The sequence below is a fragment of the Psychromonas saccharinae genome (genome assembly GCF_051201515.1).
Classification (GTDB): domain Bacteria; phylum Pseudomonadota; class Gammaproteobacteria; order Enterobacterales; family Psychromonadaceae; genus Psychromonas.
Window position 1 is genome coordinate 3,517,960 of sequence record NZ_CP195153.1, and the last position, 461,373, is coordinate 3,979,332.

Here is a 461,373-nt window from a genome sequence, read left to right on the forward strand (position 1 = left end):
AGCTTTATATACCCATAATTCATTTCTTCCTTTATTTATCAAACAAATAAGAGAATAATATTACCCATTTTTTAATTAATACCAATCGTAATAATTAGCTGATCTATTTTGCTGGTTAAAATAGTTTATTTCTTTGTTGAAAGTTTCGTTAAGGGACCAACCATTTACATCAACTTTCGCCTCAAACTAAACCATTTTTCCAGCGCAAAATTTAGAGCACATATTTAATACAATTGGTATAACCTTATATTTGTAATCAGATTACTGGACAACACATGATGTTAAAAGCGATTTTATTTGTGGGTGTAGGCAGCTTCGTCGGCGGAAGTCTGCGATACGTACTCTCTAAATATGTACAAGACTTACTGAACATTAACTTTCCACTCGGCACATTTTTAGTCAATATTATTGGGTGTTTGGTCATCGGCTTCTTTTATGGGGCGTTTCTTTCTGGTCATGTTATGGATAATAATATGAGGTTACTGTTAACCACTGGTTTCTGTGGTGGTTTTACAACATTCTCTACTTTTATTAATGAAAACTATGACTATATAAAAGACCAACACTTCTTTCTGTTAGCCTTTTACACCTCATTAAGTCTTTTTGTTGGGTTATTAATGCTTTATTTAGGCTACAGCCTGGCAAAATTATTATAAAATACCCCATATAATCACAATCAGTAATGGAATAGCGTTATGAATAAAAAGGTAAAAGAACAAACACCTAAAAAAACAGATGGTCCAGATCCTAAAAAAATAAAAAAAATAATCATGACTGTTATTGAATGCGGATTTTTAGCATTTGTATTCTCAATCGTGACACTCTTTATTTACGGATTATCTACGACCATCATCATCACATTGGTACTGAGTATACTTACCTTGGTTTTTGCCTCACTCGAACTACGCAAAATAAATAAACTCAATAATGAATAATGAATAATGAATTCGTTTTTAAAATATAAGAGAGGTATTCATTACAATACTTCTCTTCCAATCAATTTTATTTAAAAATTATACTCATCATTACCGATCACGTTATTTTACCAATTTTATATTCCCCTTTATTTTCATAGCACTATCAACCCTCCTATAAAATTTTCATTTAAAAAGCAATACTTCAAATCAATTAATGTAATAAAATTACCAGAAAATGTGACACAGAGCTTGATAACACCAAAAAGTGTGACTATAATCACAATTAAAGATAAAACAGAAAGTAACTTAATTACAAAACAGGAGAGACATTATGGGAAATGATTTAGGTTCTATCTACTTAAGCCAATTAGTAGCAAAAAATGTGATGGAAAATACAATTTACGGTAAACCATCACCAAAAAGAAAATCACGCATTAAAGCACTTGTTAAAAAAATCATTAAATAATTAATGCTTAATTTTTAATTACACATTTATTTATATTTAGGAGAAAACATTATGGGTAACGATCTAAATTCAATTTACTTTGGTCAACTTGTATCAAAACAAGTCATTGAAAACGAAATTTACGGTAAATCAACACCAAAAAGAAAATCTCGTATCAAAGCACTCGTTAAAAAAATTGTTAAATAAACAATTAGTTAAAGAACAATATTTATTAATCATTCATTAGGAGAAAATACGATGGGTAACGATCTAAATTCAATTTACTTTGGTCAACTTGTTTCAAAACAAGTTATTGAAAATGAAATTTATGGTAAATCAACACCAAAAAGAAAATCTCGTATCAAAGCACTTGTTAAAAAAATAGTTAAATAAGAAATAAATTGAGTCGTAACAGGAAATAAAATAATGGGTAACGATCTAAACTCAATATATTTTGGACAACTAGTTTCAAAACAAATTATTGAGAACGAGATATATGGTAAATCAATACCAAAAAGAAAATCTCGTATTAAAGCTTTAGTTAAGAAAATAATTAAATAAAATCGCCCCTTAGCCTAGGGGCTTTTTATTACCTAAAAATCACCATCCCCCACTTTCAAACCCAGTATCTACTTTATTTTTAACAATAATTTTCTTGCTGAGTACGTATCCTTCAGTATTATGTAATAGCATCACCCAATACTAATCGTAATAATTAGCAGATCTATGATTAACATGATTTATTTCTTTGTTGAAAGTTTCGTAAAGGAAGCAACCATTTACATCGCCTTTCGCCTCGAACTAAAGCATTTTCCCTGCACAACATTTAGATCATATATTTAATCTCCATTGGTATTAAATCGAAGTAAGGAAGTAGCAATGAATATTGGAATATATATCTATGAAAATGCAGAAGTTCTCGACTTTTCAGGCCCTTTTGAAGTGTTAAGTACAGCCAATCGCTTAGCAAATAAGAACTGGAATATATTCTTGGTGGGCGAAACAGATTCAATGGTTAAGGCACGAGGGGGATTTTTAGTTCAACCTCAATATTGCTTTAATTCACACCCTCCTATCGATATATTAATTGTAGTAGGTGGTGTTCACACGGATGAAGTAAATAAAACCAATGTAATTAGCTGGGTGGCTAAAACAGCCCTGCATGCCAATAAAGTCATATCAGTATGCACCGGTGCATTTATCTTAGCAGAAGCGGGATTACTCGATAATATGACGGTCACGACACATTGGGAAGATATTGCTGATCTTAAAAAAACTTACCCCATGCTTAATGTTGTCGATAATAAACGCTGGGTTAGGGAAGATAATGTCATCACCTCTGGTGGCATTTCTGCTGGAATTGATATGAGCCTTTATTTAGTTTCACAGCTAGAGAATATAGCATTAGCAGAAAAAACAGCTAAACAAATGGAATATTATTGGCAACGTTCACCAGAGATAAATCGAACTTAACCGGAATAGATAATGAAAATAATTAGAAGCAATGAATTCACCGCACCTCAAGCTTGGGGCGCATTAGACATCGCGAGTATGAACGGTATAACGACACGTCTTCATTGGACAAATAAGCCCTATAAGTGGCATATAAACAATGGCGAAGAGGTCTTTGTGGTACTCAATGGTATTGTAGCAATGTACTACAAAGAAGCAGGCATAAAAAAGTCGGTCCTATTAAATCCAGGGGATATTTTCTATGCCTCAGTTGGCACCGAACATGTTGCACATCCACACGGTGAAGCAAGAGTTTTAGTCGTTGAATCAGCAGGTAGTGTTTAATGATTATAAAAACAATACACTGGGAAGATGCACTCCCTATCCGACATGCTGTTTTATGGCCCAATAAATCACCTTCTTTTTGTAAAATTGAAGATGATGAAACGGCGAATCACTATGGCGTATTTATCGAGAATAAATTGGTCTGCGTCGCTTCGGTTTATATACAGCAACAGACTGCACGACTTAGGAAATTTGCAACACTCTCAGATTTTCAAGGAAAAGGCATTGGTTCTTATATGCTTGCCTATCTTATCGAAACCTTAAAGATATTGGACCTAGAGGTATTTTGGTGTGATGCCCGAGAAACCGCACTGCCTTTTTATCAGCGATTTGGTTTAGAAAAGCAAGGAAGCCGATTTGAAAAGTCCGGCATCCCCTATTATAAAATGACAATGAAGTTAATAGTCTGACTTTACTTAACGCTGCTTAACTTACACATTTTCTGGTTGGTTACATAATTTATAATCTTCAACATTAAGATTATGCTTTTTAATTAGCTTATAAAAATCGGTTCTATTCCGCCCCGATAATTCTGCCGCCTTAGAAACCACACCATCGGTCATTTTCAAAACTCGCGTAATATAATTACGTTCAAAGGCTTCTTTCGCATCACTTAAACCAAGGAAATAATCACTATTATGGATTAACGCTTGGTTCACTAAAGATAAGCTAATTACCGGTGTTTGAGTTAATGCAACACATTGCTCAATCACATTAACAAGTTGTCGAATATTCCCAGGCCATTGCGTTTGACAAAGTTTAAGCATCGCTTCATCGGAAAAACGAGTTACTTGCACATCGTGTCTTGCAGCACTAAGTGATAATAAATGACGCGCTAATACTGGTACATCTTCTTGACGTTCATTTAGGCTTGGTAACCGTAAGTTAACCACACAAATACGATAGTAAAGATCTTCCCTAAATTCCCCCTCTTCCATCGCTTGTTTAAGGTCTTTATGGGTTGCTGAAATCACTCGTACATTAATTGGAATCGTTTGCGTACTCCCAACAGGACGTAATGCTTTTTCCTGTAGGACTCGTAATAATTTCACCTGTAAAGAAACAGGCATATCGCCAATTTCATCAAGAAACAGCGTTCCACCTTCTGCCGCTCTAAATAACCCAATGTGTTCGCTCACAGCCCCAGAGAAAGCGCCTTTTTTATGCCCAAAAAGCTCAGATTCAAGCAGATGTTCAGGTAACGCACCACAGTTTAATGCAATAAAAGGTTTATCACGTCGATTGCTCGCCTTATGAATCGCTTTAGCTAAGACCTCTTTACCTGTTCCACTTGCGCCCGTAACCAAAGTACTCACATCCCGTCGTGCAATTAACCCCGCTTGATCGATTAACTTTTGCATCACCGAGCTACGGAAAATAATCTCTTTATGCCAACCGGTTGCAATATGCGTGGTTGATTGTGCAATCGCATTACTTAACGCATCTTTAAGCTTAGTGTGATCAATCGGTTTAGTAATAAACCCAAGCGCACCTTTTTCGGTAGCAACTACAGCTTCATTAATCGAACCATGTGCAGTAATTAAAATAACCGGCAAAGAAGGCTGATTTTCAGACACATAGTCGAGTAAATATAAGCCATCTTTCCCAGGCATACGTAAATCACTCAATACCACTGAAAATTTATGATCAGCAATAAGGTGAATCGCCGTATCAACGTTAGTCGCAGTGGTAACATCATAACCTTCACTACCCAAACGAATGCTTAGCAATTTTAATAAACTTGTATCATCATCAACAATTAAGATTGGTTCCGGTGTCGAAATGGACTGATTTTCAGCGTGATTAAATGACGAGACTTCCATCGATAGATCCCCCTATCTTAATTAGCATTAAGGTTTTTCTCAATTTCCATAATGGCTTGAATTTTTGCTTTTGTATCCGCTAATTCTGCTTTTAACTTAGTATTTTTTTGAGCGGTACTTTTTAATGATTTTTGCAAATCAACCACGGTATGTTCTGCCGTGACTTGTTGTTCAAGTAGGTGCGCAAGCGAATAGAAAAAATGACCAAACCCATTTGGGTTTTCAGCTGATACATTCAACATAACATCCTTTGCATGGTTACGTACTTCAAGTGATTCATAGCGCATGCTTAATAAAATCAGCCTTTTATAAACATCTCCGTGCGTATTACCAAGCTTATTTAATGTCTCTGTATGTTGTGCTTTAGTTTGTAATAATGATTGATATACAAATTCCTGCCAACCAATCAAGTTACATGGTTCATCGGTGTTATCGTAAGCATAGCCATCACAACGCTCTCGCAATATCTCTGAAGGTGACAAATTGGTGTCAGACTCAGAATTATTAAGTAGCAATAAAGGCTGTAAATGAGTACAGGCAGCAACCAAAAATAGAGACAAAATAAAGAATAATAGTTTCACAAAAAGCCCTAACTATGCACGTGGCAGTATAATTTTAACTGAAAAATCAAAATCAGGAACATCGATAAATGTCACTGTTCCGTTAAGTAGATGTACACAATCTCTTACAATTGAAAGTCCAAGCCCAGTACCAGGTAATGAATCATGCCGAGGTATATCACTGCGACCAAAAGGTTCTAAAATACTTTCTTTTTCGTCTTCAGGAACTTTAGGGCCAGTATTAGCCACTATTAAGATATTTGTGTTGGAATCTACGTCGGCGTACAGTTTAACTAATACTTTGCCATTTTCAAAACCATAAGCCTGCGCATTACTTAATAAATTATCAATAATGCGAGTAAATAACTTTTCATCGGTATCAATCACATTCAAAAGACAATTGATGGTGACATCTTGTTGTCTTTTCAAGAAAAAATGCTCATAACGTTTTCGCGATTGATCAATAATATTTTGTGCATCATAGGAAGCAATACTTGGGTTTGAATTTTGTAGTAAGTAATTGTAATCCAACAATTGTTCAGTCAAATGTTTTAAGTTTTGGGTGGAATCTTCTAAAATGCCGACCACTTCTTTTTGTGTCGGTGTTAACGGCCCTGAAATTTGATCTCTTAAAATCGAACAGCTTTCTATAATACTGGCCAAGGGCGTTTTAAATTCATGGGATGCATGGCGTAAAAAAGATTGTCTTAGCATCTCGAGTTTAGTCAAACGTAAGGCTAACCTATCCAATTGCACATCTATCTCAAGCAACTCTTTAGGGCCATTAAACTTAGATGTATTATTTAATGCTTTTTGTTTGTCTTTATCTAATTGATTAATTTTCTTTTTCAGCATATTGACGGGCGATACAACTTGCGAACTCAATACCAATAAAAGCAGAAACGTAATAAAAGACACTCCCAGTAAGGCAACGGTCACTTGTTTTTGTTTTTTTAATCCGAGATCTATCTGCTCTTTTTTAGAAGAATCAATATGACTCCATAAATTATTCATTAACGCAGACTGATTCGCCCTGAGATCGCTTAGTAATCGATTTAACTGCTGCTCATCTAATGTTGTATAACTGCTCTCTAAGTGCGTAATATTCTTTTGCTGAGTAAGACAAAAATCAATCAAGTCCTTAGGTGAAACCTTAATTAAATCGTCCAACAGTTTTTTATAATGACTAATATTATCATTCGCTAGCGTTTTGATAGAGGCCGTTTGTAAGATTAAATATTGTTTTGTTGAACGTTCTATTTTGACCAATAGACTATCGAGTTCGACGGCAATTCGTACCGAACTAATGGAGTCGTTAGTAAAATCCTGCCAAGAAAGACTGACATTTTTTTGAATTGTCGTGCTCTGCCAAACAAATAAACCAAGTGGGATAAGAGAGATAAGAAAGCCAACTAGTACGAGATATTTTAAGGGGATCAGTTTCAGCGGAACATACATTGTATACGTTGCATCTCATTCGTAAAAAAGGATATGGGTTAGAAAGTAAACACTATTGTGCAGAAACATTTCTTAATTTACTAATTAATTCTACAAATAGGGTGAAGTTAAAACACGATCCGTGTGTAATAACCTCAGAAGGAAACAATTCAGATAGAAAAGAGTGTTACATTAATTATTTTTGCACCATAACAAATTTTTTAAATTCTTCTTCATTTAGATCACCGGTTTTATCAAGATCTAAATCAGGGAATGCAGCGAGTAGTTTTTCTTGGTTTTCAGCTTCAGTTAGGCTAATGACACCATCAAGATTTGTATCAATTGCTTGAAAATTGGCTTCAACGTCAATAGCAGCAGAAGGCACGATAAGATCATCGGAAGCAGAAGCGAATGAAGAAAAAGCAAGAGTAGTTACGACAAGGATAAGTGATTTTTTCATGGTATAACTCCGTTTTAATTATCTGTTTTTTAATTATTATAATTTTTTTAAAAATAACGTTTACTTAAACGATAATAGAAACATAGCCAAAGTTGTGCCAATTTTTAAAAATACTTTAAATTCAATACGTTAAGACAAAATCTAATAAAAAATCAAAATTAAATACAATCAATCGTCTCCATTTACAGACAAAAATCACCATTAATAACAGATAACATTTAAATTCAATAACTTACACAGTATCCATTTTGATACACATAATGAAAAACAAATAATTTAAGGTAACAAAGTCATATCAATGGGTTAATAAAAAACAGCAAAAATAGATTATCGACTGTGAACATTAATCTTTTATAGGGGCTTGGATAAAGCAGAATAAAGTAGTGAAAGTGAGCCATGCAATATTATAAAAAAGAAAAAGGCTCAAAGACACAAGTTCAATGAGCAAAGGGTGCGAAATAGAAACAAATAAAAAATTATTTGTAAACCAATTCAATATTCACGTCAAAGGGAACGCTATATCTAATAAGCCAAAACCATGCCATATTTTTTACTCTTTACAATTCAATAGGTTAAATAAAAAGTGAAGTTAAAATACGATTATTTTTAATTTACCTGTCTGCGTATAAAGACTAAGCCTGCAAACAGCAATAAAAAAGATTGAAAATCAAGAAATTGTAGATGCTATTAATTCACTCAATGAGCGCATAAAAATAATATCTTGCTTAGTTTGAAGGAGAAGAATAATGAGAAACATTAAAATTTAGACAAAAAAAAGCTCAAAGACAAAAGTTCAATGAGCAAGGGGCGCTAATAAACAAAATGAAGGAATGTTTATTGGTGAATATCATATCAAGCGGTCTTGGAAATAAAACCTGTCAGATTTGACAGTGTTAATTTATTAAACTATGAATTCGGAAGAATAACCCCAGTCAGTATAGCCTTTGCAATAGCTTGATAACGATTTGTACATTTCAGTTTAGCGGTTGCATTATTTAAATGAAATGTAACCGTTCTCTCAGAACAACCTAAAATATGAGCAATTTCCCAGGCGCTCTTCCCTTCTGTCGCCCACGTTAAACATTCAATTTCACGGCATGTCAGTTGCATCTTGTGATCATAGGATTCACTTCGCACGGTAGCAATCGCATCTTGAATATACGGCATGACAATCTGGAAGACCGTTAATGCCTCCGATAAAATATGATCACAATTAGGTTTATCAGCCCCTGTAGACAAATTAAGCATCCCAAAAGAAGCCATTGGACCATGTAAAGGAACAGCAAAACCCGATTGATTTACCGGAAATAACCCTCTATTAATGTCTTTAAGTTCAGAAGGTGCGACTTTTCCCCAAAAAATTGGACTGTGATTTTTTGAGCAGTAATCAACAATCGGATCCGTTTTAAGGATATTTTCGATTTGATATAATTGTGAAACGGGCTGAGGATAATTATCAATGATCATAAAATCTGATTTAATCATTGAAATAGGAAATGACACTTTAAGTAGAAAATAATCTAATTCTAATCCGCTAATTAAATAAACCAAAAACTCATGTATTTGTTTTTCAGTGGTTACATTTTGTAACTCTTTAATAAATTCATTCGTCATTGGCATATTTGTTCGTCCTTGATCAAGCATTTCGCTCGCCAGAAAAAAACTGACTTGAATGATTGTTGATATTTTAAATCAAAGTTTACATTTAATTATAAAACACTACATTAGATAAATGTATAAACCGAATTTTTCAGCGATATACCAATAAGATATTCAACTTTACGCATAAAAAGGATTACCTCTCGGTTTACTAATTTTTGCCTATTGAATGGCATCAGTTATATTCCTTAATTTTTACACATTGTATTTACATAAAGACATAACTTAAACCCCTTTTTAATAATATTTATCATACAAATAAAATTAACTTTAAAAAGCGCTATCATAAACCATACAGCATTTTATAATAACGACAGTAATGATATGTTAAACCGCTCATTTTAAACGATACATTGACTTAAATTACGCTTTTTTCATGCACGTAAAAGATATCTTGCTTCGACATATTAATACTTTTATTTTTAATCTCTCAACAAATTAAAAATAAAATGAATATTTTTTATAGATTAATTTATAAACAATTGTTTTATTGGTATTTTACTAGAAAATAAATGCATCGTTATCCACTCGCAGAGGACACATAATGAAATCCAACATAAAAAAATCACGAGGTTTTTCAATAACAAATACGATTATTATACTTGGATTAATTATATTAGTGGCAGGTACCTACTATTATATCTCGAAAAAAAATAGCCTTAATGATCCGATAACAATACTTCAACCGAAACAGGAAGCAGAAAGCAATCCGGCCGCAATACCCCCAGCGCCAATAACAGTTACGCCTCAACAAGATCAAGACACTGAGCAACCCCAAGAGCCAGAAAAGACAATAACCGCTGAACCTGTCTCAGAAACACCACTTCCAGCACTCGATGATTCAGATGCAATGGTGTTAAATGCCGTTGAGCAAGTGTCAACACTTCAAAACGAAACCGCTGTACTTATCCCAGAAGAAATGGTCAGAAACTTTGTTGTGTTTATTGATAACTTATCCAAGGGAGATATTATTACCTACTTCGCCCCCGTTATCAGCCCTAAACAACCTTTTAGTGTGACCCGTACAGGCCAAAAAATATTTTTAAATACAGAAAGTTACCAGCGATATGATGTATATGCGAATTTAGTTGACTCAATTGATATTGAAACTGCGCTGGCACAATACCAAAACTTGAAACCATTGATTGATGAGGCTTATGCTGAAATAGGATATTCCGATGGCAACTTTCTAAATAAACTCGATAACGCCATCGATTTAATCATAAATACACCGATTCTTGATTATCCAATTGAGTTAGTTTCTCCTTCCGTCATGTATAAATTTGCCGATCCTCAATTAGAAGGGTTAAACGATATACAAAAACAATTAATACGTATGGGACCGAATAATACGTTTAAAATACAGGAAAAATTAAAACAACTTCAACAACGCTTACAAACACTACGTTAAACAATAAACAAAAGGACTCTATTGAAATGAATCAATAGAGTCCGAGCAAAATAATTATTTAACGATTTAGTTGTGCAACAGAAGTTAAGCTATGTAAAACAGCTGAACCATGTTTATCGATTTCGATATGTGCCACTGATGAGGTTGAAAAGGCAGGCGCTCCCGCTTCAGGTACTAATTCACCAACAAGATAACCAACAAAGGGAAGGTGTGAAACAATTAATAGACTTTCAATTCCCATTACTTGTAATGCATGAATTTCATTCGCTATTTTATTAATATTCCCCGATGGCGTTAAATAACTAGATACTTTTATATCAGCCTTTCCATTAACGATTAACGGTTTGACCGCCTCTAATGTCTGCTCGGCACGTAAATAGGGACTCACCAAAACAGCGTCACAGGAAACATTTTTTTCAGCTAAAAAAGCAGCCATTTGCTTTGATTCTGCTTGTCCAACGGAACTCAATGGGCGCTCTGAATCCGAAGGCGCTATCAATTCTGCTTGTCCATGACGCATTACATAAATCTGCATATTTTTTCCTTATATGTTTAAACAACCTCGACGCTGGTGCTACAAGTTGAGCCCAAGGTTAAAGACGCTTAAAATTATTTACTCAGAATAGTCATACTAGCGACCTAAATTGAGCAAAAAGTAAACGACCTGTTATTCTCTAAGAGAACAAAGCTGTCAAAGCATAATGATAAAACTATAGAACTAATAGCCCCATTGTCGTTTTTCTTCCAATTTTGATGTAAATTTTAGGGAACTTTTTCAACTTGAAGTTGACTATTCATAGCAGTATATTTTCAACATTCCTCTTTTTAAGCAGATTATTACAATGGCAAAACAACAACTTGACGCATTACGAACCTACCTTAATAAAATGATTTTAGGACAAAGTGAGCTAGTCGATGGATTACTAATCGCGTTGCTTGCTGATGGTCATATTCTTGTAGAAAGCCCACCAGGACTGGCAAAAACGCGTGCGATTAATGCACTTTCAGATGGAATAGAAGGCGATTTTCATCGAATTCAATTTACCCCGGATTTATTACCATCTGATTTAACTGGTACGGATATATTTAGACAGGAAACGGGTCAATTTATTTTTGAAAAGGGCCCGCTTTTTCATAATCTGATTCTTGCAGATGAAATAAACCGAGCACCAGCTAAAGTACAATCAGCATTATTAGAAGCGATGGCCGAGCATCAAATAACCGTGGGTAAAAAAACCTATCCATTACCAAAATTGTTTTTAGTCATGGCGACTCAAAATCCTTTAGAGCAGGAAGGAACTTACCCATTACCAGAAGCACAATTGGACCGTTTTATTATGCATCTTGAGCTTGATTACCCTGATGCAAATACGGAAAAAGAAATCCTGCAACTCAATCATAAAGAGATATTACAGGAAACCGTTGCAACGGTAACACCGTTATTAACCGATGAGATATTTGCTATTCGTAAAGAAATTATGAACATCAATATCGCACCACATTTAGAACAATATTTAATTGATCTTATTATTGCGACACGCAAACCTGAAAATTATGGCCCGAATTTAAAACAATGGATTAGTTATGGTGCAAGCCCTCGTGCAACCTTAGCATTAATGCGAACAGCTAAAGCACGTGCTTGGTTAAATAATCGCGATTATATTATGCCGGATGACATCATTCATAATCTTTACCCGGTATTACGCCATCGACTTATTTTAAGTTATGAAGCAGAAGCCCAGGGAATTAACGCGAACAGTGTTATTAGTGAAATAATTAATCAGGTAGCGATTCCAGCCTAATGAACAGTAAATCACTTAATTTATTTGCTGGCAGCCCGTATACCACGGGCACAAATGTCAGCTTAAATGAACTTATTAGTTATCAACAACAAGCTAAATTAAAACTCCAACCGACTGCGAGTGCCGCTTATCAACAACTTGCAGGAAACTATTTAGCAAAAATTAAAGGCCGAGGCATGGAGTTTGCCGAGGTCAGACACTATCAGCCCGGTGATGATGTACGAACAATCGACTGGGCGGTTACCGCTCGTACCGGAAAAGCACATACAAAAGTATTCCAGGAAGAAAAAGAACGTCCCGTTTTTATCCTACTCGACTTATCGGATAGTATGATTTTTGGTAGCCAATTTGCTTTTAAATCAGTACAGGCCTGCCACCTTGCAAGTTTACTTAGCTGGCAAGCAAAACAACGTAATGATCGCCTTGGCGGAATTATCTTTAATCAACAGGACTCAGCTGAGCTTAAACCTGCAGGACGAACCATCGGGTTAATGCGTTTTCTTCATAAATGTGAACAACTTTGTCAGCCTAAACCTTTTAAAACAATAGCCCCAACTCAATCGCTATTTAATCAACTCAAACGTCTTTCTCGTTTAGTACAAACCGGTAGCCAAATTCATTTAATTAGTGACTTCTCTCAACTTGATGAAGGTTGTCAGAAATTACTAAGCCAAATTCGTGGGCATAATCAGATCACCGCTTGGCAAATTAGCGATCCGCTTGAGCAAGTGCTTCCAAAACATATGGACAAAGTACGGTTAAAAATTAATAGCCTGAGTGGCAGTGGTTTTTTCAAACAACAAAACGCGCAACAACAGTATCAAGAAACGGCCAATGAGCGGCAGCAAAAAATTGTTACAAGTTTTATTAAGCAAGGAATACCACTTCATCATCTCAGTGCATCATCGTCATTAATGGAGCAGTTTCATGTCCCCGCTCGATAGTCAAAATCCATTAGCGCAACTTAATGATATTATCGCCCCGAATGCAGCAAGTTTCTGGCCTTTAGCCCCGATTTATTGGGCGCTATTATTTACCCTTGTCGCTGCATTAATCGGATTAACATATCTTATAAAACGCATAAAAAAACAACGTAAAAAACAGCAATCGATATTGATAAAACTACAAGAACTAGAATCGAGCAAGGCAAATTTCATTACGTTAAATCAGCTAATTAAAGGCGTTGCTTTACAGCACTTTCCTCGTCAACAAGTCGCCTCTCTACATAGCGAAGCGTGGTTTGATTTTTTACAGCGATATGCAACAACACCTATTTTTAAAGATAAGGATACTTTCCTGACGCGTTTATATCAGGAGAAAAATCCGGTTTGCTCCGACAGTGATTTTGCACAAACAAAGCAATGGATTAAGCAATTGCCTAAACAAATTAAAAAACACCATCAAGAGGCCAATAAACATGTTTGAATTTGTTTATCTTTGGATATTTTTATTATTACCTTTGCCTTTGATTATCCGTTATTTTCTTCCCGCTAAAAAACGCGATTATACCCAAGTATGGATCCCTCTCGCGCAAGGCTTAACTGAACAAGAAGGCACATCGGGTAAAAATAACTTATTTAGTATTATCCCTTGGCTAGCTTGGGCACTGTTGCTTTCAGCCTTAGCTAAACCTATTTGGTATGGTGATCCTATCCGTTTACAACAACAAAGCCGAGACATGGTTTTGTCACTGGACTTATCCGGCAGTATGCAAGAGGTAGATATGCCACTTAACGGAAAAAGAGTTGACCGTTTAACCTTGGTAAAAAATCTTTCTAAGGCCTTCATTAATAAACGTGAAGGAGACCGTCTAGGATTAATTCTTTTTGCTGACCACGCCTACTTACAAACGCCCCTAACCTTTGATTTAAAAACAATTAATCAAATGATTGATGAAACACAAATTGGGTTAGTTGGCACCAGAACCGCGATTGGAGAATCCATTGCAATGGCGATTAAGCGTTTCGTTGAAAATAAAAATGAGCAACGCGTTTTGATTTTAATTACCGATGGCGCCAATACCGCAGGGAGTATTGATCCCGTAATGGCGGCTCAACAAGCTGCGAAAAATAATATCACTATCTACACCATCGGAATCGGTGCAGATCAAATGGTGAGACGTACTATCTTCGGTAATCAAAACTATAATCCTTCAGCCGATCTTGATGAGTCCGCGTTAAAACAAATTGCAACTTTAACGAACGGCCAATATTTCCGAGCAAGGAATCAAGAAGACTTACAAAAAATTTATCAAACAATCGATGAGTTACAACCAATCGATAGTGACTATTTAGAATTCCGACCAGAAAAAGACCTGTATTATTGGCCTCTTTCTGCGGCGCTTTTATTGCTATTTTCATCTGCATTATATTTAAAAGTAAGAGGATCAAACCTTGATTGACACAACTTTGATGCCATTACAATTTTTACGCCCACTTTGGCTACTTGGTATTATTGTAATTGCAATATTTTCATTATGGCGTTATCAGAATGTATTTAAATCTAAAAAACAAAAGCTGATTGCACCACATTTAAGTCAAAACTTAGTGGATACGCCGACTATTTCCTCTTCACAACGCTTTGCTTTTCCAATGCTGGGGATCATTGCCTGTATCGCATTATCAGGACCAAGTTTTCGTAGCGTTCAAATGCCCGTATACCAACTTGAAAAGGCACAAGTATTGGTACTTGATTTAACCTATTCGATGTATTCGACGGATCTGCAACCCAATCGATTAAGTCAGGAAAAATACAAAGCGATTGATTTAATCAAACAATGGAACGAAGGTGATAAAGCATTAATTGCCTATGCAGGCGATGCGTTTACTATTTCGCCATTAACCACAGATGGCAATTCAATCATTAATCATATTCCTAATTTATCGCCGGACATCATGCCGGTAAAAGGATCTCACCCCGAACTTGCATTAGATCGCGCGATTACGCTGATGAAAAATGCGGGCTATGCAAAGGGACATATTGTTTTTTTCAGTGACGGTATAGATGAACGTACCTCGGAACAAATGATTGAACGCTTAAAAGGGACACCTTGGGTGGTTTCAATATTAGCCATTGGCACCAACAAAGGTGCACCGATCAAAATGCTTGATGGTAGTTTATTAAAAGATCAACAGGGCAATATTGTTGTTCCATCATTAACCGAGCAGCCATTACATGCCCTAGCACAAGCAACGGATGGATTGTATTTAAGAGCAGGTAATACCAACGCCGACATTAAGCAATTGGGTCGTTATTTCGACTTAAAAAATGTCCACAAAAGTGAAAAAGGCCAATCAAGCAGTAATCAATTTCCCGTGGATGATGGGTATTGGCTAGTATTATTAATTGTACCGTTTATGCTATTACTGTTTCGAAAAGGTGTATTCTATCTATTACTACTGTCTATTTCCCTCCCCTTCGCTAGTCCTGATGCCCATGCTTCTATTTGGAAGAATGCACAACAAAATGCATTACAAGCCTATCAGCAAGAAGATTATGCAACGGCAGCTGATCTATATAATGATCCTATTGCAAAGGGCAGCGCATTATATAAAAACAAACAATATAAAGATGCCTTAACCCAATTTAATCAGGCAGTGACAGAGCAGCCAACTAATGCGAGTGCCTTTTATAATCAAGGCAATACATATGCACAACTGCAACAATATGACAAAGCTATTGAATCTTACAATCAAGCACTTGCTATTAATTCTGATTTCAAATCTGCAGCTGAAAATAAAAAACTCATTAAACAATTAATAGAACAGCAAAAACAACAAGACAAAAAGCAGCAGTCCGATCAACAAAAATCTGACCAACAAAAATCTGACCAACAAAAGTCTGACCAACAAAAGTCTGACCAACAAAAGTCTGACCAACAAAAGTCTGACCAACAAAAGTCTGACCAACAAAAGTCTGACCAACAAAAGTCTGACCAACAACAGTCTGACCAACAAAAGTCTGACCAACAAAAGTCTGACCAACAACAGTCTGACCAACAAAAGTCTGACCAACAACAGTCTGACCAACAACAGTCTGACCAACAACAGTCTGACCAACAACAGTCTGACCAACAACAGTCTGACCAACAAAAAGCTGAACAGCAAAAAGCTGAACAACAAAAAGCTGAACAACAAAAAGCTGAGCAGCAAAAAGCTCAACAACAAAAAGCCGATGAAGAAAAAGCCGATGAAGAAAAAGCTTCACAGGCACAACAAACTAATGCGACTGATAAAACCGATCAAACTAATCAAGAATTAGAGGATCTTCCTATGTGGTTAAAAAATATGCCTGATAACCCTTCTTATCTATTGCAGAGAAAAATGGCGGCTGAATATCAAAAAAGAAGTCAATCACAACCGGTTATGCAACAAAAAAGTAACGGAGAAATTTGGTAATGCGTATTAAACTTTCATTTATTACGGCTCTTTTTATATCACTACTTTGGCAGCAAATAGCCTTTGCAGCGAGTAATATCGAGGCGACGGTTAGCGATAATGCTATTTTTCTTGGCGATCGGGTTACATTATCCGTTGTTATTGATGATACTGACTCAGACTTTCAATTAGACACATCATTATTAGAAAAGGATTTTTCAGTTTCGCGTCCATCGAGAAGCAGTAGCAGCACCTACATTAACGGAAAATCAAGTTTCAAAACGACCTGGAAATTTAGCTTACAGGCAAAACACGTAGGTGAACTGACTATCCCCGCTTTTAAAATTGGTAATCTACAAAGTAAGTCAATACACGTTTCGGTAAAAGAACCTTCTGATCAAGCCACAAATTCAAATAATGATGCTATTTTTATTGAAAACAGTGTCGACAAACAAAGTGCCTATATTGGCCAGCCAATCATACTGACGAGTAAAGTCTATATTTCTCAAGCAACCAGTGATTTGTCGCTCAGCGCACCAATACTTGAAGGCACAAACATTGAGACATATGGGCAAGATAAAAATAGTGAAACAATCAGAAATGGTATTCGATATCAGATAATTACTCGAGAATTTCAAATCAATGCAACTAAAGCGGGTACATTCACGCTCCCCTCTCCAGTATTAAACGGCAATATTCGCCAATCCATTCCCGTGGATAGTTGGCGCAGTCGTACAGTAGAACATCCGATCAATATTCGAGGGGAAAGTTTACCAATTACTATAAAAGCAAAACCAGCAAATTTCCAAGGCAATTGGCTAGTCAGTGAAGATGTTCGCTTATCAGAAGATCCTTCAATCACTGAGAAAAGCTATCATGTTGGCGAGCCAATCACACGTGCGATCACCTTACAAATAGCATCCATTGATACGGATAAGTTACCCAACCTCGATTTCAATTACCCTAAGAATTTACGATTTTATCCCGACCAAGATGAATTAAAAACAGGGACTGCTAATAATATTCATTATGCACAACGTGTTATTCGTCACGCCATTATTGCAGATCAACCGGGTAAACTGACTTTGCCAGAAATAAAATTAGCTTGGTGGAATAGCAAAACCGATAAACAAGAATATGCAATTTTACCCGCGCGGACGTTAACCATTCTGCCTGCAGAAACAACAGCAGAACAACCGCCTGTTGCGCCAATACCAATGGAAAATCCAACGACGGATACATCAACGCTTACTGCACCACCAGCAGTAAATCATGAACAATTAATTATTTGGCAAATTATCAGTGCGTTACTATTAATCATGTTGATTGCGTTGGTTATCTACCACCTCTATTACCGACGCAGATACAACAGTAAAATAACGAATGATAAAGATGAACAAATAAATAAAACCATCGCTCCCTATGAAAGGCTACAACAAACTTTACAAACAAATACACCTGCTGCCTCGTATCAGGCCTTATTACAGTATGCACAAGATTCATTTCCTGGCTTAAAAAGTCTCTCGCACCTTATTGAGAAAATGCAATTGGATGAGCAGGATAAGAAACAGCTTAATATTGAGATACAACGCTTAGAAAATGCCTGTGCAAATCCAGCAGTAAAATGGGATGCGCACAAACTTGCAGCATTATTGCAAAAATATCAACAACAGTGTGAAACCCCAAGTAACATCAATATTATGGATATAAATCCTTCTTAATATTCTAATTCACAATTTTATCTCCAAGTCCTTGACTAATTACAATATTAGCCAAGGACTTGATTTTCATCTTTCCCTCAATTGATGCATCACTCTGAACCATCGCGCACCAAGATCGTGCACCTCATAAGCATTTATATTAAAAAAACATAAAAACCATACAAAAACAACACAAATATAAAACCGTAACCAGCTGATTTTATTATATAAAAAAATATTAATGATCTGCTTTCTGCAGTTTTGGCCTACTACCTGCAATACCTATAACATCATTTACTTTACAACCACCATAAATTGTAATTATTAGCTATATAAGGATATTAAAATGAAACTTAATAAAATTGCATTACTAGTTGGCCTAGCATCAGCATCACTTGTACCAAGTTTTGCTTCTGCAGATACTCTTGATCAAGTAATGAAAAAAGATGTATTAAACTGTGGTATTTCCACTGGTCTAACTGGTTTCTCAGCAACTGATTCAGAAGGTACTTGGAAAGGCCTTGATGTAACTTTATGTCAGTCTGTTGCAGCTGCTGTATTAGGTGATGCAAGCAAAGTTAAATACATTCCGCTAACAGCCAAAGAACGTTTCACAGCACTACAAAGTGGTGAGATTGATGTTTTATCTCGTAACACAACTTGGACTCAAACACGTGACACATCGCTTGGTTTAAACTTTGCGGGCGTTAACTACTATGACGGTCAAGGTTTCCTAGTAAACAAAAAATTAGGTGTAACCTCAGCAAAAGAATTAGACGGTGCAACTTTCTGTATTCAAGCGGGTACAACAACTGAAATGAACTTAACAGATTATTTCAAAGCAAATAAAATGGACTACAAAGCCGTTACTTACGATACATCAGCACAAACAATTGATGGTTTCAAAAAAGGTCGTTGTGACGCTGTTACATCAGACTCTTCTCAACTTTACTCTTTAAAACTAAAAATGGATGATCCAGCATCTGTAATGGTATTACCAGAAATCATCTCTAAAGAGCCACTAGGACCAGTAGTACGTCAAGGCGATGACAAATGGTTTAACATCGTAAAATGGACTATGTTCGCAACTTTAGAAGCTGAAGAACTAGGTGTGACTAAAGCAAATGCTAAAGATGAACTTAAATCAACAAACCCAGGTGTTCAACGTCTATTGGGCGTAACAGGCAAAATGGGTGAAAACCTAGGTCTTGATTCTAAATGGGCTTACAACATTGTTTCTCAAGTAGGTAACTACGGTGAAATTTTTGAAAGCACAGTAGGTAAAGGTTCACCACTACAAATCGACCGTGGTATTAACAAGCTATGGAAAGACGGTGGCTTAATGTACTCAATGCCAATTCGTTAAGATATTCCTAGGGGGCTACGTGCCCCCATTTTTACTTTAGGGCTTATATTCAATCCTCTTCAAGATACCTACTCAGAACATTCTCCCAGTGACAGAACATGCTGATTATACATCTTAAGAAACGTTAAATTTAAATATAGCTCCATTTTTTAAAGCTTGTAATTGGTTTTAAAGGCTTAATATGATCAAATCAAAACAACTTAAAGAAGCTCAACGCGCGCCTAGCGCCCATGTTGTAATGAGCAGTCGACAAAAACAAGCTGTCGCATATCAAGTGATTGCTGTTCTTCTCGTCATCTTTGCAATATTTTATTTCACTACAAATATGTTCGATAATATCGACAAACGAGGTATTACTACAGGCTTTGGTTTTTTAAGTGACACAGCAGGGTTCGGTATCAGTCAAACCCTTATCGCATACAGTGATAGTACATCTAATTATCTCGATGTATTTATTATCGGTGTAATGAATACAGCACTTGTTTCTATTGTCTGTATTGTATTCGCGTCTATTTTAGGATTATTAATTGGTATTGGACGTTTATCCAATAACTTTATCATTTCAAAATTGTCACAGGTTTATATCGAAACTTTTCGTAATATCCCGGTTCTTCTGCAGATTTTATTCTGGTACAACGTCGTTTTATCTGCGCTACCTAATCCACGTAACAGTATGTCGTACCTTGACTCGATATTCTTCAACAACCGTGGTTTATTATTACCAGCACCTATCTTTGAATCCGGTAGTATTTTCATTTTAATCGCCTTTGTACTTGCCTGTATTGGCGTGTTCTTTTTAAGCAGATGGGCAATTAAGCGACATAACGTCAGTGGGGAAGAATTTCCACTCATTTCTGTTTCAATCGCAATCATTATCCTTGCACCTGTATTGGTTTACTTTATTAGTGGACAACCTATTAGTGCTGATTATCCAGTATTAAAAGGATTCAACTTTAAAGGTGGCTTAACGATTATTCCCGAGTTCCTGGCATTAGCATTTGCATTGAGTATCTATACGGCAACTTATATTGCAGAAGCGGTACGTGCAGGTATTGCATCAATACCCAATGGACAAACGGAAGCGGCTGAATCTCTTGGATTACGAAATGCCATTATCATGCGTAAAGTAATACTACCGCAGGCATTACGCGTCATCATTCCACCGGTTATTAACCAATACCTTAATATGGTAAAAAACTCCTCGCTAGCCACTGCAATTGGTTACCCAGAGTTAGTAACACTATTTTCAGGGACAACCCTTAACCAGGTCGGACAAGCTATTGAAATTATTCTAATGACAATGGCCGTTTACCTTACCTTTAGCATTGTTATTTCTTTGGTGTTGAACTGGGTGAATAAGAAAATGGAAATTAAAGGACGATAATTATGGCAGTCTATTCAATTACAGAAGCACAACCAGCACCCTCCTCGAATAAAGGCGTGATCTACTGGTTACATAAAAACTTATTTTCAAATGTAATAAATAGCATATTTACCCTGCTAGGTTTTTATATTATTTATTTAATTTTACCACCACTGATTAACTGGATGATTATCGATGCTACCTGGACTGGTAGCAAAGAAGAAATTGTTAACGGTGGCGCACGATGGATCTTTATTGCTGAGAAGTTTGACCAGTTTATGTATGGGTTTTATCCACCTGAATTACACTGGCGACCAAATACAGTATTAGTACTTGCAGCAGTATTTGTTGCTATATTGAAATATGTAAAAAGTATTAAATTTAAAATTGCTGCTATTGTACTTTTCCCTATTATCAGTTTTATATTGATTAGCGGTGGGTTTGGATTAGAAACCGTTGAAACTGAGAAATGGGGTGGATTAATGCTAACCCTAGTCGTGGCATCCGTTGGTATTGTCGCCTCTTTTCCTATTGGTATCGTTCTCGCATTGGGTAGACAGTCAAACCTACCAATTATGCGTACCTTATCTGTTGTTTTTATTGAGTTTATTCGTGGTGTTCCACTAATTACGATTCTCTTTATGGCATCGGTTGTGCTTCCTTTATTCTTTAGTGATGGGATTGACTTTAATAAACTGTTACGTGCCTTAATCGGTATAACACTATTCCAATCTGCTTATATCGCAGAGGTAATACGTGGTGGTTTACAGGCGATTCCAAAGGGACAATATGAAGGTGCAGATTCCATTGGACTTGGCTACTGGCAGTCTATGATCTTAGTTATTTTGCCACAGGCATTAAAAATCTCTATACCGAATCTTGTTGGTACCTCTATCTCTCTCTTCAAGGATTCAACATTACTTTTAATCATCGGCTTATTCGATATTTTAGCCATGGTTACCTTAACAACAAGCGATAGCCTCTGGCTAGGATTTGAGTTAGAAGGCTACGTATTTGTCACTATGATCTTTTGGGTTATCTGTTTCAGTATGTCGCAATATTCAAAATCCATTGAACGTAAATTTAATACTGAGCATTAATACTTTAATCACAGTCAATAGATAATAAATTTTAAAGGCTGGTTGATTAACCAGCCGAGAGGGAAATCTCATGTCAGAACAAGAAAATATGATCGTAATGAAAAAGGTTAACAAGTGGTACGGTGACTTCCACGTACTAAAAGATGTTAATTTAGAAATTAAAAAAGGTGAAAAAGTCGTTATCTGTGGCCCATCAGGCTCAGGTAAATCAACCACTATTCGCTGTTTAAATTATCTTGAGCAGTTCCAAAAAGGTAGTATTACAATCAACGGTACAGAAGTTATCGATGATATTAAAACAATACGAGATATTCGTTCAGAAGTAGGAATGGTGTTCCAGCACTTTAACCTATTCCCGCATCTATCTATCTTAGAAAACCTGGTCTTAGCACCTATCTGGGTACATAAAAGACCTCGTAAAGAAGCGATTGCAACAGCAATGCATTATTTAGAACGTGTAAAAATAGCAGAGCAAGCACATAAATACCCGAATCAATTATCGGGCGGTCAACAACAACGTGTAGCAATTGCACGCTGTTTATGTATCAACCCACATATTATGTTATTCGATGAGCCAACCTCTGCGCTTGACCCTGAAATGGTATCGGAAGTACTGGATGTAATGGTTGAATTAGCAGATGAAGGTATCACCATGGTGTGTGTAACGCATGAAATGGGCTTTGCTAAGAAAGTAGCAGACCGAGTTATCTTTATGGATGCAGGCCAGGTTATTGAAGAAAACAACCCAGAAGATTTCTTTGAAAACCCACAATCTGATCGTCTAAAACTATTCTTAGACCAAATTCTTTCTCACTAATACATCTCCCCTTCCCCTTTCTCTATTACCTAGAGTGAGGGGCACTTTTCCCCTATTAATTTCCCCTAAAAGGATTTTCATATGAAATCGATCAATACCTCTTTATTACTTGGATTAACGTTACTTATCCCAAATGTTTCTTTTGCTGACACACTGGACAACGTAGCTAAAAAAGACGTATTAACCTGTGGTGTATCAACGGGATTAGCCGGCTTTGCACTTACCGATTCAACCGGTATATGGAAAGGCCTTGATGTATCCGTCTGTCAATCCGTTGCCGCTGCTGTGTTAGGCGATGCATCTAAAGTTAAATATATTCCACTGACGACAACGGAACGCTTTACTGCGCTTCAAAGTGGTGAAATAGATATCTTATCTCGTAATACTACCTGGACTGAAACCCGTGATACATCACTCGGATTCAATTTCGCAGGCGTTAACTATTACGATGGGCAAGGTTTTCTTGTCAGTAATAAACTTAATGTAACGTCAGCAAAAGAACTCGATGGCGCAACATTCTGCCTACAGGCTGGTAGTACCACAGAAATGAACCTTACGGACTATTTTAAAACCAATAATATGGAATACAGAGCAGTCACTTATGATACGCCAGCGCAAACCGTTGCAGGTTTTAAAACGGGTCGTTGTGACGCAATCACCTCCGATGCATCGCAATTATATTCATTAAAACTACAAATGGATGAGCCTGCTTCCTATGTCGTCTTACCTGAAATCATTTCAAAGGAACCTTTGGGCCCCGTTGTCCGTCAAGGGGATGATAAATGGCTTAATATTGTAAAATGGACATTGTATGCCGCACTTGAAGCTGAAGAACTCGGTGTAACGAAAGATAATGTGGCAGCACAACTTAAATCTGCAAATCCAGGCGTACAACGTTTATTAGGAGTTTCGGGTAAAATGGGAGAAAATCTAGGTTTAGATCCTAAATGGGCATATAACGTAGTTGCTCAAGTCGGTAACTACGGAGAAGTCTTTGAAAAAAATGTGGGTAAAGGTTCACCACTACAAATTGATCGAGGACTTAATAAACTCTGGAAAGATGGCGGACTGATGTATTCAATGCCCGTACGCTAATACTTAAAATGCATTGAATTCCCTTATATTAATTCTTTCATTATTGACGTAATGAAAGAATTTTTTATTATATCCCTCTCCACAAAAAATAGAGAAACATATGGTTAACGATAAAGTAGTCGGTATCTTAGGCGGCATGGGTCCTGAAGCAACCATTGATATTTTTAGCGATATCGTCAAACACACAAAGATTAAAAATGATAATGATCACCTGCGAATTATAATTGATAATAATCCAAAATTACCAAGCCGTCAGGATGCTATTTTAAAGGGCGGCGAAAATCCCGGTCCGGAGATGGCAACCACCGCTAAAAATATTGAACGTGCTGGCGCAGACTTTATTATCCTTGGTGCAAATACCGCCCATTACTTTTACCCTTATGTAAAAGATGCCGTAAAGATTCCTGTACTGCATATTATTGGTGAAACCGTATTAGAGACAATTAATACCGTCAAGGGCATCAAAAAAGTCGGCGTGCTAGCGACCCAAGGTGCAATGAAAACAGGTATGTTTCAAGATGCATTTAAAGAAGTTGGTGTAACCGTTACAGACGTACCAGATGACATATTAGCGCTTATTCATACCGCAGTATTTTCATTTAGGGCTGAAGGGATAAATGAAAGTAATCTTACGATGATGAAAAACGCGGTTTCATTTTTAATTGAAAATGGCTCAGAAGCGATTGTAATGGGATGCACTGAAATTCCATTAATACTAAAAAATCATCCCATTAACGTCGCACTTATTAACCCAAATGACGTTATTGCTGAAGTAACGGTAAAATATGCTAAACATGAACTGGATGTGAGAGAAGTGAATAATAAATACCTTTCGATCAGATAAACGGCTTAAGCCCCCAATCCGGACATAAAAAAGCGCAGTCAATGCTGCGCCCTTCCACTCAATATTAAATACCCTAAAGCTGTACGTAACGTTTTTCCCACTGCCTAAAAATAAAAATAGCTGAAAAAGTTAAACACATATATAGCAGCCCCGCCGCTAAATAAGCTTCAATGGGGGCATAATATCGAGCATTAACGACGCGCGCGGCACCGGTAATATCAACAATGGTAATCACCCCGGCAATCGCACTCCCGTGGATCATAAAAATCACTTCGTTACTATAGGCGGGCAAAGCGCGGCGTAATGAATTAGGTAACGTAATACGACGTAATATTTTCCACTTGCTCATACCATAAGCTGTCGCAGCTTCTAACTCGCCCTTTGGCATCGTGCTAATAACACCACGTACAATCTCAGCAGTATATGCCCCTGTATTAAGAGCGAAAGCTAATAACGCGCAAAACCAAGCTTCCTGGAAGTAATGCCATAACCAACTTTCACGTAGAGCACTAAATTGGCCTGAACCATAATAAATAATAAACAATTGGACCAGTAGCGGCGTGCCACGGAAAAAATACATGTAGCACCAGATAGGGCCTTTAATAAAGTTATTTTGACTTGTACGTAGTATCCCAACTGGAATAGCAATGCACAACCCAATTACCAATGATGCGCCGACTAACCACAACGTGGTCCATAAACCACTCAGGTAAAAAGGAAATTCATTAATGATAATCGAAAAATCCATTGTTTTTACCTCGTTTTAATTGAATATTTAACTTCAAGGCGTTTTAAGAAAACATTGGAAATTGCCGTGAAGAAAAGAAAAATAAATGCAACGGATAAATAGAAGGTAAATGGTTGCTGCGTTGAACCTGAAGCATCACCCGCTACTTTAACCATATCTTGAAGACCGATAATCGACACTAAAGACGTTGTTTTTAATAACACTAACCAGTTATTACCAATCCCAGGTAATGCATGGCGCATCATTTGAGGAAACATTACACGTACAAAAATTTTGTATTTATTCATGCCATAGGCGGTTGCGGCTTCTAACTGGCCTTTTTCGACAGATAAATAAGCCCCTCGAAAGGTTTCAGCCATATAAGCCCCAAAGATAAACCCAATCGTTACAATACCTGCAAAGTAAGGGCTAATATCAATATAGTCAGGTAAGTAGGAATACCATTCATGGGTAGGATCAAACTGAGTAAATTGTGTGTTTAACCATTCATTTACGTTATAACTTAAATTATTAATTAACATCTGCCCACCGAAAAAAATCAGGAGCATTAAAATAAGGTCGGGAATCCCACGAATAATCGTCGTATAGAAAGTTGCGATCCCTTTTAAAAAAACGGAATGAGATAGTTTAGCTAACGCTGCTAATAACCCTAACGTCACAGCAACAATAAGTGACAGCAATGCAACCTGTAAGGTTAACCACGCACCGGTCAACAATATCCCTTTGTAATTTAATAATTCTTGCATAAGTAATTCTTTTAGTTATAAAAAAAGGATGGCAGGTTGCCATCCTTTATCACTAGATATTATTCATCACCATAAATATCAAAGGTAAAATACTTATCTTGAATTTGTTTATAAGTACCGTTTGCACGAATTGCTACAATGGCAGCATTAAGTTGTTCAACAAGATCTTTATCTTGTTTACGAACAGCGATACCAGCACCTTCACCAAACCATTTAGGATTAGTCAGTTTTGGACCGATAAATGCAAATTTATCACCGCCTTCTTTATCTAAAAGACCACCAACAACAGCAGCAGAATCAGCAATAACATAATCTAAACGACCCGATTTAAGATCCAAGAATGCTTCATCAAATGACCCATAACGTTTAATTTCAGCACTTGGAAAGTTATCTGAGATATAAAGATCCATTGTAGTCGCACGTTGAGTTCCTACTTTTTTACCTTTCATAAAAGCATCTGTTGCTTCAAATGTCGCGTCTTTTGTTGCAACAAAACGCGCAGGAACCTGCTGGTATTTATTAGTAAAAGCCACTTTCTTTTTACGTTCAGCAGTAATATCCATTGTTGCGATAATGGCATCGTATTTACGCGCAAGCAAAGCAGGAATAATACCATCCCAATCTTGTTTTACTAATGTACATTTCGCTTTAAGTTCATCACACAATGCATTAGCAATATCGATATCAAACCCCGTTACTGAACCATCGGCTTCAGTTTGACTGTATGGAGGGTATGCCCCTTCAACACCAATGCGGATTTGCTTCCATTCTTTCGCTTGTGCGGTATTAAAAGAGAATGCAAGCACTGCAATCAAGAGACTTAGTTTTTTCATTTTATATCCTTATTGAGGTAAGTAATGTTAAATTCCCTGAATATCAGGGAGTATAGCAAGCTAGGTAAACGTTAATTTATAGTAAACAATATATTGGATTAATAAACAGATGAAATAAATTTTTTGAAACGCTCCGATGATGGATTATTAAAAATTACATCGGGTTTTCCGGACTCTTCAACTAAGCCCTCGTGTAAAAATACGACTTTACTTGAAACATCACGGGCAAAAGCCATTTCATGGGTAACCACCAGCATAGTTCGCCCTTCTTCAGCAAGACCTTGCATCACATTAAGTACATCGCCAACTAATTCAGGATCTAATGCAGAAGTGGGTTCATCGAATAACATAACTTCCGGTTCAACGGCAAGTGCACGAGCAATGGCAACGCGCTGTTGTTGACCCCCAGAAAGTTGCCCCGGATAATAATCTTTACGATCATATAACCCGACACGCTCCAAAAAGGCTTCCGCTTTAACAATAGCTTCTTTTTTAGGTACACCTAACACATGCACAGGAGCTTCAATCACGTTTTCTAATACAGTAAGGTGAGACCAAAGGTTAAACCCCTGAAAGACCATCGCAAGGCGCGAGCGAATACGTTCAACCTGTTGCATTGAGGCGGGGATTGCCCCACGTTTTTTATCCTGCTTCATTTCAATTAATTCATCATTCACTCGAATTTCCCCAGAAGTAGGAATTTCAAGTAAATTAACACAACGCAGTAATGTACTTTTGCCTGAACCCGATGCACCTAAAATAGAGATAACATCACCTTTATAGGCATCTAAATCAATACCTTTCAAAACTTCATTTTCAGCGAAGGATTTATGTAATTTTTTTATTGATAAAGTAGGAGAGCTCATATTTAGATTCATTCAGTTAGGACCAAATTTTATTGTACCTGCTTTACAGTCTTAAATTAATAAAATTATTGCATTCTAGGCAATATATTATGAATAAATATGCATTATTTGAGTAAACAGAGAGGGATATTAATGGTTCATTAAATCAGTAAAAAATAAATTATATATCTGCTGCAACGCTTATTGTTATCAATTACTTTACAAAACTTTTTAGGATGTTATTGTGCGCCGAATTTTTAATCTAATAACCTTAAAATACAACTATTTTGTATTTTAAATAAACATTATTTAACCAACATAAAAAGGTAACTGACGTGTCAGAAAATATAAAACTAGCGAATCCAGGTCCTCTTGGCCTTATGGGTTTTGGTATGACAACTGTTCTACTTAACATTCATAATGCGGGATTTTTTCCACTAGGCTCAATGATTTTAGCAATGGGTCTTTGCTATGGTGGTCTTGCTCAAGTTATTGCTGGCATTTTAGAATTTAAAAAGGGTAATACCTTTGGTTTAACTGCATTTACTTCCTATGGTTTTTTCTGGATCAGTTTAGTTGTATTGCTTATTCTCCCTAAACTAGGTTTAGCGGAGCCAGCACCGCACGGCTTTATGGCGTGGTATTTAATTATGTGGGGTGTTTTTACAGGATTTATGTTTATCGGTACCTTAAAAGGTAACTTTGTCCTTAAATTTATCTTTGGCAGCTTAACGGTACTATTCGCTTTATTGGCTATTCGTGATTTAACGGGCTCTGAACTAATCGGTACTATCGCTGGCTTTGAAGGTATTATTTGTGGTTTAAGCGCAATCTATCTAGCCATGGCTGAAGTCATCAACGAACAACACGGTCGCACCGTTCTACCTATCGGTGAACCTAAATAACACTTTATAGTAATCTGCATGATTAAAGCCGAGTTTAACTCGGCTTTTTTGTGTCTATGATTCATACGCCACGTCCTTGTGGTGAACTGAACTAGCAACGTCATCCATGCATTGCTTGCTAAAGAAAATCATAGATTCAGAAAAACGAAAACGGGAAGTTGTCACAACTACGCGGCAGGACTATAAGCAAAGTTGGAAACATTATTCCTAATCTATTGACTAACAAAACGTAAGATCTGACCCCATTAACTCGGAGAATTAACTCATCTAGCAATATATTACATAATTATATTAGTCAGCTTAACGCTGAATCAAATGCATACCACCAAGCCTATGAATAACTTTAGAGCTATCTTCCAATGGGATTCCAATTTCTAACAAGAGAGCCAATACTAATAACATTTCAGTAAACTGAGTCAAACACTCAACCTGATTGTCATTTAAACTCATTGTATTAGCGTGAGTAATATCATTCCTTAATTTAACTAATATCCCTATGTCACTTTTTTTATTAAACCTACAGTCAATATCATCAAAGTCATCAATTTTATTTATAAACCTTTGAATACAAGCTTCAGTATTCAACTTATTCTGATTTCCATATTTTATCGCATTAAATAAATTACGACACACTTTACCAGTAATACCCAAGTCATCTTTTACTGTATCCTTTATTTCTTCCAAATATTTTTCTAATCTATCTTGGTCCATATAACAATCTTTTTGGTATGTTAATTTTTCAAGCAACCGAAAAAAACCAAGAAATCTTTCTTCTGTGCTCGCCATTTTTTTATATTTTATGTAACGCTTCCAAACATCACTTCCCTCTGAAACAAGTTTAAAATAAGTTGAAAAAACATCATCACTTAAAACAGGTATATCAAGCCCACTTAACGGATGTTGATTTTTACTTTGAGGAAAAAAAACAGAGCTAGCAGTGGGCAAACCTAAGCTATCTATATAGAAATATCCTTCTGAACCACACGCACTGAAAGTACAAACTTTATTCGCTCTAAAATCCCCTCCTATAAGGACCCCCATTAAAATAAGAGTATTATTTACGTATTCAATAGCTTCCAAATAGTTACAAGGCGTATCAAAAGTAAGCCTTAATGTCGGTAAAAAGCTAACCCCCTTAAAATACTCTTCATGTGAAGAGTTATGCTGATAATCATAAAATAATGTAAATGCACCGACATCATCAATCGTTGCACAAAACTCAACTAAATCATCATGATTTGGTTGCTTATTACCAAGCATTAAACTTTGCTGTTTTGTTGTATATGTAATCCAACTTTTAAGTTCTTCGGACTGTATTTCTATACGACTTATTTTAGGTTCTTCAAAATGAGTATATTTAAACAATGAATCAAATTCATACTCGACTTTACAATGCGTATGAGATTGACTCATATGGGTAACCCCGCTACCATTAGATATTAAATTAGAAAGAATATATTGATATTCAAAATCATCACAAACTAACTTTTTGAGCTCAGAAGGTAGATTGAATTTCCTTTCACCAGTTAATTCAGCACTAATTATTAGCCTTTTTACATCAGGACTAAATGATAGCTTCCCCATATATACTTCATCTTCATATTGAACTCTAACATCTACTTCATAACTTTTTGTCGATAAAATCTCACTGCTTCCCATCATAGAAATACCATCCAATTTAACTTAAAATTAATTGCATTGTTTAAATGTATTCTGTCACAGAGTCCATTGCACACCAAGGCGCTCCACCCATAAATTTAATAAAATAAAATGATTACATGAAATCAGGTTACTCAGTAATCGCTAGATTTGGAATCAATGTAGTGCCGCTGATCCACCTGCATTTTTCTAGCTTAATCAATTCCTTTAGCAAGTAACGGTAGCAAATTATGCAACAGTATTATGCTTTGAGCAGGCGTACTAGATTCTGTTCTGTACAAGGAGGTACTATCTGAATTGATGCGTAAAAAAGATTGATTTAACTAAATTAAAAAATGCTATGGACGGATTTCTTTTATTTCTGATTTATCCATATAAAGAATCATGCTTTTTTCAGACTGCGAAACTGTGTTTCATTCTTCAATTGCTATCAGCCTACTGTCAAAATAAACCGATGAGCTTAGACGAATTAACAATCTAGGTAGCCGCGACAAAGCACAGTTAAGCTTTCCCAAACAATGAACACATTTAGTAAAGCCAAACAGGATATTTGGATTAGTTTTAGCTAGTACATGGATGCACGTTCGAAACTGTACGTTTACAATGTATTTATTGCTTAGATTAGAAAGCGTCTCGGTGTTCCTTTTTCTTTACTCTTGTAGGTATTGGTACCTTTGGGACAAACAAAAGAAAACCATGCTCCAACAGGCGAAACATCCATAAATAACAACCCAAACAGCCCTAACAGCGTAGACGAGTTAACTCCCCAATACTGTTAAATCAACACTAAACTTTATTACAAGCATAAAAAAAGGAAGCCGAAGCTTCCCTTTTAATTAATCAACTAAATGATTATTCAGCAGCTGGTGCTTCTTTCTTTTCAGCAGCTTCTTTAATACTTAGACGTACACGGCCTTGGCGGTCTACTTCTAGTACTTTAACTTTCACGATTTGACCTTCTTTCAAGTGGTCAGATACTTTCTGTACACGCTCTTCACAGATTTGTGAGATGTGAACTAGACCATCTTTACCAGGTAAGATGTTAACGAACGCGCCGAAATCAGCAAGACGTACCACTTTACCTTCGTAGATAGTATTTACTTCAACTTCAGCGGTTAACGCTTTAATGCGGTTGATTGCATCGTCAGCTTGTTCACCAGAAGTTGCTGCAATTTTAACCGTACCATCGTCTTCAATTTCAATCGTTGTGCCAGTTTCTTCACAAAGTGCACGAATAGTTGCGCCACCTTTACCGATTACATCACGGATTTTATCCGTATTGATTTTCAGTGTGTGAATACGCGGTGCAAATTCAGAGATATCTTCACGACCTTTAGAAATTGCTTGGTCCATAACAGAAAGGATATGTAAACGCGCCGCTTTCGCTTGGTTTAATGCAATTTGCATGATCTCTTTCGTGATACCTTCAATTTTGATATCCATTTGCAGTGCAGTGATACCAGCGTCAGTACCTGCTACTTTAAAGTCCATATCACCAAGATGATCTTCATCACCTAGAATATCAGAAAGAACAACGAACTCTTCGCCTTCTTTAACAAGACCCATCGCAATACCAGCAACAGATGATTTAAGTGGCACACCCGCATCCATTAATGCTAACGATGAACCACAAACAGACGCCATTGAAGACGAACCGTTAGATTCTGTAATTTCAGATACAACACGTACTGTGTATGGGAATTCTTCAACCGTAGGCATTACTGCTAATACACCACGTTTAGCTAGACGACCGTGACCAATTTCACGACGTTTAGGAGAACCAACAAAACCAGTTTCACCTACACAGTATGGAGGGAAGTTGTAATGTAGTAGGAAGTGATCTTTCTTCTCACCCATTAGACTATCGATGATTTGTGCATCACGTTGTGTACCAAGCGTTGCTGTTACTAATGCTTGTGTTTCACCACGTGTAAATAGTGCAGAACCATGCGTACGTGGAAGTACACCGGTCATTACATTTAGGGCACGAACACTTTCAGGATCACGGCCATCAATACGTGGCTCGCCTTTAATGATACGTGTACGTACGACTGTTTTTTCTAAATCATGTAGGTATTCGCCTACTTGTTTAGCGTCTAATGTTTCATCAGCTTCTAGTAATTTAGCTTTAACTTCAGCAGTGATTGCTTTAACCGCATCGTAACGTTCGCCTTTATCACTGATTTGGTAAGCTTGTTCAAAACGTGCTTGCGCTTCAGTTGCAACGGCTGCATCTAGTGCTTCGTTACGTGCTGGCGCAGCCCAATCCCATGCAGGACGTGCAACTTCTGTTGCGAATTCTTTAATTGCATTAACAACAACTTGTTGTTGATCGTGACCGTAAACAACCGCACCAAGCATTACATCTTCGCTTAGTACACCCGCTTCAGATTCAACCATTAATACAGCACTATCTGTACCAGAAACAACAAGATCAAGATCACTCGTTTCTAATTCAGTTTTAGTTGGGTTTAATAAGTATTGACCTTCTTTGTAACCAACACGCGCACAACCAATAGGGCCGTTAAAAGGCATACCTGAAATAGCAAGTGCAGCTGAAGTACCAATCATTGCAACGATGTCAGGATTGATTTCAGGGTTGATAGAAACAACCGTCGCAATCACTTGTACTTCGTTTTTGAAACCTTCAGGGAAAAGAGGACGTACTGGACGGTCAATAAGACGTGCAATCAATGTTTCTTCTTCAGATGGGCGACCTTCACGTTTGAAGAAACCACCTGGGATTTTACCTGCAGCGTATGTTTTTTCTTGGTAATTCACAGTAAGCGGGAAGAAGTCACGTTCTTGATCATCTGCATTTTTACCAACAACAGAAACGAATACACACGTATCGTCCATGCTACACATTACCGCAGCAGTCGCTTGGCGTGCAATTACGCCCGTTTCTAGTGTTACCGTATGTTCGCCATACTGGAAACTTTTAACAATAGGAGTCATTTTTTTTCCTTTAATAAATTTATTTTCTATTTGCTTTTTATCGCGCCGATAGTATACGTCAACTACTAATATTTAAAACGTTTAAACGTAAATTTTTCAGATTTAGAAACAAAAAAAGAGCCCTATAGGCTCTTTTTAAAATACATTTTAATTCAGAATTAACGACGTAGGCCAAGTTCTGCAATTAATTTAGTGTATGCAGCAACATCTTTACGTTTTAAGTAGTCAAGTAATTTACGACGTTGACTAACCATGCGTAATAGACCACGACGGCTATGGTGATCATGGATGTGCTCTTTGAAGTGACCTTGTAGGTGGTTAATTTGTGCAGTGTATAATGCAACTTGTACTTCAGATGAACCAGTATCACCTTCTGAACGACCAAATTTTGCTACAATCTCAGCTTTCTGTTCTGTGCTTAGTGACATAACGTACTCCGATATTTTATGGCTAAGTGAGTTAGCCTATTTTAATTGATTATCGCCGATCACTAATTCAGCGATAAAGTGAACGACGCATTTTACGGATTATTGAACCATTAATCAATCATTATTCTATTTCAAAAACTAAGCTTATTTCAGAAATAAAAAGGACACATAATATTTACGCAATATATGTCAATAAGCCTACACTTTATGAATGAATAACTTGTTGCTCTCGTTTCCTACTGGCATTATATAAAAGCCTTATCTTTTAAAAGGTTTTGTGGATAACTTTTCAACATAAACTATAAAGAACCCGATGAAAAGAAATCTAATTTTCTCCTTCAATTGCCGTTAAACAAGGAAATCAAATGCACTTATTGATCTCAAGTTTAGTCGCAATTAGCTTATTTCTACTGATACTTAGTGTTAAACCTGCCGTCATTATCTGCCAAAAAGATAATAGCCTTGGTTGGAAAGTATTATTGGGACTGATAGCAGCATTTATACTCGGTTATTCCCTATTCTTCATTCACCTATTAACTCATTCTGTTCATCACCCTATCGAAAATATATTGGCAATTATATTAGTCGCAGGCAGCATCTTTGTTGTAATGATTATTAACCTTAGTTTAACCAGTATATTAAAAACACAGGACATTGCTGCTAAGGAGCGTTACAACGCAGGCCATGATTCACTAACAGGCCTCGCAAATCGACAATTATTTTTACAAACACTCGATATAACGTTAGCAGCCAAACAACCCTTTTCTGTTTTTATATTAGATATTAATGGCTTTAAACAAATCAATGACATGCTCGGCCACTACTTCGCAGATCAGTTGCTAATCAAGGTGGCGACAACTATTCGCCAACAACTCAATCAAAAGTGTTTTCTTTCCCGCATAGGTGGCGATCAATTTACGATAATTTCTTGTGCTGTTAGTGAAGCACAAATTAATCAACTAATGACTAAGATTCATACCAGCTTAAAGAATCCATTTAATATCAACAATTATAATATCAATGTTCAAATTGGTTGTGGGGGAACACTTTTTCCCACTAATAGCGAAGATGCCACGAGTCTTCTCAAACAAGCAGATTTAGCGCTGAGATCGGCTAAGCAAAAGCAAGTTGCTTACGTTATTTATGGGACTGAATTAGCCAATCACGCTAAAGCACGACTAGAAATATTAAGCCGATTGCACGAAGCAATAGCTGAAAATGAATTTGAAGTACATTATCAACCCATTATTAAGCGCAATGCAGATTCGATTTGTCATATAGAAGCATTAATACGTTGGCCTAGTCGTGGAGGGCCATTTATACCACCAGACAAATTTATCCCCATTGCGGAAGAAAGCCACTTAATTGGTAGGGTGACAGTACAGGTACTCGATACTATTTGTGAACATCTAAGATTATTGAAGCAATCAAATATTCAGGCATGTATCCATGTCAATTTATCAACCTGCGATCTACAAAATGAACAAATCTCAATATATCTTGCAGAGCTTATTGCACAACAACACATATTACCCTGTGAATTGGTGCTAGAAGTAACAGAAACAGCGATTATGCAAGATATTACTATCACGAAATCGATTTTACAGAAACTATCAGATCAAGGGTTTTTAATTAGCTTAGATGATTTTGGAACGGGGTACTCATCGCTTTCGATGTTATTAAAATTACCTATCGATCAGATAAAAATAGATCGTTCCTTTGTCAATTTAATGAAACAAGGGGAAACAAGTCACGCTATTGTTAAATCGATTATTTCCCTTGCGCATAATTTAAATTGTACGGTGGTTGCTGAAGGCGTCGAAACTAAAGAATCAACTGAATTATTGAATCAATTAAAATGTGATTACTTACAGGGATATTTTTTTAGCAAGGCACTACCCATTAATGAATTGATTAATACCCACAAACGGTAAAATTAAACATCTAATTCCAATGCAATGTTTGTACAGCCCTTTTGGCAAGTAACGCCGGGTTGTTCTAACTTAGAAACAGAAAGTGTCAAAGGCTGTTTGCAAGTCGTACAAAGAATGGTTTCACCTTTCCCGATTCTTTTAATTAAATTCCGTTGCGCATTAAATGATTTTGTTGCTGCGTTATTAACCGCAGAGAAATCAAGTTTTGTCATTTTACCTCTCTAGCAGCTGTGAGTGGCTAGCTTCATAATAATACCAATCGTAATAATTAGCTGATCTATTTAATACAATTGGTATAAGCAACTCGTCACTCACTACTTTTTTATAAATTAGCTAATCGTTTAGGCGCGATTAAACCATCATCGTTCATCTGGCCCACGCCGATAAAAGTATGTGCTTCCCCGACGGTAATACGCACAATGGTATTATCCGGCGCACCAAACACTTGAACGGGTTGTCCGTGCAGAACATACTCCCCCATTTCATCGCTAATATTAACTTCTGGGTACTTTTTAACTGCCGTATCCATATCTAATAATAAAGGATCTAGGAGTTCGTAGGGACTAATATCTTCACCTTTCGACTGTTCAATTAACGCTTCTAATTGCTCAATCGTCACCATTCGCTCGTAAGGATAATCAGCCACTTGAGTTCTACGCAACATAGATACATGCGCCCCACAACCTAATAACTCACCAAGATCATCAACGATAGTACGAATATATGTTCCCTTACTAACATGAATATCGAGGTCTACTTCATTACCCTCAAAACGTAATTGATTAATTTCATATACGCTAATTGGGCGCGCTTCACGCTCAATCGTAATCCCTTCTCGAGCATATTTATAAAGCGGTTGCCCTTTATGTTTTAATGCCGAAAACATTGAGGGAACCTGCATGATATCACCACGAAAAGTATCAACAGCAGCATCAAGTTGTTCCTGTGTAACAGACACATCTCGTTGTTCTACTACGTCACCTTGAGAGTCACTGGTTGTTGTACGAATACCTAAGGTTGCTGTAACCGTATAACGCTTATCGGAATCAAGTAAAAACTGAGAAAATTTGGTCGCTTCACCTAAACAGATTGGCAACATACCCGTTGCTAATGGATCCAGCGCACCGGTATGGCCCGCTTTATTAGCAAAGAAAATACGTTTAACACGTTGCAATGCATGATTAGAACTAATGTCAGTTGGTTTATCTAACAGTACAATCCCATTGATTGAACGCCCTTTTCCTCTTCTTGCCATTACTTATCTTCCTCGACTAAGTCCTCTGAATCATGATGCTTGGCTTTATCTGATTGAATTGCACTACTCACCATTTCAGAAATACGCAAACCTTCCGTGAGAGTTTCATCAAAGCAAAAACGTACTTCAGGAACAATACGTAAACGCATCGCTTTACCTAATAAGCGACGAATGTAACCCGAGGCAGCATTAAGCCCTTCTAAGGATTCTTCATTAGTTTGCTCACCGATTGTTAAAAAGGTAACAAACACTTTTGCATAGGCAAGATCACGGGTGATATCAACACCTGAAATAGTTACCATGCCAATACGAGGGTCTTTCACTTCCTGTTGCAATATGCGCGCAAGTTCTTTTTGAATCTGTTGCGATACTCGAGAAGTACGGCTATATTCTTTGGCCATTTTATAACTCCTTGATCATTTGAATGATCATTTATCTTTCTAAATAAGAATGGAGGCACAAAGCCTCCATTCTTTAACTCATACCAATCCAATTGGTATTAAAGTGGCTTTGAAATTACAAAGTACGTTTAACTTCAATAACTTCGAATACTTCAATTTGGTCACCAACGCGAACGTCATTGTAGTTCTTAACGCCGACACCACATTCCATACCGTTACGGACTTCATTAGCGTCATCTTTAAAACGACGTAGCGACTCAAGCGCACCTTCATAGATAACAACATTTTCACGTAATACACGGATAGGATTGTTACGTTTGATTATACCTTCTGTCACCATACAACCAGCGATAGCACCAATTTTTGGCGATTTAAACACATCACGAACTTCTGCAAGACCAATGATTTCTTGTTTAAATTCAGGTGATAATAAGCCACCCATTGCAGCACGTACTTCATCAATTAGATCGTAGATGATGCTGTAGTAATGTAAATCAACTGCTTCGTTATCAATTAGCTTACGAGCCGATGCATCAGCACGTACGTTAAAGCCGATAACAATTGCGCCAGATGCAGAAGCAAGTGATGCATCGGTTTCAGTAATACCACCAACACCACGACCAATAATGTTAACTTTAACTTCATCAGTCGATAGTTTATTCAATGAATCACAAATCGCTTCAAGTGAACCTTGTACATCGGCTTTAAGTACGATGTTAAGTTCAGACACTTCGCCAGCTTCCATGTTCGTAAACATGTTATCAAGTTTCGCTTTTTGTTGACGTGCAAGTTTGATATCACGGAATTTACCTTGACGGTACAAGGCAACTTCACGTGCTTTTTTCTCATCACGAACAACCGTTGCTTCATCACCCGCTTGCGGTACACCAGATAAACCAAGTACTTCAACAGGGATAGATGGACCAGCAGTGTCGATAGATTTACCATCTTCATCACGCATTGCACGAACACGGCCGTATTCAAGCCCACATAGTACAATATCACCTTGCTTAAGTTCACCTTGCTGCACAAGAATAGAAGCAACTGGACCACGACCTTTATCAAGACGAGATTCAATAACAACACCCGATGCAGGACCCGTTGCAACAGCTTCTAAATCAAGCATTTCCGCTTGAAGCAAGATGCTATCAAGTAACTCAGGTACGCCTGTTCCTACTTTTGCAGAAACATGTACGAAGATATTCTCACCGCCCCACTCTTCAGAAATAATGTCATGCTGAGAAAGCTCAGTTTTAACACGATCTGGATCAGCAGCTTCTTTATCAATTTTATTTACAGCAACAATCAGAGGTACACCAGCAGCTTTCGCATGTTGAATCGCTTCAATTGTCTGTGGCATTACACCATCATCGGCAGCAACAACTAGAACAACGATATCCGTTGATTTAGCACCACGAGAACGCATTGATGTAAACGCCGCGTGTCCAGGAGTATCAAGGAATGAAATCATACCTTTATCTGTATCAACGTGGTAAGCACCAATATGCTGAGTAATACCACCGGCTTCACCATCGGCAACTTTTGCACGACGAATATAATCAAGTAATGATGTTTTACCGTGGTCAACGTGACCCATAATAGTAACAACAGGTGCGCGAGATGTTTTCACACCGCCTTCCTGTGCTTCAGCAAGTACCGCTTCTTCTAATTCATTTTCTTTAGTAAGGATAACTTTGTGACCCATTTCTTCTGCAACAATTGTCGCTGTTTCTTGGTCAATCACTTGGTTAATGGTTGCCATTGCACCCATTTTCATCATTACTTTGATAACTTCAGTCGCTTTAACTGCCATTTTATTAGCAAGCTCAGCAACAGAAATTGTTTCACCAATTTTCACATCACGCTCTACTTTAGCAGCAGGTTTTTCAAATGCCTGTTGTAAAGCAGAAGGTGTTGCAACATTGCCTTTTTTACCACGACGTCCACGACGACCTTGTGGCGCTTGAGCTGGCGCAGCTGCTTTTTTCTTTTTCTTACGACGAGAAGGTCCTTCCGCACGAGAATCAGACGCATCTTCCGCTGCCTGTGCTTCTTTAGAAGAAGTTACATGGTAATCAGTACCTTCAGCTGCTTTTTTACGTGCAGCTTCTTCTGCAGCCCAACGTGCAGAGTTTTCTTCTGCTAATTTCTTAGCTTCTTCTGCTACTTTTGCCGCTTCTTTTTCAGCTTTTTCAAGTGCTTCTTGTTCTGCTTTTTTCAGAATAGCCGCTGCTTCTTGCTCTTGTTGAATTTGCTCTGGCGTTTTAGCCACTTTACTTACAGCTTGTTTTTCTTTATTTGCCGCAGCTGCTTTCTTCGCTTTTTCATCGGCTAATTTCTTAGCTGCTAATTTTTCTGCTTGTAATTTTTCGGCTGCTACTTTTTTAGCTTCCATTTCAGCTTGTAATTTTGCTTCTTCAGCTTCTTTAGCCGCCAATTCTTCAGCCGCTTGTTTTGCTAGAGCTTCAGTATCTTCACGTTTTACATAGGTACGTTTTTTACGCACTTCAACATTCACGGCGTTATTTTGACCTTTAACATTCAACGTTGTTTTTGTTTTACGCTGTAAAGTCATTTTCTTTTTGCCTGAACCGCCATGTTGTTTCTGTAAAAATGAAACAAGCTCTTCTTTTTCTTTAATACTAACTTTGTCGTTTGTACCTTTTTTAATTCCGGCTTCGGCAAACTGTTCTACCAATGCATCTACGGATTTATTTAGGTCATTTGCAAGATCTGTTATTAAAATATCTGTCATAATTTTTTTTCTCCTCTCTGATGCTTATTCGGCATCGTCGCTGAACCAACAGATATTACGGGCAGCCATAATCAGCTTACCTGCTTTTTCTTCGTTCAGCTCTTCAATTTCTAGTAGATCGTCAACAGCTTGTTCAGCGAGATCTTCAAGTGTAATAATGCCTTTACTAGCCAGTACGAATGCCAAATGGCCTTCTAAACCTTCAAGTGCTAATAGGTCATCGGCAGGCTGTGCCCCTGCTAAGCTATCTTCTTGTGCTAAAGCTTTAGTCGCTAAAATATCTTTAGCGCGAGAGCGTAATTCTTCAACGATGTCTTCATCTAAACCATCAATTTCTAATAGTTCATTGATAGGCACGTAAGCGATCTCTTCTAAAGAACTAAAACCTTCTTCAACTAGTACGCCGGCAAACTCCTCATCAATTTCTAATGCTTCTGTAAACACGCTGATGACATTCTCTGCTTCAGCTTGGTGTTTTGCTTTCAATTCAGCAACCGTCATTACATTAAGTTCCCAGCCAGTTAGCTGTGATGCAAGACGAATATTCTGACCATTTCGACCAATAGCTTGTGCTAGATTGTCTTCTTCAACGGCAATATCCATGCTGTGTGTATCTTCATCAACCACGATTGATGCGACTTCAGCAGGCGCCATTGCATTGATTGCAAATTGCGCAGGATTCTCATCCCATAGGATAATATCAACACGCTCGCCGCCTAGTTCACCAGATACGGCTTGTACACGTGCGCCACGCATACCAACACAAGCACCGATAGGATCGATACGTTGATCATTTGACTTAACAGCAATTTTGGCACGCGAGCCAGGATCACGAGCAGCGCCCATTAAGTCAATCATCTCTTCCGCAATTTCAGGTACTTCTAAACGGAATAGTTCAGTTAACATTTCCGGTTGAGTACGTGTAACGAAAAGTTGTGCACCACGCGCTTCAGGACGAACAGCATAAAGCAATCCGCGTAGACGGTCGCCTGGGCGGAAGTTTTCACGTGGTAGCATTTCATCACGGAAAATAACGGCTTCTGCGTTATTCCCTAAATCTAATAAAATGTTATCACGGTTCATGCGTTTTACCACACCAGTAATCAACTCACCTTCTTGCTCTGCATATTGCTCTACAACTTGTGCACGTTCGGCTTCACGTACTTTCTGTACGATAACTTGTTTAGCTGTTTGCGTAGTAATTCGGTCAAATGTTACTGAATCAATTTCGTCTTCGATAAATTCGCCGATTTGAATATCAGGATTGTCGTATTCTGCTGCTTCGAAGGTCATCTCTTTACAAGGATTTTCCATTTCAGCATCAGGAGCAAGTACTAACCAACGACGGAATGTCTCGAATTCACCAGTATCACGGTCGATATCAACGCGCACTTCAATGTCGCTTTCATATTTCTTTTTAGTTGCAATCGCCAGTGCACTTTCTAATGCCTCAAAAATCGCTTCACGAGGAAGACCTTTTTCGTTAGATACTGCTTCAACGACAAGTAAAATCTCTTTATTCATCTGTAATCGCCTTAATTAATCAAATTTTGGAACTATATTCGCTTTTTGGATGTTGCTCAGAGCAAAACGCTCCTCTACACCATTAACATTGATACAAATTATTTCGCCTTCAACGGAAGTAATCACACCTTTCCATTTACGACGGTTTTGAATTGGCATTCTTAGTTGAACTTTTACTTCTTCACCAATGAATGCTTGATAATGCGCAGCTGAAAAAAGAGGACGCTCTAGACCGGGTGATGATACCTCTAAGGTATATTCATTAGTAATTGGATCTTCAACATCCATAATCGCACTAACCTGTCTACTTACTGCGGCACAGTCATCAACTAAAATACCAGCTTCCTGGTCGATATAAATTCGTAATGTTGAGTGCTTACCCGCACGAATATACTCAATCCCAACTAATTCATAGCCAAGATCTTCAACACTAGGTGTCAACATTTCAGTTAAACGTTGTTCTAAACTTGCCAAATCCATCCCCTTTCAGAAACAAAAAAAGGGCATATAGCCCTATTTAATTAACAACTTATGATTCCTTAAAAACAAAGAAAAAGCTGTTCTATCCAGAAGTCAAAATGATAAGTTTCAACTTCACAAATAACAAAAAAGCCCCAATAAATTGGAGCTTCATTCAGTGTCCGAGTCATCGAACATGACACACGATTATCATCTGTGTATCGAATGCCGGCATTATACCGACTTAAGTATTTCTAAGCAATCGCTATTATCAACAATTACTAAAATTTGGTGCGGATAGAGAGACTTGAACTCTCACGGCCTAAGCCATAGCCCCCTCAAGGCTACGTGTCTACCAATTCCACCATATCCGCATTTTTTATTAGAGTATTTTACTCTGGAATATCACTTGAGGTATTAGTATCAACAACAGGTGCAACATCTTGCTCTACTGGTTGTTCAATAGTTAAGTCAGAAAAATCATCATTAACTGATACTTTTTTAGTTGAGAGGTTACCTAATACTAAACTCAATACAAAGAATGTAATTGCAAGAAGCGCAGTTGTACGCGTCATGAAGTTACCGGCACCACTAGCACCAAATACTGTATTTGAAGCACCAGACCCGAAAGATGCGCCCATGCCTGCACCTTTTCCTTGCTGGATTAATACAAATCCAATTAAGAAAATAGCAACAATTAAATAAACAACTAACAGTATTTCATACATAGGATATACACCGACCTTTCCAAAAAAAATTCTTTATACTCTGCTAAAGAAGCTGCAGAATATTACCCAATACGCGACTAAACCACAAGAAATTATCGACTGAATTTAACGCTTTTTGACATTTTATCATTCAATAGCTCAAAAAACATACGCGAAGTAAATATTCACGCTTATTTTTATGCCCCAAAAGACAATGGCTCTCAAATGAAAGCCATGATTTGTCAATTTTAAAGGGCTATAAATTACACTTTAACTTTATCTGCGATTGATTGAGCGTAACCTTTAACGACATCTTCTTCTGCATCAGCTTCAACCATTACTCGAAATACTGGTTCAGTACCTGATTTTCGAAGTAATACACGCCCTTTTTCACCTAATAATGCTTCAATACGCTTGGACTCTGCTAGAACGTCTTCGTCTTTAAGTGGGTCAATTTCATTATTAAAACGGATATTCAGTAATATTTGCGGATGTTTTTTCATTCCCTGATGCAGATCTCGCAAGGAAATCCCAGTACTTTGCATGGCACTCATCACCTGTAAGCCTGAAACAATTCCATCGCCCGTTGATAATAAATCGGCACAGATAACATGACCTGAATTTTCGGCACCAAGCGTCCAACCATTTTTATGCATTAATTCCATAACATGACGATCACCGACATCTGAACGTGCAAAGGGAATTCCGAGGGTTTTCAACGCTTGTTCTAATCCAAGGTTAGACATTTTAGTCCCGACCACACCACCATTGAGGCGACCACTACGTAACCTATCTCGCGCAATGATGTAAAGGAGTTCATCACCATCAAGAATATAACCGGTATGGTCAACCATCATGACTCGATCACCGTCACCATCAAAGGCAATACCGAAATCAGCCTTTTCTGTTACAACGCGTTCGGCTAATGCTTCCATACTGGTTGCACCACAATTAAGATTGATATTTACACCATTTGGTTCAACGCCCATGGTAACGACTTTAGCGCCCAACTCATTAATAACAAGTGGTGCAATATGATAAGTTGCCCCATTTGCACAATCGACAACGATTTTTAAACCACGTAAATCATAACGGCTTGGAAAGGTACTTTTACAGAACTCAATATAACGTCCTGCTGCATCTTCAATACGAGAAGCTTTACCCAGTTCACTCGACTCTACACATCTAAGTTCTTTATCTATTTCGGCTTCAATTTCGAGTTCAACTTCTTCCGATAATTTTACCCCTGCATCGGAGAAAAATTTAATACCATTATCATAATATGGATTGTGAGAAGCACTGATCACAATACCCGCTGCAGCGCGAAAGGTTCGCGTTAAATAAGCAACCGCAGGTGTTGGCATAGGACCCATTAACACAGGACGTAACCCCGCAGCAGTTAACCCTGCCTGTAAAGCAGCTTCTAACATATATCCCGAGATACGAGGATCTTTACCAATTAATACTTTTTGTGAGCCAGATTTAGCAAGTACGCGACCAGCAGCCCACCCCAGCTTTAATGCAAATTCAGGCGTAATAATTGAGTCGCCAACTTTACCTCGAACACCATCAGTACCAAAATATTTCTTTTCCATGTTTTTCTCTTTTTAATAAAACGAGCAATAGCAAAAAAATTGATTAAATAACGCATCAATAATGATTAAATCTCTTTGCTAATTTTTATCGGTATAAATTAACTTCTTGTAATACACGCAATACATCCACGGTTTCAGCAACATCATGTACACGTAATATTTGAGAACCTTGCTGCGCCGCAATCAAAGCCCCTGCTAAACTGCCTGCAAGGCGATGTTCAACATCACGGTTTAATAATTGGCCAAACATCGATTTTCTTGAAACGCCCGTTAATATTGGGTAACCAAGATCAACAAATCGTTGCGTTGCAGCTAATAATTGATAGTTATGCTTTAATTGTTTCCCAAAGCCGAATCCTAAATCTAAAATGATATTATTTTTCTTAATTCCAGCAGCAAGACAAGTCTCAACTCTATTTAATAAGAAATCTTCAACCTGTTGTACCACGTCATTATAATCAGGGGCGTTTTGCATTGATCTCGGTGCACCTTGCATATGCATCAAACAAACAGGCACATTTGCATCAACTGCAACCTGTAGTGCACCTGGTTCAGTCAATGCTCGAATATCATTAATAATATCTGCCCCGGCATTAACCGCTTCCTTCATAACTACGGCTTTGCTGGTATCAATCGATATCCAACAGTCGATATTACGATTAATTTTTTCAATAATAGGAATGACACGCTCTAACTCATTATCAAGCGATACATCACTCGCACCAGGACGAGTCGATTCACCACCGATATCAATAATAGCAGCGCCTTGATTCACCATTTCTTCTGCGTGGATTAATGCCTTGTCTAAATGAGAAAAACGACCGCCATCAGAAAATGAATCAGGTGTGACGTTTAATATTCCCATCACTTTGGGTGAATTTAAGTCTAATTTTTTGTGTTTATTATCTAACTGCATTGTACAAACCATTAAATTATCAAATCAATTTCGTTCATCACTGTAGGCTATTTATAGATACGACGAAAATAGATGCTACAAACGAAATGGTGCTTTTGTAATTAGGCATTAATAACACGCTCAATAACCAAGTTACTATTCCATTTCACAAGCACAAATATTCTAATTATTGAATTCGGTATTATAACGCATTCATAAAAAAACCTAAGCAAGCTTAGGTTTTTATTCAATTGAAAACAAATAAATCTTTCTATTTATCTTCAGTTTTATCTATTGCATCACTATCAGTATCAACTACTGTGGTCTCGACATCAGCTGAATCATCAATGCTGTCCGATTTATTTAAATCCTGAGAGTTTGTTTCAGTTTTTTCATCAACAGCCTCATCAGTATTCTTTTTCTCTTCTGTTGGTTCAGGTGTTTTAATCACTTCTTCCCAATCAGTAGGAGGACGTACATCAGTACGTGACATAAGATCATCAATCTGAGCACTATCAATTGTTTCGTATTTCATTAATGCATCTTTCATTGCATGTAAAATATCGATATTGTCAGTTAATAGTTTTTCAGCACGTGCATAGTTCTTTTCAATAAAGAATTTAACTTCTTCATCAATTACTTTCCCCGTATCGTCCGACACAACATTTGAACGTAATGTATTTGGATCAGTCGCGAGTAAAACTGGACCTAGCTTTTCAGAGAAGCCCCACTCAGTGACCATCGCACGAGCAATCGATGACGCCTGTTTAATATCCTGCGATGCACCGGTAGATACATTGTCATCGCCATAAATTAATGCTTCTGCAATTCGACCACCATAAGCAACGGAAATACTGCTTTCTAATTCAGTACGATTTTGACTGATTTGATCGCCTTCAGGTAAGAACTGAGTCACACCTAACGCTCGTCCACGAGGGATAATAGTCACTTTATGAATCGGATGATGCTTCGGTACTAGTCTTGCAACAATCGCATGCCCAGCCTCATGATATGCAGTAGATTCTTTATCTTCTTCACGCATAACAAGGCTACGACGTTCGGCACCCATTAATATTTTATCGCGAGCTTGCTCAAAATCGTCTTTGCCAACGGTACGTTTGTTACCACGCGCAGCAAATAGAGCTGCTTCGTTCACCAAGTTAGCAAGATCTGCCCCTGAAAAACCAGGTGTACCACGTGCCATTACGCTAGCTTGAACATCATCAGATAATGGTACTTTACGCATATGTACATTTAAGATTTGCTCACGGCCACGTACATCCGGTAATCCAACCACAACTTGACGGTCAAAACGACCAGGACGTAGTAATGCAGCATCAAGTACATCTGGACGGTTAGTTGCAGCAATAACGATAATACCTTCATTACCTTCGAAGCCATCCATTTCAACTAGCATTTGGTTCAAGGTTTGTTCACGTTCATCATTACCACCACCAACACCAGCACCACGTTGACGACCTACGGCATCGATTTCATCGATAAAGATAATACAAGGCGCTGATTTTTTAGCTTGTTCAAACATATCACGTACACGAGATGCACCAACACCAACAAACATTTCAACAAAATCTGAACCTGAAATAGAGAAGAAAGGTACTTTTGCTTCACCGGCAATTGCTTTAGCCAATAATGTTTTACCTGTACCAGGAGGACCGACCAGTAACACACCAGTAGGAATACGACCGCCTAATTTTTGGAATTTCGTTGAATCTTTTAGATAATCAACTAACTCTTTAACATCTTCTTTCGCTTCATCACAACCCGCAACGTCTGCAAAGGTTGTTTTGATTTGGTCTTCTCCCATCAATTTGGCTTTACTTTTACCAAATGACATTGCGCCACCTTTACCGCCACCTTGCATATTACGCATGAAGAATACCCATACGCCAATCAATAGCAACATTGGGAACCAAGACACAAATATTGATGTCAGGAAGCTAGTTTCTTCCGGTGGAGTACCTTTTACAAGCACATCATTTTTAATCAAATCATTGATAAGATCATCATCGGGTGCTGGAATATAAGTAACAAATTTACTTTGATTACGTCTCAGACCTTGGATTTCTTGATCCTTAATCTGAACCTGTTGAATCTGCCCTTGACCCACTTCTTTGACGAATGTTGTGTAGTCTAATTGGGATTGTTTAGTATCATCTACTCCAAACCCTTGGAATAAAGACATTAATACTACTGCGATGACTAGCCACAATATCAGGTTTTTTGCCATATCGTTCAAGATGCAAACCTCATGTTATTAAAAAATAAGTTTATAGATTACTACAGTTTAAAAGCACTCGCTACTAATTAATAAACCGTTAACATAACACTAACGTGATAAAAAAATTTATTTAAACCAATACTTTTGAACCAAATGTATATGCAAAAATTAGCATATTTAGGTCTTTTTATATAGCAATTATTTATACCCGGTTGCAACCAAATAAACTTCTCGAGAACGAGCGCGAGAAGAATCAGGTTTACGCGTTTTAACGGTTTTAAATAACTTTCTTACTTCGGTCATAAAGGCATCAAAATCACTACCCATAAAGACTTTAACAATAAAACTACCATCTTTAACCAATACACTGCGGCACATATCCAATGCAAGCTCGACTAAATACATTGACTTAGGCTGATCAATCGCAGTATTTCCACTCATATTCGGTGCCATATCTGACAATACAACATCGACTTTTTTATCACCAATACGATTAAGCAAAGCATCTAAGACGGCTTCCTCGCGGAAATCCCCCTGTAAAAAATCAACACCAGCAATGGAGTCCATTGCTAAAATATCACAAGCAATCACTTTTCCGTTTAAACCAACGGTATCAACCGCCCATTGCGACCAACTACCCGGAGCAGCACCTAAATCAACAACAGTCATCCCCGAACGGATTAATTTATCTTTATTATTTATTTCTTCAAGCTTAAATACCGCTCGAGAACGTAGCCCTTTTTTATTAGCTTCTTTTACGTAAAAGTCACTAACATGCTCTTGCATCCAACGTTTAGAGCTTGATGAATGACTTTTTTTCGCACCACCAGGTTTAGCTTCACCGGCATTTACTTTTTTACCCATCAATTTTTCCTCGATCTACCTACTATCCAATTAATAAATGGGATAAATAACAATCAAAATAGTAAAGGTTATTAATTAAGGGTAGAATGCCCATTTTTCAACCCTTAATGAAAGATATTTGTATGAAATTATCAAATAAACAAAAACAGCACTTAAAAGGTCTTGCTCATCAACTAAAACCTGTTGTGCAACTTGGCCAAAATGGATTGACTGAAGGTGTTCTCGCAGAGATAGAGAATGCACTCAGTTTCCATGAACTCATCAAAGTTAAAGTAGCTACCGATGACCGTGAAATGAAACAATTAATTATTGATGCCATTGTGCGAGAAACTGAAGCACTTAATATTGCTAAAATTGGACATATCGTGGTTTTATATCGCCAAAGTGAAAATAAAAAGATTGAGCTTCCACGCCAATAATTTCTCGGCTATTTTACCCCATAAAAAAACCCAGTTAAACTGGGTTTTTTTATGGAAGAAAGCAAATCGTTATGCAATATGTTGCACATTGATTATTTCATATTCCATTGTGCCGCCCGGTGTCACAATGGCGATTTCATCATCAACCATTTTACCAATCAAGCCACGCGCAATCGGCGAACTTACCGAAATTAAATTTTTCTTGATATCAGCTTCATCATCACCAACAATACGATAAGTCACTTCTTCATCCGTATCAACGTTCACGATAGTCACGGTTGTACCGAAAATAACTTTACCTGTATTAGTTAGTTTACTCACATCAATAATTTGTGCATTAGATAACTTAGCTTCGATATCTTGAATACGCCCTTCACAGAAACCTTGTTGCTCACGTGCAGCATGGTATTCAGCATTTTCTTTTAAGTCACCATGTTCGCGTGCTTCCGCTATTGCTGCAACAATCTCAGGGCGTTTTACCGATTTTAAATTCTCAAGCTCAGAACGTAATGTTTCTGCACCTTTTGCTGTCATTGGATATTGAACCATTAATCATCACCTTTAAGTTGCTGTTAGTTATATTTCAAAAAGGCGATTATTCTACGTTAATTTTAAAAATTAGTCATTATTTAAGGAAAAAATAGTCTCGGTATTTTTATATATTTGTGTTGCTAAGCAACTTTTAGACTCACTTCGAAAACTCGATAACACATCAAAAATAGTTAATAAATTAATGGGTGAATTGTTTTTAGCCTGCTGTTGATAAAGTGGCATATCTGGCGCATCGGTTTCTAATACTAGCGATTCAATCGGTACACGCCCTATTGTTTCTCTTGTTTTATTTGCTGTTGGATAAGTTATCACGCCACCGATACCTAATTTAAAACCTAGTTTTATAAATTCAGTCGCTACCTCATAACTCCCCGAAAAAGCATGATATACACCGCCTTGGGTAAATTTTTCTTGCTTTAAAATTTGTAGAACTCGTCCTTGCTGTTTAACAATATGTAAAATAACAGGCAAGTTGAGTTTTTGAGCAATTCGTAATTGTTGAATAAATACATCTTCTTGTATTGCAAGATCTGTATCAATGCGCTTATCAAGTCCGATCTCGCCTAATGCAATACAATTTGTTTCTTTATTGCTTAGTGATTTTTCAAGTAAATATAAATCTTGGGGTTGAAAGTTAGCTAAAAAATGAGGATGAATGCCTAATGAGTAATACAGGTTATTAAACTCTGAAGCGAGTTTTGAAATGGTTAGCCAAGCATTTTTTTGTGTGGCGGGAATAATAAGTTTATTGATATTTAATGCAGCGAGTTGCTCCATAAGTGAATCCCGCTTGCCATCAAAGTAGCTAAAATCAAAATGGCAATGACTGTCTATAAACATCTTTACACCTATCTCAAGTAGAGAGTTGAAAATATACCCGTTACCATTCAAGGTGCAGAAATCAGCAAGACGAGAGGTGAGCAGATTCTAGGCATAAAGGTGAAGATCTAACGGGTATATAATGGATACCAATACTAACATTGGTATCCATTAGCAATATTAATGCTCGCGAGTTTTTCTAAAATCAATAGCAGGATAACGCTCTATCGCTAAATTTAAGTTAACCATTGTCGGTGCGACATAAGTTAAATTATTACTGCCATCTAATGCGAGGTTATCGTAGGCTTTTTTCTCAAATTCAGCCATTTTAATCGGATCATCACTTTCAACCCATAACGCAGTCGCCACATGAATCGCTTCATAAAGTGCTTCTACTTTATACTCAGATTTAAGACGCTGCACAACCACTTCAAACTGAAGCACACCAACGGCCCCAACAATTAAGTCATTACTACGTAAAGGTCTAAAGACTTGGACAGCCCCTTCTTCAGAAAGCTGCATTAATCCTTTTAACAATTGTTTTTGTTTAAGCGGATCTTTTAAACGAATGCGACGGAACATTTCCGGTGCAAAGTTTGGAATACCGGTAAATTTAAGTTCTTCATTACTGGTAAAAGCATCGCCAATCTGAATCGTTCCATGGTTATGCAATCCAATAATATCACCAGGATACGCCTCTTCTGCAGCTTCGCGATCACCCGCCATAAAGGTAACAGCATCGGAAATACTAACCATTTTACCCGTGCGTACATGACGCATTTTCATGCCTTTTTCATATTTACCTGAACACACACGCATAAATGCAATACGGTCACGATGTTTTGGATCCATATTGGCTTGAATTTTAAAAATAAATCCTGAAAATTGTTCTTCCGTTGGCTCAACAACACGTTGTTGCGTTTGACGAGAAAGCGGCTTCGGAGCCCATTCCACTAAACCATCTAAAACATGGTCAACCCCAAAATTACCTAATGCGGTGCCAAAATACACAGGCGTTAATTCACCCTTTAAAAACAGTTCTTGATCAAATTCATTCGACGCACCTAACACCAACTCCATTTCTTCACGCAGATCATCGGCATACAATGGCAGTGCTTCATCTAACTCTGGATTATCTAACCCTTTAATAATTCGACTATCTTGAATCGTATGACCTTGACCAGATGTATAAAGAATCACTTCATCACGCAGTAAGTGATAAACACCTTTAAACTCTTTACCCATGCCAATAGGCCATGTAATCGGTGCACATGCAATATTCAACACATCTTCTACTTCATCCATCAAATCAATGGGATCACGAATATCTCGGTCACATTTATTCATAAATGTAATAATAGGCGTATCACGTAAACGCGTTACTTCCATTAATTTAATCGTACGTTGCTCTACACCTTTTGCCGAGTCAATAACCATTAAACAGGAGTCAACTGCGGTAAGCGTTCGATAAGTATCTTCAGAGAAATCTTCATGCCCAGGCGTATCAAGGAGGTTTACTAAACCGTTATTGTATGGAAATTGCATAACCGACGTCGTAATCGAAATACCACGATCTTTTTCCATTTCCATCCAGTCAGATTTCGCGTGCTGACCCGATTTTTTACCTTTTACAGTACCGGCTTTTTGCAAAGCATTACCGAATAATAAGACTTTCTCAGTAATGGTTGTCTTACCCGCATCGGGGTGAGAGATGATAGCGAAAGTACGTCTACAATTGACGGCTTCTAGAAACTTAGCGTCTGCCATTTTAAATTTACTCTTAGTTTATACGCAATTTTGTGTACGAGATTGTTTTCATTTTTTAGAATCGCGCAACTATAGCAAATTAAGGTAATTAATTCATTTAATATCAGTTCGAAATTCAGCACTGATAACTCCTCCCAAAAAAATAAGCATTTATGTAACCGGAAATATTAATTACGTTTAGGATGGGTAGGCATTTAAGAAATAACCCAGTAACCATTATATTTTCATTAAGAGGAGCGAAATCATTTTTAAGCGAGTCTTTTATTTCAGCATGTGATATTTGCAAGCTTCAATATCGCACTTTATATACCCGTTAGATCTTCACCTTTATGCCTAGAATCTGCTCACCTCTCATCTTGCTGATTTCTGTATCTTGAATGGTAACGGGTATATTTTTATAAAAGACCACGCCTAACCTTAATTCCTGTTAAAATGAAGAGATAAATACTATCTACCATTAAGAAAGGTCTCTATGAAATTACTTGTTCGCAATCTCGCAAAAATCACAACAGAAGAAAAATTACACACTTTATTTACTCAATTTGGCGCGGTTCAATCATGTACCCTAGTAATGGATAAGGAAACAGGAAAGTCGAAGGGATTTGGATTTATTGAAATGCCTAAAGCTGGTGAAGCAAAAGCGGCAATAAAACAATTAAATGGTTATAAATTAGCGGGTAATACAATTCGTGTAAAAAAAGCAGAAGATAAAAAAGAAAATAAAGAAGCCACAGCTGAAGCCCCTAAAGCCGGGCCCAAAAAACAACCAGCTCCTACGCCACAAGTTAAAATACCTGAAGAGTTAAAAGATAATAAAGATAATGCCTTACACTTATATGGCAAAATTAAAGAATCTGACGATCAATTTTAATTTATCTTATACCGTTACTTAGGAAGAAGTAGCGGTATTACTTAGTTTTTAATTTTTTCTCTTGCATTTTTCGGGTCAAATCATCTAAACGACTATCGCAAAAAATAGCTAAACTCTGCCTATTTAATTTAGTAAATTCAACAAGTCCTAGTTCATAAGCGTTATTAACAATAGTCTGCTTTTCTTCAGCATAATGTTTTGTTTTAGAAGACATATCCGTATACAAATCATGATAATAACTTTGCATCACTGCATCTTGGTTCTCTTTCCCAATATCAGCACAAGTTTTATAGTTAGCTAACGCTCGCCCTTCTGTTTTTAAACTATCTTCATTCAGCGGCTGAGCCAATAAAAAATGACTATTAAATACAAAAACTAACATCAAAAATGCTTTTAACACAACAACTCCGAAAAAGAGGCTTACGCCCCTTTCTATTCATTTATATTTTTATACCAATTGTATTAAATATATGATCTAAATAGTTGTTTCCTTAACGAAACTTTCAGCCAAGAAATAAACACTGCTACCAGTAAAACAGATCAGCTAATGATTACGATTGGTTTTATCATCGATATTAAACCAGTGCTTGCCTAAAATCTTCAATGAGATCTTCAGTATTTTCAATACCAATAGAACAACGGATCATTGATTCACTAATCCCCATTTTTTGTCTCGTTTCTAACCCCATCTCATGATAAATAGTCGGCGCGACGGGTAAAGCTAAAGTACGGTTATCACCAAGATGTGTTGCACTAACCACGATATCTAATTTATTCAGCATTGCACAACAATCTTCTTCATCAACAAGGTCGAAACTTAATATAGCGCCGAAATCTTTAAATAAACGATTCGCCAAAGAATATTGAGCGTGATCTTTCAGTCCAGGGTAATAAACTTTAGCCACTTTAGGATGAGAATCTAAAAACTCGGCTAATGCTAATGCATTTTGACATTGACGTTGCATACGCAATTCCATCGTTTCACTGCCAACGGAAATTAAATGAGCAGATTGAGAACTTAAGCAGCCCCCCATATCTCGTAACCCTTTTTTCTTAATTTGCGTCACGCCCCACATAGCACTATCACCATGACGGTAAGCTGGAAATATATTAGGGTAACTTTCCCAATTATATAATCCAGTATCTGTCACAGCACCACCTAACGCATTACCATGACCTGCCACGTATTTAGAAAGTGACGTAACAATTAAGCTCGCTTTTACAGTCGTAGCGTCAAATAAATAACTTGATGTAATCGTATTATCAATGACATAAACAAGATTTTCAGATTCACAAAAATCACCAATTTCATCTAAGGCACAAACTTGCGTTGCAGGATTAGCAATTGTCTCAACAAACACCATGCGAGTATTTACTTTTTTAGCCGCTTTAACTTGTTCTATATCCGTCGCATCAACCATGGTCACTTCTATACCATAACCTTTAAGAGTACCAAGCAGGCTAGTTGTGTTACCAAAAAGAAAAATACTACAGATTAAGTGATCACCAGATTTTAATAATGCAAGAAAAGAACTAACAATAGCAGACATACCACAGGAAAAGAGCACCGTTGCAACACCATTATCCATCTGTTTAATTTTATACTGCAATGCCTCTAAAGTCGGAGTTGATGAACGCGCATAAACATGACCTGCTTGCTTACCTTGAAAAACATCAATTAAGCCTTGCGCATCTTCAAATACGTACGGTACTGAGTTATGAATAGGAGCATGAACTGCACCATGTTCTTGATTTAATAAACGATCCGAGTGTACTACTTTTGTTGTAAAACCTTGCCCTGACATTCTAATTCCTTGGTTATTTTTGTAAAATATGATCAACCTCGAAGGAGATTAAGATAGTAAATTGTATTTTAACAACACACAAAATAACCAAAAAACGAGTTAGCAATCGGTTATGCGTATATTTTAGTATATTTGTTACTTAAGAATTACATGAATAGTGTTCAGAGTAACAATAGAGAAGTTATTAACCAAATTTGATGTGTTTTGAAAAATGCGGTTGTAATTATACAAAAACAAAAAAGAAGATATATATAATATTTACTTATTTCTTATAGCTAACACAACTAACAGCCACTAAAAAAACGCCACTGATAAATCATACCAATGGCGTCAACTTATAACAAAGAATAAAACAGATAATCAATCGTTTAGTTTTATAGACACCAACTACTAATTAATCTTAATCATCTTGATTAATTCGACTTGCAACCGCCCCTTGTTGTTCTTTGTACTTGGCATTCGAACGCTTATTATAAGGTCTTGCTGCGGGAGCCGATAACACTTCAAAATTTAATGCACCAATAGTCATTTGAGGACGCAATGCCAATGGTATTTTACCACTGTTATAAAACTCTAACACTATTTTACCAGACCAACCTGGATCGATTCGATGTGCTGTTACATGTACCATCAACCCTAAACGTGCTAATGAAGAACGTCCATCCAACCACCCTACTATATCAGCAGGTAAAGTAACTTCTTCATAAGTAACTGCAAGCGCTAGTTCACCAGGATGAAGGAAGAAAGCTTGATCTTCTTCTATAACAATCACTTCACTCATCACTTTATCTAACGATGCAGCTACTTCTGTTTTCGGGCCAGAAAGGTCAATATAAGGTGTAGTATGTTCTTTAAAAACACGAAACTCATTGCCTAATCGAATATCGATACTCACCCCTGAAATTGCTGATTGCGGTGGCCGAGGCGTAATGATCAATTTACCTGCATCTAAATACTCTTCGATATGGGTATCACACAAACGCATATTATTTCTCCAAACTAATATAATAACGGTATTATACTCAGGCCTTTATCAATAAACCTATCATAATTTTCTTACGGGCATAAAAAAAGGCAAGTCAATGACTCACCTTTCTATTCAAACGAAATGGTCTAATTAAAGACCATCGAAGCGATATTAAAGCGCTACGATGTTTTCAGCTTGAGGACCTTTTTGACCTTGAGTTACAGTGAACTGTACTTTTTGGCCTTCAGCAAGAGTTTTAAAACCAGTGCTTGCGATTGCAGAGAAATGTGCGAAAACGTCAGGACCGTTTTCTTGCTCGATGAAACCAAAACCTTTAGATTCGTTGAACCATTTAACTGTACCAGTAGTTGTAGACATAATAATATCCTATTTAATTTGAGTAATTTAACCTTAAAAATTAAGGCAGTTTGCTAGAAGTGTTGCTATTACTTATGAATATAGGATTCGGTACATAATACGGAACATCGAACATAAATATAAAACTAACTTTCAAGCTGGTAAGAATTATATATTAGTAAGCGGACCTGTCAACTGCTATTTGAATAAAAAGTAAAAATTTTAGCAAATAAAATAGTATATAAAGCATCAATATTAATACTATTTGTATCACAAAAAACCATTACAACTCCCCCTTTTTAACCGTAATACAAATAAGATCAATAAGTTAAAAAAATAAAAAACATTTAACGCCTTTCATTTACATTAAAATTTTACAACACATAACGCATCACTTATTTGCAGTTATCATACAAATCAATTCATAATGCCCATGATTTACAATAATTAATTGTTACTACGAAATAAAATGAGATTAGAAAATGACAATTTGGATTGATGCTGATGCATGCCCCGTCGCAGTAAGAGAAATCGTATTACGTGCTAGCCAAAGAACAAGTACTGAACTTGTTTTTGTTGCTAATAGCCCACTACCATTGCCCAAACGTTCGCTGATAAAAATGGTGCAAGTCGCACAGGGATTTGATGTCGCAGATAACTATATCAGCCAACATGTTCAGGTACGTGACTTGGTAATTACCCAAGATATTCCGCTCGCAGCGGAGATTGTAGATAAAGGGATCACTGCATTGAATCCTCGAGGAGAGCTTTACACTGCAGAAAATATACGCCAACGATTGGCAATGAGAAACTTTGCAGAAGAGTTGCGTAATATTGGACAGATAAGTGGAGGGCAAAATAAATTTGGCGATAAAGAGAAACAAACCTTCGCCAATGCACTTGATCGATGGTTACAGAAGAACAAATCGTTATAATTATGGGCAGAAAGTGACGTTGAAATATGTCGCGAATGATTTTATTCGCGACATAGAGCTACAAATTGAGAGTAACCTTAAAATAGATGATAAACGGGTTAGTCTTCCACTAAATAAGGTTTAAATTCCGGCGTATATATAGCTTTAAATCCTTCAGCTTGTTTCACTAATAAATACACGGCAAGATGGTGTTTATTAGCAAACTCAAATCCAGCATCAGGCCCTAACACAGTAATCGCAGTTGCGTAGCCATCAGCTAACATCGCACTTTCGTTTATCACAGTAACTGAAGCCAACTTATGTGTAATCGGTTTGCCGGTTTTAGGGTCAATGGTATGTGAATAACGTATGCCATCGGATTCAAAATAATTACGATAATCACCTGAAGTCGCAATGCCATTATTACCAACATTAATAACACGTTGTACATTTTGTCCAGCAACAGGACGCTCTATCGCAACAGCCCAGTTTTTACTTTCTGGTTTACGCCCATGTACGCGAAGTTCACCACCGATATCAACTAAATAATTTTCAATGCCCATTGATTGCAAATACTCAGCGATAAAATCAACACCATACCCTTTAGCGATGGACGAAAGATCAACATAAAGTGTCGGGATTGACTTAACGAGCTTATTCCCTTCTATAGACAAATATTGACTACCAACCAGCTGCATTTTTTCATCAATGACAGCTTGTGTCGGTACTTTGTCTGGATGTTTATCGGGACCAAATCCCCACAAATTAACCAAAGGCCCGACGGTAACATCATAGGCACCATTTGATTGCTCAAAAATGGTTAATGCAGACTTAACCACATGAATCATGGCATCGGACACCGGCATTGAATTATCCGTTTGATTAAAACGCGATAATTCAGAATTAGGGCGATAAGTCGACATTAGATCATTAACCAACTCTAACTTTTCATCTATTTGGACTTTTATAGCTTGAGTTGATAAGGATTCATTTTTTTGCTGCGTCGGGTCTAAAACATATTTAATCTGATAATAAGTCCCCATGGTTTTACCCTGAATTTCGACTATTTCAGATTCTGTTTTAGAACACGCAGCAATAAAAAAGGTTAGCCCTATTAAGGCTAACCATTTGATTGTAAATTTATTCATTAAGTTTAACCAAAGTCATCAAGCATTATGTTTTCGTCTTCCACACCTAAATCTTTAAGCATGGCAATAACAGCTGCATTCATCACTGGTGGACCACACATGTAATATTCACAATCTTCTGGTGCTTCATGATCACGTAAGTAGTTTTCATATAGTACATTGTGGATAAAGCCGGTGTAACCATCCCAATTGTCTTCAGGTTGAGGGTCACTTAATGCGACATGCCATGTAAAGTTTTCATTTTCAGCAGCAATACTGTCAAAGTCTTCTTCGTAGAACATTTCACGTTTAGAACGAGCACCGTACCAGAAGCTTGCTTTACGTTTTGTTTTTAAACGACGGAATTGATCGAAAATATGAGAACGCATTGGCGCCATACCAGCACCACCGCCAATAAAGACCATTTCATTTTCAGATTCTTTAGCGAAGAACTCACCAAACGGACCAGAAATAGTTACTTTATCACCCGCTTTTAAGCTGAATATATAAGAAGACATTTTACCGCAAGGCAAAGATAAATCACGTGGTGGTGGTGTCGCAATACGCACGTTAAGCATAATTAAACCCGCTTCATCGGGGTAATTTGCCATTGAATACGCACGTATCGTTTCATCGTCAACCTTTGATTCTAAATTAAAGAAACCAAAGTGCTCCCAGTCGCCTCGATATTGCTCTTCAATATCAAAATCACTATATTTAACATGGTGTGCAGGCGCTTCAATTTGAATATACCCACCAGCCCTAAATGGAACAGATTCACCATCGGGAATTTGCAACTTAAGCTCTTTAATAAAGGTCGCTTTGTTATCGTTCGAGATAACTGTACATTCCCATTTTTTAACACCGAATATTTCTTCCGGTAATTCAATATCTAAGTCTTGCTTTACATTCACTTGACACGCTAAACGCTCACCTTCTTTGGCTTCACGCTTAGTAATGTGACCTAGTTCCGTAGGTAAAATATCCCCACCACCAGATTTAACTTTAACGCGACATTGACCACATGTGCCACCGCCACCACAAGCAGATGAGATAAAAATACCAGAATTTGCCAGTGCACCAAGTAATTTACCACCAGCCTGGGTTGTTATTTTTTTATCTTCGTCATCATTAATAGAAATAGCAATATCGCCAGAGCTTACCAATTTTGCCTTTGCTGCTAAAATAATAACAACCAAAGCCAACACAATAATGGTAAACATGGCTACGCCGAGAAATATTTCCATCGACCTTTTCCTTGTTTTGAAGGGGACAAAGCCCCCATAATTTCAATAAACTAAATACGTTGTTTTACAGCTGAATACCAGAGAAAGACATAAAACCTAATGCCATCAATCCTGCCGTCACAAATGTAATACCGAGACCTTTTAAACCATCAGGTACATCAGCATATTTAAGTTTTTCACGGATACCAGCCATTGCAACAATCGCTAATGTCCACCCAATACCACTACCAACACCGTAAACAACAGATTCAGTTAAGTTGTACTCACGTTGGACCATGAATGCAACCCCACCAAATATGGCACAGTTCACGGTAATAAGCGGTAAAAAGATACCTAATGCTTGGTATAAAGCGGGAAAGTACTTATCTAAAATCATCTCTAATATTTGTACTAACGCCGCAATAACACCAATAAAGGTAATGAAACCTAAAAAGCTTAAATCAGTATTTGGTAAACCAGCCCAATCTAACGCACCGGGCGCTAAAAGGTTAAAATAAATAACTTGGTTGACTGGAACAGATATACCTAATACAACAATAACAGCAATACCTAGACCAATGGATGTTTTAACTTTCTTTGAAACAGCAAGAAAAGTACACATACCAAGAAAAAATGCGAGTGCCATATTTTCAATGAAAATAGAACGAACGAATAAACTAAGATAATGTTCCATTCAAATTACTCCTTAGACTCAACTTGTTCAGGTTTAATGGTTCGAATCACCCAAATCAAGCCGCCAATGATAAAGAATGCACTTGGTGGTAGCAGTAACAGACCATTACTTTGATACCAACCGCCATTAGACGTCAGTGGTAAAATTTCAATACCAAATAAAGCACCAGAACCGAAGAACTCACGAATAGCGCCAACAGTCATTAGGATAAACCCATAACCTAAACCATTACCAATCCCATCCATAAAACTTGGGAAAGGTGAATTTTTCATTGCGAATGCTTCCGCACGTCCCATTACAATACAGTTCGTTATAATCAGACCAACATAAACAGATAGCTGCTTAGAAACACCATAAGCATATGCTTTTAGTACTTGGTCTACGACAATAACTAACGATGCAATAATTGCCATCTGAACAATAATTCGCACACTATTTGGAATATAATTGCGGATCATTGAAATAAACATATTTGAGAATGCAGTTACAAACATTACCGCTAATGTCATTACAAAAGCAGTTTCTAGTTTACTGGTTACAGCCAATGCAGAACAAACACCCAGTATTTGCAACGCAATAGGGTTATTGCTAACAATAGGCGATGTTAATACTGCTTTTAATTCACTTGATTTAGCCATTATTTAACGCTCCTTGACGAACATTGCGAAGAAATGGTCCAAAACCTTGCTCACCTAACCAAAATGTAAATGTATTTTCCACACCTTTACTGGTTAATGTCGCACCTGATAAACCATCTATTTCAGAATCAGAACCCACTGGAGCTTGTCCTTTTACTACTTTAATCGCAGGTTTACCTTGGTCGTCAAATAACTTTTTACCTTTCCAAAGTGAACGCCAACGCGGATTTTCAACTTCACCACCTAGTCCTGGAGTTTCCCCTTGTTCATAATAGGTTATAGCATCCACTGTATTACCATCGCTTTCTACAGCAACAAAGGCATACATAGTCGACCATAACCCCGCACCATGAACAGGTAAAATAAAGCGTTGCAATTGTCCTGCATCATCAGACACTAAGTAAACAGTGGCTAAATTAGCACGACGGCCGATTTTCGCTATATTTTGATCCGCAGTGAGTGCAATGCTTTGTTCAGGATCCTTTGCTGCTTGACGTTGGTCATAATCAGTTGGATCATCGACATTAACAAACTCTCCCGTTGCTAAATCAACTAACTTAGTTTGAATATTCTGTTCAAATATTTCCGCAACAGGTTTATCCATACTTAATCCAGCAACAGCTAAGATATTATTTTGTTTATCTTTTTCTTTATTTGCAAGTTGGGTTGAACGTAAGCCAACCGCAGAACCCGCTACAATAATCGAGCAGACTAGACATACGGCTAGTACAACCAATATTGTTTTTTTGAATGTTTCCTGTTGATTAGACATTGCGTGAAAGCCTCCGTTTGATATTTCCCTGTACAACAAAGTAATCAAATAATGGTGCAAATAGGTTAGCAAATAAGATAGCCAACATCATGCCTTCCGGGAAAGCCGGATTAACCACTCGAATTAAGACAACCATGGCACCTATTAATAAGCCATAAGCCCATTTACCTTTATCCGTAAACGACGCTGAAACAGGATCCGTTGCCATAAAGACCATACCAAAAGCAAAGCCGCCCATCACAAGGTGCCAATACCAAGGTAATGCAAACATGCTATTTGTATCACTGCCAATTATATTAAATAAACTAGATAGCGCGATCATACCAATCATGACACCACCAATAATTCGCCATGAAGCGATACCCGTGATAACGATAAATAATCCACCAATCAAGATAGCCAATGTAGAAACTTCACCAATACTCCCTTGCATATTACCAAGGAATGCATCAATCCAAGTTAAACCAGATTGAGAGACTGCTTCTAAACCGCCCTGAGCAGCTAAACTAAGCGATGTTGCGCCAGAAAAACCATCAACAGCAGTCCAAACCGCATCACCAGAAATACTAGTTGGATAAGCGAAGAATAAAAAAGCACGGCCAGCTAACGCAGGGTTCATAAAGTTACGACCAGTACCACCAAAGATTTCTTTAGCAACAACAATACCAAACGTAATACCGAGTGCAACCTGCCATAGAGGCATCGTTGCCGGCACAATCAATGCGAACAAAACAGAGGAAACGAAGAACCCTTCATTGACTTCATGTTTACGTACCGTTGCAAATAAAACTTCCCAGAAGCCACCAACAACAAAAGTAACGGCATAAATGGGTAAGAAATACATCGCACCAAAGAGGAAATTATCGAAAGCTCCCGCTCCACTGCCAGTCGCCACACCCAATATATTTAAAATATCAGTACGCCAACTATCAAATGCAGATAACCCCATGGCAATCGCATCATTAGCTTGGACTCCGGTGTTATACATGCCATAAAACATAGCAGGAAAGGTCGCGAGCCAAACAAAAATCATCATACGTTTTAAATCGATCGCATCACGTACGTGTGTTTTTCCCTTGGTAACTAAACCAGGTGTATAGAAAAAAGTTGCGATTGCTTCAAATAACGCATACCCCTTTTCATATCGGCCGCCCGGTTCAAAATGGGGCTCCATTTTCTCAAGTAAACCCTTAAGACTCATTATCAGCCCTCCTTCTCAATTTTGTTTAAGTTATCACGTAAAAGTGAGCCGTAATCATATTTACCAGGGCAAACATAAGTACATAATGCTAAATCTTCTTCATCTAACTCTAAACAACCTAATGCCTGCGCTTCATCGGTATCACCAACGATCAAATCACGTAGTAATATTGTAGGCAAAATATCTAATGGCATAACACGTTCATATTGCCCAATTGGCACCATTGCACGGTCACTACCACCCGTCGTTGTGGTAAAGGAAAAACGCTTCGCTTTATTTAACGCTGAAACAAAAACATTGGCGACCGAAAATTTATTCAGTCCAGGAGCTCCCCAACCAAATAATTCTTTTTCATAGCCTTCAACAAGCGCAGTAATTTGATTATGGTATCGTCCTAAATAGGCATGCGGCCCCATTGCTTTAGTACCACAAAGAACCGAACCAGAAATAATACGTATTTCACCAGCGTTCAGTTCATTTGCTGTTAACTGAGTAATAGATGCGCCAGTTACTGTACGTAATAGTCTTGGCTTTTTAACGGCAGGACCAGCAAGAGAAATCACTTTCTTGACGTAAAGCTCACCCGTTGTAAACAATAATCCAAAAGCGATTACATCTTGGTAGTTAATTGACCAGACTTGTTTAGTACTAGACACAGGGTCGATGAAATGAATATGTGTCCCCGCCAATCCGGCTGGGTGTAAACCGCTAAACGAATGCTCTTCTATATTAGCAATCGATGGCTTAGGCAAACTTCCTTCATCTTTACACACATAAACCTTACCCGATGTAAGTTGCGCTAATAAAGTCAGTCCATCACAAAAAGCTTGCTGATTATCATTGATAATTAACTGTGCGTCTGCCGCAAGAGGATTGGTATCCATTGCGGTAACAAAAATAGAAGCAGGTGTTGCATCAATTTTGGGGACTTTACTAAACGGGCGAGTACGTAAAGCAGTCCAAGCACCTGACTCAACTAGATTGTTGACGATCTCATTACGTTCAATACTTGCCAATTGACTACTTTCATATTTAGGAAAAGAAACACTTTCCTCTCCAGAAACAGAAATAACAACGGATTGTAAAACACGTTTTGCGCCACGATTTATCTCTTTAACAACACCTGAAGCAGGGGCTGTAAATATAACGCCAACATTCTTTTTATCACTAAAAAGTTGTTGTCCTTTTTTTACTTGATCGCCAACTTTAACAGCCATCGAAGGTCGCATCCCAATATACTCTTCACCTAGTATCGCGACTTCTGAAACAGAAGCTGCATCGTGAATTAATTGTTCTGGCGCACCTGAGATGGGGAGATCGAGTCCTTTTTTTATAGTAATCATATTCTCTCGCACTATGTTTACGGGAAGAAAGCGAATGTCCAAAGATATATTTCGATACAAAAGCCAATAATATCAATCGACTTAAAGTATAAATATTTAGACATTAACTATTACAGGTTTTCTGCTCATTTAAAATTTAACAAGCAGCCAACATGTAGACAAAAAATATTAATAAATAATATCATTATATTAGGGTAAATTGATATATGAAAAGCAAAGGGTTATTGACGTAAGTTTACATTTTCAACTTTTCTCAAGTATTTACCCATTAAAATTTAATTTTAGACTTAAAAATAAAATGACAAAAGGGATTTAATAAGTTTTAAACCTTATCCTTCATTTTGATTGACCCAAACATTGAGCAGAATCACGTACCAAACCATTTCGTTTCGACCATTCTTCTGGAGTGCAGGTATGCAACGCAAGCGCATGGACAGGGCCTGACAACTCTTCACTTAGTAATTGATTGATTAAACGATGACGTTGTAATAAACGCATATCATGAAATGCATCGCTAACAACCGTTACTTTAAAATGAGTTTCTGAATCTTTAGGGACGGCATGTTGACTACTTTCATTTTCAACATTTAAAAACTGCGGGGATAACTGATCAACAATTTTTTTTTCAATTATAGTTTGTAAGTTCATTTTTAATGCCTCATTATAATGGCAGTATTTTTCATGAAAATTTAATAAAAAGCAACCGCTTGTTAACAATATTTTAACTGTGGTTTTATCTTTTATTAGCAAGAAAGACAGGTCTCATTTGCTTAATCAAACGATCTCACTCAATGTTGGTGTTACAAAATCATTTCCTTGCTCTTACCTCAATGACCAGGAAGAAAGATTATTAATGCTCGTTGATCCTGAGATTAATGCACATGCGTATTATTATTCTTTAATTGAAAATGGCTTTCGTCGAAGCGGCGATCAAGTTTACCGCCCTCACTGTGAAAACTGCCAAGCATGCCAATCACTTCGAATTCCAGTGAATAACTTTATTCCATCTCGTAGCCAAAAAAGACTTCTCAATAAAAATAAACATTTCTCAGTCGAAGTAACACAAAGCCATAAACCAAATTATTTTGATTTATACCAAAAATATATTGAACAAGTTCATTCTGATGGTGTGATGTTCCCAACTTCAACTGAACAATATGAGCAATTTATTAACTCATCATGGAACCAACCATTATTTATAGAAGTCTACGATCGAGATAAATTAATTTCAGTGAGTATTACAGACCAAATTAATAATGGAAACAAAACCCTTTGGAGTGCTTTTTACTGTTTTTATGACCCCGATTATCGCGCTTCTTCACTCGGGAAATATGCAGTATTAACACAATTACGGCTGGCTAAAGAATCAGATATTGATTGGTTATATTTAGGTTATTACATTGAAAAATGTAAAAAAATGAATTACAAAACACAATTCAATCCTCATCAACGATTTATTGATGGGCAATGGCTCTCCTTTAATACTAAAAAATGAAAGAAGAGCAATTACACAAATCTGCTGGAAAGTAAGGCAGTCAACGCTATCTTGAGTGCAAAAGGCTCAATAAATAATCAACAATCCTTTACCCCTTTCAATTATTCTGGCATTATGCGCCGATGAAATTACAAGTATACTCAAAATAATGCCGAGTATGTATAAAAGACAAAGGATCCATCGCCAATGGCAAAAGAAGATAGTATTGAAATGCAAGGTACAATCGTTGATACCTTGCCTAACACAATGTTTCGTGTTGAGTTAGAAAACGGTCACATGGTTACTGCACATATCTCAGGTAAAATGCGTAAAAATTACATCCGTATCCTAACCGGTGATAAAGTTACAGTTCAACTTACACCTTATGATCTATCAAAAGGTCGTATCGTATTCCGTGCTCGTTAATTATTAACGACACTTAATGCGAATTAGCTTTATGCTAAATAAAAAAACCAGCTTAATGCTGGTTTTTTAGTATTAGAAGATAAATAATTTTACTTAATTAGTTTGGAATGCATTGTTCTGGCACATCTGTTTTAACATAATCAAACGTAATTTCGTCATCTTTCTTATTCAAAGAAACGGTTACACTACCACCATGTTGCAATTCACCAAATAAAATTTCATTAGCCAATGGTTTTTTCACTTTGTCTTGAATTAAACGAGCCATCGGCCTTGCTCCCATTGTTCTATCATAGCCTTTCTCAGCTAACCATGAACGAGCACCTTCAGTTACTTCTAAGGAAATTTGTTTTGGATCTAACTGTGCTTGAAGCTGAACAATAAATTTATCAACAACTTGGTAAATAACATCGAGTTCAAGATTATTAAACCAAATAATATTATCCAAACGGTTTCTAAATTCAGGTGAGAATAATGAATTTATTTCATCCATTGCTTTGTGTGAATCTTTTTGATCTTTAAAGCCGATATTATTTTTAACCGTTTCTCGTACACCAGCATTAGTTGTCATCACAAGAATAATATTTCTAAAATCAGCTTTTCGGCCATTATTATCGGTCAACGTACCATGATCCATCACCTGCAATAAAATATTGTAAATATCACTGTGTGCTTTTTCAATTTCATCAAGCAGTAAAACGGCATAGGGTTGCTTCACAACGGCATCGGTTAATAGGCCAGCTTGCTCATAACCAACATAACCAGGAGGCGCACCAATCAAACGAGATACAGTATGTTTTTCCATATACTCTGACATATCAAAACGTAATAACTCGACTCCCATCGCCTTAGCAAGTTGTTGAGTCACCTCTGTTTTACCAACACCCGTTGGTCCAGCAAACAAAAATGAACCAATCGGTTTAGACTCTTCACCTAACCCTGAACGGCTTAAATGAATGGCATCGGATAATGCATCGATTGCGGTATCTTGACCAAAAACAGTCATTTTTAAACGTTCTGGTAATTTAGCCAGTTGATCTTTATCTGAGCTATTAACTGATTTTTGAGGAATCCGTGCAATTTTTGCAATAATATTCTCTATTTCAGGAACACCAATTGTTTTTTTACGCTTATTACTTGGCAATAAACGCATCTGTGCACCAGCTTCATCAATCACATCTATTGCTTTATCAGGCAAATGACGATCATTAATGTATTTAGCACTTAACTCTGCGGCAGCAAATAACGCATTATTTGTATAAGCAACATGGTGATGCTCCTCATAACGAGAACGCAATCCTAATAAAATTTCACCCGTTTCTTTCACAGAAGGTTCTAATACATCTATTTTTTGGAAGCGTCGAGCAAGCGCATGTTCTTTTTCGAAAACTTGTCCAAACTCTTTATAAGTTGTCGACCCCATACAACGTAATTTACCGCCACTTAACAATGGTTTTAATAAATTAGCAGCATCAACCTGACCACCTGTGGCAGCACCGGCACCAATAATAGTATGGATTTCATCAATGAATAAAATCGCATTATCTTCTTCTTCAAGTTTATTCAAAACCGTTTTAAAACGTTGCTCAAATTCACCACGATATTTTGTACCTGCTAATAACGCGCCCATATCTAGAGAATAAATAACATTATTTTCAATAACATCTGGTACGTTTTTATTAACAATACGGTATGCTAAGCCTTCTGCTATTGCCGTTTTACCGACACCCGCCTCCCCCACTAATAGAGGGTTATTTTTACGACGGCGGCATAATATTTGAACGCAACGTTCAACTTCTTTTTCACGACCGATAAGAGGATCAATAAACCCTTTTTCTACTCGCTCATTTAAATTAACGATATAAGGTGTTTCTTCTGCTTTTTCTTGAGGCGCTTCATCACCATCTTGAGTTCTAAACACTTCCGGCAATGAGTCCGCTGATTTTTTAATGCCATGGGAAATATAATTCACCACATCTAAACGAGAAAGATGTGCTTTTCTTAGTAAATAAACCGCCTGCGACTCCTGCTCACTAAAAATAGCCACCAGCACATTTGATGAAGAAACTTCGGTATTTCCAGATGATTGAACATGAAAAATAGCACGTTGTAATACACGTTCGAAGGCAATAGTGGGTTGTATTTCAACCTTTTGAGCCCGTACATCGGGATCAGTCGGAATACTTTCAAGAAAGTTAACAACTTCAAGGTGCAAAGAAACAATATCGACAGAGCAACCCGCAAGCAGTGTTTTTATTTCATTATTTTCAAGGAGGGCAAGAAGTAAATGCTCAACTGTCATAAATTCATGTGATTTTTCCAAAGCAAAATGGAAGGCTAGATCCAAACTGTTTTCCAACTCTTTATCTAACATAAAAGTCTCCCGCTATTGTAAAAAATTGTGACAAGGTATCCTCGTCTTTATATTTATTCTTTTTCCATTGAACACCGCAGCGGATGTTCATTTTCTCGAGCATACTTTGTGACTTGTGACATTTTGGTTTCCGCTATTTCAGCTGTAAACGTACCGCAAACACCAACGTTTTTATAATGTACATTGAGCATGACTTCCGTCGCTTTCTCAGTACTTAATCGAAAAAAACGTTGTAATACATCTATCACAAAATCCATTGGCGTATAATCATCATTGTGCAACAAAACATTGTACATTGAAGGTGGTGTCAGTTTTGTTTCTAGCGCTGAAACCGTTGTTACTTCATTTCCTGTTTGCAAGATATCTTTATTACTCATTTTTAAGTCTAGTCTTATTTATTAAGTTAGAAAAATTTAATTTAATAACGCCTTATTATCCGTAGATATTCTAATTACTATAATCAATAGACTAATGATTACTAAGCAAATGTGCAAATTATGGATAATAATAAAAACAAATATAACGCTGTAATATTAGAAAACAGCAATTAAGCATTATTTACTTTTAGTCGATATAACCTATCATATTGCCTAAAGATTGATAGTTATCTACATTTATAATCAATTAAAATGTAATTCTTCATTATTTTCAATTGATTTAAATTAATTTTAAAGGTTGTTTCACTTGCTAAAAAAACTTTCAACTGCTTTTTATGATGCGATGTTTGGTACAGATAACAACGACTTAGAAATTAATCATATCGAAGAAAAAGCACTACGAAACGTACGTGAAATTCTTAATAGCCCACAACAACTCAGTAAGCAAATTCCACCATTACCGATCACTTTATTGCAACTTATCGATATATTAAAAGATCCGAATAGCAACTTTGTTGAAATAACCAATTTAATTGAGAAAGATCCAGGGTTAGCCGTTGAAGTATTAAAGGTATCTAATTCCGCATTGTATTTCCGTGGTAACCAAGAAATAACGTCATTACGTAATGCCGTTGCGTTACTCGGTATTTCAGGTATCACAAATATTTCAACGACTCTGCTACTAGAAAAAGTAAAGCCTTCAAAACCAATCTATTACAAAATGTTTGGCAAACAAATATGGATCCACTCTGTCCAATGTGCTTTTTTATGCAAAACCTTAGCAATAGAGAATAAAAACGATGAATTTGATGCTTACTTCCTCGGCTTGATCCACGACATAGGTAAAATTATTATTTTTAATTGCCTTTGTGATGCTCTAAGTAGTGAGTTTCCTGGTAGCAATCCAGGTAGCCAAGCATTTAAAGCACTAATGGCTGAAATGTCAGCTGATATTTCTTATTTTATTGCCGTAGAGTGGAAATTACCGGCTATTTATTGCGATGCTCTCGATGTTCAACGCCCTGTTACTAGCTCAGTTTTGTCTGAACAACTTTATAAAGGTAATCTACTCAGTGAGTTATACCTGTTGTATAAAAAAGGACAAATCAGCGAAACCTCAATCGAGATGATTTTAGATAAACTTTCCGTTAAAAAATCCATTTGGGAAAAATTTCTTGATGTTGCACCAGAAATTGAAAAAAGTGTGCATTAATAATATTGCCCTTGAATTTCTCACCTCAAATCCCTATATCTATATATAGGAGTAATACCATTTCTCCGAATAAATTAGTTCAGGATGTAAGTACAAAACTGAATTAGTACGACATACTAGCCGTTATTTTTACTTACATTAGCCACATTATTCTCAGATAAGCTGGTATCAATACTCCTAAAGAGCAAAAGATATAACTAAGGAGTAAATAATGAATATTGTCCCAAGAGATCCATGGTTCAATATGGATAATTTTTTTGATGACCTTTTTTTACACAATAATCAAGCTGAACAAGAAGGCTTTTTTAAACCCCGTGTAGATATTTTTGATAAAGGTGATCATTATCTGTTTATCGCAGAACTTCCCGGTGTAGCTAAAAAAGACATTAATGTCAGTACACGCAATGGTGTTTTAACTATCGAAGCGAAGGTAAGTGAAGAACATAGTGCTGAAAAAGATCAGACTATTCGTAAAGAAAGAAGAGAAGGCTTCTACACTCGAAGTCTTAATATCGGGGAAAATATCGATGCCGATGCAATCAAAGCTGAATTCACCGATGGCTTGCTCAAATTAACAGCACCAAAACCAGAAAAACCGGCAGAAGAAACGCATAAAATTGCGATTCATTAACCGTTAATTTATACCAATTTTATTAAATATATAATCTAAATTTTCGTAGGAAAAATGGTTAAATTCGAGATGGGAATTGATGTAAATGGTTGTGACATTTGAAAATTTTCAACAAACAATAACCAATATTAGCCAATAAGATAGATTAATTATTACGATTGGTATTAGTTGAGGGATAAGGTTTTCTTATCCCTCTGTTATATCAACCTTAAGTTAATCGATGAATAACTTGGTTACTACTACCACGCCAATGTAAATTAGGATCAGCAAGTTCTTGTACAAACTTCCCGTCTATCAACACGTCAATATAATTTATAATTTCCAGTTGAGATGCCGTTAATTCACTTTTTTTATAACCAGTCCATAACCAAATATCTTTACCTACACACTCTTTTTTAACCCGTTTGACCAGCGATAAAACTTGCGCAATATTGGCTGGATGAAGAGGATCCCCACCCGATAATGACAGCCCTTGTTTTTTAATCCGCTGGTCATTCAAATCTTCAATAATTTGATTAGCTAACTGTTCGGTAAATAGCTCTCCCGCATCGGGTGACCAAGTCGATTGATTATAACAACCACGACACTGGTGAATACAACCAGAAACAAACAGCGTGCACCGAGTCCCTTCACCATTTAATACATCAATTGGATAATATTTACTGTAATTCATTACAATATCCCCACCAAAATAACGCGTCTTAAAGATGCTTAACGCGACGTTTCACTTCTTCTTGCTTACCTTCATTGAATGGACGAGCATCTGGACTACCTAAATACCCACAGACACGACGGATAACCGCCACTTTTTCAGAGTCTGAATTACCACAACTTGGGCACACAAACCCTTTACTTGTACAATCAAATTCACCGGTAAAGCCACAAACGTAACACTCATCAATTGGCGTATTCGTTGCGTAATAAGGCACACGTGAATAGCTGTAATCCCAAACATCTTCTAAGGCTTTTAAGTTATGTTGCATATTGGGATATTCGCCGTAACAAATAAATCCACCACTTGCGAACTCAGGATAAGGCATTTCAAAATCAATTTTATCGTATGGATTCACCGATTTTTCAACATCTAAATGGAAGCTGTTGGTGTAATACCCTTTGTCAGTAACCCCTTCTAATATGCCGAACTGTTTCGCATCTAAACGACAAAAACGATCACATAAGTTTTCTGAAGGTGTTGAATATAGACTAAAACCGTACCCTGTTTCTTTTGTCCAACGTTCGGTTGCTTGTTTTAAATAATGAATAATATCAACAGCTTTTTGTTGTTTTTCTTTGCTATCAAAGAGATGTAATTCATTACCGTACAGTGCATTAATAGTTTCATGTACACCGATATAACCCAATGAGATAGAGGCACGCCCATTTTTAAATATCTCAGCCACGCTATCGTCGGCTTTTAAACGTACCCCACAGGCACCTTCCATATATAAAATAGGTGCAACACTCGCTTTAACATCAGATAAACGTTCAATACGCGTATCTAACCCTTTTTTCGCCATGGCTAAACGCGCATCAAGTAATTGATAAAAGCGTTTTTCATCACCATCGGACTCTAACGCAATACGCGGTAAATTAATGCTGATAACACCTAAATTATTACGACCATCATGAATTGGTTCGCCATTTTCTTCATAGGCATCTAAAAAGCTTCGACATCCCATCGGCGTTTTAAATGAACCAGTAACTTCAACCACTTTATCGTAATTTAAAATATCTGGGTACATGCGCTTACTTGCGCACTCAAGGGCAAGTTGTTTAATATCATAGTTAGGATCTTCAGCAACATGATTAACGCCGTCCTTAATCGCAAAAATTAATTTAGGGAAAATCGCTGTTTTATGATTTTTGCCTAATCCTGCAATACGAATTTTTAAAATAGAACGTTGAATTAAACGCGCTTCCCAACTTGTGCCTAAACCAAACCCAAAGGTGACAAAAGGGGTTTGTCCATTATGTATACTTAATTAAATTCTCACAAAAAAATTATGCTTTAAGATAATTTAAGACTATATTAACAACTAGTTATTTAGCAATTTGTATTTTTTGTGGATTACAGTCACTCTCATTTAATTAAGGCATCAAAATGATATTAAAAAATCTAATCCAAACGAAGCGAATTGTAAAAATTGGCTCTTTCCAGCTCCAAGAGCTGGTACTAACACTAAAATCTGATTTTAGTGAAGTTAAGGCATTTTCATTATTTCAACGTCGGTTAAGGACGGGAGACTCTCGAAATAGTAATGAACCTGTCGCCCAAAACACATTTTCCAGCTACCAAACCGCTGTTGCTAAATTTTTAGACTACTTGGCAGAAGCAGGCGTATTAGGGAGCAAAAATGCTCTTAGACCGCAAGATCTGATTGAGATTATAAGAGCATATGAAGAGTATTTAGTACTCGGAGATAACAGTAAAAATAAGATTGCAAGTGACTTGGCAAAACAACTCGACAACTACAAACCAAAGATATCAAATGCATCCACCCCGAATCATATCGCCCCAATCAATGAATTTCTCGAAATGTCTGAAGAAATTTCACGTGCAGAAAATACCAAATTTTGCCGCGAGAATGGTATTGAAAACCCAGATAGTCAATACATCCCGCTCTTAAAGGAAGTTTGGGATCACAAAACTATTAGCAAAAAACAAAAAGAGAATTGGCAAAAAAACACATTACTCGGAGGTGTAATCCGAGATGCTGGCTGCCTGCGCTTAAAAGATACACGTATTATAAAGTCCACCAAAGATTATCAATTGCAAGAGAAGCCGTATGCATTGTCATATCCAATTTCACATGTTTTAAAACAACTGAAAAAAGGTAAATTAAGTAAACGTAATAAATGTCTATTTGCATTATTACATTCTGGAGGCTTGAGAATATCTGAAGCTTTGAGTCTCCAGTGGCATCATATTGATCTGGTTAATCGTCAAATATTTTTAACTGAAATAGATCCGAAAGGGTTATCGAAAGAAGAATTTCACTACTCAGTTCATAACAAAGGCCGATTAACCCCCAACAACGAAGTTTTTTTATACACTGATGCTGAGCAGGTTTTTTGGGAGTCGTTAAGGGATTACATGAAAAGCACAGAATACTGTCCTGACGGAACACATGATTTTGTATTTGTTCTACAAAAAGGAAAACGAAAAGGCCGCCCATGTATACTTCTTTTGGATACTGAGCATCGAAATGTTTCGACATTAAATAAAGCTTTTAAAAAAGCTTCTAAAAACGCAGGGGTTCCAAACTACAATGATCTACCTATTCACAGTACAAGACACGGGTATTGTACATATTTGGCAAATGATGCTCCTTATATAAATGATGAAGGCAAATTAGTTTTTGGACTTCCCGAAGTTTTTGTTCAGAGGGCCGTTGGACATGGCAGTATACTTACCACAAGAGCTTACATACGAAGTCCAGAAGACAAAATCGTTGAAAATCATCACGAGGCAAGAATTAAGTTACGTCTTGGCGGTTACGCCGACTCAGACATGGCCCTACTACGTCAACTTGAATACCACAAAAAAGCCCTAAGGAAGACAGAAGAAGAAATCAAGAAATCACAACAAGCAAAAGGAATCTCTCATGTTTAATCTGACGAGTAATATAGTATTTCTTAAAGCGGGAAAAGAGCTTACAGATGATATTTCAGCTGTAATAAAAGAGTATGCTGATGACATAGAGAGCTTTTTTAGCAAGATAGGCTTTAACACAAGTGAGAGTCCGCTTGATTCAAAAGAGCTAACAAATGGTAATGCTCACTATGGCTACTCATTCCCATACTTTATTAATAAAAACAAATATCTTGATAATAAAGTAAATGAAAATACTGTTCGGTTGTGGTTGACTGTCGCTAATAATTCTTTCTCCAATGTCCAGTGGAACACTCACAATTCGAACCTAAAAAAAGATAAGCCCTCCGCATTTAAACCTGAAATTTTAGCCCCTATTACAGAGTACCTTGCGGGAATAACAAGTATTAATCCCAATTTACTTAACGGCAATGTTGTGTCGCACCTAATTTATGCAACAAATTGCCTACTTGTGAGGCTGTGGCGTAAAAAAGCAATTTTGTTACCTATTGGTAGCAAGCTAAAGATGTCACGAGCAGCAAATAACATATTCTCCCTGAAGGCAAATAATCGCGGTAAAAAAGCTCCTCTTTATAAAGCCTCCTCCAAAAAAATTTCATCTCTTAGTTTAGAATTTCCGCAAATTGCATTCGCTTTAAATTCAGCATGCAAAACAGAAAAAGTAATTTTAGAGGGTATTGATAGTGCCTTTCCAATTACAGGTCCGATTTTTATTTTATATACATCCACTTGGTATAATAAAAATGACTGCAAATATAATGACTTGGAGGAATGCCATAAACAGTGGGGGCTGTTATACGGTAAGACGTTTAACCTGATTAATAGCAAGCAAGTAACGAGAGATGAGCACATTCTTCTTACCGTAAAAAAACCTTTCGATGGATTCAAAAAATCGTATGAAAGATTTAAAGAAGTTCTTGTTTCAAGCTTGTCAACATGGAAAGGTGATGAAGCAGTTTCTATAGCGAAAAAATGGACAAATGAACTAAAAAAAGAATATGCTCGTCTACAACATGGTCTTGAAGATATTGACTATATTTTGAAGACACAAAGCGAAGAAGATCTGTTTATCTACTGTCTAAACATTCCTGTAACAACAAAAAATCTAGATAACCTTAGAACCTTTATTCCTGATAAGATAACAATTGATCTTACCCAATGGACTGAATATTTTCGTATTTGGAAAAGCACATCGAAAACATCATCACGAGGTAAGTCATCTGCAATAAGCTTGCTAGTTAAATACTTAATTTATGTTGCCATGTGGCAAAAAATGTTTGTTGAACAAAGCAATAAAGCCGCAATAAATTTCCCTGTCTATTTTAAAGATCTTGACAGAGAAACATTTGTTATCAGAAGCGAAACGAATAAAGAGTTAGATAATGAAACATGGCCCAGAACACTAGCTGAATTTGCGATTGAAAACAATGCTACATCATGCTCTCAGTTGAGGTTGTTTTTGAATGAAATTGAGCATATTTACAGGCTAGATGAAAAACATGTACTCCCAACATTATCATTACTAAAAACAAATGAATTTACTTCTCACTGGCATGCAAAAATGACAGGGGTAAGAGTTGGAAGTAGTACAAAATTAACACCCAAAAATATTATCACTCGAAAAGCATTCCCAATTCTTCTTAACGCCTTTTATACTCTAGAAAGCTATGGTATGTACTTACAAGAGCAACGTTTACAAGATATTGGATATGAAGAGTTAGGTTTATACCCTGACACTAAAATAACGGGGGCAGGTAAAAACTATAGTCAACCGAATCTATTGCAGTTTGGTCGTGCCTTTTATCTCGACAAAAAAAACAACCAAATTATAAATATTGAATATTCATCATCACAGAAAGCCTTACCTGATGAAGTGAAAAACACAATTGACTTGTGCAATAAACGGAAACTTGATGCATGTGGATATACACCATTAATATGGTTTCAAAATGAAAAGCTTGAATGGGAGTATTTTGCACTAACACCTAAGACTGGATATTTTCCTCAATTATTTCCCCTCGGAGATATTGAAGTTAAAATGTCAGACAACTCCCCAGTGAAAAAACTAAATATGCCGTTATTAGGTATATTACGAGGGCATATTGTAGCAATTGAGCAAGGTTTACGACATATCCATATTCGCTGGTTAGATGCCCAACGTTACAATTTAAAAAGTGATCATGTAACAGAGCATGGTTTAACGAAACTATTGATCAGCAGCGATAAGACAAAGAAAAATGAGTGGTTGCAACATACTCATATCTCTGTCATTGAATTACTTAACAGAGAAAAAGACTTTAGAAATAAACGCACAGACATTTCTATTAATAAACAATTTCGCTATAAAGATGAAAAGCATGGACAGTTCATTACACCTCTGTTTCTCAATCACGCAGGAAAAGTTTTTAACGAACTTAGTTGGTCAGCTAAGTGGACTGATTCAATGTCCATCTGTAATACAATTCTTCGTTGTATACTGAAGGATGATTTTTCGCCACTCAAAGATAGCTTAATCAGATATGTACCCATCGCTTCTAATAATAAAATTAATTATTCCGATAAGAGTTACTCTGCATTACGCTTAACTCCCGAGCATCCACTAGTAATAGCTGGTAGAAAATCTAGGCAAGAGCCATTGTGGGATGCAGACTGTACTAGAGTAAGAATCGCAGCAATAGTTACACCGCACGGAACAAGAAACACCTGGATTACGCATCGAGTAGGTATCATGCCACTACATCACATTTGTCATGAAGTTGGGCATTCAAGCCTTATTACAACTGCACATTATCACAAAGTAACAGATGATGACTTAGATGCTTACCACTTACGCTATAAAAATTCTTTAGCAGTTAAGCCATCAGAAGCGAGTAGCAATGTAAAAACGGCATTTGAGAAAGATAGGAAGGAGGCTGCATATTTATATGGCTTTACTTCTATTCCACTGAACATAACTGCCGAAGAAGATGAAAATAAAGAAGAAAAGAATTGGACTGGCATAGATATTATTGAAACAGTTAATGCTAATCAAGTTGTTTTCGCAGACACACATATCTGTCCATTTTCAATGGTTTGTCCAGCTGAAATAGCAGAAGAAAACGGGGGTCAACAAAAATGCGGTCTTTGCAGAGCGAAGATTGTGCATATTGATAACTTACCCTCTATTGAGCATATTCAAGATAAATTAATCCTAGACGTATACACTAAAGTACAGAAAATCATAAAGCTGAATGCATCAAAAACAGATAATAAAGAACAAGTTGAAAGGTTAAGGTTAGATATTACATCTTTGGAAGATGAACTTGTAGGCTGGGAAATCAGCTCAAACGCACTTGAGAATATTAGACAAATATTAATTAAACAGAATGAAATTTCAGGCTCTAATTCTGATGACAATTTAAGGAAAAAAGGATTTTATTGTCCAGCCCCTGCCATGCTCGATTCAACTATTGTTCGAAGTGAAAAGCGTGATGCAATATATGAACTTGCCATGAAACATATGATGTCACACGAAGATTTCCCTGCACTTTCTTCAGATGCACTATTACCAGTCGCAAGAAGAGTCGGGAATCAATTAATCACCCAATTAGCTCAACACAACCCTCAAACCTCAAATGAGTTATTCTCAGATCTTGCATTGGAAACAGATAGTGATGAGGTTATACGTAAAGCTGTCACGGTAGTAAGAACAATGATAGCTGCCAATATTATTAGTGCTGACGAGGTAATCAAACATATAGCTCCCACAATACTAGAAAAAAACACAACACCAAAATCACAATTCAAGCTAACTCTGGAAAATTCTTTACAACAAATCAAAAGGTTAAATCATGCAAGCTAATAAGAAAAAACAAGGAGTAGCTCAGAGAAAGAGAGAGTTAGCAAAAGTACTTACTGAAATTGAAAGTAATCGAACAAAGCGCAAAAACATAAATACTTTAGACGACTTAGCTAATCTAGCTGTAACTTTATTACAACAAAATGGGACAAAAATTGGCTACAGCACACTACTCAAAAATAATGAATATAGGAGGTTGCTAGACGTAGCTCTCATTAACATTCTTCCTAAGTACATTGAGTCGTACAAACGTAAGCTCAATTTTAAAAATGCAACACCTGAAGAATTACAGCAAAAAATAAGAGAGCTTGAATATGACATTGGCGAGTTAAAACTAGCAGAAAAAGTATATGTAGCTCAACTGGCGAATCTAGAGAAAACAGAAACCTCAAATCCAGATATAACCAAGACAATAGAACCAAGCTCAAGCGATATACCCTATTCAAATAAAACATGCATTGCTTTAAATTTTTTGTTGATGTACCTAAGCGAGCAAAGACTCGGAATCGAATTTGATGAAAATTCAAATTCGATAAAAGACTCATTGGGCAGCACAATTGTTACAGCTTCTCATTTAGAACTTTATAAAGAGTGGCTTAACAAGACTAGGAGGTAGTATATGAAAGAAGATATGCCAATTGAACCGATCGTTCTAAGTGCAGAACAAAAAAGATTACCTCCGTGCCACAAACGGCAGCTTTATTATGATTGCTACATAACAATCATTGAACGAATGAAAGAAAAAAATGTTAAATTTCCCGCAGGAGCAAATGAGTTGGGAATTGATGTAACAATATTCGCGACAAAATGGGTAGGCTTACCAGATCGAGGTCCTCTTTATAAAAACAAATTAATCAATGCTCGATTAGCAAAAGATATCAAAGAACTCGGTATTGAATCAGTACAAGCACGTAGTATTACAGAAGATAAGCAAAGTCATGACTTAATGATACAACGTAAAGAGGTAAATGATTTACAAAAGCAGCTCTTATCACTTTCTAATCAATTAGATATTGCACAAGAATCTTTATACAAAAAAGAAACTGAAAATTCACTTTTACGAGCTAAATTAAAACAGAAAGATATTCACTTTGAACAGGAATTAAACTCTCACAAACTGCAATTTGAAAATTGCTTAACAGAGGGAGGAAGAACGTTTTGAATTATCTTTTACTCATCTCATCAGTCCGCCCTGGTATTTATGGGGGTGGAATTGTATTTGCTAAAGAAATACAAAACAGAAGAATATTACGCTTAGTGGTTAGTCATCGTCACTCTCACTTACATAGAATGCCTGAAGCTGGAGAAACCTGGCAATTTACGGGAACACTTTCAGTACATCCAGAATTCGGTAAGCAACTACAGATCGAAAGTGGGCAGCCTTCATCTTTTAAAGTAAATGATATTGAATCAGAACTCACTAAACTTGAAATAAAAAACAACTTATATCTGCTCCCGACTGGTATTGCACACTTATTCTCCAAACATGCAAGCTTCAAAAATATCGGAGCAGGAAAAAAACGGTTAGAACAAGCAATAAAACGAGTGGGAAGTGCAAGACAATTCTTAATTGAACTGAAGAACAACAATTTAAAAGCATTAATTGATGCATTTAATAATGTAAATAGAGCCATTCTTTTTTTACAAGCTTATATGGAAAATCAACAAGAAATAGAAGCTATCGAATGGTTATATAAATTAGATTATGACAATTTAACTTCTAAGAAACTACTAAAGTTGTTAGGTAGCAACGTAAAGGATGAATTGCAAAAAAATCCGTACTTGCCGCTCAGATTTGGAGGCTCTCAGTTTAAATCGGCTTGGAATATTGCAGAAAAGATAAGAACCGAAGGATATGGGAGTATTAACAATGAGTTACCAAATAGTGGTATTAGCATTGACTCACCAAAGCGGTTGATCGGCGCTATTGATAAAGTGGTTTATGATTCACTAGCAGAAGGACATACAGCAATTAATGAGGAAGATCTGATAATTGAGCTAGAGAATTTGCTAGATTACGAATTAATTGAAAATGCAATTAACACAGCTTTAGAATCTAGAACATTATGTAAATGCAGCAATGGCTATCAAGGTACTGGAATAGCTTATCTTGAAGCATATACAGAGCAAACTCTTAAAAAGTTATTAAACAATAATTCCAATATACCAACCCACACAACAAAATTAGAAGAATTAATTAACAATTTTTCGGTTAAGTTTAAATCTCGCACAGGAAACCAATTAACCGCGTCTCAGAAAGACTTAATATCTAAAGTATTTATTAATGATTTAAGCATTGTTCAAGGTGCGGGCGGAACAGGTAAATCTTCTGCTTTGGCAGGTGTCAAATACATCGCCAACGAAATTGGCAGAGAAGTTTATTTTGTAGCATTAGCAGGTGTTGCGAAAGATCGAATCGAAAAAGAATTACGGGCGAATAATGTTATAAAATTTCACCAAGTAGGGTTATTTGACAAGCCCATTGAAGAGGTTTGCACCTTCACTTTACGAGGTTTTGTTAATGCAGTAAAAATTACAAATGATAAAACCCAGAAAGCCCAGTCCCTACAACTAGATTCAAAGCCAATCATCATCGTCGATGAATCTTCAATGCTTGATATCGCATCAATTACAGAGCTTTTACATCATTTAAAAAATAATCAATACACACTGTGTTTTGTCGGTGATATTGCACAACTACCGCCAATTGGTTTTGGCGTTTTTTTTCAGTTACTCGTTGAAGAATGCATTGAAGATAAATTGATACCTTGCACTGAGTTAACTGAAGTTCATCGACAAGAAGCAGAAAATCCAGTACGCAATGTTGCTAATGCAGTAAGATGTATCGGTCATAATAAAGAACAAAGTAACGCTTATACGGAAAGTATTTCAAATTGTTCACCAACGATTATTCCTGAGTTTAAATATTTGCCCTTGCAGAAAGGTGTATTTTTTGCTGAAGTAAATAATCAAAATTTAATTGAACAAGCTTTCCGAATTTCAGAATTGATTGGGCATTCTGACTGCCAGCTTATAACAGCTTATAGTCGAAAAGATATTAGATATTCAACGCACAGAATTAACGATTTTTTTAGAGATAAGTTAAATCTAGGAAAAATCACATGGAAGAATAAGTTTAGCCTAAACGATCCAATCATTGTTACTAAAAATAATTACAAAATGAAAATTTATAATGGCAATATTGGTCGTGTAATTAATATTATTGACTCAGGTAATTTTCTAGTTTGTGAAATAAATGGAGAGTTCCATAAAATGGATGAAGCGAGTGTTTATGATTCAGGGCTAGAGTTGGCATACGGAATTTCAATACACAAAACCCAAGGTTCTGAATTTAAAAATACAATTGTGCTTTTACCCTACTTTAAAATGCATCATGACTTTATTGAAAATAGCTTGCTCTATACAGCATTAACGAGAAGTAAAAATTCGACCATTTTTGTTGGTTGCCGTAAAACATTTTCTAATGCCGTGAACTCGCTTCCTAGATATAAAACCCTAAATGTCGGGTTTTCATTAAGTAAAAACTAAATGCTAGATCCCCCTCCTCACTAGTTATTTCAAAGCAACATATACTAATTGCTCCAGGTGATGGTGCTCTTTGCTTATATCACCTAGCTTAATCGAGAAGGGAGAAATTGAAAATATAATCGCAAGCGATTATAAATAGCTCAATCTTATTTTTAACGATTTAATGCTATATTTACTTTGTTATTTTCAGCCGAGAACGGCTGAACCTCACTTACTCTCAACTTTTGCATATGTCCCCCTATACAGGGAAATAATTTATCGCTTGAATATTAGCAAGTTAGTCCCCATATATATGAGAACGTTATGTCTTTTAAGGAATAATTATGGATTTTATTAATAGCGCTGTACTTGGTGGGTTACTTTGGGATTTTATCAAATTTAATGCGGTCCCAACTATTGAAAATATTAGAGAAACGGTGAGTAAAGTAGCAAACATTGATGAAACCATTGAGTCAGCATTAAGTGAAGAATTAACAAAAATGGGCATCAACCAGTGTAATTCCCAGGATGAAGTTATTCAGCAACTTGAATCATCTTCTCAGGTTCAAGCCATACTAAGCAAGCTAAACGAGTCAAATTCACCAAAAGTCATTGTTCAAACTTTTGGTAGTGGTGACGCTGTTTACGGTGATAAAGTTATGGGAGATAAGGTCATAGGTAACAAGACGTTCACAGACAAATAGAAATACTTAACTGAGATAGCATATGACGCAAATACCAGATAACGTCACAAACAGTAATACTACAAGTGTATTAGCTACGAACGGCGGTGATGCTGTGTATGGCGACAAAGTAATGAGAGATAAATACATCACGATAGTTCAAAGTGACGTCTCTCTAGAGCAAGTTAAGCCTGTGTTGCTAGACGTTGTTCAGAAACTTGGTGAAGGTAAAAAGGAACAAGCAAAGTCTGCATTAAACACCTTAAGTATGCTAGGTAATTTTAACTCAGCAACAAAAGTTGCTATAGCTTGTTTAAAAGCAGTTACTTCTTTTGAATTATCAGATGAAGAAAAAAAATTAATAATAAGCACTTACAAAGAAAATTCCTATACAGACAAAGATTTTCAAGATTTTTTAAATGCTGCTGCGATTAACTTACTCCAAGAACAAAAGCCTAAGCAAGAATTAAAGGAATTTTATTGTGCTCTTCCAGCTAGTGCCTGTACAGATATTGCTTACTATAGAACACTTAACCAGATTAACTCATTTGATGATATTTCTAGAGAACTATCTAGCTTCTCTACACCTGTTCTCCACTTACTACTAGAAAGAGCATTAGCCTCTGGGCAAGCTGATATATGCCAACAGATTTTTGATGAACTCAAGAGGAAAGATCCTTTTACTGATTTTTCAGGACAAGAAGTAATTTTAGAGTGTATATCAGTTAACAAATTTCAAGTTAATGATTATTTATTATTATCAACAGAGCAAAAGCAATATCTTGATAATGCTATTAATAAACTCATCAAATACACAGGAAGCCAGCAATCTATTGATAAGCAATATATCAGTATAGCGGGTCAGTTATTGCTTTATACTCAATCAACGAATTCTAAGCTTCTTAAGTTAATGCAAGACCATCGCTCCCTACTCAACCAAATAGAATTCAGAGGCAAAGAGGTTGTTATATCATTTCTAGATCACGATACCATAATTCAACCTCTGCAAACACTCAAGTCAGATCATGATATAGCCCTTGAAATCATTGAAGATGTAAAAAATGGGAAATTTCCCACCCAGAATATACTTTCACTGTGCTATAGAAAAAAAACAGAATGTGTTGAATTCACTTTGGGTGAACTCTTAAAATTAGATAGAACTACTGAGAGCTTAGGAAGTTATTGTGCTCTTGCTGCAAAAGCTGCTGATTTTTTAAATAAAAAGCAATTTCCTTCAATCCAGATTGAAACGATTCTTACTGATGACTTTAAGGGTAAAAGAGTTAACTCTGACTTTTTAGTCCCAACAGCAAATTTTCTATCCATGGCTGGATATAACGGCTTGGCATTACTTGCTCTAGAGTTATTGTTTAAAAATAGTACCCCGTGGGTATCTGCTACATACGTTCAGTATCTTTCACTGTTATTTGAAAATGAACAATATAGCTCTTTAAATTCACGTTTAAATACAATGAGCGATCACGAGCAATCTCACCCTGATATTGCCAATCTTAAATCATGTATTGCAACCAAAGAAGATAAATTCCCAGAAGCAGCAAAACTAATCCAAGAACAACTAAAAACCTACCAATACAAAGAACTATCTGAGTCAGAGAAAGAATATTGTATATACCTTTGGTTAAAATTATTGATTAACCTCAATCAGTCTACATCTCGATTATCTATAACAGATTATGTAAAAAAAATACCGATTTCTATATTTTCGAGTCCTGAAAATGAACTTGCGTGGGATCTTCTTACTTTCTTTGGAGAACGTTATATAGAAGTAGAAGATTTGGTCTTAACCTGGTTTTTCACAGATCCAAATAAGTATGCGAACCAATTATTTAAAGTAGTTAACCCTATACCTTACGATATATCAAAAAGAGAGGCTAACAATGAAAGATTTAAAGCAGGTTATTTGTATACAGAAAACCGACTCTCAAAATATCGTATCGCAGTTGATGACCCGATATTAACTAGCAATCATCCACAGTATTTGATTCACTCAAGTACAGATCTTGCACAGAAACTACAAAGCAAAGCAATAAATGCTTACTTTATACATAAAGCAAAACACTGTTCAATTAAAGAAAAACTGCCACCGACCATAGTAGCTTTCCGTATTGCTATGGAAATTTTGGATAATGACGAAAATCAATGCTTTTCTCTACTATCATTACCAGAAAACGCTACTGGTGAAGAGATACTGAACCTCATTAACAGCGTTGTAGAGAGTGGTTACAGCTATACACCTGCGTTAAAAGAATGTTTAAGTGGTTATTTCCCATGCATATTCAAATATCAGTTTATAAAAGGCAATAATTCTTATGGAAAAGCCCTTACAGCAATACTTTCTAAAAATATTTATATGGAATTATTCGGTAATAACAATGTTTCTTTTGATGAGACAAATAGTGAAGATATCATTCTTGATGAAGTTGGTTTCGCATTCCTTGCTGTATCAGGCTTATCACAAAAAATAAAAGGTAATATACATATAACAAATGAAACCGCTAAAAAAATAACAGAGTGGTGCTCGACTTATGGTGAAATGGGGATTGCATTTGATCCCCAAAAAGACGACTTCATTGCTATAGGAGCTAAGGAAAAATTAGAATCAAAGTTAAAGCTACGAAATGTAACTGAAAAACTCTTGGAAAAATGTAATATTCATAATGCTCGTGATTACAATGTTCCTTTAAAATTAACTATTTTTGCTAATGAACTGCTTACTTCTAGCACTAAAAGCTCTATGGGCTTAGCTGCGACTGAAGGCTTTAGTTATTTTACCGTTGATAATCAACTAAGAGGATTTTTGTCCAAGCCTGAATTCTCTCTGGTCAAAGTTTATCCTGAAAATGTGAAAAACTTTATATTTGACGGCACGGATGCTGACACAGTTGGACATTTACTACGTCTTCATCAGCATAATTTCCGCTTATTTGTTCCTCAAATCGTATTTGAAAAAGTTTTTACTCACGGCTCTGATGAATCACTACATAACCTAGCTCTATTCATTCGAGACATATCAAACTACGAAAAGGAAACTATTGAGTATAACATTGAAATACTTACGAAAAGCATTGTTATTAAAAACTTATATGACTCTAAAATTCAGGCTAGTACTTACCTCCTTGAATCTCTTTTCATTAAATTGTTTGAATCTATTAGTACACCTAAAGGGGTAGCTCAAGTATTTATAAATACACCTCCCTCAAATTTAATTGAACCCTTTGAGGCTGAATTATTAAACTTTCATACATTACATTCCATCGGAAAAGCAATGGTGCTTACAACAACTGCTATTGTAGAGGCATACTCAAATGCCTTAAAGGCATCTGCCCATAATTCCTTAAAGGTAGCAAAAGAAATTGAAAATCTTTGTTAGCTATAATTTTGGGCAGTTAGCCCATGAACTTTTATGAGATATTTTAAGATGAAACAATTTCTTAGCCATTATTCTATAGAATTGGCAACCAATCGAGAACAACCGCAGATTAAATACAGGATGGAATACTTTTACTCCATACCTTCTTATATTGAAATAAAACTAGCTTTTCATCACTACGTGTAAGGCTGTAAGCATTAATTAATCATTTAATGCCCAAATCAAGTTCGTTAAAAAACGTTTTGTGAAGAAAAATAGCCTTTCACTATATCTAAATTTAATTATCTATTAAAAAAATTAGTTAAAATTACCAAACTTACTTAAGCTATAATTACTGAGTTATATTACAACCTCAGCGACGCATAAAGCGGACTAAAAGGTTAATTATAATATGTAGCGAAGCGAAACCAGCAAGCCACTTTAGATACCTTGTATGCGATATTTAACATTGTTATCTTTTTCAAATAAAAGATTAGAACCATAAGTAGATAAACTGAATCTCTGTACGGATATATTAGTCCTAATCTCAAATTTAAACATTTCATGTTTGAAGTCATTAATTTCATCTATGCTCACAAGAAAATGCTCAGTTTTCTCAACTAACCTAAATTTTGCAGCGTCTTTCTTGAAGTAATGCTTATCCTCAAGATCACCGACTGGATTCCACCTAACCCCCTCTGCTATACGGTATTCCATATCTAAGCCATGAACATAATGCTCATACAAGTTACGTATAGTTTTACGCTTTTGTTCAAACACATATACCTTAACACTCTCAATTTTAATAGGTCTGTCATAAAGGTTGAGTATTAAAAACTTTAACTTTGGTAACTCACCTGACTGTTCAACAATTTCAACAAGCTCAATAGATGGGTAAGACTGAAGAAGAACTAATCGACTCTGAAATAAAGTTTCTTCAGCTAATCTTGCTGATAATTTTGCTGCTTTTGCAGAGCTTCTTGCATGTACAGCAGCTATAACCGCAACTAACAACGCTAGAGATGCGATAACAATTTCTATATAAGAAGTTAAGCCTTGAATTTTTTCCATTTATCTACCCTTTGCATTGTCACATGACACCGCATTAAGCAAACTAAAATGGTTGGCTATAATGTGGAGCGCAAGGGAAACAAGCCAGCAATTTTAGTTCAGTTTTAAATGCCTTGTTATAACTCGTTCGATTTGAAATAGTTTTTATATTGAGAGTTTTCTACGTAACCAAGCCGTTCATATAAATTTTGAGCTGATACATTATCAATGGATGTTTCTAACTCAACGCCTTTTGCATTTGTGCTGATTACATAACTATCAACCGCTCCCAAGAGTTTTGAACCGATACCTAAACCGCGAGCAGAGTCTAAAACATATAGATCGTTTAACACCCAATATTTTTTCAGAGAAATAGAGCTAAAACCTTGGTATAAAGTAGCAAAGCCAAGCATGTCAGAATTTTTAATCGCAATTAGGAATGCTGCTTCATTATTTTTTAATCGTTCTTCTAGCCAATTCTTAGATTCTTGTACAGTACTGACACCATTTAAACTGACGGAAAGATGTCGATATGTATGAAACAACGTGGACAGTGAGTCTAGATCTTGTAATTTTGCTTCTCTAATTTGCATATTCATCCAGAGTTATAAAGCCCATATAATCAGGCTAAAATTTGTGTACTAAATTACGAGCGAAGCGAGATAGCCAGCCGTATAGTATCCTTGTTAATTAACTTGTATACTTTCGGTACTCACCAAGTTTGTAATCATTTTATCATAACGGTTTTGCCTCAACTGAGTTCCAAGCAAGTATGCGAATACTAGCATGCATATAAAGCCAAGTACTGAAGCTCCCCCTTCCCCGAAAACTAAGAGCAAAAACCCACCAAGAGTAAATACACTGAATGCGCCAATAGAAAATCTAGCTGTCCAAATATCAAAGAATTTATAAACAGAGTTTTTACCAATTGAAGTATATTGGAACTCACCATTTTGATAGCAGACTATTCCAGGTGTTTTCTTTAGCGCATATATTATCTTTGTACATTCATCATGCTGAATGAGTTGTAAAATATCCGAATAACTCATACGTAAGCCATGTATCAAGCGGAAAAGTTCAGTAACAGAATGCTTTTGATTATTTTCAATTGCAACCTCAAACTTTTCAAGTAACTCAGCAGTAACCTTTCTTGTTTGACTTAAATTAAAATAAGTAAGGGCAACTGTGCCAATAGCAGTAATAATGCCGAAAATTATTTTTGTTAACTCTGTAACTTCCATAACACCTCTTGAGAAATATAACACCCACATTAAGGGTTGATAATTGTTCGCTAACATGTGCAGCAAAGCGGAACCTAGCCGACGGTTACAATTCCTTCCTATTCTACGGCCAAGATCCTAGCTTCTCCACGCGAATACGCAACATGCTCAGTCCAATAGACGCATAAAAAAAATCATGCTCTAGGACGCCCCCTATACCTAAACTGTAATATTATATAATTCTACATCCCACCATAAAACGTACTAACAAACGCTTTTACTTTTTCAGTCAATCTCGGAATTATTTTTTTGCGTTGCAGCAGGCTTGGGGTCTTTTCCATGGTAGCGACGATCTCTTCACGTAGCGGTTCTTCGTTGGTATAGATCATCTTATCAACTAACTCCTTAAAGCTGTCTGAAACCAGCGATTCCTCTTGGCATATCTCATCTACCGCTTTTATTTTCTGCTTTTCCCAGAAGCTGTCAAATTCATCGATAACCTCTTCTGATGAATCAAGGTTACTTAAGTTCTCTTGAATAAATTGCTCGATCAGCTCTTTTTTCGATCTTAACTCTGGTGTGCCGCCTAACATCTGCATGATTGATTTGTACTGATATTCATACTCTTTATCGTTATCAGCCCCTTTAAGCTGCGCCAGTAACTGCAAGATATAACGGACATTTACTTCGTCACGCTGAATCAGCTCCAGCTCAAAATCAACCTCGTCGAGTATCGATACTTTTTCTTTGCTGGTATCGGTTTTTACCTTATCGTACAGATCAAGGTATTTGCTTTTGTAATCTTCAAAGCTTTGCTCATCTAATGCAACATCATCAAAGTCAAAATCAGCAAAAGTACCGAGCACGTTTTTCAGGCGCATCAATTCACGAAACGCTTTTACAAACTCCAGTTCCTGCTCTTCATCCCGTAAATCATCCACACTCTCGATATCAGGCGCGATAGTTTTCATTTTTGCGAGAGCTTCATTAAACAGGCGAACAAACTCACTATATGGCGGCATAATAACCGTCTCAGCAGCATCTTTATTGGAAAACAGAGTAAGAGCGTCGTCAGTGGCCTTTTTAAGGTTACGGAAGGCGATGATATTACCTTGCGACTTCTGTTCGTTTAGAATGCGATTAGTGCGCGAGTACGCCTGAATTAAGCCATGGTGTTTGAGGTTTTTATCTACATAGAGGGTATTTAACGGTTTACTGTCAAATCCCGTTAAGAACATATTCACAACCAGTAAGATATCAATCTTACGTTCACGTACTTTTTTAGAGATATCGTTGTAATAGTTATAAAAGGATTCACTGTCTTTGGTGGTGTATTTAGTTGCAAACATGGTGTTGTAATCACCAATAAACTGCTCCAACTTATCTCGACTATGGGTATGCGCTGCTGAATCCTTACTATCGGCTAAATACAGTCCCTTGGTTTCTGCGGCTTGATCTAAATCTGGCTGCTCATCTAATTCATCAATAAACCCATTGGCATCGGGATCTTCTTCATTAGCAGCATAGGAGAAAATAGTGGCGATACGCAGGTTATGCTCACCCGCTTCTTTTTTCGCTTGGAACAGTTCGTAGTATTTAATCAGTGTTTCTACACTGCTAACACAGAACATGCCCGTGAAGGCTTTACTATGCGTTTTACGGCCATGGTGAGCAATAATATAATCTGCGATTTTAGTTAAACGTTCGGGCGATTCAAGCAGCTCTTTGGTGTCGATCCCTTCGACATCAATATCCATCTCATTGGCACTGTCTTTTTCCTGATAACGACCAACATATTCAACCCCAAATTTTAAAACGTTTTCATCTTTTATTGCATCGACAATCGTATATTTATGCAAACACTCATCGAATAGATCTTTAGTCGTTTTTTTACGTGATGCTTTACTGATTGCATTATCAACGAAGATAGGAGTACCAGTAAAACCAAATAGCTGATGATTATTAAAGAAACTCACAATGCGCTGATGGGTGTCACCAAACTGGCTGCGATGACACTCATCAAAGATAAATACGATGGGTTTATCTTTCAGCTTCTCCATACGAGAGGTATAACGCTTATGATTAATGGCATTATTGAGCTTTTGAATGGTGGTTACAATCAACTTGGTATTACGATGCTCATTGATTTTATTCGCAGCCACAGGCGCATCGGTAAACTGATTAACTAATAAATTAGTATTATCGGTGCTATCTACACAACCTTTGGCAAAGGAGTTAAACTCTTTACTGGTTTGATAATCTAAGTCTTTTCTATCGACGACAAAAACCACTTTATGAACCTCGGAAAGTCCTGTCAGTATTTGTGCGGTTTTAAAAGAAGTTAAGGTTTTACCCGATCCCGTAGTATGCCAAATATAGCCATTACTATTTTCAGTACGTTGACCGCTGGCAGCAATTTCATTGCGCTCAGCTACACGTTCAACAATCACTTCAGTGGCATAAATTTGATAGGGACGCATCACCATTAAAATACGGTCGGTTTCATTCAACACGATATATTTTCGGATCAGCGTGCTAAGTTGCTGACGTTGTAAAAATATATCGGCAAACTGCGTTAATTCGGTATGGCGATGATTATCAACGTCTGCCCAATAGAAGGTTTGCTTAAAGCTTTGGTTCTTGTTGTTAGCGTAATACTTAGTATTAACACCATTGCTGATCACAAAGATTTGCACATATTGAAACAAGCCGTGACTTGCCCAGTAGGAATGGCGCTGATAGCGGTTGATTTGATTAAATGCTTCTTTTAGCTCAAGACCTCGACGTTTAAGTTCAACCTGTACCAATGGCAAACCATTGACCAATATCGTTACATCGTAACGATTTTTAAAGCGTCCTTCGACGGTTACTTGCTGTGTCACCTGAAACTGATTTTTACTCCAATTATCGACAATAAACTGGATATAGAGAGTGGTTTCATCATCCCTGTTGATACACAGGCGATCTCGTAGGGTCTTGGCTTTTTCAAATACAGAGCCTTTTGCCAGCGCATTAAGAACTTGCTTAAACTCATTTTCGGTTAAGGGGGCTTTTAAGTGATTCAGTTTTTCAAGTTGTAGCTTTAAGTTAGCTAATAATGATTGTTCATCGGTAATAGCTGCCTGTTTATAGCCTAACCCGACCAATTGAGTGACTAAGTTATCTTCTAATACTTGCTCTGCTTGAATCGCCAAAACTAACTCCTAAATCCCTTTACACGAACATCTGTTGTAATAAGCCTTTTTTAAAGGTTTGGGTAAGCTCTATTTGTTGTGCAATTGTTGATATTTTTTCGTCTAATGCTTCAAGAAAGGATGCTATTTTATCCTGCTCTTTTTTTACTGGAAGCTTAACGGGAAAACTTAAAAATATATCTGAATGTATTCTTTTAGCTTTTCTGGTTCCATCAGCTTTATCACCATATTTTTCATAAAAATTGCGTTGTTTTATGTATTCCAAAATAAATTTATGGTTTATTCCATCTGCAATATCGAAGCAAGGTAAATCAACAGTAGTCTCAAACCCGTCTAAGTTTTTAGGTATTATTCCGAATGCACAATTTAAAAAATCCAGTTTACTATAGAGAAACTGACCTGCTTGTCGTTTATAATATTGTGTGTTTTCACTCCCTTGCTTTTTATCACTCTTTGCAAAAACCCCTTTTCCCCACAACTTAACTGTTATCTTTTTCGCATATTTTCCAGAATTTCCTTTAATCCTGCTTTCAGTCATGAAATCACCAACCTTTTTATCTTTCCAATTTGGATAAGGCTTTCCATCACTACTTTTAAAACGAATAGATTGAGAAAAGAATTTCTGACAACACCCTTTTTTGTAATCCAATAATAAACAATGCTTAGTTTGAAGCTGCTCAATTAGGTTATTAATCGATAAAATTAAATTCTCAACTGATACTTGTTCATTCAAAGATGGAATTCTCAAAACTAAGCGATCAAATTCTTTTTGCCCAAGAGTTTTGTTCCTTCCTGCTCCTCCAGGTGAAGCTAGCTCTAACAATTTTTGACCTTTTTGTGTTAGAAAGTAATTCAAAACATAATCTAAACTAGCCTTTTCTTTATCGACTTCATACATGGGGAAACGGTGAGAAGCTATTAATCCCTTTTCTCTTACTGTTGTTTTTGCGACAGCTCGTTCCCAAGCAAAAACGATATTTAAAATGAAAAGGTTGGGCTTAATCCAGAATACTCGTTTATTTCCGATATCTTCTCTTGTTGTCAGTTCTTTATGAAATATTCCTTTTCCATGCGATCTAATGCCTATCTGTCTATATTTTTCGTTATTTTTTAAGTCAACAGGGACTAAATACCTATTTAGGATCTCTTCAGTACGAACTGTTTGATAGTCACCAGTAAAATTATTAAAGCGAATTGATGGGACATTTAACTTAGTCATTTTTAACTCCAAATGGAGGAGCTATGTCTAACTCTTCACAAAGAGCTTTTAGCGTATTATTAGTTTGAGAAATTGATTTATCAATCTCTATAATCTGTTTAGATATTACAGATAAATCTATTTCATCATCTTCTTCAAATGTATCTACATACCTTAATATATTTAATTTAAAGTCGTTATCCACTGACACTTCTTTAAGATCTGCGACGTAAGCGAACTTATCTTTTGACTTCCTTTTTTCTACGGTATCTAAAATACGATTAATATCTTCTTCACGCAGCTGATTTTGATTAGTTGCCTTTTCAAAATACTTACTAGAATCAATAAATAAAATATTTCCTTTATCAGTCCTTTGTTTTTTAAATAACAATATGCAAGTCGGTATGTCTGCGCCATAAAAAATATTAGCAGGTAAACCAATCACTGCATCTAAACAATTTTTCTGCTCAATCAGAAATTGTCGAATATGTCCTTCGGCAGCACCACGGAAAAGAACGCCATGCGGTAATACCACCGCCATGGTGCCGTTATCATCTAGTTGATGCAGCATGTGTTGAATAAAAGCAAAGTCAGCCTTAGAAGCTGGTGACAGTTTACCGTAATCTGCAAAGCGTTCATCTGACTTAAAACCATCATTTGCACTCCAACTTGCTGAAAAAGGAGGGTTAGCAACCACTGCTTCAAAGCGTTTTTCAAGATGATGAGGTGCTTCTAAAGTATCGTCTTGCTGTATATCAAAACTGCGATAATGAACACCATGCAAAATCATGTTCATACGCGCGAGGTTGTAGGTACTTGGATTTTTCTCCTGACCAAAGTAATTTGTTACTTCGCCATCTTTGCGGTGGATCTCTTTAGCAACTTGTAACAATAAAGAGCCAGAACCACAGGTAGGATCGTATACTGATTTTAATTGAGTTTTACCTTTGGTTACTAGCTTTGCTAACAACTTTGATACCATAGGAGGGGTATAGAATTCACCCGCTTTTTTACCCGCACCACTGGCAAACTCTCCAATCAGATATTCATAAGCATCACCAAGCACATCAATTTCAGAGTCGTTCAGACAGAAATCGATATCATCTAAGTGACCTAATACCGTACTGATTAAGTCATTCTTGGCTTTTTCACTCTTACCCAACTTATTTGAAGTTAAATCAATATCATCAAACAAGCCGTTGAAATCATCTTCACTGGCTGTACCCATAGTGCTTTGTTCAATATGATTAAGCACTTCGCTCAACGACTCAATAATAAACTCACCGTTATTACCTTTCTCAGCAATCACATGAAACAGCTCACTTGGCTTTAAGAAGTAACCTAGATGGTCAATTGACTCTTCTTTAATCGCCTCTAAATACTCTTGTCCTTCATCACTCTTTTCATCAATAGAATCAAACTTAATCCCATCTTCCGCCAAGATACCATCAGCATATTGATGCATACGCTCAGACAAATATTTATAGAAAATAAACCCTAAAATATAATCACGAAATTCATCGGCACTCATATTGCCACGTAGCGCATTGGCAATATTCCAAAGCTGCTTTTCTAACTGTTTTTTATGTTGTTCAACCATGTAGGTTAAGATCCTTTAATTCAAAATAACTTCTTCTTCATCTTCCGCAATAATACTCAACACTTGATCAAGGTATTTCTTACCTTGTTTAGTGTCGGTTGCAGTTCGGAGATATGAAGGAATAACTTCTACAAATTCATTTTTTGAGATAGGTTTATATTCACACAGCGCATCTATCATTGCAGGCCGTAACAATTTATTTGCATTAGGTACAACAATCTCACTTGATTTAGCTATGACTAACTGATCAAATTTATGCAGTTTATCTTCTAATGAATCACTTGTATTGCTGAAACTCTCAAGCGAATGAATATCTTCTTCCTCGTATTCAACAATGTGTGCAATTTCTTCAATTTCAGCCTCTATGATTGGTTCATTAGACGATTCTGTTTTTAACTCATGCAACAATTCAATGATCGGTTTAAGCTGTGCCTGCGGATTTTTAAACCAATCCGTTGACCAAATACGTTTAATATTCCACCCCAACCCTTCAAGAACTGATTGACGAAGTCTATCTCTATCCCTTGCTGATTTAGCTGAATGATAAGTCGCACCATCGCACTCAACCCCCATTAAATAGCGTCCTGGTTGCCCAGGGTCCTGTACAGCTAAATCGATAAAGAATCCAGCAACACCAACTTGAGGTACGCAATTAAATCCTTCAAGTTTCAGTGCATTCATTACTGAGATTTCAAAATCACTATCAGGTTGTCTTCCAGTATGCCTTAATTGTTGAAGTCTACCTGTTTGCGCATAGGCTAAAAAGTTTTTTAGTGCATGTACACCTGGGCTTGAGTTTTCGGTTGCTAATATATGTCCTTCTGTCATAGAGCTAAATACATGCATGCGCTTTTTGGAACGAGTAAATAAAACGTTTAGACGACGCCCCCCTGCTGCTGAATTGATAGGGCCAAAGCGCTGTGGCATCTGTGCGGCACCAGCCTCTTGAGGGCCATAAGTACATGAAATGAATATTACATCTCGTTCATCTCCTTGAACATTTTCTAAATTCTTAAGAAATAATGCTTCATCTTTATCTGCATTATCTGCTAATGCATTCCGAAATATCACATCATCCTTTGATAGTTCTTCGATACATCGTTCAATCTGCTCTCGTTGCTTCGCACTCATTGCTACAACACCTAATGTTTCGTCAGGGCTATGGAGTATATGATTACGGACAGACTGAGCAATAACTTTTGCTTCTTCAATATTGTGCTGGTTTACAAAACGACCACTTTTTACATGCGTAAACTTAATACCAAACTCATCGCTTTTACTTGAAGGTGATGGGAAGACAATTAAATTACTCTCGTAAAATGCCTGATTTGAAAATGCAATTAGGCTTTCATGACGAGAACGGTAATGCCAGCGTAATCGCCTTGCATTAAACATAGGAAATGATACGTCTAAGATACTTTCAGACTGCTCAATAGCCGTTGTATCGTCATCATCATTTTCTACCGCTTTATCGAAAAAGCTGGTCGGCGGCAACTGTTTTGGATCCCCCACGACAACGAGTTGCTTACCACGAGCAATAGTCCCCAGTGCATCTTGCGGTTTAATTTGCGAAGCTTCATCCATTACCACAATATCAAATTCTAATTGACCAGGCGCTAAATATTGCGCGACAGAATGCGGTCCCATCATAAAACAAGGTTTTAAAGCAACCAGAGACTCGCCCGCTCTTCTGACCAATTGACGTATTGGAGCGTGCCTAGTTTTTTTATTAATTTCATTATTAATAAGCCCCATTTCCGTATATGAGCTTACTTTACCTCTCGCATTCCCTGAACGGGTATTTTCAAAGCCATGTTGAGCTACTTGATAGGCAATTTTTTGTTGCTGCAATGACTTTAGTTTATCGTCATACTTAGCAAACTGCTTGCGTGTGGCATTTTGATCTGCACCAGAAAAGTAAGCTAGATCTTGGTTTTCTTTGATAATTTCTCTCGATAAAATATCGAAAACCGAATAAATATAAATTTGCTCGATATTATCTAAATCAAGTGTCCCTGTTTCGGTGTAGCGCAATAAGTTTTCTAACCCATTGTCAGATAAAGAGGTGCGAATACGAATAAAATCTACCCATGTACTTAGCCAGCGAGGTTGACTCAATGCCTTTATATTTTTAATATAGTATGATTCTAACTTACCCTCTAAGCCTTTAAACCATGCACTTTCATCAAGCTGAACTCTTTCAGAAAATATTTTTCCCGTGCTCTCATATTCTTCAAATTTAACAGATACTGAATTTAAGTTATTTATTAATAAATCTCTATTTTCAATAGTGATATTATCCAAGAGATAGTTTTTTAACGGTTCAGACTCTAATGCATCTATTGCGATGCTTAATGCTAATGTAGTTTGTATTTTGGTAAATTCTTGATCTGAGCTTACTCGTACATCCAGTTTAGTACTTTCACCAAATATGGAAGTGGCAATGAGGTTGTTGCTCAGTATGTTCTCCGCCTTAAGTAACTCAGTGAGTTTGTTAATGCCATTGCTTAATTCCTTAATCGTAACTTCATGCTTGCAAACAGACTGAATATTTTTTACATCACATTGCAGTTGCTCCACAAAGGCGGAGAAACCAGCACTTTGACTAAGATCATTATCCTTGCTATTAAATACTTCATGGTTAAATACCCGCTCAATCTGATTGTATAGATCGAAAAATTGACTTTGTTCTGAGCAAGATTTTGATTCCGCTAAGTGTTTCAATCCTTTAAATGTTTCATGATTTATAGAGAACAAAGATGAAGCAAATGGAACTCGTTTGCCAAAGCCAATACCATAGGAGTTCCGTATATTTTTATACCAGTTCCTAAGATCCACAATTTCATCTATCGGTGTATCTATTCCCTTATACTCATGTTGTAATAAAGATTGATATGCAGGCTCACTGACTAGCAAATCAGATAATTCTTTAAAGGTAATGAGCTTGGGTAACATAGGAGTTAGCGTCTTTAGCTTAGGCTTTAATCCCTTTGCATTTGCTAATAGCTTCGCCTTTGCAGCACGCCAATCACTGCTTAACCAACAAAATAGCCCCGCATTACTGATAATTTCATTTATCTCTTTTAACTCACTTGCCGCTGGCAAGCTATCTAAATTAAATAATTCACAAAGCTCTTCATGTAATGGTTGAATAACAGGTAAAAGGGCTTCTAGCGCTGGTATATGCAAATCAAGTAAATCATTATCAAATAACTCATGTCGGCGTAAAATTAATAACGAATCTAATTCTCTAATATGCCCAAGATAAGTATTGAATTCCGTAAATCCATTAAAGGATGTTGATAATAATGTTGCTAAAGAATTATCTTGAGTAATAAGAGTACTTAGATCTTCTGATATCGAGTTGCTTACATCTCTCAATGATATAAGCTGCTGTAGTTGTTGATAAATGTTCGTTAAATTTATTTCACTGCTTTTGCATTCTTTTTGTAAATTTTTGAATGAATTACAGAGAGCTTTATAACTATCACCTTCAATAAGTACATCTTTTTCAAAATTTTGATTAAGATCTGCAAATAATTGGCAGGTACTTTCGTATTGATCTAAATACTCTAATAACTTAGGTTTATTCTCAGTATTTATTAATTTTAGAGCTGGAAAATATTCACTACCTTTCAACTCTGGAATACTTTTTTGTGAATTCAAAATCGATTTAATAGAATTTATATCACTGAGGGCATTACCGCATAGCTGTTTATTCAGAGGCTTTAATGATGAGAGCAAATCATTAATTGCATTATTCCAATGCTCTAATAATTTACAGACATCTTCACTGTCATATAACTGGATAGTTGTGTTATATACTCCAAACCAAGGATGATCTGATAATTCAGCAGCTATCCCTAATTGAGTTTTTACTTCCTCAAATACATCAGAGTATCTTTTTAACTCATCAGTGGTTCTTCTCGCGGATATTTCATCAAAACTATGCCCATTAATATGATCTGGCTTGATATCTTCTAACTGTATATTAGAAAACTCTTCTCGATAGCGTGCCGCAGTTGAAAAAATTTGGTGGATCGTTCTTCCTGTATTTTTCCACTGACTATTGATTAGTTCAGCGTAAGCAGTCAACGCTTCTTTTTTCTCTTCGTACATTTGAATATCAATGTCTATTGAAGATGGGGAACTATATTTATTTTGTTTATTAATTCTTCGAGCAATATTTTCGTATACTTGTTTCTTTTGTGTTTTATGACTATGCAGCTCTAAACAAAAATCACCTAATCCTGCTTTTGTTAAACGTGACTTTACAACTTGTAGCGCAGCCATTTTTTCAGCTACAAAGAGAACCTTTTTACCCTGTGAAATCGCCGCTGCAATAATGTTTGTAATGGTTTGAGACTTACCTGATCCAGGAGGCCCCTCAATTACTAAATTCTTCCCTTTTATAGCATCCACCAACGCGCTGTGCTGAGAGCTGTCTGCATCATCGATTAAAGGGTAAAGGCTATGTACATTTTCTAGTGAATCAATAGGATATTCTTGACCAAAACCGATGCCAGTTCCTGATTCATCTTCGTCACCTTCTTTAGCAAAAAACTTTTGTAAGATAGCGTGGTTTTGAATATTCTTTTCACCTTGAGGCCAGCGAGATGGGTCAAGATCTAAATACATTAACAATTTACCAAAATCAAACATCGCCAATGTTGCAAAGCGTTTTATTTTCCAATTATGTTTATGACGAAGAAGCTGACTTTCGACAAGCTTAAAGTATTCTTCTGGGAATACATCCTCCTGTAATTCAGGTAGCTCAAGATGAAAATCGTGTTTCAGTTTTTCTCTTAAAGACAGGTTTGAAATAATATCTTCACCCGTGTATTCAATTGTATAAGTGTAAGTTCCTAAATTTTTATTAAGTGAAGCACGATCTATTTTAACGGGGACCAAATATAATGGAGCTTGCCTCGTTGCACTTGAGTTTTCATCTTCAAACCATTCTAAAAACCCAAAAGCTAAATAAAGAATATTTGCCCCAGACTCTTCTATTGCCGTATTAGCTTTAGTTCTGATATTACGAAGCTGAGCTTCTAACTCTCTTGGATAAAGAAGAGACTGAATATTCGTATCATTATGTTTTACATCATTAGTTTCCAAGCTTTTTGGAAGCTCATAGTTAGTATTAAAACCTTTAAGTTTAGCCCACTCTTTAGCGGTTGGGTTAGGCTTAAGCTTTACGTCGTTACCCTCTTCATCAACCTCGATATAACCATGCTTTATAAGCTCTTTTCTCCGAGGCTCTTCAACAGGGATGTAAGTAAATTCATGCCCGTCAAGAATCTCTTGGGCTAATTGGTCAGGCATTTCATCAATAACCCTTATAAACCCTGTTTTACCATGACGAAAGTTTAATAGTCGATTCCGCCCTGTTAGATCAAGTAGGCGATTACGAATAGTCTGCAATGCATCAAAAGCAAAATTTTGGTTAGTTTGATTTGAAGTTGAACTAGACATTGGCTGAATGACTCCCTTTACCTGTTTGAGTCTGCACTCTTATTTCACAATTCTCTGAAATAGCGCAAATCTCATCATTGTTTTGAACAGCTCTATTTTCTAAGCCATTTATTAAATAATGTACTGTTACTTTTTAGGGAAAGATAAAGTTCTTCCTGTTTTCCCTACTTATTGATTAAATACGTTTTTATTACTTAGCCCACCTATAACGGTGCGGATCTATCTCAAGTAAATGCTTTCGAAGAGATGCTTTATCAGGTTTAGTAGAGCGCCTATAGATAGTTTTCAGCTCATAATCCATCGCTTTTTCACTGAAACCTCTTTCAATGGCCTTTGCATACCAGGCTTGCCCAAGATCATAACAACCTGTTTCCATATTAACCGCACCTAAAAGCGTACAAGGGCGAAAGTCTTTTTTAGTCAGCTTATGCGCTTTCTCGCCCAGTAATAATGCCTCATTGCTATTTTTTAAATCCCTTTTCACGCCACCATGGGTTGTGTAAATAGCCGACTTGAGTTTAAGGTTTTTTAAATGATTTACCTTCAGCGTATTTAATAATTGATCCGCTGTATGCGCTTCATGACACTTACGAAAATGTGAACTGGCATTTACAGCCAACCAGGGATCTTTTTTCTTTTTAAATTCTGTCGCATAGAAACGAGCCTCAATGCAATGGTAGGCTCGCCTTAACTCATCAGTAAAATACTCTTTTCCCTCAAGATTGAGCCAAACAACCTCCTTTTCAGAAAGGCGTGTACCTTTATCTACCTTTCTTAATATTTGCATTAGCCTTGGGAAACAATCTCTTTCGATAAAAAATGAAAGATCGTATTTATCCCTTAATGCTTGTTGCTTCGCTCTCGCAATGTTCTTTGGATCTCTATCGTAAGCACGTTGTCTTTCTTCAGCTTCTTTTCGTCTAGCCTCCGCTGCAAGACGCATCTTCTTTTGGATTATTGCTTGTTGCTCAGCTTCTAGCTGAGCTTCTTTTATGGCAGTTAAGCGACGGGTATCTTGCTCTGTTTTAGCGAGCTTTAAATAATCGTTAAAAGAACACTCTTTACGTGAATAAGCCAAAAGCGCAGAAAGCTGTTTGCGCATCAGAAACTTTAATAACATCTGAGAAACAGCTTTATCATTGGCTTCTAGTGTTTTTAAGGTATTAGATAAAGGCGTACTCGGCAACGATGCGGACTCCAGATCATCAACTAAATATTTTTCAGCATTTTTTCTATATTGATTAATCGCCATTAATTTTAACCTATAACAGATAACTTAGAGCAAGCCTGTAACAACAAGTAATAAAAGCATTTTATATTATTCCTATGAATGTGAATGGCAAGGAGATCTCTAATAAAACTATTAAAAAAATGATGTAATAATAAATACCACAACGTCCGTGACACGGTCACAACTTTATTCTATAGTAAAATACAACTAAGGGGGTTATATGTCTAAATCAACGAGTACATTTAGTGCTTATTATGATATTCAAGAGTCGTGGCTCAGAAAGCAGGTTAAGGATCTAAAAGACGATTCCTTTATTGACTTAGATCTTGCAAGAGAGGAAATTGAAAATGCAGGGATCACAGCCTTTGCCAATCATGCTGTAATTGATAAATTTCGTGAAGAACATTTATCAAAGAGAGGAAAAGACAGACTTTCTTCAGCTTTGAGAACATATAAAAAACGCGAGAACAGAAGATTAACCACGAGAAGGCTAGATATTGATATTTCGGTAGAGGCTGATACTGCACTGAAAGTTATGGTGAAAGAGTCAGGATTAACAAAAATAGAGTTTCTTGAGCAGTTAATTTTGAAGGAAAGAGAAAAGCAGAATTATTCATTGTGACACGGTCACATGAAATATCAAACTAATTGTTATCCCTTCATTTTTATTTAGTAGGAGAAAGAAACAAAAAAGTACCTTAAGTAAACATATAGCAAAAAGCATTTACCAACTGTACATGCCCTTACACACGTGTATGAGTTGCATAGCGAACGTACTAGCTCTAGTTTAATTATTGGTTACGATATTTTTATGGATCAATTTGTGGTATTAAGTCAAATACCGAACAATCAAGCTTTTCAGCAATCACAAATACTTTTTCTAATGTAATATTTTTTTCACCCCGCTCTAAAATACCGATGTAATTTAAGCTAAACCCACAAATTTCAGAAAGCTCTTTCTGCAATAAGTTTTTCTTTTTTCTCTGTACCGCGAGTCTTTTTCCGAACTCTATCGCTATTTTATTTTTCATCTTAATCTTGTCAAATAGACGAAAACACACTATAGTGTGTTTTGTGGTTAATAATCACCCAGCCAAGGTCAGTTGCTGCTGTCTATACTTGGCTAAATACCATCCCACTGGTACTTCATCAGTATCAGTGGGTTCTTTTTCTAAAAATAGAAAAATAATAATGAAACAAATAGAATTTATTCAAATATTAGCAAACACCCCTTCTGAGTCATTCAAAACTGAAGAGTTACTGCACACTCTTGCTGAATCTGCACCGCCAGAACATGAGTACTGTGATATCAGAAAGTGTATGCATAATCACTTATCTCGTTTAGAGAAACAGAACCTAGTTGAACGCTTATCTCCCAAGCGCACCAGAAATGCAACATTCAAAAGACTATTTAACTTTGATACTCTTGATCTAAACCTACTAAATGGGTCAGCAGATCAAGTGGATCTCACTGAATATAAAAATAACTTTCAGCTAATTGCAAAACATGTAAAAGATCTTAAAGAATACACTAACAGCCTAAATAAAAAGCGAGAAGTATTCTGCAAGTTGACTGAAAGCTACAAAGTATATGAGCCACTTATAAAACAAAAACTATCAAAATTAGACTCTGAACTTTTAGATAAAAAAATTGAATTGGAAGCAGTTAATGAACTAATTAACATCATTAATGGTACAAGTACTTCTAACACTCTATGCAGACCATCTATGTAAGAGCAGAAAAAATTAATTTACAGCACCTTTTTTGATTTTCTATTATTCTACAAGGCTGGCAAACATGAATCATTGATAAAAATATTAAAGTTTATGATGCCCCAAATATTTTATACTACTATGCAATGTAGGTGTTGGTATGTCTTTTTTCATTCCACCAGCCAAGGTGAAGATGCCTTTTCACTATTGATGCGTTTATTATGTGCGACTCTTCAATTTTTTGATAAGAGCTTCATCACCAGCCTAATGAAAATGTATCATGCTTTCGATAATACATATTTACGTATAGTAGGTAGTAATAAACAATCATCAGCTCTAATAATAGGAATCAATTTATTAATGACTTCAAGGTGCTCTTCACTTTCCTCTTTAAATGAATGTAACCTTGTAATAGTAGAGCCAATTTCTCTTGCATAACCTTCAAGATTAGCATGATCAAGTGACTGTAACGTCCTTAACACAATACTAAGGAAATACCCCTTTTTCTCCTCACTAATTTTATCTGAATCTAATAAATGATATGTCATCATCCCATAAGACTCTATGATTAAATAAGGATCATATTTATCAGAATCATCTTTTCTATTTTCAATCATATCTATCCAAGTACTCATCGTAGAGAAGCACTCATAAAGCAAATAGTAGTTTCGAGTGGGAAATTCAGCATCGGTTTCTTTGAGATCAACACTATCGATATTGTCTAGTAGCTGCATCGCGATATGATATAAATAATTAGGAAACAAGTGTTTTTTTAACTTTTGATCTATGGCTTCTCGAATCATCATATCGAAAAGAAAAATTGACATATAAATTGGGCAACTATAACGTTTATTACTATCAATAAATCCATAACATTCTTTGTTATAAATACTTTTACTTGATTTTTCTTTTTTCATTAAGTCAACTGCATACTCTTTTAGTGGAGCATATATATTTAACTCTTCACAAATTATTACATCTGTAAATAAATACCAAAGAAAGGAGTTGCTTCTGTCTATTTCGTAACAATTCGAGCTTGAAATATATTGAGATTGCGCCATTTCTCTATATAACTGGCTATGCACATTCCCAATAAGGAGTTTAATAAACTCTTCTCTATGTATGCTTTCAAGTTTTTTCGAACTATTAAGTAGTACTAACCCTAGTGTTGCATAGTTTTTTGACCAATAATCAATTAAACCTCTTGATTTAAAGGTAGAAGATAATAAAACTTCAATTTCATCTGCAACTTTATAGGTTTCTGGAAATAAACCAGCTATTTTAGTTCTAGCTTCATAAATAAAAGAGCGAAATTTAGACATTTCATCTTTACTTGAAAGGCTTATGAGAAATGGGTGATTTTTGGGAAGTATCCAATAATGAAGAGAAACATACCAAGGTTTAAAGTTGATATAAGCTGATAATTGCCCACAATACTTATTAAGTAAATAGGAAATATCCCTAAAATTACCATCTTTAATTAATAAATCAACTTCCTTATTTAGTTTAGTTATACTAGGTTTAGGAAGTTTAGTTTCCTTGAGCTTCACTGCAATAAATACCATTAACAGCAATGATACTGCTAATAGTGAGCTTCTCTCATTAAATCCTAAAATCCAAGGAAATGGAAGAACTAAACCATTGTGCTTTAATACATTAAAAAACAAAAAGTAAACACAAAAAAGTAGTGTTCCTGAAAATATCCATTTATCTTTTCGCGTTATTCTTATTTTAAGATCAAGTAGTACTCTTGGTGGCAATAACGTAGCACCTGTAAGTAAAACCGCAAGTACTGTAAGTAACCCTGACGCATCCATTTTCTGTTACCTATTCCTATTAATTTAAGTAGCTTGACACTATGAATTGTTAAACCCAACGTCAATATTGAAGAATTACTTAACTAAGAATTATCAAAATCCTATTCATGCGCGCAGGGATATCAGAGTCATAATCCTTTATTTGATTTCGACCTTAAACGTATTAACGAACACTCAGATGAGAAATATCAACTGTTGCTCAAATTAATGATCATTATTATCAACACACTATAAAGACGTCAAAATTGAACCTTCAATAGTACACTGAAGTTTAATAAAAGATACGTATTCAATTCAACAACTTCCCTTGTCAATGCAACTAGATTTATTAAGGTCCAATCGAAACAATAACTTTCCCTGAACGAGCGACTAAGGTTTCATGCTGGACTACAAAGGCCTCAACAAAATGAACACCTTTATAAGACGTACTTTCTTCCTTAATCGCATAGCCTTTCTCAAAACCACCCCGTAATTGATTATTCTGTTTAGCTTCTACCCCAGTGTTTGTAATTTGCCAATATATATCCATGTCAGATGGAATAGGGTTTGTGATTTCAAATTTTAGATTATACATTTTGGGGACAGTAGACCCCAATATGAAGCGGTTAATAAATTGTGAAGCAGACTGTTTTTTATAGTGAGCTTTAACATTTATTTCTTGTACTGATGCGGGTTCGTTCCACGGGTGATTAATACAATGTGTTGGAATTGATATGCGAGGCAGGCTTCCCTCTTTCAAAATAAAATCATAATTTTCAGTAGAAGCTCTGGACTCAGATTTTATGATTTCAGAATGGAAGTTGTCGCCAAATATTCTACGCCATTTGTCAATTGACTCAGCTCGTTCTTGTTCTTCATAAGCTTCGTCAACCCAAGTTTTGTATCGATGAATACAACTGCGAAAGTTTTTATACTTTACTTCATCCCAATGCCGAGTAAAAGTTTCCCCTGGTTGTACTGGATTTACAATTTCTGGCATTGCAGGATTAGCTTGTAAATATTGGTCAAGCCTTGTTATTAACGACCTAAATGAGGTTGCAATATCAGTAAAATGATCTGATGTGTTATCAAAATTATTAATTACCTGATTACCAAGAAGTGTGGTTAAAAGTACAGATTTACAAGAAAATTTTTGCTTTATATCTCGTAAATACTTAAATAATCGAATCGATTTAATTAGGTTATTATTTTTAACAGTTGTGTTTTTTGCTTTTAACCAAGCCTTATAAGCTTCAGGATCAGTAGGCTCAAACTCATTTGTTGCTCGGTTACAGACAAAGTATTCATCCTTATCTAGCATAACGTTAGACTTTTTAACCATGCAAGGAACAATATCTATATGGAAGTCCCCCGCATAGTCTAAATATACACACCTAGTATTATAGTGAACCATGTCAGTATAAGTAACGTTATTTTTAAAGACCTTATACACTTCTTTTACATAATCACTTGCAGACCAAGCTTCATTCTCACTTACAAAAACAACAATATCCGCATCAAACTCTTTGCTAGGTAAAGGTTTTATAATAGTTCTGTGTCCATATGAGCCTTGGGGGGATGATGCAATAAATAAGTCTTTGAATGGATCTGAGTCCTTAAGAACATTTATTACAGTTGTAGAAATCGATTCCATCTTATTTAGACGAGTCTGGTTAAGATTAACTGTGTCATTCAGGAATTGGGTAAAAATTTTCTGGTGTTTCATTTTCTTCCCTTACAGTTCTTTAAAGTTAATTTTGCGGCTATTCGGAGACATATAGAAACACCATTCATAACGAGTTCTATTAAAGTGATAAATAAAAACTTTATTTGGAATGTGATTTTGGTTAAATTCAGCCCCTATTCTCATTACCAATGAACACTGAGCTAAGATTGTAATATGTACTTCCTCAACATTTGGATATCTAGTATTAACCTCGGAGTTTATGAATTCCCTTACTTGCGTAACAAAAGCTACTTGCTCTCGCTCAGAAAACATATTTCCAATATATTTATTTGGAACTTCAAGCTTTGCAACTACATCAAGATCTAGCTTTTGTTTAAATAAATTGACATCACTAGAATCTGATATTTCAATTGATAACCCAACTTTTTTTACACCTGTATCATTTATTGAATCGTTCATAATTATTGTTACAGGTTTATGCAAAGATTGTCCTCGTGATCGCTTATCTCTACAGTCTAACCAGCGATTTTTATCTGCTTTATCCGTATTACGATTCCAACAATAAAATTGAGTTAATCTTTTATTTCCAACTAAAAAACCTAACACAAAACAGTGAGGAACATGTGCGATTGCTCCCAACGCCAATGGCTTTTGTGGTTCGAAACTGTTCATTCTAGCCAAGTTAACTTTTGCAAAGTTATTAAATATAGATACAGACTCTTTAAGCCATTGGGTTTGCGATTCATCTTCATCTTTCCATAAAAATAAATCATGATTTATTCCTGCTGTTTCAATCGTCTGTTCGAACGAATCACTTAATGTAGGTGCAGCAGCCCCATTAAGGGATCTTAAATCTATACTCTTAGCCCGTTTTTTGGCCTGGGCTTCCCCATAGAAGTGTGTGTACCCCTCTAAAATTATGCCAAACAGGATAGTGATAGCCCCCAACCAGCCGATGAGGTTTGACAAAATAACAGGGGTTGGTGAGTTAGCAGTGTCAACCAAAAATGAATAATCTTGGTAAGTAAAACTAAAAATAAGAGATGGGATACCTAACGAAAGTAAAATAAGGCCTGTTTTAATCAAATAACGAGCAGAGGATAGCCTTCTCTGAAGGATTACATAAACGATATCCATTAATACATTAACTAATTTCATAGCCCTCCCTTTCTCAAGAAGCAATTTATTAGATGATTTCGAGCTACTATTAGTTGCCGAGCAATCAAAAAACTAATTCAAACATTTCGTATTAATAATCAATTGCTACTAGCTTTATAAAACATTCCAAATTTGTGGCTAATATTACTTAGCCACTTATAACTTACAAGTTAACTTTCTGGTTTCAAGTAATGAATGATTTGATTTGAACTTCCTCGCCACTCCAATGCTGGATCAGCCAATTCTTGCTCAAACTTACCATCGATAAAAACATCGACGAAAGCAACGACTTCCTGCTGGGCTGGACTTAGTTCTGCTATTTTATAACCAGACCAAAGCCAAATATCTTTACCCTCACAGTCACTCTTTACTCTTTTAACAAGCTTTAGAATAGAGGATAAATTAGCAGGGTGTAGTGGATCCCCTCCCGACAGTGACAACCCCTTTTTCCTAACCCGTTTATCGTTAAGATCGTTAATTATTAAATCTTCCAATTCCTGAGTGTAAAGGTGTCCAGCATCTGTACGCCATGTTTTCTGGTTATAACAACCACGGCATGCATGCTCGCACCCGCTAACAAACAACGTACAGCGAGTACCTACACCATTAACTACATCAACCGAATGATAAGCACTGTAATGCATTATAAGTGTTTGACTCTGCGTTTAACTTCTTCTTGTTTACCCGTATTAAATGGTCGAGTATCAGGACTACCTAGATAGCCACATACGCGACGAGTTACAGATACCTTAGCACTGTCATGATTACCACATTTAGGACAGGTGAAGCCTTTACTCGTACAGTCAAATTCGCCAGTAAAGCCACATTCGTAACATTCATCAATAGGCGTATTAGTTCCATAATATGGAACTCGATCATACGAATAATCCCAAACATCTTCCAATGCTTCTAAATTATTCTGCATGTTTGGATACTCACTGTAACAAATGAAACCTCCACTAGCGATTTTAGGATAGTCCATCTCAAAATCTAATTTATCGAATGGATTTACTTTTTTCTCAACATCTAAGTGGAAACTGTTGGTGTAATACTCTTTATCAGTAACACCCTTTTGAATACCATAAATCTTAGTATCAAGCTTGCAGAATCGAGTACATAAATTTTCACTCGGAGTACTATATAAAGAGAAGCCCCAGCCAGACTCTTCCGTCCAAGAATCGACAGCATCTTTTAATTTTTGTACAATTGCCAAGCCTTTTTTACGTAGCTCAGCACTATCGTAAATGTCTTTTTCATTATAAAGAGCATTAATCGTCTCATGGATGCCGATATAACCTAGTGATATAGAAGCTCGACCATGTTTAAAAATATCTAAAATTTCATCATCAGCATTTAAACGAACACCACAAGCGCCTTCCATATAAAGGATTGGAGCAACACGAGCTTTTACACCTCGGAGTCTGTCTATGCGCGTATCTAATGCTTTACGGCATAACTGTAAACGTTGGTCCAGTAAATTAAAGAATACTGCTTCATCACCTTTCGCAGTCATTGCAATACGTGGCAGATTAAGACTAACTACTCCTAAATTATTCCGCCCCTCATGGATCTGTTTACCATTTTCTTCGTAAACACCTAAAAATGAACGACATCCCATCGGAGCTTTAAATGAGCCTGTTACTTCAACTACTTTTTCATAATTTAAAATATCTGGGTACATGCGTTTTGAAGCACACTCTAAAGCTAGTTGTTTAATATCATAGTTTGGATCATCTTTTTTGTGGTTCACACCATTTTTAATACTAAATACCAACTTGGGGAAAATCGCTGTTTTTTTACTCTTACCTAGCCCAGCTAATCTATTCTTTAAAATGGCCTTTTGAATTAATCGCTCTTCCCATGATGTACCTAAACCGAACCCGATGCTGAGAAATGGAGTCTGTCCGTTACTAGAAAACAAAGTGTTAATTTCATACTCAAGTGACTGAAATGCATCAAAACATTCTTTCTCAGTCCGAGCTTTTGCAAATGCTTTCGGATCAGCAATATCCCACTCTTCAGCCACTTCTAAATGCTTGCTATAACTTGCTTTCACATAGGGTGCAAGCACTTCATCAAATCGATTCAGAGTTGTTCCACCATATGTATGACTAGCCACCTGAGCCACTATTTGAGCTGTCACAGCTGTTGCTGTTTGAATTGATTTGGGAGTATCTATTTCAGCATTGCCCATGCGAAAACCTTGATTCAGCATATTTTCTAAATCAACAAGCATACAGTTATACATTGGAAAGAATGGTGCGTAATCTAAATCATGGTAATGAATATCACCATCGTCATGCGCTTTAACGATTTCTCGCGGCAACATATGGTTGCGAGCATAATGTCTTGAAACAATACCAGCGAGTAAATCACGTTGTGTCGGGATCACTTTACTGTCTTTATTTGCATTTTCATTTAACAAGTCTGCATTACTTTGTTCAACAAGTCCTTGGATCTCGTTATTTAGCAAGCTTTTCTTTTCTCGTTCAATATCTCTATCATGTCTATATTCAATGTATGAACGAGCGACATCGGGTTCCACATGCATTAATTCAGATTCAACCATTCGTTGAATTGCCTGAATACTCACTTCTTTAGAGTCTGCCAACAAATATTCCACTTGTTTGGAAATAAAAGCTCCTAGATTCGGGTTTTTCACACCAGATTGTTCAACAGCGGCATTTACTGCATTAGCAATAAAAGCAGAGTCAAAAACAGCCTTAGCTCCATCACGCTTTATTACGATTTTTGTCATTTGAAATTTTCCTTTATGCAGTAATTAACTTTTTAGTGTTTCGCTTTGGAAACTGCACTAAGTGCCCAAAAGTCTACCTTTTTAAATATATATAAAATGCGAGAGTATTCTCACATTGAAAACTTGATTATTTAAATACTTTCATGCTGCCATTGATAATGAAGATGTGAATGAAACAAGTGAGTTCGAAGGCATTTTAAAAGAATTTAAAAAAACATTGTTAGAACACACACCATGTTTTTTTAAATTCTTCTTGACCACATAATGTCCGTTGGCGGTATGCAACGTATTAACTTCATATTCCAGCGATTGAAATGCATCTAAACATTCTTTTTCTGTTTGTTTATCTGCATAGGTTTGCGGATCCGCAATATTCCACTCCTTCGCGATATTAAGATGTTTTTTATGGCTAATCGCAACATAGGGAGCAAGAATAGTATCAATACCATTGATGGTCGTTCCACCATAAATATGGCTAGCAACCTGTGCAATAATTTGTGCGGTTACCGCTGTCGCTGTCGAAATTGATTTTGGCTCTTCAATTTCAGCATTTCCCATTTTAAAGCCCTGGGTAAACATGCCTTTAATATCGATAAGCATACAATTAAACATAGGAAAGAACGGTGCATAATCTAAATCGTGATAATGTAACTCACCTTTTTCATGCGCACGAACGACATCGCGTGGCAAAATATAAGATTTTGCATAATGCTTAGCGACAATGCCCGCTAATAAATCACGTTGAGTAGGGATTACTTTACTGTCTTTATTTGCATTTTCATTCAGTAATGACGCATTACTCTGCTCAATCAAACCATGAATTTCGCTATTTAATTGGCTTTTGCGCTCACGTGCTAAATCACGATCATGGCGATATTCAATATAGACACGTGCTAACTCATGATACCCCGCTTTCATTAAACTTTTTTCAACGGCATCTTGAATATGGTGAATATCAACTTCAACCTGGTTATCTAATTGACTATCAACTTCCTTGGCAATAGCAAAAGCGTCAACTCCCTTACATCGAGCAACACCAGAAGCTTTTAAAATCGCTTCAGCAATGCGTTGGGGATTGAAAGGTACTTGACTACCATCGCGCTTAATAACAACAGGTTTCATGGGGACTCCATATATGAATAGACACAAGATATTGTGGTAAGGCACTATACATAACACTATATCTAGTAAAATTGATATATATCAAAACAAATAATGTTTATGAAATGTCAACTTATTTCGATAAATTTATTTAGAGAAATAACGCAAAAAAGAAAAATATAAAAAAAAGATGTTTTACTATCAGGAATAATTCATGGAGAAAGTCTACTCGATAAATATAGTTATTTTTACACTGATTAAATACGAATTTATTGTTATAATACAGCGCCATTTAGGTTGCATAATACACCTATAAACGTTGTGGATTTATATTTATGAGTAATTATTTTTTATTATTTTTCGGTACCGTGTTAGTAAATAACTTTGTACTCGTAAAATTTCTAGGTTTATGCCCTTTTATGGGTGTGTCCAATAAAATTGAAACTGCCGTGGGTATGTCCTTTGCTACAACCTTTGTACTCACGTTAACGGCCGCGCTTTCTTATATCGTCAATCACTATATCCTATTGCCGTTAGACCTAATTTACTTACAAACACTCAGTTTCATTCTCGTGATTGCCGTGGTTGTTCAGTTTACTGAAATGGTTATACATAAGAACAGCCCAACCTTGTACCGTCTACTCGGGATTTTTCTGCCCTTAATCACGACAAACTGCGCCATTTTAGGGTTGGCATTACTGAATATTAACGAAGATCATAATTTCATCGAATCAATCATTTACGGCTTTAGTGCTGGAGTCGGCTTCTCGCTTGTGCTCGTCATCTTCTCATCGATGCGCGAACGTTTAGCTGCTTCTGATGTGCCATTACCATTCAGGGGTGCATCCATCGCGATGATCACGGCCGGTTTAATGTCTCTTGCCTTTATGGGCTTTACTGGCTTAATAAAATAGCCAATAAACGATATCGGATATAATTAAATGATAACAAGTATTAGCATTGCTATTTTCACGCTGGGCATTTTGGCCGCTATTTTCGGGGCGATATTAGGCTTTTCATCACTACGATTTAAAGTCAAAGAAGAACCCATTGTCGAAGAGTTAAATGCCATTTTGCCGCAAACACAGTGTGGCCAATGTGGTTACCCAGGCTGTAAACCCTATGCTCAGGCTATCGCCAATGGAGAAGACGTCAATAAATGTCCTCCTGGTGGTGAAGCCGTGATGAAAAAACTTGCGGAAAGAATGGGCGTAGAACCCAAACAATTAGAAGGTGAAGAAGCGCCTAAATTAGTCGCCTTTATTCGCGAATCTGAATGTATTGGTTGTACTAAATGTATCCAAGCCTGTCCGGTTGATGCGATTGTCGGTGCCACTCGACAAATGCATACCGTGATCACCGATGAATGTACTGGTTGTGAATTATGTGTTGCCCCCTGCCCAACCGATTGCATTGAGATGTTACCAATTGCTATCAATGAGCAAAATTGGCAATGGGACTTACAACAACGCATCCCAACTAAAACTGTTACTGAGTCTTAGCATGACAACAAAACCAATTAATTTACTCAGTCAAGAGTTAATCGACCAAATATCATCGGGAAAGCAATGGTCTTTCCACGGCGGCGTGCACCCTCAACAAAATAAACAACAGACAGATCAGATCCTAATTGAAGATGCTGGGATCCCACCTTATTTAATCATTGCCGTTGAACACAAAGGGTTTATACCTGAAATATTAGTTAAAGTTGGTGACCCCGTCTTAAAGGGGCAAGCATTAACCAAAGTTTATGGTGCAATGGTGGTGCAGCACGCAAGTAGCTCCGGTACGGTTCGCGCAATCGAAAAACGAGCAGACTTACATCCATCAGGTTTACCAGTATTATCTATCGTCATTGAAACCGATGGATTGGATAATAGTATTGAATACAAAAAATTCGATGACTATACAAAGCAATCAAATGCAGTCCTTATTGAGACAATTCAGAATGCAGGTATTGTAGGATTAGGTGGCGCAGGTTTTCCTAGCCATTTAAAGATAATGCACAGTGAAAATATTAGTTTATTACTGATCAATGGCATTGAATGTGAACCCTATATCACCGCCGATGACCGATTAATGCAAGAGCAAAGTGATGAGCTTCTAGCGGGTATTAAGGTCCTGCAACAAATTCTGAAACCGCAATTAACGGTGATTGCTGTTGAAGATAATAAACCCCAAGCTTGTTCCGTATTAAATGATGCCGTCAATGCCAGCTTACAAAAAGATATTATCGTCACCACTATTCCGACCTGTTATCCATCGGGAAGTGCGAAACAATTAATTGAAATAATTACCGGCAAACAAGTTCCACAGGGCAAACACTTAACGGAACTTGGTATTGTCATGCTCAATGTCGGCACCGTTGTGGCGATGAAAGAAGCGGTCATAGATGGTAAACCATTACTGTCTCGTATTGTCACAATGACGGGTGATGCATTACAAAAACGCGGTAATGCACGTGTTCGTATTGGCACTCCGATTCAGTATCTGTTGGATAAATATCAATATATAAACAAACCTAAACAAAAATTGATTATTGGTGGCCCGATGATGGGATTCACCCTAACAGAAAGCGATATCCCTGTTACCAAGATATGTAACTGCATACTTGCACCGACTCGCAAAGAACTACCAGATCCACCACCAGAAATGCCATGTATTCGTTGTAGCGAGTGTGCAGAAGTGTGTCCGGCTGAATTACTACCGCAACAATTATTATGGTATTCAAAAAGTAAAGACACACAAAAGTTAGATGAATATAACTTATCTTCATGTATCGAATGTGGTGCCTGCGCCTTTGTTTGCCCGAGCCATATTCCTCTCGTCGAATATTACCGGATAGCTAAAGCTGAAATAAAAAATGCAGAACAAGAAGCTAAAAAATCAGAACAAGCGCGCATTCGTTTCGAAAATCGTCAAGCTCGCTTAGAACAAGCTAAAATTGATCGTCAGAAAAAACTGAAGGAAGCTGCCGCACAACGTCAACAACAATTAAAAGAAAAAAATGGCGGTGAAGACGTTGTTGCAGCAGCCATTGCCCGCGCTAAAGCCAAAAAAGCAAGCGAAGGCAATAGCACCGAAGAAACAACGACAACCAATAAATCGCCAAATACAGCCGTTGCAGCAGCAATAGCCCGTGCTAAAGCAAAAAAAGAAGCCGCACAAGCAAATAACACAGAACAAACAACTGCTGGAAGTACGAAAAACCCAGCCGTTGCCGCAGCAGTCGCCCGTGCTAAGGCAAAAAAAGAAGCTGCACAGGCAAATAACACAGAACAAACAACTGCTGGTAGTACGAAAAACCCAGCCGTTGCCGCTGCGGTCGCTCGTGCTAAAGCAAAAAAAGAAGCGGCACAGGCAAATAACACAGAACAAACAACTGCAGGAAGTACGAAAAACCCAGCCGTTGCCGCTGCGGTCGCTCGTGCTAAAGCGAAAAAAGAAGCGGCACAAGCAAATAAAACAAAAGAAACAACTGCGGGTAGTACGAAAAACCCAGCCGTTGCCGCAGCGGTCGCTCGTGCTAAAGCGAAAAAAGAAGCGGCACAAGCAAATAAACCAAAAGGAACAACTGCAGATAACGCGAAAAATCCAGCCGTTGCAGCTGCGGTCGCAAAAGCCAAAGCAAAAAAAGCAGCGGAACAAGCTCAAAAGACAGAAGATACAACTGCAGGTAGTACAAAAAATCCAGCGGTAGCCACGGCAATAGCACGCGCTAAAGCCAAAAAAGCAGCAAGAGAAGCAGCTAAAAAAGAACCTGTAAACAATCAGCCTGAATTGAATGATCAATCAAACATGATCGAGCATGACACTCAAGATGGTTCAAATAAAACAGAAAATAATAATAAACCGCTACCAGCAGACAATAAAGCAAGCCGTATAGCAGCAGCGGTTGCCAAAGCCAAAGCAAAAAAATTAGCATCCAAGGACTAAAAATGGCATTTATAAACGCAAGTTCACCTCATCAAACCACCCGTTTAAGCACAGGTAAAATGATGCAATGGGTCATTATATGCTTGGTGCCAGGAATTATCTTACAAAGCTATTTCTTTGGCTGGGGAAATTTACTGCAGATTTTGATCGCATCTGTTGTTGCCCTATTAAGCGAAGCATTCATATTAATACTTCGAAAACGACCAATAATATTAACATTAAAAGACTGTAGTGCATTAGTCACCGGAATATTAATCGCCATCTCGATTCCCCCCCTTGCGCCTTGGTGGATAGTTGTTATTGGTACATTCTTTGCGATTATTTTTGTGAAACAACTGTATGGCGGATTAGGACAAAATTTATTTAATCCTGCGATGGCGGCTTATGTTATTTTGCTTATTTCCTTTCCTTTGCAAATGACAACATGGGTCCCCGCACATTCGCTACAACCCTTTTCCATCTCATTGTTTGATCAGATACAAGCATTGCTTACTGGCTTTACAACTGAGGGATACTCAATCGAACAACTGAATACAAGTATCGATGGACTCACCATGGCTACGCCACTCGACACCGCCAGAAATGCATTAAACTCAGGACAAACGATTAAAGAAATTATTGCCAGTATTGATTATCAAAATAGTTCATGGGAAGCCGTCCGTTGGGTAAACCTTGGCTTTTTACTCGGTGGGTTATTCTTACTGTATAAACGTATTATTCAATGGTATATCCCAGTCAGTTTTATCATTGCCATGGCGGTATTTTCCGCATGCTTTTATTTTTCCGATCCGACATTACATATGTCACCATTTTTCCATCTCTTTTCAGGTGCAACGATGCTCGGTGCATTTTTCATTTTAACCGACCCCGTCAGTGCATCCACAACAATAAAAGGGCGAATGATTTACGCTGCCATCATCGCGTTGATTGTCGTCATTATTCGTAATATTGGTGGTTACCCTGATGCCGTCGCCTTTGCCGTTCTATTGGGTAATATGTGCGTACCATTAATTGACTACTACACAAAACCTAAGGTTTATGGGAGAAAACGCTCATGATAACCACTATTAGCCGTAACGCAGTATTATTAGCCGCATTTGCAATTGTCTGCACCGCAAGCGTCGCTACCATTAATTTATTAACGCGTCCCGAAATAGACATGCAACAGCAACGCGCGCTACTAAAAACACTCGATCAGCTTATTCCGAAAACGTCCTATGACAATGATATTTTTGCCAGCTGCTTTATGGTTCAAGATGATCAACTCCTTGGCAAAGGAAAAGTACAACCGGTATTTGTCGCAACCAAAAATAACCTTCCGGTTGCATTAATGATTGAAACATCCACCTTTCAAGGATACGGTGGAGAAATCGATTTAGCCGTCGGCATCAATGCAAATGGTCAATTGACCGGTGTACAAGTACTAAAACACAGTGAAACGCCAGGGCTGGGTGATAAAATTCAAAGCAACAAATCCAATTGGTTACAGTCCTTTTCAGGTAAAGAATATCAAGAGTTATACCCAAAGCGTTGGGAAGTGAAAAAAAATGGTGGCGAGTTTGATGCATTTACAGGCGCAACAATTACGCCTAGAGCCGTTGTATTAGCGGTTAAAGATGCATTAATCTATTTCTCAAAAAATAAACAAAGCCTATTCAATCACCCTGCAGATTGTGAGTAAAACAATGAATGACACCACACAAGAAACGCAAGTAAAAGATGAATCAGTGCCAAAGACACCTTCTTTGTATAAAGAAATTATCTGGCAAGGGGTATGGAAAAATAACCCAGGTATTGTTCAATTGCTCGGCCTTTGTCCGTTATTAGCGGTCAGTAACACAGCGACGAATGCATTAGGCTTATCAATCGCAACCCTGTTTGTATTAGTTGCATCAAACACCCTCGTGTCAGCACTTCGTCATTGGATCCCACAAACGATTCGTATTCCCGTGTTCGTTATGATCATTGCTTCTCTGGTGACCTGTGTACAATTACTTATGAATGCCTACACTTACGAGCTCTACCTATCGTTGGGTATATTCATTCCTCTAATCGTAACCAACTGTATCATTATTGGACGAGCAGAAGCCTTTGCCTCGAAAAACACCGTAGCACATGCCGCATTAGATGGTTTGATGATGGGACTCGGTTTCTCTATTGTCTTATTTCTATTGGGCGCTTCCCGTGAAATTTTATCGCAAGGCACCCTATTCAGTGGAATAGAAACACTATTGGGTGAACAAGCACAATTTTTAACCGTAACGCTTTTTCATACTAACAGTACCTTTTTAGTGGCAGCACTTCCCCCCGGTGCTTTTTTAATTATGGGGCTGCTTATTGCAATTAAAAACCGTATTGATCAGGGGATAAAAAAATGAACAAACAAAAGCGTCGAGAAATATTAACGCGCCTTCGCGCAGCCAATCCCCATCCTAAAACAGAGCTGAATTATAGCAGTCCCTTTGAATTATTAATTGCCGTTATTTTGTCTGCTCAAGCAACCGATATTAGTGTGAATAAAGCCACAGATAAACTGTACCCAATCGCTAATACGCCCGAAAAAATTGCAGCACTCGGGGTTGATGGATTAAAAACCTACATCAAAACCATCGGGTTATATAACAGTAAAGCGGTTAACGTAATCAAAACCTGCAATATGTTAGTCGATCTGCACAATAGTCAAGTGCCTGAAAACAGAGAAGCATTAGAAGCATTACCCGGCGTGGGCCGAAAAACCGCGAATGTTGTTTTAAATACAGCATTTGGTTGGCCAACGATCGCCGTTGATACACATATTTTTCGGGTATCAAATCGAACTAAATTAGCAATGGGAAAAAATGTCGATCAAGTAGAGGCAAAACTATTAAAAGTTATTCCGGCCGAATTTAAAGTTGATGTCCATCATTGGCTTATATTGCATGGAAGGTACACCTGTATCGCACGCAAGCCACGCTGTGGGTCGTGTATAATAGAAGATTTATGCGAGTTTAAAGATAAAACTGAAAATTAATAGTTTGACGACCTTTCGCTCACGCCCTCAATGCGCCTTACAGAACTCAAAATTCAGTAAATAGAATGAGATTTTCTTCCGGGAAAAGCGAGCATAAATGAAGTAGTTTCAGCGGGTAAAAAGGTAAGTCTGTTTGTACCCTTTTTCAAGCTATAAAATGAAGACTATAACGCACCCTTAGTTGCTTACAAATAGCTTTTGTTAACTCCACAAAAAATAACTCAGCGTGAAAGAAAATAGGAACGTTTAGCCATTTGGTATTAGCATTTATTCTTTTTTCTGCAGCTTTTAATTCTTTTTTATCGTCTCCCTTAACTCTTTGAGATCCTCAAAGAAATCGTATTGGTATTGAATAAATTTTTGATAGGTTTTACCTGAAATAAGATAGGATTCACTAAACAACGTAAAAAAAGTTATAAAACTTAATACATAACCAGAATTTCCTCCCTTTATGAAAAATAATGCAGGTATGCAAATACAAGCTAAACAGAACGCATAATATTTAAGAATTTTGGGACAGAAAAAAGCCCCCCTAGTAACTCGAAAGTTAAGTAAGCAAAAGAATATCGTCAACGGCAATAAGCTACCAACTCAGGCGGAACTTGAATGTAAATGTTAAACACAAGACCAAATGCAGTCCCAGTCCCTATTATCAGTAACATTGCGACGAATAAAAAGCGCCTCATCAATCTCCAAGGCGGAAAAAGTAAACTACCTAACTCTTCTTTGTCCTTATTAGACATTATTGATCTAACTCCTCATATATCCCTATAGCAACTGAGTAAAGACTTCCTGATAATGGACTACCAGAAAAACTCATAGATGCGCCAATCCCATCTTTTATTTGCAACTTAAGAGCCAGCATTATTTGTATTCCAGTGACTCGAATATTCCTCCAACAACACTTCTATTGATTATAATCAGTGGATTAAACTTATTAATTAACATAGGTAAAATACATCGTTTTTTGATATAGCACCGATTATATCGTTTCCAAAATACCACTTAATCAGTGCTATTTGTTTTGATTTTGATAGACTAAGGCAATGTTTTTTTTATATCATGGATAGTCGATGGAAAATAATTTGAAGGTAGCTCGTGTCCATAATTTTTTAACGTATTGTTATGGAATAACAATAGTTATGACATTAATTATTGTTATTTTTATAGGTATTATTTCTTATTGGGTTATTTTTCTTCTTCTAGCTCTTTACGCACTTCATTATTTTGTAGCTAAAGGAGCTAAAGAAAAAAAAGGTTGGGCGAAAATAACTTCAACCGTATTTGCAATAATAATACTTATTATTTTTCCTGTTGGAACTTTAGTTGGTATATACCTTTTATTAAATAATTCAGATTGGAATGAAGCTAACTAATCAGAATAGGGAGGTAGAAAAGAAAACATAATCCCCAAACAATTATATAAGTTAAAAAAGACAACATTAATATACGTTCATTATCTAACACTCTTTTTATTGAAAAATAAAAAGTTAATACTATAGCTAATACCCCTAACCAAAGTAACCAATAAGCAATTGATATTAAATATGAATTTAAATCAATCATTGCCATATTTTTTAATTTATCAAAATTAAAAATCAAAGATAAAGCAACAACAAAAGAAAACAATTGAGATATTATTAATAATACGTTAATTAGACCTATTTTAATTTTAGGCATTTTTTTAATCCATATTATGCAAGATAAATATTTAATTATTCTAAATAGCTGTTTTTACTTCTTGAGCTATTTTTTTGCTTGGTAGGCGTACTATTTTACCTCTTAAAGATGATGCGCCCAATTGGTTACCTGTAGCTGGAATATCAATACCATTTGCAGAGGCTATTGATTCGCCATACTGATTTACAACGTCTACTTTAACATCTACCTTAGTAGTTACTCCGGGGATAAGAAGTCCCTTTATTTCAATTTGTATTGTTTTACCTAAAAGATTAGTTCTTTGAGAAAAGAAATCTTCATGTTTAGGGTTTACTTTGAACCACTCGGTAATAGCAGTACTCATCACTAATGTTGATGATTTTCCTCCGACTTCAAAGAATTGATCTAAGGCATAATTTTGAACTTCCCCTCCTTTTACTTTTTGAATCGCTAAATAGGCATATTTCATGGCTGTTATACCTAATTTAGTTCCAGGCACTCCCATACCGGCGGTTACTACAAGTACTTTTGCATACATATAAAATTCCCTTTTAAAAACAACTAAATTATATAATAATCAAGTAAAAAAAATATGATACCAAAGCACTGCTATTTTATCTATAAAGTTTTTATATTTATTGCTTTAGTTACAGTATAACCATTGTGGTGTGAATTAAAGTATTGTTGCTGTAGATTATTTCTATATGAAATAACAGCACTCCAGATGTTCTAGTTGTGAATGACCCCTTGCTAAAAGTTAAAACAGGCACGTATGACCTCCAAATTATCTTGGATACAAACTTGCGATTTAACATAATCGTCATTATATACAATAGAAGTTACTCTAAATGGTCACGTTTTTTGTGCCTAGCCCTAATAGTAAGTTTTCTAGGTCACTATATCCCCTTTTTCAATTTAGAAATGTCTTGTATTAAAGTAACGTCACTATGGGAAATCTGTTAATATTTTGTTTCAATAACAATGATATTTAAGGATATAAAAATGGGGTACAGTGACTTTGCAAATATTTTTTCAGAAAAAACAAAGCATAAATCAGTTGAAACATATGCTGCAGAGCATCGAATCGATTTAGCTGAACTGAAAGCAACAACAGCAGCAGTATTTAAGGAAAGTGGAAAAATATCCGCTATTAAACATGTGAATGCTTTCTTCGCTCTAGGGCACCCTCTTCCATTATTCTCAACGAAAGATTACGTTGAAAAAATCGAGTTATCTATTAGTAATAAGCGGGTTGAGTAAGCTTCTCGAGGATTTATACCTATTCTAGGTCTGCTTTTTAATTTCCAAAATAGTATGTTTACGTTTAACGGTCTAGGATTCGAACGCGTTTTCGCTGGCGGTGATAATCGTTATTTCTGGGGTGCTATTGCGACGTTAGCGCCTTATAAAATGATACTCACCACTAACAATAAAGGAAGCATAATCGCAATAGTACGATCATGCTTAACCCTACTTTTCATCCCACAAAAAATCATTTAAAAGCAATTAGTTGCAGTTAAATAGTGATTGATTTAGTCTCTAAAAAGTCTTCAAACCCAAATGCGCCCCACTCACGACCATTGCCGGACTGTTTAAAACCACCGAAGGGGGACGTGTACTGATGAATACCACCATTGATACAAATCATACCGGCACGTATTTTTTTAGCCACATTAGTTGCTCGTTTGGGATCTTTTGATTGAATATAGGCGGCTAAACCATAAGGCGTATCATTGGCAATGCTAATCGCTTCAGCTTCATCCTCATAGGAGATCATCACCAGAACAGGACCAAAAATTTCTTCTTGGGCAATATACATATCGTTAGTGACATCGGTAAAAATAGTCGGCTTAGTAAAATAACCTGTTGAAAATCCTTCAGGTTTACCAGCACCACCAGCAAGTAATGTCGCGCCTTCTTTTATCCCTCTGAGGATCATGGCCTGTACTTTTTCAAAGTGTGACTCACTAACCAATGGCCCAATATGATCGCCATGTTCAGCCGGATCACCAACTTTTATTTTATCTATTGTTTCTTTTGCTACTGCAATCGCTTCTTCATACCGACTAGCAGGCACCAACATACGTGTCGGTGCATTACAAGATTGGCCGCTGTTACTCATACAATGCAATATGCCATTCGTCACTGCGGTTTCGATATCTGCATCATCTAAAATAATATTGGGGGATTTACCACCGAGCTCCTGAGTAACGCGTTTAACAGTATCTGCTGCAGATTTTGCGATGGCAATACCAGCACGGGTTGAGCCTGTAAATGAGACCATATCAATATCCTTATGGCCGGAGATTGCGGAGCCTACCCCCATACCATCACCATGCACCATGTTATATACACCAGCCGGATAACCTGCGTCATGTATCATCTGTGAAAATAATTGTGCTGATAAAGGCGCGATTTCACTTGGTTTAAGCACCATTGTACAACCGGTTGCGAGTGCAGGAATAACCTTACAAGCAATTTGATTGATTGGCCAATTCCACGGTGTGATAAAACCACAAACGCCAATCGGTTCTTTAACTATTTCTGCATTACCTAACGTACGTGAGAATTGGTATTCTTTCAGTGCCGATATCGCGGCTTCAATATGCCCCTTACCGCAGTCAGCTTGGGCATTTGTGGAAAAATCAATCGGAGCCCCTATCTCTAGTGAAATAGCCTGTGCCATCGCATCATAGTTATCCATATATTGTTTTAATAATGCTTCTAATAGCGAAATACGCACTTCTACTCTGGTGTTACTAAAAGTAGTAAATGCCGTTTTTGCAGCTTTCACCGCTAGGTCAACATCTTCGGTTGAACCTAAGGATATTGTGCCAACCTGCTCTTCTGTTGTTGGGTTATATACAGGGAAATCTTGTTGGATTGATGGGTTCACCCATTGACCATTAATATAAAATTGACGACAGTCTTGCATGTAAATCTCCAAAATCTATTGTGAGTATGTATTTATAGCCATAACAGAAAACGTCCACTGGCCTTTAATGCAGTTTAAGAATAACGATCCATAAACTGAAACTGCTAATAAAAAATGTAAGCACTTTTAAAAGAACTACCTACACGCGCTAATATGCTCAAAATTAATCGAATGAGGGTAATAATTAACCTCTTGGGACACTCAGAAAATCAGATGGAAGCAATTGTTCTATATGTTTCGCTATGTTTATTGCAACAAGATCATTTCCTCGCTCAGCAATAATTTGCAAACCAACAGGAAGCCCATCTAACTGGCCACATGGAATAGACAATGCGGGTTGTTGGGTCAGATTGAATGGATATGAAAAAGGTGTCCATTCCATCCAATGCTTTTGTTTATCCGACTCGGTATTTTGCCCGGCCTTAAATGCGGTATTTGGTAAGCTAGGCGTTATCAGTGCATCATATTTAGTGTGGAATGCCTGCATTTGTTGGCCAAGCTCTGCTCTACGATCTGCCGCTTTCATATATTCGACGATATCAATTTCACTTCCTGCCATGCCAATTTCTAAGAAACCAGGATCAAGTAAGGCTTTATCTTCAGGACTTAACGTTGAAATGACCTTTGCAGCTCCCGCAAACCAAAGGGTAGAAAACATATCCATGGGATCAGTAAAGCCCGGATCCACCATATCGACATCCGCTCCTAACGCTTCAAGCCTTTTTACAGCATCATCAGTCAGGCGTTTAACGCCAGGGTTTACATCGACGTAACCGAGTGTTGGACTATAAGCAATACGTAATCCTTTGAGTGGTTGTAAATCATTTCCACTCCAAGACTCAGATAAAGTGCGCGTTGAATACCAGTCACGTTTATCTAGTTTGGCTACGGCATCCATCATCAACATGCTGTCCTCAACTGTTCTTGTAATTGGACCAATATGGGAAAGCGTTGTCATTGCACTCGCAGGCCACTGTGGGATATATCCAAAAGTGGGCTTTATTCCAAAAACACCGCAAAATGATGCTGGAATTCGAATAGATCCGCCGGCATCACTGGCCTGATGTAAGATACCTAGATTTAAAGCCGCAGCGACTGCTGCTCCGCCAGATGAACCACCTGATGTTAAATCTGTATTCCAAGGGTTTCGTGTGATACCTGTTAAACGGTTATCTGTCACCCCTTTCCAGCCAAATTCAGGTGTTGTCGTTTTTCCAAGAATAACGGCGCCGCTTTCTCTCATTCTTGCAGAAAATGGCGCGTCAACTTTTACCAATCCTTGATCGCTCGTTAACGAGCCGCTGCGCATCGGCAATCCCTCAACCATGGTTAAATCTTTAATTGAGCTTGGAATACCGTCGATTTGACTTAGCGGAGTACCTTTTTGCCATCGCTGCTCTGACTTTTTTGCAGCTTCGAGAGTAAAGTCTCTATCAACAAAGCTATAGGCATTAACAATAGGATTTTGCTTTTCAATTCTTGCCAAACAGGACTCTGCTACTTCAACGGGAGACAGTTGTTTTGTTTTAAAAAGTTGCCCCAACTCAACAGCCGTCATATCAGCAATGTTGGTATTTTTAATTTCATTCATCTTTAATAATCCTTTAATGGGGAATATAAAATTACAATTCGATTTGCTACATCTATTTTGAGAAAACAATTTTCTATAAAGTAAGTAATATAGGCGTTAATAACGCGAATAATTCTGCTTGTGAGCTGATAACACATCTTGAATAAAGCTGCTTGCGGAACACTTTTACCGTCCCCTTACCTATACCAAGGTTAAGCGCGATAGATAACGAAGAGTGTCCCTGCAGAATGAACATAGCGACTTCAGCTTGGCGAGGAGTAAGCATGATATTACACTGCTTTTTTAGCTCGTCTCTTAGCCTATCCGTTATAGGCGGTAATGAAACATTTATCCCTTCCTCAGGTTGATAATGTCGCCAGTGTTGCTCACATACAGTTGTTAAAACCGATTGAAAAGATTTAATACGAGTTATCTCATTTTTTGAAAATCGCGTGTTGCTCGTACTATCCCGGCCAAAATTAACGGCGATTGTTGTATCATTGGTGATATGAGCAAAAATGGCCATTTCGTCAACCATCGTCGTGTCTCTGTAATATTCCTTGAAATAGCTAGTCTGTTTAAATTTATCCGGCGCAAGATCAAATAACCGATGTACATCTTTTTGTATTCCACTCGAGACTGCATGATAAAAGGGGTCTAATAGGTAAGCCCCTTTAATATACTGACTATCTAACGCGAGAAATAGCTCAGGATTATGATCTCTATATAAAATACTAGGGTTATGATCTTTATGATAAGCAAAGATGATAAAGCTATCGAAACGGACTATTTTTTCAATGAAATAACTGAGCGCTTCAGGGAAATCAACTTGGCCAATAGTACGGATTAATTCACTTAAAGCTTTATCTTGTGCTCTATTCATAAACCTGATTCTCTTTAATTAAATAAACATATTGATGTTTATTCTCTTAGCAATATTAGTCATATGAAACAACCTACTAAGTAGTCAGAGAGAGTTTCATAAACTAAAGTTGCTTATAAAGAAGCACTCACCTCAATAATACTCTGACGCAGAATATCGGCGATATCAGCTATCTGCTCTTCAGTTAAAGTAAGAGGCGGTGACAGAATTAAAATGTTACCCAATGGACGAGCAACTAATCCGCGTCGTTGCGCAACTTCAGCCACTTTTGATCCAACCATATCTTCCGGTGTGAATGGCTCTTTAGTGGCCTTATTTTTCACAAATTCAATGCCGATCATAAAGTGGCTACCTCGTACCTCTCCAACGAGTTCAAGATCATTAAGTTCCTTCAATGAGCGTTCAAAAATCTTACCTGTATCTTGTACCTGCTCTAGTAACTTCTCTTGCTCCATGATCGCAATGTTTGTAAGTGCAGCAGCAGAGGCAGCCGGATGACCAGAGTAAGTCATGCCATGAGAAAACAGCCCATCAGGACCCGATATAACCTCGTGGATCTCGTCTGAAATAATGGTCGCAGATAAAGGTTGATAGCCTGAAGTTAACCCTTTCGCTGTCGTAATAATATCGGGAGTAACACCGAAAACATCTTTTGAAGCAAAAAAGTGACCCAAACGGCCAAAGGAAGTGACAACCTCATCTGAAATATATTTTATTTCATTTTCTGCACAAACTTCAGCCATTCGAGCATGGTAACCTTCAGGAGGTACAATAACTCCGCCCGCTCCCATAATTGGCTCTGCAATAAACGCAGCTATATTTTCAGCACCTGTATTATGAATATTTGTTTTAAGATCCATAATTAATGCATCCAAAAACTCAGTTTCACTCATTCCTTCCCCCTCTCGCCAATAATGAGGGCTACGTAAATGTTGTACGAGATCAGAAGCACAATCCCACCCTTCGGAATAAGCAGGTGTTGTCATTGCCATCGCGAGGTGAGTTGAACCGTGATAAGCACCAATACGGCTTAGTATTTTCTTTTTATTAGGTCGGCCTAGACGATTATTGTAATGGTGCAGCAAACGTATAGCGGTATCATTCGCCACTGAACCAGAGTTACCAAAATGAACATGATTCAATGACCCTGGTGCTAATTGCGCAATTTTTTGTGCTAATGCTGCCGCTGTTGGATGGGTAAAATTATAAAAAGTCGAATAATAATCTAGCGTTTTAAGTTGACTCGAAATGGCCTCTATCATTTCTTCGCGACCGTGCCCAATATTGACGCACCATAAGCCCCCGATTCCATCAAGCAAACTTTCACCGTCGCCATTTTTAACATAAACCCCCTTTGCCTCAGAAATCACCGTACGTGAATCAGCCTGCTTCAATGCATTTAGATCGGCAAATGACTGAACTAAGTGAGAGTCTGCTGCAAGCACCGATGCTGTATCTGTTGCCACGTTAATTGTTTTCAATTTTCAATACCTCTTTATCTCTTTCTGTGAATACCCTGCTGGCTGATAGCCCAACAAATCAACATCAGCTATGATCAGTCATTTGATAGCTATCAGCCCTTATCCCATTATTTTTTCAATCGTGTCCAAATTGCGTTATACATTTCCTGTACTTCCTGAGAACAAGTTTCGACAAAGACACCTTTTGAACCTTTAGGTGGATTAGCTTCAGGTGAGTCTTTAACTTCAGCTAATAGGAAGGGTTCAGTGTTATCAACGCCAGGAGAGTATTTTGCGAAGTTACTTAACTCGGCTGCATTTTCAGGTTCAAGTAAGAAGTTCATGAACTTCAACGCATTTTCACGGTTTGGTGCATCTTTCAAAAGAACGAGATTATCCATCCAGACAATAAATCCTTCTTTAGGGAATGCATATTCAACATTTGCTCCTTCTGCACGTGCTTTAGCCGAGAAACCAGACCAAATCATGCCTGCAGTTACATCTCCAGAAACAAGTACGTCTTTAGCGACATCGGAACCAAAAGAAGCCCAATCCTTTTTCGCTGTATTAACCAGATTACTCAATGACTTTAATTGTTCTCTATCGGTGCTACATTGCGGTATCCCTAGATATACAGAAGCTAGGGTTAATGTTTCGCCTGCAGTATCAAGTACATTAATCTTGCCCTTTAACTCCTCTGGCGGGTTAAAAATAACAGACAAGGAATCAATCGAACCTTTGTAAATATCACGATTTACAGAAAAGGACGTAGACCCCCATTGATAAGGGATAGAACTCTTTCTACCAGGATCAAATGACACATCTAACCATTGTTTACTTATATTGCTAAAATTGGACAATTCTTCAGGTTTAAATGTATCGAGCATGCCTTCATTAGCCATGATTTTAACCATGTAATCCCCTGGCACAGCAAGGTCATAACTACCTAACTTTCCTGCTTTTAGCGAAGCAAGCATTGCTTCATTACTATCAAAGGTATCCGTGGTAACTGCAACATCATATTCCTCTGAAAACTTATCAAGTAATGATTTAGGCATATACTCAAACCAGTTATAAAGAGATAACGTCCCAGCAGCTTGTGCATTTGCCGATAATGCTAATAAAAGTATTAAGGCAGGTTTAATCAGTTTTTTCATAGGAAACTCCATTTAGTTGATTACTTTGCTTTATTCAATTGATCTTTACGACCAAGGAACCAAGACAGGGATACAAAAATGACTGAGACTCCGAGCATAAGCGTAGAAATAGCCATGATATTAGGCTTAATTCCCTGCTTAACAGAGCCAAAGATAGCGGTTGGTAATGTTTCTATACCAGCACCTTTTACAAAGCTGGTAATAAGAAAGTCATCTAGCGATATGATGAAAGCAAGTATGAAACCGGATAAAATCCCAGGCATCATTATTGGCAACAGAATATCTTTAAAGGCTTGCTTTGGTGAAGCATAAAGATCCATCGCAGCTTGTTCATACATATCAGGGATACTCTGCATACGGGCAGATATCGGTAAATAAGCAAATGGGATACAAAAAACCGTATGGGCAAGAAAAATAGTAAATAAGCCTCCTCCCATACCAATCGCAGAGAAAAACACCAAACTCGCAACTGCGGTTACAATTTCAGGTACCATCAGTGGTAAATTAATCAAAGCAAACCCAGCGGTTTTCCCGCTAAATCGACCACCTCTTGTCATCGCAACTGAAGCAGCAAGTGCAATCATGGTTGCCACCGTACTTGCGCTAACAGCAATAAGTAATGAGTTAATGGCTGCCTGCTTAAACTTTAAAGACTCGGGTCCAGTAAATACGTCGATATACCAAGTAAAAGAAAAACCGCCCCAATTAGTCAATGAAGTTGATGCATTGAACGAATACACGCCGACAACAAGTAATGGTGCATAGAGGATGATTAAGCAAAAAATAGTTATCCCTTTAAAGCCAGTAAAATTTTTTACATTTGATAGACTCGCCATTATTTTGTCTCCTCTTTATTTTGATTACGTGCATAAATAAGTAGAACGCTCATAACGATAGTCAGCAAAATCATTGAGATGGCTGCACCAAAAGGCCAATTCCCTGCAGCACCTTTGAACTGTTCCTCAATCAAAGAGCCAATCATAAAGCTCTTTGCTCCCCCTAATAGGTCCGGCGCAAGAAAGGCACCCAGTGACGGAACAAAAACTAACAGTGAGCCTGCAATAATTCCAGGTCTAACAACAGGCAAAATAACTTTCCTCAATGTTGTCCAAGTGCCAGCATAAAGATCTGAAGCGGCCTCGGATAAGGAAAAATCATAGCGCTCTACTGCTGCATATATAGGTAGAACCATAAAAGGTAGGTAGCTATAAAATAGACCAATAAGCACTGCAAAATCTGTATTAATAATGCCGAGAGGCTCTGTGATCCCCCCCGTCCAGAGTAAAAACTCATTTAAAGGACCTGAATCACGAAGTAAAAACTTCATTGAAATAGTGCGGATTAACAAATTTACCCAGTAAGGTATTGTGATTAAAAAAAGCCATAATGGACGCATCTTTTCATCACGCGTTGCAATGAACCAAGCAGTAGGAAAACCAATCAATAAACAAGTGATTGTGGCTAAACTCGCCTGTGTAATTGAACGAATAAAAATATTGATATAGGTCCACTCTATTTGTGCAGGATCATCGCCAAACAGTCCCCTATCTAAAAAGAACTGGTCATAGGACTTTATTGAAAACTCCCAAATAACACCGCCGTGAAACTCTTTAGTTAAAAAGGAATAGGTTGCCATAACGAAAACTGGGATCAGCAAAAATATACCAATCATGAACCATGATGGAATCATTAACCGAAGTGCATTACCTTTATAGATATTAGAAGTGGAAGCGCCCATTGACGCGCCAGCAGCCATTAATCAACTAACAAGCGCGCTGCACCTGCCTCCAATTTTAAGCCAACAGTCTTTCCCACTTCAGGAATGCTAAGTGACTCTGAATTTTGTAACCTAATCGCCATAGTCTCACCATCTGCTAAAAGGAGTTGTACATGAATATCTGTTCCTAGATAAACTTGTTCTGAAATCGTTGCAATTAAGTCACCTTCTTCTTGAGCACATAAACTCATACGCTCCGGACGAACTGACAAGTGCCCTTTTCCAGAATTTACCACTGCAGCTGCTGGACACGAGAAAGGTTGACCACCAGGCAATTTAATACTTGCCGTGCCGTCAACAACGGAGATGACTTCTACATCTAATAAATTCGTTTCACCAATAAAATCAGCGACAAAACGATTAACAGGCGCTTCATAAATTTCTTTTGGTGTCCCCACCTGCTGAATATAACCATTGCCCATTACGGCAATGCGGTCTGACATAGTCAGTGCTTCTTCTTGGTCATGAGTAACAAAGATAAAAGCGATACCTGTTTCCCGCTGTAGCTGTTTAAGCTGAACTCGAACAGACTGTCGAAGTTTTAAATCCAATGCAGAAAGCGGCTCATCTAACAACAAAACTTTTGGACGTGGTGCAAGTGCTCTCGCAAGCGCAACCCTTTGTTGCTGCCCCCCTGAAAGTTGAGTAGGTTTACGCTTAGCAAAATCATCTAATTGCACAAGCTTCAACATATCATCGGCTCGACGAACCGCTTCATATTTACTCCAACCACTATTTAGGAGCCCAAACATGACATTTTCTTCTACGGTCATATGAGGAAACAATGCGTACTGTTGAAATACTGTATTGATAGGTCTTTTATGGGGAGGTAAAGGCGTCAAATCACTTCCATCAAGCGCAATACTTCCATCACTTACTTCCTCAAATCCAGCAATGCAGCGTAATAAAGTCGTCTTTCCACAGCCTGATGGCCCAAGGAGTGTGAAAAATTCGTTTTGACGAATATCTAATGAGATATTATGTAATGCAGTGACCGAACCATAGCGCTTCACTACATGATCGATATCAATTGCAACATCTGGTTTAGTCATATATATGTCCCTTATAAGAAATATCACCTTTCGATTGATATAATAACCAAGCAGAAAAATGAGGTATATACACCCAGAGGGGTATATACCTTTAAATATAACTAAAATTAATTATGGGGATATTAAGGGGTATAAGAGACGATAATGTATTTATTTTAAGATTGATTTTATGGAAAATTTACGAGCCAATCTTTATCACCAACAAATAACGACTCAGATATTTAACACATAAAAACAAACACTTAAAAACAAAAGCAAGCTAGTCAACTAGAATCAGTAACCGATAAACCACTTTATAGACTTTGTTTTCAAAACGTTATAAAAAATGAAAAATAAAATCAGTCTACATGTGAACACTTTCTAGAAAACACGATTTAAAAATAGTTTCTGCTGATGCATTCCGGCTTTATTTTTCTTCTTTAAAAGTAAAAATACGTATGCAATGATAGGGGCTTTACGGAGGAAATAAAAAATCCTATAAATACAAACTTTAAGGTTATTTATAAAAACACTATTCGATATTTTGAATCTGCTTATTAAGTAAAATTTAAAATAGAACTAAATACCCTTGAATGAATGATCACACAAGGCAATGCTCGCTAATTGCCGAAAGCGAGCAGAATTGTCACTTTGATTATCTTGCTTAAGAAAACCTCAGCAACTCGTGATAGAGACAAAAACGCCTTGCCAAATCCATCTACTTTTGAAGCCAATGACAGCTTTGCGACTGATGCATGTTACTAAATCGATGAGCGACCAGCAAAACGTTCATATCCTAATCCACTAATATCGATAGAAGGTGTTTCATCATTGGCTAATTCTGCTAGTACCGTTCCTACGGAAGGAGAAATGCCAAATCCATGACCGGAGAGTCCACATCCTAGAATCAATCCAGGAACATTTTCAACGTTACTCAATACAGGAACCTTATCTTCGCACCAATCAATAACCCCCACCCAACTGCGCACTACCTTTGCATGTTTCAATGCGGGAATATATCCAAGAATCCCACGGCAGGTATCCGCAGTCGCTTCAATAGGCGTTTGATCGGCCGTACTACTAATAAGTTTCGGATCCAACGCGTTACCACCACCGAAAACAAAGGAACCATGAGTTGTCTGATGACCGTAGAAATCGGCCATCGCAGTACCTAACATCTGATAAAACATAGGGGGTTGTGCATCGGTGATCAATGTATCTAAAGCCACCTTAGCCATCGGTACATCGACACCAACGCTCTGTGAAATGGGGCGACTTTCAAGTCCCGCTGTAAGCACGATTTTGTCTGCTTCGAACATTCCGTCAGTGGTGATAACCTGGCGCAACTCACCTGATACCATTTTTAATGACAATACATTCTGCTCCGTTAGAAAACACACACCTAGTTGCCGAGCAGCGTTATGGAAGGCTAATGTTGCCTGTAATGGATTAGCGTGACCGTCGCTTGGACACCAGCTAGCGCCAATAACCTCATCGGAAAGATGCGGGCAAATTTCTCTGACCTCTTCGCCACTGATCATTTTCACATCAAGACCTTGGGCAACAGCCGTTGCGGTCAATCCCTTAAGAATATCAAGATGCGCGTCTGTTTTCCCCAAGCGTAGGTTTCCATGTTGGTAATATTCTACATTTGTCCCTAGTTCTTCAGAAAGATTTGGCCAAAGATTTTGTACACCGTGCATGGCTAATGGAAGTTCACGTTTATCACGTCCGGACTGGCGTACACCGCCGCCGTTACGGCTAGAGCCTCCATACCCGATGACTTTACTCTTTTCCAGTACGATTACCGACTTACCTTTTTTTGCCAAATAATAGGCCGTCGAACACCCAATGATTCCGCCGCCAATGATGATAACATCTGCACTTTTTTTCATTATAATTCTCTTCTGTAATGAGGCGGGAAGTTAACGCTGAGTTCCCGCGTATTCCAAACGACACAACCAACTTTTAACCCCGTAGAATGGTCTCAATCCTTGTCGCTAAATTTCATGTTGGCGTATTGTTCAATACTTAATGGCTTCAATGGTGTCCGAACACTTAACGCCCCCACCTCTTTAATATCAATTGAACAACTGTCGGCAATGATTTCGGAGATAGTCGCTGCACACATCCGCCCTTGACATGGCCCCATACCGGAACGCGTTCTCGCTTTTATTTGCGCAGGATGCCGTGCGCCCTGAGCGATTGCTTCGCGGATCTGACCGCGAGTTATTTCTTCACAACGACAAACTAGCACATCATCGTCTGCAGGGCTTAAGGTTTGAGGATTAGGTGGAAAAACATGGTCGAGGAAGGGACGAATTAAAGTTTCTTTCTTGAGATTTTTTCGATGCTCAATAGCAAGCCTATCGCGTTCAGACTCACTGATTTTATCGAGTTTAAAGGCACTTCCAATCGCAGCTAAATGACCTCTAACCGTCGCCATCGGCCCACCTCCGATACCAGCGGCATCACCTGCAATCGACACCCCATCAACACTTGTCTGTCCCCATAAATCAATCTCGGGTTTCCAATAACGCTGTGGCTCGTACCATTCATGCTTACATTTCAGTGCTTGGCTTAAACGCAAATTAGGCACCACCCCTTCGTGTAATAACACGGATTTTGCAGGAATGTCCTTCTGCTTACCACGATAGGTAAAGCGTAAACCTTCTGCTCGCGACTCACCGAGCACTTCAAGATGACGACAACCGATATAAAGCGGCACGCCTGCACGCTTCACCTTCCAACGCATTTGCAGACCTTTTATCAGATAACTACATCGAAGCAATGCACCTGGCAAGAAGGGAGTTGCTTTGATGTAATCTTTGATGCTGGCCGTTTCAACCATTGCTGCAATTTCAACACCATTATCAACGAGATGACAAGCAGCCTGTAATAGCAAAGGACCACTTCCTGCGAGGACAACCGGTTCATCCGGTGCCATATCTGCAGATTTAAATAAAATATCTGCAGCGGCGGCGCCCATTACACCGGGTAATGTCCAATTTTTCATCGGTACAGGTCGCTCCGCAGCACCAATACTCAATAACATTCGACGTCCATGCACACGTTGAGTAACACCTGTAGTGAGCAAATCAACATCGAAATTATTGGTAATATTTAACACTGTCGTGTTTGGCATATAAGTGACGTTCGAGGCTCTAAAGTCTTCAACAAGCGCTTTTCCTGCGAAATAATCTTTACCAAGCACATCGACGTTTTCTGGGCGGCTACGCTCCATCGAACGATAAATTTGACCGCCCGGCTCAGGCTGCTCATCGACCACAAGAATATTAAGACCTAAGTTATCCCCCGTCACAGCAGCGGCAAGTCCACCCGGCCCTGAGCCAATAATAATAACGTCGTAAATTTTATCCATTAGCCGACACCTTCTTGCCATTTTGACGATTAACAATCATCCCTTCGCGTACTTGAATAGCACAGGCCTGTTGATTCGGGATTCCATCAATCTCCATTAAACATTCAAAACAAACGCCCATCTGGCAATATCCTGCACGGTGTGAGCCACTAATCGGTGAAGTGCGGTTATAACCAGCTCCTGCTGCCATCACCGAGGCGAGAACGGTTTCACCGACAGGAACCTGTAACTGTTCGCCTTCAAAGGTAATAGTTACAAGTTCTGTCGTTGGGCTATTTTCATGCAATCTTTTCAACATACTTAACTCCTTGCTGCCTACGAAGTGCCATCCGTAGCCACTTTATTATTCGGCTACGACTTCGCAACCTAGCATCGCTTCAAGTTCGATCTCAACTAACTGGCTAGGGCGATTAAGTTTAGGGGTTTCGACCATGGTAAAAAGAGGGCGGAACTCTTTGAAAAATTCACTATATGCTTTGGCTACCTCTTGGGCCTGCCCCATATCGGTAACATAAACTTTAACCTTGTAGACATCTTTAGCCTCAGCATCAGCGCGCTTAAGAAGCTCAATAAATTTTACGAAGATATATTTAGCTTGTTCGTAAGCCGTTGTACCAAAAACTTCTCCGTCAGGCTGAACGGCGGTTGTACCAGCAATACAAATCCGATCACCAATCTTAACCATACGTGAATAGCCTGCAAGATCTTCTAGTTTTGCGCCTGATGAATAATTAATACGTTGCATAATGCTTCTCTTTATTAAATTGATTTAGGGGAAGTTATGGGCTGGAGAAACAAACGATCCCCACCAGTTACATTTGATACTATCACTGCAATTTAGGGGCGTATTGTATTTTTACGACATCGATATTAGGTATTTTATATGATCGATTTAGCTGTTATTTACAGGTAGCTTATGTTTAATTTTATGTGCTAAAAAACATCCTCCAACAACATATACCCGTTACCAATCAAGATGCGTTTATCAGTCACTAGCTCGGATACCAAGGCAAGGCGTAACATGATGACCTTTCGAGCGATTAACTGCGTTAATCCTCTATCGGTAGATGTAAAAACAAGACTTTACATCTTTAATGGCTAGTCCTTATCGAATGTTATAACGCAGTATTGCCATGGTTTATAATAAACGAGCTAGTGACCCGCAGGGCAAGACGAGAGGCAAACATCTTCGTTGTTATAAAGTCTCGATTTAACCCGTTAGATCTTCACCTTTATGCCTAGAATCTGCTCACCTCTCGTCTTGCTGATTTCTGCATCTTGAATGGTAACGGGTATAAGACTATTCAAAGAAAAAAAGCCCTGCTATTTTTATATAGCAGAGCTTCCCCTTCTTATGAACTTTTGATTAATGATCTTTCGTCAAAAAGAGCACAAATAAAATTTATATCGATTCAATAATGGTTGCCAGCCTTTCTAGTGACCAAGCCAAAGGATCAATTTGTTCTGGAGGAAGAGGAATAAGTGTACGCATAGGGGGAAGTACAAGGTAAGCCAAACCACCACCGTAGGGTGTTAATATGGTTTCCACACGATCATCTTGAATATTAATTTCTAATTTATCGAGGTCAATAGAAAGCAAGGTTTGTTTTAGTTTAGTATCTGCATTTAATGCATCTAACAAATTTGAACTAAATTCTCCATTAGCCACACCGATAAAGGGCCCTCCTCGGCTTCCTTTAAAGATTAGCTTTGTCATATCAGAACATGTTACTTCATGAGAAAATATAAAATTCATTGCACAGGTGCCCCCCATCCAACGCTTCTTAAACTCTGGTTCTACTCTTAAGCTTTCAAGTACTGATGGCGGAGTACTAAAACTAACAGCTCCCTCTTCAGTTTGATCCACTTCGCCCCAACTTTCAGAAAATGCAGCTGTATGTTTAAAAATGGCAGAATGAGCCATCATAAAGGTGCTGGTCTTTACACTCATGTTGTTTTTCCTATGCTATGACACTAAATCTATAAAGTAGATTATCTGTTCATAAAAACAATGAACAGATAATTATACCCGTTACCATTCAAGATGCAGAAATCAGCATCTTGATTGGTAACGGGTATATCAGCACTATAATTAGTCTTGCTCACCAGTGCGAATATTGTAGGACTCAGCAACAGGAATAACGAAAACGCGGCCATCGCCATGATTCCCTTCACCTACACGAGCAGCATCCATAATCGCTTTAACAGCTTTATCTTTAACGTTATCTTCAACCACTGTCTGAATAAGCTCTTTAGGAAGATCTTTATAGCTGATGTCTCCTACTTTAAGTCCACTTTGCTTACCTCGACCAATAACGGGTACTTTTGTAAAGGCTTGTATACCAACATCGGCAAGTGCTTCGGTAACTTCTATCGTTTTCTCTGGACGAATTATTGCTTGAATTAAAATCATGTTTATTTCCTTTTCATAAATTTTAAGAGTGTACTTTCACTGTGTCATCTGGCGCTATTGCAAAGGTCGCAGTAATTCCATTAATGTTGAGATCTTCTGTTACCTGTATCCATTCTGCCTGTGCCTCTTCCATACTCATCGGCTTGAGTAATGGTTGTTTGACTACAAACTTCAACCAGATAACACCATAGCTAACCGCTAATACCACCATGACACCCACAAGGTTAAAGATTGGCTCTTTCAACTCAGGAACAGGCGCGATATTTATAATCGCGTAGATGAAACCAAGTGTGCCTAATATTTGAGGAACAGGGTAAAATGGCGTTTTGTAAGGGCGGTGAAGTTTTGGATAACGAAGACGAAGAATAATGACATTGATATGTGCAATAACATAGCAGAATAACCATGCACAACACGCTGATAGTATGTAGATAATCAAATTTGGAGCATCACCAATACCACCAAAATAGAACGCTGCAATCCCTGCTGACATCGCAGCAATACTAACCCACGGCGTGCGGAAAGTTGGATGTATTTTACGGAACACTTTAGGTAATTCATGACTCAAGGCCATGCTGTAAAGCATACGAGGTACAACGGCAATCACGGTACTAATAGAACTTGCACTTGCAAAGATTGAAACAATTGAGATCCAGATAACCCCTGGTTGTCCGAGAATGGCTAGTGCCATATCTACATGAGGATGGTTAGATGAAGCTAGCTGTTCTGCTGGCACATATTTAAGTGACGCAAAACCATAAACTAAGTTAACCGCAAAAATAACCACAAGCCCAAGCACCATTGCACGTGGAATATTTCTTTCGGGATTTTTGGTCTCTTGCGCTAATGGTGTAACGAATTCGATACCGATATAAAGCCAAATAGCCAATGCCGTTAAACTAAATACACCGGTTCCCATTGCATTAAATGGGATCTCAGGGAGTTCTGGCACAGGTGCAGCACCTATGCCAGTTAAACCGATTAGACCAAGTAGGGTCATTGAAATTATCATGGTAAAGGTAAAAACAACCTGCAACTTAGCAAATATATCCACACCAAGAATGTTTGTTATCGTTAGCAATCCGAGAATAAATCCGCCAAAGACTAATGGAGAAATACCTGGAAAAAATGTATCAGAAAGCACTGAACTAGCCACCGCTAATTCAGTAGGTATGGCAAACAGGTTTGGCACAACAAAACCAAGTATTGTTGCAACCACAGCAGGTAATGCCCCCATTGCTACACGGGTATAAGTACGGATACCACCCGAGTGAGGCATCATACATGACAGCTCGGCATAACTTTGCGCTGAAAAGTATTGCAAGATCCAGGCAGCAATCATTGCGATAACAAAACCGCCACCAGCAATCCCCATTCCTTGTCCAAGTGATACCATGGTACTAGACGCGACCACGAGGCCAACGGCCACCGAGAAACACGACCAAAACCCTAAGGTTCGTTTGAGTTGATTATTCATTGTTTTATCTCCTATCGTCAAATACGGCGTGCAAATAACACATCGCGATTTCCTTTATCCATTTTTAAACACTGACAATAATTCGATTAATGCTTAAAAGAAGTACACGTATGGCTTAATTGTAAAAGTAATGTCTTCGACTATGGCGTGGGTATCGGCAAATTCTAGAGATAAAACTAGCCAGATACCCTCTTCGTTAACGTTTTAGTAGACCGACTTAAGCCTGACTTCAACATGGTTCTATTTGACTAACGCAATTCAGGCGTATCCCAAAGATTCAACGTAACACCTATTTTATTTTTCAGGGCATTTCGATAAATTTTAGTTGCCCAAGCGACATCCTCAACGGGTAAACCACCAACGGAAAGAATAATAATTTCGTCATCACTAGTACGTCCCGGTGCGGCTCCTGCTGTGATAGCGCCAAGATCTTCAAGTGAGCTTTTTTCGATTAAACCTTCTTCCACCATATCGAGGAAACGCACACCAATGATAGGAATATATTTATGCGCAGGTTTTGGTACTTCAGAAAACCAAGCATCGTAAAGACCTGGATTATCCATCACTTTACGTACATCAGTTTTTTCTAACTCAGCATCTAATCGGCAATAGGCAGGCATTGAAATAAAGGCACCGGCTTTCACCCACTCCCGTTTAATTTCAGGATAACTGGAGATATCGCCTGTTTCACCAGAGTTACAATAGGTAACAATGTCCGCATCTTTTACTACATCTTCTAATGTATCAACAACAGAAACATTGGTAATTTGTGGAAACGTTTTGCTTAACCAATCGGTAAAAGCATTAAGGCTTTTTTCTCCACGGCCTTTAATTTTAATCGTATCAATATCCGGACAGACAGCCATAAATGCAGCAACCGAAGTTTTCCCCATTACACCTGGGCCTAACAAACCAATTACTTTGGAGTTTTTACGCGCTAGATGACGAGCTCCCACACCGGGAACGGCTCCGGTACGATAAGCCGATAATAAATTAGCAGACATATATGCTAATGGCGCGCCCGTTACCACATCATTCAGAATCAACATTAAAATTGAACGTGGTAAGCCTTTCTCTCGATTAGCAATATTAGAGCCATACCATTTAACACCACAGGTTTGATAATCCCCGCCAAGATAGGCAGGCATTGCCATTAATCGACGATCTGGTGTATGACGCGGCATCGTATCGAATTCAGGTTTTTCAGGGAAAGTGATCATCGCGCCGTGTGAATCATTATTTTCACCAGCCATACGATAGTCACCTTTGTAGAGCAACTTAAACATATCTTCCATGGTATCAACACAACTAGGCATATCAGTGACACCTGCTTTAATCATGTCTTGCTCAGATAAATAGATAAAATCAATTTTAGTGTTCTCAGACATTTTAGTTCCTTTCTTGTCGTTAATATTGCTGATAAAAAAACATAAAATACGTACTTTTTAGTAATACCAATTGTATTAAATATGTGATCTAAATTTTGCGCTGGAAAAATGGTTTAGTTCGAGGCGAAAGTTGATGTAAATGATTGTTTCCTTAACGAAACTTTCAACAAAGAAATAAACTATTTTAACCAACAAAATAGATAAGCTAATTATTACGATTGGTATAACGTCTGAAAACAACTCTATCCCACAAATAATGCACGGTATTGTATTTTTACGACAATCCTCAGTGTTTAATTTTCAAACTAATTTGGCATAAAGGTTGCAGTGCAATTAAATAAGCAGTTACACATTTTTATTTAATTGGGGTTAACTATGCAGGCTAATTCGGTAATAAATAATCTCAGTCATATCCATAATAAGCAGCCTTGGTTAGTCATAAATGCGGCACAAAAATTTTCACTTGTAAAATCCAAGCATCCAGATATATCACATTTTTATACCTTCAAAGCGAGTGCGGCGAAACAAACACCGGTAGCCGTTCCTGATGGCTGTATCGATCTACTTTTTGACTGCGATAGTGATAACCCTAATGGGGATGTTTATGGAACGCCCTTAGAAGCAATGGAAGTTAATCTCATTACTGATCATCGGTATTTTGGGGTCAGGTATCAATCAGGTGTGATGCCCGATTTTTTTAATATTTCAGCGGGGGATCTAACCGATAATCACTATAGTCTGAATGATTTAATTCCTAATTCAAATCAGTTGCTTGAACAAGTAACAACGGAGAATAACTTCCTTATGCAAGTCAATGCATTTCATCAATTTATGAATGAACAAATGCAACGAAAACATTCACCTATTACGACTAATATTATTAATGAAATTTGTAAACGGCAGGGTAATGTAAAAATAAAAGAGTTAGAGAAAACGACAGGTTTTTCCTTAAGAACATTGCAAAGAAAATTTCAAGACGATATGGGGATGTCACCTAAAACATATAGCCGTATTGTTAGATGCCAATCGGCGATATATAAAATAAATCATGATGAGAAAATGACATTTTTAGACCTGGCATTTGATTTAGGCTTTGCCGATCAACCCCACTTTTTAAAAGAATTTAAGAAGCTAGTCAGCACAACGCCTTTGCATTATCAGGACAAGGTTAAACATGAGTCATACTTAAAAAAAATAGACTATATTTGAGCTATAATAGTGCAATATTTTCAATTAAATGCATTATAACGAGGCATTTTTCAAACAATTAAATTAATTACAATACTATTAAAATACCTCGAAAAATAAATTTTAAAAAGGAACTGTATCCGGATCCTTTGAATCACCACATCGTCCAGTCAAATTGGTTAGTATAGCCATATCACTTTCAGTTAATTGAAAATCAAACACAGCCATATTCGATTTAATTCTTTCCAATGTGATACTTTTAGGTAATGGTAAAAAGCCCATCTGTAAACTCCAACGTAGCGTTATTTGAGCAACATTTTTATTGTATTTTTCAGCCAATGCTTGAATTTCTGGTACATCAAAAATAAGGCCTTGACCGAGTGGACTGTATGCTTCAAGTAACATATTTTGTTGACGGCAGAAATTAACAGTCTCTGTATCTACATCACCAGGACATAAACGAATTTGGTTAATCACGGGTGGAATCGTTGCTGTTTTTAGAAGTTCAGTAATATGGTGAGGTTTGAAATTACTAATACCAATAGCTTTTATTTTTCCTTGCTTGTAATACGTTTCTAATGCTCGCCATACTTCACTATTGCGTAATTGCCATTGCTCTCTAAATCGTTGTGGGCTAGGCCAGTGAATCAATACTAAATCGATATAATCTACCCCTAATTTATTGAGGGAGTCATCTAATGACACAAGTGTATTCTCGTAGCCATTAACCGCATTAGCCACTTTGGTAGTGATAAATAAAGACTCCCGAGGGATAGCAGCCAATTTAATCGCTTCACCAACACTTTCTTCATTTCTGTAACTCTGTGCAGTATCGATATGTCGATAACCAAGCTTAAGTGCGTTAACAATCGCCTCGACACCTTTTTTATCATCGGGTGTTTGGAATGTACCGTACCCTAACTTAGGTATCTCAATGTTATTATTTAATTTGTATGTTTGGTCAATCGTCATCGCTATCCCCATTAATTAGTACCAAATAACAATTCTAATATATACCAATTACCCTTGAAGATAAAAATCAACAAGTTGTGAGGTAGACAGGTTTTAGTCATAAAAAAACCGAGTAAATAACTCGGTTTTCAAAGGGGATAGATCAGAGCAGTTACGCTTCGCCTTCTGTCCCACGAAAACGTTTAGTAATGCCATTTAAGAAGTTACGTAATAGCTGATCACCACACACTTTATAATTACGATGATCTTTCTTTCTAAATAATGCAGACAATTCTGATTTAGATACAGGAAATTCAGCCGAGTCTAATGCCGCTAACATATCTTCTTCTTTAAAATTTAATGCGATACGTAATTTTCGAAGAATGTCATTATTAGCAAGCACTTCTTTAGCCGGTAAAATGACAGGACTTGAACCTTCTTTCTTACCACGTTTTTCATTAATTAAGCCATCTAAAAATAGCGATAAAAGACTATCACGACAAAATACAAAATTATCTTCACCTTCTTTAGCCATTATGCTGTGTAGGTAATTTTCATCGATAGCATTATCAACGGAAGCAAAAATGGCTAACATTTTTTTATCGTTTAGTTGTAACGCATAGCGAACACGTCGTAAAACATCATTAGTTATCATAATATCTCAATAGGTTAAGTATTCGAAATAGAAGAGGTTCAATCTATCTCATTGTAAATAAGTTAAAGTTTAAGCATTACCTTTAACTTTCAATTGTTGCTCTGCAGCAAAGTCTAGCATTCGATGTAACGAAACAAGAGCGCCTTTAGCCACTTTTTCTTCAACATGTACTTCATGTCCAGTTGCATCTGTTAATGCATTATAAATCGCTTTTAAGCCATTCATGGCCATCCATGGACAGTGTGCACAACTACGACAAGTTGCACCATTTCCCATCGTCGGCGCAGCAAACATTTCTTTATCTGGGCAAGCCTGTTGCATTTTATAGAAAATACCAGTATCCGTAGCGACAATAAGTTGTTTGTTAGGAAGATCTTTTGCTGCTTTTATCAATTGACTAGTTGACCCGACAGCATCAGCAAGTTTTACAACACTTTCTGGAGATTCAGGATGAACTAAGACAGCAGCTTCAGGATACAAGGCCTTCATATCACGTAGAGCAACGGCTTTAAATTCATCGTGCACAATACAATCGCCTTGCCACATAATCATATCTGCTTGTGTTTTTTGCTCAATATACGCACCAAGGTGGCGATCCGGTCCCCAAATGATTTTTTTATCTTCACTGTCTAAGTGATCCACGATTTCTAAGGCAATACTTGAAGTAACAACCCAATCTGCACGCGCTTTAACAGCGGCTGAAGTATTAGCATAAACAACAACCGTTCGATCTGGGTGTTGATCGCAAAACGCACTGAATTCTTCAACAGGGCAACCCACATCTAATGAACATGTTGCTTCTAAATCAGGCATTAACACTTCTTTATTCGGTGTTAATATTTTAGCCGTTTCTCCCATAAAACGAACACCAGCAATCACTAACGTTTTGGCTTTATGATCGCGTCCGTAACGAGCCATCTCAAGAGAATCAGCAACATAACCACCGGTTTCCTCTGCTAAGGCTTGAATTTCAGGATCCGTATAATAATGGGCAACTAATACAGCATCTTTATCAATTAAGAGCTGCTTAATTTTAGCTTTATAGTCATCTTTTTCCGTATCATTAAGTGCTTTAGGCTTAGGTGGAAAAGGATAGTCAGAACCAATAAGGGGAGAAAATTTGCTCATCGTAGTCTCTTAAAATTTATAATAGGGCAATTATACCAATTCACTTGCTTAATGTGTATAAATTCAACTGAGATAAATAGAGAAAGGAGTAGTTTAAGAAGTGGTGGGCCGTGAAGGATTTGAACCTTCGACAAATGGATTAAAAGTCCACTGCTCTACCAACTGAGCTAACGGCCCATATAGTTTATATATGGTGATGATTTTGTTTTATGAATGACTTTTAAATTAAAAGTGTATCAATTGCTCTACCAACTGAGCAACGACCATATAGTTTATATATAGTGATGATTTTGTTTTATGAGCAACTTTTAAATTAAAAGCTTATCAATTGCTCTATAAACTGAGCAACAGTCCATATAATTCTATAACAATTTCACATTTGTATCGTTACAAATGTGGTGGGCCGTGAAGGATTTGAACCTTCGACAAATGGATTAAAAGTCCACTGCTCTACCAACTGAGCTAACGGCCCATATAGTTTATATATGGTTATGATTTTGTTTTATGAAGACTTTTAAATTAAAAGTGTATCAATGGCTCTACCAACTGAGCTAACGGCCCATATAGTTTATATATGGTGATGATTTTGTTTTATGAATAACTTTTAAATTAAAAGTGTATCAATTGCTCTACCAACTGAGCAACCGCCCATATATCTTCTATATGGTGATGATTTTGTTTTATGAATAACTTTTAAATTAAAAGTGTATCAATTGCTCTATCAACTGAGCAACATCCATATAATTTCACTTCAATATTTATATTATAAGTGGTGGGCCGTGAAGGATTTGAACCTTCGACAAATGGATTAAAAGTCCACTGCTCTACCAACTGAGCTAACGGCCCATATAGTTTATATATGGTGATGATTTTGTTTTATGAAGACTTTTAAATTAAAAGTTTATCAATTGCTCTATCAACTGAGCAATAGTCCATATAATTCTATAACAATTCACATTTGTATCGCTACAAAAGTGGTGGGCCGTGAAGGATTTGAACCTTCGACAAATGGATTAAAAGTCCACTGCTCTACCAACTGAGCTAACGGCCCATATAGTTTATATATGGTGATAATTTTTTTTATGAACAACTTTTGAATTAAAAGTATATCAATGGCTCTATCAACTGAGCTACGGCCACATAATTTTATCTGGCTTTGATTTTGTTTTATGAAGAACTTAAAAAAGAAATTCAACAGCTTTATCAATTAAGCTAGTAGTAATTAATAACGTTTCACGAATTGAATCGCATGTCCGTATCAACTGCGGCGTATAATATACAATAATTTAAATAGCGCAAACAAAAAATAGTGTTTTTTTTTCGTTTGCCGAGAAAATAAACAATATTGATAATAATACAGCTAAAAGCTATTTTAAAATACTTCTAAGCGCTTTTTAGATAGCTCGGCAGCAGAAGAGTCAGGAAACTCATTTACTACTTTTGTATAAAATGCCTTAGCCGATTGGATATTTCCTAAGTACTCATCAATAAACCCTATTTTATAGAGTGAATCTGAGCGTTTATTTGAATCAGGATATTTTTCAGCAACGGTTAAAAATGCAGCCCTCGCATCTTCACGTTTTTTCTCTTTATAGAGAAGCTGACCTAACCAGTAATATGAATTCGCCATATAACTAGATTGAGGGTAATCAATAATAAAAGCTTCAAATGCCGTTATTGCTTGATCAAAATCTTTATTAATTAGAACTAGATCGACTGCTTTTTGATAAGCCACTTTATCATCGGTTTGAACACCGGTATCAACAGGTTCTGTAGCTTTGGGTGAAGAAGCAGAAGGTTTATCTAATTCATCGATAAGTTGATATAAATTACGCTGACGCTCTTCAACTTGTTCAAGTTTATGGTTTAGCACTTCATTCGTGCCTTTAACTTGATTAAGTTCCTGCGAAAGTTGGTCAACCTGACTCTGAAGGCGAACTTGCATTTTATTGCGAGTTTCCAATAATCGAGTTAACTGCTCCAATCTAGCATTAACATCAGAGCTGCTTTGTTGACCGCCTGAAGCATTACTTCCCATCATAGTAACATCACTAACGGGAGCAGCAGCAAACGTAGGCGAGGATAAAAAAGCAGCTACTAGCATAGCTGCATTAATATTATATTTTTTCATACTCAGATTAGTAAACTAATTCAGCACGACGGTTAGCAATCCAAGCCGCTTCGTTATGACCAGGATTAACTGGTTTTTCTTCACCGTAGCTCACGATACTTACTTGTCGAGTGCTTACACCCATGCTTTCTAAGTATGTTGCAACAGCCATTGCACGACGTTCGCCTAGTGCGATATTGTATTCAGGCGTACCTTTTTCATCAGCATGTCCTTCAATAGTCACTGATTTACCAGGATTTGCTACTAAATAAGCGGCATGAGCATCTAAAATAGGTGTAAATTCAGCTTTGATCATAGATTTATCAAAATCAAATTGAATAACAGTTTCTAAGATAGCTTCACTATATTGTTGAACCATTAATTGTTCTGCAGTTAAAGGTTCAACTGCATCAATAACACCTGTTTGTACCATGTTGTCATTTACAGCTGTAGTCACTGTTTCAGCTGCATCATTCATAGTTTCAGTTGATTTAGAATCCATGTCAGATGTAGAACTACATGCTCCTAAAGCCAACATTGGTACTGCAATCAATAAGCTTTTTGAAATCTTATTTAAGTTCATCATATTTCCTTATTATCATTAATATGTTTAGTTTAAAAATGGTGACCATGCTGGTGATTTTACTTCACCACTTTTCGCTGGAATGTTCGCTTTGAAACGCCCATCCATCGATACCAATGCCAACCCTTGTTTGCCTTGATAAATTGTACTATAAATTATCATACTACCATTAGGTGAGACACTTGGTGACTCATCTAGTTGAGTCCGAGTTAATGTTCTTAACTCACTAGAATCAAGATCTTGAACTGCGATCTTGTAATTTCCATTAGAGCGACTCACAAATACAAGACTATCACCATCAGGGGTAATTGTACCACCTAAATTCATATCTCCTTCCCAAGTTAAGCGTTTTGTTTCGCCACTTGCAAGATTTACCTCATAAATTTGCGCTCGACCGCCCCTTTCCGAGGTGAAAGTTAAGCTCTTACCATCGGGATTCCAGCTAGGCTCAGTATCAATAGCCCGATTTTGAGTTACTCTTTTTAATGCTTTGGTTGCTACGGTCAACACATAAATATCTGGCTGGCCATCCTTAGAAAGTACTAATGCTAGTTTTTTTCCATCTGGAGACCAACTTGGCGCTCCGTTAATTTTAGGAAAAGAAGTCACTAATTCACGTTGTTGAGTATATAAATCTTGCACATAAATTTCTGAATGGCGATTTTCAAAACTTACATATGCAAGTTTACGCCCATCTGGCGACCAAGCAGGTGACATTATAGGTTGTTTAGAACGTAATATTGACTTTTCACCATATCCATCATAGTCAGAAATACGTAGTTGATACGGATGACTACTATTACGATCAACTGCAACATAAGCAATTCTGGTTAAAAATGCACCACGTTCACCCGTCAATTTTTCATAAACCAAGTCACTAATTCGATGTGCATGCTCACGTGTTTTCGTATTTGCAACAAGAAAACGTCTTTTATCTAAAGTCGGATTATATGCACTCATCTCTAAATTACCGGTTACTACATTTAACAACTCATAAGTAATCGAATATTTATTCGCTTCTTCCGTTGGTTGAATTTCGCCAATAACAATCGCTTCAACGCCCATATTATGCCATTGCGCATAATCAATATCACTACTATTTGAAGGTGTATTTGGCATTTTATTCAATGCAATTGGGCTAAATTTCCCACTGCGTTGCAGATCAGCAGCAATAATATCTGCAAATTGCTCTGGCTTTGGTCCATTGCCTAACCATTTAAAAGGAACGACAGCAATCGGACGTGCAGTGTTTACCCCTTCAGTTATTAATATATCTAAACGGGCAGATACCTGCGCTGAGAATATAATGATCGATAATGATAAAAATAAACGTAAAAACATAAAAAAATGTATCCTTATAGCTCAGGCTTTAGGGTTATATCAAAATCACGAAATTGTTGTGCAATTTCAGGATCTTTAGGAATCGGTAATGTTTTCGCTTTAAGCGCAGCACGGATAGCCGACGCACAAAGTTTATCATCGCCTGTACTTCGTTGAGCTGATAGGACAAGCCCATCTGGTGCTAATCGAATTGCCAATGTACAAGTTTTACCTTTCATATCGAGATCTACTTGCCAATTACGGCTTATTTTATTTTGGATAAGCGCTTTGTAACGTGCAATTTCAGATAGTTGATTGGCAGTTTGAGCCGTTGAAAACTCCTCTGCAAATTCAGCTTCCATTTGTCTATCAAGTTCAGCACGACGTTGTCGTTCCTTTTCTGCTTTTTCTTTGGCTAACTTTTCTGCCTTCTCTTTAGCCGCTTTTTCTTTGGCTAATTTTTCTGCCTTCTCTTTAGCTGCTTTTTCTTTGGCTAATTTATCTGCTTTCTCTTTGGCCGCTTTTTCTTTGGCTAATTTTTCAGCCTTCTCTTTGGCCGCTTTGTCTTTGGCTAATTTATCTGCTTTCTCTTTAGCTGCTTTTTCCTTCGCTAATTTATCTGCAGCCGCTTTTGCTGCTTTTTCCTTCGCCAATTTATCTGCAGCCGCTTTTGCTACTTTTTCCCTCGCTAATTTATCTGCGGCCGCTTTAGCTGCTTTTTCCTTCGCTAATTTATCTGCAGCTATTTGAGCTGCTTTTTCCTGTGCTAACTGCTCAGCCTTCGCTTGCTCTTCTTTTTCCTGCTCTATTTTTTTTGCCTGAGCAATTTTTTCCTGTGCCGCTTTATCTTTTTCTTCCTGTATTTTTTGTGCTTTAGCAAGTTCTTCTTGTACTAATTGTTCCTTTTCTTTTTGTCGCTCTTGCTCTTTACGTTGCTCCGCTAATGTTTGTTCCTTTTTATGAGCTGCTAAATCTTCAAATACTTGTTGATTAACTAAACTGGCCTCAATAATAGTTGCTTGTGGCTGTTCTTGGGGTAGCGAAAAATCGAACCCAATTAATAACAAGGCACCAAAAATAATATGCAATGTAAAAGCGCTGATAAAAGCGATTAACGTGGAACTCTTTTTCATTATTCTTCAGGCTCTGTCATTAAACCAACCGATCCGACACCACTTTCCTGCAGTAAGACCATCAAATCAATAACGCTTTTATAGGGGACATCTCCATCACCTTTAACAACAAACTGAACGGTAGAATCAACCGTTAATTGTGCAGCAACAAGCGCCCTCATTTCATCGCTATTAAGCGGTGTTTCAACACTGTCTCCTACATTTAAAAAATATCGACCTTGTTTATCAATCGAAGCAATCAATGGTGGCTTCGTATCATCAGGCAAGGCTTCAGCTGCTGCCTGAGGCAAATCCACTTTAACACCTTGCGTGACTAAAGGAGCCGTTACCATAAATATAATCAACAACACCAACATAACGTCGATATAAGGCACCACATTAATTTCTGCAATCACGCGACGCCGTTTCATATTACGAGAAGAATATTGCATAAATACTACTCACTTTCATTCATCGATTGACGGTGAAGGATGGCTGTAAATTCTTCCATTAAATTAATATAAGCTGATTCTAACTTAGCAACTTGCGTAGAGAATTTATTAAAGGCCATCACGGCGGGAATCGCAGCAAACAAGCCCATTGCAGTAGCAATCAATGCTTCAGCTATACCAGGTGCGACCATCGCTAAGGTTGCCTGCTGAACTTCACCTAATGCGATAAAAGAATTCATAATTCCCCAAACCGTACCAAATAAACCAATATAAGGACTGATCGAGCCAATAGTTGCTAGGGCTGGTAATCCAGCTTCTAATTCATCGAGTTCGCGAGATAAAGTTACACGCATGCTTCGATGGGCACCTTCCGTTACGCTTTCAACATTACGCCCAGGTATACGATGTAATCTGGAGAATTCTTTAAAACCGGTATAGAATATTTTCTCACCTCCAACAATTCGTTCACTACGCGCTGCGGTTTCTTTATATAGTCGACTTAAATCATGTCCAGACCAGAAACGGGTTTCAAATTGCTTAAGCGATTGCATTGCAGAGCCTAGCATTCTTGAACGGGAAAAAATCAACGTCCAAGAATAAATAGACATGCCTAACAGCAAAATCATCACTAACTTTACGAGTAAACTCGCCTGTAAAAATAAGCCAATAAAAGATATTTCAGCGTGCACTAGAGATCACCTCGGTTATTTCAGATGGAATTGCCATCGGTTTCATTTTTTGTAAATTAATACAGGCTATTAGAGTACTAGCCTGACAAAGAAGTTCCCCACTTTCGTGCAAAACTTCCTGATTAAATTGTAAACTTGCTCGATGGCAAGTTGTTACGGTTGTTTTTACTGTCACCAAATCATTAAATCGTGCAGCTTTGGCATAATTTAATTCAACTTTTTTAACAACAAAAGCAATATTTTTTTCTAGTAAAGTATCTTGCTCAATACCTCTCTCTCTCAAGAGCTCAGTCCGCCCTCGTTCAAAAAACTTAAGGTAATTTGCATAATATACAATGCCACCGGCATCGGTATCTTCGTAATAAATACGGACAGGTAAAGTTGAAATTAACACACTACTTTCTCATTGCTAAAAATTGATTAGCTACGCTACTATAAAATCATAATATTGTCGAATCCTCTATGCAACATACACTTTCTATCCGACAAAAAAAAAGAGCTTTAATAGCTCTTTTTAATATATTCAAATTGAAAAATAATTATTCTTCATCTTTGTCTTTTTTAGATTGCTCATCAATTTCAACATGTTCTAACCATAATCCATTAATAATGCCAAATGAACATGCTAATAAAACACCTAAAATCCACGCAAAATACCACATAGCGTTCTCCTAAAATTATTAATAAGCTGAGTGTTTATACTTAGCCATAAACTCTTTACCAACACGACCAAACATTTTCACATAACCGAACGTTGTGTAAAGCAAAATAATCGGCAAGAAAATAGCCACAACGATACTCATTATATTCAATGTTTTTTCACTTGAAACTGCATCCCACACTGTAAAACTCATACTTGGATCAATATTTGACGGAAGTATGAACGGGAACGTGCTAACGGCGAAAGTCATTAATACGGCCACTTGCATTAAACTAGTAAATAAAAATGCCAAACCACCTTTATCAGCTTTACTCGAAATCCAAACTAAGACTGGAAATAAGAAACCTAATGCAGGTGCCAACATAGTAATCGGATATTCGCTGTAATTATTCAACCATGCTCCAGGCTGAACTGCTGCTGTTTTTAATAACGGATTAGCAATACCATTTAGATCGCCAATAGAAGTAATCACATAACCATCGATACCGTAGGCAATCCAAACACCCGCTAATGCAAATAAAACAATTGCAATCGGTGCACAAATCATAGACACAGCACGGGCACGCTCATAAAGCTCCCCTTCTGTTTTCATTTGTAACCAACTAGCCCCTTGTAAAACGAATAGTATTAAACTAAATACACCCACTAACAATGCAAATGGATTAAGTAGCCCAAAGAACCCACCTTGATAAGATGAACGTAATAGATCATCTAGTACAAAAGGAACACCTTGTAAGATGTTACCGAATGCAACACCAAATACGATTGGCGGAACAACACTACCAATAAATATTCCCCAATCCCAACTCGTTCTCCAACGTGGATCTTCAATTTTACTGCGGTAATCAAAGCCAACTGGACGGAAGAATAACGCCATTAACGTTATAATCATCGCAGCGTAAAAACCTGAAAAAGCCGTTGCATACACCGAAGGCCAAGCAGCAAAAATACCCGCTCCCGCAGTAACCAACCAAACCTGGTTACCTTCCCAGTGTGGTGCAATACTATTAATCATCATGCGACGTTCATCGTCACTTTTACCAATAATAGGCACTAGCGCACCTACGCCCATATCAAAACCATCGGTGATAACAAATCCAATCAATATAATACTGATTAGCAACCACCACAAAACTTTTAACGTTTCATAATCAAACATAATAAACTCCTAAGCCTGTTGATTTTCAGGTTGCTCAAAATGATATTTACCGGTTTTTAAACTACTTGGCCCTTTACGAGCAAAACGGAACATTAAGAACATTTCAATGATTAATAGTGCAGTATAAAAAGCTGCAATGGAAAGAATACTAAACCATAACTGACCTGTAGTAAGCGATGACGTCGCAACATGTGTCGGCAGTATTTCACCAATCGCCCATGGTTGACGACCGTATTCAGCAATAAACCAACCCGCTTCAATTGCAATCCAAGGTAATGGTAAGCTATACAAAACAATACGGCTAAACAGTTTATTCTGACCAATACGCTGACGTGTAGATTGGTAAAATGCAAATAAGAAGATTAAGAGCATTAATACACCAGCTGCAACCATGATACGGAATGACCAATATAAAGGTGCAACCTGAGGAATACTATCATCTACAGCTTGTTGAATATGCGCTTCAGTTGCATCGACAACATCAGGCGCATATGGTGTTAGCAATAAGCCATACCCTAAGTCTTTCTTCACTTCATCAAACGCAGCAATATTTTCTTCAGATTTATCGCCAGCACGTAATTTTTGTAACAGTCCATAGGCAACCATACCGTTACGGATACGTACTTCATGCTCAACCATAAGATCTTTAAGCCCGGTCACTTCTTCATCAAGTGAACGCGTAGCAATAATACCTAATGCGTAAGGGATATGAATAGCGTAATCATTACGTTGCTCTTCCTGATTAGGAATACCAAACAAGGTGAAATCTGCAGGTGCAGGTAACGTTTCCCATTCAGCTTCAATAGCAGCAAGTTTAACTTTTTGCACATCACCAAGCTCATAACCACTTTCATCACCTAAAATAATGGTTGAAGTGATACCTGCTAAACCAAATGCAGCAGCAATTGCAAAAGAACGTTTAGCAAAGGCAATATCACGTCCTTTTAATAAGTAATATGAACTAATTGCTAATACGAACATCGCACCAGCTACATAGCCAGAAGAAACAGTATGAACAAACTTAACCTGTGCAACGGGATTGAAAACGAGGTCTGTAAAACTCGTCATTTCCATACGCATAGTTTCGTAGTTAAAGTCAGCACCGACTGGATTTTGCATCCAACCATTTGCCACTAAAATCCACAATGCAGATAAATTTGAACCTAACGCCACTAACCAAGTCGCAGCCAAATGCTGTACTTTACTAAGGCGATCCCAACCAAAGAAGAATAAACCAACAAAAGTAGACTCTAAGAAGAAAGCCATCAATCCTTCAATTGCTAACGGTGCACCAAAAATATCACCTACATAGTGAGAGTAGTAAGCCCAGTTAGTACCGAACTGAAACTCCATAGTAAGACCCGTAGTCACACCTAGCGCAAAGTTGATACCAAACAACTTACCCCAAAACTTCGTCATATCTTTATAGACTTGTTTATTGGTCATAACATATAGTGATTCCATTATCGCTAGGATCCAGACTAACCCCAGTGTTAATGGCACAAATAGAAAGTGATACATGGCAGTCATCGCAAACTGAAAGCGTGACAGTTCAACTATCGCATCCATTTTTTTCTCCTTAGATTGATTTTAAATTTTTGAATTGATTTATATTTATTTTAAATTAGTTTCGAATACGTTTTTACTGGGAAATTGGATCTATATAACACATCTTTTTAAGCAAAATACGTTGCAGTGAAATCATTAATGATTGAACAAACTAAGAAGAAATATATTTGCTTTATTAGGCCTTATTATTAGCCATTATTATCGTCTTGCCAAACAAATAAATTAACGTTCAATATGTTGCCAAAATGTAAAATTTTATTTACTATTTTGGTTGTCAATTAACATGAAATAAAACCACACTTAATAAAAGAGTACTTATACTTTTTAATTTGATTTTGATCAAGTTTAAAGTCTATTTTTTTGTCAAAAACAGACTTTAAAGTGTAAAAGAATATATTCATTGATCTCGATCAATTTTATTCTTCGTGACTTGATTTTTTATTCGCTCGGCCTAGTAAAACCGAAATGTAGGTAGGTTCTGTTTGTCGCGATTCTTCCGCGAGGGGTACGCTGTAAAAAACCTTGCTGAATTAAATAAGGTTCTAACACATCTTCAATCGTCTCTCTTTCTTCACCAATTGCAGCCGCTAAGTTATCTAATCCGACAGGGCCGCCTTGAAAAGTATCCATAATCGCCATCAATAATTTCCGGTCCATATAATCAAAACCTTGATGATCAACTTCCAACATATCTAACGCCTGCTGTGCAATCTCTTCATTCATGACCAAGGCTTTTTTTACCTGTGCATAATCACGTACACGGCGTAGTAAACGATTGGCAATACGAGGCGTCCCACGAGAGCGTTTCGCAACTTCTATTGCACCTGATTCATCCATATTTAAACCAAGATGTTTTGCACTACGAAGTGCAATGCGTGTCAAAGAAGGTAAATCATAATATTCAAGTCGTTGAACAATACCGAAACGGTCACGCAAAGGCGAAGTTAATGAGCCAGCTCGTGTTGTTGCACCAATCAAAGTAAATGGAGGAAGATCTAATTTAATAGACCGCGCTGCTGGCCCTTCACCAATCATAATATCGAGTTGATAATCTTCCATTGCAGGATATAGAATCTCTTCAACAATTGGACTTAATCGGTGGATTTCATCAATAAAAAGAACATCATTCTCTTCAAGATTAGTCAGCAAAGCAGCTAAATCTCCTGCTTTCTCTAGAATAGGCCCTGATGTTGTTTTAATATTAACGTTTAACTCATTCGCAACAATATGAGAAAGTGTTGTTTTTCCAAGACCTGGAGGACCAAAAATTAACAGATGATCCAATGCTTCTTCACGCTGACGTGCCGCCTCAATAAAGATTTCCATCTGCATATTGACCTGTGGTTGCCCTTCGTAATCAGCTAACAGTTTCGGCCTAATAGCTCGGTCAACAAAGGTATCATCTATTTTTTCAGTACTTGAAATTAGGCGGTCTTCTTCAATCATATTTTATTTTATACCATACTTTTAAGTGAACTACGGATCAGTGCCTCACAATCCATACCAGCTTGATAAACTTGTTTAATCGCCTTTTCTGCAAGTTGTGGCTTATAGCCTAACGCCACTAAAGCACTGATAGCCTCTTCCTTTGCATTGCCACGTACAAATGTATCACCTAATTCATTATCAAAGGCCATTTTATCAGACTCAGGCGTCAACAAATCAGCGCCAGTCCAGTTTTTAAGACGATCCTTCATTTCAACAACCAATCGTTCTGCTGTTTTTTTACCAACGCCCGGTAATTTCACTAATGAGCTTACGGCATCGTTATGAATACATTGAACAAATTGGTTAGCAGACATTCCAGATAGAATAGCAAGTGCTAACTTTGGTCCAACACCATTCACTTTAATTAGTTCACGAAACATCGCTCGTTCATGTTTATCTGCGAAGCCATACAATAGCTGCGCATCTTCACGCACTACGAAATGTGTATAGACAATCGCTTCTTGTCCCATATCAGGCAACGAATAAAAAGAACTCATCGGCAATTGAATTTCATAGCCAACACCAGAAACATCTAATAATATTTCAGGTGGTTGCTTTTCTAATAACACACCTCGTAACCGTCCAATCATATTCTAGCCCTTAATGATAATAAATAATGTTAAGCATAAAAAACAACTGGGTTAATATCCAGTGTTATTTTACTAATCGTTGAATTTTACTCTCAAAAACGAACAGTAAGATACCCGCCCAAATAAATATAAAAGTAATCGCCTTAGCAAAGCCAATTGGCTCATTATAAAATCCAACGGCAAAAATAAACATTAAAGATGGAGCAAGATACTGAAAAAAACCAAGGGTAGATAACTTTAACCGTAAAGCAGCCTGAGCAAAAAAGATCAAGGGTAAAGCAGTCACAACCCCAGCACTAACTATCCAAATATTTAATGATAATGGATTATTTAATAAATTCGACGTCATACTATTAGCAAAATAGCAGAGGTAAATAAGCGCCACGGGAAGCCCAAGCAAGGTTTCGATAAATAGTCCGACTAATGCTTCGACCTTAATCTTTTTCCGTACTAAACCGTAAAATGCAAAGCTGAAAGGCAAAACAAGTGAAATCCACGGCAAGCTTCCTAACTCGATAACTTGCACAAGCACACCAATAAAAGCTAAACCAATCGCAACCCATTTTACGCGACTCAATGATTCATTTAAGAAGATCAGACCCAGTAATACATTGACCAAAGGATTAATAAAATACCCAAGGCTGGCATCTAACATATGATCATTATTAATAGACCAAATAAACACCAACCAATTTGTGCTAATTAGGGCTGTACTTAAACATAAAAGAGCCATTAATTTAGGTGATTTAAGTAACTTAACAAACCGGTCCCATTGACGTGTAATCGTTAAAATAACGGCTAGAAATAATACCGACCATATAACACGATGTGAAATTATTTCAAAAACAGGCAACACATCTAGATGTTTAAAATACAGGGGAGAAATCCCCCAAATTAAATAAGCACCGAGCGCATAAAAAACACCAAGATGAACTTCGGAAAATTGTTTCATTTCAACTCCGTTGAAAAATAGATAAGCTAGCGAAAACGACCACGAACAGTTTTTTTGACCTGGCCAGACATGGCAACTAAAGACTGAGCGGTATGAGCATGACAAATTGCAACAGCTAATCCATCTGCTGCATCCGCCTGAGGACGACCTGAAAGTCCAAGGATTTGCATTACCATTAATTGAACCTGGTCTTTACTTGCCCCACCGGTTCCTGAAACAGCCTGTTTAATTTGACGAGCGGAATACTCACAAACATATAAATCAGCTTGCGTCGCAGCAACAATTGCCGCTCCCCTTGCTTGACCAAGCTTTAATGCAGAATCAGGATTTTTAGCCATAAAGACTTGTTCAATACCAAATTCGGTTGGTTGGTATTGTTTAATAATTTCACTAATTCCATTAAAAATCATATCTAATTTAGGTGCTAAACTCTCACCTTTAGTACGAATGCATCCACTTGCTATATAATGACATTTATTACCTTTTTGTTGGATCACGCCGTATCCTGTAATCCGAGAGCCAGGATCAATCCCTAGAATAATAGCCACTAATAACCTCAAGATTCATTAATTATAAAAAACACGTCACTTTACGCTCAGTCGACCTTCTACGCAAAGTTAGTTACAACTTTATTATTTTATTTATAAAAAAAGCAAAATACGCAATATGCTAACAATCTCCATATAAATCCCTAAAAAAAGTACTTCTATTAATTTAAGATCTACTAATTCGATTAAAATTAAGATGTATATTTTATCAAATTAAAAACAACTTACCCGATTGAGTGATTTTTGACATGTATGCGTATAAATAAGATGTTACATTAGAAATCAAAATACGAATAGATTAGTTTAATTGCCCTATAGCAGCTAACTTCTATCAGTGATTTTATTAACAATGAGCATAAGAATACACATACTGGTATATTCATTCGAACTAACTTTCGTCTATTAATAAAATAATGAATATGCTGGGCATGGAAAGTACGTTAAAGGGAACAAAATTTGTTACTTACAGATTTGTACAATAAAAAGAAAAACAAAATAAAAACCCTTTTACTCATTGATATTTTCCATATGAAAAACATCAATGCTTCCTATGGATTTAAAAATGGCAATGCTGTCATCAAACAATTTAATAAATTAATAAAAACAGTTATAAAACGCGAAATAAATAATATGCTCATTAACAATTTTGCTATTAAGGCAAATTGCAAAGTCACGAGACATTATTCAGATGTAATTGCGATTACTATTTATGCAGATTTGAATCAAACCGCTATTATCAAAATCAAAGACATCATCATACAAAATTTACTCGTTCATCAATTTAAGCTGACGGATCCCAAATTACATATCTATATCAATACCACAATCGGATGCTCAAAAAGTGCGGATGAAAATTTAATTGTTTATGCAGAAAAAGCGTTACATAACGCGAAGAAGAACCTCGATGCATTTCTCTTTTTCGATGCCAATTTATATAAAAATGAATCCTCTAATAATGACCTTGTTGAATTAATAAAATATAACATTCAAAATAAGAAAGTCGCTCCCTATTTCCAAGCAATTTATTGCAACAAAACCAATAGTATTGTTAAATATGAAGCACTTATGCGACTATTCGATCGGCAAGGAAATGTATTACTGCCCAATACATTTTTAGAAAAAGCAAAAAGTTATCGTCTTTATGTTCAATTGATGCAAATTTTAATCGGCAAAGTATTCGACAGTATCCTAAAATACAAAATGAATATAAGCATAAACCTTGATTATAACGATATAATTAATCCTTTAATTCGCGATATCATTACCACGCAAATACATCAACAGGATATTGGTCAATATCTCACCATTGAAATTTTAGAAAGTGAAAGAATTCAAGATTTTGATATTATTAATGACTTTATTCGTGAAGTAAAAAACTATGATGTAAGCATCGCAATTGATGATTTTGGAACGGGTTTTTCTAATTATGAATATATATTAAAATTGAACGTTGATTATTTAAAAATAGACGGTTCACTAATACAAAAAATTAATGAAGATATTTACCGTAATTTAGTCACAAGTATTATTAACTTTTGTAAAAAAGAACATATTGAAACAGTTGCCGAATTTGTCAGTGACTTGAAAATTCAACGACGCGTGAAATCTTTAGATATTGATTATTCACAGGGTTTTTATATCCAAAAACCCATGTCGATAAATAAACTTTTAGGGGTTCATAGTGAAGGATAAGTTAAAAAAAATAACCGATATAACCATACAAGATTTATTACAGCATGAAATTATTCTCCCTTCGATATACTTCGAGTCCTTCGATAAGAATGCTAAAAAATTAAGTATCGATGTTAAAGATGCTAAATTTAAAAGTGAAGTCAATAGTGTACTGATTGATGAGTTGAAACATATTAATAACTATATGAAAAAATCCATTGAGAATATTGATTTGTTAAGTGATGCCACTACCGATGCACAACAAGCAATCAAAGATAAAGATGAACATAAATTAAAAATGATTAACTCATCCATCGGTGAAATGAAAAATGAAATCAATGCATTAAAACATCTTATTTATCTTGATCCTTTAACAAAAACCTACAATAGAAGATGGATATACAATCATGCATTAGATAATGAAGGGATGTTTAAAACGAATGGATTACTACTTTTTATTAATTTAACCGATTGTGATTACCTTACCGAAAAATACGGTAATCAATTAACTGACAATGTCATTTTATACATCACAAAATTTATTAGTGAAAAATTCAGAAATGAAAATTTAGATTTTAATATCGCAAGATACAGTAATCATCAATTTGTTTTATTTATCGTAGAAGAAACCTCTGAAAACATGATCCCATTTATCAAAAATATAAGACGGGAACTTGCTAATACGACATTAAAAAGTAAATCTGGTCTAATGTTTAAAACCAGCTTCAACTTTGGTCTACGTCCCTATGAAGAAACTGAAAAATTTCAAGATACATTAGAAAGAACCGCAACATTATCAATACAAGAAAAAGAATCAGAGCAATAAAGTAAAAATCGAGCGGTAACAGATAGTGTTACCGCTGAGTATATTGCTAACCATCAATAACGCCAGCGCAAACAACACCACTACCTTCAATACTCAGAATCAGAACTAGATTTCTTTTTCTTCCATATATTTATAATTCAAAAAATCATTAATAATCACAACACCATGACAAATTTTACTATTCTTTCCAGTGACAACGATAATACTGTTCGGTTTATTTAAAAAGATCTCTTCAACTTGATCAATTGGGCTATCAATATCTACCGCATAGAAATTCTTGTCCATTATTTGATGGACACGCTTATTCAATGTCGCTAAATCCCTTGCATTTTCGCTCTTTGTACCGATATAGGGGCTTAACGTTGCTTCTAAATCAGCCTTGTATAATACCCCCATACAAATGTGATCTTCAATCACGATCAAATAATCAGTCTCATTTTCAGACATTATATCACGCGCTAAATCAAGGCGATCTTCACACCCAATCCTAACGAACTCATGCTTCATAATATCTTTTACTGAGGTATCAAATTCTTTATGTATGATCTTTCTAAAGGTTTCATTAACAACAATTTGAGGGGTAGAAAGCAATGCTTGAATGCTAAGAGGTTTGCTAAATAAATAGCCTTGCACCGAATCAACCTTGGCTTTTGCAACGAGCTGAAGTTCATCAACTGTTTCAACACCGGTAGCAATAACTTTTCCGCCAATTTTATGGGTTAACTTACATAACATTTTAATAATCTGAAACTCATTACTTTCAAGCGTTAAATTCCTAACAAAAGAACGATCTATTTTAATAAAATCGACCGATATATTATTCAAATGAGAAAGCGATGAGGAGCCTGCGCCAAAGTCATCAAGTGCAATTCTAACCCCCATTTTTTGTAATTTTTCAATCCATGTTTTTTGCTTATCAAAATCTTCAAAAAAGGCATATTCGGCTAATTCCAAAATAACTGGCGTAGTGCTCATATCCATATTTTTTAATGTATTGTATGCATTTTCCAAACAACTAAAAGAATGATTATCGTTTGCAAGGGATCGATTAAGTGAGATTCCAAGTGTTTTATCACCGTAATACTTCTGTAGTCTACTCAAGTCGATTAATGCTTGTTTATTAACTAAACTATCAATTTGTGCGACCCAATTATTTTCCTCTGCAATCGCAATAACTTCCAGTGTATCGTAATCCATTTCAGTATCTAACGTTATTCGGAATAGTGCTTCGAATTTACTTACTTTCATATTTCTAATATTAACAACGGGCTGATAATAAACTTCTATATCACCTTTGTTTAAGGCACTTTTAATTAACTTTGCTAGTAACTGACGACGGTTAAAACGCTTAGCTAAACGTCTATCGAAATAGGTTATTAAAGACTTTTCAGCAAAAGGGGTGGCTAACAGTTTTTGTACACTATGAGTTAATAATTGCTGAATAGAATTACTATCAACAAACAAAATAGAGGCTGCCATTTTTATATTCGAAATAACATCTAGGTCACTGCTTTCACTAACAGTTAGCTCTTTGAGCATTCGAGATAATAAAATATCTACCTGTTCTATATTCTTTTCCACAACCTGGCAAAAAACAAAAACATCATCATTAATCAGCCCTAAATGGCCTCCCTGTCCTGAAGAATCAAAACGATTTGAGATTAACCATTTGACAGAATCATCTGTAATTTTTTGCTGAGTTTTAACCACAAAAGCAGCCATTACAATCGTTTCGGTATTCGTTAGCTTTTTGTATTCTTTCTGGGTATTTTCAGTAAATTCTTTTTTATTTAAAATGGCTGATTTACGGTTATAACCAACTTTACGCTTATGTATTAAGGAGTAATTAGAGATATCCAATAACTCACTTTTTATGCCGTAAAAATAATCCCCATTTTCCTGCACAACTTTTTGAATATCGGTTTGCTGTGCATATATTTGACCTTGCTTATTTTTTGAAAGTAACTCACCAGTCCAAATTTTTTCTGAATTCACTTTTTCATATAATTTTTTATAATACTCACTCGTATACTCACCAGAATCTAAAATACTTAAATTCTGCCCAATTAACTCAAGTTGTGAGTAACCAGAACTTTCACAGAATAATTCATTAGCAAATATAATAATGTAAGCAGCATTAACAACGATTAAACCACGGTTAGACTTCTCGAAAAATAACCTTAAAAGAGAAGCTCCTTGAAATTCAAGCGGGATTTTTTGAATTATATGTAAAACGCCAATAATTGAAGCAGTTGTGTCTTTATTGTAAGTAAGTACAACCTTAGTTAGATAAACCCCATCGGTTCCATTCACAAAAATATACTCTGTCGTACCTTCTTGTGTTTTAATCACTTTTTTAATATTTTCTTTCAATGTATCAACTTGCTGAAAATGACAAATTGAAAAGAGGTGCTCAATGGTCAATGAAGAAGCTTCTTTACGACCAAAGAAAGAGGAATAATCCGACTGGCAAACAAAACGATTGGTAAGGAATTCGTATTCCCAATGACAGGAAAATAACGCGTTATCTTTTTCTACGATTGGCATTTTTTTTGGCACAGGCAGTCTCAGAATTAAATAGGGAAGATAAATTGCACTTTTTATGCACATTTAAAGTTTATCAGACCCATTTGATAGTAGCTATTTATTTAAATTTGAGCAAATAGTTGATTTTAAAAAAAACACCAAAATAATGTAAAAACAATATTAAATCAACTGCTATTAACTCCCTGTTGATGAATTAGTGCTCTTTAATATTATCTAAAGAGCACTAGTAAATAGTTAATTTATCGATATAAATTTGAAAGCAACACAGCTATCACATTTAAATGATCGCTAACTTAGCTTTAGTCGATAAACCAAGAGAAACATCGCTTCGGCTCACTGCGTTTAACACCGCTTGTAAAGAAGCACTCACAATGTCTTTGCAGCTAGCTGCTGCACAGTAACGCGCACCTTGAACATTAAGTTGTACATAAGCGATTGCTTCCGCCTGCTCATTTTCAGCACCATTTCTACTAGGTAAAGCATGTTCATTATAATCAATTAACACAATATCACTATTGATTGCAGCACTTAACCCATTAACAAACGCTTCTAACATGCCTTTACCTTCACCATTTAATAGCATCTCACCATCAATACTACTAACCAGTACTTCTAGCTGATCTTTATTACCTTGACGATTTAATTGATAACTTCCAACGCTAAGATTATCTTTAGGTGATAAATAGGTATCAGTAAAAATAGAGTGAATTATTTCCGAGGAAACTTCAGTTTCACTATGTTCAGCACGCTGTTGCACATAGGGGCTAAAATCAACTTGCATCCAACGTGGCATTTGTATGCCGTAATCTTGCTCAAGCACATAAGCCACACCGCCCTTACCCGATTGACTGTTTATGCGAATCACTTGTTGGTAAGTACGACCTAAATCACGCGGATCTATAGGCAAATAGGCAACTTGCCAATGCGCTTCTGGGTCACCCAACCTTTTCTCCGCGTCTATTGCCATACATTTATTAATAGCATCCTGATGACTCCCTGAAAAGGCCGCAAAGACAAGTTCTCCCGCATAGGCATGGCGAGGATGCACTGCTAATTGTGTACAACGTTCAACGGTCGCAATAATACGATCCATATCAGCAAAATTTAATTCCGGATCAATTCCCTGAGAATAAAGGTTCATTCCCATTGTCACGATATCCATATTGCCGGTTCGTTCACCATTACCCAGTAATGTACCTTCAATACGATCAGCACCAGCTAACACGCCTAACTCTGCGGCTGCAACTCCACAACCTCGGTCATTATGAGTATGTAGGCTAATTAAAACAGAATCTCGATGGGTAATATGGTCACACATCCATTCAATTTGGTCGGCATAAACATTCGGTGTTGAAGACTCAACCGTAGCCGGCAAGTTAATAATCACTTTATTCTCAGGCGTTGGTTGCCACACATCAATCACTGCATCACAAACTTCTACAGCATAATCCATCTCCGTCCCAGTGAAGCTTTCTGGAGAATACTCAAATGACCATTTTGTTTCAGGCTGTGCAATTGCAAAATCACGCACCCATTGCGCACCTTGTACAGCAATCGCTTTAATATCTTCACGTGATTTTTTAAATACCTGCTCACGTTGAATCGTTGAAGTCGAGTTATATAGATGCATAATCGCTTTTTTAGCGCCTTTCAATGCTTCAAAACTACGCGCTATAAGCGGTTCACGAGCCTGGGTTAACACTTGAATTGTGACATCATCAGGAATTAAATCTTGCTCAATAAGCTGACGAACAAAATCAAAATCCGGTGCCGATGCAGCAGGGAAGCCAACTTCAATTTCTTTAAAACCAACATCCACTAATAACTTAAACATCTCTAACTTTTGATTAGGTGTCATGGGTTCAATTAGCGCTTGGTTACCATCACGTAAGTCAACACTACACCAATTAGGTGCCGATTCGATGATTTGACTAGGCCAGCGTCTATCTGCTTTTTGGATTGGCGCATAAGCACGATATTTTTTATGATTAAAGCTAGCATGAATATTAGTGATGTTTGACATAAGTCACTTCCTTTTTAGGGGCCTACTACACAAATAATTAGGTGGATTAGCGAGTTGACGCACTATTATAAAGTGGTAATCACCCATTTCCGGTTAGAAACTTCGCTCGCCATCCATGAAGTAACTATAGAGCGATTATTGTAGAGAGTGGTTGCAAACTCTCTATTATTTATTTAAATTATCGCAATATAAACCTACTTAAATGATATTTTATAGACAATAAAACTAAACAAGGCAATTAACATGCAAGAAGTCATTAAATTAGATCGAATTGATAAGCATATTTTGCAGTTAATGCAACGCAATGCTCGCATTAGTAATTTAGAACTTGCAGACAGCGTCGGATTATCTCCAACGCCTTGTTCTCGTCGCGTGAAACGACTTGAAGAATCAGGCATTATCGACAAGCATGTCACACTATTAAAACCCAGTGTACTTGGATTGAATTTGACGGCCATGATAGGTATTTCAATGGATCGTCATACACCCGATCGTTTTGATAATTTCGAACGCGCAATTGTAGCTTTACCGGAAGTATTAGAATGTTTAATTGTCACCGGACAAAGTGCTGATTTTCTATTAAAAGTCGTCGTGCGTGATATGGAACATTATGAAAAATTTTTACTTGGCCAATTAACTAAATTAGAGGGGGTGAGCGGTGTACATTCTAGTTTTATTATGCGTGAAGTAGTAAAAAAAACAGAACTGCCCTTGGATTAAATCCTCACCATTGCTATGTCTAACAGTAAACTTACAAAGAATTAAAAATAGCAATTAATAACTTACCATCAAAAATCATTATATAGGTTTAACCTAATTAACGATCGGACATTGCACAAGATCGCTGTTTTACCTGGAACTAATAGCAATGTACGCGTATTTTCTCAGACATTAATTTGCTCATTTAACAATCACTTTAATGCTTGTGTATCTTTACATTCTAGATATAATTTGATTTAGATCAATTTCATGAACAGCGAGAAAGGAAAGGTATATGACTATAGAAGTAAAGCAACAATCACAGCCTAGCACTAGCCAACGCCCAATTCCCCAAGAAGCATTTGATTGGTACGATGAATATGCCCATGGCCTTATTAATCGTCGAGAATTTATGACTCGCCTTAGCGGTTTAGTCGCATTAGGTATGACCATGTCAACTCTTACTGCTGCGCTTATGCCTAACTATGCTCAAGCAGAGCAAGTTTCATTTAATGATCCCGATATTCATGCAAGCTATGTTAAATTTAACTCTCCAAAGGGACACGGTGAATGCCAAGGCTACTTAGCTAAACCAAGTAAACTTGAAGGCGTTGCCCCCGTTGTTTTGGTTATCCATGAAAACCGAGGACTAAACCCTTATATCAAAGATGTTGCACGTCGTTTAGCACAACAAGGGTTTGTTGCCTTTGCACCAGACGGGCTTTATCCACTCGGCGGCTACCCAGGCAATGATGATGAAGGTCGTGAAATGCAAAAAAGCATGGATAAATCTAAGTTAGAAGAAGATTTTCTAGCAGCAGCGGCATTCTTAAAAGCACATGAACTAAGTAATGGCAAACTCGGTGCCGTCGGTTTCTGTTACGGTGGGTATATTGTTAACATGCTTGCCGCGACAATACCTGAACAATTAAATGCAGGAGTTCCTTTTTATGGTACGCCAGCAGATCCATCATTACAAAGGAATGTGAAAGGTCCATTATCATTGCAATTTGGTAGTTTAGATAAACGCGTCAATGCCACATGGCCTGATTATGAGAAAATATTAAAATCCAATAATGCAGATTATGAAGCATATATTTATGAAGGTGCAAATCATGGTTTCCATAATGACTCTACAGGCCGTTATGTAGAAGAAACAGCAGAACTTGCTTGGAAACGAACGCTAGCATTTTTCAATAAACATCTTACTAGTTAAATTATAAAAAGCCTTTGTAACCTCAAAGGCTTTATCCCTCTTACAAAATAAACTAAAAATTCAAAAAGTTATAATATTTCTCATGGTCATTGCAAAAATCGAAGTTGCTTTCACCACCATAATACTTCGAAGACCTTCCAATCTGTAATCCGTATTCCTTACCCTCTTCATTACCAGTAAACATTGCGAAGAACACCTTACATCTGAATTACTTTTTGATGAATACAGTACTACACTTAAAAAATTATCCAGTAAAATTAATATTTATTCAGTACTAACCGACTAATATTTGGCTACCTTACATGAAAAAATATCGATCTGTTTTATTTGTCCTTACATTTCTTTTATTTATAGACTTCCCCGCGATAGCACAAGAGTGTTTATCTATGCATGTTATTGATCTACCACCAGCAGGTTTCAAAAACAAAAATGGGGAATTAACCGGCATACATTTTGATTTTTTAGAAGCGCTAGAAAACCGTTCCGGAGTCTGTATCAATAAAAAACTTATGCCTTATTCAAGAGCACTGAAAAATATAAAAGTTGGCGAACATGACGCAGGGATATTAAACCCTTCTTCCGACTTAGATTTTCACACTAATGTGCAATATATGGTTAAAATAATTACCCTAAAAACAATTATTATTCCTAAAAAAGGGCTTAGTCTAAATACTTATACAGATTTAAAAGATATTACTATCGGTAAAATTCGAGGTTCATCTTTAGGTAATACCTTCGATGAAAATAAACATACAATATTAGAACTTACAAACTATGAACATGGACTACAAATGCTTAAAAAAGGACGTATTGACGCACTAGCAGGAAATTCTGCAGGCATGTATGTTATCGGAAAACTTAATTTAGATAATTATTTTAACGTGCAAGGTAAATTTACCATTGGAGAAAGAGAACTTTGGTTCGTTTTTTCCAAGAATTCAGATAATATTAGTCAACTAAAGCCTATAAAATTAGCAGTACAATCATTGGTAAATGAAGGCGTTATTGATCTAATTTTCGAAAAGTTCATAGGAAAGAACTGGAAATTATTGAATGAATAAATTATTTCATAAGATAAAAATTGATAAAACACACTCACGTAGGATCGTTGGCTGGTCAATATCAAAACGTATGACCGTTGATTTGGTTGAGCGAGCATTACAGATGGCGATTGGTATTAGGCGACCTAAACCTGGCTTAATGTTCCAGAATGATCGATGCTCTCAATATACGAGTGGACGATTTAGTGCGTTATTGAGCAAATATAAAATGACTGCATCGATGAGTAGTGTTGGTGCTTGCTTAGATAACGGGATTGTAGAGCTATTTTTTAGCAGTTTAAAGAATGAATGGTTATTTAATGTTATTCATTTTACACGTGATGCAATGAAGATGGATATTGAAGGATAATATCCGTTATTACAACCATGAGCGACTGCATACTACACTCGATAATTTAACGCCGATTAATACCAATTCCATTAATTAACTGGTCAAATTAATCCACGATCTTAAGCATAGTGAAATGACTCTATTAATATCACTTCTAAAGTTATTCCAAGCAATAGTGCACTTCTCTTCAATATCTTCATAATCACTAAAAACACGATTGGCAATTTCATTTTGCCTCATCCATGACCATACTTGCTCGATTGGATTTAATTCAGGAGAATAAGGTGGGATGTGAATAATGCTTAGATTAGCAAATGCTTGATCTAAGTATTCCTGATGCCAGCTGGCACCATCCATTATCACTACAGCATGGCGACCCGCTTCCGTTGCTTTGGAAATAAGCGCTAGATGTTCTTTCATGATTTCCATATTACTAAAAGGAGCAATGATAGCTTCTGTTTTACCATTTGCTGGGCAAACAGCACCAAATAGATAAGCGTAAGTGTATTGTTGTTGCTGTACTACGCGTGGTCTCGTTCCTTTTTCAGCCCATATTCTAGTGGTCGTATTTTGTTGTCCAAAACGCGCCTCATCTTGAAACCAGATATCAACCCGATCTAACGCAACATGACCAGGGATCTTAAGGATCGTTTTTATTTTGAATTTTTTTAAAATCTTCCTGACGTTCAATTGACTGCTTGGGATGCTTTGAACGTGTAGTTATCCAGCTTAGATTTAATTCGTGTAATAGGTTGTAAATATTGGACTTTTTATACTCAATACCAAACTCAACTAAAATATACTGCTGGACATCTTTTCCTTGGAGTCTGCCGCCATCTGCCTTTACAGCCGAAGAAACAACAAACTCTTTCAGTTGAGACAGTTGCTTTTCGCTTAGGCCTTTTGGGCGCCCCGTATGTTTTTTCTCTTTTAACCCTGAAATTCCCTGTGTTAAATAGGTTTGTATCCAACTATTTGCACTCGTTCGACTTACTTTTAAGTATTCAGATATTTGAGTTCTATTTTTACCATCAAGAAAGTGAGATACCGCTAATAAACGAAGTTTTAATCTCGCATCTGAGGTTGAGCTAATCATTTTCGATAATTCTTGAGTCATATTCAGCACCTTTAATGAGTGCTTTATTAGATCATAATAATTAATGGAATTGGTATAACTATTAAAATTTACAAAGTCAGGTGTCCGGTTGGACTTGACCAGAGTACCTATTATTTAGAGTGCGAAATAAATTATATATTTCAACAAAATTGTATAATATATTGAAAATTAATATTAAGAAAAATAAAGGGTTATATAAATGGATTTTCTTTGGAGTTTTTTTGTTATTAATCTGAGTAATGGTTCTACTTTATCAATCTCTATAATTATATTAATAATTGCAGCTTTGAATATTAAGAATATTGCTAACTCGATTAGGAGACATAATAAAAACCGTTTGAATAAAATTAGTGAAGCTTTGTCTTATGACAAGTTACTTGGCTCAACAAGAAAATTTTTAGAAAATGAATTTATATCTGAACAATTCAGACAAGCTACTGAAATTGAAATTGACAATCACATCAGAGAAGCAATTATACAAATTTACGAAAATGCTAAAGGTGAAATTAGTTTTGTAGATTTAAAAAGAGCTGTAAATTTTATGAAAATCGAAGACTCTAAATTAATAATCGAAATTAGATGGTATCAATACTTAAAATCAGCTCTAAATTTATTAGTTGGTTTAACCTCTTTATTAATTGGTGCGGGGTTATTCCTTTTAATAAGTTTATCTAATAACGTAGATCTTTATCGGATTTCAATTACAGCATTCTGGTCGGTAGTGTATTTTTCTCTCGCTGCATACTCTTTACTACAAGTATTACCTCTAGTATCTTCCTTTTTGATTAAAGATAAAGTGGGTACTTAACGATACCTATTGAAGTTGTTATTTAACAAAACAGTTTCTAACACTTTGACATCTGATTTAGTAGATATTTTTTTCTCCAGTCTTGAATTTTTTTATCATGCTCTTTCTCAAAATTAGATTCATTTCTGATATAAATAGGCATATCATTGCTATCTAATTTTGATGATTGTTCAAGCCCATCAAAAAAGGAGGGAGAGTATACTCCTAGCTCTCCAACCCACATTTTCTTTAAATATTCAAACCAATCAGGTGTTGTAGGATCACCAATAATAATCCTTGCTTTCGAATTTAAATAAGTAGAAATAGCATGTCTGGGTACCCAATTTGAAGCATAGTCTTCAAACCTTATTTCTTCTCCAAGTTTCAAATGCTTAGCTTGAGAGACAATATTCGCTCTAAAGAAGTTAGCTTCACTAAGATATATATTGGCCGCATTACAACAAGAATGCCCATCAGAATGTAGCATCAAATCATTGTCTGCAAAGCCAAATGTCATACCTTTCGATCTAATCTGAATTGCCATATCGATTAAATGGGCTTGACGATACTCTAATGGAAGACTAAATTCACGCCCTACTTTTGTAGCACCTAATCTCCTATAGAATGAAATAGGGTCACCTTGTAATATCCCCTTTAGAGATGAGCCAAATTTTGCATTTGCATCTAGCGGTACTTTTAAATATTCTGCTGAAATATGCTTCACACCAATCTTGAAAGCAAGATCAATAAAGTGATCTGCAAACTTTTCATGTCCTGGAATTATAGGCTGAAACCTAAAGGAAACGGGGATTCCTATATCTATAATTTTTTTAGCCGCAATAGTTATTCTTTCTATACTTGGGCACCCTTTGTCGATCATCGACTTATATTGTTCTTCTACTACCGTTGTTGAAAACCTAACATAACAATTTGAACCTTTCAAAATAGATAGGTACTCCTCTTCAGCAATTAAATCACTCTTAGTGCTGATTATTACAGGATAATTATAATCTTTTAGAATTTTCAGATACTCAAGAGTCACTTTTTTCTTAGATTCAATAAGAGTAAATGGATCTGACATGCCTCCTAATTGGAAGGGAATTCGGTGCTGTATAAACTCATCTAAAGCTGAGTTTACGTCCCCTTTCTCCACTCTTTGAAGCCTCTTCAGTAGGGATGAGGGATTACTAACTTTTAATTCAGACTTTCTTCCATGCCCTTGTCTAGTGTTTGCAAAGCAATATGTACAACCAAATTGGCAATTATTATATGAATCCAACCTAAGAGGGGTAGCACAAAATGCTAGCTGACTAGTTAAACCCGCATAATACTGATAATAGGCCACTTAAGTACTTACTCCCGTTACCCAATTCCAGACAAACTGTGCTCCTGAATATAGATGTTGGCAAAGAACAAAACCAAAAATCATACCGCTAATAATAAGCAAGATTAGAATAATTAATCTCGCGAGATAATTACTTTCCGAATACCTACCAAACACTTCAAAAAATACTCCCTTTTCTGAGCCCTCTATTTCTTTGTTTTTAGAATCTAGAACTGGCATACCTAATTTGTATTTTTTACCATAATGTTGGAAGTAAAAAATAGTTTGTAATTTATTAACAATTGGTTTTTTCGATATTATAAAGCTTCCTTTCTCATCTATTTCAGATGAATATTCTTTGACTTGAAGCCTACTGATAAACTTTTTTTTCTGTTCATCCGTCATCTTAGGCCACAACATACTTGCTTCCCAAGCTACCCACCGAGGGTCATGCGAGTAAGATTCATAATCTTTGAATGAATTATATTTACTAATGAAATTTGGACAAAAGATATGATATACAACCAAAGCAATTACAAAAAAGACAGATGAGATCCAAAGTAATTGCCAATTAAAAGGTAGGGTTAGGCTTATCAAATAAGTTTGCGTTCCAAGAGTGACCTCATATTTATCAGGTAAATTTTGTATAATATTGGCAACGATTGGAACTAAAGAAAACCACATGACTAAATATTTAAAAATAGTTATTTGAAAAAAACTTTTATATTTTTCCCATCTAAAATTATTCATATTAGTTCCTTAAAAAAAATCACCTTACAACTATATTACCCTATAACTTAATGTTTTATAAGTATTTAACTATTTATTATTAACTAAATAAGCCTTTAGCTTACCCTAAAGTTGGACATAAAATCAGCTAAAGTAGTCACATATTTAGTCAATGGAAAAGCTGAATATCCCTTGATGTCCTACACGAATATATTTGAAAATACAGGACTAGTACCTAAAACAACTACCAATACATAGTTTCCTACCTAAATACCTAAAGAAAGCATAATATTGGTTATATAAAATTCGCCAAGGTGAAGCTTGCGAATGATATATATAAATAGACAGAAGTAGACGCATATCTACCCAGAAATTACCCAGACAAAAGACCGGATATGACCCTAACCGATTATCTGCGAGATGTTTTATTTGTTTATTTACATGGTTTTTGATGAAAGATGTGCTTTCAAGTATACCTATAAGGACAAATTTCAAGCACAAAAAAACCGACTTAAGATGTCGGCCTACAAGTATTATTTCATTTAAAATCAATAAGTAATGGTGCCCGAGGACGGACTTGAACCGTCACCTCTTTCGAGAGCGGATTTTGAATCCGCCGCGTCTACCAATTCCACCACTCGGGCATCGAGCAATTGCAGTATATGAATGCGTACTGCTGATAAGACAAGAGGATTATACATAGTGATTTTTTTCTGACAAGGTTTTTCAGCGACTATATGATCAACCGCTTAAAAAGACAGCAACTTGAACCTATCAATCTAATTAAATAAAAATGTTTACAAATTGTAAGCCTGTTAATCACTTCATATCTCAGCAATAAATCCCATCGACCTAACTACTTTAATACGAGAAATCCGCCTATTTTGATATACTAAACATTCTTATTAATAAGGAAAACTCATGGCACATTCTGCAGATAAAAAAACAAATAAAACCGTTGCAAAAGCTTCATTTATAAAAAGAATGACAGCTTATTTTATTGATTTTTTAACGGTACTGGCAGTCCTTATCAGTGCAACCGCTATTGCACTTTCATTTGTGTATTTAGGAAAAGTAATTGGATTTATTGATATAGGTAATAATATCAGTGACTATCTCGCGAACAACCTTATTTTTGCTGGTTACTTAGCTGTCACAACGGTAGGTTTTTACAGTTATTATTGGGTTAAAGTCGGACAAACAATTGGCATGAAAATATGTGGTTTACGTATCCAAAATAGCGATGGGAGCCATATTACGATAACTCAATCTTTAATTCGTATGGCTACATCTGCCTTTGGATTAGGAAACTTGATTGCGATTTTTTCTCCTTATCACGCCTTCCAGGACACATGGGCAGAATGCGAAGTGGTTGCGATCACTCACACTTAAAGTGATAAGAAGTAATCACGCCTAAAAATGTTAATTTTCATGATTATTTGAAACATCAAATATTGACTAAATAAAATTAACTTTGCCTTCTCAGCATATATATTGCGACTAAGAAGACGAATAAGCTGGGGGCTATTGCCCCGAATAAAGGTGGAAGTTCAAAGACTAAACTAAAAGGACCGAATAACTCCCCTAAAACGTGGAACACAAAACCACTCGCAATACCAAATATCAGCCTTGTCCCCATGGTAACCGTTCGTAGCCCACCAAAAATAAATGATACTGAAAGTAACATCATCACAACTACCGTAAATGGTAAAACAGCTTTGCGCCAGAGACTCAGCCAATAACGACTCGCATCTTGATCATTAGTTTCAAGGTAAGAAATGTAGTTATAAATATCTCTCATCGACATACGATCAGGATCACTGAGAATGACTTCCAGCTTTTTAGGGGTTAATTGTGTTTCCCAAGAAAATTCATCCATTTTTTCAGTATTAGTTTTTTCTTCACTAAAACTTGTTAGGCTAATATTTTGTAATAACCAACTTCCTTCTTGATATGTTCCTTTTTCAGCCGCCATTGCGCGCTGTAATTCCATTTGTTCATCAAAAAAGAACAGTTTGATATCAAAAAGCTCCGCTTTATTATTCATTCGACCAACACTCACAAAGGAGTCAGCATCTTTAACCCAAACGCCATATTTATTACTGACTTTCTGTTCACCTTGCCTTGCTTCATCACGCATTGAATAAGCTTCTTTATCAGTAACAGGCGCAACAAATTCACTCATAACCATCACAATTAACACCATCGGAATAGCAGTTTTTAACACGGAAATAGCAATACGCAGTTTCGATATCCCCGCCGCTTGCATCACCACCAACTCACTGCTACTTGCTAAGGACCCTAGCCCAATTAAGGCACCAATTAAAGCCGCCATAGGGAAAAAGTCTGCAATTTCAACCGGCATTTTAAGCACAACAAAATAAGCTGCATGCCAGGCATCGTAGGATCCTTGTCCGACTTTTTTCATCTGCTCGACAAATTTAATAATGCCGCTTAATCCTACTAAAATAAACAAACTAAAAAATGTTGCCGCTAGTACCGTTTTACCGACGTAACGATCTAAAATACCCATAATGAAAATTCCGTATAAATACTGTGATTAAGCGGTCTTAGCACGCTTTCTTTTAAAGAATATATTCGTAAACTTACCTAAGCTTTGAAGATGCAAAAGCAATCCCACAACGAAAAAGAGAAGCTGTACAATCCAAATACTAAATACGGGTAAATCCCCTTCTTCAATTAAGCTTTTTGAGGTACTCAGTAAGAGAAAATAAGCTAAATACAATGACAGAGCAGGTAACAGTTTTGAATAACGCCCCTGTCTTGGATTCACCTTCGCTAAGGGAACAGCCATAAAGGTTAACAATATGATGGATAAAGGCAGTGCAATTCTCCACTGTAATTCAGCTTGATATTTTAAATTATCAGATCCAATTAATTGTTCAGTCGGCAAGGCTTCAACGCCGCGCTTTTTCGTTTGCACTTCGCGATTTTCAATATGTATTTGAAAGCTTTCAAATACATTTTTATCAAATTTATTTTCACCAATATTACCAACATAACGTTGCCCATTGGTCATCGTCAGCCATGTACCGGTATCGCGATCTTCAAGCTTGCCATGTAAAGCAGTTAAAATTGAAGGCGCAACATCTGAATCTTCAGGCCAGTGTGCTGCAAATATTTTTTCAAGCTCTTTCCCTTTTTTATATTTTTCAACGTATACGACACCATCATCATTTATTTTATGAAAAATCCCTTCAATAACGGGTGCCGAACCTGCGTTAGCTTCTGCATTCTCAGTGACGGTATCAATTTGATTCTCTGCTAACGGAGTTAAATATAAACTATTAGCGCCAGCAAAAACAAAGGTGAAAAAAGACAATAACAACGTTGATTTAAGGACATTATTAGGGCTATATCCGCAGGAAATCATCGCCACCATTTCGCTCTCACTATACAAACGACCATAGGCAAAAAGAACAGCAAGGAAAAAACTAATCGGTAACATTAATGTTGCTAATGCAGGGATATTTAAATAAAGAAAAGTCATAACAAGATCAGCCGGAATCGCACCTTTAATTGCTTCGGCTAAAATTCGGATAAATTGCTGACTCACAAAGATAAGAAATAAAACAAACAAAATGCCAATCTGACTTTTGAAGGTTTCTAGCATTAAGTAACGAAGAAGTATCACCGATCGCTCCAGTGTAAATTAAGGTTCTATAAAATGAATATACTTTAGCAACGTGATGATTCAGAGGTAGCCATCCGTAATATTATATCGTCTGGATTTAAAATGTTTAAATCGTCAACTATCGCGCTTATTTGGTCTCTTTTTAATAAAGACCCCAATATTCACTTACCAATTTTTACATCGGGCAATAGATAGCGTATAAAACTACTATTTAAAGTGGATTAAGCAAACAAATACGGTAAAATTGTTATTTTTATAGGTTTAGAAGATTTTCAAGCTCCACCCGCTTCTATAATAACTGTATTTTTAACAAAATAGCACAGTTAATCTCAATATAATCTCTGCATTAAGGATAGTTATGGAATTTTTCGTTAAAAGTGGTAACCCAGAAAAACAGCGCAGCGCATGCATTGTTGTTGGTGTTTTTGAACCTCGTCGCCTGTCTCGTGCTGGTGAACTACTTGATGAGATCAGTGAAGGTTATTTAAGTAACCTGCTACGCCGTGGCGATATCGAAGGCAAGGTTGGCCAAGTCTTATTTTTACACCATGTACCGAATGTATTAAGTGAACGCGTTTTACTTGTGGGTTGTGGTAAAGAGCGAGAATTAACCGAAGCACAATACAAACAGATTATCGCAAAAACAATCTCAACACTTAATGATACCGGCTCTTTAGAGTCAATCTGTTTTTTAACAGAATTACGCATTATTGGTCGTGATAGCTACTGGGCAGTTCGCCAAGCAGTTGAAGCAACCGAAGATTCTTTATATAGCTTTGATCAATTTAAAACGACAAAAGAAAACACACGACGTCCTTTACGTAAATTAACGTTTAATGTTTCAAGCCGCAAAGAACTTGCACGTGCAGAGCTTGCTCTACAGCACGGTTTAGCGGTTGCTTCAGGAACAAAAGCCTGTAAAGATCTTGCGAATATGCCGCCAAATATTTGTACGCCATTGTACCTATCTGAACAAGCAAAAATTTTAGAGCAACGTTTTGAAAAAATAGCTACAAAAATTGTTGATGCCGACCAAATGGCTGAGCTTAAAATGGATAGCTACCTAGCCGTTGCGCGTGGCTCAAAAAACCAACCTTATATGTCAATTATGACTTATAACGGCGGTGTTGAAGGCCAAAAACCCGTTGTACTTGTTGGTAAAGGTTTGACCTTCGATGCCGGTGGTATTTCACTAAAACCAGGCGCAGGCATGGATGAAATGAAATACGATATGGGTGGTGCAGCCAGTGTTTATGGCACGATGGAAGCCATTGCGAAACTTGATTTACCGATTAATGTTATTGGGATACTTGTCGGCGCAGAAAATATGCCAGATGGTAACGCCTACCGCCCAGGTGATATTTTAACGACCATGTCAGGACAAACCGTTGAAGTATTAAATACGGATGCTGAAGGCCGATTAGTTTTATGTGATGCACTTACCTACGTAGAACGTTTTGAACCTGAATGTGTCGTTGATATCGCGACCTTAACAGGCGCTTGTATTATGGCATTAGGTCACAATATCAGCGCATTGGTAACGCCTCATAAAGGCTTGGCACACGAAATCATCACCGCATCGAACCAAGCAAGCGATAAAGCTTGGCAATTACCTATGGACGACGAATATCAAAAACAATTAGATAGTCCATTTGCAGATATGGCAAACATTGGCGGACGTCCGGCAGGCACCATTACAGCCGCTTGTTTCCTTTCTCGTTTTACTAAAAAGTATAACTGGGCACATTTAGATGTTGCGGGAACAGCATGGCGTTCTGGCTCAAATAAAGGGGCAACTGGTCGCCCGGTTTCATTATTAACACAGTTTTTAATAAACCGTAGTGAAAGCGATACAACTGAGTTATCTAATTAAATAATGACACAAGTTGTTTTTTATATTTTGCCGCAATCATTGGATAATGAACCAGAAGATGTAAGCGCACACTTCATTCAAGCATGCGCCATTGCGGCATTTTATTATGGGCAAAGTAACAAGGTATTTATCTTTACTGATAACCAACAAGATGCGTTTTCAGTTGATGAATATTTATGGCAGTTTGATGGGGATAGTTTTGTTCCCCACAATCTATTAGGTGAAGGACCTCGATATGGCACACCAGTCGAGATCAGTTGGCAACCACCAACGCATCCGCGCCAAATATTAATAAATTTAAGCTCGAACGTGCCTAAATTTGCAATCAATTTTCAACAGATTATTGATTTTGTTCCTGCTTCGGAAACATTAAAAATTGCAGCACGAACTCGTTACAGTACCTATAAAAAAATGGGACTAACACTTTCTACTCATGCAGTGACTAATGATAACGCTGTTGAGTCAACCAAAAAAGCAGAAGATTAAACGATGGAAAAAACATACAACCCAACTGCCATTGAGCAGAAAAACTACCAAACCTGGGAAGAAAAAGGTTACTTCAAACCACACGGTGATACATCGAAAGAGAGTTACTGTGTGATGATCCCACCACCTAATGTCACAGGTAGTTTGCATATGGGTCATGCTTTCCAAGATACAATCATGGATACCCTTGTCCGTTACCAACGTATGCAAGGCAAAAATACGCTTTGGCAAATGGGAACAGACCATGCGGGTATTGCAACGCAAATGGTTGTTGAACGTAAACTTTTAGCTGAAACCGGTGAAACTCGAAAAGATCTAGGCCGAGATGCTTTTATCGATAAAATTTGGGAATGGAAAGGCGAATCTGGCGGTAATATCTCTAAGCAACTGCGTCGATTAGGCACCTCTGTCGATTGGGATCGCGAACGTTTCACCATGGATGAAGGTTTATCTCACGCCGTTAAGGAAGTATTCGTCGACTTATATAACGATGATCTTATCTACCGTGGTAAACGTTTAGTTAACTGGGATCCTAAGCTACATACGGCCATTTCTGATTTAGAAGTTGAAAATAAAGATGTAAAAGGTTCCATGTGGCACTTCCGTTATCCATTAGCCGATGGCGCAACCACATCTGAAGGGAAAGATTACTTAGTCATTGCAACAACTCGCCCTGAAACCATGCTAGGTGATACTGCCGTTGCGGTTAACCCTGAAGATCCACGTTACAAGGATCTTATTGGTAAAGAAATTATTGTTCCCTTCGTTGAACGTCGTATCCCTATTATTGGCGATCAACATGCCGATATGGAAAAAGGAACCGGCTGTGTAAAAATCACCCCTGCCCATGACTTTAACGATTATGAAGTAGGTAAACGTAATAAACTACCGATGATAAATGTACTTACTTTTGAAGCTTCAATCCGCGATAGCGCTGAAGTATTTAATAGTAACGGTGAAAAAAGTGATGATTACAGCAGTGATATTCCAACGCAATTCCAAGGTTTAGCGCGTGAAGATGCCCGTAAACTAGTTGTAAGCTCTATTGAAGCACTTGGCCTACTCGAAAAAATTGAACCACATGACTTAACCATTCCTTATGGTGACCGTGGTGGCGTTGTCATTGAACCAATGCTAACCGACCAATGGTATGTCCGTGTTGCACCATTAGCTAAAACAGCCTCAGAAGCCGTTGCTAACGGTGATATTGAATTTGTGCCAAAACAATATGAAAATATGTATAACTCATGGATGAATGATATCCAAGACTGGTGTATTTCGCGTCAGCTTTGGTGGGGACATCGTATTCCAGCTTGGTACGACCAAGCAGGTAAAGTCTATGTCGGTCGTGATGAAGCAGAAGTGCGTGCGAAACATAACCTAGGTGATGAAGTAACTCTTCGTCAAGATGACGATGTACTAGATACTTGGTTTTCGTCTGGTCTATGGACATTTTCAACCTTAGGTTGGCCGGAAAAAACGTTGGATCTAAAAACCTTCCATTCAACCAATGTACTAGTGACCGGTTTCGATATTATTTTCTTCTGGGTTGCGCGTATGATCATGATGACCATGCACTTCATGAAAGATGAAAATGGCAAACCACAGGTCCCCTTCAAAACCGTGTATGTAACAGGTCTTATACGTGATGAAAATGGCGACAAGATGTCAAAATCTAAGGGTAATGTACTTGATCCATTAGATATGATTGACGGTATCGACCTTGAAAGTTTAGTCAAAAAACGTTGTGGCAATATGATGCAACCACAACTCGCTAAGAAAATCGAAAAAGACACACGTAAAACATTTGCCGATGGTATTGAAGCACATGGTACCGATGCATTGCGCTTTACTCTAGCTGCAATGGCATCAACCGGGCGAGATATTAACTGGGATATGACTCGCTTAGAGGGTTACCGTAATTTCTGTAACAAGCTATGGAATGCAAGTCGTTATGTATTAATGAGTACCGAAGAGCATGATTGTGGATTTGGTGATAATCAAGATATGCAATTTAGCCTTGCTGATCGTTGGATCCAAGGTCAATTACAAACTACGATCAAAGATTTCCGTCAAGCGCTAGACACCTTCCGCTTTGATATCGCAGCAAATATCTTATATGAATTTACCTGGAGTCAATTCTGTGGTTGGTACCTAGAGTTAACTAAACCGGTATTATTTAAGGGAAGTGAAGCAGAGCAACGTGGCACACGCCATACATTAGTGACTGTTTTAGAAAGTCTGTTACGTGTTGCACATCCAATCATCCCGTTTATGACAGAAGAAATTTGGCAACGAGTTAAAGGTATTACCGGCCAAGCAGGTGAAACTATTATGCTTGAAGCATTCCCTGAGTACACAGAAAGCTTAGTGGACAAAACAGCAGTAGCCGACCTTGAATGGGTAAAACATGTCATTATTGCTGTTCGTAATATTCGTGGCGAAATGGATATCAGCCCGAAAGTACCACTTAATGTATTAATTAAAAATGCTTCCACCGAAGCACAACGTCGTTTCAATGAAAATGAGGCCTTTCTAGCCGCACTAGCAAACCTTGAAAGTGTTACTTTTGTACCAGAAGGTGAAACGACACCCGCTTCGGCAACGGCATTAATTGGTGAATTAGAATTATTAATTCCAATGGCGGGATTAATTGATACTGAAGCTGAGCTGGCACGCTTGAACAAACAGCTTGAAAAAGTAACGAAGGACTTAGCGAAAGTAACCGGTAAACTAAGCAATGAAAAATTTGTAGGTAAAGCACCAGAAGCGGTTATCGCAAAAGAACGTGCAAAACAAACCGAACTTCAAACAACCGCTGATAAATTGCAAGTGCAAATTGAGACAATCAAAGCACTATAGTTTGATCAAATAACATAGTTTTAAAAGGGAGCCTTAGTAAATAGGGTTCCCTTTTTATTGTTTTTCCAGTCATCTTCATTAGAAATTTTATACAGTTCGCCTAATTAGTTCCCTATACACAATCTCCCCCCTTTTTATTAATTTTAATAATAATTCACGCTAAAAACTTAAAGTTAATAAAACCAAATAAATTTAAAATTAAAAAACAATAAACCATTAAAAACGCAATAATAAAGATAATAAAACTTAACTAAACAACAAAAACAGACAAATGAACCATAATGGTGAGCTAATGCACCAATATGTTGCTATTTTACACAAAAAAGAGACGTTTTATTAGCTTCAAGTTAAAAAAGCAAGGCCAGATAGGGCCTCCCGTCTTATTGTTTTATTGGCATGTAGATTGCTATGTTTGCGGTTAATCAACCTCTATCAAAACAGTAATCATCACAAGGAAACATGTATCATGAACTCTGTCACCGAATGCCTCAGAAAAGTTGAATTATTCCAAGACATTTCAACAGAAGAACTAAGCCTATTTGCTGCTCTTGCCGAGTATAAACAACAAACGACAGGCGAGGCTTTATTTCAACGTGAAGACCTCACCGATACTCTATATGTTATTTCTTCGGGCAGCATTCAATTATACGATGACAGAAGTGGTACCGAGCAAAGCATTACTGTTTTTGCAAAACACGAATTTATTGGTGAATCGATCCTTATTGCGCCCGTTCATAAACAGGGATTCAGTGCACGATTATTATCAGACACGGCATATTATCAATTTAAACGCGATGATCTTATTGATTTACTTAGCCAACACGGCCAATTGGCACTGACTTTATCTGCAACAATCTCTCAGCTTATTATTCGTCGTATGAAATACGCAAATAACCGCTACGAAAATATTGCCGCATTATATAGAACGGGAATTAAACGTATTGAGCATGATCTACTGGGTGAAAAGCCTGTTTCCGAAACGGCTTATTATGGGATTCAGACTCTACGCGCACGTGAAAACTTTAATATCAGCGGAATTACCCTTAACTTTTACCCTGACTTCATTAGAGGATTAGCCAAAGTAAAAAAAGCAGCCTCTCTGGCTAATCATGACCTTGGTAATATTCCAGACAACATCAATAAAGCCATTTGCCAAGCCTGCGATGAAATTGATTTAGGCATGTTACACAACCATTTTATTGTTGATATGCTGCAAGGTGGTGCCGGTACATCAACCAATATGAATGCCAATGAAGTCATTGCTAATCGCGCATTAGAAATTATGGGGCATTCACGAGGTGACTATCAGTATTGTCACCCTAATAATCACGTTAATCGATCCCAGTCTACAAACGATGCTTATCCAACCGCGATGAAAATTGCATTAATGGATGCACACGACAAATTGGTCAATGAAGTAAATAAATTAATTGAACTGGTTGATAATAAAACATTAGAGTTTGCGGATGTGCTAAAAATGGGTCGTACTCAAATGCAAGATGCAGTACCGATGACGCTAGGCCAAAGTTTTCAAGCATTTGCAAGTAGTCTGCGTAACGAAGTGGCACGTTTAACCACCTGTAGCCTCCCCTTCTTGACCGTTAATATGGGCGGTACTGCAATTGGTACGGGACTTAATGCAGAGCCTCGTTATCGTGAATTAGTGGTTTCATACTTACAACAAGTCACAGGTCGCAAAATTGTATTAGCAAAAGACTTAATCGAAGCAACACATGATACCGGTTCATTAGTCATGTACTCTTCGGCGATAAAACAATTAGCAGTAAAACTATCTAAAATTTGTAACGATCTTCGCTTGCTGTCATCCGGTCCACGCGCAGGCTTTAATGAAATCAACTTACCACCAATGCAACCGGGATCTTCAATCATGCCTGGTAAAGTAAACCCGGTTATCCCTGAAGTTGTTAATCAAATTGCCTATAAAGTTATTGGCAATGATTTAACCGTCACGATGGCTGCCGAAGCAGGTCAACTAGAATTAAATGTTATGGAACCGGTGATGGTTGAGAGCTTATTTGAATCTATCGAAATGCTTAAAAATGGCATGGATACTCTAGGCACTCGCTGTATTTCTGGAATAACGGCAAATAAAGACGTCTGCGCAAATAATGTTAAAAACTCCATCGGTATCGTTACAGCACTCAATCCACATTTAGGTTATGAAGTGTGTACGGCCTTGGCTAAACAAGCATTAGAACAAAATGAAAGTGTCTATGACCTTGTACTCGAGCAGGAGTTACTCTCAAAAGAACAACTTGATGATGTGCTTGCACCAGAAAATATGATCAATTAAATATTAATCACTTATCATTTCCAAAATACATTAATACATAATCTGGGCGCGATAGGATCTGTCCGCCCTAAATAGGACTACACTAACATTACCCTAAATGCATTTAGCTGATAATTTCTTATAGAAACACGCCATTATTTATAACAAAATATCGGATGCATCAAATTAGTGCATAATTTAATAATAGGGCTGTTTAGAAATATAAAAATATCACTAACATTTTATAAATACGTGTTTAAAAACAATAAAATAGCCCTTATCTACTCGTTAAGCCATGGTTGATATTGCTGGTTATGGATTTCATAATTATTCATGTATAATCAGATTTTATTCAATCACATTTACCCATTGTAATGATGATATACCTGTATTGCGGTATCTAATTATTATCAGTGTATAAATATATTAAATAAAAAATTGGATAAATAATTTAATTATTAAGTTAATACAAAGGAGTTTATGTATGTCTATTAAAAAATTGGCAATGGCAGCAGTTGCTGGTGCAGCCCTAGTTTCAACATCTGCGATGGCAGATAACACAAACATCGTGATTGGCACCGGTGGCCAAACAGGTGTTTATTACCAAGTTGGTGGCGCTATTTGTCGTTTAGTTAATAAAGGGACTACTGATCATAAAATCAACTGTACACATACAACAGGTGGTTCAATTACTAATATTAATGCACTTCGTACCGGTGATATTGATATGGGTGTTGCACAATCTGACTGGCAATACCATGCATACAATGGCACAGCGCCAGATAAATTTCCTCAAGGTCCATTTAAAGAATTACGCGCTGTATTTTCAGTACACGCAGAACCTTTCACAGTCGTTGCACGTAAAGACTCAGGCATTAAAACATTCGATGACCTAAAAGGTAAAAAAGTAAACGTAGGTAATCCAGGTTCAGGCTCTCGTGGTACGGTAGAAATTATCATGAAAAAAATGGGTTGGACAATGGATGATTTTGCTATTGCATCTGAACTAAAATCATCAGAACAAGCAGCAGCATTATGTGATGGTAAAGTAGACGCAATTATTTTCACAGCGGGTAACCCAAACGGTTCAATCAAAGAAGCAACAACTTCTTGTGACGCAATTGTTGTTCCTGTTAATAATGAAGCAGCTAAAGAATTAGTTGCAGAAAATGATTACTATGCACAAACGACTATCCCAGGCGGCATGTACAAAGGAACTGATACAGATACAATTACTTTTGGTGTTGCTGCAACATTCGTTAGCTCAACAAAAACAGATGATGAAACTGTTTATCAAATTGTAAAATCTGTATTTGATAACTTTAAACGTTTCAAAAAAATGCATCCTGCTTTTGCTAACTTAAAAGAAAGTGACATGATAACTAAAAACTTATCAGCGCCACTACATGAAGGTGCTATTCGTTACTACAAAGAAAAAGGTTGGATGTAATCTACCCAATTAGCTAAACAGAGCGGAAGTGTCTCTCACTTCCGCTTTCTTGTTTTATACCCAAGCTACTTTAGCCCTAAATATGAACATCAAGTATCTTAGGTATAAAGAACAAGCACTAACAATAATGACTACGCACTATTTATTATCGTTAGAACACGACGATATAAGCGCATATAGATAGGAAATATTCTTATGAGTGAAATCAATACGAGCAGTACACAGTTGAATGATGAGGATCTACAAGATCTGGTAGCCTCGACAGATACTGGTGGTAGAACGCCCGATAATAAAAATATTGTAAAATTGATGGCAGCAGTCGCTCTTGCCTGGTCAGTATTCCAAATTTGGATTGCCTCTCCCCTTCCCTTTGTTTTTGGATGGGGCGTTTTCTCCAGTGGTGAAGCACGTTCAGTTCACCTTGGTTTCGCTATCTTTTTAGCGTTTCTTGCATACCCAGCATTTAGCGGATCTTCAAGACACAAAATACCATTAACAGATTGGGCCCTTGCGATCATTGCATGTTTATGTGCGCTTTACCCACTGATTGCTGATGCATCGCTCATACAGAGTATATTCGGTACACGTTTAAGCGATCGCCCTGGTGCACCGAACACCTATGACATCATTGTTTCAATTACCGGTATGTTAGTACTATTAGAAGCGACAAGACGTGCTCTCGGTCCGCCACTAATGGTGGTTGCCATCGTATTTCTTGCGTACACATTTTTAGGTCCGATTGCGCCTGAACTTATCGCATGGAAAGGTTCAACGCTAGGTGGTGTAATGAATCACCAATGGTTATTTTCTGAAGGTGTTTTTGGTATCGCCCTCGGGGTATCCACGGATTTAGTGTTCCTATTTGTACTGTTTGGAGCACTACTAGACAGAGCTGGTGCAGGTAATTACTTTATCAAAGTTGCATTCTCATTAATGGGTCACTTCCGAGGTGGTCCAGCAAAAGCTGCAGTTGTTGCATCGGGTATGACCGGATTAATTTCAGGTTCATCGATTGCAAACGTAGTAACAACAGGTACTTTTACTATTCCGATGATGAAACGTGTTGGTTTCTCAGCAGAAAAAGCAGGTGCTGTTGAAGTTGCCTCATCCGTTAACGGTCAAATCATGCCACCAGTAATGGGCGCAGCGGCTTTCTTAATGGTTGAATATGTCAACATTCCTTATTTTGAAGTTGTTAAAAGTGCATTTTTACCCGCCATTATCTCTTATATTGCATTGGTTTATATTGTTCATTTAGAGGCAATGAAACTCAATATGCAAGGATTAACGCGTGAAGGTGAACAGAAAACAATTAAAGATGTTCTGATTTCATGGGCAATGACATTACTGCCTATTATTGCTCTTGCAGGCGGTGCTTATTATCTTTCGGAAATATACAAAGCATTGGCAACATCAAGTGCAAGACTTGCTACCGTATTAGCCATTATTGCGATTCAATATGTCGTATTTAAAAGCTTCAAAGCGAAAGCAAGTGAAGACAAAGTGGCTAAAACAATATCAACTGGTGCGATTATATTAGGCAATACAATTATTGGGGCTTTTGGATTATTCTTCTTAATTGACCTACTAAAAACACATGTCAGCGGAGATATGGTATTTGCTGTTATTACAATATTAATACTTGCCGTTTATATTATACTAGCGAAAATCAGTTCTGCTTACCCAGACTTGGTGATGGATGATCCAAACTCTCCCGTAGTTAGCATGCCAGAAACAGGGCCAACAGTTAAATCAGGACTGCACTTTTTACTACCTGTCGTGGTATTAATTTGGTGTTTAATGATCGAACGAAAATCACCGGGCTTATCTGCATTTTATGCAACGATGCTGATGATATTTATATTAATCACACAACGTTATTTGTTTGCTTTTTTCAGAAAAAGCGCAACATCGGGCATGTTCAAGCTTGGATTTGAAGAATTAACTGATGGTCTAATTACTGGCGCAAGAAACATGATTAGTATTGCGATTGCAACGGCAGCAGCAGGTATTATTGTTGGTGCGGTATCGCAGACGGGTGTTGGTCTAAAACTGGCCGCATTAGTCGAGTTCTTATCCATGGGACATATCATGTTAATCCTATTATGGACTGGTATTCTTAGTTTGATTCTAGGAATGGGACTACCAACAACGGCAAACTATATCGTTGTATCGTCTCTGCTTGCACCTGTTATTGTCAGCCTTGGTCAACAAAATGGGTTAATCGTACCGTTAATAGCTGTCCATATGTTTGTATTTTATTTTGGTATTATGGCCGATGTAACACCACCTGTAGGGCTTGCCTCCTTTGCGGCAGCGGCTATATCTGGTGGTGATCCGATTAAAACGGGGTTTGTCGCTTTCTTCTATTCATTGCGTACTGCATTATTGCCCTTCTTATTTATCTTTAATACAGATCTGTTATTAATGGATGTTAGCTTTATGGAGGGGGTATTTATCTTTGTTATCGCCACCATGGCAATGCTGATATTTACAGCCGGTACACAGGGGTTCTTTATCTCACGCTCTAAGTTATGGGAATCAGGTTTGCTTATCCTAATTGCATTTACCCTATTCCGCCCAGGATTTTGGATGGACTATGTTGTTCCACCTTACGATGAGCGTCCAGGTACTGAGTTAACAAGATCAATGGCTGAAGTTGATCCAGGCTCTCAATTACGATTACTGGTAGACGGTCAAAACGATGTAGGTGATCCAGTCACCTTAACCATGGTTGTCAATGTCCCCGAGGGTAATACCGGTGAAGAGCGTGTTGAAAATTATGGATTAGAACTACTTACTCAAGAGGATGGTTCTATTATGGTAGACGGTATCACTTTTGATAGCCCAGCTGAAAAAGCAGGTTTCGATTTCGATCAAATAATCATTGATGTAGGTGTACCGGAAGATCGCCCTGCTAAACAGTGGTTCTTTATACCAGCACTATTGCTACTTGCCTTTATTATACGTAGGCAACGAAATCGACGCGATGAGCAAAGTCGAGTCGAAAATCAAATGGCATAAATATCCTAAGTGGCTTCTCAGTAAGCCACTTTTTTTGAGCAAAACAAAGTAAAACTAAACCGATAAACCTGAAAAAGAACATTAAAATCATTAAAAATGCACCACAGAGGACACCGAGTTAAAAGAGAAAAGCACAAAATAAGCGATAATTAGCTTATAACATATTGTTTTCGCCTTTCCTCCGTGTAGTGCACAGCGCCTCTGTTAATGAACGTGAACCGAAACGCAGTGTCGCAGTCACATGAAGTGTGCGTGGTATTATTTTTAAGCTTTTTACAAAAATAGCCTGAGTAATCTACGGAAGCATGTCAGGAAAATAACAGAAGCTTTATCTAAATTGTTACAAATAGGCAAGTCGTGTGTTAAATGCGAAGCGACTAAAATGACATACTTCTAAGGGATGGGAGCTTTAACAGAGCGTAGCGAAAATCTCGGGGGCTTGCCCCCGTGCTGGATAGTGTTGACTAGGCGAAGCCTAGTCGAGAGTATCTAGCATTAGGTTTTCAAGGCTTTGTTAGCTTTATCGTTAGCGATAAAGCTTTGGACTATCTTAAAACTCGGTCGCTTGCGGCCGATTCGTTTATCAAATCGAGCATTAAACAGGGAATAAGTAGTGTGAGATTATAATCAATAAACGGATTTACCCATCGATAAAAAAGCTTTACGCCATAAGAAGGAGTAAAGCTAACTCGCTTATTTCATAACAGGTTTAGGTTTAACCACTAAAACACTGACTGGTGAGTTTTCAACCACTTTACTAGCAACGGAACCCAATAGTGCTTTATTCACTTTTGAGCGCTTATGGCTTGGCATAACGATAAGATCAACACCCAATCGGTCTGCATATTTTAAAATAGTTGTATAAGGCTTACCTTCTGCAATATAGGTTTTATATTTGAGGGAGGCTTCTATATGCGTTTTTGCGAAATCATTGAGTTTAGTTTTTACATCTGCTTTCATTTTTTCAGCTGCATCTTTCGGAAAATACGCTGACACCATTGGCATATGAACACCGGGTAATACATTTAATAAATGGATTTTGGCATCTGAATTTTTCGCATGCCAAACTGCAATTTCGACGGCTTTATCGGAAAAACCTTTATCATTTAAGTCCATAGGGACAAGTATATTTTTATACATAATTTTATGCTCTAGATTAAGAAAAATAGGTGACTAATAATACTGCTGAGTATAAAAGAATAAATGAATATAGAAAGTAATAACCTCACTAAAACATGATTAATTTAAATAAAAAAACACTAAATTTAAACAACCCGTAATTCAATTCCAATTTATTCCATTGAAACACTTTTTAACAACCGATCCATCGCTCGATAAGACAGTGACTCGGTAATGTGTTGACGTTCTATTTGTTCGCTTCCCGCTAAGTCAGCAATACTTCTCGCTACCTTTAATAGGCTATGCCATGAGCGTATCGATAACCCCATTCTGTTAATTGCATTTTCTAGAAACTCTGCATCATCGAGAGTTAATTGACAGTATTGTTTTATGTCTTGAGCCGAAAGGGCATTATTGAGTTTACCTTGACGTTTAATTTGCCTTGCTCTCGCTTGTTCTACTCGCTGCTTAATTTGCATACTACTCTCGCCAATTGTCTGTTGCCCAATCTGAGATTTTGCTAACGTTCCCTTAGGAAGCAAAGGCACCATAATGGATAAAGCAAAACGATCTAAAAAAGGCCCCGACAATCGCCCAAGATATCGCAACACTTGATCGGGTGTACTCCGTCTTAATTCACCGCTAATATGCCCACAGGGAGTCGGATTCATCGCACCTATTAATTGAAAGTCAGCGGGGAAAGTCACTTGATTCGCAGCACGTGAGATAGTGACTTCTTTTGTTTCGAGTGGTTGACGAAGACTATCGAGCACCGAACGTGGAAATTCGGGTAATTCATCCAAAAAAAGCACACCTCGATGTGATAATGAAATTTCACCTGGCTTGGGTTTACCGCCTCCTCCAACTAAAGCAACTGAAGACGCACTATGATGCGGCGATCGATACGGTGGTTCAAACCAATCTTCGCGCTGTTTACCACACACCGAATAAATAGCAGCGGTTTGTAATGCGTGTGGTTCAGATAATTTAGGCAGCAACGTCATAAAACGTTCTGCTAACATACTTTTCCCAGTACCAGGCGGGCCAATTAACAGTAAATTATGTGCACCAGTTGCTGAAATTTCTAATGCACGTTTGGCTTGCTCTTGACCAAGCACATCACTCATATCCTGTTGATACCCTGTTTTTTTGATGTCTGGCGCCAGGGCTTCTGATAATTGAAATTTTCCCTGAAAAAAAGCACAGACGTCAATTAAACTTGAAGCTACAAAGGTTGTGGCACCAGTCAATGCACTTTCATTTTGATTATCAGGACAAACAATTAAACTTCGCCCTTTTTGTTTTGCGGCTAATGCACATGGAATAACACCATCAACAGGACGTAATTCCCCCGCTAAGGTCAACTCAGCAAAGCATTCAAATGCTTCTACCTTAGATCCATCAAGTTGATCAGAAGCAATAAGAATCGCCAACGCAATAGCCAAATCAAAACGCCCGCCTTCCTTAGGCAAATTGGCAGGGGCTAAATTAACCGTGATCCGTTTATTTGGAAATTTGAAGTTACTATTGATAATAGCGCTTCGCACCCTTTCCTTCGCTTCTTTTACCGACGTTTCAGGTAATCCGACTAATGAAAAACAAGGTAACCCAGTACCAAGATGAACCTCCACAAGTACCTCAGGGGCATTTACACCCAATAGTGCTCGACAATATAAACGCGCCAGCGCCATAATATCTCCTTTTGTTATTTACCCCTGAGTATAAGCCTTATATCGGTTTCTGCATTTTTATGCACTAAATGGGATTATCTAAACAGAACAAATGTTCAATACATAAACTCTCAAGCAAACGTATTATTACATGCCTAAGCACAGCTCGAAGGTTGAATAAAACGGCTATTTTTGCTATAAAGATGCACCTTTAAAAAATCACGCTTGCATATTTTATCTGTTTTTCCCAAAACAAAGAATAATGAACAGCCTCCACGTAATTCAGGAATAATTAAATGAATGGTGCCAATTACATCGTCCAGGCATTGCAACAGCAAAACATTAGCCAAATATTCGGTTACCCCGGTGGTGCTATTATGCCGCTCTATGATGCATTATTTGACAGCAATATCGACCACCTTTTGTGTAGGCATGAACAAGGTGCAGCAATGGCGGCAATCGGTTACGCTCGTGCAACCGGCAATGTCGGAGTTTGTATTGCGACATCGGGCCCCGGTGCAACCAACTTAGTCACAGGCTTAGCTGACGCATTATTAGATTCAGTACCTATTGTTGCTATTACCGGACAAGTCGCAAGTGAATTCATTGGTACCGATGCCTTTCAAGAGGTCGATGTACTTGGCCTTTCCTTAGCCTGTACTAAGCACAGCTTTTTAGTTCAAAACGCCGAACAACTCGGACCGATTATCGAACAGGCTTTTATACTAGCTAAATCAGGTCGTCCTGGTCCTGTACTAATCGATATCCCTAAAGATATTCAACTTGCGCCGGCGATTCAAAACCTATTATCAACAACCACTGTGACCGATCAGACATCCATTGTTCAGTCGCAAGTTTCTGATGCGCTAGAGATGATTCAAGCCGCTAAAAAGCCATTACTGTATATCGGCGGTGGTGTCGGTATGGCGAATGCAGTCGATGAATTACGTGATTTCATTAATATATCCGAAATCCCAAGTCTATGTACTTTAAAAGGCATTGGTTGTATTCCTCATAATTCTGAACACTTTGTTGGAATGGTAGGTATGCATGGCAGTAAAGCCGCAAATCATGCTATCCAAGAATGCGATCTTTTAATCGCCATTGGTGTTCGCTTCGATGACCGTGTAACCGGAAAATTAGATGAATTTGCGCCGCATGCTAAAGTTATTCATCTCGATGTAGATGCTGCTGAAATTGATAAGTTACGTCGTGTAGAACTCTCGATGACAGACGATTTAAAAATACTGCTACCGGCATTACAAACAAAAATGAATATCTCAGACTGGCAAAATCATATTGTCGAGATGAAAAAGAAATATGTTAGTCGCTATGATCATCCTGGCAAAAGTATTTATGCCCCTGCGCTACTTCGAAAACTGTCGAAGATGAAACCAGAAAATGCAGTGATATGTACCGATGTAGGCCAACATCAAATGTGGGTTGCTCAGCATATGTTCGTCAGTCGCCCTGAAAATTTAATCTCAAGTTCAGGTTTGGGCACTATGGGATTTGGTCTTCCGGCTGCAGTTGGAGCGCAAATGGCTCGACCTAATGACACCGTCATTGCGGTATCTGGTGATGGTTCATTTATGATGAATGTCCAAGAGTTAGGGACAATCAAACGTAAAAAATTACCCGTTAAAATTTTATTGATTGATAACCAACGATTAGGCATGGTGCGCCAATGGCAAAAGCTATTCTTTGATGGTCGTTACAGCGAAACAATTTTAACTGATAACCCGGATTTTGTAACACTAGCAAGTGCGTTTGATATTCCAGGGGAAACCATTGTCACGAAAAATCAAATACAAGGCGCATTAACACGTTTACTTGAATGTGACGGACCATACCTCCTGCATGTCTCCATTTCAGAAGAAGATAATGTATGGCCACTGGTTCCACCTGGTGCTGCAAACCATAAAATGATGGAGAGTGAAAGATGAAATATCTAATTATAATCAAAGCAGATTACTGCCCTGAATTACTCGAACGTCTACTTCGTGTGTGCCGCCATCGTGGTTTCTCTGTACAAAATATCAATGGTGAAACATCCGAAGACAAACAATCATTACATGTGACTTTGACTGTTGACAGTGAACGTCCAATCCACCTATTAAGCAAACAACTTGAAAAAATATTTGGTGTAATTCAAGTTGCCACAATAGGTCAAGAGCAAGTAGTTCAAGCCATTGCTTAAGGCTTGTTAAAGTAACGCTTATCTGATTAAATCAGACAACGTTAACTCAATTATAGAAGAGCAATTTCTATTCATAATTGCTCTTTCCCAATAGGAAAAAGGAATTAAGATGCCAGACTATCGTTCTAAAACGTCCACACATGGCCGTAATATGGCTGGAGCACGTGCTTTATGGCGCGCAACCGGCGTAAAAGATGATGATTTCGGAAAACCAATTATCGCCATTGCCAATTCATTTACCCAGTTTGTTCCTGGACATGTTCATTTAAAGGATATGGGGCAACTTGTCGCCGGTGCAGTTGAAGCGGCAGGCGGTATTGCGAAAGAATTTAATACAATCGCCATTGATGATGGTATCGCAATGGGTCACTCCGGTATGCTTTATAGCTTACCCTCTCGTGACTTAATCGCAGACTCCATTGAATATATGGTCAATGCGCACTGTGCCGATGCAATCGTTTGTATCTCTAACTGTGACAAAATCACACCAGGAATGTTAATGGCGTCTTTACGCCTAAATATTCCAGTCATCATGGTTTCAGGTGGACCAATGGAAGCCGGTAAAACTAAGCTTTCAGAACAGATTATCAAATTAGATTTAGTTGATGCAATGGTTATGGGTGCCGATAACAATGTATCTGATGAAGATGTTGCAAAAGTAGAACGTAGTGCTTGTCCTACCTGTGGATCATGTTCAGGTATGTTCACTGCAAACTCAATGAACTGTCTCGCTGAAGCAATCGGACTAGCACTTCCTGGTAATGGTTCAATGTTAGCGACACATGCTGATCGTGAACAACTCTTCCTTGATGCCGGTAAAAAGATTGTCGAAATAACGAGACGTCATTATCAAGAAGATGATTACTCTGTTCTACCGCGCTCAATTGCCACTAAAGAAGCATTCGAAAATGCGATGGCACTTGATATCGCAATGGGTGGTTCAACAAATACCGTCTTACATTTATTAGCTTGTGCACAGGAAGCGGGTGTTGACTTCACAGTGAGTGATATGGATGCAATGTCACGTCGTATCCCTCAGCTTTGTAAAGTTGCGCCTTCTACACCAAAATACCATATGGAAGATGTTCATCGTGCCGGTGGTATTATGGCGATATTAGGCGAATTAGACCGTGCGGGATTCTTAAATAGCGATATTCCAACTATCCTTAGCCCGACCCTAAAAGAACAATTAGCGAAATATGACATAAAACAAACAAACGATCCTGATGTTGCTAAATTCTATCGTGCAGGCCCAGCCGGAATTCGTACAACAAAAGCATTTAGCCAAGATTGTCGTTGGGACACACTAGATGACGACCGTGAAAATGGTTGTATTCGTTCGTTAGAGCATGCATTTAGCACTGAAGGTGGTCTTGCCGTTTTATTCGGAAACATGGCCGTTGATGGTGCAGTTGTTAAAACAGCGGGTGTGGATGATAGTAACCTAACCTTTACAGGTCCTGCAAAAGTATATGAAAGCCAAGATGATGCTGTTGCAGCTATTCTTGGTGGTAAAGTTATTGCTGGGGATGTTGTAGTTATACGCTACGAAGGCCCTAAAGGTGGCCCAGGTATGCAAGAAATGCTATATCCAACGAGCTACCTGAAATCAATGGGACTTGGTAAACAATGTGCTTTGATTACCGATGGACGCTTCTCTGGGGGCACATCTGGTTTATCTATTGGTCATGCGTCACCAGAAGCTGCAGCAGGTGGTACGATAGGCTTAATTGAAGATGGCGATATTATTGATATCAATATCCCAACCCGTCAAATGGAATTAAAAGTACCACAGGAAGTACTTGATGCTCGTCGCGCAGAAATGGATAAAAATGGCTGGAAACCAAAAGACCGTGTCCGTAACATTTCTGCCGCACTGAAAGTTTATGCTTCTATGGCAACTTCTGCTGATAAAGGTGCAGTAAGAGATCTTAGCAAATTAAAATAAGCCTAATTGCACATAAAGTAAGTTGAAAATATTTTAACTTACTTTATGGCTTTATTTTCAACTGTTTCCTAGTATTTATAACAACTTAATTTACAAATCATCAAATAATCTATGAAGGATTGGTTGTGATAAATATTTTCCGTTTTTTATTTTTTTCATTGTTTACAATAAATGCAGTTGCAGACAATTTTGCGTTAACCGAAGCAGAACAAACTTGGCTTGATGCGCAACAAACAATTACACTATCCACCTTGGTTGCTATCCCCAATTTTTCAATGATCGACGAACAAGGAGAATTATCCGGCTTACTTTACGATTATCTAGCGCTAATTTCACAAAAAATAAACAAACCAATCAAATTTCATCCCTTTCAAGAAGGCCAATATACTGTTGAAAAAGTGATGGATATGGAAGACGTTTATGGCCAAACTCTACTTTTTAACACCCCAAACAACCGTCAGCACTTTTTACTTACTACGCCGTATATGAAAACCCCTTTAATTGTTTTCACCTCCAGAAAATCAAAAAGTGAAATTAAAACATTAGAAAATTTACAGGGAAAAAAATTAGGCATATTGAAGCCGCTTACTAATTTAGGGTTTCTATCAAGTTACAATAACATTGAATTATCTCGCTCCCCTAACCGTCTTTCATTGCTAAATAAATTACAGTATGGAGATGTTGATGCAATCATAGGAAGTATTGGATTTCACCAATTAATTAAAGAAAACCAATACACAAATATCGTACCTGCTTTTAATATAAAAAATAATGCCCCGATCTCAATTGGAATTAAACCAGAGCATCCTCTTTTACTTTCAATATTAAATAAAGCCATTGCAGCACTGCCTAAAACGACATTATTGACATTATCTGATAAATGGTTTGATAACGACAATATTAATCAAAAGTGGACGACAGAAGAACAAGCTTATATAAAAAATCACCCCGTATTGAAAGTACCCAACTTTAATCGGCTCCCCCCCTTTAATTTCAATGAAAATGGCACGCCAAGGGGGTATTCCATCGATTACCTAAAACTAATGGCAGACTACATTGGTGTCGATCTCCAATACGTTCAAGATATTAATTGGGGAGATGCAATTCAAATGCTGCAGGATGGTGAAATCGACTTTATACCTCATATCGCCGTGACGGATGAGCGAAAGAAGACCATCGCTTACAGTGACTTTACTCATATCGAATATACAACGGGTTTAGCAACACGATCAGATAGCGATATTAAAAATTTTGAAGATTTAACGGATAAAACCATTGCTGTAACAGAAAGATCATTTATTCATAGCTATTTTAAAAAGAATTACCCTAATCAAAAGCTGTTTTTAGTCGCCTCAACTAATGCAGGTGTCGATGCAGTTTCAAGCGGCAAAGTCGATGCAACGATTGGCAGTTTCAAGCGGCAAAGTCGATGCAACGATTGGCAGTTTACCTGCAATGAATTACTACATTAATAAAACTTGGCAAGGGAATATTAAAGTAATTAACGGACTTATTTTTTTGGGAACAACCCAACTAAAAATGGGTACCCGTAAAGATAATCAAGTTTTATTGCGCATATTAAACAAAACTCACCTCAATATATCAAAGGCAGATGAAATTAAATTAAAAGAGAAATGGATGGGCTTATCCGATGAAAATGATTTCATTAAATTTACCGAAAAAGAAGTCTCTTATTTAGCCCAGAAAAAAAGTATTAACCTATGTATTAATCCGAATTGGCTCCCCTTTGAAAGCATTCAAAAAGGAAAACACGTGGGTATAACTGCGGATTATTTTACGCTTTTCAGAAAAAACATTTCTATTCCTATCAATTTAGTTAATACCAGCAGCTTTCAAGAAACGCTCGACTTTGCAAAAGAGGGACTGTGTGACATTGTTTCAGTCATTCCTGAACCCATATCTTCAACCAATCACCTTGTGCTTAGCCAACCTTACATGGATGCGTCTTTAGTGATAGCAACAAAAACACAAACTCCATTTATCGATGATATTCATACACTTAAAAACAAGAAAATTGGATATACCGATGATTACTTTTGTTCACAGTTATTAGGAGAGTACTATCCAAACTTAACATTAGTTCCGATATCAACGACGCAAGCCGGCTTATCAAAAGTATCAGATGGTGTATTATTTGGCTTTATTGATTATTTTCCCGTTGTTGCACCAATTATACAGGGAAACTATTTTGGCGAGATTAAAATAGCAGGAAAGCTTGATAGCAATAGAAAGTTTGCAATGGGAATACAAAAAGACAATCCAGAATTATTAAGTATTTTTAACAAATTAATTAAAGATATCTCTCCTGCCACACATCAAGCTATCATGAATAAATATGTCAGCTTTAATATAAAAAATAGCATTGATTACACTAAACTTTTATATATCTCCTTATTTTTTATCTGCATCATCTTCGTTGTGTTATATAAAAATCGTTCCGTTCAGCAGATGCATAAAAAACTAACCTCTATTCATGGGGCTCTGACCGAACAACAGAAAATGATTAATAAATATGTCCTTATTATTGAAACTGACTGCCAGGGTGTTATTACGGACGTTAATGATGCCTACTGCGATAGTTTAGGGTTTACACGAGCTGATTTAATAGGAAAGACACACCAAGCAGTCCGTCACAATGATATGGATAAAACATTCTTTCAAGAAATGTGGCAAGCGATTAGCCAGGACAAAACATGGTCTGGAGAGATGTTTAATTACACCGCTAATAAAGAAACAAAATGTTTTAATACTTATATCGAACCAGTATTTCGCAATAACGTAAAGGTAGGATACCGTGCAATTTGCGAAGATATTAGCGATAAAAAAATAATAGAAAAAATATCCATTACTGATAAATTAACCGGTATTTTCAACCGTCTAAAACTAGATCAACTCATTATTGACCAGGTACAAACCTATAAGCGCTATAAATTAGACTTTTCCATCATCATAGTAGATATAGATAATTTTAAAGTCGTGAACGACACATACGGCCATGATATCGGAGACCATGTACTTCAGCAATTAGCAGCATGCTTACAAAACAGAACACGAGCTACAGACTATGTTGGTCGCTGGGGAGGTGAAGAATTTTTAATAATTTGCTCAAATACAAACGTCAATAATACATTGATAGTGGCTGAGTATATTAGGAAATCAGTCGAGCAAGAACATTTCAATGAAGTAGGTTCGATAACGCTCAGCTTGGGAATATCTGGATTTAATGAAAATGACACAGTCAGTTCTGTGTTTAAACGAGCAGATAAAGCGCTTTATAAAGCCAAAAAATTAGGTAAAAACACCAGTGTTTTTATGTAAAATATGGATAAATAAACGCAAAAATCAATGTGATGTTTAACACTATCTCAATCAACCAATATGGCCATAATATGAATTTTAGATATTCTTATTATGGCCGTTTATTTTTATGGCTACATACCAGCATTAAAACTGTTTAAAAACTCATCGACCTTTATACGATATGGTATCGATGTTTGTGCTCCAATACCTGTTACTGTAATTGCAGCGGCGGCATGAGCAAAAACTATCGCGTCATCTAGACTCTTTTCTTCTAGTAAAGCCGTTACTAATGCGCCATTAAAAGTATCGCCCGCCGCTGTAGTATCAATCGCTTTCACTTGAAAACCTTTAATTTTTTGTCCACTAAAATTTTCACTTACCCAAACACCTTCACTACCCAGCGTAATCAGAACTAATTCAATGCCTTTTTTATGTAGTAAGTCTGCTGCATGCTTTGCTGAAGAAATCCCATTAACGACCACACCAGTTAGTTGCTCCGCTTCGGTTTCATTTGGTGTAATAATATTAACCAATTTCAATAACGTATCAGGCAAAGCTTGAGCAGGTGCCGGATTTAATATGACTTTCGTACCTGATGCATGGGCAATTTCAGCAGCATGAGTAATTGTTTCAAGGGGTGTTTCTAACTGCATTAATAGCATGTCTGCATTGGCGATTAAATTGTGGTGCGGTTGTAAACGCGACATAGTCAAACACGCATTCGCTTCTGCTGAAATACAAATACTATTTTCACCACTATCGGCAACTTGGATCATCGCTATTCCTGTCGGCGTACTGGGCTCAACCATCACGGCATCAATATTAATACCATCTTCAGCAAAAGCCCGACGAATATTAATCCCGAAACTATCATCACCGACACAGGCAATAAAAGTAACATCAGCGCCTAATCGTGCTGCGGCAACAGCTTGATTTGCCCCTTTTCCCCCAGGAATAACACGATAACTTCGACCATGTAAGGTTTCTCCAGGGCGAGGAAAATGAGGAACTTGTAAAACATGATCGGCATTAACACTGCCTAAAACAACTAATTTATTCATAAGATAGCAACCACATGATTTTAAAGTGAAAAGAAAACCGATTGATTAAAGAGATAGGATACAAGATTAACCGATAAATTCTAAGAGCCCAAAACGATTTTAGCTAAAGCGACTAAAAGGCATCCTCGCTATTCATTAATCAATCTTTTATTTAAAAAACAATAAACATTTATGCAATAATTTGACTAAGATAAATTTGAAATACATATTAATTTTTTGCCATGATAATAAAAAATAGGCATAAAAAAACCGCGATTAACGCGGTTTTTATTAGCAATATCAAAAATTAGAGAGAATTTGCAGTCTCAACCACATTTTTAACAGTAAAGCCGAACATTTCAAATAATTGTTCCGCAGGTGCAGATTCACCAAATGTTGTCATACCGATAACTTTACCGCTTAAGCCAACATATTTGTACCAGTAATCAGCAATACCCGCTTCAATTGCAACACGTTTCGTTACAGCGGCAGGTAATACAGACTCTTTGTATTCAGCGCTTTGTGTTTCGAATACATCAGTACAAGGAAGAGATACAACTCGTACGGATTTACCTTGAGCCGTTAGTTCTTTAAACGCTTGCACAGCAAGCTCAACTTCAGAACCAGTTGCAATCAAAATAATTTCAGCAGGAGCATCACTATCAAGTAATACGTAACCCCCTTTAGCAACATCAGCAAGTTGTTGTGCATCACGTGCTTGAGGCTGTAAATTTTGACGACTAAAGATCAATGATGTTGGGCCATCAACACGTTCAATTGCAGATTTCCAAGCAACAGCAGATTCAACGCTGTCACACGGACGCCATGTATTCATATTTGGCGTTAAGCGTAGACTTGCGATTTGTTCAACGGGTTGATGTGTTGGACCATCTTCACCCAGACCAATTGAATCATGGGTAAATACTTGAATCGCACGTTGCTTCATTAATGCCGACATACGTAAACCGTTACGTGCATATTCCATAAACATCAAGAATGTTGCGCCGTAAGGAATAAAACCTTTATGTAGCGCCATACCATTCACAATAGCAGACATTGCAAATTCACGTACACCATAGTGTAGGTAGTTACCAGAAGCATCATCAGCGGTAATCGCTTTCGTACCAGACCACATAGTTAGATTAGATGGCGCTAAATCTGCAGAGCCACCTAATAATTCAGGTAACATAGGTGCAAATGCTTCGATACAGTTTTGTGATGCCTTACGTGTTGCGATACATGCAGAATCAGCTTGTAATTGCTTGATATAGTCAGTCGATTTCGCTTCCCAATCAGCAGGTAATTCGTTATTAATACGACGTTTATATTCAGCCGCTAACTCAGGGAAAGCTGTTGCATAGGCAGCAAATTTTTCATCCCAAGATGCTTCTTCTGTTTTCCCCTGCGCTTTATGATCCCAACCTGCATAAATATCTTCAGGAATTTCGAAATCACCATAATGCCAACCTAATGCTTTACGTGTCGCAATAATTTCATCTGCACCTAATGGCGCACCGTGACAATCATGTGTACCTTGCTTAGCAGGAGAACCATAACCGATAATTGTTTTACAACAAATCATCGTCGGTTTGGTCGTTTCAGCTCGCGCCGCTTTAATCGCAGCACTAATTTGCTCGCTGTCATGACCATCAACAGAAATAACATGCCAACCGTATGCTTTAAAGCGCTCAGGGGTATTATCAGTAAACCACCCTTCTACTTCACCGTCGATTGAAATACCGTTATCATCCCAGAATGCAATCAACTTACCTAAACCCAATGTCCCAGCTAATGAACAAGCTTCGTGGGAAACACCTTCCATTAAACAACCATCACCTAGGAAAGTATATGTGTAATGATCAACGATATCATGACCTTCACGGTTAAATTGTGCTGCTAAAGATTTTTCAGCAATCGCCATACCAACGGCATTAGTAATACCTTGACCTAATGGGCCCGTTGTTGTTTCAACACCAGCAGTATAACCATATTCTGGGTGACCAGGCGTTTTAGAATGGAGTTGACGGAAAGACTTAATATCGTCAATTGAAAGGTCATAACCCGTTAAATGCAATAGAGAATAGATAAGCATTGAACCATGGCCATTAGATAAAACAAAACGGTCACGATCAGCCCACTGTGGATTTGTTGGGTTATATTTTAAAAAATCACGCCAAAGCACTTCGGCAATATCTGCCATCCCCATTGGTGCTCCTGGGTGGCCTGAATTTGATTTTTGAATTGCATCCATACTGAGGGCACGAATTGCATTCGCTAACTCTTGACGAGAAGGCATCTGTCTCTCCTGATTTAGGTTTAAATAAAACCAATTGCTGGTAATTGATTAGGTCTTGTTTGAATTTTACTTCAATACTTTACAGCCGGTAAGACGACTAGCTAGAAATATCGACGGGATTATCCCAAATGAACGGGGGCACTGGCAATAAGAAATAAACAAATTGCTCACATATTTTTAAAAATTAATGATCAGATTCAAGATAATAGATGTTCTATTGCAATTAATGCCGTATTAAACAGCGAGGAACAGGCTGAAATAAAGAATCAATATGTTATCAACTCGACTTGTGATTCTTATTTATGCTCTACATACCCCACATCTTTTTTAGGGCCAAATGTAAATACAATATCCTTATCCAATAAAATCTGAATCGTTTTATCAAAAAAGGTAATCGCCTCATCGCTAGGAACATGCATTAATATTAAATCGATGCACACATCAAAACCTTTACTATTCGGAAACGCTTTTAATAATTCCCCCGATTCAATAAAATAAAGATAAGTATTTATTTTTTCCTGCAATGTAAATAAATGAACATTTTGATCATCCCAATCGAGTGAATCTATAATACTTAAAAAGACTCGTTTCATATCATTATCGACACCGATAGCATCAATGCTATCTGTTTCTACTACACTCATATGTAACCTTTTATTTTAAATGTTATTTTTAGATATAATAACATAAAAATCATTCTTAATTTTAATACAAAGAAACGTCGAGACTCAATCACGAATATCTCCTTTAAAACTAAAGCATTATCTCAAGTCTCTTATCCTAAACAGATTACAAGCTTATTTTATAAGCTTATATAGTTTTTTACGCCTAATTTAGGTTATAAATACATGACTAATACTTTCCCTTACTCTCATTATTTATAATTATTATTTCCTTATTACTTCCTCAACCTTTTGAATTTAAAGATGTTATATTTTTCGCACTGAGTTAAATCCAAATAATTTAAAAAATAAAAAGTGTTGTATAAAAATCATCTACCGCTTCTTTATTTTCATCTATAAAATGGAACAATCTGTCGTGACTTCACAAACAATAAAAACAAAACAAGAAACTCAAATAGGGTTTCTTTTAATTAATAGCGTAGCCCACCTTTATCATGCCGCATCTATTGCGCTTGAATTATCATACATAGCCAATACCCATGTTATTTTGTACATATCAACTTTAGAGAACAAGGAAGTACTAGAAAAACTTGCACAAAATTATTTAGGAAATCGTTGTGAATTTTGTTTTTTAAAACCTTCTCTATTACACAAAATATCCAGATTATTTAAAAAAAGATTGCATCCCCGAGTACAGGACATCATTCGTCATAATAAAAAACAATTATTAGCAAATGATGCACTTATCATGACAGATAAACATATGTTGAAATATCACAATAAAAATAGACCTAAATATATCAGTGTTGGTCATGGTGCGGGAGATAGAGCAACTGCTTTTAAATCAAGATATAAAGATTTTGATTACCTACTTGTTTCGGGAGAGGCAAAATGGAAAAGAATGCAAACAGAAGGCATTGTATCCAATAAGAATGGAAAAATTATTGGTTATCCAAAGTTTGATTGCACATTAAAAATGAATCCAAAAACAACGTTTTTCAAAAATAACAAGCCAATTGTAATATATAACCCCCACTTCAACCAAAGTGAATCATCTTGGACAAAATGGGGGGAGTATATTTTAAATTATTTTTATAATTCTCAAGATTATAATTTAATATTTGCCCCACATATTCTTCTTTTTTCAAAAACTAAAAAAGGGCTTACCAAAAAATACTCGCAAGCTAAAAATATTTATATTGATTTAGAAAGTCACAACCTAACAGATATGAGCTATACACGAATAGCTGATATTTACCTAGGCGACGTGAGTAGTCAAGTATATGAGTTCATTGGATATAAAAATCGACCTTGCTTATTTTTAAACCCTAATCAAGAAAAATGGATGAATAACAATAATTTTCGAATGTGGAATATGGGTGATGTTATTTCTGATATTGACACTTTTGACTCTAGTATAAAAAATGCCAAAAATAATTTTATAAATTATGCAAAGACACAAGACGTTTATTCGAAAGAAACTTTTTCCACGGCAGAAATACCAGCAAGTCAACGAGCAGCTAAAGCAATATCAGAATTTATGAAACGAGGAAAAACGTCCCAATATGGATAGATTTAAACAAATATATTTAGAATAAAGAGACTGTAATAAAAACTGTGTAACTGCTTATTTATAATCCTACTATTTGGAAAAGGATAAGCAGTTATGGATCAGAAGCAATTAGAAGCGTTCGCTCGTGAAGCCGCTAAAACATTAAAAACAGAAAAAGACCTTAACAACTTTAGTCAGATGTTGACCAAGATAACCGTTGAAGCAGCATTAAACGCTGAGCTTGACGAACATCTCGGTTACTCTAAACATCGTCAATCATCTACCAGTAATAGCCGGAACGGCACTTCAACCAAAACTATCATTACTGATGATGGGCAGTTTGAACTGGAAACGCCTCGTGACAGAGAAGGTTCGTTTGAGCCTCAACTCGTCAAAAAACAACAAACTCGGTTTACTTCTATGGATGACAAGGTGCTTAGCCTTTATGCCAAAGGCATGACGACACGTGAAATTGTGTCTACGTTCAAAGAACTTTATGGCGCTGATGTTTCTGCTTCGCTCATTTCAAGGATTACTGATTCGGTTATTGAGCAAGTCGTTGAATGGCAATCTAGACCATTAGATAGTGTCTACCCTATCATTTATCTTGATTGTATTGTGCTTAAGATTCGCCAGGATAAACGTGTGATTAATAATGCGTATTAACATGAAGAAGATCACTGATTACCATCCATGGAGATCGCTAACTCTCTAATCAACAGGACCTCGTTTAATCTACTTTTTTTGATCTCCATGAGTCAATGGTTTTATCATTTTTCTCATCGATTCTCCTTCTAATTCTATTTTAATTGACCGGTGTACTAATCGATCGAGTATTGCATCAGCATGTGTCGATTCACCTATCATTTCATACCAATTCGATATCGGTAATTGACTGATTATTAATGTGGCGTGATGGTCGTAGCGACCATCAATAAGCTCAAGTAAGTCACTACGTTGATTCGCATTTAATGGCTCTAGACCCCAGTCATCAATGATCAGTAAATCTGCTTTAATAAGTTTACCGATAAGCTTTCGGTAACTGCCTTCTGCCTGCCCAAGGTACATCTGCTCGAGCAACTCTTTTAGCCGGAAGTAGAATACTGTTTTACCTTGCCTACAGTGCTCGACTCCAAGTGCGCAGGCAATATAGGTTTTACCGCATCCCGTTGCACCAGTGATGACTAAGTTATGCGCATGATTCAACCATTCACTTTGGCTTAACGTCCTTATCTGGGCTTTATCTAGGTTACGGCTAGCTTTGTATTGGATATCACCAAGCGCTGCTCTTTGCCTGAACTTAGCTTGCCGGGTAAGCCTCTCAATACGTCGTTGTTGACGTTGTGTAAGCTCTTGAGCCAGAAGTACCTGCAAACGCTCAGTAAAGCTTAATTCAGCATAGGTATTTGCTTGCATAAGTTGTTGTTCAAGAGCATCACGCATGCCTGTCAGTTTTAATTGATTAAGTTGTTGTGTAATTTCTTGCATAGTCTTTCCCTAGTGATAGTAATCATTGCCACGTATATTTTGATGTTCGATCTCGGATAATAAATCAGGCTGTTGCTCTAATATTGGTGTTTTATCCAATCCTTTTTGCAGTATATTAATTATATTTCTAAGCCGATTAGCCCCCGTAATAAGACCGCGTTCACAAGCCTTTTCTAACCGAGTTTTGCTGTATTTCGACGATAAATTAAGTAGCCCTAAACATGAACGATAAGCTTGCTCTGGGTGCTTTCGGCTTGCTAGATGCGTTTGTACTAGCGCGAGTGTATTTGGGCCAATACTCTTAGCCCAGCTTTCAAACCGTGCTGGTGACCATTGCTGTTTTTGATGAGCTTGAGGCATATGCACATCTTGTGTGGTATGCCTTCCGGCTTGATACGAGCGAGGATGAGTTGCAACCGTATTCCCCTCAAACTTTAAGGTGATAAGCTGGCCTGTTACCAGGGCTTCAAGCTGCTTTTTAACAAGGTTATAAGGTACTGAGTAATAGTGTTTTTCGATTTCAACGTGGTAATCGATATTAACGCGAACATTTTTAACATAGGTGAACTGATAAACTGAGTCCGGTAAAGGCTTTAGCGCGGGTTTATCGATACGTTGAAACAACGATATACGGGATTCATTATATTGCTTCATCACTTTATTGTTCATCCAACTGAGCAACTCGGCTATGCGCTGATTGAGTTGCTTTAGACTGAAGAAGGTCTCTTTACGAACCCTGGCCATTATCCAACGCTCAACAATCAGTACGCCTACTTCAGCCTTTGATTTATCCTTCGGTTTATAAGGTCTTGCGGGGATGATAGCCGTATCATAATGTGCGGATAGCTGATGGTAAGTAGGGTTCAAATCTGGTTCATAGCGACAGCTTTTATGAACACCACTTTTAAGGTTATCAGGGATAACCATTTCAGGGACGCCACCAAGAAATTCAAAGCAACGTACGTGACTCATTATCCAGTCTTCCAACTTTTGAGACCAAGTTGCTTCTGCATAGGTATAGTTGCTCGCCCCCATAACCGCGACAAAGACTTGGGCATTTCGATACTCACCTGTATCAGGGTTAACGATAGCAATCGTAGGACCGCAGTAATCGACAAACAGCTTTTCACCCGCATGATGCGTTTGTCGCATTGATAAGCGTAGCGTTGAGCACCACTGTCGGTACATGCGACAGTAATGGTTATAACTGTAATAGCCAGCCGGATTGCTATCAGCATATTCCTCCCACAAAAGTTGCAAGGTCATATACTTACGTGTTTTAAGCTCATCTTGCACGACTTGCCAGTTTGGTAAGCTGTGTTTTTTCAGTGGCGCTTTGGTTTTTAGAAAGGTGTTTTTGAGAGTAACGTCATCCCAGGTATCGTCTAGCGGCCAATCCATGATCCCCATTTTTGCGGCTCGAGCGCAATAGCGAGAGACAACGGAGGGGGAAATAGATAGGCTCTTCGCTATTTGCCTATGGCTTAGTTTTTGTCCGTATTTGAGGCGGAGTATATCTTTTAATTTTTTCATCGTTATAGGTACTGTTGACATGGTTACTCTCATCACATTAAAAAATGACAGAGTAACGGTTAAACACACCTATTGACTAGAAAGTGAGCAAATCAATAACATCGATGAAGATCGCTAAATAACATTTTGGCTCAAAACTGATCTCCATGAATGTTATTTGCTGATCTAAGTTGATGTTATTAGGTGATCTCGATGGATGTTATTAGCTGATCTCCATGGATGAAAATATGCAATTAATAAAGCGGTATACCTTGCCTTAGGCGTTAATATGGAAGGCCAGAAAGAGCTATTGGGCATGTGGATGTCTGAAAATGAAGGCGCTAAGTTCTGGCTTAACGTGTTGACTGAGCTTCAAAACCGAGGTGTTAAAGATATATTAATCGCCTGTATTGATGGCCTCAAAGGCTTTCCTGATGCGATTAGCACCGTTTACCCAGAAGCACAGATACAACTCTGTATCGTACATATGGTCCGAAACTCAGTAAAGTACGTACCTTGGAAGGATTACAAAGAACTTACAGGTGATTTAAAAGGAATTTATCGTGCAGTAACTGAGGATGAAGCCTTAAAAGCACTGGATAAGTTTAGTGATAAATAGGATGAGAGGTACCCACAAATTAGTCGTTCATGGCGTGCTCATTGGCATAACCTGAATGCGTTGTTTAGCTACCCAGAGGACATCAGAAAAGCAATATATACGACCAATGCCATTGAGTCCCTGAACAGCGTAATACGCAAAGCTATCAAGAAACGTAAAGTGTTCCCAACCGATGATTCGGCTAAGAAGGTGGTTTATCTTGCTATCATGGACGCCTCAAAGAAATGGACGATGCCAATAAGAAATTGGAAAACGGCCTTGAATCGTTTTATGATAATGTTCAAGGATCGTCTTAAAGACTACGTTTAAAAACCGCAGTTACACAGAATTATTTACAGGGTCAAAATAAATCATTTAACCTGAAACAGGTTAATAGCAAGCTTATTTTTTATGACATAAATAACACAGGAAGGCCAGTCCTTCCAGTACACTCAGAATTATTAATTAAAAGTAAAAGAGATTTTCATAAATCAAGAGTATCAAAGGTAGTAAAAACAGAAAAGCACCCTATATCTATCTAAAATCCCCTGTGATGATATAAGCGAAAGCCCAATAGAATATTATTGGGCAATGTTCTTGACACAGGAAATAGCCTTGACAGTAAATATTAATAATGGCGTTATAATGTTAGTTATTTTTTAATATAACCATTTTCACAAAATGATTTACCCTCTCTTTTCTTCTTTATATATAACGCTTTACTTATTTTCCAATCATCTCCTCGATCCTTAACTGAATGGTGCATATGATATTGAATTGTTTGAAATTTTGAGCATTTCAACCTAACACCTATTAATTTTAGTCTACGTGCAACATCCGTATCTTCACCATACAATGGTCGTTCAAAATCTTCATCAAACCCATTTATTTCAATCATCTTGTCTTTCAACACGCTAAAGTTACAACCTCGTACACCATAATTACGACGTGAAATTAAAAAAGGAAGATGAATAGCACACTCTAACTGCCTTGTTTTAGTAAATAAAAGATTAAAGATAGAAAGCAGTTTAAAGTTTTTACTTTCAATTAATTTATCAGCAGTAACCGAATCGAGCATCACTCGACGACCAAACAGACAAATATCAGGGGTTACTGATTGTATGTGTTCTTTCATAAAATCTTTATGCAGTATACAATCACCATCAATAAAGACTAAATACTCACCTTCGGCAGCAGCAATAGCCTTATTCAACAGTAAATTTTTTCTAAACCCATTATCTTCCTGGCTAATATGATTAATTGTAAACGAGCACTTATCGCGCATCTGCTCAATAAAGGTAGAAACATCAGGTGAACAATCATCCTCTGCGACAATCACCTCAAAATCTCTAAATGTTTGTATTTCTATTGATTGAAAAATCAACTCAAGAAAATCGATACGTTTATAAACGGCAATGATCAATGATGCTTTATGTTTATGACTCATATTTATAACCTTTTCCAAACCATGCTGCTTGATTATTTTGATTCAACACGTAACACCCACTAAATAAACTTAGATAAAAGACCACTGAACCATAATGATATAAATCGCTATGAAAAAACTGACACACTAAAAAAGCACTAGCGCTAACGATAGCGACTACTAAATACTTTTGATCCTTTATTGGCACTCGTTTTATATTTTTAGCCATAACTAATAAAGAATATATAATACCGAATATATAAAAAAGAAAGAAAATAACCCCCGTTTCTACATGAATTTGCATATAACTATTATGCAACTCTCCTGGGTACTTAATTGCCAATTGATATTTATTTTGATATTCATCGGTCTGCTCATTAAAAAACGCAATAAAAAGAGGTTTATTTTGCTTTGCGCCCGTCCCAAAGAAAAAATGCTCTTGAGAAAAATCCCATCCAGTTTTCCATAAATGTAATCGTGCATTATTTGAATAATTACTCTCAGTATCAGAAATTGACTCAATCTGGTTATCTATTCTAAGAAAGTGGTCTTTAATCCCCCCCAAATAACCTACACAGATAATAATAAAAACAATAATTAGCGAGTAAAATACTAATACTTTACGATTATATAGTAGTAGTATACAAGTAATCATCATCACTCCGACAAAAAGCCCTAACCAACTTCCCCGTATTTCACTCATCACAATAGCCCAAGCAAATAGCGCATTTAAAAAGAGCAAAATAAATTTTAAGAGAAACGATTTAGTATTCATTAAGTTATTGAATAATGTTAAGTAAATTAATACCGAAAGAAAAACAACAACCATCATATCAGCTGTTCGACCAATTTTATGAAATCCATGAAAGAGACCATAGGGTTGCTGCTCATAAATACCATAAAAAACAGCAATAGTTGCAGAAATCAAAAACATAATTAATAAAAAGTGGAGATCTTTACGATGCTTAACAAATGCTGTTAGAGAAAGCATAAGTAACATAAATTTAAACCGGTCCAAAAAAGAAAATGCCCCAACCACCCCTGAATCGGATAAAAAACCAAGTAAAAAACCAATTGGATAAGCGGCTGTAAATAAAAATAAAAATTGGTTATTAATGAAAATTTTTTTATCGTATTTCCAGATATAAATGAATGAAAGAAATAAAGATATTGTTCCAAAAATATTTATGAGTGCCTTTGACTCAAAAACAGTAAGAAAAAAAACACCTAATACAGATAACCCAGTCCGACGTAATATCAGCTCAGAATCTTTATTATTTGCCCCACTAACTTCCATATATTATCCTTTTGTATAATTTACTCATTTATTATGTACTTTCTATAGAAAATTAATTTTTTAACTACAAATAATTCTATCTCACTCTACATTTAACCGGAGCACAGTACTGATTGACTATTTCAATGTCAATGTAAATGCCAACTACAGTTTAAAAATTAAAAAGAATTACCATAACCAAAGTTTCTTTTAATAGTTCTAAAATAAAAAACTCCCCCACAACAAGCTCTGAGGGTACAATCATAGTTCACATTTAATTAATTATATTCTAATACTTAGCTTTGAAGGAAAAGAGATGTTTATAGTTACAGGTGGTGCAGGTTTTATCGGTAGCAATATAGTAAAATCACTTAATGAACGAGGAATTACAGATATTTTAGTGATTGACGACTTAACCGATGGTACTAAGTTTGTAAACTTAGTTGATTTACAAATTACAGATTACATGGATAAAGATGAGTTTATTACCCAAATAATTTCTGGACAAAATTTTGGTGAAATTGATGCTATTTTCCACGAGGGTGCTTGCTCCTCAACAACTGAATGGAATGGTAAATTCATGATGGAAAATAATTATGAATATTCAAAAGAGCTTCTCCACTACTGTATCGAGCGTGACATACCTTTCCTTTATGCATCGTCCGCAGCTACTTACGGAGGTAATGATACTTTCAAAGAAGCCTTACAGTATGAAAAACCATTGAACGTTTATGGCTACTCAAAATTCCAGTTTGATCAATATATCCGTAATATCTGGCAAGATGCTCAAATACATGGTGAAACACTTCCACAAATAACTGGCTTTCGTTATTTCAATGTCTACGGTCCTCGCGAACAACACAAAGGCAGTATGGCTAGTGTAGCATTTCACTTAAATAATCAGATTAATGCAGGTGAAAATGCCAAACTATTTGAGGGCGAACATAAACGTGATTTCGTTTATGTAGGAGATGTATGTAAGGTTAACCTCTGGTTCTTTGATAAGAATATTTCAGGTATTTTTAATGTAGGAACAGGCAAAGCCGAATCGTTTTTAGAAGTTGGAAAAGCAGTAGTAGATTTTCATCAGAAAGGGGAAATTGAGCGCATCCCATTCCCGACACATTTACAAGATCATTACCAAAGCTTTACTGAAGCTGACTTAACTAATTTACGGGCGGCTGGATATGATGGTGAATTTAAAACAGTGGAAGAGGGTGTTACTCTTTATTTGACAGAGCTCAACAAAGGCAATTAAACATAATTGCCTGCTTGAAACGTAATGAAGCAATCAGTATTCTTAAAATAACTGATTGTTCAACAATAATAGAAAATATTTTAAGGACTATTTAGGCGTATTTGTTATATTCAACTTTTGCTTTAATACAGTAGAGCTAACATTTGGCGTATAATCGAAATAAACCATCTCACAAGTGACTGCTGGATACTTTCCTTTCCAATCAGAACCAACCGAAATTGCATCAACATTATACTGATCGACAATTTTCTGTTTATTTTTATCTACCTGTGGAATAACCTCATCAACATAACGATTGGCTTCTAATATAGAAATTCGCTCAGCAAAAGGAATTATTGGTAAACGCCCTTTTGCTTTTAAGATAACATCATCTGTAGAAACACCAACAATCAAATACTCACAAAGTTCTTTGCTCTTTTTAATAACATTTAGATGCCCTTGATGAAAGATATCAAAGGATCCAGAAGTAAACATTCGTTTATATTTTTTATCACCAACATTCACAACTGAGGAATAAGCAGAAAAATCAGTAATTAGCGTTTTTAAAAGCTCTTGTTGATATACTCTTGACAGTTGTAAATCTAGGCTTAAATCTGGTGCTGATGGCCAACATAAGTCAGGGTATTCGCGATTACAAAATTCAACCGGATTTTCATAGCGAGGAATGATATGAAAATGTACAGCAGGATCAACCATCATTAACATTAAATAATTAATCTTCGAATAATCAAAACGACTTTTTAAAACAGCCTCTATTTCACCAATTATTTTTTTCTGTTCATTCATTGCCTCTGTAGAAACATTGGCATAATGGTGTACAGACTCTTTGCAAATCAAAACTAATGAACCTAATGCAGGCTGTTCTGGTCGTAAAAGTAAATGCCAATAATCATAGCTTTTTACTAAGTTTTCTGGGTAAAGAAATTTCTGTAACGTATTATTCAACATGATAAATTAAATATTTCCTATAAAAGATTTTTCATCATTAAACTTATTTAGAACACTCACTATGTATAAATATCAATTTCATTTTCATTTTCATTTTCATTTTCATTTTCATTTTCATTTTCATTTTCATTTTCATTTTCATTTTCAAAAATATTTATATCCTAATAAGTAAGCTTTAATATAAAAAGATGCAAATAGATTATATCATTTAGAGACCCTTGTACTATCTATAATAATGATTAAAAATAAATTCTGTTTATATTATGAAAGTGATTAATGCTATTTATCTATTCATTAAAAGGTAATCGGCGATCCTGACTGAAGCTTTTCCATCTGTAGCACCTACAAGTTGTTCTGTATACTTTTTACGCTTACTGAAAAATTCTTCAGTGTTCATGAGTTGTGACTCAACAACACGTTTAAGCTCCTTATAACTAGCGGCATGGGCACCAAGATCCGTAAAATTCAAAATGTCCTGATCCATTCTTTTTGTAAAACGAAATTTTAAAGGGCCTCGATATGTCCATCTTAATTTTAAAAAGTCACACCATACAATAGGCTTATCTAACGCTGCAAATTCAAATAAAGCAGAAGATGCCTCGCTGATTAATAAGTCAGCAGTAGCCATAAAAGGTAACAAAGAATGCTCTGACATTTTTGCAACATAAACATTTTTTTCTTGAGCCCATTTTTCTATCTTATTCCTCTGCAATTTATATTTTGATTTTGATAGAGAAAAAAAGTGCGGCTTAACAATAAGATTATAATCAATAAACTCCCTTGGCCATTTATCTGAAAAGCACGGTAAAGAACTAGGATAAAAAGTTGGTGCATAAAGAATTGTTTTCTTATTTGGATCAAGCCCTACTTTTTCAAGATCAAAAGGTTTTATTTCGTTATTAAATAAAGGATCAAGTTTCGCAAAACCAGTCTGTATAAAGCATCCTTCTGGATACATTGCATTTAAAATATCTAGTCTACGTTTACCTTCTACAAAACGGACATTCATCTGCGTGCTTGACTTAGTGTAATAACTCATTTTAGGACCAACTCCATGCCCAAATTGCGCACTTTTGGAAACTAGATGAAGAGAATCAATATCAAAAAAATGGTTACCAAAAATAACCCAATTTGCTTTTTGCTTTAAATAAAAGGAAAGCGCTTGATGCTCATTTTTCACCCATACAGAAGGTATCCCTTCGGTTTGAATAACTTCCTTTAAAAGTTCATTAAAATCCTTATTCTCGTAGATAACGAAAGTACATTCTGCACCACGTTTTTTCAACTCCCGATATACTGGAATATATTGAGCAAGATAATAAAGCTCTTGTATATCAAAAATAAGTGTTGCATTCATAAAATCTCCAAACTTTGTTTATATGCAGATATTGACATTTAATTATAAAGTCCAATAATCCTAGCATGTTACGAGTTTCATCTATCTCAAAGCAAGTAAACTGTCAAAATTTATTATTTTTTAAACTATTACTTTTAGAATAGAGAAACAAAAAATTTTTATCGTTCCATTTTAAGATAGTATTAACAAATAAAATTAGACCAATCATCGACCATAATACAAAACAGTCTAACCCAAGAATAAATTGGAGAACACAGAATGACTGAATCAAGCCACTCACTATCAGTTATAATCATTACCAAAAATGAACAAGATAGAATTGAAAAATGCTTAAAATCAGTATCAACTATCGCTGATGAAATTATTGTTTTAGATAGCGGCAGCACCGACAATACCGTTGAAATAATTAAGCAATATACGGATAAAGTTTATATTACTGACTGGCCTGGTTATGGCCCACAAAAACAAAGAGCTCTTGAAAAAGCGACTGGTGAATGGGTCTTATCTATCGATGCAGATGAAGAATTAACACCTGAGTTAGAAAAAGAAATTGTTCACATTATAAGAAGCAATCCAAAAGAATCAGCTTTTAGAATCCCTTGGGCTGTCCAAATATTTGGAAAAACCCTTAACTATGGGCGAAGCGCTAGAAGTGTAAAACGATTATTCAAAAGAGAAGGCGCTAAATTCACAGATTCACTTATACATGAAAAAGTCATTATTCCAGGTAAAGTTGGGCAATTAACTTCACGCCTTAATCATTATTCCATAAGAGACTTTGAACATTATTTAATAAAAAATAGAACATACTCTTGGTTAGGAGCTGAAAAGCGTTTTAAAAAAGGAATCCACGGTGGTGGTTTGCTCGGTGCTACATTTAGAGCATTTTGGGTCTTCTTTCAAGTTTATATATTACGAAGAGGCTGCCTAGATGGAAGTGTAGGGTTTCTTGTCGCCGTTATGTATGCGCAAGGTGCTTTTAATAAATACGCAGGCTTATGGGCACTACGTCGAACACAAAAAACTAAAGTATCTGAAAATACAGAGGACAAATAATGAAACGCTACCTTTTCTTTGTTTCTCATTTGTACTCTCTCTCAATCGTTCGCCCTTTACAAAAAGTTATTCGTGAAAGAGGCGATGAAGTAGCTTGGTTTTTAAATCAAAAAAGTTATGGGAAGTATCTTGATAGTACAGAAAAACAACTAACCACTATTAAAGAGGTTATGGCCTATAATCCCAGCGCCGTTTTTGTTGCAAGTAATAATGTGCCAGACTTCTTTCCTGGAATAAAAGTCCAATTGTTCCATGGATTTAACGCTCAGAAAAGAGATGAAAATAAAGGACACTTTCGCATTAGGGGATTTTTTGATCTCTATTGCACCCAAGGACCATCAACAACATTACCCTTTCAAGAATTAGCGCAAAAATATGGATTTTTTGAAGTTGCAGAAACCGGCTGGTCTAAAATGGATCCTCTTTTTGATAGGATAATCGAACCTAAATCAAATGATAAACCAACTATTCTTTTTTCATCAACATTTACGCCAGCCTTAAGTGCTGCACATAAAATATTTGATAAAATAAAAACACTATCTCAACAGGGAAAATGGAATTGGATTATCACCTTCCATCCAAAAATGGATCAAGGCATTGTTGACCAATTTAAATCAATTCAAAGCGACAACTTAACATTTGTTGAAACGGATAATATTTTACCATTACTCAAAAATGCTGACATCATGCTTTGCGATTCATCCTCGATTATTTCAGAATTTCTATTGCAAAAGAAAGCGGTGGTCACCTTTAGAAATCGCTGTCCCGGTAAACATTTAATTAATGTAACTGAGATAGAGCAAATTGAACCGGCATTGATAAGTGCGCTTTCACCTTCAAGTGAATTACTAGATTCGATTAACGATTATATCAATTTCATTCATCCTTACTTCGATGGAAAATCATCAGAACGTATAATTGATGCAACGGATAAACTTGTTAATAAAGGTATTAGCCACCTCAAGAAAAAGCCTTTAAATCTTTTTCGAAGAATTAAAGTCAGGAAAAAATTTGGGTATTACAAACTTTAATTCGATAAAGATGTACCAGGCAGGAATAGAACACTCCTCTTCCCTAAATTTGAATGTGGTACAATTATCTTTTTTGGCCACAGGTAAATTATGCTGATTCGTTTTTTCTATTCTCTGCTGCTTACATTGACAGCCCCTTTTTTCCTGTATGGGCTATATAAAAAAAAGCCGAATAAGCCTATATTTGGCAAACGTTGGATTGAGCATTTTGGTTTTACACCTAAATTAAAAGACGCACAGACCGCGCCGCTTTGGATCCATACAGTTTCAGTTGGCGAGGTAATCGCAGCAATTCCCTTAATTAAATTATTAAAACAACAATCCCCCGAACAGCCAATTGTAGTCACGACAACAACAAGTACAGGCGCAGCGGAGGTAGAAAAATTAGGTGATTTAGTTGCGCATCGCTATATGCCCGTTGATTTTGATTGGACAATAAAAGGTTTTATTAAGGCAATTAACCCGTCGGCGTTAGTCATTATGGAAACCGAATTATGGCCAAATACCTTACATACCGTTCACCAGCATAGTATTCCGATATCCGTCATTAATGCCCGACTATCAGAGCGATCTTATCTCCGTTATAAAAAATTCCAATTTGTTTTTAATTTATTAGCAAACAATATCGATCAACTACTCTGTCAAAATGAAGCGGATGCAAAACGATTTATACAACTCGGGATAGATATAAATAAAATTAAAGTAACGGGCTCAATAAAATTCGATGTTACGATTACCGACTCTATCAAACAAGCAGGTCTTGCGTTACGCCATCAATTAGGAGAACAACGCCCTATTTGGATTGCAGCAAGTACCCATCAAGGTGAAGATCAACAAATACTCACGGCTCATCAACAGTTATTAACAACACAACCAAATGCACTACTGATACTCGTTCCTCGTCATCCAGAACGTTTCGCCTCTGTTTCGACACTTGCGCAGGAAAATGGATTTAATACCGTTTTGCGTACTGAAAACAAAGTAATAACAGCAGAAACTCATGTCTATATTGGTGACACCATGGGTGAAATGTTGATATTAATTGGCGCAGCAGATATTTGCTTTATGGGAGGCAGTTTAATTGGTAACAAAGTAGGCGGTCACAATTTATTAGAGCCTGCAGCCTTGGCCAAGCCTTGTTTGACCGGCCCAAGCTTTTATAACTTTCAACTCATTACAGAACAATTGCTTGACGCTAAAGGTTGTCTTATTTGTCATTCGGAACAACAAATCACAAACCATTTAACGACTCTTTTTTCAAATAAACAAACAATGAAAACGATGGGTGATACAGCGCTTTCAGTGGTCGATAAAAATCGTGGTTCGTTAGCACTCACATTAAAATATTTAAACGCGGTAACCTCGCATTAAATCATCCCAATTTCCCTCTTGCCAGTTAATTGAGCGTTTTTTCACTTCCTTATGAAAAGATCGTAATAAACGTTCAAGATTCCCTTTTTGCCAACCTTCTCTCTGCTGTTGAAAACATTTATCAAAATCAATAATCCAAACCTTTCCCTGATCATCCAATAAAATATTATGAATATTTAGATCAGTATGATTAACTTGGTTCTTATGCATTTTTTTTATTTGCGCACCAATAGATTGATACTCTAATTTAGATAAACATCGTTGCTGCAAAATATCGACTAAATCTGTCGCATTGGCAATTTTTTCACAAAGCAGATCGGCTCGATAACACAGGCCGCTTTTACTGACTTTAGCAGCAACGGGTTGGGGGACATTAACACCAGATTGACTGAGTTTATCTAATAAATGAAACTCTTGGATCGAACGTGATTTATCCCAACCGGTAAAAAAATAATAATCCGATATTATTTTGCCAAATAACCCACCTCGACGATAATGGCGTAGTGCAGCTTGCATCGTTAATAATTGAACAAACCACGTTGTTCCTCTTCCTTGTGCAGATCCGATTATTTTATTTTTTTGTTTCCAATAATCAGCGGAAAAACATTGCTCTATATTTTCATTTAACAATTCATCGTTATAAATAATATAATCTTTATTTTTTAGCAGAACTTTAATCATAAAATTTTATCTCGATTATTGTATAATTTATAAAATTGACCAGCGAATCATACTATTATGGCATTATTTACAACAGCACCAAAATCAATCTGTGTATTACGTCTTTCTGCTATCGGTGATGTTTGTCATGCCGTTGCGGCCGTGCAAGCGATTCAGAAACAATGGCCTACGACCCAAATAACGTGGATCATGGGTAAAATTGAAGCGCAACTGTTAGGCGACTTACCCGATATTAACGTCATTGTTTTTGATAAATCCACGGGATTTGCTGGCATGAAAGTAATATGGAAACAGCTTAGTAATCAAAAATTTGATGCCTTATTACACATGCAACTTGCATTACGAGCGAGCGCGTTAACCTTAGGTATTAAAGCAAAATACAAAATCGGTTTTAACCGCAAACGCGCCAAAGAAGGTCAATGGCTATTCACAAACAAAAAAATTAACGACACAGCCTCTTCTCACGTGTTGGATAGTTTTTTTGAATTTGTTTATTTCTTAGGTATAAAGAAAACGTTACCAACATGGAAAATTCCATTAGCAGAGGCAGATATTAATTTTGCCCACCAGCAACATCAACAAGGAAAACCGTTACTGGTCATTTCTCCCGCAGCCAGTAAAGATGAGCGTAATTGGTTAACAGAGCGTTATGCAGCCGTTGCGGATTATGCAATACAACAGGGATTTGAAGTTATTTTATGTGGCTCCCCGGCACCGAGAGAAGTTAAATTAGGCAATGACATTGAATCATCGATGAATGAAACTGCGATTAATATTATTGGTAAAACGTCATTGAAACAATTAACAGCGGTTATTCGTGATGCAAAAGTGGTATTGGCGCCCGATTCAGGACCCGCACATATTGCAACAACGCAACACGTCCCCGTGATAGGTTTATATGGTCATAGCAATCCGAACCGAACTAGACCTTACTTGAGTAAAGATACCGTCATTAGCGTTTACGAGAAGCATGTTCAGGAGCAACATAACAAACCACTCAATGAACTCTCTTGGAGTACGCGTGCAAAAGGTGACCATATCATGGCCGATATTAGTGTCGAACAAGTTATTACAATGTTTAATAAAATAATAGCCAAATAGATCAACGCATAAAAAATCCCCACCTTGAATGCCAAGATGGGGATAATTTAATAAATTACATTACGTTTTACTTTATTTCCACGCTTTCCAAGTATTAATTAAACCATTAGTTGAACAATCATGACTATCAATCGCTTTATCATTATCTAACTCAGGTAGAATTTGACCCGCTAATTGTTTACCAAGTTCAACGCCCCATTGGTCAAAACTAAAGATGTTTAAGATAATACCCTGCGTGAATATTTTCTGTTCATACATAGCAATCATCATCCCCAAGGTTTTAGGTGTTATTTTAGGTACTAAGATAGAGTTGCTTGGTTTATTTCCAGTAAAGACTTTAAAAGGAATAATATGAGCGACTTCTTCTAAGGTTTTACCTGCCGCTAAAAACTCGGACTCCACTTGTTCTTTTGTTTTACCAAATGCAAGTGCTTGAGTTTGGGCAAAAAAGTTAGAAAGTAATTTAGTGTGATGATCACCCGTTGGATTATGGGTCTGTGCTGGAGCAATAAAGTCACATGGTATTAATTTAGTACCTTGATGAATCAACTGATAAAACGCATGTTGTCCATTAGTACCTGGTTCACCCCAAATAATTGGACCTGTTTGATACTCAACTGGATTACCATTACGGTCGGAACATTTACCATTCGATTCCATATTACCCTGTTGGAAAAAAGCAGGGAAACGATGCATGTATTGATCGTATGGCAGAATGGTTTCGGTTTCAGCGCCATAAAAGTTGTTATACCAAATGCCAATCACTGCTAATATAATGGGTATATTTTCATTGAAATCAGCGGTCGCGAAATGTTTATCCATTTCATGAGCACCAGCAAGCAATTCTTCAAAGTTATCAAAACCAATAGTTAACGCAATCGATAAACCAATGGCAGACCACATTGAGTAACGACCACCGACCCAATCCCAAAACTCAAACATATTTTCAACATCAATGCCGAATTCAGTCACAAGTTGTGCATTGGTAGAAAGTGCTGCAAAGTGTTTCGCGACATGTTTTTCATCTTGTGCCGTGCCAAGAAACCATTCACGAGCACTGTTGGCATTGGTCATCGTTTCTTGCGTGGTAAATGTTTTGGATGCAATTAAAAATAAGGTTGTTTCTGGATCAAGTGATTTTAAGGTTTCAACAATATGTGTACCGTCAACATTTGAAACGAAATGACTTGAAATGCCATCCACTTTATAAGGTGTTAACGCTTCAGTCGCCATATAAGGGCCAAGATCTGAACCACCAATACCGATATTAACAATGTCAGTGATTTTTTTACCCGTATAACCTTTCCATTCACCCGAATGCACTTTTGCACAGAAAGCTTTCATTTGCGCTAAAACTTTATTCACTTTTGGCATCACGTCTTCACCATCAACAATAACGGGTGTATTGCTTCTGTTGCGAAGAGCACTGTGTAGTACTGCACGGCCCTCGGTGACATTAATTTTTTCGCCAGAAAATTGCGCTTTAATCGCCCCACTCAGATCGGCTTGCTCTGCTAATTCAATTAATTTCCCTAGAATTTCATCGGTGATAAAGTTTTTAGAATAATCAACTAATAGCTCGCCATCTAATTGACATGAAAACTGCTTAAACCGGTCGGGGTTCGTCGCAAAAAGATCGGCCAACTTCATCTCTTTATTCTTATCGAAAAGAGCCTGTAATTCTGACCATGCTGTTGTTTGTGTTGGATTAATATTTTTTAGCATTGCTATATTCCCAAAGGTAATGTTTAAAAATTGGTTAATAAATCAAGATAAGAAAACGTACTAAATTCACTGTATTCGGATATCGACACAATCTTCGTTAATTGATTTATTTATAACAAAGATAGTACCGCAAAAAATAAAAAATTCGTAACAAAAAGTAATTTAGAGGGGTACCTCCTTAAAATGCACTTGCTCCACAATAAAAGATAAATTATCTCCTGTTGCATAACCAACATAGCAAATATTGAATTATTTTTATGCCCTCATCCGTCAATTTTTGATTATTAAGCAATGAATAACAGGATTAACATATTCGAGTAGTTTGCCCCTTTGAAATCAGGTATTATCTTTACCCTAAGTGACTCAGTTTAAAAAGAGAAAAACATGACCGATAAGCATAACGACACCACACACTTTGGTTTTAAAACGGTACAAGAAGATAAAAAAGTCGAATTAGTAGCCGATGTTTTTGATTCTGTTGCGACTAAATATGACTTAATGAATGATGTTTTATCTTTAGGCATACATCGTATTTGGAAGCGTTTTACCATCAATTGCTCAGGTGTACGCACAGGACAAAAAGTATTAGACCTCGCGGGTGGTACGGGTGATTTAACGGCTAAGTTTTCTCGTATTGTCGGGAAAACGGGAAGTGTTGTATTAGCCGACATCAATGACTCAATGCTTAAAGTGGGTCGTACGAAGTTGCGCGATTCAGGTATTGTCGGTAACGTTGAGTATATTCAAGCAAATGCGGAAGAACTGCCTTTCCCTGATAATCATTTTGATATTGTCACCATCGCATTTGGTCTACGTAATGTCACCGATAAAGATAAAGCCCTTGCTTCAATATTCCGTGTATTAAAACCTGGTGGCCGTTTATTAGTTCTAGAATTTTCTAAGCCCTTGTATAAACCAGTAAGTAAATTTTACGATTTCTACTCATTCAATGTGTTACCAAAATTAGGTAAATTAATTGCGAATGATAGTGAAAGTTACCAATACCTTGCGGAAAGTATTCGCATGCACCCAGACCAAGACACATTGAAAGAGATGATGAATAAGGTCGGCTTTGAAGGTACCGAATACTTTAATATGAGTGCAGGTATCGTTGCATTACACCGTGGTTATAAATATTAACTATAAAACTAGGTAAATAAAATGCCATTAGATAACTTACTTTATGGGCTGATTGAAACAGGCCTAAATAAATTACACCAGTTAGACAGCAGTTCACAACAAAAACGGAAACAGCTAGATGGCTCAGTTATCGGTGTTACACTAAAAGAAATCAATAAGCCCATCTACTTTATTATTAGTAAACAGAAAATTGATATTCTCAATATCTATGATGGGCAACCAAATTGTTTTATTCGATTAAACATTTCTGCTCTTCAACAATTACAAAATAATCAGCAACTCACCCATTTAATCAAAACAGAGCAGTTGGAAGTTGAAGGCGATATTCAGCTTGTGCAACAATTTGCACAACTACTCACTGAAATGGACATAGATTGGGAAGAGCATCTATCGGATAAAATAGGTGACGTACTCGCACATAAACTTTGCTATCACGCTAAGCAAACAAAACATCATATAAGCACTCGCTTAAAAACACTAGAACGGCACAGTGCATTGTTTCTAACAGAAGAGATAAAATTTGCGCCTAGCGCACTCGAAGTTGCTCATTTTTGTGAACAAGTTAAAGAAGTCGACGCGCAAAGCACACGTATCGAATCGCGCATCAATCATCTTTTGAATAGATAATCCTATGATCAAATTAAAAGAACTTTCACGTCTTTACCAAATTAATAAAACGATTATCGAGTATGGTTTATTCGAACTTATTCCCGTCGCTCATGTTCCGTTTGTGTTTCGTGCGATTCGAGTCCTGTGTTTCTGGTTAAAACCACAACATACGGACAAACCAATCGAAGCGCGTTTACGTCTGAGTTTACAAACTCTAGGCCCGATTTATATAAAATTAGGCCAAATGTTATCCACCCGACGTGATTTACTTCCCCCAACTTACGCAGATCAACTCGCCTATTTGCAGGACAATGTTCCCCCTTTTGATGGTGAGTTAGCGATTAGAGAAATTGAACGCTCACTAGGCAAACCAATTTCAGCATTATTTACTAATTTTGAAGTAAAAGCATTAGCTTCGGCTTCCATTGCCCAGGTACATACAGCCACATTGATTGAAGATAATTGTGAAGTGGTTATTAAAGTGATCCGCCCTGGTATTGATAAAACCATTCAAGCAGATTTACAACTCATGAAATGGCTCGCCGAGTTAATGCAACGTTTTTTGAAAGACACTCGTCGATTACGCCCCGTTGAAGTTATTCATGAATATGAAAAAACCATCATTGATGAACTCGATCTAATGCGAGAAGGTGCAAATGCAATGCAATTACGCCGTAATTTTCTAAATTCTAATGTGCTATACATTCCTGAAATCTATCCTGATTATTGTACGAAAAAAGTGCTGGTCATGGAACGTATTTATGGTATTCCCGTTTCTGATATCGCCTCACTAAAAACACAAAACACTAATCTGAAATTACTTGCTGAACGTGGTGTAGAAGCGTTCTTCACACAGGTATTTAGGGATAGTTTTTTCCATGCAGATATGCATCCAGGGAATGTTTTTGTTTCCTATGAACATCCTGAAGATCCGCTCTGGATCGGTATTGACTGTGGCATTGTCGGCACACTCAATAAAGAAGATAAACGCTACCTTGCTGAAAATTTTTTAGCCTTCTTCAATCGAGATTATCGTCAAGTTGCGCAACTGCATGTCGATTCTGGCTGGGTACCAGCAGATACCCCAATCGAGGAATTTGAATTTGCAATAAGAGCGGTATGTGATCCTATTTTCGAAAAACCACTCTCGGAAATTTCCTTTGCACAGGTATTAATTAATCTCTTTAATACCGCTCGCCGCTACAATATGAAGGTTCAACCACAATTAGTCTTGCTACAAAAAACACTACTTTATATTGAAGGTTTAGGACGACAACTCTATCCTCAATTGGATTTATGGGATACTGCAAAACCCTTTTTAGAAGATTGGATGAAAGAGCAAATCAGCCCTAAAACATTATTAAAAACAATCAAACAACGCGCACCTTTCTGGTTAGAAAAACTACCCGAAATTCCAGAGTTGGTTTATCACAACTTATCACAAACAAAAGCGCTTCACGCCCAACAAACACTCTTAATTAATTCACTTAATCAACAACAAAGAAAAAATAACAAAAATACCCTCTACATTGGAATGGGTATTACTTTAAGCATCATTTCAACCCTTGCTTATCTACATAAAAATGAAGATTTAGCGCTATTAACAATTATTCCGGGAATTTTTTCCTGGTTGCTTGCATGGCACCATAGCAATAAGGTATAAGATTCATTTAAATCATTATTAATTAATCAGATAAATTAAGGAAATATTATGGGTGGCATTAGCATTTGGCAGTTAATTATTATTGCAGTGATTGTCGTTTTATTATTTGGTACAAAAAAATTGCGCGGTATGGGTGGTGATTTAGGTAGTGCTGTTAAAGGTTTCAAAAAAGCAATGCAAGAAGAAGATAAACCAAATACAGACACTGAAAAAAAAACAGCTGAACAACTAGAAAAAGAACAGAAAGATAAACAGTAAAAGGCTTTTATTGCTATGTTTGATATCGGTTTCTGGGAGATTGTCTTAATCTCCATAATAGGTTTAGTTGTATTGGGTCCAGAACGTTTGCCCATCGCTATTCGAAGTGTTGTACGTTGGGTCAATACAGTACGCGGCATGGCTAACTCAGTCAAAGCTGAAATATCCCATGAATTAAAACTGCATGAAATGAATGAAACCATCAACAGTGCTAAAAATAAAAACGTTTCTGACTATGTACCTGAATTAAAAAAATCAGTTGATGAAATAAAACAGTCCGTCAACCCAATGTCAGACAATGCAACCAATAATGAACAAACTCCGGAACAGCGTGAGCAGGATATAAACAATGAACGCTGAGGAAAAAACACAACAATCATTACCATTAATAGAGCATCTATTAGAACTCCGCAATCGCTTATTGCGCGTTATTTTAATAGTAGCAGGCCTCTTTCTCAGCTTGGTTTATTTTGCCAATGATATTTATCACTATTTGGCCATTCCTTTAACCAGTCAACTTCCCGTTGGTTCAAGTATGATTGCAACCGGTGTTGCAACACCTTTTTTCACACCAATAAAGTTAACGATTGTACTTTCCGTTTTTATTGCTATTCCTGCTATTTTATATCAAGTCTGGGCTTTTATTGCGCCGGGTTTATATAAACAAGAACGCAAACTTATTGCGCCCTTGGTCATTAGTAGTGCATTACTTTTTTATCTTGGAATGGCATTTGCCTACTATGTTGTTTTCCCACTTGTGTTCGCCTTCTTTACCAACGTCGCTCCCGAAGGAGTTACCATTGCCACCGATATTAGTAGCTACTTAGATTTTGTTTTAAAATTATTCTTTGCTTTCGGTCTTGCCTTTGAAATTCCTATCGCAACGTTATTATTATGCTGGACAGGCGCAACAACACCGCAAAAACTCAAGGATAAAAGACCCTATATTGTTGTCAGTGCCTTTATTATTGGTATGTTATTAACGCCTCCCGATATCATATCTCAAACATTACTCGCGATTCCGATGCTGATATTATTTGAATTAGGGTTATTTTTTGCGCGTTTTTACGTTAATAAAGAAGAACCGGAAATAGAAACAGAATAGAGTCAATTAGCAATGATAGATATCGGTGTCAACCTAACCAATAAACGTTTTAATAAAGATCTACCCGATGTACTTAATGATGCCCAAAAAGCAGGCCTAAGTGCACTCGTTATTACCGGCACTAATTTAAGTGAAAGTCGCGATGCCATCGCACTAGCACAAACTCACCCTGATTTTTTATTTACAACGGCAGGTATTCACCCACACGATGCGAAAAGCTTTAATAAAGATAGCCTGTCAACATTAAGAACATTAGCAAGTAGTCCTCAGGTTAAAGCAATAGGTGAATGTGGATTAGACTTTAACCGTAATTTTTCTACTCCGAAAGAACAGGAATATGCCTTTATTCAACAACTTGAACTTGCGGTCGAATTACAACTGCCAGTATTCATGCATGAGCGTGATGCAAGTGATCGCTTTATTACACTGTTGAATCCTTATCGCTCACAATTACCCAATGCCGTTGTTCATTGTTTTACCGGGAACCAAGACGCATTAGAGCGTTATATAGACCTTGATCTTCATATTGGCATTACAGGCTGGATATGTGATGAACGCCGTGGAAAAGAGCTTCTTAGCTTAGTTAAGCTTATTCCAGAGCATCGATTAATGATTGAAACCGATGCCCCCTATCTTTTACCACGTTCAATGCGTCCGAAACCAAAATCCAGTCGTAATGAACCAAAATATCTACCCTACATTGCCGAATGTATTGCACTCGCTAGAGAACAATCTGTCGAAATGCTTATTAACCAGACTAAAAAAACTAGCCAGGAATTTTTTAATTTACCCTTTAAGGAGTAACAATGACTCTTTCTCAACACTTTCCAGCAACCCGCCCACGTCGAGTACGTAAACATGATTTCTCCCGTCGTTTAGTTGCTGAAAATCAACTTTCTGTTAATGATCTTATCTACCCAATGTTTATTATTGAAGGCGAAAATACACGAGAAAAGATTGTATCAATGCCAGGTATTGAACGTTTATCGATAGATTTACTCATTAAAGAAGCCAAACTATTAACCGAACTAGGCATTCCTGCAATTGCACTTTTTCCAGTTACACCTGCAACATTAAAAACAGAAATGGCAGAAGAAGCATACAATAGCGAAGGCCTTGTCCAACGCGCTGTCAGACAACTCAAGGCCGCTTGTCCTGAACTTGGGGTGATCACCGATGTCGCACTTGACCCCTTTACGGTTCATGGTCAGGATGGCATTATCGATGAAACTGGCTATGTGCTTAATGACATCACCACTGAAATATTAGTTAAACAAGCGCTTTCTCATGCACAAGCAGGAGCAGATATTGTTGCGCCATCGGATATGATGGATGGCCGTATAGCCGCAATCCGCAAAGCATTAGAAAATGCAGGTTATATCAATACTCAAATAATGGCCTACAGTGCCAAATATGCATCAAATTATTACGGTCCTTTCCGAGATGCCGTCGGCAGTGCTGGCAACTTAAAAGGCGGTAATAAATCGACTTACCAAATGGATCCCGCAAATAGTGATGAAGCTATCCACGAAGTTGCATTGGATATTAATGAAGGTGCAGATATGGTGATGGTTAAACCAGGAATGCCTTATCTGGATATTGTTCGTCGCGTTAAAACGGAACTTCAAGTCCCGACCTTTGCCTATCAAGTGAGTGGTGAATATGCGATGCACAAAGCAGCTATTGATAATGGTTGGTTAAAGGAAAAAGAAACTATATTTGAATCACTACTGTGCTTCAAACGTGCCGGCGCGAATGGTATTTTAACTTATTTTGCAAAACAAGTGGCCATTTGGTTAAAAGAATAGATTAACGACTTAAAACAAAAAGCCCGATATTATTCATTAATATCGGGCTTTTTTATACAAAGTTAAAAGCAAATTTAGAAATCAATATTTGCGCCGAGAAAGATACCGTCGGTTTGCGAATCAATATCAATATTAAGATCATCAAACCCCTCTAAATCAAAAGTTTGAGATCGATAACCAGCCTGTAAATCAAGATCAAAAGCGATCAGTGGCACACTATATTTTGCACCGAAAGAAACATCCATCATGCTATTGTCGCTATAACTGATACCATTTCCCTTCGCAAATAAAGTAAATGGTGTGCCAGGAATACCGACTTCAGCTGCTGCATATAGGTGTGGTACATATCCTTCAAAATCTTGCCAGTTAGACAAACTAGGATTACGAACACTACCATCCGCTAAATTCGTAATACCAAGCCCACCATCAATAGAAACAATGCCATTATCTAAAAACTCATAGTAAAGGGTAAAATCACGTTTTGTGTATTCAAGATAATCACCATCAACGGATGATTGCGAATATTTAAGGTTAGGAATTAATGGAATAAAATGCTCGATTGAACCTTCGAAAGTCACCGCTGTATTACTTCCACCATCATATTCACGAGAATAAGGGGTAAAGCTCTGCTCTTGTTGCCATACATTTAACTCTATATCACCACCAATTAGCATGTCGGCTGATGCATAGAAAGGTGCAGAAGTAATTAAAGAGGCTAATAAAATTTTTTTCATATCGGTTTCTTCTTTGTTTAAGTAATTACATATTGAAACAGTAAGGCAGGAAGCGCAATGCTACCATATTAGCCAATCTACTGTCATTTATCATAAATGAAACGCTTTAAGAAATAATCGTCGCAATAAGCAAAAAATACGCAAACAATACAAAGCGATATTTCAGCACAGATTCGTTTATGCTATGTCCCTCTAAAAACTAATATAAAAACCCTAAAAAAACAAATTAATAGTAGTAAACAACTGCATTAGAATGATAAATTTTATTACAGGTCAGTAATAAAAGGATCCTAACCATTTTATACTACACAAAATTTCTTGTATTGCTCGCTTCTATTATTGTTTCAACAATACCAAAAGCGTTTTCAGAAACAGTGAAACTGGTTATCCCCACAATCAGCGAATCACCAAGACAAAAAGATTTTTTCCATGAATTATTAACAACGGCGCTCATTAAAAGTGGTCACACTCCTATTCTAATCAATAAAAACTACCCTCAAAAACGAGTCATACAACAACTCAACAATGGAAATTTATCACTTTTTTGGATGATATCGTCGAAACAACGCGATCAAAAATATATCCCAATCAAGGTTAACCTTACTCAAAACTTAATTGGCAAACGTATTTTATTCATTAAGCAAGGTGAACAATATTTGTATGATAAAGTAAAAAACTTAAATGACTTCAGAAACTTACAATTAATAGCAGGAATGGGAATGCACTGGTTTGATGCGCAAGTGTGGAAAGCCAACAATCTGCGATATAAAGAAAAAGAAGGCAATTGGGAAGCTATTTTCAAAATGATACCGCGCAATCATACCTACGATTATTTTCCTCGAGGAATCAACGAGATTGTAAATGAATCTAAACAATACCCTGATCTTGATATCGAAAATAACCTCGTCTTTATTTATGACAGAGACTTCCAATTCTATTTAAGTAAAACTGGCTTAAATGCAGGAAAAAAGTATGAAAAGATACTCACCGAGGCTTTATTTCAAGCTGAAAAAAGTGGATTAATAAACCAATTAGTCGAAAAATATTGGGGAAATAATTTAAATATCTTAAATTATGAGCATCGAACAAAAATTCATTTATCGTTAGAATAATATATTGGGAATAGCATGGTGATGAAATCTCTGATTTATACCCGTTACCATTCAGCTAATTATCTACTCACTTCAATCAACAGCAATGAGTAAATAATTAACAAAGTTAGTTTTTACTCAGTATAAACCGTTAATTCTTGCCCTGGCATAAGGTAAGCTTTATCACCTAATTGGTTCCAACGCTTTAGATCATCGGTTTTAACATTGAAGTTATTTGCAATAACGCCCAAGGAATCTCCCATCTGCACCGTATAGGCCACTGATTTAGATTGTTGCGCCGAAGCTGCAAACACCGTCAACTTTTGACCTATTTGGATATATTTATTATTCGATAAATTATTCCAATCTTTTAAATCTGTTGTTTTAACGTTAAATTTAGCAGCGATAACACTTAAAGAATCGCCACGTTGTACCGTATAAATGACTGGACTAACAGATTTTTGAGCGCCTGATGTTTTTTCTTCTCCCTGTATGATTAATTGCTGGCCGGGTTTAATATATTGTTTATCATTTAATTGATTCCATTGCTTTAAGTCTGCAGTTTGCACATCAAATTTATTCGCAATAACACTTAATGAATCACCCGGTTGAACCGTATAACGCTGAGATGATGCGGACATATTTGTCTTTTTTTGCTCTGCTGTATAAATGGTTAATTTTTGCCCAGGTTTAATGCGTAACTTACCACTTAGCAAATTCCAACGTGTTAAATCAGAGGTTTTAACATTAAAGTTTTTAGCAATAACACTTAATGAATCCCCTGCAACAACCGTATATGAAATACTTTCTAATGCAGGTTCTGTTACCTGTTTTTTTGTTGAATAAATGGTTAGCTTTTGACCCGGTTTAATATATTGACGCTTGTTCAAATTGTTCCAACGTAATATATCCGCAGTTTTTACATCATATTTATTCGCAATTGTGCCAATAGAGTCACCAGAACGTACTTCGTAATGAACCGCAGTGCGTGCTATTTGCGTATTTCTAGATGCGCCATCAACTTTCCAAATCGTTAATTTTTGACCTGGACGTAATGTTTTTCGCGTTGATATTTTGTTCCATTTAGCAATATCTTGATAGGTTACATTATAACGACGACTGATATCCCAGAGAGAATCACCATCAACAACTTGGTACTGAATTTTACGTTTATTTTGGCCTTTTTCAGTAGCGGGATCTTGAAAACGCTTTGCTTGAGCATACAATTCATTTTCATGACCTTTACTCGCAACAGGAATAAGCAATGGCTGCCCGACACGAATAAGTGAATTATCTAAATTGTTTATTTGCTCTAGAACTTGTGTTGTTGTCCCCATTCTTTTTGCAATCACACTTAAACTATCACCAGAACGAACTTTATAACGATCCCAGCGAATCAAATTTTCTGGTGACGTTTTCGCTAGTTCAGCTGTAAATTGTTCTGCAATACGGGTTGGAACAAGAAGCTTATAAGGCCCCTCAGGGGAGGTTGCCCAATGATTGAATGCGGGATTCAACAACTGGATTTCAGCCACGGATAAATTAGCTAATTTAGCAGCATAGGCGAGATCGACTTGAGAACCAGTATCAACGTAGGTTAAGACTTGTTTATTAGGAATAACGGGTAAGGTCACGTTATATTGTTCGTGATTACGTAAAATATCAACCAAGGCAAGTAGCTTTGGTACGTAATTTTGTGTTTCCTTTGGTAAAGACAGGTTCCAGAAATCATATTCTTTATTTGCGCGCTTGTTTTTACGTACAGAGTTTTGTACTCGACCTTCGCCTGAATTATAAGCAGCAATCGCATGTAACCAATCGTTATCCAAAAAGTCATGCAAATAGATCATGTAACTTAAAGCCGCTTCCGTCGATGCAAACACATCCCTACGGCCGTCATACCACCAATTTTGTTTTAATCCAAAACGCTTCCCCGTCACAGGCATAAACTGCCATAATCCGGAGGCGCTACTTGAGGAGTAAGCAAAGGGATCAAATGCACTTTCAACAATAGGCAACAAAGCAAGCTCAAGAGGAAGGTCTTTAGCTTCTATTTTTTCAACGATAAGATATAAAAAAGGCTCCGCACGTTTTGAGACCTGTTCTAAATATTTAGGGTGGCTTAGGTAATAATCTCGATATTTAGCAATATTTTCATTATCAGGTACATCAAATGAAAAATCTTCAGCTAGCTTTAACCATAAGTTTTTATAAACAGGCGGAGAGACTGCTTGAAGATCAGTTTTAGTAGAATCTGCGATCACACCTTCACTTTCGTCTGCAAGGTGAGATAGTCCCTCTTCTTCATCTAAGCTCACGTCATAATTCACACTTTCGACTACATCGTCTGCAGCATGAGAAGTATGTAAAGGATCATTGGTTGTTACAGTAGTCTCTGTATTAGGAATAACCTGACAAGCTGTGAGTAAAAAAAGTAAGGAAAAAGAAACAATAATTTTCATAGCAGACCACTTATAGAAATAATAAGTGACGCATTCTATCGTAAAACAAATTTAAATTCAGCTTTTACAATCGTCTTATTATTGAATAATGTCACACCCTTTAAATTATCTAAAAATGCTTACATATCTGTAACTTAAAATTAAAATAACGATAAAAAGAGGATAATTATTTTGGTTGTTATTTTAATGATTATTCAATGATCAATTTGCAATATAGTCAATTCATTTTTACGTTGTTTCAATAAGATACATAATATACGATCTAAATTATGCGCTGAAAAATGGTCTAATTCAAAGCGAAAGCAGATCTAAATTGCAACTCCCTTTACAAACTTTCAACAACGAAGTAAACAACGTTAACCCGTAAAATAGATCAACTAATGACTACGATTGATATCGTACCTGTTGCTAATATCCCCATCATAAATCAGAAATTATCTTTATAGGTACGTAATGCCTTAAAGCATTCAAGATGACTGCTAATAGGCTGGGCTAATATGTTTTGCATTCGATTAATAACAACGGCTTCTTCACAACGTAAAAAAGGATTAATTGCCTTCTCCTGTCCAATAGATGTTGGAATAGTCGGAATCCCCTGCTGACGTTTTTTGCTCGCTTCTCGCGTATAAGCCAGTAACGCTTCATTTTTAGGTTCAACTTGTAGGGCGAAACTCAAATTTGCTTGCGTATATTCATGGGCACAATAGACCTTAGTATGTTCAGGTAACGCCGCTAAACGAGAAACAGAATCATACATTTGCTCATGTGTCCCTTCAAAAACACGTCCGCATCCAGCAGAGAAAAGCGTATCGCCACAAAAAAGAGCGTCGTCATTATAAAATGCAATATGATCTAATGTATGACCAGGTACTTCAGTTACTTGTAATGAATAACGCCCATCAAAGAAATGTAAGGTGTCACCTTCATGTACTAATTCACATTGAGGAAATAACATATTTTTACTGTAAAGTTTAATATCCTGGGGTTGAGCGTCTAACAATGCCTTTACACCACCCGTATGATCTTTATGATGGTGTGTTAATAAAATGGCATCGACTATCAGTTGCTGGTTCTCTAGTAGTTGTAAAACAGGTGCGGCTTCGCCGGGGTCGACAAGAATACAATGCGTACTTTGACTATCTTTAATAAGCCAAATATAGTTATCTGAAAATGCCTGAATTGTTAAAATATTAACCATAATTGATAATCGCTCTCTTGTACTTGGAATTAATAAATGAAAATAGCAAAAACAGCGCAACTTATCACGCCCGTTAAGAATTGGGACGAACTATTAAATGGTGAAAGACTACATAAACAAACACAAACTCAAATCGAAAAGTATTTGCCTCGATGTTTTGGCTACCACCTTTTAAAATTAGGCCATCTTAGTTGCTCTCTTGACACGACATTATCGCCAATTAGACACCATGTAAACTGTGCTGCCAATGAAAATAACATTGATTTACAAGCCGATCTGCAACAATTACCTTTGCAGGATGCATCCATTGACCTTTGTATTGTTGCTCATGAGATAAATTACTCGAATGATCCACATCAATTGCTACGTGAAATTGATAGGGTGTTAACGCTTGATGGAACATTAATGCTAAGCGCATATAACCCTATTAGTATGTTTGGTTTTCGCTCTTTATTTAAGCCTAAAAACATAAAAAAAACACGCTTATTTTTTCCTAATAGAGTCGTTGATTGGTTATCGGTATTAGGCTTTGAAATTACCCAAGAACAACATTTCAACTTTCTTCCCTTAGAAGGGAATTGTTTAATCTCAAATTACGTTGAAAAATTAGGACAACAATATGCGCCTTCTTTTTGTAGCGCTTATTTTATCGTTGCTAAAAAACAATCGGCTAAAATGACCCATATTAAATCGCCCTTTAAATTTAAAAAGCCAATTATCAACCGTCAACCTATTGTAACGCGTCGCCCTTCTCGCACTTAAGATTACCCGTCGTAACCAATATCTTCCTGTGTAGGGTTAGCTTCCGCAGCTTCACGCGCCAAGTCATCACAGCGCTCATTTTCAGGATGCCCAGAATGCCCCTTTACCCAATGCCAAGTAATCGTGTGCTTTTCCTGCGCCTGATCAAGTAGCTTCCATAAATCGACATTTTTAACCGGTGCCTTTGCAGCCGTTTTCCACCCACGCTTTTTCCAATTATGGATCCACTGTGTGATTCCTTGTCTAACATACTGACTATCTGTGGTTAAATCCACTTCACAAGGCTCTGTTAGCGCCGCTAAGCCTTTTATACAAGCAAGCATTTCCATACGGTTATTGGTGGTGCGAAGGTACCCTTCTGATAACTCTTTTCGATGTTTATTAAAAATTAAAATTGCACCGTAGCCGCCTGGACCAGGATTGCCTAAACATGAACCATCTGTAAAAAGCTGTATTTTTTTCATTTGAATGCCGCATTAGTTAAATTGTCAGTGCGAGGCTAGGTTTGCTAATATATGCATATTACCTCAACGTGCACTATAAATAGAGATCTCAATGAACACAAGTAAAGCAACTCGTCAGGTCGTGCTAGATACAGAAACAACCGGTATGAATAAAGATGGCAATGTTTGTCTTGGTCATCGTATTATTGAAATAGGTTGTGTCGAAGTCATTAATCGCCGTTTAACCGGACGACACTACCATGTCTATATCAAGCCTGACCGAGAAGTTGATCCAGAAGCTATTGCAGTCCATGGTATCACCGACGAGTTCTTGCAAGATAAGCCAACTTTTGATGAAGTTGCCGATGAGTTTATTGATTTTATTAAAGGTGCTGAATTAGTTATTCATAATGCGCCCTTCGATGTCTCCTTTATGGATCAAGAATTCCGTTTTGTAAATAAAAAGACCCAACCGACTGAAGAAATTGCCACGGTGACCGATACACTGGTTATGGCAAGAAAGATTTTTCCTGGAAAAAGAAATAATCTGGATGCTTTATGTGATCGATATGGTATTGATAACAAACATCGTGTTTTACATGGTGCATTACTTGATGCTGAAATATTAGCTGATGTTTACCTGTTTATGACGGGCGGACAAAAAAAACTTAATCTTTATAGCGGTGATATCAGTGAAACTACCACAACGCGACGAGCACATAAATCGCACGTACCACTCATCGTCATCAACGCAACTGATACTGAAAATGAAGAACACCAGAAGCGTTTAGACTTGATAGAAAAATCGGGGAGTTGCCTGTGGCGACAATAGTAAAACATATGGCCATCGGTATATTCATACTGATGGCCACTGGTTATTCCTTAGCACATACCATTTATGCACCAAGTGACATTGCCCTGTTAGATAATCGCTTCCGTATTGACCCTTATACGGAAAAAATTACATTTATACTTAACCATTCGCAGGGACGTCAACTTGTTGTTCTTGTTCGTCCAGACGGCAGTAAACTGTATGAAAAAAATCATCCTAAAAGTGTAACTTGGGTTGCAACAAATAACGTCGATATGATTACTATTGAAAATCCGATGGCTGGACCTTGGCAAGCCGTCGCTAATTTAGACAGTGAAAATCGAATCAAAATAATTAGCAAAGTCGAATTAAAAACAAATAAACTGCCATTAAAACTGTATGTAAGAGAATATATTACAACCCATGCATCCCTCTATTTAGACGATCAAATCATGACCGATAAAAACTACCTCAGTGGTGCAAAATTATCTGTCGCACTAATTGGAGAGCATAAAACGCAATTATCCTTATATAAAGACGATGGTAAAAGCTACGATGCCCTTCCATTCGATGGCAATTTAACCGCACGTATGTTTGTTAATACCACTCCCGGTCGATACCTCTTAAGCGTAAGAACAAAAAATGAAGTTTTTATGCGTAGTACAAATAAAGATGCCGTTGTTTTCCCATCTCCAATCAGTTACACATTTAAACAACGAGAATATGGTAGTGATGAAGCTGAATTTACCTTTAAAGTTGACTCAGAGGAATTAGCTCCTAGCTCAGTTACCATCGATGGTTTGATCAAAGATGCAAGTAATAATGTCGTCACTCAACTGATTTTGCATGGCACCGAAAACCTTTCAACACCAAATACACTAACCAAGATACAAAAAGTAGCGCATGGTGATTTTACTTTATCCGGTAAAGCCTTTGCGACAACCGTATCGGGACGAGAAATAGAGCTTCAACTTTCGGAGTTGAAATTTTGGTTAAGAAAAAAAGTAATTATGCCAACAATAGAATTAAGTGAAGCACTGCCAACAGATCCACTCGAAGTTATTGAAGAAACGCCAATATGGCAAAATATATGGGTCATTAGCGCAATATCTATTGGTGGATTATTCATCCTTGCCGGCGTAGTCTATTTTTTAATCGGGATACAAAGAAAGAAAGCACTCGCAGCAGAAAACCCTGAATTTTCATTGGACGAACTGACCATGACAGATTTACAATCTGACTCGACAAAGTCTAAATGATTTTAGATTCAGTGCTTATTTTTTCACTCAATCTGCACATAAAACAGGCGTTTGATTGGGTAAAATAACAATATTGGCTTTTTTTTGTTTTTCCTTATTGACTCTGTAAAAGCAACTACGTATTATCTGCGCCTCAACAACGTAGTGTTAAACACAACGTATTGATGTTAGCTGGAGTGGTAGTTCAGTTGGTTAGAATACCGGCCTGTCACGCCGGGGGTCGCGGGTTCGAGTCCCGTCCACTCCGCCAATTTCAATTGAAATTGACAAACTTTAGCTAGCATGTTGAATCTGATAATTATCACGTGGAGTGGTAGTTCAGTTGGTTAGAATACCGGCCTGTCACGCCGGGGGTCGCGGGTTCGAGTCCCGTCCACTCCGCCAACTATCATACTAAGTATGAGTTATAATTATCAAATGCTTAAACTGTAATACACTCGTGGAGTGGTAGTTCAGTTGGTTAGAATACCGGCCTGTCACGCCGGGGGTCGCGGGTTCGAGTCCCGTCCACTCCGCCAACCGTATTGCAAATATAAGCAAACAGTTATTATTAATTTAATAACGATTTATGTGTAACCAACACATAAAAATGAAGAAAGCTGTAACACACTCGTGGAGTGGTAGTTCAGTTGGTTAGAATACCGGCCTGTCACGCCGGGGGTCGCGGGTTCGAGTCCCGTCCACTCCGCCAACTTCATCTTTAAGATGAAAAGAACGATGTGTACAAACAGTCAGTCTATAATGTGAGTTATAGAACAATAAAAGATTTTAGCGGAGTGGTAGTTCAGTTGGTTAGAATACCGGCCTGTCACGCCGGGGGTCGCGGGTTCGAGTCCCGTCCACTCCGCCAATTTCCTTTATTAACCTCAAAATTATTCCTACTAAAAATAAAACTTCCCTTATCTATAAAACAATAAACAGAAATTCAGTTGTCATACCATTATATTAAATAGAATTATCTAAATTTTGCGCAGAACAAATTTTTTAATACTCGCCGAAAATTAGTGTAAATGGTTATTTCCTTACGAAACTTACAATAAAGAAATAAACAATTTTTACCGGTAATATCAATTCCGCTTATTATTACGATTGATATTAAAACCTATTTAAAAAAGAACTGGCGACAGAAGGATACATAAAGAGGCTTAGATAAGAAGAAAATAACAGCTGCAAGCGAAATACCAACAGCTGTAAGGCATACTTTAAGAAAAACTTAATTCGTCTGAAAATGAAGGTTTATCGGGCTCTAATTCTAATCCACCTTTGTTATTACTATCTTCTTCAGCTTGTTCTGCAAACCCTCCATGGTGCAGCTTAAATTTTAACGCTAAGTTTGTGGGTGAATCGGAGTTTTTAATTGCCTCTTCTTCAGATATCAATCCATCAACGATAGCCAAATCAAAAAGAGCACCGTCAAAGGTTTGCATCCCTAATTGTTTTGATTTTTCCATTACATCTTTTAGAAGCCCAAATTCACCTCGTTTTATCATGTCACGTATTGTCAACGTTCCCATCATCACTTCAATCGCTGCACAACGTTTTCCATCTAGCGTTGGAATTAAACGCTGGGAAATAAACGATTTAAGATTATTCCCTAAATCATTTAACAATTGATCGCGGCGTTCTTCGGGAAAAAAGTTAATAATACGGTCTAAGGCTTGGTTCGCATTATTTGCATGCAATGTCGAAATCGCTAAATGCCCCGTTTCAGAAAAGGCGAGTGCGTGCTCCATTGTTTCACGATCTCGGATCTCACCAATTAAAATAACATCGGGTGCCTGTCGTAATGTATTTTTAAGTGCAGCATGAAAACTACGTGTATCAACCCCAACTTCTCGTTGATTAATAATACTTTTCTTATGTTTATGAATAAATTCAACTGGATCTTCAATGGTAATAATATGACCCGATGAATTCATATTACGGTGATCGATTAAAGCCGCTAATGAAGTCGATTTACCCGATCCTGTTGCACCGATGAAAAGGACCAAACCACGTTTTGTCATAATCACGTCTTTGAGTATCTCGGGTAGCCTTAAATCTGCAAATTTAGGGATATCGACTTTAATATTACGCGCAACAATCGACACTTCATTACGTTGCTTAAAAATATTAACCCTAAACCGCCCTACTGAAGAAATAGAAATAGCTAAGTTCATTTCTAAATCTTGCTCAAATGCAATTTTTTGTTCCTTATCCATCATAGAATCTGCAATAACAGCAATTTCACCCGGTAAAAAAGGCGTCTCAATAAGCGGCCTTAAGGTGCCTTGAAACTTTGCAGTCGGTGGAGCACCTGTAGACAAGTAAAGATCGGATCCATCTTCACTTGCTAGAATATTAAGCATTTTTTCAAACTCCATCGGTAACTCCTAAATTTTAAATATTATTTGATGTATATATACCCGTTACCAATCAAGATACGCTTATCAGTCACTAGCTCGGATACCAAGGCAAGGCGTAACATGATGACAATGGCTAGTCCTTATCGAATGTTATAACGCAGTATTGGTGTTCGAGCTAGTGACCCGCAGGGCAAGACGAGAGGCAAACATCTTCGTTGTTATAAAGTCTCGATTTAACCCGTTAGATCTTCACCTTTATGCCTCGAATCTGCTCACCTCTCGTCTTGCTGATTTCTGCATCTTGATTGGTAACGGGTATAAATGATTATATTATAGCAATTGTATTAAATAACGGATCTAAATTTTGCGCAGGAAAATACTTTAATTAGAGGTAGAAATTGATGTAAATAGCTGCTCTATTTAGGAAAACTTCAATAAAGCAATAAACAATTTTACCCCGTAAATGGATCAGCTAATTATTACGATTGGTATTAAAGGGAATAAATAGTAAATGGCAAGTATAGTATAGTTTTCTTGCTAGTGGAGGGGGACAAAGAAAGTTGGATAGCAGTAACCAAAATAATAGGTTACTGCTTAATTTTTAAAAGACTAACCAGCCCAAGAGTCGCGTAATGCAACGGTACGATTAAACACTAAATGTTCAGTATTAGAATCATTGTCGGCACAGAAATACCCTTCGCGTTCAAACTGATGTGCATCGTTAACGACTGCATCTGCTAATCCAAGTTCAACAAAACCATGTCGCACAATTAAGGATTCTGGATTCAGGACTTCTTCAACATTTTCAGCCGCACCGGGGTTTTCCGTTAAGAATAAACGATCATAAATTCTAAACTCTGCCGGTTTATTATTTGTTGCATCAACCCAATGAATCACACCTTTGACTTTACGACCATCACTTGGATTTTTACCTAATGTTTCAGGATCATAAGAACAATGTATTTCAGTAATATTGCCCTCTGTATCTTTAATAACCTCATCGGCTTTAATCACATAAGCATTACGTAAACGCACTTCTTTACCAAGTACGAGACGCTTATATTTTTTATTCGCTGATTCTCTAAAATCTGCACGGTCGATATAAATTTGCCCAGAGAAAGGTAAAGTTCTGGTTCCCATACTTTCATCTTTAGGGTGCATAGGTGCAGTTAATTGCTCTGTTTTATGCTCATCATAATTAGTAATGATCACTTTGACTGGATCGATAACGGCCATTGCACGCGGTGCATTTGCCTCGAGATCTTCTCGAACACAGGCTTCTAGTGAAGCTAATTCAACGGTATTCTCCTGTTTGGTAATACCAATACGTTGACAGAAGTCACGAATAGCCGCAGCGGGATAACCTCGACGACGCATACCAGAAATAGTCGGCATACGCGGATCGTCCCAACCATCAACAATTTTATCAACCACTAACGCATTCAACTTACGTTTTGAGGTGAGCGTATATTGTAGGTTCAAACGCGAAAACTCGATTTGGCGAGGTTTACATTTAATACTAATATTCGCTAAAACCCAATCGTATAATGGGCGATGATCTTCAAACTCAAGCGTACATAAACTGTGTGTGATCCCTTCAATTGCATCAGAAATACAATGTGTGAAATCATACATAGGATAAATACACCATTTATCACCTGTTTGATGATGATGTGCAAAGCGGATTCGATAAATAACAGGATCACGCATTTTCATATTAGGTGATGCCATATCTATTTTTGCACGTAACATCATACTACCTTCTTCAAATTCACCTGCACGCATACGTGCAAACAAATCTAAACTTTCAGCAATAGGACGATTACGGAATGGACTATCTTTACCAGGTGAAGTCAATGTGCCACGATACTCACGTGTTTGCTCTGCATTTAGCTCACAAACATAGGCTTTTTCATTCTCAATTAACTCAACCGCATAGGCATATAATTGCTCAAAATAATCTGAAGAGTAATGAATATCGCCAGCCCATTTAAAGCCTAACCAAGAAACATCTTCTTGAATGGCTGCAACATAATCTGCATCTTCTTTTAATGGATTAGTATCATCAAAACGAAGATTACAAAGTGCATTAGGATAATCTACAGCCAAGCCAAAATTCAAACAAATAGACTTAGCATGGCCAATATGCAGATAGCCATTTGGCTCTGGGGGAAAACGTGTATGTATCGACTGATGCTTACCCGTTTTTAAATCATCATCAATGATATTACGAATAAAATTACTAGGGCCAGTTTCCACCTGAGTCATTGCTTACCTCTGCAAATATAAAAATCGAAAAATAAAACAATCATCGTATATTACAGAGAGAAGCTCAAGTGATTACGGAAAAATAAAGACGCATTTTATCTTTATTTACGTGTTCGCTTATTTTACAAGCCATTAATCAGTCATATTTCAATTATTATGGGGATTTGCGAGAGGAATATTAAATTAAAATGAACAACTTAGCAGAATAGAAGCCATATTATTTATGGCTTCTGGAAAGAAATAATACGCCTATTGTCCCCACTCAATAATACCGTCGACTTTAAAGCCATCTTCACTGACCACCAGCCATTTGATATGTTTTTCGCGCATAATTTCTTCTGCATCATTTAAGCGTGACATTTTAGAAATAAAGCAAGGTCGTTCATTCATTAACTGGCCTGCAGTACAACCGGCAATGCTTTCAGCTGAAATAAGAAAACGACGCACATCACCATCGGTAATAACACCCTGTAACTTATCATCTTTCATTACCAATGCTAACCCTGTCCGCGTTTCTGTCATAACCATTAATGCATCAGTCAATGATGTTTCTGCATTTACAAAGGGAAGGTTATCACTGCGCATATCGTTTTCGACAAAAGTAAGTAAACGACGTCCCAAACTTCCGCCGGGATGAAAACGCGCAAAATCCATCGGACTAAAGTTTTTCTCTAAACACAATGTCGACGCTAACGCATCACCAATAACTAACGTTAGTGTTGTTGATGTCGTTGGTGCGAGGTTATTTGGACAGGTTTCTTTTTCAACACTGGCATCTAATACGACATCAGAATTCTGTGATAATGTGGAATTAATACCGCCTGTAATAGACACAATTTTGTTGCCAAAGTGTTGAATCGACGGAATTATCTTTAATAATTCATCGGTTTCGCCACTATAAGAGATAAGCAATAATAAATCATCTTCGGTGATCATACCGAGGTCACCATGAAACGCTTCTCCAGGATGCATAAAAAAGGAAGGCGTGCCTAATGAAGCAAGTGTGGCTGAAATTTTACGGCCAATATGTCCCGATTTCCCCATACCGCTAACAATCACCCGTCCCTTACATGCTTTCATTAATCCGAGGGCTAATAGGTATTCATCTCCAAGGCGTTTGCTATGCGCTGACAAAGCGGCCATTTGGACATCAAAAACGGAGTGGACTTCTTTAAGTAGTTGCTCAGAGGATAACGAAAACTGTGTCATAAAAGATCCTTATGGGAGCGAAAGGTATATGAGTTGGTCGTAAAATTGGGTATTGAATAAAAAATTGGTCGGTATGATAGGATTTGAACCTACGACCCCTGCTCCCCCAGAGCAGTGCGCTACCAAGCTGCGCTACATACCGATTTGGCCTTTAGTCTAATAAATTATCTGTAAGATGCAATAAAAACTTAACAAAACAAAGAGATAAATGCATAAAAACTAAAATACCCACCTTAGTGGGTATTTTCTATACGAAGTCGTTCAGTTATTAAACAGACAAACAATCAAACTCAACTAATGTATCCACATCAGCATCGTAATCAATACCATCAAGACCAAAGCCGAATAGTTGTAAAAACTCTTCTTTATATTCTTTATAGTCAGTTAATTCAAACAGATTTTCAGTGGTGATCGTTGGCCATAGATCTTTACAGGCTTGTTGCACATCATCACGAAGTTCCCAATCATCCAAACGTAAACGACGAGCATCATCTGTTGTTGGTGCACTTGCATCTTCTTTATAAAGCTGCGCCGTGAATAAGCGATGAATTTGTTCCATACAACCTTCGTGAAGTCCTTTTTCTTTCATGATTTTAAATACCATTGAAATATATAAAGGCATAACAGGAATTGCAGAACTTGCCTGTGTTACGACACTTTTTTGTACTGAAACATAAGCTTCGCCATTTAATGGAGCAAGTTGTTTTTGAATAGCTGTTGAGGCACGGTCTAAATCGATTTTTGCTTGCCCTAATGCACCATCCCAGTAGATTGGCCAAGTCAGCTCTGTACCAATATAAGAGTAAGCGACGGTTTTAACGCCTTCAGCTAATACATTCGCATCTGCCAGTGCACTTAACCAAAGTTCCCAATCTTGTCCACCCATAACGGTAACAGTATTAGCAATTTCTTCTTCCGTAGCAGGTTCAACGGATGCTTCGATAATACAATCTTTATTCGTGTCAATTGCAGTCGATACATAAGTATCACCAATCGGTTTTAAGCTTGAACGAATCACTTCGCCTGTATCTGGCATTTTACGCACAGGCGCAGCAACGGAATAAATAATCGCATCAATTTGACCTAGATCTGCCTTGATAAGCTCGATTACTTTTGCTTTAGTTTCATGTGAAAAAGCATCGGCATTAATACTTTTAGCGTACAGGCCGTCTGCCTTTGCTTGTTTTTCAAAGGCAGCACTGTTATACCAACCCGCTGAACCTGGTTTACGCTCAGTCGCAGGCTTTTCAAAAAATACACCAATGGTAGATGCATCACTTCCGTATGCAGCGGCAATACGTGAAGACATACCGTAACCAGCAGAAGAGCCAATCACTAATACACGTTTAGGACCATTTTTAATTGGCCCTTGTTTTTTAGTGTATTCAATTTGCGTTTGAATATTTTTCTCACAGCCCACAGGGTGAGTCGTTGTACAAATAAAGCCACGAATCTTTGGTTTAATGATCATAATAGAACTCTTCTCTTTTATTGATTTTCAGGTTAAATACTGAAATTTTATTTTGTAATAGCGCGTAATATACCCATGTTCCTTCAAGATGCAAAGTCAGCAAGGAAAATTGCAGGTTATCATTTTACTATATTAGGTAATTCACCCGTTAATCCCATTGCCTGTTTAACAAATTGTGTTTTTAAAGGCGTAAACTTATCGGTGATATTCAGAGCGAAATCACGTAATCCTTTTTGAACTGGATTATTCCCTTCAAATACCCGTTTTAATAATTCCATCGAAGCTATCATCTGCAAGGCTTCACTCTTACGCCAACGTTCAAATTGACGTAAATGCGGATACATGCCAATGTCTTTGTCCATTTCATTATTTGCGTTCAGGGTTTGCGCTAAACTTAACGCATCTAACAATCCTAAATTTAATCCCTGTCCTGCTAATGGATGAATCGTATGCGCAGCATCACCTATTAACGCAATACGGTGTTTAGCAAAATCACGCGCATAACGCATGGTCAACGGAAAAGATTGACGTGCACTATTCACTTCACAAGCACCAAGACGATTATCAAAAGCACGCGTAAGCTGTTTATTAAACTCACTATTCGATAACGCCATTAAAAATTCAGCTTTCTCTGGTGGAACAGACCAAACAATGGAGCACAGGTTTTGTTCAAATAACGGTAAAAAAGCCAATGGCCCCTGCGGTGTGAAAATTTGTCTTGCGCATTGTTGATGTGGTAATTCAGTTTTAATCGTCGCAACAATCGCGTGGTGGTCATAATCCCATGATACAAGGGGAATATCAGCTTTATTACGTATCCACGAATTCGCACCATCGGCAGCAACCACTAACTTAGCAGTCAGTGACTCATTACTCTCTAGCGTTAACCAATTTTCACCTTCACCGACGGCAAGATTGGTTAATTGATCGGGGCAATAAAATGTCACATTCGATTGTTTTTCAACGGATTGTAATAATGCATGTTCTATTTGCTCATTTTCAACAATATAACCAAGCTGTTCATGTGCTACCTGCTTTGCATTAAATTCTATTTTTGCTGCGCTATCTTGGTCCCAAACCTTCATGGTGTCGTAGGGCGTAATCCGCTGTTTATTAAGCAATGGCCAAATACCAAGCTTTTCAAATAGGGTTTGACTTGCAAAACTAATCGCACTCACTCGCCCAATAACCGCATCATCTAGTTTCTTCGCTGTAGTTCCTTCGATTAATGCAATCGATAGATGGCTATCAGCTAAACTTGCAGCCAGTGTTAGCCCAACAATCCCTCCACCAATAATAGCTAAATCATAGGATTGAATCATGGTGTATCCCTTTTAAATTAAACTGTCCTTTCGCTTGTTTAACGATCGGTAAGGACAAAGCTGGTAAGCAACTCATTGCACGTAACGTGATATTACGACCAAGTACCATAAGGCTATTTGGACTACTAAAACCTCGAACAATAGTATCTGTCATTAAGATGGTATTGTGATGATCTTGCTGTCGGATTGACCAATACCGATCAATCATTTTATATTCACCAAGACATTGAACATCATCAAGTTGATTAATGACTTGTGCTAATGAATACAAGTCTCGTAACCCTAAATTAAAGCCCTGCCCCATGACTGGATGCAAACAATGTGCAGCATTTCCAATACAGATACCTCGATGCGTAATTGGCTTATTTATTTTAATTAGAAATAAAGGGTAAGTATCTCGTTTACCCACTGTATTGATAATGCCAGCACGATAGCCAAAGGCTTGTTGAACTTCTCGGGTGTATTCAGTATCGTCTAACGACATGAGCCGATCTAGGTCATTATTATTGACCGACCAAACTAATGAAAAACGATTTTCTCTTAAAGGCAATAACGCAATCGGCCCATCTTCAGTAAACCGTTCGTAAGCCTTATTTAAATGCGGTTGAGAGCACGCAACATTGGCAATCATTGCACTACAGCCATAATCAAAAGATTGTGCACTAATATTCAATAATTGACGGGTTAAACTATCCCCCCCATCGGCTGCAACACATAGTTTTGCTGTAAATCGAGTGCCATCCTGCAGATAACAAATAGCATGTTCGACTGTTTTTTCTATTGTTTTCAAGCTGGTGCTATACAAACGCGTTAGTTGTGAGTATTTTGCAAGCTGACGGTTAATAATTTCACCGACATTTTGCAACTCCACAACATAACCAAAGGGAAGCTCTGATTCGTTTTTAATAAGATCTAACGCCCCAATATGCCCACGGTCAGAAATATGAATATCATCAATAGCCTGTGCTTTTTCTTTTAGTGCCGACCATAACCCTAAATCATCGAGAAGTTCACAGCTTCCTGCACTCAATGCGATACTACGTGCATCAAACCCAGGATGGCGAGCGGGTTCTATTTGTTGGGGATTATTATCAATTAAGAGAATATTTAATGTGGGCGAGCGCTGCAAAATAGCATGACTTAATAAAGATCCCGCGATCCCAGCCCCGACAATGACAACATCATAATCGGTAGCAGTAGTTTGTTTATTTATCATCGATTTATGCATCTGCCATTAACGCTTCAATTTCATTAATACTTTTAGGAACATCTGCGGTCAACACATCGCCACCAGATTCGGTCACCAATACATCATCTTCAATACGAATACCTATTTTCTTCCATACATCATCAACATCTGCATCATGACTAATATATAAACCGGGTTCAATGGTCACAACCATGCCAGGTTCAAGCAAACGAGGATTATCTTTTGTACCGTATTCACCAACATCATGCACATCAAGGCCCAAATAATGACCGATACCATGCATATAAAAATCTTTATATGCTTCCTGTGCAATCAGTTCATCGGGATCACCTTCCATAATGCCTAACTCAATCAAGCCATCAACCATTTGTTTAATCACATTTTGATTAATGTCGAACAAGGTAGCACCAGGCCTTACCTGACTAATCGCACGAACTTGTATATCTAGCACCAATTGATATAACATCGCTTGATGTTCAGAAAAATGCCCATTAACGGGAAACGTTCGAGTTATATCTCCCGCATAACCTTGATATTCAGCCCCAGCATCAATTAAAACCAACTGACCGTCCCGTAATTGGCGATTATTGTTGGTATAATGCAAAATACAGGCATTCTCCCCACCAGCAACAATACTGTTATAGGCAATATCGCGTGTCCCCTGCTGAGCAAATTCATACTCAACTTCCGATTGTAACTGATACTCCCACATGCCCGGACGACATGCTTGCATAGCACGAATATGCCCTGCAGCTGAAATTTCTGCGGCTTCAGATAATAATGCAATTTCAGCTTCAGACTTAATCAAACGCATTTCGTGGAGTATCGGTAAACTATCGATAAATTGATGAGGTGCAATTACCCCTTTACGCTTATCTCCACGCATTTCTGTCATCACTTCTTTCAATACAATCTCTAATTTCTCATCTTGAAATATAGGGAAATAAATCGTATCAATACCATTTAACAATAAAGGAAGCTTTTCAAGTAACTCATCAATTTGATAAGCTTGATCAAAATAAAGATCGCTAACAGCGGCCTTTTGACCCAATCGATAACCATGCCAAATCTCTTCTAGCCTATCCTTAGCCCGGTTAAATAAGATAGATTTTTGAGCGTCTTCTGTTTTCACTAGCACAAGACACGCATCGGGTTCATTTAAACCCGATAAATACAAAAAATCGCTACTTTGTCGGAATCTATATTCAGAATCATTATTACGAACTTTTTCATCTGAAGAAGAAAAAATGGCAAGACTATTATCACTCATCTGTTCAAAGAAACTAATTCTTCGAGATTCAAATTCATTCATAAAGCATTCCTAATTAAGTAATTCACAATTAGTTTTATATCATATTGTTATAATGAGAATTTACTTTTTATTATAACAATTGTATTAAATATATGATCTAAGTTTTGCGCTGGAAAAATGGTTTAGTTTGAGGCGAAAGTTGCCACTACCGAGAGATTAACAAGTGAATCCTCTAACGTGAGAATTAATATAAAGACATTAATTCTTTAATGGTTGTTCCCTTAACGAAACTTTCAACAAAGACATAAACTATTTTAACCAGCAAAATAGATCAGCTAATTATTACGATTGGTATTACACAAGCAAAAACCGATAGTATCCAAACAGATGCTATCAGAAAAATAATCTAAAGAGATTTGCACCAACGTTATTTTTAATGGATGGTTTCAGAGACTGGTGGTGTCGCTTTGCGAGAGAAAGTATTAAAACAAAGCATCGCCCCTACCCGCAAATATTCAACGATTTCGGTAAAAGCGATTTCAGATTCTTCATCTTCTTGCTCAAAATCAAGCGCAACTTGAGAAATATCACGAATATCACGAATTAATTCTTGAATATCATCAGATGCGTCATTTAATCCTTGTTGCACCATACCAAAACCGACTAAAAACCCTTGTGCCCATTGCGCCATCGCTTCAGCACGATCATCAAGCGGAATATCATCATTCGGTAATAATAATGTAAATCCTAATCCATCATCGGTTATTTGACTAACTACCTGCTCATAAATTGAATCAATGACACGTTGCACATTTAGCGGTAATCCCATTCCTTCATTAACAACATCGTTAAAAAAAGATTGCCAACTTTTATCATCAAGCTTAACGCCGCCACAAACCAGCCCAGACAAAACACCATGTGTTTCCGATGCATTTGTATAAAGTTCAGCGTTCTCGAGGGTTTGCGTTATTTTTTCAAAACTAAGTAATGTTTTTTTGCTCATTTAGATGACTCTTTATATTAACAATGAATTTATTATGTTCAGATCATAGTGATGATAAATATATTCTAACACTCAGAAAATCTAGCTACCAGTAAGTACTTGAAACTTAATCGCTAGATAGTTATAGTGCCAATATTCGAGCTACCTCAAAAAAGCAGAAAGAAATAGACTAAAAAATGATAAGGCGCTAGGTGAAACACAGTCGATTAAATCATACTGATTCATACCTTAAACCCAAACTTTAGTATTTATCATCAAGCTATTGAGCGTTTACTTCTAATGAAATGGATGACCTAATATTTATATTCTGTCATGGGTTCATTTGAGTAACCGTGCTCTATTTAAAAAGAGTACATATAGGTTATTTCTTTTTAAGTGAAGCTCGTTAGTATATTATTAGCGACTATTTTATATTTTATTGTACGGATTAATTATGGCAAATGTTGAGATCTCAATTTTAGGACAACAATATAAAATTGCCTGTCCTGATGGTAAGGAAGAAACGCTTCAAGAAACCGTTGCGCAATTCAACAATATATTGAAAGAAATAAAAAGTAGCAGTCGTACGCTTCGAAATGAACAATTAATTGTGATGGCGGCATTAAATGTTTGTCATGAGCTTCAAACCGAAAAAAGTACCAATGAGAAACAAACAGAAAAGCTAAATGAGCGCATTCAATACCTTCAAGATTCAATAGAAAAGGCATTACAACCTACCTATAAGTAAATTGTAAAATAGAAGATCTATAATTTTCATACAGATACAGATTACTATTTAACCATTCCCTGTTGCATTTCAAAAATATCCGTAAAAATACTTTTCAAACGGAAAAATCTGACGTAGAGTATTTATAACCCTCGGGTATTCGCTATATTGACTACGTCCCTGAGCCGATAAGCTTTACTCTGGTGACTTGGTTCAAATTCTATTGTGCAAACTCGGCTAGTATCGAGAAGCCTACGGTCTTTGCTAAGACGCCGACTTTGACCTTCGGGTTCAAGGTCAACAGTCAATAACGGTGCCCTTGGGTTACTCACCGATAACAACGAACTTTTTAATAATAAATTCTTCCTTTTAATTAAAAATACTACATTACAATTGCCTCTTCATTTAATCTATTAGACAATCCAATGACTCTCTGTATTTCATTATTAACGAGTCGACTATTATGGTTATTCATCCTCATCAGCCAACACAATCAACAATGCAATTACGGGCTCAAATTCGCCAAGATATTCGAACGGCAAGGCGTGGTTTAACCAGCACCCAACAACTCGCAGATGCGAATAAACTCTTTAATCGATTAATTACACACCCAAAAGTCAAAAATGCACAACATATCGGCATTACACTGGCCAATGATGGGGAAATTGAAACCGTTGAATTTATTAAATGGTGTTGGGCAAACAATAAACAAACTTATCTACCAGTCATCGATCCGATTAAAAAAGGCCATTTAATCTTTATTGAATATACACATAAGACAGAAATGGCATTAAATCGATATGGTATTTATGAACCTAAACAATGTGCAACTCATCGCTGTGCCATTGCTAAATTGAATATTATATTTACACCACTCGTCGCCTTCGATTTACAAGGAAATCGTATTGGTATGGGCGGTGGTTATTATGATCGTATATTATCACCATGGTTTAAGGACAAAAAAGGCCCTTATCCGATTGGGCTTGCTCATGACTGCCAACAAGTAAACAATCTCCCCATTGAAGAGTGGGATGTTCCGTTACCTGAAATTATCACGCCAAGTCAACATTACTATTGGTAATGAAAAAATTAACAAATATCTCATGGATAACTCAATCTAACGGGTTATAATCTCGCCACTTAATCTCAGCAGCAGACAGGATAGATAAAAGATGACTCAAGATGATATGAAAAAAGCAGCCGCTTATGCAGCATTACCCTATGTTAAAAAGAATTCAATTGTTGGTGTTGGCACAGGATCAACGGTAAATCATTTTATCGACGCCCTTGCAACTATGAAAAACGACATTGATGGTGCGGTATCAAGCTCACTAGCATCGACTGAAAAATTAAAAGCCTATGGTATTAAAGTATTCGATCTCAATGAAGTCTCTGAGTTAAGTGTTTATGTTGATGGTGCAGATGAAATCAACCCATATAATCATATGATCAAAGGCGGTGGCGCTGCACTAACACGAGAAAAAATTGTTGCCGCTGTTGCTGATAAATTTATCTGTATTGTCGATAATACAAAAAATGTTGATATCTTAGGTGCTTTCCCACTGCCCGTTGAAGTTATCCCAATGGCACGTAGTTATGTTGCTCGTGAATTAGTTAAATTAGGTGGCCAACCAGAATACCGTCAAGGTGTATTAACAGATAACGGCAATATTATTCTTGATGTTCATAACCTAAGTATTACCGAGCCACTTAAACTTGAAGCGCAGATCAATGCCATTGTTGGCGTCGTCACTAATGGTTTATTCGCTAACCGTGGTGCAGATGTTGTACTAGTTGGTTCGCCAACCGGCGTACAAACTTTAAAATAACCCGTATAGATAAAATTGGAATAAGCTAGTTGAAAATTAGCTATGTGAATAACCTTGCAATTGTTCACATAGCCCTCAATTTTTGCTATTTTATGCTCATAAATTTTTAATCAAATTAATTACTTACCACTTATAACGCCCAAGGAACTAAAATGACTACGTTATCGCTCAGTAAAGATAAAATTAAAGTGCTATTACTTGAAGGATTACACCCAAGCTCAGTAGAAACATTCTCTCAAGCGGGTTACACCAACATTGAAAGCATTAAAACTTCATTACCTGAAGAGCAATTAATCGAAAAAATAAAAGATGTTCATTTTATTGGGATTCGATCACGTAGTAACTTAAATGAAAAAGTACTTGCTGCTGCAGATAAATTAGTTGGTATTGGTTGTTTCTGTATTGGTACAAACCAAGTTGACCTTGATGCTGCACAGAAAAAAGGGGTGGTTGTATTCAATGCACCGTTCTCAAACACGCGAAGTGTTGCTGAATTGGTTTTAGGACAAGCACTATTATTATTACGTGGCGTACCAGAGCGTAATGCAAAGGCACACCGTGGTGAATGGGACAAATCGGCAATCGGTTCTTACGAAGCGCGTGGTAAAAACCTCGGCATTATCGGCTACGGACATATCGGGACACAATTTGGTATTCTTGCAGAAAACCTTGGTTTTAAAGTGTCATTCTACGACGTAGAAAGTAAATTAGCACTTGGTAATGCCGTACAAGTTCATAGCATGGAAGAGTTGCTTGCTCAATCTGACGTGGTTAGTTTGCACGTACCTGAACTACCATCAACTAAAAATATGATGGGAGCAACCCAATTTGCACAAATGAAAGATGGTGCGATCTTTATGAATGCAGCCCGTGGTACAGTTGTTGACATCCCGGCATTATGTGATGCATTAGAAAGTAAAAAACTATCTGGTGCGGCAGTTGATGTATTCCCAACTGAGCCAAAATCAAATAAAGAAGAATTTGAATCACCACTTCGTAAATTTGACAATGTATTCCTTACTCCACACGTAGGTGGTAGCACGCAGGAAGCACAAGAAAACATCGGTTATGAAGTTGCAGGTAAACTGGTTAAATACTCTGACAATGGCTCAACATTGTCTGCAACTAACTTCCCTGAAGTTTCTTTACCCATTCAACAAGATGTTAGCCGTTTACTGCATGTACACCAAAACCAACCAGGTATTTTGACTAAAATAAACTTGGCTTTTGCAGAGAATCACATCAATATCGCAGCACAATATTTACAAACAAATGCGAAAATTGGCTATGTTGTTATTGATGTAAACAGCGAAGATGCAGAAACTGCACTGGCTAAATTAAAAGAAATTGAAGGTACAATACGCGCGCGTTTACTTAACTAATTTTAAGTAAACCCAGCACATAACCCCCCAAGTAATAGCGATATTACTTGGGGTTTTTTATATAAAAATAAGCATCAAAAGCACCACGCAATCAAACGACTGATCTTTTGTCCCTGAGACATATTAATCACTTTCACCTGTTTCGCATTAAGCGTTTTAAGTAATTTCTTTAACGGTGCAACATTTTCAGACTTTGAAACCAACGAACTAAACCATTGTACCTGCTGCCCATATTTTTTACTCTCGGTACACATCTGTTTTAAAAACGCGATTTCACCGCCCTCACAACAGAGTTCATTGTCTTGTCCACCAAAGTTTAACTTAACGCTTTTATCACCTGAATGGTTTTTATCAAGATTATTGAGCTTCCTTAAGGTGCCAGCCGTCGCCTTTGCCATGGAGGAATGAAAAGGTGGATTACACAGGGTTAACGTAAATTTATCCTGAGGTTTAATAATCCCCTGGAAAATAGATGTGTGATTTTTTTGCAGTCGAAGCTTAATAAAAGGGATAAGATTCTTATTTGATTTAACAATTAACGCAGCTGTTTTAATAGATATCGGATCAATATCAGTCCCAACAAAAGACCAATGATTAATTTGGCTACCAAGAATGGGATAGATACAATTCGCTCCAGTTCCAATATCTAACACTTTCACCTGTTTACCCGTTGGGATAACCCCATTATTATTTTCAGCTAAAAGGTCTGATAAATAGTGAATGTAGTCTGCACGCCCTGGAATCGGTGGACAAAGATAATTAGTTGGTATTTGCCAAAATTGAACATCATAGAAAAACTGTAATAAAGCTTTATTTAAAGCACGTAACGCCTCGCTATTACTAAAATCAATAGTGCTTTCATTCGCAGGGTTCTTAATAACAAAAGCAGACAATTCAGGGCAAACCTGAGTTAACGCATTAAAATCGTAACGCCCATGATGACGATTATCAGGATGCAACATCCCTTTTTGGGGGATTTTTTTATTGCTAATCACTTTGTTTTTAATCATATTTAACTAAATTTCCACGTAGATCTAGCAAATTAAATTTGTAATAAAACTGCACCATTTGATAATCAACTTCCGGTGCAAACCAAATAATCAGTGTTCTGTTATTTTTACGCGTTTGCTCTAAACGATAGGTTTCAAACTTACCTAATTTAGTTTCGATTGTTTCTTTACCTTTCACTTCAAAATAGTAATGTTTCACTTTTTCAGTCGTCTGCATATAGAAATCAAACTGTGTTTCACCACGGCGTATGCCTTCGCTCATTTGCATACCAATCGCATGAAAATCTAAAATAACACTTTCTTTTTTAAATGATTTCGATTTCCCCTTGGCCGTAATTTTGCTTTGATGGCCATTATCAAAAAAGGTAGCCTTGGTATCTTCTTTATGAGATCCCGTTTCTTTATAAATAAAAGACTTTGAAAGAAAAGACATAGAGGCCTCATCCCAATACATGTCAGAAAGTTGATACCCTTTCATTTTATAAAATAAAAAAGATAAATCCGCCGTTGTCTTACCTGTAACATGGCCATTTTGAAAATTAAATTCTCGCGTCATTGTACCAACGGAAACTTTTTTATAAAAAACATCATAAACATACCGTTGTTTATCCGATGTTAAGTCAGTTAGAGGAGCCGCCACAGCAACAGAGAACATATTCGCGAAGAATAAGACGAAAGAAATAGATAAGTAATTAATTTTATTCAAAAGCAGTAATACCTTTTATTTTATTAACAATAGACAATAGTCCATTAGAACGTGAAGGGCTTAAATGGTTCAACAATCCGAGCTGTTCAAAAATAATAGCAATATCAGTTGCTGCAATTTCTGCTGCTGTTTTACCTTGATAAATAATCATCAATATCATCATCAATCCCCTAATCACACGGGTATCACTGTCCATTTTAAAATAATATTGTTCTCCTTTTTTTTCAACGACCAACCAAGCAACACTATCACAACCTTTAACGCGATTTTCAGGTTGCTTGTCTTGTTCACTCAAAGGAGCTAATTTTTTACCCAATTGAATAATTAAACGATACTGCTTGTCCCAAGTACGATTACTAATAAAGTCATCGATAAGCTGCTCAAGCGTTATGAATTCATCACTCACGATTATTTTCCTTTTTTCAATTTCATATAATCCGAGAACAATACCAATGCACCACTACTACCGGTCAGATTGGCACTTTGATTATTATCTTTACCTACCCAGGTAGTAACAACTTGATTATCATCGAAACCAACAAACCAGCTATCATTTAAATTATTGGTTGTCCCCGTTTTACCCGAAAAATACTGGTTAGGATTACGCCAACTTAAGCTTCGTGAAGTCCCTTCCGTCGTCACCTTGTGTAATATCGATGTGAGCTTATTAATTGACCCCGTCGAAAAGACTTGTTTAGTTCGCTCGTTTCGCTCGTATAACAACTCCCCTTCTTTATTAGCAATGCCGCGAATAATGGAAATGGTTTCGTATACGCCCCCCATCGTAATCGGTTGATACATCTGCGCAACCTGAAAAGGGGAAAGCGATAAACTCCCCAAAACTAATGAAGGGTACGCTTTAATATCTTCATGAACCCCCATTTTATAAAGGCTATTAATCACATTATTAAGCCCTACTTTCATCCCTAAATTAACAGTAGGGACATTTAAAGAATGGGTCAGTGCATAGGTTAGGCTTACCTCACCACGAAACTTTCTATCGTAGTTTTTAGGCTGCCAACGTTGCCCTGTTGAATTTTTTAGCACAATAGGTTTATCCGGTAAGGGATAATCAGGCTCGTAACCTGCTTCTAAAGCGGTCAAATAAACCGCAGGTTTAACCAACGAACCAATCGGACGTACCGCATCTAATGCACGATTAAAGCCACTAAATTTGACATCTCGACCAGACACTAATGCGCGTACTTCCGCATGCTCTCTGTCCGTGATAACCATTGCCCCTTGAAGATCATTCGTATCTTTTTTAGCAATACGCTCGATGCCTTGCATAACCGCTAATTCAGCATTTTGTTGAGCTAAAGGATCGATCGAAGTGAAGATATGTAACCCGCTTTTTTTGCGTATGGAAGCTGGTACTTTTGATGCTAATTCTCGATGTAATAAACTAATAAAAGCGGGGTTTGCACGGTGGTTTAAAGCATATTTATCGCTCAAATTAAGTGAATCTCGCACCGCATAGCGGTAATCATCACCAGTGATTAAGTTATTTTCTACCATCAAACGTAACACCAGATCACGACGTGCTAGAGCCCGTTTAGGATTACGACGTGGGTTATAATAGGAAGGCCCTTTAATAATCGCCACTAATAACGCAATTTGTTCAATCCGTAATTCATTAATTGGACGAGCAAAATAATAATCACTTGCCAAACCAATACCATAGATACCCGTTTTACCATTCTGAGCGAGATAAACCTCGTTTAAATAAGCTTCTAACAGTTTATCTTTGCTGTATTTATAATCCATTAATACTGCGATATACGCTTCTTTAAACTTACGCCATAAGCTTCTTTTTTGAGATAAAAATAGATTTTTAGCCAATTGCTGGGTCAACGTACTCCCCCCCTGCACAGTATGCCCAGCTTTAAAATTAACAATAAATGCACGAACGATAGCTAAGGGAGAAATACCTTGATGATGATAATAGTTACGATCTTCCATCAGCAATAAAGTATTAATGAATAATGATGGGATTTTTTCAAAGGGTACAAAAACACGATCTTCAAGTTGTTGTGAATGGAGACGATCAATCAATAGCGGATCAAGTCGAAAAGTAGCTAAGACTTGCCCTCGCTCATCACTAATTTTACTCACTTTATCACGCGAGAAATGGACAATAACTTTTTCAGAGGCAACGGATTTGTCAGGAAAATCAAATGCTCGACGATAAATAGTCACCGTTTTACCCGACACTGAAAATTGACCACTCGCTTGAACCTTAATAACGGGCCGATAATTCAATAACTTCAGTTCTGATATTAATCCTTGCTGGGGCAATGACATATCATTTTTAATGGTCAGTGGTCGTGCAAAAACCTGCGCAGGTAACTGCCAAGTAGCACCATCTAAGCGACGCTCGATCATTTTATCAAAATAGATCCCGCTGATAGCCATAAACGCAATAAAAACTAAACTGACCTTCCAGGTAAGTGACCAAAGAAAACCAAAGAAACGTTGTTTAATTGTTTTACTCGGTGCTTTCTTATTATTTTTCTTTTTAGGTGCAACTTTCTTTTTTTTCAACATCACTGTCTCTGCTACTTTTTATTCATCTGCTTTTTGGTACCTGTTATTGCCATCGCTTGTAAAGGATCATCAGGCCAATAATGCTTTGGGTAACGTCCACGCATCTCTTTTTTAACATCTTGATATGCGCCTTTCCAAAAAGTAGTTAAATCCTGTGTTAATTGTAATGGTCTTCGGGCTGGTGAAAGCAAGGCTAACTGCAATTTAATTCGACCTTCAAAGATACTAGGCGTTTTTTCCTGACCAAATATTTCTTGAATACGCACCGATAATACAGGTGCTTCTCGCTCACGATAAGTTATTTTTATTGATGATCCTGTGGACACTTTCATCGTAATGGGAAATAACCCATTAAAACGTTGTTGTAACTCCCAAGATAACCGTGAAAGTAACGCGCCTTTTAAATCTATCCGCTTAATGTGTTCTGGTCGCGTAATACCCGTTAAAAATGGACTAAGCCAAGAATCGAGCTCATCGAGTAATGCTTGTTCAGAAAAATCGGGAAAGTCGATCGGATAATCGAATGCCATAAACTGTGCGGAAGCATAGGATAATCGAGATAATAATTGTTTATCTTGCTCAGTCCAAGAGAGAAAAGATAAACCTGCTTGCTGAATCCCGGCCAATATAGCCTGCGACCTTTGTGCATCACTCAGATTATGTAAAGGCTGTGTATTTATAATAAGCTTGCCTAAATACAAACGCTTTTCAGCAATCAATTTATTATTCTGCAAGGACCAATAAACAAATTCTTGCTCACTAAAATATTTCGGTAAAAAAGTTTCTAATATTGATAATGAAACCACGGAGGCTTTGTATATAACGCCATTTACCCCACGATCAGACAACGCCATATCTGCAACAACTAAAAAACGTTGATTAATAAGGTTGGAATTCGATAACAATGTTGCACCAATACCATTACTCAGCAGATAAATGCCATTATTTAAATCCCGTGATTGCGCGATACGATCAGGAAAGGCGATGGCTAATAGTAATCCACAGTAATCCATCGGCAAAGACCCGCCCGACCTTTTTACGCCCAGCTTTCTTAATAAAACACCTTGTTGCTGTTTCACACTATAGGATGGGGAAGTCAGCATACTTTCAATATCATCACTGTTTTTTTCGTTACTTTCGAGTAATCCAATCAACAAACACGCAAGCTCAACAAGTCGAGCAATACCATGCAGCTCTTGTAATACTTGCGCCTCTAATAACAAATGTCCTAGACGCGGATTTACACCCAACTGGCTAATCGCCTGCCCATGTTTAGTGATACGTCCTTTATCGTCTATTGCCGCAAATATTTTAAGCAAAGCCTTTGCCCTTTCAATGTGTCGTTGAGGCGGTTGCGAGATAAAAGATAAGTCACTGACATCGGTTACTCCCCAATTTAGGGTTTCGAGTAAGAGAGAGGTTAATTCCGTACGCGATATTTCGGGATAAGACTGTTTGGCCAAACGGGTTTCTTCTGACCACAAACGGTAGCAATGTCCGGCACTCAAACGTCCTGCACGTCCCGCTCTTTGCGTAGCACTCGCTTCGCTAATGCGTTGCGTATGTAATTTCCCTATTCCCGATTGTGCCTGATAGGCCATACAACGCTCATAACCAGAATCCACCACGATGGATATGCCATCAATGGTCAAACTGGTCTCTGCAATATTAGTGGCGATGACAATTTTTCTGGTATTAACAGCACAAGCGTCAATGGCCATTTGTTGTTCTGCTAGGCTTAATGCACCATATAAAGGAGCAATAATGACCTTGTCAGATGAATGACTAAAATGTGTCGTTAATAAACTCTGGCATTGTTTTATTTCGCGAACACCAGCAACAAAAACTAAAATATTCCCATGCTGCTCTTGGTACGCACGCTTAATTAAAGTCACTAAGTCTGCGATTAAACGTCCTCCTCCCGTACTGCGCTGATAGTGATAGTCAATCGGATAACTACGACCGGGCGAAGTCATATATTTCGCATCAGGCAATTGCTGTTGTAATAAATCATTGTCTAAAGTGGCAGACATGATCAGTACTTTCAAATCTTCGCGTACCCCCTGTTGAACATCGAGAACAAGCGCTAATCCTAAATCGGCTTGGAGATTTCTTTCATGAAACTCATCAAAAATAATTAAATCAATCCCCATTAATTCAGGATCTGTTTGTAGCATTCGAGTCAATACGCCCTCGGTAACGATCTCCAACTGCGTCTCGCTACTGGTTTTATTTTCACCGCGCATGCGATAACCTACTCTTTTACCAACTGGCTCGTTTAATAATGAGGCAAGGTAATAAGCAATATTTTTTGCAGCTAATCGACGAGGCTCTAACATAATAACTTTGCCAGCAACCCATTGCTCTTTAAGCATAGTAAAAGGCAAGAAGGTCGATTTACCCGCTCCAGGCGGTGCTTGAAGTATAATTTGTGAAGAAATAGGCAGATTTGACCGTAATTCTTCAAAAACAGATTCAATCGGTAAAGTAGACAAAAACGTCTCCATAGATTTAAAAAACCATACATTTGTACCATAATTGCGACAAATACAAAAAAAAACAGCAGGTAACTGCAACATCAATTTGACTGCGTTGCATTTACTTGCTATAGATAGCCGCCGAAATTATAACGCAGCTATTTTAGCGTAATTTAACGAGGTTTAATCTCATTTTTTGTCACTGTATTGATGCAATATAATTGAACAATAAATAGCGCATCGATTTAAGGAAAGTTCTATGCCAGACAATAACACTAAAAAAACGTTGGGTATTTTAGCCATTGCCGGAGTGGATCCGTATCAGGAAAAAAGCGGCGAAGAATACATGTGCCAAGCACAACGAGATCATTTTACCGAAATTCTTAAAGCATGGCGTGTACAGTTACACCAGGAAGTGGACCGTACCGTTGACCATATGAAAGATGAAGCAGCTAACTTCCCTGATCCGGTCGATAGAGCCGCACAGGAAGAAGAATTCAGTTTAGAATTACGCGCGCGTGATCGCGAACGTCGTCTCATCAAAAAAATAGCGAAAACAATGAAAAAAATCGAAGATGATGACTTCGGTTTTTGTGAATCTTGCGGTGTAGAAATTGGTATTCGCCGCCTTGAAGCACGCCCAACTGCCGACCTTTGTATTGATTGTAAAACATTAGCAGAAATCAAAGAAAAGCAGATTGTTGGCTAAATTGATTATTTATATAAAACGATTAGCATAAGTTAATCGTTTTATATATGAATCCTTATTTTGTCTACATATAACACATCCCAATATCGAGGTCGTTTTGCTCCGTCTCCCTCTGGCGCATTGCATTTTGGGTCTCTTGTCGCTGCACTTGGCAGTTACCTTCAAGCAAAGTCTCAACATGGGATATGGCAAGTTCGTATTGACGATATTGATCCGCCTAGAGAAGTATCAGGATCCGCACAGGATATTCTTGAAACGCTTTCAGCCTATGGTTTTCAATGGGATGGAAATGTTGTTTATCAAAGTAAACGCCATGCAGCCTATGAATTAACCCTATCAACATTAATTGCCCAACAACTTTGCTATGCCTGTTCCTGTACACGCAAAGAAATTAAACAACAAGGCGGTTTTTATTTAGGAAACTGTCGATATAAACAATTCACGCTAACGAACAATGCATTACGCCTTAATGTTGACAAATTAGCGCACCCTGTCACTCAATTTCACGACCGCTTACAAGGCCATATTTGTTTAAATCCCCAAGAAGCCCATGAAGATTTTATTATCAAACGTAAAGACGGGTTGTATGCTTACAATTTAGCTGTCGTCATAGATGATATCAATCAGGGGATAACCGAAGTCGTTCGTGGTGCAGATTTACTCCCAACAACGGGGAAACAGATTTCGCTTTACCAATTGTTAAATAAACCATTGCCTAATTATTTACACTTACCGGTCGCAGTAACCTCATCCGGGTATAAACTTTCAAAACAAAACCATGCCCTTGCCATTGACAAAAAGAACCCTGTTCCAACACTATTACAGGCACTTAACTTCCTTGGTCACCCAGTACCTTCCTCGGTCAATCAATCCGATTGCCATCATATATTGACTTGGGCAACGGAAAACTGGGATTTAGAAAAGATCCCTAAAAAATCAGAAATTCAAATTTAATTTGTTTTTCTTTAACCACACACATAAAATAAGCCCTTGATTTTTTCCTGCCAAGCGATATATACGATGGACAGTAAATTATTAAATAGGTTTTAACATCATTATTGAGGGTAGAGTTATTAAACGTTTAAAAAAATTCGTCAAAAATGTGTTTGTTAAGAAAAAACAAGAAGCACAGACTACGTCAACAGATCTCTACAGAATTCCACGAGAACAACACTCTATCTCTCGCAAAAACATTGATGAAAATGCATTAAAAGTACTTTATCGATTACATAATGCTGGATACCGCGCATTGTTAGTAGGAGGTGGTGTTCGTGATCTCTTACTCGGTATCAAACCAAAAGATTTCGATATCACGACGAATGCAACGCCTGAAGAAGTCAAAGCACTGTTTAGAAACTGCCGCTTAATTGGCCGTCGTTTTCGTCTTGCCCATATTTTATTTGGCAGAGAAGTCATTGAGGTTGCAACGTTTCGCGGTCCTCATGATGAAACTAACAAAAAAGATCTGCAAAAAGCCAAGCAATCGCAAGCTGGTATGCTCCTTCGAGATAATGTTTATGGTTCACTAGAAGAAGACGCAGAACGTCGTGACTTTACTGTAAATGGGCTCTATTACGATATTGCTGACTTTTCTTTATATGATTTCTGGGGTGGACTCGACGATCTAGCTGCGCATAAATTACGTATGATTGGTGATCCAGAGGTACGCTACCGTGAAGATCCCGTTCGCATGATGCGTGCGATCCGCTTTGCAGGTAAACTTGATTTAACCATTAGTGAAGAGAGTGCAGAACCGATTCGCCGTTTAGCTCCCTTGCTACAAGATATCCCTGCAGCCCGCCACTTTGACGAAGTCATTAAATTACTTTTATCGGGTCAAGGGTTAGTCACATACCGATTATTAAAAGAATATAAATTATTACAAATGCTGTTCCCTATCTTATTCAAAGACGGTGAAGACGATAAAGCAAACAAAATGATTGAACAGGCACTGATTGATTCCGATCAGCGTATTGCAACAGGTAAACGCGTTACGCCCGCTTACATTTATGCGATTATTTTATGGTACCCATTGGAACAACGTGCACAGGAAATGAGTTTTGAAAGTGGTATCGAATATCACGATGCATTTTTACTCGCGATCAATGAAGTATTAAGCATTCAAGTAAAAACCATTGCCATTCCAAAACGATTTACGGCAACCATTCGTGATATATGGATGCTGCAGTTACGCTTACCTCGTTTTGGTGGAAAACGCGCTGAACGCCTATACCAACATATCAAATTTCGTGCAGCCTTTGACTTTTTAGCGCTTCGAGCAAAAGTAGAACAAAGCCGAGAATTAGCAGAATTAACCGATTGGTGGTTAGAATACCAAAAAAATAATAAACTCCCAGTTCATAGTTACACAAGAAAAACAACGAACAAAGGCAGTAAATTTAAGCCCGATCAAAAAAGATCATCGAAAAAACGAAATTACTCAAAAAGTAAGCCTAAAGCACCGGTTGCAAATCAAAATGATTAGTTTTATTGGAATTGGCAGTAATCAATCTGAGCCTATTAAACAGGCTCAGCAAGCGATTAAAGCACTAACAACATTGCCTGATACAACCTTAATTAATTGCTCATCTTTATACTCCAGTAGCCCAATGGGGCCGCAGGATCAACCCGATTATATCAATGCGGTTGCACAAATTGATACCCAACTTTCTGCCATTGAACTCCTTAATAATCTTCAACAAATTGAACTATCTCAAGGGCGAGTTCGTAAAGATAATCGTTGGGGGCCTCGCACTTTAGATCTTGATATTATTCTCTATGACAATCAAGAAATTAATAATTTACGATTAACCATTCCTCACTACGGAATGAAAGCACGTGAATTTGTGCTTTATCCGTTGCAAGAAATAGCACCACAACTTGTATTGCCAGATGGCACGCCTTTATCGCAACTCGTTTTAGCATGTGATAAAAACGGTTTACAGAGAGTAAAATGATCACCTCTGCATTACTCTCTCTATATTCATTACATAGGAGCAATCATGCCTAAAATCAGCCTTTCTCGTTTAGCTAAAATGAAACAAGAAAATGAAAAAATCACCTGCATCACTGCCTATGATGCAAGCTTTGCTGCCATTTTTGATAAAGCAGGCATCCAGGTGTTATTAATCGGTGATTCATTGGGAATGGTTTTACAAGGCCATGATTCTACATTGCCCGTCTCAGTGAAAGATATTGAGTATCACACCAAATCAGTTGCAAGCACTGCTAAAAATTCATTAATCATTTCAGATCTTCCTTTTATGAGTTATGCGACGCCTGAACAAACCTATGAAAATGCAGCAACCTTAATGCGTGCGGGTGCGAACATGGTAAAACTAGAAGGGGGTAAATGGTTAGCTCAGTCTGTAGAAGGACTTGTTGAACGTGGTATTCCTGTCTGTGGGCACCTTGGTTTAACACCACAATCGGTGAATGTATTTGGTGGTTACAAGGTACAAGGTCGCGAAGAAGACCAAGCTGAAAAATTAGTACAAGATGCTAAATTACTGGAAAAATCGGGTATTCAATTATTAGTACTTGAATGTGTGCCTGTACAACTTGCAGCCCGTATTAGCAAAGAACTGCACATACCGGTTATCGGTATCGGTGCTGGTAGTGATACCGATGGACAAATACTTGTGATGCATGATGCGTTTGGTATTTCTGCTGGTTTCTGCCCTAAATTTTCAAAAAACTTTTTAATAGAGACTGGCGATATAAGACGCGCCGTCGCACTTTACAAAGAACAAGTTGAAAATGGTAGTTTTCCATCAGCAGAACACAGCTTTTACTAAAATAAGAGTATCCCAAATGCATATCATCACCGATCCAAAACAATTGCAAAATGAAATAAAAGCACTTAAACGCCAAGGAAAAGATATCGCCTTTGTTCCGACTATGGGAAACTTACATAACGGACACTTACAATTAGTGCGGCAAGCAAAACAAAAAACATCCATTGTTGTTGTTAGTATTTTTGTTAATCCGATGCAGTTTGATAATCAGAATGATTTAAAAACCTACCCTAAAACACTTGAAAACGATTGTCAGCTACTTGAAAAAGAAAATGTAACCATCGTATTTACTCCAGAAGCAGACACTATTTATCCTAATGGGTTAACTGCGCAAACCTACGTCGAAGTCCCAGAATTATCTGAACGTCTTGAAGGCGCATTACGTCCAGGACATTTTCGCGGTGTCACCACTATTGTGAATAAATTATTCAATTTAGTGCAACCCGATTATGCTTGCTTTGGTAAAAAAGATTTTCAACAACTCGCGATTATTAAGCAAATGGTTACGGATTTAGCAATGCCAATTGAGATAATTCCCGTTGATATTGAACGAGAAGCAAATGGACTCGCATTGAGCTCACGAAATGGTAAATTGTCCTCAAGTGAAAGAGCTAAGGCACCACTTTTATCAAAAGTAATGAACAAAATAGCTCAGTCATTACCCAGCAAAGAGATAGCACACACAGAACTCATTACGGCAGCTTCTAAAGAACTAAATGAAAATGGATTCACCGTTGATGCGATCGATATTGTTGATTGTAATACCTTGCAACCTATCGATAGCAATAGTAAGCGAATCGTTATTTTAATGGCTGCATTCTTAGGCCGTACACGTTTAATCGATAATCAAGTGATCAATTTACAATAATGTGTCCATTACTCTATGATCCATTCATTGCTGAGTCACTCAGTTAATTTTTATTAGTAAAGAAAGGTTTTTGTATGCAAAAAAGAATGCTTACTGGCAAACTTCATCAAGCTCGTGTTACACAAGCTGAATTAAATTACGAAGGTTCCTGTTCAATTGATCAAGACCTTTTAGATGCAGCAGGTATCTTAGAATATGAAAAAATAGATATTTATAATGTTGAAAATGGCGCGCGTTTTTCAACTTACGCCATTCTCGGTGAGCGAGGCTCAAAAATAATATCATTAAACGGCGCTGCAGCACGTATGGCAGCAGTTGGCGATCGACTTATAATTTGTACCTACTCAACCTTAAACGAAGCTGAAATTGCAGCCTATAAGCCAAACTTAGTGTATTTAGATAAAGACAATAATATTGTTCGTACTAGCAAAGCAGTGCCAGTACAAGTTGCATAGTTGTTCAGACTAGCCGTAATAAAAATCCGACCTCATTGTCGGATTTTTTGTTTTAAAGCGTAGCAGTCAACTGCAATGACTTTTGACCACTTGCCCAATATTTCCGCTCAAAGGGCGTAATCGGATTATCATTCTGGTATTCCATTAATTCACAGCCATGTCCAGCAAGTTCCAATGCGCGTGCGAATTCATGAATATAAGTAAACCAATTACTACGCAACTCTAATTGCCCACCTAACTGTAATATAGAAGGAAAAACGGCACTACCATGCCATCTGCGTTGTAAATGTTTCGCTTTGGGCCATGGGTTAGGATAAAGCAAATAATGATGTGTAAGCGTCCAATTTGCTTCCACGGCTAACCGCCAAAAATCATTCAGATTCACTTGTAGTAAGCGATAATTATCAGCGACGGATTGGGGATGTTTAGCTAAACGATCAGCGGATTTATCCAAACCAAGTACAATCGCTTCCGGATGTTTTTTAGCCAGGTGATATGTACTTTCCCCTACACCACAACAGGAATCAAAAATAATCGGCTTCCCTTGTTGTTCAATCCATTTTTCAGCTTCTTTAAATGCTGCTAATGTATGCGCTTGATAAGGCTTACGAAACGCATGATTTAAATGCTTTAACACCACATCATCGAGCTGCTCATGTAAACCTTCCTGATTCGACACAATTACACGAGAATTACCTAATTCATTCATGAGCGTATACCAACTCCTTTTTTGAGTAATACAGCAATCAAACCATACAACACAATAATAAATGCAATAATCACAGTAAATGACCAAAGTAATGACACATCAGAGACACCAAGAAAGCCATAACGAAAAGCATTAATCATATAAAAAACGGGATTAAAGTGAGAAACGCCCTGCCAAAAAGGAGGAAGTAAGTTAATCGAATAAAAAACACCGCCAAGATATGTTAATGGCGTTAAGACAAAAGTAGGGATAATACTTATATCATCAAAGGTACGCGCAAATATTGCATTTAATAAACCGCCAATGGAGAATAAGATAGCGGTCAAAATAACGCTAAAAATTAAAACAAATAAGTTAGCAATTTGTAATTGAACAAAAAACAATGATACACAGGTAACTAATACACCGACCATCAAACCACGAATAACACCGCCGCCAATATACCCCCAAATAATCACATAATTAGGCACTGGTGCAACTAATAACTCTTCAACACTAAGTTGAAACTTAGCACTATAAAATGAAGAGGCAACATTAGAATATGAGTTAGTGATAACAGACATCATAATCAAGCCAGGTACAATAAAGGCGATATAACTAAATCCATTCATCTCACCGATACGAGAACCGATCAGATTACCAAAAATCACAAAATATAAACTCATTGTAATCACAGGAGGAACAAGTGTCTGAACCCAGATACGCAAAAACCGGTTCATTTCCTTTATCCAGATAGTTTTTAACGCGACACCATATTTAAAATTAATCATTCAAAGTACCTTTATTAACCAATTTTATAAATAGCTCTTCCAAACGATTGGCTTTATTACGCAGACTATGCACTCGCACACCTTGCGAAGTTAATATACTAAACACATCATTTAACGATTGTTCCTGAGTTAACTCTATTTCTAATCGTTCATCATTTTGAAATTTAACAGTAAAATTTTCTGAAGATGAAAGAGAAACTGGCTTATCAATATCAAGAATGAATGTTTCACTGTCAAGACGGCTTAGTAATTTGTGCATACTGGTATTTTCAACCAATTCACCTTTGTTAATAATACCAATATTACGACAAAGTGTTTCTGCTTCTTCGAGATAATGGGTAGTTAAAATAATCGTTACCCCTTCGTTATTAATTTTCTTTAAAAAAGTCCACATGGTGCGACGCACTTCAATATCAACACCAGCAGTTGGCTCATCAAGAATCAATAATTTAGGCTCATGCATCAGCGCTCGAGCAATCATTAAACGACGTTTCATACCACCAGATAAAGTACGTGCAGGCTTATCTTTTTTATCCCACAGCTCTAATTGTTTAAGGTATTTTTCAGCACGAAGGAATGCCTCTTTTCTTTTAATTCCGTAAAAACCAGCTTGATTTACTAAAATCTGAATCGGCGGTTCGAATTGACTAAAATTAAACTCTTGAGGAACAAGCCCAATTTGACTTTTAGCCTCTTCCAATTGAGTATCAAGATCAAATCCAAAAATTTTCACCTGACCACTCGTCTTATTAACAAGAGAAGAAATAATACCAATCGTTGTCGATTTTCCCGCGCCATTGGAGCCAAGTAGAGCGTAAAAATCACCTTCACTCACTTTTAGCGACAGATTTTTTAAGGCTTGTACATTGCCTTTATAAGTCTTAGTTAAATTATCTAATTCAATAGCATACATTTATTATTTATCCTGATCGGGAAAGCTAACAAAACCAATATAAGGAAGATTTCGATAAAGTTGTGCGTAATCAATACCATAACCAACGACAAATTTATCTTCAATAGAAAACCCAACCCAGTCAACGTCAACCTCTATTTCACGACGTGAAGGTTTAGTCAATAACGTACAAATAGCAAAAGATTTAGGATCTCGTAACAAAAGCATTTTTTTTATTTTAGTTAGCGTATTGCCCGTATCAATAATATCCTCGACGATCAGCACATCACAGCCATGAATTTCTTCATCAAGTTCCTTAAGAATCTTAACTTCCCCTGAACTATCAGTACCACTACCATAACTAGACGTTGCCATAAAATCGAGTACAACAGGAACAGTTAATAAACGCGCAAGATCTGCTAAGAAAATTGCAGAACCTCTTAATAAACCAATAAGCACAACACGCTCACTGTCTTTATATCGTTCATTGATATCATTTGCCATTTCTTGAATGCGTTGTTTGATCTGTTGCTCAGAGATCATCGTAGTGATCGTATGATTGGGATTCATGGGAACTCCGGTAAATAAAAGAGTCGGAGATTATAGCATTAAAAAAGCAATTCTAAACACGCAATGGATTAATACTCCTCGATATAATTAATCAGTATTTATCATCATTTCAGGCATTTATTTACAAGTAAAATTAGGCATAACTTTAAGTTATATTATCAAACAGATTGAAATATAAAGTAAAAGGCACACAAACAACACAGTTACATCTTCAAACGGATTAGCATCTCATAATTAAAAGTAAATTACTTTTTATACGAGATAACTATCACACTTACACTTGCAATGGAGACTAAATTCACTGAAAAACTATTATCATACAATACTATTGTAAACATGGTTTTTATACACTGTCGAAAAAGGATAAATAAATGAAACTAACTAAAATATCTAAATTTACATTTGTACCACTAAGTACGTTGTTAATATTTGGTTGTGATCACCCCTTCACCTCAAGTAGTTCAGATGATAATCTCGTGGTGGAAGAAGAAGTCGCGACAACATCTCTAACTGCAGATTATGAATGGGATTTCTCCGATATTGATGCCGATGCAATAGAAGGCGACAAAGAATTACTCATGAGCAAGTCAAGCGACAATGTACGAACACTTGTTACTGGCGCAAACGCTTTAGGTTATGCCTTAGATATACAACAATCCGACACTTCAGGTTCATACGGATATCATTATACAACAATGGATAGTACTACAGATCCATTAGCGGCAACGGATGGTGTTATATCCATGGAAATCGTCTTTAAATCGGATGACATAACTTTTAACTCCACTGAAGGACAAGACCTACAATTACTTGAAAATACAGATAGTGACACTGGCTGGAAAGTTATCGTTAGTAAGAGTTCATGGAAACCACAATTTAAACTTTATAATGGTAGTGGTTCAACATCGGTTTCCGGAACGACTGTCCTCGAAAGTGATACATGGTATGACATAGTTGCAACCTATGATAATAACGAAGCCAAAATATATGTAAATGGTGTACTTGAAGGAACAGAGACCATTACAGATTATATTCCAAATACTAAAGACGGTGATAAAGTTTACATCGGTGGCGGTTCAAGCAGTTCTCAAAAGAATCTAGATGGCTCTATTGATAGCGCTGCATTCTGGCTAGATACACTAACAGCGGATGAAATTGCAACGCGCGCAGAAGAATTTGGATTTACTGTAACGGAAGAATAATTTCAAAGATTGTGCTCTTATCTATTTACTATAAAATGTCACTTATTAATATAAGTAACATTTTTAACTAAAAAAACAGTAATACCATATATGATGAGACTGTAATAAAAACTATGTAACTGCTTATTTATAATCCTACTATTTGGAAAAGGATAAGCAGTTATGGATCAGAAGCAATTAGAAGCGTTCGCTCGTGAAGCCGCTAAAACATTAAAAACAGAAAAAGACCTTAACAACTTTAGTCAGATGTTGACCAAGATAACCGTTGAAGCAGCATTAAACGCTGAGCTTGACGAACATCTCGGTTACTCTAAACATCGTCAATCATCTACCAGTAATAGCCGGAACGGCACTTCAACCAAAACTATCATTACTGATGATGGGCAGTTTGAACTGGAAACGCCTCGTGACAGAGAAGGTTCGTTTGAGCCTCAACTCGTCAAAAAACCACAAACTCGGTTTATACCAATTGTATTAAATATGTGATCTAAATTTTGAGTTGGAAAAATGGTTTAGTTTGAGGCGAAAGTTGATGTAATACCAATTCCGTTAATTAAGTTCCCAAATTAATCCAGTCTCTATAACATAATGATTTAACCGCTTCTGTATCTTCGCAGAAGCAATTCCAAGCCCTACAACACTGCTCAACAATATCGTTATAATTATCAAAGCATCGATTGGCTAACTCATTTTGTCGTAACCAACGCCATACTTGTTCTATTGGATTTAGTTCTGGAGAATAAGGTGGAATATGTATAATTGTTAGGTTATCAAACTCCTCAGCTAAATAGGCTTGATGCCAACTTGCTTGATCCATAATAACGACTGAGTATTTACCTTGAGGCGTTGCTTTTGATATGAGGGCTAGATGCTCTCTCATCCCTTCACTATTACTAAAGGGCAATACAAGCGCTTCCGTTTGCCCTGTGTTCACACATACGGCACCAAATAAATAAGCATATTCAAATTGCTGTTGTTGAACTGCTCTAGGTCTTGTTCCTTTTTCTGCCCATATTCTAGTCGTCGTATTTCGTTGGCCAAATCGTGCTTCATCTTGAAACCAAATAAGGACATTATTTAAATGAATATGACCGGGGATCCTAAGGATCGTTTCTATTTTGAATTTTTTTAAAAGACGCTTGGGCTTCAATTGATTGTTTGGGATGTTTTGAACGTGTCGTTATCCAACTAAGATTTAGCTTATGTAGGATCTGGTAAACATTCGTTTTTTGATAGCTAATACCGAAGGAGGTTTTTATATATTCCTGTACGTCTTTACCTTGCAGACGACCGCCTTCTGGCTTGATGGCATTATCTACAACATAGGCTTTTATTTGTATTAATTGCTCAGGTGTTAATTTTGAAGGCCTGCCACTGCGGGACTTTACTTTTAATCCATCCAATCCGAAATCAAGATAAGATTTTATCCAAATATTGACACTTCTCCGACTCACTTTCAAAAAAGATGCAATTTCGGTTCGACTTTTACCTTCGATAAAGTGTGAAACAGCGAGTAGTTTTAATCGTTGTCTAGAATTAGACGTAGCGTTGATTAGTGCAGAAAAATCGTGTTCCATATAAACTCCTTTATCAGAGCTGTTATTAGATCATATATTTAACGGAATTGGTATAAATGGTTGTTCCCTTTACGAAACTTTCAACAAAGAAATAAACTATTTTAACCAGCAAAATAGATCAGCTAATTATTACGATTGGTATTATTCACCAGAATTAAACCCAATAGAACAGGTATGGCGTTGGCTACGACAGAATAAGTTAGCTAATAGGTGTTTTGATAACTATAACGACATTGTTGATCAGTGTTGTAGGGCTTGGAATTGCTTCTGCGAAGATACAGAAGCGGTTAAATCATTATGTTATAGAGACTGGATTAATTTGGGAACTTAATTAACGGAATTGGTATAATGAATAAAATTTACCTTCCACTATGAAATATCACAAACAGTAGACATAAAAAATCCCTGCTGACGTTAGTCAACAGGGATTTATCGTTTATTAGGCGCTTGGCGATGCCCTACTCTCACATGGGGAAACCCCACACTACCATCGGCGCAACTGCGTTTCACTTCTGAGTTCGGCATGGAATCAGGTGGGACCACAGCGCTAGTGTCGCCAAGCATAAAAAGTAATTAGAAAAGCTGTTTGTTTCTTGTTCTTTTATCTATCTAATCTTTGCATTTGTAAAATACGCTTCGCAAGCTTATTTCTTAAGTTGTCTTGGTCTAAACAATGTACTTAGACATTGTATGGTTAAGCCTCACGGGTAATTAGTACAAGTTAGCTCAATACGTTACCGTACTTACACACCTTGCCTATCAACGTTGTAGTCTTCAACGGCCCTTTAGGGAGATTAAATCTCCAGTGAGAACTCATCTTGAGGCTCGCTTCCCGCTTAGATGCTTTCAGCGGTTATCGATTCCGAACGTAGCTACTGGGCAATGCCATTGGCATGACAACCCAAACACCAGCGGTTCGTCCACTCCGGTCCTCTCGTACTAGGAGCAGCTCCTCTCAATTCTCAAACGCCCACGGCAGATAGGGACCGAACTGTCTCACGACGTTCTAAACCCAGCTCGCGTACCACTTTAAATGGCGAACAGCCATACCCTTGGGACCGACTTCAGCCCCAGGATGTGATGAGCCGACATCGAGGTGCCAAACACCGCCGTCGATATGAACTCTTGGGCGGTATCAGCCTGTTATCCCCGGAGTACCTTTTATCCGTTGAGCGATGGCCCTTCCATTCAGAACCACCGGATCACTATGACCTACTTTCGTACCTGCTCGACGTGTCTGTCTCGCAGTTAAGCTGGCTTATACCATTGTACTAACCTCACGATGTCCGACCGTGATTAGCCAACCTTCGTACTCCTCCGTTACTCTTTGGGAGGAGACCGCCCCAGTCAAACTACCCACCAAACAGTGTCCCAAACCCCGATTCAGGGGCCATGGTTAGAACTCAAAACATACAAGGGTGGTATTTCAAGGTTGGCTCCACGTCATCTGGCGACAACGTTTCAAAGCCTCCCACCTATCCTACACATGTAGGCTCTAAGTTCACTGCTAAGCTGTAGTAAAGGTTCACGGGGTCTTTCCGTCTAGCCGCGGGTACACTGCATCTTCACAGCGATTTCAACTTCACTGAGTCTCGGGTGGAGACAGCATGGCCATCATTACGCCATTCGTGCAGGTCGGAACTTACCCGACAAGGAATTTCGCTACCTTAGGACCGTTATAGTTACGGCCGCCGTTTACCGGGGCTTCGATCAAGAGCTTCGACCTAAGTCTAACCCCATCAATTAACCTTCCGGCACCGGGCAGGCGTCACACCGTATACGTCATCTTGCGATTTTGCACAGTGCTGTGTTTTTAATAAACAGTTGCAGCCATCTGGTATCTTCGGCCGACAGGGGCTTAAAGAGTAAATCTCATCACCTCCATCGGCGTACCTTCTCCCGAAGTTACGGTACCATTTTGCCTAGTTCCTTCACCCGAGTTCTCTCAAGCGCCTTGGTATTCTCTACCTGACCACCTGTGTCGGTTTGGGGTACGATCCTTATATTTCTGAAGCTTAGAGACTTTTCCTGGAAGTATGGCATCAATGACTTCATCACCGTGGTGACTCGACATCGTGTCTCAGCATATAGTGTTCCGGATTTACCTAAAACACCTGCCTACGCACTTGAACCTGGACAACCATCGCCAGGCCCACCTAGCCTTCTCCGTCCTCCCATCGCAAAATATAAGGGTACGGGAATATTAACCCGTTTCCCATCGACTACGCCTTTCGGCCTCGCCTTAGGGGTCGACTCACCCTGCCCCGATTAACGTTGGACAGGAACCCTTGGTCTTCCGGCGGGGAGGTTTTTCACCCCCCTTATCGTTACTCATGTCAACATTCGCACTTCTGATACCTCCAGGATGGTTTACACCTTTCCCTTCGACGGCTTACAGAACGCTCCTCTACCACGCGTATAAATACGCGTCCGCAGCTTCGGTGATATGTTTAGCCCCGTTAAATCTTCCGCGCAGACCGACTCGACCAGTGAGCTATTACGCTTTCTTTAAAGGATGGCTGCTTCTAAGCCAACCTCCTGGCTGTCTGAGCCTTTCCACATCGTTTCCCACTTAACATATACTTTGGGACCTTAGCTGGCGGTCTGGGTTGTTTCCCTTTCCACGACGGACGTTAGCACCCGCCGTGTGTCTCCCGTGATTGCACTTGTTGGTATTCGGAGTTTGCATGGGGTTGGTAAGTCGGGATGACCCCCTAGCCCAAACAGTGCTCTACCCCCAACAGTGATACACGAGGCGCTACCTAAATAGCTTTCGAGGAGAACCAGCTATCTCTTGGTTTGATTGGCCTTTCACCCCCAGCCACAAGTCATCCCCTAATTTTTCAACATTAGTGGGTTCGGTCCTCCAGTTGATGTTACTCAACCTTCAACCTGCTCATGGCTAGATCACCAAGTTTCGGGTCTAATCCCAGCAACTAATCGCCCAGTTAAGACTCGGTTTCCCTACGGCTACCCTAGATGGTTAACCTTGCTACTGAAATTAAGTCGTTGACCCATTATACAAAAGGTACGCAGTCACGGAATAAATCCGCTCCTACTGCTTGTACGTACACGGTTTCAGGTTCTATTTCACTCCCCTCACAGGGGTTCTTTTCGCCTTTCCCTCACGGTACTGGTTCACTATCGGTCAATTAGGAGTATTTAGCCTTGGAGGATGGTCCCCCCATATTCAGTCAGAATTTCTCGTGCTCCGACCTACTCGATTTCACTTAGAAGAAGTTTTGGTGTACAGGACTATCACCTTGTACCGTTGCACTTTCCAGAGCATTCCACTAACTTTTAATAAGCTTAAGGGCTGACCCAATTTCGCTCGCCGCTACTTTCGGGATCTCGGTTGATTTCTTTTCCTAAGGGTACTTAGATGTTTCAGTTCCCCTCGTTCGCTTCGCTTAGCTATGTATTCACTAAGCGATGACACCGAAGTGCCGGGTTGCCCCATTCGGAGATTCCAGGATATAACGTTTGTTATCAACTCCCCTGGACTTATCGCAGATTACCACGTCCTTCATCGCCTCTAATTGCCTAGGCATCCACCGTGCACGCTTATTCACTTAACCATACAATATCTAAAGACATTGCATGTTGTTTCCAAGACGCTTGCGATTTCTCATATTTTACATATGAAAAACGCGTTTGCGTTTTTCGTGCACCTATCAATCATTTACATGATTGAGTAGATACGTACGTTACTCAAAGTATCAATTTGAATAACATTTTATTTTTGCTTGATTACAATTACTAAAACCTGAGTTTTAATAATTGAGAACAATTTCGTTTATATTTATCTATACATCACAATAAATTGTAATGTAGTTGATAAATAAGAACTTTATCAGCTTTCCTAATTGTTAAAGAGCAGACTTTTTCGTTAAAAAAAGCCTTAGATAAATGTGTTATTTATCTAAGGCTTCTATCCAAGTTGGGCACCGTTTCATTTATTTAAAATGAAGTGGTGGAGCTATGCGGGATCGAACCGCAGACCTCCTGCGTGCAAGGCAGGCGCTCTCCCAGCTGAGCTATAGCCCCAACATGGTCTAGATAGATTATCTATTACCAATCCAAAAGATTGGTGGGTCTGAGTAGATTTGAACTACCGACCTCACCCTTATCAGGGGTGCGCTCTAACCAACTGAGCTACAGACCCAATTTAGGTCTATCTAAGTCTCTTTTACTTTCAATCAAACAATCTGTGTGGGCACTGACAGTGTCTTGCCTAAGCAAAACATCTGAACCGATAGCTTTATTTGCCTAAGCAAATTCAGCGAAAGGTTAGCCGTTTCTTTACGTAAGGAGGTGATCCAGCCCCAGGTTCCCCTAGGGCTACCTTGTTACGACTTCACCCCAGTCATGAACCACACCGTGGTCATCGCCATCCCCGAAAGGTTAAGCTAATGACTTCTGGTGCAGCCCACTCCCATGGTGTGACGGGCGGTGTGTACAAGGCCCGGGAACGTATTCACCGTGGCATTCTGATCCACGATTACTAGCGATTCCAACTTCACGGAGTCGAGTTGCAGACTCCGATCCGGACTACGACAAACTTTATGAGATTCGCATACCCTCGCAGGTTAGCAACCCTTTGTATTTGCCATTGTAGCACGTGTGTAGCCCATCCCGTAAGGGCCATGATGACTTGACGTCGTCCCCACCTTCCTCCGGTTTATCACCGGCAGTCTCCCTAGAGTTCCCACCATTACGTGCTGGCAACTAAGGATAAGGGTTGCGCTCGTTGCGGGACTTAACCCAACATTTCACAACACGAGCTGACGACAGCCATGCAGCACCTGTCTCAGAGCTCCCGAAGGCACTCTACTATCTCTAACAGATTCTCTGGATGTCAAGGGATGGTAAGGTTCTTCGCGTTGCATCGAATTAAACCACATGCTCCACCGCTTGTGCGGGCCCCCGTCAATTCATTTGAGTTTTAACCTTGCGGCCGTACTCCCCAGGCGGTCTATTTAATGCGTTAGCTTTGAAACCCACGGCATATAGCCACAAACTTCTAATAGACATCGTTTACTGCGTGGACTACCGGGGTATCTAATCCCGTTTGCTCCCCACGCCTTCGCGTCTCAGTGTCAGTTACTGTCCAGGTGGCCGCCTTCGCCACTGGTATTCCTTCAGATCTCTACGCATTTCACCGCTACACCTGAAATTCTACCACCCTCTACAAAACTCTAGTTAACCAGTTTCAAATGCAGTTCCAGGGTTGAGCCCTGGGCTTTCACATCTGACTTAATTAACCACCTACACGCGCTTTACGCCCAGTAATTCCGATTAACGCTCGCACCCTCCGTATTACCGCGGCTGCTGGCACGGAGTTAGCCGGTGCTTCTTCTGCGAGTAACGTCACAGAATGCAGTTATTAACTACATCCCTTTCCTCCTCGCTGAAAGTGCTTTACAACCCGAAAGCCTTCTTCACACACGCGGCATGGCTGCATCAGGGTTCCCCCCATTGTGCAATATTCCCCACTGCTGCCTCCCGTAGGAGTCTGGACCGTGTCTCAGTTCCAGTGTGGCTGGTCATCCTCTAAGACCAGCTAGGGATCGTCGCCTTGGTAAGCCATTACCTTACCAACTAGCTAATCCCACTTGGGCTAATCAATAGGCGTAAGGCCCGAAGGTCCCCTACTTTGCTCCGAAGAGATTATGCGGTATTAGCAGTCGTTTCCAACTGTTGTCCCCCACCTATTGGCATATACCCAAGCATTACTCACCCGTCCGCCACTCGTCATCAACTAGCAAGCTAGTTATGTTACCGTTCGACTTGCATGTGTTAAGCCTGCCGCCAGCGTTCAATCTGAGCCATGATCAAACTCTTCAATTTAAAGTTTAATTTGCAGCTTTCGCTGCGACTCAATATTACTGACTAAAACTAAAGAACTTACGTTCTTTAGTTATTCTGAATTAACTGCGATTGAACAAGTTCAATACGCCTCGTTAATCATTGAAAGATAAATCTTTCAATGTAAATGAATTAATTCGTGTGTCACTGATATTGATTTTTTGTCCCAAAGGACTATTTTGAAATCGACTATCAATGCGCACACAGATTGTTTGATTAAATTGTTAAAGAACTTACAAACACTGTGTAACTTGCGTTACGTCCTGTGTCTGTGGATGCGCATTATAGAGATCCGAATCACATTGGCAAGTGTTTATTTACAATATTTTTCTGTTCGAACAATTTACATACAAAACGTGCTTTTATTGCTCAAAAATAGACATTATTTACCGTAAAGACTTCTTATGAATGGTTTACATCTATTACTATTCAAAAATAGTATCCAGCAAGCAACAAAACACCAGAAATATAAAGCAAACCATTGACGGACAAAATAAGATATTATCAGATTCGATAAAGGCCAATCCATTAACATATTGCTGTTGCTTATCTTTGCATTCACATTACTATTGAATAAAGACGATAAATAATAAGCATATATTTATTATAAACCTTTGGTTCATGTGAATTTTTGTCTTTCATTGCAATAAATAACACTTTCAACTTTAATAAATACAAATAACATGACTAAAAAAGGTTAAAATGATAATAATAGTCAAAAGTAATAAAATGGGACAAGGTTAACCACATGCATTTAAAGAATTATCAGTCGCAAATTCAAGAACTTCTGCTTGTTAGAAGTGATCCTTATTATAACGACTTATTTGATAAAATTCTTTCTGGCGAAAGTGCGAGTGATAAATTTCTAATTAAAATGGAAATAACACGACTATCTAAGCCTTGCCAAAGAATCATAGACCTACGTGATAAATCATTACTTGAATGTAAACCTTTTACCTACAAAAACACATTACATTACTTAGATGAGCATGCAAAAGATGACTTCGAAAAATGCATCGATATTTATAAAGAATACACAATTGGTGTTTTCGAATATGTTAGTAAAGAACATTTAAGAAGAAAAAAACAACTTCAAAATGATAAATCAGCACAAACTGCATCAACATCAATCAATCAACAATGCGAATTAATTTCACTGTCTGAAACAAATAAACGCGCAGCACCACGTATGTTTTTTGTATCCGATATTGAACTTGAATTCGAAGATGGAACAAAAACCGAAGCCCAAACAACCAATATTTCTATCTCTGGACTACGAGTTAAATTAAAAGACCCTATTAAAATTAGTGGTAAACAAATCATTAATGTCTCTTTTACAGGTCTTAAAAAAGAATATATCGATAGTGAAGCACTTGGTTTAGCCCACTATACTTTGGTCGGTCAAAATACATTAGAAGACATACAATACCTTTATCTCAATTATAACGATAATGACCGCACCTTTATTAAATTCATACAAGATTTCATTCGTGCTAATCAACACAAATACAAAATTGATGTCTCTTATTATTACCAACTTGCAAAAAACAAATTACTCACACATTACTATTTAACTAATTCAAATAAAGTCGTGATTGCCCTTAATGTTAAATCATCGACGCCTTACTTGTTTTCAATTGAAAATAAACACAACAAAAAAATAATTGAATATTGGCAATCTAATAATGAAAACAATTTTTATTCCCTTTTTAATGAATCCCGCTCAATCGCTTTATTAAGTACGAATAAAGATAATATTGATACCACTTTATACAGTTTTACCTATCAAAATAATGGTACCCGTTATTACCTTTCAGCAACGGAAGAAGAATTAATCGCTAAAAATATGAAAGGGTTATTTATTCATTACGGTTGTCGAAAAGAAAGTTGGCGAGTTTATAAATTAACGGCGAGAAAATATCAACATAGACACAATGAAGATTTAACAACAAATGAGTCAGTAGATAATAATCAGTTAGATAGTATTACCCATTTAATCACTCTTGAAGATATTACCCAACGCCCCCGATTCTCTGAAAATATTAGTGGACAAGATCTCAATGCACTTAATCGCTTTGTGCACCATGACAATGTACTAGGGAATTCAAATATACGTCAGCTTATGCCTGAAGAGCGTCGTCAAGAAGCGCGATATCAATATAGGAGTAATGTAAGTCTAATATTTGCAGATAAATCATACCCTGGCGAAATACTTGATCTTTCCTCATCGGGATTAAAAATCAAACTTCAAACAGCGGTTAATATAAAGCTTGGTACTGAGTTAATAATAAACTTGCAAGATCTACAAAAAGTATCACAAAAATTTATGCTTTCAGATTTGCATTACACACTCATTAATTTTGATTCGAATAATGTGCTTCATTTACATGTTGCAGATACAAAAACACATCAAATAACAAATACGTTTTTTGCTTTGCTTATTAAGCATAACCCAAATCATTTTAAAAAATTACCAACACAAAATTCACCAACCGCTTTAAGCAACGATCTTAGTCAGATAAAAGGTTCAGGTCATTTAAGCGCTGCATTTTTTGTAAAAAAAGAAAAGCATTTATTCAATATAAAATATGCTGCACTTGATAATACAGACAATCCACTTAAATCATTATTCAGTAAGCTTAGCCAGAATAAAAATGAAATAAATACGACGCCGATTATTAACAACAGTCTATACCGGCGCCTTATTGCGACACCATTAAATGCCAATAAAACAAATGAAGAAGAAACATTAATGGAATCGATTATTTATGTTGTAGCAACGCCTAAACGCGCGCATAAATGGCAAATAAAAAGCTATCTCGATGAAGATTTTTCAAGCTTAAAAGAACGTGATGACTTTATACAATATAGTAAGGAAAGGTCACAATTTTATGTTTTACATTATCGATTAATAAATATTAACCGACCGGACTTTTCAATTATTCAACAAGAATTAAATGCAATTTCTCGATTTGCATTACATCTAACAAACAAATTACAGGAAGATTTACAGACCTTATGCGGATTGATCGAGATTACAGATTGCACACAAGCGTTTAAACAACTATCTCAAGAATAAAAACATCGTTTCCAATGCGTTAATCAAACAACTTACCGAGGGATTAACGCACAATTTTAAGCAAGCTTAATTGTAAATTTAAAAATGGTGACTGTATTTTCAGAAGTCACCGAAAGCTTCCCACCATGCGCTTCAGCAATAGACTTAGTAATTGCAAGCCCTAATCCAACCCGTTCAAATGAAGAACAGGTTCTTGCCTTATCTGCGCGATAAAAACGATCAAAAAGATGCGGTAATACTTCTTCAGGAATCGTCTGCCCTGTATTTTCGACTTCAATAGCAACATCATTTTTAGTTGGCGTAATGTTAATTTTAATCGTACTCCCCTCGAAGCAATGATGCAGTGCATTTGAAATTAGATTATTAAAAGCACGACGCAACATTAAACGATCTCCTTGAACTTGCGCCTTCCCTTCAAATGATAACTGAACATTTCGGTCTTCTGCCAGTGCATCATAAAATTCAAACAAATCCGTAAATTCTTGGTCGAGCTCGATGGTTTCCGTAGACAACAATAATTGTTTATTGTCCGCTTTAGCTAAAAATAACATATCGGAAATCATACGCGCGAGACGTTGAAACTCTTCCGCATTAGAACCAAGTGCCATTAAATATTCATTTTTACTACGCGGTTTCGATAATGTAACTTGAGTCTGCATCATCAGGTTGTTAATAGGCGTACGAAGCTCATGGGCGATGTCAGAAGAAAAATTCTCTAAGCGTCGAAATGAATCATCTAAACGTTCCAACATATTATTAAGCGTTTCAGATAGCCCTGCAATTTCAACGGGTAAGTGATCAACTGGCATACGTTGTTTAATATCTTGCCCTGACACTAATTTCGCTTTTTTCGATAATGTTTGTAACGGCTGTAAACCGCGAGAAGTGATAAACCAATGTAAAGCAGCACTCAGTAATACGGCAAGAATAGTGAGCTTAATTAATGCCGAGGTAAACGCATTAAGAAACCCATCCCGATGGGTAATATTTAAAGCAAGGGTTGCAAGTACAGATGCTTGATCTTCGCCTTCAAAATTAATCCTAAATTGCATCCCACGGTAAGAATTCCCTTTATCTTCCCACTCTAATAATTGGCTTTCTATTTTTTGTTCAATATTCTTTGGTGGTCGTGCTTTTTTAAAGACTCGATAATCATGATAATCATGTTGCGCCTTTTTTTCTTCATCAGATGTATCTATCGTTTCTATATTGGTGCCATTGATAACACTTGCGGGAAAGCGAATATTATCAGAAACATAAAGTACAATCTTATCCCCTGGGTTATCAATCCTAATTGCAACCCCTTCAAGCTCTTCCATCTTTTTAGTAATACTTGCAAAATCTCGGTCAAAATTGGTCTTAGAGATTAATTCTTTCATCATATAAGCTTTAGTATTGAGTGCATGTGCATCTTCCAGCTTAAAATATTTATTAATTTCATTATTCAAAAGCACTGACAGCAAAACTAAAACAGCTAAAGAAGAAATCGTAAAAAATAGCGTAAGACGTAGTTTTAATGAATGTTGAAAGATCATATGAGTACCAAAATAAATGCTGTCAGAACGACAATCATAATAAAATAAAAAATTACTTTAAAATATTATTTTTTTAACTTAACGAATATTATATTCAATAAGATAAGTGTAACCTTATACTATTTTAGAAGGCAGCATTATCTCTATAGATGACAAAATTGTCATCTTCCAAGGATGAATAACCTGTCTTTATAGCACTTTCAACTAAATCTGTTATTGAAAAGAGAATAAGATGAGATTACTAATTGTCGAAGATGAAAAGAAAACAGGTGAATACCTTAAAAAAGGATTAACGGAATCTAGTTATACTGTAGATTTAGCAGACAATGGCGTTGATGGTCTTCATCAAGCAATGAGTGAAGAATACGATCTTATTTTACTCGATGTTATGTTACCCAAACTTAATGGTTGGCAAATTTTACAAACACTACGCTCTAACCAAATCAATATTCCTGTATTGATGCTTACCGCGCGCGACCAGATTGAAGATCGCGTGAAAGGATTAGAATTAGGTGCAGATGATTACTTAGTTAAACCTTTTGCATTTGTTGAATTACTCGCACGAATTCGTAATATCCTCAAAAGAAACGCTAAGACTAACGTGGCAACTGACACAACCATCCAAATTGAAAATTTACAATTAGATCTTCTTCGCCGTCGCGCATATCGAGATAATGAATCCATTAATTTAACGGCAAAAGAATTTTCATTATTAGAACTATTGATGCAACGTAAAGGTGAAGTATTAAGCCGTTCTTTAATTGCATCACAGGTATGGGATATGAACTTTGATAGCGATACCAATGTTATTGATGTTGCTATCAGACGATTACGCAATAAAGTAGATAAACCCTATGAACCTAAATTAATTCACACTATTCGAGGTATGGGTTATGTGCTAGATATTATTAATGAAAATGACAACCTGTAAGTTTACGCTCCAATATTTTTCATTGCTTAGCTATAAAAAGTAGCTTTAATGAATTACTTTTTATGGCAAATTTTATTTATTCATTAATGCCATCACGCATTAATAGGTATTTCTTCAACGACAGCGGTATGGTCATTATGAGTAATTTAATTAAAGATGAGTTCTAAATTTTGCACAGGAAGAATGGTTTAGTTCGAGGAGAAAGCTAACGTAAACAATTGTTCTATTAAAGAAACTTTTAACAGAAATAAACTATGTTAGCTCGTAAACTATCCAACTTTCAAATTACATCGACAATTACGATATTGAATAATCCATTAATCTCTTTTATTTAAAATACATTATCATCAATAAACTCAAATAATTTCTTGTATGACTCTTTTATCATACTGTAAACATTCTGTATTAAATTCAATCAAATCGCGACATTTTCTTTTTGATCCATCCATATTTGTATTATTGTCACACTATTGAAAAATAAATATAATTAATATATGATTTTGATTTGACAAAACAGAGATACGGATATACTTAGCATTAAAAATGCTAATAAAAATATACTTATACATTTCAAAGCCTTACATGAAATATAAAAAGATATTTAATACTAAAACAGTACCTTAATTTAATAAATAAAAGGTTTTCACTCGTTTTTAAGTCATTTAAGGTGAAAATATCTATCTTATTTTGATTTTTATTCTGAAAAAAGAATTGTTAGTATCCTGAGCTAAATTATTAACCACGATGAGGATAAAATAATGTCAAAAGAGAAAACTGAAGTTTTTTCAACATTTGATCCTATATATCAGACATGGAATATTCTTGATATGAACAATCGATGTCTTTTTTATGGAACAATTGATGCACTAGAAGAATGGCTAGATAAAAATAAAGATAAATATCACGAACAAGTACATTAATAAGTGTGATAACGAGTTGCATTCATTGTAGCTCGCTAAAACCTTTGACCCTTCATCAATTCTTTCCTAACTGTAATCTCACTGAAAACCCATCAAACTTTTCATTCAGACACTTTATAAGTATTTAATTTATTCATTAATGTTTTCCTAAATGGATAAAACTTTATTATTTCATCAAAAATAGTAATGCCAAATATCATCATCAAAGGCGCATTAATGTAAACAAGCAATGCACACAGCGGTAAAGAAATCATCCATAAAGACACAATATTGATTCGAACAATCAAATAACTTTCCCCCATCGCCCGGATCATATTACCGCAAAACATATTGTTCGTTCGAAATAATGGAACGAAAAAATAACAAGGCGCAATAACTGCTAATGCTGTTATGGTTTCTAAAGAAAGTTTTGGATATAAATAAGGTACCGATAAACTAAACAAGTAAAATCCAATTACCATCACTAACGACATCAATGTCGCAATTAACTTAGATTGCAGAACAAATGGAGGGATATCTTTAAAATTAGCACGTCCAATAAATTGACTAACCATAATCGTACTTGACTGCGCCCATGAATTAACGAATAAAGAACCAATCTTTATCCAAGGCATAATCAGTGTTATTGCAGCATAAGAAGACACGGGGAGTTGTGCAAACAATGCTTGAAATAACATTTGTCCCGTCAGTAATACAACAAAATTAGCAACAATAGGGATCACTTCGTCCATATGCGCTTTCACAGACATTAAATTAACAACACTAAAACCCGCAACAAAACCACGAACTTTTTCTTGATTGAATTGATAAGCTAAATATATAAAACGAATACAAATAGCAATAACACTGCCCCATGCAGCACCAGCCAAACCTAATTCAGGGGCTCCCCATAAACCATGGATCAATGCAGCACTGCAAACGACATTTAATGGGATTTCTAACAAAAATCCATAAAGGGGTGTGCGTGTTTTCTTACTCGCATTAAAATAAACGACAATAACTTGGGAAACAGATGAAAAAAGCAAAAGATATAACGATGCATAAATATAGCTAACAGCCTGACTTGCAACACCGTCATCATGCGCAATAAAATTAACCAGAGGCTCTGAAAAGAAAAAGAGTAATATCACAGCGGTAATTGAAAAACCAATATTCGCTACCCATCCAGATGCAACTTCCAATCCAATTTTATGAATATCACCAGCACCAACAGCACGAGACAAAACTAACTGGGTACCATTTGCAATCGCAAACTGTACGCCAAGTACGAATGCAACAATTGCGCCCGCAACACCATAAGCAGCAACGGAAACATCACCTAACGATGCAACCAATAACAGATCAATAATCGTAACCGATTGTAATAGAACAGCATTAAAAGCCATCGGCCACGCAATAGAAGTTATTTCTAATAATGTTTTCTTCGATAATTGTTTGAATAAATCCATTGTTTTTCAGATAAGTAAATCAGGGTTTAATACCAATCGTAATAATTAGCTGATCTATTTTACGGGTTAAAATAGTTTATTTCTTTGTTGAAAGTTTCGTTAAGGGAACAACCATTAAAGAATTAATGTCTTTAAATTAATTCTCACGTTAGAGGATTCACTTGTTAATCTCTCGGTAGTGGTAACTTTCGCCTCAAACTAAACCATTTTTCCAGCGCAAAATTTAGATCACAGATTTAATATAATTAGTACAATTTAAAACATTCATACCGTAAGAGGAAAGAGAAAAACTCAAAAAGTTTGGCGTAACTTATTGTTCAATATTGAATCTACTAACAGACAATACCAAGAAAATGCCAATCGAAATCTGTTTATACAGCATGAATAAAGAGAGTATGTAACACACAAGCATTCAATATTATCATAATATTTTAGAACAAAATGATAAATAGAAGCGTAAAAATACTGATTTTTGAGCAAGCACACATTAAATTAATTTAAAGTTTCAATTCGAATAAAATAGGACAATGAAACATGATACGCACACAAGATAAATTGTTATTTACCTCGTTGATACTAAGCTAAACACGTATCTGGCTGACAACTTAGCCTTTATTTGAATCCCACCTTTAACGACGAATATTCCCCCCCACTACTTGCTTGGATTGCTAATTTTATATTGAATTGATAACATTATTTTATGTCTTCATTTTAACGTTTTTAATAACGCCTTCTTAATTCCCCTCGTAAATTGGATCTTGCGACACAATAATTCGGCTATTAAATTTTTCATTAATTGGTTAATACAATAAGAGAGCATTCCTTTGATAATGACAATTAAACCCTTCGTTTTAATGCTATTTAGCTGTTTTTTATTAATGTTAGGCTATGGCTTAAGTAATATATTACTCCCAGTACGTATGCAAAACGATGGCGTTAATTTAAGCGAGATCGGTCTCGTACTATCGATGTTATCCGTTGGTTTTTTGTTAGGTGCAATCTATAGTCGTAAATTATTACAACGCGTTGGTCATATTCGCATCTTTGCAATGTGCGGCAGTTTAACCTCGGTCGCTATTCTCATTTCAGGACTGTTCCCTGACCCAATAATTCTTGGATTAATGCGAATTATCACAGGGTTTTGTATTGCCTGTGCAAATGCAACGATCGATAGTTGGTTAAGTGATAGTGCGACGGAAAAAAATCGAGGAAGAATACTGTCAATTAACCAAATGGTTATCATGACCGCATTATTTTCAGGACAGTTTTTATTAAATTTAGCACCGATTACCGACACCACTTTATTTATTATATCTGGTGTACTATTAAGCTTATCCATCACCCCCATCGTTATTAGTAAACAAAAAGGCCCTCAGATTGAAGAGAGCCAATCAATGTCATTATTAACGATATTAAAATTATCTCCATTAGGCGTAGTTAGCTGTTTCTATTGTGGATTACTCTATGCTGGTCTTTTAAACATGCTACCAATCTATGCTAATGATTATGGTATTACAGACCTTAATTTATCCATTTTTATGGGCGCGGCCATTTCCGGTGCAATATTCCTACAGTTCCCCATTGCTTATTTATCGGATAATTTTGATCGCCGTAAAATCATGCTTGGAATGGTTATTACTATTATTGCATTTTCGTTATCAATCCCCATGCTCATTTCATTTGATCTGTTTACCTTAAGTTTGCTGGCCATCGCTATTGTCACCGGGATGTCAGCCTGCCTTTATCCAATGAGCATGTCTGAAACCTTTGAGAAAGTGTTAAAAGAACAAATTCTAGCCGCCATGTCATCATTATTACTAATTTATGCATTGGGCAGTATTGTTGGTCCTTATGTCGCATCGATTGTTATGAATATCTTTGGTAGCAGTGCACTATTTATATTTATGGTCATTACTGCCATTACATTATTAGCATTTATTATCTTACGTATGCAGCAACGCACCGCCCTACCAAGCGAAGCGCAAGAAGACTTTATTATGCAAACGCCTTCTGGTGCAGCATCATCATTGGATCCACGAACCGAATATGCTCATCCTTCCTTTGAAAATAATCCAGAAGTTGAAGTCGCCATTGACCTTGCGATTAAAAATCCTTCTGCAGCGGTTAATATGGCAAAAGCGCTTGCTCTTAAAAACCCTGATAATGCCTCTAATATAGCGGCTGCATTAAGTACCATTGAACACATAGATATAGCTAAACTGTATTCAGCGATCACCACTGCAGCTCCTGAAATGGCAAAACCTATTGCAGAAGCGTTAATCAATGCCTCACCTGAACAGGCCGGAGAATTAGTAGACTGGATCACTACAGAATATCCAGAACAATACACGAATATTATTGTGGCTATCGCTCATGCAATGCCAGATAACGGTTTAGATATGATTGAATTAGCGGCTGAAAATATGCACGAAGAGCATTCCGATGAATTATTAGAAATGACCGAACAATACATGACCAACCTATCCAATTCCTTGGAAGAAATGCGTCCTGTTGATAGAACGGCAGCAGACTCTGAAAACACCGCTTCCGAATTATATAATCGCTTAACCGATGTTTCTCCTGAACACTCGGCAGAATTAGCATTAACCGTATCCGAAGGGTTGCCGGAATCATCAAATATGGTCACCGAATCTTATATCCAAAACTTAGTCGACCATGAAAATGAGCAAGGTACGCCTGCCGATGCGATTGAAAATATTGGTAATGCCGTTAATGACTACATGTCTCAGATTGTAGAAAGCATTCCCGAATATGCAGTTGATGTTGCAAGTACTATCGTTGATTCAGTGCCTGAATCAGCATCGGAAATGGTGGAGTTATTACAAAATTCAGATGTACTTGAAGAAGAACATCTTGCGATGTCAATTAATGACAAACCTGAACATAATGAACTAGAAGAACAATTATTAGAGGCAGTACAAACACAAATTGATGATATCGAGGTTGATGACCATATTACCGAAGAAGATAAACAAACATCACCGGAAAAAGACGCTTAAAAAGAACAAAGCCGAGGTATTATATTTCCTCGGCTTAACTTTGCTTATGCATAGGAATTTAATTAGTTTAATTTAGTGATTAACACTTGCTCAACTCGCACGCCTTCCAAATCAAGTACTTCAAATTTATATCCTTCATAAATAAAAGAATCCGTACGTTTTGGCAAACGTTTCAATTGGTAAATCATAAATCCAGCAATAGTTTCATATTGATTCCGATCAGGGAAAGTTTCAATATCCAAATATTTAATAACATCATTCATCACGGTTAAGCCTTCGACAAGCCATGAATTAGTATCACGCTGTACCACTTGCTCTTCGTCATGGTGTGTAATCAAATCCCCCATAAAGCCACTTAATAAATCTTTAACCGTCGCGATACCAACCACGGTGCCATATTCATTCACAACAACGGAAAAAGGTTGTGGAGCGACTTTGAAATTATTTAATGCTTCCGTAAGCGATAATGTTTCAGGCAAGTAAAATATATCTTTTTCGATCTGTGTTGGCTTTAACTGCTCCAGCTCCCCTTTTAAGACTAAACGTAAAATTTCTTTTGATTCAATCGATCCTAAAATAATATCCAAACTGCCATTACAAACTAAAAAGTCATTATGAGGATGTTCAATAATTTTTTGACTAATATCTTCACTACTATCATTCACATCAATATAAATAATTTGATCGCGAGGCGTCATTGCGCTTGCAATCGTACGCGTTTCTAACTCAAAGACATTTTCAATGATTTGGTATTCTTGTTGTTGCAAGCTACCATACTTAGCACCTGCCTCCATCATCGCAACGATATCTTCAGTGGTCACGACTTCTTCTCGTTCAGTTGGTAATTTAAGCATTTTCAACATTAAATTTGTTAATGTATTAAACAACAGCACAAAGGGATAAATAGCCATTGTTACTACACGCATTAATGAAACTAAACGCATAGCGACAATTTCAGGAATGATAATCGCGACCCGTTTAGGAAGGAGATCCGCAAATAAAATAAAGAGTGAAGTCACCATAAAAAAAGAGATAACAAAACTAATTTTATCCAATAATGGGCCATCATAAACCAATAACAATAAATCTTGGATATAGGGCGTTAACGCTTGCTCACCAATAATCCCACCTAAAATAGCAATGGCGTTCAACGCAATTTGAACCATAGCGAAAAAAGCACCAGGTTCACTTTGCAACTTTAACACCGCTAATGCTTTACGATTACCTTCATCGGCCATCACGCGAAGCTTTATTTTACGTGCGGCGGCAATCGCAATTTCAGACATAGCGAACAATGCACTTACGACAATTAATACGCCAATACTTACTAACTCACTCATACTTACTCCGAAAAACAACGAGAATGTAATCCGCATTATTGCGCCACTTATTTCCTCGAGTTAATTGCGCGCGATTATAGGCATTAAGTGTAAAAAAGACACTTATTTATAATCTAAATTAACATTATTTTCAGTAACCTCCTGTTTATCAAAATACTTCATTTTATTTTCTATATAAAAAGGGCAAACCAATAAAAATGAATGGAAAAAAATAAATTATAGAGAACAAACAAAAATCGTAACCAATTGAATAATATAGAAATAAAAAATAAAGAAAGAAATTAATTAAAAAAGTATTGATTATTTTTAAAACAACTTTATTATGCGCATCGCTTCTTGATGATAGCCAATCCGAGTACATCACAAGTTAATTGTGGCAAGGCGATAGAGTAACTATTCAAGGGTGGCTTTGACGGCGTAATGACGCTCTTATTTTCGCTCAACTTTCCCATATTTAATGGTGCTCATTACAGAGTAACCTGCGGAAAGTTTGCTACTTTTTGGAGGCCAACCATGGCAAACTCAGTACTTGATTTTACAACTTATTCTTCACAGCTTTCTGCAGCACAAACGGCACTTATCGAATCATCGGTTACGCAATTTGGTGCACCATTATTATTGATCGACTGCGAAAGCGTGCGAGTTCAATACCGTGCATTAAAACAAGCATTACCCAATGTCACATTGCACTTCGCATTAAAACCACTACCACATCCAGCCGTAGTCGACACATTATTGTCTGAAGGTTCAAGTTTTGATCTTGCAACGTCGGGTGAAATTGATTTAGTCGCTTCTCGCGGTGTGCCAGCGGAACGCACTATTCATACCCACCCAATTAAACGCGATTCGGATATTCGTGATGCACTTAAATTTGGCTGTTCAGTTTTTGTTGTAGACAATATAAATGAACTGGAAAAATTCATTGCTTATAAAGATGACGTTGAATTATTAGTGCGCTTAAGCTTCCGTAATAGTGAGTCCTTTGCAGACCTATCGAAAAAATTTGGTTGTAGCCCAGAAACCGCATTACAACTTATTTCGAAAGCTCGCGATCTTGGTATTCGTATCAAAGGGTTATCTTTCCATGTTGGCTCGCAAACAACTAACCCACAAAAATACGTGGATGCTATTATCGCTTGTCGCCAAGTAATGGAAGATGTTATTAAAGCAGGACTACCCGCACTTAGCACTCTTGATATTGGTGGCGGTTTCCCAGTCACTTATAATCATCACGTGATGCCAATTAATGAGTTTTGCAAACCAATTAATGACGCACTATTAACACTCCCTGAGACCGTTCATGTATTAGCGGAGCCAGGGCGTTTCATCGTTGCGGCTGCGATGACAAGTATTTCATCTGTAATGGGTCAGGCAGAACGTGAAGGTGAAACATGGTACTACTTAGATGATGGTATTTACGGTACTTACAGCGGTATTATTTTTGACCATGGGGATTACCCCATTGTGGCACTAAAAGAAAGCAATGAAACATTCCCAAGTGTCCTTGCGGGTCCAACTTGTGACAGTATTGATGTCATTGCAGAGCAAATCATGTTACCAAAATTAGATAATGGTGATTTAATTGTCGGTCAAATGATGGGCGCATACTCAAGTGCAACGGCAACAGACTTCAACTTCTTCAAGCGTGCAACAATGGTTGTATTAAATGAAGAAATAGAAATGCAAAAAGTAATGGGTTAATCCATCCAAATCACAAAGGTCAAGTAACACAACTTGACCTTTTTATCGTGACTACCTCGAAATAAAACCGTTACCCAAGTGTTGTATCGAGGAACATCATTAATGCAAATCCAATCATTAACCCCATCGTCGCCAATGTTTTATTACCTTCTCCATGGGTTTCAGGAATCACTTCATGTGATACAACAAATAACATTGCACCACCAGCAAGCCCTAATCCAATAGGATAAGCAATTAAAAATCCTCCCGCTAAACTTACCCCCAATAAAGCGCCAACAGGCTCAAGCAGACCAGTTGCCATTGCAATTAACACTGAAAATCCAGGTTTAAACCCCGTTGCTCGAAGCGTAACTGCAACGGCAAGGCCTTCTGGAATATCTTGTAACGCAATCGCAGTGGTTAAGGGAATACCAACGGATAAATCCCCCTGTGCATAACCAACACCAATTGCCATTCCCTCGGGGAAATTATGTAAGGCAATAGCAAAAACAAATAACCAAGCACCACTGCATTTTTCATATCCCGCACCACAAGGACCAGAGTCCAAATGCTCATGGGGAACGAATTCATCTAACCCAAGCATTAATATAACGCCAATAGCCATTCCGACAATAACAACCATCCCACCTAAAAAGGGACTATTTAAAAACTCAGTTCCCGCTTCAACACCTGGTAATAACAGCGAAAAAGCAGCGGCGGCCAGCATCATTCCAGCAGCAAAACCGAGCATAGCATCGGATAATTTACGTGGTATATCTTTTATAAATAACGCGGGGATCGTACCAAGCGCAGTCGCAACAAAACCAGCTGTTCCACCAATAAAAGCATATTGACTATAAATTTGATGAGCTCCAAATACCGCATCGACGACCAAAAAAGTAATAAGTACAATCGAACTCACTAATCCAATAGTGATATAGGGATGGTTCGATGAATGCGTCCGGAAAATGGTAAACCAGGATAATTCTTGAGCGTGGCTCATGATAGGTAACTCCCGATGGAATTGTCAGTCGTGGTGGTATAAGTATCAATGATAAAAAAGTGCTTGAAAGCTAGGGCTTATTTATCTTGCATCGCCATTCCTGCTGAAGGCTATTTTTAGGCAACAAAAAATAATAAACTGGCCCTACTATAATGTGAGTAAATCAGCAAACAAACACCATGAGTTTAATTCAGCTTGATCTTTCAGTTTCACTGCAAAGATCACATCGCTTTATCTTCATCACCGAAAAGCAATGAATTAAAACAATTTACTGATAAGTTGCGCGTAGCATCCAAGCTGTTTTTTCATGAACAAGCATACGATCAGAGACAACAGATGCTGTTGATTCATCATCGGCATCTTGAGCTAGTTTTAACACATCACGACAGGTTCGGATCACTTGCTCATGAGATTGAGTTAGAATTTTAACCATTTCTGCACCATCGGTTAAACCAGCAACTTCTTCGATTGAACTTAATGCACTAAATTCTTTATAAGTCGCAGGCGCTGCAATACCAAGCGCACGGATACGTTCAGCAATTTCATCAACAGCTAATGCTAATTCAGTGTAATGCTCTTCAAACATAAGGTGTAAAGCGCGGAATTCTGGGCCAATGACATTCCAGTGAAAGTTATGTGTTTGTAGATATAACGTATAAGAATCTGCTAATAGTTTTTTCAAACCATCGGCGACTTCAATTCTATTACTTTCGTTAATACCAATGTCCATCTTAATCTCCTAATAAATAATCAATAAAACAATTGAGATTGGCAGGAAAAACTTTCCTAACCCATACCTATCATCTGATAAAAGTACTACTTGCATAATACCTCGCTAGAAAGGTATTATGCAAGAAATTTGGAGGTTTTATGTCAAGAAGTCCACTGCCCTTTGATAACTTTACTAACTCGATGAAAAATAATTGGCCAGATCCCTATTCTTCCCTCATTTTACTCTTTCCTCGATTAGAAAAAATATCTGAATATATCGCATTCCATATTGCGACATTAATGGAAGAACATGATTTACTCGAATCGGACTTTCATGTACTAACGGCTATTCGGCGCAGTAAAAAAAGCCCACCATTTGAATTAAAACCCTCTGAAATATGTGAGTATATGTTAGTGAGTTGGGGGGGATTAAATAAAATAATGAATAGGTTAGAGAAAAAGAACCTTATTTGCCGAGTCGCTAGCGACCAAGATAAACGAATTAGCATGGCGCGCCTTACGCCTTTTGGCGATCAATTCACAAAAGATGCTGTAGATAAAATACAACAACATCGTCAGGCTTTCCTCTCGGATTTTGACTCAGATGAAATACAACAACTAAATAAATTGACTACAAAACTACTTAATAATATAGAAAGCTATCATAGTGATTCAGATTAACCTCAATTAAGACAATAGGGCTAATTTAATAAATTTAGCCATCTCTATCACTGTTTTTTGTAAATGATCTTGATGAGTAAAGCCGCTTTTAACTCGTGGTTTTAAATCATGGTCACCATCTTCAAGCCATAACCACTGAATACCATCCGGCAATCCATAGCTTTCTACTTCTACCTTATTACCTAATTTATCGCGATCTCCTTGGGCAATAAAAACAGGTTGTTTAATCAAAGGAAAATGTGCCGTACGTAACGAGTCTGGCTTATTAGCAGGATGAAAAGGAAAACCTAAACACGCGATACCTTTTATATTACTTTTTTCATTCACCGTCAGTTCAGATGCCACCAGACTAGCAATCCGCCCTCCCATCGATTTTCCACCAATAACCATAGGCTTATTAATATTGGTAATAATATCTCGATATTGAATAATCAATTTTGGCGCTCGTTCCGGCGGACGACGTGTGCCATTATCAACTCGTTGTTGCATATACGGAAAATTAAATCGCGCCACTCTAATACCTTGCTCAGCTAAACCCATTGCAATGATCTCCATCGTATCTGACGTTGCGGGTGCGCCTGCTCCATGGGCAAATAAAAACAGAGGCCCATCCGACGGACCGTTATAAATAAGTTTCATCATTTTCCTATATCCCCAAAAGCAGTTAAAATACATAATAAATAATAAAAATAGTCATCTAAAAAGGGTAAAACAGTGGACGCTTTAATTTCAAGAACAATCGATCAATCAACTTTAAGATCACACCCATGGACAAATATGGTCGACGATAAAAACAGTGTCTATATGGATTTCAAAAAACAACCTAAACTGATTCGTACTCACTTAGAAGATCTTATCCCATTAAAAAAATGGTCATTTGTTGAGGAATTTTATCGATTAATCGAATGGATAAATAGCCCAAATTCCTTATTAGAAAGTAATGATTGTGTATTTAATCCCATTGAAGAAAATACCGACCAACAATATGCCTATGCTAAAAAATGCAGCGGACGTTTAATGATTTTATTTAGAGATATTCCTGAAAACTGCCAACCTAAAAGTACGGACTGGTTACTTGATAATCTTCTCACCCTTATTTCTACAATAAAGCCAGGATTTAAAGCCGGTGCAATTGGCCTTTCACAATCACCAACTTGTTATTTAGCGCTAGGTGACAAACCAGATACCGGCGGAATGGGCGTTCAAATAACCTTAACTTTTTTAGCTTACGGCAAGAACGAACGTCGTTGTTACGAAAATATGCATGAAGTGCTGAGTATTGCTCACAGTGCATTGTCACGAATTAACAAAAAAATAAAAAGTGGTGAAGTAGATGCGCTCTATGGCGCTTAACGATTAAGAACAAGGAAGATAAAACAAGTATCGGTTTCATCTTCCTTATCATTATTTAAGCGGGCTCAATCGCAAAAGCAATAATTTGAGTGATTTCGTGTTTATTAAAATTATTATCCGAAATAACCACCAGTGTAAGTTGACCATTTTCAAGCGTTGGACCGAAACTAATTCCTTCAATATTATCTAATAAAGGCAAATCAAGTTCATTTAAACTCAGTAATAATGATTTATCCATCGTTTGATAAGTTCCTTCAACGAGTTTACTTTTCCCATTAACATTCGTTGCGGCGGATAAATCCGTTTGATAAATACGAATATAATTATGATATGCGCCCGTTGCATCTTGAATTCCTGCACGTTCTAGCATCAACAAATGTTGATCATCAATTGCAAGCATTTCAGATACCCCATTATCAGCATGCTTTCCTACACCCGGTACAGCAGGCAGCGGATCAATAGAGTATACATATTGCGCAATTACCTTGCCATCTTGGTCATATTTAAGTACCCGTGACTCAGCACCTTTGGTTACCGATGAGACAACACCATCTTGAATTAATGGCGCTTCCATCGCAACAAAGTAATATTGACCATCGGGTGTAAAACTACTCCCTTCAAAAGCTAAATTATCATAAACGCCTAGATTATCTGGACTTTCTTGATATTTATACTCATTCGGTATGGACAATTCATCAACATAACTTCCATCAAGATAAGCATTATGAATAAACGGACTAAATTTCAGATTGCGATCACCTTCACTGGTATAACGAAAACCTTCGCCATTAGGCATAAAACGAATAGATTCAAAGTCTGGCACAATACCGTGATTGGATTTTACATACTGAGTTTCATTTGGGTAAAGCGAACCATCGGCTTGTTTAAAAGTAATTACGTTTTCAAAATGGAATGGACCGACATGATGTGACGTTATTGGTAATGTGCCGGTGTAAGCTCTAGCAACGCCGCGCTCAGCACGATCATCACTAATAACCACCCACTTTTGAGAAGTCGCATTATAATCAATACCTGAAAGTCCACCGACAGGCGTTTGCGCAAATGTAGTTTGATTACTAATAATTGTCTCACCAATATAATGTAATTTAGCAATCGGCATTGAAGTACCTTGAGCAGAATGTGTATTGGTACAGCTAACAAGATAAGGAGATAGAAATGAAAGTACAAGAAGTGATTTTGTTACGGGCATAAAACGAGTTCCTAGAATAAATGACTTTCCATAAAGAAAATAAAGTTAACAAAAAAGAACTGAAAACTCTATTAAACATCATAAGTTAACCATTTATTTCACAATTAAAATTAACGTAAAATTTTCCATGCCTCACAGATCTCTCTAAATTTACTCGCATCACCTGCGGGGCGATCAGGGTGCCACTTGAGTGCAAGTTTTCGCCACTGGCGACGGATATCATTATTTGTTGCGTCACTATTCAGCTCAAATAACTTTAAAGCTTGGGATTTATCAAGACGATGCAAAGAATCCCCAGCAACATGAGCATATTGTGTCCAAAAGCTTGTGAACAGCGCATCAATTTCTTCCGTACTGGTTTCAAATTGAGACCAATCAAGATAATAACGCCGCAATGCGATATCACGTTCAAGAATGAGAGTGAGGTTCGCGGGAACATGAGTCACTAATTGTATATCTAGAGATTGAATTTTCAGCCATTGCTCAGGTAATAGCAGCGCTTGTAATTGATATAGGGCATTCATCAACAAGAAATTACGTTTAAATAAGGCTTTATTGGGATCCGTATCTAAATCGGGCAATAATCCCTGCGCACGTAACTCACTCGCTAAATGATGAACTTTATAGCTTTGTGATGCCGATTGTAGAATGGTTAATATCGGCCAAATTAATGGGTTCTCTCGTTCTAAATCCACAATTATTTTTTCCTATTACAGATTTACTTCTAGTACAAAAAATAACATTTAGCAGTAAAGGGGAAGGTTTATATTTTTATCTATTTGTAAGCGAAATAATATTATGACGAATGTAAATCTTCATCATCACTCCACAGAGTCACTTTATTACGCCCACTAACTTTCGATTTATAAAGCGCCAAGTCGGCTTGATGAATTAACTCGGTAGGTGAAGTCGCACTGAATTGGATTGAGGTAACACCAAAACTACAAGTGATTGATATATTATCAAAATCACTGTTTTCTACTTTTTGACGTATAATTTCAGCCATTTTAACACCTTGTTCAGGCGTTGCATCGGGGAGAATAAGACAAAACTCTTCGCCGCCAAAACGCACGACACTGTCTTTTTCACCGACTTTATTAAGTAAAAGGTTGGCCATACGACAAAGTACTTTGTCACCAATAATATGACCATAGGTATCATTCACTTCTTTAAAATGATCGATATCGATCATAATTAGACAATATTCCCCCAATGATGCTAAATCAGAAAAATCTCGCTCTAAAAAATCGAATAAAACACGACGATTATAACAATTTGTAAGAGGGTCATGACAAGCAAGATAATCAAGCTCTTTATTACGTTTTCGAGAACTCGCAAACCCTCGATAAATAAATATAACAATTAAAAGACAAACAACTGATAAACACGCCAATGCAAGATTTGCATATTGATTTTCAATCAATTCAAGTTCAGAAATTCTTCGACGTTGTTCAGCAAGTTCAACTTCACTACTCTTTTTCGCTAAATCAAGTTGGTCAAGTTTTGCTTTTTCCTTTAAAGACGCTAACTCCATTTCTTTTTTGTGGGAGTATAACTTCGCCTTAAGTAAAACAATTTCATTGTCCTCTTTTTCCTTTTGAATTATTTCAGATAACTCAATTTCTTTTTCAGCATAATCTAATGACGCAACAAAATTACCACGTTGTTTTTCCGCTTTTCGTAGTTCTCGATAGGAATAGAGTTGATAGGATGTCATATTTGCTTTGAGTGATAAGGCTAAAGCACTTTCTAGTAGACTAACCGCTTCATCATTATCTTTACCAACCAGCGCGACCCCAAGAGGGATTTGGGCTTTTATTTGATAAATTTCACTACCCACTTCAATCGCATTCGCTAAAGACTTTCTATAATAAAAAATAGCCTTTTCATCATTTTCTTTTGCCCGATAAACATTTGCAATAATCCGCGCAGCAAGTGACTGATTAGTTTTATTATTTTCATTTTGATATATTTTATATGCCTTTTGAATCAATACCATGGCATCATCATAATGACCAGATTCTAATTCTATCACCGCCATTTCTCTTAAAGCGGAAGCCAATGTTTTAGGTTCGATTTTGTTTTCGGGTAAATCAATGGTTAATTGATAAAAGGATCGTGCTTGCTCAAATTGCTTAAGACGCGTGTATATTAATCCCATTTGATTAGATGTTTTAGCAAGACCACTAAAATCATTGACTTGCTTGTAGTACAGATGAGCTTCGTAGGCATGTTCCAACGCTTTTTCATAACGTCCAATATATCGATATATAATACCAGCACCATTAAATGCCTTAGCCCGCCCTTCAGGATCATTAATTTGTTTATGAATTTCTAAACTACGTAAAGAATAATCTAAAGCTGTAAAATAATTTCCCAAATAACGTTCCGCTTCAGCCAATGTATTTAGAGTCCTTGCCATATTCTTTTTATCTTGTATTGCAGTAAATACATCCAAGGTTTTTCTATAATATAATGCGGTTTGTTCTCTATTCTTTAATCGCTTATATGATTGAGCTATTTTTTTATAAGTCTCAGCAAGTTTCTTTTGAATCGCTTTTGTTGGCGTTCCTAAATAATTAACAGCATGGAAATACTGCTTAATCGCTTCCTCAAAACGTTTCTTTTTATAATCACTATCTGCTTGTTTAATTAAAATCAGGGCAACGGGCCATGCGACGCCAGATGTCTTTGCTATCGGTAATAAATCATCAATCTTTTTATCGGCATTTTCATATCGCTTGTCTTTCATATCTCGATAGATAATAGATGCAGCTAAAAAATGCTCCATAGCTTGAGTAACATCTTTATCCTCCAACGCTATTTCACCTAACAAGGCATGTACTTGTGCGCTGACATTACTATTATGCTTTTCTTTTGAAACTTGCAGCGCCCGATTAGCAAGATCGATACTTTTTTCTCGATCATTTTTTCTAATGGATATAGCTTGGTTTAAAAGTGATTGTTCAGATGAATGAGACGTTTGAAGATTAACAGCAATAGGAGAGGAGCTTGCTTCTTGAGCATATGTCACACTAACGCAAAACATTACGAGTAACCCAAGCAAGCATCGTATTACGTCTTGATATTTTATGAATTTAAAACTAGGTTGAATAACATGAATAATAATGGCGTTCTCTCTGAGAAAAATAAACAACAAATGCTTCTTCTACTATAGACTATCTAAGGATCCTTCCCAAGTCTCATAAAATTAAATGATATCTTTATGTAGAGGTTTTTTCTTCGAGAAGAGTCACATAGACCAGTAAAAATAAGTAAATACTATAGATATTAAAGGTGAGGATACGGTGGACATATATATGGTTATTTATTTAAAATTTTGTTGTAGAAATGAAAAAGCCCCGACATAAGTCGAGGCTTTAAAATGTGGCAGGGGTGGAGAGATTCGAACTCCCAACATTCGGATTTGGAATCCGACGTTCTGCCATTGGAACTACACCCCTGCAGACAGGACGCATAATACCTAAGCCAATTTTAAAGTAAAGCGCTTTTTCACCAAACAAATACCAACTGACGGTAAAACAAACAACAAATCACAATTCAGCGTTATTTCAGCCGATAATTTATTCAGACAATCTTTAAACGACTAACTTAAAAATGCTTTTACTGTATTTTCATCGGGTACTGAACCCGAATGAACTATTTTTCCGTCAACGGAAACAGCAGGCGTGCTGACAACACCCGCTTTCATTATCGCTTCTAAGTCGGTCACTTTTGCAAGCTCAACATCAACGTTTATTTCCCCCGCCGTCTTTTTTATTAATTCCGCTGTATTCACGCAATTTTTACAACCAGAACCGTATACGTTAATTTTTTTCATGTTATATCCTCTTTCATTTAAATATTAATATAATTAAACAACCAACCTAATAAACTCATTGCAATCAATAAGTAACCCGCAATCACCATCAATAAACGTTTGCTCATAACTTGTTTTAACATCATAAATTCAGGCAAACTGACGGCAACGGCACTCATACAAAATGCTAATGTTGTTCCTAATGGCACACCTTTTAATAGTAAACTTTCTAGAATAGGTACAATTGCAGTTGCATTAACATACATTGGAATAGCCAATAGTGTTGCAAGTGGAACAGACCACCATTGTTTTGCGCCTAAATGCTCACTGAACCATTCAGCAGGGATTGCACCATGGATAACGGCACCAATACCGACACCAATGATCACCCATTTCCAAATTCTTCTGAAAATAGTTAATGTCTCTTCTTTTGCAAATACGTGACGCTCTACCATATTCATTTTTTTATGGGTGTATTCAATCTCCGTTATTTCATCCACTCGAGCATATTCTTTAGCAAGAAAAGGAACTAACCAGCGTTCACCTTTAATTAAATCAATTAAGAAACCAGCCAACATTCCAAGCGTTAAACCAATTACAATGTAGATAATGGTAAACTTAAGCCCTAGCAATGATCCCAACATAACAACCACGACTTCGTTAATAAGCGGCGATGTTAATAAGAAGGCGATAGTAACCCCGAGTGGAATACGTGCCGATACAAACCCCATAAACAATGGAATCGAACTACATGAGCAAAAAGGTGTGACCGAACCAAAAAAAGCACCAAGTGCATAACCAATAAAACGATGTTTACCCTGTAGGTAATAACGGACTTTTTCAGGATTAAGCGTTGCACGAACAAAAGCGATACAATAAATAAGCACTAATAAAAGCACTAATATTTTGCTGGTATCTTCTATAAAAAAATGAACGCCACCGGCATAGGGACTCTCTGTTGATATACCAAATAATGTGTAGGTCACCCAATCTGCTAGGTAAGTGAACCAAATTAACATGCATTTTCTCCAATTTATTACGTTTATACCTATACAACGTTTAATCAGGAGAAAAGATGCAGATTATTAATAAAATAATTTAATTTATTTGCGAGGGGTAAAACAACAAACCTTATCTTGGTCAAATTGTACATTACAGGAGAGAATCATTTGTTGTCGCAGTTTCTTACGCGCACGTTGGATCCGAGATTTAGTAGCAGTAAGGGATATATTTTTCTGATCGGCATAATCAGCTTGATGCATACCGTGAATATCACAGAGCTCAATAATTTCTTTATCATCGTCATCTAACTCTAAAATAACACGTGTCAGGCATTGCTCTAAATCAGAGACTGGCGTTACATCTTGTTCATCTCCTTTATCTTCAACGTCATCGACAAGTGTTAGTACTTCCCCCTTAGACTTTCTATAACTGTCTATAAGGCTATTTTTGGCCACTTTAAATAGCCAACTTTTTGCATTATCGATGGTGCAAAAAACTGTTTTATGTTGCATGGCTTTAATAAACACATCCTGTAAGAGATCTTGTGCTTGATCATGATTTCCAGTTTGTTTAATCAACCAATTTTTTAATACTGTTTCATTTTCATGCCAAGCATTCATTAAACAGTGCATTAGCATCTCTCCTATAAACTTAATTGGTTGAATTTTAAAATAAAGGATGAAAACCATCAATAGTATCCACTTCATAATACGATGAAGTACAAGCTGTACTCTGAAAGAAATCCCTATGCTCGCAGTAATAATATAAAATATTACTGTACAGCTTAGTAAAATAGCATTATTTTTTAACCTCCCTAAATAAAGTGCGAAATAACAGTACTATCTCACCATTGTTTTAAAAAGGATCAAAACGAATGAGCGGCCCACAACCTATTATCAAACCTGCCACCCCTAATTTTTCATCAGGTCCATGTGCCAAACGACCGGGATATGATCTTGCTAACTTAAACACTGCCACGCTAGGTCGTTCTCACCGTTCGAGTTTAGGTAAGGCCGCGCTACAAAAAACAATTGATGATACCGCCGCTATTTTAAAACTACCTGCAGATTATCGTGTAGGTATTGTCCCAGCCTCAGATACTGGTTCGATGGAAATGATCATGTGGTCATTATTAGGCGAACGGCCCGTTGATGTTTGTTACTGGGAATCCTTTGGTAAAGGTTGGTTAACCGATATTAAACAACAACTCAAACTTGAAAATGTAAATGCGTTCGGTGCCGATTACGGCGAATTACCGGATTTATCTCGGGTAGATCCTAAAAACGATCTTGTGTTTACTTGGAATGGCACAACCTCTGGTGTCAAAGTACCAAATGCAGACTTTATTTCAGACCAGCGTGAAGGTTTGACTATTTGTGATGCAACATCCGCTGTATTTGCGATGCCCATGCCCTGGGAAAAATTAGATGTTGTGACTTACAGCTGGCAAAAGGTACTCGGTGGTGAAGGTGGTCACGGTATGATCATTCTCAGTCCGCGCGCCGTTGAACGTTTAGAATCTTACACGCCAAGTTGGCCATTACCGAAAATTTTCCGTTTAACCAGTAACGGTAAATTGATGGAAGGTATTTTTGAAGGAGCAACCATTAACACCCCTTCAATGCTATGCGTCAGTGACTATCAAGATGCGCTTGACTGGGTAAAAGAACTCGGTGGTGTTGAGCAATGTATTGAAAAATCATTAGCAAATTTAGCCGTATTAGAAAAGTTTGTTGCTGAACATGACTGGATCCACTTTCTTGCGAAAGAATCGGCAAATCGTTCAAATACAAGCGTTTGTTTTTCAGTTGATTTAGACGATTCGCAAATTAAAAAATTCATCAAATTATTAGCGGATAATGATGCTGCCTATGATATTGGCGCCTATAAAGATGCACCTAGCGGGTTGCGTATTTGGTGTGGCAGCACGGTTGAACAGCAAGATCTAAAAGCCCTCCTCCCATGGTTAACTTGGGCATACCACCAAGTCGCATAATCCATCTACATATCTATCTCAAGGTGACTATACTATCCCTTGAGATATCAACAATTACCGATCAACTTTGAACTAACGTTCAATTAACTGTTAAAACCCGTCATTTATTGTTAGGGTGTATAAAACAATTTAAGCAGGAGTATTTAATGAGTAACACTGAATTTGATTTTGACTATATCACTATTGGCGGCGGCAGTGGCGGTATTGCATCGGCTAATCGCGCTTCCAGATACGGTAAAAAAGTTGCCATTATCGAAGCGAAAGACTTAGGCGGAACCTGTGTGAATGTCGGTTGTGTGCCCAAAAAAGTCATGTGGCACGGCGCTCAGGTTGCCGAAGCAATTAACCTTTATTCGGAAGATTACGGTTTTGATTTAGATGTTAAGGGTTTTAGCTGGGCAAAAATGGTCGAAAACCGTCAAGCTTATATTGGTCGTATTCATGAGTCCTATGATCGCGTTTTGGGCAATAATAACGTTGAAGTCATCAAAGGTTTTGCGACTTTTGTTGATAAAAACACTGTCGAAGTGAATGGTAAAAAAATCACCGCAGAGCATATTACAATTGCAACGGGTGGTCGCCCTTCTGTTCCAAATATTCCAGGTGCTGAATTCGGTATTGATTCAAACGGTTTCTTTGATATTGTCGAACAGCCTAAACGTGTGGCAATTATTGGCGCTGGTTATATTGCCGTCGAAATTGCAGGCGTACTAAATGCGTTAGGTACAGAGACACACTTATTTGTCCGCAAACAATCACCATTACGCAGTTTTGATCCGATGATTATTGATACCTTAGTTGAAGTCATGGCTGCTGAAGGGCCGACTTTACATACCGACTCAACGCCTAAAGAAGTCATAAAAGAAGCCGATGGTAGTCTCACACTTTATCTTGAAAATGGTCAGAGCCAAAATGTGGATACCTTAATCTGGGCAATTGGCCGTCATCCTGCAACGGATACCCTTAACCTTGAAGCTGTAGGTGTTGAAACGAATGCGAGAGGTTATATCAAAGTCGATGAATACCAAACAACGAATATTCCGGGTATTTATTGTGTAGGCGACATTATGGAAGGTGGCGTTGAACTAACTCCCGTTGCCGTAAAAGCAGGCCGCCAATTAGCAGAGCGTTTATTTAACAATAAACCTAATGCGAAAATGGACTACAAACTTATTCCAACCGTTGTTTTTAGTCACCCGCCAATTGGTACGATTGGTTTGACTGAGTTAGAAGCAATTGAACAATATGGCAAAGATAATATTAAAGTGTATCAATCGGGATTCACTGCAATGTACACGGCAGTGACTAAACATCGCCAACCTTGTAAAATGAAACTCATTTGTGCTGGTGAAGATGAAGTCGTAGTTGGATTGCACGGTATTGGGTTTGCTGTAGATGAGATGATCCAAGGTTTTGGTGTTGCAATGAAAATGGGCGCAACAAAAGCAGATTTCGACAGCGTTGTTGCAATTCATCCAACGGGTTCAGAGGAATTTGTTACCATGTAACCCTTATGCCTTATTGTTTATATCTCTATCAAATCCAGAGATATAAACAATTATCTCACTTCCTCCCTTAACTATCTTTACCGCTCGAATCAATAACATCAAATACAATAGGCGCGTAAAATAAGCTAATAACAAAACAATAAATAATAGGTAATAATGCAACCGCCAAACTTGGAAAAATTGACATCATGTCATCTACAGAACTAAAGATTAACACAAGACCGTAAACAAACATCATACCACCGCTTAACCAGCAAACTTTTAAACTTATGCATAGTTTTTTCTTCATTGAATCCCCAGGCACAACCAATAAAACGGCAAGCGTTGGCACAATAACAACGATCCAAGAAAGAATATCGGTAAAAATAGACCAATCACTCAAAAGCACTAAATCAACCACAATATAAAGGCAAGCAAGCCAATATATGACTAAACCAATCATTTTAGACACAGAAACCTCATAAAAATTAAAGATATATACCCGTTACCAATCAAGATGCGTTTATCAGTCACTAGCTCGGATACCAAGGCAAGGCGTAACATGATGACAATGGCTCGTCCTTATCGAATGTTATAACGTAGTATTGGTGTTCGAGCTAGTGACCCGCAGGACAAGACGAGAGGCAAACATCTTCGTTGTTATAAAGTCTCGATTTAACCCGTTAGATCTTCACCTTTATGCCTAGAATCTGCTCACCTCTCGTCTTGCTGATTTCTACATCTTGAATGGTAACGGGTATAGAATAAGTAAAAGTTATATTTTTGGATTACTAAAAAGAATATACGCCATATACCAGACAACCAAGATATTTAAGACTAATAAACTAATACCGACGATACTTCTATGAAAAAGAACTTCATATATCTCAAAGGGTAAATAAATGGCTCCGCTTGCTAAGGCAAACCACTCAACCCAAACGAGTTCTCGCCATAATCCGTAAGCTTCAATTAATCGGACAGAAGCATAAATAAAAGCCCCAAGAGCGAATAGTTCTACATTACTATTAGGCAAAGAACGTGCAAATGTAATAAAAATATGAGGCAGATGACTAGCAGGGTTAAGATGTAAATGACTAACGATATTTTCAGCTAATCTCCCCAAATTTTGCCCTGATAATTGGTGAAGCCCGAAACCGACTAAAAAGGAAACGATACCTTTAAACGCCTCTAAAACAGCAATGACTTTTAAACCCTTTTTTTGTTCTACCATATTCTATTCTTTAACTTGTCAACTTAGCGAGTCGTGATACCTTGCTAGTAATAAACATAAGGAGCAGCACAGCAAAACCAAATAAATACAATCCGACATGTACCTCGATACTCGCAATAACTCCAAGCTTAACAGTAACGATCAATATTGCTACAACCATCACGTCTAGCATGGTCCAGCGACCATATTCATGCATTAGATAAAGGAGTTTATTATATCTTGTTGAATTAACAGGTTTTGACTGTAGCAGAAGAAAAAGAAACACGATTTTAACAATGGGAAGCACCACACTAAACAAACCAACAATTAAGAAAATAAAAATCTGACCACTATTGATAAGCTCCCCTAATCCGGACATTACCGATAGAGAGTTATTAATAACAACAAATTTAGAAATAGTAATCAGGGGAAGAAATAAGCCAAGCATAAAGGATAAGGCTGAAACAATTAATCCCCCTCTTAATAGCGCTTTTTTGTCTGCTAGCCTATTTATTTTATGACACATATTTATTAACATTTTAAATCCATATATTCTACTTAACCATTAGCGAGCTAATCTCCGCCGCCGCCACAGCTACTCCCGCAACTACTACCACAACTGCTACCACTGCTACTAGAAGAGTCTTCGAAGATACTCGTTTCGACGATCCCAGCATCTCCTGCACTAGCGGTCGCACTGATTGAAGAAGATCGACCAATACCTGATACACATCCAATATTAGTTACACAATAATGCTTACTCTTATTATCAAAAATTTTATTATTGCAATCAATTGAATAAATAAAACCATTCTTTATATTCAATTTTCCATCGATACCAAATATCATTGGTAATCTAACAGGAGATTTATGATCAATAGATTCATTTTGACAGGCTAACTGCCAAGCTACTTTAATTCCATTCTGCGCCGTGTCTGCTGACTTCATCGCTTCCGTTGGTGTATGATGCAAAAACTGACCAAAAGCCGTTTTACAAAAATATTCATATTCTTTCGTAAAAAGAATAAATTCATGCCACGCTAGGTCTACCACTTGCGATGGCATTGCAACTGGATTTAATTTCGCACGATGAGACATAATAAAAAAAGATTTTAATGCTTCTAGTACTAAAGTAACCTCTTTTTTGCTCAAATGAGGGTAAGCCTCTACAAGCTTAGTCTTGATACCGTTAGGGAAAAAAAAGCTCTCGATAAAAGTAATTTGCATCTCTGCCTTTTCTCTCGCCTGAAGTGCAGCCGTTTTGGCTTCTTGCTTCTCTCCATCAGAATTAAATGCTAATTTCACAAGCAGAAGAAAAATAACCCCCAAGATCATCACAATCATATAAAAATATTCCCTATTTACGTCACTATTATTAATAAGCCACGTAAGATAACGATAATGACAATACTTATCAACAAATAAATATTAAAGCAAATATAAGTCACAGAAAACACTGTATGATAAAAAACATTCCCTCCCCCTGAATTACATTTTTATCATATATGGTATTTTAATTGATAAGATTTATCTAAGGGGGCAATGTAAGCTAAGGTATGCAAGTCGTGTCTATCTCCCTATAAAACAATCATATACCCGTTACCATTCAAGATGCAGAAATCAGCAAGACGAGAGGTGAGCAGATTCTAGGCATAAAGGTGAAGATCTAACGGGTTAAATCGAGACTTTATAGCAACGAATATGTTTGCCTCTCATCTTGCCCTGCGGGTCACTAGCTCGAACACCAATACTGCGTTATAACATTCGATAAGGGCTAGCCATTGTCATCATGTTAGGCCTTGCCTTGGTATCCGAGCTAGTGACTGATAAACGCATCTTGATTGGTAACGGGTATATAAAACAGGTAAGCGATTATAACAACGCAAAGTTACAAAGAATCAATAGCACGCTGCACGCCAAGCCGAGGGCTACTAATAACAGGAATTGATACATGAACTTTATGTTCAACTTCAGACATCGAAGCTTGAGCTAACACAATCAAATCACATGTGTTTGCATTAGATGTAATTGCTTTGCTAATTTTTTCATAATATTGTTCCATGTTCCCCGATAAAAAATATTCCCACGCATTTTCGACATGACAAAAGGTAAGCGTTGATTGAGAACCGAGTGTATTCATCGATTGCACTAATAATTCACGTGTTGGTGCTAACGTACTTTCCAAGGCAGCCATTACCAGTATTTCTTTACCATTTTGAATAGCAAAATCAGCCATCGCTTTATCTATTCGTTGAATTTTACAACCATTCAACTCGCCTAGATTTTCAGCGATACCACCAATAGATGAACACGTCACAACAATAACGTGACTGACTAAACTCAATGCTTCTAAATGCGATTTAAGATGCGTTTCTAACCATGAATCGACACCAAATTTCTGAGCGTGAATTAACAATGACTCATCAAACACATGATTCACGCGTAATGTTGGATCCAATTCCGCAACCAACGGACCAAACTTATTAATATGCACTTCACCGGTATGTATAAAAGAGATGTCGTATTGCACTGCTTTGTCCTTTTTATTACGTTATCAAATCAATTGTTAATATTTATTTAAAAATAGGGTTAATCAACAAGTTCAATACCTAAACTATCTAATAAATTTAATGCTTCGTAACGAGAGAATTTAGCTTTAGCTAGACGATTTTCTAATACGTCAATATTAAAATTACTGGATTCGGTAAAATCAACATTCTGCAAATTAGTACGCATAAACAAACTATTGGTAAAATCACAGTAGATCATCGATGAATCTGAAAAATCCCCCTCTCTAAAATCAACCTCGTGTAATTTACATTCTTCGAAGGATATCCCATTAAGATTGAGGCCAAAAAATGAAGAATCATTAAGAATACACTGATTGAATTTCAATTCTGAATCAAGATTAAATGATGGCCAAGTAGCCTTAGTCCAATCTACCCCGACTAATTTACATTCCGTAAAATTAATATTATAAAAAGACGTATAGGTGAGTGTTAATAAGCTTAAATTACATCCAATGAAAGTACAGTTAATAAATTTGCAATGCTTTAGCTGGGTTTCAGATAAATCACACTCTCGAAATTCGCACTCTTCAAATTCACAATTAGTTACTTCAGCATCGACTAAGAGCACCTTATTAAATAATTGTTCAAAGTAGTCTTCTTTGCTTTCTATTGTAATCATGAACTTTCCTCGAATACCATTCTTGTGTCTAATAACGTTTCTTTTTACTATGCTAGCACTCTATACCAATCGTAATAATTAGCTGATCTATTTTGCTGGTTAAAATTTAGATCACATATTTAATACAATTGGTATTATTAAAAATAGAAAATCACCACCCATAAAAAAAGCCCTATTTGGACAAACCAGAATAGGGCTTTTTTTATTTAGACAAGCGTCTTATTTTTGTTGATTCATATATTTAAAGAAATCTGAATCAGGACTTAAGACCATTACGTCGCTCTTACTAGAGAAGCTTTTTCTGTATGCTTCCATACTACGTAAAAATGCAAAAAACTCACTGTCTTTAGTATAAGCATCTGCATAAATTTTAGCTGACTCTGCATCACCCGCACCACGTACTTCTGAAGCATCTTTATTAGCCTGTGCAAGCATAATAGAAACCTTACGGTCTATGTTCGCACGAATCACTTCAGATTGTTCCTGACCTTCAGAACGATGCTCTTTAGCAACAGCTTGACGTTCAGCACGCATACGTTTGTATATACTATTGCTTACTTCATCGGGTAAGTTGATTTTCTTGATTCGTACATCAACGACTCGAATACCTAACTCAGACGATCTTGCCATACGTTTAAGCGCAGTTTCCATTACTTCACCACGTTTACCCGATACAATTTCTTGAATAGTATGAGAACCGACTTCACTACGTAAACCATTATTAATTTTACGTTTCAATAATGCTTCAGCCTGCAATTTATTACCGCCAGTAGCCAGGTAATAAACCGCTAAGTCATCAATTTGCCATTTCACATAAGAATCGATAATTAAATCTTTTTTCTCAGAAGTAACAAAACGATCTGCTTGGTCATCTAAGGTCTGAATACGTGTATCCATAATACGTACAGAATCGATAAAAGGAACTTTGAAATGTAAACCTGGTCCATAGACCACAGGCGTATTATCAGCATCACGCTTCACTTTGCTGAATTGCATTACAATACCGTTTTGGCCTTGAGAAACCACAAATGCACTACTCATAAAAATTAAAATAAGTGCAATAGGTAAGATAATTAGTTTATTCATTAATAGCTTCTCCCCGTACTACGGCTACTACCAGATAATCGCTCACTGCTTAATGCTCGTTCATCTAAATCCGCCTGTTCATCTGCTTTAGAGCGCGTTTCAATCTCAGAGACAACCGCTGCCTTGGTAACATTATTAGCAGCATTACTCATTAATTTATCTAAAGGTAAAAGCGTAATATTACCGGAAGATTTATTATCAACTAACACTTTGCTGCTGTTATTAAGCACAGACTCCATTGTTTCAAGATATAAACGCTGACGAGTCACTTCTGGACTTGCTTCATATTCAGGTAATAATTTATTGAAACGGGCAACTTCACCCTGCGCTTTTAAGATAATACCTTCTTTATACGCTTGTGCTTGTTGTTCTATACGCTTAACTTGACCACGAGCAATCGGCTCTTTCTCACGTTCATAGGCTTCAGCTTCACGTACAAAACGCACTTCATCTTCCTGCGCGGCAATCGCATCATCAAATGCATCTTTTACCTGCTCAGGTGCACGTGTTTGTTGTAAGTTGACATCGACAACTTGGATACCAAGGTCATAAGGTGCGATAATTTTATCCAACAATTCCCACGTTTGTTGACGAACAACCTCACGACCTGTTGTTAATACATCATCCATACTTGAATGACCAACAACAAAACGCAATGCACTGTCTAAAGCTTGTAATAAACTGTTATCAGCATTCGTTACACTAAATAGATATTTTTCCGGTGCCACTATTCGATATTGAACTTCTAATGCAACTTGAACGATATTTTCATCTTCAGTTAACATAAAGCCCGTTGTCGGCATAGTACGGAAAGCCTCAACATTAATTGGAATAACACGATCGACAAATTTAGGGTTCCAGTGAAGGCCCGGTTCAACTTGAGAGTGATAAGCTCCAAAGCGTAACACCACACCACGGTCTGATTCAGTAATTGTATACCAACCACTAATAAACCAAACCACCCCTAATACAGCAACAACAGCACCAATAAGGAATTTTGCGCTACCGCTACCGTTGCCGCCACCGTTCGATGATTTCTTACCAAAAAGACCACCGAATAAGCCAGAAACTTTTTGTAGAACGATGTCTAAATCTGGTGGCCCTTGGTCGTCTTTCTTATCATCATTTTTCCACGGGTCTTTATCTTTTCCCGGTTCATTCCAAGCCATAGTAGCTCCCGATTAAGTAATATAAATAAATGATATAATACAACAATGTAACAATGTTCACTCTAATAATAAAGAAAACATGACATAATATGTTAATTAAACTTAATTAGCACTGATTACATATTCTTCGATAATTTGACCTTGCTGTTTTAATAAGCGTTGCCAGTCAATATTATTCACGCGAATATTTAATAAACAGTCCCCATTCTCTGCATAACCTTCGCTTTCAATGCATTCCATTTCATAGAATATCGCTCGCAGTTTACCTTGTTCCACTGGAAGTGCTAGTTGTAAAGTACGCATTTCGCCGGATAATAACGTTGTTAACGCTTCAAATAAAAGATCAATACCAGTCCCTGCCTGTGCTGATAACCAAATTCGCACGGGTTTCCCCTGATCATCAAAATCAATGTGAGGTGCAACATTGTCTAATGCATCTATTTTATTCATTACCATTAATTGCGGTACTTCACCCGCATCGATCTCTTCTAATACTTTTTGAACCTCGTCGACATTACCGCGATAGCATTCATCGGCACAGTCTACGACGTGTAAAAGTAAGGTTGCTTCTCGCGTTTCTTGTAATGTTGCTTTAAAAGCCGCCACAAGATCATGGGGTAAGTGACGGATAAAACCAACCGTATCGGCTAAAATACAATTACCAACATCTTCAACGTCGATTTTACGTAGGGTCGGATCCAGTGTTGCAAATAATTGGTCAGCCGCATACACCCCCGCATCAGTAATACGATTAAATAAAGTTGATTTCCCTGCATTCGTATAACCGACTAATGAAACTGTCGGAACCTCATTGCGTTGACGGGAACGACGACTTTGCTCGCGTTGTTTTGCCACTTTGTTTAAGCGACTACGAATAGTACTAATACGCAAACCTAATAATCGACGGTCAGTCTCTAATTGCGTTTCACCAGGACCACGTAAACCGATCCCGCCTTTTTGTCGTTCAAGGTGAGTCCAACCACGAATAAGGCGAGTAGAAAGGTGACGTAGTTGTGCAAGTTCAACTTGCAGTTTACCTTCATAGGTACGTGCTCTTTGCGCAAATATATCTAAAATCAATGCCGTACGGTCTAAGACCAAACACTCGCATAAACCTTCGAGATTACGTTGTTGAGCAGGACTCAATGCATGGTTAAAAATAACAACATCAGCATGCAATGCTTTGACTGTGTCGGCAATTTCCTGTGCTTTACCAGTACCAACAAAATAGCGCGCATGGGGGGATTTTCTTGAACCTGTCACTGCTTCCAGTGCATTCACACCTGCAGAGCTTACTAATAATTTAAGTTCATCTAAATCTTCTTTATTATTCTCATCAGAAAAAGAGATATGAACTAGAACAGCCTGTTCACCGGCTTCATAACGATCAAACAAATATGTCTCCAATTACAAAATATAAGTACTACATCCTATCACAAGCATGACAGTATTAGACAAAAAAATGGCCTACACAGAGGCAGACCAAAATAAATTAAAAATCAATCTCATCAGTCCGCATTAATTTCCCATATAAAATGAAAAAAGTAATATTTTTTCATTAGTATTAAATATTTACGGGCATCCGAATACTGAGTAAGTATCGTGGTTATTCTTCATGCGGCACAGTCGGTACTGCGCGAGAAGGAACAACGGTTGAAATAGCGTGTTTATAAACCATCTGACTAACGGTATTTTTCAATAAAATAACAAACTGATCAAATGACTCAATTTGCCCTTGCAGCTTGATACCGTTTACCAAATAGATTGCTACTGGTATGCGTTCTTTACGTAATGTGTTTAAAAATGGATCTTGAAGTGACTGCCCTTTTGCCATTACTTTCCCTGCCTTATTATTGTTATTAGATGTCTATCACTATTTCAGTATAAACAATGGTTAAATAAAAACCGATTCAATTACTCAAAATTTTGATCTATAACACTTTCTCTTTAATAAGAGCATATATCTTAACGTATTATTCGGCCATTATTTTTTTGAAATGTAATAATCGATTATTTGCTGGCATTTGATGATCGACCACCAGCCCAAGCCCTGCCTGCGTTGCGAGTTCCATGATCTGTTCAAAATCACGTATCCCACTCAAGGGATTACTTGACTTCAGATGTAAATCGAAGGACTGATTACTTTCACTAGTAAATTTCCCATCGTAATTAAAGGGTCCATAAACATAAAAATGACCATTAACTTTAAGTACCGATGAAAGCCCTTTGAATAAGTGCTCTACACATGTCCAAGGCATAATATGCAATGTATTAGATGTAAATATACATTCACAATCACTAATAGGCCAATTTTCTTGGCTAACATCCAAATATAATGCAGGGGGCAAACGCGAAGAATTTGTTTCAACAATCAATTTTTCTAAATGAGGGAAATAATCCCCTTGGTCCGTCGTTTGCCAAGTTAAATGAGGCAATTGATTAGTAAAAAACTCTGCATGTTGTCCCGTACCACTGCCTATTTCAACAATATGAGAGAGCCCTTTAAAATGCTCACTTAAAATAGCAAATATAGGATTTTTATTGTTTTCACAGGATTGAGAAAAAGGTTTTGTATACATACATATTTCCTATCAAGCTATTATTTGCGTCTTTGTCATCTCGCGTTTTATAACACTGCTTTTAATAAAAAGTCTGACTATAAGTGGGTTGGCTGCGTTCTATATCGCTGATTTTATTAAATCAAAGTTTTCGGCATTTCCACTTTCTAACCAGGTAACATCTTTCCAACCACGGAGCCAAGTCATCTGCCTTTTAGCTAATTGGCGGGTTGCGACTACACCACGAAAAACCATTTCATCATAATCCATACTCCCCTGTAAATACTCCCACATCTGACGATAGCCGACACAGCGCATGGAAGGCAAGTCTAAATGTAAATCGCCACGGTCGCGAAGCGCTTGTACTTCCTGTTCAAATCCCGCTTTTAACATCAAATCGAAGCGTTTTTCAATACGTTGATGCAAAACGGCTTTTTCAGTAGGCGCAATAGCAAACTGTTTAATATGATAGGGAATAGGCTCGCTTTTTATAGCGGTTAATTCAGTTAAACTTTTCCCCGAAATACGATACACCTCAATTGCACGTGACAATCGCTGAGGATCATTAACATGAATGCGGTTCGCTGAAACCGGATCAATTTCATAAAGAAGATCATGCATTGCCTGCCAACCTTCATACTCAGCTTGTTTTTCAATCTCGGCACGAATAACAGGATCTGCACTAGGTAATGGAGATAACCCATCGACTAAGGCCTTGTAATACATCATGGTGCCGCCAACTAACAATGGCGTATTACCACGGTCGCAAATTTCTTTCATTAATTGCAGTGCATCATGACGAAAATCCCCCACGGAATAGGACTCAAGGGGATCAATAATATCCACCAGTGCGTGCGGCGCTTTTGCTAACTCTTCAGGAGTTGGCTTTGCAGTACCAATATCCATACTTTTATAAATAAGTGCTGAATCGACACTGATAATTTCGCAATTGCATTCTTGCGCTAATTTAATCGCTAAATCTGTTTTACCAGACGCAGTCGGCCCCATTAAAAAAAGTGCGGTAGGATAGTTACTCATTTGAAAAGCCTTGCAGTAATAATGTTAAGTCGGGTTCAAAAAAGACAGTCCCCTGACTTTCTTTTAATTTTTCAGGGAATAAATTTATCAGCAAGTCAATGAGTTCATTGGCTGATTGTGCACTCCAGGACTTACTATCTAATTGATGCTGTTTAAATGTATTCACGAGAAAACAACAGAAATCATTAACCTGTGATTCATCCATTTCACCATTTTGGTGACTCAAATACTCAATCAGTAGGGGGAATATTTTAGCTAAAGGTACCTGCCGTAATAATGCAGGTACTTTACTAATAATCAATTTATTCGCTTGAATTTTAACACTAAAACCAAGCCTTTCTAATAAACGATTAAAGCGATCACAAACCGATAACAATGTAGATTCAAGCTGAATACGAACCGGTAATAACAGTGGTTGTGCTATCACCTCTCCATTCTCCCAGGCGGAAAATAGCTCATTCTGTTTAAGTACAATATCAGCATGATTTAACGATACAACCACCAGAGACGTTGCCGTATTCACGATATTTTGATCGTCATTTAATTGAAACAGTAAGTGCGTATGATTGATAAACGCCACGATTTGACCTAATGCCCCATGTTGTTGATATTTGAGTTTATCAGGCATGCTAATCGGCACTTGAGCTTCACTAACAAAATCACAATAAGCATTCACTTGCTTGGCATCAATACTAGGTTTCGAATATCCGCCTTGATAATTTCCAGTGCTAGAAAATGCATGACGAGGTTCATTTTCACGGCGGTCATAGTTTTGTTCTGATTGCGGATTTTCGTGGGGTTGATAATCATGACTTACCGTTTGTTCAGGCGCTGCAAAGACGTCTTGATTATTCAATATGCCTTGGTTGAGTACTTCACTTAATGCACTTACGATAAAATCGTGCACCCAACGCGCTTGGTGGAAACGTACTTCATGCTTCGAAGGATGCACATTCACATCGACTTCTTCGGGATCACATTCAATATAAATCACATACCCAGGAAACTTTCCATCAAGCTGTTGAAAAGCAAACACCTGCTTAATCGCATGATTCACTAACTTATCGCGGATCATTCGCCCATTAATATAACAATATTGCACATCTGTTGTACCACGCAGTGAGCTGCTATCGGTTATCCAACCCGATATTTTTAAATCTTTGTCCTCACTTTGAAAATGCAATGCGCCACGCACAAAACTATCGCTACAGATAGAAGCAAGGCGTTTTTCTTTTTGAGCTTGCGTCGTTGCAGCACGATATTGATGGACAATCTTACCGTTATGTTTCAACACAAAACCAATATCAAAACAACTTAATGCAACACGTCGAATTAATTCTTCAATATGTTGAAATTCTGTTTTTTCAGTTTTAAGAAACCGACGGCGCGCCGGCGTATTAAAAAATAAATCTAATACTTCAACTGTTGTTCCTTGTGGGTGAGCAGCAGGCTGAACATTGACCTGCATATCTCGCCCTTCAGCAATGGCTTGCCAAGCCTGATCTTGTTCTGCGGTTTTTGATGTAAAAGTTAAACGAGAAACGGAACTGACACTAGCGAGTGCTTCACCACGAAAACCAAGACTAACTATCGCCTCTAAATCATCAAGATTACTTATTTTACTGGTTGCATGTCGACTCAAAGCCAGCGTCAATTGATCTTTATCGACGCCCTTTCCATTATCTTTGACACGAATACACTTAGCGCCGCCCTTTTCAATATCAATCTCAATCTGTGTTGCTCCGGCATCTAAGCTATTTTCAACTAACTCTTTAACAACGGAAGCGGGACGCTCAACGACTTCACCAGCAGCAATTTGGTTGGCGAGTCGAGCGGGTAATATTTGAATAGGCATTAGCTAAAAATCCCTAATAATTATGTGGTAGGTACAGTTAAAACTTGCCCTACGGATAAAGAGTTGGAGCTTAACTGATTAAATGCTTTTAATAGCCGTGTTGTTGTCCCATAACGACTCGCAATCACCGATAAGGACTCACCACTTCTAACTTTGTGTTTAGTGAACTGAGTTGAAGTCATCGGCACTTTAATCGTTTGATTAACACGTAATACACTAGAGCTAAGGTTATTATAAGCTTTTAAAACGGTTGACGTTGTGCCATAACGATTTGCAATAACTGACAATGATTCGCCACTTTTTACTTTATGACTAACAACTTTCGGCTTAGCAACCGCAACAGGCTGGCGGTAATTAGCATCTGGAATTTTAATTCGCTGGCCAACCTTAATAGCACTCGTCTTTAAATTGTTATAGGCTTTTAACTCACTGGTACTTCGACCATATTGATTTGCAATCACCGATAAAGACTCACCCGATTTAACTCGATGAACGACATTTTTGGGTGCGCTAACTTTAACTATTTTAGAAACATTCGAGTGTTGTCCTGGAATTTTCAGTTTTTGACCTACTTTCAAAGACGTAGATTTAAGGTTGTTAAAGGCTTTTAATTCATTAGTTCCTTTACCATAATGGCTTGCAATCACCGATAAAGATTCGCCCGACTTAACCGTATGTGTAACCGTTTCTGATAAAGCAACAATTGGCGCGACTGATTCTGCTTTCTGCCCCGGTATTTTAAGTTTTTGTCCCACCCACAATGAGGTTGATTTTAACTTATTATAATCTTTTAATTCACTGGTACCTTTACCATAACGACTCGCGATTACGGATAACGACTCTCCCGGTTTGACCGTATACGTGATAGTTTTTAATGGCGCGGGTTCTACTTTCTCCGTTTTCACCACATTAATATTGTCACCAGGTATTTTAAGCTTCTGTCCCACCCACAGTGACGTGGATTTCAATCTATTATAATCTTTTAATTCACCTGTACTTTTACCATAACGACTTGCGATTACGGATAATGACTCACCCGGCTTAACGGTGTACGTAATCGTTTCTAATGGCGCAGAAGCGGGTTTTACTTTCGTCGCATCTGCTACATCAATATGATCGCCCGGTATTTTAAGCTTTTGACCAACCCATAAAGAGGTTGATTTTAACTTATTATACTCCTTCAGCTCGCTCGTACTTTTACCATATCGACTTGCAATAACTGATAAAGATTCACCCGGTTTAACCCTATAAGTACTAGTTTGTAGAGGCGCCGGAGTGGTCGTCGAAGTAACACTGGTCGTTTCAACAACATCACTTTGCTGACCAGGGATCTTAAGTTTCTGACCGACCCACAATGACGTCGATTTTAATTTATTATAATCTTTTAACTCTCCCATGCTTTTGCCATAACGGCTGGCAATCACAGACAAAGATTCGCCAGGTTTAACCTTATACGTAATCGTTTTTTGGGGGGCTAGTGTCGGGGTGGCCTTAACGCTTTCAGTAGCATCCACTTGCTGACCAGGAATCTTAAGTTTTTGTCCTACCCAGACCGAGGTCGATTTAAGTTTATTGTACTCTTTTAATTCACTGGTGGTTTTACCGTAACGGCTCGCAATCACCGATAATGAATCACCTGGTTTCACTTGATAAGCCACCGTTTGGAATTGTACCGGTGCAGGCTTAGCATGAACAGTGTCAACTACATCAACTTTTTGACCTGGGATTTTAAGCTTCTGACCAACCCAGACCGAAGTCGATTTAAGTTTATTATACTCTTTTAATTCACTGGTACTCTTACCGTAACGACTCGCAATCACGGACAATGAATCACCAGCCTTAACCTTATAATCGATAACCTGCGTAGTTTGAACAGGTGGAGCAACGGTCACTGGTTGAACAACCACAACGGCTTGTCCGGGTATGTTAATCTTCTGTCCAACGGATATAGTGGTTGAGCTTAAATTATTATAACGTTTAATTTCCTGTAAACTTTTACCATATTGTTGCGCAATAACAGACAGGGATTCTCCGCGTTTAACATGATGTGTTGCAACGGTTTGCTGCTTAGCCGAAGCAAGTAACGGTGTCCCTTCAACTGCAAGCTGATAATTAGGCGGTATTTTAATAATTTGGCCAATACGTAAGCCATTGGAATGGAGGTTGTTATAGGACAATAACTCCTTCATCGACACACTGTATCTTGCCGCAAGCACAGATAAAGATTCACCTTTACGCACGATATGTTTAATCGAACGTTTTTTCTGAGCAAATAACGTATGCTGAGGCGGCGCATCAACGAAATGTTTGTAAATACCTGTAAATACAGCATTTGCAATTTTATCTTGGTGTTCCGCTTGATTTAATAAACGTTCTTCCGTCGGATTCGTAATAAAACCAGCCTCGACTAAAATTGAAGGAATGTCTGGCGATTTTAATACCGCTAAACTGGCGTGAACAGGACGCGGTTTATGCATCATGGTGACTTTCTTTAATTCTTGCACAACAAGATTACCTGCATGATAACCAACATCCATCGCGTTCCCCATGGACATATCTAAAAACATCTCAGTTAAAAACGGTACGCTACTGGAATCTTGTATTAAGTCACCAGCACCGCCTAATAATTCAGAATGTGCTTCATGTTTTTCCATCCATCGACCAAGTTCTGACGTTGCACGACGATTGGAAAGTACCCAGACTGAAGCTCCACGCGGTTTACTCGAAGTAAAACCATCGGCATGAATGGAGACTAAAAAGTCTGCTTTTTTCTTACGCGCTATGGCTGAACGTTGATTTAAATTAATAAAATAATCCCCTGTTCGTACTAAAAACGCACTCATACCGGGTTGTTTATTGATTAGTTTTTGCAGGCGTTTTGCAAGATCGAGGGTGATATTTTTTTCGTAACTGTATTTGCCTAAGGCACCAGGATCTTCGCCACCATGCCCAGCATCAATAGCAATAATAATGTCTCTGCCAACGGGATAAGCGGTAACTTTATTCTGAACGGGTGTGGGTGCAGGCGTAATCGCTTTGGGTTTTGTTTCACTATGAGGAAGGTCAAGGACTAAGCGATGACCATAGGGTTTTTCTGGTGCTAACGTGAAGACTCGTGCTTTTGTCTCTTTTTCTAAATCGACAACAATACGATAAGTTCCCTTTTCGCCACTGTCAGATTTTCTCAGTCGTTTTACAAGTGGACCGTTTTTTTTCAATGAGCTGACATTCACGATACTAAGCGTTGATTTCAAATCAATAAGCAATCTATCGGGGTTCTTTAAATAATGGATCTTATAATCAGGCTTCTCTGAAAGATCTAAAACAATGCGTGTATTATCAGGCGAAGGCCAAATTCTGACCCCTTTAATATGATTTGTCTGTGCAACACTTGCGGATGCCCACAAGCCTGCCGAAGAGAATACCAGCAACAATAAAAAACGAAGGAAAGATTGCACAATTAATTTCATAGTTGATTTAACACTCTGTTTCCTAGCTCATTATTTGCTCTTAACTCAACCACACGTTGTTGTTCAACATAGGTCAGTGTTAAATCAATATCGGGCTGAGGTAAAATCCCCTCACCACGTTCAGGCCATTCGATCAAACAATGACTTGTTTCGGTAAAATAATCACGAATCCCCATAAATTCAAGCTCTTCAGGATCACCCAGGCGATACAAATCAAAATGGTAAACCTGCCAATTAGCTAATTCATAGGGTTCAACCAAGGTATAGGTTGGACTTTTTACATTGCCAATATGGCCTAACCCTTGGATAAATCCACGTGTTAATGTTGTTTTCCCAGCACCTAAATCACCATGCAAATAGATACAAGTCGCCTCTTTACAAGCAACACTTAATTCATGTCCAAAAGCAACGGTTTGGTCTGCATCGACTAATTTTTTTGTAAATAATTTACTCATTTGGGATTTACTAATTTCCTAATATAAGGGAACAAATCACTGGCTAATAAGCCACGCTCACCTTTTTCTGCGGCAAGATCACCCGCCATACCATGAATACACACAGCCAACATCGTTGCCTGCAACAAATCTAAACCCTGCGCTAATAAACCGCCTATAATACCAGAAAGCACGTCGCCCATGCCACCACTTGCCATGCCAGGATTGCCTACATTTGCAATATATATTCGTTTTCCATCACAAATTAAAGTGCCAGCACCTTTTAATACCACCACCCCACCAAAAATCAGTTGCAATTCTTTCACTGCCGTCAATCTATCTTGTTCAATTTGTGCGACGGAACAACCAAGCAACCTTGCGGCCTCTCCCGGATGAGGCGTTAAAATCCACCTGTCTCTTCGGGCAGGGTTTTCAGCTAAAAAGTTCAAACCATCGGCATCGAGTACAAGTGGTAAATCCGTTGCAAACGCGACGCTAAATAATTTTTTTGCCCACTCATCGTGACCCAATCCAGGCCCAACCACTAAATTAGTCGCCCAATTTAATAAACTTGTGTTATCTAGAGTATCAACATCTATTTGCGCAAGCATCAATTCCGGCCGCCCAGCCATAACGACATCTTGGTTTTCAGATCGCGTCAATACTTTTACGAGACCTGATCCCGAACGTAAACAAGCTTCAGAAGCCAATCGAATTGCACCCGGCATCCCAATATTGCCACCAATCAATAAACTTCGACCAAAAGATCCTTTATGACTAACTCTGTTTCTAGGGGCTAATAATCGGCTTAATTGTTGATAAGTCACTCTTGTGACATCACTTTTTGCTAAAAGTGCAAATTGATCCGTAATTCCTAAACCTGAAAAATAAATTTGCCCGCAATATTCTGCAGCACGTCCAGTAAACAAGCCTTGCTTTAAACCAACAAAAGTAATCGTGGCAACGGCTTTAACTGCAACATCACTAATCGTCCCATTATCAGCGTTTAATCCAGAAGGGACATCGACACTTAATACAGGCTTATCCGATTGATTTATTTTACAAATTAACCGTTGATAGTCAACGCGTAACGGACCAGATAATCCGGTCCCCAGTAAGGCATCGACAATCACATCTGCAGTTGCAAAATCAATCTGTTCAATATCTTCGATAGCTCCCTTTTCAGCTAACCAATTTTGTTTTGCTAACTTTGCATCTCCAGTTAATTGACTCGGGTCGCCCATATGGCAAAGCTGCACCGATAATCCTGCCCGTTTCGCATGGGTTGCAAAGACATAACCATCGCCACCATTATTACCTCTACCAGTGAGTACTAACACACGTTGTGCATCGGGAAAATACATATTAAAAACCTGATAACAAGCTTCCCCCGCACATTTCATTAAATCGTAAAGACTACGATCGACTGATGCAGCAGCTTGCCCTTCAAATTGCTTTATCTGCTGAGCAGGATATAAAGAATATGGTAAACTGCATTTAGTTTTAATCTGGTCAGAAAACATAATGATATTTCCTCGTAAAGGTATAAAGAATGGTCACTCCCATAAATTTAGTTGAACAAGCGGCAATTAAAAAGGATCAACTTGATTTAGTTCAACTTAGTGAAAATATCAAACTATGGGGGAAAGCACTAGGATTTCAAAAAGTAGGCATCACCGATATTGATTTAACCGATAATGAAGCGGGTTTACAACAATGGTTAGATAACAATTATCATGGCGAAATGGACTACATGGAAAAACACGGTATGAAACGCGCTCGCCCCAATGAATTACTACCGGGTACCGTACGTGTTATTTCTGCGAGAATGGATTACTTACCTGAAGATGCGCAATTTGCCGATAACTTAAAAAACAATGAAGATGCATATATTAGCCGCTATGCACTAGGTCGCGATTACCATAAAGTATTGCGAAAAAAGCTTAAACAACTTGGTCAAAAAATCGAACAGGAAGTGGGTCAATTAGGATACCGCCCCTTTGTTGATAGTGCACCGATTTTAGAACGCCCCTTAGCTGAAAAAGCAGGGCTAGGCTGGACAGGTAAGCATTCACTTCTTCTTGATGAAGATGCCGGATCATGGTTTTTTATTGGAGAATTATTAATTGATCTCCCACTACCCATCGATAAACCCGTAGAAAATCAATGTGGTCATTGCGTTGCCTGTTTAAAAATTTGCCCAACCCAAGCAATTGTCGCGCCTTATATAGTCGATGGGAGACGCTGTATCTCTTATTTGACGATAGAATTACAAGGACCTATTCCAGTTGAATTTCGAAAAGCCATTGGTAATCGAATTTATGGCTGTGATGATTGCCAGTTAATCTGTCCTTGGAATCGTTTTGCCAGCCTTACTGAAGAATTGGATTATCAAATCCGTTCTCAATTGAAAAAACAGTCTTTATTAAGTCTTTTTGCATGGACCGAAGCGCAGTTTCTCAGTCATACAGAGGGTTCCCCGATTCGTCGTATCGGCTACCAACGATGGTTGCGTAATATTGCAGTAGCCTTAGGAAATGCGCCGACTACACCAGCGGTCATAAATGCTTTACAGGAGAAACTCGACGATAGTGATTCGGCATTAGTTAATGAACATATTGAATGGGCACTTGAACAACATAGCCACCATATCCCAATCGTAAATGAACGCCTTACTCAACGGTTAGTCAAAGCAGTGGAAAAAGGGCTACCACGCGATGCATAATAGCCCCTTTCAATTTAAACTAACGTTAGCGCTAACTTTTTAGCCTGACTGAAGTCGGTTTTACCAGCACCTAATTTAGGAATGTCTTCTACTTCAACCCAACGTTTCGGTATCATTAACGGATTACATCCATCGGCTAACATCGCCTGTTTAAGGGCACTGCTATCCACTTCACCTTGATGTAATAAAATAATACTTTCACCCTTTTGAGGATCTTCAACGTTAACAGCCACTAATTCAAGATCGTTGTTATTCGCTTTTAATACCGCTTGTTCGACAGCACTTAAACTAATCATCTCGCCACCGAGCTTAGCGAATCGAGAATAACGATCGAGGATAGTTAAAAAACCATCGTTATCTATTTTTCCCTTATCGCCAGAAATATACCAACGCTCTCCATTAATCTGCTTAATTACCTGTTGGGTTTTCTCTGAATTATTCAAATAACCAAGCATGATTTGTGCACCACCAATTAAAATCAATCCAGCTTGATCAACGGGTAATTCCTCAAAGCTATCAGGGTCGACTATTTTAAAGCTACTTCCTGGAAGCGGCATCCCGACGGTGCCCATTTTACCACCCACCTGCACTTGCCAGTTTTGCTGATCTAAATTATCTGGCATGTTAACACTCACTACTGGTGTTGTTTCAGTGGTACCATAACCTTCCAAAATACGTTTATTAAATTTAGCTTCAAAGTCAGCTTTAACTTGTTCATTTAACTTCTCTGCGCCTGCTACAACAATACGTAATGAATCAAACATCAATGGTAGTACTTTTCTATTCTTAGCATATAAGCGTAGGAAGGTAGACGTTGCACACATAAAGGTTACTTGATGTTTTGCCACCGCTTTACCAATTCCCACCGCATCGGTTGGATCAGCATGACATACCAAAGGTAACCCTTCTACCAAAGGTAAGAATTGTGTCACGGTTAAACCAAAGGCATGAAATAACGGTAAAGAACTCAATATCACTTCATTATCTTGGGTATTTAATACATCGGAAACCTGTTTTAAATTTGCCATAATATTGGTGTGGCTGAGCATGACTCCCTTAGGTGCCCCTTCACTACCACTGGAAAATAAAATAGCAGCGGGCTGTTGTGCATCAACTTCTTTTAAAAACAATAATTTTAATAACGATGCGGGTAAACATTTTACTAATAGTAAACGGACTAAACTATGGGACTTTTTAACCCGCTTAATACTGTCTTCAAGATATTCAACCTGCACACCTTTTAATAATTCAGATAAATCGATACCACGCTTTTGGAGCTTTTTCATAAACAATGTTGAAGTATAAACGTGGGTTATTTTCGCCTGTTCAATGGCATTTTCAATTGCTTCAACACTGGCGGTATAATTCAAGTTAACAATGGTTTTACCCGCCAGAATCGTCGCCATATTCGCTAACACACCACCCGCACTGGTCGGCAGCAGCAAACCAACATTTTGTGTTTTACAATCTTTTTTAATTTGCTTACTTAAACCGATCGCACCAACTAAACTTTGTTGTCCAGTCAGCGTCGTCCCATTCGTATCAATAATCGATGTTTGTGCACCAATCGACTTCACCGTATCTATCCAAGCACTACCGATATTTGGTAAATCTTCAGCGTGCTCTTTCCAAGATGAAACAGACAAATCAAAGACACTCTGTTTGACCTGTTCAGCCTTGGCTTGTTTATCCATTGTGCTACCGAAGGCAACAACTAAATCGCGAAATAGCCCCTGTCTACGGACTTCTTTTAACTTATCCGATGAACGACTGAACTTACTACCCCATAATCCACGGATATAAAATGGAATGATAGACACGTCTTGTTCTGTTTTACGGCATGCTAATTCAAAACCACGTTTGAATTCACCAAGATGGCCATTACGGCTAATCGCCCCCTCTGGAAATAAAGCCACCACATCACCTTGATCTAAAATTTCAGCAATTGTAGTGAGCGAGCGCTTACTTGAAGCTGAAGAATCGATAGCAATACAGCCTAATGCTTTAAAGAACCAAGACAAATACCAACGAGAGTAGATTTTTTTATCCATCACAAAGCGTACCGGACGTGGGCAAGCAATCTGTAAAATAGCCCAATCGACCCAACTAATATGATTGCCAAGTAACAACACACCGCCTTGCTCTGGAATATTTTTCATCCCCTGAACAGAAACTTTATAATGACGAGAGATAGACCAACTTAACATGATTCGCACCAAGCTTTGGGGCAAGGTATAAACTGTATATAGACCACCGAAAATGGCAATTATTGCAGTGAAAACTAATAAAAACTCACTATCAAAACCGTAAAAAGAAAAACCAGCTGTAATCACCAAAAAGCTTGCCATACCAATATTTTGTACCCAGTTATTTAGCGCTAATACCTTCCCCATCTCACCATCACCGGCATGAAATTGAATCAAAGCATTTAAGGGCACGATAAAAATTCCCCCCATCACGCCAACCACCAGAAAACAAACCGCTTGTGCAACGGAAGACTCCATTGCCGGTAAAAACCATAACGCCACAGCAATCCCCGTTGCGCCTAATGGAATCAACCCCGTTTCAATATGGTTCTTTGACCAACGAGCAGCAAGCCAAGATCCTAGCGCGATCCCAACACCTGTTGCCGCAATCGTCGCTTGAATGATAAGCGTATTAGTGACGGCGAAATTCTCCTTTGCATAGGCAGGGAAACTCGCTAATAACATTTGTCCGATTGACCAGAACATTGCAAGACCAATAATAGAAAGACGAATAACTTTACGTTTTACAAAAGGACTTAAACTTTCTTTAAGGTATTCACCCGTACGGTATTTTTTCCAATCAAAGCGATGAGAATTTTGGGCATGCTCTATCGTCGGTAAACGATAAGCCATGGTTAGTTCAATAATTGAATTAATCACCAACAACCATGCAAGTGGTGCCATATCTTGTAAAACCAATGAAGGCGTTAACGATTCGGCTTGATATAATGTTTCGAATAAAAGCGAATAAACTAACGTCCCCGCCAAAATAGCCACAATTGAAACGGCCTGTACCATGCCATTCGCCTCGGCTAATTTTTCCTTACCAAATAAGGGTTTGATATAACCAAATTTCGCTGGCGAATAAAACGTTGACTGAACAGCCAATAAGAATGTCATTGCAAAGGCAATCCAAAATAACCCTAGGTAATAACAAACCGTTATACCAATAGTTAATACCACAGCGACCCAAGCACTAATACGAATCACTTTATTTTTAGGGTGCCTATCGGAGATAAAACCTGCAGGTGTCAGTAATAAAATGAAAGGGATCAAAATAAGGCCATTGACTAAGGCTGTTAATAAAACCTGTTGCTGCGCATCGTAGGTCTTAAATATTGTATTTTGAATAATAATTTTATGCCCTAAATCGACAAAGGCATTTAAAAATACCGCAAAAATATAGGGCCATGCCCCTTTAATTGTAGATAACTTGTTCATTGCTAACTCCATTTAGTTAATTTTCCTTGATTATGCGGACTATCAAAAAGACTGCAATTCGAACCGAAGAAGTCTATCTATCCACACCAAAAGGTATAACATAGTAATACCTTCATAATTAAACGGTATTAACATGTCTCAAACAACAACGCTAATTAAAGAATTAAAATCACAACTCAAAGCACATAGAAAAACCTATGAAGATGTTGCCGCACATTTAAAACTTAGTCACGCTTCGGTTAAACGATTATTTAGTGAAGGAAATATAAGCCTAACACGATTAGAGTCAATTTGTGACATGATGGGGATCACCATGGCTGAACTGGTACTGTCCATGACCATCGAAAGCAAAAAAATAGATAATCTATCTTTATTACAAGAGCAAGAAATCGCAGACGATCTACAATTATTACTCTTCACGGTATGTATTATTAATGGTTTTACGCTAATCGATATCCTTCAGGAATATTCCTTAACTGAACCCGAATGTATCCGCAAGCTAGCCAAACTCGATAAACTCAATATTATTGAATTACTGCCAGGTAATCGCTTTAAATTAAAGATAAGTACTCACTTTGCCTGGTTACCTGATGGGCCCATTCAACGCTTTTTCCTAAAATGTGTACAGCAAGAGTTTTTCAATAGCCATTTTAAACAACCCACAGAAAAACTAATCGTCATTAACGGCTTACTGTCACTTAGCACTAATGCCGACATTCAAAAACAGATGCAAGCCCTCGGTCGTAGCTTTGCTGAATCTCGTAATGAGGATGCTTCATTGAAGATGAACGAGAAACACGGAACCACCATGGTCTTAGCACTACGTAAATGGGATTCCAGTTTATTCAATGAAATAAGAAAAGAAAAATAGCAATTTTCGAGACACAAAGTATCGCATAACGATACTTTTATTATTCAACTTCACCTTATTTCGATACTGATTTATTGTCTTTCTCACTTAGCAACCAAAGGAAGAAAGACATGAAAGTTTCAAATTGGACAACAGCGTTAATCTTAGGTGCCTCGTTATTTGTCAGTACAACAAGTTACAGCGCCGGACTATTAAAACCGAAGAATGCATCCTATCAAGATTTACAAATCAAAACCCATGATGTTCATGTCGTTGTGCAAGATGGTTATTCTCGTACTGCCGTTGAGCAAACCTTTGATAACCCGAATAATCAAGTACTCGAAGCGGTCTACTCTTTTCCCGTTCCAGACGGTGCTGCGGTAGGTGAATTTACCTACTGGATAAACGGCAAACAGGTCACCGCTGAAATTGTCGCAAAGAAACAGGCAAAACAAATTTATCAGCAACAAAAAGCTGCCGGCAAAAATACCGCATTAGTTGAGCAGGACAGTTATAAAACCTTCGACGTGAGTGTTTTCCCTATTCCCGCACAAGATCAAGTAAAAATCCGATTGGTATACCTTCAACAGGAAAGCATCGATACTGGATTAGGACGTTATGTTTACCCACTAGAAGAAGGCGGTGTTGATCAAGCAAAGGAAGATTTTTGGACTCGTAATAGCACGGTGCAGGAACGCTTTTCATTTACCATGGACATTCGTTCAAGCTATCCATTAGATGGCATGCGCATTCCCAATAATCCCAATGCACAATATACAAAAATCGATGACCAACAATGGAAAGTATCAATGGGAGAGACTCACCTAGGCAACCCAATCGATGCGCAGTCTGATAATCAAGAAAATACAATCAACACAGAAAAAAATACAGCGAACACCGAAAGTAAACCAATGAATTTAGATAAAGATATCGTTATTTATTGGCGTCACCAACCAAATTTACCGGGTCGCGTTGATTTAATCAATTATCGAGCAACCGATAAAAAACAAGGTACCTTTAAGCTTACCCTCACCCCAGGAGATGATCTTGCATTAAATCAAGGTCAACGAGATTGGATCTTTGTTTTAGATAAGTCCGGCTCAATGAGCGGTAAATATGAAACCTTAATCGAAGGCGTCCGTCAGGCATTAGCAAAACTGCCAAGCAATGACCGATTTAGAATCATCACTTTTAATGATAATGCCCGAGATATAACCTCCGGTTACCAAACCGTCACAGCAGAACATGTAGAAAATAGTTTAAATAAAATACTTGAAATAGGCGTAGGCGGAGGAACAAATCTGTATGCAGGTGTTGAAAAAGCACTTAACAAATTAGATGCAGATCGTGCCAGTGCGATTATTTTAATGAGTGATGGTGTTGCAAATGTCGGCACAACCGAGAAAAAATCATTCTTAACCTTATTAGATAAACGCGATGTACGCCTATATTCTTTTATTATGGGGAATAGCGCCAACCGCCCATTATTAGAGGGAATGAGCAACATCTCCCATGGTTTTTACGCTGCTATCTCTAATGCCGATGATTTAATGGGGCAAGTTATTTTAGCCACCAGCAAAATGACACATCAAGCCATGCGCGATATCAAACTTAATATAGAGGGTGTTCGTGTCAGTGAACTGAGCAATGAAGATTTCAGCAGTGTTTACCGTGGTCAACAATTGACATTCTTTGGGCATTACTTCGGTGAAGGAATCGCTAGTCTTGAACTAACCGGCAAAGTAAATGGGCAAAAAGTCAGCTATAAAACCAAGGTCAATTTCGACAATGGTCAAAGTCTTCATCCTGAGCTAGAGCGTCTATGGGCTTTTAGTAAAATCAAACAATTAGAAAGTGAAATGGATTATCTCGGTGAATCTGATGACACCAAACAAGCAATTAAAAATATTGCACTAGAATACGGCTTAGTCACCAATTACACCTCTATCATTGTGGTTGATGAACCCGTGTTCGAACAACTTGGGATTAAACAAACCAACAAACAACGTGTCGAAAAAGAACACCTTGCACAACAACAAAAACAACAGCAACCCGTTGCTAATAATCGTGCAGATCAAGCCACGGAAACTAATCAGCCGATGTTTAACTCCCCTAGCCCAAGCTTTAGTGGAGGTAGTAGTGGTGGCGCAGTAAATCCATTATGGTTATTACTGCTACTATTATTAAAATTACCATCTCAATTAAAAAACCGAGTAGCAAAAAGTAAATAAAAACGCTAAATTAACGGGATAACAGTAAATCGTTATCCTTTTTTGATTTCACAATTCATTGCAATTATCACTCACAGACAGGAAATCCGCTTATGAGTGCTCCACTTGAACAACAACAAATACAAACTATCCAACAATACAATGCTCAGAAACGTTATGAATACCTAATTAAAGAAGTATTACAAAACAAAGAAATTTGGTTATTAGTGGATGAACATGGCTGTGTCATGCTTAATACAGATGAAGAAGACTGCGTGCCCGTTTGGCCAAATAAAGAATTTGCACAGGCTTGGGCAACCGATGAATGGTCACACTGCCAACCAGAACCTATCTCCCTCGAAAAGTGGCGTAACCGTTGGACACATGGATTAGAAGACGATGAACTATCAATTGTTGTCTTTCCAGATCAGAATAGTGAGGGACTTATTTTCTTCCCCGATGAGTTTGATTTTGAGTTAAGACCGAAGAAGAAATTTGTACCGAAAAGATAGACAGAATAGAAGAAATTAAATCATTAAAATAACGTGTCGTCGTAATAACGGCACATTCTATGAACTTACCAATTTGTAAAAAATAAGGTAACTACTCAGCACCCTTTAAAATTTCATGAGTTTTGTCATAAATAGAGTGTAAATGCTCAGGGATAAGCCATTTATGCTTAGTTCAAGGCGAAAAAGCCCAGTTTAATGGTTTAAATGAGCATTTTTCAACGATGAAATAAGCTTAAAGGGCGACGGCCTGAGTAGTTATAAAATAAGTATTTATTTTGTCGGCATACCTTCGTTCACATCCATATTATTAATTCTGATTAATTCAACATCGAAAATCAATAATGAGCCAGCAGGTATTTGCCCAACATCCCGGTCACCGTAACCTAATGTACTTGGAATAAAGAAACGGAATTTATCCCCCACACGCATTAATTGCATACCTTGTTTCCAACCAGGAATCGTATCACTTAGGACAAAAGAAACTGGTTTTTTCTCAAGTGAACTATCGAAGACCGTACCATCAACCAACTTCCCTTCATAATTAACCGTTACATTGCTGTCAGGTTTAGGTAAAACAGTCCCTGTACCACGAGATAACACTTTGTATTGCATTCCTGTATCTGTACTGATAACACCATCTTTTAATGCATTCTGTTCTAAAAATGCTGCACCTATTTTTATATTTTCTTGGAAATTCCCAACGGTATTAGTACGTTGAATATAGAAAAACACAAAAATGACAGCTAAAACACCTGTTATTAACCAATTACGCACGATCTAAACCCTTTAAAATAATGTAAAAAAGTAACTGTACTAGATTTCTTAGTCGAGTGAAACAACACAACCTGACCGATATCAAACGTCAGATCACTTTATTGCAATTAACTCAATTTCGAAAATTAATACTGATCCTGCTTTTATTTTTCCTAATTTACGTCGCCCGTATGCCAACTCACTTGGAATATAAAACCGAAATTTATCACCTTCAACCATTAATTGAACACCTTCAATCCAACCAGAAATAACACGATTCAAAGGAAATGAAAGAGACTTCCCGCGCTCTACCGAACTATCGAATACAGTACCATCGATTAATGTGCCATGGTAATGAACTTCTACTTTGCTTGTTGCGGTCGGGTGTTTATCCCCCGTGCCCTTTTCTAGCACTTTATACTGTAAGCCAGATTCAGTACTTTCGACCCCTTCCTTTTGAATATTATCAGCTAAAAAATCAACGCCTAAACGAATAGAATCTTCGACCCCGTTCGTTCTGCGCATATGTAGAAATGTAAAAAATAATGCGATTACCGTAATAACGATAATCATTGTGTAATTAGACATGTTAGCCACCACTTAGAGAGTAAGCGATAACTTTAGTTTATTTATTAAAAAGAGGGAAACATTTCATTTGCATGCATATACCGAGGTCACCTAAATGGGCCATGACAGAACAATTTTTCGCCTCATAGCCCATTTAAATTATTTAAACGCAGCCATTAAATCGCCATTATATTCAATCCATAAACCAACACCTTTCGCATTAAAGTTATTATCTTGACCATAGGTAAAACGATAACTCATCCCTTGTCCTTGATAACCATCTTTTGCATAAATAATATCGATTTCAGTTTCGGTATAATCGGCCTGATTAACGGCATAACTTTCAGCGGTGCTTAAATTATCCATATCAATATCACTTCCCGCCGCCACGGTTGTTTGGATACGCCAATTAGGTAGATTTAAACTATCTAAATTATACCCCCCCACAAGAAATAGCGTTTGTTGCCCTGCATGTTTAAAGGTATTTAACAGTGCCATATCTCCCCAGACTGCCGTACCACCACCTGCGTTATAACCATCCTGAGTTTCAAACCCATAAAAACTATCATCACCGACTTGAGTCACACCAACAAGAAAATCTAATTCTCCCGCTTGCATACCAATCGCAAATTCCGTGACATCGGTTGAATGGTCTTCATTGACACTGCCTAACCCTTTTTCCATTCCGTATTTGAGCATATATTTAATATAATACTGATCATCATCGGTATTAAAACCAAATACAGAGAGTGGAATACCCGAATAAAATTCAATAATGCCATTACTTAAATAATCTTCTGCATAGGAGTACGAAGCACTGGTTGTAAAATAATCTGTCTCGGTATGAAAACCAACATTGTAAATAGCATCAAAGGCATCGTACTCAGAAGTTGTCTCGAGATCTTTAAAGTGCAACGTTTCATCGCTATGCTCACTGCTATATCCCGTAAAATAATTAAACCAAGGATTAATTGTTCCCCAACTCCAGGTCAAATCTCCCGATAATTGAGCCCCTTCGTAGAGTGTACTAAGTGCGTAAAAAGTAACATCAGGGCGATGCAATAAATCATAAATGGTAGGAGTAAAACGCCCTACTTTAAGTTGTAAGTTATTATCGTCGTCACCAATACGGAATTTAATATTCGCATTAGCAAGTTTTCCCGCAGAACTAGCATCGGGATCTCCCTGATAAAACTGAACACTGGTTACCGACGTATCAAACATACCATAGGTTGTATCGGTCATATCAGCCGTACCATCTTGGTAAGCAATCAGAGCACCTTGATATCCCAGTTCAACACCCACGACGTTAAACAACCAACCCGATTGCCAATTTAACCAAGCTGAAGCACCGAGATCCTCAATACTTGCATCAACATCCCAATCAATTCCCATGACTGTTTTGTCATAATCCATATCCATGTCGTAGTAGATAGTTCGTAACTTTGTATCTACCGTGGAATCACTAATAAAGTTATCTAAACTTGCATGTGCAGCAGAGGCACTTAACGCTAAAGTGACTGCGCAAAAAAGAGGGTTTAATCTATTCATAATTATCCACCTATATCCAATTAACACTTGAACATTTGCACTGCAGTTAAATAATTCGCAATATCGAATCTGAAACTGTTATTTCAATACGTCTGCTCATTGTGATTCCAAAAAAACGATCACAGAAAAATAAATGTGAATCGTATTCATGTATTTATGATGAGCTGATTTTTATTAAAGTTCAAAGTAAATATGAATATGATTCTTGTTTCATGACGGGGGTCACTATTGACCAATAAGTGCTGACAATTGCTTTATGATTAGGCTCACAATTAAAGAAAACGAATAAATAAACTACAAAAAATGAAAAAATTGATAACACTCATTCAACGGCGTGAAACCTCTCTATAAAAGAGAAAATTCACACGCTGAATATAAATATAATTCAACCTAACGCCAACCACACAGCGACACCCATCATTAAACTACCTGCGATACGATTCATAATAATCACATTGCCACTTTTTTGTAATAAATTACGCAACGTACGACCACCCGTTGCATAAAGTAATAAGCAAACTAACTCGAAAAATAAAATAATCGCGATAAGCACTGTTGCTTGAGGGTGAAGCGGTAAATCTGCATTAATAAAAGGCGGCAATAAAGAGATCATAAATGCCCACCCTTTAGGATTGGCAATCGCAGTCACAAATCCCTGAGAAATAAGTGGCCAAGGTGCAACTTTGTCTGGTGTAGAGAAATCAGCAGAAATAGCCATTTTTCCCCTCGAAAACCACATTTGTATACCAAGGTATAATAAATACGCTCCTCCCAAGTATTTCAAGCCGAGAAATAAATTGGGGTGAGCTAATAAAACCGTCGCCACACCTATTAATGCAGAGATTGACACTAATGCAACGCCGACTAACTCACCCACTACCATCCATAAACTACGACGGACGCCAATAGTCATGCCTAAACTCATGGCTAATGTCATGCATAAACCGGGTGTTGCTGAAACAAAAAAGAAAGTAGGAATAAAAAGTATTAAAACAGAGGTATCCATAAAAATTCCATAAAAAACGAACGTATTGAGACAAATATATCAGTCGATTATATTTAATTAAAATAACTTCTTTTTACTGACATATCTGCTAATTCCTGTAAAATTTGCGGTTAATTTTAGACGCTGTCCATTTTTTGTACAGTTAGCATCTATAATCGGCTCGACTTCCAAATAAACTCTAATAAATAAAGGTTCAATATTTATGCCAAATACATCTGATTGCTTAGTAATTGCAATTGCAGGCGCCTCTGCTTCAGGCAAAAGCCTCATTGCTCACACTATTTTTAATGAGTTAAAGTCAGATCTTGGTAAAGCCAAAATCGCCATTATTTCAGAGGATAGTTATTATAAAGATCAAAGTCATATGGCGATGGAAGATCGTGTTAAAACAAACTATGACCACCCTAATTCATTGGACCATGAATTATTAGCTAGCCACTTAAAATCACTGATTAATGGCGAATCCGTTAATATCCCACAATATTCTTATACCGAACATACCCGTCTGCCAGAAACAACCCACGTCCAACCCAAAAAAGTGATTATTCTAGAAGGGATTTTGTTACTCAGCCGACCTGAATTACGTGAGCAACTACATGCCAGTATTTTTATGGATACTCCATTAGATATCTGTTTATTGCGCCGTTTAACCCGTGATGTAGCAGAACGTGGCCGTACCATGGAATCTGTTATTCAACAGTACCGTAAAACAGTCCGCCCTATGTATGTTCAATTTATTGAGCCTTCTAAACAATACGCCGATATTATCGTGCCCCGTGGCGGTAAAAACCGTATTGCAATTGATATGTTGAAAGATAGAATCCGTAATCTATTAAAGTAATAGGTCACCTTCTATCGGATGAAAGACAGAGCAGGCATCAATTAACGCTTTTGCCGTTAATTGCGGCACGCCGTAAGCCTCTGTATTAACACCGTATACCTGCTTCACCTTATCCAACAGAATAGCAAAATCCCCATCGCCAGTAAGCAGAATAACACTATCAACCTGCGGAGCGACTTCCATTACATCAATGGTAATGCCAACATCCCAATCTCCCTTTGCCGTGCCATCGCTTCGTTGAATATAGGGTTTGAGTTTAACCTCAAAGCCAAGGTGTTTAAGCACATCCTGAAATTTCTTTTGTTGATTGTCGCCGCGATCAATTGCATAGGCAAAGGCATATACAATATCTCCCTGTTCAGCCATTATTTGCCATAGTTTTCGATAATTAAACTGCTTTCCATAGGCTTGTCGTGTGGTGTAATAAATATTCTGCACATCTGCAAATACAGCTATTTTTTTCATTAATGTATTCGCCTTTTTATTTTTTAGGTTAAAAAATCTAATAAAAAAGCCTTAAATAACAGCGCTATTTAAGGCTTTCAGTCAATTAAGAATACAAACTTAACTTAACCAACAAAATTATTTCGAACTGAACGCTGTTTTTTATTGCTTCCCGTTGAAGGGCCTGAACGTTGACCATCGCGATGCCCTACTTTAGGTTTCTTCGGCTTTTTAGGCCTTGCAGGACGTGTATCCAATGTTGAAGGTGGTAGCGGTTCGCCTGGTTCAAAACCAGCTAAGGTTTTGCGAGGAATCAATTTTTTAATAAGCTTTTCAATATCTTTTAATAATTTAAATTCTTCCTGACAAACTAAAGAGACAGCTTGTCCTTCATTGCCGGCACGACCAGTACGACCAATGCGGTGAACGTAATCTTCACTAACATGTGGTAAATCAAAGTTAACCACTTGAGGAAGATGATCGATATCAATACCACGAGCTGCGATATCGGTTGCCACCAGCACTTGAATTTCGCCCTCTTTGAATCCCGCTAACGCCTTAGTTCTTGCTCCCTGACTTTTATTACCGTGAATAGCAGCAGAGCGAATACCACGGGCATCTAATGTTTTCACCAAACGATTCGCGCCATGCTTAGTTTTAACAAAAACTAATACCTGTTGCCAATTGTTGTCTTTAATAAGGGTGCTTAATACCACTGATTTTTTCGTTTTATCCACTTCATAGATAAATTGAGTGATACTTTCAGCCGTTGTATTACGTGGACTAACGGAGATCTCAACGGGGTTATTAACTAATCCCTTTGCCAGAGCGCGAATATCATTTGAAAATGTCGCTGAAAATAGTAAATTCTGACGTTTTGGCGGTAATGCTTTTAGAATACGCTTAATATCATGGATAAAGCCCATATCTAACATACGATCTGCCTCATCTAAAATAAGCACTTCAAGTTGATTAAAACGAATCGCATTCTGTTGATACAGGTCTAACAAACGGCCTGGTGTTGCAACCAAGATATCGATACCACCGCGTAACTTTTGCATCTGCGGATTAATTTTTACACCACCAAATACAACAGCTGAGCGCAATCGCATATTTTTTCCATAGCTTTCTACACTCGCATGCACTTGCGCCGCTAGTTCACGTGTTGGCGTTAAAATTAAAGCACGTACTTGATTCGATTTAGCGCGCTCTCCATGTTCTAGGTTTGCCAATAAAGGTAATGTAAAACCTGCTGTTTTACCGGTACCCGTTTGCGCTGCAGCCATAACATCTTTGCCCTGTAAAACGGCAGGTATAGCTTGGGCTTGAATTGGAGATGGCTCGGTATAACCTTGCTCTTTAACTGCTTTTACTAGTGCATCGGGTAAACCTAGGGAGTCAAAACTCATAAATTAATCTCTTGTATAGAATAGATAATAGAAAGATCGCAAGTTTACAGCAAAGCAACACTGATAGGTGCTTTAAATCATCATTATCTCTATTAAAGTTTAATCTCTGATAATTTGACCTCGATACATTCTCACCGGTTTTTCCTTCTGTTTTGGTTTTTCTGGTTCAGCAAAAAAATCGACACTGTCTTTATTTGGTGCAGAGCTGGTTGATATTGGTGCGTTTTTTTCAGATAATTTTGTTTCTACTTCTATTTTTCTGCCACGGTACATTCGTGTTAAGACTGATTTACGTTCAACGGCCTCTGGTTCGATTTCAATAGGTTCTTCCGCCAACACTTCAGAGATTTCTGCTTCTATAACCGGTTGTTCTTGCTTCATTTCAGGCTGTTCTGTTTTGGCATCCTCAATCGTTGGTACCACATCTTTTTTCGGATCATTACAACATTGATTACCGCCGAAATCCTGAGCATGGTGTAAAGCCACTTTAGCCTTTTCTTTAAATAATTCCATTGTCTGTGGATATAGCGCAGAAACGCCCATGCTTAAAGTAACTATATTGCCTATTTTCGAATATTTATGTTCTGTTTTAGATTGCTTAACGGCATCACATAAACCATCCGCAATACCTTTAACGCTAGTTTCAGTGCCACCTTTTACTAATATGTTAAACCCCTGATGCGCATTTCGAGTTAATAAGCAGCCATATAAATCACAAATATTCTTCAGTGTTAACGCAACCGAAATCAACATAAATGAAGCGCCTTGCACACCATAATTTTTTACATATTCATCATAAAAGTCGATTTCACAACTTAATACTGAAATCAATTCATGTTCAAAGGCTGCTTTCTGCCATTGTTGCGCTAATTCACTTTTAAAGACATGTTGGTCTGCGATATTCATTTGCAGCATCACGCGATCAAAACTAGAATTTTCCGTCGCATTATTCGCAGCAGTCATATTTGCATGATTTTGTTCGCCTCTCTGTGGGTGCTCTGCTAGTTGTGATATGGGCATAAATTTAACCTCTTTTTTTAAATTTTTCTGATTAAAAACAAATAATTCTGAAGAACACAGCAATTGTGATGCCAGTCTCAATTTGTCAAAAAACAAGTCCTAAAGTAAAAAAAACAACATCCTATTTTAAGCCTTAAAATACCCATTAAAGATGTGATTAAAATCACGATTGCTCTATAAATAATCAACCGTCTCTGTATAATAGCGGCACTTTTATTTATCCATACTCAAGCGACGCAAAGGTGCATTAATAGCCATTTTCAAGTCGTTTGGGTTTTACCCAATTAGGAAATTAATCTTGTTAAGTACTAATAACATCACTATGCAGTTTGGTGCGAAACCTCTGTTTGAAAATATCTCGGTTAAATTTGGTACCGGTAATCGTTACGGTCTGATTGGTGCTAACGGTTGTGGTAAATCCACATTTATGAAGATCCTCACCGGCGACCTAGAACCAAGTGCAGGTAACGTCACTAAAGATCCTAACGAGCGAGTCGCTAAGCTACATCAGGATCAGTTTGCCTTTGAAGAATTTTCTGTATTAGATACGGTATTAATGGGCCACAAAGAAATGTGGGAGGTTATGAATGAACGTAACCGCATCTATAGTTTACCGGAAATGAGTGAAGAGGACGGCATGAAAGTGGCGGATCTTGAAACTGAATTTGCAGAAATGGATGGTTATACCGCCGATTCACGCGCAGGAGAATTACTCCTTAGCGTTGGCATCCCACTTGAACAACATTATGGTTTAATGTCTGAAGTCGCACCTGGTTGGAAACTGCGTGTGTTACTTGCGCAGGTACTTTTCTCAAATCCAGACATCATGTTACTTGATGAGCCAACCAATAACTTGGATATCGATACAATTCGTTGGCTAGAGTCAGAATTAAATGCACGCCAATGTACTATGGTAATCATCTCGCATGACCGTCACTTCTTAAACTCTGTTTGTACTCATATGGCCGATATCGACTACGGTGAAATGCGTGTTTACACCGGTAACTACGATGAATACATGACGGCTGCGACACAAGCACGTGAACGTCTACTCAATGACAACGCGAAGAAAAAAGCACAACTATCGGAATTACAAGAATTCGTTAGTCGTTTCTCAGCGAATGCATCTAAAGCTAAACAAGCTACCTCGCGTGCTAAACAAATGGATAAAATTCAACTTGAAGAAGTAAAAGCATCAAGTCGAGTTAATCCTTACATTGTTTTCAAACAAGAGAAAAAACTGTTCCGTAACGCATTAGAAGTTAACAATATTACTAAAAGCTTTGATAAAACATTATTCAAAGATTTAAATCTAATGGTAGAAGTCGGTGAGCGTGTTGCCATTATCGGTCAAAATGGTGTTGGTAAAACAACTCTATTACGCACGTTAATGGGCGAAGTTGAATGTGATAGTGGTGAATTTAAATGGTCTGAAAATGCCAATTTAGGTTATTACGCACAGGATCACGCCTACGCCTTTGAAAAAGATCAAACCCTAATGGAATGGATGAGTCAATGGATGAAGCCTGGTGACGATGAACAGTCTGTTCGCGGCACATTAGGACGCTTACTATTCGGCTCTAACGATATTGGTAAATCCGTTAAAATCATTTCCGGTGGTGAACAAGGACGCATGTTATTTGGTAAGCTAATGATGGATAGCCCAAATATTCTATTAATGGATGAGCCAACCAATCACTTGGATATGGAATCGATTGAATCCTTGAACTTAGCACTAGAAAACTACGAAGGTACTTTATTATTCGTCAGCCATGACCGTGAATTTGTTTCATCATTGGCAACACGTATTATTGAAATCAAAGACAATGAAGTGATTGATTTCCATGGTCCATATAGCGAATATCTGAAAAGTCAGGGCATTATAGAAGGTTAAGCTTCTTCTATTAACCACAACAAAAAAGGGCTATCAGCCCTTTTTTTATTAGTTCTGTTTAAGGATAATATTTTTATAATCGTCATCTCGGCAGTCTTTTAGCTGGGATTTCATGGATCGATTAAAATACCTCGAGAATGATAGGACAAAAGCTTATCCAGAATTCATCGGGTTATTTATTAATTACCTAACCACGCAAACAGATCCCGATAAACTTCTTCTCTATTAATTTCATTAAGCAATTCATGCCTTGCCTCAGGGTATAAATGCGAAGTAATATCTGTTTTCCCTGAACTTATTAGCTTTTCCTCTAGCGCTTTTAACCCTTTTCCATAGCGACTCACAGGATCTGCAGCACCGCTAATCAGATAAATAGGTAAATCATTTGGAATAGCCTCAAATGCATGGGTTTTACTCATTTCATTTAATCCCCCTAAAAAGTCTATCCAAAATTGTGGTGTACAGATAAAACCGCAGTAGGGATCGGCAATAAATTGATCCACAATTTTCGGATCACGCGATAACCAATCTTGAGAGGTTCTCAGGGGAACAATCTTTTTATTAAAATCACCAAAGGAAAGTTTATCGAGTAACCGACTTGGCGTGGCTTTACCAATGCGTAATTTCTCTAATTTTGCAGCAAATAATCCAAATCTAAACAATAATGTCCCCAGGTGATTAGAGCCGCATAAGACAAGTCCTGCAATAGTATTTCCATACTTTGATGCATAATGACGAGCAACAAATGATCCCATACTATGCCCTAATAAAACTGGCTGAGTAGCAAATTTTTCCGTAACAAATTCAATAACCTGAGAAAGGTCTGATAATACAAGGTCCCATCCTTTACTATCGGCAAAATAACCAAGGCGTTGAGCACTCGGTCCATGACCTCTATGATTTGCACCTAAAACCGCAATACCATTGTCATTACAAACTTTCGCAAAATGCGCGTATCGCTCAATATGTTCCCCCATACCATGACTTAATACCAACACCTTTAAGGGCGTGTTCTTAGGTAACCATTGATGAACTTCGATAATACGTTGGTCATAGGCTGTAATATTATGAATCATTTTATCCCTCGTTCATTTTTAATCTTCGCACTGAGAATAATTCACCCTCCATTATCTGCAAGCTGCAATATTTTAAACAGTGAGCCACCTCTCATAATATAAACCTGAATCATATTCATCTTTATATTTTTTAAGTATAGACTTAGAATGTGAATAACATTTACATTTTATCTATCGACCGAGGATTAATTATGGCAGGCTCAAATACTATCTTTGGCAACACTATTTCACTAAAAATCCAAGCTAAAGCAGAAAAACAAAAAAATAAATATTTACACAAGTTTGGAGATGATCAACAACAGCACTACCCTATTGGTATTTCAGATGATCTGGTTTTAACACCTGCATTTAACATGCAAAAAATAATACCCAGTGACTCAAATTGCCCATTAGCAAATAATAAAGCTATTATTATTGGTAATATTCGTATGGGATATGGTCATTATCGTATCGCGATGGCAATAGCCTCTGCAGCACGTCATTTAGGTTATACTCCCTACTGGTTTGATCTTACGGCTTTCCCTGAAACAACGGGCAGCAAAGTAATAAACCACCTTAATAAACTCTATTCTCTCGGCTCTCGTATTTCTCAAAAATCTAAATTATTTAATCATTTTTATTGGGAACCACTCAATAGTGAAGGATTTCGGAAACTTGACTTCAATGCAATGGATCAAAAACTAACTGAATTAATGACCCCGATTTTTAAGAACTTACCCAAAGACATTCCTTTTATTGGTACCCATACTTGGACTGCTCAAGCAGCAGTTCACGCCAAAATGCAAACCGTGATTAATGTTATCCCCGATAATTGGCCAATGGCATTACACTTAGCCGAAGGTGCGATACATGCAGTACAAACGCCTTCCTGCTATTTTGGCTATAAAACCTTAAAAGGCATGAGCAAAGAAAACACGAATCCAATGCCAGAAAAATCACTTTATAATGTCGGTCATTATATTGACCATGAACTCCTTCAAGATCTCGAACAAGATACCGCAAAACGACTCGATAGAATTGAGCATAATAAAGCCAAACGACTATTGTTAACCATTGGTGGTGCAGGCGCTCAATATGATCTTTATAAAGAAATCATCCTAAATAATATGCAACAGATTAAGCAAGGAAGCTTAGTTATTTATGTCAATATTGGTGATCATATAAAAGTACTAAAACAACTAACACATGACCTAAAATATGTTAATGACGATGTATTTATTCATCAAAATGATTGGCAAGACACTCAAGATTTTACCGAAGCAGCTTTAAATAAAGAAGACCTAAAAGGCATTCATTTATTTTACGATGAAAACCTATTTTCAGCCGTTTATACGACCAATTTATTAATGCGCTCCTGCGATCTGTTAATTACTAAACCAAGCGAACTGGCTTTTTACCCTGTTCCAAAATTAATGATCAAACGAGTGGGAGGACATGAGGCCTATGGTGCGCTTTGTGCGGCAGAAATTGGAGATGGAACAACGGAATGTACCACTAATGCAGAAATTCATAATATATTGGCAATACTCTTAACCGATCATGAATTATTAACTGAAATGAATAACAATATTTTAAAAGCAAAACGACACGGTATTTATGATGGTGCTTACAAGGTGGTTGAACTAGCACTTAACAATACAAAAGATAATTAAAAATCGAATCAAGATTACAGTGCTTATTAGCTGTAATGTAACTACTCTGCACCCTTTAAAATTTCATGAGTTTTTGTCATAAATAGGGTGTAAATACTCAGGGATAAGCCATTTATGCTTAGTTCAAGGCGAAAAAGCGCAGTTTAGTGGTTTAAATGAGCATTTTTCAACGATGAAATAAGCTTAAAGGGCGACGGCCTGAGTAGTTACGCTGTAATGCTGTAATATTGATCAAAACATTAAAGTGGATTTCAAAGATTATATCGCATCAATATCGATATAATCTTTTAAACTTTTAGTCACCATTTGACAATGCATCTCAATAAAATCAGTACCGTACTCTTTACCAATGGCAAGACTTAAACGCATGGTTGCTGCAAATTGATGGCTCACCAATAATACAAATTCCCCCAATTCTTTAGACTTTCCATCCTTAGCAAAGGACTGAATACGCGCTAAAATCAAATCGGCATTTTTCTGTGTATCCTGTAACGCTAATTGATTAAGTTTTGGATCAACAGACTCAAACCAAATCTCCTGCAATGCAGGTTCACGCTGATGAAGTTCATAAATATCGTAAAAATTTTGCCTTAATAGATCGGCAATCTGCACATGTTCCTCTAACGTATCTAAATTTTTCTCGATTAAACTACTAATCTGCACCATATAGTACTCAGCCAAAGCAATAATAATGGTTTCTTTATCGGAAAAGTATTGATAAATAGAACTCGGAGAGACGCCTGCATGGGCAGCTATATCGCCAATTTTAAGATTAGCAATTCCATTTTTTTCAATTAACGTTTTTACCGTCAGTAGAATTTTTTCAACGCGCTCTTTACTTCTGTTCTGTGAAGGATTTCTTCGATTTGTTGTTTTAGCTGATAACGTCGGTTTTTTTGTTGGCATAGGGATCACTTTAAATGTGTTCATCCAATTGTACCTAAACGAGTTAAGTCCCGTAGGTATTGATATAACTCACTGTATATTATTAAAAATATTTTCTCAATATAGGGCCGATAAAGTTTCGATTTTAACACTACTTTTAATTACCTTAAGCCCTTAACAATAAAAGCTCAACACTGATTTTTACTGGAAAGTGACCAAACGCATAAAACATGAATAAGATTCACCTTTTTGTTTTATTATCCCCTTTCGTCACATAATATTCAATACAAATCACTTATCCTATTGATGTTTCCAGTTTACCTTAAGTAAGGATCTATTATGAACACATCTTCTTTATCTAAATGGAGAATTGCCGCCTTTGCCATGGGCAATTTTGGTTGGTGTATTGCAACCTTTTCCTACGGTATTCTTATTACTTATTTTTATTACCCCCCCGTGGTGCAAGGTGCGACTCAAATACCCGAATTTATCAGTCGCTCACCGGTTTTGTTTGGCGCCACTATTATCGGTTTAATCTATGCATTTAATCGAATTTTAGATGCGATATCCGATCCCATTATCGCTAATTTAAGTGATCGTTCTACCAGTCGTTTTGGTCGTCGTCGATTTTTCATGATGCTCAGTTTTATTCCAACTGCGCTTGCCTCGGCGGCTATTTTTTTTCCTCCCGTCAATGTGGTTAGTAATATTAATATAATTTGGTTAGTAGGCTGCTGTATTACCGTGACACTGAGCCTTACCTCTTACTGTGTTCCCTATATGTCGCTTATTCCAGAACTCGGAAAAACGGCACAGGATCGCGTCCTTATTTCTACATTTTGCTCTGTCACATGGGCGCTTGGGTTTGCTGCAGGACAATTAATATGGGTGATAAAAGCCGCCTTAGAAAACAATGGATTTAGCCCTGTTCAATCTGTACAAATTTCCGTTGGGATCTTTTCCGTTCTCGGTATTATTGGTATGCTTATTCCAATTATAGCGATTAATGAAAAGCGCGATTGCCAGCAAAACAGCAATGCAACAAACCATAATGATCAAGGAATGTTTAGTGCTGTAAAAGATGCCTTTAAAAACCGTAATTTTGCTATTTTTACAATTTCAAATGGCCTTGCCTTTATGTCTCGATTTTTTCTAGAAGTGGGTGCAATTTACTATATTACAATGCTAATGGGATTACCCGAAGGTCAAGCGTCAATGATGATGATGTCGATGTTTGCACTGAGTTTATTGCTTTATCCTTTGGTAGTTAAATTAACAAAACGCTACACTAAAAAATCCTTATTTCGCTTTGCCCTTGGCATGCAGGGAACACTATTATTAGCCTTTTCATTCTGCCATATTGTCCCGCATCCAGAAATTCTCGGTTGGACAGTCATTATCTTATTCTCTTTTCCATTGGCAATTATAGGTATTATTCCCAATGTTATTGTTGCCGATCTTTCGCTAGCCGATGCTGAAATAACGGGCAAAAAACGGGAAGGTATTTTTTATGGTTCCAATATGTTTGCCTATAAAGCAGCAACATCATTAACCGCTTTAGTATTTCCATCCATCATTATTATTAATTCCTTAAAAGAATCCACAGCGGTCACTGAACCAACAAATTTTGGTGTCATGCTTACTGCGATTATTGCGGGACTACTTGCCTATTTGGGAGTGTGGTTAATGCGAAACTACGATGAGCAGAGTATTTTAGAAACTATTGGTGAAACGCTTCCTAGTAAACAGAAAACTAAAAAACAATAAGGACTTCAAGGGATGATCTTTTATAATTCAGCAACTAATGAATTTCATCTACAAACCCAGAATAGTAGTTATATTTTAAAGATTGCAGAATCTGGTCATCTTATTAATTTGCATTATGGCTATAAACTGACTCAGCGTACGAATTTTTCAGCGCTGGATCAACGCTTTAATGTAAAGTTAGGATCAACCACTGACTATTCCCTGGAACTCGGTAGCTTAACCTTAGAAACCTTAAAATTGGAGGCGCCCTGCTACGGTAAAGGCGATTATCGAGAACCCTCGTTACATATTCGCTATGACGATGGCAGTAGTACCAGCGACTTTATCTACAAGTCCCACCAGCTTGAGAAACACAAACCAACATTACAAGGTCTACCGCAATCACATTCACCAACAAGCAGTAATGAATTTGTCGCGTTAACCATTATTCTTCTGGAACCGATTAAAAATATTGAACTTCATCTACATTACACGGTATTTGAACAGGCAAATATAATCAGTCGCAGTACTGAAATAGTTAATTGTAGCGAACAGCAGATCACCATTGAACGAGCCCTCAGTGCTTGTGTTGATTTTTCAGATGCAAACTTTGATCTTATTCATCTGCAAGGGAAATGGACAAAGGAAGCGCAAGTTACCCGCCAGAAAATCACTAAAGGCGTCTTCCAAATAGATTCTAAAAAAGGTGTTAGCGGTGCAAATCATAATCCTTTTTTATGCTTAGCCCGCCCCGATTGCCAAGAAAAATCGGGAGAATGCTATGGTTTCGGACTTGTATATAGTGGCAATCATCAATGCAGTATTGAAGTCTCTCCCTATGATTTGACCCGAGTGATGCTCGGTATTAATCCATTCGATTTTAACTGGCTATTACAAAGCAATGAAACCTTAGCCCTGCCTGAAGCATTAATGACCTATAGTAAACAGGGTCTCAATGGCATGAGTCAACAGTTTCATCACCTAGTACAACATCATCTGATCCCTAGCCAATGGCAAAATAGCCCACACCCCATTCAAATAAATAATTGGGAAGCCACCTATTTTGATTTTAACAGCCGTAAACTTATCGCCATTGCCAGTAAAGCGAAGGATCTTGGTATTGAAATGTTCGTCCTCGATGATGGTTGGTTTGGTCACCGAAATAATGATCAATCTAGCCTGGGTGATTTTTGTGATAATGTAAAAAAATTGCCCAAGGGTATTGCTCATATCAGCCAAAAAATAAAAAAACTAGGTCTTAAATTTGGTCTTTGGGTTGAACCTGAAATGATTTCTATCGATAGTAAACTCTATCGAGAACATCCTGAATGGGCAGTGAAATTAGCCGATAGAAATCCTTCCCTAGGACGAAACCAACTGGTTTTAGATATGGCAAACCCAGCCGTTATTGAGTATCTTTTTACCCAATTAAGCCATCTATTTACAAGGGCTGACGTTGACTATATCAAATGGGATCATAATCGGAATTTTAGTGATATATTTTCAAATTATTTAAACAAGGAACAACAGGCGGGATTTGCGCATCGCTATGTTTTAGGTCTATATCAATTACTGGAAAAACTCACCTGCGCCTTTCCCAATATTCTATTTGAATCCTGCTCGAGTGGTGGTAATCGTTTTGATCTAGGCATGCTTTGTTATATGCCGCAAACCTGGACCAGCGATAATACCGATGCGCTAGAAAGAATGCGTATTCAATATGGCACCTCACTGCTCTACCCACCATCAACAATGAGTGCCCACATAAGCGGTCGACCTTCACATCAAGTACTGCGTAATACGCCCATTGAAACACGTTTTAATGTTGCTGCCTTTGGTAATTTAGGCTATCAACTCGATATCACCAAACTCACTTCATTTGAAAGCAAAGCAGTAAAAGAACAGATCGAATTTTATAAGAAGCATCGCACGCTTTTACAATATGGACAGTTTATCCGTCTACAATCTCCCTTTGAACAGAATCACATGTTATGGATGGTAATTAATGAGGATAAAACGGAAGCAATATTAGGCTATTATCAGCAACAGCAAACCAGTAACCCAAATCTTGAAATGCCTAGATTAAATATGCTGAACCCAGATTTAGAATATCGTATCGAAAGTCGTCCACAATATATTAATATTAGAACATTTGGTAATTTAGTAAATGAGCAGCTACCTATCTCAATTAAAGATAGAGGAATTGTTCACGGTGTTATTGCCAATCATTATATGCATCGCGTGACACCCGAATCCTATCAATTATATGGCGATCAATTAGCAGCCGTTGGATTACCCTTAAAAACTCAATTCGTAGGCACGGAAATGACAGACCAAGTCCGTTATATAGGTGATGTAGGATCGCGACTTTATTATATTAAAGCGCTCCAAAAATAAACATTTATTGCGCTTTAAATTAACCATAGGCATTGCTCTTGACATTTTTAGAGCATAAACTCTAATACATGTATATTTATGAAGGTTAACTGCAATGTTCAGAATACCAAAATATAAAAAACTGCTCGTTGCTTTCGGGTTAATAACGACCCATTTAGTCAGTGCACAACAACTCAATTTTTCAGATTCTTGGCAACTGCTGCAAAATAAAAACAACTCCCTTGCCGCACAACGTGCCAATGTTGAACATTATCAGCACTTAGAAAAAGCAGATAACGCCCTTAATTACCCGACCATCACTCTCGGTGCAAACTACACACACCTTGATGACGATATCACCCTTTCAGGAGAAGATATCTACGACAGTTTAGATTCAACGGGACAGTCGACGCTTGCCGCATTATCGAGTGAATTGGGACTCGACCTAACCAGTATTTCTTCTACTTCAGCAGAACAGGATATGTTTAACTCGTCGATTCGTGCACTGTGGCCAATTTATACGGGAGGAAGAATCAGCGCAGCACAATCTTATTCAGAAGGCCGTACCGATGAAGCTCTTGCACAGTTAAAAATGGAAACCGAAGCGCGCTTTGACGACCTCAGCCAATACTACTTTAGCGTTGTTCTGGCTCAACAAATACTCACAACACGTCAATCCGTAGAAGATGGATTAATCCAACATCGTGATTTTGCCATTAAACTTGAACAACAGGGACAAATAGCGAAAGTAGAACGTCTTCAAGCAGAAGCTTCTCTGGCTAACGCGATTGTAGAACGTAAAAAGGCACAGCGTGATGTGGAAATAACCACTGCAGCATTAACTGAAATTCTCAATCAAAAAGATCCTGTCATCCCTAATAGCACGCTCTTTACTAACCGCAGCCTTCCGCCTCTTTCAGCCTTTACCGAACAAACCTTAGCGAGCTATCCAGGCCTTGATATTTTAACTGCGAAGGACAAACAAGCTAAAAGCTCAATCAAAGCAGAAAAGGGAAAATACTACCCAGAAGTTTATCTCTATGGCGACTATAACCTTTATGAAGATGATTCCTTAGCCAGTCAGCTCACACCAGATTGGTTTGTTGGCATTGGCGTGAACATACCGCTAATGGAAAATACAGGCCGTTCTCGTAAGGTACAAGCTGCTCAAAGCGCTGTATTGCAAGTCCGGCACTTGCGTCAGCAAGCGATTCAAGACCTTACCGTGCTAGTAAAGAAAACCTATTATCAAGCACAACAAGCCATAGAAGAAACTCAAGGGCTCGAAGCCAGTCTAAAACTAGCTACAGAAAATTTAAATTTACGGAAAAAATCTTTTAATCAAGGGCTAGCAACCTCTCTCGATGTAGTCGATGCACAACTGTCTTTAGCCAGTATTCAAACACAACAACAGGTTGCGCGTTTTAACTATATTATTGCATTAAATAAATTACTCGCATTAAGCGACAAAATGTCCACTTTTTCACAATATGAATCGAATGCTCTACAAGCAAATTCATTAGAGGATAACTCATGAAAAAAATCACTCCGTTACTTGTCAGCCTCATTGTTATCGTCATTATTGTTTGGGTCGGTTTTAGTTTTTACCAAGCCTATCAACCGAAACCAGTACGTCTGCAAGGTCAAATTGAAGCACAACAATACAGTATCTCTTCCAAAGTCGCAGGCCGTATTGAACAGGTCATGGTTGAAAAAGGCGATCTAGTCAAAAAAGGCGATTCAATTTTTACACTGTATAGCCCAGAAATTGACGCTAAACTCGAACAAGCGAAAGCCAATAAAGAAGCGGCAGGCGCATTAGCAGATGAAGCAAATAATGGTGCGCGTCAACAGGAAATCAATGCTGCCAAGGATCAATGGCAAAAAGCAAAAACAGCAGCGCAACTGCTAGAAAAGACCTACCAACGTATTGATAATCTATACAAAGATGGTGTTATCGCAGAACAAAAAAGAGATGAAGCCCTTACCCAATGGAAAGCGGCAACATTCAACCAAAGCGCAGCCTTTGAAATGTATGAAATGGCCAAAGAAGGTGCGAGAACTGAAACCAAACGCGCTGCCCAGGAAAAAGTAAAAATGGCAGAGGGTGCAGTTGCAGAAGTCCAAGCCTATGCACAGGATACAAAAATAACCAGCTGGTTTAATGGCGAGGTGTCACAAATACTATTACACGCTGGTGAAATTGCACCACAGGGATTCCCAGTCGTTACGGTCATCGATATGCAAGATCCTTGGGCCACCTTTAATGTTAGAGAGGATCAACTTACGTATTTTCAAAAGGGAGATACCTTTTCAGCCTATTTGCCCGCACTTGATAAAAGTATTGAGTTCAAAGTGACTCATATTGCAGTCATGGGCGACTTTGCTACTTGGCGTTCAACGGATGCATCGCAAGGATTTGATCTAAAAACCTTTGAAGTTGAAGCGAAGCCGATCAATTTACCAGATAACTTGCGCGTTGGCATGAGCGTCGTTGTTGAGCTGTAATCTATGTCTGATTGTAAATTATCCCAATGGCATATACTCAAAACAGATAAATGGCTTTTATCCAGCCTGACATGGTTACCCATTGTGCTCGCCGTGACTATTTGGTGGATTTTTTCACAGGGCATTGCTCAGAATTTACCTATCGCAGTGGTAGACCTACAGCACAGTACTTTATCAAGGCAGTTAACACGCCAACTAGACGCAACGGAATCATTAAGTGTTATTCAGACCGTAGCCGATATTGGGACAGCAAAACACAATTTTATCGGCAATAAAATCTATGGATATATGGTTATTCCTAAAGACTTTGACCGTGATATCTACCTAGGTAAGTCTCCTCAAATATCTGTTTTTTATAATAGCCAATATATTCTTGTTGGTAAGCTTATTAATAAATCAGTACAACAAGTCTTAGCGACCTTCAATGCACAATTAGGTATATTAAAACAACTTAATCAAGGTAATAACACAATACAAAATGCCCTAGCTAAAACAGTCACGATCGGCACACAAATCACACCTTTATTTAATAGCAACAGTAACTATGCACAATTTCTTGTGTCGGGTATTGTGCCTGCCTTATGGCAAATCTCAATTGTCGTTTCAAGTATCTTATTGATCACGACTAATATCCGTATTTATGGTCTCACTAACCTTTTTGCAGAAAAACCATTAACGCATTTATTGTCTATCAATCTCTTTTATTTACCCATTTTTTTAGCGCAAGGGTTCGCCTTTTTATTATGGTTTTATTATTGCTTAGAGTGGCCAATGTTCGGCTCGCTTATCCCCTTACTTTTTGCACAACTGATCACAACAATTGCCTGCATGATAATGGGGAATCTATTTTTCTTACTCAGCTTTGATCCTGCTCGTGCAATGAGCTTTGCAGCAGCCTACACCGCACCAAGTTTCGCTTTTATGGGGGTAACCTTTCCCGCAACGGATATGGATAACTTAGCCAGTTTTTGGCGTAGCTTATTACCGATTAGTCATTATATTGAAGCGCAAATTAGTCAAGTTAGCTATGGTGTCAGTGCTTGGGCAACCATCAGTCAATTTATGCCTGCAATGTACTTTTATCTTATCCCTTTATGTTTAGTCGTATTTCTTTCTAAGAAACAAGGCAACAAAATGCAGGTAAATAATGACACTATTTAAACTCATCAAAGTCGAGCTTCATGCCATTTTTACTAATCCAGCCATTATATTAACGGTCTTTGGTGGGGTCATCTTTTACTCGTTTCTTTATCCATTGCCCTACTCTCAACAAACGCCACAGGAACAATCCATTACCGTCGTTAATTTAGATAAAAGCCTTACAAGTTATCAATTAGAACGTATGGTCGATGCAACTCCTCAGGTAAAAATCGTAACCCATGCCAATTCAATTGAACAAGCAAAACAACAATTCTTTACTGGCCAAGTGCGGGGTATTTTGGTGATCCCCACAAATTTCTATCGAGATCTTTTATTGGGTAAAAGCCCCACACTCAGTTATGCGGGAGATGCATCCTACTTTTTAGTTTATGGCACAATTGCCGAAGGACTTTCACAGGCAGGCGGGACATTAGCTGCAAAAGCAAAAGTCACACAATTGTTGAGTAATGGCGTTCCCTTATCACAAGCACAACAGCAATACTCACAGGTAAAAGTAAACTTAAAACCTACTTTTAATCCAACTATTGGTTATATTAATTACGTTGTACCAGCAGTATTTGTGCTTATTTTACAGCAGACATTAATTATCGGACTCGGATTAATGGGCTGCTCTGAAAAATCAGAATTTGGCTATTGGGTACAACAATCCACCTTTAAAATATTAGCAACAAGAACACTTATCTTTGTTTCGATTTATTATTTAATGTCCGGTTATTATTTTGGTTTTAGTTTCGACTTCTATGGAATTAATAAATTGGCCTCCCCTTTAATACTCATTGCGCTACTTGCTCCCTTTTTATTAACAAGCAGCTTTATTGGTATTTGTTTGGGTGTATTAATGCCTAGAAAGGAATGGGTGACGGTTTTTGTATTATTTAGCTCTATGCCCTTAGTGTTTAGTGCCGGTTTTATTTGGCCCTTAGAAAGCGTGCCACTTCCCCTTATATGGCTAACCAATCTATTCCCCTGCACACCCGCGATTCAAAGTTTTTTATCTATCAATCAGATGGGGGCTGGCTTTTCGCAAATTACAACACAATGGCAATTACTCTGGTTACAGGTCTTAATTTGGGGAATAATCGCTTTTATTTTATACCGCAGAAAACAATCCCAATTTATTTAGGAAAGAAAATGAAGACGAGTGATAAAATTGTGCAGACAGCATTACAGCTGTTTAATGAACAGGGAGAGCGCAATATCAGTACCAACCATATTGCTAATCATCTCAATATCAGTCCAGGAAATTTATATTATCACTTTCGAAATAAACAAGAGATTATTACGCATATTTTTCATCTCTACGCCGACGAATTATTAACCCAATTCTCACCTATCGACAACCAATTAGAAAGCGTAGCTATGTTTAAGGGTTACCTTGATTCAATCTTTAATTTGATGTGGAAATACCGTTTTTTCTATGCCAATCTCCCACAAATATTGCAACAGGATCCACAACTACAATGTAGCTATATAGAGGTTCAGCAAAAAACTAAACGTAATCTGCGGTTAATTTTTAATACCTTTATTGAGCGAAAACTCATTGTTATTGAACAACAAGAACTCAATACTGTAATTACGTCTTTGCATATGATCATTTCTTGTTGGCTAAGTTATCAATCATCTATCGCTTTAAACTCGGATATTACCGAAACAATTATTCGCCAAGGAATGAGACAATTAACGGCCATGTTAAAACCCTTTTCAACCCCTAAGGGCAAGCAGCAACTTGAACAATTAGAAATGGAGATAGCGAACCATCATTCCACTTTTGAAAGATAAAAATATTGCAGGTCATTACCCCACAACTGAATATACCTGCGTTTTTTATCACGGCTTAAAATACATTTTCCAAACAATATAAAACCAGCGCCTTCAACTTCATCACGACTTTCGATTGAAAAACGCCTTAAAAATGCATCGCGATATTGCTTAATCGGTAGCCCCACATGACGATCTTCAGCCGGATTTAACCAATTTAAGGTTTTATCGGCATGGGAAATGGTTCCCCAGTACAATCTAGGTCCACCATTATCCGTAGGGTGTGCATCGGCTATATTGACAAATAATTTCTTAGCTCGCCATTTATGTTTTTCACTGGTGTAGATCAATAAGTCAGATGTCGCTAACGAGCTACCACGTAACAAACTTGTTAGTAGTTTTGCTAACCCTTGTTTGCTCACTTTGGCTTCATCCTTAGCTTTAATAACGGCCGGAGGATTATCAACTGTTTTTTCCGATATAACCTTCTCTTTTACAATAGCGTTATGATCAGTTGATTTGGGCTGTTTATTTTTATCGGCAAGCGTAAAATCAATCACCATTGAATCAGCAGAAATAACCATCTCTTCGACCTCTGCCACCTGCTTTTCTTCTTCTTTTTTACTTGCTGATGGATTATATTCCTTACAATCAAGGGCATGATAACGAGAACCAAAACAAGCCTGTCGCCCATCTTTTGATGCACAACGAAAATAAGCTTTATGTTTACAGTCAGGGCAAATTAATGAATAACGCAATTGATCGATTTCAGCTTCGGGTAGCCTTTTAAATTCGAATACGGAATAGGTAATTGGCTTGTCTTTATCGTAAATACAAATAGCATCAAGCATAGTGTCCCCTCAGTTAATCCATATCGTTAAAAATAAAAAAACCGCCATTATTCGGCGGTTTTATACTACTGATTGATGTTACTGTTTAAAGATGATTTCTCCTTCTTTCACATCGACCAATATCTCCGTCCCTTTCTGTAATTTACCAGAAAGTACGTTTTGTGCTAATGGATTTTCTAAAACCTGTTGGATAGCACGTTTCAATGGTCGAGCACCGTATGCAGGATCAAATCCAGCTTCAACCAATAACGAGATTGCATTATCACTAAAGTTCAAATGATAATCACGTTGTAATAGACGATGTTGCAAGCTCTGTAATTGTATCGATGCAATTGATTTAATATGTGCTTCACCCAATGGATGGAAGACGACGGTTTCATCTATACGATTTAAAAACTCTGGTTTAAAATGATGCTGTAACACGTCTAATAGTTTGTTTTTAACCTCACTATAACTACTCTCTGGAAATGCATCTTGAATTAAATCAGAACCAATATTAGAGGTCATAATAATAACTGTATTTCTGAAATCAACGGTACGACCATGCCCATCGGTTAATCGACCATCATCTAATACTTGTAATAAAATATTAAAGATATCCGGATGTGCTTTTTCAATTTCATCGAGCAAAATAACCGAATAGGGTTTACGGCGAACCGCCTCGGTTAAATACCCCCCTTCTTCGTAACCAACATATCCGGGAGGAGCGCCCACTAAACGCGCCACGGAATGTTTTTCCATAAATTCAGACATATCAATACGGATCATATTGTCTTCCGTATCAAACAAGAAGTTTGCCAGCGCTTTACAGGATTCTGTTTTACCAACCCCCGTTGGTCCCAGAAATAGAAATGAACCAATTGGACGGTCCGGATCGCTTAAGCCTGCACGACTACGACGAATAGCATTCGCAATTGCATCCACAGCTTCATTTTGACCAATAACACGCGTATGTAAGTGTTCTTCCATTTGCAGTAATTTATCACGTTCACCTTCGAGCATTTTAGCCACGGGAATACCGGTCCAATGGGCTAATATCTCTGCTACTTCATTTTCAGTCACCGAGTGTTTCAATAATTGCATATCCTGCATTTCAGCTTGAGATGCTAAATCGAGTTGTTTTTCCAGCTCAGGAATTTTACCGTATTGTAATTCAGACATACGGGTTAAATCAGCAGCACGACTCGCGACATCTAAATCTAAACGAGCCTGTTCAAGGGCAACTTTAATATTTTGAGTACCAGACAAAGCTGCTTTTTCAGTTTCCCAAATTTCATCAAGCTCTTGGTATCTTTCGGTGTTATCAGATAAGGTACTTTCGATATCTTGCAAACGTTTAACACTGCCCTCATCGTGCTCATTTTGCAGTGCTTTTTGTTCCAGTTTTAATTGAATTATTTTACGGTCAAGTTTATCCAACTCTTCCGGTTTAGAATCCATTTGTAAACGAATACTGGATGCCGCTTCATCAATCAAATCAATCGCTTTATCGGGCAATTGACGATCCGAAATATACCGGTGTGATAACGTAGCAGCAGCAACTATCGCAGGATCAGTAATTTCAACATTATGATGTAATTCATAACGCTCTTTTAAGCCACGTAAAATAGCAATGGTGTCTTCTACGGTTGGTTCATCCACTAATACTTTTTGGAAACGACGCTCAAGTGCCGCATCTTTTTCAATGTATTGACGATACTCATCTAAAGTAGTCGCCCCTACACAATGTAATTCACCACGCGCCAAGGCTGGTTTTAACATATTCCCCGCATCCATCGCGCCCTCGCCTTTACCGGCGCCAACCATCGTATGAAGCTCGTCGATAAAGAGAATAACCTGACCTTCTTCTTTAGCCAATTCAGATAACACTGATTTTAAACGCTCTTCAAATTCCCCACGGTATTTTGCGCCTGCCACTAATGAGCCCATGTCTAAGGATAAAACACGTTTATTTTTAAGCCCCTCTGGTACTTCACCATTAATAATACGCTGTGCTAACCCTTCTACAATCGCGGTTTTACCTACACCGGGTTCACCAATAATAACCGGATTATTTTTGGTACGACGTTGTAACACCTGCACCATACGACGTACTTCATCATCACGACCAATAACCGGATCAAGTTTCCCTTGTTCAGCACGCTCTGTTAAATCGATTGTGAATTTTGCTAATGCCTGTTCTTGACCATCTTCGTTAGCATCCTCAACTTTTTGTCCATCACGAATTTTTTCAATGGATGCATTCACTTTTTGATGATTCAATCCCAGCTGTTTTAATATTCCACCAAGCGCGCCTTTATCTTCACAGGCCGCTAATAGAAATAACTCAGAAGAGATAAACTTATCTTTTGATTTTTGCGCATATTTATCGCAGAGGTTAAATAAGATTCCCAATTGACTTGAAATTTGAACATCTCCGCCAATACCGGTCACTTTTGGAATGCGATCTAATTCGGTAGAAAGTTGCGAACGAAGCTTATTAATATCAATTTCGAGATCCGCCAGAATAGGTCGAATTGAGCCACCATCTTGGTTTAATAACGCCAACATCAAGTGAATAGGTTCGATATATTGGTTATCACGTCCCAATGCCATTGACTGCGCATCGGAGAGTGCTAATTGAAATTTACTCGTTAATTTATCTATACGCATTGCTTTAATCTCCAAAAACTCTTGTACTATATAAATGGAGGTTTATTAGGGAATTTCAAGGAAAATTGATTAAATATGTTTAAATAACCGTCTATTTTTAGCTATCAGCGCTCAATACAAGAAGTGGCGAGCTTCTAGCTGCAAAAATCACTGCTATCCTTTTGAAGTTAAATCGATGGTCTAAAAGAAATAATGAAAAATAATATTGCGCGAAAAGATGAAAGCAAGAGGTTTAACCGATAACTGAAAGCTAATAACTGACAGCTGCACTATCAATCCAAATCAAAGTCGCCATGCGTCCTGTTTTTCCATCTCGTCGATAGGAATAAAAATCATCGGCTTCATTAAAGGTACAATGCTCGCTAACGCTTATTTCTGCAACATTCAATGGAGCTAAACGCAATTTAGCTAGTTGTTGTAAATCAGCAAGATAGCGATCGTTATGCTCGGTAAAAGCCAATTTTGCCTTGTCATCATGCGCCATAAATTCAGCACGTATTTCTGGGCCAACCTCAAAGGCTGTTTTACCAATACAAGGCCCCAACCAAACCAGTAATTCGGTCGAAAGTATCCCAAATTCAGTACAGATGGAATCAATAGACTGTTCAATGATGCCATCACATAAACCCCGCCATCCAGCATGAATAGCGCTAACAAAACGCCCCTGCTTATCAGTGACTAACACGGGTAAACAATCTGCTGTCATCACAATACAAGGCTGTTGATTAAGTGTGGTCCATGCCGCATCGGCTTCCAGACCACTTTGTGTATCACTATCAATTTTGAGCAAAATGCTGCTATGGGTTTGATTTAACCAGCATAAGGCGTCATTTAATGATAGTGATTCGCTCAGAAGCTGACGATTTTTATCGACCAATAATGGATCATCTTGAACATGAGCGCCTAAATTTAACCCTTGGAATATGCCGGTGCTATAGCCACCTCGACGAGTTGTCGAAATAGCGTGAACATGTTTAGGAGCAGACCAATTAACGGAGATAAAGTTTAAATCGCTCATCATTATTAACGCTCAAAGAAAACCGCATCATCGCGTAGAACTTGTTCCAGTTTAGCCATATCCTCGGGCACAGGTGCATGCCATTCCATCACCTCACCTGTAATTGGATGTGGAAGGCGCAGCATGGTTGCATGTAACGCCTGACGCTTAAATTCACGTAGTGTCGTAATAAGCTTTTCACCCGCACCTTTAGGAGGACGAGGGCGACCGCCATAGACGGGATCGCCTACAAGAACATGACCAATATGTGCCATATGAACACGAATTTGGTGAGTTCGGCCCGTTTCAAGGCGCAAACGTAAACGCGTATGGGCACGATATTTTTCAGCAACACGATAATGTGTTACCGCATGTTTGCCTCCGCCTGTGGTAGCAACAGCCATTTTAACGCGATTAACACGATCACGACCAATCGCTGCTTCAACACGTCCACCAGCGGTAAAACATCCCATCGCGACGGCTTCATATTCACGCGTAAATTCATGCGCTTGCAAGCTAGTTACAAGGTGTGTTTGTGCTGGTACGGTTTTAGCCACTACCATCAAGCCCGTGGTATCTTTATCTAAACGGTGGACAATCCCTGCACGAGGTACTTCAACAATATCAGGGTAATGATGCAATAATGCATTTAACACCGTCCCATCGGGATTTCCAGCGCCAGGGTGTACCACTAATCCAGCGGGTTTATTAATCACTAAAATATGGTCATCTTCAAAAACAATATCTAATTTAATATCCTGTGGTTTAAATACTACTTCGTCTTCTAATACAGCACTGACTTCGAGTATTTGCCCTGTGTAGACTTTTTCACGAGGTTTATTAACCAGTTGACCATCAACTTTTACCATGTCTGCTAGGATCCACTCTTTAATGCGCGAACGCGAGTAATCTGAAAATAGCGAGGCAAGCGCCTGATCTAAACGAAATCCTAATTGCTGGTCAGTAACTTCCGCATTTAGGTGTAATTGTTGACTCATATATTGTTCTCTTTCTCGTGATCATGTAGTTTAGGTATAAAATTCACAGTTTATACAGTAATCTTGGCACATTTCATCTTTTTTAGCTTATTTAACTTTTCTTTTTTAAGTCGATAGAAGATACTGTGCCTTTTATTTGGATGGCATTATAACACTTATGAAAAAGATCCTCAGACTAATCACAACCTCTCTTTGCATTGCCCTAATTACGGCAGGTTGTTCATCGCATACAGAAAAACCAAAAGTAGAGAATAAACCGCCGGTTGAACTATACCAAGATGCACAAAAATTATTACAGTCAGCCAGTTTTGAAAAAGCGAAAGACGTACTGGAAGCATTAGATAATCGCTACCCATTTGGAGAGCATTCAGAACAAGTTCAAATGGATCTAATTTATACTTATTATAAATTAGATGAAACCGCCTTAGCTTTAGCCAATATTGATCGTTTTATCCGCCTTAACCCAACCCATCAAGATCTCGATTATCTTTACTATATTCGCGGCTTAACCAATATGGAAGCTGACAAACATTTCTTCCAAACGCTTTTCGGGATAGATCGTTACAACCGCGATCCTGGGTATGCACTGCAGGCATTTAAAGACTTTAACCGACTAATCACTAATTACAAAGACAGCCAATACGCAGCTGATGCATGGCAGCGAATGGTCTTTATTAAAAATAAATTAGCACGTTATGAAATTGCAATTGCGGAGTGGTATATCGAACGTGAAGCTTTTATTGCTGCAATCAATCGCGCTAAAATAGTATTAAATAACTACCCCGATACAGCATCGACTGAACAAGCTTTAGAAATTATGATTGATGCTTACGATAAATTAGGACTAGAGCAACCCAAAGATAATGCATTAGCGGTATTAAAATTAAATTATCCCGAGAATAATTTAGTTAACTAATATTGATTGAATGTTAAAAAGGATAGCCTAGCTATCCTTTTTTAGTTGTAATCAAAACCGAATTGACGATTAAATCGCTTCTTGGTTTTCCTCACCGGTACGAATACGAATAACACGTTCAACGGGTGTTACAAAAATCTTACCATCACCAATTTTTCCTGTTTGTGCGGTATTCATAATCGCTTCAATACAACGCTCAACATCTTCTTTTCTTATCACAAGCTCTATTTTCACTTTAGGCAGAAAATCAACCATATATTCAGCCCCACGATATAACTCCGTGTGACCCTTTTGACGGCCAAACCCTTTCACTTCAGATACAGTCATACCTGTAATATCGATATCACCTAAGGCTTCACGAACGTCGTCCAATTTAAAAGGTTTGATAATAGCTTCGATTTTTTTCATCGCGATCTCTTTCTATTGTGTTTGAAAAAATAATGGGTATATCATTGACTGCAAATAATACCAATTGTATTAAATATGTGATCTAAATTTTGCGCTGGAAAAATGGTTTAGTTTGAGGCGAAAGTTGATGTAAATGGTTGTTCCCTTAACAAAACTTTCAACAAAGAAATAAACTATTTTAACCAGCAAAATAGATCAACTAATTATTACGATTAGTATAAATATCCCCATACAAAATATTAAAATAATATTACACTAATAAATACTAAGCTACTGTGAGCTTAAAAGTATTAATCAATCTGTTTAATACGTAATTCAGCAGGTAGCTCAAAAAATGTATCTTCTTGAACACCGGGATTTTCTACTACTAATGTACCGCCTAAGTCTTGTAACTTCGCCACTACAGCTTCGACCAAAACTTCAGGTGCAGATGCGCCCGCAGTCACACCAACAACATTCACATTGTTAAACCAATCTGGATTGATATCCGCTTCGCTATCAATAAGATAAGCCGTTGACCCTACATTGCTCGCTTTTTCTCTAAGGCGGTTAGAATTTGAAGAATTTGGCGATCCAACAACCAAAACCACCTCTGCCTTTAAAGCAAGATCCTTTACTGCATCCTGACGGTTTTGAGTAGCGTAACAAATATCATCCTTACGAGGCCCATTAATATCTGGAAATTTCTCGCGTAATGTATCAATAATATTAGCAGTATCGTCCACGGACAAAGTTGTCTGTGAACTGTAAGATAAATTTTTGGGATTATTTACTTTTAACTTAGCGACATCTTCCGGCGATTCAACAAGATAAATTCCACCGTCAACATTACTATATTGCCCCATGGTGCCAATGACTTCAGGGTGCCCTTCATGACCAATTAATATACTTTCTTCACCACGACGGCTAGCACGCGTGACTTCCATATGAACTTTTGTCACTAAAGGACAAGTTGCATCAAACACTTTAAGCTTACGACTTTTGGCTTCTTCTCTTACCGCTTGAGACACACCATGTGCACTGAAAATAACAATATTGTCGTCGGGCACCTCGTCTAACTCTTCGACAAAAATTGCACCACGTTTTTTTAATTTGTCGACGACATAACGATTATGTACAACTTCATGACGCACATAAATCGGTGGTGTAAACATATCTAACGCACTTTCAACAATAGAAATTGCACGGTGTACACCAGCACAAAAACCACGTGGATTAGCTAAAATAATTTGCATAAGTAACCTTTATTATCCGTTATTTTTGTTCGGCGCTTTGTTCATCTTTTTTATCTGATGAAGCAAAAAATGATTCTAAAATAATCATTGCAGCACCAATAAAGATAGCGACATCTGCAATATTAAACGTAGGCCAACGATAGAAACCTAAATCAAAATCGAGAAAATCAACCACATAACCAAATACGATACGATCAAATACATTACCAAGTGCACCTGCTAGTACCAGTGAAAATGCAATATTACTCCACCGTTGAGTTATTTTATTCTGCTTTAATGAGTAAATTAAATAAGCCGAAACACCAAAAGCAATCACTGAAAACAGATATTTTTGCCAGCCGCCCGCATCATCTAAAAAGCTAAATGCAGCACCGTAATTACGTGCATAGGTAAAATTAAAAAAAGAAAGTACACGATAAGATTCATATAAATCTAATGATTGTACTGTCCAATATTTAGTTAACTGATCAACTATAAAAACAACCACAGAAAGCCATAACCAGCGTAAACCAGTACGTGTACTTATATCTGTCATTTTTATCTCCTAAAAAAAACGCCTTAACAATATTAAGGCGTTAGCTCCGTATAAATTCAAACCAAAATCAATATGTCTGCTTTGATTAATACATTACAGCTATCACACCTTATTCGGTATGTAGCTTTTTGAATAATACAAACTACGCAAATTTACGTTGTTCGCCTTCACCATCAATATTGGTAATACAACGCCCACACAACTCTGGGTGCGCTTCGCTTTTACCTACGGTTTCATGATGGTGCCAACAACGAGAACATTTTTCCGCAGCACTTTTAGTTACCACAACGGATAGACCGTCAATTTCGGTATTAGTTGCATCGCTAGGTGCTTCAGATAATGGTTTTACATCAGCTTTCGATGTAATCAACACAAAGCGTAATTCATCATCTAATAAACTTAATAATGTTGTTAGCTCATCGGATGCGTACAGTGTTACTTCAGCTTCTAAACCACCACCAATTACATTTTCTTTTCGAGCAATCTCTAGTGATTTATTCACTTCAGCACGTACAGATAGAATTTGAGTCCATGAAGCATTGTCTACGGTTTCTTGCTCAGATAATCCAAATAACCCTTCATACCAAACACCAGTAAATACAAACTCATCACGTTCGCCAGGCATACGGCCCCAAATTTCATCTGCAGTGAAGCTTAGAATTGGCGCCATCAAGCGTACTAATGATTCTGCAATATGGAATAATGCAGTTTGACAACTACGACGCGCATTACTATCGGATTTTGCGGTGTATTGACGATCTTTGATAATATCAAGGTAGAAACTACCCAACTCGATAGAACAAAAATGCATAAGTTTTTGGTAAACGACATGCAAGCTATAGCTGTTGTAAGCTTCAATGACTTCATTTTGTAGCGTTAATGTTTGTGCAACGATCCAGCGATCTAATGCAACCATATCTTCACTCGCAACCATATCTGTTGCTGGCTCAAATCCATTTAGATTCGCTAATAGGAAACGAGAAGTATTACGAATACGACGATAGCTATCGGCACTACGATTTAATATTTCATCGGAAACGGTAATTTCACCCGTATAATCCGTTGAAGCCACCCATAAACGTAGGATATCTGCACCCAAATTATTCATTACTGTTTGTGGAGACATTACATTGCCCAATGACTTAGACATTTTTTTGCCTTGGCCATCAACCACAAAACCGTGTGTTAAGACTTCTTTGTACGGGGCTTTATCATTAATTGCCATGCTCGTCATTAATGAAGATTGGAACCAACCTCGATGCTGATCTGAACCTTCAAGGTACATATCAACTTCAGCTTGTTCACCATTTTCTTGCGTATATTCGTTACGTACGCCAACGACAGCAGAATGCGTTGTTCCAGAGTCAAACCAAACATCAAGTGTATCGGTTACTTTACGGTATTCATCCGCATCATTTCCCAATAGTTCTTCAGCTTCTAAATCCCACCAAGCCTGAATACCTACTTTTTCAATTTTCTGAGCAACGGTTTCCATCATTGCAACACTGTTTGGGTGTAATTCATCGGTTTCTTTATTAACGAATAACGTAATAGGTACTCCCCAAGTACGTTGACGAGAAATACACCAGTCTGGACGGTTTTCGATCATTTTTTCGATACGATTTTGTCCCCAACTTGGAATCCATTCAACTTTTTTAATTTCACCGAGCGCATTATCACGAAGGCCTTTTAAATCCATGGCAATAAACCATTGTGGTGTTGCACGGAAGATAATAGGTGTTTTATGTCGCCAACAATGCGGGTAGCTGTGCATTAATGGTTTATGACATAACAATGCATCTTTTTCTGTTAATACTTCAACAACGCGATCATTTGCTTTGAAAACGTGTAAACCAGCAAAAAACTCAGTGTCTTCACGGAATACACCGTTATCGCCAACTGGATTAGCGACTTCTAGACCGTAACGTAAGCCCACACTGTAATCGTCTTGACCGTGACCAGGTGCAGTGTGTACACAACCTGTACCCGATTCAATGGTGACATGATCAGCAACAATGGCAGGCACTTGTAGGTCTAAGAAAGGATGATTAAATAATTTCAGCTCAAGATCGCCACCTTTACACACTGCCAAGGTTTTAAAATCTTCAATCTCGTAGCGGGCCATACACTCATCAACCAAAACACTGGCTAAGATAAGACGTCGTTCACCCGCTTGCACCAGTGAATAATCGACTTTATCAGCCAATGCAACCGCACGGTTAGCAGGTAATGTCCAAGGTGTTGTTGTCCAGATAACAACGGCTAAATCACCATGACCTAAATCATCACCAGTCGCTTCAAAACAACCCAGTACTTCATCATTATTTACTGCGGTGAAAGCAACATCAATCGCAGGCGATTTTTTATCTTCGTATTCGACTTCCGCTTCAGCAAGTGCACTACCACAATCGGTACACCAATGAACCGGTTTAGATCCCTTATGTAAGTGACCATTTTCAATGATTTTTGCTAATGCACGAACAATATTCGCTTCAGTATCAAAATTCATCGTTAGATAAGGATTATCCCATTCACCTAACACACCGAGACGTTTAAAGTCTTTACGCTGTCCATCCACTTGGCGTGCGGCATATTCACGACATTTAACACGAAACTCTGCAGGGGTTAGTTTTTTCCCTGGTTTACCATGCTTTTGTTCTACTTTTAATTCGATAGGTAAACCGTGACAGTCCCAACCAGGAATATAAGGCGCATCAAAATCAGAGAGTGTTTTTGATTTAATAATAACGTCTTTTAAAATTTTATTTACCGAGTGACCGATATGAATATCACCATTCGCATAGGGAGGACCATCATGCAAAATGAATGTTTTTTTACCTTTCTTGGCAGTACGGATCTTTTGGTAAAGATCTTTACTGTACCAGTTTTTCAACATATTAGGCTCACGATTTGCAAGGTTTGCTCGCATCGGGAACCCTGTTTTAGGCAGGTTTAACGTATCTTTATAGTCACTCATGTTTATTTTCCATTAACAATGCTTCATTATTTAACAAATGCCATGCTCTGGCCTGTTGTATATCTTTTTCAATTTGAACTTTTAGTTCTGCAAATGATGAATAGCGCACTTCATCACGTAGCTTTTTCTCTAATACGACTTCTAATTGCTTACCGTACAAATCACCTTTAAAATCAAATAGGTGAACCTCTAACTGTTGACGAATTCCCTGTACCGTTGGTCTTTTACCAATATTTGCAATGCCCTGATAGGTTTTATCATCAACACCCAATATCGAGACAACAAACACACCACCAACCGGTGATACACGACGCTTCAATAATAAATTAGCCGTGGGAACGCCAATCGTTCGTCCTAACTCTCGACCATGTCCAACACGTCCAGTAATACTGTATTTTCGGCCTAATTCTTCTGCCGCTTGTTGTAAATCACCATTGGCAAGGGAATCACGAATACTCGTACTACTAATGCGGCGTTGGCCGTGCAACAAACTTTGCGTATCAATCACTTCAAAACCGTATTGCTCACCAGCTTTTTGGAGCAGTTTAAAATCACCTTTACGCTGATAACCAAAATGAAAATCATCGCCTATGACTAAAAATTTCACACCAAGCTGCTTAATCAGCAATTCTTCTATGAATTCCTGCGCACTTAGGTTGGCAAATTTATGCGTAAAAGATACACATAACAAACGCGCTAACCCTAGTTTTTCAAGCTGCACAAATTTATCACGCAAACGACTTAATCTAGCGGGCGAATTATCACCTGCAAATAACTCTTCGGGCTGAGGCTCAAAAGTTAACACAGTTGAAGGCAATTGTAATCGCTGCGCCTCAACTAATAAACGTGACAGTACTGCCCCATGCCCAAGATGGACACCATCAAAATTGCCAATACTCAGTACACAACCTCGGTGCTCTGGCTTTAAATTATGAAGACCACGTAATAATTCCATGTTATTTATCTATTTTTTCATTACACATTATAAGAACACATTAGTTACGTTTTTACTTATCATGCTCAAATTCTCGTTCGAAACACAACAAAAATAACATGATAGAGTTAATTCAGTCAGTTAAGCGCTGAAAAGCCAAAGATTATATAACAGAGTGAGCAACTAATCAGCTTTCATTTTAACCATTATTCGATGAAACTTTAAAATGATGCACACGTAATCCTAAGACAAACAATGCAACAAAATAAATACTCGCCCCACCGACAATTAAAATAGCTAATTTAGTCGCTGCTGCAAATAAAGAAAGTTCGCCCCAAGTAATTAAAGAGGGACTATAAAAAACTAATACAATAGCCATAATGACCGATGCAATAATAATCCGCGCTAAGACTGAAAAACTATTTTTTTGTATTTTAAATACGCCACCGGCACGTAATCCCCAAAACAACAAACTCGCATTTAATGTTGCAGAAATAGCCGTTGCAATCGCTAACCCTACATAACCATAGGGAATCGCAAAAATAATATTTAAAACCATATTGCTTAGCATCGCAATAATGCCATATTTAACCGGTGTTTTAGTATCTTGACGAGAATAATATCCAGGTGCCAGCACCTTCACTAACATAAAACTCAATAAGCCGCTGCCGTAGGCCCATAAACTCATAGAAGCCATGGAAACATCTTGAACATCAAATTCCCCACGCATAAACAAAACGCGTAGCATGGGCTCAGCAAGTACAATTAAGGCTAGCATCGCAGGGAAACCAAGAAAACAGACCATCCGAATCCCCCAATCCAAGGTTTTTGAGAAATCATTATTTTCTTTACTGATATGAGATGACGATAAACTAGGCAAAATAACCGTGGCAATTGCAATACCAAACAGCCCAAGCGGGAACTCTAACAATCTATCTGAATAATATAACCAACTGATCGAGCCCGTTTGTAAAAAACTTGCTATAAACGTATCCAACAAAAGATTAATTTGACTGACAGAGACACCAAATAATGCAGGAATCATCAAAGTCCGAATGCGAACAACTCCCGGATGAGACCAACTCCAAGTGGGCTTGACCAATAATTTTTCTTTACGTAAGAAAGGAATTTGAAATAGAAACTGAATCATCCCACCAATAAAGACACCAATAGCGAGTCCGATTTCAGGTTGTTGCAAATGTGGAGAAACAAAAACGGCACAACTAATAATCGCGATATTAAGGAAAACAGGTGTGAAGGCTGCAACCGCGAATTTACCCAATGTATTTAAGATGGCTCCGGAAAGCGCGGTAAAGGTAATAAACCAAAGATAAGGAAACGTAATTTTTAATAACGATGAAGCCAAAACGAATTTATAAGCTTCTTCGCTACCATTCCACCATTGTAAAAACCAGCCAAACCCAAATAATGCAGTAATAACAGAAGAACCCAATACGCCCAAAATAGTAATCACAGTCACAATTGTACCAAGTGTTCCAGATACAGCTGCGATTAATGCTTTTACTTCTGAGCCCGGTTTAGTTTTCTCATATTCAGTTAAAACAGGAACAAAGGCTTGGGCAAAAGCACCTTCAGCAAAAAGGCGACGTAAGAAATTAGGAATTTTATTGGCAAAGAAAAATAGATCCGCCGCTGCACCAGCTCCCATTAAATGGGCAATCACAATATCACGAACCAAACCAAGCACACGGGAAATAAGCGTCATTGAACTCACAATAAGTCCAGATCGCAATAATTTTTTGCTCACAAATGAATCCCTAACAAATAGTCATCGATAAAATAATTGGCGTAGTTTAACCTTGTTAGTGAGATGAAGCTAGCTGCAACAATATGCTTTAATCTTGTAAATAGTTTTCAAATATAAATCGAAACCACGACACATAAAGCCACAGAGCTACTGTCCTGGATCCGAAAACAGCCTAAAACACCTAGTTCCAATCAACTCACCGGACATAGGACTTCAGCCCACTCGTTGTTTTAAAATACCAAGTCACAACTAAATATCGCCTCTGAAAACAAATACAAAATGTGAATTTGCCCCATAATTTACTTCGCTGACCACTTTTTTACTAATTTAGAGAAATTAACACGACTTTAAACAGGATCGATTTGCATATCGAGGTCATTTTGGTATAAAATGCGCGCAGTTTTAATCATCTGATAGGTTTCACAACATTTTTTCAGCGGTTAAAAAGAAACCATTTGACAATATACGTGTTACAAGGCATATTCCTCGACCTTTGATTATCCCTTGTTATACAGAATTTAGGAGTTAAGGTCTTGGCTAATATCAAGTCTGCTAAAAAACGTGCGATTCAATCTGAAAAACGCCGTAAACATAATGCAAGCCGTCGTACAATGATGCGTACTTTCATCAAGAAAGTTGTTGTTGCAATCGAAGCTGCAGAAAAAGAAGTTGCTACAGCTGAATTTGTTAAACTACAATCAGTAATGGACAGCTACGCAACTAAAGGCTTAATCAGCAAAAATACAGCTGCTCGTAAGAAAAGCCGTCTTGCTGCAAAAATTAAAGCTCTGTAGTTCAAACTACCAACCTTTAATTTAAAGCTAAAAAAACCGACATAACGTCGGTTTTTTTATATCTAGAATTCAATAATTAGCTTAATAACAATAAGCTGCGAGTATCAACCTCACAGCAAAAAGCTCATAAATAAAGGCTTTAACCAATTACACTACCTAATTGGAAGATAGGCAAATACATTGCCACAATTAAGCCACCAACCACAACACCCAAGATAACCATAATCATAGGCTCTAATAATGTTGTTAAGGCATCCACTGCATCATCAACCTGCTGCTCATAGATATCTGCAACTTTAGTTAACATTCCATCTAAGTCCCCCGACTCCTCCCCAATCATTACCATTTGTGCGACCATATCAGGAAATACCGTCGTGGTCTTCATTGCCACATTCATTTGCATCCCGGCCATCACCTCAGTACGGATATTATTAATCGCAGTACGGTAAACATAATTACCCGACGCTCCCGAAGCGGAAATAAGTGCGTCCACTAAAGGAATACCAGCGGCAAAGGTAGTCGATAAAGTACGAGCAAAACGTGCGACTGCCGCTTTATCAAGAATTGTGCTAATAACCGGAATTTTTAATACAAACTTATCAGTATTATTTCGTACATTTTCCGATGAACGGTGTGCCCGCCTAAATAAGAAAATAGAAAGCATTACAACACCAAACGCAACATACCAATATTTTTGCATTAAATCGGAAATACCCAAAACAAACAAAGTAAACGCAGGTAATTCAGCGCCAAAACCTTCGAATATATCTTTAAATTGTGGAATTACAAATAATAAAAGTATTGTCGTTACAATTCCAGCAACTGTTAAAACAGCCGCAGGGTAAAACATGGCTTTTTTAATTTTCGATTTTAAAGCTTCAGACTTCTCTTTATAAATAGAAATCCGATCATAAATAGTTTCTAATGCACCGGATTGTTCACCCGCATCGACTAAATCGCAATATAAGTCATCAAAATAACGAGGGTGTTGCCGTAAGGTTTTAGATAACGGTGTCCCCGTTGAAACTTCTTCACCAATTGATGTCATTAATGTTCTTAGTGATGCTTTTTCATTGCTTTTTGCGATTAATTGCAAGCTTTGCACTAATGGCACCCCAGCTCCAAGCATTGTCGCGATCTGTCTTGAAACAACCGCAATATCCATAGGAACTATTTTATCTCCCATAGAAAATAATGGTTTCGGTTTTTTCGCTATTTTAGTTACATTTACACCTTGCTTACGTAATTCAGCCTTGGCTTCATGAACCGTTTCGCCTTGAATTTCACCTGTAACTTTACCACCTTTACGGTTAAACCCTTTCCATTTAAAAGTATGAATAGCTGGTGCCTTCGATTTAGACTTTTTCTTTTCAGCCATAATTATTCCTTAATTATATGTAAATACTGCATTGTAAAATAAAGCATAAACTTTATTTTAATCTAAAAATAATGTTAATAAACTTAACAAAAATCATTACCGGAAACGTACATAATGTTCTAAATTCGAACTATTATCGGGCATAGGACTTCAGTCCCACTCGTTGTTTTAAAATACCAGCCAAACAAAAAAACAAAACCGCAGGACTAAAGTCCTGAATCCGAAAAACTTAAAACACCAAACCAATTCACCAGACTTGGGACTTCAGTACCGCATGTTGTTTTAAAATATTAATCTAAACAGATAAAACCAAAACAGCAGGGCTAAAGTCCCGAATCTGAAAAACTTGAAACATTCAATTACAAACCAACCACCGGACATGGGACTTCAGTCCCGTATGTTGCTTTAAAATACCGAACCAGATAATAGGACTAAAATTCTAGCTACAAAAATCTAAACTTCTCAACTTCTAAAGCTCTAATATTGCACTATAACAATAAAACAATCACTGTTCATGAATTCCATAGAATCTAACATCACAATTTTCAACTAACTTTAAAGGATTGTTTTTAATATAGTGATAAACCACTCGGTAGTGTTTTTCATCCCTAACTGCTTTATCAAAATAATCTGCAGCCCAAAACGTACCACTATGGCCTAATAGGCGATTAATTTTAATTGCACTTTGACCTTTTATTCTCTGCATCATCGGCGCCAATTTAAGCAAAGGTTTTACAAGTAAATGTATGTGATTAGGCATAATTGCAAAGGCACTCAAATCATAAAGTTCAGAGTTGGCTTCTTTTAGATAATCACTTAGAAACAACAAAACATCACCATTCAAATAAGCACCTTGTTGAGACAGATCAAGGTAGTTATAAATTGATAATGGTCTGCAATATCGAGATGCATTAAATGATTGTATTTCATATGTAGCCTCTCAATATTAAGTTCAAAACCGCAGGGCTAAAGTCCTGAATCCTACAAAGCCTAAAACACCTAATTACAAACCAACCACCGGACATGGGACTTCAGTCTGAGGAATCCCCACAGAAAAATTAGGTAAGTGTTTGAAATTTGATAGTATATGTTTCACCACAAAATCATAAACAATCAAATTCAAACACTATGAAAGTATTATCAGATTTATTTACTCTTGATTCAACAACTTTAGATCCTCGCATTTCAACTTCATTACTTTCTTGCGTAAATTCTGTTGCACATGGTAGCGAACTATCGCTGACGGCTATGGGCAGAAATGCAGGAGAGTTAAATCGTAGCAGTGAAAAACATTCCATAAAACGAGTAGATCGCCTTCTAAAAAACACTAAATTGCATAACGTTAGGTGTAAATATTATCAAATGATTGCAAGTTACTTTGCCTGCATTAAATATCCTCTTATTCATGTTGACTGGTCAAGTGTATATAACTACAACTTTGTGATGTTACGAGCTGCGGTAAGTGTTGATGGGCGAGCAATAACTATTTATGAAGAAGTTTACCCTCAGGAAAAACATGGGAGTCATCTTGCACATAGTATTTTCCTATCAAATCTAGCAAAAATATTACCTTCGTGTGTAGTACCTATAATATGTACGGATGCAGGATTTAAAGTGCCGTGGTTTAAAGGCATTGAATCATATGGATGGTATTGGCTTGCCCGAACTAGGGGCGAAGTAAAATGCCAACTTGAAGGCGAACGTGATTGGATGGCAGTCCATCAACATCATAATAAAGCGACCGGAAAAGCGCTTCAGCTACCGCCAGTTATTTTATCAAAGTCGAATAAATTTCCTTGCCGAGGAGTTTTATTTAAAGGCAAAAATATGCAACGTAAAAAGTTAAATAGAAAAGGTGTTGTCACGAAAGATTCGACCAATATTAAACAGCTAAAGAGCCCTGGTTTTTGGTTTCTAATTTACCTGAAAATAAATATCCCCCACATCAATTAGTTAATCTATATCGACGTAGAATGGGGATTGAGGAGTCTTTTCGAGATTGTAAAAATGAATATTATGGTATGGGGTTAAAGCGCAGCAGAAGTAAAAATATTGAAAGACTCCAGGTTATTTTATTAATTGCAATGCTTGCTCTTTTTTATCTACTTATGATCGGCCGAGCGGCAGAGACAGAAGGATTCCAGCGACACTTTCAAGCAAATACAACCAAAAGAAAACGAGTATTATCTTATGTTTTTCTTGGACGGCGAATAATAAATCATAAAGAATATGATATTTCTGAAGAATTGCTAATAAGCGCATTTTCAGCGCTTATTGAGGAAAGTTTTTATGAATAATCCTGTGGGGATCTCTCAGACTGAAGTCCCGCCCGTTGCTTTAAAATACCGAAACCGACAAAAAAACAAAGCCACAGGACTAAGACCCCGAATCCGAAAAACTTAAAACATCTCATTACAGCACAACTACCGAAAATGCGACTTCAGTCCCACTCGTTGTTTTAATACCCAACCAAATAACCAACAAATACACAAAACGGGACGTTAGTCCCGCTTCTGTTAATATACTGAGTAAACCTTATTCATTAAGTCACACGAGTAACTTCATTTAAACTAGTAACACCATTGATTGCTTGTTGAATCGCAGATTGACGCAGAGTATACATCCCCTCTTGCTGAGCCAAATCTGCAATTTCCATGGCATTACCATTATCTAAAATAATACGTCCAATGCTATCGCTCATTTGCATTACTTCATAAATACCGACACGGCCTTTATATCCATCAGTGCATTTAGTACAACCAACAGGTTTATAAAGTGGTTTACCCTCAGCAATTTGTTGCTCAGTAAAACCAATATTTCTTAACTCATCGGGAGCATACTGCTCTTCTGTTTTACATTCATTGCATAAGCGACGAGAAAGTCGTTGTGCGATAATCAATGAGACAGAAGAAGCAATATTAAAAGCAGGTACGCCCATATTTAACAAACGCGTTAAGGTTTCCGCTGCAGAATTTGTATGCAAAGTAGATAATACTAAATGCCCTGTCTGAGCTGCTTTAATACCAATTTCAGCAGTTTCTAAATCTCGAATCTCCCCGACCATCACAATATCAGGATCTTGACGTAGAAATGAACGTAACGCAGAAGCAAAGGTTAAGCCCGCTTTAATATTAATTTGTACCTGATTAATACCTGCTAAATTTATTTCAACGGGATCTTCGGCAGTAGAAATATTACGCTCAACAGTATTTAGAATATTTAATCCAGTATAAAGCGAAACGGTTTTACCACTCCCTGTTGGTCCGGTAATTAAAATCATCCCCTGAGGTTTCTGTAATGCGTTTAAATATTTATCTTTCTGTTCATCGGAATATCCTAATCGGTCAATATCTAAGCTTGCAGCGGAGGAATCCAAGATACGCATAACCACTTTTTCCCCCCACATGGTAGGTAAAGTACTCACACGTAAATCGACATTACGTTTATTGGATATTTTAAGCTTAATACGTCCATCTTGAGGTAGACGACGTTCTGCAATATCTAATTTAGACATAACCTTAAGGCGCGCCGAAAAGCGGTTAGCTAAGTTAACGGGCGGTGTAGCCACTTGATGAAGAATACCGTCGACACGAAAGCGTACACGATAGCTTTTTTCATAGGGTTCAAAGTGTAAATCCGATGCTCCCTTACGTACCGCATCAATTAAAATACTGTTAATATATTTCACAATCGGCGCATCATCATCGCCATCTTGATCTTCATCTAAACGAGAATCCGACTCATCGACTTCAATATCATCGATATCGCCCATTTCTCCCAATGCAGAGACATCGTCTTCTAATAATGCTTCAATAGCTTTATTAAGCGCACCTTCTTCAACTAGCAGTGCTTCCGTGTGCATGGAAAAACTAAAACCAAAATCTTCCAATGCGGAAACATTGGTCGGATCAGACATAGCAATATATAGGGTTTTCTGCTGGACATAGACGGGCAACACATGATGCTTCTCTATTAACTTAGCATTAATAAACTTGTCTGGAATATTTTCCAAATCAAGGGTATCGGAATCTAATAGAGGAATACCATATTCAGTTTCGCAGAATTGCGCGAGGGCTAAACTATCAATAAAATTATTTTCCACCAAGTAACTTACCAATGATTTATTTTCATTAGCAGCAGCAGATGTTATTTTTTGAAGTTTGTCGTAGGGAAGTAAACTACGAGCGGCCAAACTTGAAGCTAGGCCGCTAATATTAAGAGTTGTCATCTAGTCACATAAAGCATTAGTGACACAGCTACCACTTACAGTCCATTTAGTTGCGCCGTTAGTATTAGCACCAATTAAAATGTAAGTTTCACCATCTAATCCATTCGCACTAACAGCTTTAGCTTCAATAGTTGTTGAAGTTGCTCCACTTGCAGTAATAGCAACTGAATCAACATATTCTCCACCTGCTGCCCCAGATACGGCTTGAGTAGCAGCAGTACAGCCATTATAAGCATCATCAATTTGCGCACAAACTTCCAGTGCTTGTTTAACTGAACTTGTCGCTAAAACAACTTCAGAGAATTTAGCTTTAGCAGTATAAGTTTGGTAAGCAGGCAATGCAACCGCAGCCAAAATACCGATGATTGCAATAACAATCAATAGCTCGATTAATGTAAAACCTTGTTGTACTTTTTTCATGTTTAATATTCCTTCATTTTATATATATTATGCTTCATCTTATATACCCCTTCCCTAGGAGAAAAAAGTATAACTGAATAAGCGATCAAAAACTTTCCACTCCACATCTCTTTAAAAAGTTTATGACTTATTAAATTAATATAAAGTGTAGTGTGAAAGTTGTTCAGCACACAGTATTATGATGTGTATTTAACCGAATTTCCACTAATAAAAATTCTAACACATAATAATATATCTGCACCTAATTAACTTGCGTAGGCGAAGATTCTCAAAAAAGCATCATCTATGCAAGCCATAATTAAGTACTTTTAGGGTTTGATCACTCAGTTTAAGATTTTTCTAATAGACGAGCAATTAAACAAGAAATGTACAAGAGTTATTCTGTATTAGATAGAAAAGCAATCGCCTTAATACTTGCCTCCATCAAGCCTGTTTTGAAAAGCAATTAGCATTAATCAACATAGTTACTTCATATTCAGATAAATAACAAAATATTCGCTAGTAGTTAACATTGAATATTGCTCATCACTTCTAACAGTGCTTTTTAATAACTAAAAAATAATATTAATTTTATATTTTAGAGGGTAGATAACTTAAATTTACACTGAAAATCTCAGCAACTATCTATCGGAATGAGACTTCTGTCACACACGTTATTCAGCAATAGAAGCCGGCTCTATATTAAGGACAAAGCCACAGAACTAAAGCCCTGAATTCCAAAACTTAAAACACCAAACCAACCACAAGACTGAAATTTAGAATCGCAAATACGAACTAAAAAATCTAGCACTGTACTGTACCGTTACAGTCTTGGACCTTTACCTATCATCATCTTAAAATAACGCAGAATTTATCCATAAATGAACGACAATACTGGCGATATAACCAAGCACAATAACAGGAGTCCACTTGATATGCGCACCAAAGGTATATATACCACGGGCTTGTCCCATCAAGGCAACGCCAGCAGCACTACCAATTGAAAGTAAACTACCGCCAACACCTGCTGTTAATGTGACTAATAACCATTGGCCAGTACTCATATCGGGATGCATGCTTAACACTGCAAACATAACGGGGATATTATCAACAATGGATGAAAGCACGCCAATTAACACATTGGCATAGGTTGGATTCCAATTACCATACATTGCTTCCGATACCATGCTTAAATAACCAATAAACCCTAAACCGCCGACACAGACCATGACCCCATAAAAAAACAGCAAGGTATCCCATTCCGCTTTTGCCACTTTATTAAAGATATCAAAGGGCACAGAAGAACCGAGATCACGTAAACGTTGATGCTCATCTTCATCCGCAGAATTTGCGATGGCAACCGTATAGTAGCGATCTTGTGTTTTCCGTAGGAAAAATGCGAATAATTGTAAGAATCCTAACCCCGTCATCATTCCTAACACCGGTGGCATTTCTAGAAGGGAATGACCTAAAACAGCACAACAAATCGTTGCAAGAAATAAAGCAACCATACGTCTTGCACCTCGTTTCATATGAGCAACTTCGCCATCTCCCTGTGTCATTTCTTTAGACACAAACAAACTCATGATAATTGCAGGTACTAAAAAGTTAACTAACGAAGGAATAAAGAGATCGAAGAAACCATTAAACTCAACAACCCCACTCTGCCAAACCATTAATGTAGTGATATCACCAAAGGGACTAAATGCGCCTCCTGCATTAGCAGCAATAACAATATTAATGCAAGCTAGAGTAATAAACTTTTTATTATCTCGTCCAACTTTCATCACAATGGCACACATTAACAAAGCTGTGGTTAGGTTATCTGCAACGGGTGAAATGAAAAAAGCTAAAAATCCCGTTAACCAAAAAACCAAACGCAATGAAAAACCTTTATTAACCATCCAAGCACGTAGCGCATCAAATAATTGACGATCTTCCATGGCATTAATATAGGTCATGGCAACTAATAAAAAGAAAAATAACTCGGCGTATTCTGACAAATTACTGCGAAATGCTTCTTCCGCTTCAGGCCCCATACCATTTTGTGAATAATAATAACCAATCATGGCCCAGATAAAACCAGCGGCAATAATAACCGGTTTAGATTTACGCATATGAATTACGTCTTCAAGCATCACAAGACAATAAGCAATCGCAAAAAGAAGAATCGCGGTGTATCCAATACCACTATTGGTTAAATTAAAAGCGTCATTCGTATTGGCAAATAGATTGGGGGAAAATAAAACAGCAAAAAACGTCAGGGGGACGCTTAAGGCCTTAGATCTTTGTAACATATTATCCATCCTTAATTAAAAAAATAAATTTTTGAAAAGGTAATATCACATAAAATATGAAGGTATATAAGTGATATAAGCACAGGCAAGAAGTGGATAACCGACTGTTTTACTGGGGATTAGCTAGATCTAGCCTACGGCAAATTATTGTAATACAAATAATATGTGAATTAAATCACTAAAAGCTAATTGGTTTACGTTCTTTTTTAGTTTTACTTGGTTTCGTTTCTAATTTTTCTAATGGTTTGTCTAATGACTGATTCACTTGCTCAACTATTTCATAGTCATCAGCAGTACCTTTTAATACAACTTGAAAATATTGCTCATTAAAATAAATAAGATCACCACTGTATATTTTTTTCCGTTTACGCGTTTCTACCTCGCCGTTTACATATACATAACCTTCGGCAATAATCTGCTTTGCTTCACCACCACCAGAAACAATATGTTCGAATTTTAATATTTTATACAACTCTGTTGGCTCTTGATTAATCTCAACCAAAGTTGCATAAATTTCTTGGTCATCGTGTAATTCGTTATCAGGCATAAGTATTCCAAAGTAGGATATTGTTTTACAACTTGTTTATGGGTTACGTAAATATTCTAACATAGCACTCAGTAAAGTAAGCAGAAACTGTCATGCCAGAAAAAACCTACATGCTTCTGTAGATTACTCACGCTATTTTTGTAAAAAGCTTAAAAGTACTACCACACGCACTTCATGTGACTGCGACACTGCTTTTCGGTTCGCATTCATTAACAGAGGTACTGTGCGCTACACGAAGAAAATACTAAAATAATATGTTATAAACTAATTATTGCTCATTTTGTGTTTTTCTCTTTTAACTCAGTGTCCTCTGTGGTGCATTTTTTAATGATTTTAATTCTATTCTGCTTTACCTGAGTTAAGGGCATAAGCATAAAAATCTAAAAAGCACCTCTCTACAATCTGTCTAATTCTGACCATTTTTCTGATAATAACAATCAACCTGTTAAACACTAAATACAATAAAAACCAAACCCACAGGACTGAAATCCTGATTCTGATAATAAAGCTAACGATTTATTTCACCACTAAGTTGTTTATCGTAGGCAATGGTCCCAATCTTTCCACACGACTTCGTATCCCTGCGATTTAACTAACTCGACCATTTCAACTGGCGAGCGTTCATCGGAAATAGCGAATTGTTCTAATGCTTTATCGGATTCTTTTGCATACCCGCCTGGTTGCGTACTTGAGCCTGCACTTAAAGACGTAATGCCTAAGGGTAAAATATGATTTCTAAAATGCTCTGACTCGCGGGTTGAAATTGAGAGTTCAACCTCCGAATTAAACAATCGATAAGCACAAATGAGCTGTACCAACTGTTTATCACTCATTTCTGATTTCACAGCTAATCCCCCCGCACAGGGTCGTAATCTTGGGAAGGAGAGAGTGTAACGACTTTGCCAATATTTTTTTTCTAAATACTGAAGATGTGCAGCAACGTAAAAACAGTCGGTACGCCACTCCTCAAGACCAATCAAACAACCTAATCCCATTTTATCGATGCCAGCTCGACCAAGACGATCGTGTGTATCTAGGCGATAATTAAAATCGGTTTTCTTACCTTTTAAATGATGTTCAGCATAGGTATTCGCATGATAGGTTTCCTGATAAACCAATACGGCATCAACCCCCTCTCCGATTAACACTTGGTACTCATCCTGATTTAATGGTTGGATTTCAATCGTAATATGGGAAAAATAACGTCTAATAATCGGTAAAACACGCTTGAAATAATCTACCCCAACATTTTTAGATTCTCCCGTTACCAATAAAATATGTTCATAACCCATTGCTTTAATTGCCCGACACTCCTCCTCAACCTGCATTAAATCTAAGGTAGTACGACGGATACGGTTATGCATTGAAAATCCACAATAGGTACAAATATTACTGCACGTATTCGATAGGTAAAGAGGTAAATAAAATTGTAAGGTTTTACCAAAACGCTGCTGAGTAAGTTGTTGGGATTTTTGTGCCATCTGCTCTAAGAAGGGTTCTGCCGCAGGTGAAATTAATGCTTTAAAATCGTCTAACGTTAAACGTGATTTTGTTAATGCTCGCTCTACATCCCTCGTTGTTTTTTGGTAAATAGAATCATGAATCTCATCCCAGTTGTATTGTTTTATTTGATCACTAAAATTCATCTCACTCTCCTAAACGAATTCAGCTTCTAAAAAGGCAGTCAATGGACTCGATGCGATAGCATGATTGGAGCGTCCTGCTAAACCAGCAAGATATGCTTGACGTCCGGCTTGAACCGCTTTTGCAAAAGCTTCTCCCATGGCAATAGGATTGTTCGCAACGGCAATCGCCGTATTCACTAAAACCGCATCAGCCCCCATTTCCATGGCCAGTGCTGCATGAGATGGGCTACCAATGCCAGCATCAACAATCACGGGAATCATTGCTTGTTCAATAATAATTTGTAGAAAATCTAATGTTTTAATCCCTTTGTTTGAACCGATTGGCGCACCAAGTGGCATAACAGCCGCACATCCAGCTGATTGTAAGTGCTTACATAAAACGGGATCGGCATGAACATAAGGCAAAACGACAAAACCTTCTTTGACTAATACCTCAGCTGCTTTTAGGGTTTCAATGGGATCTGGTAATAGATATTTTGGATCGGGATGAATTTCTAGTTTCACCCAATTGGTTTGCAATGCTTCACGGGCTAATTGAGCAGCAAAAATCGCTTCCTTAGCATTTCGCGCTCCCGATGTATTCGGCAATAAATTTAAACCATTTTTAATTAATGGCGCGAGAATATCATCATCTTTATTTTTCATATCAATACGTTTCAAAGCCATGGTGACTAATTCTGACTGTGAAATCCGTAAAGACTCGACCATTGTTTGTTGATCATTAAACTTACCGGTACCTGTCAATAATCGAGAAGAAAAAATTTTATCGGCAATAACTAATGGATCATCTGTCTGCATTTGCGTATACAACATAACTTACCCTCCTGCGATAGCTTGAAAAAGGGAAATCTGATCACCTTCACAAAGGATATATTTAGCCCAATCCTGTTTTCTAATAATCTTTTGATTAACCGCAAGTGCTGAGCCAGTAAGTGGCTTGTCTAAGCTAACCAAAAGTTGTTCTATATTACTTCCTGTCGTAATTTCTAACTTATTTTCATTAATAACTACATTCATTTTTTTGTCCACATACAGGGCATTCGGGGTCTTTACCGATAGTAAAGGTTTGCCAATCCAAGGTTTTACCATCGAACAGTTTTAATTTATTTTTCACACCGGAAGGCACTCCAGTAATATATTTAATCGCTTCTAATGCCTGAAGAGAACCAATTGTGCCAACAACAGGGCCTAACACACCGGCATTAGTGCAATTAAGCTGTTGTTCCTCCCCGTCGGGAAATAGACACTGATAACAAGCTGAATCATCTTCTCTATGATCAAAAAACATCAGTTGTCCTTGCATTTGAATTGCCGCACCTATAATTGCAGGTACTTTAGCTTTAACACAGGCTCGATTGATCAACCGACGACTTTCTAAATTATCAGTACAATCTAATACTAAATTGGTCATCATTAATTCAAGTAATAGCTGCTCTTCATCCATTTCTTGATTAATGGTTCTTATGCGAATTTCAGGGTTCAAACTTTGTAAACGATTCTTCATCAACACAACTTTGTCCGAGCCAATATCTCCCGTTTGATAAATAATCTGTCTTTGCAAATTGCTGACATCTAAAGTATCGAAATCTGCAATAACTAAAGATCCGACACCAGCAGCCGCGAGATATAAAGCCGCAGGAGAGCCTAATCCTCCCGCACCAATAATAAGCACATGAGAATTCTTAAGATCTTTTTGCCCTAATTCGCCAATTTCATCTAACAAAATATGACGGCTATAACGTAACATTTCAGCATCATTGAGCATGACCTTCCCCTATTGAATAATTAAAATTTATATTGATAATTTGATTTTTATTTTAAGCTTAAAACCGCAGGACTAAAGTCCTGAATCCTAAACAATACTAAAAGCACCCCCTACAGGCTAAATGCCAAGCCAATATCCGGACATGGGATTTCAGTCCCGCAGGTTCTTTTTAGTGCTAAATCCAACGGTTAACTTTTAAACCAAAACCGCAGGACTAAAGTCCTGAATCCGAAACAATACTAAAAGCAAAACCATGGTGCGCACTGCACACCCTACAGGCTAAATGCCAAACTAATATCCGGACATGGGACTTTAGTCCCGCAGGTAATTTTTAGTGCTAAATCCATTTCTGAAAATAGCATTTCCCTTCATTCCGTTCATTCCGTTCACTTAGTTTTAATACTAGTACTCAGAGATAAAAAGTCATAGCTTAATAATGTAGTCACTATGTTATTTCCTATAAAAATCAATTATCAACCAACTTTAACCTTATCGTTTTGTCTGTTCAATAACCTCCTTAAAAGCATTAATAGCAACCTCGGGGTCATCTATTTTGGTTATTGCACTCACAACGGCGATACTCCCCACGCCCGTGGCACAGACTTGCTCAGCACGCTGCAAATTAATGCCACCAATTGCAACGGTTGGTATACCATTCAATAAATTGACATATTTTTTCAATCGCTCCACTCCCTGTGGTTCAGAAGGCATGTCTTTAGTTTGAGTTTCAAAAATATGTCCAAGTGCGATATAACTGGGCTTAAGTTGTTTAGCGCATAACATTTCAAAATAACCATGGGTACTAATGCCTAATCGTAACCCCGCGTCAGAAATCATCGCTAAATCTGCCGATTGAATATCTTCTTGCCCTAAATGCACACCATAGGCACCATGTTTTATTGCAAGTTGCCAATAGTCATTTATAAATAAACGCGCCTTGTATTTCTGTCCTAATGCAATCGCTTGTACTATTTGTTGCTCAACATCTGCAGGTGATTTATCTTTAATACGTAATTGAACGGTTTTAACGCCAAGCATTAATACTTTTTCTAACCACTCAATACTGTCTATTACAGGGTAAAGTCCAAGTTTACTGGTATCACAGGATAAAAATTCAGCGCCCGCCTCTAAACAACCTGATAAATCAAATTCATAACCCGCTTTCGATTCAGGAAAAACAACTTCGGGGAAATCAGACAATGAAACAGGCCAGCCAATATTGACTAACTTTGCACTTTTGTTTATTTGGGCTGACTTTAATCGTTGGTTTAAATATGCCTTAGCAAGGACAAAAGCATCGTCAATAAAATAATGTTGCGCGATAACAGCCGCCATCGCACTCGCTAAAATAGCGCCTAGTCCCAAACCAAATGTATTTTTTAAACGTTCACTACTTAATACAATTTCTCTTTGTCCATCAGTCCAATAATCAATACATCTGTTCTCGATTAAATCAAAGTTCCCCCCTTTAATTAATACACTTTTACAACCCAATGATATTAGCGCAAGTGCAGCCGGCTTACAGGATTCGCCAGTGAGTAATGCATGACCTGATAAAATAAACACTTCACGGGCATTTAAAGTTAGCAGATCAATCAATGGCAATAACTTATTTTTAATTTGTTCAATAATGCTGGGCTCAACAATATTATGCTCCGATTCCACGATAGCAACGGGATCATAAATAATAAAAGGGGGCACTTCCCAAGTCTGCTTATACATCGCTAATTTTTCTGCAAGAATCTGTACTTGCTCAATATTAGCTAACTGCCCGATTTTAATCACTTTTGCTGGGTTAGTTTTTGCTAAACCATCCAATTGCTGAATAAAAACATCTTCAGAAATTGATTCGAACACGCCAAGTTCCGCAATCGCAATAGCGCTAATCACAGAGCATGGTTCTCCAGCTAGATCATTTATAGTAAGGAGATCAGCTTGAATCCCAGTCCTACCAATAGGATCCGACGCTGAAATTGTCCAAACGATAGGGTTCATTTATACCTCTTCTATTTTTACAATCGCAGGTTGATATATTTCAGCGCCGCTTTCATTAAACTGTTTTGCTTTTTCCTGCATGCCTTGCTCAGCAGACATTGTGATGGTTTCATCTAATAACTTTATCGATATATCTCCATCTTCTAATTGTTTTGCATAATCACGCACATCCTGAGTAATTTTCATTGAGCAGAATTTAGGCCCACACATGGAACAAAAATGAGCGACTTTACCTGAAGTTTGTGGCAGGGTTTGATCATGAAATTCTCTAGCTGTGACTGGATCTAACCCTAAATTAAACTGATCTTCCCAACGAAACTCGAATCGCGCTTTAGATAATGCATTATCACGAATTTGAGCACCGGGATGGCCTTTTGCTAAATCGGCAGCATGAGCAGCTAATTTATAAGTAATCAATCCCGTTTTTACGTCATCCTTATTCGGTAAACCTAAATGTTCTTTTGGGGTGACATAACACAGCATTGCACATCCGTACCAGCCTATCTGTGCTGCACCAATAGCCGATGTGATATGATCGTAACCAGGGGCAATATCCGTCGTTAAAGGGCCTAATGTATAAAATGGTGCTTCAAAGCAGTCTTCTAACTGTTTATCCATATTTTCTTTGATCATTTGCATCGGAATATGGCCAGGACCTTCAATAATCACCTGAACATCATGCTCCCAGGCGATCTTACTGAGCTCACCTAAAATTTCTAATTCTGCAAACTGAGCCTGATCATTAGCATCTGCAATAGAACCAGGACGCAAACCATCGCCAAGCGACAATGACACATCATACTGCTGACAAATCAAACAAATTTCACGGAAATATTGATAGGCAAAGTTTTCTTTATGATGTGATAAACACCATTTGGCCATAATAGAACCGCCTCGCGAGACAATTCCCGTTAGACGTTTAGCAGTCATCGGCACAAAACGTAATAATACACCCGCATGGATCGTAAAATAATCCACGCCTTGCTCTGCTTGTTCGATCAAGGTATCTCGAAAAACTTCCCACGATAGGTCTTCAGCAATCCCATTCACTTTTTCAAGTGCTTGATAAATAGGAACTGTACCAATAGGCACAGGGGAATTACGTAATATCCATTCTCGTGTTTCATGAATATTGCGGCCCGTTGATAAATCCATAACCGTATCGCCGCCCCACAATGTCGACCAAACAAGTTTCTCAACTTCTTCTTCAATGGAAGAACTCACCGAAGAATTACCAATATTCGCATTAACCTTAACCAAAAAATTACGCCCGATAATCATTGGCTCTAATTCAGGATGATTTATATTGGCGGGAATAATCGCTCTACCACGCGCAATCTCACTGCGTACAAATTCAGGTGTGATATTTTCCTGTAAATGCGCACCAAAACTATGGCCCTTATGCTGAGAATGTAAATCTGTATTTTTTATCCGTTCGCGCCCCATATTTTCTCTAATCGCAACGTATTCCATTTCAGGCGTAATAATTCCCTGACGTGCATAATGCATTTGAGTAACAATTTTCCCTTTTTTAGCACGTAAAGGCTTAGCTAAATGAGCGAAACGTAATTCATCTAATTTATTATCATTTAGGCGTTTTAGTGCAAATTCTGAAGATACCCCACTTAATGTTTCACTATCATCACGTGCAGTAATCCAACTATGGCGTAGCTTATCTAAACCAAGGTGCACATCAATTTGTACTTTTGAATCAGTATAGGGACCTGAAGTATCATAAACAGGAATAGGTTCGTTTTTTTCAACACTTGGATTGTGTTCATCGTCACCAATAGCGGTGTCACTTTGATGAATTTGGCGCATTGCCACTTTGATTGGATGAAGTACTCCCTTGATAAATATTTTTTCAGAATTAGGGTAGGATTCATTATTTAAATTATGGATATAATCTTGCGCAGCTTGACGCGATTCTTTGCGTGATAAGCCATGACGATTAGTCGTTTTTAGATTTGTATTTACTTGAGTAGACATAGCATTCTTTACCTTTTAAAGTGAAAAAGAGTGCTTGTCGAAAAATAGTGGAAAGTATAAAGATCACATGAATAGTGACTTCACCTTGTTCCCTTCGTAGGTACTAACCCAATCAGGTTCCACGGATCCCGCTTATTAAAAGCAGTCTCAGCCCTAAGGCACTCCGACAAGAAAAATCAGTATAGAGTAAAAATTAGATGAATAAAAGGAAAAAGCAGCGATTAGTTTTTAGCTATCAGACATCAGTAAAAGAAAAACTAAGTATGTTTGGGTTGACTCGTGTTAAGAGCACCCCGATCAAAATACCTCGGGGGTAACAGAGGAGTTAAGATGATAACGAAGAAGATACATCTCAGGGATGATGTAAGAAGCAAGAGAATATCAAAAATAAAAAACTGATAGCTGACAGGCTAAAAACTGACAGCTACCTTTGAGCTATTTAGTTGGCTCTTGAATTTGGTATAAAGTAGGTTTATGTTCATCACACACGGTTTCACAGTCACAACTTTTTTCGATTCCCACACTAGAAAGTCCACCACAACTGCCTTGAATGCGTTTACCACCCATAATGACACCAATCGCCATCGCAACAACAACTAATAAAAAAATAACAAATGCGATAATAAATTCCATAATTCCTCCCAATTAATGAGTACTACAACGACTACCTTTGCTTTTAACGCCTTGCTCCGGACGAGTTAAAGGACTTGTATGTAAACGTGCATTTTCAAGTAACTCTTCCGTTGTATGACGAGTATTCCCCTGTTCAACTTGAATACCCGCATTTAATAAACGAGAAAGTGTGTTCTCTCCGATTTTTCGAACGATAACACCATCACAATGCATTTTATTAAAAAGTTCTATAATTGATTGTTTAGAAGAACAGCCTTTACCTTCTAAGGCGGGGTTCTTATAAACACCAATTTCTTTATTCTCTTCATTGTAAAAAGTGAATAGCTCTGTTTTTGAAAATTTATGAGAAAGCTTTTTTTCACTGGTGGCAATTGCATAAATCATCTTTAATTCCTTATACAAATAATATTAACTTTATAATAAACCAACTGTATTAAATATGTGACTTAATTTTCGCGAGAAAGATAGCTCACCTAATTATTAATGAGTGGCATTATAAGTAAACAGACAACAAAAAGCCCTTAGTGTTCCCACTAAAGGCTTTTTAGTTTATCTAAATATTAAAAATAGATAACTTATTCGTTAATTGCTTTCGCTTGAACAGCTGTTTCTAGTACATCAACAGGAACAAGTTCATAAGCTGCTTGCGGTTTTAATACCACATTAGATTTGTTTGCAACCATTAGCATTTGTTTTAAACGGCTTTCTTCAAATGGTTTAAGCAATAAACCTTGAATATCAAATAGACAATTCAAACCTAATAATTCACGTTGTAATTCAAAATGTGAACTTAGAATACTGATATCTGCTGCCGCTGATGTTTGACCCGTACGAATACGTTTAACTAATTCAATTCCCGCATTATCTGCGAGTAAAGAATCAACAATGATAAGGTCAAAATCTTGCAATGCAACTGAACGTTCAGCTTCAATTGTTGTAGCAACACCTTCAACGTAAGCAACATCAATTGATTCTAATTGCTCAATTAATTGAATACGTTCTGCAGCTTCAGCTTCAACAACCAATACCTTCATTGAATTGATTTCATTTGCCGCACTTTCACCTTTAGAAATAGGAGAAACTTGGCTATCAGCAGGAGCGCCAACACCTTCCATGCGTGCAATATAGCCACGCTTAGGAATAGTTGAAATATTCAAACCATGTAAACTTAATGTCCCAATACTTTTACGTAATTGAGAAATATGTTGATTAATTGTATGGTCAGTCACTAAACGACCCCATACATATTGAGCAAGATCTTCACGCGTTACAACGGTATTTACATTTTTACATAAAAAATGTAAAAGAGAAGTACGTAAAGGACCTAAATAAACTTTACGACGACCATGAATCAAGCTATTTTGACTTGTATCGATGTGGAACTCGCCCACCACTAAACTTTTTTCTAACATAAGAGCACCCGCCTATTATATTGAATTTTAATTGTTAAAATTTTGGTTATCGGACTGTTAAATCAGTCTCTAATTGTTTTTATTCATGTGTACAATATCAATTTTAGGTAAAAAAACAAGTCATTTTGTGTAATATGACCGCACCGTCAACTTCTGTGCCCTTTATGCTACTTTAATAGCTTGATTTTTAAGAGGGGAATTTAAAAACATAAAAAAAAACTATTTTCATATGAAAATAGTTTTTTTATTAATATGACCACTTTTTAAAGATTATGACACGTCTTTAACCGCAATAACGGTATCAGCCTTATCGGTATAATTTTTGATTTGATCAAAATTTAGATAACGATATGTGTCTGCAGCAGTCGCATCTAATGATCCTGCATACTTCATATATTCTTCAACCGTTGGTAGTTTACCTTCTATTGCAGCAACTGCCGCTAATTCAGCAGAGCTCAAATAAACGTTCGCACCATTACCTAAACGGTTAGGGAAATTACGTGTAGAAGTAGAAACGACTGTCGATTTATCCGCTACGCGTGCTTGGTTCCCCATACAGAGTGAACACCCAGGCATTTCGGTACGTGCACCGACTTTACCAAAGATACTGTAATAACCTTCATCAGAAAGTTGGCTTGCATCCATTTTTGTTGGTGGTGAAACCCATAAACGCGTTGGTAAAGTTCCACCAAAGTTTTGTAGCAATTTACCAGCAGCACGGAAATGTCCAATATTCGTCATACATGAACCAATAAAGACTTCGTCAATTTTTTCACCCGCAACTTCAGACAATAATTTCACATCGTCGGGATCATTTGGACAAGCAACAATAGGCTCTTTAATATCATTTAAATTAATGTCGATAACAGCTGCGTATTCAGCATCTTCATCCGCTTCCATTAACTGAGGATCAGCTAACCATGCTTCCATCTCTTCAATACGACGTGTAATAGTACGAACGTCTCCGTAACCTTCAGCAATCATCCATTTAAGCATGACAATATTTGAATTTAAATATTCAATAATAGGTTCTTTATCAAGCTTAATTGAACAGCCCGCAGCACTTCGCTCTGCAGATGCATCTGAAAGCTCAAATGCTTGCTCAACTTTCAGTTTTGGTAGTCCTTCAATTTCAAGCACTCGACCAGAGAAGACATTAATCTTACCTTTCTTCTCAACGGTTAATAGGCCATCTTGAATTGCTTGGTAAGGGATGGCATTCACTAAATCACGTAACGTAACACCCGGTTGCATTTCACCTTTAAATCGTACTAGTACAGATTCAGGCATATCTAATGGCATAACACCTGTTGCTGCAGCAAAAGCCACTAATCCAGATCCAGCAGGAAAAGAAATACCAATTGGGAAACGTGTATGGGAATCACCGCCAGTCCCAACAGTGTCTGGCAATAACATACGGTTTAACCACGAATGGATAATACCGTCGCCAGGACGCAGTGCGACACCACCACGGTTCATAATAAAGTCAGGTAATGTATGATGCGTATTTACATCAATAGGTTTAGGATAAGCAGCGGTGTGACAGAATGATTGCATCACTAAATCAGCCGAGAAACCTAAACACGCTAAATCTTTCAATTCATCACGCGTCATCGGTCCTGTCGTATCTTGCGATCCAACCGAGGTCATTCTTGGTTCACAATATTGTCCTGCACGAATACCTGCAACATTACAGGCTTTACCGACCATTTTTTGCGCCAGTGTATAACCTTTTGTAGAAGCTTCAGTTTCAACAGCTAGTTGGAAAACCGTTGAAGCATCAAGGGAAAGTGACTTACGTGCACGTTCAGTTAAACCACGACCTACAATCAGTGGAATACGGCCACCAGCACGAACTTCATCAAGAATAATATTCGTTTTTAAAGTGAATTCAGAAATAACTTCACCGGTTTCATGATTTTTAACAACGCCTTCAAATGGATAGATATCAATCACATCGCCCATATTCAGGGTATTTACATCCATTTCAATCGGTAGTGCACCTGAGTCTTCCATTGTATTAAAGAAAATTGGTGCAATTTTACCGCCAATACAAACGCCGCCAGCACGTTTATTAGGCGCATAGGGAATGTCGTCTCCCATAAACCAAAGCACAGAGTTAGTCGCTGATTTACGTGATGATCCTGTTCCGACAACATCGCCAACATAAACAAGTTGATGGCCTTTTTCTTTTAATGCTTCGATTTGTTTAATCGGGCCAACCACACCTTCTTCATCGGCTTCAATACCATCGCGAGAAATTTTAAGCATCGCTAACGCATGAAGCGGAATATCCGGACGAGACCATGCATCAGGCGCAGGCGATAAATCATCCGTATTCGTTTCTCCAGTGACTTTAAATACAGTCATCGTTATCTTTTCAGCAACAACTGGTTTCTTTAAAAACCATTCAGCGTCGGCCCAAGATTGAATAACCTGTTGAGCAAAAGTATTACCTGCTTTTGCTTTTTCTTCTACATCGTAAAAGGCATCAAACATTAATAATGTATGTGATAAGGCTTCCACTGCAAGTGGCGCAAGCGCTTCATTATCAAGTTGAGTAATTAATGGTTCAATATTGTAACCCCCCTGCATCGTGCCTAATAATTTAACGGCATGTTCAGGAGTAACGATAGGCGATACCACTTCAGAGGCTGCAATAGCGGATAAAAACCCAGCTTTTACATAAGCAGCTTCATCAACACCGGGGGGAATACGATTTTCTAAAAGGTCGAGGAGGAATGCTTCTTCTCCTTGTGGTGGGCTTTTTAGTAATTCAACTAATGCAGCTGTTTGTTCAGCATTTAAAGGTTGTGGAACAACGCCTTGTTCAGCACGTTCTGCGACATGTTTACGATAAGCTTCTAGCACAATAATAACCTCTTAGTTTCAGCGAGATCCGCTGTATTGGAATCGTTTTATTGACATAAAATCAAATAAAGTATATCTCACTATGAATACAATTGAAATTAAACTACGTTGGAAAAAGAATCTAGCAAAATCTTTGTGATTCACTTCCTATAATCACTTTATTCCCCCCTTGTTACCCCATTCAATAATTATTTTCAAAAAGTTTCATTAGGTCATCGAAATATTGAAAAGGTGAATTTCTCCGACTATTAACACGCTCCGACAGCATTTCATTAAGTGGCTTCATTGTTTTTGTATTATCAATAACATGCTTTAATGCAACTTGGCTTGCAAATAGATTGTTGATACATTGATAGAATTGCAAAAGCATCATTTTTCTTTTTGGCCTCGACAAGCTTAACCATTAAACCCGCTTTTAGCGTAAGGTCTAACTCTTTATCCGGATGCAAACGACTAGCAAGGCTTTTAAAATATTTTTTTAACAGACTGGCATTAAATAAATCCTTTAACTTTTTCTGTTTAAGTTCACCTTGCTTTTGCTCTGAATTGAAAAAATACTCTTCAGAAAAATCATCTTCAAACTGATCATCTAAATCATCACCGGGATCGAAATATTCTTGATCATTTAAGTAATGATCAACCTCTGCCTGAAAAGTAGCGGGATCACGCAAAAACGCTTTCAACTGCTCATCGGTAAACTCTCTATCCTCATCAAAAATATCTTCGACTAAATCTCGCATTTCATCAATTTCAACAGCATCAAACTCACTACCTAAAGACTTCGCAGATTCAAGTAGTGCTTCTGAATATTCCCCACGCACAACGTTTCTAAGGTTGTCAGGGCAAAAGGGATGGTCAGTCAAAAAATCAAGATTAGCATTTATCCAAGTATGAAGTTCTTCACGTTGCCATTGAGTAAAAGACTTACGGGAAATAAACGTCATTAAATGACGAGTTTCCTGTGCAATCAACTCACAAACGACCTCTTCTTCAGGTTGAATATTAGAACAAAAATCAGCATAAAAGTTAGAAAGTTTTTTTTCAAACGTCTTGTTGCGTTTTTGTTTTTTCTCTATTTAAGCCCATTTTTTAGTAAATCACTTTGCTAACTAGGTAACTTTTTTGACCTTGATAATTTGATTTTTTTAGACATCATTAGTGACCTCAAACCGAAAAGGGATATTTAATTGGTTCATGACATTGATAATCACTAACTTCAAAATCATCCATCGTTACCCAAGTTTCGAGATCTTCTAAAGACTGTATTTTAGAATTAATTATTAATTTTGGTGAAGCAAATGGTGTTCGTTTTAATTGAACATCACGCATTAATTCAAATTGATCTTCATAAATATGTGCATTAACTATTTTATGATATGCCGTTCCCGCTTTTTTACCGGTAATTTGCGCCATCAATGCCAGAAAAGCAAACACTTGAACTTGATTAAAATTTAGCCCCATCATTTTTAAACCCCCTAAAAAATGCACATTACGCTTAAGTGAGTGAGTGAAAGAAAAACAATTACTATATGCATTTTTAATTTAGCACATAGCATATTATACACGATGTAAAATAGCACCACTAAAAACAAAAATTTATGCACCTAAAAACTTGGATCCATATCAGTAGAAATTCTCTTCGTGACAGTGTCACAAAACAGTTATTCTCTCTTATATTTTTCATTTGGATAATTACTCAACTATCTGTTAGAGCTTAGTATTATTGAAAAGTAGTTGATATTATATACATATGCATTTCAAAAACGAGGTAACCAATGGCTAACGGACAGCAAAAAGCAACAGAAAATCTAAGCTCATTTATCATCTGGCAAGCGACCATGACTGATGATGGGTTTAGACAAATTGTTTTCCGTGGCGGTCTTAATCGAGGTGAAATTGCTAAGGTGTGTGGCTTTGGCAAGTCTGCGCTTAATCAAAACCCACAGATAAAATCAGCCCTTCAAGCACTTGAGGATGATTTGCGAGCGCGGAACGTCTTACCTCAACTGAGTGAAAAAGCGAAAATTACTAAGGCAGAGCCTAAACAATACGATAAAACAGCTTCTCAGCGTATCAGAGAAGCCAAAAGAGTGGCAGAGTTGGAGCAGAAGGTCTTAGAGCTAGAAGCACGTTTGAAACGCTTTGAAGAGCTTTCAGAAGTGCTTTTGGAAATGGGAATCGATGTATGACGACTAAAATGGATTTCCGTGTTACCAGTGTGTATCAATATGATAAGAAATGGGTTTGTTTTAGTGGTGTTCCACTACAGACTCGTAGCTTCAAAGCTAAAACTGCAAAATGTATTGTAGTTGTTAAAAGCAAGCCTGATATTTTGCCTATGGAGCCAGTCACAGGTCAGCATTGGCGTATTACGGGTGTTATGGAATCCCGTAACGCGACACACGGCGATTTTATTATCACTGAGCTGCATTTTATCGAACCAGAAAAACTTGAAGTAACTTTGCCACATGACGGTGAGAGCTTTATCCGTTTTATTGCTAAAGAAGCTGCTTTCAAAGGAATTGGAGAGGTCAAGGCTAGAGAACTCTGGTCTACTTTTGGCTCAGGCATATTTTCCATTTTGGGCGCGAGAAATACTAGTAAACTCCGTGGAATACTTACTGATAAAGCCATTAACAGCTTGTTTGATGGTTATGAAAAGTACGCTAATTTAAGGTATGCCACTTGGTTTGCTGACCGAAAAATATCACCGCAAATTCAGCACAGGTTATTTAAGTTCCATCAAGGAAGTTCCATTGATGCAATTAAAACGAATCCTTATCTATTAATCACATTTGGTATGAGTTTTGAACAAGTAGATTACATTGCACAGGCGAGCTTTGACGTTACACTTGAGGATGAAAGACGCTTGGTAGCTGCCGTCGAGTTTGCTCTTAAAAAATACGCGAGTAAAGGCGGTCATACCGTTGCATATCAAAACAATATTAAACCCGTTGTACAAGGCTTATTGAAAGATACCAAATTGACCAATAAAGCATTGGTTTGTGGTCACGCAAAACATACTTACATTATCAATCCCGAAACGGGTAGTTATCATCATACCTCTTTGTTGATCATGGAAAAAGTTGTCGCTAAGCGATTACTTAAACTGGCTCAACAGCCTTCTTATGCAACAAGCCAAGCCCTTTTAACGGCTTACGACATAGCAACTCAAGAGTTACCCTTTCCTTTAGCTGAAAAACAAGTAGATGCCGTCCGCTCTTCATTAGATAGACGTGTGTCGTGCATTACAGGTGGCGCCGGTACAGGCAAAACAACCGTATTACGTACCGTCTTAAGGGGATATCATGCGCTTAAATATGATATAAAAGCGATTGCGCTATCCGGTAGGGCTTCCATGCGATTACATCAAAGTATCGGTTTTGAAACGTCGACAATAGCCAGATTTTTAAGGGATGATCCTATTGAGGATAATGTTAAGTGTATTGTGGTCATTGATGAAGCAAGTATGGTCGATTTGGGTACGATGTACCGCATAGTGCTTCACACTAATCCAAGCGTAAGGTTTTTGTTTGTCGGTGATCCTAATCAGTTACCACCAATAGGCTCAGGCTTGATCCTTGCTGATATTGTGAAATCAGGTGTTATCACGACTACCGAACTGGATATTGTGCAACGACAAGATGCTACAACAGGCATTCCGGAGTATTCGCGTCTAGTGTGTCAGGGACAAGTACCGTCTGAGCTATCCATTGGTAATATCCATTTCCATGAAGTTGCGCTTGATTGTGTTACTGAAACCTGTGTCGAATTATATAGCCAAAATCCGAGCGAAAGTAGAGTTATCGCAGCGACCAAGAAAACCACCCTTGAAGTCAATACACAGTGCCAAACACAGCTGAATGCAACGAACCCTATTCTTAAATTTATGGAATATGGCGATCAATTCACAACCGATCTGCGCTTAAATGATCCTGTATTGTTTACTCAAAATAATTATGAAGCAGGTGTACAGAACGGTAGCCTTGGCAAACTGATATCTATTGAGCAAACAGAAACTAGCCTTGGTATTGTGCAGCTTGATGATAATGGTGCAGATATACCGTTAACTAAATCGCTTTTAGACTCTCTTGATGCAGGTTATTGCATCACCTTGCATAAGGCGCAGGGTTCACAGTTTAAACGGGTGATCGTTGCCCTTGGCAAAACTAAGATGCAAGACAGAGCTTGGCTATACACAGCGATCACGCGTTCAGAACTTGAACTTCATGTTGTTGGCACAAGAACACGCTTTGAACAGGCTGTACGGAGCCTTAGCGCGCATCATGTCCGTAAAACTCATTTAGCTACACTGTTAAAAGATACTCATTCAAGAAAATCCTGTTCTGAATCCAATTAAACAAGTAAATTATTATAAAGTGCTCTTAACCTGAGAAAGTAGCTTAATGGAAAGCCTAGTAATCTTGTAATTACGACTTCCTTTCGAACTGCAATCTAAAATTAATAAACCACAATTAACAAGTTAATTTAAGTCATCTTCAAGAAACCTTGGCTCAAATATTTCATATCTTCCCTGAACCATCCATTATATGAAATGTTGTTGTACCGCCTAATGTTTTAAGCTCTTAGAAAAAACTCCCTCCAGACTTATTTAATTGTTCAAGAATTGAAGTAGCCTGCTCTGAAAGTTCTGAATTTGGAGCGATAACGCTGGTAATTTCTTTAAAACCACCAATAGAAGAAGACAACATAAGAAGTGTTTCATCTAATGAAGGAAGTTTTTGCAAAACTATATCGTGATTCTGATTTAAAGTTACTAAGTAGACTCACTATAGCTGCAAAGAAAGGAAACTAGGGATATATTGCTAAACCATTTAAACAACATACCAAGCAACTAAAGTCTAAGGGGTATATTCGCTTTCATAAAGCACCACAACCCTTTGCAAGAGCATTCGAACAGATTTAAATGGTTAAACGTCCCCCCCTCAGTATTCATCAATATTATATTAAGCAAACACCTTATTTTTTAAGATATAAAATGGGAGTTTAAATAATTCCCATACACTCATAGAACGGCTATCTAAATGAGCTTGCCAATTTGTTTCACAACTTTCCTGGATATAATTCACTAATATTGTATCCGACTTACTTGGTAAACCTATTTGTAAATTTCGTTGCAAACCTAAATTAATAAAGTTAAATAATTCATCTGTAAACGCACTATTCAAGGATAATTGCTTCTCCGATTTATGTGCTGTAACCGTTCTAGCCACTGAATACAAAGCTGATAATAAATGAATAGCGGCATGATCCATCTCTGAATCATAATCTTCAATCGTTTCTTTTAATCGATTAAATTGTACATCCGGCATCATTAACAATTCATGTAAGTCATTTTCCATCACATCTTTATAGAAATTTCTCATGCCAAGTTTTTTCAAATAAAACTGAGTTTTTTGATAGGCTATTTCAAGTTTTCCATAATGATAGACATTTAATTCTGATTTAATAGTTATACCACGACAAACATGGTCAATAATATCCAATAAAATAGAGTTTGTTCCACTAGTAACAATGGATTGAGCGTTGAAAATTGGTTGGATAGCGTCGATGAAATATAAGACATCCCGTCCTACAATAGGTTGATATAACCAATGCAAAATTGGTCTTACCTCGTCTAAATCATTTAAGAATTGGCTAAACTCTAATTCCGTATTTTCGTACTCCTTGATACAAGGGATATTTGGGTAATGAACCCACCCTGCTGCCGTATTGCGTTTTACTTGCCAAATATTACCATCAGTAAATACACAGAACTCTGCTTGTATAGAATCGGCATTTGCATAGCTGATTGCCTGCTTCATTGGATCTTGACTTTTACGGTAACCCTTTCGTCTTTTACATTCAATAACAATGTATGGTTTGTCATTTACATAAATAAGGATATCGATAAAACCTCTGCGAGTACCGTACTGAACTGTCTTTTCAATTTCTAACTGATTAATTGAATATCCATAATAACGGATTAGCTCAAACAAAACCCACTGACGAACTTCCTCTTCCGGTTGTAGCTTACGATCAAAGAGATAACAATTTTCAGAAATTGTATAGAAAGGTTTATGTTGCATTAGAGTCCATTTATTTGTTAAATCAATTCGTTTTGGTCGTTCGTATACCATGTTATTAAACCGATAATTGCATTAGCAATGAAAGTTTGGTTTATTTTATCCTGAATTTATTCAAAAATTACCGCTATTCCCAGACATATCAAATATTATCAACATATAAATTAAAGATTCTTAAGTTTTGGGTACCAAACTACTCCCCCCAAAGCTCTTTCAAATCGACATCATCACTATCAGGTTGGTGTTCTTTGGGTAACTCTTTAAATTGAACAACCATCGGTAAATCAAATGAAGTACCTGTAATAATTGCACACCCTCTAGCTAAATTGGGAATCATTGAACGTGACAAAGAATCTAATGTGCTAATTGAATTTTCAAGCAAAAGTAAATCACGATCATTTACTAATCGATGGATAAAAAAGTTATGTATTTGCGACATTATCGTTGCCGATATATCTGCTGGGCGCTGACTAGAAAGGGTTAAATAAAAACCAAACTTGCGACCTTCCTTAATGATTTCTTCGAATAATTCCAACCGGTAATCTTTCCAGCTTTCGCTCTCACGATTTGATTGTATAGATAATATATTGTGTGCTTCATCAATAATTAAATGAAAAGTTTTCTTAGGTGGACTTACATTTATTACTGCTTCTTTATGCATACCGTAATAATACTTAGCTAATAATAGAGGTATTACTTTCTTAATTTCTTGATTGGCTTTTCGCAATGAAACTACGGTAAGTAAATTATCCTCGGGGTTATCACCAATATCAAAAACTCTTTCAAGAGATTTTAGTGAGGCTTCCACTCGTTTTAACAGTGGTTGAATGTGTTCAAACTGTACATAACCACTAACTAGATCAGATAACAATTGCAGGTTAATTCTTAACTTTAACTCTGCGAATTGACTTAACTGTCTAACTTGTATTTGCTCTACATGTTGTTTGAAGTTATTTACATAAGCGAGATCATTTTCACCTCCCATAAGATGTCCAGTAGCATTAATGATAAAATGGTTTTTTACACCGTGCCAACTCATTTTATGTGCTAAAGCTTTTAATTCATCGGCACCAATTAGCCCAGCAACTTCCCTAATAAGCTCTGCAAACTCTTTTTTAGGAGATGTACTGATAAGCGCTCTAGTAAGAGTTTTTTTAGCATATGTACCAAGTGTATTAGAAACATCTTTAAATCGTTCCCTACCCGATACAATTCGTTTTAAGAATGGTTTTTGAGTGTTTTCTGTAGCTTTGAATAAAATACCAAAAACCTCTGCATCCCAGAAAACGGCTTCACTTAGTGGAAACTTCTTTCCTTCATTAGTTCGAGTATCTAAATCGTAAACGGTCTTCAATGTTTTATCTGGTACCAGCTGTCCACCTGTATATTCACCATTAAAATCAATCACGACAAAATGGCTTTTACCATTCAATTGAACCAGCTTATTTCTAAACAGAGTCGTATACAAATTCGTTAAAGTATTAGATTTACCACTACCAGTATTACCAAAAACACCAATATGCGTATTAAAAAGTCTTGCCCAAGGTAAAGAAGCTGGTAATTCTTCTTTTAATATTTCACCAACTACAAATTTATCGTCTGGCTCACCGTAAATTTTTTTTACTTGAGCTTCACTCATTAAGTAAGCAATGTCACGGATCATTGGTAGGTGTTTTATTCCCTCCTGAAATACGTCTTGGTGGTAAAAACCAATTGGTTTTAATTCAACTTTTCGAATATAGACTTTGCCATCTTCTGAGAGCACACGTTCATCTAAATATTCGCCTTGTACCAGCGTCACGATATTTTTAAAGCCACGTTTAATAAGGATATGCTCTCTAATCGAAACACCTTTAAATTTTTCACCATCATAAAAAAACGTCTCTTTATTCGATTCTTCATATAATTCAATAACAATATTTACACCTTTAACTGATATCACTTCTCCAATGGCAATACTCATTTACTTACCACCCGTTGTTAAGGTGAAAATACGATTATTAAAGCGCTTAAAGGTTAAGTCCTCGTCAATGCAAATATACTTAACGTTGTTATAACCTTTAAATTTTTTCTTCATTTCTCGTTGCTCATCTTCATTAAAACAAGAGATGTAAACCGTTAAGGTGGGGTTAGAGAGTGAGCGCTGTACCAAATGAAGAATATGCTCATCAGCAAATGAAAATCCAAAGGTAATTAAAGCTGCATTAGGTCGCTCTAATTCAAAACTTAGGTGCCTTAATATTTGATAATAAGCCTCTTCAAAGACCGTTTCATGAAACTTCCATTTGGTTGGATTAACAATAGGTATTTGTTTATATTTATCCCAAAATTCGATACTAGAGAAGTCAGACCAATCTTCAGATTCATAGAATGCAATTAAGTCCCCTAACGACTTGGAGTCATCATTTACAATTTTTTCAAAGTCTTCTAGAAATCTTTCTTGTGTAACATCAAATTTAATATTGTAACTTGTTTGCCCATAATTGACTTCAATACCCTGCCCCTCCTTTTTCCAATAAACAGAGCCATGTGGATGCAAAATATTAAGCTGGGGCAAGTATTCATCATGTTTATCAAAAATACCTTTTTGAACAACACGATTATTAAAGTTTTTAGTATGAAATCTTCGGTGTTGGAAACCAGCACTGCCATCGTTCACCACGCAATTTATAGCCTGTTCTGATAGCAAGTTATCGGCAGATATTTCAAAACAGCTATCATAATTGGTTGTATATATATTACATTTTTTTCCACTTCTGCTTTGCTTATCCAATGTAATTAACAACGTTTGAAGAAACCTTTTATATTCATCTAGCACTTCAACACGATGAGGAGGAAAAGGAGGCCTAGGTGAATGAGGTAAACCAGTATAAATACATTTTTTGTAGTAGTGCATAAACAATAATGAGTATAAACTTTCTTTTTTACTGTCATCTAGGTCTTTTGCTAATGTTTCAAAAGTATAAGACTCGCCATCTGCATCTTTTAATTGCAGTGCTAAAGTAGGGAGAAATCCATATGATGCACCTGCCCCGAACAAAAAATTCAAGTTGTGTTCATAAATATCATAAAGATTAAATTTGTCAGACATAACTACAGTTCTCCTGCAAAAGCTTTTTGATTAGTGAATAGAGCAAATTAGTTAATTCAGTTGAGCGTTATTCATACTCAATAAATAACACCTAACTTTAAATAGATAATGGGGGCTATCAGTATTTTATTAGTCAGATTGACTCATAAATGTCACTGATATTACAAACAACAATGCTTGTATTTTTTGCCACTACCACAAGGACATGGAGCATTACGTCCAATTTTCTTCGATTTTGAAGCTGTTCGCTTATATTTTGGTAAATTTAGATGTCCGTTATTGATCAAGTTTCGTCCCTCAATCAGCGGTAAGTCACCAACTAATTTATCCATTTCATCAGATGGTTCCCAAACTGATTTATGGTAAGTCGCAAATTTAAACCTTTTGCTTATAGGGCAGAAACATAAACCGATCCATGAGTTCGCCTTGCATGTGTATTTTCTTTTTTCACAATGAACTGCCAATCTCTTATATGCAGTTGAAATTTCATCAGTATTGCAATGAATTGTTATTCCTGATTTCCCTTCTGTAAATCCAAATGTAACATCATGATGTTTCTTGTCTTCATTACACTGCTTAATTAAGCGCTCAATCACTTCATTGTATTGATTTTTTGTATCACCTGAAACGGAAAGCAAATGGATACCAAGCTGCAATAGCCCATAGTCAGAAGAATGCTTAATATCTTCTAAAATTGCTCCTACATATGTATCAGGGTCTACGGTTAATATTCCATCAGGTGTTCTCGGGACATCAACACCATCTCTCCTTGCTAGCATAGCAAGTTCAAGATCAGCGGAAAGATCATCGTCGAGCAAAACCATATTTGGTTTATCTTCAAAATATAGATTTTGTTTTATATAAACAGATAATATCGTTAACTCGTGGTGTGATATAAGAGTGTCAGCAAAGTTACTTCTCTTTTGAATATAATCTAAAAAGAATAGTGATGACTCAAGCATTTCAGATAATAAGTCAATTAGAAAAACATCCATCACATGTGGAAATTGAATCACATCCGTAACTTGATAAGTTAAAAATTGTCTTGCTTGGCTAGCTAATGCAGGGTAATAATCTGAAACAATACAAAATGGAAAAATAGTTTTAAACGTTTGATCTATTTTTAATACATCACCGTTCTCGTACTTAAAAACAACACCTTCTTTTAGCAATAATTCAGAACATAAATACGCTTGATCATACGCATCCTGAACTGCTTTCTTAAAATCATCTTTTAATTGATTGCTATTCCCTTTTCTTGCGGAGATCGTTAGCTTTTTAGATTTAGCTTGGATGACAAGTGCGATGTGACCAAAGGTAACAAGTACATCGATTTCGCCTGTTTTATTTTTACCCTCAAAGATATCAATATTGGTATAAACATTATCTTTACCAAAAACCATTTCTAATCGTTGTGCAGTAAAGTCTTCGGTAAAGGCTCCTCTATTTTCACTAGCAGTTGCAGAATATTTTTTATCTGCATTGAACCAGAAAAAAGGACTTTCATATAATGCCTCCCATAGACTGTAAGGCTGAAAACTAATGTACTCATCCTCATCAAGCTTAATAATTGGAAAAGCATTTCTATGGTTAAAATCATCAACACTTTTAAACCTTTCCATACCCTCAGCGGGGGTAGCAGAAAGAGCGTTTATAACTGCAATCACGGTATCTACTGGTAATTTTGAATATTCAACAATCTCATGAATTGAAAACTTAAAAATTGGTACATAATTTCGTAAGTATAGGCTTTTAGCTTCTGAAATTAGTTTATTTATGTTGTCTAACTGAAGCTGTTCAATAGTACGTATAACAACGGCAGCCTGCTCAATTAAGAAACCTTTATTATGATCTAACCATTGATTGTCATTTTGATATCGGATTACAGATAAATCACGATATTGGTGTTTGTAGACACCCTCTCCGCTATAAAAAATAGCTTCGCGCATAAAGTCGCCTCCACTTAGCACTTCTGAAGGGGGAACTTTATTTTTTAACAATTTATCAAAGTCGATGGGAAGATAAAAAGAAGAGTGAAGCTCCTCAAAAAGGTTATAAATGAGAGTTGCAGTGTGCTCTAGTGATTCCCTATTTAACTCATTTTGAACAAGACCATTTTTACAGGCTAACCCAATTAATGTGGACAGCTCGGTACGAGAAAGCTTACTACGATCATATTGCTGAGCCATGACATTAGCATCGAGTTTTCCATCAATCGCATGAATATAAGTGTCTTTTAAACATAAGAATGCAATAACACCTATGAATCCAGGTTGGGCACAAACAGTTTCAAGCTCTTTAAAAATTTCAGATTCAGTTCTTACTTTTCCATCACCCATTCCGAACATATTCATACCGCCTTTTCTATAAGAGCATCAAATTTAGCTACTATAACCATGTTGCTCAGCTATAACTTCTATATAAGCATCAAATTTAGAATGTCAAATACCTTGCCATATTCACCACTTTCATACCAAATAGGTTTAATATTGCACATCATAAGCCTTTGTTCTAAGTCTTGAGCTTTCTCTTCATCACTAGGAAATTCGATTATTGCATAGTGGTCTGCAATTTCATTTTTTGGCTCAATTTCTAATAATTTTTCAAATGTTGCTATGGTTCTGTCCATTTCTAAACTACAACCGATGAAAAGAAATGAATGACTCCGATAAAGGTGAGAAAGTAACTTTGGTAAAGGAAAACTCATATCAACTATTTGTTCTTCAGTCTGACTATAAGCTCTTTTATATTCACTTTTAGTAAAAACACGATGTTGAGGGTTATCAATATTGCCATGTAACTTTAAAAGATATTTACTGCCTTTGGTGATCGCTTTGATAAAAGTGTGTGGGTCATTAAGGCCCACTGTTTTTTCTGTAAATGATTTACCTTGTTGGTCATAACAGTTTTCAATAACTCGATCAAAGTTAGTTGTGATGATACACCCGTTAAACAGCTCGGGTAAAATCCATGCGTAAGATGCTTCTGGGTTAGCATGCTCAAAATCTTGAGCGAAGTAAAACTCAAACGATTCGCCTCTTGGTTGCTCGATTATCAATTCTAATAAATCTTCATATTTGTTATCTGCTAAATGAGAATTGATTATTTCATCTGAAATACCAACCTCTTTGGCTTTTTGCTCAAGATAACCACTCCAGCTTTGGCACCCTGCGCTTATTGATGCACCTGCACCGACAAATGGCGTAATTTTGTTTGCTCTTTGTGCTTTTAGTAATTCATCGTAATTTTGCTGATTTCTTGGGAATTTCTCTGAATTTAGAACATAAGAAAACCGCTGTAGTCTAATTCGTTCACTTTCTTGATTATATAAATTGAGGTCACCATGAAATAGCGCAAGACTTGGTCTTGCAAGATGAATAGGAGCATCTTCTCCTTTTTGAAAGTAAACCGCATAGTTAGAGTCATCATCATCTAATGTTTCATTTTCAGAATGAAATTCATAATATTTCTCTAATGCTTTTAGTAAAGGTTCAATATGTTCTTTGATTTTCATTGCATTAGCCATTATTTATATCTCTATCTGTCTTTTTAGCACTAATCACATCAGCGAAATACATTTGGGTTTGTTGAGCATGGGTTAAACAAATTTTGAGTTTATCGCAGATGTTCATTAATCGTTCGACTTTTGCTACGATACGATTTTGCTCTGAGAGAGGAGAAACCGGAATAATTAATTCCTCCCATTTCCCTCTATTTATTATTGGTGTTGCAGAACCTGTCGATTTTTCTAGTACAGATTCATAGAATTGGTTAGTGGAAACTGAAGTTTTTAAAAACTCCGATGAAAATAAAATTGGATGCATTGCATTAATCTGTTGATTAAACGCGATTCGGTCTTTCGCAAGGGTACTTTTTCCAATTGAGCCTCCGATGCAAACCATTAAAAGATCACCTTTATTTGCAGTGGTACTCTGCTCTAATCCTAATGCAGTTAGTGTTTTTTCTGAAATAAGCAATTCCCCTTGTGGCGTTATTTGACCAGGGCCAACAAATTGAATCTCACCATTGAAATAGTTAAAATTTCTTGTATTAGGCGTTTTTCCTGTTGCACCTACTCCTATAGACCCCAATCGACACCACTCCCACCCATTTGGTAGCTCAAACGGCTTTTCTTCATCTGTAATTAGCGGTAAAGTTTTTTGTTTTTTGATTTTTTTGTCTTTGATTAGCTGCGCTTTTTCGGCGGCGATGCGTTCCAGTAGTTTTGAAGCGGGTTCATCGTTAGGATTTTGCGGAACAAGTTTGCCCATAACGGCGAGTTGCAGGATGGTTTGTTTTAGCTGGTCGATGCTGTGCTCGGTGGTAAACAGGGTGTCGAAAAACTCACTGACACGCGCCCAGTTTTGATTTAACTCGTTAGCATTTTTGCTATCGGTTAAAGTGGCTAGCAACACCTCCACTAAGGTTTTATGGGCATCAATGCTTGATTCTGTTTGCTGTTCAAGCTGATCACAAAGTGCCATTAGTTCATCAACTTTAGCAACGATGCGGTGTTGTTCTTTTTGAGGTGGTAAATAAATTAGCAACTCCTTTAGTACAGAGGCTTTAATACCTTTAGCGGTTGTCCCTGTAGCTTTCTCCTTCAATAGTTTTTGAAAGTTGGGAGACATCAAAAACAATCGGAGGAAATTTGAAATATCAGGCAAGTGAAGCTGAAAACAAATAGCACGTTGAGCTAACGCAAATCTTTCTTTCAATTCTACTTGAGCCACATTTCCAAGCGGAGCTTCTGGCGTGAAGAGAATGTCACCTATTTGAGGAAAGCCCCTTGTCATCCATACTGAATATTCATCCTGTGATATAAATTCTTCTGGTTGCAGTGATATAAAACCAAACTTTACATTCTTTGCCGTTATTAGCCTGACACCTGAATCAAGTTTTTTAGGAGTTTTTCCTCTGTAATCAATAAACTTAGCCAAGTTTCCAAGCTTAATTTTCCCCCAAGAGCGAGGAGAAACTAAATACTCATCACTTTCTAAAATCTTTTTACTAGCTTTTGTCTTTAGATTCTCATCCAAGATTAACCTTTCTTGCTCTGTAAAGTTTTTTTCAAGCAGAGCTGAAGCTGGCTCATCACTAGGATCTTGTGCTACTAACATCCCTCGCACGGCTAATTCTAGAATAAGCTCTCTTAGTTTTTTAATACCATATAATTCTATTTTTTTGCTTGAACCACGCCCTGTTGCTTTTTTATTTTTTATTGCCGCAGTCCAAATATCGATATTGTCGGTAATAAGGTTTTCAATTGTCATTACTTAGCCTCATTACTTTCTATTGAACTGTTCGATGATGAAAGCGCATTACCAAGAATATCTTTAAGTTGGTTACGTAGCTCACTAATCTCTTCTTGCTGCTGTTTGTAATTCGCTAATAACTCCTGCGGATCATGATTGATCACTTCACCTTGATAAGGGTTTTTAATATCAAGATTAAAGTTACGCTTAATGATCTCATCAATTGAAACTTTCCACGCTTGGTTGTTTTCAATTCGGCTAGCAAAACCATCCTGTTCATTACCCCACCAATCAAGCTCGGTGCTGAACTCTTCAAACTTCATTGGTTTGGTTTTATTATAGTTTTTTACCCCTTCTGGATAGGGATGCTCATAGAACCAAACGTCTTTCGTCGGCTGACCTTTAGTGAAGAACAGAATATTAGTTTTAATGCCCGTGTAAGGATTAAATACACCGTTTGGTAAACGCACGATGGTATGCAAATTACACTCTTCGGTTAGCATCTTTTTGATCTTGGTTTTAACACCTTCACCAAAGAGCGTGCCATCGGGTAATACCACGGCTGCTCGTCCACCATTTTTAAGCACTTCGATGATCAATTGCAAAAATAGATCTGCCGTTTCACGGGTTTGCATCTCGCTTGGGAAGTTTTTCTCGATACCATCTTCTTCGGTGCCACCAAAGGGTGGGTTGGTGACTATCACATCAAATTCTTGATCCCAACTGGAAAGCGGTTTATTTAATGTATTACCGTGTTTAACCTGTACGGGAACTTCAATGCCATGAAGCATCATATTGGTGGTACATAACAAGTGCGGCAGCTGTTTTTTCTCTACGCCATGGATTTGCTTCTGTAAGGTTTGGTGATCTTCGGTAGTTTTTACGTAATTGTCTTTAACATGATCAAAACTACAAGCTAAGAAGCCACCCGTACCACAGGCGGGATCTATAATTGTCTCTCCTAATTTTGGATCGGTGACTTCAACAATAAATTTCGTGATCGCACGGGGGGTATAAAATTCGCCCGAATTTCCTGCACTTTGTAAGTCTTTTAATATCTGCTCATAAATATCCCCAAACAGATGACGTTCATTAGAATCGGTAAAATCTATTTCGTTGAGTTTATTGATCACCTGACGCAGTAGCGTACCGTTTTTCATATAGTTAAAGGCATCACTAAATGCAGCTTTGACGACATGACCACGCGGATTAAGCGCAATCGGTGCCGTTAGATTTTTCAGACTTGGGAAGAGAACATCATTAACAAAGTCTAATAACTCTTCACCGGTAATCCCCTCTGCATCCTGTGCCCAGCTACGCCATAGATATTGCTCTGGGATCGGTGCTTTATAGTTATCTAATTCCAGTTCTAATTCTTCTTCTTGGGCATCAAATACTTTAAGAAATAATAACCATGACATTTGCCCTAAACGCTGCGCATCACCGTCTACTCCGGCATCTTTACGCATAATATCTTGAATGGATTTGATTGCTGAACTGACTGACATAAACTTCTCTTTTATTATTGTATGATCGTCGAGTATGTTGCTAGTTAACAACACACTGGACGTTTATTTTGTATTTTAAATTACGCGGTTTGCTGTGTTGGCTGGTAAATTTCCGCTTCTAATTCACTGATTGCCTGCTCGTATTGTGGTTTACCACCGAAGCCTTTTTTGATAATTTCACTAAGGCTACCAATTTGATTAAAAGGCTGAACTTTGAGCACTTGCATGCTTTCAATCTCTTGCACACCAACATCTGCATATTTATTAAGGAGATTATCTAATACGGTTTGTGCTGTGTCCGAATATTTGGTGAAATAATTACGCTTTTTAACGTTGTTTGCTCGTTCCTTGCGCGTTAACGCAGGTTGGTCATAGACAACATGACAGATCATATCAAAGGGGTCGAGATCGATACCTACTTCTTGGGTCAATGCTTCCCAAATAATCCCTACCTCCTCTAACTCATCGATCACGGTTTGTTTGCGATCTGCCGTATTCCAACGTTTAACAAATTCGTCTAGCGAACTAAACTGACTGCCCATTGTTTTGCGGGTGTAATCTTTAAATGATTCTGTCACTAATTTACCATCGGTGTCGTAATACTGCACACGCTCGGCCATCTTTTTAACGGTCACACCAGAGACATGAAACTTAATAAAACGTTTTTCTTCATCATCATCGGTTATTTCACCCCAATCATCGTTGTTGATTGGTAATTGATCATCCGTTGTCCCATCCGTTTGTGCGTCATAATCTGAGGGAGGATTTTCTGTTATCGTGTTTTCGTCATCGGGATGTTCTGGCGGAGTCTCAATATCTACTTTACCCTCATCTATTTCTTCAGGTGTTCGCTCCATTATCTGCACAGGCTCGCCATCAAAGGTTTCATCGGCAAACAGTTCAGTGGCTTTTTTGAAGTCTAAAATAGTGAACCAGAGTTTATTGTATTTATCGTTAATACGCGTACCACGACCAATAATCTGTTTAAATTTAGTCATCGATTGAATATTTTGATCAAGCACGATTAGTTTACAGGTTTGAGCATCAACCCCCGTGGTCATTAATTCAGAGGTTGTGGCTATCACAGGATACGCTTTTTTAGGGTTAATAAAGTTATCCAGCTGCGCTTTACCGATTTCATCGTCACCCGTGATTTTCATGACATATTTTTCGTTTTTAGCGATCTGCCCCGGATTCAAATTAACTAGAGCACGGCGCATACGTTCGGCATGATTAATATCGTTACAAAAAATAATCGTTTTAGCCATGGGGTCGGTGCATTTTAGATAACTGGTCACAGTCTCTGCCACCAACTGAGTCCGCTCATCAATCACTAAGGTGCGATCAAAATCTTTTTGGTTATAGATGCGATCTTCAATCAGTTCACCATTTTTGTCCATCTGACCTTTTGTTGGTCGCCACCCTTGTAGATCGACATCGATATCAACACGTACCACCTTATAGGGAGCAAGGAAACCATCTTCAATCCCTTCTTTTAATGAGTAGGTATATACAGGCTCACCAAAGTAATCGATATTAGACACTTCTTCTGTTTCTTTAGGCGTTGCGGTTAAACCAACCTGCGTTGCCCCTCTGAAATACTCTAAAATTTCGCGCCATGCACTGTCGTCAGCAGCACTACCACGGTGGCACTCGTCGATAATAATCAGATCAAAGAAATCAGGATCGACTTGTTTAAATGCCTTTTGATATTCTTCCGGTCCCGTTAATGCTTGATACAGTGCAAGGTGAATTTCATAGGCGGGATCAACGGTGCGTTTGGTGACTTTGGTTAACGCTTCTCCAAAGGGTTGGAAATCATTGGTTTTGGTTTGATCAACCAGAATATTGCGATCAGCTAAAAATAGAATGCGTTTTTTCTGCCGCGATTTCCATAACCGCCAGATAATTTGAAAGGCGGTATAGGTTTTACCTGTCCCAGTTGCCATCACCAATAACATGCGTTTTTGACCACGAGATACCGCTTCTATCGTTTTGTTGATTGCTTGCAGCTGGTAATAACGTGGGGATTTACCACTGCCATCATCATGATAGTCTTGGGTAATAAGCGGTAACTGCTCTTTCTTAAAGCCGCGATAAATACAATACTTATTCCATAAATCTGTCGGCGTTGGGAATTCATCTAAGCTAATTTCAGTTTCTAACTGCGTAGGATTAGTTTTATCGTGGAAAATATAACCGTCGCCATTGGAAGCAAAGATAAATGGCACCTCAAGTAGGCGCGCATAATCTAGCCCCTGTTGCATCCCTTTACCAACATCATACTTATTGGCTTTGGCTTCGATGACAGCCAGTGGCATATTGGGTTTATGGTAGAGTACGATATCTGCTGATTTGACGGTTTTACGCATGCCGATTTGACCGCGTACTATCACTTGACCATCACGTAGTTTCACCTCTTGGCGAATTTGTGTCATATCATCCCATCCTGCATTTTTTATGCTTGGGAGAATGAATTTTGTAATGATATCTGTTTCAGTGAGGTTTGATTTTTTAATTGTCTTTGTCTGCATGAGATAAAACCACCGAATTGTTTAAGCTTCAATGAGTTTTATTATGCATGATTTTAGATGTATTTTACATGAAATTGAGCATGCTTTATGATGGGATATAGGAGGAAGATAGTACTAACTCTGTGTTTTCTGCTCAAAAAAATCAAAGAGAAGATTCAAACGTTGCAATAATTTGTTCCCTGAACATACCGAGCATTTCAATCGAAGGTAGAAATACGTTTAAGTTTTGATCTGCGAGGGATTTTTCGGCATTAGTTAAATCAGTTGATTCATTATTCGCTGATTCATCCCATTCAAACGGTTGCTCGATTAACTGTTCATTTTGTTTACGAGGAGTACCGGATTTGTCAAATTCTTCAATGGGAAAATCTTCATTAATAACGACATTGTAATCAGGTAAATCATCTTTGATACGATTAGCGAATTCTGAAAGTTTTTTTTCAGCAAATGTGTATAGCCATGCTTCTTGATTTTGTGCCTCATTAATTCGTAAGATACGACCTAATACTTGTCTAAAATACAATTCTGTTTTTATTCGACTCAAATGACAGCAAACCTGTAAACGGGGAATGTCAGTGCCTTCAGACACCATTCCAACACTTACAATCCATTGCGTATTGGAATACCTAAATTGATCAATAATTTCAGATGGTTTAATCTGCTTATAGGTAACCAAAACAGCTGTCTGGTTAAATGTTTCTCGAAGTAGTTTAATAATTTGAACTGCGTGTTCTACGGATGATGCTACGGCTAGCGCCCCAGCATTAGGGTTACAGCAGCGTATTAGCTTTAACTTATCACACCCTCGTTTGAGGATATCTTTCATTACATAATCATTAGTAATAACTGACTGATACGAAACGATTGATTGATTTAATAACTCTTGAAGACCTGTAAATACCTTCTTTTGGTTATCTTCATCTGTAACAGATATTTTTTCGTTATCGATTAATACTAAGGTAGGTATCCGGCAAACACGATCTTGCACTGCATCTTTTAGACCATAGATATAATCACACTGAATTAGCCCATCAGGATCGCTGTAGTTTGATAAAACTATCGGTGCATTATCAGATCGCCATGGTGTGCCTGTTAAAGCAAGGGTAAACGTTGCTTGCTGTTGAATGTTTTGAATTATTTCTTCACCCCATGCATTTGCATTTTCCAGTGAAGATCCTGAACAATGATGGATTTCATCAAACACGACCAATACGCGATTATTTTTAAGCAATTGCCAAAAATCTTCTTTAAAAAACATTATGTTTTGGTAAGTATAGGAGCAACCAATAGCACCTATCACACCATCAAATCGAGCGCCAAACCTTTTAGTAAAAGTGTAAGTAATACTTTGAGATACTGTACTTGAAGGAGAAAAACAAAGAACAAAGTCAATTTTATCTTGTTCGTATAGTTTTGCAGCCACTTCAGCCGCCATTACAGTTTTTCCGGCTCCAGGTGTGGCTAAGCATAGAAAATGCTTACTAATTTCTTGATAATGTTCCAGTGCTAACTTAACGCTCTCGGCTTGCCATTTTCTTAATTGCATTGTACTTCCGATTGAATAGCTATGATCGTTTGAATAGCTTTTATTTTTCCTAAAAGTTTTGAGCTTTTATCACGAGCTAGGTGGTACTTCTCCCTAAGTTGTTCTTTCATTTCAGGAACAGAGTCTAATAAACGGATGTATTCTTCCGATTCGCCAATAGCGGACATCATGTCAACTTTGTATTCATTTAAGGTTTCTTGCAACTTTTCTATTGAAGAATTTTCTAGATTTTTTTCACTGGATATTAGTAAATGTTTTTTATAGGAGTCTTTCTTAGGAGAGGAAGATTCCCCAGAAATAAAATTTACGTCTTTAAATAAATCAGTTTTTTTGTACATTATTTTGTGTGAGTTTTTTTTACCACTCTTACTTAACACACCAAATTTAACCAATCTTAGAATATGTTTATAAACATATTTACGAGCTTCAATCGAGCACAAAGATACCTGTGAATGTTGCAGGTACTTATCTCTAAGATTAATTACTGTAAATTTATCAAATGTTTCATCTTCTAAAATCTTAGTAAGAAGAACATTCATTTTTATATTTTTCATAAGTTTTATCATACCAAATTCAACACGCTCCGATAGCGGAGCAATTCTAGGGTTTTTCTCTGTGACAATCAAGCTCTGATGACGGAGCAAAAAATCGATGAATATTGTTGGTAAGAATGTTAGAAAAATCCGAGAGAAAAATGACTGGACTCAAGAACAATTAGCAGCGAGATGTAATTTGTTAGAGTGGAATATTAGCCGAGGAACTTTGGCAAAAATTGAGGCTAAAGTGAGGCGTGTTACAGATGTTGAAGTGAAGTTGTTGGCTGAAGCTCTTGAAACGAATATAGAAGCGTTATTTTAGCGCTAATTAAAGTAACGTACTTCGTTTGGTTACGATTTAAATATATTCAGAATGTGCTGCGCACAACCTAAATTTCTTTGAATGAGTCTTTTTCTAACAGAAAGCCTTGCATTTCATGTAATACACCGGTAACTAGAAGACCCGCTTGATGCTCTCATTGATATTAAAAATGAAGATTTTAAAAAAGTAATTGAAGAAGTCCCACATGGTGGAGCATATATTAATTCAGGTTTACAAGAGCCTAAAATACTTATTTTTGATAATTGTAATTCTCTAGCTCCACTAAACTGCTCTCTAACATTTACTCTACGATCTATTTTAACTACTCAAATAGATGATAATGTGAAAAGCATATTTATTGCTAAGCAGAAGTCATTGGATATGATGTTTAATAATAACAAAGCTGCATTTTATCAATCAAATAGTTATCTCACAACGACCTTATAACCGATGAAAGTTACAATGGGAGGATAGTGAATTGTTAGGTAACATAAACTGCCTCAGAAATGATGAGAAATTTAATCTAAATTAGTGGCCAAAACCACTAAACCATAACTGTTTACTGAAATGGAGAATCGAGGAATGTTAAAAGTAATCGCTTTAGATCTAGAAGGGACGCTCATCTCAAATGCAATGAGCCAAATACCTAGGCCGGGGTTATATGCCTTTCTTGAGGGATGCAAATCAATAACAGACCGTGTAGTAATGTATACTACTGTAAAAGAAGCTATCTTTAGAAATATAGCAGATCTTCTTGTATCAGAAGGAACAGCTCCAAAATGGTTTTCTACAATTGAGTATGTAAACTGGAAGGGGAAAACTAAGGATCTTCGATTGATACCCAGTAATGAGGTGAGTTCTTCTGTTTTAGTCGATGACTTTCATATATATGTCCACAAAGGTCAAGAGTGTCAGTGGGTTAAAATCGCCCAATTTGATCATCCGTACCTCGATAATGATAGTGAACTAAAGGTTATTTTGCATAGATTAATGTCAATGTAAACTTTTGTAGATTCGTTGTTTTGTATGGCGTAAAGGACACAAACGGAATTATAGAAATCAATATTTCTATAAAGTTCAGTGGTTAAAAATTAATTTAAATTTATAGGTGTTAGTCAAATCTGACTGTCTCAAAAGCCACTAAAGCAGTCATTAGAAGTTCTGTCATTAATGTCCGCTGTTCCGAAAAAAACAGACATTACTGGTAAGTCGCTTTCACCCCCAAAGCGATGTGTGGACTCCACCAACTCTAGCAAGTAGCGTAGAGTATCGGTAACTAATTAGGAGACCATATTATGCTTAAATCCAATATTTTCGGAATCGATCTAGCTAAAACAGTACTTCAAGTTTGCCAAATCAGCCAGCATGGTGAATTGGTTATGAATAAAGCCGTTAACCGACAAAAGCTAAAAGAGTTACTTGCTAATGCCAAGCAGTCAATTGTCGCAATAGAAGGTTGTGGTAGTAGCAATTATTGGGGGCGATATGCTGAACAATTTGGGCATGAAGTCAGAATAATTAGTCCGAAAAAAGTAAAAGGTTTCCTTCAAGGTCAAAAAACAGATGCTAACGATGCCCTAGCCATTGCTAATGCCGCATTACAAATTGGTTTAAAATACAGTAAACCTAAAAATGAAGAGCAGCAATCACTCCAATCTTTAGAAACTAGTCGAGTATTCCTCTCTAGAAGCATCACTTCATTGGGCAATCATATTAGATCAATACTGTATGAATACGGTATAACAAGCTCTCGTGGGGTATTAGGATTAAAAAAAGCAGTTCAAGATACACTTGATGAGCCTAGTTTAATTCCTGCATGTTTGATTTCGACTTTACATCAATTGTGGGAGCAATATCTTTACTTGAAAATTGAATTTGATCAGTTAGAAAAAGTAAAGAACGCATTAGTGAGGCAGTTGAAGCCTTGTAAAAGTTTGATGGATTTGGAAGGTGTAGCTGAAGTATGCTCTGGTATGCTTTATTCAACTATTGGTGATGGTAAACAGTTTACAAGTGGGCGTCAGGCCGCTGCCTTTGTTGGTGTTACACCAAAGCAGCATAGTTCTGGTGGTAAAACTAATATGACAGGTATTATTAAAAATGGAGGGGTTAAAGAATTGAGGTGTGCCTTGTACCAAGGAGCGCTTTCATACATATCCAGGTTACCTGAAGAGCCTACAACATTAAAACAAGCGTGGTTAATACAATTAAGAGAACGCTTAGGTATTAAGAGGACCTGTATTGCATTAGCAAATAAAACGGTCAGAACTGCTTGGGCCATATTAAGATACGAAACCAAATATCAGCAGCAATTATTAAGAACAGAATAAAAATAAAACCAAGTTAACTCAATAAAACAGCTTTACCCAATTTTACAACAATGATGAAGCATAAACGGTAAGACCAACCTATTAAAACCTGTCTAACTCGGAAGTCATAAAAGACTGTCAAAGCGATGAGGATAATAGGTGCGCAAACATCTTAGGCTAGAGGGTAGCTCTCTCAATAGAAAGCCGTATATACGAATGCATCTTATATGTTTATGAAAATTAATCGTTGTAAAACAGGTGGAGTCCATATACGAGTTAGAAACTCATAATAAGCGTTCACTATTTTGCACGCTCTCGGGAAGAAGTGAGCGTTATACCTTTAACCTACTAATATGATATTTGTACAACAGCCTTATTCCACAAAACGCTTTCTAAACTCTCGAGGTGTTAGACCAATAATACGAACAAACAGTTTTCTACAGGCTCCATTGTCCTCATAGCCGACTTTATTGGCTATGAGCTCAAATGACCAGTTCGTTGACTCTAATAAATCGCAAGCTTTTTGAATTCGCAGAAGTTGAATATATTGCTTAGGTTTTAGTTGAGTTGCTTTAAAAAAACGGCGTAGAAAAGTTCGCTCTGTTAAACAGTTTTGTTTCGCTATTTCTGCAATAGTTAGGGGCAAATGATAGGTCTCTTTGAGTGTATGTTGAATTGATAGAATCAGCGCGTCATCATGATTTAAAATCGGAGTGAACTGCCGATAGAAACGTTGTTCGCGTTGCCCAGTATCTACCACTAAATATTTACCTAAACTTCGCACCACACTTGGTTTTGTATATTTACAGATGATTTCGAGAGCTAAATCCAGCCAAGACATCATACCGCCCGCTGTAATAACATCGCCTTGATTAATCAATATTTTATCGATATTCAAAGTAACTTCAGGATATTTTTCACGAAATAGAGCTTCTAACTTCCAATGGGTTGTAACATCTTTATTTTGTAATAAATCGGCAGCTGCAAGAATAAATGTGCCCGCACAAGCTGAGCAGATAGTTGCACCACTATAATGTTGTTGTAATAAGCCTCTCAGTAAATTTTTTGGGGGGCTCAAGTAAAATTCACTGCGATTGCTTGGTGGCAATACAACCACATTAAATCTGTTTTCTGTAAAATCTGTATTGTCATTACAGTTCAATAATTGCGGCATAAATTGACACGGTAATTTTTGTTCGTCGCATACTTGATTCGCTAAATTAAAAACTTCTAAAAAACCATGAAGTGCAGATTTCAAACAATAAGGGTAATCAATAATCGCAATTTTAATGTTTCGCATATTTCTATACACCTGTCATTTTTGACTTGTATGTTGTCAATTATGACTCTAAGAAACCTGCGAAACAACTCATATACTATTCACTTCACATAACTGGCAACTAAGGAATGTTAATGAATAACCAAAAAGCCTTATTAATTATTGATTTACAAAACGATTACTTTCCACAAGGAAAATATCCTCTACACGATACTGCGCAAACTTTAAGTAATATTGAAATAGCTATAGATAAAGCCAATCAACAGAGTATCCCAATTATTCTTATTCAGCATATTGCAGATAGCGACAATGGTATTGCACCATTTTTTAATAAAGGAACTTCTGGTGTGGAGATTCATCCTGCTATTCTAAATGCGGCCCCCAATGCAGATATCGTGGAGAAAAGCTATGCCGATAGTTTTGAACAAACCAATTTGGAAGAAGTATTACAAAAACATAAAATAAAAGAGTTGCTGATAACTGGCATGATGACTCAAAACTGCATAACACATACCGCAATTTCGAAGGCTGCTGATAAATATGGTGTGACGATTGTAATGGATTGTTGTGCAACAGTAGATGATATGATCAATAAAATAGCACTTAATGCTGTTTCAACACGAGTTAACTTACAAACAATAGATCAAACATTTACTTAATCTTATCAAGTGTTGTAGCTGATAAATGTTGTTCATTAATTTATCGGTTTCTAAACCATAATTGGATCGAAAGCGAGATAGTTTATTATACGCGCTTGGGATAAACCGAGCGTAAATAGAGTAGTTTCAACAAGTAAATAGAGTAAAAGATCTAAGTCGGTTTGTACCCCTTTCAGAGTCAGAGCACCAACTCGCTAACGCCCCCCAAGCGCCTTACAAACCGCTCCTGTTAACATCCTCAAAAAGTAGTCCAGTAAAAAAGGAAATAGGATCATTTAACCATTTGGTCTTGGAAAATAGCCTAAATGAGAATAGTATATTTATTATGTAATCTTCAGGGTTATGTGATTATTTATAGATTGTGGTTTTAAGGCGGATATCAATTGATTGGCTATTGATTTTAAGTGTTTTGTGTTGATTTAATGATGAAACCGCTATTTATATAAGAAAAAATAACTACTTAACATAATAGTCATTTTACGCAGGTTACTTGCGCTAACACACATTATTTGGCTAACAACGTCTTGTAGGTTTCTAAGTCGTAAAGCGAGATAGAAAATAATTGAAATTATCTTCTAAATTCACATGTATTTATACACAGATGTACATCATTCCGTATTTTTGTTGTTAATACGGAACTTTTCTATCTATCCACATGATTAAGTTTTCACTTTGATTTTTAACATATTGATTAGTTAATTAAATCTGATACTCTTTTATCAAATTTAAGCAAATTAGACCGTTCTATGTATCCACTGGAAATACGGATAAATTCTGTCTAATAAGCTGTTAGGTTTCTTGTTTCGATGTTAACTCTGCATGATTGGAATAGAATGAAAGAATTTAAATTAGTAAATTGTAATGCAACACTTCGCTATCATGACTTACCAGGTGATGGTGTTCCTATAGTATTCATACATGGTATTGGATGCGCATCTTCTTTTGATTATCCACAGGTTGCATCCGTGGGTGGATTAGAGGGACATCGTCGAATACTTGTTGATCTCATTGGTTCGGGGTTTAGTGACAAACCAGAGCTGTTTGATTACTCGATAGATAATCATGCTGATTATCTTAAAGAACTTATTGAATATTTAGAGCTCGATGATTTCATTCTGTATGCTCATAGTATGGGAGGTGCAGTGTCAATTGCTTTAGCAGCTCGTGTAGAAGGTCGACTTAGATCTCTTATTCTAAGTGAGGCTAACCTTGATGCAGGCGGTGGCTTTTTCAGTCAAAAAATTGCTGCTTATGATGAAGGTGATTACCAGAATTATGGTCATAACGACATAGTCCAAGAAAGTATTAATAGTTCAAATGAAAATTGGGCTGCATCTTTATCAGTAAGCTCTCCGACAGCTATCCATAGAACAGCTTGCTCATTAATTAAGGGAAGTTCTCCAAGTTGGCGTCAAAAATATTATGCACTTAGTTGTTCAAAGACTTATATTTTCGGCAGTAACTCTTTGCCTGATCCTGACTTCGAAGAGCTAATTAAACAACACATTGATGTTGTTACTGTTTCTGAGGCTGGACATTCAATGGCATGGGAAAACCCCGAAGGGCTAGCTTTCGCAATTAGAGGTGCAATTTTAAAAACCTAACAAGAGACTATGGCTCTTTATTTACCATAACACCCGTTATGCGACATTTCTAAAAGACTACCAAAAAAATTCGAGGCTACCTAATGGTAGCCTTTTGTGTGTGTGGTAATGATATGATAAATTAAGTTTTAGCACTATATTAGAGTAAATAGTCTAAGTCGGTTTGTGCCCCAAAGCGCCACAGAAAACTCCAATATAAACAAATATTACAACCACCCGCTTTGAGCTTGAAGCAGTCTGTCAGATTAATATAAGAATCTAGGGCACAAGCTTATTTTATCTATCTTTCTAGCTCGCAAAGAAGCATATAACAAGTTAAACTTTTCTGTTGCGAACACATTTCCGTTAGGTTTCTCTAAAAAATGAACCTATCTATAATGTACTTAAATTACAATCTAACCGATTAATGCTGTGAACGTATAACCCATCTCCCTGTCGAATATAATCAATGCATTCAGCAAAAGTACGTTCTTTGCACAACTTATCGCTTTTCTAGCTGTTAATCTTTTATATGTAACATAAATCCTATATTTTATGTTATTGTGCCTCAAATTATCACTTCCGAACCTGTCATTGACGCATAATAGGATAAGATCTAAATGTGATAATATGATTATGAACAGAAAAGGTACTTGGTAGATATAATGAATAGTAAACACAGCCAGTATGAAGACTTATGTAAGCGAGTTATCAATGAAGGAATTTGGATTGATAACACAAGAACAGGGAAGCGCTGCTTAACTGTTATTAATGCGGATTTAGAATATGATATGGCCGCTAATGAATTTCCTCTAGTAACAACCCGAAAAACTTTTTGGAAAAGTGCTATAGCAGAAATGCTTTGTTACATTCGTGGTTATGATAACGCGGCTGACTTTCGAAAAGTAGGAACCAAGACTTGGGACGCTAACGCCAACCTCAATGAAGCGTGGCTTAACAACCCGTATCGTAAAGGTGAAGACGATATGGGCCGTGTGTACGGTGTTCAAGGACGTGCTTGGGCGAAGCCTGACGGTGGTTTTGTCGATCAGTACAATAAGATAATCGATCATCTAAGCAAAGGCATTGATGACCGTGGAGAAATTTTATCATTTTATAATCCTGGTGAGTTTCATATGGGTTGTCTACGCCCGTGCATGTACAGCCACCACTTTTCACTGCTCGGTGATACTCTCTATTTAAACAGCACGCAACGCAGCTGCGATGTGCCTCTTGGATTGGTCTTCAATCAAATTCAAGTTGCTTGGCTGCTTCAGATCACAAGTCAGATCACAGGACTAAAAGCTGGTAAAGCGTTTCATAAGATCGTCAATGCGCATATCTATGAAGACCAACTGAAACTAATGAAAGAGCAGATTAAGAGAGAACCTTACGCACCACCTAAGTTGCTCATCAACCCCGATATCAAATCACTAGAAGATTTGGAAACGTGGGTAACAGTTGATGATTTTGAGGTCGTTGATTACCAACATCACGACCCCATTAAATACCCCTTTTCGGTTTAGTCACAGTTACGGGGCGCTAAGCCCCATTATTCACTGACTACGCATTTAATAAACTATCCAATATCTCAATCCTCTCCTCAAGCGTTTTTTTGGCTTTCCGCTCTTTTTCGAAAGCTACTTTGTACCATTCAAGACTTTCATAATCACGTTTAGAACGCATTTTTAATTTATCGAACTCTCTTTTTGATTCCGAGTATTTAGTGAACCAATGTAAAATCTCTAGCTTTGACTGATCGAGTAACCCCTGCAAGTTATCTTCTTGTTGTTTTTTTGTGATTTTGTTGCGCTTTGAATCTTCTTGTCTGTGCTTTTTTAAGATATCAAGCTCAATACCAACCCAATCTCTCGCTCCTTTTCCACCCAGAGTATTACGATGAAGTCCAGTTAACGCAGCCACTTGAGCTTTAGTTGCCTTTAGCTTATCATCTCGCCTAATAGCATCCAACGCAGACCAAATTTTATCTGTGTTTTCATCGTACTGCTCTTGATTCTTTTGATCATATTCAGCCATCACATCAGTTCCTCGCCCAAATATTCTAAAACCCTTTTCGATTCTTCTATAACTTCACTAATCTGATTTTGTCTATCTTCGTATCCCTCAGCACCAACAAATTTTAAATTAGAAAGGTATATTTCTCGCCATTTTGGTGCATTCGCTTTGGTTACTACGGCATTGTGACAACGAACAGGATTGCACCTCAAACTACCGATGCATGGCAAGGCCTTATCAAAATCTTCTACCCCACCGAAGCAATAACCACTACCTACATTGATGATCGCTAATCCTTGATTAACCATTGCCTCGTATATTTCTTCTTCTGTGTAGCCCGCTTCCATGCAGCCATTAAAGAATTTTTTGATCTTAGAAAGGTGTTCCTCGGCTTTTCCCCCCATGTATTTCCCGTGAGGATCAAAGTTGGCTTTCACCGATTCTAATTCAGCAATATGCCTTAAATTTAACAACTTACTATCAAGAGTAGTTAATTGATTCGCTATCCCCCCATACCCGAGTGTTGTTTGACTAACTTTACCTTTACGTGCAAGCGCATCTGTTATCGATACTATATGTTTAAGTTGGTAAGAAATAACTGGTAAACCGACATCTGCTCGATACATTTGGTGCGCTAGACTATGTCTGAATACATACCCATTTAATTTACTGTTAATATCATCAGGAGATCGTCCCGTGAAAGCCTGAAAGCCATTTTGAATAATCATAGAAAGGGTTACCAAAGGTGTGTTTATTTCACCTGGATTTAATGTAAAAACATTTCCAAACACATATGTGTTCTGAAACACCTTACCACCTATCAACTCAACTACTTTTATTGCATCAATAATGATTGGTATCGCTACCCAACAATCATCAAACAAATTCCAACGATTATCTCGCCCTTTGTGCTCTTCAGAGGTTATAGTGCTGTCTTTCAGATTCAAACAGCCATCAATCTTCAAAGCCGAATACACATTTGGTCTTGCTCCCATAAGAGAACCGATAACCCATAGCGCCGAATAAAACGCTTTATTAATTGCAATTCGGAGAGATTCGGTATGGTTAAATTTTTTCCGATATTTTGTATCTACCATTGCATTAGTTGGCTCTACACCGAAATCAAATTTTGCTATTTGATTATCAGGAAAGATAGTGTTGATATCTGCCAGAGAGTATCCTTTACGATTTAAACGATAAGCGCCATAGTCCTCGAATTCTTCTTTTAAGTATGGGAACTCTTCATACTTTATGGCTAGCGTCTGGTAGTGTTTAGCCATAACAGGATCATTCACTTCTTCACCAATAGCTTTTAAGAAACTCACTACATTAAATGAAGCTTTCTTGAGAGCTAAATCGAACTCTTTCGTTTCAAGATAGGATAACTTCTTTTTTTTCTTATTATTATTCTTCTTATGGTTAGTCTTCTTATAATTTTCCTCATACACTTTTTTTATTGCACCATAATCGGCGTTACATACGATACCGATTTCATCTTTTACTTTATTAGTATTTAAGTAGCCAAAAAAAGTTTTATAGCAATTTTGTGTTCTTTTCTCGCTTGATATTTTCAACGTGGTCTTTTTTGCCGCCTCTTCAAAATCCAGCAAGGTGATTCCAGAGAGTTTACTGCACTGATCTTGTATATACTTCTTGCCAAGTCGTCTCTCCATTTCAGAAAAAACAAAATTCAAAAATACCAGTCCAGGTTGGAATACGGCAATCAAAGTCTGAGGTTTTATTTCATTTTTTCTATGAAAAAAATCTTTTGGGGATGCTTTAACTGTTAAAAATAGGCACTTAATTTCGGTTATCACACCAAGTGGTATGTACTGATATTTGACAAAATCAAGCTGAACGGATTTTAATGTGACTGAAGCAGCTCGATTTCTACTCTCCCAATCATAATCCCACAGCATATCGCTAAAAATACTCTTCTTGGATACTGGTAAAAGAGCAAGTTGTGCGATATATGGTATAACCTCATCACTAACTTCATCATTATTAATATTGTTCAAAATTAATAGATTGGAAAAAACCTCTTGCCAATATTGATTTATTTTATCCAAGTGTTCTACATTTTGTTGTTCCATTATTAACGTCCCCAGCTATCCAATATAGTAGTTTCAATAAATAACGAGTCTTCTTTTGCTTGCATCAAAATATCTTCTTCAAACTCCGAGGTTTCGGGGTTCAATATATCGTCAAGCAGTGATATATTTTCTAACACAACTACATGGTAGGGTGTGTTAATAACGGTACCACTTTCTAATGATATCAAATAGTCTCTTTGCATCGAAAATAGTTCTGGAAGATGCTTCTCTGTCAACATAACATTTTCACAAGATAGGCACTTGTTGTATTGAGAACAAGGTTTTCCTTTAACGTACAAAGATGATTGTTTAATAAAGTCGGGTGGATCAAATATGTTTTTGCAGCCACCTAAAGGGGTTTTCATGATGATCTTATTTTCATCAAATCTACGAGATTGTTTCTTACTAACCCTCTGTTCTCTTAAGTAAACAGCGTTACTATAAATGTATTCTATTGCCTTTCTTGCTTTATCTCTTATGACTCTATCAAATTCTAGTCTATCAATGTAGCCTATCGTCGTATAAATGGAAGAGTGTCCTAACATATATTGAATTTCTCTTATTGATACGCCAGCTTCAATTAACTCACTCACGAGGGTGGGTCTGAATCTGGTTGTAGTGAGGCTCAACGGATCACCATCATCATCTTTTAACTGATATTTCTCGATTAGTTCAGAGTAGAGTCGAGACATAGTGATTTCGGTTACCGTAAGGACTTTAGTGTAAAATGTTATAAAAAGCCTATTTGATATTTCATTTGGCGCATATTTTCTTACCTCTGAAGTCAATTGAATAACTTCATCAAACACAGTTTCAACAAAGTGTTTCTGGCTTACTGTCAGCCATTGCAGATCCGCATAAAATAAGTCTAGATGTAACATTTTCTCCCCTGTTGAACGTTCTTTCCAGTAAGTTAAGCAAGGCTTGTTCGAGAGTGGGTGGCGCTCTTGGTAATCATCTAATTCAAGGTCAATAATAGAATTTAAATTCATACCTAAGACCTGTGCCATTTTTAATATATACACACCGATTTCACTACCTATCACTTTTCGAGTTAACACCCCCCATTCATCGTACAATCCAACTAAAGAAAACCTTCGTGAAGAAATAAAGTTAATAAGTTTATTCTGTCCTTTTGTTCGACTTCCTGCAGCTCTATGACCATTATAGGTAGGTATACAATTACAATCATCTTCAAAAATAATCCTTGCTTGGATCTTTGGATCATCAAGATCTGCATTCTCTCTATCTAATTTCTGGTATGGGGCTAGTTTCTTTTTAATTAGCACCATTTCCTGCTCTAGCATTTTATTAATTTGCTTTCGTTCATTGGGCGAGTATGGCTTATATGCGATGGACTTTCTGACGATTTCAAATCCATCGGCAGGGTAATAACTAAATTCGAATTTTTGAATTTTTTCCAATTTATTCAACGTCATTCGCAGAGTCGATAATATTGTGGTTGCAGATGATGTTGACATAGTAGCTTCTGCAATTTTATAGCCTAAATACTCTTTAAAATCTCTCAGAGACCATGAGTTAAAACACGCTTTATAACTGCTTTCAGGCGAGACTTTTTTACTTTCTAAGAAGTCACAATAATGCTTATATCCGATATAGTAATTAATAATTCCTGATTTTGATGTAGCCTTTAAAGATCCAACTGCAAAGGCATGTTGCACATCCTCGTAGTTTCCCTTTTTAGATCCAAAGTCATCAACGGAAACCAGTCTTTTATCCCGCAACCTGATAAATATCAAATGCTTACTTTCTTCTTTGTTTAAAGCCTTTTCTTTGCGTATTGCTTCGCGTTCTTTAACTGTTTTGTAATTGATGCTGATGCCTTTGAGTTCAGCAACCTCTCTTGAAAAACGTCGATATTCAGTTTTTAGTAATGGGCGTTTCGTTGCTCCCTGCTCGATTGGAATTACGTCACTGAATGCTTCTTGCTTAATGGCATTTCCAAGCATTGGAAGAGCCAACTTTTCTTCATCCGTTAATCTATTTTTCCATTGAAGGAAAATTCTTCGATTATTAAGATCATAACCGAGTGCATGACTACTGCCTTTGATTTGACTATATGGAAGTGTGATTCCATAATCCAACAACAATTGGTTAAGTTGTTTTCTAAGCTCAAGTAAAGCAGGTTTATCAAGACTTTTGGACGAACATGAAAACTTTTTCATTAAGTATGCTTTAGAAACAAGCCCAAATTTCTCAAAGTACTTGTCAGGATCTCCAGCGACCACATTTGAGTGTAAGACCATATGAGATGTTAACTCAATATCCCATAATAAATCTGGATTAGCTTTGCATTCAGAGATAAAGTCACACATCAATCTAGCAACCACCTCTTCATCAACATTGAGTAAAACACCTAACGTCTTTAGCTCTGCAACTATCTTCTCAATATCTTCTTTTAAGTGTTTGCGTACTTCGGGATAGCTTACCGGTGCTTTACTAAATAGAAAGCGCAAGTTAATTGTGTTTTTTTGGGTTGGGACAGCCTTCTTTTGTTCATCCGTTAAAGACTGCCAGTAATTGAGAAGAAGCCTTCTGTATGTTTCACAATCAAATAAAACATTTAATGATTTAAGCTCTGTATCTATCTTCTTTACATCTTTTTTTAAGTTTTTGCGTATTGTATAATAGCTCATCGGCGCATCACTAAATAGATCACTAAAATCAATTGTGTTATTCGTAGTTGGGACCAACTTCTTTTGAGCATCTGTCAACGACTGCCACCAATTAATCAGACATCCCCTGTATGCTTCAACATCGGATAAAACACCTAATGCCTTAAGCTCTGCATCTATCTTCTTGATGTCTTCTTTCAGGTATTGACGTATCGAAGCATATGCTAAAGGTACTCCATCAAATAAATCACGCAAGTCTATGGTGTTGCTTACAATTGGGAGCGTTTTTTTTTGTTCATCCGTCAACGTCCCCCACCAATTAATCAAACGATCTCTGTATGCTTCAACATCGGATAAAACACCTAATGCCTTAAGCTCTGCATCTATTTTCTTGATATCTTCTTTGAGGTTTTTACGTATTGTGTAATAGCTTATCGGCGCATCACTAAAGAGATCACGCAAGTCAATGGTATTGTTTACTGTTGGAAGTACCTTTTTTTGTTCACCCGTCAATGCCTTCCACCAATTAAGCAGCCGCTTTCTACATATTTCAACATTGAAGAAAGCACCTAACGCCCTAAGTTCAGCGTCTATCTTTACGATCTCTTCTTTCAAATATTGACGTATTACACCATGACCTATCGGCGCTCCATCAAATAAATCACGCAAGTCGATGGTGTTTTTTACGGTTGGGAGCTCCTTTTTTTGTTCATCCGTCAACGGTCGCCACCAATTAAGCAGACGCTCTTTGTATCCTTCAACATCGGATAAAACATCTAATGCTTTAAGCTCTACTTCTATCTTCTTGATATCTTCTTGCAAGTATTGACGTATCGAGCCATAGCTTAAAGGTACTCCATCAAATAGCTCTCGCAAGTCGATGGTATTGTTTATGGTTGGGAGTCCCTTTTTTTGATCATCCGTCAACAACTGCCACCAATTAAGCAAACGTTCTCTGTATGCATCAACATCGGACAAAACACCTAATGCCTTAAGTTCTGCATCTATCTTATTAACATCTTCTTTTAGGTTTCTGCGTATTGAGTAATAGCTTATCGGCGCATCACTAAAGAGCTCACGCAGGTTAATTGTGTTGTTTGAGGTTGGGAGCACCATTTTTTGCTCATCCGTCAATGATTGCCACCAATTCAGTAGACGCCTTCTGTATTCTCCATATTTCATTTCACCATTCCTTTCTTCACTCTGGTTCTATCCGTTAGTTTTTTCATCAACAGATATCTTTTGAGTTCTACACCATTGCGATCTACAAATTTTTCCCAGACCCCGAAAGGTATTTTTGTGTACTTTTGTGTTGTATCTAATGAGCTATGACCAAGGCACTGCTGCAAAAGCAAAAGTCTATCTAAGTCTGTCTTGCCAAAATCATCAGAATTTAGAAGCATCGCGCCAAAACCATGCCGGATTTTGTGTGGTGATAGCTGAGCTTTGATTAATCCAAGTTTTAACGCTCTATTGGACAACCTTTTGAATAGAGCACTGACGGCCTTTGCTGTGTAAGGGTTACCATCTTTATTTAAGAATGCGGGAACAGGAGTATCACCCCACTTTCTTTTGAGTTTCTTATACTCAATGCTTGAGTGATATCTTTGGACTCTATTAATCGATTCTTTTGAAACAACAGTTTCTCGAAATTTAGGTTCCCTTCCTCGTCCTTTGTTGCCTTTAATTTCCATTGCGACATATTCGCTAGGTATTTGAAATGTATCTTTATCCACGATAATGCTCTTTCGAGATTCTCTAGATAACTGCAAAATGCTATCTTGACATATATCTTTGACTTCGGCCCTACGAACACCTGAGTCATACATAAATTGAATTAGACTCTTTTCTCTTTCATGATTGGCAACACGAATCAAAGCTTCAACATCTAAAAAAAGTGCAGGCTTAATTAGCGATTCTTTAGCTGCACCAGCTAAACTACCATTCTCATAAGGATTTTCCTCTCTAATTAGTTTGTAACCCGAAGGAGGGTTGCATAGAAATTCCGAGAAGAATCTGCCGTAAGTAGCATCTCTGTTTGATATTGTTGTTCCACTTGTAGACTGTTTCTTTTTATCGCCTTTCCCACTTCTGCAATACTCAAAATACTTCTGAATTTCTGTTACGTGTACCGTCAACAAACAATCATCTCGCTTCGAACCAATGTGGTACTCATCATACGTAGTCAGATACTTAACTAAATAACGTAAGTTGTTTGCGTAGGTTTTTACAGATTGATCGCTATGCTCATTTCTGTAATGAGTGAGAAAATCAGAAATGAGTGGCAACAATTCCATTTTCTCATTAAAGACTGCTACACCTTTCGCAAGTATAAGTGTATTTGGATATTCATCAGAATCTTCATGAGCGACAGAGTTTAATGTATTAATTTTCTCACCAGAAGATATTACGACTGACTTATCCATAAAACCTCGAACTATGCATTAAATTGGCTAAAACCTTAATTTAGCTTCGTGCTATGCACATTAAACATAGCATAATAAAATCAAAAAGAAGAAGAAAAGAAGATAGGTTTAATTACGAACTGTGCATTTTGTGAGATGGGTTATAAAAATGGCACATCGCATGAACGTTGATAACTGGTAAGATGCAATGTATCACCAACGAGCGAAAATGTATGAGTATGCATGCAAGGACGTAAGCACCCCATATGAAATTCACCGGGGTTGTAGAAGGTAATAATTTCGCCACGGTCATCGATACCGTTTTTCAAATTATTAACGACTTTTTTAAGTTGATCAATATGACCACCATCGGGCTTCGCCCAAGAACGACCTTGAATACCATAAACTCGCCCCATATCGTCTGTACCTTGGCGATATTTATTATTTAGCCACGCATCGTTAAGATTTGCATTCGCATCCCAGGTTTTGGTGCCTAATGCACGAAAATCTGCGGCATTATCATATCCACGAATGTAACCAAGAAATTCAGCAATTGCCGATTTCCAGTAGCTTTTGCGCGTTGTAATCATCGGGAACTGATTATTTTTTACATCGTATTGTAAATCTGCATTAATTACCGTTAAACAACGCTTTCCAGTACGTTCATTTTCAATCCATGTACCTTCATCAATAATACGCTGGCATAAATCTAGGTATTGTTTCATTTATTTCTTATCCAAAATGTGTGTTTATTGTTTTTTAGCACGATATGCAAAAGCGATTAAAGCAGCACCAATTACAACCATTGGTACCGATAAAATTTGTCCCATGGTCATTCCAAAGCTTAAAAAGCCAAGCTGCGCATCGGGTTGGCGAGCAAATTCAATAATAATTCGGAATACGCCGTAAGATAATAAAAACAAACCCGCTGTTGCGCCGTTAGGTCTTGGCTTGCGAATAAACAGCCAAAGAATAACAAATAACAACACACCTTCTAATGCAAATTCATAGAGCTGTGATGGATGACGAGGTAGAGGTCCACCATTATGAAAAATAATACCAAATGGAGAGTCAGTTACTCGGCCCCATAACTCAGAATTAATAAAATTCCCTATTCTTCCCGCGCCGAGTCCAACGGGTAAAAGTGGAACAATAAAATCCCCAACAGCCAAAATTGAACGTTGATTCTTTTTCGCGTAATAAATAATCGCAATCACAACCCCAATAACACCGCCATGGAAGGACATTCCCCCCTCCCAAATGCGGAATATATACATTGGGTTAGCTAAAAACTCTGCCGTTTGATAGAAAAAAACATAACCACAACGCCCACCGAGTATCACGCCAAGAAAGCCGTAGAATAATAAGTCACTGGCTTGCTCTCTAGTCCAAACGCCATTAGAACGGTCACAGAAGCGGTTTGCCATAAAAAAAGCAAAGACAAAACCAATTAAATACATTAAACCATACCAACGGATATCTAAGGGACCAATACTAATGGCAATCGGGTCAATGTAAGGTAATACGAAATGTGAAGAAGACATTTATTTACTCATAGGTTAATCAAGAAAAATTTATGATGGGTAATATAACAAGTAAAGTGCACTGAGCATAAAATTTTTGTTATTTATGATTTAATTAAAAGAAATAATTTTTTTATGATTTATAATGCCCCCGCTATGCTGATTAGCAACAAAATTTTTAGCCAAGCAGCGAAAGTCGAACACTGTCATTAGCGTGCACTTACTGACCTTTAACGTTCTATATTAGATACGAACACAAAAGACCAATAGCCACTAATAATACCAATCGTAGTAATTAGCTGATCTATTTTACTGGTTAAAATGATTTATTTCTTTGTTGAAAGTTTCGTAAAGGGAACAACCATTTACATTAACTTTCGCCTCGAACTAAATCATTTTTCCTGCTCAAAATTTAGATCACATATTTAATACAATCGGTATAAGACCAATTCATTAAATGAATTCGGCATCAATCACTGCTTTCAATATAACGCATTAACGAAAATACAAATTTTTAATGCACCTCAATAAATAGGCATATTATATGAATCCTAACCCCACACTCATGCAGCGCTTTTTAAATGGTAGCTTGGTTTTACAAATAGTCATCGGCATTATTGCTGGTATATTTGTCGCTTCCGTTTTCCCTAGCACTGCACAATCGCTCTCTTTTCTTGGTGCACTATTTGTTGGTGCATTGAAAGCAGTTGCACCAATCTTAGTTTTTATTTTGGTTGCATCGTCCATTGCGAATCAACGAAAAGGCGCAAACACAAACTTAAAACCAATTATTCATTTATACTTAATTGGGACATTTTTAGCTGCATCAACCGCCGTTATTATCAGCTATTTTTTCCCAACCACGCTAGTGCTTAGTGCAACCGATATTCAAGCAACACCACCAGAAGGCATTGTTGAAGTATTAAATACCTTATTATTTAAAATTATAGATAACCCAATTAATGCGTTAGTCACTGGTAACTTTATTGGTATTCTCACCTGGGCTGCAGGTTTAGGATTTGCATTACATCACGCAAACCAAACAACAAAAATAGTACTAAATGATATCTCTAACGGCGTGACTAAAATTGTTCATTTAGTGATTCGTTTTGCACCCTTTGGTATTTTTGGTTTAGTCACAAGCACGTTTGCTGACACCGGCTTTGAAGCACTAATGGGTTACTCTCACTTATTAGTTGTATTATTAGGTTGCATGTTCTTTATTGCGCTAGTTGTGAATCCTGCCATCGTTTATGTAAAAACCCAAACTAATCCCTATCCATTAGTGTTTAAATGTTTACGAGAATCAGGTGTGACCGCTTTCTTTACACGAAGTTCAGCGGCGAATATTCCAGTAAATATGACACTATGCGAAGAATTAGATCTTCATAAAGATACTTACTCTGTCTCTATTCCACTTGGCGCAACGATTAATATGGCCGGTGCCTCGATTACTATTACCGTATTAACACTGGCAGCAGTCCATACTCTTGGTATTCAATTTGATATTGCAACTGCTATTTTATTAAGTGTTGTGGCAGCGGTATCGGCTTGTGGTGCATCGGGCGTTGCAGGTGGTTCTTTATTACTTATTCCATTAGCCTGTAGCTTATTCGGAGTACCAAATGAAGTTGCAATGCAAGTCGTTGCGATTGGCTTTATTATCGGTGTAGTTCAAGATTCTGCAGAAACAGCACTAAACAGCTCAACGGATGTTATTTTCACCGCAGCAGCCTGTATGGCCTCCGATAATCCTGAAATAGTAGAGGATGATGTAACACCAGTAGGTGAATATATGACGGATAAAGCTTAATTTATTGCCACTAGTAGCGAGCTTCGAGTCGCGAGCTTCGAAGTTCGATTTTTATTAGTTTATCATTACTCGTAGCTCGAAGCTCAATGCTATTTATTATTTCCCTGCGCGAATAAACCCACCTAAGCCTTTTTCATCTAAATAATCACTAAATACACGACGAATTTGTTGGCCATTATTAGCGACTAACGCTTGATCAACACAATACTGTAACTCTTCGCGAGAAACGGTGTTAATCAAGTATTTTATCTTGCTCATATTGGTGGCATTCATACTTAATTTTTCATAGCCGAGCCCAATTAACATTAATGCGCCAATCGGATCTCCCGCTAATTCCCCACATACACTGGCTTCTAACTCATAACGTTTACAGTTATCAATAATAAGTTTCAGTGCCTGTAGAACAGCAGGATGATAACTATCGAACAATGCCGCAACTCGACTATTATTCCTATCGACAGCGAGTAAATATTGAATAAGATCGTTACTGCCAATAGAAACAAAATCTATTTCTGCGGCTAATTGTGGAATAATAAAAATGGACGAGGGTATTTCAACCATTACCCCGAGCTCAGGTAAAGGAAACGTCTCAGGTGTTAACCCTAGCTCATATTTTATTTCTAACCAGGCTTGGTGAATTAATCGTTTCGCTTCGTAAACTTCTTCAATGGAACTGATCATCGGCAACATAATACGCAAGTTTTTATATTTAAGGTTAGCCCTTAACATTGCTCTTATCTGTACCAAAAAAATTTCGGGTTGATCAAGGGTAAAGCGAATTCCACGCCACCCAAGAAAAGGATTATCTTCAAAAAAAGGAAAATAACTTAACTGCTTATCACCCCCTATATCTAATGTTCTCATTGTAACGGGTAATGGTGCATATTGTTTTAATAGGCGTTTGTAACAGTTCCCCTGCTCTAATTCTGTCGGAAATGAATTGGTCAGTAAAAAAGGCAGTTCACTGCGGTATAAACCGATCCCATCAAACAACCCAACCACTTCACTATTTTGACTTGAACTTAATCCCGTATTGAGCAAAATAGAAATTCTTTTCCCATCAACTGTTTCTGCATGTTCACTTTCACCGGGCTCAACAATCCTTTTTAACTCATTCTCTTCCTCAAGTAACATTTGATAGTGAATTAATACGTTATTTTCTGGCGAAATAATCGCACTACCGCTATAGCCGTCGATAATCATATTTTTCTGATGGGCGTTATCGAGTGATATCTGCGCTCCCATAATCGCAGGAACACCTAACGCACGTGCCAAAATCGCAACATGGGAATTTACACCGCCGTAAATTGAAACAATCCCCTGTAATTTTTCAGCGGGAATACTCGCAATCATCGATAAAGAAACCTCGGCTGCAACCAAAATAACTTGTTCTGGCAACTCAACAATTTCTTCAACCTGCTGAGTAATATGGTAAAGCAACCGTTGTGCTACATCGCGTATATCCGCACCTCGTTCGCGAAGGTAGCTATTACTCATCTCATCAAATTTTTTGATATAAGATTCAGCAACCACTTTTACAGCACTTGAGGATGTTAACTGGTGATCAATAATCTGTTCACGTATCGCGTTTAAAAACGCCTTATCTTTAAGGACATGGGAATAAATATCGAACAGTGCAAAAGTATCTTGAGAGAGTTGTTCTTTAAGAGTTATCGCGAGTGCTGAAAATTCATCACTACATTTATTGATAATTTGCTCAAAAATCACTAGCTCTTTACTGCTTGAAACACTTTTTTCAATCACCACTTCTTCAATCGTTAAAGTAGGTTTCACAACATATGCATACGCAATTGCAATACCAGGGCTAGCAGGAGAGCCTTGCAAATAAATAGAGTCGCTCATGCAATGTAATTGTTCTAATTCTAAACGTAGTCCTGAATTAGTCAGTAACGTGCCGAGGTGCATTCCCAAGGTAACTAAAAATGATTCTTCTAATTCACTAAATAAACGCGGAGATTTTTGTTGAACCACTAGCACACCTAAAATATGGCGCTTATAAATAATAGGCGTGCCTAATAATGAATTAAAAAACTCTTCTTTACTATCTGGTAGGTATTTATAACGGGGGTGTTCACTGATATTTGCTAAATTTAAAGGTTCACCTTTTTCATGAATTAACCCGACAATACCTTCGCCAAATTTAAGGTGAGTTCGCCCAACGGATTGACGGGCCAAACCTTTACTTGCAATAAGATTAAGTAATTTATTTTGATCGTCAGTAATATAAATAGAGCAGCAATCGACTCCCATTATCAACTGGGTATGTTTCACCAATGTATTCATTGCAGTTGTTAAACTTTTTGCATCTCCAACCTGCTCTACAATGTGGCGCAACTGACTTAACATACCAAATCCTTTAACAATAAAATGGATTATCGCTTTCTATAGGAAGACGAGCGACGACTGCGTTTCTTTTTTTTCTTTTCCGAATTGCTTGCCATTAAAGCAAATGCAATCGGTGCAAATTCTTTTAAGGCTTTGCGATAAACTTCACGCTTAAATGATACAACTTGGCGAACCGGATACCAATAGGTAACCCAACGCCAATCATCAAATTCAGGGTGACCGCATGCATTAAACTCAATATGCTTATCATCAGATGTTAATTGCAATAAAAACCAACGTTGTTTTTGACCAATACAGACAGGCTCCGGAGAATCCCAGCGCACTAACCTTTTAGGCAATTTATAACGTAGCCAACTTCGACTACTTGCTAGTATTTTTACATGCTCACTTTTAAGGCCAACCTCTTCGTGCAACTCTCTATACATGGCTTGTTCAGGTGTTTCTCCTTCTTTGATTCCCCCTTGAGGAAATTGCCATGAATGTTGCCCGAATCGTTTTGCCCATAAAACTTGGCCATTTTTATTACAGATGATGATAGCTACATTATGTCGGTAACCGTCAGTATCAATCACTAAGAAGCCTTTTAAGGGTTAAGATTTATTAATAAATAGATATCTATATTAATACCGGATAAATAATTTCGGTACGGATAAATATTAATAAATACAAATTTAATTAAAAATGCATTCTTTCATAGATTACCTAGGCCATCAAACTGATCACATCAAAATTGTCGTTCAACTATCAAGATGAAAATGAATTACCCACATATCCACGAAAATTGTGCATAAGTTTGTGTATAATAAATACTTTAATGCTGAATGGATCTTTATCGGATTGAATAAGATCTTCTCGCTATGAATAGATAAATCAATTATCTACTAAATAACAGTCAGTTACGACTTTTTTGTTTGGCAATAAGTTATTTAACTGTGATTAGATCCAGCATTATTAATTCACAACCTAATGTGTATATATTCTTTGTTTAAAAAAACATCAATCTACGTTTAAATGCCTTTAGTCGATTGAATATTGAACAAACATACTTTTAATTTAACGGGAAAATGAAAGTAAATTGATCTTATTAAGGCAGATCCTTATCTCTATTTACTTATCCACCAAAAAAGTGGATAAGTCTGTGCAAGTTTTTGGATAAACCAATGGATAACCTTGAATAAACAGAATAAGACTAAATTTTACGACAACATTATATGGATAACCCATGATACAACCGCCTAAATCCACGAGTGAATTATTACAACGTTGCGAACAAATAGCAGGATATTCCCTTGCTGAATTAGCAGAAATAGCAGACATTACCTTAGCAAAAGATCTTCGTCGTAATAAAGGATGGGTTGGACAATTAATTGAATGGCATTTAGGTGCAACTGCAGGCAGTAAACCCGAACAGGATTTTAAAGATCTTGGCATTGAACTTAAAACCATTCCTATTGATCAATATGGGAAAGTATTAGAAACCACCTTTGTTTGCTCTGCTCCTATTTTAAATACACATCATATGACCTGGGAAAATTCTAATGTACGGAATAAAATCAGTCGAGTTTTATGGGTGCCTGTGCAAGGAGAGCGAAATATTGCACTAGGAGAACGTATTGTTGGAAGTGGTTTTTTATGGTCCGCCAATGAAACGCAAGCAGCATTATTAAAAGCGGATTGGAATGAAATAATGGAAAAAGTCGCACTCGGTAAAATAGAATCGATTACCGCTAGAGACGGCCAAGTTATCCAACTCAGACCAAAAGCTGCAAATGGACGCTGCTTAACCGATGCTTTTGGTGAAGATGGCAGCATTATAAAAGTTCGGCCACGTGGTTTTTATCTTAAAAAATCCTTTACTCAATCAATTATTAATCAACAATTTGATCTCTAATAAAAAATAGCTAAAACTTGTCTAGAGTTTAAGCGAGGTTTGCAGTAAATTTAAACATTCATAATAAGGAGTTAATTATGGCGATAAAAAAACAATATCTAAAATCAAAACCACAGGTGAAAGTAACATTTGAAATAGAAAAACAAGATGCACAAGATGCACAGCAGATTGTTTTACTTTCATCACACAACAGTTGGGAACCTATTGAATTTAAAAAATTCAAAAATGGAAAATTTAAAGCATCTGCTAATATTTCCACAGAGACACTGGATAATTTTCAGTTTATCTATAAAGCAACTGCTGAAGATGGCCATGAATTCACACTCCTGCCAGAAGACGCAAATAGTTACGTTGACAATGGTATGTGCGATGGTGGACAAAATGCGGTCTTACAGCTTAGCCAATAATTTGGCTCCTGTTTTTATTTAAAAACCGTTAAGTATTTGCTATTAGCGGTTTTTATTTTTCTAAAAAAGAAAATAAGTAAAACAATAAAAACCACAGAACTAAAGCCATTCCCCCAAATAGCTATCAAAAACCAAACTTAGACCGACTATCTAAAACTTAGCTAAACACAAGCTCTCGCTGTAATAGTCAATAGGAAACGAGACTTCTGTCCCACAGCTCTTTTTAATGACAACCCCATTAACTATAAAAACTAAACCACATCAAATTACATGAATGCAGATTCAAGAACCCCTAATAATATGTAATAATCATTTTCTAAACCTTCTGATATAGTGAAAATAATGAGCAATATTGAAATTCGTGGCGCAAAAACCCACAACCTTAAGAATGTCGATCTTTCCATTCCCCGCGATAAATTAGTTGTTATTACAGGGCTATCAGGCTCAGGTAAATCATCACTCGCTTTCGATACATTATATGCAGAAGGTCAACGCCGTTACGTCGAATCATTATCTGCTTATGCAAGACAGTTTCTCTCATTAATGGAAAAGCCCGATGTTGAACATATTGAAGGCTTGTCTCCTGCAATTTCTATTGAACAAAAATCGACCTCGCATAATCCCCGTTCAACCGTAGGTACTATTACCGAAATTTATGATTATCTGCGTTTACTGTTTGCACGTATCGGCGATCCTCGTTGTCCGACTCACAATGTGACATTGCATGCGCAAACGGTCAGTCAAATGGTCGATGCTATCCTAGCAAATCCAAAGGGCAGCAAAATGATGTTGCTTGCTCCAATCGTTAAAGAACGAAAAGGTGAACATGTTAAAACCTTTGCCAATTTATCCGCTCAAGGTTTTTTACGCGCGCGAGTTGACGGCGAAATATGCGATTTAACCGATCCACCTACTCTAGAACTCCGTAAAAAACATACGATTGAAGTCGTCGTCGACCGTTTTAAAGTGCGCGATGATTTAAAACAACGTTTAGCAGAGTCCGTAGAAACGACACTAAACCTCAGTAATGGCTCGGCTTTAGTCGCATTTATGGACGAAGATAAACCTGAGCAGATCTTCTCCGCTAACTTTGCCTGTCCACATTGCGGTTACAGTATCAGTGAGTTAGAACCACGTATTTTCTCTTTCAATAATCCGGCGGGTGCCTGCGAAACCTGTGACGGTTTAGGTATCGAGCAATACTTTGATCCGAACCTTATCGTCACCAATAATGCATTAAGCCTTTCTGATGGTGCAATTGATGGTTGGAGTAGTAAATCTAACTATTATTTTCAAATGCTATTAAGTGTATGTGATCACTTTGACTTTTCTGTTCATACTCCCTTTAAGGAGCTTTCCAAAAAGCATCAAGATATTGTGCTATATGGTTCAGGCCGAGAAAAAGTCTCCTTCTCTTACAGTAATGATAAAGGTGATATTGTTTCCCGCTTGCATCCCTTTGAAGGCATTATTCCTAACCGCCAACGTCGTTATCGAGAAACTGATTCAACCACCATGCGAGAGTATCTTGCTAAGTACATGAATCGTAAACCGTGCTCTAGTTGTGGCGGCGCACGTTTACAGGAATCATCGCGCAATGTATTTATTAATGATGTGAACTTACCTTATATTTCTGCACTCTCGATTGCCGACGGATTACAATTCTTTAGCGACCTAAAACTAACAGGTCAAAAGGCAAAAATTGCCGATAAGATTCTTAAAGAGATACTTGAACGACTCGGTTTTTTAGTCAATGTCGGACTAAATTACCTAAGCCTAGAACGCAGTGCTGACACTCTTTCCGGTGGCGAAGCACAACGTATTCGCTTAGCAAGTCAAATCGGAGCGGGCTTAATGGGAGTTATGTATGTCCTTGATGAACCCTCTATTGGTTTGCATCAGCGTGATAATGAACGTTTACTGAAAACACTGACTCATCTACGTGATTTAGGCAATACGGTTATCGTGGTTGAACACGATGAAGATGCAATGCGTCAAGCCGATCATATTATCGACATCGGCCCAGGTGCAGGTATCCATGGTGGTAATATCACGGCACAAGGTAATTTCAACACCATTCTAAAAGCAAAGAACTCATTAACAGCAGATTACTTGAGTGGCCGAAAATCTATTGAAATTCCAACGGAAAGAACGCCATTAACCGAAAAATGGATTAAATTATCAGGCGCCAATGGCAATAATTTAAAAACAGTATCGCTTGATATTCCCGTTGGTCTACTTACCTGTATTACGGGTGTTTCTGGTTCAGGTAAATCGACATTAATAAACGGAACACTTTATCCGCTTGCACAAAGTAAATTAAATAAAGCGACTAATGCCACCGTCGCCCCCTACAAAAAAATAACTGGTTTATCTCACCTTGATAAAGTCGTTGATATTAACCAAAGTCCAATTGGGCGCACCCCAAGATCGAATCCTGCAACATACACGGGCATATTTACTCCAATTCGAGAGTTATTTGCTGCAACGCCGGAATCACGTGCTAGAGGTTATAAACCTGGCCGGTTTAGTTTTAATGTTAAAGGTGGGCGTTGTGAAGCTTGTCAGGGCGATGGCGTTATTAAAGTCGAAATGCATTTCTTGCCGGATGTTTATGTACCTTGTGATACATGTAAAAGTAAACGTTATAACCGTGAAACCCTATCAGTAAAATACAAAGGCAAAAGTATCGATCAAGTATTAGAGATGACGATCGAAGATGCCTTTACTTTTTTTGAACCGATTCCGGTTATTGCGCGTAAATTAAAAACGCTCATGGATGTTGGACTTTCTTATATTTGCCTAGGTCAAGCTGCGACAACATTATCAGGTGGTGAAGCACAGCGCGTTAAACTCGCGAAGGAACTTTCAAAACGTGATACAGGTAAAACCTTATATATTCTTGATGAGCCAACTACCGGTTTACACTTCCACGATATTGCTCAATTATTGAAAGTCATTCATACTCTCCGCGATCAAGGTAATACCATTGTCATTATCGAACATAACCTTGATGTAATTAAAACCGCCGACTGGGTAGTCGATTTAGGCCCTGAAGGAGGTAATGGCGGTGGAGAGATCATTGCGACGGGCACACCGGAAGACGTTGCTAATGTCTCGGACAGCTATACGGGGATGTTCCTCAAGCCGATTTTAGAAAAGAATACCAAAGGAAAATAAACATTCATGGATGTACAACAAAAATTAACCCGTGCTTTTTTTATCACTTTCACACTACTGATGGCGGTTGGTGCGCACTATTTTCAGCATAACCAAGGCGGCAGCGGTTTAGAATTAGCACAAAATAATGTTGTGTGGATCTTTTTTTCTATCCTTATCGGCTTAGGTTTATGGAAAATAACGGAGCAGAAAAAAATAATCTACTCACGTTTCACCATTGTATTTTTGATTGCTGTTGTACTCTTTTTTATTCCGCTATTTTACCCCAACAATGAACTAGCAAGCCAAAGCTATACGCGCCTACTAGGATTACTCGCCGGTTTCTTATTCTATGTTAGCCTACAACAATTTCAGTTTAATAAAGCACAGTTACAGCGTTTATTATTACTTATTGTCTTAGCTGGGTTTATACAATCTTGTTATAGCTTGATGCAGGATTATTTACTTACAGAAGGTAATATATTTGGTTATGCAGTCAGTTATGGTCGTCCCTATGGTATTTTTCAGCAACCAAATGTACTTGCGAGTTTTCTAGTCACCACTCTTGTTTTAAGTGGCTATTTGTTACAACAAATTAGTTCTCGTAAATTGCAGTTTTTTTTACTATTAACTGCCATGATTAACGCATGGGTGATTACTATAACTATTTCAAGAGTTGGTTACTTGGGCGCTTTAATCGCGATTGCTCTCTTCACACCTTGGGCCTGGAAGCAAGATAAAAAGAAATTGCTTACTTTTCTTTTGATTGTTTTTATAGGAATTGGTATTGCCGCACTAAAACCAAACTTTTTTGATGTTAAATCAGGTCATGTTGAAAATATTACTCAAGATAATGGCCGCGTCATAAAATATACAAACAGCTTGATAATGGTCAAAAATAAACCATTAATGGGGTACGGTTATGGTAGTTTTGAAAAAAACTATCTTATTATTCAAGCTGAACGAGTAAAAAATAATGAAATACCACCTGCAGGAGAAGGAATACTCACTCATCCGCATAATGATATTCTCTACTGGGCCATTGAAGGAGGTATTGTTCCTATTTTAGCATTGTTACTATTAGTAGTTTGTTTTATTCATTTATTAAGTAATTTTAAAATATCAAAGGCATTGCTTTTAAGTGCATTCGTACTCCCCATTAGCCTTCACACTCAAACTGAGTATCCTTTATATCACTCATCGTTACATTGGTTAGTTCTATTATTCTTAGTTTTTTATGTAGATAGCCAAACAAAAAAAATCAAGGAAGCAAATTTACAATTAACTTTTGCACTTAGAATTTTTGCACTCTTAATTCCACTAGTCACCACTATATTTATGGTTACTAACCTTTATGCCATGTATAAAATAACTAAATTTGAGCGTAGTAAGCAACCTGATATAAATTTATTGTTGGATATTGTAAACCCATTAGTATTTGAAGATAAATTTACCTTTCATCTCAATTATTTCCGACTTTCAATGGCCATTCAACGCCATAAACCAGAAGAAATACAAGCAATAATTAATGAAACTGAAGAAATAATTGAAGAAAAACCAAGACCTTATTTCTATATCATTTTGTATATTGCTTATTCAAATTCAGGACAAAAAGAACAAGCAGACACTGTTTTAGAATATGCTCGTTATCTTTTCCCACGAGACTCTCAAATCGCTAATATTAATAAACAACCAACTAAATCAACTAGCCCTGCTTTAGAAACAAATATTGAGAAGCCTTAATAAAATGAAGATATTATCAATACCTAAAAGTAGCGTCTTAATATTAATTATAGTATTCAGCTTTATATTGAATAACTCAGTGCAAGCAAGTATCTACATGTACACCGACAAACAGGGAAATCAACACTTTTCAGAGCGTAAAGAAAATGAACATTATGAACTATTATTTCGAAGTGAAACCAATAAATTACCAATGACATTTAAAAACTGGAAAGATAAAAGCTACAGTAATATTCACATACCAAGAAATAAAACACTACAACATAAATATCACCCATTAATTGTTAAAGCAGCTCAGCAATATAGACTAGAGCCTGCGTTTATTCATGCAGTCATTACTGCTGAATCCGCTTATAAAACTACAGCAGTCTCTTCAGCAGGAGCAATGGGTTTAATGCAACTTATGCCAGTGACAGCAAAACGCTTTGGTGTAGACGATGCTTTCAATGCACAACAAAACATTAATGCAGGCAGTGCATATTTATATAAACTATTAAAAGAATTTAAAACAAAAAGATTAGCTTTAGCCGCTTACAATGCAGGAGAGGGCACTGTCAGAAAATACAACAAGCAAATTCCGCCTTATCCAGAAACACAAAATTATGTAACGAAAGTCATGGATTTTTATTGGTACTACAAAGATAACTTATAAATTTCTTCGCTCATAAAACCTTGGGGACTGGACTGAAGTCTGAAGAATCCCCACAGAAAAATTAGGTAAGTGTTTGAAATTTGATAGTATATGTTTCACCACAAAATCATAAACAATCAAATTCAAACACTATGAAAGTATTATCAGATTTATTTACTCTTGATTCAACAACTTTAGATCCTCGCATTTCAACTTCATTACTTTCTTGCGTAAATTCTGTTGCACATGGTAGCGAACTATCGCTGACGGCTATGGGCAGAAATGCAGGAGAGTTAAATCGTAGCAGTGAAAAACATTCCATAAAACGAGTAGATCGCCTTCTAAAAAACACTAAATTGCATAACGTTAGGTGTAAATATTATCAAATGATTGCAAGTTACTTTGCCTGCATTAAATATCCTCTTATTCATGTTGACTGGTCAAGTGTATATAACTACAACTTTGTGATGTTACGAGCTGCGGTAAGTGTTGATGGGCGAGCAATAACTATTTATGAAGAAGTTTACCCTCAGGAAAAACATGGGAGTCATCTTGCACATAGTATTTTCCTATCAAATCTAGCAAAAATATTACCTTCGTGTGTAATACCTATAATCTGTACGGATGCAGGCTTTAAAGTGCCGTGGTTTAAAGCCATTGAATCATATGGATGGTATTGGCTTGCCCGAACTAGGGGCGAAGTAAAATGCCAACTTGAAGGCGAACGTGATTGGATGGCAGTCCATCAACATCATAATAAAGCGACCGGAAAAGTGCTTCAGCTACCGCCAGTTATTTTATCAAAGTCGAATAAATTTCCTTGCCGAGGAGTTTTATTTAAAGGCAAAAATATGCAACGTAAAAAGCTAAATAGAAAAGGTGTTGTCACGAAAGATTCGACCAATATTAAACCTGTTATTCCGCACCTGAATTTTTATTACTATTGGCTATGAAATGGCTATGAAATCGTGATCTGGCTAGCGAAACATCCAGATATTTCAAAAAATTGTTGACCGGGATCCTCAATTTTGATCTATTACTTTCTTTTCAAAGAGATAAATCATGACTTACCCATACACGAAATCACTTGAACACCATGGATTAGTTGCTGGATTTTGTAAGGAAATCAAGCTTGCCAATATCATCGATCAAGCACTTGGCACAAGTGAACAGCGGAAAATAAGTTTCGGTAACTTATTCATTGCTATGATAATCAATGGGTTGGGATTTACCGGCAGAACACTGCATATGTATCGCGAGTATTTTTCTGATAAACCATTAGACCGTCTGATTGCCCCTGAAGTAAAAGCTGAATACATCAATGATGATGCGTTAGGTCGTTGCCTTGATGCACTATACGAACATGGTGTTTCATCACTATACCAAGATATAGGTGAAGCTGTTATTAAACACTTAGGGCTACCATGCAACTCTGTTCATCTCGACTCAACAAGCTTTCACTACGATGGTATGGAAAAGTTATCCGATGATGAAGATGATCTTAACCCTATTCAAATTACCAAAGGCTATTCACGTGATCATCGTCCTGAACTTAATCAGGTCGTACTCAACCTGATTTGTGAGAACCAATCCGGGATCCCAGTTTATATGAAGCCAGCCAGTGGCAACATTAATGATATGGAAGGATTCAAGGAGATAGTCAAATCCCATATAAAAAGTCTAAAAGCCGCGCAGTCCTGCCGTTATTTAGTGGCAGATGCAGCCTTATATGTGCAAGATACCATTACTGAGTTGGATGAACTAAATCAGTTATTTATCACGCGTGTCCCACATAAATTGAGGGAAGCTAAAGTCCTTATTAATCAGGCTTCTGAACTTGATTTTAAAAATATGGGGAATGGTTACTCAGGAGCTTGGCACCAATCGACTTACAGCGATATAAAGCAGAGGTGGCTATTGATCCGCAGTGAACAAGCGAGAAAGCGTGAAACACATAGTTTAACAAAACGCATGCTGAAGAAAGCAGATGCGGAGCGTAAGACCTTTAAAAAACTCTCACAACAAAGGTTTGCCTGTCAACATGATGCAGAGCAAGCCGTTGAGTTGTGGAGAAAGAAACAAGTTTACTGTGATGTTATTGATGAAACCGTTGAGATCCCTATCTATGGCAAGAAAGGACAACCTAAAAAAGGGCAAGCTCCCGAGCGAGTTGAATACAAAATAACAGGGAATTTATTTACTCCTCTTGATAGAAGGGATAATGCACTTAAACAATTAGGTTTCTTTATTATTGCAACAAATGATCTTGATGAAAGCCTGACAATGGATAAGGTGCTTAAAACTTATAAAGAGCAGCAATCAGTTGAAAAAGGGTTCCGTTTTTTAAAAAGTCCGGATTTCTTAACAAGCTCAATTTTCATCAAAAAGCCAGAGCGAATAGAAGCGCTGTTAATGGTAATGACTTCCTGTTTGATGGTATACGCTTCCTTAGAGCATCTGATCCGCAAAAAGCTAAAGGAAAAAGACCTTTACTTCCCGGATCAAAAGAAAAAGCCTTCCCAGAATCCAACCGCTCGCTGGGTATTTCAATGCTTCCAAGGAGTTACGATAATCTACCTGGAAAGCCAGTCGCCTATGGTAGTAAATTGGCAAGAACGGCAACAAGTTATTGTTGATTGCCTGGGGGATAGATACAGGCAAATTTATTCTTAAAACCGGTGCGGAATATCAGTTAAACAGCTAAAGAGCCCTGGTTTTTGGTTTCTAATTTACCTGAAAATAAATATCCCCCACATCAATTAGTTAATCTATATCGACGTAGAATGGAGATCGAGGTGTCTTTTCGAGATTGTAAAAATGAATATTATGGTATGGGGTTAAAGCGCAGCAAAAGTAAAAATATTGAGAGACTCCAGGTTATTTTATTAATTGCAATGCTTGCTCTTTTTTATCTACTTATGATCGGCCGAGCGGCAGAGACAGAAGGATTCCAGTGACACTTTCAAGCAAATACAACCAAAAGAAAACGAGTATTATCTTATGTTTTTCTTGGACGGCGAATAATAAATCATAAAGAATATGATATTTCTGAAGAATTGCTAATAAGCGCATTTTCAGCGCTTATTGAGGAAAGTTTTTATGAATAATCCTGTGGGGATCTCTCAGACTGAAGTCCAAACTCCAAAACATAACAAGTTCCCGAAAGCTTTTATCGGGATAATCATCCCTAAATACAACAAGCAACACAAAAAATAAAAACCCTTTTATTTAAAGCATCAATCTTAGCTACCTCCATATTTTTCCCTTTCTTTTCAGGTATAATCACCACCATCAATACTCTCTGAACTAAATAACATGAAAAAATTATTAGAAAATTCATATATCTGCCATGGAATAGGCCTGATTCTGATTAGCTTAGTTATTTGTACCATCAGCATTATCTCAAGACAAACGGTTATAAACAGCTTAATAGTGGTTCTTGCTGCTTATTTATCCACGTCTTTAACCCTGCCTAAAATAACAAATCATTTACTTGTCGAAAGAAAATATTATATTTTTCCAATTTTATTAATTGTCTACGCCTCTGTTATTACTATCATGTTTATGCTGCGTATTGAATATGCTCGCTCAGTATTAATTATTGGCTTTTTCCTTTCAACTTTCTGGTTATACACAACTACTTTTATTAGAAAACAAGCAAAACAATTAAAATTGGCAGCTATTGCCAACTTCGATACTCAAGAGCTAAATAGTAATAACAAAATAAAGATCACTGCCTTGCAGGAGCCTTATCTGCTACAAAATACAAAGCAAGGATTAGTTGTTAATCTCCACGGTTCATTAACGCCTGCACAGGAAAAATTTATTGCTGATTGCAGTATTAATAATATACAAGTTTTCCACCATGCAAGTATTAAAGAAAAGTTAAGCGGTAAAGTCCAAACAAAATATTTATCTGAAAATGCTATTGGAACACTACAACCTAATCCACTTTATTCAAGTTTAAAACGTCTTTGGGAAACATTTTTTATTATTGCAATATTACCGATAGCACTACCTATTATGCTACTCACTGCTATATTGATAAAACTTGAAAGTCCCGGTTCAGCAATATTTACCCAAGAGCGCATTGGACAAGGAGGAAAGCCCTTTGCTATCTATAAATTTAGAAGTATGGAAATTTCACATTCAAAAACTGAAACAAAGTTTGCAACAGCAGAACAAGCTCGCGTAACTCGAATTGGGAAGATCATCCGAAAAATGCGTATTGATGAATTACCGCAATTTTTTAATGTTATAAAAGGAGATATGGCATTAATTGGTCCAAGACCAGAACAAGGCGACTTTGTTAAAACCTTTGAAGCACAGATTCCCTTCTATGGCTACCGTCATATGGTTAAACCTGGTATAACAGGCTGGGCACAAACGGTACAAGGTTATACCGACTGTACAAAATCTACCCGAGAGAAATTAGCTCACGATCTTTACTATATTAAGTATTTTTCATTCTGGTTGGATATAAATATTATTTTTAAAACGCTGAAAACAATCTTGACGGGATTTGGAGCGAAGTAATAAAAATACTTTATTTAATACGTTTAACAACTTCTATAATCTCTGTAGTCGAAATTGAAGGCGTTCTAGGAAAATATACCACCTGGCAAAGATCTGAAAAATGGTCGAACTTTCCACTCCAATCATTGCCCATCACCAGCACATCTGCATTAAAGTCTTTAATATATTGTGCTTTCAATTCTAAAGAATTCTCGACAAAAACTTCATCAACACATTTTAAAGAAGAGATAATCTTCAAACGATCTTCTTCACAATAAACAGGCGCTCGCCCTTTTTTTGCTATATTCAATTTATCAGAAGACACACCAACTATTAACTTATCACCAAGCTCAGCAGCCCTTTCTAAAATATGAATATGACCGACATGAAAAACATCAAAGGTGCCAAAAGTGATAATATTCAAACCAATTCCTTGTATTTTTTAATAATCAAATCGTAATTAAATTGGCTAGCACTAACGTCAGCAATATAATTAAATCGATGCTTCATAACATTTTGTTTTGATAGATCAAATTTACCATCTGCTACATTACTTATAAAGGCTTTAAAGCCGGAAAGATTATTTAAATAACAATCCGATGTTAAATCTTCATACTTAAATGAAAAACCAATTTTACTTGTGTACTCTTTTAAATCATAAGGGATAAAAGCAACGGGTCGGTCCAATAAATAAAAATCACAATAAATACTTGAATAATCGGTTATCAATGCATCCATGTTAATGAGTACATCAGAAATATCAGGGCATATCTTACTATCAAAAATAACGATATGTGATTTCACATAGACCGATAAGTCCCCTTCAAAAAGAGGATGTAATCGTAATAGTATTTTTGTGTTTTGTTCAATCAAAAAAGAGTTAAGAACATCTAAATCCAACTCGTTAAATGGGAATAACTTCGCCTCTGAAAATGGTCTCCATGTAGGGCAATATAGAACGAGCTTTGTATTAATATCCGACTTTAAATCACCCCATTTATTCGTACTCGTAAAAAGTGAATCTAGTCTTGGCTGTGGGGCGATAATTGTTTTATCAACACGAACACCAAAAGCACGAGAGATATACTCTTGAAAAAAATGAGAGGGAGCTAAAAACAAAGAAATATTCGATGCATTAACCTTATAATAGAGGCGTTTAATCAAAGAGCATTGCGCTTCCATTAAGCCAATATTCTTAATAGGAGTGCCATGCCCTAAGTGATATACAAAACGCTTTCTAGACAAAAAAACACCTGAAACGGGCATATCTAAAGTACTTGTAACCCAAACAGCTGAGCGCAAAATAAATAACTTATGTTTAAGACCCTTATTAGAAATCATTGAATCCGCGTAATGCCGATTTAACCGAGCACGCTTCACGGGGTCATTAATAACAAAATAAACCTGAAACCCAGCCCTTACAAACTCTTCCTTCTTATCGACAAACAAACTCTTGGAATTGAAAATAAAATGTTCGTTATTTGTCGCATTGAAAATTATACGCTTTTCTCTATCCGTTAAGATATAGGAATAAATAATAGATAAGCATAAACCAGTGAGAAAATTTATTAACTTAAGTAGGCTGTATTTATGTTTGTTCATACTCAACTTGACTTTCCATTTTTAACAATCAGTTATTCTTCTTCTAAAATTAAGGTATTATACCTGTATTAAATTGATTATCTTTACGAGCTTGCACATATGCCATTAAAAATAGACTTTGTTGTCCCTTGGGTCGACCCGACAGATGAAGAATGGCAAAAACAAAAAGAGAAATATAGTAAAGAAAGCACTGGTGACAAAAGCAATAAGCGCTTTCAAGATCTAGAAACGCTAAAGTATGTTTTTCGCTCGATAGAAAAAAACTGCCCTTGGTACAATAAAATATTTTTAATTACTTGTGGTCATGTACCTAAGTGGCTCGATATAAATCATCCAAAAGTAGTTATCGTTACACATGATGAACTGTATTTTGACAAAGGTGACTTACCTACATTTAATTCACAATCTATAGAGATGAATCTTCCAAATTTGAAAGGACTTTCTGAACATTTCATTTATTTAAATGACGACTTCATTATTATGAATAAATTAAATCAAGGTAGATTTTTCATCCAAAATAAGCCCATCGATTTTATATCTCATGGCTGGATAAAACGAGGAAATATATTTCAACTATTGAAAGGATATAACCCTTGGATAAAATCATTAAACAACTGTTTAAATTTAATAAACAGTCGTTTTTCCTCTGCATATTTGAGCTCCAAAAATCTATACCATTCAAGTTATGACCTAAAAACTAAAGTAAGTAATTTTTTATTAAAAAATGTCTATAAGAAAATACTATGGTTAGAGCACTGGCATCATCCACAGCCTTACTTATTATCTGAATTGTATAAAGTACATAACGAGTTTTCTAAAGAAATGAAGCTCTGCTCTAATAACAAGTTTCGGAGTGATAATGACCTGCTTCAATATATATATCGGTATTGGCATTTAGCCTCTAATAATTTCACTCCATATAAACATAATGATGGTTATGTATTAATAATTAGGGATGACAAATCACTAAAAAACGGACTTTCAGCAATAGTAAAAAATGAAAACTTAAACTTTGTTTGTTTTAATGACCAAATGACAGATGCAGCTTCAGAAGTAGAATTTAATTTAATTAAAACAACTGTGCAATGTTATTTAAAAAAAATATTCCCTAAAAAGTCATCTTTTGAAAATCTGAGTCAATAATTTCCAGCAGTAAATACCCGACTTCTACTTTCAAATATAATAATGCGCTAAGTCTATGGACTCAAAGGGTTACAATGTCACTTTTTATAGCGTTTTTTTTCTAATAGTAATAGATTTTTCAAAGAAGCTTTAAAGCGTGTAGGAAAAAATAGCAACCTTCCCATTAATAACAATTTGAAGAGAGTAATTATTGTTTTTAAATTTATAATACGCCAATACCTTTTCAATATACGCAAAAAAGGCTCTTGATAATATATTTGACCACACTGATATAATAAATCATTTCTGTGCATTGAGACTTTATATCTTGTCTTAAGAATTTTTGGTTCAACAAGGGTTGTTAGACTGCCCTTTCTTTTAGTTATACAATAAATTGCTTCATCACTAGCATTAATTTTTTCTACTCTTAATGCTACCTCTAAAGAAAACATCACATCATTAGAAGCAATAACTTCATCAAATTGAATAGAATTATTTTTCAAAAAAACATTTGAAATTAATCTACTCCAGGAGGCGTAAAAAGAAAAATTAATTTCTTCACCTCCATTCCTTAAAAAATACTTTACAAGCTTTTGATAATGAATATGCCTAGTTGAAATTAGGCCTGTTTTCAAATCTACACTAGTAGGAGAGAAATATATTACATCGAAGTCTTCTCTTGCATTTTCATCAAGAATATCAAAAGCACTGCTTGTAAAGAAATCATCTGAATCTGCAAATAACAACCACTTTGCTGTAGCGTGCTTTAAGCCAATATTTCTACAGGCGCCTGCACTTTGAACACCTTTATCATTTATAAACAATGAGACGTTGTGATTAATAAAAGCTGATAAATCTAAAATGGAATCACTATTATCATCAACAATAATAATTTCTATATCATCTCGTTTAGGGATAGAACTTAAAAGCTTTTTCAGATTATCAAAATCATTAAAATGAGGAACAATAATTGAGTATTTATAAATCATAAGCATATAATTTTTCAGTATATCAAGAAAATTAACTATCACTATTTAAAAGATTACATAGAGGGACTTCTTTAACACTAATACAATTCTTTTCTGTATTAGATTCCTAAAAATAAAGTAGTAAACATTCTTTAAATGGGGTTTTAAATAATTGATTTTAAATGGTGTTAATTTAAAAACACACACGAACAACGAAATACTTTTTGTGAAACTTAAAGAATCAAAGCAATACATTATATGGCCTAAAATTTTTTTATGTACATATATAATATTTTTAGAGGTTACATCATCATACTTTCCACTTAAAACCTCGTTATATAACTCTTCAGCTATTCGACAATAGCCATTCGCATGTTTATCTGTAACAGAAACCTGAGTTATAGAACCCGGTCTAATACGCCTATAATATATTATATTGTTATCATTAACAGCTCTTTGAACAACGTTATTAACAAGTAACTGTACTGTAAATAAATTATCTTCATGGTAAATTCCAGGAAAAAACCTTAAATTATCCAGAATCTTACGCCTTACGACATACAGACAAGCGGAGGCGATAAATTGCTCTCTAACACATGAATTGAACAACTCTCTTCCCGCCATTATTTTAGTTGAAGAACGGGAATATCGAGACTCTATAGTATTAACATATCTCCCTTTATCATCAATAATTAGTGCACTACCACAATATAAATCTAATTGTTCACTATCCATTCTCTTAATAATATAGCTTATAGAGTTATCAGGTAAAAGATCATCGCTATCAACAAATTGTATATATTTTCCTGAGGCTCTTTCAATCCCTCTATTTCTTGAAATGGATAGACCTGAATTTTCAAAAGAAAATACTTTAACGTTATCATTGCTCTTAGAAAAAGAAGTTGCTATTTCTAAACTTTTATCGTTCGAACCATCGTTAATCACTATGATTTCAGAGTCTATATTATCTTGCGCTAATATAGTTTCAATACACGCAGATAAGTATTTTTCATCATTATAAACAGGAACAATAAAGCTAATATCTGGTGTTAACAAATCCCCATATCCTTGTATCAATAGTGTTCTATAAAAAAATATACTTAAGTTAAATTGTATATATCCTGTGATTAATTTATCAAAGTAAGCTTGAGGCTAAGCTTTTTACTATAATTAAATCTTTCGTAATCATCACCATACAATGAGAAAACTTTATCTATATTTTCCTTTTTCACAAGAGTTTTTGTATTAAAATTTAAACTTTTATTTTTATGCTCTAATACCCCCTTCACTCCTAACTTAGAACACATATTAGAAAAATCATTTTCAATATTTTCAAACTTCCCAATAAAATCCATGTCACAGTTCACATAAGATACTTGCTTCCAAAAAAAATAATGTTCATTTACAAGCTCTTTAGTTAAGAAATTTTCTAAAAAATCATCAAAATTTTTACACTCTTTCATAAATGATATTGAAGTGTTAGGATTTTCCTTTATATGTGTTATTGAATAATGATATGTAGATAAAAGCCTTTCTAATGGATCTCGAACAAACGCAACCTTTTGATATTTTTTGAATTTTATCGGGTGTATTAGTTTCAATTCATTACAACTAAAATGCCATGGATCACCAGCATATAAAGCTTGGCAAATACTAGTTCCTGCCGTTTTAGGAATGTGAACATAAATCACTTTATTTTTATCATAAAAACTCTTGTATACTCCTTTATCTCCAATCACAGATCTAAGCACCTCTTTTACGACATTTTTTCTCATTTTTACTTCAACTCAGTTAGTCTACATTTATTTAGTAAAATCAAGCTTAACCTCTTAAGTTTTCTATATATTAATTTAGCTTTAGAATTATTTGTCCAACTCGCCATATAATGATGGATAGTAAATGTATCCTCTTTTATATCTTCATAAAATAAATTATTTAACGGTCTTGCTGGATCATAAGGGTTATATGGATAAAATACGTGCTTAGGAAAAACTTTAATTCCCTCGACTATATAATGGGTATTTTTATCGAGCCCGTAATTAGCAAAAACAGCAGTAGAGACTCTTGGAGAAGTTTCAAATTTCCATTCATCAGCTAAACGATCCATATAACTTAGCATTTCTCCAAAAATTTTTGTCTTTTTAACTGCGCCCATTATTGCGTTGTTAATGAACTCCTCTTGAGAAAAACCAATAAACCCATTACATTTGTCTAAGTCTAAAAGATCTAAGCTCTTAACAATTTCTACATCCGTATCAAGATATATACCACCATGCACATATAAAGCCCATACTCTTATATAATCAGAGGCAAAAGCGTAATGATTAAGAGACAATGCATTATTAACATATTTAAAATCATGAGGGATATTAGATTCATTCCATTCTTTTATTTCATAATCAGGCTGCTTTTCTCTCCAGTTTTTAATACATTTTAAAACCAATTCCGGTTTATCGCCTCCAAACCAACAATAATGAATCTTCTTCGGAATATACATGTGTTATTTCTCATAGTGTAGTTAAATGATGCAATCACAATGCTAATTTAAAGCGTTGAGATTTTCTATCGAGTATTTTTAAATAAATTTCAACTTTTTTTAAAAAACTTGAGTAGCTCAATAATAAATTTAATATGTTTTTTTACATATAAAGAACCTTTCAAAGATTTTAGCTGATACACTATTGCTTTCATAAAACTATGTTTCTGGATATATAACAAACTTAATTGAAAATAAACAAACTGAATTTTATATACAACATATTTAGATTCCGTATCCGATAAATAAGAACTCAATTCAAGTAATGAATCTAACATTTTTAAATTAAAGTTAATCTTGTGATCGATATGAGAAAGTAAAATGGAGGACCAAGATCCTTCGACACATTTTCTATACACGCTCATTTTTGCAGGCAAATATAATACACCTTGCCTACCGGACAAAGCTTCAATAAAAAAATCACCAATTGGGGCTGCATAGATAAAAGAAGGGATATTTTTCAAAATTATTGTTCTGACCATTAACGAAGCAGTAGGTGAAAATTGCCCTGCTGTTTTGTACAATTGTATATATTCAATGAGCTGGATCTTATTTCCTCTTTTGGGGAAACTATGTTTATTACTCAACTCTTCAAATTCTATTATATGCCCATCATGAATACAAAGGTTAACATTGGGATATTCTTTTAGTAAATCAACTTGTAAGTTAAGTTTATTTTTATCACACCAATAGTCATCCCCTTCACACCATGCTAAAAACTCTCCTTTAGCAAAAGAGGTCATATAGAACCCTGGTTTAAAATTGCCTTTTGAATATTGATTTTCAGTTTGATAAATTGGCTTTATTATTTTTGGATATTTAAGCTGATATTCCTTAACGATCTTAGCAGTTCTGTCTTTAGACGCATCATCATGAATAATAACTTCAAATGCAAAATCTGTTTCTTGCATTAAAAAGCCTGTTATTGCATCTTCGATATAAAGTTCATGGTTATAAGTCGCGCAGATAACGCTCACAGCGACTGTTTCTTTATCGTTCCAAGAAGCGATTATTTCTTTTTCACTTCTTAGTTTTACCGTTTTTATATCTAGCATTTACAACCTAATTTTATTTTTCATAATGGGACGGATTAACTTACCAACTTCATTAATAGATTTTGTTTCCAACATGAAATTTATAAAAACAAAGAGAAAAAGAAAAACGAAAGATTTCATCAGAAAATCTATAAGCATTTCGAGTTCTAACGTATTACTAACCTGATATGTTACTATCGTTGCAATTATTCCTATTCCCATCTGAGTCAATATAGGTTTAAATAATAATAAAGCATTCATATTTAGTTCTGTTTTAGCAAAAATGATATTCAAACTAACGCCAAGAGATGCAACTAAAACTAATCCATATAGATACATTTCTATACCATTGTAATAAGCATTTACAAAATTTAACGTATGCAAACTTTTTTTCATTATTTCTAACTTCAGGAAAGCTTTCGAATTCCCTCTGCTGCTTAGAACATTAACAAGTAATGAACTAATTGGATAGGCGAAACCACTCAGAATAAGAATTTCCATATACTTAACAGAAGGTAACCATTTCGCTGAAAATAAAAAAACAATCAACTCTTCTGAAGTCAAATAAAGTCCACCTAACAATAAAAAGACAACAAAACACAATACATTTAAAGATTTTAGAATTACATTTCTAAATCTTGGTAAATCTTTCTGAATTTCACTTAAAATGGGAAACATCACGGTCATTAAACTACCTGAACTATACTTAATGACAAGTGTGTTAAACTGTTTTGCTCTTTGAAAATAACCTAAAGTATCTGCTGTAAATACTTTCCCTATAATCAAGAAATCAATACGTGTAAATATCGCATCGAGCAAACCCGACAAGAACATACGAAAACCAAATCCCCATAACTGTTTTAACGCTTTAAATGAAAACGCTAATGAAGGTTTCCACGTTGTAACCTTCCATAAAATTAAATTATAAAATATCCCCTGTGAAATAGTCTGAGCGACGAGACTCCATACACCAAAACCTTTAAAAGCAAAGCCAATACCAACAAACCCACTTAGCATTGATGAAATTGAGCTGACTTTCGTTAATAATGCGTAGTTCAGTTGCTTTCTTAAACATATTGCCTGCACGCTGCTAAAGGCGCTAATGATAAATAGCACACTAATAACTTGAGCCAATGGCATTAAAGTAGGATTATTATAAAAACTAGCAATATAATCAGCAGAAAAAAACGTTATACAGGTTAATAAACTTGCAATGGTGATATTAAAATAAAAAACAGAAGAGTAATGGATAGGCAACACTTTTCGTCTTTGGATTAACGCCCCCCCCAAGCCAACGTCAGTAAAAACTTGAGCGACACCAATGATCACCATGATCATGGCGATTAGACCAAAATCACTTGGCTCTAATAACCGAGCAAGGAATATCGTAACAATAAATCCTATACCTTGAGTTGATAGCTTACCAAAAAAATCCCAGATAAAAGCGTTAATGCCTTTTGATTTTAAGTTATTCAATATATATCTCTATTCAACTTTTTAAACATATATCTAGAAGAATTATTTCTATTTGACCTATCAACAAATATATATCCATTTTTTGTGTAAAAAGAAATTGCTCTTTTGTTAAGCCAATTAACTTCTAAATACAACTCTTTTACACCAATTAACATTAGCTGTAACTCAACTTCTCGCAATATAGTCTTAGCTAATATCTTTCCTTTAAAATTATCATCCACACAAATCGAAGATAAAAATGAGACTTTATCTGAATTATTTATATAAAAACAAGCATGCCCTATATCTTTTTCTGTATACGCAAAAATATTGTGGCCTTTAGAAGACAATTTTCCGGAGTAATCTTTTAAATTAATTCGCTCACTTAATGGCGGAGTGAAACAGTCATCATTCTTTAAAAGAAAATTGTAAATTCTCTGCTTCTCATTGCAATATTCCAATTTAAACATGAACTAAATAAGTTCCATTTCATTTAAAAGAGCTTTGGTTTTATTAACTCCATTAAACATAATCACATCAATTATTGACAAACTTTCAACAAAGCTTTTCCCCCCCTGATCATATTGTACATTTCCGACTTTCTGGAAAAACAACTCGATCCCCGCTACAGAGAAGCTGCTTTTATTATACAACTCTCTCCCTCCTATTGGATTAATATATCGAGAAGCATTTAATGACCTACAAATAGCAATAACCTTATCTTGACCTTTTAATACTGAGTCAATATTCATAGAAGACGATATTATAAGTTTTGTTTTAATATTTAGTGTTTTAGTAATATAACGAATAGAATGAAAGATAAAGTCGAACAAATTGTCACTTTGGATGGTAAAACAATGAGTTAATATATCCATACCTTCATTAAAGTAAGGAGCTTTAATGTAGGCGCCCTCGAATTTCCTGAGCAATTTAGTCTTTTCATTCACAAATTGCTCTGACATGTATCTATCACATACATTCAAGTAGTCAGATCCTTTCTTAAGCGGCAAAGAAAAAAGGGAATCACGCCCATTATTTAATATCCTATTCCGATTTATCCAACCTTTTTTTGTGTATTGAATATCGTCATAAACAACAAATATGTCAACAGCATTTATTAATTGCCAATACCCTATATAAGGTAGAAAATATGGCTGCATGATTGCTATAGTTTTCGATTTAGGCATTAGAATATACTTTTAATAACTCAAAATTTTGTTTGGCAATTTTTTTTACTTCGGGAATTTTTCCCTGCAAGAATTTTTCATAGTTAATACGTTGACTCCAGCATTTTGTTACTTTCAGGATAAGATCCTTGCTTAACGAAGGATCTGCAACATACTCAGAGACTCCAACAACTGACGCAAAGCCCAATAATTTGTGAGCTTTAGGTTCATGTCCGTAATCAATAATAACTGTTGGAACAATTTGTGACAAAGCAGCAACTGCTGCATGAACTCTTCCACTCACCAACATATTAAAGCTACCAATAATCGCCTTTGTTTGCCAAGCGTCATAAACTTTATTTAAAACAAAGAAATCATGTGCTATTCCACGCTTCTTTACTACTTCCTCTAGCTGTTTTGTCACCAGATAATCTCTACCATGGATCAATTTAAAGTCAGTTACAGGTACATCAAATCCGTTAGAGTGAGACATAATGCACACTTGCAATCCCAGTTCAACTGTTAAGTATTCGATTATCTCTGCAAATTTGACATAATCAGAATCTTCTCTAGGCCATTTGTCAAATGGACCTTCTTCAAAGTTCCAACCACATATAATAAACCCAACAATAGGTTTTTCTCTATTTTTCAATTTTAAGCCATCAGATTCTATTTTAGTTAAAATCTCATTTATATCGCAGGGCTCAAATAAAAATGCAGGACATGCCAAAGTTTTAGTATTTGCCATCTCAAAACCTTCTTGAGCTAATAAATCTGTACTTATTGGCTCTCTGTTAGTTACCAAATCGAAATTTTTATATACATCAAGAGCAAGTGCTTTAGTTTCATCATCACCAAATGGTCCTGGTGACCCAGCAAGCATAACTACTTTTTTTCCCAAGTTTTGCGCTATTTTATTTTTCAACAAACCAATTTCAAATCGATTGTTACCAAGAAAATTAGCATTATCCCCCCAAATATCTCCACTAAAATCAATAACTAAATCAGAATTCACGACTTCATCTATGAAAGGGGTAGATTTTATTAAAGAACCTGATCGTTTATATTTTTCAGAAATAGCTAACTCTTCTTTAACCATTTTAAGTTCATTATCCACCCAACCATAATATAACTCGAGAGGAACTACTGTAACATTTTCAACATTGCAGAACCTTTGTGATAACTGCATTGTTGTTTTAATTTGTGCGTTAGGGAATGTATTATGTAACTCTCTGAAAAATGGTTCCATAATATAGTAATTCCCGATATTACCAAATTCCATTCGTCCCCAGTGCAAGCTGCACTGCCCTATGATTAATATCTTCATACTCATAACAATCCCATATGTAAACTTTAACGAACTGATTCCACTTATTAGAAATAATTAATACAAGGATTTTCTCATCAAAATTATAATTTTTTGAACGTTATTCAAAGTCATGTGTGCATGCATCGGCAAGCACAAAATACCACCTGCTACTTCTTGGCTATTTAATGTTCCATAATTACCACCATCAACAAAAACTTGCTCTAATGATGGTGAAAAATAATGACGGCTTTGAATGTGATTTTCTGAAAGAGTATCAATGACTTTATTAAGCAGCGCTTTGTTTTGAATTCGTATTGGCATATAAGCCCCATTTACATTCGCTTGAGGATGCCAACAGGGCATTTCTACAACATCCTTTAACCCATGACGATAAGTATTAAATAAATTTGCACGGTGATCTAAAATATTATCCATTTCATCTAAGTTAACTAACCCAACTGCAGCTTGGTATTCATTTAATTTGCCATTAAATCCAACATCTATCACACCTTTCCCCTGCTTTATACCAAAGTTGATAAGTGCTTTGGCTTTATCAAAGTGAGCTCTCTTTTTAAATACGACCGCCCCACCTTCAATGGTGTGAAATACTTTAGTGGCATGAAAGCTTAATATACTGGCATCACCATAATTAAGTACCGATTCATTATTTACTTTTATACCAAAAGCATGCGCAGCATCGTAAATAATATTGATATTTCTAGCGCTACTCAATTTATCGAAATAATCTATGTCACAAGGGTTACCATAAACATGAGTCGCAACCACTGTGTCAGCCTTGCAACCTTTTATATAAGCGTCATTAACCGCTATAGGACAGAGGTTATAACTATTTCTATCTATATCACAAAATTCGACCTCTTTTTGTTGCCATTTAAATGCACAAGTTGTCGCGACAAAACTAAAAGGAGTTGTAAGCAGTGATTTTGTTCCGAGAGCTGCGCCCGCGACTTGAAGTGCTGTAGTTCCGTTATTAACTAATAATAAATTCTTTACCCCTAAATATGCTTCAAGACGAGCTGTCAATTCATCATGTAGAGGTCCGAAATTTGTATACCAACCATTATAATTAATTTGCTCCAAATATTTTTGCAACTTTTTAAGGTTAGGTTTTATTGGGCTATTTAAGGCAATCATATTAATTTATTACACTCACTTGATATTTCTCATACACTACATTTACTAGGTAACATATTTATGTGCTTTATTATAAAATTCAAAAGTCATTATTAATAAATAAACTCTGTAATAAGTTACAAATAAAGTACGTACAAAAATAAATTAAGGCTCGGTATCTAGCTCTAACAGTTTAATTACCGCAAAGTGCTTATTGAAGGGGCAATACAACAGTCCCCCGCAATTTCTCTACATTGCATATTAATATTCACCATTTTAAAATAATGAATTGTAACATTTTACCAGATAATAATTGGTAAGAACGGATTTACATTATAAATCTACACTGTTAATAAAAAGGGCGCATTGTAATAAATATCACTGAGATTCCCGATAAAACCTCTCGGGAATGACGGAATAGTATTGTAGTCGCTATCTCTGAGACTCCAGATAAAACCATTCGTAAATGACATGGGACATTATTCTTTCCCAGCTTTCCAAACTAAATCTTCAATCTCACCTGTTGGATTGTAACCGGTTGGCGTTTCTAATAGGATTTCGCGAATAGCTTGATGGTCAAAGTCATGACAGGCTTTATCAAGTTTCTGCAAAATCAATTTATATTCGCTATACGGTAAAAATTTTTCATGGGCAGTCAGAATACGTTCGTGTTCAGTGTTATCAACGTCATCACCAATCAACAACTCTTCATATAGCTTTTCTCCAGGGCGTAATCCTGTAAATCGTATTTCAATATCGCCATAGGGGTTTTCTTCTGATTTTATCTCTAGCCCAGAAAGCTTAATAAGGTTGGTAGCTAAATCAACTATTTTAACCGGTTCCCCCATATCAAGAACAAACACATCTCCGTCATTCCCCATAGCTCCTGCTTGGATCACTAACTGAGCGGCTTCAGGAATCGTCATAAAATAACGAATAATATCGGGGTGAGTAATGGTTACATAATTACCCTCTGCAATTTGACGTTTAAATAGAGGCACAACGGAGCCAGAAGAGCCTAAAACATTACCAAAGCGAACCATACAAAATCGAGTATGCGTTTGTGTATCTGCTAATGATTGCAGGGTTAATTCGGCCATACGTTTAGTTGTTCCCATGATATTAGTGGGACGTACGGCTTTATCTGTAGAGATCAACACAAAGGATTCGACCTTTGCCTCAATCGCTGCCAATGCCGTATAATAAGTGCCAAAAATGTTATTACGCACGCCTTCGACAACATTATATTCAACTAATGGGACATGCTTATAAGCAGCTGCATGGTATAACGTTTGTACCTTAAAACTTTTAAGCACAGCATGGAGTCGATTTTGCCTTTGCACTGAACCCAATAAAGGGACAATTTCAACGGTAAGGCTTTGCGCTGTAACTAGTTCAGATAATTCTTTATCTATCTGATACAGCGCAAATTCCGATAACTCAAATAAGACCAAACGACTTGGTGACTGTTGAATAATCTGACGGCATAGTTCAGAGCCTATAGACCCTCCAGCCCCGGTTACCATCACCACTTTATTCGTAATATTAGCACGCATTAATTCGGGTTTAGCGGGCACAGCATCTCGCCCCAATAAGTCTTCAATCGGGACATCACTTAAATGATCGATTGAAGCATCTCCATTAACTATCTCATCAAAACTCGGAATCGATTTCACATCTACAGGCAGCTTAACAATGGAACTAATAATCTTTTTCCGTTCTGAGCGAGTTGCACTTGGAATGGCTAATAAAACTTTAGTGACATCTTTTTTCTTTACCAACTCAAATAAATCTTCTCGTTTATAAACCGTTAAACCATTCACAACGGATCTAAATAAACGCTTATCATCATCAACAAAGCCAACTGGATGCAAATCACTCCCTTGACGCAGTAAATTGACTAATTGTCGCCCCGATTCTCCGGCACCATAAATAACAACACATTGTTTTTTCCCACAAACTTTTCGAGAAACAATCTCGCGAATAAATAAACGAGCCCCCCCACAAAGTAGCAAAAGATACGTGCCATAAATAATAGGAACAGATCTCGGCAGAAATGCTCCCCAAAAATAGCCCAGTACAATTAAAATAAGTGCAGAAGTAAAACAACTAATAACGATCGTTAATAATGCATGAACACTTACATAACGCAGCACTGCGCGATATAAGCCCACACGGATAAATAAAAATAGTGTTGCGATTAATAGAAGTAAAAATAATTGCCAATATTCATGATGGTTAAGCAAACTTACATCACCCAATCGTGTAAGAAAAGCCCCGTAAAAAGCAATAAAAATAAAGAATGTATCGGCAGCAACGCTAATTATACGTTTATAAAATCGGGGAATAGATAAAAGAGGGCTAATAAGTGTCATGGAATCCTTGCTCATACTGCATGAAGAAAATTTCAAACGTTAAATATCACTTTAAAATCACTAATCAACTAACATCGCATAAACAAATGCATCAATCGAGACTATAAATATTAAAGCACCATAGATAGAAAACTATAGTCATAAACGCTATAAATTGTGCAGCAATATATCATAAAAATCGAATAAGTTATTATTAACTAACACGATCTCCTGAACCGCTTCCTGTCGCAGTCATAATAATATATTTAAAATAATCTGTAATCGTTAATGTTTGAACCATCTTCTGATCGGTTTCAGCGAGTAACTTTGGGGTAGACATATCAATAGTATTCACTTGAGCAAGCCCTGTAATACCAGGAAGCACTCCATAAACACCTCGACTATCACGCTCTTGAATTAACTCTTCTTGATTAAATAAATTTGGACGTGGGCCAACAAAGCTCATTTCTCCTTTTAATACATTTATCAGCTGTGGCAACTCATCAAGTTTCGTTTTTCTGAGAAATAAACCTAATTTAGTAATGGAAGCACTACTTGCTAGATGACTTGCCACGGATTTCGTATCAACAGTCATGGTACGGAATTTAATTAGCTTAAAAGGACGTTTGTTTTTGCCCACCCGCTCCTGAATAAAAATAGGTGAGCCCGTATCAAAATAGCCAATAATAGTGACGATAATTAAAATTGGAAAAGTAACTAAGAGACCAAAGAAAGCCATAAGAAAGTCGAAAGTTCGAATTAGAATTGAGTTCATCTGTTAATTACTTCTATTATTTGTTTATATTTATATTTGCAAGAAAAGCATCAGCTGTTTTTTTCATGCATTCAGCAGCACTATAGGGTGGTTGCCAGTTTAACAGTTCTTTCGTTTTAGATATATCAACTTGCAAAGAACCACATAAACGTTGCGATATAGCAGGTTTTCCTGTTAATTTAGCCACCAACGTAAACCATGAACTTGGGATTGGTAATAATCGACTTCGTACGCGTAAGGCAATCGCCATATTCGTTAATAATTGAGTTGTTGATATATCATTATCATCTGACACCAAAAAGGTTTGATTAGCCGCGTTCGGATGTTCAATACAAGTTAGAATTAAATCCACCAAATTATCAATAGAAACCAAACTACGTTTATTCTGCTTAATTCCACCTAAAGGCAAAGGAATCCCCTTACTGACCCATTTCATCATAGATGCAAAATTTGCTTTTACACCAGGGCCATAAACTAGCGGCGGTCGAATAATTACCACTTCCATCCCAGTTTTTTCTGCTATTTTACGTAAACCAATTTCCGCTTCATATTTACTTAACCCGTAAGGATCACTTGGTATAAAATTACCTCCAGGCCTAAACGGAGCATCAATCTCAGTAAATTCCCCATTTACTTTAATAGAGCTAATAAAAATAAAACGTTTAACGCCCGCATCTGCTGCTTGCTGAGCAAGGTTAAGCGTCCCATAAGTATTTACTTCACGAAATGCCTCGAGGGGATTAGCAGAGTTATCATTCATAACGTGTACACGGGCGGCGCAGTGGATGACGATTGAAATACATTTTAGAGCACTTTGATAGTTTTCTTTTGCATCTATATTCGCAACAAACTGCTTCGAAGTAGGTACAACGAAACTTTTAATTCGACCTAATAAACAAACATTTCGTGTCGATAAAGTAGTTAATAGTCGCCCACCAAGAAATCCAGAATAACCGGTTAATAAAATGCCATTCAAGGTTATTTCCTCAATTTAGCAAAGGTAAAACACAAAAGATAATATATAGATTGAAAATAACTTAAATTTTGTGAGCGGTATATTTTATACATATTAAATGCTTTTTTAACTTTATTTTTCGACAACGATCCTTTTACAACCGTATACGAAGCTAATATTCCAGAATAGCGATAAGCAGTTATCTCACTTTTCATTATCTGCAACCACAAAGCCCAGTCTTGGCCTCTTCTAATCGCAGGCATATACAACTTCCCTAACTCATATTGATTAAACGCGACGGTTAAACAGCCAATGGGACAACTTTTTAACAAATCATGATATGTTAAAAACTCGGGAGTACGCCTTTCTTTAATAATATCTCCACTCTCGTCATCAACTTCATAGTAATCACCATAACTAAAAGCGATATTTTCATTTTCCATAAACTCAATTTGCGATCTTAACTTATCTTCAGCCCACACATCATCTGAATCTAAAAATGCAATATATTTTCCTTGTGCAACTGCAATACCTTTATTCCTAGCGACACCGGCTCCTTGGTTCTCTTGTGAAATGATTTTTATATGTGGATATTTTTTTTCAAGAGAGCGTAAAATACGTAATGAATCATCAGTAGAACCATCGTCAATAATAATATGTTCTAATACTCTTATTGACTGGCTAGCAACACACTCTACCAGCTTTCTTAAATGCTTTTCAGCGTTATATGCTGGTGATATTACGGATACGAGATTGTTCATTAATTCTCTTCATTGAGTACATTGATGTATAAATCAAGCTATCGGCTATGCTCTATTACTGTTCACTTTATAAAAAATAAAGTTACATTCTTATATGGATTACACAAGTGCAGAGAGAAAATTATTTATAGAATGTAATTCATTAATTTTTATAATTTTCTCTTTGAACTCTGCATAGATATACTAAATTAGTATCTTTAGCAAAAATATACTTAATTATTATTGTTTAAAATATTAACCATTTTATTAAACACAAGATTCACTTCATTATCCTCACTCTTTTTTTGAAAGTTAATGATATGAGACTTCTTACTATAAGGGTATATTTTATTAGGCATCGCATGAGACATTTTTGAAAATATTGTTAAAATATTAACATCAAAGCACGAAGCAATATGGCCTAGACCAGAATCATTGGTTAGAAAAAGTGTCATCTTAGAAATTACTGCAGCAGTATTATCTAACTTGCTATCAACAATAGTAACATTAGGACTTTTTGATTTAATTTCATTCCCGACATCTCTTTCATCTGGACCTATAAAAATAAAAAAAATAATATTTTTAAATTTTTTTTGTAAAAGGCAGATCAACTTCAAATACTTTTCTAGCTCCCACCTTTTATTTGCAAACTTTTCATTACACCCCGGATGAATCCCCACTAACAATTTATTTTGGTAAGGTGCAATAAAATTATTTGCATAAGCTATATTTTCATGTTTCAAATAAAAGAAAGGGCTCACATCTGCATTGCATTCATTAATTAAAGTAATTAAATGTAAATTAGACTCAACTCGATGAACATCATCATTTTTTTTAATTTGTTTTGTATACCAAGGAATGCGAACTTGAGCAAATTCCCCTATTTTATTTTTGCCATTCAAAAATAAAAAAAGCAGTGACATTTTTAATACAGAAGTCCCCGATGAATGTAAAATATAATCATATTTGGTCTTTCTTAATTGTATGAGTAATTTCAAATTATCTTTAATACTGCCTTCAAAATAATAAATATTATTTATATATCCACTGCCTACAATTGGTGCAAGAGCGAATTTTTGTAAAGCCACAAAATCAAGTTGAACATTCGGGAATATTTTTTTTAGCTTAACTAAGGAAGGTGTTAGCATTACCATATCGCCAAGACCAAAGGTATGAATTATTAATATTTTCATAAATTGTTCTTTACCTTATAAACAACACGGTACTGAAAAATTTTTCAATTTTAAGCACGTTTATACTTATAATAGAAGTGCGACAGTAGCTTTTTAAGTAAGTAGCTAGGAATAGTAAAATAAAATTTCATCAAAAACTTTGTATTTACTTGATATTCAGAACGGATGGCTTTAAGTTCTTCTTGTTTAAATTTGATTTGATTTTTTATACTGCTTGATATTCCATCCGTACGGAAATGAATAACTGCAATATTATAGCAAGTAGTTGGACTATTCTTTTGCGCACTCAAAAAGAATTTAAAATCCATTCTAATTTTATAATCAAGAGAATACCCCCCCACTTTCTTATATAAACTTAGCTTAACTAATGTTGCTTGATGAGCAGGACGCGCATTTTTAAATTTTTCTTCAGGGCTCATTTGGTCTGATGAAATGGCAATATCCTTTAATTGATAATCTGGAAATACATTTCCCGTATCAGTTTGAGATTGAAATGCAGTAATATCAGCTCCAATTTTTGTTACCATATCAGCAAGAGAATACTTATCTAAAAAACTATCCCCGCTGTTTAGCATTAAAACATAATCTCCAGTAGCTAACCTCAGACCTTTATTAAACGCGTCACTAATTCCTTTATCAGGTTCACTTGCCCAGTAATCAATTTGCCCTTCATACTTTTTAACAATGCCTAAAGTACCATCAGTAGAGCCCCCATCAATAATAATATATTCCACATTATCGTAATCTTGATTTAAGACACTTAGTATTGTTTCCTTTAAATGCATTTCACCATTGTAAACAATTGTGACGATTGATATTAACGGCTTATCTTTATATGAATGCTTATAGTGGTCTTTAGTTCTTAAGCCTCCTTCACCAATACGATGATTGTTTTCAGGTAAAAACAATACTGAACGAAATTTATCTTCTATTTTATATTCGCATATTTGCCTTCTCTTTGAAAGCAACCTTGTAGTGCTAAATTTTTCATCTAAATAAATTATTATTTTATTCCTACTAAATTTCTGGGTATAAATACAATTTAATTTACCCGAGTACACTCGCAATTTTATTTCTAACGCTATCAATCATAATTTGATTAATATCTAAATGACTATCAAAGTCATAGTTATTAGAAAGTTTTTCATAACTAGTTAAATTGCTTTCAATTTCAGGGTGATAAATAACATGATAATTTTCTGTTATATTTTGTGGGTAGGGAGTGAATCTTCCATAGTGTTTTCCATTATAAATTACAAAAACATTTTTCATTCCTAAAGTAATTCCAAAATGAGGAGCTGAAGTTTCATTTGATACTATCAAGCTCCCATTATCGATAACATAAAGCAATTCCATCAATGTCGTTTTACCAACTAAATCTAAAAAAGGAAATTGGCAATTATTTTTAAAAATTTCGGCATCTTCTTTATCGCTGGGACCACCGCATAATATAATTTCGTAACAATATTTATCTTTTAAAAAACTAGCTATTTGTACAAACTTCATCACATCCCACTTTCTATAAGATTTACTCGCTCCAATAAAAATAACTGCATAATTATCCGGTAACTTATAAGGTAATATTAAAGAAGGTAAGGATATATGAGGACTCTGAAGATCTATTTTATCCAAAAGAAAATTCTCAAAAAACTCCTTGTTTCTATCAAATTCAAATAAGACTCTACTATCAGCATCAATTAACCGATCATAATATTTATCACTTATATTTTTTTGCCATTTAGTTATATTTGACAAATCCCCCATACTGCCGATTTTTTGTTTTGCATTAACAATATGAACAAGAAAATCACCATAAAAAAATTCGCGGCTATAAACAGGACTTAAAACAAGTTCATAACCTTGGCTAGTAATCTCACGAAGCTTTTTATATCGATATAGAAAATTGCGAGTGAATTTATTTCTATCTAGCCAAATAAATTTATTAACAAACTCAGCATCTAACTCTTCACTTATACTCTTCCAAGCAATATTTCCCACCAGAGTGATTGAGTGATTTTTATACTTTTCATTTTTTCTCAATTCTTCAATATAGTTTCGAAAAAGAACATAGTCACCAATTGCATCTAGTCTTATTAATAATATTGATGTAGGTTTAATCTTACTCGATGATGATATTAATATAGTTATAAAAGAAAAGATTATACTCTTTAAAAGCATTTTTATTCTTTTAAACATTTATTTTTTCACTATCACAGAAAAAACTGGGTTCAATATTTCAGGATTTAAATTGCCATTTATTTTTCTACTAAGTTGAACTTTTTTCCAATAAATATTTCTCAACATTTTTAATATTTTAGTTTTCCAATTATTATTGACAAACTCTTCAAACCCTTGAAAGTAAAACTTTTCAAAACCAGCTGTAATTAGAACTTGGGCTAAACTATGCTCAATGTAACCTGCAACATGAGTAATATCATTATACATATGTAACTGCCCATCGGGAGCTTGAAGATTAGGAACTTGAATTATAAATACCCCATCATCTGCTAATGCATTCCGAACACACTTTAAAAATTCAACAACAAACTCTCTTGGTATATGCTCTAAAACATCAATTAGAGTAATCAACTTATACTTGTCTTGATGTTTTTTTAAATACAACCCACTATCTTCAACTAATTCACAATTTAACCCCAAAGATTTACAAAATTTTATAGTACTAGGACTAATATCAATTCCTAAATAATTTTTATATCCCCATTCTGCATAGCACGAGAGCATTTCACCTCTGCCAACTCCAATATCTAACACTGCATCATCTTTATTAGCAGGAAAATAGTTTCTATAATTCATTTCAAACTGTTTAAATTTAAAAATAGCTTGCTTCTCTTCACCAAAACTATTTTTAACATAATTGTCAAATATTTCTTTCATTACATCCCTTCGATTATTATCTATTGCTAATAACAATTCTTAAATCTAAAATTTTTATGCAGATATTATAATACTTTTTATCGCTTCTAGCTGCTTGCAGTTGAACATAATAATTACTCTATAAATGATTATGTTCAATAGACTGATAATTTCTCATCCACCAATCT

At 37.1% G+C, this 461,373-nt stretch carries 379 protein-coding genes, 15 tRNA genes, 3 rRNA genes, 1 other RNA gene, 11 pseudogenes and 1 riboswitch; of the genes and pseudogenes, 154 read left to right on the forward strand and 255 right to left on the reverse strand.

Features of this window, described 5'->3' with window-relative positions; translation table 11 throughout:
• Positions 1-275: 275 nt before the first annotated feature.
• The 8 genes from crcB (at position 276) to ACR30L_RS15780 (ending at position 3,569) form a co-directional block, all read left to right on the forward strand.
• Positions 276-656, forward strand: coding sequence for a fluoride efflux transporter CrcB (crcB, locus tag ACR30L_RS15745; RefSeq protein ID WP_435235199.1), 381 nt, complete (start codon positions 276-278; stop codon positions 654-656).
• Positions 657-695: 39 nt separating this feature from the next.
• The gene (locus ACR30L_RS15750) at positions 696-935 is read left to right on the forward strand and encodes a hypothetical protein (RefSeq protein WP_435235200.1); all 240 of its coding nucleotides are present in this window, start codon (positions 696-698) and stop codon (positions 933-935) included.
• Between the two features lie 313 nt (positions 936-1,248).
• A complete protein-coding gene (locus tag ACR30L_RS15755; protein WP_435235201.1) occupies positions 1,249-1,383 on the forward strand; it encodes a hypothetical protein in 135 nt (44 codons plus the stop codon).
• Positions 1,384-1,434: 51 nt separating this feature from the next.
• Positions 1,435-1,569, forward strand: a complete 135-nt coding sequence (locus ACR30L_RS15760) for a hypothetical protein (RefSeq protein WP_435235202.1) — start codon at positions 1,435-1,437, stop codon at positions 1,567-1,569.
• A gap of 51 nt (positions 1,570-1,620) precedes the next feature.
• Positions 1,621-1,755, forward strand: a complete 135-nt coding sequence (locus ACR30L_RS15765; protein ID WP_435235202.1) for a hypothetical protein — start codon at positions 1,621-1,623, stop codon at positions 1,753-1,755.
• Between the two features lie 486 nt (positions 1,756-2,241).
• Positions 2,242-2,835, forward strand: coding sequence for a DJ-1/PfpI family protein (locus tag ACR30L_RS15770; protein WP_435235203.1), 594 nt, complete (start codon positions 2,242-2,244; stop codon positions 2,833-2,835).
• A gap of 12 nt (positions 2,836-2,847) precedes the next feature.
• On the forward strand, positions 2,848-3,159 hold the full coding sequence (locus ACR30L_RS15775; RefSeq protein ID WP_435235204.1) for a cupin domain-containing protein: 312 nt from the start codon (positions 2,848-2,850) through the stop codon (positions 3,157-3,159).
• Positions 3,159-3,569 (forward strand): GNAT family N-acetyltransferase, encoded by a 411-nt coding sequence (locus tag ACR30L_RS15780; protein WP_435235205.1) that lies wholly within the window; start codon positions 3,159-3,161, stop codon positions 3,567-3,569. The genes ACR30L_RS15775 and ACR30L_RS15780 overlap by 1 nt, the downstream gene beginning before the upstream one ends.
• Positions 3,570-3,590: 21 nt before the next feature.
• Here ACR30L_RS15780 and ACR30L_RS15785 read toward each other — a convergent pair whose 3' ends face one another.
• The 5 genes from ACR30L_RS15785 to ACR30L_RS15805 form a co-directional block, all read right to left on the reverse strand.
• Positions 3,591-4,982: a sigma 54-interacting transcriptional regulator gene (locus tag ACR30L_RS15785; RefSeq protein ID WP_435235206.1), complete on the reverse strand. Its 1,392-nt coding sequence runs from the start codon at positions 4,980-4,982 to the stop codon at positions 3,591-3,593.
• Positions 4,983-4,999: 17 nt separating this feature from the next.
• Complete coding sequence (locus tag ACR30L_RS15790; RefSeq protein ID WP_435235207.1) at positions 5,000-5,563, reverse strand: hypothetical protein; 564 nt, start codon at positions 5,561-5,563, stop codon at positions 5,000-5,002.
• Positions 5,564-5,575: 12 nt separating this feature from the next.
• Complete coding sequence (locus ACR30L_RS15795; RefSeq protein WP_435235208.1) at positions 5,576-7,000, reverse strand: sensor histidine kinase; 1,425 nt, start codon at positions 6,998-7,000, stop codon at positions 5,576-5,578.
• Between the two features lie 175 nt (positions 7,001-7,175).
• A complete protein-coding gene (locus tag ACR30L_RS15800; protein WP_435235209.1) occupies positions 7,176-7,439 on the reverse strand; it encodes a calmodulin in 264 nt (87 codons plus the stop codon).
• A 906-nt stretch (positions 7,440-8,345) separates the two neighbouring features.
• Positions 8,346-9,083, reverse strand: a complete 738-nt coding sequence (locus ACR30L_RS15805) for a helix-turn-helix transcriptional regulator (protein ID WP_435235210.1) — start codon at positions 9,081-9,083, stop codon at positions 8,346-8,348.
• Positions 9,084-9,642: 559 nt separating this feature from the next.
• Here ACR30L_RS15805 and ACR30L_RS15810 point away from each other — a divergent pair.
• A complete protein-coding gene (locus ACR30L_RS15810; protein WP_435235211.1) occupies positions 9,643-10,509 on the forward strand; it encodes a DUF3014 domain-containing protein in 867 nt (288 codons plus the stop codon).
• 58 nt (positions 10,510-10,567) lie between these two features.
• Here the strand turns inward: ACR30L_RS15810 and sixA are convergent, their stop codons facing one another.
• On the reverse strand, positions 10,568-11,044 hold the full coding sequence (sixA, locus tag ACR30L_RS15815; protein WP_435235212.1) for a phosphohistidine phosphatase SixA: 477 nt from the start codon (positions 11,042-11,044) through the stop codon (positions 10,568-10,570).
• A 307-nt stretch (positions 11,045-11,351) separates the two neighbouring features.
• Here sixA and ACR30L_RS15820 point away from each other — a divergent pair, with 307 nt between their 5' ends.
• The 12 genes from ACR30L_RS15820 (at position 11,352) to ACR30L_RS15875 (ending at position 24,972) form a co-directional block, all read left to right on the forward strand.
• Positions 11,352-12,311, forward strand: a complete 960-nt coding sequence (locus ACR30L_RS15820) for an AAA family ATPase (protein WP_435235213.1) — start codon at positions 11,352-11,354, stop codon at positions 12,309-12,311.
• A complete protein-coding gene (locus ACR30L_RS15825) occupies positions 12,311-13,255 on the forward strand; it encodes a DUF58 domain-containing protein (RefSeq protein WP_435235214.1) in 945 nt (314 codons plus the stop codon). Before ACR30L_RS15820 ends, ACR30L_RS15825 begins: the two co-directional genes overlap by 1 nt.
• Positions 13,239-13,736, forward strand: coding sequence for a DUF4381 domain-containing protein (locus ACR30L_RS15830; RefSeq protein WP_435235215.1), 498 nt, complete (start codon positions 13,239-13,241; stop codon positions 13,734-13,736). The genes ACR30L_RS15825 and ACR30L_RS15830 overlap by 17 nt, the downstream gene beginning before the upstream one ends.
• Positions 13,729-14,712, forward strand: coding sequence for a VWA domain-containing protein (locus tag ACR30L_RS15835; protein ID WP_435235216.1), 984 nt, complete (start codon positions 13,729-13,731; stop codon positions 14,710-14,712). Before ACR30L_RS15830 ends, ACR30L_RS15835 begins: the two co-directional genes overlap by 8 nt.
• Positions 14,705-16,708 carry a vWA domain-containing protein gene (locus ACR30L_RS15840; protein WP_435235217.1) on the forward strand — a complete coding sequence of 668 codons (2,004 nt, stop codon included), beginning with the start codon at positions 14,705-14,707 and terminating at the stop codon, positions 16,706-16,708. The genes ACR30L_RS15835 and ACR30L_RS15840 overlap by 8 nt, the downstream gene beginning before the upstream one ends.
• Positions 16,708-18,408, forward strand: a complete 1,701-nt coding sequence (locus tag ACR30L_RS15845; RefSeq protein ID WP_435235218.1) for a BatD family protein — start codon at positions 16,708-16,710, stop codon at positions 18,406-18,408. The genes ACR30L_RS15840 and ACR30L_RS15845 overlap by 1 nt, the downstream gene beginning before the upstream one ends.
• Positions 18,409-18,733: 325 nt before the next feature.
• Positions 18,734-19,753, forward strand: a complete 1,020-nt coding sequence (locus ACR30L_RS15850; protein ID WP_435235219.1) for an amino acid ABC transporter substrate-binding protein — start codon at positions 18,734-18,736, stop codon at positions 19,751-19,753.
• Between the two features lie 181 nt (positions 19,754-19,934).
• The gene (locus ACR30L_RS15855; protein WP_435235220.1) at positions 19,935-21,137 is read left to right on the forward strand and encodes an amino acid ABC transporter permease; all 1,203 of its coding nucleotides are present in this window, start codon (positions 19,935-19,937) and stop codon (positions 21,135-21,137) included.
• A gap of 2 nt (positions 21,138-21,139) precedes the next feature.
• Complete coding sequence (locus tag ACR30L_RS15860; protein ID WP_435235221.1) at positions 21,140-22,216, forward strand: amino acid ABC transporter permease; 1,077 nt, start codon at positions 21,140-21,142, stop codon at positions 22,214-22,216.
• A gap of 70 nt (positions 22,217-22,286) precedes the next feature.
• On the forward strand, positions 22,287-23,033 hold the full coding sequence (locus tag ACR30L_RS15865; protein ID WP_435235222.1) for an amino acid ABC transporter ATP-binding protein: 747 nt from the start codon (positions 22,287-22,289) through the stop codon (positions 23,031-23,033).
• A gap of 81 nt (positions 23,034-23,114) precedes the next feature.
• Complete coding sequence (locus ACR30L_RS15870) at positions 23,115-24,128, forward strand: amino acid ABC transporter substrate-binding protein (protein WP_435235223.1); 1,014 nt, start codon at positions 23,115-23,117, stop codon at positions 24,126-24,128.
• A gap of 100 nt (positions 24,129-24,228) precedes the next feature.
• Positions 24,229-24,972, forward strand: coding sequence for an aspartate/glutamate racemase family protein (locus ACR30L_RS15875; RefSeq protein ID WP_435235224.1), 744 nt, complete (start codon positions 24,229-24,231; stop codon positions 24,970-24,972).
• 73 nt (positions 24,973-25,045) lie between these two features.
• Here the strand turns inward: ACR30L_RS15875 and ACR30L_RS15880 are convergent, their stop codons facing one another.
• The 4 genes from ACR30L_RS15880 to ACR30L_RS15895 all read right to left on the reverse strand — a co-directional run bounded on the left by ACR30L_RS15880 (position 25,046) and on the right by ACR30L_RS15895 (position 28,165).
• Positions 25,046-25,720, reverse strand: coding sequence for an ABC transporter permease (locus ACR30L_RS15880; protein ID WP_435235225.1), 675 nt, complete (start codon positions 25,718-25,720; stop codon positions 25,046-25,048).
• 5 nt (positions 25,721-25,725) lie between these two features.
• Positions 25,726-26,466: an ABC transporter permease gene (locus ACR30L_RS15885; RefSeq protein WP_435235226.1), complete on the reverse strand. Its 741-nt coding sequence runs from the start codon at positions 26,464-26,466 to the stop codon at positions 25,726-25,728.
• Between the two features lie 59 nt (positions 26,467-26,525).
• Positions 26,526-27,299 carry an ABC transporter substrate-binding protein gene (locus ACR30L_RS15890; protein ID WP_435235227.1) on the reverse strand — a complete coding sequence of 258 codons (774 nt, stop codon included), beginning with the start codon at positions 27,297-27,299 and terminating at the stop codon, positions 26,526-26,528.
• Between the two features lie 98 nt (positions 27,300-27,397).
• Positions 27,398-28,165 (reverse strand): ABC transporter ATP-binding protein, encoded by a 768-nt coding sequence (locus ACR30L_RS15895; protein WP_435235228.1) that lies wholly within the window; start codon positions 28,163-28,165, stop codon positions 27,398-27,400.
• 314 nt (positions 28,166-28,479) lie between these two features.
• Here ACR30L_RS15895 and satP point away from each other — a divergent pair, with 314 nt between their 5' ends.
• Positions 28,480-29,049 carry an acetate uptake transporter gene (satP, locus tag ACR30L_RS15900; protein WP_435235229.1) on the forward strand — a complete coding sequence of 190 codons (570 nt, stop codon included), beginning with the start codon at positions 28,480-28,482 and terminating at the stop codon, positions 29,047-29,049.
• 300 nt (positions 29,050-29,349) lie between these two features.
• On the opposite strand, the gene ACR30L_RS15905 is transcribed toward satP, so the two are convergent.
• The 3 genes from ACR30L_RS15905 to rpsO form a co-directional block, all read right to left on the reverse strand.
• Positions 29,350-30,711, reverse strand: a complete 1,362-nt coding sequence (locus ACR30L_RS15905) for a HEPN domain-containing protein (RefSeq protein WP_435235230.1) — start codon at positions 30,709-30,711, stop codon at positions 29,350-29,352.
• A gap of 849 nt (positions 30,712-31,560) precedes the next feature.
• Positions 31,561-33,666: a polyribonucleotide nucleotidyltransferase gene (pnp, locus tag ACR30L_RS15910; RefSeq protein WP_435235231.1), complete on the reverse strand. Its 2,106-nt coding sequence runs from the start codon at positions 33,664-33,666 to the stop codon at positions 31,561-31,563.
• 158 nt (positions 33,667-33,824) lie between these two features.
• Positions 33,825-34,094, reverse strand: coding sequence for a 30S ribosomal protein S15 (gene rpsO / locus ACR30L_RS15915; protein ID WP_435235232.1), 270 nt, complete (start codon positions 34,092-34,094; stop codon positions 33,825-33,827).
• Positions 34,095-34,459: 365 nt separating this feature from the next.
• On the opposite strand from rpsO, the gene ACR30L_RS15920 reads away from it, so the two are divergent.
• Positions 34,460-36,028, forward strand: a complete 1,569-nt coding sequence (locus tag ACR30L_RS15920; RefSeq protein ID WP_435235233.1) for a putative bifunctional diguanylate cyclase/phosphodiesterase — start codon at positions 34,460-34,462, stop codon at positions 36,026-36,028.
• A 2-nt stretch (positions 36,029-36,030) separates the two neighbouring features.
• Here the strand turns inward: ACR30L_RS15920 and ACR30L_RS15925 are convergent, their stop codons facing one another.
• The 12 genes from ACR30L_RS15925 to rlmE all read right to left on the reverse strand — a co-directional run bounded on the left by ACR30L_RS15925 (position 36,031) and on the right by rlmE (position 48,722).
• The gene (locus tag ACR30L_RS15925; RefSeq protein WP_435235234.1) at positions 36,031-36,240 is read right to left on the reverse strand and encodes a hypothetical protein; all 210 of its coding nucleotides are present in this window, start codon (positions 36,238-36,240) and stop codon (positions 36,031-36,033) included.
• A gap of 110 nt (positions 36,241-36,350) precedes the next feature.
• Positions 36,351-37,283: a tRNA pseudouridine(55) synthase TruB gene (gene truB, locus ACR30L_RS15930; RefSeq protein ID WP_435235235.1), complete on the reverse strand. Its 933-nt coding sequence runs from the start codon at positions 37,281-37,283 to the stop codon at positions 36,351-36,353.
• A complete protein-coding gene (rbfA, locus tag ACR30L_RS15935) occupies positions 37,283-37,684 on the reverse strand; it encodes a 30S ribosome-binding factor RbfA (RefSeq protein WP_435235236.1) in 402 nt (133 codons plus the stop codon). Before rbfA ends, truB begins: the two co-directional genes overlap by 1 nt.
• A 115-nt stretch (positions 37,685-37,799) precedes the next feature.
• Entirely contained in the window at positions 37,800-40,439 is a 2,640-nt protein-coding gene (gene infB / locus ACR30L_RS15940) for a translation initiation factor IF-2 (protein ID WP_435235237.1), read from the reverse strand.
• A gap of 24 nt (positions 40,440-40,463) precedes the next feature.
• Complete coding sequence (gene nusA / locus ACR30L_RS15945; protein WP_435235238.1) at positions 40,464-41,963, reverse strand: transcription termination factor NusA; 1,500 nt, start codon at positions 41,961-41,963, stop codon at positions 40,464-40,466.
• Positions 41,964-41,978: 15 nt separating this feature from the next.
• The gene (gene rimP / locus ACR30L_RS15950) at positions 41,979-42,437 is read right to left on the reverse strand and encodes a ribosome maturation factor RimP (RefSeq protein WP_435235239.1); all 459 of its coding nucleotides are present in this window, start codon (positions 42,435-42,437) and stop codon (positions 41,979-41,981) included.
• Positions 42,438-42,711: 274 nt separating this feature from the next.
• Positions 42,712-42,796 (reverse strand) — tRNA-Leu (locus ACR30L_RS15955).
• 18 nt (positions 42,797-42,814) lie between these two features.
• Complete coding sequence (secG, locus tag ACR30L_RS15960) at positions 42,815-43,150, reverse strand: preprotein translocase subunit SecG (protein ID WP_435235240.1); 336 nt, start codon at positions 43,148-43,150, stop codon at positions 42,815-42,817.
• 242 nt (positions 43,151-43,392) lie between these two features.
• Complete coding sequence (gene glmM, locus ACR30L_RS15965; RefSeq protein WP_435235241.1) at positions 43,393-44,724, reverse strand: phosphoglucosamine mutase; 1,332 nt, start codon at positions 44,722-44,724, stop codon at positions 43,393-43,395.
• Between the two features lie 85 nt (positions 44,725-44,809).
• Entirely contained in the window at positions 44,810-45,640 is an 831-nt protein-coding gene (folP, locus tag ACR30L_RS15970; RefSeq protein WP_435235242.1) for a dihydropteroate synthase, read from the reverse strand.
• 250 nt (positions 45,641-45,890) lie between these two features.
• Positions 45,891-47,876, reverse strand: coding sequence for an ATP-dependent zinc metalloprotease FtsH (gene ftsH / locus ACR30L_RS15975; RefSeq protein WP_435235243.1), 1,986 nt, complete (start codon positions 47,874-47,876; stop codon positions 45,891-45,893).
• 180 nt (positions 47,877-48,056) lie between these two features.
• Entirely contained in the window at positions 48,057-48,722 is a 666-nt protein-coding gene (rlmE, locus tag ACR30L_RS15980; RefSeq protein ID WP_435235244.1) for a 23S rRNA (uridine(2552)-2'-O)-methyltransferase RlmE, read from the reverse strand.
• A gap of 122 nt (positions 48,723-48,844) precedes the next feature.
• Here rlmE and yhbY point away from each other — a divergent pair, with 122 nt between their 5' ends.
• The gene (yhbY, locus tag ACR30L_RS15985; RefSeq protein WP_435235245.1) at positions 48,845-49,141 is read left to right on the forward strand and encodes a ribosome assembly RNA-binding protein YhbY; all 297 of its coding nucleotides are present in this window, start codon (positions 48,845-48,847) and stop codon (positions 49,139-49,141) included.
• Between the two features lie 69 nt (positions 49,142-49,210).
• Here the strand turns inward: yhbY and greA are convergent, their stop codons facing one another.
• The 3 genes from greA to prfC form a co-directional block, all read right to left on the reverse strand.
• Positions 49,211-49,690 (reverse strand): transcription elongation factor GreA, encoded by a 480-nt coding sequence (gene greA / locus ACR30L_RS15990; RefSeq protein WP_435235246.1) that lies wholly within the window; start codon positions 49,688-49,690, stop codon positions 49,211-49,213.
• A 69-nt stretch (positions 49,691-49,759) separates the two neighbouring features.
• The gene (locus ACR30L_RS15995) at positions 49,760-50,533 is read right to left on the reverse strand and encodes a TatD family hydrolase (protein ID WP_435235247.1); all 774 of its coding nucleotides are present in this window, start codon (positions 50,531-50,533) and stop codon (positions 49,760-49,762) included.
• A 159-nt stretch (positions 50,534-50,692) separates the two neighbouring features.
• Positions 50,693-52,279, reverse strand: coding sequence for a peptide chain release factor 3 (gene prfC, locus ACR30L_RS16000; protein WP_435235248.1), 1,587 nt, complete (start codon positions 52,277-52,279; stop codon positions 50,693-50,695).
• A 472-nt stretch (positions 52,280-52,751) separates the two neighbouring features.
• On the opposite strand from prfC, the gene ACR30L_RS16005 reads away from it, so the two are divergent.
• A complete protein-coding gene (locus tag ACR30L_RS16005; protein ID WP_435235249.1) occupies positions 52,752-53,150 on the forward strand; it encodes an RNA recognition motif domain-containing protein in 399 nt (132 codons plus the stop codon).
• A 37-nt stretch (positions 53,151-53,187) separates the two neighbouring features.
• Here the strand turns inward: ACR30L_RS16005 and ACR30L_RS16010 are convergent, their stop codons facing one another.
• The 4 genes from ACR30L_RS16010 to cspE all read right to left on the reverse strand — a co-directional run bounded on the left by ACR30L_RS16010 (position 53,188) and on the right by cspE (position 56,300).
• A complete protein-coding gene (locus ACR30L_RS16010) occupies positions 53,188-53,550 on the reverse strand; it encodes a hypothetical protein (RefSeq protein ID WP_435235250.1) in 363 nt (120 codons plus the stop codon).
• Positions 53,551-53,725: 175 nt separating this feature from the next.
• On the reverse strand, positions 53,726-54,955 hold the full coding sequence (locus ACR30L_RS16015; protein ID WP_435235251.1) for a cystathionine gamma-synthase family protein: 1,230 nt from the start codon (positions 54,953-54,955) through the stop codon (positions 53,726-53,728).
• A 400-nt stretch (positions 54,956-55,355) separates the two neighbouring features.
• Positions 55,356-55,940: a dCTP deaminase gene (gene dcd / locus ACR30L_RS16020; protein WP_435235252.1), complete on the reverse strand. Its 585-nt coding sequence runs from the start codon at positions 55,938-55,940 to the stop codon at positions 55,356-55,358.
• 153 nt (positions 55,941-56,093) lie between these two features.
• Positions 56,094-56,300 (reverse strand): transcription antiterminator/RNA stability regulator CspE, encoded by a 207-nt coding sequence (gene cspE, locus ACR30L_RS16025; RefSeq protein ID WP_019613006.1) that lies wholly within the window; start codon positions 56,298-56,300, stop codon positions 56,094-56,096.
• Positions 56,301-56,761: 461 nt separating this feature from the next.
• Here cspE and ACR30L_RS16030 point away from each other — a divergent pair, with 461 nt between their 5' ends.
• The gene (locus ACR30L_RS16030) at positions 56,762-57,214 is read left to right on the forward strand and encodes a YaiI/YqxD family protein (RefSeq protein ID WP_435235253.1); all 453 of its coding nucleotides are present in this window, start codon (positions 56,762-56,764) and stop codon (positions 57,212-57,214) included.
• A 98-nt stretch (positions 57,215-57,312) separates the two neighbouring features.
• Here ACR30L_RS16030 and ACR30L_RS16035 read toward each other — a convergent pair whose 3' ends face one another.
• From ACR30L_RS16035 to ACR30L_RS16070, 8 genes are all read right to left on the reverse strand, one after another.
• Positions 57,313-58,341, reverse strand: coding sequence for an FAD:protein FMN transferase (locus ACR30L_RS16035; protein WP_435235254.1), 1,029 nt, complete (start codon positions 58,339-58,341; stop codon positions 57,313-57,315).
• A gap of 5 nt (positions 58,342-58,346) precedes the next feature.
• Positions 58,347-59,567, reverse strand: coding sequence for an NADH:ubiquinone reductase (Na(+)-transporting) subunit F (gene nqrF / locus ACR30L_RS16040; protein WP_435235255.1), 1,221 nt, complete (start codon positions 59,565-59,567; stop codon positions 58,347-58,349).
• Positions 59,568-59,631: 64 nt separating this feature from the next.
• Positions 59,632-60,240 (reverse strand): NADH:ubiquinone reductase (Na(+)-transporting) subunit E, encoded by a 609-nt coding sequence (gene nqrE / locus ACR30L_RS16045; RefSeq protein WP_435235256.1) that lies wholly within the window; start codon positions 60,238-60,240, stop codon positions 59,632-59,634.
• Positions 60,241-60,245: 5 nt separating this feature from the next.
• Positions 60,246-60,878: an NADH:ubiquinone reductase (Na(+)-transporting) subunit D gene (locus ACR30L_RS16050; RefSeq protein WP_435235257.1), complete on the reverse strand. Its 633-nt coding sequence runs from the start codon at positions 60,876-60,878 to the stop codon at positions 60,246-60,248.
• Positions 60,871-61,650, reverse strand: a complete 780-nt coding sequence (locus ACR30L_RS16055) for a Na(+)-translocating NADH-quinone reductase subunit C (RefSeq protein ID WP_435235258.1) — start codon at positions 61,648-61,650, stop codon at positions 60,871-60,873. Before ACR30L_RS16055 ends, ACR30L_RS16050 begins: the two co-directional genes overlap by 8 nt.
• Entirely contained in the window at positions 61,643-62,851 is a 1,209-nt protein-coding gene (locus tag ACR30L_RS16060) for an NADH:ubiquinone reductase (Na(+)-transporting) subunit B (RefSeq protein WP_435235259.1), read from the reverse strand. The genes ACR30L_RS16055 and ACR30L_RS16060 overlap by 8 nt, the downstream gene beginning before the upstream one ends.
• Before the next feature lie 2 nt (positions 62,852-62,853).
• Entirely contained in the window at positions 62,854-64,194 is a 1,341-nt protein-coding gene (locus ACR30L_RS16065) for a Na(+)-translocating NADH-quinone reductase subunit A (RefSeq protein WP_435235260.1), read from the reverse strand.
• A 336-nt stretch (positions 64,195-64,530) separates the two neighbouring features.
• The gene (locus tag ACR30L_RS16070; protein ID WP_435235261.1) at positions 64,531-64,842 is read right to left on the reverse strand and encodes a BolA family protein; all 312 of its coding nucleotides are present in this window, start codon (positions 64,840-64,842) and stop codon (positions 64,531-64,533) included.
• A gap of 118 nt (positions 64,843-64,960) precedes the next feature.
• Here ACR30L_RS16070 and ACR30L_RS16075 point away from each other — a divergent pair, with 118 nt between their 5' ends.
• Both ACR30L_RS16075 and infA read left to right on the forward strand, forming a co-directional pair.
• Positions 64,961-65,689 (forward strand): arginyltransferase, encoded by a 729-nt coding sequence (locus ACR30L_RS16075; RefSeq protein WP_435235262.1) that lies wholly within the window; start codon positions 64,961-64,963, stop codon positions 65,687-65,689.
• A gap of 186 nt (positions 65,690-65,875) precedes the next feature.
• Positions 65,876-66,094, forward strand: a complete 219-nt coding sequence (gene infA, locus ACR30L_RS16080) for a translation initiation factor IF-1 (RefSeq protein WP_435235263.1) — start codon at positions 65,876-65,878, stop codon at positions 66,092-66,094.
• A gap of 97 nt (positions 66,095-66,191) precedes the next feature.
• Here infA and clpA read toward each other — a convergent pair whose 3' ends face one another.
• Both clpA and clpS read right to left on the reverse strand, forming a co-directional pair.
• The gene (clpA, locus tag ACR30L_RS16085) at positions 66,192-68,465 is read right to left on the reverse strand and encodes an ATP-dependent Clp protease ATP-binding subunit ClpA (protein WP_435235264.1); all 2,274 of its coding nucleotides are present in this window, start codon (positions 68,463-68,465) and stop codon (positions 66,192-66,194) included.
• A 53-nt stretch (positions 68,466-68,518) separates the two neighbouring features.
• On the reverse strand, positions 68,519-68,842 hold the full coding sequence (gene clpS, locus ACR30L_RS16090) for an ATP-dependent Clp protease adapter ClpS (protein WP_435235265.1): 324 nt from the start codon (positions 68,840-68,842) through the stop codon (positions 68,519-68,521).
• Between the two features lie 307 nt (positions 68,843-69,149).
• On the opposite strand from clpS, the gene ACR30L_RS16095 reads away from it, so the two are divergent.
• Positions 69,150-70,055, forward strand: a complete 906-nt coding sequence (locus tag ACR30L_RS16095) for an HDOD domain-containing protein (RefSeq protein ID WP_435235266.1) — start codon at positions 69,150-69,152, stop codon at positions 70,053-70,055.
• Between the two features lie 211 nt (positions 70,056-70,266).
• Complete coding sequence (locus ACR30L_RS16100) at positions 70,267-70,686, forward strand: Hsp20/alpha crystallin family protein (RefSeq protein WP_435235267.1); 420 nt, start codon at positions 70,267-70,269, stop codon at positions 70,684-70,686.
• A gap of 208 nt (positions 70,687-70,894) precedes the next feature.
• Here ACR30L_RS16100 and nrdG (ACR30L_RS16105) read toward each other — a convergent pair whose 3' ends face one another.
• Both nrdG (ACR30L_RS16105) and nrdD (ACR30L_RS16110) read right to left on the reverse strand, forming a co-directional pair.
• On the reverse strand, positions 70,895-71,359 hold the full coding sequence (gene nrdG, locus ACR30L_RS16105) for an anaerobic ribonucleoside-triphosphate reductase-activating protein (RefSeq protein ID WP_435235268.1): 465 nt from the start codon (positions 71,357-71,359) through the stop codon (positions 70,895-70,897).
• A gap of 28 nt (positions 71,360-71,387) precedes the next feature.
• Positions 71,388-72,656 (reverse strand): annotated as a pseudogene (gene nrdD / locus ACR30L_RS16110) (anaerobic ribonucleoside-triphosphate reductase); the annotation flags it as partial.
• A gap of 131 nt (positions 72,657-72,787) precedes the next feature.
• Here nrdD (ACR30L_RS16110) and ACR30L_RS16115 point away from each other — a divergent pair.
• The 7 genes from ACR30L_RS16115 (at position 72,788) to ACR30L_RS16145 (ending at position 85,739) form a co-directional block, all read left to right on the forward strand.
• The gene (locus tag ACR30L_RS16115; protein ID WP_435235269.1) at positions 72,788-74,299 is read left to right on the forward strand and encodes a tyrosine-type recombinase/integrase; all 1,512 of its coding nucleotides are present in this window, start codon (positions 72,788-72,790) and stop codon (positions 74,297-74,299) included.
• Complete coding sequence (locus ACR30L_RS16120; RefSeq protein WP_435235270.1) at positions 74,292-78,140, forward strand: hypothetical protein; 3,849 nt, start codon at positions 74,292-74,294, stop codon at positions 78,138-78,140. The genes ACR30L_RS16115 and ACR30L_RS16120 overlap by 8 nt, the downstream gene beginning before the upstream one ends.
• Positions 78,130-78,753 carry a hypothetical protein gene (locus ACR30L_RS16125; RefSeq protein WP_435235271.1) on the forward strand — a complete coding sequence of 208 codons (624 nt, stop codon included), beginning with the start codon at positions 78,130-78,132 and terminating at the stop codon, positions 78,751-78,753. The genes ACR30L_RS16120 and ACR30L_RS16125 overlap by 11 nt, the downstream gene beginning before the upstream one ends.
• Before the next feature lie 3 nt (positions 78,754-78,756).
• A complete protein-coding gene (locus ACR30L_RS16130; protein WP_435235272.1) occupies positions 78,757-79,299 on the forward strand; it encodes a hypothetical protein in 543 nt (180 codons plus the stop codon).
• Positions 79,296-81,686 carry an AAA family ATPase gene (locus tag ACR30L_RS16135; protein ID WP_435235273.1) on the forward strand — a complete coding sequence of 797 codons (2,391 nt, stop codon included), beginning with the start codon at positions 79,296-79,298 and terminating at the stop codon, positions 81,684-81,686. The genes ACR30L_RS16130 and ACR30L_RS16135 overlap by 4 nt, the downstream gene beginning before the upstream one ends.
• A 323-nt stretch (positions 81,687-82,009) precedes the next feature.
• Positions 82,010-82,369, forward strand: a complete 360-nt coding sequence (locus tag ACR30L_RS16140; protein WP_435235274.1) for a hypothetical protein — start codon at positions 82,010-82,012, stop codon at positions 82,367-82,369.
• Between the two features lie 22 nt (positions 82,370-82,391).
• A complete protein-coding gene (locus ACR30L_RS16145) occupies positions 82,392-85,739 on the forward strand; it encodes a hypothetical protein (RefSeq protein WP_435235275.1) in 3,348 nt (1,115 codons plus the stop codon).
• Positions 85,740-86,159: 420 nt separating this feature from the next.
• Here ACR30L_RS16145 and ACR30L_RS16150 read toward each other — a convergent pair whose 3' ends face one another.
• From ACR30L_RS16150 to ACR30L_RS16185, 8 genes are all read right to left on the reverse strand, one after another.
• A complete protein-coding gene (locus ACR30L_RS16150) occupies positions 86,160-86,789 on the reverse strand; it encodes a hypothetical protein (RefSeq protein ID WP_435235276.1) in 630 nt (209 codons plus the stop codon).
• 116 nt (positions 86,790-86,905) lie between these two features.
• Positions 86,906-87,361 carry a GNAT family N-acetyltransferase gene (locus tag ACR30L_RS16155; RefSeq protein ID WP_435235277.1) on the reverse strand — a complete coding sequence of 152 codons (456 nt, stop codon included), beginning with the start codon at positions 87,359-87,361 and terminating at the stop codon, positions 86,906-86,908.
• 93 nt (positions 87,362-87,454) lie between these two features.
• Positions 87,455-88,009: a hypothetical protein gene (locus ACR30L_RS16160; RefSeq protein ID WP_435235278.1), complete on the reverse strand. Its 555-nt coding sequence runs from the start codon at positions 88,007-88,009 to the stop codon at positions 87,455-87,457.
• A gap of 221 nt (positions 88,010-88,230) precedes the next feature.
• Positions 88,231-91,182: a type I restriction endonuclease subunit R gene (locus ACR30L_RS16165; protein WP_435235279.1), complete on the reverse strand. Its 2,952-nt coding sequence runs from the start codon at positions 91,180-91,182 to the stop codon at positions 88,231-88,233.
• Positions 91,183-91,201: 19 nt separating this feature from the next.
• Positions 91,202-92,401 (reverse strand): hypothetical protein, encoded by a 1,200-nt coding sequence (locus ACR30L_RS16170; protein ID WP_435235280.1) that lies wholly within the window; start codon positions 92,399-92,401, stop codon positions 91,202-91,204.
• Positions 92,394-93,980, reverse strand: a complete 1,587-nt coding sequence (locus ACR30L_RS16175; RefSeq protein WP_435235281.1) for a type I restriction-modification system subunit M — start codon at positions 93,978-93,980, stop codon at positions 92,394-92,396. Before ACR30L_RS16175 ends, ACR30L_RS16170 begins: the two co-directional genes overlap by 8 nt.
• Positions 93,981-93,995: 15 nt before the next feature.
• Positions 93,996-99,455 carry a DUF4011 domain-containing anti-phage protein Hhe gene (gene hhe, locus ACR30L_RS16180; protein WP_435235282.1) on the reverse strand — a complete coding sequence of 1,820 codons (5,460 nt, stop codon included), beginning with the start codon at positions 99,453-99,455 and terminating at the stop codon, positions 93,996-93,998.
• Between the two features lie 190 nt (positions 99,456-99,645).
• On the reverse strand, positions 99,646-100,707 hold the full coding sequence (locus ACR30L_RS16185; RefSeq protein ID WP_435235283.1) for a hypothetical protein: 1,062 nt from the start codon (positions 100,705-100,707) through the stop codon (positions 99,646-99,648).
• A 199-nt stretch (positions 100,708-100,906) separates the two neighbouring features.
• Here ACR30L_RS16185 and ACR30L_RS16190 point away from each other — a divergent pair, with 199 nt between their 5' ends.
• Positions 100,907-101,308 carry a hypothetical protein gene (locus ACR30L_RS16190; protein WP_435235284.1) on the forward strand — a complete coding sequence of 134 codons (402 nt, stop codon included), beginning with the start codon at positions 100,907-100,909 and terminating at the stop codon, positions 101,306-101,308.
• Between the two features lie 187 nt (positions 101,309-101,495).
• Here the strand turns inward: ACR30L_RS16190 and ACR30L_RS16195 are convergent, their stop codons facing one another.
• Positions 101,496-101,717, reverse strand: coding sequence for a helix-turn-helix domain-containing protein (locus ACR30L_RS16195; RefSeq protein ID WP_435235285.1), 222 nt, complete (start codon positions 101,715-101,717; stop codon positions 101,496-101,498).
• Between the two features lie 160 nt (positions 101,718-101,877).
• Between ACR30L_RS16195 and ACR30L_RS16200 the strand changes: the two genes are divergently transcribed.
• Complete coding sequence (locus ACR30L_RS16200) at positions 101,878-102,420, forward strand: hypothetical protein (protein ID WP_435235286.1); 543 nt, start codon at positions 101,878-101,880, stop codon at positions 102,418-102,420.
• A gap of 257 nt (positions 102,421-102,677) precedes the next feature.
• On the opposite strand, the gene ACR30L_RS16205 is transcribed toward ACR30L_RS16200, so the two are convergent.
• The 6 genes and pseudogenes from ACR30L_RS16205 to nrdD (ACR30L_RS16230) all read right to left on the reverse strand — a co-directional run.
• Entirely contained in the window at positions 102,678-104,216 is a 1,539-nt protein-coding gene (locus ACR30L_RS16205) for a hypothetical protein (RefSeq protein WP_435235287.1), read from the reverse strand.
• 328 nt (positions 104,217-104,544) lie between these two features.
• Entirely contained in the window at positions 104,545-105,921 is a 1,377-nt protein-coding gene (locus tag ACR30L_RS16210; RefSeq protein WP_435235288.1) for an SMODS domain-containing nucleotidyltransferase, read from the reverse strand.
• 9 nt (positions 105,922-105,930) lie between these two features.
• Positions 105,931-107,040 carry an SAVED domain-containing protein gene (locus ACR30L_RS16215; protein WP_435235289.1) on the reverse strand — a complete coding sequence of 370 codons (1,110 nt, stop codon included), beginning with the start codon at positions 107,038-107,040 and terminating at the stop codon, positions 105,931-105,933.
• Between the two features lie 170 nt (positions 107,041-107,210).
• Positions 107,211-107,684 carry an anaerobic ribonucleoside-triphosphate reductase-activating protein gene (nrdG, locus tag ACR30L_RS16220; protein ID WP_435235290.1) on the reverse strand — a complete coding sequence of 158 codons (474 nt, stop codon included), beginning with the start codon at positions 107,682-107,684 and terminating at the stop codon, positions 107,211-107,213.
• The gene (gene nrdD, locus ACR30L_RS16225) at positions 107,684-109,798 is read right to left on the reverse strand and encodes an anaerobic ribonucleoside-triphosphate reductase (protein ID WP_435235291.1); all 2,115 of its coding nucleotides are present in this window, start codon (positions 109,796-109,798) and stop codon (positions 107,684-107,686) included. The genes nrdG (ACR30L_RS16220) and nrdD (ACR30L_RS16225) overlap by 1 nt, the downstream gene beginning before the upstream one ends.
• A gap of 267 nt (positions 109,799-110,065) precedes the next feature.
• Positions 110,066-110,920 (reverse strand): annotated as a pseudogene (gene nrdD / locus ACR30L_RS16230) (anaerobic ribonucleoside-triphosphate reductase); the annotation flags it as partial.
• 314 nt (positions 110,921-111,234) lie between these two features.
• Between nrdD (ACR30L_RS16230) and rsxA the strand changes: the two are divergent.
• From rsxA to ACR30L_RS16270, 8 genes are all read left to right on the forward strand, one after another.
• Entirely contained in the window at positions 111,235-111,813 is a 579-nt protein-coding gene (gene rsxA / locus ACR30L_RS16235) for an electron transport complex subunit RsxA (protein WP_435235292.1), read from the forward strand.
• A gap of 27 nt (positions 111,814-111,840) precedes the next feature.
• A complete protein-coding gene (gene rsxB / locus ACR30L_RS16240; protein ID WP_435235293.1) occupies positions 111,841-112,401 on the forward strand; it encodes an electron transport complex subunit RsxB in 561 nt (186 codons plus the stop codon).
• Position 112,402: 1 nt separating this feature from the next.
• A complete protein-coding gene (rsxC, locus tag ACR30L_RS16245; protein WP_435235294.1) occupies positions 112,403-114,835 on the forward strand; it encodes an electron transport complex subunit RsxC in 2,433 nt (810 codons plus the stop codon).
• 2 nt (positions 114,836-114,837) lie between these two features.
• On the forward strand, positions 114,838-115,893 hold the full coding sequence (gene rsxD / locus ACR30L_RS16250) for an electron transport complex subunit RsxD (RefSeq protein ID WP_435235295.1): 1,056 nt from the start codon (positions 114,838-114,840) through the stop codon (positions 115,891-115,893).
• Positions 115,890-116,516 (forward strand): electron transport complex subunit RsxG, encoded by a 627-nt coding sequence (gene rsxG / locus ACR30L_RS16255; protein ID WP_435235296.1) that lies wholly within the window; start codon positions 115,890-115,892, stop codon positions 116,514-116,516. The genes rsxD and rsxG overlap by 4 nt, the downstream gene beginning before the upstream one ends.
• A 4-nt stretch (positions 116,517-116,520) precedes the next feature.
• Positions 116,521-117,213, forward strand: coding sequence for an electron transport complex subunit E (locus tag ACR30L_RS16260; protein WP_435235297.1), 693 nt, complete (start codon positions 116,521-116,523; stop codon positions 117,211-117,213).
• Positions 117,210-117,845, forward strand: a complete 636-nt coding sequence (nth, locus tag ACR30L_RS16265; protein ID WP_435235298.1) for an endonuclease III — start codon at positions 117,210-117,212, stop codon at positions 117,843-117,845. The genes ACR30L_RS16260 and nth overlap by 4 nt, the downstream gene beginning before the upstream one ends.
• 1,073 nt (positions 117,846-118,918) lie before the next feature.
• Positions 118,919-119,221 carry a hypothetical protein gene (locus ACR30L_RS16270; protein WP_435235299.1) on the forward strand — a complete coding sequence of 101 codons (303 nt, stop codon included), beginning with the start codon at positions 118,919-118,921 and terminating at the stop codon, positions 119,219-119,221.
• Here ACR30L_RS16270 and ACR30L_RS16275 read toward each other — a convergent pair.
• Positions 119,214-119,525, reverse strand: a complete 312-nt coding sequence (locus ACR30L_RS16275) for a hypothetical protein (RefSeq protein WP_435235300.1) — start codon at positions 119,523-119,525, stop codon at positions 119,214-119,216. The two genes, ACR30L_RS16270 and ACR30L_RS16275, sit on opposite strands and share 8 nt — an antisense overlap.
• A gap of 40 nt (positions 119,526-119,565) precedes the next feature.
• The gene (locus tag ACR30L_RS16280) at positions 119,566-120,042 is read right to left on the reverse strand and encodes a hypothetical protein (RefSeq protein WP_435235301.1); all 477 of its coding nucleotides are present in this window, start codon (positions 120,040-120,042) and stop codon (positions 119,566-119,568) included.
• Positions 120,043-120,506: 464 nt separating this feature from the next.
• On the opposite strand from ACR30L_RS16280, the gene ACR30L_RS16285 reads away from it, so the two are divergent.
• A complete protein-coding gene (locus ACR30L_RS16285) occupies positions 120,507-120,764 on the forward strand; it encodes a hypothetical protein (protein ID WP_435235302.1) in 258 nt (85 codons plus the stop codon).
• A 256-nt stretch (positions 120,765-121,020) separates the two neighbouring features.
• On the opposite strand, the gene ACR30L_RS16290 is transcribed toward ACR30L_RS16285, so the two are convergent.
• The 16 genes from ACR30L_RS16290 to ACR30L_RS16365 all read right to left on the reverse strand — a co-directional run bounded on the left by ACR30L_RS16290 (position 121,021) and on the right by ACR30L_RS16365 (position 138,977).
• A complete protein-coding gene (locus ACR30L_RS16290; protein ID WP_435235303.1) occupies positions 121,021-122,439 on the reverse strand; it encodes an aldehyde dehydrogenase family protein in 1,419 nt (472 codons plus the stop codon).
• 184 nt (positions 122,440-122,623) lie between these two features.
• The gene (locus ACR30L_RS16295; protein WP_435235304.1) at positions 122,624-124,030 is read right to left on the reverse strand and encodes an amidase; all 1,407 of its coding nucleotides are present in this window, start codon (positions 124,028-124,030) and stop codon (positions 122,624-122,626) included.
• Positions 124,031-124,103: 73 nt separating this feature from the next.
• Complete coding sequence (locus tag ACR30L_RS16300) at positions 124,104-124,892, reverse strand: helix-turn-helix transcriptional regulator (RefSeq protein ID WP_435235305.1); 789 nt, start codon at positions 124,890-124,892, stop codon at positions 124,104-124,106.
• A 113-nt stretch (positions 124,893-125,005) separates the two neighbouring features.
• Positions 125,006-126,373, reverse strand: a complete 1,368-nt coding sequence (locus ACR30L_RS16305; RefSeq protein WP_435235306.1) for an aminotransferase class III-fold pyridoxal phosphate-dependent enzyme — start codon at positions 126,371-126,373, stop codon at positions 125,006-125,008.
• Positions 126,374-126,480: 107 nt separating this feature from the next.
• The gene (locus ACR30L_RS16310; RefSeq protein ID WP_435235307.1) at positions 126,481-127,509 is read right to left on the reverse strand and encodes an extracellular solute-binding protein; all 1,029 of its coding nucleotides are present in this window, start codon (positions 127,507-127,509) and stop codon (positions 126,481-126,483) included.
• Between the two features lie 20 nt (positions 127,510-127,529).
• On the reverse strand, positions 127,530-128,345 hold the full coding sequence (locus tag ACR30L_RS16315) for an ABC transporter permease (RefSeq protein ID WP_435235308.1): 816 nt from the start codon (positions 128,343-128,345) through the stop codon (positions 127,530-127,532).
• A complete protein-coding gene (locus tag ACR30L_RS16320; RefSeq protein ID WP_435235309.1) occupies positions 128,345-129,265 on the reverse strand; it encodes an ABC transporter permease in 921 nt (306 codons plus the stop codon). Before ACR30L_RS16320 ends, ACR30L_RS16315 begins: the two co-directional genes overlap by 1 nt.
• Positions 129,265-130,338: an ABC transporter ATP-binding protein gene (locus tag ACR30L_RS16325; RefSeq protein ID WP_435235310.1), complete on the reverse strand. Its 1,074-nt coding sequence runs from the start codon at positions 130,336-130,338 to the stop codon at positions 129,265-129,267. Before ACR30L_RS16325 ends, ACR30L_RS16320 begins: the two co-directional genes overlap by 1 nt.
• A 740-nt stretch (positions 130,339-131,078) precedes the next feature.
• Positions 131,079-132,212 carry an NAD(P)/FAD-dependent oxidoreductase gene (locus tag ACR30L_RS16330; protein ID WP_435235311.1) on the reverse strand — a complete coding sequence of 378 codons (1,134 nt, stop codon included), beginning with the start codon at positions 132,210-132,212 and terminating at the stop codon, positions 131,079-131,081.
• Between the two features lie 92 nt (positions 132,213-132,304).
• Complete coding sequence (locus tag ACR30L_RS16335; protein WP_435235312.1) at positions 132,305-133,699, reverse strand: FAD-dependent oxidoreductase; 1,395 nt, start codon at positions 133,697-133,699, stop codon at positions 132,305-132,307.
• The gene (locus ACR30L_RS16340) at positions 133,692-133,997 is read right to left on the reverse strand and encodes a (2Fe-2S)-binding protein (RefSeq protein WP_435235313.1); all 306 of its coding nucleotides are present in this window, start codon (positions 133,995-133,997) and stop codon (positions 133,692-133,694) included. The genes ACR30L_RS16335 and ACR30L_RS16340 overlap by 8 nt, the downstream gene beginning before the upstream one ends.
• A 45-nt stretch (positions 133,998-134,042) precedes the next feature.
• The gene (locus ACR30L_RS16345) at positions 134,043-134,444 is read right to left on the reverse strand and encodes a Rid family hydrolase (RefSeq protein WP_435235314.1); all 402 of its coding nucleotides are present in this window, start codon (positions 134,442-134,444) and stop codon (positions 134,043-134,045) included.
• A 657-nt stretch (positions 134,445-135,101) separates the two neighbouring features.
• On the reverse strand, positions 135,102-135,650 hold the full coding sequence (locus ACR30L_RS16350) for a DUF3156 family protein (protein WP_435235315.1): 549 nt from the start codon (positions 135,648-135,650) through the stop codon (positions 135,102-135,104).
• 141 nt (positions 135,651-135,791) lie between these two features.
• Positions 135,792-136,112 carry a P-II family nitrogen regulator gene (locus tag ACR30L_RS16355; protein ID WP_435235316.1) on the reverse strand — a complete coding sequence of 107 codons (321 nt, stop codon included), beginning with the start codon at positions 136,110-136,112 and terminating at the stop codon, positions 135,792-135,794.
• A 22-nt stretch (positions 136,113-136,134) separates the two neighbouring features.
• A complete protein-coding gene (locus ACR30L_RS16360) occupies positions 136,135-137,589 on the reverse strand; it encodes an APC family permease (protein WP_435235317.1) in 1,455 nt (484 codons plus the stop codon).
• A gap of 248 nt (positions 137,590-137,837) precedes the next feature.
• The gene (locus ACR30L_RS16365; protein ID WP_435235318.1) at positions 137,838-138,977 is read right to left on the reverse strand and encodes a tyramine oxidase subunit B; all 1,140 of its coding nucleotides are present in this window, start codon (positions 138,975-138,977) and stop codon (positions 137,838-137,840) included.
• Positions 138,978-139,352: 375 nt separating this feature from the next.
• On the opposite strand from ACR30L_RS16365, the gene ACR30L_RS16370 reads away from it, so the two are divergent.
• The gene (locus tag ACR30L_RS16370) at positions 139,353-140,186 is read left to right on the forward strand and encodes a helix-turn-helix domain-containing protein (protein ID WP_435235319.1); all 834 of its coding nucleotides are present in this window, start codon (positions 139,353-139,355) and stop codon (positions 140,184-140,186) included.
• A 102-nt stretch (positions 140,187-140,288) separates the two neighbouring features.
• On the opposite strand, the gene ACR30L_RS16375 is transcribed toward ACR30L_RS16370, so the two are convergent.
• From ACR30L_RS16375 to ruvC, 21 genes are all read right to left on the reverse strand, one after another.
• Positions 140,289-141,137, reverse strand: coding sequence for an aldo/keto reductase (locus tag ACR30L_RS16375; protein WP_435235320.1), 849 nt, complete (start codon positions 141,135-141,137; stop codon positions 140,289-140,291).
• Positions 141,138-141,288: 151 nt separating this feature from the next.
• A complete protein-coding gene (locus ACR30L_RS16380) occupies positions 141,289-141,771 on the reverse strand; it encodes a DUF1456 family protein (protein ID WP_435235321.1) in 483 nt (160 codons plus the stop codon).
• 69 nt (positions 141,772-141,840) lie between these two features.
• Positions 141,841-142,899, reverse strand: coding sequence for a quinolinate synthase NadA (gene nadA, locus ACR30L_RS16385; protein ID WP_435235322.1), 1,059 nt, complete (start codon positions 142,897-142,899; stop codon positions 141,841-141,843).
• 101 nt (positions 142,900-143,000) lie between these two features.
• Positions 143,001-143,076: transfer RNA gene (locus ACR30L_RS16390), tRNA-Lys, on the reverse strand.
• 219 nt (positions 143,077-143,295) lie between these two features.
• Positions 143,296-143,371: transfer RNA gene (locus tag ACR30L_RS16395), tRNA-Lys, on the reverse strand.
• A gap of 298 nt (positions 143,372-143,669) precedes the next feature.
• A tRNA-Lys gene (locus ACR30L_RS16400) sits at positions 143,670-143,745 on the reverse strand.
• A gap of 129 nt (positions 143,746-143,874) precedes the next feature.
• Positions 143,875-143,950 (reverse strand) — tRNA-Lys (locus tag ACR30L_RS16405).
• A 321-nt stretch (positions 143,951-144,271) separates the two neighbouring features.
• Positions 144,272-145,030, reverse strand: coding sequence for a tol-pal system protein YbgF (ybgF, locus tag ACR30L_RS16410; RefSeq protein WP_435235323.1), 759 nt, complete (start codon positions 145,028-145,030; stop codon positions 144,272-144,274).
• A 7-nt stretch (positions 145,031-145,037) separates the two neighbouring features.
• Positions 145,038-145,592: a peptidoglycan-associated lipoprotein Pal gene (gene pal / locus ACR30L_RS16415; RefSeq protein WP_435235324.1), complete on the reverse strand. Its 555-nt coding sequence runs from the start codon at positions 145,590-145,592 to the stop codon at positions 145,038-145,040.
• A 27-nt stretch (positions 145,593-145,619) separates the two neighbouring features.
• Complete coding sequence (gene tolB, locus ACR30L_RS16420) at positions 145,620-146,933, reverse strand: Tol-Pal system beta propeller repeat protein TolB (protein ID WP_435235325.1); 1,314 nt, start codon at positions 146,931-146,933, stop codon at positions 145,620-145,622.
• 14 nt (positions 146,934-146,947) lie between these two features.
• Entirely contained in the window at positions 146,948-148,045 is a 1,098-nt protein-coding gene (gene tolA / locus ACR30L_RS16425; RefSeq protein WP_435235326.1) for a cell envelope integrity protein TolA, read from the reverse strand.
• The gene (gene tolR / locus ACR30L_RS16430) at positions 148,045-148,476 is read right to left on the reverse strand and encodes a protein TolR (RefSeq protein WP_435235327.1); all 432 of its coding nucleotides are present in this window, start codon (positions 148,474-148,476) and stop codon (positions 148,045-148,047) included. The genes tolA and tolR overlap by 1 nt, the downstream gene beginning before the upstream one ends.
• Before the next feature lie 5 nt (positions 148,477-148,481).
• Positions 148,482-149,165, reverse strand: coding sequence for a protein TolQ (gene tolQ, locus ACR30L_RS16435; protein WP_435235328.1), 684 nt, complete (start codon positions 149,163-149,165; stop codon positions 148,482-148,484).
• A complete protein-coding gene (ybgC, locus tag ACR30L_RS16440) occupies positions 149,155-149,559 on the reverse strand; it encodes a tol-pal system-associated acyl-CoA thioesterase (RefSeq protein WP_435235329.1) in 405 nt (134 codons plus the stop codon). Before ybgC ends, tolQ begins: the two co-directional genes overlap by 11 nt.
• Before the next feature lie 145 nt (positions 149,560-149,704).
• Entirely contained in the window at positions 149,705-149,827 is a 123-nt protein-coding gene (gene cydX, locus ACR30L_RS16445) for a cytochrome bd-I oxidase subunit CydX (RefSeq protein ID WP_435235330.1), read from the reverse strand.
• An 18-nt stretch (positions 149,828-149,845) separates the two neighbouring features.
• Positions 149,846-150,985, reverse strand: coding sequence for a cytochrome d ubiquinol oxidase subunit II (gene cydB, locus ACR30L_RS16450; RefSeq protein WP_435235331.1), 1,140 nt, complete (start codon positions 150,983-150,985; stop codon positions 149,846-149,848).
• 9 nt (positions 150,986-150,994) lie between these two features.
• Complete coding sequence (locus ACR30L_RS16455; protein WP_435235332.1) at positions 150,995-152,554, reverse strand: cytochrome ubiquinol oxidase subunit I; 1,560 nt, start codon at positions 152,552-152,554, stop codon at positions 150,995-150,997.
• Positions 152,555-152,992: 438 nt separating this feature from the next.
• On the reverse strand, positions 152,993-154,000 hold the full coding sequence (ruvB, locus tag ACR30L_RS16460; RefSeq protein WP_435235333.1) for a Holliday junction branch migration DNA helicase RuvB: 1,008 nt from the start codon (positions 153,998-154,000) through the stop codon (positions 152,993-152,995).
• A gap of 8 nt (positions 154,001-154,008) precedes the next feature.
• On the reverse strand, positions 154,009-154,632 hold the full coding sequence (ruvA, locus tag ACR30L_RS16465; protein ID WP_435235334.1) for a Holliday junction branch migration protein RuvA: 624 nt from the start codon (positions 154,630-154,632) through the stop codon (positions 154,009-154,011).
• A gap of 64 nt (positions 154,633-154,696) precedes the next feature.
• Positions 154,697-155,584 (reverse strand): EamA family transporter RarD, encoded by an 888-nt coding sequence (rarD, locus tag ACR30L_RS16470; RefSeq protein WP_435235335.1) that lies wholly within the window; start codon positions 155,582-155,584, stop codon positions 154,697-154,699.
• 26 nt (positions 155,585-155,610) lie between these two features.
• The gene (gene ruvC, locus ACR30L_RS16475) at positions 155,611-156,132 is read right to left on the reverse strand and encodes a crossover junction endodeoxyribonuclease RuvC (RefSeq protein WP_435235336.1); all 522 of its coding nucleotides are present in this window, start codon (positions 156,130-156,132) and stop codon (positions 155,611-155,613) included.
• 456 nt (positions 156,133-156,588) lie between these two features.
• On the opposite strand from ruvC, the gene ACR30L_RS16480 reads away from it, so the two are divergent.
• Together ACR30L_RS16480 and ACR30L_RS16485 are read left to right on the forward strand one after the other, a co-directional pair.
• Positions 156,589-157,824, forward strand: coding sequence for an EAL domain-containing protein (locus tag ACR30L_RS16480; protein WP_435235337.1), 1,236 nt, complete (start codon positions 156,589-156,591; stop codon positions 157,822-157,824).
• Entirely contained in the window at positions 157,814-158,629 is an 816-nt protein-coding gene (locus ACR30L_RS16485; RefSeq protein WP_435235338.1) for a GGDEF domain-containing protein, read from the forward strand. Before ACR30L_RS16480 ends, ACR30L_RS16485 begins: the two co-directional genes overlap by 11 nt.
• 105 nt (positions 158,630-158,734) lie before the next feature.
• Here ACR30L_RS16485 and ACR30L_RS16490 read toward each other — a convergent pair whose 3' ends face one another.
• Both ACR30L_RS16490 and leuA read right to left on the reverse strand, forming a co-directional pair.
• Complete coding sequence (locus ACR30L_RS16490; RefSeq protein WP_435235339.1) at positions 158,735-161,188, reverse strand: EAL domain-containing protein; 2,454 nt, start codon at positions 161,186-161,188, stop codon at positions 158,735-158,737.
• Positions 161,189-161,453: 265 nt separating this feature from the next.
• The gene (gene leuA / locus ACR30L_RS16495) at positions 161,454-163,199 is read right to left on the reverse strand and encodes a 2-isopropylmalate synthase (RefSeq protein WP_435235340.1); all 1,746 of its coding nucleotides are present in this window, start codon (positions 163,197-163,199) and stop codon (positions 161,454-161,456) included.
• A gap of 243 nt (positions 163,200-163,442) precedes the next feature.
• On the opposite strand from leuA, the gene ACR30L_RS16500 reads away from it, so the two are divergent.
• From ACR30L_RS16500 to ACR30L_RS16515, 4 genes and pseudogenes are all read left to right on the forward strand, one after another.
• Entirely contained in the window at positions 163,443-163,919 is a 477-nt protein-coding gene (locus ACR30L_RS16500) for an Lrp/AsnC family transcriptional regulator (RefSeq protein WP_435235341.1), read from the forward strand.
• A gap of 274 nt (positions 163,920-164,193) precedes the next feature.
• Positions 164,194-165,114 carry a dienelactone hydrolase family protein gene (locus tag ACR30L_RS16505; protein ID WP_435235342.1) on the forward strand — a complete coding sequence of 307 codons (921 nt, stop codon included), beginning with the start codon at positions 164,194-164,196 and terminating at the stop codon, positions 165,112-165,114.
• A gap of 302 nt (positions 165,115-165,416) precedes the next feature.
• The gene (locus ACR30L_RS16510) at positions 165,417-166,175 is read left to right on the forward strand and encodes a substrate-binding periplasmic protein (protein ID WP_435235343.1); all 759 of its coding nucleotides are present in this window, start codon (positions 165,417-165,419) and stop codon (positions 166,173-166,175) included.
• 31 nt (positions 166,176-166,206) lie between these two features.
• A pseudogene (locus ACR30L_RS16515) lies at positions 166,207-166,603 on the forward strand (integrase core domain-containing protein); the annotation flags it as partial.
• Here the strand turns inward: ACR30L_RS16515 and ACR30L_RS16520 are convergent.
• Positions 166,600-167,623 (reverse strand): IS630 family transposase gene (locus tag ACR30L_RS16520; RefSeq protein WP_435235344.1). Its coding sequence is split into 2 segments (ribosomal slippage): positions 166,600-167,170 and positions 167,169-167,623, totalling 1,026 coding nucleotides; the frame shifts between segments, so codons are not numbered across the junction. The pseudogene ACR30L_RS16515 and the gene ACR30L_RS16520 overlap by 4 nt on opposite strands.
• A gap of 199 nt (positions 167,624-167,822) precedes the next feature.
• On the opposite strand from ACR30L_RS16520, the gene ACR30L_RS16525 reads away from it, so the two are divergent.
• Entirely contained in the window at positions 167,823-168,431 is a 609-nt protein-coding gene (locus ACR30L_RS16525) for a hypothetical protein (protein ID WP_435235345.1), read from the forward strand.
• 37 nt (positions 168,432-168,468) lie between these two features.
• On the opposite strand, the gene ACR30L_RS16530 is transcribed toward ACR30L_RS16525, so the two are convergent.
• The 3 genes from ACR30L_RS16530 to ACR30L_RS16540 all read right to left on the reverse strand — a co-directional run bounded on the left by ACR30L_RS16530 (position 168,469) and on the right by ACR30L_RS16540 (position 171,107).
• Positions 168,469-169,755 carry a radical SAM protein gene (locus ACR30L_RS16530; protein WP_435235346.1) on the reverse strand — a complete coding sequence of 429 codons (1,287 nt, stop codon included), beginning with the start codon at positions 169,753-169,755 and terminating at the stop codon, positions 168,469-168,471.
• Positions 169,756-170,484 carry a hypothetical protein gene (locus tag ACR30L_RS16535; RefSeq protein WP_435235347.1) on the reverse strand — a complete coding sequence of 243 codons (729 nt, stop codon included), beginning with the start codon at positions 170,482-170,484 and terminating at the stop codon, positions 169,756-169,758.
• A gap of 538 nt (positions 170,485-171,022) precedes the next feature.
• A tRNA-Leu gene (locus ACR30L_RS16540) sits at positions 171,023-171,107 on the reverse strand.
• Positions 171,108-171,384: 277 nt separating this feature from the next.
• Between ACR30L_RS16540 and ACR30L_RS16545 the strand changes: the two genes are divergently transcribed.
• The gene (locus ACR30L_RS16545; protein WP_435235348.1) at positions 171,385-171,855 is read left to right on the forward strand and encodes an RDD family protein; all 471 of its coding nucleotides are present in this window, start codon (positions 171,385-171,387) and stop codon (positions 171,853-171,855) included.
• A gap of 76 nt (positions 171,856-171,931) precedes the next feature.
• On the opposite strand, the gene lptG is transcribed toward ACR30L_RS16545, so the two are convergent.
• Positions 171,932-172,996 carry an LPS export ABC transporter permease LptG gene (gene lptG, locus ACR30L_RS16550; protein ID WP_435235349.1) on the reverse strand — a complete coding sequence of 355 codons (1,065 nt, stop codon included), beginning with the start codon at positions 172,994-172,996 and terminating at the stop codon, positions 171,932-171,934.
• 27 nt (positions 172,997-173,023) lie between these two features.
• A complete protein-coding gene (gene lptF, locus ACR30L_RS16555; RefSeq protein ID WP_435235350.1) occupies positions 173,024-174,118 on the reverse strand; it encodes an LPS export ABC transporter permease LptF in 1,095 nt (364 codons plus the stop codon).
• A 358-nt stretch (positions 174,119-174,476) separates the two neighbouring features.
• On the opposite strand from lptF, the gene pepA reads away from it, so the two are divergent.
• The 6 genes from pepA (at position 174,477) to ACR30L_RS16585 (ending at position 186,106) form a co-directional block, all read left to right on the forward strand.
• A complete protein-coding gene (gene pepA / locus ACR30L_RS16560; protein ID WP_435235351.1) occupies positions 174,477-175,991 on the forward strand; it encodes a leucyl aminopeptidase in 1,515 nt (504 codons plus the stop codon).
• A gap of 3 nt (positions 175,992-175,994) precedes the next feature.
• Entirely contained in the window at positions 175,995-176,477 is a 483-nt protein-coding gene (locus tag ACR30L_RS16565; protein ID WP_435235352.1) for a DNA polymerase III subunit chi, read from the forward strand.
• A 3-nt stretch (positions 176,478-176,480) separates the two neighbouring features.
• Complete coding sequence (locus ACR30L_RS16570; protein ID WP_435235353.1) at positions 176,481-179,339, forward strand: valine--tRNA ligase; 2,859 nt, start codon at positions 176,481-176,483, stop codon at positions 179,337-179,339.
• Positions 179,340-179,805: 466 nt separating this feature from the next.
• Positions 179,806-181,653 (forward strand): aspartate ammonia-lyase, encoded by a 1,848-nt coding sequence (aspA, locus tag ACR30L_RS16575; protein WP_435235354.1) that lies wholly within the window; start codon positions 179,806-179,808, stop codon positions 181,651-181,653.
• 463 nt (positions 181,654-182,116) lie between these two features.
• Positions 182,117-183,082 carry a TAXI family TRAP transporter solute-binding subunit gene (locus tag ACR30L_RS16580; RefSeq protein ID WP_435235355.1) on the forward strand — a complete coding sequence of 322 codons (966 nt, stop codon included), beginning with the start codon at positions 182,117-182,119 and terminating at the stop codon, positions 183,080-183,082.
• Between the two features lie 195 nt (positions 183,083-183,277).
• Positions 183,278-186,106 (forward strand): TRAP transporter permease, encoded by a 2,829-nt coding sequence (locus ACR30L_RS16585; protein WP_435235356.1) that lies wholly within the window; start codon positions 183,278-183,280, stop codon positions 186,104-186,106.
• Between the two features lie 693 nt (positions 186,107-186,799).
• On the opposite strand, the gene ACR30L_RS16590 is transcribed toward ACR30L_RS16585, so the two are convergent.
• Both ACR30L_RS16590 and ACR30L_RS16595 read right to left on the reverse strand, forming a co-directional pair.
• The gene (locus tag ACR30L_RS16590) at positions 186,800-187,246 is read right to left on the reverse strand and encodes a universal stress protein (protein ID WP_435235357.1); all 447 of its coding nucleotides are present in this window, start codon (positions 187,244-187,246) and stop codon (positions 186,800-186,802) included.
• A 152-nt stretch (positions 187,247-187,398) separates the two neighbouring features.
• The gene (locus ACR30L_RS16595; protein ID WP_435235358.1) at positions 187,399-188,916 is read right to left on the reverse strand and encodes a YifB family Mg chelatase-like AAA ATPase; all 1,518 of its coding nucleotides are present in this window, start codon (positions 188,914-188,916) and stop codon (positions 187,399-187,401) included.
• 275 nt (positions 188,917-189,191) lie between these two features.
• Between ACR30L_RS16595 and ilvG the strand changes: the two genes are divergently transcribed.
• From ilvG to ACR30L_RS16620, 5 genes are all read left to right on the forward strand, one after another.
• On the forward strand, positions 189,192-190,841 hold the full coding sequence (ilvG, locus tag ACR30L_RS16600; protein WP_435235359.1) for an acetolactate synthase 2 catalytic subunit: 1,650 nt from the start codon (positions 189,192-189,194) through the stop codon (positions 190,839-190,841).
• Positions 190,838-191,095 (forward strand): acetolactate synthase 2 small subunit, encoded by a 258-nt coding sequence (gene ilvM, locus ACR30L_RS16605; RefSeq protein ID WP_435235360.1) that lies wholly within the window; start codon positions 190,838-190,840, stop codon positions 191,093-191,095. The genes ilvG and ilvM overlap by 4 nt, the downstream gene beginning before the upstream one ends.
• 109 nt (positions 191,096-191,204) lie before the next feature.
• The gene (gene ilvD / locus ACR30L_RS16610; RefSeq protein WP_435235361.1) at positions 191,205-193,043 is read left to right on the forward strand and encodes a dihydroxy-acid dehydratase; all 1,839 of its coding nucleotides are present in this window, start codon (positions 191,205-191,207) and stop codon (positions 193,041-193,043) included.
• Positions 193,044-193,168: 125 nt separating this feature from the next.
• Positions 193,169-194,515 (forward strand): transporter substrate-binding domain-containing protein, encoded by a 1,347-nt coding sequence (locus ACR30L_RS16615; protein WP_435235362.1) that lies wholly within the window; start codon positions 193,169-193,171, stop codon positions 194,513-194,515.
• Complete coding sequence (locus ACR30L_RS16620) at positions 194,415-196,382, forward strand: diguanylate cyclase (RefSeq protein ID WP_435235363.1); 1,968 nt, start codon at positions 194,415-194,417, stop codon at positions 196,380-196,382. Before ACR30L_RS16615 ends, ACR30L_RS16620 begins: the two co-directional genes overlap by 101 nt.
• 113 nt (positions 196,383-196,495) lie before the next feature.
• On the opposite strand, the gene rbsK is transcribed toward ACR30L_RS16620, so the two are convergent.
• From rbsK to ACR30L_RS16635, 3 genes are all read right to left on the reverse strand, one after another.
• The gene (gene rbsK, locus ACR30L_RS16625) at positions 196,496-197,425 is read right to left on the reverse strand and encodes a ribokinase (RefSeq protein ID WP_435235364.1); all 930 of its coding nucleotides are present in this window, start codon (positions 197,423-197,425) and stop codon (positions 196,496-196,498) included.
• 286 nt (positions 197,426-197,711) lie between these two features.
• Positions 197,712-199,700, reverse strand: coding sequence for a transketolase (gene tkt, locus ACR30L_RS16630; protein WP_435235365.1), 1,989 nt, complete (start codon positions 199,698-199,700; stop codon positions 197,712-197,714).
• 296 nt (positions 199,701-199,996) lie between these two features.
• Positions 199,997-200,344: a DUF6572 domain-containing protein gene (locus ACR30L_RS16635; protein WP_435235366.1), complete on the reverse strand. Its 348-nt coding sequence runs from the start codon at positions 200,342-200,344 to the stop codon at positions 199,997-199,999.
• A gap of 394 nt (positions 200,345-200,738) precedes the next feature.
• On the opposite strand from ACR30L_RS16635, the gene ACR30L_RS16640 reads away from it, so the two are divergent.
• Both ACR30L_RS16640 and ACR30L_RS16645 read left to right on the forward strand, forming a co-directional pair.
• A complete protein-coding gene (locus ACR30L_RS16640; protein WP_435235367.1) occupies positions 200,739-201,896 on the forward strand; it encodes a CDP-glycerol glycerophosphotransferase family protein in 1,158 nt (385 codons plus the stop codon).
• Positions 201,897-201,989: 93 nt separating this feature from the next.
• Positions 201,990-202,535 (forward strand): annotated as a pseudogene (locus ACR30L_RS16645) (IS256 family transposase); the annotation flags it as partial.
• A gap of 75 nt (positions 202,536-202,610) precedes the next feature.
• On the opposite strand, the gene istB reads toward ACR30L_RS16645, so the two are convergent.
• Together istB and istA are read right to left on the reverse strand one after the other, a co-directional pair.
• Entirely contained in the window at positions 202,611-203,363 is a 753-nt protein-coding gene (gene istB, locus ACR30L_RS16650; RefSeq protein ID WP_435234394.1) for an IS21-like element helper ATPase IstB, read from the reverse strand.
• Between the two features lie 9 nt (positions 203,364-203,372).
• Positions 203,373-204,917: an IS21 family transposase gene (istA, locus tag ACR30L_RS16655; RefSeq protein WP_435234393.1), complete on the reverse strand. Its 1,545-nt coding sequence runs from the start codon at positions 204,915-204,917 to the stop codon at positions 203,373-203,375.
• Between the two features lie 211 nt (positions 204,918-205,128).
• Here istA and ACR30L_RS16660 point away from each other — a divergent pair.
• Positions 205,129-205,803 (forward strand): annotated as a pseudogene (locus ACR30L_RS16660) (IS256 family transposase); the annotation flags it as partial.
• Positions 205,804-206,125: 322 nt separating this feature from the next.
• On the opposite strand, the gene ACR30L_RS16665 reads toward ACR30L_RS16660, so the two are convergent.
• Together ACR30L_RS16665 and ACR30L_RS16670 are read right to left on the reverse strand one after the other, a co-directional pair.
• Positions 206,126-206,920, reverse strand: a complete 795-nt coding sequence (locus ACR30L_RS16665) for a glycosyltransferase (RefSeq protein WP_435235368.1) — start codon at positions 206,918-206,920, stop codon at positions 206,126-206,128.
• Positions 206,910-208,196, reverse strand: a complete 1,287-nt coding sequence (locus tag ACR30L_RS16670) for an O-antigen ligase family protein (RefSeq protein ID WP_435235369.1) — start codon at positions 208,194-208,196, stop codon at positions 206,910-206,912. The genes ACR30L_RS16665 and ACR30L_RS16670 overlap by 11 nt, the downstream gene beginning before the upstream one ends.
• A 295-nt stretch (positions 208,197-208,491) precedes the next feature.
• Here ACR30L_RS16670 and rfaD point away from each other — a divergent pair, with 295 nt between their 5' ends.
• Positions 208,492-209,433, forward strand: coding sequence for an ADP-glyceromanno-heptose 6-epimerase (gene rfaD, locus ACR30L_RS16675; protein ID WP_435235370.1), 942 nt, complete (start codon positions 208,492-208,494; stop codon positions 209,431-209,433).
• 87 nt (positions 209,434-209,520) lie between these two features.
• Here the strand turns inward: rfaD and ACR30L_RS16680 are convergent, their stop codons facing one another.
• Together ACR30L_RS16680 and ACR30L_RS16685 are read right to left on the reverse strand one after the other, a co-directional pair.
• On the reverse strand, positions 209,521-210,381 hold the full coding sequence (locus ACR30L_RS16680) for an adenylyltransferase/cytidyltransferase family protein (RefSeq protein ID WP_435235371.1): 861 nt from the start codon (positions 210,379-210,381) through the stop codon (positions 209,521-209,523).
• A gap of 283 nt (positions 210,382-210,664) precedes the next feature.
• Positions 210,665-211,738 carry a CDP-glycerol glycerophosphotransferase family protein gene (locus ACR30L_RS16685; protein WP_435235372.1) on the reverse strand — a complete coding sequence of 358 codons (1,074 nt, stop codon included), beginning with the start codon at positions 211,736-211,738 and terminating at the stop codon, positions 210,665-210,667.
• Between the two features lie 258 nt (positions 211,739-211,996).
• Here ACR30L_RS16685 and ACR30L_RS16690 point away from each other — a divergent pair, with 258 nt between their 5' ends.
• The 3 genes from ACR30L_RS16690 to waaA all read left to right on the forward strand — a co-directional run bounded on the left by ACR30L_RS16690 (position 211,997) and on the right by waaA (position 215,196).
• Positions 211,997-212,794 carry a glycosyltransferase family 2 protein gene (locus ACR30L_RS16690; protein ID WP_435235373.1) on the forward strand — a complete coding sequence of 266 codons (798 nt, stop codon included), beginning with the start codon at positions 211,997-211,999 and terminating at the stop codon, positions 212,792-212,794.
• On the forward strand, positions 212,794-213,825 hold the full coding sequence (locus ACR30L_RS16695) for a UDP-N-acetylglucosamine 2-epimerase (protein ID WP_435235374.1): 1,032 nt from the start codon (positions 212,794-212,796) through the stop codon (positions 213,823-213,825). Before ACR30L_RS16690 ends, ACR30L_RS16695 begins: the two co-directional genes overlap by 1 nt.
• Before the next feature lie 90 nt (positions 213,826-213,915).
• Positions 213,916-215,196, forward strand: a complete 1,281-nt coding sequence (waaA, locus tag ACR30L_RS16700; protein ID WP_435235375.1) for a lipid IV(A) 3-deoxy-D-manno-octulosonic acid transferase — start codon at positions 213,916-213,918, stop codon at positions 215,194-215,196.
• On the opposite strand, the gene ACR30L_RS16705 is transcribed toward waaA, so the two are convergent.
• Entirely contained in the window at positions 215,173-215,877 is a 705-nt protein-coding gene (locus ACR30L_RS16705) for a 3-deoxy-D-manno-octulosonic acid kinase (protein WP_435235376.1), read from the reverse strand. The genes waaA and ACR30L_RS16705 overlap by 24 nt on opposite strands.
• Before the next feature lie 57 nt (positions 215,878-215,934).
• Here ACR30L_RS16705 and ACR30L_RS16710 point away from each other — a divergent pair, with 57 nt between their 5' ends.
• On the forward strand, positions 215,935-216,978 hold the full coding sequence (locus tag ACR30L_RS16710; RefSeq protein WP_435235377.1) for a glycosyltransferase family 9 protein: 1,044 nt from the start codon (positions 215,935-215,937) through the stop codon (positions 216,976-216,978).
• Between the two features lie 72 nt (positions 216,979-217,050).
• Here ACR30L_RS16710 and pgi read toward each other — a convergent pair whose 3' ends face one another.
• Entirely contained in the window at positions 217,051-218,703 is a 1,653-nt protein-coding gene (gene pgi, locus ACR30L_RS16715) for a glucose-6-phosphate isomerase (protein WP_435235378.1), read from the reverse strand.
• Between the two features lie 384 nt (positions 218,704-219,087).
• Here pgi and ubiE point away from each other — a divergent pair, with 384 nt between their 5' ends.
• Genes ubiE through hemB form a run of 8 tightly spaced genes read left to right on the forward strand, consistent with a single transcriptional unit; the run spans position 219,088 to position 225,286 of the window.
• Complete coding sequence (gene ubiE / locus ACR30L_RS16720; RefSeq protein ID WP_435235379.1) at positions 219,088-219,843, forward strand: bifunctional demethylmenaquinone methyltransferase/2-methoxy-6-polyprenyl-1,4-benzoquinol methylase UbiE; 756 nt, start codon at positions 219,088-219,090, stop codon at positions 219,841-219,843.
• A gap of 21 nt (positions 219,844-219,864) precedes the next feature.
• On the forward strand, positions 219,865-220,470 hold the full coding sequence (locus ACR30L_RS16725; protein ID WP_435235380.1) for a ubiquinone biosynthesis accessory factor UbiJ: 606 nt from the start codon (positions 219,865-219,867) through the stop codon (positions 220,468-220,470).
• 4 nt (positions 220,471-220,474) lie between these two features.
• Positions 220,475-222,115 carry a ubiquinone biosynthesis regulatory protein kinase UbiB gene (gene ubiB / locus ACR30L_RS16730; protein WP_435235381.1) on the forward strand — a complete coding sequence of 547 codons (1,641 nt, stop codon included), beginning with the start codon at positions 220,475-220,477 and terminating at the stop codon, positions 222,113-222,115.
• A 48-nt stretch (positions 222,116-222,163) separates the two neighbouring features.
• On the forward strand, positions 222,164-222,373 hold the full coding sequence (gene tatA, locus ACR30L_RS16735; protein ID WP_435235382.1) for a Sec-independent protein translocase subunit TatA: 210 nt from the start codon (positions 222,164-222,166) through the stop codon (positions 222,371-222,373).
• Between the two features lie 15 nt (positions 222,374-222,388).
• Positions 222,389-222,733 (forward strand): Sec-independent protein translocase protein TatB, encoded by a 345-nt coding sequence (gene tatB / locus ACR30L_RS16740; protein ID WP_435235383.1) that lies wholly within the window; start codon positions 222,389-222,391, stop codon positions 222,731-222,733.
• A complete protein-coding gene (gene tatC / locus ACR30L_RS16745; protein WP_435235384.1) occupies positions 222,723-223,478 on the forward strand; it encodes a twin-arginine translocase subunit TatC in 756 nt (251 codons plus the stop codon). Before tatB ends, tatC begins: the two co-directional genes overlap by 11 nt.
• A gap of 12 nt (positions 223,479-223,490) precedes the next feature.
• Positions 223,491-224,282 (forward strand): TatD family hydrolase, encoded by a 792-nt coding sequence (locus ACR30L_RS16750; RefSeq protein WP_435235385.1) that lies wholly within the window; start codon positions 223,491-223,493, stop codon positions 224,280-224,282.
• 2 nt (positions 224,283-224,284) lie between these two features.
• Positions 224,285-225,286 carry a porphobilinogen synthase gene (gene hemB, locus ACR30L_RS16755; RefSeq protein WP_435235386.1) on the forward strand — a complete coding sequence of 334 codons (1,002 nt, stop codon included), beginning with the start codon at positions 224,285-224,287 and terminating at the stop codon, positions 225,284-225,286.
• Positions 225,287-225,360: 74 nt separating this feature from the next.
• Here the strand turns inward: hemB and ACR30L_RS16760 are convergent, their stop codons facing one another.
• Positions 225,361-226,020, reverse strand: a complete 660-nt coding sequence (locus tag ACR30L_RS16760; RefSeq protein WP_435235387.1) for a TIGR04219 family outer membrane beta-barrel protein — start codon at positions 226,018-226,020, stop codon at positions 225,361-225,363.
• 374 nt (positions 226,021-226,394) lie between these two features.
• Here ACR30L_RS16760 and ACR30L_RS16765 point away from each other — a divergent pair, with 374 nt between their 5' ends.
• Positions 226,395-227,132: a hypothetical protein gene (locus ACR30L_RS16765; RefSeq protein WP_435235388.1), complete on the forward strand. Its 738-nt coding sequence runs from the start codon at positions 226,395-226,397 to the stop codon at positions 227,130-227,132.
• Positions 227,133-227,245: 113 nt separating this feature from the next.
• Here the strand turns inward: ACR30L_RS16765 and ACR30L_RS16770 are convergent, their stop codons facing one another.
• Positions 227,246-229,573, reverse strand: a complete 2,328-nt coding sequence (locus ACR30L_RS16770; RefSeq protein ID WP_435235389.1) for a LysM peptidoglycan-binding domain-containing protein — start codon at positions 229,571-229,573, stop codon at positions 227,246-227,248.
• Positions 229,574-230,000: 427 nt separating this feature from the next.
• Complete coding sequence (gloB, locus tag ACR30L_RS16775; protein ID WP_435235390.1) at positions 230,001-230,771, reverse strand: hydroxyacylglutathione hydrolase; 771 nt, start codon at positions 230,769-230,771, stop codon at positions 230,001-230,003.
• A gap of 36 nt (positions 230,772-230,807) precedes the next feature.
• On the opposite strand from gloB, the gene ACR30L_RS16780 reads away from it, so the two are divergent.
• A complete protein-coding gene (locus tag ACR30L_RS16780) occupies positions 230,808-231,533 on the forward strand; it encodes a class I SAM-dependent methyltransferase (RefSeq protein ID WP_435235391.1) in 726 nt (241 codons plus the stop codon).
• Positions 231,534-231,535: 2 nt separating this feature from the next.
• On the opposite strand, the gene rnhA is transcribed toward ACR30L_RS16780, so the two are convergent.
• Positions 231,536-231,997, reverse strand: a complete 462-nt coding sequence (rnhA, locus tag ACR30L_RS16785) for a ribonuclease HI (RefSeq protein ID WP_435235392.1) — start codon at positions 231,995-231,997, stop codon at positions 231,536-231,538.
• A gap of 91 nt (positions 231,998-232,088) precedes the next feature.
• Between rnhA and dnaQ the strand changes: the two genes are divergently transcribed.
• The 7 genes from dnaQ to ACR30L_RS16820 all read left to right on the forward strand — a co-directional run bounded on the left by dnaQ (position 232,089) and on the right by ACR30L_RS16820 (position 234,896).
• Complete coding sequence (gene dnaQ / locus ACR30L_RS16790; protein ID WP_435235393.1) at positions 232,089-232,808, forward strand: DNA polymerase III subunit epsilon; 720 nt, start codon at positions 232,089-232,091, stop codon at positions 232,806-232,808.
• Positions 232,796-234,046, forward strand: coding sequence for a hypothetical protein (locus ACR30L_RS16795; RefSeq protein WP_435235394.1), 1,251 nt, complete (start codon positions 232,796-232,798; stop codon positions 234,044-234,046). Before dnaQ ends, ACR30L_RS16795 begins: the two co-directional genes overlap by 13 nt.
• Positions 234,047-234,219: 173 nt before the next feature.
• Positions 234,220-234,296 (forward strand) — tRNA-Asp (locus tag ACR30L_RS16800).
• Between the two features lie 57 nt (positions 234,297-234,353).
• Positions 234,354-234,430: transfer RNA gene (locus ACR30L_RS16805), tRNA-Asp, on the forward strand.
• 57 nt (positions 234,431-234,487) lie between these two features.
• Positions 234,488-234,564 (forward strand) — tRNA-Asp (locus ACR30L_RS16810).
• A gap of 96 nt (positions 234,565-234,660) precedes the next feature.
• Positions 234,661-234,737: transfer RNA gene (locus ACR30L_RS16815), tRNA-Asp, on the forward strand.
• An 82-nt stretch (positions 234,738-234,819) separates the two neighbouring features.
• Positions 234,820-234,896, forward strand: a tRNA-Asp gene (locus tag ACR30L_RS16820).
• A 352-nt stretch (positions 234,897-235,248) separates the two neighbouring features.
• Here ACR30L_RS16820 and ACR30L_RS16825 read toward each other — a convergent pair.
• The 9 genes from ACR30L_RS16825 to ACR30L_RS16865 all read right to left on the reverse strand — a co-directional run bounded on the left by ACR30L_RS16825 (position 235,249) and on the right by ACR30L_RS16865 (position 246,126).
• Positions 235,249-236,409 carry a PilT/PilU family type 4a pilus ATPase gene (locus tag ACR30L_RS16825; RefSeq protein ID WP_435235395.1) on the reverse strand — a complete coding sequence of 387 codons (1,161 nt, stop codon included), beginning with the start codon at positions 236,407-236,409 and terminating at the stop codon, positions 235,249-235,251.
• Positions 236,410-237,000: 591 nt separating this feature from the next.
• A complete protein-coding gene (gene glnS, locus ACR30L_RS16830) occupies positions 237,001-238,659 on the reverse strand; it encodes a glutamine--tRNA ligase (RefSeq protein ID WP_435235396.1) in 1,659 nt (552 codons plus the stop codon).
• 249 nt (positions 238,660-238,908) lie between these two features.
• Positions 238,909-239,868 (reverse strand): KpsF/GutQ family sugar-phosphate isomerase, encoded by a 960-nt coding sequence (locus tag ACR30L_RS16835; protein WP_435235397.1) that lies wholly within the window; start codon positions 239,866-239,868, stop codon positions 238,909-238,911.
• Between the two features lie 65 nt (positions 239,869-239,933).
• Positions 239,934-240,010: transfer RNA gene (locus tag ACR30L_RS16840), tRNA-Pro, on the reverse strand.
• A 126-nt stretch (positions 240,011-240,136) separates the two neighbouring features.
• Positions 240,137-241,339, reverse strand: a complete 1,203-nt coding sequence (gene fabV / locus ACR30L_RS16845) for an enoyl-ACP reductase FabV (protein WP_435235398.1) — start codon at positions 241,337-241,339, stop codon at positions 240,137-240,139.
• A gap of 119 nt (positions 241,340-241,458) precedes the next feature.
• A complete protein-coding gene (locus ACR30L_RS16850) occupies positions 241,459-242,661 on the reverse strand; it encodes an FAD-dependent monooxygenase (RefSeq protein ID WP_435235399.1) in 1,203 nt (400 codons plus the stop codon).
• Positions 242,645-243,877: a 2-octaprenyl-6-methoxyphenyl hydroxylase gene (ubiH, locus tag ACR30L_RS16855; RefSeq protein WP_435235400.1), complete on the reverse strand. Its 1,233-nt coding sequence runs from the start codon at positions 243,875-243,877 to the stop codon at positions 242,645-242,647. Before ubiH ends, ACR30L_RS16850 begins: the two co-directional genes overlap by 17 nt.
• Positions 243,878-243,881: 4 nt before the next feature.
• Positions 243,882-245,183 carry a Xaa-Pro aminopeptidase gene (gene pepP, locus ACR30L_RS16860; protein ID WP_435235401.1) on the reverse strand — a complete coding sequence of 434 codons (1,302 nt, stop codon included), beginning with the start codon at positions 245,181-245,183 and terminating at the stop codon, positions 243,882-243,884.
• Positions 245,184-245,556: 373 nt separating this feature from the next.
• On the reverse strand, positions 245,557-246,126 hold the full coding sequence (locus ACR30L_RS16865; RefSeq protein WP_435235402.1) for a UPF0149 family protein: 570 nt from the start codon (positions 246,124-246,126) through the stop codon (positions 245,557-245,559).
• A 433-nt stretch (positions 246,127-246,559) separates the two neighbouring features.
• Between ACR30L_RS16865 and ACR30L_RS16870 the strand changes: the two genes are divergently transcribed.
• The 5 genes from ACR30L_RS16870 to serA all read left to right on the forward strand — a co-directional run bounded on the left by ACR30L_RS16870 (position 246,560) and on the right by serA (position 250,043).
• Positions 246,560-246,853 carry a cell division protein ZapA gene (locus tag ACR30L_RS16870; RefSeq protein WP_435235403.1) on the forward strand — a complete coding sequence of 98 codons (294 nt, stop codon included), beginning with the start codon at positions 246,560-246,562 and terminating at the stop codon, positions 246,851-246,853.
• A gap of 124 nt (positions 246,854-246,977) precedes the next feature.
• A non-coding RNA gene (gene ssrS, locus ACR30L_RS16875) (6S RNA) lies at positions 246,978-247,161 on the forward strand.
• A 134-nt stretch (positions 247,162-247,295) separates the two neighbouring features.
• Complete coding sequence (locus ACR30L_RS16880) at positions 247,296-247,913, forward strand: 5-formyltetrahydrofolate cyclo-ligase (protein ID WP_435235404.1); 618 nt, start codon at positions 247,296-247,298, stop codon at positions 247,911-247,913.
• Positions 247,914-248,004: 91 nt separating this feature from the next.
• Positions 248,005-248,661, forward strand: a complete 657-nt coding sequence (gene rpiA, locus ACR30L_RS16885) for a ribose-5-phosphate isomerase RpiA (RefSeq protein WP_435235405.1) — start codon at positions 248,005-248,007, stop codon at positions 248,659-248,661.
• A 152-nt stretch (positions 248,662-248,813) separates the two neighbouring features.
• The gene (serA, locus tag ACR30L_RS16890) at positions 248,814-250,043 is read left to right on the forward strand and encodes a phosphoglycerate dehydrogenase (protein ID WP_435235406.1); all 1,230 of its coding nucleotides are present in this window, start codon (positions 248,814-248,816) and stop codon (positions 250,041-250,043) included.
• A gap of 74 nt (positions 250,044-250,117) precedes the next feature.
• On the opposite strand, the gene rlmF is transcribed toward serA, so the two are convergent.
• The 5 genes from rlmF to hrpB are packed head-to-tail and all read right to left on the reverse strand — an operon-like array spanning position 250,118 to position 256,801.
• The gene (rlmF, locus tag ACR30L_RS16895; RefSeq protein WP_435235407.1) at positions 250,118-251,053 is read right to left on the reverse strand and encodes a 23S rRNA (adenine(1618)-N(6))-methyltransferase RlmF; all 936 of its coding nucleotides are present in this window, start codon (positions 251,051-251,053) and stop codon (positions 250,118-250,120) included.
• Positions 251,046-251,759, reverse strand: coding sequence for a DUF3108 domain-containing protein (locus ACR30L_RS16900; RefSeq protein WP_435235408.1), 714 nt, complete (start codon positions 251,757-251,759; stop codon positions 251,046-251,048). Before ACR30L_RS16900 ends, rlmF begins: the two co-directional genes overlap by 8 nt.
• Positions 251,752-252,165: a SufE family protein gene (locus ACR30L_RS16905; RefSeq protein ID WP_435235409.1), complete on the reverse strand. Its 414-nt coding sequence runs from the start codon at positions 252,163-252,165 to the stop codon at positions 251,752-251,754. The genes ACR30L_RS16900 and ACR30L_RS16905 overlap by 8 nt, the downstream gene beginning before the upstream one ends.
• 2 nt (positions 252,166-252,167) lie before the next feature.
• Entirely contained in the window at positions 252,168-254,306 is a 2,139-nt protein-coding gene (gene mrcB, locus ACR30L_RS16910; RefSeq protein ID WP_435235410.1) for a penicillin-binding protein 1B, read from the reverse strand.
• An 11-nt stretch (positions 254,307-254,317) separates the two neighbouring features.
• Entirely contained in the window at positions 254,318-256,801 is a 2,484-nt protein-coding gene (hrpB, locus tag ACR30L_RS16915) for an ATP-dependent helicase HrpB (RefSeq protein WP_435235411.1), read from the reverse strand.
• A gap of 241 nt (positions 256,802-257,042) precedes the next feature.
• On the opposite strand from hrpB, the gene dksA reads away from it, so the two are divergent.
• From dksA to panD, 7 genes are all read left to right on the forward strand, one after another.
• Positions 257,043-257,492, forward strand: a complete 450-nt coding sequence (dksA, locus tag ACR30L_RS16920) for an RNA polymerase-binding protein DksA (RefSeq protein WP_435235412.1) — start codon at positions 257,043-257,045, stop codon at positions 257,490-257,492.
• 57 nt (positions 257,493-257,549) lie between these two features.
• Positions 257,550-258,446, forward strand: coding sequence for a tRNA glutamyl-Q(34) synthetase GluQRS (gluQRS, locus tag ACR30L_RS16925; RefSeq protein ID WP_435237922.1), 897 nt, complete (start codon positions 257,550-257,552; stop codon positions 258,444-258,446).
• Between the two features lie 148 nt (positions 258,447-258,594).
• Positions 258,595-259,977: a polynucleotide adenylyltransferase PcnB gene (gene pcnB, locus ACR30L_RS16930; RefSeq protein ID WP_435235413.1), complete on the forward strand. Its 1,383-nt coding sequence runs from the start codon at positions 258,595-258,597 to the stop codon at positions 259,975-259,977.
• On the forward strand, positions 259,970-260,449 hold the full coding sequence (gene folK, locus ACR30L_RS16935) for a 2-amino-4-hydroxy-6-hydroxymethyldihydropteridine diphosphokinase (RefSeq protein WP_435235414.1): 480 nt from the start codon (positions 259,970-259,972) through the stop codon (positions 260,447-260,449). Before pcnB ends, folK begins: the two co-directional genes overlap by 8 nt.
• A gap of 45 nt (positions 260,450-260,494) precedes the next feature.
• The gene (panB, locus tag ACR30L_RS16940) at positions 260,495-261,289 is read left to right on the forward strand and encodes a 3-methyl-2-oxobutanoate hydroxymethyltransferase (protein WP_435235415.1); all 795 of its coding nucleotides are present in this window, start codon (positions 260,495-260,497) and stop codon (positions 261,287-261,289) included.
• Positions 261,290-261,305: 16 nt separating this feature from the next.
• Positions 261,306-262,157, forward strand: a complete 852-nt coding sequence (panC, locus tag ACR30L_RS16945; RefSeq protein WP_435235416.1) for a pantoate--beta-alanine ligase — start codon at positions 261,306-261,308, stop codon at positions 262,155-262,157.
• Positions 262,158-262,231: 74 nt separating this feature from the next.
• On the forward strand, positions 262,232-262,612 hold the full coding sequence (panD, locus tag ACR30L_RS16950) for an aspartate 1-decarboxylase (protein ID WP_435235417.1): 381 nt from the start codon (positions 262,232-262,234) through the stop codon (positions 262,610-262,612).
• 52 nt (positions 262,613-262,664) lie between these two features.
• Here panD and trmB read toward each other — a convergent pair whose 3' ends face one another.
• From trmB to hpt, 4 genes are read right to left on the reverse strand one after another with little or no spacing between them, the layout of a single operon-like run.
• The gene (gene trmB / locus ACR30L_RS16955; RefSeq protein ID WP_435235418.1) at positions 262,665-263,321 is read right to left on the reverse strand and encodes a tRNA (guanine(46)-N(7))-methyltransferase TrmB; all 657 of its coding nucleotides are present in this window, start codon (positions 263,319-263,321) and stop codon (positions 262,665-262,667) included.
• Positions 263,318-264,091 (reverse strand): ABC transporter permease, encoded by a 774-nt coding sequence (locus tag ACR30L_RS16960; RefSeq protein WP_435235419.1) that lies wholly within the window; start codon positions 264,089-264,091, stop codon positions 263,318-263,320. Before ACR30L_RS16960 ends, trmB begins: the two co-directional genes overlap by 4 nt.
• The gene (locus ACR30L_RS16965) at positions 264,084-265,004 is read right to left on the reverse strand and encodes an ATP-binding cassette domain-containing protein (protein WP_435235420.1); all 921 of its coding nucleotides are present in this window, start codon (positions 265,002-265,004) and stop codon (positions 264,084-264,086) included. Before ACR30L_RS16965 ends, ACR30L_RS16960 begins: the two co-directional genes overlap by 8 nt.
• A 3-nt stretch (positions 265,005-265,007) precedes the next feature.
• Positions 265,008-265,553, reverse strand: coding sequence for a hypoxanthine phosphoribosyltransferase (gene hpt, locus ACR30L_RS16970; RefSeq protein ID WP_435235421.1), 546 nt, complete (start codon positions 265,551-265,553; stop codon positions 265,008-265,010).
• A 371-nt stretch (positions 265,554-265,924) separates the two neighbouring features.
• On the opposite strand from hpt, the gene ACR30L_RS16975 reads away from it, so the two are divergent.
• Both ACR30L_RS16975 and ACR30L_RS16980 read left to right on the forward strand, forming a co-directional pair.
• Complete coding sequence (locus ACR30L_RS16975; RefSeq protein ID WP_435235422.1) at positions 265,925-266,755, forward strand: LamG domain-containing protein; 831 nt, start codon at positions 265,925-265,927, stop codon at positions 266,753-266,755.
• A 162-nt stretch (positions 266,756-266,917) separates the two neighbouring features.
• A pseudogene (locus tag ACR30L_RS16980) lies at positions 266,918-267,214 on the forward strand (transposase); the annotation flags it as partial.
• A gap of 94 nt (positions 267,215-267,308) precedes the next feature.
• Here the strand turns inward: ACR30L_RS16980 and ACR30L_RS16985 are convergent.
• A protein-coding gene (locus ACR30L_RS16985) for an IS630 family transposase (protein ID WP_435235423.1) occupies positions 267,309-268,332 on the reverse strand; the annotation gives its coding sequence in 2 pieces (ribosomal slippage) (positions 267,309-267,879 and positions 267,878-268,332; 1,026 coding nt in all).
• Positions 268,333-268,474: 142 nt separating this feature from the next.
• On the opposite strand from ACR30L_RS16985, the pseudogene ACR30L_RS16990 reads away from it, so the two are divergent.
• Positions 268,475-268,663: pseudogene (locus tag ACR30L_RS16990) on the forward strand (IS630 family transposase); the annotation flags it as partial.
• Between the two features lie 114 nt (positions 268,664-268,777).
• On the opposite strand, the gene rrf reads toward ACR30L_RS16990, so the two are convergent.
• The 5 genes from rrf to ACR30L_RS17015 form a co-directional block, all read right to left on the reverse strand.
• A 5S ribosomal RNA gene (rrf, locus tag ACR30L_RS16995) occupies positions 268,778-268,893 on the reverse strand.
• 129 nt (positions 268,894-269,022) lie between these two features.
• Positions 269,023-271,910, reverse strand: a 23S ribosomal RNA gene (locus ACR30L_RS17000).
• Between the two features lie 393 nt (positions 271,911-272,303).
• Positions 272,304-272,379, reverse strand: a tRNA-Ala gene (locus ACR30L_RS17005).
• A 41-nt stretch (positions 272,380-272,420) separates the two neighbouring features.
• Positions 272,421-272,497: transfer RNA gene (locus ACR30L_RS17010), tRNA-Ile, on the reverse strand.
• 142 nt (positions 272,498-272,639) lie between these two features.
• Positions 272,640-274,182, reverse strand: a 16S ribosomal RNA gene (locus ACR30L_RS17015).
• The 16S, 23S and 5S rRNA genes sit together here with 2 tRNA genes alongside, the layout of an rRNA operon.
• A gap of 766 nt (positions 274,183-274,948) precedes the next feature.
• Between ACR30L_RS17015 and ACR30L_RS17020 the strand changes: the two genes are divergently transcribed.
• Positions 274,949-277,279, forward strand: coding sequence for a PilZ domain-containing protein (locus ACR30L_RS17020; RefSeq protein ID WP_435235424.1), 2,331 nt, complete (start codon positions 274,949-274,951; stop codon positions 277,277-277,279).
• Positions 277,280-277,335: 56 nt separating this feature from the next.
• Here the strand turns inward: ACR30L_RS17020 and ACR30L_RS17025 are convergent, their stop codons facing one another.
• Positions 277,336-278,814 (reverse strand): heavy metal sensor histidine kinase, encoded by a 1,479-nt coding sequence (locus ACR30L_RS17025; RefSeq protein WP_435235425.1) that lies wholly within the window; start codon positions 278,812-278,814, stop codon positions 277,336-277,338.
• Between the two features lie 232 nt (positions 278,815-279,046).
• On the opposite strand from ACR30L_RS17025, the gene ACR30L_RS17030 reads away from it, so the two are divergent.
• Positions 279,047-279,745: a heavy metal response regulator transcription factor gene (locus ACR30L_RS17030; protein ID WP_435235426.1), complete on the forward strand. Its 699-nt coding sequence runs from the start codon at positions 279,047-279,049 to the stop codon at positions 279,743-279,745.
• 758 nt (positions 279,746-280,503) lie between these two features.
• Positions 280,504-280,665, forward strand: a complete 162-nt coding sequence (locus ACR30L_RS17035) for a hypothetical protein (protein ID WP_435235427.1) — start codon at positions 280,504-280,506, stop codon at positions 280,663-280,665.
• Between the two features lie 101 nt (positions 280,666-280,766).
• Here the strand turns inward: ACR30L_RS17035 and ACR30L_RS17040 are convergent, their stop codons facing one another.
• On the reverse strand, positions 280,767-282,113 hold the full coding sequence (locus ACR30L_RS17040; protein WP_435235428.1) for an MATE family efflux transporter: 1,347 nt from the start codon (positions 282,111-282,113) through the stop codon (positions 280,767-280,769).
• 830 nt (positions 282,114-282,943) lie between these two features.
• Between ACR30L_RS17040 and ACR30L_RS17045 the strand changes: the two genes are divergently transcribed.
• Positions 282,944-285,133, forward strand: coding sequence for an MFS transporter (locus ACR30L_RS17045; protein WP_435235429.1), 2,190 nt, complete (start codon positions 282,944-282,946; stop codon positions 285,131-285,133).
• Positions 285,134-285,195: 62 nt separating this feature from the next.
• Here the strand turns inward: ACR30L_RS17045 and ACR30L_RS17050 are convergent, their stop codons facing one another.
• Positions 285,196-286,473 carry a hemolysin family protein gene (locus ACR30L_RS17050; protein ID WP_435235430.1) on the reverse strand — a complete coding sequence of 426 codons (1,278 nt, stop codon included), beginning with the start codon at positions 286,471-286,473 and terminating at the stop codon, positions 285,196-285,198.
• A 513-nt stretch (positions 286,474-286,986) separates the two neighbouring features.
• Here ACR30L_RS17050 and ACR30L_RS17055 point away from each other — a divergent pair.
• Positions 286,987-288,174, forward strand: a complete 1,188-nt coding sequence (locus tag ACR30L_RS17055) for a type III PLP-dependent enzyme (RefSeq protein ID WP_435235431.1) — start codon at positions 286,987-286,989, stop codon at positions 288,172-288,174.
• A gap of 70 nt (positions 288,175-288,244) precedes the next feature.
• Here the strand turns inward: ACR30L_RS17055 and ACR30L_RS17060 are convergent, their stop codons facing one another.
• Both ACR30L_RS17060 and ACR30L_RS17065 read right to left on the reverse strand, forming a co-directional pair.
• On the reverse strand, positions 288,245-289,156 hold the full coding sequence (locus ACR30L_RS17060; protein ID WP_435235432.1) for a ZIP family metal transporter: 912 nt from the start codon (positions 289,154-289,156) through the stop codon (positions 288,245-288,247).
• A 268-nt stretch (positions 289,157-289,424) separates the two neighbouring features.
• Positions 289,425-289,886, reverse strand: a complete 462-nt coding sequence (locus ACR30L_RS17065; protein WP_435235433.1) for a Dps family protein — start codon at positions 289,884-289,886, stop codon at positions 289,425-289,427.
• Positions 289,887-290,026: 140 nt separating this feature from the next.
• On the opposite strand from ACR30L_RS17065, the gene ACR30L_RS17070 reads away from it, so the two are divergent.
• Positions 290,027-290,548, forward strand: a complete 522-nt coding sequence (locus ACR30L_RS17070) for a MarR family winged helix-turn-helix transcriptional regulator (RefSeq protein WP_435235434.1) — start codon at positions 290,027-290,029, stop codon at positions 290,546-290,548.
• A 6-nt stretch (positions 290,549-290,554) separates the two neighbouring features.
• Here the strand turns inward: ACR30L_RS17070 and ACR30L_RS17075 are convergent, their stop codons facing one another.
• Positions 290,555-291,190, reverse strand: a complete 636-nt coding sequence (locus ACR30L_RS17075) for an alpha/beta family hydrolase (protein WP_435235435.1) — start codon at positions 291,188-291,190, stop codon at positions 290,555-290,557.
• A 72-nt stretch (positions 291,191-291,262) separates the two neighbouring features.
• Between ACR30L_RS17075 and ACR30L_RS17080 the strand changes: the two genes are divergently transcribed.
• The gene (locus ACR30L_RS17080; RefSeq protein ID WP_435235436.1) at positions 291,263-291,901 is read left to right on the forward strand and encodes a hypothetical protein; all 639 of its coding nucleotides are present in this window, start codon (positions 291,263-291,265) and stop codon (positions 291,899-291,901) included.
• Positions 291,902-291,956: 55 nt separating this feature from the next.
• Here the strand turns inward: ACR30L_RS17080 and ACR30L_RS17085 are convergent, their stop codons facing one another.
• From ACR30L_RS17085 to ACR30L_RS17115, 7 genes are all read right to left on the reverse strand, one after another.
• Positions 291,957-293,111: an esterase-like activity of phytase family protein gene (locus tag ACR30L_RS17085; RefSeq protein WP_435235437.1), complete on the reverse strand. Its 1,155-nt coding sequence runs from the start codon at positions 293,109-293,111 to the stop codon at positions 291,957-291,959.
• Between the two features lie 110 nt (positions 293,112-293,221).
• A complete protein-coding gene (locus tag ACR30L_RS17090; RefSeq protein WP_435235438.1) occupies positions 293,222-293,806 on the reverse strand; it encodes a DNA-J related domain-containing protein in 585 nt (194 codons plus the stop codon).
• A gap of 101 nt (positions 293,807-293,907) precedes the next feature.
• Entirely contained in the window at positions 293,908-296,160 is a 2,253-nt protein-coding gene (locus ACR30L_RS17095; protein ID WP_435235439.1) for a tetratricopeptide repeat-containing diguanylate cyclase, read from the reverse strand.
• Between the two features lie 339 nt (positions 296,161-296,499).
• Positions 296,500-296,575, reverse strand: a tRNA-Trp gene (locus tag ACR30L_RS17100).
• 143 nt (positions 296,576-296,718) lie between these two features.
• Positions 296,719-296,952, reverse strand: coding sequence for a thioredoxin family protein (locus ACR30L_RS17105; RefSeq protein ID WP_435235440.1), 234 nt, complete (start codon positions 296,950-296,952; stop codon positions 296,719-296,721).
• 17 nt (positions 296,953-296,969) lie between these two features.
• Positions 296,970-297,950 (reverse strand): permease, encoded by a 981-nt coding sequence (locus ACR30L_RS17110; RefSeq protein WP_435235441.1) that lies wholly within the window; start codon positions 297,948-297,950, stop codon positions 296,970-296,972.
• An 84-nt stretch (positions 297,951-298,034) separates the two neighbouring features.
• Complete coding sequence (locus ACR30L_RS17115; protein WP_435235442.1) at positions 298,035-298,565, reverse strand: sigma-70 family RNA polymerase sigma factor; 531 nt, start codon at positions 298,563-298,565, stop codon at positions 298,035-298,037.
• A gap of 242 nt (positions 298,566-298,807) precedes the next feature.
• Between ACR30L_RS17115 and ACR30L_RS17120 the strand changes: the two genes are divergently transcribed.
• Positions 298,808-299,929 carry a phosphoserine transaminase gene (locus tag ACR30L_RS17120; protein ID WP_435235443.1) on the forward strand — a complete coding sequence of 374 codons (1,122 nt, stop codon included), beginning with the start codon at positions 298,808-298,810 and terminating at the stop codon, positions 299,927-299,929.
• Positions 299,930-300,075: 146 nt separating this feature from the next.
• Complete coding sequence (gorA, locus tag ACR30L_RS17125; protein WP_435235444.1) at positions 300,076-301,437, forward strand: glutathione-disulfide reductase; 1,362 nt, start codon at positions 300,076-300,078, stop codon at positions 301,435-301,437.
• Between the two features lie 67 nt (positions 301,438-301,504).
• On the opposite strand, the gene ACR30L_RS17130 is transcribed toward gorA, so the two are convergent.
• The 17 genes and pseudogenes from ACR30L_RS17130 to ACR30L_RS17210 form a co-directional block, all read right to left on the reverse strand.
• Positions 301,505-301,888, reverse strand: coding sequence for a hypothetical protein (locus ACR30L_RS17130; RefSeq protein ID WP_435235445.1), 384 nt, complete (start codon positions 301,886-301,888; stop codon positions 301,505-301,507).
• A gap of 303 nt (positions 301,889-302,191) precedes the next feature.
• Positions 302,192-302,647 (reverse strand): DUF2127 domain-containing protein, encoded by a 456-nt coding sequence (locus ACR30L_RS17135; protein ID WP_435235446.1) that lies wholly within the window; start codon positions 302,645-302,647, stop codon positions 302,192-302,194.
• Between the two features lie 10 nt (positions 302,648-302,657).
• Positions 302,658-303,164, reverse strand: a complete 507-nt coding sequence (locus ACR30L_RS17140) for a paraquat-inducible protein A (protein WP_435235447.1) — start codon at positions 303,162-303,164, stop codon at positions 302,658-302,660.
• Positions 303,165-303,199: 35 nt separating this feature from the next.
• Positions 303,200-303,970: a glycine-rich domain-containing protein gene (locus tag ACR30L_RS17145; RefSeq protein ID WP_435235448.1), complete on the reverse strand. Its 771-nt coding sequence runs from the start codon at positions 303,968-303,970 to the stop codon at positions 303,200-303,202.
• Positions 303,971-304,514: 544 nt separating this feature from the next.
• Positions 304,515-305,156, reverse strand: a complete 642-nt coding sequence (locus tag ACR30L_RS17150) for a hypothetical protein (protein ID WP_435235449.1) — start codon at positions 305,154-305,156, stop codon at positions 304,515-304,517.
• 59 nt (positions 305,157-305,215) lie between these two features.
• Positions 305,216-305,815: a pentapeptide repeat-containing protein gene (locus ACR30L_RS17155; protein WP_435235450.1), complete on the reverse strand. Its 600-nt coding sequence runs from the start codon at positions 305,813-305,815 to the stop codon at positions 305,216-305,218.
• A 219-nt stretch (positions 305,816-306,034) separates the two neighbouring features.
• On the reverse strand, positions 306,035-306,901 hold the full coding sequence (gene hflC, locus ACR30L_RS17160) for a protease modulator HflC (protein ID WP_435235451.1): 867 nt from the start codon (positions 306,899-306,901) through the stop codon (positions 306,035-306,037).
• Positions 306,901-308,070 (reverse strand): FtsH protease activity modulator HflK, encoded by a 1,170-nt coding sequence (gene hflK / locus ACR30L_RS17165; RefSeq protein ID WP_435235452.1) that lies wholly within the window; start codon positions 308,068-308,070, stop codon positions 306,901-306,903. The genes hflC and hflK overlap by 1 nt, the downstream gene beginning before the upstream one ends.
• Before the next feature lie 102 nt (positions 308,071-308,172).
• Complete coding sequence (hflX, locus tag ACR30L_RS17170) at positions 308,173-309,465, reverse strand: ribosome rescue GTPase HflX (protein WP_435235453.1); 1,293 nt, start codon at positions 309,463-309,465, stop codon at positions 308,173-308,175.
• A 211-nt stretch (positions 309,466-309,676) separates the two neighbouring features.
• A complete protein-coding gene (hfq, locus tag ACR30L_RS17175; RefSeq protein WP_435235454.1) occupies positions 309,677-309,904 on the reverse strand; it encodes an RNA chaperone Hfq in 228 nt (75 codons plus the stop codon).
• 139 nt (positions 309,905-310,043) lie between these two features.
• Complete coding sequence (locus tag ACR30L_RS17180; protein WP_435235455.1) at positions 310,044-310,649, reverse strand: DUF938 domain-containing protein; 606 nt, start codon at positions 310,647-310,649, stop codon at positions 310,044-310,046.
• 99 nt (positions 310,650-310,748) lie between these two features.
• Positions 310,749-311,666: a tRNA (adenosine(37)-N6)-dimethylallyltransferase MiaA gene (miaA, locus tag ACR30L_RS17185; protein ID WP_435235456.1), complete on the reverse strand. Its 918-nt coding sequence runs from the start codon at positions 311,664-311,666 to the stop codon at positions 310,749-310,751.
• A complete protein-coding gene (mutL, locus tag ACR30L_RS17190) occupies positions 311,659-313,521 on the reverse strand; it encodes a DNA mismatch repair endonuclease MutL (RefSeq protein ID WP_435235457.1) in 1,863 nt (620 codons plus the stop codon). Before mutL ends, miaA begins: the two co-directional genes overlap by 8 nt.
• Before the next feature lie 20 nt (positions 313,522-313,541).
• Positions 313,542-313,685: pseudogene (locus ACR30L_RS17195) on the reverse strand (LysM peptidoglycan-binding domain-containing protein); the annotation flags it as partial.
• 2,160 nt (positions 313,686-315,845) lie between these two features.
• A pseudogene (locus tag ACR30L_RS17200) lies at positions 315,846-316,991 on the reverse strand (N-acetylmuramoyl-L-alanine amidase); the annotation flags it as partial.
• On the reverse strand, positions 316,988-317,446 hold the full coding sequence (tsaE, locus tag ACR30L_RS17205; RefSeq protein ID WP_435235458.1) for a tRNA (adenosine(37)-N6)-threonylcarbamoyltransferase complex ATPase subunit type 1 TsaE: 459 nt from the start codon (positions 317,444-317,446) through the stop codon (positions 316,988-316,990). The gene tsaE and the pseudogene ACR30L_RS17200, both read right to left, overlap by 4 nt.
• On the reverse strand, positions 317,443-318,948 hold the full coding sequence (locus tag ACR30L_RS17210) for an NAD(P)H-hydrate dehydratase (protein ID WP_435235459.1): 1,506 nt from the start codon (positions 318,946-318,948) through the stop codon (positions 317,443-317,445). The genes tsaE and ACR30L_RS17210 overlap by 4 nt, the downstream gene beginning before the upstream one ends.
• Before the next feature lie 29 nt (positions 318,949-318,977).
• Here ACR30L_RS17210 and queG point away from each other — a divergent pair, with 29 nt between their 5' ends.
• The gene (gene queG, locus ACR30L_RS17215; protein WP_435235460.1) at positions 318,978-320,150 is read left to right on the forward strand and encodes a tRNA epoxyqueuosine(34) reductase QueG; all 1,173 of its coding nucleotides are present in this window, start codon (positions 318,978-318,980) and stop codon (positions 320,148-320,150) included.
• Between the two features lie 14 nt (positions 320,151-320,164).
• On the opposite strand, the gene ACR30L_RS17220 is transcribed toward queG, so the two are convergent.
• Positions 320,165-323,617, reverse strand: a complete 3,453-nt coding sequence (locus ACR30L_RS17220) for an acyl-[ACP]--phospholipid O-acyltransferase (protein ID WP_435235461.1) — start codon at positions 323,615-323,617, stop codon at positions 320,165-320,167.
• A gap of 133 nt (positions 323,618-323,750) precedes the next feature.
• On the opposite strand from ACR30L_RS17220, the gene ACR30L_RS17225 reads away from it, so the two are divergent.
• The 3 genes from ACR30L_RS17225 to ACR30L_RS17235 all read left to right on the forward strand — a co-directional run bounded on the left by ACR30L_RS17225 (position 323,751) and on the right by ACR30L_RS17235 (position 327,189).
• Complete coding sequence (locus ACR30L_RS17225) at positions 323,751-324,488, forward strand: helix-turn-helix domain-containing protein (RefSeq protein ID WP_435235462.1); 738 nt, start codon at positions 323,751-323,753, stop codon at positions 324,486-324,488.
• Between the two features lie 110 nt (positions 324,489-324,598).
• The gene (locus ACR30L_RS17230; protein ID WP_435235463.1) at positions 324,599-326,698 is read left to right on the forward strand and encodes a VIT and vWA domain-containing protein; all 2,100 of its coding nucleotides are present in this window, start codon (positions 324,599-324,601) and stop codon (positions 326,696-326,698) included.
• Positions 326,699-326,790: 92 nt separating this feature from the next.
• Entirely contained in the window at positions 326,791-327,189 is a 399-nt protein-coding gene (locus tag ACR30L_RS17235; protein ID WP_435235464.1) for a DUF2750 domain-containing protein, read from the forward strand.
• A gap of 270 nt (positions 327,190-327,459) precedes the next feature.
• On the opposite strand, the gene ACR30L_RS17240 is transcribed toward ACR30L_RS17235, so the two are convergent.
• From ACR30L_RS17240 to ACR30L_RS17255, 4 genes are all read right to left on the reverse strand, one after another.
• Positions 327,460-327,963: an FKBP-type peptidyl-prolyl cis-trans isomerase gene (locus ACR30L_RS17240; protein WP_435235465.1), complete on the reverse strand. Its 504-nt coding sequence runs from the start codon at positions 327,961-327,963 to the stop codon at positions 327,460-327,462.
• Positions 327,964-328,056: 93 nt separating this feature from the next.
• Positions 328,057-328,530, reverse strand: coding sequence for an FKBP-type peptidyl-prolyl cis-trans isomerase (locus ACR30L_RS17245; protein ID WP_435235466.1), 474 nt, complete (start codon positions 328,528-328,530; stop codon positions 328,057-328,059).
• 138 nt (positions 328,531-328,668) lie between these two features.
• Positions 328,669-330,060: an OprD family outer membrane porin gene (locus ACR30L_RS17250; protein ID WP_435235467.1), complete on the reverse strand. Its 1,392-nt coding sequence runs from the start codon at positions 330,058-330,060 to the stop codon at positions 328,669-328,671.
• Positions 330,061-330,445: 385 nt separating this feature from the next.
• Positions 330,446-331,066, reverse strand: coding sequence for a LysE family translocator (locus tag ACR30L_RS17255; protein WP_435235468.1), 621 nt, complete (start codon positions 331,064-331,066; stop codon positions 330,446-330,448).
• 202 nt (positions 331,067-331,268) lie between these two features.
• Between ACR30L_RS17255 and udk the strand changes: the two genes are divergently transcribed.
• On the forward strand, positions 331,269-331,907 hold the full coding sequence (udk, locus tag ACR30L_RS17260) for a uridine kinase (RefSeq protein ID WP_435235469.1): 639 nt from the start codon (positions 331,269-331,271) through the stop codon (positions 331,905-331,907).
• Here the strand turns inward: udk and ACR30L_RS17265 are convergent.
• The 3 genes from ACR30L_RS17265 to ACR30L_RS17275 form a co-directional block, all read right to left on the reverse strand.
• Positions 331,899-332,372 carry an NYN domain-containing protein gene (locus ACR30L_RS17265; RefSeq protein WP_435235470.1) on the reverse strand — a complete coding sequence of 158 codons (474 nt, stop codon included), beginning with the start codon at positions 332,370-332,372 and terminating at the stop codon, positions 331,899-331,901. The genes udk and ACR30L_RS17265 overlap by 9 nt on opposite strands.
• A gap of 104 nt (positions 332,373-332,476) precedes the next feature.
• On the reverse strand, positions 332,477-333,760 hold the full coding sequence (locus ACR30L_RS17270; protein WP_435235471.1) for a DEAD/DEAH box helicase: 1,284 nt from the start codon (positions 333,758-333,760) through the stop codon (positions 332,477-332,479).
• Positions 333,761-333,859: 99 nt separating this feature from the next.
• The gene (locus ACR30L_RS17275) at positions 333,860-334,780 is read right to left on the reverse strand and encodes a diguanylate cyclase domain-containing protein (RefSeq protein ID WP_435235472.1); all 921 of its coding nucleotides are present in this window, start codon (positions 334,778-334,780) and stop codon (positions 333,860-333,862) included.
• 298 nt (positions 334,781-335,078) lie between these two features.
• Here ACR30L_RS17275 and ACR30L_RS17280 point away from each other — a divergent pair, with 298 nt between their 5' ends.
• Entirely contained in the window at positions 335,079-336,674 is a 1,596-nt protein-coding gene (locus tag ACR30L_RS17280; protein ID WP_435235473.1) for an ABC-F family ATPase, read from the forward strand.
• Positions 336,675-336,853: 179 nt separating this feature from the next.
• Here the strand turns inward: ACR30L_RS17280 and ACR30L_RS17285 are convergent, their stop codons facing one another.
• Positions 336,854-337,750, reverse strand: a complete 897-nt coding sequence (locus ACR30L_RS17285) for an alpha/beta hydrolase (protein WP_435235474.1) — start codon at positions 337,748-337,750, stop codon at positions 336,854-336,856.
• Between the two features lie 191 nt (positions 337,751-337,941).
• Between ACR30L_RS17285 and ACR30L_RS17290 the strand changes: the two genes are divergently transcribed.
• A complete protein-coding gene (locus ACR30L_RS17290) occupies positions 337,942-339,402 on the forward strand; it encodes a DUF6937 domain-containing protein (protein WP_435235475.1) in 1,461 nt (486 codons plus the stop codon).
• Positions 339,403-339,660: 258 nt separating this feature from the next.
• Here ACR30L_RS17290 and ACR30L_RS17295 read toward each other — a convergent pair whose 3' ends face one another.
• Positions 339,661-340,332: a TetR/AcrR family transcriptional regulator gene (locus ACR30L_RS17295; protein ID WP_435235476.1), complete on the reverse strand. Its 672-nt coding sequence runs from the start codon at positions 340,330-340,332 to the stop codon at positions 339,661-339,663.
• A gap of 294 nt (positions 340,333-340,626) precedes the next feature.
• Here ACR30L_RS17295 and ACR30L_RS17300 point away from each other — a divergent pair, with 294 nt between their 5' ends.
• The 7 genes from ACR30L_RS17300 (at position 340,627) to ACR30L_RS17330 (ending at position 349,857) form a co-directional block, all read left to right on the forward strand.
• Positions 340,627-342,054 (forward strand): MFS transporter, encoded by a 1,428-nt coding sequence (locus ACR30L_RS17300; RefSeq protein ID WP_435235477.1) that lies wholly within the window; start codon positions 340,627-340,629, stop codon positions 342,052-342,054.
• A 12-nt stretch (positions 342,055-342,066) separates the two neighbouring features.
• Positions 342,067-344,430, forward strand: coding sequence for an alpha-galactosidase (locus ACR30L_RS17305; protein WP_435235478.1), 2,364 nt, complete (start codon positions 342,067-342,069; stop codon positions 344,428-344,430).
• Between the two features lie 94 nt (positions 344,431-344,524).
• Positions 344,525-345,946, forward strand: a complete 1,422-nt coding sequence (locus ACR30L_RS17310) for a TolC family protein (RefSeq protein WP_435235479.1) — start codon at positions 344,525-344,527, stop codon at positions 345,944-345,946.
• Positions 345,943-346,917 carry an HlyD family secretion protein gene (locus ACR30L_RS17315; RefSeq protein WP_435235480.1) on the forward strand — a complete coding sequence of 325 codons (975 nt, stop codon included), beginning with the start codon at positions 345,943-345,945 and terminating at the stop codon, positions 346,915-346,917. The genes ACR30L_RS17310 and ACR30L_RS17315 overlap by 4 nt, the downstream gene beginning before the upstream one ends.
• 3 nt (positions 346,918-346,920) lie before the next feature.
• Positions 346,921-348,078 (forward strand): ABC transporter permease, encoded by a 1,158-nt coding sequence (locus ACR30L_RS17320; protein WP_435235481.1) that lies wholly within the window; start codon positions 346,921-346,923, stop codon positions 348,076-348,078.
• The gene (locus tag ACR30L_RS17325) at positions 348,065-349,201 is read left to right on the forward strand and encodes an ABC transporter permease (protein WP_435235482.1); all 1,137 of its coding nucleotides are present in this window, start codon (positions 348,065-348,067) and stop codon (positions 349,199-349,201) included. Before ACR30L_RS17320 ends, ACR30L_RS17325 begins: the two co-directional genes overlap by 14 nt.
• Positions 349,202-349,209: 8 nt before the next feature.
• On the forward strand, positions 349,210-349,857 hold the full coding sequence (locus ACR30L_RS17330; RefSeq protein WP_435235483.1) for a TetR/AcrR family transcriptional regulator: 648 nt from the start codon (positions 349,210-349,212) through the stop codon (positions 349,855-349,857).
• Here the strand turns inward: ACR30L_RS17330 and ACR30L_RS17335 are convergent.
• The 4 genes from ACR30L_RS17335 to rluD form a co-directional block, all read right to left on the reverse strand.
• Positions 349,836-350,687 (reverse strand): hypothetical protein, encoded by an 852-nt coding sequence (locus ACR30L_RS17335; protein ID WP_435235484.1) that lies wholly within the window; start codon positions 350,685-350,687, stop codon positions 349,836-349,838. The genes ACR30L_RS17330 and ACR30L_RS17335 overlap by 22 nt on opposite strands.
• Before the next feature lie 78 nt (positions 350,688-350,765).
• On the reverse strand, positions 350,766-353,339 hold the full coding sequence (gene clpB, locus ACR30L_RS17340; RefSeq protein WP_435235485.1) for an ATP-dependent chaperone ClpB: 2,574 nt from the start codon (positions 353,337-353,339) through the stop codon (positions 350,766-350,768).
• Positions 353,340-353,589: 250 nt separating this feature from the next.
• Positions 353,590-354,360: a peptidoglycan editing factor PgeF gene (pgeF, locus tag ACR30L_RS17345; protein ID WP_435235486.1), complete on the reverse strand. Its 771-nt coding sequence runs from the start codon at positions 354,358-354,360 to the stop codon at positions 353,590-353,592.
• Positions 354,361-354,362: 2 nt separating this feature from the next.
• Positions 354,363-355,334: a 23S rRNA pseudouridine(1911/1915/1917) synthase RluD gene (gene rluD / locus ACR30L_RS17350; RefSeq protein WP_435235487.1), complete on the reverse strand. Its 972-nt coding sequence runs from the start codon at positions 355,332-355,334 to the stop codon at positions 354,363-354,365.
• A 157-nt stretch (positions 355,335-355,491) separates the two neighbouring features.
• Here rluD and ACR30L_RS17355 point away from each other — a divergent pair, with 157 nt between their 5' ends.
• Complete coding sequence (locus ACR30L_RS17355; RefSeq protein WP_435235488.1) at positions 355,492-356,250, forward strand: outer membrane protein assembly factor BamD; 759 nt, start codon at positions 355,492-355,494, stop codon at positions 356,248-356,250.
• A gap of 69 nt (positions 356,251-356,319) precedes the next feature.
• Here the strand turns inward: ACR30L_RS17355 and ACR30L_RS17360 are convergent, their stop codons facing one another.
• From ACR30L_RS17360 to murJ, 6 genes are all read right to left on the reverse strand, one after another.
• Positions 356,320-356,658, reverse strand: a complete 339-nt coding sequence (locus tag ACR30L_RS17360; RefSeq protein ID WP_435235489.1) for a P-II family nitrogen regulator — start codon at positions 356,656-356,658, stop codon at positions 356,320-356,322.
• A gap of 290 nt (positions 356,659-356,948) precedes the next feature.
• Positions 356,949-357,893, reverse strand: coding sequence for a 4-hydroxy-3-methylbut-2-enyl diphosphate reductase (gene ispH, locus ACR30L_RS17365; RefSeq protein ID WP_435235490.1), 945 nt, complete (start codon positions 357,891-357,893; stop codon positions 356,949-356,951).
• Between the two features lie 19 nt (positions 357,894-357,912).
• Complete coding sequence (lspA, locus tag ACR30L_RS17370; RefSeq protein ID WP_435235491.1) at positions 357,913-358,428, reverse strand: signal peptidase II; 516 nt, start codon at positions 358,426-358,428, stop codon at positions 357,913-357,915.
• Between the two features lie 142 nt (positions 358,429-358,570).
• Complete coding sequence (ileS, locus tag ACR30L_RS17375; protein ID WP_435235492.1) at positions 358,571-361,405, reverse strand: isoleucine--tRNA ligase; 2,835 nt, start codon at positions 361,403-361,405, stop codon at positions 358,571-358,573.
• Entirely contained in the window at positions 361,398-362,360 is a 963-nt protein-coding gene (ribF, locus tag ACR30L_RS17380; RefSeq protein WP_435235493.1) for a bifunctional riboflavin kinase/FAD synthetase, read from the reverse strand. Before ribF ends, ileS begins: the two co-directional genes overlap by 8 nt.
• 178 nt (positions 362,361-362,538) lie before the next feature.
• Positions 362,539-364,107: a murein biosynthesis integral membrane protein MurJ gene (murJ, locus tag ACR30L_RS17385; RefSeq protein ID WP_435235494.1), complete on the reverse strand. Its 1,569-nt coding sequence runs from the start codon at positions 364,105-364,107 to the stop codon at positions 362,539-362,541.
• A 533-nt stretch (positions 364,108-364,640) separates the two neighbouring features.
• On the opposite strand from murJ, the gene rpsT reads away from it, so the two are divergent.
• Positions 364,641-364,901 (forward strand): 30S ribosomal protein S20, encoded by a 261-nt coding sequence (gene rpsT / locus ACR30L_RS17390; protein ID WP_435235495.1) that lies wholly within the window; start codon positions 364,641-364,643, stop codon positions 364,899-364,901.
• A 139-nt stretch (positions 364,902-365,040) separates the two neighbouring features.
• On the opposite strand, the gene ACR30L_RS17395 is transcribed toward rpsT, so the two are convergent.
• On the reverse strand, positions 365,041-366,279 hold the full coding sequence (locus ACR30L_RS17395; RefSeq protein WP_435235496.1) for a type II secretion system F family protein: 1,239 nt from the start codon (positions 366,277-366,279) through the stop codon (positions 365,041-365,043).
• 505 nt (positions 366,280-366,784) lie between these two features.
• The gene (locus ACR30L_RS17400; RefSeq protein WP_435235497.1) at positions 366,785-367,123 is read right to left on the reverse strand and encodes a transposase; all 339 of its coding nucleotides are present in this window, start codon (positions 367,121-367,123) and stop codon (positions 366,785-366,787) included.
• A 284-nt stretch (positions 367,124-367,407) separates the two neighbouring features.
• Between ACR30L_RS17400 and ACR30L_RS17405 the strand changes: the two genes are divergently transcribed.
• Positions 367,408-368,232 carry an IS4 family transposase gene (locus ACR30L_RS17405; protein WP_435235498.1) on the forward strand — a complete coding sequence of 275 codons (825 nt, stop codon included), beginning with the start codon at positions 367,408-367,410 and terminating at the stop codon, positions 368,230-368,232.
• On the forward strand, positions 368,187-368,576 hold the full coding sequence (locus tag ACR30L_RS17410) for a transposase (protein WP_435235499.1): 390 nt from the start codon (positions 368,187-368,189) through the stop codon (positions 368,574-368,576). The genes ACR30L_RS17405 and ACR30L_RS17410 overlap by 46 nt, the downstream gene beginning before the upstream one ends.
• Before the next feature lie 245 nt (positions 368,577-368,821).
• On the opposite strand, the gene pilB is transcribed toward ACR30L_RS17410, so the two are convergent.
• The 16 genes and pseudogenes from pilB to ACR30L_RS17490 all read right to left on the reverse strand — a co-directional run.
• On the reverse strand, positions 368,822-370,507 hold the full coding sequence (gene pilB, locus ACR30L_RS17415; protein WP_435235500.1) for a type IV-A pilus assembly ATPase PilB: 1,686 nt from the start codon (positions 370,505-370,507) through the stop codon (positions 368,822-368,824).
• Positions 370,508-370,927, reverse strand: a complete 420-nt coding sequence (locus ACR30L_RS17420; RefSeq protein WP_435235501.1) for a pilin — start codon at positions 370,925-370,927, stop codon at positions 370,508-370,510. It abuts the gene before it with no gap.
• Positions 370,928-371,760: 833 nt separating this feature from the next.
• On the reverse strand, positions 371,761-373,203 hold the full coding sequence (nhaD, locus tag ACR30L_RS17425) for a sodium:proton antiporter NhaD (RefSeq protein ID WP_435235502.1): 1,443 nt from the start codon (positions 373,201-373,203) through the stop codon (positions 371,761-371,763).
• A 178-nt stretch (positions 373,204-373,381) separates the two neighbouring features.
• Positions 373,382-373,750: an RNA-binding S4 domain-containing protein gene (locus ACR30L_RS17430; protein WP_435235503.1), complete on the reverse strand. Its 369-nt coding sequence runs from the start codon at positions 373,748-373,750 to the stop codon at positions 373,382-373,384.
• Between the two features lie 536 nt (positions 373,751-374,286).
• Positions 374,287-375,396, reverse strand: a complete 1,110-nt coding sequence (gene thiH, locus ACR30L_RS17435; protein ID WP_435235504.1) for a 2-iminoacetate synthase ThiH — start codon at positions 375,394-375,396, stop codon at positions 374,287-374,289.
• A 9-nt stretch (positions 375,397-375,405) separates the two neighbouring features.
• Positions 375,406-376,209, reverse strand: a complete 804-nt coding sequence (locus tag ACR30L_RS17440) for a thiazole synthase (protein ID WP_435235505.1) — start codon at positions 376,207-376,209, stop codon at positions 375,406-375,408.
• Positions 376,210-376,212: 3 nt separating this feature from the next.
• The gene (thiS, locus tag ACR30L_RS17445; protein WP_435235506.1) at positions 376,213-376,413 is read right to left on the reverse strand and encodes a sulfur carrier protein ThiS; all 201 of its coding nucleotides are present in this window, start codon (positions 376,411-376,413) and stop codon (positions 376,213-376,215) included.
• Positions 376,397-377,161 (reverse strand): HesA/MoeB/ThiF family protein, encoded by a 765-nt coding sequence (locus tag ACR30L_RS17450; RefSeq protein WP_435235507.1) that lies wholly within the window; start codon positions 377,159-377,161, stop codon positions 376,397-376,399. The genes thiS and ACR30L_RS17450 overlap by 17 nt, the downstream gene beginning before the upstream one ends.
• A 489-nt stretch (positions 377,162-377,650) precedes the next feature.
• Complete coding sequence (gene thiE / locus ACR30L_RS17455; RefSeq protein ID WP_435235508.1) at positions 377,651-379,156, reverse strand: thiamine phosphate synthase; 1,506 nt, start codon at positions 379,154-379,156, stop codon at positions 377,651-377,653.
• Entirely contained in the window at positions 379,157-381,145 is a 1,989-nt protein-coding gene (gene thiC, locus ACR30L_RS17460; protein WP_435235509.1) for a phosphomethylpyrimidine synthase ThiC, read from the reverse strand.
• A gap of 72 nt (positions 381,146-381,217) precedes the next feature.
• Positions 381,218-381,321, reverse strand: a riboswitch (TPP riboswitch).
• A gap of 259 nt (positions 381,322-381,580) precedes the next feature.
• Positions 381,581-381,778, reverse strand: a complete 198-nt coding sequence (gene nqrM / locus ACR30L_RS17465) for a (Na+)-NQR maturation NqrM (protein ID WP_435235510.1) — start codon at positions 381,776-381,778, stop codon at positions 381,581-381,583.
• Between the two features lie 12 nt (positions 381,779-381,790).
• Positions 381,791-382,162, reverse strand: coding sequence for a NifB/NifX family molybdenum-iron cluster-binding protein (locus ACR30L_RS17470; protein ID WP_435235511.1), 372 nt, complete (start codon positions 382,160-382,162; stop codon positions 381,791-381,793).
• Positions 382,163-382,353: 191 nt separating this feature from the next.
• Positions 382,354-383,190, reverse strand: a complete 837-nt coding sequence (locus tag ACR30L_RS17475) for a winged helix-turn-helix domain-containing protein (protein WP_435235512.1) — start codon at positions 383,188-383,190, stop codon at positions 382,354-382,356.
• 270 nt (positions 383,191-383,460) lie between these two features.
• On the reverse strand, positions 383,461-386,061 hold the full coding sequence (gene acnB, locus ACR30L_RS17480) for a bifunctional aconitate hydratase 2/2-methylisocitrate dehydratase (protein WP_435235513.1): 2,601 nt from the start codon (positions 386,059-386,061) through the stop codon (positions 383,461-383,463).
• 299 nt (positions 386,062-386,360) lie between these two features.
• The gene (locus ACR30L_RS17485) at positions 386,361-387,005 is read right to left on the reverse strand and encodes a hypothetical protein (protein WP_435235514.1); all 645 of its coding nucleotides are present in this window, start codon (positions 387,003-387,005) and stop codon (positions 386,361-386,363) included.
• Positions 387,006-387,225: 220 nt separating this feature from the next.
• Positions 387,226-387,522, reverse strand: a pseudogene (locus ACR30L_RS17490) (thymidylate synthase); the annotation flags it as partial.
• Positions 387,523-387,836: 314 nt separating this feature from the next.
• Between ACR30L_RS17490 and ACR30L_RS17495 the strand changes: the two are divergent.
• Both ACR30L_RS17495 and ACR30L_RS17500 read left to right on the forward strand, forming a co-directional pair.
• The gene (locus ACR30L_RS17495; RefSeq protein ID WP_435235515.1) at positions 387,837-388,250 is read left to right on the forward strand and encodes a VPA1267 family protein; all 414 of its coding nucleotides are present in this window, start codon (positions 387,837-387,839) and stop codon (positions 388,248-388,250) included.
• The gene (locus ACR30L_RS17500) at positions 388,247-390,421 is read left to right on the forward strand and encodes an AAA family ATPase (RefSeq protein ID WP_435235516.1); all 2,175 of its coding nucleotides are present in this window, start codon (positions 388,247-388,249) and stop codon (positions 390,419-390,421) included. Before ACR30L_RS17495 ends, ACR30L_RS17500 begins: the two co-directional genes overlap by 4 nt.
• A 226-nt stretch (positions 390,422-390,647) precedes the next feature.
• Here the strand turns inward: ACR30L_RS17500 and ACR30L_RS17505 are convergent, their stop codons facing one another.
• The 11 genes from ACR30L_RS17505 to ACR30L_RS17555 all read right to left on the reverse strand — a co-directional run bounded on the left by ACR30L_RS17505 (position 390,648) and on the right by ACR30L_RS17555 (position 406,635).
• Complete coding sequence (locus tag ACR30L_RS17505) at positions 390,648-390,809, reverse strand: hypothetical protein (RefSeq protein ID WP_435235517.1); 162 nt, start codon at positions 390,807-390,809, stop codon at positions 390,648-390,650.
• 219 nt (positions 390,810-391,028) lie between these two features.
• On the reverse strand, positions 391,029-392,150 hold the full coding sequence (locus ACR30L_RS17510; RefSeq protein ID WP_435235518.1) for a type I restriction enzyme HsdR N-terminal domain-containing protein: 1,122 nt from the start codon (positions 392,148-392,150) through the stop codon (positions 391,029-391,031).
• Between the two features lie 190 nt (positions 392,151-392,340).
• On the reverse strand, positions 392,341-394,110 hold the full coding sequence (locus tag ACR30L_RS17515) for an ATP-binding protein (RefSeq protein ID WP_435235519.1): 1,770 nt from the start codon (positions 394,108-394,110) through the stop codon (positions 392,341-392,343).
• Complete coding sequence (locus tag ACR30L_RS17520; RefSeq protein WP_435235520.1) at positions 394,111-395,238, reverse strand: SIR2 family protein; 1,128 nt, start codon at positions 395,236-395,238, stop codon at positions 394,111-394,113.
• A gap of 161 nt (positions 395,239-395,399) precedes the next feature.
• Positions 395,400-397,592, reverse strand: coding sequence for an SEC-C metal-binding domain-containing protein (locus tag ACR30L_RS17525; protein WP_435235521.1), 2,193 nt, complete (start codon positions 397,590-397,592; stop codon positions 395,400-395,402).
• 62 nt (positions 397,593-397,654) lie between these two features.
• A complete protein-coding gene (locus ACR30L_RS17530; protein WP_435235522.1) occupies positions 397,655-398,764 on the reverse strand; it encodes an SIR2 family protein in 1,110 nt (369 codons plus the stop codon).
• Complete coding sequence (locus tag ACR30L_RS17535; protein WP_435235523.1) at positions 398,757-400,511, reverse strand: restriction endonuclease subunit S; 1,755 nt, start codon at positions 400,509-400,511, stop codon at positions 398,757-398,759. Before ACR30L_RS17535 ends, ACR30L_RS17530 begins: the two co-directional genes overlap by 8 nt.
• The gene (locus ACR30L_RS17540; RefSeq protein WP_435235524.1) at positions 400,511-402,001 is read right to left on the reverse strand and encodes an N-6 DNA methylase; all 1,491 of its coding nucleotides are present in this window, start codon (positions 401,999-402,001) and stop codon (positions 400,511-400,513) included. The genes ACR30L_RS17535 and ACR30L_RS17540 overlap by 1 nt, the downstream gene beginning before the upstream one ends.
• Positions 402,002-402,081: 80 nt before the next feature.
• A complete protein-coding gene (hsdR, locus tag ACR30L_RS17545) occupies positions 402,082-404,535 on the reverse strand; it encodes an EcoAI/FtnUII family type I restriction enzme subunit R (protein ID WP_435235525.1) in 2,454 nt (817 codons plus the stop codon).
• A 142-nt stretch (positions 404,536-404,677) separates the two neighbouring features.
• Positions 404,678-406,081 carry a DEAD/DEAH box helicase gene (locus ACR30L_RS17550; protein ID WP_435235526.1) on the reverse strand — a complete coding sequence of 468 codons (1,404 nt, stop codon included), beginning with the start codon at positions 406,079-406,081 and terminating at the stop codon, positions 404,678-404,680.
• Positions 406,072-406,635, reverse strand: a complete 564-nt coding sequence (locus ACR30L_RS17555; protein ID WP_435235527.1) for a response regulator — start codon at positions 406,633-406,635, stop codon at positions 406,072-406,074. The genes ACR30L_RS17550 and ACR30L_RS17555 overlap by 10 nt, the downstream gene beginning before the upstream one ends.
• 97 nt (positions 406,636-406,732) lie before the next feature.
• Between ACR30L_RS17555 and ACR30L_RS17560 the strand changes: the two genes are divergently transcribed.
• From ACR30L_RS17560 to ACR30L_RS17570, 3 genes are all read left to right on the forward strand, one after another.
• Complete coding sequence (locus ACR30L_RS17560; RefSeq protein WP_435235528.1) at positions 406,733-406,939, forward strand: helix-turn-helix domain-containing protein; 207 nt, start codon at positions 406,733-406,735, stop codon at positions 406,937-406,939.
• A gap of 582 nt (positions 406,940-407,521) precedes the next feature.
• On the forward strand, positions 407,522-407,941 hold the full coding sequence (locus tag ACR30L_RS17565; RefSeq protein WP_435235529.1) for an NIF family HAD-type phosphatase: 420 nt from the start codon (positions 407,522-407,524) through the stop codon (positions 407,939-407,941).
• A 293-nt stretch (positions 407,942-408,234) separates the two neighbouring features.
• Positions 408,235-409,269: an IS110 family transposase gene (locus tag ACR30L_RS17570; RefSeq protein WP_435235530.1), complete on the forward strand. Its 1,035-nt coding sequence runs from the start codon at positions 408,235-408,237 to the stop codon at positions 409,267-409,269.
• 352 nt (positions 409,270-409,621) lie between these two features.
• Here the strand turns inward: ACR30L_RS17570 and ACR30L_RS17575 are convergent, their stop codons facing one another.
• Complete coding sequence (locus tag ACR30L_RS17575; RefSeq protein ID WP_435235531.1) at positions 409,622-410,548, reverse strand: GlxA family transcriptional regulator; 927 nt, start codon at positions 410,546-410,548, stop codon at positions 409,622-409,624.
• A gap of 113 nt (positions 410,549-410,661) precedes the next feature.
• Between ACR30L_RS17575 and ACR30L_RS17580 the strand changes: the two genes are divergently transcribed.
• The 3 genes from ACR30L_RS17580 to ACR30L_RS17590 all read left to right on the forward strand — a co-directional run bounded on the left by ACR30L_RS17580 (position 410,662) and on the right by ACR30L_RS17590 (position 414,295).
• Positions 410,662-411,186 (forward strand): cysteine hydrolase family protein, encoded by a 525-nt coding sequence (locus tag ACR30L_RS17580; RefSeq protein WP_435235532.1) that lies wholly within the window; start codon positions 410,662-410,664, stop codon positions 411,184-411,186.
• A gap of 806 nt (positions 411,187-411,992) precedes the next feature.
• Positions 411,993-412,790, forward strand: coding sequence for an alpha/beta fold hydrolase (locus ACR30L_RS17585; protein WP_435235533.1), 798 nt, complete (start codon positions 411,993-411,995; stop codon positions 412,788-412,790).
• A 644-nt stretch (positions 412,791-413,434) separates the two neighbouring features.
• On the forward strand, positions 413,435-414,295 hold the full coding sequence (locus ACR30L_RS17590) for a thymidylate synthase (protein WP_435235534.1): 861 nt from the start codon (positions 413,435-413,437) through the stop codon (positions 414,293-414,295).
• 37 nt (positions 414,296-414,332) lie between these two features.
• Here ACR30L_RS17590 and ACR30L_RS17595 read toward each other — a convergent pair whose 3' ends face one another.
• The 6 genes and pseudogenes from ACR30L_RS17595 to lgt form a co-directional block, all read right to left on the reverse strand.
• Entirely contained in the window at positions 414,333-414,806 is a 474-nt protein-coding gene (locus ACR30L_RS17595; protein ID WP_435235535.1) for a hypothetical protein, read from the reverse strand.
• Positions 414,806-416,878: a hypothetical protein gene (locus tag ACR30L_RS17600; RefSeq protein ID WP_435235536.1), complete on the reverse strand. Its 2,073-nt coding sequence runs from the start codon at positions 416,876-416,878 to the stop codon at positions 414,806-414,808. The genes ACR30L_RS17595 and ACR30L_RS17600 overlap by 1 nt, the downstream gene beginning before the upstream one ends.
• Positions 416,879-416,880: 2 nt before the next feature.
• On the reverse strand, positions 416,881-420,696 hold the full coding sequence (locus ACR30L_RS17605) for a tyrosine-type recombinase/integrase (protein ID WP_435235537.1): 3,816 nt from the start codon (positions 420,694-420,696) through the stop codon (positions 416,881-416,883).
• Positions 420,693-421,940 carry a tyrosine-type recombinase/integrase gene (locus ACR30L_RS17610; RefSeq protein WP_435235538.1) on the reverse strand — a complete coding sequence of 416 codons (1,248 nt, stop codon included), beginning with the start codon at positions 421,938-421,940 and terminating at the stop codon, positions 420,693-420,695. The genes ACR30L_RS17605 and ACR30L_RS17610 overlap by 4 nt, the downstream gene beginning before the upstream one ends.
• Before the next feature lie 149 nt (positions 421,941-422,089).
• A pseudogene (locus ACR30L_RS17615) lies at positions 422,090-422,644 on the reverse strand (thymidylate synthase); the annotation flags it as partial.
• Positions 422,645-422,668: 24 nt separating this feature from the next.
• Positions 422,669-423,463, reverse strand: coding sequence for a prolipoprotein diacylglyceryl transferase (lgt, locus tag ACR30L_RS17620; protein ID WP_435235539.1), 795 nt, complete (start codon positions 423,461-423,463; stop codon positions 422,669-422,671).
• Positions 423,464-423,986: 523 nt separating this feature from the next.
• Between lgt and sstT the strand changes: the two genes are divergently transcribed.
• Positions 423,987-425,255, forward strand: a complete 1,269-nt coding sequence (gene sstT / locus ACR30L_RS17625; protein ID WP_435235540.1) for a serine/threonine transporter SstT — start codon at positions 423,987-423,989, stop codon at positions 425,253-425,255.
• 96 nt (positions 425,256-425,351) lie between these two features.
• On the opposite strand, the gene ptsP is transcribed toward sstT, so the two are convergent.
• Positions 425,352-427,622: a phosphoenolpyruvate--protein phosphotransferase gene (gene ptsP, locus ACR30L_RS17630; protein ID WP_435235541.1), complete on the reverse strand. Its 2,271-nt coding sequence runs from the start codon at positions 427,620-427,622 to the stop codon at positions 425,352-425,354.
• A gap of 26 nt (positions 427,623-427,648) precedes the next feature.
• Positions 427,649-428,194: an RNA pyrophosphohydrolase gene (gene rppH, locus ACR30L_RS17635; protein WP_435235542.1), complete on the reverse strand. Its 546-nt coding sequence runs from the start codon at positions 428,192-428,194 to the stop codon at positions 427,649-427,651.
• Between the two features lie 650 nt (positions 428,195-428,844).
• On the opposite strand from rppH, the gene mutH reads away from it, so the two are divergent.
• From mutH to ACR30L_RS17680, 9 genes are all read left to right on the forward strand, one after another.
• The gene (gene mutH, locus ACR30L_RS17640; protein ID WP_435235543.1) at positions 428,845-429,513 is read left to right on the forward strand and encodes a DNA mismatch repair endonuclease MutH; all 669 of its coding nucleotides are present in this window, start codon (positions 428,845-428,847) and stop codon (positions 429,511-429,513) included.
• A 77-nt stretch (positions 429,514-429,590) separates the two neighbouring features.
• Positions 429,591-429,920, forward strand: coding sequence for a hypothetical protein (locus ACR30L_RS17645; protein WP_435235544.1), 330 nt, complete (start codon positions 429,591-429,593; stop codon positions 429,918-429,920).
• A gap of 342 nt (positions 429,921-430,262) precedes the next feature.
• A complete protein-coding gene (gene uvrA, locus ACR30L_RS17650; RefSeq protein WP_435235545.1) occupies positions 430,263-433,100 on the forward strand; it encodes an excinuclease ABC subunit UvrA in 2,838 nt (945 codons plus the stop codon).
• Positions 433,101-433,106: 6 nt separating this feature from the next.
• Entirely contained in the window at positions 433,107-434,822 is a 1,716-nt protein-coding gene (locus tag ACR30L_RS17655) for a Wzy polymerase domain-containing protein (RefSeq protein WP_435235546.1), read from the forward strand.
• Between the two features lie 97 nt (positions 434,823-434,919).
• Positions 434,920-435,474 (forward strand): lytic transglycosylase domain-containing protein, encoded by a 555-nt coding sequence (locus ACR30L_RS17660; protein ID WP_435235547.1) that lies wholly within the window; start codon positions 434,920-434,922, stop codon positions 435,472-435,474.
• Positions 435,475-435,605: 131 nt separating this feature from the next.
• Entirely contained in the window at positions 435,606-436,406 is an 801-nt protein-coding gene (locus ACR30L_RS17665) for an IS4 family transposase (protein ID WP_435235548.1), read from the forward strand.
• Between the two features lie 109 nt (positions 436,407-436,515).
• On the forward strand, positions 436,516-438,126 hold the full coding sequence (locus ACR30L_RS17670; protein WP_435235549.1) for an IS1634 family transposase: 1,611 nt from the start codon (positions 436,516-436,518) through the stop codon (positions 438,124-438,126).
• 44 nt (positions 438,127-438,170) lie between these two features.
• Positions 438,171-438,410, forward strand: a complete 240-nt coding sequence (locus tag ACR30L_RS17675) for a transposase (RefSeq protein WP_435235550.1) — start codon at positions 438,171-438,173, stop codon at positions 438,408-438,410.
• 358 nt (positions 438,411-438,768) lie between these two features.
• Complete coding sequence (locus ACR30L_RS17680) at positions 438,769-439,989, forward strand: exopolysaccharide biosynthesis polyprenyl glycosylphosphotransferase (RefSeq protein ID WP_435235551.1); 1,221 nt, start codon at positions 438,769-438,771, stop codon at positions 439,987-439,989.
• 10 nt (positions 439,990-439,999) lie between these two features.
• Here the strand turns inward: ACR30L_RS17680 and ACR30L_RS17685 are convergent, their stop codons facing one another.
• Together ACR30L_RS17685 and ACR30L_RS17690 are read right to left on the reverse strand one after the other, a co-directional pair.
• Positions 440,000-440,392 (reverse strand): adenylyltransferase/cytidyltransferase family protein, encoded by a 393-nt coding sequence (locus ACR30L_RS17685; RefSeq protein WP_435235552.1) that lies wholly within the window; start codon positions 440,390-440,392, stop codon positions 440,000-440,002.
• Positions 440,389-441,570: a CDP-glycerol glycerophosphotransferase family protein gene (locus ACR30L_RS17690; protein ID WP_435235553.1), complete on the reverse strand. Its 1,182-nt coding sequence runs from the start codon at positions 441,568-441,570 to the stop codon at positions 440,389-440,391. Before ACR30L_RS17690 ends, ACR30L_RS17685 begins: the two co-directional genes overlap by 4 nt.
• Positions 441,571-441,669: 99 nt before the next feature.
• Here ACR30L_RS17690 and ACR30L_RS17695 point away from each other — a divergent pair, with 99 nt between their 5' ends.
• The gene (locus ACR30L_RS17695) at positions 441,670-442,713 is read left to right on the forward strand and encodes a Stealth CR1 domain-containing protein (protein WP_435235554.1); all 1,044 of its coding nucleotides are present in this window, start codon (positions 441,670-441,672) and stop codon (positions 442,711-442,713) included.
• A 77-nt stretch (positions 442,714-442,790) separates the two neighbouring features.
• Here the strand turns inward: ACR30L_RS17695 and ACR30L_RS17700 are convergent, their stop codons facing one another.
• The 18 genes from ACR30L_RS17700 to ACR30L_RS17785 form a co-directional block, all read right to left on the reverse strand.
• Positions 442,791-443,687 carry a glycosyltransferase gene (locus tag ACR30L_RS17700; protein ID WP_435235555.1) on the reverse strand — a complete coding sequence of 299 codons (897 nt, stop codon included), beginning with the start codon at positions 443,685-443,687 and terminating at the stop codon, positions 442,791-442,793.
• Between the two features lie 39 nt (positions 443,688-443,726).
• Positions 443,727-444,716: a glycosyltransferase family 2 protein gene (locus ACR30L_RS17705; protein ID WP_435235556.1), complete on the reverse strand. Its 990-nt coding sequence runs from the start codon at positions 444,714-444,716 to the stop codon at positions 443,727-443,729.
• Between the two features lie 71 nt (positions 444,717-444,787).
• The gene (locus tag ACR30L_RS17710) at positions 444,788-445,399 is read right to left on the reverse strand and encodes a sulfotransferase family 2 domain-containing protein (protein WP_435235557.1); all 612 of its coding nucleotides are present in this window, start codon (positions 445,397-445,399) and stop codon (positions 444,788-444,790) included.
• A 38-nt stretch (positions 445,400-445,437) separates the two neighbouring features.
• A complete protein-coding gene (locus ACR30L_RS17715) occupies positions 445,438-446,157 on the reverse strand; it encodes a glycosyltransferase family 32 protein (protein WP_435235558.1) in 720 nt (239 codons plus the stop codon).
• Positions 446,158-446,246: 89 nt separating this feature from the next.
• Positions 446,247-447,251, reverse strand: coding sequence for a glycosyltransferase (locus ACR30L_RS17720; RefSeq protein WP_435235559.1), 1,005 nt, complete (start codon positions 447,249-447,251; stop codon positions 446,247-446,249).
• Positions 447,252-448,706, reverse strand: a complete 1,455-nt coding sequence (locus ACR30L_RS17725) for a lipopolysaccharide biosynthesis protein (RefSeq protein ID WP_435235560.1) — start codon at positions 448,704-448,706, stop codon at positions 447,252-447,254.
• The gene (locus ACR30L_RS17730; protein ID WP_435235561.1) at positions 448,703-449,155 is read right to left on the reverse strand and encodes a GNAT family N-acetyltransferase; all 453 of its coding nucleotides are present in this window, start codon (positions 449,153-449,155) and stop codon (positions 448,703-448,705) included. Before ACR30L_RS17730 ends, ACR30L_RS17725 begins: the two co-directional genes overlap by 4 nt.
• A 3-nt stretch (positions 449,156-449,158) precedes the next feature.
• Positions 449,159-449,872, reverse strand: a complete 714-nt coding sequence (locus ACR30L_RS17735) for a WbqC family protein (RefSeq protein WP_435235562.1) — start codon at positions 449,870-449,872, stop codon at positions 449,159-449,161.
• Positions 449,865-451,133 carry a polysaccharide pyruvyl transferase family protein gene (locus ACR30L_RS17740; protein ID WP_435235563.1) on the reverse strand — a complete coding sequence of 423 codons (1,269 nt, stop codon included), beginning with the start codon at positions 451,131-451,133 and terminating at the stop codon, positions 449,865-449,867. Before ACR30L_RS17740 ends, ACR30L_RS17735 begins: the two co-directional genes overlap by 8 nt.
• A gap of 102 nt (positions 451,134-451,235) precedes the next feature.
• Positions 451,236-452,315 carry a DegT/DnrJ/EryC1/StrS family aminotransferase gene (locus ACR30L_RS17745; protein ID WP_435235564.1) on the reverse strand — a complete coding sequence of 360 codons (1,080 nt, stop codon included), beginning with the start codon at positions 452,313-452,315 and terminating at the stop codon, positions 451,236-451,238.
• Between the two features lie 458 nt (positions 452,316-452,773).
• Positions 452,774-454,669 carry a polysaccharide biosynthesis protein gene (locus ACR30L_RS17750; RefSeq protein WP_435235565.1) on the reverse strand — a complete coding sequence of 632 codons (1,896 nt, stop codon included), beginning with the start codon at positions 454,667-454,669 and terminating at the stop codon, positions 452,774-452,776.
• Positions 454,670-454,862: 193 nt separating this feature from the next.
• The gene (locus tag ACR30L_RS17755; protein ID WP_435235566.1) at positions 454,863-455,423 is read right to left on the reverse strand and encodes a sugar transferase; all 561 of its coding nucleotides are present in this window, start codon (positions 455,421-455,423) and stop codon (positions 454,863-454,865) included.
• A 16-nt stretch (positions 455,424-455,439) separates the two neighbouring features.
• Positions 455,440-456,399, reverse strand: a complete 960-nt coding sequence (locus ACR30L_RS17760; RefSeq protein WP_435235567.1) for a UDP-glucose 4-epimerase family protein — start codon at positions 456,397-456,399, stop codon at positions 455,440-455,442.
• 2 nt (positions 456,400-456,401) lie between these two features.
• A complete protein-coding gene (locus tag ACR30L_RS17765; protein ID WP_435235568.1) occupies positions 456,402-457,139 on the reverse strand; it encodes a glycosyltransferase family 2 protein in 738 nt (245 codons plus the stop codon).
• Between the two features lie 212 nt (positions 457,140-457,351).
• A complete protein-coding gene (locus ACR30L_RS17770) occupies positions 457,352-458,311 on the reverse strand; it encodes a glycosyltransferase family 9 protein (protein ID WP_435235569.1) in 960 nt (319 codons plus the stop codon).
• A 50-nt stretch (positions 458,312-458,361) separates the two neighbouring features.
• Positions 458,362-459,399, reverse strand: coding sequence for a glycosyltransferase family 2 protein (locus tag ACR30L_RS17775; protein ID WP_435235570.1), 1,038 nt, complete (start codon positions 459,397-459,399; stop codon positions 458,362-458,364).
• Positions 459,359-460,507, reverse strand: a complete 1,149-nt coding sequence (locus ACR30L_RS17780; protein WP_435235571.1) for a glycosyltransferase family 9 protein — start codon at positions 460,505-460,507, stop codon at positions 459,359-459,361. Before ACR30L_RS17780 ends, ACR30L_RS17775 begins: the two co-directional genes overlap by 41 nt.
• A complete protein-coding gene (locus ACR30L_RS17785) occupies positions 460,508-461,206 on the reverse strand; it encodes a class I SAM-dependent methyltransferase (RefSeq protein ID WP_435235572.1) in 699 nt (232 codons plus the stop codon). It lies immediately after the preceding gene.
• Positions 461,207-461,373 lie beyond the last annotated feature (167 nt).

Excerpts from the sequence above, each read along its gene's own strand:
- ACR30L_RS16360 (WP_435235317.1), bottom strand. The coding sequence starts at position 137,589 with ATGAATAATCAACTCAAACGAACCTTAGGGTTTTGGTCGTGTTTCTCG.
- ACR30L_RS17315 (WP_435235480.1), top strand. The coding sequence starts at position 345,943 with ATGAAAAAAATCACTCCGTTACTTGTCAGCCTCATTGTTATCGTCATT.
- ACR30L_RS16975 (WP_435235422.1), top strand. The coding sequence starts at position 265,925 with ATGAAACTAACTAAAATATCTAAATTTACATTTGTACCACTAAGTACG.
- ACR30L_RS17520 (WP_435235520.1), bottom strand. The coding sequence starts at position 395,238 with ATGTCTGACAAATTTAATCTTTATGATATTTATGAACACAACTTGAAT.
- ACR30L_RS17120 (WP_435235443.1), top strand. The coding sequence starts at position 298,808 with ATGAGCGGCCCACAACCTATTATCAAACCTGCCACCCCTAATTTTTCA.
- ACR30L_RS15885 (WP_435235226.1), bottom strand. The coding sequence starts at position 26,466 with ATGCAAGAATTATTAAATTACAAAGGGATATTGTTGACCGGTGCGTGG.
- ACR30L_RS17065 (WP_435235433.1), bottom strand. The coding sequence starts at position 289,886 with ATGGACATTGGTATTAACGAAAGTAATAGAATTGAAGTCGCCGATGGT.
- yhbY (WP_435235245.1), top strand. The coding sequence starts at position 48,845 with ATGAAATTATCAAATAAACAAAAACAGCACTTAAAAGGTCTTGCTCAT.
- ACR30L_RS15800 (WP_435235209.1), bottom strand. The coding sequence starts at position 7,439 with ATGAAAAAATCACTTATCCTTGTCGTAACTACTCTTGCTTTTTCTTCA.
- rlmF (WP_435235407.1), bottom strand. The coding sequence starts at position 251,053 with ATGATTAAAAACAAAGTGATTAGCAATAAAAAAATCCCCCAAAAAGGG.
- pgi (WP_435235378.1), bottom strand. The coding sequence starts at position 218,703 with ATGCTAAAAAATATTAATCCAACACAAACAACAGCATGGTCAGAATTA.
- ACR30L_RS15795 (WP_435235208.1), bottom strand. The coding sequence starts at position 7,000 with ATGTATGTTCCGCTGAAACTGATCCCCTTAAAATATCTCGTACTAGTT.
- panD (WP_435235417.1), top strand. The coding sequence starts at position 262,232 with ATGCAAAAAAGAATGCTTACTGGCAAACTTCATCAAGCTCGTGTTACA.
- ACR30L_RS16750 (WP_435235385.1), top strand. The coding sequence starts at position 223,491 with ATGATAGATATCGGTGTCAACCTAACCAATAAACGTTTTAATAAAGAT.
- ACR30L_RS15860 (WP_435235221.1), top strand. The coding sequence starts at position 21,140 with ATGGCAGTCTATTCAATTACAGAAGCACAACCAGCACCCTCCTCGAAT.
- ACR30L_RS16725 (WP_435235380.1), top strand. The coding sequence starts at position 219,865 with ATGCCATTAGATAACTTACTTTATGGGCTGATTGAAACAGGCCTAAAT.
- ACR30L_RS17395 (WP_435235496.1), bottom strand. The coding sequence starts at position 366,279 with ATGGCTGAAAAGAAAAAGTCTAAATCGAAGGCACCAGCTATTCATACT.
- secG (WP_435235240.1), bottom strand. The coding sequence starts at position 43,150 with ATGTATGAAATACTGTTAGTTGTTTATTTAATTGTTGCTATTTTCTTA.
- ACR30L_RS15780 (WP_435235205.1), top strand. The coding sequence starts at position 3,159 with ATGATTATAAAAACAATACACTGGGAAGATGCACTCCCTATCCGACAT.
- ACR30L_RS17690 (WP_435235553.1), bottom strand. The coding sequence starts at position 441,570 with ATGAACAAACATAAATACAGCCTACTTAAGTTAATAAATTTTCTCACT.
- pepA (WP_435235351.1), top strand. The coding sequence starts at position 174,477 with ATGGAATTTTTCGTTAAAAGTGGTAACCCAGAAAAACAGCGCAGCGCA.
- ACR30L_RS16850 (WP_435235399.1), bottom strand. The coding sequence starts at position 242,661 with ATGATTCAATCCTATGATTTAGCTATTATTGGTGGAGGGATTGTTGGG.
- udk (WP_435235469.1), top strand. The coding sequence starts at position 331,269 with ATGCCAAATACATCTGATTGCTTAGTAATTGCAATTGCAGGCGCCTCT.
- ACR30L_RS16525 (WP_435235345.1), top strand. The coding sequence starts at position 167,823 with ATGGATTTTCTTTGGAGTTTTTTTGTTATTAATCTGAGTAATGGTTCT.
- ACR30L_RS16320 (WP_435235309.1), bottom strand. The coding sequence starts at position 129,265 with ATGGCTGCTGGCGCGTCAATGGGCGCTTCCACTTCTAATATCTATAAA.
- ACR30L_RS15770 (WP_435235203.1), top strand. The coding sequence starts at position 2,242 with ATGAATATTGGAATATATATCTATGAAAATGCAGAAGTTCTCGACTTT.
- ACR30L_RS16595 (WP_435235358.1), bottom strand. The coding sequence starts at position 188,916 with ATGGCGCTGGCGCGTTTATATTGTCGAGCACTATTGGGTGTAAATGCC.
- ACR30L_RS17610 (WP_435235538.1), bottom strand. The coding sequence starts at position 421,940 with ATGGATAAGTCAGTCGTAATATCTTCTGGTGAGAAAATTAATACATTA.
- ACR30L_RS17605 (WP_435235537.1), bottom strand. The coding sequence starts at position 420,696 with ATGAAATATGGAGAATACAGAAGGCGTCTACTGAATTGGTGGCAATCA.
- ACR30L_RS17230 (WP_435235463.1), top strand. The coding sequence starts at position 324,599 with ATGAAAGTTTCAAATTGGACAACAGCGTTAATCTTAGGTGCCTCGTTA.
- ACR30L_RS16275 (WP_435235300.1), bottom strand. The coding sequence starts at position 119,525 with ATGCCTAAAATTAAAATAGGTCTAATTAACGTATTATTAATAATATCT.
- ACR30L_RS17040 (WP_435235428.1), bottom strand. The coding sequence starts at position 282,113 with ATGGATTTATTCAAACAATTATCGAAGAAAACATTATTAGAAATAACT.
- ACR30L_RS16375 (WP_435235320.1), bottom strand. The coding sequence starts at position 141,137 with ATGACGATTGACCAAACATACAAATTAAATAATAACATTGAGATACCT.
- ACR30L_RS15925 (WP_435235234.1), bottom strand. The coding sequence starts at position 36,240 with ATGACAAAACTTGATTTCTCTGCGGTTAATAACGCAGCAACAAAATCA.
- ACR30L_RS17440 (WP_435235505.1), bottom strand. The coding sequence starts at position 376,209 with ATGTTGTATACGCAAATGCAGACAGATGATCCATTAGTTATTGCCGAT.
- ACR30L_RS17510 (WP_435235518.1), bottom strand. The coding sequence starts at position 392,150 with ATGCAACATAAACCTTTCTATACAATTTCTGAAAATTGTTATCTCTTT.
- ACR30L_RS16125 (WP_435235271.1), top strand. The coding sequence starts at position 78,130 with ATGCAAGCTAATAAGAAAAAACAAGGAGTAGCTCAGAGAAAGAGAGAG.
- ACR30L_RS16870 (WP_435235403.1), top strand. The coding sequence starts at position 246,560 with ATGGCAAATGTTGAGATCTCAATTTTAGGACAACAATATAAAATTGCC.
- ACR30L_RS17265 (WP_435235470.1), bottom strand. The coding sequence starts at position 332,372 with ATGAAAAAAATAGCTGTATTTGCAGATGTGCAGAATATTTATTACACC.
- ACR30L_RS16835 (WP_435235397.1), bottom strand. The coding sequence starts at position 239,868 with ATGACACAGTTTTCGTTATCCTCTGAGCAACTACTTAAAGAAGTCCAC.
- ACR30L_RS17245 (WP_435235466.1), bottom strand. The coding sequence starts at position 328,530 with ATGTCTAATTACACAATGATTATCGTTATTACGGTAATCGCATTATTT.
- ACR30L_RS16380 (WP_435235321.1), bottom strand. The coding sequence starts at position 141,771 with ATGATAACTAATGATGTTTTACGACGTGTTCGCTATGCGTTACAACTA.
- ACR30L_RS17310 (WP_435235479.1), top strand. The coding sequence starts at position 344,525 with ATGTTCAGAATACCAAAATATAAAAAACTGCTCGTTGCTTTCGGGTTA.
- nrdG (WP_435235290.1), bottom strand. The coding sequence starts at position 107,684 with ATGCATTACAGTGCTTATCATTCGGTTGATGTAGTTAATGGTGTAGGT.
- ACR30L_RS17105 (WP_435235440.1), bottom strand. The coding sequence starts at position 296,952 with ATGAAAAAAATTAACGTATACGGTTCTGGTTGTAAAAATTGCGTGAAT.
- ACR30L_RS17325 (WP_435235482.1), top strand. The coding sequence starts at position 348,065 with ATGACACTATTTAAACTCATCAAAGTCGAGCTTCATGCCATTTTTACT.
- ACR30L_RS16100 (WP_435235267.1), top strand. The coding sequence starts at position 70,267 with ATGAATATTGTCCCAAGAGATCCATGGTTCAATATGGATAATTTTTTT.
- ACR30L_RS16195 (WP_435235285.1), bottom strand. The coding sequence starts at position 101,717 with ATGAAAAATAAAATAGCGATAGAGTTCGGAAAAAGACTCGCGGTACAG.
- pal (WP_435235324.1), bottom strand. The coding sequence starts at position 145,592 with ATGAACTTAAATAAGATTTCAAAAAGCTTATTGATTGCAGTACCAATG.
- ACR30L_RS16770 (WP_435235389.1), bottom strand. The coding sequence starts at position 229,573 with ATGAAAATTATTGTTTCTTTTTCCTTACTTTTTTTACTCACAGCTTGT.
- glnS (WP_435235396.1), bottom strand. The coding sequence starts at position 238,659 with ATGACTCAGGTGGAAACTGGCCCTAGTAATTTTATTCGTAATATCATT.
- ACR30L_RS17530 (WP_435235522.1), bottom strand. The coding sequence starts at position 398,764 with ATGGCTAATGCAATGAAAATCAAAGAACATATTGAACCTTTACTAAAA.
- ACR30L_RS17045 (WP_435235429.1), top strand. The coding sequence starts at position 282,944 with ATGACAATTAAACCCTTCGTTTTAATGCTATTTAGCTGTTTTTTATTA.
- ACR30L_RS16015 (WP_435235251.1), bottom strand. The coding sequence starts at position 54,955 with ATGTCAGGGCAAGGTTTTACAACAAAAGTAGTACACTCGGATCGTTTA.
- tkt (WP_435235365.1), bottom strand. The coding sequence starts at position 199,700 with ATGCCTTCTCGTCAAGAGTTAGCGAATGCAATTCGTGCCCTCAGTATG.
- ptsP (WP_435235541.1), bottom strand. The coding sequence starts at position 427,622 with ATGTTAAGTCAGTTGCGCCACATTGTAGAGCAGGTTGGAGATGCAAAA.
- ACR30L_RS16280 (WP_435235301.1), bottom strand. The coding sequence starts at position 120,042 with ATGTATGCAAAAGTACTTGTAGTAACCGCCGGTATGGGAGTGCCTGGA.
- rsxG (WP_435235296.1), top strand. The coding sequence starts at position 115,890 with ATGATAACCACTATTAGCCGTAACGCAGTATTATTAGCCGCATTTGCA.
- infA (WP_435235263.1), top strand. The coding sequence starts at position 65,876 with ATGGCAAAAGAAGATAGTATTGAAATGCAAGGTACAATCGTTGATACC.
- ACR30L_RS17680 (WP_435235551.1), top strand. The coding sequence starts at position 438,769 with ATGAAAAAATTATTAGAAAATTCATATATCTGCCATGGAATAGGCCTG.
- nqrF (WP_435235255.1), bottom strand. The coding sequence starts at position 59,567 with ATGGAAATATTTCTCGGCGTAGCCATGTTTACCATTATTGTGTTGGCT.
- ACR30L_RS17515 (WP_435235519.1), bottom strand. The coding sequence starts at position 394,110 with ATGAGTATTGCCATTGGAGAAGTGATATCAGTTAAAGGTGTAAATATT.
- ACR30L_RS16050 (WP_435235257.1), bottom strand. The coding sequence starts at position 60,878 with ATGGCTAAATCAAGTGAATTAAAAGCAGTATTAACATCGCCTATTGTT.
- ACR30L_RS16500 (WP_435235341.1), top strand. The coding sequence starts at position 163,443 with ATGCAAGAAGTCATTAAATTAGATCGAATTGATAAGCATATTTTGCAG.
- miaA (WP_435235456.1), bottom strand. The coding sequence starts at position 311,666 with ATGAGTAACTATCCTACCGCACTTTTTTTAATGGGGCCGACTGCGTCT.
- ACR30L_RS17495 (WP_435235515.1), top strand. The coding sequence starts at position 387,837 with ATGGCTAACGGACAGCAAAAAGCAACAGAAAATCTAAGCTCATTTATC.
- thiE (WP_435235508.1), bottom strand. The coding sequence starts at position 379,156 with ATGAACCCTATCGTTTGGACAATTTCAGCGTCGGATCCTATTGGTAGG.
- ACR30L_RS17740 (WP_435235563.1), bottom strand. The coding sequence starts at position 451,133 with ATGGAATTTGGTAATATCGGGAATTACTATATTATGGAACCATTTTTC.
- ACR30L_RS16685 (WP_435235372.1), bottom strand. The coding sequence starts at position 211,738 with ATGAATGCAACACTTATTTTTGATATACAAGAGCTTTATTATCTTGCT.
- cydX (WP_435235330.1), bottom strand. The coding sequence starts at position 149,827 with ATGTGGTATTTTGCGTGGATTTTAGGTGTTTTATTAGCATGTTCATTT.
- clpB (WP_435235485.1), bottom strand. The coding sequence starts at position 353,339 with ATGCGTATAGATAAATTAACGAGTAAATTTCAATTAGCACTCTCCGAT.
- ACR30L_RS15905 (WP_435235230.1), bottom strand. The coding sequence starts at position 30,711 with ATGATGGGAAGCAGTGAGATTTTATCGACAAAAAGTTATGAAGTAGAT.
- ACR30L_RS17780 (WP_435235571.1), bottom strand. The coding sequence starts at position 460,507 with ATGTTTAAAAGAATAAAAATGCTTTTAAAGAGTATAATCTTTTCTTTT.
- ilvM (WP_435235360.1), top strand. The coding sequence starts at position 190,838 with ATGAAATATCTAATTATAATCAAAGCAGATTACTGCCCTGAATTACTC.
- ACR30L_RS16115 (WP_435235269.1), top strand. The coding sequence starts at position 72,788 with ATGATATTAAAAAATCTAATCCAAACGAAGCGAATTGTAAAAATTGGC.
- ACR30L_RS16825 (WP_435235395.1), bottom strand. The coding sequence starts at position 236,409 with ATGGAGTTTGAAAAAATGCTTAATATTCTAGCAAGTGAAGATGGATCC.
- clpS (WP_435235265.1), bottom strand. The coding sequence starts at position 68,842 with ATGAGTAATAAAGATATCTTGCAAACAGGAAATGAAGTAACAACGGTT.
- nth (WP_435235298.1), top strand. The coding sequence starts at position 117,210 with ATGAACAAACAAAAGCGTCGAGAAATATTAACGCGCCTTCGCGCAGCC.
- istA (WP_435234393.1), bottom strand. The coding sequence starts at position 204,917 with ATGTCAACAGTACCTATAACGATGAAAAAATTAAAAGATATACTCCGC.
- ACR30L_RS16215 (WP_435235289.1), bottom strand. The coding sequence starts at position 107,040 with ATGAAATTAGTTAATGTATTAATGGATATCGTTTATGTAATCCTTCAG.
- ACR30L_RS16355 (WP_435235316.1), bottom strand. The coding sequence starts at position 136,112 with ATGATTTTAATTCAAGCAATAATTCGTCCAGAGAAAACGATAGAAGTT.
- thiH (WP_435235504.1), bottom strand. The coding sequence starts at position 375,396 with ATGAATTTTAGTGATCAAATAAAACAATACAACTGGGATGAGATTCAT.
- ACR30L_RS17470 (WP_435235511.1), bottom strand. The coding sequence starts at position 382,162 with ATGATTTATGCAATTGCCACCAGTGAAAAAAAGCTTTCTCATAAATTT.
- ACR30L_RS17275 (WP_435235472.1), bottom strand. The coding sequence starts at position 334,780 with ATGCCCATATCACAACTAGCAGAGCACCCACAGAGAGGCGAACAAAAT.
- hsdR (WP_435235525.1), bottom strand. The coding sequence starts at position 404,535 with ATGCAGACAAAGACAATTAAAAAATCAAACCTCACTGAAACAGATATC.
- ACR30L_RS16260 (WP_435235297.1), top strand. The coding sequence starts at position 116,521 with ATGAATGACACCACACAAGAAACGCAAGTAAAAGATGAATCAGTGCCA.
- ACR30L_RS17035 (WP_435235427.1), top strand. The coding sequence starts at position 280,504 with ATGTCAAAAGAGAAAACTGAAGTTTTTTCAACATTTGATCCTATATAT.
- ACR30L_RS17785 (WP_435235572.1), bottom strand. The coding sequence starts at position 461,206 with ATGAAAGAAATATTTGACAATTATGTTAAAAATAGTTTTGGTGAAGAG.
- ACR30L_RS16590 (WP_435235357.1), bottom strand. The coding sequence starts at position 187,246 with ATGTATAAAAATATACTTGTCCCTATGGACTTAAATGATAAAGGTTTT.
- ACR30L_RS15805 (WP_435235210.1), bottom strand. The coding sequence starts at position 9,083 with ATGCTTGATCAAGGACGAACAAATATGCCAATGACGAATGAATTTATT.
- pnp (WP_435235231.1), bottom strand. The coding sequence starts at position 33,666 with ATGACTCCTATTGTTAAAAGTTTCCAGTATGGCGAACATACGGTAACA.
- tolR (WP_435235327.1), bottom strand. The coding sequence starts at position 148,476 with ATGCAATATTCTTCTCGTAATATGAAACGGCGTCGCGTGATTGCAGAA.
- ACR30L_RS17330 (WP_435235483.1), top strand. The coding sequence starts at position 349,210 with ATGAAGACGAGTGATAAAATTGTGCAGACAGCATTACAGCTGTTTAAT.
- lspA (WP_435235491.1), bottom strand. The coding sequence starts at position 358,428 with ATGACAGATATAAGTACACGTACTGGTTTACGCTGGTTATGGCTTTCT.
- ACR30L_RS17145 (WP_435235448.1), bottom strand. The coding sequence starts at position 303,970 with ATGATTGTGATGATCTTGGGGGTTATTTTTCTTCTGCTTGTGAAATTA.
- rarD (WP_435235335.1), bottom strand. The coding sequence starts at position 155,584 with ATGAAACAATTTTCCGAAGTTCATCTTGGTGTTTTTTATGCGCTCGGT.
- ACR30L_RS16680 (WP_435235371.1), bottom strand. The coding sequence starts at position 210,381 with ATGTTGAATAATACGTTACAGAAATTTCTTTACCCAGAAAACTTAGTA.
- pilB (WP_435235500.1), bottom strand. The coding sequence starts at position 370,507 with ATGACAACTCTTAATATTAGCGGCCTAGCTTCAAGTTTGGCCGCTCGT.
- ACR30L_RS17210 (WP_435235459.1), bottom strand. The coding sequence starts at position 318,948 with ATGTTTTCTGACCAGATTAAAACTAAATGCAGTTTACCATATTCTTTA.
- ACR30L_RS17525 (WP_435235521.1), bottom strand. The coding sequence starts at position 397,592 with ATGAATATGTTCGGAATGGGTGATGGAAAAGTAAGAACTGAATCTGAA.
- ACR30L_RS16290 (WP_435235303.1), bottom strand. The coding sequence starts at position 122,439 with ATGCAAGACTGTCGTCAATTTTATATTAATGGTCAATGGGTGAACCCA.
- truB (WP_435235235.1), bottom strand. The coding sequence starts at position 37,283 with ATGGCAAGAAGAGGAAAAGGGCGTTCAATCAATGGGATTGTACTGTTA.
- ACR30L_RS16340 (WP_435235313.1), bottom strand. The coding sequence starts at position 133,997 with ATGTTGAAAAGATTGCATGAAAATAGCCCAACGACAGAACTTGTAACT.
- nhaD (WP_435235502.1), bottom strand. The coding sequence starts at position 373,203 with ATGTTACAAAGATCTAAGGCCTTAAGCGTCCCCCTGACGTTTTTTGCT.
- ACR30L_RS16710 (WP_435235377.1), top strand. The coding sequence starts at position 215,935 with ATGGCATTATTTACAACAGCACCAAAATCAATCTGTGTATTACGTCTT.
- ybgF (WP_435235323.1), bottom strand. The coding sequence starts at position 145,030 with ATGAAAAAATATAATATTAATGCAGCTATGCTAGTAGCTGCTTTTTTA.
- ACR30L_RS16160 (WP_435235278.1), bottom strand. The coding sequence starts at position 88,009 with ATGGAAGTTACAGAGTTAACAAAAATAATTTTCGGCATTATTACTGCT.
- ACR30L_RS17580 (WP_435235532.1), top strand. The coding sequence starts at position 410,662 with ATGAATAACCAAAAAGCCTTATTAATTATTGATTTACAAAACGATTAC.
- ACR30L_RS16285 (WP_435235302.1), top strand. The coding sequence starts at position 120,507 with ATGGGGTACAGTGACTTTGCAAATATTTTTTCAGAAAAAACAAAGCAT.
- ACR30L_RS15850 (WP_435235219.1), top strand. The coding sequence starts at position 18,734 with ATGAAACTTAATAAAATTGCATTACTAGTTGGCCTAGCATCAGCATCA.
- rsxD (WP_435235295.1), top strand. The coding sequence starts at position 114,838 with ATGGCATTTATAAACGCAAGTTCACCTCATCAAACCACCCGTTTAAGC.
- ACR30L_RS16780 (WP_435235391.1), top strand. The coding sequence starts at position 230,808 with ATGAAAATAGCAAAAACAGCGCAACTTATCACGCCCGTTAAGAATTGG.
- rnhA (WP_435235392.1), bottom strand. The coding sequence starts at position 231,997 with ATGAAAAAAATACAGCTTTTTACAGATGGTTCATGTTTAGGCAATCCT.
- ACR30L_RS16570 (WP_435235353.1), top strand. The coding sequence starts at position 176,481 with ATGGAAAAAACATACAACCCAACTGCCATTGAGCAGAAAAACTACCAA.
- ACR30L_RS17055 (WP_435235431.1), top strand. The coding sequence starts at position 286,987 with ATGGCAAACTCAGTACTTGATTTTACAACTTATTCTTCACAGCTTTCT.
- hhe (WP_435235282.1), bottom strand. The coding sequence starts at position 99,455 with ATGTCTAGTTCAACTTCAAATCAAACTAACCAAAATTTTGCTTTTGAT.
- ACR30L_RS16185 (WP_435235283.1), bottom strand. The coding sequence starts at position 100,707 with ATGGCGATTAATCAATATAGAAAAAATGCTGAAAAATATTTAGTTGAT.
- ACR30L_RS17645 (WP_435235544.1), top strand. The coding sequence starts at position 429,591 with ATGGCGATAAAAAAACAATATCTAAAATCAAAACCACAGGTGAAAGTA.
- ACR30L_RS15835 (WP_435235216.1), top strand. The coding sequence starts at position 13,729 with ATGTTTGAATTTGTTTATCTTTGGATATTTTTATTATTACCTTTGCCT.
- ACR30L_RS16965 (WP_435235420.1), bottom strand. The coding sequence starts at position 265,004 with ATGTATGCTATTGAATTAGATAATTTAACTAAGACTTATAAAGGCAAT.
- ruvB (WP_435235333.1), bottom strand. The coding sequence starts at position 154,000 with ATGATTGAAGAAGACCGCCTAATTTCAAGTACTGAAAAAATAGATGAT.
- rbsK (WP_435235364.1), bottom strand. The coding sequence starts at position 197,425 with ATGAATAAATTAGTTGTTTTAGGCAGTGTTAATGCCGATCATGTTTTA.
- ACR30L_RS17735 (WP_435235562.1), bottom strand. The coding sequence starts at position 449,872 with ATGCCTAAATCGAAAACTATAGCAATCATGCAGCCATATTTTCTACCT.
- ACR30L_RS17140 (WP_435235447.1), bottom strand. The coding sequence starts at position 303,164 with ATGTTAATAAATATGTGTCATAAAATAAATAGGCTAGCAGACAAAAAA.
- ACR30L_RS17225 (WP_435235462.1), top strand. The coding sequence starts at position 323,751 with ATGTCTCAAACAACAACGCTAATTAAAGAATTAAAATCACAACTCAAA.
- ACR30L_RS16315 (WP_435235308.1), bottom strand. The coding sequence starts at position 128,345 with ATGGCGAGTCTATCAAATGTAAAAAATTTTACTGGCTTTAAAGGGATA.
- ileS (WP_435235492.1), bottom strand. The coding sequence starts at position 361,405 with ATGAGTGACTATAAAGATACGTTAAACCTGCCTAAAACAGGGTTCCCG.
- trmB (WP_435235418.1), bottom strand. The coding sequence starts at position 263,321 with ATGAATGAATTAGGTAATTCTCGTGTAATTGTGTCGAATCAGGAAGGT.
- greA (WP_435235246.1), bottom strand. The coding sequence starts at position 49,690 with ATGGTTCAATATCCAATGACAGCAAAAGGTGCAGAAACATTACGTTCT.
- ACR30L_RS15760 (WP_435235202.1), top strand. The coding sequence starts at position 1,435 with ATGGGTAACGATCTAAATTCAATTTACTTTGGTCAACTTGTATCAAAA.
- ACR30L_RS17020 (WP_435235424.1), top strand. The coding sequence starts at position 274,949 with ATGCATTTAAAGAATTATCAGTCGCAAATTCAAGAACTTCTGCTTGTT.
- ACR30L_RS17285 (WP_435235474.1), bottom strand. The coding sequence starts at position 337,750 with ATGATTCATAATATTACAGCCTATGACCAACGTATTATCGAAGTTCAT.
- ACR30L_RS16705 (WP_435235376.1), bottom strand. The coding sequence starts at position 215,877 with ATGATTAAAGTTCTGCTAAAAAATAAAGATTATATTATTTATAACGAT.
- ACR30L_RS17030 (WP_435235426.1), top strand. The coding sequence starts at position 279,047 with ATGAGATTACTAATTGTCGAAGATGAAAAGAAAACAGGTGAATACCTT.
- ACR30L_RS15865 (WP_435235222.1), top strand. The coding sequence starts at position 22,287 with ATGTCAGAACAAGAAAATATGATCGTAATGAAAAAGGTTAACAAGTGG.
- ilvG (WP_435235359.1), top strand. The coding sequence starts at position 189,192 with ATGAATGGTGCCAATTACATCGTCCAGGCATTGCAACAGCAAAACATT.
- ACR30L_RS16535 (WP_435235347.1), bottom strand. The coding sequence starts at position 170,484 with ATGAATAATTTTAGATGGGAAAAATATAAAAGTTTTTTTCAAATAACT.
- ACR30L_RS16030 (WP_435235253.1), top strand. The coding sequence starts at position 56,762 with ATGACAATTTGGATTGATGCTGATGCATGCCCCGTCGCAGTAAGAGAA.
- nusA (WP_435235238.1), bottom strand. The coding sequence starts at position 41,963 with ATGAATAAAGAGATTTTACTTGTCGTTGAAGCAGTATCTAACGAAAAA.
- ACR30L_RS16565 (WP_435235352.1), top strand. The coding sequence starts at position 175,995 with ATGACACAAGTTGTTTTTTATATTTTGCCGCAATCATTGGATAATGAA.
- ACR30L_RS15825 (WP_435235214.1), top strand. The coding sequence starts at position 12,311 with ATGAACAGTAAATCACTTAATTTATTTGCTGGCAGCCCGTATACCACG.
- prfC (WP_435235248.1), bottom strand. The coding sequence starts at position 52,279 with ATGGCAGACGCTAAGTTTCTAGAAGCCGTCAATTGTAGACGTACTTTC.
- pgeF (WP_435235486.1), bottom strand. The coding sequence starts at position 354,360 with ATGATGAGCGATTTAAACTTTATCTCCGTTAATTGGTCTGCTCCTAAA.
- tatC (WP_435235384.1), top strand. The coding sequence starts at position 222,723 with ATGAACGCTGAGGAAAAAACACAACAATCATTACCATTAATAGAGCAT.
- ACR30L_RS17770 (WP_435235569.1), bottom strand. The coding sequence starts at position 458,311 with ATGAAAATATTAATAATTCATACCTTTGGTCTTGGCGATATGGTAATG.
- ACR30L_RS17590 (WP_435235534.1), top strand. The coding sequence starts at position 413,435 with ATGAATAGTAAACACAGCCAGTATGAAGACTTATGTAAGCGAGTTATC.
- ubiH (WP_435235400.1), bottom strand. The coding sequence starts at position 243,877 with ATGATAAATAAACAAACTACTGCTACCGATTATGATGTTGTCATTGTC.
- ilvD (WP_435235361.1), top strand. The coding sequence starts at position 191,205 with ATGCCAGACTATCGTTCTAAAACGTCCACACATGGCCGTAATATGGCT.
- ACR30L_RS16140 (WP_435235274.1), top strand. The coding sequence starts at position 82,010 with ATGGATTTTATTAATAGCGCTGTACTTGGTGGGTTACTTTGGGATTTT.
- ACR30L_RS17295 (WP_435235476.1), bottom strand. The coding sequence starts at position 340,332 with ATGAACACATTTAAAGTGATCCCTATGCCAACAAAAAAACCGACGTTA.
- hpt (WP_435235421.1), bottom strand. The coding sequence starts at position 265,553 with ATGAATCCCAATCATACGATCACTACGATGATCTCTGAGCAACAGATC.
- ACR30L_RS17575 (WP_435235531.1), bottom strand. The coding sequence starts at position 410,548 with ATGCGAAACATTAAAATTGCGATTATTGATTACCCTTATTGTTTGAAA.
- panC (WP_435235416.1), top strand. The coding sequence starts at position 261,306 with ATGCATATCATCACCGATCCAAAACAATTGCAAAATGAAATAAAAGCA.
- ACR30L_RS17355 (WP_435235488.1), top strand. The coding sequence starts at position 355,492 with ATGAAAAAGATCCTCAGACTAATCACAACCTCTCTTTGCATTGCCCTA.
- serA (WP_435235406.1), top strand. The coding sequence starts at position 248,814 with ATGACTACGTTATCGCTCAGTAAAGATAAAATTAAAGTGCTATTACTT.
- ACR30L_RS17750 (WP_435235565.1), bottom strand. The coding sequence starts at position 454,669 with ATGACACTTATTAGCCCTCTTTTATCTATTCCCCGATTTTATAAACGT.
- ACR30L_RS17595 (WP_435235535.1), bottom strand. The coding sequence starts at position 414,806 with ATGGCTGAATATGATCAAAAGAATCAAGAGCAGTACGATGAAAACACA.
- ACR30L_RS16690 (WP_435235373.1), top strand. The coding sequence starts at position 211,997 with ATGACTGAATCAAGCCACTCACTATCAGTTATAATCATTACCAAAAAT.
- ACR30L_RS17075 (WP_435235435.1), bottom strand. The coding sequence starts at position 291,190 with ATGATGAAACTTATTTATAACGGTCCGTCGGATGGGCCTCTGTTTTTA.
- ACR30L_RS17555 (WP_435235527.1), bottom strand. The coding sequence starts at position 406,635 with ATGAAAAATATAAAAATGAATGTTCTTCTTACTAAGATTTTAGAAGAT.
- ACR30L_RS16005 (WP_435235249.1), top strand. The coding sequence starts at position 52,752 with ATGAAATTACTTGTTCGCAATCTCGCAAAAATCACAACAGAAGAAAAA.
- ACR30L_RS17500 (WP_435235516.1), top strand. The coding sequence starts at position 388,247 with ATGACGACTAAAATGGATTTCCGTGTTACCAGTGTGTATCAATATGAT.
- mutL (WP_435235457.1), bottom strand. The coding sequence starts at position 313,521 with ATGCCTATTCAAATATTACCCGCTCGACTCGCCAACCAAATTGCTGCT.
- cspE (WP_019613006.1), bottom strand. The coding sequence starts at position 56,300 with ATGTCTACAACTACTGGTACAGTTAAATGGTTCAACGAATCTAAAGGT.
- ribF (WP_435235493.1), bottom strand. The coding sequence starts at position 362,360 with ATGGAATTATTACGTGGTCTTCATAATTTAAAGCCAGAGCACCGAGGT.
- nrdD (WP_435235291.1), bottom strand. The coding sequence starts at position 109,798 with ATGACAAAAATCGTAATAAAGCGTGATGGAGCTAAGGCTGTTTTTGAC.
- uvrA (WP_435235545.1), top strand. The coding sequence starts at position 430,263 with ATGAGCAATATTGAAATTCGTGGCGCAAAAACCCACAACCTTAAGAAT.
- ACR30L_RS17720 (WP_435235559.1), bottom strand. The coding sequence starts at position 447,251 with ATGCTAGATATAAAAACGGTAAAACTAAGAAGTGAAAAAGAAATAATC.
- tatB (WP_435235383.1), top strand. The coding sequence starts at position 222,389 with ATGTTTGATATCGGTTTCTGGGAGATTGTCTTAATCTCCATAATAGGT.
- ACR30L_RS17715 (WP_435235558.1), bottom strand. The coding sequence starts at position 446,157 with ATGTATATTCCGAAGAAGATTCATTATTGTTGGTTTGGAGGCGATAAA.
- ACR30L_RS16580 (WP_435235355.1), top strand. The coding sequence starts at position 182,117 with ATGTCTATTAAAAAATTGGCAATGGCAGCAGTTGCTGGTGCAGCCCTA.
- ACR30L_RS16695 (WP_435235374.1), top strand. The coding sequence starts at position 212,794 with ATGAAACGCTACCTTTTCTTTGTTTCTCATTTGTACTCTCTCTCAATC.
- ACR30L_RS17085 (WP_435235437.1), bottom strand. The coding sequence starts at position 293,111 with ATGCCCGTAACAAAATCACTTCTTGTACTTTCATTTCTATCTCCTTAT.
- ACR30L_RS15995 (WP_435235247.1), bottom strand. The coding sequence starts at position 50,533 with ATGTTTATAGACAGTCATTGCCATTTTGATTTTAGCTACTTTGATGGC.
- ACR30L_RS17755 (WP_435235566.1), bottom strand. The coding sequence starts at position 455,423 with ATGAACTCAATTCTAATTCGAACTTTCGACTTTCTTATGGCTTTCTTT.
- ACR30L_RS17695 (WP_435235554.1), top strand. The coding sequence starts at position 441,670 with ATGCCATTAAAAATAGACTTTGTTGTCCCTTGGGTCGACCCGACAGAT.
- ACR30L_RS15895 (WP_435235228.1), bottom strand. The coding sequence starts at position 28,165 with ATGAGCTCTCCTACTTTATCAATAAAAAAATTACATAAATCCTTCGCT.
- ACR30L_RS17585 (WP_435235533.1), top strand. The coding sequence starts at position 411,993 with ATGTTAACTCTGCATGATTGGAATAGAATGAAAGAATTTAAATTAGTA.
- ACR30L_RS16130 (WP_435235272.1), top strand. The coding sequence starts at position 78,757 with ATGAAAGAAGATATGCCAATTGAACCGATCGTTCTAAGTGCAGAACAA.
- ACR30L_RS17025 (WP_435235425.1), bottom strand. The coding sequence starts at position 278,814 with ATGATCTTTCAACATTCATTAAAACTACGTCTTACGCTATTTTTTACG.
- ACR30L_RS16055 (WP_435235258.1), bottom strand. The coding sequence starts at position 61,650 with ATGTCTAATCAACAGGAAACATTCAAAAAAACAATATTGGTTGTACTA.
- ACR30L_RS16150 (WP_435235276.1), bottom strand. The coding sequence starts at position 86,789 with ATGGAAAAAATTCAAGGCTTAACTTCTTATATAGAAATTGTTATCGCA.
- lgt (WP_435235539.1), bottom strand. The coding sequence starts at position 423,463 with ATGTCTTCTTCACATTTCGTATTACCTTACATTGACCCGATTGCCATT.
- ACR30L_RS17070 (WP_435235434.1), top strand. The coding sequence starts at position 290,027 with ATGTCAAGAAGTCCACTGCCCTTTGATAACTTTACTAACTCGATGAAA.
- leuA (WP_435235340.1), bottom strand. The coding sequence starts at position 163,199 with ATGTCAAACATCACTAATATTCATGCTAGCTTTAATCATAAAAAATAT.
- rpiA (WP_435235405.1), top strand. The coding sequence starts at position 248,005 with ATGACTCAAGATGATATGAAAAAAGCAGCCGCTTATGCAGCATTACCC.
- ACR30L_RS17135 (WP_435235446.1), bottom strand. The coding sequence starts at position 302,647 with ATGGTAGAACAAAAAAAGGGTTTAAAAGTCATTGCTGTTTTAGAGGCG.
- ACR30L_RS15845 (WP_435235218.1), top strand. The coding sequence starts at position 16,708 with ATGCGTATTAAACTTTCATTTATTACGGCTCTTTTTATATCACTACTT.
- ACR30L_RS16270 (WP_435235299.1), top strand. The coding sequence starts at position 118,919 with ATGGAAAATAATTTGAAGGTAGCTCGTGTCCATAATTTTTTAACGTAT.
- cydB (WP_435235331.1), bottom strand. The coding sequence starts at position 150,985 with ATGTTTGATTATGAAACGTTAAAAGTTTTGTGGTGGTTGCTAATCAGT.
- nqrE (WP_435235256.1), bottom strand. The coding sequence starts at position 60,240 with ATGGAACATTATCTTAGTTTATTCGTTCGTTCTATTTTCATTGAAAAT.
- infB (WP_435235237.1), bottom strand. The coding sequence starts at position 40,439 with ATGACAGATATTTTAATAACAGATCTTGCAAATGACCTAAATAAATCC.
- ACR30L_RS16335 (WP_435235312.1), bottom strand. The coding sequence starts at position 133,699 with ATGGATAAAATTTACGACGTTATTATTATTGGCTCAGGGCCGGGTGGA.
- ACR30L_RS17485 (WP_435235514.1), bottom strand. The coding sequence starts at position 387,005 with ATGACGTTTATTTCCCGTAAGTCTTTTACTCAATGGCAACGTGAAGAA.
- ACR30L_RS17180 (WP_435235455.1), bottom strand. The coding sequence starts at position 310,649 with ATGTATACAAAACCTTTTTCTCAATCCTGTGAAAACAATAAAAATCCT.
- ACR30L_RS16505 (WP_435235342.1), top strand. The coding sequence starts at position 164,194 with ATGACTATAGAAGTAAAGCAACAATCACAGCCTAGCACTAGCCAACGC.
- ACR30L_RS17670 (WP_435235549.1), top strand. The coding sequence starts at position 436,516 with ATGACTTACCCATACACGAAATCACTTGAACACCATGGATTAGTTGCT.
- ACR30L_RS17250 (WP_435235467.1), bottom strand. The coding sequence starts at position 330,060 with ATGAATAGATTAAACCCTCTTTTTTGCGCAGTCACTTTAGCGTTAAGT.
- ACR30L_RS17060 (WP_435235432.1), bottom strand. The coding sequence starts at position 289,156 with ATGAGCCACGCTCAAGAATTATCCTGGTTTACCATTTTCCGGACGCAT.
- ACR30L_RS17540 (WP_435235524.1), bottom strand. The coding sequence starts at position 402,001 with ATGTCAGTCAGTTCAGCAATCAAATCCATTCAAGATATTATGCGTAAA.
- aspA (WP_435235354.1), top strand. The coding sequence starts at position 179,806 with ATGAACTCTGTCACCGAATGCCTCAGAAAAGTTGAATTATTCCAAGAC.
- tsaE (WP_435235458.1), bottom strand. The coding sequence starts at position 317,446 with ATGAGTAAATTATTTACAAAAAAATTAGTCGATGCAGACCAAACCGTT.
- rluD (WP_435235487.1), bottom strand. The coding sequence starts at position 355,334 with ATGAGTCAACAATTACACCTAAATGCGGAAGTTACTGACCAGCAATTA.
- folP (WP_435235242.1), bottom strand. The coding sequence starts at position 45,640 with ATGCAGTTAGATAATAAACACAAAAAATTAGACTTAAATTCACCCAAA.
- mrcB (WP_435235410.1), bottom strand. The coding sequence starts at position 254,306 with ATGTTGAAAAAAAAGAAAGTTGCACCTAAAAAGAAAAATAATAAGAAA.
- gorA (WP_435235444.1), top strand. The coding sequence starts at position 300,076 with ATGAGTAACACTGAATTTGATTTTGACTATATCACTATTGGCGGCGGC.
- ACR30L_RS16310 (WP_435235307.1), bottom strand. The coding sequence starts at position 127,509 with ATGAAAAAACTGATTAAACCTGCCTTAATACTTTTATTAGCATTATCG.
- rpsO (WP_435235232.1), bottom strand. The coding sequence starts at position 34,094 with ATGTCACTAAGCACAGAACAGAAAGCTGAGATTGTAGCAAAATTTGGT.
- ACR30L_RS15810 (WP_435235211.1), top strand. The coding sequence starts at position 9,643 with ATGAAATCCAACATAAAAAAATCACGAGGTTTTTCAATAACAAATACG.
- ACR30L_RS16155 (WP_435235277.1), bottom strand. The coding sequence starts at position 87,361 with ATGCAAATTAGAGAAGCAAAATTACAAGATCTAGACTCACTGTCCACG.
- nrdG (WP_435235268.1), bottom strand. The coding sequence starts at position 71,359 with ATGAATTACAGTAAATATTATCCAATTGATGTATTAAATGGTGAAGGG.
- ACR30L_RS16880 (WP_435235404.1), top strand. The coding sequence starts at position 247,296 with ATGGTTATTCATCCTCATCAGCCAACACAATCAACAATGCAATTACGG.
- gloB (WP_435235390.1), bottom strand. The coding sequence starts at position 230,771 with ATGGTTAATATTTTAACAATTCAGGCATTTTCAGATAACTATATTTGG.
- ACR30L_RS16365 (WP_435235318.1), bottom strand. The coding sequence starts at position 138,977 with ATGTCTGAGAACACTAAAATTGATTTTATCTATTTATCTGAGCAAGAC.
- ACR30L_RS17115 (WP_435235442.1), bottom strand. The coding sequence starts at position 298,565 with ATGCACTGTTTAATGAATGCTTGGCATGAAAATGAAACAGTATTAAAA.
- ACR30L_RS17745 (WP_435235564.1), bottom strand. The coding sequence starts at position 452,315 with ATGATTGCCTTAAATAGCCCAATAAAACCTAACCTTAAAAAGTTGCAA.
- ACR30L_RS16345 (WP_435235314.1), bottom strand. The coding sequence starts at position 134,444 with ATGCAACGTATTAATTATTCATCAGGCGCAAAACTAGAAGATCTTGCA.
- tolB (WP_435235325.1), bottom strand. The coding sequence starts at position 146,933 with ATGTTTTTACGTTTATTTTTATCATTATCGATCATTATATTCTCAGCG.
- rsxB (WP_435235293.1), top strand. The coding sequence starts at position 111,841 with ATGATAACAAGTATTAGCATTGCTATTTTCACGCTGGGCATTTTGGCC.
- ACR30L_RS16070 (WP_435235261.1), bottom strand. The coding sequence starts at position 64,842 with ATGAACTTACAAACTATAATTGAAAAAAAAATTGTTGATCAGTTATCC.
- ACR30L_RS17235 (WP_435235464.1), top strand. The coding sequence starts at position 326,791 with ATGAGTGCTCCACTTGAACAACAACAAATACAAACTATCCAACAATAC.
- tolA (WP_435235326.1), bottom strand. The coding sequence starts at position 148,045 with ATGAAAAAGAGTTCCACGTTAATCGCTTTTATCAGCGCTTTTACATTG.
- ACR30L_RS15890 (WP_435235227.1), bottom strand. The coding sequence starts at position 27,299 with ATGAAAAAACTAAGTCTCTTGATTGCAGTGCTTGCATTCTCTTTTAAT.
- sixA (WP_435235212.1), bottom strand. The coding sequence starts at position 11,044 with ATGCAGATTTATGTAATGCGTCATGGACAAGCAGAATTGATAGCGCCT.
- crcB (WP_435235199.1), top strand. The coding sequence starts at position 276 with ATGATGTTAAAAGCGATTTTATTTGTGGGTGTAGGCAGCTTCGTCGGC.
- ACR30L_RS17300 (WP_435235477.1), top strand. The coding sequence starts at position 340,627 with ATGAACACATCTTCTTTATCTAAATGGAGAATTGCCGCCTTTGCCATG.
- ACR30L_RS17730 (WP_435235561.1), bottom strand. The coding sequence starts at position 449,155 with ATGTTTAAATTGGAATATTGCAATGAGAAGCAGAGAATTTACAATTTT.
- ACR30L_RS16370 (WP_435235319.1), top strand. The coding sequence starts at position 139,353 with ATGCAGGCTAATTCGGTAATAAATAATCTCAGTCATATCCATAATAAG.
- ACR30L_RS17665 (WP_435235548.1), top strand. The coding sequence starts at position 435,606 with ATGAAAGTATTATCAGATTTATTTACTCTTGATTCAACAACTTTAGAT.
- ruvA (WP_435235334.1), bottom strand. The coding sequence starts at position 154,632 with ATGATTGGACGGTTACGAGGTGTGTTATTAGAAAAGCAACCACCTGAA.
- ispH (WP_435235490.1), bottom strand. The coding sequence starts at position 357,893 with ATGCAAATTATTTTAGCTAATCCACGTGGTTTTTGTGCTGGTGTACAC.
- ACR30L_RS15785 (WP_435235206.1), bottom strand. The coding sequence starts at position 4,982 with ATGGAAGTCTCGTCATTTAATCACGCTGAAAATCAGTCCATTTCGACA.
- ACR30L_RS17255 (WP_435235468.1), bottom strand. The coding sequence starts at position 331,066 with ATGGATACCTCTGTTTTAATACTTTTTATTCCTACTTTCTTTTTTGTT.
- nqrM (WP_435235510.1), bottom strand. The coding sequence starts at position 381,778 with ATGGAATTTATTATCGCATTTGTTATTTTTTTATTAGTTGTTGTTGCG.
- mutH (WP_435235543.1), top strand. The coding sequence starts at position 428,845 with ATGATACAACCGCCTAAATCCACGAGTGAATTATTACAACGTTGCGAA.
- ACR30L_RS16960 (WP_435235419.1), bottom strand. The coding sequence starts at position 264,091 with ATGATTAATTTTAAATATGGTGTCGCGTTAAAAACTATCTGGATAAAG.
- ACR30L_RS15755 (WP_435235201.1), top strand. The coding sequence starts at position 1,249 with ATGGGAAATGATTTAGGTTCTATCTACTTAAGCCAATTAGTAGCAAAA.
- folK (WP_435235414.1), top strand. The coding sequence starts at position 259,970 with ATGATTAGTTTTATTGGAATTGGCAGTAATCAATCTGAGCCTATTAAA.
- ACR30L_RS17765 (WP_435235568.1), bottom strand. The coding sequence starts at position 457,139 with ATGAACAATCTCGTATCCGTAATATCACCAGCATATAACGCTGAAAAG.
- ACR30L_RS16865 (WP_435235402.1), bottom strand. The coding sequence starts at position 246,126 with ATGAGCAAAAAAACATTACTTAGTTTTGAAAAAATAACGCAAACCCTC.
- ACR30L_RS15830 (WP_435235215.1), top strand. The coding sequence starts at position 13,239 with ATGTCCCCGCTCGATAGTCAAAATCCATTAGCGCAACTTAATGATATT.
- ACR30L_RS17095 (WP_435235439.1), bottom strand. The coding sequence starts at position 296,160 with ATGTTTTGCGTTAGTGTGACATATGCTCAAGAAGCAAGCTCCTCTCCT.
- ACR30L_RS17660 (WP_435235547.1), top strand. The coding sequence starts at position 434,920 with ATGTACACCGACAAACAGGGAAATCAACACTTTTCAGAGCGTAAAGAA.
- ACR30L_RS16065 (WP_435235260.1), bottom strand. The coding sequence starts at position 64,194 with ATGATTACTATAAAAAAAGGACTCGATCTCCCCATCTCAGGTGCGCCA.
- ACR30L_RS16175 (WP_435235281.1), bottom strand. The coding sequence starts at position 93,980 with ATGGTTGAACAACATAAAAAACAGTTAGAAAAGCAGCTTTGGAATATT.
- ACR30L_RS15820 (WP_435235213.1), top strand. The coding sequence starts at position 11,352 with ATGGCAAAACAACAACTTGACGCATTACGAACCTACCTTAATAAAATG.
- ACR30L_RS15875 (WP_435235224.1), top strand. The coding sequence starts at position 24,229 with ATGGTTAACGATAAAGTAGTCGGTATCTTAGGCGGCATGGGTCCTGAA.
- ACR30L_RS16200 (WP_435235286.1), top strand. The coding sequence starts at position 101,878 with ATGAAACAAATAGAATTTATTCAAATATTAGCAAACACCCCTTCTGAG.
- ACR30L_RS16205 (WP_435235287.1), bottom strand. The coding sequence starts at position 104,216 with ATGGATGCGTCAGGGTTACTTACAGTACTTGCGGTTTTACTTACAGGT.
- ACR30L_RS16585 (WP_435235356.1), top strand. The coding sequence starts at position 183,278 with ATGAGTGAAATCAATACGAGCAGTACACAGTTGAATGATGAGGATCTA.
- clpA (WP_435235264.1), bottom strand. The coding sequence starts at position 68,465 with ATGTTAGATAAAGAGTTGGAAAACAGTTTGGATCTAGCCTTCCATTTT.
- pepP (WP_435235401.1), bottom strand. The coding sequence starts at position 245,183 with ATGAATGAATTTGAATCTCGAAGAATTAGTTTCTTTGAACAGATGAGT.
- glmM (WP_435235241.1), bottom strand. The coding sequence starts at position 44,724 with ATGGAAAAGAAATATTTTGGTACTGATGGTGTTCGAGGTAAAGTTGGC.
- lptG (WP_435235349.1), bottom strand. The coding sequence starts at position 172,996 with ATGGGTATTTTAGATCGTTACGTCGGTAAAACGGTACTAGCGGCAACA.
- ACR30L_RS16120 (WP_435235270.1), top strand. The coding sequence starts at position 74,292 with ATGTTTAATCTGACGAGTAATATAGTATTTCTTAAAGCGGGAAAAGAG.
- ACR30L_RS15775 (WP_435235204.1), top strand. The coding sequence starts at position 2,848 with ATGAAAATAATTAGAAGCAATGAATTCACCGCACCTCAAGCTTGGGGC.
- ACR30L_RS16350 (WP_435235315.1), bottom strand. The coding sequence starts at position 135,650 with ATGAGTGTAAAGACCAGCACCTTTATGATGGCTCATTCTGCCATTTTT.
- ACR30L_RS16035 (WP_435235254.1), bottom strand. The coding sequence starts at position 58,341 with ATGAATAAATTTACAATCAAATGGTTAGCCTTAATAGGGCTAACCTTT.
- ACR30L_RS16300 (WP_435235305.1), bottom strand. The coding sequence starts at position 124,892 with ATGAATAGAGCACAAGATAAAGCTTTAAGTGAATTAATCCGTACTATT.
- hflK (WP_435235452.1), bottom strand. The coding sequence starts at position 308,070 with ATGGCTTGGAATGAACCGGGAAAAGATAAAGACCCGTGGAAAAATGAT.
- ACR30L_RS16620 (WP_435235363.1), top strand. The coding sequence starts at position 194,415 with ATGCAGTTTCAAGCGGCAAAGTCGATGCAACGATTGGCAGTTTCAAGC.
- ACR30L_RS16325 (WP_435235310.1), bottom strand. The coding sequence starts at position 130,338 with ATGACTAAACCAGATGTTGCAATTGATATCGATCATGTAGTGAAGCGC.
- ACR30L_RS17050 (WP_435235430.1), bottom strand. The coding sequence starts at position 286,473 with ATGAGTGAGTTAGTAAGTATTGGCGTATTAATTGTCGTAAGTGCATTG.
- ACR30L_RS16545 (WP_435235348.1), top strand. The coding sequence starts at position 171,385 with ATGGCACATTCTGCAGATAAAAAAACAAATAAAACCGTTGCAAAAGCT.
- rbfA (WP_435235236.1), bottom strand. The coding sequence starts at position 37,684 with ATGGCCAAAGAATATAGCCGTACTTCTCGAGTATCGCAACAGATTCAA.
- ACR30L_RS15880 (WP_435235225.1), bottom strand. The coding sequence starts at position 25,720 with ATGGATTTTTCGATTATCATTAATGAATTTCCTTTTTACCTGAGTGGT.
- ACR30L_RS17570 (WP_435235530.1), top strand. The coding sequence starts at position 408,235 with ATGCTTAAATCCAATATTTTCGGAATCGATCTAGCTAAAACAGTACTT.
- tatA (WP_435235382.1), top strand. The coding sequence starts at position 222,164 with ATGGGTGGCATTAGCATTTGGCAGTTAATTATTATTGCAGTGATTGTC.
- hfq (WP_435235454.1), bottom strand. The coding sequence starts at position 309,904 with ATGGCAAAAGGGCAGTCACTTCAAGATCCATTTTTAAACACATTACGT.
- ACR30L_RS16295 (WP_435235304.1), bottom strand. The coding sequence starts at position 124,030 with ATGAATGAAATTAAAAATACCAACATTGCTGATATGACGGCTGTTGAG.
- rsxA (WP_435235292.1), top strand. The coding sequence starts at position 111,235 with ATGAGTAATTATTTTTTATTATTTTTCGGTACCGTGTTAGTAAATAAC.
- fabV (WP_435235398.1), bottom strand. The coding sequence starts at position 241,339 with ATGATCATTAAACCAAAGATTCGTGGCTTTATTTGTACAACGACTCAC.
- dksA (WP_435235412.1), top strand. The coding sequence starts at position 257,043 with ATGCCAGACAATAACACTAAAAAAACGTTGGGTATTTTAGCCATTGCC.
- ACR30L_RS15870 (WP_435235223.1), top strand. The coding sequence starts at position 23,115 with ATGAAATCGATCAATACCTCTTTATTACTTGGATTAACGTTACTTATC.
- thiS (WP_435235506.1), bottom strand. The coding sequence starts at position 376,413 with ATGAATGTAGTTATTAATGAAAATAAGTTAGAAATTACGACAGGAAGT.
- rsxC (WP_435235294.1), top strand. The coding sequence starts at position 112,403 with ATGACAACAAAACCAATTAATTTACTCAGTCAAGAGTTAATCGACCAA.
- ACR30L_RS17535 (WP_435235523.1), bottom strand. The coding sequence starts at position 400,511 with ATGACAATTGAAAACCTTATTACCGACAATATCGATATTTGGACTGCG.
- ACR30L_RS17290 (WP_435235475.1), top strand. The coding sequence starts at position 337,942 with ATGGCAGGCTCAAATACTATCTTTGGCAACACTATTTCACTAAAAATC.
- ACR30L_RS17420 (WP_435235501.1), bottom strand. The coding sequence starts at position 370,927 with ATGAAAAAAGTACAACAAGGTTTTACATTAATCGAGCTATTGATTGTT.
- ACR30L_RS17430 (WP_435235503.1), bottom strand. The coding sequence starts at position 373,750 with ATGCCTGATAACGAATTACACGATGACCAAGAAATTTATGCAACTTTG.
- ACR30L_RS17450 (WP_435235507.1), bottom strand. The coding sequence starts at position 377,161 with ATGCTCAATGATGCTGAAATGTTACGTTATAGCCGTCATATTTTGTTA.
- queG (WP_435235460.1), top strand. The coding sequence starts at position 318,978 with ATGGTCACTCCCATAAATTTAGTTGAACAAGCGGCAATTAAAAAGGAT.
- hemB (WP_435235386.1), top strand. The coding sequence starts at position 224,285 with ATGACTCTTTCTCAACACTTTCCAGCAACCCGCCCACGTCGAGTACGT.
- ACR30L_RS17600 (WP_435235536.1), bottom strand. The coding sequence starts at position 416,878 with ATGGAACAACAAAATGTAGAACACTTGGATAAAATAAATCAATATTGG.
- rlmE (WP_435235244.1), bottom strand. The coding sequence starts at position 48,722 with ATGGGTAAAAAAGTAAATGCCGGTGAAGCTAAACCTGGTGGTGCGAAA.
- ACR30L_RS16060 (WP_435235259.1), bottom strand. The coding sequence starts at position 62,851 with ATGAGTCTTAAGGGTTTACTTGAGAAAATGGAGCCCCATTTTGAACCG.
- dnaQ (WP_435235393.1), top strand. The coding sequence starts at position 232,089 with ATGAACACAAGTAAAGCAACTCGTCAGGTCGTGCTAGATACAGAAACA.
- panB (WP_435235415.1), top strand. The coding sequence starts at position 260,495 with ATGCCTAAAATCAGCCTTTCTCGTTTAGCTAAAATGAAACAAGAAAAT.
- thiC (WP_435235509.1), bottom strand. The coding sequence starts at position 381,145 with ATGTCTACTCAAGTAAATACAAATCTAAAAACGACTAATCGTCATGGC.
- ubiE (WP_435235379.1), top strand. The coding sequence starts at position 219,088 with ATGACCGATAAGCATAACGACACCACACACTTTGGTTTTAAAACGGTA.
- ACR30L_RS16670 (WP_435235369.1), bottom strand. The coding sequence starts at position 208,196 with ATGGAAGTTAGTGGGGCAAATAATAAAGATTCTGAGCTGATATTACGT.
- ACR30L_RS16760 (WP_435235387.1), bottom strand. The coding sequence starts at position 226,020 with ATGAAAAAAATTTTATTAGCCTCTTTAATTACTTCTGCACCTTTCTAT.
- ACR30L_RS16330 (WP_435235311.1), bottom strand. The coding sequence starts at position 132,212 with ATGAAAAAAAGTGCAGATGTTATCATCATTGGCGGCGGAATCATTGGG.
- istB (WP_435234394.1), bottom strand. The coding sequence starts at position 203,363 with ATGCAAGAAATTACACAACAACTTAATCAATTAAAACTGACAGGCATG.
- ACR30L_RS17220 (WP_435235461.1), bottom strand. The coding sequence starts at position 323,617 with ATGAACAAGTTATCTACAATTAAAGGGGCATGGCCCTATATTTTTGCG.
- ACR30L_RS16170 (WP_435235280.1), bottom strand. The coding sequence starts at position 92,401 with ATGACTAAGTTAAATGTCCCATCAATTCGCTTTAATAATTTTACTGGT.
- ACR30L_RS15920 (WP_435235233.1), top strand. The coding sequence starts at position 34,460 with ATGCACTTATTGATCTCAAGTTTAGTCGCAATTAGCTTATTTCTACTG.
- ACR30L_RS17155 (WP_435235450.1), bottom strand. The coding sequence starts at position 305,815 with ATGATTACAATAGAAAGCAAAGAAGACTACTTTGAACAATTATTTAAT.
- ACR30L_RS15765 (WP_435235202.1), top strand. The coding sequence starts at position 1,621 with ATGGGTAACGATCTAAATTCAATTTACTTTGGTCAACTTGTTTCAAAA.
- ACR30L_RS16510 (WP_435235343.1), top strand. The coding sequence starts at position 165,417 with ATGAAAAAATATCGATCTGTTTTATTTGTCCTTACATTTCTTTTATTT.
- ACR30L_RS17475 (WP_435235512.1), bottom strand. The coding sequence starts at position 383,190 with ATGTTAGAAAAAAGTTTAGTGGTGGGCGAGTTCCACATCGATACAAGT.
- ACR30L_RS15750 (WP_435235200.1), top strand. The coding sequence starts at position 696 with ATGAATAAAAAGGTAAAAGAACAAACACCTAAAAAAACAGATGGTCCA.
- ACR30L_RS17360 (WP_435235489.1), bottom strand. The coding sequence starts at position 356,658 with ATGAAAAAAATCGAAGCTATTATCAAACCTTTTAAATTGGACGACGTT.
- ACR30L_RS16190 (WP_435235284.1), top strand. The coding sequence starts at position 100,907 with ATGTCTAAATCAACGAGTACATTTAGTGCTTATTATGATATTCAAGAG.
- ACR30L_RS17110 (WP_435235441.1), bottom strand. The coding sequence starts at position 297,950 with ATGTTAATTTGGTTCACTTACCTAGCAGATTGGGTGACCTACACATTA.
- ubiB (WP_435235381.1), top strand. The coding sequence starts at position 220,475 with ATGATCAAATTAAAAGAACTTTCACGTCTTTACCAAATTAATAAAACG.
- ACR30L_RS16665 (WP_435235368.1), bottom strand. The coding sequence starts at position 206,920 with ATGAGTCATAAACATAAAGCATCATTGATCATTGCCGTTTATAAACGT.
- ACR30L_RS17320 (WP_435235481.1), top strand. The coding sequence starts at position 346,921 with ATGTCTGATTGTAAATTATCCCAATGGCATATACTCAAAACAGATAAA.
- ACR30L_RS17270 (WP_435235471.1), bottom strand. The coding sequence starts at position 333,760 with ATGAGTTTTGACTCCCTAGGTTTACCCGATGCACTAGTAAAAGCAGTT.
- ACR30L_RS17405 (WP_435235498.1), top strand. The coding sequence starts at position 367,408 with ATGAAAGTATTATCAGATTTATTTACTCTTGATTCAACAACTTTAGAT.
- ACR30L_RS16210 (WP_435235288.1), bottom strand. The coding sequence starts at position 105,921 with ATGAAACACCAGAAAATTTTTACCCAATTCCTGAATGACACAGTTAAT.
- dcd (WP_435235252.1), bottom strand. The coding sequence starts at position 55,940 with ATGCGTTTGTGTGATACCCATATCGAAGAGTATTTAGATGCAGGTAAA.
- hflC (WP_435235451.1), bottom strand. The coding sequence starts at position 306,901 with ATGAATAAACTAATTATCTTACCTATTGCACTTATTTTAATTTTTATG.
- nadA (WP_435235322.1), bottom strand. The coding sequence starts at position 142,899 with ATGAGCAAATTTTCTCCCCTTATTGGTTCTGACTATCCTTTTCCACCT.
- ACR30L_RS16455 (WP_435235332.1), bottom strand. The coding sequence starts at position 152,554 with ATGGATGCGATAGTTGAACTGTCACGCTTTCAGTTTGCGATGACTGCC.
- rfaD (WP_435235370.1), top strand. The coding sequence starts at position 208,492 with ATGTTTATAGTTACAGGTGGTGCAGGTTTTATCGGTAGCAATATAGTA.
- ACR30L_RS17550 (WP_435235526.1), bottom strand. The coding sequence starts at position 406,081 with ATGCAATTAAGAAAATGGCAAGCCGAGAGCGTTAAGTTAGCACTGGAA.
- ACR30L_RS17565 (WP_435235529.1), top strand. The coding sequence starts at position 407,522 with ATGTTAAAAGTAATCGCTTTAGATCTAGAAGGGACGCTCATCTCAAAT.
- waaA (WP_435235375.1), top strand. The coding sequence starts at position 213,916 with ATGCTGATTCGTTTTTTCTATTCTCTGCTGCTTACATTGACAGCCCCT.
- ACR30L_RS17700 (WP_435235555.1), bottom strand. The coding sequence starts at position 443,687 with ATGCTTATGATTTATAAATACTCAATTATTGTTCCTCATTTTAATGAT.
- ACR30L_RS16145 (WP_435235275.1), top strand. The coding sequence starts at position 82,392 with ATGACGCAAATACCAGATAACGTCACAAACAGTAATACTACAAGTGTA.
- ACR30L_RS17655 (WP_435235546.1), top strand. The coding sequence starts at position 433,107 with ATGGATGTACAACAAAAATTAACCCGTGCTTTTTTTATCACTTTCACA.
- ACR30L_RS15855 (WP_435235220.1), top strand. The coding sequence starts at position 19,935 with ATGATCAAATCAAAACAACTTAAAGAAGCTCAACGCGCGCCTAGCGCC.
- sstT (WP_435235540.1), top strand. The coding sequence starts at position 423,987 with ATGAATCCTAACCCCACACTCATGCAGCGCTTTTTAAATGGTAGCTTG.
- ACR30L_RS17560 (WP_435235528.1), top strand. The coding sequence starts at position 406,733 with ATGAATATTGTTGGTAAGAATGTTAGAAAAATCCGAGAGAAAAATGAC.
- ACR30L_RS17335 (WP_435235484.1), bottom strand. The coding sequence starts at position 350,687 with ATGCTTGATGCTATTTGTATTTACGATAAAGACAAGCCAATTACCTAT.
- ACR30L_RS17305 (WP_435235478.1), top strand. The coding sequence starts at position 342,067 with ATGATCTTTTATAATTCAGCAACTAATGAATTTCATCTACAAACCCAG.
- ACR30L_RS16635 (WP_435235366.1), bottom strand. The coding sequence starts at position 200,344 with ATGAGTGTAGTAGAAACAGATAGCATTGATGCTATCGGTGTCGATAAT.